Origin of the sequence: Burkholderia pyrrocinia (genome assembly GCF_001028665.1) — a bacterium.
Lineage (GTDB): Bacteria > Pseudomonadota > Gammaproteobacteria > Burkholderiales > Burkholderiaceae > Burkholderia > Burkholderia pyrrocinia.
The window spans coordinates 1,666,951-2,128,323 of record NZ_CP011504.1 but is presented as its reverse complement, the minus strand read 5'-3'; the positions used below and the strand labels follow the sequence as shown (position 1 = coordinate 2,128,323).

Sequence of the window (461,373 nt, the reverse complement as noted above, 5' to 3'; positions counted from 1 at the left end):
TCGGTCGCCGCATCGCGCCACTGCAGCGCGCCCGGCTCGAACGTATAGACGCGCCACGCGCCCGATGCATCGCCGAGCGCCAGCGTACGCCCGGCGAGCGCGTCGACGGGCGCGAGAATGTTCGCTTCCGGCGCGAAGCCGTCAGCGAGCGCGCCAACCTGAATGAATACCGGATCCTGTCGTTCCACCTGCCGTCTCCCGCGCAGCCTCAGGCCCGGCGGGCCGTGTACGCTGCCGATGTGCACATGGTGCGGGCTGCGCGCGCCGCGCGGTATCGGCCAAAAGGATGAAGGGCGCGCGGCGCCGGAACGCGCTAAAGTGCACGTCATCCGCGCCGCGCCCGGCGCGAGGAGCGCACATGCACCGTGTCACCCACTACCGACGGACCGGCGAAGGCATCGAGGCGATCAGCCTCGAATCCGACCGCGCGTTTCCGCGCCACGCGCATGACGAATTCGGGGTCGGCGTGATCGTCAGTGGTGCGCACCGGTCGTGGAGCGGCCGCGGGCAGGTCGACGCGCTGGCCGGCGACGCGATCATGGTCAACCCGGGCGAAATGCACGACGGCTCGCCGATCGATGCCGGCACGGGCCGGCGCTGGCGGATGCTGTACCTCGCGCCCGCGCTGGTCGCGGGCGTCGCGGCGGAAGAAGGCCTCGGCGGCGTCGAGCTTGCGCATCCGGCGGTGCGCGATGTGCGGCTTACGGCCGCCGTCGGCCGGTTGCATGCGCGCATCGTCGCCGGGGAAACCCAGCCGCTGGCCCGCGACGAGGCGCTCGTGATGCTCGTCGCCGGGTTGCTCGCCCGGCACGCGAACCGCACGCTGCCGGCGGCCGGCGTCGCGCCGGCGATCCGTGTCGCCCGCGAACGGCTCGACGCGGCGCCGGCCGCGCCCGTTTCGCTCGCCGAACTTGCCGACCTGAGCGGCGTGAGCCGCTTCCAGTTGTTGCGCGGGTTTGCGCGCGAACTCGGTATCACGCCGCACGCCTACCTGATCCAGTCGCGCGCGCGGCTGGCGCGCACGCTGCTCGCCGGCGGCCTGCCGATCGCGGACGCCGCGGCCGAAGCCGGTTTTGCCGATCAGAGCCACCTGACGCGTGCCTTCGCGCGCCAGTTCGGGATCACGCCGGGGCGGTTTACGCAGGCTGTTTGACGCCAGTGGCGTCCCCGCGCAACGCGATCGAGGGCGGGTCCCGCGTCGACGGAGATGGCTGACGCTGCGGCGGCGGCGGCGGCGGCGGCGGCGGCTGCGGCTTCCGCTTCCGCTTCCGCTTCCGCTTCCGCAGACGCTGACACTCGCAAGGCGGCCCCACGCGCCCGCTGCAATTTCGTTCAAGACGCGCACCGCCACCGTACGCGACGATGCGACGCATGAAGACACGACTGATTGGTTATCTCTACCTCGCCGCCGCGATGGCGGGCGTCGGCAGCACCGTCATCGCGAGCCGTCTCGCGGCCGGCGGCCTGCCGCCGTTCGCGGCCACGACGCTGCGCTTCCTGATCGCGACACCGCTGCTGTTCGCGCTGATGCGCGCGCAGCGAATGCGCTGGCCGCGCATTTCCACGCGCGACGCCGTGCTGCTCGTCATCCAGGCTGCGGCGGGCGGCGTCGGCTATACGGTGCTGCTGATCAGCGGCACGAAGCTGTCGTCGCCGCTCGATGCGGGCGTGATGCTCGGCACGCTGCCGGCGATGTCGACGCTGATCGCAGCCGTCGTGCTGCGCGAGCGGCAGACGCCGCGCGACTGGCTGGCTGCCGCGCTCGCCACGGCCGGCGTGCTGTTCGTCACGTTCGCGCCCGGCCAGACGATGCCGTCGCTCCAGACGCTCGCCGGCGATGCGCTGGTGCTGGCTGCCGTCGCGTGCGAAGCCGTCTTCATCCTGCTGAACCGGCGGCTTGCCGCACCGTTTCCGCCCCTCGCGCTGTCCACCGCGATGTCGGGCCTCGGCTTCGTGCTCGCCCTCGTACCGGCCGCGTTCGAATGGCGCGCGGTGGCGGCAGGCTGGACCGTCGGCGCCGTGTCGGCGATCGCCTATTACGCGCTGGTTCCGACCGTGCTCGGCTACCTGTGCTGGTATGCGGGCTCCGCGCGCACGAGCGGCACCGAGGCTGCGCTGTTCACGGCGGTCGCGCCGGTCTCGGCCGTGCTGTTCGCGATCGCACTGTTCGGCGAGACGCTGACCGGCACGCGTGTCGCCGGCATCGCACTCGTCGTCGCAGGCATGCTCGTCGGCGCGACGCGGCGGCGCGAACCGCCCGCGCGTGCACGCGATGCGCAGCCGGCGAACCCGGTACAGCCAGCCAGTCCCGCGCCGTCGGCGCAAACCGCCGCCGACTGATCCGCACCCGCGCTCATCGCGTTGTTGAGGACACGCAGGCTGCCCGATCTCACGTGTTCCCGCGACGCCGGCGACAGTTGTAGGAATGTGTCCGCGCGCTGCAAAACCGTTGCGCACCACCGCGCAAGATGCAATATTCGCGTGGCCGGAACCTTTGACAACCATCGAACGACAATCCGCCACGCAATGAACAGGAAGGAAGCCAAAACAAGAATCGCAGTGCTGCTGTCCGCGGGAACGAGGAAGGCCGACGTGCTGGCCGAGCTGTCCGGGCAGGGGCTCAAGGATCGCGCGATCGCAAGCCTGATCGCGTCGCGCCCCGATCCGGAACGCTGTCGCAAGAACAAGGTGCACACCTGGATCCTGATCGCACTCGGCACCCTCCAGCTGGCGATCAGCCTCATGCTCGCGTATTACTTCTCCGTCGCCGCTGGCGACCCTGGCGTGTCTGGCGCGCTCGGCAACGGCCTCGTCGTGGTGTTCCTCGCGCTGACCGTGCCGCTGTCGCTGCTGTTCATCTGGGGCTTCGCGACCCATCGCGTCGGCGCGTACCACGCGTTCATCCTGCTGTCGCTGCTGCAGTTGCCGAAGACCATCGCCGAACTCGGACGCGATCCGTCGACCGCGCTGCCGGGCCTCGCGGTCACGCTGGTGCTGGTGGGCTACGTCTGGTTCGTGCGCAACCGGCTGTTCCCCGACTACGGCTGGTTCACGCCGCGCAAGGTCGAAGGCCGCTACGCGTTCGTGGAACACGCCTGACGCCACCGGCGTCAACGCCACGCCACCCCGAAAAAAAGGCGCCGGGCCGCCCCGCAATCGCGGGACGGCCCGGCGCCTTCTGCATTCCGGAACCGGTTGCCTTACTTGGCCTTTTCGGCCGTATCGCTGATCGCCTGGCCGCCCTTCGAAATGTCCTGGCCCATGCCGGCGACCGTATTGCAGCCGGCGAGCGCGGCGGTCACCACCAGCAACATTGCAGCAATCGTACGCGTCATTCTCATTCTCCTTCGAATCAACAAGCCCGACCGGGCGAATCGTTTGCGGCATGGTGCCCTGCCGATGCAGGGCCCGGGGCCTGACCTGATTATACGGAGACGAACGCCGCGCGCCAGTACGAGCCCGTCGAATGTCACACGCGCCACACGGCCCGATCGCGCAGATTTTCCTTGACTTCACTGCGCCACGAACTAATATACGCATCGCGTATATTTTTCGTCAGGAGCCGCCGATGACCGTTCCCCAGCAAGCCTTCCTCCGCGACGCGATGCGCCGCCTCAACATGACCCGCGAAGCGTTCGCCAATCGCATCGGCGTCAGCCGGCGCGCGCTGGATACGTGGCTGCTGCCCGACGATTCGCAGGAATCGCGCGGGATGCCCGAGATCGTCGAGCGCTTCGTTTCGGAAATCGTCGAGCGTTCGGCACCGGAAGGCGGGGCCTATACGCAAAGCGTAGACAATCAGGGGCTCGCGAAGCAGTTCCTGTTCGAAGGCAAGCCGCAGTTGCTGTCGGTCGACCAGTTCTCGCGGGAGTCGGTCGAGGCGCTGTTCCGCGTGGCCGACGTGATGCAGCCGATCGCGCGGCGCCACAAGATTTCGCGCGTGCTGGAAGGCGCCGTGCTCGGCAACCTGTTCTTCGAGGCCAGCACGCGCACGCGCGTGTCGTTCGGCGCGGCGTTCTGCCGGCTCGGCGGCTCGGTGTGCGACACGACGGGCTTCACGTTCTCGTCGATGGCCAAGGGCGAATCGATCTACGACACGAGCCGCGTGATGGCCGGCTACGTCGACGCGCTCGTGATCCGCCACCCGGAGAAAGGCTCGGTGGCCGAGTTCGCGCGCGCGACCAACCTGCCGGTGATCAACGGCGGCGACGGCCCCGGTGAGCACCCGAGCCAGGCGCTGCTCGATCTCTATACGATCCAGCGCGAGTTCTCGCGGCTCGGCAAGATCGTCGACGGCGCGCACATCGCGCTGGTCGGCGATCTCAAGTACGGCCGCACCGTGCACTCGCTCGTCAAGCTGCTCGCGCTGTACCGCGGGCTCAAGTTCACGCTCGTGTCGCCGCCGATGCTCGAGATGCCGGCCTACATCATCGACCAGATCTCGACGAACGGCCATGTGATCGAGCAGACGACCGACCTCGCGGCAGGGCTGCGCGGCGCGGACGTCGTCTACGCGACGCGGATCCAGAAAGAGCGCTTCACCGACGAATCGTTCGAAGGCTACACGCCGGATTTCCAGATCAACCAGGCGCTCGTCGACTCGGTCTGCAAGCCCGACACGCTGATCATGCACCCGCTGCCGCGCGACAGCCGGCCCGGTGCGAACGACCTGTCGGTCGACCTGAACCGCGACCCGCGCCTCGCGATCTTCCGGCAGACCGACAACGGCATTCCGGTGCGGATGGCGATCTTCGCGGTGCTGCTAGGCGTCGAGAATCTCGTCCAGCATTCGATGCGCGACGCGACGTGGCGCCCGCCCGCATACCTCGGGCCGGAGGATGCGGTGTTTCACGGGGTTGATTGAGCCGCACCGGAGGTCTCGCGCCCGCCCGCCATCGCTTCAAGGGCCGGGCCCGCATGCCTGACGCAGAACGCGCCGCATTGCACGGCGCGTTTTCAATTTCGGCGCAGTTTATGGAGGCTAACTGCGAACTACCGCGCCCACGGATCGATCACGCGAAGCCCCACCGCCTCGAACGGTGCGACGTCGCGCGTGGCCACGATCAGGCCGTTCGCATCTGCCGTGGCGGCGATAAAACCATCGACAGGCGCGATCGCGTTACCTGCGACACGGGCCCGCGCCCGAACGCTCGCATACGCTTTGCTCGCCGCATCGTCGAATGGCAGGATCCGGCCTCGAAACAATGGCACCACACGCTGTTCGATGCTTCGATGCAGCCACTCGCGCCTGCGCCCTTCCGGCAATACAGCCACGCCGAATCGCATCTCCGCGAGACTGATCGCGGCAAGAAACAGCGTCTCGACGTTCTGGGCATCGAGCCACTCGATCACGGCTGCGCTCGGCTCGCGTCGCAGCGGTTCGGAAATGACATTCGTATCAACAAGGATCATTCGAAGCTCATCGGATCGGTTGACGTCTTGTCGCGCTGGACGTCGAAATCGACTCCCCCAGCCTCCCGCCCGATTTCCGCCAGCAACGTTCCCAGCTTGAGCCGCCCGCCTGGCAGGACGGCCTGCTCGAGAATGTCACGTACCTCGGCTTCGGTGCTGCGCCCGTGCTGGGCCGCGCGAATCCGAAGTGCGCGATGCACTTCATCGGGCAAATTTCGAACGGTGATCACCGGCATGATGCGCCTCACTAAAATTGCTTTCAATGCAGTCATATTAGCACCTTGCTGTCATACCGAGTAAATCACGACACAGCCACTCTAACCGGCCCGACAAGCCCGTCATATCTGGCCATTTGGCCAATCTTCCCCGCCCATCCGCCCTGTAACATTCGTCAACAATCCCCTTACAAACGAGAACAAGAACGCTTCTCATTTAACGAAAAATTACATAGAATGCCGGCTGAAAACAAATCGTAATAATTCCCGGCGGTGTGCACCTTTCCGTAGCACCCAGCCTCCGGGGCCACATCGCGAGGTCGAAGCGCACCATGAAGTCCCGTTCCGACGAGTTGAAGCTCGGCAAATTCACCACCCTGTGCAGCGTGCTCGCCGCGAGCCCTGCATTCGCCGACGGCACGCCGCCGCCGGCCCCGTCCAGCACCGAAGGCCATCTCGCGCCGATCGAGATCCAGGGCAAGACCGAGCACAGCTACAAGGCCGACTTTTCCGCTTCCGCGAAATTCACCGCGCCGCTCGTCGACACGCCGAAATCCGTCACCGTGATCCCGCAGGAACTGATCCGGAACAGCGGCGCGTCGACGCTGACCGAAGCGCTGCGCACCGTGCCCGGCATCACGTTCGGCGCCGGCGAAGGCGGCAACCCGCTCGGCGACCGTCCGTTCATCCGCGGCTACGACACGCAGGGCAGCATGTTCGTCGACGGCATGCGCGACACGGGCGCCACGACGCGCGAGATCTTCAACACCGAACGCGTCGAGATCACCAAGGGTTCCGACGGCGCATACGGCGGCCGCGGCGGCGCCGGCGGCAGCATCAACCTGATCACGAAAGCCCCGCACCTCGGCACGACGGCCAGCGCGAGCGCGGGCCTCGGCACCGACCGCTATCGCCGCTTCACGGCCGACGGCAACTGGCAATTCGCCGATCACGCCGCATTCCGCCTGAACCTGATGAGCCACAACAACGACGTCGCCGGCCGCGACGCCGTCAACAACGAGCGCTGGGGCGTCGCGCCGTCGATCGCATTCGGCCTCGGCACGCCGACGCGCGTGACCGCGAGCTACTACCACCTGTCGACCGACGACATGCCCGACGGCGGCATCCCGTACTTCTATACGACGTCGAACAAGCCCGCGAACGTCGGCACGATCTATCCGGCGCCCGTCGATCGCCACAACTTCTACGGGCTGATCGACCGCGACTTCCGCAAGACCACGTCGGACATCAGCACGATCAAGATCGAGCACGACATCACGTCGTCGCTGACGATCCGCAACACCACGCGCTACACGGAATCGACGCAGGACTACATCTGGACGCAGCCGGACGACAGCCAGGGCAACGTGGTCAACGGCAAGGTCTGGCGCCGCAACAACAACCGCGACAGCTCGATCAACAGCCTCGCGAACCTGACCGAGCTGTTCGGCGAATTCCGCACCGGCCCGTTCAAGCACAGCTTCACGACCGGCATCGAACTGACGCGCGAATGGGGCAAGCGCGATACGTACAACGTCGCAACGGATAACGGAAAGGTCTGCCAGAAAGGCATCGGCGCGGCATCGGGCTACAACTGCACGAGCCTGTGGTCGCCGAACCCGAACGATCCGTGGGCCGGCTCGATCACGCGCAACAACGACTACGCGCATGCGCGCACCACGACGAAATCGATCTACGGCTTCGACACGATCGAGATCACGCCGCGCTGGCAGGTCAACGCCGGCGTGCGCGTCGACGACTACTCGACCCGCTTCACCGACACCAAGGCCAACGGCGGCAAGACCTATACGCGCGACGACACGCTCGTGAACTGGCAGGCCGGCCTCGTGTTCAAGCCCGCGCAGAACGGCAGCATCTACGCGTCGTATGCAACGTCGTCGACACCGGCCGGCATGCTGCTCGGCGAAGGCAGCGAAACGCAGTCGCTCACGCCGGGCCGCGGCGGCGTCGGTCCGAACGCCGATCAACTGTCTCCCGAGAAGAACCGCAGCATCGAGCTCGGCACGAAGTGGAACGTGCTGAACGACAAGCTGTCGCTGACCGCCGCGCTGTTCCAGATCGACACGACGAACGCGCGCGTGACGCTGCCGAACAACCAGTACGCGATGGTCGGCGACAAGCGCGTGCAGGGTCTCGAGCTCGGCGTCGCAGGGCAGATCACGAAGCAGTGGCAGGTGTTCGGCGGCTACACGTACATGAAGAGCGCGCTGCGCGACAACGGCAAGGACGCGGCGAACAACGGCAACCGCTTCCCGAACACGCCGAAGCACAGCCTCACGATGTGGTCGAACTACGACGTGACGCCGAAGTTCACGGTCGGCGGCGGCGCGTTCTACATGTCGGAAGTATTCGGCGATCCCGCGAACCTGCGCGCCGTGCCGTCGTACTGGCGCTTCGATGCAATGGCGCAGTACCGGATCAACAAGAAGCTCGACCTGCAGCTGAACGTGAACAACCTGTTCAACCGCACGTACTTCGATCAGGCGTATCCGGCGCACTACGCGTCGATCGCACCGGGCCGCTCGGCGTTCGTCACGCTGAACGCGCGCTACTGATCGATGGAAGCCGTGTCGCTGAAGGCGCTCGCGTCGGTATCGCCGCGCGAGTTCGCCGACATCCTGGCCGGGCCGCCCGAGCGCGCCGCCGCGTGGGTCGCGGCGGCGGCCGACAACGGCATCGTCGATGCGCAGGCCGTGTACGGGCAGTACCTGCTCGACGGGCACGGTGTCGCGCGCGATCCGGCCGCGGCATTCGGCTGGTTCCGGCACGCCGCGCGGGCCGGCCATCCGATGGCGATGAACATGCTCGGCCGCTGCTACGAGTTCGGCTGGGGCACGGCCACGTGCGCGCCGGTCGCCGTGTACTGGTACCGGCTCGCCGCGCAGGCGGGGCTCGACTGGGGCATGTACAACTACGCGACGGCGCTCGCGCTCGGCAACGGCGTCGACGAGAATCGCGCCGACGCACTCGACTGGTTCCGCCGCGCGGCCGCGCTCGGCCATGCGAAATCGATCAACCTGATCGGCGGCTTCCACGAGGACGGCTGGGTCGTGTCCGTCGACACCGACGCCGCGTTCGACCACTATCGCCGCGCGGCCGTTGCCGGCGACTTCCGCGGCCAGTTCAACTTTGCGCGGCTGCTTGCCGAGCGCGGGCACATCGACGAAGCGCTCGTCTGGCTCGCGCGCGTGCCGGCCACCGCAACGCCCGCGTTTATCGCGAAGATGCGCGCGTATCTCGCGTCGTCGCCGATCGACGCGTTCCGCTCGGCGGCGCTGCAACTGGCGCCGCACGCAATGGAATCCGCATCATGATGCTTCATATCCCCGGTGTATTGACCAAAGCGCAGGTCGCGCAGTGCCGCGACCTGCTCGATGCGGCCGAATGGGTCGACGGCAACGTGACATCCGGCGCGCAGTCGGCGCTTGCCAAACGCAACCGGCAATTGCCGGAAGGCTCGCCGGTTGCGCGCGCGGTCGGCGACGCGATCCAGGATGCGCTCGCGCGCCATCCGCTGTTCTTTTCGGCGGCGCTGCCGCTCAAGGTGTTTCCGCCGCTGTTCAACCGCTACGAAGGCGGCGAGACGTTCGGCACGCACGTCGACAATGCGATCCGGCTGCTGCGCGGCACGGATTTCCGCGTGCGCAGCGATCTGTCGGCGACGCTGTTTCTCGAGGAACCCGATGCGTACGACGGCGGTGAATTGTGTGTCGAGGATACGTACGGCGTGCATCGCGCCAAGTTGCCGGCGGGCGATCTCGTGCTGTATCCCGCGTCGAGCCTGCATCGCGTGACGCCCGTTACGCGCGGCGAGCGCGTTGCGTCGTTCTTCTGGATCCAGAGCATGGTGCGCGACGATGCCGACCGCACGCTGCTGTTTCAGCTCGATACGCAGATTCAGCAGCTCTCTGCGGACAAAGGTGCTCACGACCGCGGCGTGATCGCGCTCACCGGGATCTATCACAACCTGCTGAGACGGTGGGCCGATACCTGAGCCATGTGGCGGGGGCCCGCAACGTCGTGAACGCATGCCCCCTTCCGGCCAAGCCAGTCCACCGTCCAGCGCAGCCGCCTTATGCCCGCTGCAGGATATCGATCGCCTTGTCTGCATCGTCCGCCGAATCGACCGCGAAATAGGCGATGAACTGGGAACCCAGCACGGCGGCCGAGACGCCACGGAGATTGATCGCGCCGTCCGCGAGCATCTGGGTCAGTTGCCCGATGATGCCCATTTGATCCAGACCCATTACGCGGACGGAGTGAACGCTCGGGGTGACGGTGAACCCCACCTGCGTGGCCGCGCGAATCACCGCGTCTCCCTGTAGTGGCGCGACAAACACGACACCCTTGCCCGGCGCCTCCGATGTGCGGCGGGCGACGATGAACTGCAAGTCTGCACCGGCAGTCCGCAGGGCGCCTAATACGGTCGCGAGGCCGCCCGGCTTGTCGTCGATGGTTGCCGCCCAGACATCGACACGTTCTACGCTCAGTTCCATGGCAGTCCCTCCCGCCTGAGAACCCGGATAGAAAAAATCTAGATCACAGCAGGCACGCGAGCAAGGCCGGCAGCGTCTTCCGGCCCCCGGCATCGACGCACGCTGTCGCGCTTTGCATGCATCCGGTGGCGCCTGACCTTCGCGACTTGCCTCCCGCCGCCGCACCGTCATAAAATGACCATCGTCACATGACCAGGTCCATATCATGATGCCGCACGCTCCCGTTTCGAAATCCGATTTCAAGGCTCGCGCACTCGAATACTTCCGGCTCGTCGAGTCGTCCGGCGAAAGCCTGATCGTTACCGATCACGGCAAGCCGACGCTCGAGATCCGGCCGTATCACGCACGCGAGGCTCAGCCGTTGGACATATTGCGCGGCTCGGTCATGCGCTACGACAATCCTCTCGATCCGATTGCGGAAGATGATTGGGAGGCGTCGCGGTGATCGTGCTGGATACGCATGCATTGGTGTGGTGGGTGGCGGGCGATCCTTCGCTCAGCAAGAAAGCGCGAAGCGCAATCGATCGCGCGCGCAGCGAAGGCGCGCTCGCCGCATCCGCGATCTCCGCGTGGGAGATTGCGATGCTGGTGCGCAACGACCGCCTCGCACTGACGATGGATGTCGACGCGTGGCTCGCCACGGTCGCGCAGATCGACGGCATGCGCTTCGTGCCCGTCGATGCCGACATCGCCGCGAAATCCACCGCGCTGCCCGGCTCGTTCCACAAGGATCCGGCCGACCGCATGATCGTCGCCACCGCGCGGCGGCTCGGCGCACCGCTCGTCACCCGCGACGAAAAAATCCGCGCTTATGCGCACGTGAAGACGCTCTGGTAATCCTTTCGCAGTCGCAGGCCAATCCACACCGCACGCCCGCGCCAACTCCGACATGTTGGCGTTTCGTCTGACCAGATCGACCATAAGCTTGCAAGTACAACGCCTTCATCAGCCGTACGGCCGCGCGCAACCGCCACGTGCTGATCGCCGCGCTGACCGGCGCCGGCTTCACGAATTACCCGTCCGAATGGTGGCATTGGTCGTTCGGCGACCGCTATTGGGCCGTCATGCAGCGGGAATCGCACGCGATTTACGGCCCCGTCGAGGAAAACATGCTCGACGAAGGTACGTGATGACGGTCTTGCCGATCTGACGCGCGCGACCCGGTAACATCCTCACTTGCCGATCCCCGCCCGCTCCCGCACAATCGCAGCACCTGTCTCACTCCCCCCGCGCCGATGTCCTATGCGTCACTCGTCACCGGCGTCCTGCTCGCCGGTGGTCTCGGTCAACGCTTCGACCCGAGCGGCCTGCACAGCAAGCTGCTCGCGCTGCTTCCCGACGGCACGCCGGTCGCGGTCGCGGCCGCCCGCCATCTCGCGGCGGCCACGGCCGACGTGATCGCCGTCGTCCGTCCCGGCGCCGAAAAACTCGCGATTCTGCTGAACGAAGCCGGTTGCCAGGTCGTCTATGCGCCCGACGCGTCGCGCGGGATGGGCGCGAGCCTCGCGGCCGGCGTGCGCGCCACGCCCGATTCGAACGGCTGGCTCGTCGCGCTCGGCGACATGCCGTGGATCGCGGCTTCGACCTACGAAGCCGTCACGCGCGCGCTCGACGCCGACGATGCGTCGATCGTCGCGCCCGCGCATCGCGGTGTGCGCGGCCATCCGGTCGGTTTCGCCGCGCACCACTTCGATGCGCTCGCCGCCCTCGACGGCGACACGGGTGCCCGCGCGCTGTTCGCCAGCGCACCGGTAAAACTGCTCGACGTCGACGATCCCGGCATCCTGCGTGACGTCGACACGCCGCAGGATCTGCGCTGAACTCAATCGTGCGGGCCACGCCGCGCATTGCATTGCAGGGTCCCGCCCGACGATCGACGATCGACGATTCACGGATTTCGCCGACGACCGACAACCCGCCGCAAGAATCCCGCTGCAAACGCTCGCCCGATTGGCTATAACGAAGACGAGGCGCGCCCTCCGCGCCGCCGCCGTCACGCATTGCGCGAGCCCTCCATGACCGATCACACGACCCCGACGCCCGAGCCACCGGCCGACCCGAACCGCGACCCGGAAGACGACCCGCTGTCGTCGCCGCCGGGTCATCACCACGACAACCCGCAGCAACCGGATGGCCCGCCGAGCAAGGACCCGGTCTAGCCGCGCGTCGGCTGCTCCGCACATTCGCCCCTATTTCCCGTCATGCGCGGTCGACGGCAGCCGGCCGCCCGTCACCCGTCACCGCATGACGTGGCCTATCGCGCCGTATACCCGCCGTCGATCGGCAACGACACGCCGCTGATCATCGACGCCGCATCGCTCAGCAAAAACAGGATCGGCTCGACGACCTCGCCCGGCTCCGCAAATCGCCCGAGCGGAATCGCCGCCAGCATCGGCGCGCGCTTCTCCGGTTCGCTCCACGCGAACTGCGCCATCGGCGTGAGCGTGACGGTCGGATTCACGCTGTTCACACGAATGCCGTGCGGCCCGAGTTCGATGCACAGCACGCGCGTGATCGCGTCCATCGCCGCCTTCGACGCGCAATAGCTCAGATGTGCGGGCAAGCCGACGAGCGCGGCCTGGCTCGATACGTTGACGATGCTGCCCCGTGCATGCACGGCGACGCGTCCGTCGCACGCGATCATCTTCCGCGCAACCGCCCGTGCCACGAGCGCCGCGCCGCGCGCATTGACGGCCATCACGCGGTCGAAATGCCCGGCGCTGACCTCGAGCGCCGGTTCGAGCGATGCGATCCCCGCACAATTGACGAGGCCGTCGAACGCATCGTGAGCGGCGAGCGCGGCATCGATCGCGTGTTCGTCTCCGCCGACATCGATGCGCAACGTATCGCATGCAGTCTCGCTGGCAAGCGAATCGAGCGCGGCCATGTCGCGCCCCGCCGCGACGACCCGCGCGCCCGCCTGCGCCAGCGCAACCGCGCACGCGCGCCCGATCCCGCTCGATGCGCCCGTGACGAGCACCCGCGAACCGCTGAAATCGAATCGCGTCTTCATGATGGCGTGTGCAACCCGTGCATGATCGACTTGAGCGCCGGATACAGCGCCGTATAGAGCGCGAAGCGCGCCGCATACGCTTGCGCGCGTTCGGCGTCGGGCCGCGCGCGCTCGACGAGCGTGACCCATCCGCCCTGCGCGTCGTCGTGCGACACGAGCCCCGCCCCGACACCCGCGAGCAACGCGGCGCCCATCGCGGCTTCGACGTCCTGCTCGATCGTCCACACCGGAAAGCCCGTCACGTCCGCGATGATCTGCATCCACAGCGCCGAATGCGCGGCACCGCCAACGACGATCAGCCGGTCGTCCAGCGCCACCGCCCCGCGGCGGCCGGCCTCGATGTTGTGCCGCAGCGCGAACGCGACGCCTTCGAGCACCGCGCGATAAAGGTGCGCCCGCGTATGCGCGAGACTCAGCCCGACGAACGCGCCGCTCGCCTTCGCATCCCACACCGGGCTGCGCTCGCCCATCAGGTACGGCAGGAACAGCACGCCGTCGGCACCGGCCGGCACGCTTTCGGCCGCCTCCTCGAGCAGCACGTGCGGATCGCCGTGCGGCAGCAGGCGTGCCGCATCGATTTCGGCATGACAGAACTGGTCGCGAAACCACGCGACCGATGCACCGGCCGTGATCGCACCGCCGAACACGTACAGGTCGCGCTGGCCGTCGAACACGTGCGGCATGCTGACGAGCCCGTGCCGCGCATCGACATGCCGGTTCACGTAGCCCCAGCACATGCTGGTGCCGATCATCGCGACATGCTGCCCGGTGCGCGTCGCGCCGGCCGCGAAGGTCGCGACGGCCGCATCGACGCCGCCCGCGACGACGGGCGTGCCGGCCGGCAGCCCGAGCTGTTCGGTCCATTGCGACAGCAACCCGCCGACGATCTCCGTCGAATCGACGAGCCGCTCGGGCATCATCGTCGCCGGAATGCCGAGCATGTCGAGCGCGTCGTCGGACCACTCGCGGCGCGCGACGTCGTACACGCCGCCGATGTTGCCGGCCGAGCTGTGATCGACCGCGACTTCGCCGGTCAGCAGATAGATCACGTACGCGTTCGGCGGCAGGAAATAGCGCACGTTCGCCCACACGTCCGGCCGCTGGTCGCGCAGCCACAGCATCTTCGTGAAGCCGTAATAGCTGTCGACGCCGTTGCCCGTGATCACGCGCAGCCGCTCGACGTTCACGTTGGCGTCGACCCAGTCGACTTCCGCAGTCGCGCGCCGATCCATCCAGATCAGGCACGGATGGAGCGGCAGCATGTCGCTGTCGACCGGAATGCCCGAGCCGCCGTACAAGCTGCTCACGCACACCGCGCGGATCGCATCGGCCGGCACGCCCTGCGCGCGCGCATCGCTCACGCAGCCGGTGATGCATTCGAGCACCGCGTCGAACCACACCTGCGGCCACTGCTCGGCCCACAGCGGGCGCGGCGTATCGGGCTGGTAACCGGCCGAGCGCCGCGCGACGATCGCGCCATGCCGGTCGACGAGCAGCGCCTTGGTGCTCTGCGTACCGATGTCGACGCCTATGACGTATTCCATGATGTCTCCGGTGAGGCGCACGGCGGCCGTCAGCGGGCCGGCTTCAGCAGCACCTTGATCGATTCGGGCGATTTCGCGACGCGAATCGCGTTGTCCCAGTCCTCGAGCGCGAAACCGTGCGTGACGATGCCTTTCGACGTGACGAGCCCGCGCGCAAGCAGGTCGATCGCGACCGGATAACAGTATGGCCCGAGGTGCGCGCCGCGCACGTCGAGCTCCTTGCGATCGCCGATGATCGACCAGTCGACGGTCGCATCCTCGCCGAACACGCTGAATTCGACGAAGCGGCCGAGCTTGCGGATCAGGTCGAGCCCCTGGTTCACGCCGACCGGCGCGCCGGTCGTCTCGATGTAGACGTCGCAGCCGTAGCCGTCGGTCAGCGCGCGGACGATCTCGCGCGCATCGTCGCGCTGCGGGTTGATCGCCACGTCGGCGCCGTACTCGCGCGCGAGTTCGAGCCGTTCGTCGATCAGGTCGATCACGACGAGTTTCTTCGGCGTCTTCAGGCGCGCGACCTGCGTCATCATCAGCCCGAGCGGCCCCGCGCCCGCGATCACGACGACGTCGTCGAGCTGGACGTCGCCGCGGTTCACCGTATGGATCGCGCACGACAGCGGCTCGATGATCGCGGCATCCTCGAGCGATACGCCGAGCGGGATCTTGTGGACGATCGCGGTCGGCGGAATGCGCATGTATTCGGCCATCCCGCCGTCGGCGACCTCGCGCTGGAAGCCGAAGATGTTGTGCACTTCGCACATCCAGTACTGCCCCGACTTGCAATAACGGCACTTGCCGCACGGCACGATCTGCTCGGCGATCACGCGGTCGCCCAATGCCACGCCGAAATGCTCGGCCGCGCCGTCGCCGAGCGCTTCCACGTAGCCGAAAAATTCATGGCCGGGAATCACGGGCGCCTTCACCCACGGGTTCGGGCCGCCCCAGAACATCTTCGCGCCCGTATAGCACTTGCAGTCGCTCGCGCAGATCCCGCACGCGGCGATGCGGATCACGAGCTCGTTCGCGCCGGGGCGCGGCTTCGCGACCTGTTCGACGCGATAGTCCTCGGGGCCGTGGCAGACGACCGCGGTCATCCGCGGCTGGGCTTCGAGTGTCGTCATGAGTTGTCTCTTTCGTTGATGATTCGGATGTCTGATCGATCACGCGTTATCGCGATCGTTCTCGGCTGATAAAGATCGCGAGCAGGATGATTCCGCCCTTGATCACGTTCTGCACATACGGGTTCACGCCGATCATGTTCAGCCCGTTGTTGAGCACGCCGAGCAGCAGCGCACCGACCAGCGTGCCGAGGATCGCACCGCGCCCGCCGGAGATCGACGTGCCGCCCATCACGACGGCCGCGATCGCGTCGAGTTCGAAGCCCACGCCCGCGTTCGGCTGCCCGCTCATCAGCCGGCCCGTCAGCACGATCGCGGCGAGCGCCGACGTGAGCCCGGCCAGCGTGTAGACGATCAGCTTCACGCGTGCGACGCGCACGCCGGTGAGCCGCGTCGCCTGTTCGTTGCCGCCGATCGCATACACGTAGCGGCCGAACGGCATGCGGTCGAGCAGCAGCCACGCGATCGCATAGACCACCAGCATGATCAGCACGGGCGCCTGGATGCCGAGCACCTTGCCGCTGCCGAAGAACGCGACCCAGTCGGGCAGCCCGTCGATCGGATAACCGCCCGTGTAGATCAGCGCGAGGCCGCGCGCGATCCCCATCGTCGCGAGCGTGACGATGATCGGCGGCATCCCCGCGAACGCAACGAACACGCCGTTCAGGAAGCCGAACCCGAAGCCGACCGCAATCCCGATCGCGAGCGCGGCGACCGCGTTGACGCCCGCGACCATCAGCCCGGCCGCAAGCGTGCCGGACAGCGCCATCACCGAACCGACCGACAGGTCGATCCCGCCCGTCAGGATCACGCAGGTCATGCCGACCGCGATGATCGCGTTGATCGACACCTGGCGCAGCACGTTTTCGAGGTTCGCGGCGGACAGGAAGCTCGGGCTCGCGACCATCATTGCGATGCACACGACGACGAGGCCGACGAGCGGATAAAACAGCGTCGAGCGCCGCAACTGCGCCCACATCGCGCGGGGCGGCGGCGCATCGCCGTTTCCGGCGTTGGCCGCGAGCGTCGTGGAAGGTGTGGAAGAAGAATCAGGCAGGTTCATGAGTCGCTCCTCGCGTGCCGGCCGTGGCATGGGTCATGACCGTGTCGGGATCGATCTCGTCGCCTTCGAGCGTCGCCTCGATGCGGCCCTGCCGGAACACGGCGACGCGATCGCACATGCCGACGATTTCCGGCAGCTCGGACGAGATCATGATGATGGCGTAGCCGCGCGCGGTGAGTTCGCGCATCAGCCCGTAGATTTCCGCTTTCGCGCCGACGTCGATGCCGCGCGTCGGCTCGTCGAAGATCAGCACCGACGTGTGATGGTTCAGCCAGCGCGCGATCACGACCTTCTGCTGGTTGCCGCCGGACAGCGTCGCGACCTCGGTGTGCATCGACGGCGCCTTCACGCCAACGCGCCGCATCACGTCGTGAGTCGTGCTCGCCTCGCTGCGACGGTCGATCAGCCAGCGCATCGACCGGTACTTGCCGAGGTTGTTCAGCGAGATGTTGTCGCGGATCGAGAACGACGTGACGAGCCCTTCCGTCTTGCGGCTTTCCGGCAGGATGCCGATGCCCGCGCGCAGCGCGTCGGCCGGATCGCCGAGCTTCGCCGCCACGCCGCGCACGCGCACGTCCTTGCGGTGCGCACGCGTCGCGCCGATCACCGCGAGCGCCGTTTCCGTGCGGCCCGACCCGACGAGCCCGGCGAAGCCGAGGATCTCGCCGGCCCGCAGCGCGAAACGGTTCACCGGGCCGTCGCGCTCGATCTGCAGCGCATCGACTTCGAGCACGGCCGGCGCGTCGGCCGGCAGCGCGGGTTTCGGCGGAAAGCTGCTCTCGATCCGGCGGCCGACCATCATCCGCACGAGCTGTTCGACGTCCGTGTGCGCGACATCGGTCGTCGCGACGTACTGGCCGTCGCGCAGCACCGTGATGCGGTCGCACACCGCGAAGATCTCGTCGAGGTGATGCGAGATGAAGATCATCGCGACGCCCTGCCGCTTGAGCTCGCGCATGATCGCGAACAGGTGCTCGGCCTCGGCCGGCGTGAGCGTGGCGGTCGGTTCGTCGAGAATCAGGATGCGCGCATCGAGCGACAGTGCCTTGCCGATCTCGACGAACTGCTGCTGCGCGACCGACAGCGCACGGATCGGCGCATCGAGATCGATCGACACGCCGAGCCGCGCGAAGATGACGGCCGCCGCGCGGCGCATCCGCGTCCGGTCGCGCGCGCCCCAGCGCGTGCGCAGCTCGCGGCCGAGGAACAGGTTGTCGACGGCGTCCAGGTGCGGGATCAGGCTGAATTCCTGGAACACGATGCCGACGCCCGCCGCGACCGCCTCGTGATAGTTCGCGAAATGGCGCGCGGTGCCGTCGATCTCGATCGTGCCGGCATCCGGTTGATGGATGCCGCACAGGATCTTCATCAGCGTCGACTTGCCCGCGCCGTTCTCGCCGAGCAGCGCATGGATCTCGCCGCACGCAATCTCGAGATGAATGTCGGACAGCGCCTTCACGCCCGGAAAGCTTTTCGTGATGTGGCTGAGCCTGAGTATCGATTCCATCGGCTTCTCCGTGCGAAGGGCAGCGGCCATGCCGCCGCCCTTCGCGTCGCATCGCACGTCGTTCACCAGCTGAAGCCCTTCGCATTGCTGCGATCGACGACCTTCACGTCGACCGGGATCGCCTTCGGCACCGTCGCGCCCCACTTGCGCGCGATCGCGATGCCGAGCGCGATGCGCACCTGGTCGGCCGGGAACTGCGCGGTCGTCTCGATGAACTTCGAGTTCGGCTTCTGGATCGCGGCGATCGCCTCGGGCGCGCCGTCGACGCTCGTCAGCTTGATGTCCTTGCCGGAACCCTCGATCGCGGCGAGCGCGCCCATCGAGCCGCCGTCGTTCACGCTGAAGATGCCCTTCAGGTTCGGACGCGCTGAGATCATGTTTTCGGTGACCGACAGCGCGGTCGCGCGCTCCTGCTTGCCGTTCTGCGTGTCGACGAGCTTCACGTTCGGGAATTTCGCGAGCCCGGCCTTGCAGCCGCGCACGCGTTCGAGGATCGGCACGACCGGAATGCCGTCGAGGATCGCGACCTCGCCGCTGCCGCCGATCGCCTTCGCGAGGTATTCGCACGACATCACGCCCGCGTCGTAATTCTTCGAGCCGACGAACGAATCGACCGGCCCGTTCGCATTCGCATCGACGGCGACGACCACCGCACCGGCCTTCTTCGCCTGCGTGATCGCCGACTGGATCCCGGTCGAATCGGTCGGATTCACGAGCAGGATGTCGATCTTCTTCTGCAGCATGTCCTCGACGTCGCTCACCTGCTTGCTGACGTCGTGATGCGCATCGGTCACGACGACCTGCGCGCCGATCGACGTCGCCGCATCGTTCAGCGCCTTCTGCATCGTCACGAAATACGGGTTGTTCAGCTCCTGGAACGTCATGCCGATCCGAAGCGGCGCGGCAGGCGCGGCGGCGGGCAGCAAGGCCGCGACGGCGAGCGCGGCGAAGGCCGTCACGCGGGCGGCGTGGCGACGGGATGAAGCGGGCGATGCTTGCGTCATGACGGTGTCTCCATTGTCGGCCGGCGTTTGCGCGTCAGCGCTTGCTCCGGCGCTATGCGAGCCGCGGTGTGCGGCTTTTTCGTGGTTGAACGAGCCCCTCGCGACGTGAGCGACGCGATCGGCCGGGTGAAACGGCGTGGAAAAGTCAGGCGGGCGACAGCCCGGCGATCATCCGGGCTGCGGCGCGAGTTCGGGCGCGCCGGGCGTCAGCACGCGCGGCGGCATCGGGTTGCCGGTGGGTGCCGCATGCAGCGCGAGTTCGCGGCTGCGCGCGTTCAGGCGCTGCAGCGCACGGAATTCGGACGGCGCCATCCCCTTCACCGCGCGGAACTGGCGGTTGAAGTTCGATACGTTGTTGAAGCCGGCCTGGAAGCAGATGTCGGTGATGCTCGCGTCGTCGGCAAGCAGCATCTGGCACGCGGATTCGATCCGCAGCCGGTTCACGTACTGGACGAACGGCATGCCCGTGTGGCGGTGGAACGCGCGCGAGAATGCGCTGACGCTCTGCCCGGTCAGTTGCGCGAGCTCGGACTCGCGCAGCTCGGATGCGAGGTTCTTGCCGATATACGACAGCGCATGGCTGAGCCGCGTGGGCGTGACATCGGCCTGGTCGTACGCGGGGCTCGCGAGCAGCGTGCGCTCGTCGGCGCAGCAAAGCCGTTCGAGGATCGTCATGAACAGCGCGATGCGGCGCATGCCGCGCGCCGCCAGCAGTGCGTCGAACAGCGGCGCGATCGCGGCGCTGGTCGCTTCGTCGAAACCGACGCCGCGCCGCGCATCGTCGAGCAGCGCCTGCGCATCGCGGCATTCGGGAAACGCGTCCATGCAGCGGCGCACGAATGCCGGGGCGAACTGGATCACGAGGTTGCGGCGCTCGACGGTTTCGCCTTCGGCCATGTCGCTGACCCAGTTGTGCGGCAGGTTCGGGCCGAGCAGCACGAGATGGCCGGGGCCGAACGACCCGACGTGATCGCCGACGAAATACTTGCCGCTGGTCGCGACGATCAGGTGCAGTTCGAATTCGGGATGGAAATGCCAGCGGATCGTGCGATACGGATAGCCGTGCGACCAGACCTTGAACGACTCGTCGCGTCGCACTTCGACCACTTCGAGATCGGGGTGCATCATCTTGGCGTCTCCATTCCCATGTAGTGTCGACCGGCCTGTTCGGCTGTTCGCTCGTGCACCGCATGTTTGTCACGGTGATACGACCGGTCGCATGGGAAGCAATGTAGGTCGATCGAGCGCGCGGCTCCACCAACTTTACGCCTGATTTTCGATACTTTTTTGCGCTTTCCGGCCGCAAACGGCGCTGGATGGCAAATTTGTGCAGCGCGGAACGCACCGGCGCGACCGCCCGGCGGCCAGCCGCCGGGCCCGGGCGATGCGCCGATGCCGGCGATTACGCGGCCGCGTGCTCGCGTGCGGTGCGCACTTCGTACGCCTTCAGGTGGTTGTATGCGATCCGCAGCAGCGACAGCGCATCGGCCGCCTGCGGATCGCGGCGCGCGAGCAGGTCGCCGATCACGTGATCGGCTTCGACACGCGCATGGTTCTCGACGTCGCGCAGCATCGACGCGGTCAGCGGCGACGGCGTCAGCACCATCCGCTGCATCCGCTCGATTGCCGCCGGGTCGGGCCGGTGGCCGTTGTGTTCGGCAATCGCGCTGCATTCGCCGAGCATCGTCTCGAGCAGGCGGCGGCCGTCGGGCGCGGCGAGAATGTCGCCGACCGAGCCGCGGAACAGCGACGTGCTGGCGGCGAGCGTCGCGAGGAACACCCACTTCTCCCACATCCGCGCGGCGATATCGTCGCTGAGCGTCGCGTCGAAACCCGCGCCGCCGAGCACGTCGGCCACCGCGCGCACGCGCGGCGACTCGCCGCCGGCCAGTTCGCCGAACGACACGCCGTGCGTGTCGTTCAGGTGCACGATGCGCTGCTCGCGATCGAGCGTCGCCGCGATCACGCACAGCCCGCCGAGCACCTGCGCGGCGCCGAACCGGTCGCGCAGCACGTCGAGATGTCGCATCCCGTTGAGCATCGGCAGGATCAGCGTCTGCGGCCCGACGAACGGCGCGAACGAGACAATCGCGTCGTCGAGGCTGTACGCCTTGCAGCTCAGCAGCACGAGGTCGAACGGCGCAACCCCGGCGCCGGCATCGGCCGCGCGCACGGTCTGCACGTTCGCGAGTGTCAGATCGCCGCGCGGGCTGCGGATCAGCAGCCCGTCGCGCGCCAGCGCGGCCGCGCGGCCGTCACGCACCAGGAACGTCACGTCGCGCCCCGCCGCGGCCAGCCGGCCGCCGAAGTATCCGCCGACCGCGCCGGCCCCTACCACCAGAATTCGCATCGTTGCCTCCTTTCGGTTTCATTCGGCGCCGCGCCGCCGCCAACCCGGGCACCCGGCGCGCGCAATCGCCCCGACAGTATAGCGACCCCTTTTATGCATATGCATAGATACCCGTATCGGCATCGAAGGCATTGGCGCCAGAGTCGGCGTCCGGTCGCTTCTTAGGGATTACCCGTCTACGGCAACACGCGTCGCACGCCGTCAAGACACTTATCCCGTCACGCCGTTCTGGCGAGCTTCCTTGACTGACCGACCACATACCATGCGCAACCTTTCCCTGAATCAAAAACTCGCCTCGATGATCTTCATCCTGTGGCTCGGCCTGCTCGTGATCGCCGGGCTCGGCGCGTGGCAGACGCACGCATCGATGATCGAAGACCGCCGCGATCAGCTTGCCGCGCTGGTCGCGCAGGCCGCGAGCGTGACCGACCATTTCTACAAGCTGTCGCAGCAAAACGCGATGCCGGAAGCCGACGCGAAGCAGAAGGCGCTCGAGGCGATCGCCGCGATGCGCCACGGCGCCGACGGCTACATCTCCATCAACGACTCGAAGCCCGTGATCGTGATGCATCCGATCAAGGCCGAGCTCAACGGCAAGGACATGTCGAATTTCACCGATCCGAATGGCAAGCACCTGTTCGTCGAGATCGTGAAGGCCGGCAACCTGGAAGGCGGCAAGGGCTTCGTCGAGTATCTGTGGCCGAAGCCGGGCGCCGACAAGCCACAGGAGAAAACCAGCGCCGTGCAGCGCTTCGCGCCGTGGGACTGGTATCTGGTGACGGGCATGTACATGAACGACGTGCACTCGGCCGTGCTCGCGAGCATCGGCCGCTGGCTCGCGATGACGGCCGTGCTCGGCGCGATCGCGACCGCCGTGATGGTGCTGGTGCTGAAAAGCGTGCGCGCGAGCCTCGGCGGCGAACTCGAAGTCGCGCTCGACGCCGCGCAGCGCATCGCACAGGGCGACCTGACCGCGCGCGTGATCGTGAAGCAGGACGATCGCGGCAGCCTGCTGCATGCGCTGCACACGATGCAGGGCGGGCTGATCGACATGGTGTCGCGCGTGCGGATGGGCACCGAGAACATCAACGTCGGCGCGAGCGAGATCGCGTCCGGCAACACCGACCTGTCGCAGCGCACCGAGGAACAGGCGGCCGCGCTCGTGCAGACCGCATCGAGCATGGACCAGATGACCGCGAACGTGAAGCAGAACGCGGACAGCGCCGCGCAGGCCGCATCGCTCGCCGGCCAGGCCGCGCAGGTCGCGACGCGCGGCAGCGCGGTGGTCGACGACGTCGTGCGCACGATGAACGAGATCACCGGCCGCTCGCACAAGATCGGCGACATCATCGGCGTGATCGACGGCATCGCGTTCCAGACCAACATCCTCGCGCTGAACGCGGCCGTCGAAGCCGCGCGCGCGGGCGAACAGGGCCGCGGCTTCGCGGTGGTCGCGGCCGAGGTGCGCTCGCTCGCGCAACGCTCGGCGACGGCCGCCAAGGAGATCAAGTCGCTGATCGTGTCGTCGAACGAGACCGTCGAACACGGCGCGACGCTCGTCACGCACGCGGGCGAGACGATGGCCGAGCTCGTGCAGTCGGTGCGGCGCGTGAACGAGATCCTCGACGAAATCAGCCATGCGTCGCGCGAGCAAAGCGCCGGGATCGAGCAGGTCAATCGCGCGGTGGGCGAGATGGATCAGGTCACGCAGCAGAACGCGGCGCTCGTCGAACAGGCGGCCGCCGCCGCGCATTCGCTGCGCGATCAGGCCGAAGCGCTGCGCGACGCCGTCACGCGGTTTGCGTTGCCGGCCTGACGGCGCCGGCACGACACCGCACGCGCCAACTCACACCGCGCCGCCGGCCCGCGGCGCGGTCGCCCCGATGCCGAGCCCCAGCCCGGCCGCGCGCTGGATCAGCTCGACGTCGTTGTTCGCGCCGAGCTTCTTCATCGCGCTGATCTTCTGCGCGCTGACCGTCTGCTTGCCCTTGCTCAGGCGCTGCGCGATCGTCTTGATCGGCACGCCGGCCAGATACAGGCGAATCACCTCGATCTCGCGCGCCGACAGCTTCACGGGTGCCTCGCCGCGCTCGCCGATCGCATCGACCGCGCGCCTGACGCACGGCGACAGGTAGCGCCCGCCGCTGTAGCTCGAATGGATCGCCGTGACGATATGGCCGACTTCGTCGAACTTGCTGACGATGCTCACGCCGCCGATCGCGAGGATCGACCGGAAGATCAGGGGGTTCTCGTTCCCGACCAGCGCGACGATCCCGGCGTTCGGGCGCGTGCGCCGCAGCCAGTCGAACAGCGCGAGGCCGTCCATCTGCTCGTCGCCGCGGATCGAATAGTCGACCAGCACGATGTCGCAGTCGACGCCGCCGAGCGACGCGACCAGCTCGGCCGCGCTCCGGTAGACCGCGACGAGCTCGATCGCGCAAGCGCTGCCGGCGATCTGCTCGATGCCGGCCAGCGTCAACGGCCAGTCGTACGCGAAAACGATGCGAACATTGAATTTCCTCATGCGCAGTTCCAGGTGGTTCACCGGACGCGCGGCGCGAAACGCGCGCGGCCGGTTTGGCGTTGAAAGGATCTTCGGGATATTTTTATCCCGAAGATAGATTCTATGAAGCCGCGCGCGGGCGGGATATCGGACGGCATCGGGATTGGCCGTCGGAGACGTAATACGAGTTTGATATTTGCGCCGATTCACGCGCCCGGCCTCGGCCGGATGGCCGGCATCGCACCGCGCGCGGGCCTTGCGGCCCGCCAGCAGGTAAAATTGCGGCCTTTGCATGCCACTCCGGGCACCCGGCGGCGAGCGATGCGCCGATGCCGGCCGCGCGCCACCGCCCTTTTTCCGGCTGCCCGTATGCCGGCTACCCGTACTCCGCGCTTTCCTCATGACCGAATCCGACCTGCAATCCGACGACACCTCCATCCACGAAGACGGCCTCTGGCGCGACAACGGCTGGACCGCCCGCATCATCAAGAACGAAGACGACGACGGCTGGGCCGTCGAGATGATCAAGGACGGCGAATCCGAACCCGCGCTCGTCGGGCCGTGGACCATGGGCCGCGACAAGAAGAACCCGAAGCCGATGGACGCGAACGCGTTCCGCACGCTCGTGAAGACCGCGTCCGAGGTGCTGATGCGGCACGAGCAGCAGCGGCGCGCGATGCTGCACAAGGAAGTGACGATCCAGGACGAAGCCGGGCAGGATGTGTCGGTGACGCTCGACATCGTGCCGGACGAGTTCGAGCCGTACGCGCAGCTCAAGGCGTTCGATCCGTACGGCGAGTTGCTGGCCGACGCGAAGGTATCGGCCGGATTCAAGCTCAGCAAGGCCAGCGCCGAGCGCTGGGTCGCATCGGGCTTCGAGCGGCCGGCCTGACCGGGCGGCGCCGCCCGATCAGGTGCCGGCGCCCTGCCGCGCGCGCTGCAGCCGGCGCGCCGCCAGCTTGCGCCGCACGAACTCCTCGAACTGCTGGGTCGCGACCTCCGGATCGCGCGCGGCCAGCCCGAGCGCGTTGCGCACGAGCTGGATCGGCGTCAGCACGATGCCCCACGGCAGCCCCCACCAGCCGAGCGTGGCCGATGCAAGCAGCGCGACCGCCTGCTTCTTGCGGCCGCAGCGGCGGCAGCACACGTGGCGCCGCGTCGCCCAGCGCGTGACGAACACCAGCGATACGACGCGATGCGACGCGTGGACGTCGACCGGATGCCCTTCGCGCAGGCAGATCGGGCACGGCCCGTACCGCCAGTCGTCGACGTACTGCCGGACCTTCGCGTCGGGCACCCGTTCGGCCTCGACGACGATCGGATGCGCGTGCGCGCACGCCGGACTGCAATAGCGGCGGCCGTCGATCGACTGCCCGCCGACCAGGAACGTCCTGCCGCAGTGACTGCACTCTGCCACGATAACCCCGGATAAGCGTGATACGCCGCGTGCCGGCCGCGCACGCATCGAAGCGCCGGCGGTCCGGACGGGCCATTTCATGCTTTAACGGCCGCCGTCGCACGGTCTTGAGCTCACGCGCGCAATCGCGCGTCAGCCGTGCAGCCCGTGCGCGGTCATCAGGCGGTACAGCGTCGCCCGCGAAATGCCCAGTTCCGCCGCGACGTCCGCATGCTGGTGACGGTGACGCATCAGCGTTTCCTCGATCGCGTGCCGCTCGGCCTGCCGGCGCGCTTCGGCGAGCGTCGTCGGCTGCCGCGACGTGTACGGGTGCAGTTCGAGATCGGCGGCCGAGATCATCGGGCCGTTCGTCATCACGACCGCGAACCGGATCCGGTTGATCAGCTCGCGCACGTTGCCCGGCCACGGATAGTTGTGGATCGCCTCGACCGCGCATGGCATGAAGCCGCGGATCCGGTGCGAACTGTCGCCGCGATAGCGCCGCAGCATGTAATCGGCGAGCATCATGATGTCGCGGCCGCGCATGCGCAGCGGCGGCTCGTCGATACGCAGCACGCACAGGCGGTAGTACAGGTCGGCGCGGAATCGCCCCGTCTGCATCGCGGCCTCGAGATCGACGTGGGTCGCCGACACGATCCGCACGTCCACCGGAATCGACGTGTGCCCGCCGAGCCGTTCGATCCTGCCTTCCTGCAGGAACCGCAGCAGGCTCGCCTGGCTCTCGAACGGCATGTCGCCGATTTCGTCGAGAAACAGCGTGCCGCCATGCGCGGCCTCGATGCGGCCGATCTTGCGCTGGTGCGCGCCTGTGAACGCGCCGCGCTCGTGGCCGAACAGTTCGGCCTGCAGCAGCGTCGGCGGGATGGCCGCGCAGTTCACGGCGACGAACGGCGCATCGGCGCGCGCCGACTGCTGGTGGATCGCCGCCGCCGTCAGTTCCTTGCCAGTGCCGGATTCCCCGGCGATGAACACGGTGGCGTCCGTGTTCGCGACCTTGCGGATCGTCGCGAACAGCCGGCGCATCGCGTCGCACGAACCGATCATCGTGCCGCCTGCCGGCACCGCATCCGCGACCGGGTCGCCGTCCGCGAGCTTCAGCATCCCGTACGCATGGCCGACGAGATAGCCGATCGTCGTGTAGGCCGCCGCATTGCGCACGTAGTCGAAACAGCAGTGGCGGATCAGGCGCGCGATGGAAATGTCGCGCAGCCGCTCGCCGTCGGCGAGCGCGACCCAGCCGACGCGCGGGTCGCGCAGCAGCGCCTCGAACGACGCGACGTCGGGCGACGCGAAGCTGCCGAAATCGACGATGCCCGCATGCGGGCGGTTCACCTTGACGAGATTCAGTGCGTCCGCAACGGTTTTCGCGCGCCACACGTCCCAGCCGCGCAACTCGAGACAGTCGACGAGCGCGGCATCGTGCTGCTGCGACAGGTAGACGAGCGGCCGCGACGGCGCGACATGGTTGCTTCGGATGGCGAGGAACGGCATCGTGCCGGCCTCCCGTTCGACATCCTGCGGGCCTGACACCCTGATCTGGCAGCAATAGTTCACGATGGCCTCGCCGCTTGGGGTTGTATATCGGAACGGCCGTTGCCGAGTCGCGTGTGACGGGATCTCGTAGTCCCGCGGCGCGGCGCCGGCCTGTCCTCTGGTTGACGTTTCGCTATCGGCAGAAAACGACGCGCTGCGTGTAGATCTGCGGCTCGATGACCGGCTTCGCCGACCGGTTGAGATCGTCGCGATAGGCGCGGTAGGTCTTGCCGTTCACCGTTACGTCCGTCGCGCGGGCCGTCTCGACCTTGTCGAGCCCGTTGCGCTGCCACTTGTTCACGCGGTCCGCCGCCGACATGCTCGACTCGCCGGCGATCTTCTGCGTGATCGCGCTGCCGTCGCTCCACGGCTGCGTCTGCATGTCCTCGGCGTGCTGCATCGCGCCGACCGTCTTGCCCGTCGACGTCGGCCCTTTCTGCGCGTCGAACGGCGCGCCGCGCCCGTACACCGGCGATTGCCACGATGGCGCGTGGCCTTGCTCGGGCATCATGTAAATCATCTGCGGGTCGCCGATCATCATCATCGGCGCGCATGCCGTGTTGTCGGAGCGACCGAGCGTCGTCAGCGCCTGCTGGACGCTCACGGCGTTCGCGGCAGTCTGCTCGTTCAGGATGACAAAGACCGCGGGATTCTGGAAAACCGACTGCGCAGCGGCTTGCACGCTGACCAGCAGCAAAGCGACCAAAAAGATCCTCATGATTGAGGCCTCCTTGCATCCTCGTCAGGCAAAAAGAGGTGTTGGCCTCGGGGATGGGACCAACACCCGTCAAACCGGGAACGTCCGTCGCGCTTCGGGTCCGGGCGGCAGCCGTGCGACCGGCACTCCGGTCGCACGGCTGCCCGACCCGCATGGTTACGACGACGTGCTCGTCGAGATGACAGCCGGCGCCGGCACGACCGGTGCTGCCGGTGCGGCCTGCTGGTCGACCGAGGCCGGCGGCAACGCCTGCGCCGGATCGGTCAACGCGGGCATGTCGGCGGCAGGCGCAGGTGCGGCCGCGGAGTCGACCGCGTCCGGCACCTTTGCGTCGGCTGCCGGCATGTCGGCCGCAGGCGCGGCAGCAGCAGGCTGCGCGGCTTCCGGTGCGGGCGCTTCGGCGGCGGCTTGCGGCGCCGGCTCGGCGGCCTTCGCATCGGCCACGGGTGCCGCGACGTCGGCAGCAACCGGCGCCGGTTCGGCAGCCGGCGCAGCAGCGGCCTGCGCTGCGTTGTCGGTCGCGACCGGCATCGGCTCCGGCGCCTTGTCGGCGACGGGCTGCACGGGCTCCGGTGCCTTGTCGGCAACCGCCGGTGCGGGCTCGGGCGCCTTGTCGACAACAGCCGACGCGGGCTCGGGGGCCTTGTCGGCAACCACCGGTGCGGGCTCGGGGGCCTTGTCGGCAACAGCCGGTACGGGCTCGGGGGCCTTGTCGACAACCACCGGTGCGGGCTCGGGTGCCTTGTCGGCGACAGCCGGCGCAGGCTCGGGCTCCTTGTCGACAACCACCGGTACGGGCTCGGGTGCCTTGTCGGCAACCACCGGTGCGGGCTCGGGTGTCTTGTCGGCAACCACCGGTGCGGGCTCGGGTGTCTTGTCGGCAACCACCGGCGCAGGCTCGGGTGCCTTGTCAGCAACCACCGGCGCAGGCTCGGGGGCCTTGTCGGCAACCACCGGCGCAGGCTCGGGTGCCTTGTCGGCAACGGCCGGTGCGGCGATGACGGCTGCAGCCGGCACGGCTGCCATCGCGGCTGCCGGTACGATCGCAGCTGCGGGTGCGGCTGCAGCTGCGGGTGCGGCTGCGACAGCCGGTGCAGCAGCAACCGCAGGCACGGCGGCGGCCGGTGCAGCGGCTGCGACGGCCGGCGCTGCAACTGCCGGTGCGGCTGCGGCAACCGCCGGCGCCGCGACTGCAGGCGCTGCGGCAACCGGCGCGATCGCCGGGACGGGCACGGGCACCGGAACCGGGAGGGGCGCCGCCCGCACCGCGGTCGTCGCGACCGGGCGGGTCTGCGCCGGCGCCGGCGCGGCTGCGTCGAGCGGCGGCAGCCCCATGCGGTTGCGCACGATCGGATCGTGATACTTCACGTCGTCGGCGACGGTCGCTTCGACGCTGGGTGCGACATTCGAACGCGCGAGCGGCGCGGTCGTGCCCGGGCACAGGTGCCCGGTCGCTTCCACCGCGCGCCGGTTCGCGTCGCTCTGGCAAAGCAGCGCGAGCGCCACGTCGGTCAGACCCATCGCGCGGAATTCACGCGCATCGAGACGACGGACGCAGGCCTGGTCGACCAGCGTCGTGCCGCCCGTCGCGCCGAACCCCGGGAACGACACGCCGACGCTCACCGACCCCATGCAGGTGTCGGACAGCGTGGTCGTGAGGCCGGGCGCCTGGATGGCCGGGTTCGTCTTGATCGTCTGCGTACCCGAGTAGTTGACGTTTTCCGATATCTGGGTGTTGAACGGGTTGGTACCGGGCGAGCCGGGCGACTGGAGAGCGCTCACGCTCTGCGGCGTCACGTTCGAGCCGCCGCTCGTGCTGGAGGGCATCGTCACGTTCACATTCACGCTCGAATTGCCGCTGCCGCGAACGCCGCTGCTACTGGTGGCATTGCCGCCGCGCGAGCTCGTGGTGCTCGTGTTCGTGTTCATGCTCGAGCCGCCGCCCTGGCTGATGGCCGTCGACGACGTCGAGGACTGCGCGCTCGAAGTCGAGTCGGCGGTTTGTGCCTGGGCACCGATCGTGGACATCGCGAACATTGCCGCGCATGCCACCGTGATCCTGTTGCTTTTCATTTCACTCTCCGGACGAGGTTTGACCTCCCACCCAGGCAACCGTGCTAATTCCCCTGAATGACTTCAGTTTTTGCTGCTTCCCCGAACTGCTTCCAGCCGCTGCCCAGCTGGGACCACGAGCCGGCCGACATGCCCTGCGACTGCTGGGCGTCCGGTCCGCCGATGGCACTGCCCGACGAAAGCGTTTGTTGTTCTGACGGTTTGATTGTCTGGTCAGGTTTATTTGACGTCTGCATATTCGATTGCACACCATCGGCAGCACGGTCAGCGCCATACGCCGTCAGAGACGCGAGCATCAGAGCGGCGGCAATCAGTTTCTGCTTCATGCCAACTCCTTACGTGACAACAATGCGGTAAAAGAGACCAGCGTCGCTGGGAAACTGGTCCCCCCCACACCTGACTAATGACTGCTTCCGGTCGCGCTGGAACTTCCCTGGCTTCCGCCCGATGCGGACGGCGAGCCGGCCGGACCGGTACTCCACACGGTCGACGAGTTGTAGTGATTCGAACCCGCGATCGCGCCTGAACCGCCACTGCCCGTCAGCCCGGCGGCACCCGCGTTGGCAGTGCCCTGGTCGTTCCCGCCCGCAGCCGTGTAGTGGTTCGCGCCGAGTACGATCGTGGCGGTCACCCCTCCCGACAACGCATTCGCGTTCTCGCTCGTTTTGCTGTTTCCACCGAACGAGCCTGCGGCACCGATACCGCCGCCTGCCGCGAACGCGCCCCCGTTGGTGCCCGAACCGCTGGCCGTCGAGGTTGAGTTGTGAAAGGCGGATGCCGTGCCGGCGGAACCAGCGGGTGTCACGGTACTTCCTGCATTCGCGCCCGCCGTCGAAGTCGAATTGCTGGTATAGCTGCCGGAGCCGACCAGTACCGAACCGGAAACGCCTGCTGCAACGGATTGCGTCTGGTTGGTCGTGGACGAACCGGCTGCCAATGCAGCCGACGATATGACGGTAAGCGCTGTCGCTAATATGACGTTGGCTTTCATAGCAATCCCTTGCTGTGAGGAAGTTCGGCGGTGGCGGAGCCGGGCCTGCCCGTGTAGAGCGAAACCCGGCATCCGTACCGCCAGCCAATGACGAACGCTGCGCGCCGCGGCTTAGTGGTGATGAAGCGTCCAGCCGGTCGACTCGGCATTGGCGCCGCTGCTACCGCCAGCCTGTGCGCCGCCGAAGCCGAAGCCGCCGACCGTCGACGTTTGCGTGTGGTTCGTGTACGAGATCGAGCCGCTGCCCGGGCCGCCGGCAATTGCGCCGGCTGCGCCGAGTGCCGAGCCGGAATCGGTCGCGGTGAAGTGGCCGAACCCGGCAACCCCGGCCATCGTCTGGCCGCCGCTCGACGAATTGCTGCTCGACACCGTGCCGCTAGCGGCGAAAGCTGCACCCGAAACCACCAGCACTGCTGCTGCAATCAGAAGCTTCTTCATGGTCGACTCCATAACGGCGTGGATGGAATGAGCAAGGAAGATCGCACGCCATCAATCTTCCCGCCTCGAGCGATCCTTAAAAATAAGGATCACTATCAAATCAAGAAATTACTGTCTTCCGTGAAATTGATGTTTTTGTAATTATGGACAGCCGAAGTCTAGTTTTACATTTATCAGTTGTCCAAAATTTATGAGTAGGTATTTTCTATTATTTTTATGAACATTTAATATTTACCGAAAACACTCCAATTCGATAAACCGGAATGACACGCACATACTTCAGGCCTGCGATTTTCAATACCCCGCCGCAAACGGATGCCGGAACTGGCATCCGCTTCCGGAATCAAAAAATGCGCGAATATATTTACCACCGCAAAATGCAGCCCCGTTCAAAATGCGCTCTTTAACCGAGCGATAACGAGCCTGCATGGCAGCCTGATGGCATGTCTGCTCCCTGAGCTAGCGACGAAAGGTTTCCGGATAATCCGGCCGACGGGCGTTCGATCTAATCCGGCCGGCGCCGGTACTGGCCCGGCGCGATCGATACTGCCCTGCACGGTCGAAGACGAATCGGCATCACGCTGTCCGGCACGAACAGGCTGATCCATCCGGATGAACTGAATGAAGGCGAGCACCGCTGTCGCCTGGTGGCCGCGCGGAGCGAGAACCGCCCCAGCGCGTGGAGCGCGGGAAACCGGCAAGGAACGTCCCGCGACGCTGGCACTGCGTCGCAAGCACTACCCCGATGTTTCCGACTACCCCTATGGTGCGCAAAGAACGCGCGGATCAAGCTACTGCTTATGGTCTTCATCGCCGTTTCCCCGACTGGCTTATTGACGAGCTGGCCGCCCCCACATCGTTGTTGCATCGTGTCGACCGCTCGCCGGTGCGTCCAATGTCGCAAGCAACATGCCAAGCGTTATTCCACCGTCCATTGCGCGCACCGAACGGCCGCCGCGCCGGCACGAATCGCCGGGAACGTTACTTTTTGTTTCAGGAATGTATCGCGACAACAGTCGGGCACACGTAGCGATCGTTGAGCGCCGCGAAGCAATCCCGGGATTAGACGGACGAATCCGGCCCGTGGACCTTCGCCGAATGGCCAGATGAACGGGTGTTTCAAACTTGAGAAGTGCACCGCCGCGCGGGGACGGCCGCACCGGCCTTTCCGCCGCCGAACCACAAGTCGCGACGTGTGCAACCGCCCTCCAATGCTCTGACGAACGGGAATCGAAGCTTGCGGTGCCCCGTTCCGCAAGCCCGGTTCGGCAGCGTCCGATGCGTCGGCGACGCGCATTCGTCCCGACAGACGAAACGAATTTGATTCATTCGTGAAAATGCCGGCACGATCACACGACGGCGAAGTTGTCATGTCGGCCGTTACCGGCGTAACAATTAAAACAAATGAAAACTCGCAATCCCGCTCGAAACCGACGCAACGGCTTTTCGTTTTCATTCGATCCACCTTTCATTCATGGAGCCGTCAGACGGGCGGCACATCGAAGAAACATTTTCAAGCAGTTATCTGCGCATTTCCCATCGATGAAACATGTCGATTCAAAGTCGGTTTTGCGTCAACAATTCCGCAAAATTCTGATTTATCGATAGTTTCGTCGTATCGAATCGCATCGGTCCGGCCATCGTCCGGGGTATTTTCCTGTCCCCACGATTCACGCGTGAAACAAAAGCGCGCATATTGCGCGGCCATTGCGCGCCCTCGCCTGCGCACAGCGGGACTGCGTCGTCCATGGCATGCCGATTGCCTGATGTCCGGCTCTCATCGAGCGGCACGCCACGGCACACAGATCAAGGGCGGCGGCCCGCTCGTCAATCAGCGTATCGGGGAAAAGGCGATGAAGATCACCACCGATCGATCGACGCTCGCGTCGTTCAAGCATCAACGGGGTTGTCAGCGGAACCGGAGCGCCTGTCGTGGTGCTTCGTCGACATCGGCACATGCGGACCGGCGCTCGCCGAAACGATTCCCGTGCAGCGGAATGGAACGCGTGCGCGCCGCCGTCGCGCAAATCGACGTAGGGTTCCTGGAGATGCTCGACGAAGAGGAAAGCCATGAATGACAGCGTCGCGATCGACACGCGCGCCGGTCAGCGCATCCTCGTCACGGGCGGCGCCGGCTTTCTCGGCAGCGACGTGTGCGAGCGCCTGGTCATGGAAGGTGCGTCCGTCACGTGCATCGACAGCCTGCTGACCGGGCGAAAGCTCAACGTCGCCGACCTGAAGGCGTCCGGCCGCTTCGAGTTCGTGAAGGGCGACGTATCGCTCGGCCTGCCGCAACTGCAGGTGGACGCGATCTGGAATCTCGCGTGCGGGGCGTCGCCGCCCACCTGGTAATCGATGATCGATGATCGATGCTCGATGATCGCTGAGCGACGACCGGCGCCACGGCCCGGCGGCGCATCGGCCGCGCGTTCGGGCCGGCCGCCGCCGCGTCAGCCGAGCAGTTCCTTCTTCCGCAGGTGCACGACGTCGCGCATCGGCGGCGCGCCGAACAGCCGGCTGTATTCGCGGCTGAACTGCGACGCGCTCTCGTAGCCGACGACGGCGGCCACCGACCCGACATCGCCGCCCTGCCGCAGCAACAGGCGCCGTGCCTCGTGCAGCCGCAACTGCTTCTGGTACTGCAGCGGGCTCAGCGTCGTCACATGCTTGAAATGATGGTGCAGCGACGACACGCTCATGTTGACCGCCTGCGCGAGCGACTCGACGCGCATCGGCTCCGCGTAGTGATCGCGGATCCATTCGATCGCGCGCGCGATCCGGTGCGTCTGGCTGCCCGCGATCGCCATGTGCCGCAGCCGCGTGCCCTGCCCGCTCGTCATCAGCCGGTACAGCAGTTCCTTTTCGATCAGCGGCGCGACGACCGGAATGTCGGCCGGCGTATCGAGCAGCCGCAACAGCCGCAGCGCGGCGTCGAGCAGCGGCGGCGTCAGTTCGGCGAGCGCGATCCCCTCGCCTTCGGGGCCCGCGTCGGGCTCGGGCAGCCGCATCTCGGCCGCGAGCTCGACGATCCGCTGCGGATCGAGCGTCAGCGACAGGCACAGGTACGGCTCATCCGGCGACGCGCGCGTGACGCGCGACAGGATCGGCAAGTCGATCGACGTAATCAGGCAATTCTGCGTGTCGTATTCGTAAGCCTGGCCGGCCACGATCACGCGCTTCGCGCCCTGCGCGGCGATCACGAGCGCGGCACGCGACACGCCGCAGCCGAGATCGACCGGGCGCGTGTGCCGATGCAGCATCAGGCCCGGCACGGCGGTCGAATGCGAGCCATCCGCCGGCGCGAAGCGGCCGATCAGCGACGCCAGCTCGCGCCGCCCGGATTCGCGCGACGCCGCGATATCGGTCATGTCCATGACGAATCCTCGATTGATTTCCCCATGTCGCGGGAGCATAGCGAAACGGCCCGCGGCGTGCCCGGGATTTGCAGGATTGTTCAATAAATTTGCAGGATTGGGTAGACGCAAATTCCGCGTGCTCGCGCACACTGCCCGCTAACCGGGCGCATGCCGGGTTTTCCCCACGGAGACAACCAAAAATGCCTACCTCGTTTGTCCTCAACGGCAAGAACGTCACGCTCGACGCCGATCCGTCGATGCCCGTCCTCTGGGCGATTCGCGAACACGCGGGACTGACCGGCACGAAGTTCGGCTGCGGCATGGCGCAGTGCGGCGCGTGCACGGTGCATCTCGAAGGCCAGGCGGTCCGCTCGTGCGTGCTGCCGCTCGCCGGTATCGCGGGCAAGCACGTCACGACGATCGAAGGCCTGCAAAGCAAGCCCGCGCAGGCCGTGCAGGCCGCATGGGTCAAGCTGCAGGTTCCGCAATGCGGCTACTGCCAGTCCGGCCAGATCATGTCGGCCACCGCGTTGCTCGAACAAAATCCGAAGCCGACCGACGCGGACATCGACGCCGCGATGAACGGCAACCTGTGCCGCTGTGCGACCTACGCCCGCATCCGGGCCGCGATCCACGACGCGGCCACGACACTGGGAGCCTGACCATGACGATCGAACTCGACAACACCGGTTCGGTGCGTCCGTCGCGCCGCACGTTCCTGAAGGCCGCGGGCGCCGCGGCCGCCGTCAGCCTGACCATCGGCTTCGAATGGGCCGGCCTCGGCCGCCGCGCGCTCGCGGCGACCGCGCCCGCCGCCGACTTCGCGCCGAACGCGTTCCTGCGGATCACGCCCGACGGCGCCGTCACGGTCATCGCGAAGCACGTCGAAATGGGCCAGGGCGCGTATACGGGCATCGCGACGATCGTCGCCGAGGAGCTCGACGCCAACTGGTCGAGCGTGCGCGTCGAAAGCGCGCCGGCCGATGCGAAGCGTTATGCGAACCTCGCGTTCGGCACGATGCAGGGCACGGGCGGCAGCTCGGCGATGGCGAACTCGTGGCAGCAGTTGCGCGAAGCGGGCGGCAAGGCCCGCGCGATGCTCGTGTCGGCGGCCGCGACCCGCTGGAAGGTGCCGGCCGGCGAGCTAACGACGGCCAGCGGCGTCGTCACGCACGCGAAGAGCGGCAAGTCGGCCGCCTACGGCACGCTCGTCGCCGATGCGTCGAAGCTGCCCGTGCCGGACAAGGTCACGCTGAAGCAGCCGGCCGATTTCAAGCTGATCGGCCAGCGGATTCCGCGCGTCGACGCATCGGCAAAATCGAACGGCACCGCGCATTTCACGCTCGACACGACGTTCCCCGGCATGCGCGTCGCGCTGCTGCAGCGCCCACCGCGCTTCGGCGCGACCGTGAAGTCGTTCGACGCGACGGCCGCGAAGGCCGTGCCGGGCGTCGTGTCGGTCGTGCAGGTGCCGGGCGGCGTCGCAGTCGTCGCGAACGGCTTCTGGGCCGCGAAACAGGGCCGCGACGCGCTGAAGGTCGAATGGGACGAAGCGAACGCGGAGAAGCGCGGCTCGGACGAGATCATGCGCGAATACCGGCAGCTCGCCGACAAGCCGGGCACGTCGGCGCGCAAGGACGGCGATGCCGACGCGGCGATCGCGGGCGCGGCGCGCAAGATCAGCGCGACGTACGAATTCCCGTATCTCGCGCACGCGCCGATGGAGCCGCTCGACGCGGTCGTCAAGCTGACGGCCAACGGTTGCGAGATCTGGGCCGGCGACCAGTTCCAGACGGTCGACCAGGCCAACGCGGCCCGGGTCGCGGGCCTGAAGCCCGAGCAGGTGCAGATCCACACGCTGTACGCGGGCGGCAGCTTCGGCCGGCGCGCGAACGCGTGGTCGGACTATGTGGTCGAGGCCGTGTCGATCGCGAAGGCGCTCGGCGCGGACGGCAAGCCGGTCAAGCTGCAGTGGACGCGCGAGGACGACATCCAGGGCGGCTTCTACCGGCCGATGTACTTCCACAAGCTCGACGCGGGCCTGACTGCGGACGGCCGGCTGGTCGGCTGGCGCCACCGGATCGTCGGCCAGTCGATCCTTGCCGGCACGCCGTTCGAGGCGTTCATGGTCAAGAACGGCATCGACGCGACGTCGGTCGAGGGTGCGGCGAACCTGCCGTACGCGGTGCCGAACGTGTCGGTCGAGCTCACCACCGCAAAGACGGGCGTGCCCGTGCTGTGGTGGCGCGTGGTCGGCAGCTCGCACACGGCCTATGCGGTCGAGGCGTTCATCGACGAAGCCGCGCACACCGCCGGCAAGGATCCGTACGCGTTCCGCCGCGACCTGCTCGCGAAGGAGCCGCGCATGCTTGCGGTGCTGGAGCTGGCCGCGCAGAAGGCCGGCTGGGATCCGGCCAAGCCGCTGCCGAAGGGCCGCGGGCGCGGGATCGCGGTCGCCGAGGCGTTCAAGAGCTATGTCGCGCAGGTGGCCGAGGTGTCGGTCGACGCGGACGGCAAGGTGAAGGTCGAGCGCGTGGTGTGTGCGGTGGATTGCGGGACCGCGATCAATCCCGACATCGTCGCCGCGCAGATGGAAGGCGGCATCGGCTTCGGGCTCGGCGCGGCGCTGCACAGCGCGATCACGCTGAAGGACGGCCGGGTCGAACAGCGCAACTTCGACGGCTACAACGTGCTGCGGATGGCCGAGATGCCGAAGGTCGAGGTGCATATCGTGCCGTCGGCGGAAGCGCCGACCGGGGTCGGCGAGCCGGGCGTCGCGCCGATCGGGCCGGCGGTCGCGAACGCGATCTTCGCGGCGACGGGCAAGCGGCATTACGTGCTGCCGTTCGATTCGGCGGATAGCGCGAAGGCTTGATGGGCCGCAACGCCGGCCGCGGGGTGGAAACGTCTCCCGGCCGGCGTTTTTTGTCGAAGCGTGTCCGATGCAGGGTTCGATGTCGGGTTCGCTGTCCGGCTGAAACCATGTTCCGCCCGTCCCGGATCCCGCCTCCCCCACACGTTACGTCAGACGTAACGCCCGTAACGTCGCCCCCTCGATGCTACGTAACAATCCTTCACTATTGCTCAGCCCCCTTCCACACCGCCCCCGCGCCCCGCGTTAAAAATTCTTTTAAATTCAAGGCTGTCACGCCACCCACCCCCGGCCGACGCCTGACGATCCTCCCCCTGGCCCGGAAGTTGCAGCATAGGACCCGCAAACACTCCTTTATGGACATGCGAGGGCCACCATGGATTGCAAATACCTGTACATCGACAACATAAAAATCAACTTCGTGCGCCGCACGATCGAAATCGACAACAAAGTCGTTGACGTTACGCCGCGCGAATTCGACGTCGTCGAATTCCTGCTCGACAACATGAACAAGATCGTGCCGCGGCAGGCAATCCAGGAAGCCGTATGGGGCCGTGAACTCGGCGTGTCGTCGCGCACGCTCGATACCCATATCTCGCGGATCCGTTCGAAGCTGCAGCTCGAATACGACAAGAACCTGCGGATCATCCCGATCTATGCGGTCGGCTATCGTCTCGTGCTGTTCGGTGCGGCAATGACGCACGTCGAGCGTCACGACGCGGCGCCGATCCTGCGCGCTCCGCCGCAGGCCGTAATGGCCGCCGACTACGCATAACGATTCACCCGCGCGCCGCCCGCTCGCGGCGCGCCAGCAACACTCCCCCCCACCGCGCTGTGCAGGTTCGCAGCGCTTCGCGTCCTGCCGGCCGGATGCGGCCTGCACGCCGCCCGGCCCGCCAGCCAGTCGCGACCCGACCGCCGCCTCCGGGCGGCGGTTGCTTTTGGCCGCCCGCCGTCGCCCGCCACGCTTCGTCGCATTCCAGCGCGCTGCGGCACGCTTCGTAGCGCCCCGCGCTCCCCGCCGCCGCGCGATGCACGCGACTACGGATTCCGGCGCGGCACGCGGCCATGGCCGTCCCTACAATCGACGCAGCAGCCGCGTGCCCGTCCGCGCCACCGGCCCCATCACAACCCGTCGAACCAACGCCGAATCCGCCCCGATCCCGCCGTGCCTGCGCAGTTCCTGACGAATGCCGACGCCGGCGACGCCGCGTACCGGGCCATGCCCGCCGCTTCCGCACCGCCCGCCGCTGCGCCGGCCGCGGTCGCGCTCGACGCGTCGCCCTACCTGCCGCGCCTGTCCGCCGCCGCCGCGCGCGGGCTGTCGCACGCGTACGGCGCGACCGGCGCCGTTCCGGTCACGCTCGGCGAGCATGCGTACGAGGTGCGCTGGCGCGTCGACGCCGAGCCGGCCGCCGATGCGCACGCATACCGCTTCGTCGTCGGCCCGGCCACCGGCACGCTGTGGATCGATCCGGTCGCGGAAACGGAATGGCTCGGCGATGCGGCCGACCCGGCCGTGCCGGCCGTGATCCGCGCGGCGCTGCTCGCCGATCTGTGCGCGCCGCTCACGGCCGTGCTGCAGGCCGCGACGCGGCAGCGCGTGGAACTGCTGCCGCCGCCCGCGAGCGCGCCCGCCTGGCGTGCGTTGCCGGCCGCGCTGCGCTTCGAGCTGCGGCGCGCCGACGGCGCATGGCGCTGCCATGGCGCGCTGCTGTTCGACGCGCCCGATGCGCTGGCCGTGTTCTTCTCAGCCGCGCCGACCGCACTCGCCGGCACGCGCGCGGCCTACGCGAACCTGCCCGTGCCGCTCGTGTTCGAGATCGGCCGCACCGAGCTGACGACAGCCGAGCTGGCCGATGTCGTCGGCGGCGACATCATCGCGATCGAGCGCTGGCAGGCGCACGAGCAGAACCTGCTGTGCGTCGCGCGGCTGCCGGCCGCACCGGCGTGGGAGATCACCGGACGGCCGTCGGGCAACCGGCTGACCGTCGAACGAATCAGGGAGATGCCTTTGGAACCAACCCGCACCGATACCGCGCCCGCGACGGCGCACGACGCACCGCCCGGCGATGCGCCGCGCACGCTCGACGGCCTCGCAGTCGACCTGCGCTTCGAGCTGCCGCCCACGTCGATGCCGCTCGGCGAGTTGAGCGCGCTGCAGCCGGGCGCCGTGATCGAGCTGCAGCAAGGGATCAACCAGAGCGTGATCCATCTGGTCGCGAACGGGATGCTGATCGGCACCGGCCACCTGATCGCGGTCGGCCAGAAACTCGGCGTGCGTGTCGTCACGCTGACGCAACCCGCGCCGCGCGAGCGCTGAACGATGGGCAACCTGCCGAATCCGGTCGCGCTGATCGCGGTGATCGCCGCGCTCGGCATCGCGCCGTTCGCGGCGCTGATGGTGACGAGCTACACGAAGCTCGTGGTCGTGCTCGGCCTCTTGCGCTCCGCGCTCGGGATCCAGCAGGTGCCGCCGAACCTCGTGCTGAACGGCATCGCGCTGATCCTGTCGCTGTTCATCATGGCGCCCGTCGGGATGTCGATCCGCGACGCGCTGCAGGCACGCCACTTCGATGCGTCGGGGCAGCTGTCGACCGCCGACGTCGGTGCGCTCGCCGATGCCGCGCTGCCGCCGATCAAGGATTTCCTCGTGTCGCACACGCGCCAGCGCGACCGCGAGTTCTTCGTGCGCACCGCGACGTCGGTCTGGCCGAAGAACCGCGCGGACGGCATCAAGGACGACGACCTGCTCGTGCTGGTGCCGAGCTTCACGCTCGCCGAGCTGACGAAGGCGTTCCAGATCGGTTTCGTGATCTATATCGTGTTCATCGTCGTCGACCTGCTGGTCGCGAACATCCTGCTCGCGCTCGGGATGCAGATGATCTCGCCGACGACGGTCTCGGTGCCGTTCAAGCTGCTGCTGTTCGTCGCGCTCGACGGCTGGTCGCTGCTCGTGCAGGGGCTCGTGCTGTCGTACCGCGTGGCAGGCGCGGGATGAACGCGCACGGCCTGCGAACCGCCGCCGCGTGGCTGTGCGCGCTGGCCGGGCTGCTCGCGCTCTCGTTCGCCGGAATGCAACCGCGCATCGCGCACGCGGCCAGCGGCGCGGGCTTCGCGCAACTCGCGCGCACGTGTGCGCCGAACGTCGATCCCGACACGCTCGCCGCGCTGGTGCGCACCGAATCGGGCTTCAATCCGTATGCGATCGGCGTGGTCGGCGGCCACCTGGCGCGCCAGCCCGCGTCGCTCGACGAGGCGCGCGCGACCGCGCACGAACTGGCGTCGCGCGGCTTCAGCTACAGCGTCGGCCTCGCGCAGGTGAACGAACGAAATTTCGCGAAATACGGGCTCGACGCAGCGACGATGTTCGAGCCATGCCGCAACCTGCAGGCCGGCGGCGCGATCCTGACCGAATGCTTCGCGCGTTCGTCGGGCACCGGCCGCGCCGCGCAGGCCGCGTTGCGCGCGGCGCTGTCGTGCTACTACAGCGGCAACTTCACGACGGGCTTCTCGAGCGGCTATGTAAGCCGCGTCGTCGCAAGCGCGCAGCGCAACGCGCGCGAAGGCGGCGTCGAACCGATTCCGGTCGTGAGCGACACACCGCCGCCCGAGCGCCGTCGGCGCATGGACGCGGCCGCCACCACGCCGCCGGAACGCGCGCGGCGGCCGGCGTCACCCGCCGCGTCCGCCGATGCGCCTTCGTGCCATGCGCGCCCGGTGATGATGATGTGCCACGGGCTGCCGGCGAACCAGGCGAAGCGGCTGTGCGTGCGGTGTCTCGATCAGTGACGGCGCATGACGCAGGCGCGCATGCGGGTCGCCGTGAGCGGGTCGAACGCCGCGCGTCGATCGTACACACCTCGTAGCAGGCAACACGCACGCGTCCCGGTCGCGCCGGCACGCTACGAAACAGCGGCATTCCAGCAGCGATGCGTCTCCTTACACTTGAAAGCTGGTAGCGCGACGGACTGCGCGCCGGGTGTCCCGCGCATCGCGCGGCTCAACGGAGACGAGCATGTTGTTGATCGACGGAATGGGATTGGGCGTCAACTGGCAGCGCTTCCTGTCGGAAACGTTGAATCCGGTCGTCGCGCCCCCGCCACCGCCCCCTCCGCCGCCGAAGCAGGACGACCCGGCAGCCGGCCCCGCGAACCCGGTCGCCGCACCGCCGATTCCCGTCAATGCATCGCTGTCCACCGATCCGTCGAAGCCGACCAACGCGGAGATCACCGACGCAACATCGCTGATGCAGCGCATGGCCGCGCAATATACTGCGCCGCCACCCGACATCACCGTCGAGAACAAGATGACGAGCGCGGTGCGGCAGGTGATCCAGGACGCCCAGACGAAATACGACGACGCGTCGAAATCGCTGCAGGGCGCGCAAAACGTGCTGCACGTGATCAACCGCGATCCCGAATCGACGCCCGATGCCCGCAAGGCCGCGCAGGCCGATTACGCGAAAGCGCGCACGGCGGCCGACACCGCGCAGCGCGAGCTCAACGTGACGACCGACGCCGGCTACATGATCCTGTATCGCGAACAGGCCGACGCGGATATGCCGTCGGGCATCCAGATCGACGACGACGGCAACGTGACGAACCCGGGCGACGCGCAGAATGCGGCCAACCAGAAGCTCAAGACGCTGCAGGCCACGTTTCCCGACCACGCGAACGACCCGAAGTGGGTGCCGAAGCCGGGTGACTGCAAGACCCCGGCGCAATCGAAGCTTTACGACGACTGGCGAAGCGCCGACGCGCACGCGGCCGCCGGTACCGCGAAATACTTTTCGGATCTGTCGAACGCGTATCTCGCGCGCACGCAGCTTCAGTCGTATCTCGTCGATCCCGGCTACAAGGAGGCGCTCGACGCAGGCATCGGCCGGCTGAACACCGAGCTGGAGAGGCAGGATCGTCAGGTGAACCTGCCCGACGCGCCCGATTCGCCGGACGCCGCGCAAAAGGCCGTCACGGCCGCGGCAAAATCGGCGAACTACACGAACGCGGCAGTCGCCGCAGCCAACGACAGCATCGCGCTCGCGCAGGCGCAACAAAAATTCGACGTGGTCGCCGGCAGGCAGGGCACCGTGATCGTCGCGCCGAATTCGGTACCGGACGCCAACGCCGCGCTCAAGCGCGCGCAGACGGCGGCAAGCACAAGCGGCGGCTATCTGCAGATGCTGGCCGCGCAGCAACAGGTCGACCACGCACAGGACAACTGCACGGCCGCCCAGCAGGCATCCGACAAGTGGCACAAGGACAACCCGCAGCAGCCGCACCGGCCGCCCGTCGACGCGAAGGTCGATCTCGATCTCGGCGCCGCGTACGCGAAGCTCTACGAGGCGAAGCAGCAGGCGAGCATCGCGCACGACGGCTTCGTCGCCGCGTACGGCACGACGCTCGCGCAACAGTACGACGATCAGGCGTCGAAGATCAGCGCGCAGGTGAAGGCGCAGCAGCCGCTGCTGAAGCCGTTTTTCCAGCAGCCGCCGCAGTTGACGTCGACCGTCGCGCAGCCGGCCCCAGCATCGTCGCCGTCGACAGCCGCCAGCACCGTGCCGAGCACGAGCCCGTTGCTGCCCACGGCCTTCGCGCCCCCTGCGCCGGCAGGCAAGAGTGCCGCGTCGCCGCCGACGATCCTGCCGCTGACCGACCCGTCGCGGTCGCTGACGCCGCTGCCGGCCGCGCCGAGCGGCCCCACGCAGCTCGATGCCACGCGCCTGCAGGTGGTCGCCGGCGCACTGCGGATGGCCAGCAACCGGCTGTCGGACGACGTCAATTCGCGTGCAGCCGATGTCGCACTGAAGAACGCGCAGGACGACGTCGATCAAGCAAAGAGCGCACTCGCAGCCAAGCAGAAGCAGTACGACGAATGGGCCGCCGCCAACCCGGCGCCGGTGCGGCTGCGCACCTTGCCGGACGGCGACGTGATGCCGGCGCCGTCGTATCGCCCGAACCTGTACCAATCCGAACTGAACGACGCGCGGGCCGCCGTCACGAAGGCGGAGAGCGCCGTTCCGCAACTGAAGCTGCTGAGCGACACGTCGCGCCAGCAGGTGCTGCTCGATCAGTTCGACGCGGGCCTCGACGAGCGGCTGCGCTATGTCGACGAGAAGTCCGATGCGGCGGACGAATACAAGAAGGCGAAGCACGACTTCTACGAAGCGCATCGCACCGAGATGTCGAACGCGATGCTCGACGCGGTAAGCCTGAACACGCAGAACGGCGGCACGATCGCGTTCGGCTCGCTCGGCGACAACCAGCAGCGCAACCTGATCGGCATCGCGCTCGGGCAACAGCCGGACGTGCCGGCCGACGCGTCGTCGCAATCCGTATCGGCCGCCGACGATTCGGTCGCGCGCTTCGTCGACAAGGACAAGCTGTCGGCGATCAACACCGTGCGCGACAAGCTGCTGTCGGTCGGCGGCGGCAAGGACACGCAGATCAGCGTGCTGCCGATGGTGTATGCCGCGAAGGAGACCGGCACGACGACGAGCGCGCTGTTCAAGGTAACGGACAAGGACGGCAAGACGCACTACATCGACGAATCGGCCGGCAACTACGACAGCATCAACGACTATCTCGACAGCAACCAGCTGTCGTCGGACGGCACCGTCGACATCCTGACCGGCCACAACGCGGACGGCTCGCAGCAGGTCGTGTCGAAAGCCGCGCACCACGACAGTCCGTTCGACTCCGCGCTGAATTTCTTCACGGGCACCGGCGTCAACATGGGGATGCTGCTCGGCGGGATGGCGCTCGAGGTGATCGGCACGGCGCTCGACGGCACGGTGATCGGCGCGGCGATCGGCGTGCCGCTGAACCTCATCGGCGCGGGGATGACCTACACGGCGATCGGTTCGGCGATGACGAAGGCGGGCCTCGATCTCGCCAACCGCTTCGAGCACGACCAGAGCATCAGCCCGTTCGACGCCGGCGCCCGCGCCGACTACATCAACCTCGTGCCAATGGCTGCCGGCGGCGCCGCGAAACTCGCAGGCACGAAGCTGTTCGAACGCGCGGTCACGACGAAGGTCGCGTCGGTAATCGCCAAGGGTGCGGGGCGCACGGCGTTCGTGACCGGTATCGCCGGCGCCGGCGAGGCGTTCGTCGAATCCGGCGTCGACCTGTTGCACGGCAATACGAAGGCGGCTGGCGAAGCGTTCGAGTCCGGCGTCATCAATACCGCGCTGATGGGTGCGGGCGTCGCGAAGCAACGCGCGGTCACGGGCATCCGCACCCGCACCGGCCGGCCGATTGCCGCGCACACGACGGATGGCAACGTCGTCAAGGTCGATGACCAGACGATCGGGCGAATCCTGAACAAGGACGGCGCAGCATCGCTGTCGGCCGGCCGCACGCGCGCGACGCTCGACGGCGAGGCCGTGAAGGTCGCGCCCAACGGCGTACTGATGGTCGGCGACAAGATGCTGACCTACGAAGATCAGCCGATCCGCGTGCTCGACAAGACGTCGGCAAAGCAGATGCCGCCCGGCAAGTCGGTGGTGCTTGGCCAGGACGGCACGCTGTCCGTCGTGTCGGCGTCACCGAAGGCCTGGTCCCACGGCACGCGGGTCGACAGCGTGACGGACACCGGCGAGCGCATGACGTTCGGCCCGGACGGCGCCATCGGCACGACGTCGAACATCGTCGCGAAGTCGCGGCTCGACAGGCTGGACGAGGTCATCGACCAGGGCAAGGACCTGCACCACCAGTTGCGTGACGCCGCGGCGAGGGAGGCGCGCCGCGTCCAGCAGGCCGCCGCCGAAGGCGAAAGCGCGAATGCGGCCCACGATGCCCACAGTACGCAGCGCACGAGCGAGTCGCGCGCGCAGGCCGACCGGCAGCACGACGACGTCGACGCGGACCGCACGACGGCCACCCGCAGCGCCGCTGCGCGCGCCGCCGATATCGACGAACCGGCCGGCGCCGGCACGCGCACGAAGCCGGACGGCACGCCGCCGCGCGTCAATGTACGGGTCGTCGACCTGACGGACGAAGCGCCCGCCACGCGGCCGGCGACATCCGACCCGGCCGGCATCGCGGTGCCGCGCGGGCCGAGCGTCGAGCCGATGCAGGCCGGCGAGCGCACGGTCTATCTCGTGCGTAACGGGGCGAACCGCGATCCGGGCGCGCCCGCCCCGCGTCCGCAGGACCTCGACGAGCCCGTGATCGTCGTCGCCGGCGAGCACGACGCGGCACTCGCGCCCGAGCTGGCGAACCGCTGGCAGAAACCCGTCTATGCGGCAGCACCCGACGCGTTCGGCGCCGATGGGCAGTTGCGCGCCGATGCGCGGGTGCTGCGCTTCGATCCGGAGCCGGAAACGGTGGCGACGGAAAGCGGCCCTTCCGCGGCCGCGGCCGAAGAAGCACCGCCGGCGTCGTCGCGCCCCGCGGCTCCCGACGAAACGGTGATCGTGCTCGCCGGCAAGCGCGCCCCGAACGAGCCGGCGGTGCCGCGCACGGTCGCGACGCCCGAACCTGTCACCGCGCACGACGGCATATTCAGCGCGCCGAACCGCGTGCTCGTGGTGGTCAAACCGGACCACCCCGCCGTTGCCGAAGCAGCGGCCAAACCTGCGGCGGATCGCGGGACGGCCGCCGCCTCCCGGGGCGACGAGACGACCGCCGAAGCCGCGGGCGGCAAGACCGTCCGCACGCATGCCGGTGACGAACGCCCGCCGGTGCCACCCGCCGATTCGGAGCACGCCGCGGCCGCGGAAACGCCCGGCATCGCGACGCCCGATTACGCCACTCCGCATCCCGGCTGGATCACGCGGATGCAGATGCGTCTGGGCGGCGCACCGCTGCCGGAAGCCGTACAGGCGCTCGCGATGCAGTCGGGCACGCTCGCGACGCAGTTGCGCATGCTGCAGGACGCCGGCTGGCGCGTGACGATCGGCAAACGCGGCCGCGGCAGCCACGTCGATACGCGCAAGCGCCGCGTGACGATCGACGGCGGCCTCCGCGATGCCGGCAGCATCACGTACGTGCTCGCACGCGAATCGCGCAAGGCCGTCGAAGCGATGGCCGGCGTGCTGGACCACGACTCCGGGCAGCGCGGCGGCTTCACGCGCAAGGCGCTCGAGGCCGAGGCACGCGCGCAGATCAGCGCGTTCGAGGCCCGCTACGAAATCAAGCTGACAAGCGGCACCGACATTGCCGCGCACCTCGCTCAACCGGACGCAATCGCGCGCGAAGGCGCGAACTGGCGCGGACGGTCGCACGACTACGCAGGCACGGTCGACCGGCTGGCGAGCACGCTGGGCGGCGTGCATACGTCGGGCGCGGACGGCGCGACCTATCGCGCGTTCTACAACGACGCCTGGTCGCGCCAGAAGGGGCGCGGCGGCATGCCGCGCCGGATGCCCGCGCCGCGGATGGACGAAACCGGCACCGCACCGCGCGGCATCGCCCGCTTCGATGCGCGCGTCGCCTGGAGTCGCGCGCATGCCGAGATCGCGTCGCCGTACCGCGCGGGCGAGCGCCCCGATGCCGCCGAGCTTGCCGACGAGCGCACGCGTCATTTCACGATCGACCCCGGGCGCCGCGTGGTCGTGCTGCACGCCGACACGCGCGCGGACGGCACCTTGCTCGTCGACGGCCAGCCGGTCAGCACGCACGAATACATGCTCGAGATGGCGCCGCCGTTCGTGGTGCAGGAAGGCTATGCGATCGTGCTCGCCGCGAAGCACGACGGCGCCGCGCATGCGGCGCGGCTCGCGAACCTGTGGCAACGGCCCGTGTTTGCCGCACCCGCGGAGGCGGTCGGTGCGCACGGCGCGCTGCTCGACACCGGCACATTCCATCGCCTCGATCCGGCGCCCGCCGCGCCGCACGATCTCGGCCCGCTGAACGCGGACCCGCTCGGCGTCTATGCGCACGGCGACCGCGACGCGCGTGTCGACGTCGTGCACGAAGCCGGCGAACTGCTCGGCGCCGGCGGCGAAAAAACCGTATTCGCGCTCGGCGACGACGCCGCGCTCGGCATCTACGATCGCCACGCACACCCGGAATCCGGTCACGTGCGCGCGGCGGTCGACGAACGGCTCGCGCTCGACGATCTGCGTTCGTACGGATTGCAGACGGTCACGATGAGCGGCCCGTTCTCGGTGCTCGGCCGCGTCGGCGTGCTGTACCGCCCGCTCGGCGTCCTGCATACGCACACGATGGCCGCGACCGGCACGCTGCCACGCGTCGTCACGCGGGCCGCGCTGGAACACGTCCGGAAGATTCGCACGGTCGTCGAACGCGAAGGCCTCGCGTTCGACCTTCAGGGCATCTTTACGCGCAAGGGCGACTTCCTGCTGAGCGATCCCGGCCCGGTCTCGCGCGACCCGATCGAACACCTGACGACGCTCGAGAAACTCACCGAACTCGAACGGCTGCTCACGCGCGGCCTCGAACAGGGCGATATCGCCGTCGCGCGCCCGGTCATCGCCGACACGCTGCCGCCCGATGCGTTCGTTCAAAAGCCGTCCGTCATCACGCGGATCCGGATGCGGTTCGGCGGCGCGCCGCTGTCGAAGGAAGCGCTCGCGCTCGTCGACCGCTCGACGCTGCTGAGCGGACAGATCGCTCAGGCGCAGGCCGCCGGCTGGAAGGTCGTGGTCGGCCGGCCCGGGCGCGGCAGCCGGATCGATACGGACAAGCAGCGCATCGTGCTCGACGGCCGGCTACGCCACACCGGTACGCTCGTGTACGCGCTCGCGCACGAAGCGCAGCATGCGGTCGAAGCAATCGCCGGACGCCTGCTCGACCACGCCTCGACAGATACGCCGGTCGATCGCGCGCTGATGGCCGAAGCGCGTGCGCAGGCGAACGCGTTCGCGGTGCGCCGCGAGCTCATCGACGACATGGGCATCGACATCTCGAAGGATGTCCTCCTGCCCGACGCGATCGCGCGCGAAGCCGACCGCGTGATGCCCGGCGACGAAGCCGGCCTGCGCCGGCTCGCGGACGCGTTCGGCGACGCCGAGCCGTCGGTGCCCGGCTATGCGACCTATCGCGACTACTACGCGAGCCAGATCGCGCGCATGCAGGCCGGCGGCGTGCCGCGCGAAATGGCCGCGCCGGCCTCCCCAGCGCATCGGCCGGCGCGCGGGCTCGCCGCCCGCAAGGCCGCCAAGCGCGAACAGCGCGCGCTCGATCTGCTCGCGACGCACGGCAAGCGCGACCTGATCCGCATCGACGGCGACCAGCTCGACAGCATCGATGCGATGAAGGCAGCGTTCGGCACCGACGCGCACGTGCTGATCGCACTGCACACCGACCGCCCCGCCGACCGGCTCGATGCGATCCATCCGCAGCCCGAATTCATCGCGAGCTTCCAGACGAACGCACACGGCAAGTTTGTCGACAAAGAGGCCGCATCGGCCGATATCGATCCGAACCTGTTGCAGCACGCCTTTCTTGCACTGAAGGACAAAGGCGCCGCGGGCCGCGGGAATTACGATTACTACGTGTCGCCCGTCACGCTCGCCGAGTTGCGCAAGTTCGGCGGCGCCGCACGGATCAACGCGTACTTCGACGAACTCCGCGCATGGGACGTCGAGCCGTCGGACACGGGGGTCGACGCGGAGGTCGTCGAAAACGTGAACAAGCTCGATAGCGCGCCGCGCTTCCTGCGACCGAAACCGGCGGCACGACACGATCCCGGCGCGGGGACGACGGTCTATGCAGTCGAACGCAAGACCGGCACGGTGCTCGGCTACGCGACGCGCGATGGCGCCGGGAAATGGACGTACGTCGAAAAGACGTCGCTCGGCGATGCCACGATCGAATCGCGCGACCTCGCCGTCGCGTTCCGGCGTCGCTTCCGCGTATTGCCCGGCGGGCGCCGCGGCGTGCATTTCGTCGTCGCGAAGGTCGCGCACGACGTCGTCGAAAGCTATGGCGGCTTCGCGCCGGCCAAGATGCGCCGCCCGCTCGACAACCCGAAGATACCGTGGTCGAAGCCGGACGCGTATGTCCAGCGCACGCTCGGATGGACGCGCCCGTCGCTGCGGCACGAGAACCGCGCGGCAGCGGATGCGGGCGTGCCGCACCTGCTGCCGACGACCGCGGACAGCGCGCTCGACTTCAACGCGCAGCACGCGAGCGAACTGTTCACCGCGCTCGAGATGGGCAAAATCCCCGACGGTCACTACGTGTACGTGTACGACCACGAAGGCACGGTCACCGATGTGCTGACCGGGTCGCTGACCGGCCTCGTCGCGGTGGAGAACGGCACGGTGCGCTGGTACGACGACGTCGGCCAGTTCCGCGATCCGGACAACCCCGGCCTGCCGCTGGAGCGGGCGACGATCGGCCGCGGGCCGTATAGCGGCAATCAGCATTTCCTGCTTTCGAGGCTCGCCCCCGACGTGTTCGAGCCGCGTGCCGCCGCGCTCAAGGCGGCCGCGCTGCAAGCCGCGCAGCCGGCGGCGGCGGCCGCGCCGCCCACTGCGAGCCAAAGCGGCAAAGGCACGCAAGCGGGCAACGGCGGCAAGGCCGGCCGAAAAGGTCGCAAAGGCAGGCATGCCGCGCGCGGCGCCCAGCGAACGCAGCCGGCCGCCGTCGCACCGGCCAGGCCGCCCGCCGCGCCGCCCCCGAAACCGATCGCGCTCAATCCGTTCCAACCGGCGTACGTATCGGGCACGATCGTCGAATCGGTCACACGCTACGGCAACGCGAAGATCGCCGATTTCGCGTCGACGCTCGAGCGCCTCACCGAATGGGGCAAGCGCGACGTGGGGCGCAAGGAAGGCAACGGCCTCACGTTCACCGACCCGCCGAAGGCCATCCTCGCCGATGCCGTACTGGCGAAGAAGATCTTCGGGACGCTGCACATGTGGCGTGAGGCATCGAGCCTGCACCCGCATGGCGCTTTCACCCGCGCCCCCGCCCAGCGCAATCTGTTCATGCGGGGCGCGCAGTGGATCGGCGCGGCGCGCAGCACGGACAGAAAGCTGATCAGGCGATACGTGACGCTGGCCATGCGGGCCAAGCTGACCGATCTCGCCGACCGCTTCGTCCCGATGTCGCGCTCGTTCTCGCTGCGCGACGATCCCGAGCAGATGAAGCGCTATATCAAGCGGTATGGCGGCGCACTACCGGCCGTCGCGCTGCAGGTCGATCCGTATTCGCTCGCCGCCGCGATGGGCGCCCTGCAGGATCCGGGGTTCATCCAGCGCGCCAAACGCTTCGGTGATCCGTCCGGCGCGCGTTACGACGACGATACGGCGACGCTCACGCGTACGGACGCCGACGGCACGCAGCACACGCTCGAACTCGACGACCTCGCCCACTTGCACAAGTGGCTCACGGCGGCCTCGGAATACGGCTTCCTGCTGCGCATCGAAGCTGCACCGTCGCGGCCCCGTGTGTCGCTGGAAGACGGCCATGCGATGGCCGGCACGAACAACGGCTACGCGGAAATGCGGCGCATCGGCGAGGCGCTCGAAACATGGGCGGCGCAGAACGGCGGCAAACCCTCACCGCTCGTGCTGCTGACCTTCCACGGTTCGGACGCCGTGCTCGAGCCGGTGCCGGGCGAAGGCCACGTCGCATTGCTCGACGCAATCCTGGGCCGCAAGCAGCTCGACTGGGTGCATGTCGGCCTGTCGTGGGGCACGCACGGCGACGACTTCATCGCGAATGCGGATCTGACGCGCGCCCTGGCGGCGAAGATCGCCGACTACGGGAAAAACGCCCCTGAAAAATTCGCGAGACTGCACGGCGGCGATGCGCTGACCCGCGTGTTCGAACCGGTCGGCGCGCAGGATTTCGCGAACCAGCAGCGATTCCTGTTCTCGGAAATCGAGCGCATCGCGAAAAAGGCGCACAAGATGTCCGACGCCGAGATCGCGGAATTACGCGTCGCGCTGTACGAAGGCAACACGTCGACGCTGCTGAATCAGGCACGCCGGGCGACGAACGAGACGGCGCAAACGCTATGGAACAGCAAGGCGCCCCACAACCGGCTCGCGAAGCGGGCTCATGAGGCCGGCAAAAAATGGCTCGACAGCCATCGCGACGGCGTTCCCGAGCGACCGTCGCTTGCATCGATATCGGCGGCCGACAGCCGCGTGTACTGGAAGAACGTCACCGGCCAGAAAGCGCTGCAGTATGACGCGTCGCTACCGATCGGCGTCGCGCGCAAGGCCATCGCGCAGCCCGAAATGCCGAGCGCCACGATGGACGAGGCCAGCGCACGGCTCAACGCGCTGCGCGTGCACCGACTGTCGAAAGACCCGTCCGACACGCGCAAGGCGAAGATCGCGAGCGGGGCCGTCCTCGGCGCGTCCGGCCTGATCGGCCTGGGCGCTGCGGTCCACTGGCTGGACACGACCGCGCTGGGTAACACGGCGTCGTCGTTTCTGCTCGCGTCGCGTCTCGGACGCGTGTTCCAGGTGATGCATCAGGGCGCGATCCGCAGCCTGCAGTCGGGCGATCCGAAGGCCGCGGTGGCGGCCATCACGCACCTCGGCGCCACGCTCGCCCGTCAATTCAACTCGACGACGCACGACTACGGAGAACATCGGCTTCGCCAGCTCGAGGCCGCGGTGCGCCACGCGCAAGCGAAGGCGACGCAATACGTCGAGCAATACCGGCACGGGACGATGAGCTTCGACGATGCCAAAACGAACATCACGGCGCTCGCCGACGACGTGCTCACGCAAATGCAGGGATTCGTCGGCGGCACGTCGCTTCAGCAGCTGCATGCGGGCAATCCGCGCAGCCTGCTGGGTATCACGGGGCGCGCGGGCACGGCGGTCGCGTCGGTTGCGGCGGTCGCGAGCGGCATTCTCAAGATCGCCGAAGCGCACGGCGCGCATGCCTGGTTCGACGTCACGGCCGGCTCGACAGCCATCGTCGGCGGCGTGCTCGGCACCGCCTACGCCGGTGCGTCGCTCCTGATGGTGTCGCGGCGCGTGAACGCGGACAAACGCAGCCGTATCGTGCGCCTGCTCGATTCGACGGGCGACTTCGCGTCGGTCGCGCTCGGTGGATTCACGACCGCGTCCCAATTGGGCAAGGGCCAATACGATCTTGCGTTCGCGACCGGCTCCATGACCGCGCTGCTGCTCGCCGGCCGCCTCAACACGCACTTCCCGAACGCGACGCCTTTCGTCAAGAAGATCCCGACCGCGGTGATCATGATTCCGGTCGCCGCATTCGGCTACAAGTTCGTCATGGGCATCGCGCCCGTGATCGGGGGCGTGTTCAACTGGTTTTTCGGCGGCGGATCATCGCAGTCGAACGTCGCGCCGGGCGCATCGCCAAGTGCTTCGCCAAGTGCGTCACCGAGTGCGCCGCCAAGCGCCTCGCCGTCGCCTTCGGCGAGCGCCTCGCCCTCGCAGCCGCAACCGTCGCAAGGCACGCCATCGAACCCGCCGTCGCCGTCAAACGCCCCCCAGCCCTACATCGTCGTCGCCGGCGATTCGCTGTGGGTGATCGCGGACCAGCATCGCCAGTCGCTGCTCGACGCCGCGCACGTGTCGCGCGCCGACCAGCAGGCGATGACGCGCAACGAGCAGGATGCGCGCGCGCTGAACGAGATCCTGCAGCTCAATCCGTCGGCCGCCGGTAATCCGGGCAGCCTCGCGATCGGCACGCCGCTGAACGTCGGCTGACGTTCAGCCCGGCGGCCGGAAAGAGCAAACCCCGACCGCGCAGCGCGCCGCGTCACCCCGCGCGCTGCGCCTCCAGCCACGCCTGGAACATCAGCACCGTCCACAACTGGTGCTGCCAGTTCATCCGCCCCGTCTGGTGCTGCCGCCACAGGCGCTCGACCGCGGCCGCATCGAAGAAACCCTCTTCGCGCAACCGCGACGGCCGCAGCAGCGCCTCGGCCCAGTCGCGCAGCGAGCCGCGCAGCCAGTGATCGACGGGCGCGCAGAAACCCTGCTTCGGCCGGTCGATCAGCGCCGACGGCACGTACTGGTCGAGCAGCCGGCGCAGCAGCGCCTTCGACTGCCCTTCCGGCAAGCGTATCGACGCCGGCACGCGCCACGCGAATTCGACGACGTGATGGTCGAGGAACGGCATGCGCGTCTCGAGGCTCACGGCCATCGACGCGCGGTCGACCTTCGCGAGGATGTCGGTCGGCAAATATGTGAGCGTATCGATCGCCATCGCCTGCTCCGCGAAGCTCAGGTGCGCGGGCCACGCGGACGCCGTGTCGAGCGGCGTCGGCGGCTCCTGCCCCGACAGCGCGATGCGCTCGGGATGATGCACCGACGACATCAGCAGCCGGTACAGGCCGATGCGGCTCTCGGCCGTCATCACATGGCCGAGCTTGTGCAGGCGGTCGCCGATGCGCGCCGCCGATTCGCGCGCCTCCACGCCACCCCACGCGCCCTGCGCGACGGCCGCGAGCTGGTCCGCGTGATCGGGCCGCAGCGCATGCAGCGCGGCGGCGATCCGCGCGCGCACGGCGGCCGGCACGCGATGCAGCTTGCGCCACAGGCGCGGCGTCAGGAAATAGCGCGTATAACCGCCGAACAACTCGTCGCCGCCGTCGCCGGACAGGCTCACCTTCACATGCCGGCGCGTCAGCTCCGACACGAGAAAGGTCGGGATCTGCGATGCATCGGCGAACGGCTCGTCGTAGATCGACGGCAGCTTCGGCACGACGCCGAGCGCATGGTCGGCCGTCACGTAGAGTTCGGTATGCCGCGTGCCGAGATGGCGCGCGACAGCCTTCGCGTAACCGGCCTCGTCGTAGCCGGCTTCATGGAAGCCGATCGTAAACGTGTCGACCGGCGTCGCCGATTGCGCCTGCATCAGCGCGACGATCGCCGACGAATCGACGCCGCCCGACAGGAACGCGCCAAGCGGCACGTCGGCTTCCATCTGCCGCGCGACGGCCTGGCGCAGGATCGCGTCGAGCTGGCCGACGGCCTCGTCGGCACTGCCCTCGAACGGCTGCTCGCGGCCGCTCTCGATCGCCTGTCCGAGCGTCCAGTACGCGCGCACGGGCGGCGTGTCGCGCGCATGCTCGAACTGGATGTACGTGCCGGGCGGCAGCTTGTGGATGCCGCGATAGATCGTGTACGGCGCGGGCACGCTCGACTGGCGCAGGTACAGGCACAGCGCGTCGCGGTCGACCGTGCCGTCGAAGCCCGGATAGCCGCGCAGCGCCTTCAGCTCCGACGCGAACACGAGCGCGTCGCCGATCCGGCCGTAGTAGAGCGGCTTCTCGCCGATCCGGTCGCGCGCGAGCGTCAGCACCCGCGACGCGCGATTCCACAGCGCGAACGCGAACATGCCGGTCGCGCGCCGCAACGTCGCCTCGACACCCCACGCGACGATCGCCGCGATCAGCACCTCGCTGTCGGAGTGGCCGCGCCACGCCGGTGCGCGACCCGCGCGCTCGAGTTCCGCGCGCAGTTCGCGATGGTTGTAGATTTCGCCGTTGAAGACCATGACGTAGCGGCCGCACGCGGATGCCATCGGCTGTCGGCCATGCACCGACAGGTCGACGATCGCCAGCCGCCGGTGGCCGAGCGCGATACCGGCTTCCGGATCGACCCAGATGCCCTGCCCGTCCGGCCCACGATGCGCGAGGCTCGCCGTCATTCGCGCGAGCGTGCCGCGCGCTGTCTCCTCATCGATGGCGACGGTATTCAGAAAGCCGTCGATTCCACACATTTGATTTGTTCGCCCCTGTTGACCTGTTCCGTCACGCGCGGCGCAACCTCGCGGCCCGCCGTCAGGCGTGACGGTCGAGCCATAGTACGAAGAAATAATTCAGCAATAATTCACCGATGAATTCCGGTGACGACCGGAAAAAAAATGGCGTCAAGCGCCGTGCGCGCATGTTCGCGCAAAGGGCCATATCGAATCGGAACGGACGGCTGCGCAGGCCAGCAGACCGAGAAAAAGGGGCAGCATGCCGCCGCGCCTGACGTGGCCCGCCCCGGCGTGCGTCAAGTCGCGCCGGTCGCCCATTTCAGCAACTGCGCGACCTCGCGGAAATGCTGCTGCTGGATCGTGCCGTTCTCGGGTGTCGTCTCGTACAGCGCCTGCGCGAGCCCGACGTTCGCGAGCGTCGGGCGCAGCGCGTCGCGCGCGTGCCGCACGATCCGCTCGGCCGCCTCGCCTTCGCCGCGCGCGAGCACCCACGGCAGCGTGCCGATCCCGCCGTAATAGAGCGCGACCGCGACGCGCGGCGAATAGACGACCACCGACGCGAAACCGATCCGGTCGGGCAGCGACGCGAACTGCGCCTCGCGCGCGAGCTGCCGGCGCTTCGCCTCGATGTGCGGGTCGCCCTCGTCCTCCTTGTGCTCGCGCCGCACTTCGTCGATCGACATCTTCATCTTCTGGTTGAACTCGTGGCGCTGATGCACGATGTCGATCAGCGCCATCACGATATAGATCAGCGCGGCCCAGCCGAACAGCAGCATCAGCAGCTTCACGATCAGCGCGAGGATCGAGATCGGCCGCGTGAAACCCGATTGCACCGACGGATCGAGCGACTCGACGATCAGCCAGCCGAGCGTCGCGACGAGCAGCACCGTCTTCAGCAGCATCTTCACGAGATTGACGAGGTTGCGCATCGACCACAGGTTCTTCATCCCCTCGGCCGGATTGAGCCGCGACAGCTGCGGCACGAGGCGGCTCCACGCCATCACGCCGCCGACCTGCACGAAACCCGCGAGCAGGCCCGCCAGCAGCCCGGCCGCGACGATCTGCGCGGACAGCGTCGCCCAGTCGCGCGCGGCGCCGTCGATCAGCACCGCGATCCGCGCGGACGGGTCGGCCGCGCCGACTGCGCCGAACACGAGCCGGAACAGCGCCTGCAGCCGCGCGAACAGCGCACCGATCCCCACCGCGAGCGCGACGCACACGCCGACGTAGAACGCCGACGAAATCGTCTCCGCGCTCTTCGGCACATCGCCTTTCTCGCGCGCCTCGCGCAGGCGCTTCTCGGTCGGCTTCTGGTCCTTTTCGGCCATGTCGGCTCCGTCGCGCGCTCACGCGCCGCCGTGCGCGGCGAACAGCGCGCGCAGCAGCGCCATCAGCCCGCTGTCGGGGCTCAGCAGCGAATGCAGCGACGCGTACACCGCCGGCAGGAACAGCACCATCATCAGCAGCGCGAGCGCGCTCTTCAGCGGCTGCGAGAACACGAAGATGTTGAGCTGCGGCACCGCGCGCCCGACGAGGCCGATGCCGAGCTCGACGAGCACCAGCACGATCGTCACCGGCGCGGCGAGCTTCACCATCCATTCGAAGATCGTGTCGGTCTGCCGCACGATGAAGGTCTGCAGCATCGACGAGAAATCGGGGCCGAGCGAGCCGATCGGCCACCACGCGTACGACTGCGCGAACAGTTGCACGAGCACCTGCAGGCCGCCGGCCGTGACGAACAGCGCGATCGCGACGAAATTGAGGAAGCCCGAGGTCGGGCCGCCCTCGTGCCCGCCCATCGGATCGAAGAACGCGGCGCTGCCGCTGCCCGTCTGGAAGTCGATCAGGTAGCCGACGCCCTGGATCGCGAACAGCACCGCGCTGAACGCGCCCGCGAGCAGCATGCCGACCACCGCCTCCTTCGCGACGAGCAGGCACCACATCAGGAACGGCAGCGCGGCCACCTGCGCGGAGTCGATCGCCGGCGCGACGAACGCGGCGATCACGACGGCGATCCCGTTGCGCACGAGGCCCGTGATGATCTGCTCGTTGAATACCGGCACGACGAACATGATCGGCAACAGGCGCGGCATCACGTAGAGCAGCGGTCGCAGCGTGCCCGCGACGTCGTTGAAACCCGCGGCCTGGTCTAGCATCGGCGCTCCACGGCGGCGGGCGGTGCGGTGTCGGCTGCCGGGGCGGCCGGGGCGGTTGCCGCAGTTGCCGCAGTTGACGCAGTTGACGCAGTTGACGCAGTTGACGCAGTTGACGCAGTTGACGCAGTCGCGTCGGTGATGTCGGTCGTGCCGGGTTCCGCATCGGCCGGCTGCGCGGCCATCTCCGCATCGAACGCGGCAGCGGCTTCCGGCTGCACGGCCGCGTGGCCCGAAGCATCGCCGGCCCACACCCCGACCGTCGCGAAGCGCCGCACCGCGTAGCCGTCCGCGACTTCGTCGGCATCGCGCTCGACCCGCGCGGCGCGCGCATGCAGCGCCTTCTCGCCGGCCTTGTCGAGCTTGTCCTCGGCGGCCTTCGCCTTGCGTGCGGCGCGCTGCAGGTCGGCAAGCGTCGCCTCGTGCCCGCGATGCACGTGCGCAGCCTTGCTCACCGACACGTTCGCGGTGCCGATGTGCCGGTCGAACGTGCGCGTGTCGGCCGCCGCGTTCTGCAGCGCGCGCGCCTCGCGCACGTCGTCGGCGAGACGCGTCTGGATCGCGGCCTTCGCGGCGACCTGCTGCGCAAGCTGCGCGTGCGCGGCCTCGAGCGCGCGGCGGCTTTGCGCGGCGATGCCTTGCTGGCGCGCGGCCGCGACGCGCGCAATCTGGCTGCGCATCTCGCGCACGCGCTTCAGGCGCGCCAGCGTGGCGAGCACGAGGCGGTCGTCGGCTTCAGACATGATCGTTCGCCAGCTTCGTCAGCTTCGCGAGCAGCGCGTCGAAACGCACGTCCTCGTGCGACGCCTGCGCGCAGAACGCACCGATCGCGTCGCGCGCACGCAGCGCGAGATCGCCGAGCCGGTCGCTGCCTTCGCGATACTCGCCGATCTGCACGAGCAGCTCGATCTCCTGGTACTTCGCGATCAGCTCGCGCACGCGCGCCGCCGCATGCTGGTGCGCGCGGCTCGCGACGAGCGGCATCACGCGCGACAGGCTCGCGAGCACGTCGATCGCCGGATAGCGGTTCGCGAGCGCGATCTTGCGCGACAGCACGATGTGGCCGTCGAGGATCGAGCGCACTTCCTCGGCGATCGGGTCCGATTCCTCGTCGCCTTCGACGAGCACCGTGTAGAGCGCGGTGATCGACCCGTTCGCGCCCTGCCCCGCACGTTCGAGCAGGCGCGGCAGCACCGCGAACGTCGACGGCGGGAAGCTGCGCCGCGTCGGCGGCTCGCCGCTCGCGAGGCCGACCTCGCGCTGCGCGCGCGCGAAGCGCGTCAGCGAATCGACGAGCAGCAGCACGCGCTTGCCCGCATCGCGGAAGTGCTCGGCAATCGCGGTGGCGACGAGCGCGGATTTCACGCGCTCCATCGCCGGGCGATCGGACGTCGACACGACGACGATCGAACGCGCGCGCACCTCGGGCGACAGGCTGTGCTCGATGAATTCGCGCACCTCGCGGCCGCGTTCGCCGACCAGCGCGATCACGTTCACGTCGGCCTGCGCGCCGCGCGCGATCATCCCGAGCAGCGTGCTCTTGCCGACGCCCGACGGCGCGAAGATGCCGACGCGCTGCCCGACGCCGAGCGTCATCAGCCCGTCGATCACGCGCACGCCGGTCGGAAACGGCGTGTCGATCATCTGGCGCGCAAGCGGGTTCGGCGGATCCTGCTGCGTCGACACCCACGCGGCGCCCGTCACCGGCCCGCGATCGTCGAGCGGCCGGCCGAGCCCGTCGAGCACGCGGCCGAACAGCCCTTCGCCGACCGGAAACACATGCTCGCGCCCCGACGGTACGACGGTCGTCTCCGGCGACAGCCCGGCCACGTCGCCGAGCGGCGTGAGCAGCGTCGTCTGCCGCGAAAACCCGACCACCTCGGCGAGCAGCGTCGGCTGGTTCGGCGTGCGCAATTCGCAGATCTCGCCGAGCCGCGCGCGGATGCCCGTCGCGTTCAGGATCTGCCCGACCGCGTGATTGACGCGGCCCTGCACCGACACCGGCGAGAAAAACGCGAGCCCCGCGTCGAGTTCGCCGACGAGGCGGCCACGATCGAACGGCGCGCCGTCGTCGTCGCCGCTGCCGAACGGCTGCATATCGTCGAGCGGCGCGTTCATCGCGCGGCGCCCTTCAGCGCGTCGCGGCGGATCGCCTGGCGCAGCGCGTCGATCTGCAGGTCGAGGCTCGCGTCGATGCGACCTGACGGCGTCTCGACCGTGCACGCATGGCGTTCGAGCTGCGCGTCCTCGACGATGCGGATCTTCTGCCGGTTCGACTGCCCCGCGAATGCGCCGTCGAGCGCATCGCGCATTTCATCCTTGCGGCCGGGCGCGACATGCACGACCAGGAACGCCTCGTCGCGCACGAGCGGCGCGATCCGCGCCAGCGCGGCCTCGTACAGCTTCTGCGTGCTCATCTCGCCGACGATCGCGCGCACGGCCTTCACGACGATATCGGCCATCGCGTCCTTCATCGTCTCCATCGTGCGCGCGGCCGCGAGCGCCTGCGTGTACGCATGCGCAGCCTGCTCGCGCTGCGCGCGGCGCATCCCTTCGTCGTAGCCGGCCGCCTGCCGCTTGTCGAATTCGCGCTGTGCGTCGGCGACGATGCGCGCGGCCTCGTCGTGCGCGGTCGCGATCACCGCGGACGCGTCGAGCAGCGCCGCGTATTCGCGCTCCTTGAGCACCTTGCGCTCCGACAGCAGCTGCAGGTTGTCGCTCGTGATCAGAAAAGCCAGTCCCATGACGCAAGCCTCTCGGGAATCAGAAACAGGAACAGCAGTTCGCCGAACTGGTCGCGCTGCGCGCGGTTCAGCCAGTAAGGCGCTTCGTCGTCGATCGCGCGGTTGAACTTCAGGCGCGCGCGCCGCGCGACCGCGTCGCCGGCCACGCCGATGAAATCCGCGAGCAGCCGCCCGCCGCGCGCGCGGATCACGACGGGCAGCGCGGCGGGATCGGCGCGCCACGGTTCGAGCGTGTCGGCGAGCGCGCCGAATTCCGGCGCGCGTTCGAGCGCGAGTTCCAGCGCGTCGCCGCCGAGCCGGGCCGCGACTTCCGCGCGGATGCGCCTTGCCGTCAACGCATCGCGCAGCCACGTGCGATGCAGCAGCAGCCCCGCATACGACGCCAGTTGCTCGAGCGCCGCGCCCGGCAGCAGCGCGAGCCGCGCGCACGCATTCGCGACGTCGAAGTCGTGCCGGTCGGCCACGCCGTTCGCATCGAGCAGATGCCGCGCGAGCAGCTTGCGGCCGGCCGCGCCGAACGCGTCCGGCGAGCGGTAGCGTGCGGGCCAGTCGGCTGGCACGCGCGTCACGTGCAGATAACGGTCGGGCCGCAGGTTGAAATCGCAGACGAGCGCATGAAACGCGGCACGGCGCGCAGCGGGCGGCGGCGCGAGCGGCTGCAGCCACGGCAGCGGCACGGCGTCGGGCCCGTCGCCCGGCGGCAGCGCATGCGGATCGCTCATGCGCCGTCGCGCGCGCCGTCCGGCGTGCGCAGCCCGCCGCCGGCCGACTGCGCGGATGCCGGATGCCCGGACGCCGACTGCCCGGACCCCGGATGCCCGGACACTCCGTTCCCGCCATTCGCTCCGCGCGGCGCGCCGAGCAGGCCGGCGAGCCGCGCACCGAACATCCCGCGCCGCGCGGCCGACAGCGCGATCACCGCGCCGGTCAGCAGGATCAGCGCGAACACGAGCCAGCCGAGCGGCGAGCGCAGCCGCACGATGTCGGTCACCGCGCTGCCGATCCCGTCCACGCGCGTCGCTTGCGCGGCGGCCGGCTGCAGGAACAGCGACACGTTGTCGTACTGCAGCCCTTCGATGCTGTGCGCGACGAGATCCTTGACCATCGGCGCCATCGCACGCAGGTCGACGCCCGGCCGATAGCGGATGTACACGGCCGCCGACGACGGCTTGATCTTGTCCGCGAGCGGATCGTTCTCCGGAATCACGACCTGCACGCGCGCGACCACCACGCCTTCGATGTCCTGCAGCGTGCGCGACAGGTCCTGCGAAACGCCGTACAGGTAGCGCACGCGCTCCTCGGCCGGCGTCGACACGAGGCCCTGCTTCTGGAACAGCTCGCCGAGGCTCGCATAGCTCGGCTTCGGCAGCCCGTTCGCCTGCAGCACCGTGAGCGCCGACTGCATGTCGCCGTCCGCGACGCTCACGAGCCATGCATTGCGGTCCGACGTGTCGCGCGCGTCGTTGTCCTTCGACGCGCTGATGCCCGCGTCGCCGAGCACCGCGACCATCTGGTTCGCATCGCGCTCCGACAGGCCCGAGTACAGCTCCTTCTGGCACCCGGCCAGCAGCACGAGCAGCCCCGCGAGCAGCGCGCGCGCCGCCCGGCTGCGCCACGCATGCGCGCGCGGCGTCGAATCGATCGTCGTCATCGTTTGTCCGCTTCAGGGTGCGCCGGACCGTGTCAGGCCCGCACGCACGCTTTCACTCCTGCGTCTTCAGCACGGTGTGCGTGAAGCCGTTCGCCGCCTGCGCAACCGACAGGCTCAACTGGTATTCCGAAATCGTGGTGGTCGCCGTCCACTGGAAATCCATCGCCTTCACCATCGTCATCATCGGATCGCTGCGGCTGTCGGCCATCGACGTGAGCATTTCGCTGCGATGCTTGTCGATGTTCGCGTACCGCGTGTCGAGATCGTTGCCGTAGGTGCGCAACCGCTCGACGAGCGACGACTGGTTCGCCTGCGCGGGCGTCATCTGCACGGCCGGCGCCGCGTCCGCCGGCGCGCGCGACATCGCGACGCCCGACGAAGACGACGCGGCCGGCGATGCACCCGGCTGCATCAGCGCATCGAACTGGCGCACCTGCGCCGGATCGGACGCCGAGCCCGTCTGCTGCACGGCACCCGCGAGCGCGGCCGCGCCCGGCGACGCCGCGCCTACGCCTGTCACTGACATATCCATGCCCTCCTTGGCTGGCAGGCGCCGGACCGGATCGGTCGGGCCCGCCCGGAACAGGCCGGCCGGCACGCGCGCATCCGCGGCCGGGCCCCCTTTGCGGGCAGGCCCGGCGCGCGCCGTCGCGCGGCGCGGCCGGCGACCGGCTTCATGCGCGGCCGGCCGAGCTCAGGTGTTGCGCAACCTGGGCGTTCGCCGTCCCTTCCTGCGCGGTCACTGCGTTGCTGGTTTCGAACGTCGCGGTCGACTGCTGGACCTGGAAGTTGATCTTCGTCAGTTCGAGCTGCGTCTTGGTCAGGTCGTCGGCCTGTTGCTGGACCTGGTTCGTATTGGTTGCACCACCTGCGGCCTGGGTACCCATGTTTCGCTCCTTAACGTGAACTTCATTCACCTTCCGGCGGCAGCCCCATGCCCCGCCGGCGACGTGAGCCGCCGCACATGTGCGACGTCCCGCGTTGATGCGCGCACCGCGCGTCGCGCGATGCGCATGACCTGTCTCGCGGCGCTAGTGCGCCGCCTCCTTCGCTGCACCGGGCACCGCGGCACCCGCTTGCGGCGCGTCCGGCAACAGCGTCGGCCCCGGCACCGGCTGCGCGACCCCGGCCGCCGCACCGCTCGCGAGCGGCGCCACGGGCGGCGCCGGCGCCTGTTCGGGCGCGTTCGCCGACGCGCCGCCGAGCGGCATCGTGATGCGCTGGCCGTTGCGTTCGAACACGACTTCGTCCGGGCCGATCGACACAACGGTCGGCCCGTCCTTCAGCCGCGCGCCCTCGAAATAGCGGCTGCCGTCGGCCGTCTCGATGTAGCGCTGGTCGCCGTCGCCGGCGAACACGGTCGTGATCTCCGGAATGCCGGCCATCCCGCCGAGCGTCGTCGTCGTGCGCGGCGCGGCCGGATCGGCATCGCGCACGTGGTCGACCACCTCGAGCGCCGGGCGCGCGTCCTTCATGTAGTTGCGGATGCGCGGCTCGATCTGCGCGCGCGCGGCCGCCCCCGTCAGCTCGATCCGGCCGCGGCCGAGATACGCGACCGTCAGCGCCGTATCGCTGAAATAGGTCTGCGCGGTCGCGACCAGATCGCTGACCACGTAGATGTTGCCGAGCGCCGCGTTGTCGACGCCCGCGACGATCTGCGCGACGCGTTCACGCGCGGCCGGGTCGCTCACGTAGCCGGACACGATCACGCCGTCGTCGCGCGGCGCGACGGCCAGCTCCGGATAGGCGTGCAGCAGTTGCTGCAGCCGGTGCGTGCGCGCGAGCACCGATTCGTGCTGCCACGGCAGCCGCCCCGACCACGCGACGAAGCCGTAGCCGAGCGCACCGAGCAATACGCCGATCCACAGCGCGACCAGCGCGATCACGAGCCGCCGGCTGCCGAGGCGGCGCAGCCCGCCGGTGAGCCAGCCGAGCCACGCGGCCTCGCGCGCGGCATCCGGCGCGTCGGTTTCGTCGGGCACCGCGACGCTCGCCTGCGCGTGCCGCGCGATGCCGAGCCGGATCGAGCCGACCGTCACGACGTCGTGCGGCGTCATCGAGCGGCGGCCCGCGCCGAGCGGTTCGTCGTTGAACAGCACCGGCGCGCCGGCGTCGCCGCCGTGGTTCTGCACGGTCACCGCGAGCGCGCCGACCTGCAGGCACACCTGTTTCGCACCGATCTCGCGATCGGGCAGGATCACTTCGCAATCGGCCGCCGTGCCGACCCAGTTCGCGCCGCGCGCGAGCGACATCGTGCGGCCGTACATCGGCCCGCTCAGGAAGCACAGGTTCCACGGCGACGCGAGCGCGGCCGCACCGGCCCCCGCGGCTCCCGAGCCGCCGGGCAATGCGCCGTCGCCGTGCGGGTCAATGATGGTCGTCGACATGGGTGGTGGCTCCTGCGGTCGTCGCCGCCGGCTGCGACGCCGCATCCTTCGGCGGCGGCAGCGCGGGCGGGCCGAACTTCGTGCCGGGCAGCGGCTTCGGCGTCAGCGGCACCGCGACGTCGTTGTCCGGCGGCCGATACATCGACATGCCTTCCTGATTCGCCGGCCCGTCGGCGCCCGGGTTCACGGGCGAGCCGTCCGGTGCGTACATCGACGCGTTCGTCACCACGCGCGGCGTCAGCAGGTAGAACCGCTCCATGTGGTTGCCCGACTTGTCGGTGTACTTGAACAGGTTGCCGATCAGCGGAATGTCGGACAGCCAGGGCACGCCGCTCTTGTTCAGCTTCACCTCGTCGTCGTTGAAGCCGGCGATCAGCAGGCTCTTGCCTTCGTCGATCATCGTCTTGGTGACGATGTTGCGCTGCTGGATCACCGGGATGTTCGACACGGCCTGCCCCTGCACGATGTTGCCGTCCTGGATGTCGATCGACATCATCACGCTCTCCGGGTTGCCGGATACGGCGGCCGCGTTGCGGATCGCCTCGTTGACGATCATCGGCGTCACCTTGATGCTCGTGCCGGTCGTCACGCTGTACAGCGACGAATCCTGGTAGCCCGGCACCTGCACGTAGAACTGCGTGAGGTTCTCGAGGATCGCCTCGGTGTTGTCGAGCGCGAGCACCTTCGGCTTCGAGCGCAGTTGCGCCTGCCCCTTCTGCGCGAGCGCATTCACGCGCGTGAGCAGGTAGTTGCGCAGCGAGCCGCCGATCGATGCGGTCAGCGCGATGCCCGTCGGCAGGAAAGTGCCCGTCTGCCCGGTTTCCGACGTGCCGATGCCGAACGTCAGCGGCGGATTGCCCGAGCCGTTGTATTGCGTGTTGCCGGTCAGCGGATTCGCGCCGTTGCCGATCTGCACGTCGCCGTGCGTCGTGTGCAGGCGCCAGTCGATCCCGAGGCTGTCGAGCGAATCCTCGTTGATGTCGATGATCGTCACGTTGATCTCGACGATGCGCGGCCGCTCGTCGAGCTGGTTGATCAGCGACTGGTAGCGATACATGTTCTCCGGCAGGTCGCGCACGATCACCGCGTTGATCGCCGGATCGGCGACGATCTGCGGCAGCGTGTCGCCACCACCGCCGTTCGAGAACGGCGAGAACCCGCCGGTCGCGCTGCCGTCGCCGGAATAGCCGCCCGAACGCGGGCCGCCGGAGATGTCGGGGAAGTCGAGGCGCGGCACCGCGATCGTCAGCCCCGAGCCGAGCTTCACCTGGCGCGCAGCCTGCCCGAGCGGCGTGCTCGACGCCAGCGCACTCGTGCCGCCGCCCTTGCCGAACAGTCGGCCGAGGATCGTCGCGACGCCCGGCACCGTCACTTCCTTGCCCGAGCGGTTGATCGTGAAGTCCGACGCCCAGCCGTACTTCAGCCGGAACGCACGGATATCCGCATGCGCGCCGTTCGCGGACGGATCGCCGACCGAGCCGACCGCCTGCCGCACGAGCTCGACGTAGCGGCGCGGGCCGGCCACGTACACGCTGTTCGCGCGATCGTTGATCACGAGCGTGTAGCGCTTGTCGGGAATCTGCATCGCCTGCAGCGCGCGGCCGATTTCGCCCGATGCATTCGGCGGGATCGGGATCATCTGCGTCTGCGACTGGTCGGCCGGATCGACGTACAGGAACGAGCCGTCGTAGTACCACGTGAGCCCGTAGGTCGAGCAGATCGTGTCGAGCGTCTGCTGCGGCGTGCCCGAGAAGCGGCCGCTGATCACGCCGTCGACCTTCGGGTCGACCACCGCCGTCACGCCCTGCGACGATGCGAGTTCGCGAATGAAGTCGCCGATCTTCTTGCCGTTCGCGACGATCGTGAACGGCTTGTTGCGCCAGCGCAGGTCCGCGGCGCGGGCCGGCTGCGCGGGCGCCATGCACAGCGACGCCGTGAGCAGCGCGGTCGCGCACATGGCAAGCGCGGCCCGTTGCAGGCTGCGCGGTTGAAACCGGATCGGGGCGACGCGTCGATGCATCAAAGAACTCCAGTGGAAGAAACGAACATGCGTTCCAGCGCCTGCTGCGCGAAGCGCAGCACTTCGCCGCCGAGCCAGCCCGACAGCAGCACGAGTGCGACCATCACCGCGATCAGCCGCACCGCGATGCCGATGTTGGCGTCCTGCACCTGCGTGACGGCCTGCAGGATCGCGACGACGAGGCCCGTGACGGTGGCGATCAGCACGATCGGCAGCGACAGCAGCAGCACGAGCATCAGCGCCTGGCGCGTCAGGTCGAGGATCGTCGAGCTCGTCATTGCACGGCTCCCGGCAGGCGCACGTCGGCGCCCGCACCGACCGTGCCGTCGTCCGGCGGGTTCTTCACCCAGCCGACCGTGTGCAGCTGCACGTCCTCCTCGACTTCCTGGTACGACAGCACCGCCAGCTCGGGCAGCACCGGCTGCAGGATCGTCTTCACGTAGCGGCGCGCGCCGAGCGCGACCATCACCGCGAGCCGCGCCGCGCCCTGTGCGTTGCTGTGACCGCCGGGGCCGGCCGCCTGCGCGGCCTGCACGATCGCGCGCACCTGCTCGCCGATGTCCTGCTTGATCGCGCTCGACAGCGCGAGGAAATTGCCCTGCTTGGTGCGCATCACCGCGCTCTCGATCCGCTCCTGCAGGTTCTGCTCGAACAGCACGACGCGCAGCTGGCGCGTCGTGCCCGCATGGCGATCGGTGATCATCCGGCGCAGGTCGACGCGCACGAGTTCGACCAGCGCGATCACGTCGTCGGGCTCGTTCGGCGCCCACGTGATCAGGCTCTCGAAAATCACGCGCAGGTTGCGGATCGGCACCTGTTCGGCGAGCAGCCGGCGCAGCACTTCGGTCACGCGCTGCAGCGGCACGAGCCGCGTCAGCTCGCCCACGAGTTCGGGGTGCTCGCGGCGCACGAGATGCACGAGCGCCTGCGTCTCCTGGATACCCAGCAATTCGTCCGCATGCTGGCGCACGATCTGCTCGACGTGCGCGGCGAGCGCGCTTTCGCTCGACAGCCACTTGCCGTCCGGCGCGGCGCCGTCGTGCTTGATCCACAGCGCGGTCGCGAACGGGCCGAACGCCTCGGCCGGCTGGCGCTCCGCGCGCTCGGGCAGCGGCGCGACGCCGTCCCACAGCAGCCAGCCCGGCTTCAGCGCGCCGTGCGCGGCGAGCACGTCCTGCAGGTAGATCCGGTACGTGCCGGCCGCCGCACCTTCGTCGTCGTTCAGCGTGATGCGCGGGAACACCGTGCCGATGTCCGCGTCGACGCGCGCCTTCGCGCTCGACAGCGCGGCCTGCAGTTGCGCGAGGTTCAGGCTCGTGCGCAGGTCGTCGGACAGCGATACCGCGATCAGCGACGTGACGCCCGCCGCGTGCGACACCTTCGCGGGCTGGCCGTCGTCGGCCGTGCCGACGCGCCCCGCGATCTGAATCAGGTTGAAGCTCGGCGCAGTCGTCTTGTGCTTGAACTGCGAGAACGCGAACGCGCCGAGGCCGAGCGCGATCAACGCGAACGACCACTTCGGAAAACCGGGCACGACGAGAAAACCGGCCAGCACCAGCGCCGCGATCAGCAGCGCGCGCGGATGCGCGCCCAGTTGCTCGCCGAGCTGTTCGCCGAGCTGGCGCTGCCGCGCATCGCGCGTCGCCACGCGCGTCGTCACGATGCCCGCCGCGATCGACACGAGCAGCGACGGAATCTGCGACGCCATCCCGTCGCCGACGGTCAGGATCGCGTAGCGTTGCAGCGCCGCGCCGATATCCATCCCGTGCATCAGCGTGCCGACCGCGATCCCCGCGACGATGTTGATGAACGCGATCACGAGGCCGGCGATCGCGTCGCCCTTCACGAACTTCATCGCGCCGTCCATCGCGCCATGCATCTGCGATTCCTGCTCGAGCTTCTCGCGGCGCTCGCGCGCTTCGTCCGCGCTGATGATGCCCGCGCGCAGGTCCGCGTCGATGCTCATCTGCTTGCCCGGCATCGCATCCAGCGAAAAACGTGCCCCGACTTCGGCCACCCGCTCCGACCCTTTCGCAATCACGATGAACTGCACGACGGCGATCACGAGGAACACCACGCCGCCCACCACGACGTTGTTGCCGACGACGAGCCGCCCGAACGCGTCGATCACGTGGCCGGCGTTCGCGTGCAGCAGGATCAGCTTGCACGACGCGATGTTCAGCGCGAGCCGGAACAGCGTCGTAAACAGCAGCAGCGCGGGAAACGACGAGAAGCTGACCGCCGACGGCACATAGGTCGACACCGTCAGCAGCACCACGCTCACGGCGAGATTCAGCGAGATCATCCCGTCGAGCGCGGCCTGCGGCAGCGGCAGGATGAACAGCGCGACGACCGCGACGATGAACGCGGCCATGAACAGGTCCGCGCGCGGCGATGCGCCGCCGAGACGTCTTCCGGACACGCCGCGACCAGCGGAAAACAACCGCTGCCAGTCGCGGGGGAGCGCCTTCGGTTCTGCCATCGTGCCGTTGTCCTGTCGTCGTTATCGCCGGCTGGCACGGGCAATCCTGCCCCACGCTGCGCGGACCGTTGAATGGGACGAGTGTAGCGACGCGAAACGATGGAAAATGGGATGCGCCTCGTAGCGTGAAAGCGCGTTTCCCGGCGGCGGTCGGATCGGACTACGAAACCCGGCGGCGCACTCGGGCACGCCCCGCCGGAACCGCTTCCATCGCGCGCCGGGCCGCCGGCGCGTGCGTCAGGTCAGGGCTGCAGGCGCCGCGCGGCGAGGTATGCGAGCTGCGCGCGGTTCTGCACGTTGAAGAGTTTTTCGAGCGAGCGGATGTGGTGGCCGACCTTGTGCAGCGACGTGCGCAGCGCGCTCGCGATTTCCTGGTCGGACAGCCCATGCACGAGACGGTCGAGCACCTGCTGCTGTTCGTCGCCGAGCGCGAAGCCGCGCATGCGCGCGATGCGCGCCTCGAGGAACGGCAGCGCGACGCGATGCACGGCAAGGCTGACCGACAGCGCCCCGCCGATCACGCGATCGTCGATCCATTCGGTGCCGTGCGTCTCCGACGTCACGGTTACCGCGACGCGCAGGTCGAGGCGCGGCGCCGACAGGCTGAAGATCACGCCGCTGTTCATCGCGTGCGCGCGCAGATGGCCGGCGAGCGCCAGCACCTTGCGGTCGCCGCTGCCCTGCGCGGCCGACTCGATCTCGTCGAGTTGCCACGCGACCGGAAAGCCGCTCTGCCGCACCTGCGCGAACCGCGGGTCGCTCTCGTACAGCATCCCTTCGATAAACGGCTGCATGAACGTCGCCGGCGCGAGGTCGCGCAGCAGATGCGCACACAGGACGCGCCGCCCGATCATTTCGTAGGCGCCGTAACCGAGCGTACTGAATCCGATTTGCCGCAATCGCGCATGGCATTGCGCGAAATCGACCGGGGCAAGGTCGGTTTTACCGGGTGCAATTTGAATGCCGGTAAAAACGTCACGCTCGATTGCCTGATATTCGTTCGAATAAGCAGCAGCGGCCGCTATATCGGCTTGTGAAAACCACTCGACGCGTGGTGCGCCGTCAGCATATGTCATGAGGAGCCCGCCTTTCCCAATATGTGAAACTGCGCCCCGTCACGATCTGGTCTTTTCTTTATGATTTTCTGGTCGTCGTTATATGCGTGCGAATATGAACCTTTCGCCGCCATTCGTATTACGGCATATTACGCATACACGGGCATTTTTGTACAATGCCCCCGCGTTTCGTCAGGGATGACGATCGGCGCATATCAAAACGATGCTCGATCGCACCGCCGGGAATGCCGTACACGATACGGCCGCCGCCAGGCGATGCGCGTCGATTCCGAGGGATGGCTCATGTCCGATATTGCATTGCAAGAAGAAGCGGTCGCCCCAACCATTTCCCGCCCGTCGCGCGGGTTGAACACATGCGCGGACGCACTGCGGGAGCGTGCCGTGAAGGTCGTCTGGTGCGACGACGTGAAGCGCGGCGACGTTTCGCAACCGCACGCGCCGAAGCTCGGCGTCGCCGATACGCTCGCGCTCGCGCAAAGCACGGCCGAGCGCAACCGGATCGTCACGAGCCTGCTGCACCTGACAGGCTTCTCGACGTTCGCGTACTTCGCGCTCGAATTCAAACGCGAGCGTGTCGAAAGTCTCTACCTTCATGAAGCGTTCACGCCGGCCACCTATCGCGGCGACTACGTGCGGCACAACCATCACGACATCGATCCGCGCACGCTCGGCGCGCGCGTATGCAACATGCCGATCGTGTGGGACCTGCAGCAGTTGCGCCGCGAACACCGCAAGCGCGACGACGGCCCGTGCGTGACGCCGGCCGCGCTCGACGGTTTCCTGCAGACGATGCAGGACGACGGGATGTGCAGCGGCATCATGTATTCGATGGCCGTGCCCGGCACGCGGCTGCATGCGTTCATGAGCTTCACCGCGCCGCGCCGTACGCGCGAATGGATCACGCCGGCGACGATCGAGCAGGCGCTGTCGATCGGGCTGTCGGTACACAAGTTCGCATCGCCGCAACTGATCGCGACGTCGCGCGAGCGGACGGTCAACGGGCTCACGCCGTTCGAGCAGGAACTGCTGATCGGCATCGCCGAAGGCGCATCCGACAAGGAGATCGGCCGGCGCCTCGACACCAGCGCGCACAACGTCGACTATCACCTGCGCAAACTGCGCAAGCGCTTCGGCGTTGCGAACCGGATCCAGCTCACGTACCTGACATCGAAGCTCGAGCTGATCTGACGGTGGCGCGGCGCTTGCGGAAAGCGAATGTGTAAACGCACATGCCGGCCTCGCGGGACGGCATGTACGGGTTGCGGCGCGGTGCCGGGTCCGGCGCCGCATCCTGGCAGACGATCCGCGTTACGTCAGCAGCGTCATCTGCACGACCTTCACGATCACGAGACCGACCGCAATCACCAGATAGCCGCGCAGCACGGCCATCCAGATTCGCGTCGCGAGCGTCATGTTCTGCGGCGCGAGCGTATCGAGCGGCGGCATGCGCCACGTGTCGCGCAGCGAGCGATCGACGCCCGGTTCGACGACACGCTTGTTGCGGCGAATCAGCACCGTCGCGAGATAGCCGGTAATCGCGAGCACGGTGCCGCCCACCAGCACGTCGACGATCGCTTCGCCGCTGATGTCCGGATACATCACCGATGCGGTCAGGATGATCGACAGCAGCACGAGCACCCAGATCACCGCGCCCGTAAACACGTTGAGCTTCGTCGAGTTGACCCAGGGCCCAAGCACCTGGCGGTCGTTGCACAGCACGAGCAGGAACACCGTCGCGCTCGGCAGCAGCACGCCCGCGAGCGTCTGCACGGCTTCGGTCAGCAGGCCGAGCGGGCTGCCCGGGATCAGCACGAGCGTGGCCGCGGCCGCGACGATGCCGAAGTACACCAGATAGAAGCCCTTCGCATCGGACACGCCGCGATGCAGCGAATGGCGGATCTTGAACACGTCGCCGATCGCATACGCGGTCGACAGCGACACGGCCGCCGCGCCGATGATGCACGCGTCGAGCAGCGCCACCGCGAACAGCGTCGCGCCGGTACGGCCCGCATATTTCTCGAGGCCCGCGATGATGCCGCCCGCGTCGGTGAAGTTGCCGGCTTCCGGATGCCCGCCGAACAGCGCGGCGCTGAAGCTGATCATCGCAACCGCGCCAACCAGCACGAACGCGATGCCGATCCACAGGTCGACCTTTTCGTATTTCATGAAGCGCGGCGTGATGCGTTTGTCGATCACGTAGCTCTGCTGGAAGAACAACTGCCACGGCGCAACCGTCGTGCCGACGATGCCGATCACGAGCAGCATCACGTCCGACAGCTTCGCGTGTGCGGGCCAGTTCGGCACGAAGAAATCGCGCGTCATCTGCGAGACGGGCGGATGGATCGACACGAGCACCGGCACCAGCAGCAGGCTCAGCACGCACAGCCCGATCGCGAACCGCTCGAAGCGCCTGAAATCGCCGGTACTCACCGCGGCCATCGTCAGCGCGGCGGCCACGCACACGCCGGCCACCTTCGGCAGCCCGAAGAATTCCAGCACGAACGTGATGCCGATGAACTCGGTGACGATCGTCAGCGCGTTGAGCAGGAACAGGTCGATCACGCTGAACGCGCCCCAGAACTTGCCGAAGCGCTCGAAGATCAGGCGTGCATGGCCGACGCCCGTGACCGCGCCGAGGCGCAGCACCATTTCCTGGTTCACGTACAGCACGGGCACGAGCAGCAGCAGCGTCCACAGCAGCGTCGTGCCGTAGTTCTGGCCGGCCTGCGTGTAGGTGCCGAACGCGCCGGCGTCGTTGTCGCCGACCATCACGATGAGGCCCGGGCCGATGATCGCGAGCAGCGTGCGCAGTCGCGCCCACCATGTGCCGCGCGCGGCGGTGTCGTGATGCGCGATCGTGCCGAGCGCGCCGCGGATGTCGCCGACGTGGGCTTCGTCGAGCACGGCGCTGCGTTCTGCGGCGATCGGTGGAGAGACGTTGGATGGCGTGGACATGATTCGTTCCGTACGGCTAATGGTTATCCGATGAGCGTGTGCCCTTGGGATGCGCACGTGGGGCCTGCCCGCAGGCAGCCGCGCGTGCGCATGCCGAGGCGCGCTCGGCGCTTTGTCAGTGAATCAACGATCTCAACCGGTTCAGCAGGCGGGAGAACACCCGCGGACGGGCGTCGAGCGTCAGCATCGCGTCGTACTGATTGCGCGATTCCGTGACGTGCGGAAAGTTCGACAGCAGAAGGCCGAAGTTCATGGTCTGGCTCCGTGCGGCGACGGCAGGCGTGCCGGCCGCGTGGTGGGTGCGGGGCCAGTCCGGGGGCCTGAACGATGTGTCAGGCTAGTCGGCCGGAGTGTCCCCGCGACCCGGGTTCAAAAGGGTCGGTGCGTGCAACGGGCATAAGGGACAACTGTCACTGTCGTTCATGGCGGCTCCTGTGCGGTGTTCCGGGGAACACGGTTGACCGCCGTCCGGCTTGCGGGCCGCCGTTCGTTCGCATGAAAAACGCATGCGCGAACGCGGCCGCACACCAGGCGGCGGCATATCCGGACGGCGCATGCGAAAACGCATCACGCTAACCGGCGCGAATCAGGGTGCACGTAGGAAGTTGCTGCGGAATACTGCTGCGCGCACCGTTTGCCTGGGGGACAAACGGCGGCTTCGATGAGGCGCGGACGTCGGTCGCTCAGGCGGGAATTTCGTTCGAAGATCGACTACTGCAGGCGTCCAAGGCGGCGGCCCCAAGAGTGAAGATGCCGGATTTTATGGATCGCCCGAAAGTGAAGTCAACCCCTCCCAACCCCATTTCCCGAAATAAATTTCCCGCGTTGCGACGCTGAAAGATTTGCCCTTGAAATGACGTACCGAAACCTTTCAGCACGTCGCGATGCGGTCGTATGCGAACAACGATGAGCGCTGCCGCAGCACCCTCCTCGTGCCGACCGCGTGCTGCCGTTGCATCACAGCGTGCCGCTGCAACTCGCACACCACATGCAGCGCTTTTTGTGCGTTTTTTACTTGCACCGCAGCAAAAGTCGCGACTACAATCCGCCCCAATTCATCAAGGGAGTCCCTCCGTGGACACATGCTCTAGTTGCAGTTCGATGCCGGTCCAGGCCGGCCAAGCCATCGCGAGATAGCAGCCAGACGCATGTCTTTCGCCGCTAGCTCGCATTCGTCGGGTTAGCGCGCTTCCTTCCGGGCCGGCCATCGCCGGTTCGTCAGTCGCACGCTCCGTTACGTTCCACCCTCCGATCGCAGGCCGCGTCATGCGCCCGCGCTCGATCGCGTCGTCCGGCATCCGCCGGACCGGACGGAGGCAGCGTCATGTTCTTTCAATCGTTCGCGGTCAGACTCAAGCGCGTCGTGCACGTCGCATGCGACCGCTCGTTCGTTTCCGGTCTCTCGCCGCTCGCCCACGCATTCAGCAACTGGCGCGGCACGGCGCTCGCCCACGTGCCGGCGACGCCCCGCCCGCTCGACTGCGTGCTGGTCGCCGCGATGGCGGCCGCGGTCGCGCTCGTCGGGCTGCTGTGCTCGGCCGCGCCACGCCTCGGCTTCGCGCAGGTGTGGCGCGTCGGCGGCTGGTTGCCGCAAGCCCCTCGTCGCGCGGCAGTGCCTACGCCATGCGCCGACGCGAGATGGTCTCGCCACGTTTCCCGTATCACGTTTTCGTTTCCTCAGTCTAACTAATCAAATCGCCAACGGAACCCACATGAAGAACTACCTCGAACCCGTTCCGCGCAAGCCGCGCGCCAATGCGCTCGCCGTGCTGCTGCTGTCGCTCGCTGCCACACCCGCGTTCGCGCAATCGGCGCCCCCGGCCGCGGCCGAACCGGCGGCCGGCGCGAGCGACGCCGCCGCGCCCGCACAACAGGCCGCCGATGCTGCCGCGCCCGCTCCCACCGGCCTCTGGGAGCGCTCGAACCTGTTCGGCAACATGGGCGGCCTGCGCGACCTGCTCGGCGATCACGGCGTCACGCTGAGCCTGCAGGAAACCAGCGAATACCTGTACAACACGTCCGGCGGCACGAATCGCGGCGGCGCCTACCAGGGGCTCACGCAATTCGGCTTCAACGTCGACACGGGCAAGGCGATCGGCGTGCCGGGCGGCACGTTCAACGTGTCGGCGCTGCAGATCCACGGCACCAACCTCACGCAGCGCTACCTGCAGACGCTGCAGACCGCGACCGGCATCGAGGCGAATTCGACCACGCGCCTGTGGGAGCTCTGGTATCAGCAGTCGTTGCTCGACGGCAAGGTCGACGTGAAAGTCGGCCAGCAGAGCGTCGACCAGGAGTTCATGGTGAGCCAGAACGCGGCGACGTTCATGAACGCCACGTTCGGCTGGCCGGTGCTGCCGTCCACCGACCTGCCCGCCGGCGGCCCCGCGTATCCGCTGTCGTCGCTCGGCGTGCGGCTGCGCGTGAAGCCGGCCGACGCATGGACCGCGATGGTCGGCGTATTCGACGGCAACCCGGCCGGCCGCACCGACGGCGACGCGCAGGTGCTGAACGCGCACGGCACCAACTTCAACCTGCGCAGCGGCGCGTTCGTGATCGGCGAAGTCCAGTACGCGCTGAACGCGCCGCCGGCCGACCCGAAGGCGCCGCAACCGGCCGGCCTGCCGGGCACCTACAAGCTCGGCTTCTGGTATCAGTCGCAGCACACGAACGACCCGCGCTACGGCACCGACGGCCTGTCGCTCGCGAATCCGGCGAGCAACGGCATTCCGGCTACGCATCGCGGCAACTACGGCTTCTATGCAGTCGCGGACCAGATGGTCTGGCGGCCGTCAGCCGACAGCCCGCGCTCGGTCGGCGTGTTCGCGCGCGTAATGGGCGCGCCGGGCGATCGCAATATCGTCGATTTCGCCGCCAATGCAGGCGTGACGCTGAAGGCGCCGTTCAACGGACGCGACAACGACGTCGCGGGCATCGCGGTCGGCTACGCGAAGATCGGCTCGCATGCGCGCGGCCTCGATGGCGACACCGGCACCTATACGACGCCCGGTTATCCGGTGCGCCGCGCGGAGACGGTCGTCGAGGCGACCTACCAGTACCAGGTCACGCCGTGGTGGCAACTGCAGGCCGACCTGCAGCACTTCTTCCGTCCGGGCGGCGGCATCCCGAACCCGAACGCGGCGGGTGCACGCATCGGCGACGAAACGGTGGTCGGCGTGCGCACGACGATCACGTTCTGACGCAAGCCACATACGAAAACGGGCCGGACGGCAGTTGGCGCGACAGTCCGGCCCGTGCGTTCGCCTGCAGCGCGCTGAACCCGCCGCAGGCGCCGCGCGTCACTCGCCGTACAGCCCGAGCAGTTTCAGCGTCACGCCGTTGGTCCAGCCGAAGCCGTCCTGCAGCGGATATTCGCCGCCACCGCCGCCGCCCGTACCCGCGCCTTCGACCACGTATTTCTCGACGAGCTTGCCTTCGGTTGCGTACACATGCTTCACGTCGGACAGGAAACGCGTGCCGATGTCCTTCGCGAGCGCCGGTTCGCCATAACGACGCAACCCGTCGATCGCGATCCACTGCAGCGGCGCCCAGCCGTTCGGCGCGTCCCACTGCTGGCCCGTGTTCTCGGTCGTCGTCGCGAGGCCGCCCGGCTGCAGCAGCGTCTTGCGCACCTCGCGCGCGGTCGCCTTCGCGCGCTCGGGCCACGCGACGCCCGCGAACAGCGGATACAGCGCGGCCGCCGTTACGGCGTCGCGCGGCTTGCGCAACTGCCAGTCATAGTCGCCGTAATAGCCGCGGCGGTTCCACAAATAGTGGTTGATCGCGGCCGCACGACGCGCCGCACGGCCCGAGAAGTCGGTCACGCATGCAACGTCACGCGTGACCGTGCAGCCCTTCACGATCGTCGTCTCGAGATGGAACATCAAACTGTTCAGGTCGACCGGCACGATCGACGTCGTGCGGATCGTCGCGAGCGTCTTGCCGTCGCCGAACCAGCGCGAGCTGTAGTCCCAGCCGCTTTCGGCGCCCGCGCGCAGGTCGCGGTACACGTCGTTCGCCGGACGGCCGGGCGCCGACTTCGCGGTCGTCACGTCCTCGAGATACGACTCGTCGCGCGGCGTGTCGCGCGCATCCCAGTAGCGGTTCAGCACCGCGCCGTCGGGCATCGCGACCACGTTGCGTGCGGCCTGCCCGCGCGGCGTCGTGGTTTCGCCCTGCATCCAGTACGCATGTTCCTTGCGCAGTTGCGGCAGGTATTTCTGGTAGACCCTGTCGCCTTCGGCCTGCGCGGCAAGCGTGACCATGTACGCGAAGAACGGCGGCTGCGAGCGGCTCACGTAGTACGTGCGGTTGCCGTTCGGGACGTGCCCGATCGTGTCGATCAGATGCGCGAAGTTGTCGAGCATGTCGTCGACGAGATCCTCGCGCCCCGACACCTGCAGCCCGAGCATCGTGAAATAGGTATCCCAGTAGTAGCCTTCGCGGAAGCGGCCGCCCGGCACGACGTACGGCTTCGGCATCGGAATCAGCGAACCGTACTGCGGTACCGTCACGCTCGTGCGCGTGAGCTGCGGCCACAGCCAGTCGATGTGCTGGCGCAGCGTCTGGTTCGGCGGCGGCGTCACGCCGCCTTCCGGGGGCGGCGTGAAATGCTGGCCGACGAACGCCTTCAGCGAGAAGCCCGGCTGCGATTTCTGTTGCTGATACAACTGCACGATCGTCGCGGGATCGGTATCGGGCGTCGCGTCGACGAAGGTCTTCTGGTCGGGATAGATCTGTGCGGTCTGCACCGCGACGAACAGGTCGCCGTAGAGCTGGCTCGGCGGCGGCAGCAGCGTGGCCGACGAAGGGCCGGCAATCGCGGTCGCGGCCGGCGCGGCTGACTGGGCGGCCGCTTGCGCGGCGGCCTGGTTCGCATTGTCGGCCTGCGCGGCGCAGCCGGCGACGGCGAGATACGCGACGGCCAGTGCGGCGGCCCAGCGAAGACGCGGCGCAGGTGGTGCGCGGCGCGGTGCATGATGACGCGGGAAGCGAGATGCAATCGATGCGGCACGACGTGACGTCATGACGTGTCCCCTCCTTTCGATGGTGAGTGGCCCGGCACGAGGTCTCGTTCGCGCGCGCGCTCGTCTCGATGGCCCTCGATCGATGCGCGTCATGTGTTGTGTTGCGAGTGGGTCCGACTGTCGCACGAAACGCGCACCGCACGCAAGTTTCGCTGTCGCTGCGACGGGTCGATGTCATGTGTCATGTCACGCGCCGCAGTCGTCTCTTCTTTCGCGCGCGGAAACAGGCACGACTGTTGCAACATGCAGAACAAGTGTTGTCGTGCGTGACGCATCGGCAACAATGTGGGCATAATGGCGCCTTTACCGCGCGCCCAGCCCATGTCGCCCGTCTTTCTAGCACCGCTCATCGTTGCCTGTGCGTTGTTCATGGAAAGCGTCGACGCGAACATCATCGTCACCGCGCTGCCCGCGATGGCAAGGGACTTCGGGCACAACCCCGTCACGCTGAACATTGCGATCACGGCCTACGTGGTCGGGCTCGGCGTGTTCATCCCGATCTGCGGCTGGCTCGCCGACCGTTTCGGCGCACGCTCCGTCTTCCGCACCGCGATCGGCATCTTCGTCGTCGGCTCGCTGATGTGCGCGGCCTCCAATTCCCTCGGCGTGCTCACGTTCGCGCGCTTCATACAAGGCGTCGGCGGCGCGATGATGGTGCCCGTCGGCCGCATCATCATCTTCCGCGCGGTGCCGCGCTCGGATCTCGTGCGCGCGATGAACTACCTCGCGATTCCCGCGCTGTTCGGGCCCACGGTCGGGCCGCTCGTCGGCGGCTTCATCACGACCTACCTGCACTGGCGGATGATCTTCTTCATCAACGTGCCGATCGGCATCTACGGGATCTATCTCGCGAGCAAGCACATCGCGAATACGCACGAGCCCGATCCGGGCCCGCTCGACTGGTTCGGCTTCCTGCTGTCGGCAAGCGGCGCCGCGTCGCTGCTGATGGGCCTCACGCTGCTCGACGGCTCGCTCACGTCGCGCTCGAACGCGATCGTGATGTGCGTGGCCGGCACCGCGCTGCTCGCGCTCTACGTGCCGTACGCGCGCCGCAAGGAGCGCCCGGTGCTCGACCTCAGCTTCCTGAAGATCCCGACCTACCACGCGAGCGTCGTCGGCGGGTCGCTGTTCCGCATCGGCCTCGGCGCGGTGCCGTTCCTGCTGCCGCTCGCGCTGCAGGAAGGGCTCGGCATGAGCGCGTTCCATTCGGGGCTGATCACGTGCGCGTCCGCGTTCGGCGGCGCGGTGAGCCGCTCGACGGCCACGCATACGCTGCGCCGCTTCGGCTTTCGCACGGTGCTGATCTACAACGCGGCATTCGCGGGGCTTGCGATCGCCGCCTATGGCGTATTCCATCCCGGCATGGCGACCTGGGCGATCTGGCTGATCGTGCTCGTCGGCGGCCTCTTCCCCGCGCTGCAGTTCACGAGCCTGAACTCGATGATCTATGCGGACATCTCGCCGCGCGACGCGGGGCGTGCGACGAGCCTCGGCAGCGTCGTGCAGCAGATGTCGCTCGGGCTTGGCGTGACGGTGGCCGGCATCGTGCTGCACGTGTCGCACTGGCTGCAGGGCCACCAGACGATGGTGTGGTCGGATTTCTGGCCCGCGTTCGTCGTGGTCGGGCTGTGCTCGTTCGCGTCGATTCCGATCACGCGGCGGCTGCCGCCCGGCGCCGGCGACGAAGTCGCGCGCGGCAAGCGGCAATAGACGGCAACACGCGGCAAGCACTTCGGTTCGCCGCGTTGCGGCGCTGCAAAACACGACGATCTGTCCCGCGAGCTGCGGCCCGGGGAAACGCGTGCCGCACCATGACGCGTCGCGCGGCAGCAGGCGAAAAAACGGAAATACAAAAAAAATCAGCGGACATCCACACGGGGCCGGTGCACAGCCGCATGGATGTCCGCTCAGGGCTCCGGGTCTCCCGATGGGGGTTGAGAATCCCGGCTTCGCTTCCTGCGTGCCATTGACGTATGTGCGTCGGAAGCGGAATCGTTGCGCGCACTTATCGTCGCGCCATGCTCTGCACTATAGGGAAACTTGCGAAAGGCATCTGTCAAGCATTGTCAGACGCGTTGCATGAGCGCGTCGCACGCGCGCGCCGCTTTCGCGCTAAAGTGATCGCCGATCGCCACCCTCAGCCGCCATTCCGATGCTTACGCTCTCGCCCGCCGCCGCCCGCGCGCTGCATCTCGCCGCCCAGGGCCTGCTTACGCCGCCCCGCCGCAAGGCAACCAAGGCCGACGTGCTCGACACGATCCGCCGGATGGCGCAGTTGCAGATCGACACCATCCACGTCGTCGCGCGCAGCCCGTATCTCGTGCTGTTCAGCCGTCTCGGCGATTTCTCGCCGCAGTGGCTCGACGAACATCTCGCCGAGGCGCGCCTGTTCGAATACTGGTCGCACGAAGCGTGTTTCCTGCCGGTCGAGCAGTTCGGCCTGATGCGCTACAAGATGCTCGATCCGTCGGGGATGGGCTGGAAATACGCGGCCGAGTGGCACGCGCAGAATCGCGACGAGATCGAGCGGCTGCTCGCGCGGATTCGCGACGAAGGCCCGGTGCGATCGGCCGATTTCGTCCGGGAAGATGGCGTGAAGGGCAACGGCTGGTGGGATCGCAAGCCGGAGAAGCGTCACCTGGAAGTGCTGTTCACGACGGGCGACCTGATGGTGTCGGAACGCCGCAATTTCCAGCGCGTGTACGACGTGCGCGAGCGCGTGCTGCCCGGCTGGGACGACACGCGCGACCTGCCGCCGCGCGAAGCCGTGTTGCCCGCGCTGCTCGACTATACGTGTCGCGCGCTCGGGGTCGTCCGCGCGGACTGGGTCGCCGACTACTACCGGCTGCCGCGCCGTTCGTATCGCGAGGAGCTGGAACGGCTCGCGGATGCGGGCGACCTGATTCCGGTGCAGGTCGACGACTGGAAGGAACCGGCCTATGTGCACCGCTCGCTCGACGCATTGCTGCCGGCCGCCGAGGCCGACACGCTGCGCTCGACGGTCACGACGCTGCTGTCGCCGTTCGACCCCGTCGTATGGGACCGGCGGCGCGCATCGACGCTGTTCGGTTTCGACTACACGATCGAGTGCTATACGCCCGGGCACAAGCGGCGCTACGGCTATTTCTGCCTGCCCGTGCTGCATCGCGGCCGGCTGGTCGGCCGTGTCGACGCGAAAGCGCACCGCACGCTCGGCACGTTCGAACTGAAGGCCGTGCATGTCGAGCCGGGCGTGCGGTTCGGCACGGGGCTCGCGGCCGACGTCGCGAAGGCCGTGAAGAAGCTCGCGGCGTGGCACGGCACGCCGGACGTCGCGGTCGCACACGCGCCGCCGGCTCTCGTGCAGGCATTCGCGCGCACCTGACACCGCGAACCGCCGCGTGCCGCCGGCACGCTAGCCGAGCATGTGCATGCCGGCGTCGATATAGTGCGTGCCACCCGTGATCGCCCGTGCGCCGTCGCTCGCCAGGAACGCGCAGAACGCGCCGACGTCGTCGATGTCCAGCGTGTGATGCAGCGGCGCCCGGCGCGCGGTGTCGTCGAGCAGCCGGTCGAAGTCCGGCAGGCCCGACGCCGCGCGCGTCGGCAGCACGCCCGGCGAAATCGCGTTGACGCGAATGCCCGCGCCGCCGAGTTCGGCCGCCAGGTACCGCACGCTCGCTTCGAGCGCGGCCTTGACCGGCCCCATCACCCCGTAGTTCGCGACGACCTGCTCCGCGCCGAGATAGCTCATCGCCATCAGGCTCCCGCCTCGCGTCATCAGCGGCTCGGCGAGCCTCGCCATCCGGATGAACGAATGGCACGAGGTATCCATCGCCAACGAGAAGCCTTCCGGCGAACTGTCGACCACGCGGCCGTGCAGATCGGCCTTCGGTGCATACGCAACCGAATGCAGCACGAAGTCGATCGCGCCCCATTGCACCGCGATCGCGTCGAACACCGCCGCCATCTGGTCGGGCCGCCCGACGTCGAGCGGCATCCGGATCGGCGCATCGAGTTGCGCGAACAGCGGCTCGACGTGCGGCAAGGTCTTCTCCGACTGCCAGGTCACCGCGAGCGTGGCGCCCGCCCGGCAAAACGCACGCGCGCATCCCCACGCGATGCTCTGCTCGTTCGCGATGCCGACGACGAGCCCCCGCTTGTGTCGCAACGTCATGCCGCCCCCGTGTCGATCCCTAGCGCTGCGCCGCGATCCAGCGCGCGATGTCCGGCCACACCGTCTTCAGCGTGCGCGACCCCATGAACAGGCCGATATGGCCGCCCGGCACGAGCCGGCTCTCGATCCGCGACGCGGGCGTCCCGAGACGGTCGCGCGCCCCGAACACCTGCTCCGGCGTCGTGATGTCGTCGGCCTCGCCGGCGAGCAGATAGACCGGGCACGCGACGTCCTTCAGGTCGAGCGTGCGCCCGAGCGCGACGAACGTGCCCTTCGCGAGCCGGTTCTCCTTGAAGATCTGCACGATCGCCTGCAGGTACCAGCGTCCCGGCAGGTCGATCGGGCTTTCGTACCAGTTCGCGAACACCTCGCGCTTGCGCAGGTATTCGGGATCGTCGAGATGCTCGTACAGGTCGACGTGCTCGGCGAGATAGTGCTGGTCGGGATGCATGTTCTTCCAGCCGCGCAGCATGAAGCGCCCGCGCATCAGCCCGCCGCCCATCGCAACGAGTTCCTCGTAGAACGACGTCGGATACGTGTGCACCATCCGCCTGATCGGGCCGTCGCCCGCGTCGGTGTCGATCGGCGAGCCCGCCAGTACGAGGCTCGCGACCTTGTGCGGGAAACGCGCCGCATACATCGCGGACATCCAGCCGCCCTGGCACAGCCCGACGAGATTCACGCGGCCGCCGAGTTCGTCGACGCACACGTTCAGCTCGGCCAGATACTGGTCGATCTCGAGGTCCTTCATGTCCTCGGTGGCCGAACGCCAGTCGGTCAGGTACAGACGCGTCACGCCGTGCTCGCGCAGCGTCTGCATCAGGCTTTGCCCCGGCTGGTAGTCGGCGATCATCGCACTGTGCCCCGCATACGGCGCATCGACGATCGTCGGCAGCCCGTGCGCGGGCGCGGTCGAATAATCACGAAACGTCATCGTCCGCAGTTCCAGCAACGGCCGGTTCGTCGAGGCCAGCGACGGATGCGCTTCGAAATGCAGCTTCTCCTCTTCCGCGAGGAAGCGGAGATTGCGCGCGGCGATCTCGGAACCGGCCGCGAACCACGCCGTGGCGGCGGCCATCGGCCAGAAAATCGGCAGCGCGGGGGCGCTGACGGCAGGGGAAGACGTGTCGCTTGCGGTCATCGAAGGTCTCACCGGGTCGGATACGGCGTGGAAGGGATCGCGTCGTCCAGCACGCGGCGCGTGTGCCGCGCGATCATCAGGTTCTCGTCGGTCGGGATCACGCGCACCGTCACGCGCGACGCGTCGCGCGAAATCACCGGCAGGCCGGCGGCGTTCGCCGCGTCGTCGAGCACGATGCCGAGCCACGCCGCACGGCTGCAGATCCGTTCGCGCACGCGCGGCGCGTGCTCGCCGATGCCCGCCGTGAACACGAGCGTGTCGAGACCGCCGAGCACGCCGGCCAGCGCGGCGAGTTCGCGGGCCGCGCGATAGGCGAACAGCTCGATCGCATGCGCGGCCGACGGTGCATCGCTCGCGAGCAGCGTGCGCATGTCGCTCGACACGCCGGACACGCCGAGCAAGCCCGATTCCTCGTAGATCAGTTGCTCGACCTCGTCGAGCGACCGGCCCTCGTGACGCTGCAGGTAAAGAATCACGCCCGGGTCCAGCGCGCCGGTGCGCGTGCCCATCGGCAGCCCGTCCACGGCCGTGAACCCCATCGTCGTCGCCACGCTGCGGCCGTTCGCGAGCGCGCACAGGCTCGCGCCGTTGCCGAGGTGCGCAACGACGGTCCGGCGCTGCGCCCACGACGGATCGAGCCCCGCGAGCGCCGTCGCGATGTACTCGTACGACAGCCCGTGGAAACCGTAGCGCACGATCCCCTGCCCGGTCAGCGCACGCGGCAGCGCGAACTCCCGTTCGAGCGCCGGCACCGTCGAATGGAACGCGGTGTCGAAACACGCGACCTGCGGCAGGTTCGGCGCAACCGCGGCGACCGCGCGAATCGCATCGACGTGATGCGGCTGGTGCAACGGCGCGAGCGGCGAAAGCGACGCTATCGCATCGAGCACGCGCGCGTCGATCCGCACCGGCGCGGTGAAATACGGGCCGCCGTGCACGACCCGGTGCCCGACGCCGTCGAACGCGGCCTCCCGCCCGACGTGAGCCGCGAACCACGCGTGCAGCGCTTCGATCGCGCCTCGATGTCCGGGTCGCGCGACGGGGCTGTTGGCGAGCGTTGCGCCGTGCGCGTCGGCCACGAACAGATGCGGGGTGCCATGCAGGTTCTCGACCTGCCCGTGCAGGCCCGCATCGAGCGAGCGATCCTCGCGCGTGTCGTAGACCGAGAACTTGAGGCTCGACGAGCCGGCATTGAGTACGAGTACTGGATGTCGCATCGCGGCCCCGTCAGCGTGCGTCGGCCGCAACGGCCGGCGCGACCACGGATGCCGCCGTGGCGCGCGCCGCCTCCGCGACGAGCGCTGCGACCGCACAGCTCGCGAGGCGCGTGCGTTCGCTGTCGGCGCGACTCGTCAGGATCACCGGCACGCGCGCGCCGAGCACGATGCCGGCCGCATCGGCGTTCGCGAGGAACGTCAGTTCCTTCGCGAGCATGTTGCCCGCCTCGAGATCGGGTGCGAGAAGGATGTCCGCATCGCCCGCGACCGCGGAACCGAGATGCTTGAGCCGCGCGGCTTCGGGGCTGATCGCGTTGTCGAGCGCGAGCGGCCCGTCAAGCAGCGCGCCGGTGATCTGGCCGCGCTCGGCCATCTTGCACAGCGCGGCCGCGTCGAGCGTCGACGGCAGCTTCGAGCTGACCGTCTCGACCGCCGACAGGATCGCGACCTTCGGCTGGCGGATGCCGAGCGCGTGCGCGAGGTCGATCGCGTTCTGCACGATGTCGGCCTTCTGCTCGAGCGTCGGACGGATATTGACGGCCGCGTCAGTGATAAAAAGCGGCTTGTGGTAAGTCGGCACGTCCATGATGAACACGTGGCTCAGGCGCCGCCCGGTGCGCAGCCCCGTATCGGCGCGCACCACTTCCTCCAGCAACTCGTCGGTATGCAGGCTGCCCTTCATCAGCACCTGCGCGTCGCCCGCGCGCACCAACTCGACGGCGCGCGCGGCCGACGCGTGGCTGTGCGGCGCATCGACGAGCCGGTAGCCGGACAGGTCGATGCCGAGCGTCGCGGCAAGCGCGGTGATGCGCGCCTCCGGGCCGACCAGCACCGGCACGACGAGACCGGCCCGCGCGGCGTCGACGGCGGCGCGCAACGATACCTCGTCGCAAGGATGCGCGACCGCGACCGTCACCGGGTGTAGCGAGCGGCAACGCGCAATCAGCGCGTCGTACTTCTGGTGCGGGCGGAAATCGGTCATCGAATACCCCTTCGCGAGAATCACGTGAACGGATTCTGGTGCGAGACCGGGCGAAATCGTTTGACTCTCGTCAATCGTTTCAGGTGAAGTCCCGATAGCATGAAGCCACACGATGACATCCGGATGGCCGCGACGCCCCGCTGACATGCACATACGCGAAATCCGCTCGAAGATTGCCAGTACGTCGTCCACGCGCAAGATCACCAAGGCGATGGAAATGATGGCGCGCACCAAGATGGCGAGCGCGCAGCGCCGCGCGCGCGAGTTCCGGCCGTATGCGGCGCGCATCGGCGCCATGGCCGAACGCGTGCTGCGCGACCGCCCCGACCACGTGTCCGCGTTGATGGCGCGGCGCGATCCCGTGCGCCGCGTCGGCCTGATCGTCGTCAGCACCGATCGCGGGCTGTGCGGCCCGCTCAATGCGCGGCTGCTCGTCGAATGCGTGGATGCGCTCGAACGCTGGGACCGCACCGGCGTCACGTGCGAACTGAGCGTGATCGGTGCGCGCGGCATCGCGCCGCTGATGCGCCACGGTGCGACCATCACGGCGCGCGCGAGCGGCCTGGCCGCCGAACCGCACTTCGAACAGTTGCTCGGCGCGCTGCTCGTGCCGCTGACCGCGTTCGTCAACGGCGAACTCGACGAAGTGCACGTCGCCTACAACCGGCTGACGAGCCCGCTCGCGTACGAGCCGCGCATCGATGCGATGCTGCCGATCGCGGGGCTCGACACCGGCGCGCCGGCCGACGGCGCGGAGGCCTCCGACTATCTGTACGAGCCCGCGCCCAAACCGGTCGTGGACACGTTGCTGCTGCGCTACGTCGAGGCAACGCTCTATCAGGCCGTCGTCGAGAACTATGCGTGCGAGCAATGCGCGCGGATGTTCAGCATGCAGACCGCGACGGACAACGCCGACCGCGTGTTGCGCGAACTGCGGCACCTGTACCAGAAGACGCGACAGGCGCAGATCACCACCGAGCTGTGCGAAATCGTCGCCGGCGCGGCGGCGGTATGAAGGAGTGCGCATGAAGACGTCGATGAGGCTCGACATCGTGAGCGTGGAAGCGGTGCTGTATGCCGGCGACGCGCATTTCGTCGTCGTCCCGGGGGAAAGCGGAGAACTGGGGATCTACCCGCACCATGCGCCGCTGCTCACGCGGATCCGGCCCGGCATCGTGACGCTCGTCGATGCGTCGACCGGCGAGCATCGCCGCCTGCTCGTCGCGGGCGGCGTGCTGGAGATCAGCCGCGACGGCGTGATACTGATCGCCGACCACGCGCTGCGCACGCCCGAACTCGACGATCTGCGCGCACGCGAAGCGCGGCACGCGGCCGACGACTGGCGTCGGCGCTACGCGCACGAAAACCGGCGCGCGTTCGATTTCGCGTCGGCCCGCGCGGAACTGATGGATGAGATCCGGCGCTTCTTCACGATGGCGCTGCGGCAACCGGCGCCGCACGACAAGCCGGGCGGCGCCGGCTAGACGCCCGCTCAGTCGCGCAGCTTGCGAAAACGCGGCGTGCCGTCTTCGAGATTGCCGTTGAACATCGCCTCCGGCCGCACCCACAGCCCGCGCTCATGCGGCCACAGATGCTCGTACACGACCACCGATTCCTCGGTTTCGGAATGGCGGGCGACGCCGATGTAGCGGTACAAACCGCCCTTGTAGTGGCGATGCGTCGCGAGTTGTTCGGCTTCCTGTTCGGTCATGATGTGTTTCTCTTCGGCAAAAACGGAAAGCGCGTATTGTATGCGCTGCGTCGCGCGTCAGCGTTTCGCGTAGATGTCGGGGCGGCGGATCTCCATCAGCCGCTCGGGATTCGCGGACGGCCCGAAGCCGACCGGCCGGTACAGCTCGTGCGCGTCGGTCGTCATGAGCATGATGCGACGCAGGCGCTGCACCATCTCCTGCGCGAACACGTGATCGATCAGCGCGCGGCCGTAGCCGTTGCCGCGTTCGGCCGGCAGCACGAACACGTCGCACAGGTACGCGAACGTCGCGTGATCGGTGACGAGCCGCGCAAACCCGACGAGCCGGTCGCCGACATACGCGCCGAAACACAGCGAACCGTCGATCGCACGCTCGACCACATCGCGCGGAATGCCCTGCGACCAATACGCGTCGCGATGCAGGAAGTCGAAGATCGCGTCGATGTCGAGTTCGCGCTTGTCGGTGGAAAATCTCAGCGTGGCGGGGGTGGCTGCGGGCACGTCTGTTCTCCGGTAGGGGGCGGAAGGCGGAGCATCGACGATACCGCGCTGTGCGGCGGGCTACAAGCGGCACCACCGCCCCGCTGCTGCACGACAAATGAGAATCCTCTCGCCGGACGACGGCGCGGAACCACGCTCGGCCACCGGGCGACTTGTACAGCAACTCGTACATATTTTATCGGCCGTGCTATACTTGTACCTTTATATGTACAAGTGAGGCAAATCATGCGCACGATTCATTTTTCGGATGCCCGCGGCAATCTGAAGACCGTCATCGACCAGGTCGTCGACGATGCGGACGTGACGCTCATCACGCGCCGCGATGCACCGAACGCCGTCATCATGTCGCAGGACTACTACGACAGCCTGATGGAGACGGTTCACTTGCTGCGCTCGCCGGCCAACGTGGCCCATCTCGAACGTTCGATCGCGCAACTGCGCAAGGGCAAGACGAAAGAACACAAGCTCGCCGAGGATGATGAATGAGCGTACGCCGCGTGCTCTTTACTTCCGACGCGTGGGACGACTATGTCTATTGGCAAGGGCAGGATCGCAAGACGCTCAGGCGCATCAACCAGCTCATTCGCGAAGCCCAGCGGACGCCGTTCGAAGGCATCGGTAAACCCGAACCGTTAAAGGCCAATCTCTCCGGCTTCTGGTCGCGCCGTATCGACGACACGAACCGCCTGGTCTACGAGGCTGACGACCTTCAGATCAGCATCGTGTCCTGCCGCTATCACTACGAGTAGCCCCCTCCGGCGCACTCCCCCTCTCCGCCTCACGCCGGCAATGCCCGGTCGGCCTTGCAACGCTTCAGCGGAAGCGGCCGGGCTTTCACGTGTCGCGCGCCGGCCGGCAACGCTCGCTGCACTCGCCCGCTTACCCGCACACGCATTTCGGTGGATGATGTAGCCCGTGCCGGCCTGTTACAACCGTGCACGCTCCCAACGACAGACAAGACAGGAAGGAGACACCCGATGCGCAACCGTGCTGCACTCACCGCCCCTGCCACCCCTCGACCCTTCCCCCGCCACGCCGCATTCTGGCTCGCCGCCGTCGCGCTCGCGTCCGCCGCGCTGCCGGCCGCAGCGACCGAGCTGCGCGTGATGATCTCCGGCGGCTTCACCGCTGCGTACAAGCAGCTCGGCCCCGGTTTCACGGCCGCGTCCGGCGACACGCTCGAGACCCTCTCCGGCCCGTCGATGGGCCAGTCGAAGGAAGCGATTCCGAATCGCCTCGCGCGCGGCGAGAAAGCCGACGTGCTGATCATGGTCGGCTACACGCTCGACCAACTGATCAAGGAAGGCAAGGTGATTCCCGCCTCGCGCGTCGAACTCGCCGATTCGCGAATCGGCATGGTCGTGCGCGCCGGCGCGCCGAAGCCCGACATCGGCACCGTCGAGCAATTGAAGGACGTGCTGCTGCACGCGAAATCGGTCGCGTAGTCGGACAGCGCGAGCGGCGTCTACGTCGAAAAGGAAATGTTCCGGAAGCTCGGTGTCGAGGATCAGGTGAAGCCGAAGGCGACGATGGTGCCGCGCATCCCGGTTGCGTCCGTCGTCGCGAACGGCGGCTACGAAATCGGCTTCCAGCAGGTCAGCGAATTGCTGCCGGTGCCCGGCGTCACGTATGCGGGCAAGGTGCCCGAATCCGTGCAGTCGGTCACGCGCTTCGCGGGCGGCATTCCGGTCGGCGCGGATCATCCCGACGATGCGAAGAAGCTGCTCGACTATCTCGCGTCGCCGCAGGCGCAGCCGGTCGTGCAGGCGACCGGCCTCGATTCGGTGACAATGTCGCCCAGCCAATAAACCCGTCATACCGCCACATGCCCTACCGCCTCATCGCATTCGACTTCGACGGCACGCTCGCCGATTCGCTCGACAGCTTTCTCGCGGCGCTGTCGGAAGCGTCACGCCTGCACGGCTTTCGCGACGCCACGCCCGAGTTGCGTCCGGCGCTGCGCGGCATGTCGGCGCGCGACATCATCCGCGCGCTCGACGTGCCGATGTGGAAAGTGCCGCGCGTGACGATCGACATGCGCCGCCTGATGCGGCCGCGCGTCGCGCAAGTGATGCTGTTCCCCGGCGTGGACGACACGTTCGACGCGCTCGCCGCGCGCGGCATCCGCATCGCGATCGCGACGTCGAACAGCGAGGACATCGTGCGCGACCGGCTCGGTCCGCGCGCCAGCGGCCGCGTCGACACCTTCGCGTGCGGCATTCCGCTGTTCGGCAAGGCACGTCGTCTGCGCGCGCTCGTTCGCGAGGCCGGCGTGCGCGCCGACGAAGTGCTGTATGTCGGCGACGAAATCCGCGATGCCGACGCGGCACGACGCGCGCACATCGCATTCCAGGGGGTCGCGTGGGGCTACACCGCACCTGACGCGTTGCAGGCGCATTGCGCAACGCCGTTGCTGTCGCGTCTCGATGCGCTGCTCGATCGCGTGTGACGCGTTCAAGCGCATTGCACGCTCGAGTCCGCACGTCGCTCGACGCGCACGACACGGCAACAGCGGCACAACGATGAAATGCAGATGACACGCACGTGCATCCCGCACACCGCATGCCCGCAAAAATTGCCGCCACCGCGCGTGCACCAGGTACGCAATACCGCTACGCGCACGGGCTCATCGATTCGTCTTACCAACCGTTACACAAACCACAGCACGGTTGCACCTGCTACCCGACCGCTCTCCTAGAATCAGTCGGGCCGGGACACACTTCGACCGGCGCCGCGGCAGAGCGGCGGTCGAATCCGGCCCGGGCGCGCCCGGTCTCTCGCACAGCTACGGATCACGTCATCCGTTTTTTAACCAGAGCCCCGATCGAAAGGAGGTCCCATGAACCGCTTTCCCCACATCTCGCGCCTTGCCTTGTCTGCCGCTGGCCTGCTTCTCGTCGCCGTGACGGCGACCGCACAAACAGCACAAACCGCGCAACCGGCACCCGCCGCGCCGGCCGCCGCCGCGACGCGCATTCACGAAGCCGATCAGGCCTTCATCACGGACGGCACGAAGACCGTGTCGACGCAGCACGACGCGGCACGCATCGCCGATGCACGCACGTCGGACAGCCAGGTGAAGGCCTTCGCGCAACGCGTGTCGACCGACGATGAAAAGATCATCCAGGCGATGCGCGCGGCAAGCCCGCGCGGCGTCGACGTGCCGGCCAACGACCCGGACACGACCGTGCTGAACAGCATCAAGAGCCTGCGCGGCGCCGAGTTCGACAAGGCGTATATCGAGCAGGTCGCGCTCGCCGGCCAGCAGAAGACGATCTCGGCCTTCCAGGCCGAAATCGCATCGGGCCGCGACACGAAGCTGAAGGAAGTCGCACGCCAGTCGCTGCCGATCCTGCAAAAGCACTACGCGGACGCGCAGAAACTCGCGGAGCGTCACCACCTCGCATCGGCGCAGTAACGATGCAGCGCCGCGCCTCGTGCGCGGCGCACAGCTTTCCCCTGTCGTCGCGCAGCCACCTCCCCCGCCGCTGCGCGATGCACGTCTGACCGTCCGACCCGCGAACGAACGCGCTGCACCTCACGCGCTATGCGCTACGTCGCGAGCTTCGCCATCAACCCCGCACGCACGTGCGGCCACTCTTCGTCGATGATGCTGAAGCGCACCGAATTGCGCTTGCGGCCGTCCGGCATGATCCGTTCGTGACGCACGATCCCTTCCTGCTTCGCGCCGAGCCGCAGAATCGCCGCGCGCGATTTCTCGTTCAGCTCGTCGGTCGTGAACTGCACGCGTACGCAGTGCAGCGTGTCGAACGCATAGGTCAGCAACAGCCACTTCGCTTCGGTATTCGCACGCGTGCGCTGCGCCGATTCGCTCAACCATGTATGGCCGATCTCGAGCTTGCGATTCTTGCGATCGATCTTCCAGAAACGCGTGCTGCCGATCACGCGGCCCGATGCGCGATCGACGATCGCAAACGGCATCACGGTGCCGGCCGCGCGCCCCTGCAATGCCGTGTCGATGTACGCGTCGATCGTCTCCGCACCCGGCACGACCGTGACCTTCAGGTTCCACAACTGGCCGTCCGCGGCAGCATCGAGCAGCGCCTGCCGGTCGGATGCTTCGAGCGGCCGCAATTCGACGCGCGCGCCGGTGAGGGTCGGTTGTTCGACGGAAGATGAAGCGTCGATCATGACGGATTTCCGGAAAGTGAGGACGATGGCGGCGAAACGGTCATCATACGGCGCTGCTCAACCGAGGTGCGCGGCGAGCCGGCGACGGATCGCCTTCGCCTCGCCGCGCAGCGCATCGGCAAACGCATCGACGAGCAGGTTCTTCGGCCGGTGCTCGGGCACGATCATGCTGACCCGGTACGGGAACGACCGCGTGAGCGGCCGCACGTGCAGGTCGCGCCCGACGAAATCGAGCGCGGTCAGCGGATTGACGATCGCGGCGCCGAGCCCCTGCCGCACGAACGCGCACACCGACACGGCCGACGGCGTTTCGACCACCGAGCGCGGCGCAACGCCCAACTGCGCAAACGCCTCGTCGATCAGGATGCGGTAAGGATCGTTCAGCGACAGGCTCACGAACGGCCGATCGGCGAGATCCGGCAGGTCGATCGCATCCTGCGCGAGCAGCGGATGGCCGTCGGGCAACACGCACACTTCGTCGACTTCGAGCAGCGGCGTGAGCACGGTGCCGGCCGGCGCGACGTCGTGCTCGGTCAGCCCGAGGTCGTAACGTTGCGCGGTCAGCCACTCTTCGAGCATCGGCGATTCCTGCGTCTCGACCGACACGCTGACGCCCGCGTGCGCTTCGTGGAAACGCCGGCACGCGCCGGGCAGGATCGCGTGCGAGAACGCCGGCAGCGCGATCACCGAAAGCTGGCCATCGCGAAACTCGCGCAGGCGCGCGGCCGTCGCCGCGACGCGTTCGAGCCCCACATAGGCGAGCCGGACATCGTCGAACAGCGTGAGCGCGGCCATCGTCGGCCGCAGCCGGCCGTGCGTGCGCTCGAACAGCGCGAAGCCGACCACCTGCTCCATCCGCGCGAGCTCGCGGCTGATCGTCGGTTGCGACGTATAGAGCATCTCGGCCGCGCGCGTCGTGCTGCCGGTCACCATCAGCGCGCGAAAGACCTCGATATGACGATGCGTGAGCATGATCTTCTATATCAGGAATGAATCGAATGTCGAACAACAGGCATTTTACTGTATAGCCGAACAGGCGCATCATTCACGCTATCCGTTCATTCGACTCGATTCATCCGCCATGTCCCTCGATTCCCGCCAGCTCGCGACGCTCGCGCAGCAATACGGCACCCCGCTGTGGGTGTACGACGCCGACGTCATCCGCGACCGCATCGCCCAACTTCGCCAGTTCGACGTGATCCGCTACGCGCAGAAGGCGAATTCGAACATCCACATCCTGAAGCTGATGCGCGAGGAAGGCGCGTGCGTCGACGCCGTGTCGCTCGGCGAGATCGAGCGCAGCCTCGCGGCCGGGTTCAGTCCGGCAGGCGAACCCGAAGGCGTCGTGTTCACGGCCGACCTGATCGACCGTCCGACGCTCGCGGCCGTGCTGAAGCACGGCGTGACCGTGAACGCGGGTTCGCTCGACATGCTCGCGCGCATCGGCGAGCACGCACCGGGCCACCGCGTGTGGCTGCGCGTCAACCCCGGTTTCGGGCACGGCCACAGCAACAAGACCAACACCGGCGGCCCGCAGAGCAAGCACGGCATCTGGATCGACGACGTGCCGCGCGCGATCGAGATCGTGCGCCAGTACGGGCTGAAGCTCGTCGGCATCCATATGCATATCGGCTCGGGCGTCGACTACGGCCACCTGTCGCAGGTGTGCGATGCGATGGTCGATCTCGTCACGTCGCTCGGCCATGACATCGACGCGATCTCGGCCGGCGGCGGCCTGTCGATCCCGTATCGCGACGGCGAGCCGCGCGTCGACGTCGGCCACTACTTCAGCCAGTGGGACGCCGCGCGCAAGCGGATCGAACGGCATCTCGGCCACCCGGTGCGCATCGAGATCGAACCGGGCCGCTTCCTCGTCGCCGAAGCCGGCACGCTCGTCACTGAAGTGCAGGCCGTCAACCGCCGGCCGAAGCATGATTTCGTGCTGATCGACGCGGGCTTCAACGACCTGATGCGCCCGTCGATGTACGGCAGCTACCACGCGGTGTCCGTGCACACGCACGACGGCGCGCTGCCCGCCGGCCGGCCGCTCGTCGACCTCGCGATCGCGGGGCCGCTGTGCGAATCGGGCGACGTGTTCACGCAGGATGCGGGCGGCGTGGTCACGCACCGCAAGCTCGCGCAGCCGCAGATCGGCGACCTGCTGTTCCTGCACGACGCGGGCGCGTACGGCGCGTCGATGTCCTCGAACTACAACAGCCGGCCGCTCGCGCCGGAAGTGCTCGTCGATCGCGGCACGCCGCGGCTGATCCGCCGCCGGCAAACCATCGACGAACTGCTCGCGCTCGAGACGTTCGAGTAACGCGCTTTCGTCGATACGAAGGCCAACGGCCAGGCTTGCCGCTACCGGCAGCCTGGCCGTTTTGCTTTTCGGCGTGTTGCCGGTTCACCCGATCGCGATTCGGAGCAACCGTCCGGCCACACCGTAGCACCTGATGCCTCACATCGTGCGCAACCGCAGCAGATCGCTTGCGCCACCTTTCGCACGCAGAGAAAAACATTCCACAGCGCGTAGAAAGTGCGTGCATCTTTGGAAACACATTCCCTTTTGATAAACCTAAGATTGCCCTCAGTCGCACAGCATTCTTGTCGCCGGATACGCATCGACGATGCACCGGCCTACCACTCTCGCAAAGCTGCACGGGCAATCATGAACAGCATGCTTGAACTCTTCGCCGCACACCGGAACACGTTCGACACGTATGCCGCGCGGCCCGCTCACGCGTCACGCTGCGCCCGCTCACGCTTCTCGCTCGTTCATCCGCACTCGCGCCGATCCACCATCGCGCGCGAACGCATGCCGTAACGCACGGCATCACGCACGGCGGCGACGACTCGCGCCGCCACGCGCTCCAACGACATCCCGCTCACGACGACGCCGCCCGTCGCCGCGGCTTCGCACACCCTGAATTTTCGACAACAACCACGGAGACAACCATGAAGCACTTCACCCCGACGCTCAAGCAAGGCATCGCCGCCGCCCTCCTCTGCATCGCGGCCACGACGTCGCACGCGGCGGACCTGCTCGACACCGTCAAGCAGGCCGGAGTCCTGAAGATCGCGCTGGAAGGCACCTACCCGCCGTTCGACTACCGCAATGCCGACGGACAGCTCGAAGGCTTCGACGTCGACGTCGCGAAGGCCGTCGCCGCGCGCCTCGGCGTGAAGCCGCAGTTCGTCACGACCGAATGGAGCGGGATCCTCGCCGGCCTGCAGGCCGGCAAGTTCGACGTGATCGTCAACCAGGTCGCGATCACGCCGTCGCGCCAGCAGGCGCTCGACTTCAGCGCACCGTACGTGTATTCGTCCGCGCAACTGTTGCAACGGCAGAACGACACGCGCGCATTCAAGTCGCTCGACGAACTGAAGGGCAAGAAGGTCGGCGTGACGATGGGCAGCAACTACGTCGATCTCGTCAAGACCGTGCCCGCGATCGACCTGCAGGTCTACCCGGGCACGCCGGAAAACCTGCGCGACCTCGCGGCGGGCCGTATCGACGCGGCGGTCAACGATCGCCTGATGCTCAGCTACCTGATCAAGAACTCGCACCTGCCGCTGCGCCCCGGCTCAGTGCTCGCGGGCGGCGAGGACCGGATGGGCATCCCGTTCCGCAAGGGCAATCCGAAGTTCGCGAAGGCGATCGACGATGCGGTCGCGTCGCTGCAGCAGGACGGCACGCTGAAGAAGATCTCGATGCAGTGGTTCGGCACGGATACGACCAAGCCGGTGACGCAATAACGCAGCCCGCCCCGAGCCCGCGCGCACGAACGCACGGGCCGTCCGGCACACAATCAGGAGACACGTGATGGAAGCACTCGAACTGGTCGTTCATACCCTGCCCGTGATGGTCAAGGGCGCGGTGCTCACGCTGAAGTTCGCGGTGGCGTCGATGGCGCTCGGCCTCGTCGTCGGGCTCGTGATCGCGATCATGCGCATCGGCAGCAACCGGCTCGCGGCCGGGCTTGCGCAGGGCTACGTGAGCCTGATGCGCGGCACGCCGCTGCTCGTGCAGATGTTCGTCGTCTACTACGGGCTGCCCGATCTCGGCATCACGCTCGATCCGACGACGGCCGGCATCTTCACGCTGACGCTCAACGCGGGCGCCTATCTGTCGGAAAGCATGCGCGGCGCGATTCTCGGCATCGGCCGCGGGCAATGGGCGGCCGCGCACAGCCTCGGCCTCACGCACATGCAGACGCTGCGCCACATCGTCTGCCCGCAAGCGTTGCGCCTCGCGGTGCCAAGCCTCGGCAATACGCTGATCAGCCTGATCAAGGACACGTCGCTGGTCTCGGTGATCACCGTCACCGAATTGCTGCGCTCGACGCAGGAAGCGATCGCCGCGACGTTCCAGCCGCTGCCGCTCTATCTCGCCGCCGCAGCGATCTACTGGGTGCTGAGCACGCTGCTCACGCGGCTTCAGGGGCGCGTCGAGACACGCCTTTCGCTGCCGTCCACGCATTGAACGCGTACCGGACTTTCATCCCGAACCTCAACGACGGACAGAACATGATTACGCTCGACAACGTATCGAAATGGTATGGCAAGCATCAGGTCCTCTCGGCATGCAGCGCGGCGGTCGCGAAAGGCGAAGTGGTCGTCGTGTGCGGGCCGTCGGGCTCCGGCAAGTCGACACTGATCAAGACGATCAACGGTCTCGAGCCGTTCCAGAAAGGCAGCATCACCGTCGACGGCACGCGGCTCGGCGATCCCGGCGCGAAACTCGCGCAATTGCGCGCCCGCGTCGGCATGGTGTTCCAGCACTTCGAGCTGTTTCCGCACCTGTCGATCACCGAGAACCTGACGCTCGCGCAGATCAAGGTGCTCGGCCGCCGCAAGGACGAGGCCGTCGAGACCGGCATGAAGCTGCTCGATCGCGTCGGCCTGAAGGCGCATGCGCACAAGTATCCGGGGCAGTTGTCCGGCGGTCAGCAGCAGCGCGTCGCGATCGCGCGCGCGCTGTCGATGAACCCGGTCGCGATGCTGTTCGACGAGCCGACCTCGGCGCTCGATCCCGAGATGATCAACGAAGTGCTCGACGTGATGGTCGAGCTCGCGCGCGACGGGATGACGATGGTCTGCGTCACGCATGAAATGGGCTTCGCGCGGAAGGTCGCGCATCGCGTGATCTTCATGGACCAGGGCGCGGTGGTCGAGGACGCGGCCAGCGACAGGTTCTTCGCCGCGCCGCGCTCCGAACGCGCACGCGACTTCCTCGACAAGATCCTGCATTGACCGCGCTTCGGCCGCCACGCGTCGCCTCGCTTCGATTGATTGATTGCCCCTCAAAGGACGATATCTTGAACCACCTGCATTCGACCGACACCGTACTCGCCCACGAAGGCCGCTCGCACGGCCAGCCGGGTTCGCCCGTGAACCCGCCCGTGTACCGCCAGTCGACGCTGCTCTTTCACGGCACCGACGCGCTCGACGCGGTGCGCGGCACGCCGCTCGCGTACGGGCGCCACGGCAGCCCGACCACGCGCGCGCTCGAGAAAGCGCTCGCGCGTCTCGAAGGCGCGCACGCCGCGCTGCTGACGCCGAGCGGCCTCAGCGCGATCACGACTGCGCTGCTCGCGGTGCTGAACCCCGGCGACCATCTGCTGATGGCCGATTCCGTGTACGACCCGACCCGCTCGTTCTGCGACGAGACGCTCGCGCGCCTCGGCATCGAGACGACCTACTACGATCCCGCGATCGGCGCAGGCATCGCATCGCTGATGCGACCGAACACGCGCGCGGTATTTGCCGAATCGCCCGGTTCGCTGACCTTCGAAGTGCAGGACATCCCGGCCATCAGCCGCGTCGCGCACCGGCACGGCGCGGTCGTGCTGCTCGACAACACGTGGGGCACGCCGCTGAATTTCCGGTCGTTTTCGCATGGTGTCGACGTGTCGATTCATGCCGCTACGAAATACATCGCCGGACACTCCGACGTGCTGATGGGTGCAATCCTGACGACCGAGGCGCTCGCGCCGAAAGTTACGCGCTTCTACCGGCAACTCGGGATGACCGTCAGCGGCGACGACGCGTATCTCGCGCTGCGCGGCCTGCGCACGCTGTCGGTCCGGCTCGAGCGGCACCAGCGCAACGCACATGTGCTGACCGAATGGCTCGCGCAACAGCCGGAAGTCGCGCAGATCCTGTATCCGGCGCGGCCCGGTGACCCTGGCCATGCGCTGTGGCAGCGCGATTTCACCGGCGCGTGCGGGCTGTTCGGCATCGTGCTGCATCCGCAGCCCGACGATGCGGTGCGCGCGCTGCTCGACGGGATGACGTGCTTCGGCATGGGGTATAGCTGGGGCGGCTTCGAAAGCCTGATCGTCCCGTCCAATCCGTCGCGCCATCGCACCGCCACGCAATGGGCGGCAACCGGCCCGCTGCTGCGGATTCACGCGGGGCTCGAACATCCCGACGACATGATCGCCGACCTCGCCGCCGGTTTCGCGAGGATGCGCGCCGCCGCGCTCGCGGAAGCCTGAAATCCGGCGACGCAGTACGCGCCACCCCGCATCACGTTTTCTTCAACGTTCGTCCCACTCTCATAGCGAGACAATCATGAAAGACACGCTGTTCATTCTTCGCCCCGGCTTTTTCAAGGACTCCGAAGGTCCGTTCTACTGCGGCGACTCCGTTTCCGTCGAAGGGTTGCTGAGCTTCTACCCGCAGCTTCGCGACGCCGTCGACGTCGAATACGTCGACGCGCCGCGGCCGCGCCAGCCGATCGTCGCGCTGATCGGCGCGGACAACCAGTCGGCGCCCGTGCTCGTGCTCGGCGAAGGGCGCGCGCCTAAGGAAGGCGCACTCGCGATTCGCGAGCACAACGGCCGGCGCTTCATCGATTCGCCGGCCGATATCCGCCGGTATCTGTCTTCGCAATACGACGTGGCACACGTAGCGTAAGTACGCCGTTCCGTGCCGTCGAACGACGGCACGGAACGGAACGAGCATCACCCCGCGCGCTGCACCGGCGCCATTTTCGAGAAGTACTTCGCGCCCGCCACGCAGCCGACCACGACGACCGTCACGACGACCATCGACGGCGGCACCGTCTCGTGCAGCAGCCCGGCCGCCAGCAGGAAGCCGAAGAACGGCTGCAGCAGCTGCAACTGGCCGACGCCCGCGATCCCGCCGAGCGCGAGCCCGCGATACCAGAACACGAAGCCGATCAGCATGCTGAACAGCGACACGTACGCGAGCCCCCACAGCGCGGCGGCATCGACGCCGTCGAACGACGCGGGCCACGTAAGCCACGTGAGCGGCAGCATCAGCGGCAGCGACAGCACGAGCGCCCACGAGATCACCTGCCAGCCGCCGAGATCGCGCGACAGCCGCGCGCCTTCCGCGTAGCCGAGCCCGCACGCGACGATCGCGGCCAACATCAGCGCATCGCCGACCACCGATGCCTGCCCGCCGTTACGCAGCGCAAACGCGGCCACCGCGCCGCTGCCGACGATCGAGAAGATCCAGAACGGCAGCCGCGGCCGTTCGCCGCCGCGCCACACGCCGAACAACGCAGTCGCGAGCGGCAGCAGCCCGACGAACACGATCGCGTGCGCGGACGTCACATGCTTCAACGCGAGCGCCGTCAGCAAAGGGAAACCGACCACGACCCCGAGCGCGACGATCGCCAGCGACACGGCCTCGGCCCGCGACGGCCGCTTCTGCTTCAGCACGACGAGCAGCAGCAGGCCGAGCGCGCCGGCGATCGTCGCGCGCGCGAATGTGAGGAACAGCGGGTCGAGCCCCTGCACCGCGACACGCGTCGCGGGCAGCGAGCCACTGAAGATGATCACGCCCAGCAAGCCGCTGAGCCATCCGTCGGTCGTCTTTTGCACGGGAAATCCTGAACGGGGAAAGGTGGATGACCAATCATCCGCCGCCGGCGAAAAGCGCGTAAGCTACACCCCAATACAATCTGGACAAACTGTACTGGACAACGAGCCGTACAGTTCATTCTTCACCATGAGCCATTCCGCCCCGATTCCCGTTCCGCCCGCGCCGTCGCGCACGCGCGTCGAAACCGTGATGGACACCTTGCGCGCGCGGATCGCGAGCCGCGCGCTGATGCCCGGCGCGCGCGTGCCGTCGATCCGGATGATGGCCGACGCGCTCGGCGTGTCGAAATCGACGGTCGTCGATGCGTACGAGCGGCTCGCGAGCGAAGGCGTGCTCGTCGCGCGGCGCGGCTCGGGCTTCTACGTGTCGGGCCACGCGCCGCCGCTCGCGCTTGCCGATCTTGGCCCGCGCCTCGACCGCGAACTCGATCCGCTGTGGCTGTCGCGCCAGTCGCTCGAGGCGGCCCCGACGACGGTGAAGCCCGGCTGCGGATGGCTGCCGTCGTCGTGGCTGCCGGACGAGAGCCTGCGTCGCGCGCTGCGCGCCGTGTCGCGCGACGAATCCGACGCGCTGACCGACTACGCGACGCCGCTCGGCCTGCCCGCGCTGCGTCAGCAGCTCGCCTGGCGGCTCGCGCAGCACGGCGTCCACGCGGAACCCGCGCAGATCATGCTGACCGACGGCGGCACGCACGCGCTCGACCTCGTGTGCCGCTTGCTGCTGGAGCCGGGCGACACGGTCGTGCTCGACGATCCGTGCTACTTCAACTTCCAGGCGCTGCTGCGCGCGCACCGCGCGCGGATCGTCAGCGTCCCGTACACGCCGAACGGGCCCGATCTCGCGCGCTTCGAGCAGGTGCTCGCCGAGCACCGGCCGCGCCTGTACATCACCAACGCGGCGCTGCACAACCCGACCGGCGCGACGCTCGCGCCGCCTGTCGCGCACCGGCTGCTGACGCTCGCGGCCGAGCACGGCCTGCTGATCGTCGAGGACGACATCTTCGCGGATTTCGAGAGCACACCCGCGCCGCGCCTCGCGGCGTTCGACGGGCTGTCGCGCGTCGTGTCGATCGGCAGCTTCTCGAAGACGCTGTCGGCCGCGATCCGCTGCGGTTACATTGCCGCGCGCCCGGAATGGATCGAGGCGCTCGTCGACCTGAAGCTCGCGACGTCGTTCGGCAACGCGCAGATCGGCGCGAACGTCGTGCACCGGCTGCTGATCGACGGCACGTACCGGCGTCACCTCGACAGCCTGCGCGCGCGCCTCGCGGATGCGATGGGCGAGACGATCCGGCGCCTCGCACGCGCGGGGCTCGGGATCTGGACGGAACCGCGCGGCGGGCTGTTCGTGTGGGCGCAACTGCCCGACGGGCTCGACGCCGCGCGCGTCGCGCGCCACGCGCTGGATCACGACGTCGTGCTCGCGCCCGGCAACGTGTTCAGCGTGTCGCACAGCGCGACGTCGTACCTGCGCTTCAACGTGTCGCGCTGCAAGGGGCCGGCGGTGTTCGATGCGCTGGCGCGGGCGATGGAGGCGGCAAGCGAAGCGGAGCGCATGGGAGTGCAGGAGGACGCGGGCAGCCGCGCGTTGGCCGGCGAGTCGTAAGAACGGGCAGAGGCGCAAACGGCTATCGAATAGTTCCGTAATCAGCTTTTTCCTGCATCCGCGACGTCATCTTTCGCGCGGGTGGTCGATGGGTCGCAAAATCGTACTCATCCCATAGACGAGCGCGCCCTCGACGGCCGATAGTTTTCCCTACTTTTTTACCGGGATCTATCGAGCCAATGAACGGGATTCCAAATAAACACGACACTGCCGAAGACGACGACGATGACTGGGTTTTCGTCGGAACTGCCTACACAAACACGACGCCAGGATCTGTTCATGTTATCGACCTCGACCTGACACCGATCTGCGAGAACATGTCGAACAAGGCATTCCGGAAACTGATCGTGCGGTTGCGTGACGCTGCGATTTCGTTGATTCAGGATCGGATTCACGGTATCGCACATTGGGAGCGAGAAGAACAAGAACGCGTCCAGACCTGGTTCGGGCGACCCGATGAGGAAATTCGACATCACCTACGGACCGGGTTGCCGAAGCTTCTGCGCGTCATGCAGGAATTGAAACCGGAAAATGTCATCCGGTGGGACGAGCAGAAACAGCGAAACATCACGTGTACCGTGTTTCCCGACAACGGAATCACCGATGCCGCCGTATGCAAACCCGATTCGGACAAGCGAATCATCGCAATCTATCCACACTTCTGCACGCTTCCCGACGCTCGACTCTCTTTTAATTGCAAGTTGAAGGTCCTGATTCACGAGTGTACGCACTACGTCGATACCTTCGACTCGAATGACGAAATCTACGGATTCGGGACTGGCCTGAAATACTGGGCGCGGGATCATCGGGACCTGGCGATCAATAACGCCGACAGCCTCGCTTGCTATATTTCATTCTTTGACGACAGGGTCCTGTGGTGAAATCTCTCGCGCATCTGACGAGCATCGCGCTCGGGTTATGCATGGCATTTTCGCCGCCGCTCTCGGCATGTACCGTTTCCGAGGACATGCTGGACAATGTCCCGCTCAACTCTTCCGACATTCCGAATGAGGATCGAGTCAAGATTGCGGACATGGTTATCCGCGCCCGTCAGTGGCCTGATGCCGACATCCGCGGCATCATCTCTGCCGGTGCGTATATCGGTGAGAAGGACCCGCAAGCGCTTGCGCTGCGTCGAGCGGCCAGTCTGAGGGAATACCTCGTCCAGCTCGGCATCAAGGACGAGAACATATGGTCGGACACACACATGATCTCGAATCCATATCCGAAAGACAGTGCTGGCTACGAGGGTTATCTTCAGATCGGACTGACACTGGTTCCACTGTGCAGGGACGGATGCCGGCATCTTTGCGACAATCCTCGCATCACGCCGACATCCAGAGCCATCCGGCGCCCCTGACCGCCTTCGACGAAGCCGCCATCGAGTTTCGCCAATGCCAGGGTGACACGAACGTCTCGCGCCACCCCGCTCTCTACCTCAAACCTCCCCCGCGTGCGCCCTCGCCCGCACTTCGGCAAACGACGTGTCGACCAGCAACCGCCCCGTATCGAACACCGTCTCGAGCGCCTCGTCCCATTCGCCTTCCAGCGCACGATCGTCCCACGCAACAGGCAACGTCGTCGTCCGGTACTCGCCGGTGCGGCGATTGCGCAGCAGCGTGAGCCGCCCCTTCTTCGAGCGCTTGCCCTGATCGGTGACCGGATCCTTGCGAACGTCGTGCCACACGCCGCCGCGCCGGATCGCCGAGCACTTCATCGCAAAGCGCTGCGTATCGCGGTTCACCTGCTGCAGCAACGCGCCGCCCATGCCGAACACGACATTGCCGGCTGCATAACCCGCGTCGTCGAGTGCGGAAAGAATCGCGTCGATCGACAGCTCGTCGACACCGTCGCCCTGGATCACGCGCACGCGGTTCAGCACGCGCCGCCCCTTGCCGTTCACGGTCGAGCCGAACGACGCGTCGAGCGCACGCACGGTCTGCATCACGATCTTCACGGGGTCGCCCGAATCGGGGCGCACGACGAGCGTCGCGCCCGAATCGATCACGGCCTGCCGCAGTTCGCCGCCCCACAGATCGAGCGCGGCGAACAGATCGTAGGAGTCCGACACGACCGACACAATCGCGCCGGGCAAACCGAAGCGCGCAATCATGTTCCGGTACGCATCGGCCTCGCCTTCGCGTCCCCACGACGTGATCGTGCTGTGCTCGGCCGCCGGCACCGAGTACGCAGCCATCGGCTCGCGATAGAAGCGGTTCGCGGCCAGCACGCCGAGCACCGTGTCCGAGCCCATGAAGCTTACGAGGTGCGCCGCGCCGCCGATCGCGGCCGACTCCGCGCTCGACACGCCGCGCGCGCCGAAGTCGTGCAGCTTGAACGGCAGTTGCGCAAGATCGTCGTCGGTCCTTTCGAGGAAGCCGCGGATCGTCTGCCGCAGGTGCCAGCTGCGCGTCGCGACCGTGACCGGATACCAGACGCGCAGCAGCATCGTCTCGAGATACGACGCGAGCCAGAACACCTGCGGGTCGTCGCATTCGACGGTCATCAGCACGTTGTGCACCGGCACGACCGAACCTTCCGGCACCGCGCGGATCTTCACCGGCAGATAACCGTCGTAGCGTTCGACGATATAACGCCACCCAGCTTCGTTGAACGGCTCGCCGTGCACCGTGAAGAAATCGCGCGCGTCGTCGATCATCGCGTGCGTGACCGGCTTGCACAGATACTCCTTCAGCAGCATCTGCAGGCCGAAGAACAGCGTGCGGTCGTAGCGGCCGCCGCGCGATTCGACGTACGAGAACATCGCCGACGCGTCGGGCGGATATTGCAGGAAGTGGGAAGCCTTGTACGAATCCGTGTTGAGAATCGGATTGGCGAGAACCGCGGCAAAGCCGCCGGGATCGTTTTGCATGGCTAGAGCTCCTCTAGGCCGTTGAAGTGCCGCCGCGTCTGTCGCAGCGGACCGGAATGCGGGGAATCAGCGGGTCACAGCTTCCCCAGGAAGTGATACGCGATGTCGAAGTGATCCTCGAACATCACGTTGCGCATCTGCGCGAATTCGTTGAGCGGCACCCAACGCGCCTTGTCGGCGTCGTCGCTGCCCTTCACGCGCGGCAGCTCGCCGGTCGGGAAGTTGAACAGGCACGCGTGCGTGATCGTGCGGCCGCGCAGCGAGCGGGTCGGGTGATCGAACACCTGGCGATCCTTGATCGAGCCGCGCAGCACGGGCTCCGGCAGCTTCAGGCCGGTTTCCTCGCGCAACTCGCGGATGCAGGCCGCGTCGAGCCGCTCGTCCTGGTTCACGAACCCGCCCGGCAGCGCCCACAGGCCGCGGCCCGGTTCGCTGCGGCGGCGCACCAGCAGGATATGGCCCGAGTGCACGACCACCGCGTCGACCGTCACGAACGTGACGGGATACGGCGCGGCTGCCCACGCCTTGCGATATGCGGCGATGAATTCGGCTTCCGACTTCAGTTGCGCGAATTCCGGCTGCGTGCGGAAACGCTCGAGCCAGCCGAACACGGGTTCCGGCACGGCCCACTGCACGAAGCTGTTGGTGCGTTCGGCGAAATACTGGTCGCGGATCTCGGTAGCGGAAATGTCTTCGGTCGCATCGACGTCGACGAGTTCCCATTGCGGGAACATCCGCAGGTAATACGAGGTGGCGTCCTTCTCGTGGCCGATCAGTCCGACCTTGCGCTGCGCGACGTCGCCGAGCGCGGACGCGACGGCGTCCTGCACCCAGCGCACCCAGTCGCCGTCGTTGTACGTCGAATCCTGCAACGGCGCGATCGTCACGCGGTCGCGCTCGGACACGTCGAACAGCGAAGCCAGCATCTGGCGGCGCTCGTCGAACGAGAACGGATCCTTGATGGTGCGGGGCTTGTCGGTCGACCCGATCAGCACGCACACGCGCTCGGCCCGGCTCAGTGCCGACTTCAGCACATTCAGGTGACCACGATGCGGGGGCTGGAAACGACCAATGAAAACGAGCGCGTCGAAGCGCCGGTTCTGTTGCGTACTCATGAGGCTCCCTCAAGAGATTGAAACGCTTCGGGTCTTTCCCGAAGGGTTGGATTGAATCCTAGGGGAAATCCCGAGGTGCGTCAATCGAGCACACGCTCGACTTGACCAAGTCTGAAGAAATGCGCGGCATTGGCGGGTTACACTCGATTTCATCCCAATCCGCGCCACGGCGCCCGCCATCATGAGGATCTCAGTCAGCCGGACCGTCGGCGTCGATCGCAGACGCCTCTTCACGTGGTCGCAGGACTACGCGCGGCGGCTCGTGTGGGACAGCTTCCTCACCGACGCCTATCTGCTCGACGAAACGACGGCCGACGTCGGCGTCGACGCGTTCTGCCGCAGCCAGTCGGGCGCGACGATGGTGTCGCGCTACATCTCGTACCGCCCGCCGCAGGTCGCCGCCGTCGAGATGGTCGAAGGGCCGAAGGTGCTCGAACGCTTCAGCGGCAGCTGGAACTTCACCGAACACACGCCGGGTTCGACCGAAGTGAAATTCACGTACAACTTCCGCGCTCAGCCGTCCTGGCTGCGCTGGCTGCTCGAACCGCTGATCGGCGCGTTCTATCTCGTGCAGACGCGCCGGCGTCTCGATTCGTTCAAGCGCTGGGCCGAAGCCGAAGCGCTGCCGCGCTGATACGCACCCGCTTGGTCCGGCGTGTCGGCGCCATCTCCGTCCGGATGCGTTCGAACGCGCCATGGCCGCGCCATCGGGCATTTGCCAGATTCGCCGAACCCGGGGAAACTACGGGCGGCCGTCACCCTGACGGCGAGCCCTGACCGAGAGAACAGGGCACTCCTCCCTGAAACGGCGTCGACACAAACATTAATCCAATGAGCCTGATATCCCGATTCTTTGGCCGCAAAGAAGAACCCGAAAACCCCGCCGCACTGGTCGCGGCATCCGACATCGAGAATCCGCTGAGCGTGACGGTCGTCTTCGACGGCCCGCTGCAGGTCGATATCGCATCGCTGACGGCCGCGCTGCGTGCGTACCATCCGGGCATGAAGCAGGCGCGCGTCGAAACCGAGCCGACGCTGGAACAGGTATTCGGGCTCGCCGGCTGGGGCAACCACGTCGTCCGGCTGGTCGGCTTCGATGCGCCCTATCCGTCCGACGCGCTGGAAGCGTGCGTCGCGCCCGCCCACTACGGGCAGGAACTGAAGCAGCAGGTGCGCGCGAGCCGCAGTCACGTGATCCTTTACTACGCCGGACACGAAGCGAATCCGCTCGACCAGTATGTCGCGCTGGCGGCCGTTGCCGGCGCGCTGGCCGAACAGAACGGCCTCGCGGTGCTGAACGAGCACGCACACACGTCGCTGCCGGCCGGCGTCTTCGATGCGAAGGAACTCGGCGAAGAGAGCCTCGAAGTGCTGCGCGGGATCCCGTTGAACCTGTTCTTCTGCGGCTTCGTGAAATACGAGGTCGAAGGCGTCGAAGGCGTGTGGATGCGCACCTATGGCGCCGACGTGTTCGGCCTGCCCGATTTCGCCGCACTTGCGGAAGGCCATCATGAAGGCGAACGCTATTCCGGCATCTTCAACAACGTGATGCACTACCTGCTGGAAAGCGGTGCGCGCATGCATGCGGGCGAGACAATGCAGGTCGGCTCGGAAACGTTCATGAAGCTGCGGGAGCCGCTCGAACACGAGTATTACCTGCAGGGGCCGGCGCCAGTGCTGGTGGCCGAGCTGATCTCGGCGGACGAAATCAATCGCTGATTGCACCACGATCGCACGGCGCGCGGGATCGAAGCTTCGCGAACCGCGCGCCGCGGCATTACGTGAAGGCTGCGTAGCAGCTACTGCTCCAACCCGGTGAGGAGACGTCCGTGTTAAATGCCCGCTCAGGTCGATGCAGCGCCGCGCGCCACCTGCTGCCTGGCCTGCGCCTGCGCGCCGAGCGCGGCAGCGATCGCATCGACCGCATCGGCCGCGCGCGCCGCGCCGCACATGAACGCATCGACGGCCGCGAAGCGATGCTCGGGCCACGTATGGATCGTGATGTGCGATTCGGCGAGCAGCACGACACCCGTCACGCCGTGCTCGCCGCCGAAATGATGGAAGTGCGCGCCGATCACGCGCGCGCCTGCCTGCTGCGCCGCTTCGGTGAGGATCGCTTCGAGCCGCGGGGCGTCGCGCAGCAGCGCCGCATCGATGCCGGCCAGGTCGGCCAGCACGTGCGAGCCGAGCGTCGCGCCCGGCGGCGCGATCCCGTCGCGCGCGGTCATTTGTGCGACCCGTACGACGAGTAGCCGCTGCGCGCCGACGAACTGCCCCAGCCGCCGCCACCCGAACCGCTGCCGCCGATCGATGCGCAACTGAACAGCGTGACGACGATCAGGCCGTAGAGGCCATAGAGGAGGTACCGGATCACGAGTTGCCCCCGTCCGATGCAAAGCCCTTCCACAGCCATTCCGGCAGCCACAGCACCAGCAGGCCCACCAGCACGTAGACGGCGCGGCCACTGAACGAGAACAGCGACCCCATGTTGAAAATCACGAGCAGCGCGCTGAACACCCACGGCAGCGGCGCGAAACTGTGCGGATGTTTCCCGCCGAACCGGCCCGTCGACGCGGTGGCGCCCGTCGCAGCCGCGGCCGTCGCAAGCGCCGCCGTGCCGAAGCGCTCGGCGAGCGCGCTGCCCGACAGCGGCCGCGTGCGCGACCACACGATCTCCGCATCGCTGCGCTCGCGCGTCAGCTTGTCCTTCTGCCAGCCGTAATCGACGATCGACGTGCGATCGCCCACCTGCACGCGCCAGTTGAATGCACCGACCACGTAGACGACCTCCGCTTCATACGCGTCGCGCAGGCGGTAGGTCTTGCCGCCGTCGGTCACATCGGATTCGCTGCCGATCGTCGGCCAATGGTCGAGCACCTGCACGCGTTCCCAGCGCCCTTCGCTCTGCACGAGCCACAGGAAGCCGCGCTTCGGGTTCAGCAGCAGGTATTCGTCCCACGTCTCGTCGTCGCCCGGCACGCGGCAGCGCATCATGCCGATCACCGTGTACTTCACGCCGTCGAACGTGCCGATCGCACCGAGTTCCAGCGCACCCTTCACCGATTCGAGCTTGCGCTGCGCCGCGAACACGGTCTGCTGCTCGGCCGTGCACTGCACGCCCGCGTGACAACTGCCGCACACGACGTAGTCGGCCACGTTCGGCGCATACGACAGCGGTGCGCCGCAGCTCGGGCACGCGAACGGCACCATCTTCGCGCCGCGCTTCTCGCGCGTATCGGTCTCGATATCGCGCAGCCCCGTGAACGCGAGCGCGTCGAATTCCAGCGCCTCGCCCGAATAGACGGCCGGGCTCCCGTCGTTCGAATCGGCGTCGGAATAGTCGTAGGTCGCGAACGCGTTGCCGGTCCGCAGATCGACGACGCGCGCCTCCCAGCCGGCATCGACGCGGAACGGCAGTTCGCCGTCGCCGCCCGTGCAGCGCGCGGTGCGCACGTCGGACACGAGGTATGCGCGGCCGCCGTGGTCGATCCGCATGCCCGGTTCGAGCGTGCCGAACGCGGGCCACGCGCCGCCGGACGCATCGTCGGGCTCGCGCACCGTGACCGCGTACTGGCCCGACGCATCCGACAGCCAGCCGAATGCGCCGTCGTCGAACACGACATACCACTCGCTCCACGCGCCGGCGTCGTAGGTCATCTGGATGCGCCCGAGCACCGTGAACATGCGCTTGCCGTAGCGCCCGGCCGTGCCGATCTGGATCGGCGACGCATCGTCGAGCACCGTGGCCAGCTCGCCGATGCGCTCGACGTCGGTGCCGCGCTTGAGCAGCGTGCTGCGGCAGAACGCGCAGACGGCCATCACCGCCGCCGCCGAGCGAAACTCGACCGGCGCGCCGCACTGGGGGCACGAAGTACTGAACATGCGCGACGCTTACCGCGTGAGCTTCGCGAGGATCTCGGCCTTCGCGCGCGAATATTCGTCTTCGGTCACGAGGCCCTTGTCGAACAGCGCCTTCAACTGCTCGAGCCGCTGCACGTAATCGGTGCCGTCGGCCGGCGCGGCCGGCGCCGGTTGCGCGGCGCCCGCGATCTGGCCGGCCATCGCCTGCCCGATCGCCGCGCCTGCGGCAAGCCCCGCGCCGATCCCGGCAATGCCGCCCGGGTTCTGCGCGGCCAGCGGAATCGCCTGTGCGGTCTGGTATTGCGTGGCCCGCGCGAGATCGCCGGCCATCCCCGCGCCGATCCGCAGGTCGAGCGCCTTCTGCAACTCGGCCGGCAGCGACACGCTCTCGACCGCGAACGCGTCGAGCGCGAGGCCGTAGCGCGTGAACACCGGCACCAGCGCGTCGGCAACGCGCTGCGACAGCAGCGACTGGTTCGCGGCCATGTCGACGAACGGCACGTCGGCCGAGCCGAACGTCGTGCTCATCGCGGTCACGACCAGGTTGCGCAACTGCTGCTCGAGATCGTCGACCGTGTATTCCGCCCGTGTGCCGCTGACCTCGCGGTGGAACGCGCCCGCGTCGACGATCCGGTACGAGTAGATGCCGAACGCACGCACCTGCACGAAGCCGAATTCGCGGTCGCGGATCGTCACCGGCTGCGCGGTGCCCCAGCGCCGGCCGAGCTGCAGCCGCGTGCTGAAGAAATAGACATCCGACTTGAAAGGCGACTGAAAGAGTTTGTCCCAGTTCTTCAGGTACGTGAGCACCGGCAGCGTGTTCGTTTCCAGCGTATACAGCCCCGGCTGGAACACGTCGGCGACCTTGCCTTCGTTGACGAAGATCGCGACCTGCGTTTCGCGCACGGTCAGCTTGCCGCCGTACTGGATTTCCTGGTCCTCCATCGGATAGCGCCAGGCCAGCACGCCGTCGGTGTCTTCCGTCCATTGCAGGACGTCGATGAACTGCTTGCGGATGAATGAACCCAGACTCATGTCGGTCTCCTCGGACGCGTGGCGCGTCAGGTCAGGCAGGCGGCATTGATGATGCCGACGACGAGCGACGCGGTGCCCATCAGGCCGCCCATCGCGATGTTGCGATCCTCGATCGCATGATTCATGCGGGGCATCAGGCGGGTGAGCACCGCATAGGTGATCAGTTGCACGATCATCGCGCCGACGGCCCAGATCACGACTTCGCCGAGCGTCGAGTTGTGCGCGATGCTGGACGCGAGCGTCAGGCAGAAACCGATCAGCGCGCCGCCGAACGACAGCGTCGCGGCCGCATTGCCGTCGCGGATCAGCGCCAGTTCGTCGAACGGGGTGACCTTCAGGTACACTGCCGCGAACACAAGAAGCAGCACGAACGCCGACAGTAAATGAACCGCATAGAGATAGGCACTATTCATTCTTTCCCTCGGATTTTGTGCTCGGTTCGCCGCCCCGTCGCCGGCCGGCCCGTCAATGGCCAACCCACGAAAATCCGCGCCAGTATATCCACATTGCCGACCGCCGCACAACGGACGTCCCATGCTGCATAAGCGTGCGCTGGTCCTGTCGATCCTCGTGCTCGCGTCGTGCGGGCTCGGCTACGAACTGATCAGCAGCGCGCTGTCGAGCTACCTGCTCGGCGATTCGATCCTGCAGTTCTCGTCGGTGATCGGCTGCTACCTGTTCGCGATGGGGATCGGCTCGTGGCTCGCGAAGTTCGTCGAGGACGACGACGTGCTCGACCGCTTCGTCGACATCGAGCTGCTCGTCGGCCTGCTCGGCGGCGTATCGGCCGCGCTGCTGTTCGTCGTGTTCGCGTGGCTCGCCGCGCCGTTCCGCGCGGCGCTGTACGCGCTGGTGCTCGCGCTCGGCCTGCTGATCGGGATGGAGATCCCGCTCGTGATGCGCGCGTTCCAGCAGCGGCGCCAGGCGTTCCGTCATACCGTCAGCGAGGTGCTGACCTTCGACTATCTCGGCTCGCTCGCGGTGTCGCTGGTCTTCCCGCTCGTGCTCGCGCCGCGTCTCGGCCTGCTGCGCACGAGCTTCCTGTTCGGTCTCCTGAACGCATTCGTCGCACTGTGGACGACCCACCTGTTCCGCGACGAGATCCGCAACGTGCGCGGCAAGCTGATGCGCGCGGCGCTCGTGATCGGGTTGCTCGTCGCCGGCTTCGCGCTGTCGGACCGCATCACGCACTGGGCCGAACACGGCGTGTACGGCGACGAGACGATCTATTCGGAAACGACGCCGTACCAGCGCATCGTGCTCACGCAATGGCACGACGACATGCGGCTGTACCTGAACGGCAACCTGCAGTTCTCGTCGCGCGACGAGCATCGTTATCACGAGGCGCTGATCCACCCGGCGATCGACGCGCTGCCGTGGGCGAAGCGCGTGCTCGTGCTCGGCGGCGGCGACGGCCTCGCGGTGCGCGAGCTGCTCAAGCACCGCAACCTCGAACGGATCACGCTCGTCGATCTCGATCCCGCGATGACGAAGCTGTTCTCGACGTCCGCGCCGCTCGTCAAGCTGAACCAGGGTTCGCTGAAGGATCCGCGCGTGCACGTGATCAATGACGACGCGGTGCGCTGGCTCGAATCGAACACCGACGTGTACGACGCGATCGTCGTCGACTTTCCCGACCCGACCAACTTCGGGCTCGGCCGGCTGTATTCGGTGCCGGTGTTCCGGCTGCTCGCGCGCCACCTGTCGGAGAACGGCTACGCGGTGATCCAGTCGACGTCGCCGTATTTCGCGCCGCATGCGTACTGGACCATCATCGCGACGCTGCACGAAGCCGGGCTCAACACGTGGCCGTACCACTGCTACGTGCCGTCGTTCGGCGACTGGGGCTTCGTGATCGCCGGCAAGCGCCGCGACTTCACGGTGCCGACGCACTACTCGGTGCCGACGCGCTGGCTCGACGCGCAAACCGCCGCCGAGATGTTCCATTTCCCGGCCGACATGCCGGCGCTGCCGATGTCGCCGAACGAACTCAACGACCAGCCGCTCGTGCGCCGCTTCGACGACGACTGGAAACACGTGCTGCGCTGATGGACCGCCGCACGTTCCTCGTCGCGTCGGCAGCCGCGTCGCTCGCCGCATGCGGCCGCACCGGCTGGATCGAGACGACGCCGCGCGTCGGCTACCCCGGCATGCGCGAAGGCCATGCGCTGCGCGACCATGCTGCGCTGCCGCCGCCTTCCGGCACCGTCGAAACCGACGTCGCGATCCTCGGCGCGGGCGCGGCCGGGCTGTCATGCGCATGGCAGCTCGCACGCGCGGGCCACAAGCGCTTCGCGGTGCTCGCGGGCCCCGAATTCGGCGGCAATGCGGCCGGCGGCCGCTTCGGCGATCTCGGTTATCCGAAAGGCGCGCACTACCTGCCGCTGCCGTCGCTCGAATCCGCGCACCTGCGCGACATGCTCGCCGATCTCGGCGTGATCGAATCCGCACCGTTCTCCGCGCGCCCCGTGTACGACGAGCGCGCGCTCGTCCACGCACCCGACGAACGGCTCTTCATCGCCGGGCAGTGGCAGGACGGCATCGTGCCGACGGCCGGCCTCGGCGCCGACGAACTCGCGCAGCAGGCACGCTTCTTCGCGTACGCGGACGGGCTGCGCACCGCGCGCGGCGCAGACGGCCGCAAGGTGTTCTGCATCCCGATCGCGGAATCGTCGCGCGACCCGCGCTGGCGCGCGCTCGACCGGCGCTCGTTCCGCCAGTGGCTGCTCGACGAGGGTTACACCGCGAAAGCGCTGCACTGGTACCTGAACTACTGCTGCCGCGACGACTACGGCGCGGGATACGAGCATGTGTCCGCATGGGCAGGGCTGCACTATTTCTCGTCGCGCGGCGGCCACGCAGGCGATGCGAGCGACGGCGCGGTGCTGACCTGGCCCGACGGGCTGCACACGATGGTGACGAAGCTGACCGAATCGATCACCGCGCGCACCGGCTCGAATGCATGGTCGCGGGACGGCTTCGCGGTGCGTGCGACCGAACGCGCGGGCGGCGTCGACGTGCTGTGCGCGCGCATCGGCGACGACGGCGCACTGTCGACGTTCACGCTGAAGGCGCGGCGCGTCGTGTGCGCGATGCCGCTGTTCGTCGCGGCGCGCGTGTTTCCGCAGCTTTCCGCATACGGCTTCGAACCCGCGCGCGACCTGCCGCCGCGCGCGCCATGGCTCGTGTCCAACTTCCTGCTCGATGGCATGCCGGCCGAAGCAGCCGGCGTGCCGCTCGCGTGGGACAACGTCGTCTACGACGGTGCGGGGCTCGGCTATGTCGTATCGACGCACCAGTTGATCCGGATGTCGCCGCCGACGCGCTCGGTGTTTTCCGCGTATCAGGCGCTGAGCACGCAAGCGCCGGACGATACGCGCCGCTGGCTCGCGCAGGCAAAGCCCGACGCGTTGCGCGAACAGGCGGCGATCGACCTGCAGGCCGTCTACGGGCGCGAGCTGTGGAAACACGCGACGGCGCTTGAAATCACCGTGCGCGGCCATGCGATGGCGACACCCGACGTCGGCTTCCTGACCCGGCCGGGGCTGCTCGCGCTACGCGAGGCCGACGGCCCCGTCGTGTTCGCGCACGCGGATCTGTCCGGGCTGTCGCTGTTCGAGGAAGCGTCGTACTGGGGCATGCTCGCGGCCCGGCGCGTGCTCGCCTGACGGCCGCCAATCGTCATTGCGGCGCCGCCGCCACCCGCTATAATCGCGCGACATTCCGACTGCATTGAGCAGGCCGACGGTGCTGCGCCGTTCGACGCGCCGTATACCCTCCTCGACAACAACAATGACGAACCGAACCATCCGACGCCTTCGCCCGTTCGTGCATGCCGCCGCGCGCATGCTCGCGTGCGCCCCGCTGCTCGGCGCGCCGCTGGCGCTGCATGCGGCCGACGCCGCAGGCGCCGGCGCCGAGCCCGCATCCGGGCGCTACATCGTCGTCGACACCGGCCATACGCCCGCGCACCCGGGCTCCACCGGCGCGAGCGGGCGCGTCGAATACCTGTACAACCTGGACCTGTCCACCGCAGTTGCGGAAAAGCTCGCCGCGCACGGCGACCGCGTGCTGCGCACGTCGGCCGACGGCCGCGAGATCGCGCTCGACCAGCGCTCGACGCAGGCGCCCGACGCGAACCTGTTCGTGTCGGTCCATCACGACTCGATGCAGCAGCAATTCATCGATGCAGGCCGGCAGCGCGAATTCCGCGGCTTCTCGGTGTTCGTGTCGGAGCGCAATCCGCACTATGCGGAAAGCCTGCGTTGCGCGAAGGCAATCGCCGAGCGACTGGTCGCAGCCGGCGAACGGCCGTCGCTGTATCACGCGCAGCCGATCCGCGGCGAGAATCGCCCGCTGATCGACCCGCAACTCGGCATCCATCGCTTCGACGATCTCGTCGTGCTGCGCACCGCGCCGATTCCGGCCGTGCTCGTCGAGGCCGGCGTGATCGTCAATCCGGACGAAGAAGCGCGGCTCGCGCGGCGCGAGACGATCCAGAAGCTGTCTACCGCGATCGCGGGCGGGATCGACGCATGTACGGCACCGAAGTGACGGTATCGCCCATCGGGCACCACGGTTTTTACCCAGTCAGGAGCATCAAAATGAAAAAGAAGAATCTGTTCGCATCCTGCGCGCTGCTCGCGCTTGCCGTTCCGTTCGCCGCGCACGCGGCCGGCTGTGCGAAGCCGCACAGCGCGTTCGACCAGGTGTACTGCAGCAGCACGCAGTTCTCCCAGACCGACCGCGAACTCAACGACGAATACGGCCGCCTGCGCAAGCAACTGAGCGGCGACCAGCAGGCGACGCTGAAGGCCGGCCAGCTCGCGTGGCTGAAGCAGCGCGACGCGCAGTGCAGCGAAACCCGCAACAACGGCTACCTCGTGGATCTCCAGTGCGCGACCGACATGACGGCGTCGCGGCTGTCGTTCCTGCGCGAGCGCGAGCGTGAATGCACGAGCACGGGGTGCGTGGCGTCGAAGCTCGGCGAGTAAGCGCTTCGAAGGTGCCGTGCCGCGAAGCGTTTCGCGGCGTGGCACGGCGTGCACTTGCGATCCGTCCGCTGCGGCGCCGCGACAGTCAACAACCGATCGGGCGGACCACACATGGCACCGAATACGATGACGATCGACATCCGCGCCGCCACGTCCGCCGACGCGGCAGTGATCGCCGACATCCACGTCGCGTCGTGGCAAGCGACCTACACGGACATCATGCCGGCCCCGTTCCTCGCCGGTCTCTCGGTCGAAAAGCGCACGACCTTCTGGCGCTGCGCGCTCGACGCCGGCCGCCCGCGCGTCGCGCTCGCATTCACGGGCAACGACGCAGCAGGCTGGATCGCCTATGGTCCGACGCGCGACACCGACAAGGATCGCGCGTGGGGAGAAATCGAAGCGATCTATCTGCATCCGTCGCATTGCGGGCAAGGCATCGGCGCGGCGCTGGTCGACCACGCATGCCGATCGTTGCATGACGCGGGCCATGCATGGGTATCGCTCTGGGTACTCGTCGAAAACCGTCGTGCAAGAGCGTTCTATGAACGCGAGGGTTTCATCGCCGAAGACGACATCAAGACGTTCGAGATCGACGGCACGCCGATCGAAGAAGTGCGCTATTGGCGCGCACTGCCGTAATCACAGAAACCACCGATACTCCCGCGCGCTGATTTCGTTACGAAAATCCAGCTCCTCCTGCCGCTTGTTCTCGCAATACACCATCACGAACTCGCTGCCGAGCCCTTCGCGCACGGCCGGATGATCCTGCATCGCCGCGACGGCCGACAGCATCTCCTTCGGAAAATCGATTCCGCTGCCGCGATCCTCGTTGAGCGGCGCGATCGGTTCGATCCGTGCATCGAGCCCGTGCTCCATCCCGGAGAGAATCGCCGCGAGCACCAGGTACGGATTCGCATCCGCGCTCGCGAGCCGGTGTTCGATCCGCAGGTTGCGCGCATCCGACTCGGGAATCCGGATGCACGCATCGCGATCCTCGAAACCCCAGCTTGCGCGGCTCGCCGCGTTCACCATCGATCCGTAGCGCCGGAACGCATTGTGATTCGGCGCGAACACCGGCATGCAATGCGGCAGCAGCGCGAGACAACCGGCCACCGCGTGCCGCAGCGGCCGCTGCCCGTCCGCCGCGAGCAGGTTGCGCCCCGCGTCGTCGTACAGGCTCACGTGCACGTGCATCCCGCTGCCCGGCGCATGCAGGTAAGGCTTGCCCATGAAGCTCGCGCGATAGGCGTGCTGCAACGCGACGCCGCGCGTGCTGCGGCAAAAAAGCGCCGACCAGTCGGCCGCGCGTAGCGCGTCGTCGGTGTGGCCGAAATTGATCTCGAACTGGCCGGGCCCGAGCTCGGCCGTGATCACCGTCGCATCGACGCCCTGCTCGCACGCGGCCTCGACCATCTCGTGCAGCACGTCGGAGAAGCGCGACAGGCGCTCGATATGCATGTTCGGCTGATCGTCGCGGTCGTCGCTCAACCGGTCGCGCGGATACTGCGGCATCCCTTCCGCGAGCTGCGCGGCGAACAGGTAGAACTCGAGCTCGAACGCGACGACCGGCCGGATGCCGCGCGCCGCGAACCGCCGCAGCACGCGCGCGAGCACCTCGCGCGGCTCGAACTCGATCGGCGCATCCGTGCCGTCGGAGCTGATCAGCATCTGCGCGAGCGGCTGCCGCTCCCAGCGCACGGGCTTCAGCGTGCCGGGGATCAGGCGGCGCGGTGCGTCGGGATCGCCGTCGTTGAAGCAATAGTCGCCGATCTTGTAGAGGCCGCCCTGCGTGCCGAGCAGCACGCAGTTCTGCGGCAGCTTCAGCAGCGAGCCCGACGCGACCTTCTCGAGCGCATCGATCGGATAGCGCTTGCCGTAGAAGTGCCCGGGCAGATCGAGGCAGATCAGGTCGACATAACGGATCTCGGGGTGCGCCTGCCGGAATGCGCGGACTTCATCGACCAGCGCAAGAACGACGTCAGCCATGTCTCATCCTTTCCATGTCTTGTATGGCGGTGCCGCAGCGCGGCGAACCGGATTCATGCGGCGCACCGGGCAACGCGCACCGCATTTAAATCAGTACTGCAAACATGCTGCATGGCGCGGCGACCTGCGATACCGCCCGCCCCGCCGACGACTCAGGTGAACACCCAGATCACGCGCGTCGGCGCGTCGGTCAGGTTGGCATAACGGAACCGCTTGTGCGCGGGAAGCTGGAACGCATCGTTCGGGCCGAGCGTGACGGGCGTGTCGTCGCCGTCGATCCAGATCGTCAGTTCTCCTTCGAGCACGAAACCGCCCTGCTCGTCGCTGTCGTCGACGGGCCGCTCGCCGCTGCTCGCGCCCGGCGCGAGATGGCTTTCGAGGATCGAGAAGCGCGAGCGCATGTTCGGCGACACGAGGATGTCGGTAATGCCGGCCGCGTAATACACGGTGCGCCGCTCGTCGGGCCGCGTGACCCACGGCACGCTGCGCGGCTTGCTCAGGCTGTAGAAATACGTGGTCGGCACGCCGAGCGCCTCGCCGATCGCGGTCAGATCCGCGACCGTCGGGCGCGACAGCCCGCGTTCGACCTGCGACAGAAAGCCGACCGAGCGGCCGATCCGCTCGGCGAGGTCGTTCAGCGTGACCTTGCGATGCTTGCGCAGGTCGCGGATCAGGATCGCCAGACTTTCTATCTCTTCCTGTTCGTTCATGATGGGTTCCGATACGGTCAAACGGTGTCGCGCAAACGGTACCAGGCCTTGCCGATCGCTTCCAGCGGCGCGGCGAGCCGGTCGCCGCCGGGGAAGCGCGGATTGCGGATGCGCTGGTACTGCGCGAGCAGGCGCTCGTCGCCGAGCACGGCATCGGCGACCGCGCGCGCACCCGCGAGCGTCGGCAGCACGCCGTGCCCCGAGAAGCCCTGCAGCCAGAAACGCTGCCCGTGGCGGCCGATGTCCGGCGTGCGGCGCATGCTGATGTCGATATGGCCGCCCCATGCGTAATCGAGCGGCACGCCGGCCAGTTGCGGGAACACGCGCTCGAGGTGCGGGCGCGTCGCCGCCGCGATATCGGCCGGAATGCCGCCGAGATACGTGCAGCCGCCGCCGAACAGCAGCCGGTGGTCGGGGCTCAACCGGAAGTAGTCGGGCACGAACTGGTTGTCGATCACGCAACTGTTCTGCGGCAGCAGCGAACGCGCGACGTCGGGCGCGAGCGGCGCGGTCGCAACCTGGTACGTGCCGACCGGCAGCAGCCGGCGCGCCAGGTCGCGATCGAGCCGGTCGACGTACGCGCTGCACGCGAGCACCAGCACGTCCGCGCGCACTTCGCCGCGCGCCGTGCGGGCGATGTGGCCGCCGGGCGTTTCGCGACAGTCGAGCACGCGGCTCTGCTCGAAGATGCGGCCGCCCGCGCGCTCGATCGTCTGCGCGAGGCCGAGCGCGAGCTTCAGCGGATTCAGGTGGCCGGCCTCCGGATCGTGGAGCGCCGCGAGATAGCGCGTGCCGCCGATCCATTCGGGCATCTCGTCACGCCCGATCACGCGCAGCCGGTCATAGCCCCAGCGCTCGGCCGCCTCGTCGCGGGCCTGCGCGAGCATCGCGACGCGGTGCGGCCGCACCGCGGCCCACAGGCTGCCGGGCCGGTAGTCGATGTCGAAACCGTGCCGCTCCGGCAGTTCGCGCACCTCGGCGGCGGCCCAGCGCATGCTGTCCCACAGCAGGCGCGCGCCGTCGCGGCCGAGCGAATCCTCGAGCGGCTGCATGTCGCACGACCAGCCGAGCAGCGCCTGCCCGCCGTTGCGGCCCGACGCTGCCCACGCGACGCGGCTCGCCTCCAGCACGACGACGCGCTTGCCGGCGAGCGCGAGGCGCAATGCCGTATGCAGCCCGCTGAAGCCCGCGCCGACAACCAGCACGTCGGCGTCGATGCGCTCGTCCAGTTCTGGACGATGCGGGATCGGCGCCGGGTAGGTGCTGGCGTAGTAGCTTGCGACGTGACGGTCGGACTGCACGAACATGCGGACTCCCGTGAAATTTACGCCATGAAATTTCATGAAAAATTAGCACGACAATTTCACGGAGGCAAGCGCGCGGGAAAAGCGGTGCGTCGACAGCGCGACGAACTAAAGTTGCTCGTCTTTCGACCAATTTCGGCGCAACCTTACAGCAAGCACAGATGGTGCAAATTTCTTGTTTTCGCGCTTCGCTGTTGCGGGGGCCCGCCTCCCGGGCCATTCTCGGCCATATCCGTCACGAAAGTGTCGGGGATTGCAGCCATGCGTCGGGTGCCGACAATCCTGCGTCAACGCGTTTCTCAATGTTTGGATTGGTTAGTGGGGCGCGGAAAACCAATGCCCAAGGGGATCTCGAACTAAAGTTGCCCTTTTCCCGCCGTCTGGTACTAAAGATGCCCCACTTCTGCACGACCGGAACTAAAGTTACACAGACTATACGGAGATTAAACAGGATCCAGTGCCGTCCATGAGCGGACATTACGCGGAGTCGGGATCGCGCCGCATCGGCAAATCCCATCTCTATTTCTGGCGATTGCTCTTCTCGTCCCTTGGAACGTATGCCGGGCTCAATCAATCGCCATGCCGACGAAGAGGTGGGGCAGAGCATGGTGCGGGATAACCCTCGGACCACCATGCTCCGCACCCTGTTTGCCGTGCCCGCAACAGGACGATTCCAAATTTTTCTTATCTATTTCGTATTACGCCCGCGGGGATCCCGCATACGGTTATGCAGCCCATCCAGTCGCGATCGAATCAAGGTATCTCATGATCGCATCTGCTCGGCCCTCCGCCACCAGCCTTTTGGCGGTTCTGCCATCGAATGCGGACAGTGGCTCATTTTGATACCAGCCAAGTGCTATTTGGCGATCTCCAGAAATCGCTGCTGCCGCCCTCAGAACGCGAAGATGCTCCCGAAATTTGCCCGTCCGCCTAGAGCCACCTGTGGAGTCAGCGTGCATCAACGTCTTCCGTGGATCACCGTTCCCGCGCACAAACGACACTCTCGCCCAGCGGAGTCAGGTGGAATGCGTAGACCCTTCGCGTACCGCGGACCGGAGCAACCGAAGCCAAGAGCCCAATCGATGTCAGAAAATCCGTATCTCGCTTCAGGCTTTTCAGTTGTTCCCGACTGCGACCCGCATCGCTATGTACACGCATTAACAGGGCCAAATGATCGTCGCTCAAGGCCCCTGTCGATTCCCAAGCCAACAGCCGATGATGGTGACAATACCAAGTCTCCGACGCGACGCGGCGTTCCATCTGCTCCATTTCGACCGGATTATAAAAGGTCAGCATGCGACGCTGCTTGCAGCCGGCGTGACGGCATAACAAAAATATCCGCCCCGCCCCATGTTCGTGCTCGCAGTCGATCCAGCGCCGAAACGCCGCCTCGGTAACCTGATAGCGCATCGCGCCGAGCGCGACAGGGTCTCTGAACCATTCGGAAAGACGACGAAACGGTATCGACACATACTGACCTCGATACCAAACATCGACAGATCCGCTCAATAACGTACGCTCGATCAGTTCGAGGTGTCCACGCGACACGTCGACATTTCCAGCATCGCACTGCGCCAGCATCTCCGAGATACCGGCAAGTCCGTTAACGACATCGCCGACCACCGATCGCACATCCGACAGCGCGCCGTCAACATGCATTGCCGCTCCTCGCTTCATCGTTGCCGGACGGCGATGCGAAGACTGCCACCCTTGCATCGCCCCGCAGTATCCGTCAATCCACAGCCAAAATGGGTCGTAAATGCCGTGGCCACAGAGGTGATGATACCTCGACCATGTCGCCATGGAAAGGGTATCAGGTCGAAACGACGCGCAGGCGCACCTCAAGCAAGTTGGGGGGACGATTCGTGCACGCCGGCTGGAACTAGATATCTCTCAAGAGTCGCTTGCCCACCTCGCAAATATCGACAGAAGCCACATGGGCAAGATCGAGCGGGGCGAGCGAAACGTCACGTTGCTCAATCTAGTGAGAATTTCGCGAGCACTTTCCTGCCTGCCGTCCGAACTCCTGGCATCGGCCGGCTTGTGACGCAACGGCACAGCCGCGGGCATCAGGGCGGTGAGCCGGGTGTTTTCGGCCTGCAGACGGGCGAGTTCGGCGCGCAGTTCTTCACGCGTGAAAGTTTCCCATCTCACATGTAACGACTTGCCTTCGTTCATCGCGTCATCTCTATTTCCGGGCGGCAAAAGCCTGATCGAACTGCCGAGCGCGCTGCACTTCGTCGCTGTGCAGATAGGTTGACGTCGTCGAGATCGACGCGTGCCGCAGGTTATCGCGCACCATGATCAGCTCGGCGCCCCGCGCCAGCGCATGCGATGCATGCGTGTGCCGCATCCAGTGCGGGCTCGCACGGTGCAGTTTATCCGCCGTCGCAGGCCGCTCTTCCCGAATCGCGTCCGCCGCCACCAGGAAGAACCGCCTCAGCACGCGCCACAGCCGAGTGCTTTCGATGCCCGCGCCGTCCTCGTCGAGACTCGCGACGAGCGGCGTCGCCGGGTTCCAGTGCATAGGCGTGACCGGCAGGCCACGCTGCACGAGGTACTGGTCGAGCGCCATCCGCGCTAGCGCTGGCAACGTCACTTTCCCGTGCTTGCCGCCCTTGCCGAGCACATGCAGCCAGTGATCACCGTGCTCATCCCGACGAATGTCGGCGAGCGTCGCGCCGACCAGCTCGCTGGCACGCAGGCCAGTTGCATAGCCAAAGTCCAGTAGAAACCGCAAGCGCTGCGCAGCCGGCACGCTCCACCCATAGGACCACTCGAGGCCGTCGGCTAGCGCACGGATCAGCAGCCACTCGCCCTCGGAGAAGCCACGCGACACGTCCAGGCCAGTGCGCTGCGCCTGGTTCTTGACCTTTACGCCGGCGAATGGATTCGCGAGCACGTAGCGCTGCTCGATCAGCCAGCGGAACAGCGCCGACAGGACGTTCAGCGCGTATGCCGCGGATCGGGCAGAAAGCGCGCCTGTGAACGGCCGCCATTCGGCACTATGCCGCGGTCGTGACGGCCCAACCCAGCGGTCGCGCGGCGTCGGTCGACGCAGGAATGTTCGATACGCAATCGCGTCGTCGGTGGCAAGCGACGATAACGCTCGGCCGCGCTCGACGATCGCCCACAGGATCAGTCGCTCCGCTTCCTTTCGGTAGGCGCGCTGCGTGGCAGCCGACTCGTGCAGCGACAGCCAAGACTGAATCGCCTCGTAATCATTAGACGCGTTCAGCAAGCAGGCGGTCTGCGGCGCCCGAAACTGTCCGTGCGAGCCGTCCACGTCGTGCGGCACGCGCAACTGCTCCCACGGCACGACGTCTGCACCGGGCGCGGCAGCAATTAAGGCCCGCGCGCGTTCGGTCAACGCCGGGTGGGAGGCAAAAAACGCCTCCACACGGCGCGCACCTGCTACACCAAGGCCGTCGATCGCGGCCCACCACCGGCGTCGGCGCGGAATCCGCACGGTCAGATCAGCCAACGTCCGGATGCCGTGCGCCTGCAGCGCGGCAACCACGCGCGCGGGCAACCATTGGTCGATGGCGTCGGCGATGTTCGGCGCCAGTATCGGTAGACTGCGCAGCGTCTCGATCGCGCGCGCGACGGTGTCGGCCGACGCGGGCGACCGCGCACCGAATATTTCGGCCAGATCGGCCCGGTGGCGGCTAGTCGCGAACGCTATCAGGGTACGCCGGATGCGACCCAGCACACCGCGCGCAGAGGCCCCTGGCGCCTTTCGGTCTCCCAGATAGCGCCTCACGGCCGCTCGAGCGTCAAGCCCGGCATACCACGCACGCAACGCGGCCAGTTCGGCGTCGTCAGGGAAAGCCAAGGATCGGGTCTCACGCGTTTTCATGTTCGCCAGTTTATAGAAAAAATGATGATGGACTGATAATGTTATTTATCTGTCCATCCATACCCATATACTGACGAATAACTTTCAATCGCATACGCTCAAACAACCTAAGGTTATGTATGCGGCAGAGTCGAAACTGGGCACGATCACGCGACAGGACATCGTCTTGCACTCACCAGTGGCTGCGCGCTGGAGCAGCGTGTCGACGATTTGGACGGCATCAAGTCGGCGCTTCCGTACTCCAGCGCCCGCTCGTGCAATTCAGCGGTACACACCTGACGAGGAGCGCACGCGTGCCAAGCTTGGAATTCCCTATAGCTACTACTGACTTTCCGACGTCAGTGTTAATTATGTAAAATCGAGTCCTAACGATATCCGGGAAGGACGGATTCGTGTCGCGACGAATGGTTTCGCTACTGTAATGAACTGTCGGATCTCGGCGAGCTACCGACGATGACTCGTAGGCTTACAGCCGATACCGTCTTGACGGCGTGAGTTATCGATTTCCCCAACGATTGGAAGCCGTGCGAAGCAGCGTGGCATTGGCAGCACGCAGATTGAACAGTTCGGCTTCGAAGCGTAAGCGTGTTCGCACGACGATTCCCGATGCGACCGCGCTGCGCCCGCTCAACTCAACTGGGCTCTAACTCAAGCGCGTGCGTGACAAGCGCATCGATCGTACCGTCGTGCTGAAATCCCGCCTCGATGGCACGGCGATCAGTCAGCGGCGGTTGTCGTCCGAAAAGCCGCTCGATCCGTCCCACCGGAGCGTAATCGATGTCGAACGCGCCGAATCGCCGGACCAACGCATCGACGATCTCTTGAACCGACAGATGCAGCACCGGGGGCGTCCAGACTCGGCCCGCGTGCAAACCCTCTGCGGATAGGCGTGCGGCGTGCAGCAGGTTATCGACGCAGCATCTGCGCGACATCCACCATACGGTGGCCGAAGGCGAAACGGGACACGTATAGGACTGGCCGCGCTGCGCCGCGCGGAAGATCTGGCTCATGAACGCGGATCCATGTCCCGCGGACAGCGCCGGACGAGCCACGATGCCCGGCAGGCGTAACGCACGACCATCCAGCTTGCCGCGGCGCGTCCAGTCGGCAAGGATCAGCTCGCCCACCAGCTTGTGCACGCCGTAGCTCATGGTCGGGCGCGGCACGGTGTGCTCGTCCACGGCCGGGGGTAACGACTCGCCCAGCGCCGCAACGCTGCTGGCATAGACGACGCGCGCCGCACTCCCCTGCTCCGTCGCCTGCTTCGCCAGGCGGTCGAACAGCGTCAGCATGCCCGACAGATTCACCCGGTCACCCTCGGCCGGTTCGGCCTCCGCCTGCGAGCCGGGCATGCTCGCCAGATGAAAGACGACGTCGACGGGTTTCGACAACTGCGGATCGAGAATCTCCGGGCTGCTGAAATCGCCGACCAGCGCCGTGATTCGGGCATCGTCGTACGGGCATCCCGCTTGCCGGTCGACCAACAGCAATTCCGACACGTCGCCAGGCTCCACGATACCGTCGTGCAGCAGCCGTTCGACCAATGCCGTTCCGACAAATCCGCCCGCCCCGGTCACCAGTACTCTCATGGCCGAGCCTCCCCGTCGTTGGCGCATGGCGCACGCACAACCCGCTGGTCGATCGTGCCGAATGGGGCGTTGCCGGCGTCATCGCGCGCCGTCATCCTGATCCGGTCGCCAAAGCGCATGAACCGCGTGCGTGCGCCCCCTTCGTCGATCATTTCGATCACGCGGCGCTCGGCGAGGCACGCCGAGCCCGCGTCGCGATCGGCATTCGACACCGTCCCTGACCCGACGATCGTCCCCGCCGACAGGCGGCGCGTGCGGGCCGCATGCGCGATCAGTTCACCGAAGCCGAAGTTCATCTCGCGTCCATGCGGGTGACCGAACCAGCGGTCGTTCCATTCGACGTGCAGGCTCAGATGCACGCGGCCGTCGCGCCAGTGCTCGCCGAGTTCGTCGGGGGTGACGGCGACCGGTGCAAAGCTCGTAGAGGGCTTGGCCTGCAGGAAACCAAAGCCCGTTTTCATTTCGCGCGGGCCGAACGCCCGCAGGCTCCAGTCGTTGAGCTGTACGATCAGACGGATGCAGCGCAGCGCACCGGCGGCCGATACGCCCATCGGCACGTGCCCCACCACCACACCGAATTCGCCTTCGAAATCGATGCAGTCGGCCTCTTCAGGCAAGGGCACGTCGCTGGCCGGACCGAGGAAGTCGTCGCTAGCGCCCTGATACATGACCGGCACCGTATCGAACTCGGGAATCGGCGGAGTATTGAACGCCTGCTCCATCAGGCGGCCGTGATTCAGAAACGCCGAGCCGTCGCACCACTGCGGACTGCGCGGCAAGGGCGCAGCGCAGGCGGCCGGATGGAACGGACGCGCCTCGGGCACGCTGCCGGCGTTTAATGCGTTGTAACGCGCCTGCAAGCCGGGCGCGAGCGCGTCCCAGCGCTCAAGCACATCAAGCAGCGTCGTGGCGATCGGCGCGGCCTCGACGGCATGGCGCAGGTCGCGCGACACGAGCAGCAAGCGGCCATCGGCGCCGCCGTCGGGCAAGGTGGCGAATTTCATCGCGCGCCTCCGTGTGCCGGCGTATCGAGCACGGCGGCAATCGCCGGATCGTAGGCGCCGTCGATCAGAACGAACAGCATCCGGCATGGACGGCCCGAGCGATTCGCCCAGGCATGATTGGTCCCGCGCTGAATCACCACGCTACCCGGCGCCAGTGCGACTTCTGCATCGTCGAGGATCAAGGTCATTTCGCCTTCGATCACCACGCCGTAGTCGATCGACTCGGTGCGATGCATCAGCGGATGCGGCGACCCGGCTTTCACCGTCGACGCTGCGGCGTCACCGATCTGGCTGAACGCATCGTGCATTTTCACCGCCCCATGCGCAAGAAATTCCGGCGTGTCGGGCGGAATGTCGACGAAGCGCATACGGGTGCCGTGCGTCGGCGGCGGCAGCATGAGCGCGTCAAGCGTGGGATCGGCGCCGTTGTCCACCCTCGCAGGGCTCGACGACGTGCTCCACACTTCGTGGAATACGGTGCCGGGAATCGCGGCGATTTCCACCACGGTCGGCAGAGGACCGTCGGATGCGACGACGGCGCGGCCGTCGGCATCGTGTCCGGTCACCACGCGCCGAATCACTGGAAAGTTCATGCTTCTGCCTCCACGTCGGTGTCGTCGAAAATCGCAACGGCACGCGTCCACCCGGCCGACGCGCCGCGAATCTTGTGCGGGAAGCAGCTGATCGTGAAGCCGGTCGCCGGCAAGGCTGTCAGGTTGTGCAGCTTCTCCAGATGGCAATAGCCGATATCGCGCCCCGCCTTGTGCCCTTCCCAGATCAGCGACGTATCGCCTGTTTCCGCGATCTTCTTCGCGGTATGGGAGAACGGCGCATCCCAGCTCCATGCATCGGTGCCGGTCAGGCATACGCCACGCTCCAACAGGTACATGGTTGCTTCGTAACCCATGCCGCAGCCCGCATTGACGTAGTCGTCATGCCCGTAGCGCGATCCGGCCCGCGTGTTCACGACGACGATATCGAGCGGCTGCAGTTCATGGCCGATGCGCGTCAGTTCGGCCTCGACGTCGGCCGCCGTCGCGACGTAGCCGTCCGGAAAGTGCCGAAAATCGAGCTTCACGCCCGGCTGGAAGCACCATTCCAGCGGCACCTGATCGATCGTGATGGAAGGCCGAGCCTCGCCCAGGCTCGCATCCATCGTCGAATGGAAATGCCAGGGCGCGTCGAGATGGGTGCCACTGTGGGTCGTCAGCGTGACCCACTCCGCGGCGGCGGCTTCACCGTCGGGATAGTCCTCGGGTTTGGTACCCGGCAGCATCGCCATGAATTCGGGCAGCGTGTCGCCGTGCTTCTGGTAGCTGATCCTGGGCGCGAGCGGCGGCGGATCGGAGAGAACGTCGTTCTCGAGATAGATGGACAGATCGACAAACCGTCGAACAGGTTTCATGTTCAGACTCCAGGAGATGGGGGTCGGCGGTCGAGCCGCGAGAAGCAGATCGCCGCAGCGGCAGCGATCAGCACTGCGGCGATCCCGAGGCTGCCGTAGCCGGACACCTTGACGAGCGTGCCGCCGAGCACCGGCCCGATGGCGGCGCCCGTCATCAGCATGGCCGGCGTCGCGGCAACGGCGCGGCCGGTGCGGTCGATGCGCGCGAGCATGCCGAACGCGAAGGTGTGGGTGAAGATCATTACGGCGGCAAAGACCGAGGTGGCCGCCGCGTACGGCGCGAACGCCGTACTTTGCGTGATGACCAGCGCGAGCACGGCCTGTACGACGGGGCCGGCCTGCACGACCTTGCGGCCCGGCACGCGCGTTTCGAGCAGCCCCGCGACGGGAGCGGGAAACAGGTTGACGAAGCCGAGCGCGATCAGCGTCGCGATCACGGCACTCAAACCGAATCCGCGATCGAGGCCGATACGCTGGACAAAGCTGAACAGCATCGACTGCGTCAACGCCATGCAGCCGACGCCCGCCATGCCGAACCAGACGACACGCTCGAAACGACGCTCGTCGCCGGTCGCCGCGTTGCGGCGCGCCTGAATCGACGGAAACGCGAGCGCACATGCGAGCGTGGCGACGCCCATCACGCCCGCAAAAACGCGAAACAGCGTCGGACCGCCGTGCGTTGCGATCAGTCCCGGCACGGCACCGAGAAACGCGATCGCGAAAACACCGAGCGCGAGGCCGGAGATCGCGAACAGACGATGCGGATTGCGGCTGCGCCCGACGGTGCCGTGCGTGAAGCTCAGGCCGCATCCGACGGCGACGCCCGCGACGGCATGCAGGGCCGCCATCATCAGATAACGATCAACCGGCACGAACGCGATGCCGAGAAACGCGCCCGCCGCGATGCCGAAGCCGACGGTCGACATCACGCGCGCCGGCAGCCGATTCAAGCGCGGAGAGAAAAAGACGCTGCTCAGCACGGCACCGGCCAGGAACAGCGTGGCGAGCAGACCCGCCCGCTGTGGATCGAGCCGATACGCACCGATCAACGTGCCGACCCAGACCGGCAAGGCCACCAGATCGACCATGCCGGCGCAATGCGCGATCATCAACGCAACGGTGCCGAACGTGCCAAGCCGCGCCGTGTCGGTCGATGCCGACAGGTCGACACGCGCCGGCGTCGGGGGGGAAAGGTTCGTTTCCATCTTGCCTCCCCTGCGTCAGATCGGCCGCGCGAGATTCATGTGCGTCTCGTGCATGATGCGCCGGTGCTCGTCTCGGTCGCCGCCGACGATTTCGATCTCGCCAAGGCGCCCCGAGTTTTCCACTACCATGCGGCAGCGCTCCCAGCGGCGCGCCTGAAATGCGTGCAACGCAGCGTCCACCGTCACGCCGCGCCCCAGCTCTTCGGCCAGCACGATCGCATCCTCGATGCCGATACCCGCGCCCGCCGCCATATGCGGCGTGGTGGCGTGCACCGCGTCGCCGACGAGCACCACCCGCCCGCTGAACCAGGGCGTCGGCAGCAGCAGGCTTTCCAGCGGACGGTAGTTGACGCGTGATTCGGTGCCGATCTGCGCGCGGATGGACTTGATCAGCGGCACGTCGAACGATGCGAGCAACTCGGACAGCATGCGCGGCCATTCGCCAGGATCGATGTAGTCGTTGGTCGGCCTGTCCTCGGTGACGAAGACGTACATTTCGTCCCGGGAGACCGGATTGACGCCCGCCTTGATCCGGGGCCCCAACCACATCGTCGCGCAAGCGATCTCCGCCGGTCGCGGCACCACGGCACGCCATACGCCCTGGCCCGTATAGCGGGGCTTCGGCGCATCGGGAAACGCAATGCCGCGCACTTTCGAGTAGAGGCCGTCCGCTCCGACCACGAGGTCGTAGGTACCGTGCGTGCCGTTCGTGAACACCACGTCCACCTGTTCGCCGCGCGGCTCGATCCCCGAGAAGGTACAGCCGAGCTGCACGCGCACGCCCGCGGCACGTGTGGCCTTGGCGAGAATATCGGCCAGCACCGGGCGCATGATTGCGCCGCCGCCAGGAACGTCCTCGCCGGCCACTCGCGGAGTCGGCAGCGTGCCGATGGGCTGGCCGTCGGCGGTAAACAGATTCACGCCGTCGCCGCCGTGGCCGCGTTCGAAGAAGGCATCGAGCACGCCGATCGTGCGCAGCGCGCGTAGCGTGGGGCCGCCGATGCTGATGCCGGCACCGTACGAGCGCCAGCCCGGGTCGATTTCGACGAGGTCGACGGTGAGGCCGAGCTTCGCGCACTGGATTGCCGTCGCCATGCCGGAAAAACCGCCGCCGATGACGAGGACGTGTTGAAGAGGGGCTGCCATCTGGATGTCTCCTTGTTATGTCTGATGTGGGTGTGTCATGTCGCAATCAGCACGATGGCACCGTCGTCCGTCACGTCGATCTCGACGGGCGTGAGCCGCTGGCCGAGGCACGGGCCGAGTACGCACTCGCCGCTTGCGATGTCGAACTGCGCGCCGTGCGCGTGGCAGACGATGCGGGTGCCGTCGCCGTTCAGGTAGGCGTCCTTGCGCCAGGCCATCTGCGTTTCGCCGAAGAAGTGCGGGCACGCGTCGCGATACGCACGAACCTGCGTGCCGTACCGCACGACGAAAAGCGTGTCGTGCCCCTGCCCGCCGGGATCGAAACCACGCGCACCGGGATCGGGCAGATCGCCGACGCTTGCGAGAGGAATACGGTCGGGGTATGTCTCGGACATGGCAGAACGATTCTCGCCGTCAATCCGACTTCGCCGACGCTGCCCCCGCAGGAGAACCGCCCGGCGCCCACTTCTCGCGATGCTGGAACAGGAACAGTTGCGATGCGTCGGCGCCCATCGGCGCCTCGCGCGCGTTCCACGCATCGTCGTGCAGATCCATGTCGGCGTCGTACTCGACGTGACAGCCGAGCGGGCTGTTGAAATACCAGAACCAGTTCGAGCCGAAGCGATGGCGCCCCGGCCCCCAGAACGACTGGTAGCCCTTCGCGACGAAACGCGTACCCGCCTGCAGAACCTCGGTCGGTCCGCCCATATGGAACGTGAAATGCTCGCACCCCTTCATGAACGGCGGCGTCTGAATCATGAACAGGGTGTGATGGTCGAGCGTGCCGGCCGGCTGCAGGAACGGCCCGACGCCCGTGAATCGGTCGGTACAGCGAAAGCCCAGACGCTCCACATAGAACGCTTCGGCTTTCGCGGCATCCGGCACGAAGTAGACGACGTGCGAAAGCGTGCGCGGAGTCAGCATGGCATCGTCGCTCACCGCCACGACGTTCGGCGCGCGCTGTGCAGGCGCGCCCGGCGCATTCACGGGCTCGGCGGGCAACACGAGCGAACGGCGCGTGGTGACCTGGAAGCCGATCGCGAAGCCCATGTCGTCGAGCGATTCGATCGATCCGTCTGCGAGTGTGCTCACTTCGCGGTCGCGGCGCAGCTCCGCCGCGATGGCATCGAGCGTCGCGGCATCGGCGACGCCGTAAATCGTCTTGCGCAGCATGCTTGCCGTGCCGAGCGCAGGCGGCAACGCCGGATCGTCGCGGCGCGCGATGTCGATGCCCGTTCCGTCGAGTGCCTCGAAACGGCCGCCGGTGTCGTCGCTGCGCACCGGCAGCAGCCCGTAGTCAAGCAGATATTGGCTGCAGGCGGCGACGTCGTCCACGCCGAAAACCAGCGTATCGGGTCCGATGATGTTCATGAGATGTGCGTACTTGAGATGGGGGAATGAGTCAGAGCGAGGTGCGTCCGCCGAGCGTTTCGGCGATCCAGTCGGCGATGAAATGCCCCGCGTTGATCGAGTTGTCGAAGCTCGAATGCTGAACGCCGCCTTCACGCTCGGTGAAGATCTTGAGTTCTCGCTTGGGGCTGTTCACGAGTTGCTCGTAGGTGCGGTGCGCCCAGGCGACCGGAATCTGCGAATCCTGCGAGCCATGCGTGACGAGGAACGGCACCTTGATGCGATCGAGCACACCGTCGAGATGCACGTCTTCGGCGATGCGCATGAAGTCGTCGATATCCTTCGCGCCCCAGACCCAGCAGACGTGCTTCCAGTAGTGCGGCACCGGGAAGTTGCCTTCGCGCTGCAGGCGCTTTTTCTGGACGTCGCGCCAGTCGTGGTTGGCGCCCCACACCACACCGCAGGCGAAGCGCGGCTCGAACGCGACCGCGCGCGGGCAGTAGTAGCCGCCGAGCGACACGCCCTCCATGCCGATCCGCTTCGGATCGACGTCGTCCCGGCCCTCGAGCCAGTCGACGATCCTGCTCGCCCAGACCTCCGAGTTGTAAACCGCATTCAGGCCTTGCAGCCGCAACGCTTCGCCGGTGCCGGGCTGGTCGACGATCAACGACGATACGCCGCGCGCGGCCAGCCATGCCGGCAATCCCACGAAGTACTTCATTTCCTTGGTCGAATCGAGCCCGTTGACCTGCACGAGCAGCGGACTGCGCGCATCGGCGTTCTTCGCTTTCACAAGGAGTCCGGAAAGATGATTGTCGCCGTACGGAATCGCGACGCGCTCGCAGTTGTCGCCGGCGAGCGCGATGCCTTTGTCGAACGTATCGAGCGAGCGTTGGTACAGATCGAGGCGCCCTGGGGCATCGTGCGCGAGCATGCGCTCGGCCGTGATCAGGTAGATCGCGGCACGCTTGTATTTCTCGCCCGCCGACAGCCGCCTCCCCAGGGCCTCGTCGTCCCGTGCGAGATCGCAAAGACGATCGGCCTTGTCGACCCACGCTTCGCGAAACGCACGTGTGCCGTCCGCGTCCGGCTGCCTGGCCGCTTCCTGGAGCGGACCGCACATGTCCTCGATTTCGCCGATGCGCGCCCCCATTTCGATGGCGAGATTGACGGACAGATTCCAAACATAGTTGGTAGGAAAGTATCGGAACATGCTGATTGCCTCGATTGAAATTGCGTATTGCTCGATGACGGCGCTGACGACCGGGTTCTCGCGCGCGGTCCGGCGTGCGAGACGATGCTCAGCCCTTGCGCCCGAAGCCTGCCCACAACGGGATGGCGATGTTCAGCCAGACGCTGCTGCTCTTGGCCGTGTTGGCGGCATAGATGCCTTGCTGATAATTGAGGTTGACGTTCCAGCTTCTGGCGTCGTACACGACCGACGGGCCGATGCCGAAGGTGCGCATGCGATTGCCCACGCTCACGCCGCCGGCCTTATCGTCGCTGAACTGGTTCAGGTACGCGCCGACCACGCCGAGCTTCCATGGGCCGAAGTTCCAGCCGGCGTTGAACTCGGCGACGTAACCGTCGCCCGAGCTGTAGTCCGTCGTGCCGTTCTTCAGGTTGAGCAGGAAGCGGTTCGCGAGTGCGACGTCGATTCCGTTGGGGACGTTGTAGCGAATCGAGATCACTGGCTGCACCGAGGTGTACCCCACCGCGACGCTCGATTTGACCGGGCTATAGGAACCCGTCTCGAACGCAACGTCGATGCCCGACGCGATCGCCAGGTTCGGCGAGAGATTCCATTGCAGCAACACAGGCGTCAGCGTGATGTTGGAGAGGCCGTTCTGTGTGCCCGACTGCCCGAACACCGTGCTGTGCAAGGACACAACGGGAATGACCAGCTGCGTATAGACGTTTGCGCCAAGCAGGTGGAACGGATACGCCGCAAGCAGGCGCGTGGTTTCCGAGAACACCGACGTATGGAACGGAATCGGCAGTTTCTTGCCGTCGTTGCCATAGAGGCCGTTCGCAAAGCTGTAGTTGAACTGTTCCAGCGCGAACAGGCCGGGGATCGGCGGCAGGTTGGCGATGTTCGTTCCGACCGCGCCGGCCGGATACGGCGAAACGCCGCCTTCGAACGCCTGTGCGTCCTTCATCGAACCCGTCGCCAACACGGCGCAACCGACAACGGCTGCGATCAGTTTCGTGGACATGCTGTCTCCTCTACCTGGGGGCGCGTTTGCGCCGCCCGGCGTCTCTTTTAATAGTGGAAAGCGCGGTGCAGACGGCCGAGGTGCAGCGGTACGTTCGAACCGAAATTGCCCCTGACGCTGGCCTCCCGATGCGATGCGATGCGTCGCTTGCCGTCGTATCGAGATGTGGCTAGGTTAAGACAGGCTGATGTATCCTAAAAATGGATTCGATCCATTGCCGATATCGACGGCGTCAATACTTTCAGGTTAAACCCTGATATCGCATGCGGCGCGGTCACGCGGCAGCGAAGAGGAGAACGGAGACAGCACGCATGCGGTTCAACAAGCTCGACCTCAACTTGCTCGTGGCGCTCGACGCGCTCCTGAGCGAACAGAACATCAGCCGGGCGGCCGAAAAGATTCACCTGAGCCAGTCGGCGATGAGCAACGCGCTTTCGCGGTTGCGCGAATACTTCAACGACGAACTGCTCGTTCAGGTCGGCCGCAGGATGGAGCCGACGCAGCGCGCCGAGGCGCTCAAGGATGCCGTGCGCGACATCCTCGTGCGCGTCGACGCGACGGTGGCGGCTCAGCCCGAATTCGTGCCGGCGCAAGCGAACCGGCTGTTCCGCCTGTTCGTTTCGGACTACACGATGACGACGCTCATGCCGCACCTGTTTGCGCTCGCTTACAAGGTGGCACCCGGCATCCGATTCGAGCTGCGCCCGCAGGTCGCCTATCCCCATCGCTTACTCGAGCGTGGTGAAGCAGATCTGCTGATCATTCCCAAGGAGTATTGTTCGACCGAGCATCCGGCCGAGGTGCTGCTCGAGGAAACCTACTGCTGCGTGATGTGGAGCCACAGCCCCCTCTCGCAGGGCGAGATGACGAACGAGCGCTACCTGGCGGCCGGGCACGTCGTCGTGCAGGTCGGCGACGCACAGACGACGCTCGAAGACTGGTTCATGCAGCGGCTCGGCGTCGTGAGGCGCGTCGAGGCGAGCACGTACAGCTTCGTGTCGCCGGCCCATCTGCTGGTCGGCACGAACCGGATCGCCACCATGCACCGACGGCTCGCCGAAGAGGCCGCACGCAGCCTGCCCATCGTGCTGCGGGACGCGCCGGTGCCGGTTCCGACGCTGGAGCAGGCGATGCAATGGCACAAGCATCGGACCTCGGACCCCGGACTCACCTGGTTGCGCGGGCTGCTGAAAGAGGCTGTCGCGAAGATGGACGACGCGCGCCATGACGCTCGCTAAGCAAGCTCACGCGGATCTGGCATCGGCCGCAACGCCGACCATCATCGATCCACGTGACCTGGGACGTTTCTTGTAGCCGTTTGGCAAGTGAGTTCTCTTTTATCTTAGAGGCAAGGAGAACTCGATGAAGAAGCGATTTACCGACGAGCAGATCATCCGGATTTTGCGCGAGGCCGAGAGCCGGGACGAGCCGGTGAAGGATCTGTGCAAGCGCCACAACATCTCAGAACAGACGTTCTATCGTTGGCGCAACAAGTTCGGCGGCATGGATGTGGCCGACGCCCGTCGGCTCATGGATCTGGAATCGGAGAACGAGCGGCTCAAGCGCCTGATTGCCGAGCAATTGCTGGTCATCGACGGACTGAAGGAATTCAGCCGAAAAAAATGAATACCCCAACGGGCCGGCGCGAAGCGCTGGAAGTCCTGACTCGGCGGGGTCTCTCGCAACTCAAGGCATGTTGCTATCTGGGGCTGAGTCGCCGGGTGGCCACCTATACGCTCAAGCAACCGGAGGAGGATCGGAGCCTGGGCGAGAGGCTGATGGCGGCCGCGCAGGAAGTGCCGCGCTTCGGCTACCGGCGGATGTCGGCTTGGCTGGCGCTGGGCGAATCGCGCGTGCGGCGAATGTGGCAAGCCTTGCGGCTCAACATTCCACGGCGGCGTCCTCGCCGGCGTCGTTGTGGCAACGACATTCGCTTGCCCGGTGCGACACAGCCGAATTCGGTCTGGAGCTACGACTTCGTGCACGATCAACTGGTCGATGGGCGGGCGTTGAAGATGCTTTGCGTGATCGATGAATACACCCGCGAGTGCCTGGCGATCGAAGTCGGCGCCAGCTTGCGGTCGCAGGATGTCATCCTGACGCTGTCGCGACTGATGCGGCTGTACGGCAAGCCCGCGTTCATTCGGTCTGACAACGGCGCCGAATTTACCGCTGCCAAGGTCATGCGCTGGCTGCGGGATGCTGCCATCGGTCCGGCCTTCATCACGCCCGGCAGTCCGTGGCAAAACGGGTTCGTCGAGAGCTTCAACGGCAAGTTGCGTGACGAATTGTTGAACCGGGAATGCTTCCGCAGCCGCGCCGAAGCCAAGGTGCTCATTGAACGCTGGCGGCAGTTCTACAACGAGCGCCGGCCCCATAGCGCGCACCGCTATCAACCTCCCGCCACGGTCCGTCGAGCCTGGCTGGATTCCGATAATATCGACACGAGACTCACTGCCTGACTGGTCACAAAATTCCGCCGCAGGTCACTCGATCGCTGGGGCATTTTCTACGACCAGCCCGTCATCCTGAACGAGCGGCAGGCCGGCGCAGCAATCGAAGGCGTCGTCCGGCAAAGCGCGACAAAGGACATCGCCCAACTTGCCGTCGACACCCATGGCTATACCGATTTCGCTATGGGCATTTCCCGGGCGCTTGGGTTCGATTTGTGCCCTCGCCTGTCTCACCTTCGCGACCGTCGCCTCCACGTGCCTCGCAGTCAGACGATACCAGCGCGGCTCGCAGGAATCACCGATCGAGACGTCCGACTCGGACTTATCGTTGATGTGTGGGACGAGTTCGTGAGGGTCGCGGCGTCTATCCGCTCGGGCCAATGTACAGCTGTCGAGGCAATTGCCAGATTCGGCTCGGCTGCTCGAGGGCAGGCAGTGTACGATGGCGGTGTTCATATCGGACGCTTATTCAGAAGCATCTTTTTGATCGACTACTTCACCAATGCTGTCTTTCGGTCAGAGTTGCAACACGCGTTGAATCGGGGCGAGGCGGTACATTGTAGTGGTCTAATGAATCCGGACACTGATTTAGGCGAGAATGTTCGCCATGAAGAGGTGTCTGATGAGCAAGCAACGACGTACGTTTTCCCCGGAGTTCAAACAGCAAGCCGCCTGTCTGGTGCTCGACCAGGGCTATAGCCATATGGAAGCAAGCCGCTCGATCGGCGTCGGCGAGACGGTGCTGCGCCGCTGGGTGCAGCAACTTCAGATGGAACGCCAGGGCGTCACGCCGCAGGGCAAGGCAATCACGCCGGATCAACAGCGTATTCAGGAACTCGAGGCGCGTATCGAACGCCTCGAGCGTGAGAAGGCCATTTTAAAAAAGGCTACCGCGCTCTTGATGTCGGAAGGCATCGAACGTACGAAGTAATTGATCAGATTGGCGCAAGCGAATCGGTCGAGCTGATCTGCGCGGTATTCGACGTGTCGCGGTCCTGCCTGTATGCACACCGAGGGCGAGCCCGACGCGTTGATGCCGAGCGAATGGCACTGCGTAGCCGGGTACACGAGCTGTTCATCGAGAGTCGAAGCTCTGCTGGCAGTCGCAGCATCATGGGCATGATGCGCGAGGAAGGTACGGCGATTGGCCGCTTCAAGGTCAGCCGCTTGATGGAAGAACTCGGGTTGATCTGCAAGCAGCCGGGCCGCCATGCCTACAAGCAGGCCACGGTCGAGCGGATCGATATCCCGAACCATCTCAATCGCGAATTCGAGGTTGGTACGCCGAATCAGGTGTGGTGTGGTGACATCACGTATGTCTGGGCGCAGGGCCGTTGGCATTATCTGGCCGTAGTACTCGACCTGTTCACGCGTCGGGTTGTTGGCTGGGCGTTCTCGACACGCCCTGATGCCGCGATCTGGTCGTGCAGGCGTTGGAGATGGCCTATGAGCAACGTGGTCGACCGCAAGGCTTGCTGTTTCACTCGGATCAAGGCGGCCAATATGCAAGCCGGAAATTCCGTCAGCGCCTCTGGCGCTATCGGATACAGCAGAGCATGAGCCGTCGAGGAAATTGTTGGGATAACTCCCCGATGGAGAGGCTGTTCCGCAGCTTCAAGACCGAATGGCTACCGTCAGTGGGCTACATGTCGGCGCAGGAGGCACACCGGGACATCAGCCACTACCTGATGCACCGGTACAACTGGATACGGCCGCATCAGTTCAATGACGGACTGGCGCCGGCGGTTGCGGAAGAAAAACTTAACGCAGTGTCCGGGATTAGTTGACCACTACACTTTGCCTGTTGGCCCGATTCCCGCCGGTTGGTTGGAAACCGAGGGGCGAGCGTGTGATCGCCCCTCACAAAAAGGTCACCAAGGCGTTTGCAAAAAGTTGGCAGATCACCCGTGTATCTCAACTAATATGGATCGGCACAATCCACGCCGTTCAGGCTCGAAGTTAGCAAACCAAGAAGTGCACGAAAATCGCGAGCCCCTGCTTCGGCCGCCCCGCGAAGCAACGGGACGGTCGGTGGCATCGCCCTTCTATCAGAAGTTATGCCGAATACCTGCGCGAACAGCCACTTGGTTGCTCGTCGAAGAAGGCGTCAGGAATGTCAACGCAGCGACCGCGGCTTTCCCAGTCGAATCTATACCCGTCGCGCGCTCCCACGAAGTCGTCGCGTAGAGCAGCGTTCGCTTGGAAAGGTTGTACAAGGCACCCACGTTGAGCTGCAGGTACTTCGCAGATTCGGCCTTGGTATAGTCGTAGGACGCTCCCAGCATGAAGGCGGGTGTTAGATTGTAGGTAGCGAGGGCTTCGAAATTGTTGAACGTCGCGGTTCCGGAGAATGGCGTCGAAGAGGTACGCACCACGTCTTCAAACCGAGTATTCGTATATGTGAACCCGACCAGTGCTCGCCCCATTCGATAGTTGACGCCGGCACCGGCGACCTGCAAAGCACGCGCTGACGTGTATCCGCTGAATATCGGATTGGTGATTGGATTGGCAAAGACACCTCCCGCGACCGGAGCCGCGGATGCGTCATAGATAGAGGTGGCCGGATTGTCTATTCGAGAGAAGACAGCCGCTGCACTGAGCGCGTCGTCAGAGTAACTCAGACTGACGGACTCCTTCTTCCCGTTGGAGAAATCACCGGCGACGCCCCCGAAACTGAACAAAGCAGAAACTTTGAAGCCTGCAAAGTTCGGCGAGACATACTTCACCGAATTGCTCAGCGAATAATCACCCCATACGTTATCGACATCCGCGGCATGCGCCGCAAGGATGCCGCCAAAGCGACTCGACGCTGACAAGCCGATCAATGAATCGAGGACCAAGTCATACTGACGTCCCATCGTCATTATGCCGAACGGTGAACCTACCCCCACGTATGCCTGTCGGCCAAACAGGCGGCCACCGTTGTTCAGCGTTCCTTTGTTGATGTCGAAGCCATTCTCCAGGCGTGCAAGCGCACTATAGCCTCCGCCGAGATCTTCTTTTATCAGGAAGCCAAATTTGCTGCTTCCAAGAGCACCATTCGACGCCTGAATATTGCTATGCCCCCCCTGATTGTTGGTGTAGGTCACGCCGTCGTCCACCGTCCCATACAGCGTAACCACGCTCTGCGCATGGGCCCCTGCTGCAGCCGACACGAACACCGCTGCAAGACATGCCTTTTTCATTGATGCTCCTAACCTATGATGTGGATTCTCGTTGGCGTCGCCTCGATCGTGCCCAAGTGGACGCCGATGAAGCGAAGCGATTTATTGGCCCGATAGACTTAGTTATACGAAATATTGGATCGATTTTCTCACTTCGAAATCGATGTAACGACCGCCTTCCTTGGCGTCTCGCGCCATCTATGGTTTAAACGCTATCGAGCTTTGAACTGTCCACAGACGCAGCCGCCTCTTGCTGCCCATCTCTTGCCAGAAGGAACGTCGGTACGCAAATTCCTGACACGAGGTGCATTACTCGCTCGTCGACGTGAGCGTAGGCATCCCGGTGATGCAGAAAATTTAGCGAGCCAATCACTCGGCCCGTGGCAAAAATGGGAAGATTGAGCACGGAATGCAGGCCGCGCTTGATCAGCAGTTCCGCTTCGGAAAACACGGAGCGAATATCGGCCTCATTGTTGCCGACGTACGGCAGCCCTTGGTCCAACACTCGTGCCGACCAGGGTCCCTTTCCCGTGGCCTTGAATCCGCCTAGCGGGCTCACCGTTTCGTCCGTCGAGAAGATGCGGCGCATCAGGCGCTGCTCCGGAAAGTAAACCAACCCGGTCAGCAGGCTGTAGCCGAAGACGGATTCGGCCAGACGTGAAATCACGGTCCACTGCGTCTCAACGTCTTCGGCAAGACCCACCGCATGCGCGGCTCGTCCGAGATGATCCAATGTATACCCGTGCTTCATTCGTTGATGCCCTCCAGGGTGAGGCCTTGCGTGCTTTTGCCGAAGAACAGAATGCCCAATCCGCCGACGAAGAGCACCCCCGTGATCAACGCGAACACCCCCCCAAAGCCCAGCACCGGATAGGCAGCGCCGACGATCGTAGGCGAAGCAATCGAACCGATACGGGCCAACGCCGAAGCAGTGCCCATCCCAGTAGCACGGATAGATGTAGGGTAAATCTCTGCCGTGTAGGTGTACTGGCCGGCGATCACACCGTTCATGCCAAAAGACAGCAGCATGCTATAGAGGACAATCTCTGTATCGCCGGCTGCGAATGGCAGGCCCAGCGCCGCCAGACAAGCGACAAGCATGTAGACCAGGATGGTGTATTTGCGACCGATCTTGTCGTTCAGATAGGCTGCGGAGTAATAGCCGGGGATCTGTGCCAGATAGATCAAGATGGTGAACGAAAAGCTCCTGGTAACGGTGAACCCTTTGGCTACCAGAAGACTCGGGATCCAAACCAGGAATGCGTAGTAGCAAAAGATGACGGCGATCCAAAGCGCCCAGACCACAATCGTGGTGGTGAGGTACTGCGGCTTGAACAGCACAGCCAGCCGGCCAAAGAAATTGGCATGCCCGGCAGCACCCGACGGCGCTGTGCGGTGGGGGTTCTTTTGGGGTACCGGCAAGGGCTGGCCCGTGGCGCGCGTCACTTGAGTTTCGATTGCATCGCACACGCGCGCTGCCTCGCCATGGCGGCCCATCTCTTCAAGCCAGCGCGGGGACTCGAACAGTGCACGCCGCATCCACAGCAAGAACACCACCGGTAGCGCCGCAATGATCATCAGATAACGCCAGCCGTTGGGACCTGTCGGCACGACGAGATAGCCCAGAATTGCGGAGAGGACGAAGCCGAACGAGAAGAACCCAGCCAGGGCGCCCGTGAAGCGGCCGCGGTAGCGGCTGCTGACGAACTCCGCCAGATACGGTGCGATAATCGCACCCTCGGCCCCCATTCCTATACCGGCGATCATGCGCAGGATGTAGAACTCGTGAAAATTTGTCGCGAACGCGTTAGCGAAGGTGCCAACGCAAAACAACACCAGCGACCACATCATCACCCCTTTGCGGCCGAAGCGGTCACCGAGTAACCCCGACAATAACGCCCCCACCAGGAAGCCGACATAGGTACTGCTGGCGATCCAGCCAGTCTGGCCGCCCGTGAGATCCCATTTGGCGCGCAGGGATGGCAAGATGAACGCGATGATGCCTGCGTCCAGCGCTTCAAAGGCCAACCCCAAGCCACCGATAATAAGAAGCTTCAGATGAAAGCGGCTGAACGGCAAACGCTCCAGGCGTTCCGATACGGTATAAGACATAGATTGTTCTCAAGGACGAAGGGAGGATGCCGATCAGAGGCAGTTCTTGTGGATTACGCCGTCCTGCATGACGAGCTTGATGGCGGTGTCATGCTGGGTCAGCAATGCGATGTCATCGAGCGGGTTGCCGTCGATCAGCAGTAGATCGGCATAAGCCCGCTCCGCGACCTCACCCAGCAGACCCGTGTGATTCAGAATCTCGGCGCCAATCAAAGTCGCCTGCTGAATCGTCTTGGCGTTGCCCAGGACCTTGGCACGCAGGAGTAGTTCTTCGGACTGCATGTAGTGGGTTTCGCCCAGCAGGTCGGAGCCGTAACCCATCTTCACGCCAGCCGTATCCAGCACCTTCAATGCTTCCAAGCCATTGGTGCGTACCCCGGCAATCTTGCGCGTTGACTCCAGCGGCAAGCCGTACTTGTGCCCTTCATTGGCCAATCCCTCGTACGTGATGAGCGTGGGCACCATGTAGACGCCCTTCTCTTTCATCAACTGGGCTGTCGGCTCATCTACCAAGTTGCCGTGCTCGATAGTGCGCACGCCACACTGGACGGCTCGTGTAATGGCCTTGGGTGTATAAGCGTGCGCCATGACATACGTGTTGGCGTTACCCGCCTCTTCCACGATGGCGCGAAGCTCCGCCTCGGAAAAACCCATGTTGTTGATCGGATCATTGGGCGACGCTACCCCACCAGAGGCCATTACCTTGATCTGCGACGCGCCTTTCAGGATTTCCTCGCGGACCGCAAGGCGGCATGCATCGACGCCATCGACCACGCGTGCGATGTTGCCAATCTTGTACGCGCACGCGCAGGGATCTTCGAGGATGTCATTGCGGGCGCGAAAATCGCCATGTCCGCCAGTCTGGGACAACGCCTTTCCGGCGCAGAAGAGGCGTGGCCCAACGATCTGTCTGGTTTTCACGGCCTCAGCGAGTGCCCAGTCGGCACCGCCGGCGTCGCGCACTGCGGTAAAACCGCGATCCAGCATACCCTTCATGATCGGCAGTGATCGAAGCAACGCCAGCGCGTTAGGCATGCGAGCGACCGCTCCCAAGTTGAAAGAGGAAGCCATCACATGCACGTGACAGTCGATCAGTCCAGGCATCAGGGTCATGCCCTTGGCGTCGATTTCCACCGCGCCTTCGAAGAGGAGATCTGCATCACTAATTTTCTCGATGATGCCATCCCGAATCAGGACGGCATGGGTAGAATGCAGCTCAAGGTTTCTCGTATCGAGAACCCTGGAATTTCGGATGAGGATTGGTTGCATATCTCCTGACGCGCGGGCAGCGCGTTTGTCTTTGTCATAACGCACCAGAGAGTAGCGACGGCAAAAACGTGCGTCTGCAAGTTTCTCCGTCAGATCTCCGCCAAATAGTTCTACCTCCATGAGTAGTACTCATACACGCTATGCGCAGACGTTGCCCCACAATCTCGGAGCTGAATTCCTTCATCGTTTCGGCACGGCACCTGTCGTTTTCGATGGCAGCAAAGCAGCTGTTCGTGACGCAGAGTGCAATCAGCAGACATATCGCTGAGCTCGAGGATTACCTCGGACATCCGCTTTTCATTCGATCCCGAAACGGCCTGGCGCTCACCCATATCGGTGAGAACTACCTCAAGCAGGTACGGCCCGCTCTACAGGCGTTGGAAGGCGCCACTACACAGGTGATGTCCACCGCCAGGCATACCCATTTGTTGAATTTGTCTGTCGCGCCCACTTTCGCGGCTAACTGGCTGCTCTCCAGGCTTGAAGCGTTCAGATCGCTCAACCCTGACATCACGATCAACTTCGTGCGCTACACCATCGACAACATGGAGGCCGCGCCTGACCACGACGCGTCGATTCAATACGGCTACGGTGACTGGTCGATTGCCGAGGCTACGTATCTGATCGGCAAGGAAACGAGCGTGGTCTGTTCTCCGGCGTATCGAGACCGGCATGCCATCCAACACGTCAACGACCTGAAAAACTGCACGCTGCTGCAGCACAACGAGATCCCGTCGGCTTGGGAAGACTGGTTTATTGCCTATACGGACGAGCACAAGAGCGCCCGTATCGGCCCTGGTTTCAATCTCTTCACCCTGATCATCCAGGCAGCCATTTCAGGGTTCGGTGTCGCGCTGGTTCCCTCGTGCCTCGTGAGCGAGGCATTGGCGAGCGGGCAGTTGATCGAGCCGTTCGGTCAGCGCTTTGAGAGCCCCCTTGGGTACTACCTCTGCGCGCCTAACTGGCGCAGCAACATGAAGACCTATCAGCGATTCGGCGAGTGGCTGCACCACGAGTGCCGTCACATCGATCAATCCCGGCGAACATTCACTGAAGACGAAAAATCGGAAATGCGGCAATGTCGGTACTGTCAGCAGCGGCAACGCGAAAGCTCGTAGCCCCCGGCTCGTATTGATGCATCACTGCCCTTGTCATCCGCGCTGCCGGGCAGTGCTGGTCACCAGATGTTTATTACACGGACAAACGTCACATCTGACGACCGACATTTCCTACGATATTTTCATCGGCTTCTCCTACTGCAACTCGGAAGAATTCGCTCAAGCCATGTGCCAGAGTGTGTGGATTTCTGGAGAAACATATGGCTCTCTTCGGTGTCGTGATCACCATACTGATGTGGAGTACCTTGGCCGCGAGCGTCGCATCGCTTCACGACATCCCGACGCTGCTCGTAAATGGAATCGCGCTGACGATTGGTGGCCTCATTGGTCTGCCGTGGGCCCGACAATGGCGGATGCCATTCAGCTTGGCGCTGCTTGGGACGGCTTCGATGTTTGGTTACCACGCACTCTATTTCTACGCCCTGCAGATCGGCGAGCCGGTCGGCGTGAGTCTGATTCACTATCTCTGGCCACTGCTCATCGTTCTGTTCACCCCAGCAACACGACGGGCGAACACGTCGCCAATGCGACACCTTCTAGGGATACTTATCGGATTTGGCGGAGCTGCACTTGCTTGCCTCGCCAGCGTGCATCACCCCGCTAGCTCAACTTCAGCATTGGGACTCGCACCGCTAACCATTGCATATGCGCTGGCCCTGCTATCTGCCTTTGCCTGGGCTGGCTATTCACTGCTCGGCCCCCGATACGAATCGGTTTCGAGCCATTCCGTCGGCTTGTTCTGCCTTGTTGCCGGTCTCGCCAGCCTTGCCCTTTTCTCTGTACGGGGTCAATGGCCGAGTCTTTCACTGCAACAGACGGCTTCACTGGCTTACTTGGGCATCGGGCCGATGGGCACCGCGTTCTATCTGTGGGACTACGGGATGAAGCGTTGCGATCCCGGCAAAGTCGCGATGCTCAGCTACTTGACTCCCGTTCTATCGACCATTGTCCTGTGCGCCCAACAGGAACAGCCGGTCACCGCGCTAACGTGGACGGGGGCTGCGCTAGTCACCATTTCCATTGCTATGACCGGCCGGGCCAAATCACGACCCGCGGCAACGGCACAAAGAGTAACCACCGAGTAGGCAGCGTCGGAGATTGTCGTAGCGGTTGTCGTGATGATCCGTCTCGTCGTTCACGCTCGAGCGCGTGTACACACCGCCTCAGCGTAACGTTATAACCGGAAGACCGTGGTCGTATCTTCCAGCGGCCACGCTTTCACATCGAGAAAGGTTCGTCGCTGGAATATCCGGGAGCAAGCTAACGCTGCAGCACGCTCCACTCAACCGGAAAGGCTGACTCTATTTCCTCGGCCTCATCTAGCGCGAAGTCGCGAACGATGAAGACCACCGCATTCTCGAATGCATCTGTCGAAGAAAGTTGGCGTGGCGCCGCGAAGGTCGTGCCGACGCTCTGCAACAGAACCTGATGTGACGGCGTGCCTCCGGGGACGATAGCCTTCATTCTCAATAGCCGATTCCCCATTGTTCCTGCGGCGTTCTCGAGCCAGTCAAGCACATCATGCCAGTCTGGCCATGACGCGATCCGGGCGCGATATACCCGAACACGAGGATGCAGAAGCGCACGCGGTCTTGGCGCACTCTCGTCTATGAGAAGTGGCTCGGTCCCCGTCAGATCGTCCAGATGCCGGAACGACTCGTTCGCACGGGCCGAGAAAGAAAGCTCATTGACGATTCTGGCAAGAGGATTCAGGACTCTTGCCGTATCCGCGGCAAGTAACCGAAGGTGGTGATCAACCAAGTCCGTCTTGGTCAGTACGATAGTGTGTGCCGCGCCAATCTGTGCGATTGCGTCGTTGGCATCATCGGACTCAGCAGGTGGACGTGTGCAATCGTAGGTCGCGACGATATGGACACGTAGGCTCAACGCCGCCAGTTGACTGAGGGCGAGAACGACTTGTCCGGGTTTCGACAAGCCGCTGCATTCAAGCACTATGCGTTCAAATGGCGGAAGCGACGCCAGCTTTCGAGTAGAGACCAAATCGTCGATCGTCGTTACGAGGTCGTCGCTCAAAGAGCAACAAACACACCCGTTACTCAGTGTCGCCAGCGTTGCGCCACGTGCCGATTGCGACAGTATCGCTCCGTCGATGTTAACCGCGCCGACTTCGTTGACGATCACCGCCGTTGCGACGTCGACAGTTTCGCTAGCAAGCAGAGCCTCGATCAGCGACGTCTTGCCACTACCAAGCATGCCGGCCAGAATCACCAATTGAGTCGGCGCACTCATCGCATTCACTCTTCCTGGGCTGTGAATGGCCCCTCGCCGGACGGCCAGGTTTCGGAAACCATCGCTCGGACATCCGAGAGCAGTTCGGCAACATCGAACACCATGCCACCCTTGATCGTGTACCGCAGCGCTCGCTGTTGCTCCAGCTCGCGACGTTCATCGTTCAGCCTCAGTGCACCGGTCCCGTATAGCAGTTTGAAGTCCGACAGCGGGTTCTGGTCATGCACAAGCAAGTCCGCACGCCGTCCGACCTCCAGCGTGCCAGTGTCATCATCGATGCCGAGCAGTTCCGCACCGTGCAAGGTTGCGGAACGCAGCACTTCCAGGGGTGAAAATCCCGCCTCCTGCAGCAACTCGAGTTCACGAACGAAGCCGAATCCGTAGATCTGGAACATGAAGCCCGAATCGCTACCGACGCATACACGACCACCGAGGTTCTTGTAATCGTTCAGGAACGCCATCCAGATACGGAAGCTCTCGCGCCATTCAATCTCGTTCTTGACCGACCATCGATAGAAGTACGCCCCGTGCCCGCCGCGCTGCGGTTGGAAATACTTCCACGTCGTGCTATCCGTGTATGCATCGTGCCATTCAGCTCGTCGCGCACGCATGAGGTCCCGATTGGTGTCATAGACGTTCATCGTCGGCACGAACGTATGACCAACCTCCAGAAATGCCGCGAGAACTTCGTTCCATTTCTGGCTGCCGGGACGAGCGGCTTGCAGGAACGTCTGACCTGCGGTTGCGAATCGGAGATATTCGTCGTTGTAGTTGTACTCGTCACCGAAACCTTGCAGTGTTCGGCCATCGAATAACGCCTCGGGAAGACCGTATGAATGCTCGGTGCTGGTCAACCCCCATCTAGCCGTTCTCAGGGCATTCATCCGCCCCACCGACAGTTGCGCATGGTGGCAGCAGGTTCGCAGCCCGAGCTTCACGCATTCGTCGAGCGCGGCCTGCATGATCGCAGGCGGTGCTCCGAAAAACTTCACCCCCTCAGCCCCCTTGTCCCGTACTTTTCGCAGCCAATCCCGCCCCTCGTCCGGGCGATAGATGGTCTTCAGATAGTCGTTGACAGCCGGGAAATAGACGTACGGATGCAAGCGCGGAGCGGCAATTCGATGCGCCTCTGCCGCGTCTCTTTGCTCGCGCGTCCACGCAAGCCCGTTCATGCAGCCCGCTTCGCGTACGGAGGTGACGCCGTGTGCCAACCACAACTTGTAGATGTAGTCGGCCGGCATCATCTGACCGTTCTCCGCGTGAAACGGAGTTCCGATGTGCGCGTGGCTGTCGACAAAACCTGGCGTGATGAATTTGCCGGTACAGTCGATCTCCGACTCGCAGGCTGCAGGTCGTCGCGCGTCGTTGATCGGCAGACCCGGCACACCTACGGCGACAATTGCGGCAATCCGATCGCCTTCGATAACAATGTCAGCGGGTCCCCACGGGGGTGCGCCGGTTCCGTCAATGACGGTTGCACCACGTAAGACGAGCCGTGCAAACGGCCCGTCGCCGCGGTCCCGTGTCGTTGACGGTTGCAGTTGCCCGAGCCCTTTTCGGCCAAAGCCTGCCACCATCTCCTCACCCACCTCGATGTGGGTACTGGAGGAATCCGTCATGTTGGCTCCCAGTCTCGTATTAGGCAAGGCGCGGCACGCGCGACACGGCGAATCTCCACACGAAACGTGACGTCAGAACACCTTCGTGCCCGGTGCAACATCCCGCTCGGTCGTCAGATAAATGACTGCGCCCTCAGTCTGCTCAACGCCGAGCATCAGTACTTCCGATTTAAAGCCGGCGATTCGACGCGTACCGAGATTGACCGCACAGACGACCGATTTCCCGACGAGTTGCTCCGGCTGATACAGCGCCGTGTACTGAGCACTCGTCGTACGCTCGCCCAGTTCACCGAGATCGATCCAGATCTTGTACGCCGGCTTCTTCGCCTCTTCATTGATTTCGACCCGAACGACCTTGCCGACACGCATGTCGACCTGGTTGAACGCATCATATGCAGAAATTTCACTCATCATTTTTCTCGCTTCGTTTCAGTTACACAAGCGCTCGAAGCAATCGTTACCGACCTCACATAGCGCGCCGCATCTCCCATATCGCCCCAAGCAACGCTGGTCGCCGGTCTGTCCGGGTATGTCTCTCCCGCATCGTTGATCCAGACGTGCTGATATCCCAGTCTGCACGCCAAGCGGTGTGCAGCACCGTCATCGTCGGTCCAAATCCATGCGGATTGCCCCCTTCGGTTGGATGAGGTCATTTCGAGCAACTCGTCAGATTCCGTAAATCTCAACACGGGTAGAAGAGGCCCGGCATGTGCGTCTTCGACTGCCCGCATGCCAGGCCGCACGCGATCGAGGACGGTGGGAGCAAAATAAAGGCCGCCCAGACGCTTACCGCCAGCAACGACAATTGCGCCGTCCGCCACGGAGTCCTCGATCTGCTCCTCGATAATCGTAAGCGTCAGGCTATCGATCAGAGGGCCAATCTTGGTCCGCTCGTCCAACGGATCCCCGCATTTCAGTTCGGACGCACGTGCCGCGATGGCACTCACGAATTGCCTCGCGATGCGTTCGTCGACGTAAATGCGGTTCGCGCTCGTACAGTCCTGGCCAGAATTGCGCATGAACGTGACTTCGATGAGCGCGTCGGCAGCACGCTCAACGTCCGCATCGGCCAACACGATGAATGGCATCTGCCCGTCTACTTCCAGAGATGTGTCTCGACGGACATCGGCACACATACGCGCCAGATGCAGACCGACATCCCGGCTACCGGTAAACGAGACCATCGCAACGCGCGTATCAGCCAGACACACGTCGGTGGCCGCTAACGGATCGTCTGTCGTCAACACCTGCAGGCTTCCGTCAGGACCACCCGCATCGCTCCACAAGCTCGCAATCGTCAATGCGCTCAGCGGCGTACGTGACGACGGCTTCAGAATCACGGGACACCCGGCAACGAGCGCCGGCACGACTCTTCGCACGACGGTCAGCACCGGCTGACACCAGTTGGTAATTGCAACGACCGGGCCGATAGCTCGCAACTGCCGCTTCAGCTGCCATTCGTCGCGATGCTCGATGACTGCCGATACCTTCGACTGGCTGCTCGCCGCCGCGTAACTTTCGATCACGCTAATCGCCGCGCGAACTTCGCGTCGAGCTTCACTGATTGGCTTACCGGTCTCGAGCGTCACGGTGGTCGCGACGCGATCAGCCTCGTGACTCAACTTTGCGGCCCAGGTTCTGAGCAACGCGGTCTTCGTTTTCGAGTCGACATCACGCAAGGCATTTTCGACACTGCACGCCGCCTCTAGCGCGAGGAGTACGTGCTGTCGTCGACATGCCGATACTTGCGCGATGACATGCCCATTGGCGGGGTTCGTGACCTGAAAAGTCGCGGAACCCTGGTCCAGCACACCCGCGAGACGTGCCTGCCATCTGGGGATCACCCCACGGGTGTGCATTTCACGCATGGTTCAGGCAGAACGCTTCGCTGCAGCGACAGCACGCCCGAACATCGCCAGCGCGTCAGCCACATCTTGAGTCGATGTCGTGAGAGGCGCAAGGAAGCGAACCACGTTGCGCTCGACGCCGCACTTGATGATCAGCAGGCCTTCCTCGCGCGCCGCATCGAGAACACGCTGCGTGAGAGCGGCTTCCGGTGCCTTCGTCCGACGGTCGGTCACGAACTCGACCGCCACCATCGCGCCGGTTTGACGCACCTCGCCCATTTCTTCGTGAACCTCGGAGATTTCCAGAAGTCCTTCACGCAGTTGTGCGCCGATCTCCCGGCTGCGCTCCAGCAAGTTTTCACGCTCGAACACGTCCAGTACTGCATTCGCAGCTGCGCAACCAAGCGGATTGCCACCATACGTGCCACCGAGGCCACCGGGCGACGGAGCATCGACGATTTCTGCACGGCCGACGACACCCGAGATCGGCAGACCGCCCGCAAGGCTCTTTGCAACCGTAACGAGGTCCGGCTGGATGCCGGAATGCTGGAAGCCGAACATCTGGCCCGTACGACCGAAGCCGGTTTGAATCTCGTCCGCGATCAGCACGATTCCGTGCTTTTGCGTCAGCGCACGCAGTGCCTGCATGAACTCGGGCGGCGCTGCGAGGAAACCGCCATCACCCTGCACCGGCTCGAGAATGATTGCAGCGACGCGATCCGCTGCAATTTGCGTTGCGAAGATCTGCTCGAGTGCGGCCAGCGCGTCGTCCGACGACACACCGTGATACGCGTTGGGATACGGTGCGTGGTAAACATCCGGCGCAAACGGGCCGAAATTCTGCTTGTACGGTGCGCTCATACCGGTCAGCGTCATACCCATCAGCGTTCGGCCGTGGAAGCCTCCACGGAACGCAATGACGCCGGGTCGGTTCGTGTACCCGCGAGCGATCTTGATAGCGTTCTCGACAGCTTCGGCACCCGTCGTGAAGAACGCAGCCTTGTAGCCCTGGCCCGGAGCAACAAGCTCGGACAGGCGCGCTGCGAGACGAACGTACGGCTCGTAGCCGGCCACCTGGAAACACACGTGCGAAAACGACTCCAGTTGCTGCTGGACCGCGGCAACTACAGCCGGATGATTGTGGCCGACGTTCAGCACGCCGATGCCACCGACGAAATCCAGGTATTTCCGGCCTTCCTCGTCCCACAGGTAAGCGCCAGCCGCACGCCGGGCAAAAATGGGATGCGCGGTTGCCACGCCGCGTGCCACGTACGATTGGCGCATCGCGGCCAGTTCGCTGGTCGCATTCAGTTCTCGACTGCTCATGAGCTTCACCTCCTTGGAATGCGCTCATGGTAGGAAGCCAGAACCCGGACGAATACCTACTAAAAGTAGGAAAATCATTATCCTGCTTCCGTTTTATCGAGCCTTATCCTATCTTCTATACGAAGATAGCCTTCAGACTTCCTCTCTCCTGTGGGTAGTTATGCGATTTGTGGCTAAGTTCAATGACTGTGAACGGGCACGAAACCGCGACCCGCGCCCCGGCTTTATGCCGTCGCCATTAATGCGAATCAGGAGTAATGGAGATGAATACCGTGCAGCTGTCCGCGGTCTACGAAGAGGACCGATCGGCGCGGCGACGCGCCATCGTTGCAACCGTACTTGGCAACGGATTCGAGTGGTTCGATTTCATGGTGTATGGCTTCTTTGCAATTACCATCGCGAAGCTGTTCTTTCCGACCGGAAACGACCTGACGTCGTTGATGCTCTCGGTCGCGACTTTCGGTGTCGGGTTTCTCGTCCGACCATTGGGCGGCATCTTGCTCGGGATCTACGCCGATCGCGCCGGACGCAAGGCAGCACTTTCGCTGACGATTCTGCTGATGTGTGCCGGCACGGCGCTGATTGGTCTTGCGCCGACGTACTCGCAGATCGGTATCGCGGCCCCTTGCCTCATCGTGCTCGCACGGCTGCTGCAGGGGTTCTCCGCCGGCGGCGAGATGGGGACTGCAACCGCCTTTCTCACCGAGCATGCACCACCCGGAAAGAAGGCGTACTACTCGAGCTGGATTCAGACGAGCATCGGCTTCGCCGTCCTGCTTGGCGCTTGCTTCGGCACGGGGCTCACACTCGGCCTGTCGTCGGCGGACGTCGAAAGCTGGGGATGGCGCATTCCGTTTCTGTCGGGTCTCTTGATCGGGCCGATCGGCTTCTTCATCCGGCGGAATCTCGAAGAAACGCCGGTGTTCCTGAACGCGACCGACAAATCGAAGACGCCTCTTTCAGACGTACTGCGGGACTATCCGTGGCAAGCATTTGCCAGCTTTGCAATGGTCGTCCTCTGGACTGTCTGCATCTACGTCATCTTGTTCTACATGCCGACTTTCTCGGTCAAGGTACTGAAGCTGCCGTCATCCGCGTCGTTCATCGCCGCGATGGTGGGCGGCGGAGTCATCACCGTGTGCTCGCCCATCACCGGCTGGTGGTCGGACCTTATCGGAAGAAAGTGGCTGCTCGGTGGGGCGTCTGCTGCCATGCTTGCACTCGCATGGCCGATGTTTGCGATGATCGTGACAGCGCCGTCGCTTGGCACTTTGTGCGTGTTCCAAGCCGTCTTCGGCGTGCTGATCGCGATCTATACCGGCCCGATTCTCGCCGCGCTTGCCGAAACGTTCCCGACCAAGGTTCTGTCGACCGGCCTGTCCATCGCGTACAACCTTGCGGTGATGACGTTCGGTGGATTCGCATCGCTGATCCTGACCTGGTTGATCAGCAAGACGGGAACCGCAATGGCACCCGCGTTCTACGTGATGTTCGCGGCGGGCTTCAGTTTGCTCGGCGTGATCTTTGGCTACCGACAGCCACGCACCACCTGACATCATTCGAAATCGCGGCGCCCCGCCGCGGTACAGCCGGGGAGCCGAGATGAAACTTGATACCGCCATTCGTGAAACCGTACTGCGTGATGCCGACGTCGTCGCCGGTGGGCAGAATCTGCAACGGGAAATCACCTGGGTGCACATGGTCGATCACCCGGACATCGTGAACTGGGTGAAATCCGGCGAACTGCTGCTCTCGACCGGCTACAACTGGCCGCCCGACGAAAACGCGTCGCGCCAGCTTGTTCGAGACCTGAGCGCAATCGGACTCGCCGGCGTTGTGCTTGCCGTGCCGAACTTTCGCGAGCATTTCCCGCCTGAAGCGGTCGAAGAAGCGAACCGCGTCGGGCTGCCGCTTCTGGAGCTTCCATGGGAAATCCAGTTCAGCGACGTCACCCACGAGATCCTTGCCAAGATCATCAATTTCCAGGGTGAGCTCATCGAACGCTCGGAGCAACTGCACCGGGCACTCACCAACGCAGCCGTTTCGGCAACAAGCCTGTCCGATATCGCGCACGCGCTCAGTAATCTACTCGGGCGGCCGGTGACCTTTACCGACCCGGCCGGTCATATGCTTGGCAGCTCGATCGACGACACTGACACAACCGCCGCACTGGAAGCGGAATTCGTCGATGCGGCCCATAGTGACCTGCACTCTCACTACCGCATCCCGGCGACCCGGCCGACAAAGGTCCCATTTCCGGTCACGGATGGCTTTGTGCAACGCCTCTGTCATGCCGTACGCCTTCAAGAGACGGTCGTTGCGCTCATCTGGCTCGATCTCGTTGACGACGGGAACGACGAGCTGGACGTGCGCGCAATCGAACACGCGAGCGTTGTCGCGGCGCTGCACATGATGCACCAGCGGCAGCTCGCTCAACAGGAAGATCGTCTTGGCTATGCTCTCGTCGCAAGCCTGCTTGATGGCGAATTTACCGCGTCTGCAAGTGCGCTCGAGCGTGCTCGGGTATGCGGCTGGAGCGAGGCTGCATCATATCGAGTTGGCCTCGTACTCATTGACGAGCCGATTCCGCTTACGACTGAAGGTCTCGAGCGCCGCGAACGCTGGGTTGACGCGATAAAGCGTCAGTTGCGTGCGAAAGGCATGCCCGAAATGCTTGCAATCTGGTTGAATCAAATTCGATTCATCCTGCCGGCTGACGCATCGATAGAGGCGTTATGGGACGCCGTGACAGACCGACGAGCGGCCATGGCAGTGAGCCGGGTACATAGCGGCGTGCAAGGGATGGCAACTGGCGCGAAAGACGTCGAGGCTCTGGTACCCACCCTGCGGCCGGGCCGGCTACATCACTTCGATGAGATCCTTTTTCCTCGAGCACTCATGGGCGAAGCAGACGCGCGGAACATGCTCGTCGAGCGACTCGTGCTGCCATTGGTGGAAAAGCGTCGAGGCGAATCGCTACTCGATACGTTAGGCGCGCTTTCGGACGAAGGTTTCCAGCTTGCAAATACCGCGAAAGCGCTCGGCATACACATCAGCACGCTGCGGTACAGGGTCGAACGAATCGAAAGCGCACTCAACGTGTCGCTGGAAGATCCTCAGACCCGGTTCAAGCTGCAGTTCGCGATCGCACTGTATCGACTTCGCGAAGAATAGCCTTCGCTTTCCTATTTGATATAGGAAGATTTCGGGGTTACGTGACGCTTTAATACGGAAGACTGGCTACACGTCCGGATGCACCGGCTTTTGCTCGGTATCAGCATGACGGCCGTGTCTGCCCCTTGAAATGCGACTTCCGATTAGGCGTGATTCGATGACTTCCGGTACCGCGGCCACTCGCCACGACCTCAATACTCTCCTCGCTCTGCAACAAACGCTCAAGCGCACGACACAGGCTGAAGTCCGCTTCGATGCCGGATCGCGTGCGGCTTACGCGTCGGAGGCATCCAACTATCGCCAGGTGCCGATTGGCGTTGTCGTGCCCCGCTCGATCGATGATGTCGTCGAGATCATGCGCGCATGCGCGGCAGCCGACGTTCCCGTTCTGCCTCGTGGCGCCGGCACATCGATGTGTGGCCAATCGGTCAACCACGCCGTGATCATCGACTCATCGAAGTATCTGACGACGATCGAACAGATCGATACCGATGCCCGCATTGCGACCATCCAGCCTGGCGTCATCTGCGATCAACTGAAGAACTCCGCCGCCAAGGTTGGGCTGACCTTCGGCCCGGACCCTGCCACGCACAGCCGATGCACGCTCGGCGGGATGATCGGAAATAACTCGTGCGGCGCACATTCGGTGATGGCGGGCAAGACTGCCGAGAACATCGAATCCCTGGAGATCCTGACTTACGACGGTGAGCGCTTCTGGGTTGGTCCCACCGATGAGTCTGCATTCAATGCACACCTCGCCGCCGGCGGACGACGCGCGGAGATCGTCAACCAGCTCAAGGAACTGGTCGATCGCTACGGCGACGCGATCCGTAAAGGCTTCCCCAAGCTCAAGCGCCGAGTCTCCGGCTACAGCCTTGATCAGTTGCTGCCCGAGAACGGCTTCAACATTGCTCGCGCGCTGGTCGGCTCCGAAGGTACCTGTGCAACGGTATTGCGCGCGACGACCAAGCTGGTGACGAATCCGACCCACCGAGTGCTGGCGGTATTCGGCTTTCCGACGATTTTTGATGCGGCGGACTGCGTTCCGCAACTTCTTCCGCTCGGACCGATCGCGATGGAAGGGTTGGATACTGGCATCATTGGTGGCCTGACCGAACGCGGTCTCGCGCTCAACGACATCGCCGAACTGCCGGCCGGAAGCGCGTGGTTGATGGTCGAGTTCGGCTCGACCGACGCCAATGAATGCATCACACTCGCCGAACGCGCAGCCTCGCTTGCGTCGACGTTCTCCGGCCAGCCTGCCGTCCGCGTGGTCGCCGATTCACAGTTGATGCGTCGACTGTGGTCGATTCGTGAGATCGGCGCATCCGCAACGTCGATTGGCAACGATCCTTCCAAGCCTGATCCGGTGGTCGGCTGGGAAGACGCGGCGGTCGAACCGCATTTGCTGGGCGCATACCTGCGCGAATTCTCCGCACTCGTCGACCGGTACGGCTATACGACCAATCTCTACGGTCACTTCGGCGACGGTTGCATTCATTCGCGCATCACGTTCGACTTGCGCAATGCCGAAGGTGTTCAAACCTGGCGTCGCTTCCTTGTCGAGGCAGCCCAGCTGGTTGTCAAATACGAGGGTTCACTGTCTGGCGAGCACGGAGACGGGCAAGCGAAGGGCGAACTGCTGTCGCTGATGTACTCCCCTGAGTTGATGGAGGCATTCCGAGAGTTCAAGGCCATCTGGGATCCGCGCGGCAGGATGAATCCCGGCAAGCTCATCGATGCGATGCCCGTCGATCAGAATCTCCGCCTTGGCCCGACCTACCGACGTGTGGACCACGCCAGTCCGATGAGCTTCGGCGACAATGCGCGCCCCGACACGTTCGCACGCGCAACGGAACGCTGTATCGGTATGGGGAAATGCCGCTCGCTGGAAGGCGGCACGATGTGCCCGAGCTTCCGTGCAACACGAGAAGAGAAGTATTCAACGCGCGGTCGCGCTCGGCTCCTGTTCGAACTGCTCAAGGGAGAAGTCATCGAGGACGGCTGGCAAAGCGAGGCCGTAAAGGATTCGCTGGATCACTGTCTCGCGTGCAAAGGTTGTCGCAGCGACTGCCCCACCCATGTGGATATCGCGAAGTACAAGAGCCAGTTCCTGTACGAGTACTTCAGGAAAAAGCGGCGTCCGCTCATGGATGCCATGATCGGGCGCATCGGCACGTGGCTGCCTGTCGCCACCCACTTCAGCGGGATTGCCAACATGCTGATGCGCAACCGCGCATTCCGCAAGGTCGGCGCGAGCGCTGGTTTGGCACCCGATGTCCGCTTCCCCGCGATTGCCCGGACCAGTTTCCGAAACAGCAACACGGCTCGGTTGCTCCTTTCCGGGCGTGCACCTGACGATCGCGCCAGCCGGACTCCGGTACTGCTGTGGACCGATACATTCAACAACGGCTTTTCGCCCGAAGTACTCGAAGCCGCGGTCCGGGTTCTCGAGTCGCAGGGATTCGATGTTCGGTTGCTCCGCAAACACGTTTGCTGCGGCCGCCCGCTTTACGACTCGGGACTTCTCGACCTGGCTCGGCGCAACATCGAGGCAATCATGAAAGGTCTGTCTGACGTGATCGCCTCGCGCATCCCCGTAGTCGTTCTCGAACCCAGCTGCCTTTCCGTGTTCCGCGACGAACTTCGTGCGTTGTTCCCCAACGATGAACGGGCCAAGGCGCTTTCCGCATCCGTCAAGACGCTTGCCGAGCTGCTGCAGTCGAAGGGCGTGGATATTCCGCGATTCGACGAGGACGTCCATGTGCACGGCCACTGTCACCAGAAGGCATGTGGCGGAATGCAGGCGGAATCCCAACTGCTGAAGCAAGCGACCCATTCGGGAACTGTTCTCGCCACGGGCTGCTGCGGAATGGCCGGTGCCTACGGCTACCACACCCGCACCGCGGACATCGCGAAATCGGTTGCCGCATCCGAACTCGTTCCGGCTATCAACGCGCTCGATAACGAGGCGGTTGTCATCAGCGACGGATTCAGCTGTCGGTCGCAGATTCGCAATACGACCGGGAAGAAGGCTATTCATCTGGCGCAATGGCTGGATGAACGCGCTACCACGTCCGAAGCGGTCGCCTCATTGGAGCGCGTCGGAAAAACGGAGCAGGTATGAGTCGCAGAGCGCCCCATGCATGGCACCCGACGTGACCGAAGGAAGTGCTGCGCCAAACCTCCAATTCAGCTGTTTCTGCTTGCAGGTACATGATTTCACACGGTGTTTCCGCCGCCGTCGTTGCATAACATTGAACACATAGCCGCCACCATCTTTTACTAGGTACATCATGTCAATCTCGGCACTCATCGAATCGGACCGCAAGCACCTGATTCATCCGGTCGTCAACTATCGCGCACATGAAGCACGCGGCGCCACGATTCTCGAATCGGGCAACGGCGCTTGGCTTCGCGACGCCGACGGCAACGAACTGCTCGATGCGTTCGCGGGTCTGTGGTGTGTGAACACGGGCTATGGCCAGGAAAGCATCGTCAAGGTGGCGATGGAGCAGATGACGCGCCTGCCCTACGCGACCGGCTATTTCCATTTCGCCTCCGAACCCGCGATCGCGCTGGCCCAGCGACTGGTCGATCTGACTCCCGCATCGCTCAAGCACGTCTATTTTTCGCTCGGTGGCTCCGACGCAGTCGATTCGGCCATCCGGTTCATTACCCACTACTACAACGCAATCGGTCGCCCGACGAAGAAGCACTTCATCGCGCTCGAGCGCGGGTACCACGGATCTTCCTCGATCGGTGCAGGCCTCACTGCCATCGCCAGCTTCCATCGGAACTTCGATGTGCCGCTCGCGGTTCAACATCACATTCCGTCGCCGTATCCCTATCGCAGCGGCACGCCTGACGATCCGGCAGCAATCATTGCCGCGTCGGTCGCCGCGCTCCAGGCCAAAGTGGCAGAGATCGGCCCCAACAACGTCGCGGCCTTCTTCTGCGAGCCCGTGCAAGGATCCGGCGGAGTGATTGTGCCGCCGAAGGGCTGGTTGAAGGCAATGCGCAAGGCGTGCCGCGAACTGGACATTCTGTTCGTTGCGGACGAAGTGATCACCGCATTCGGCCGCACTGGCCCGATGTTCGCGTGTGAGGCAGAAGACGTCGAGCCCGACCTCATGACCGTTGCCAAGGGCCTCACCGCTGGCTACGCGCCCATGGGCGCCGTATTGATGTCGGATCAGGTCTACCAGGGAATCGCGGACGGCGGCAAGCGGTCCGACGCAGTCGGACACGGTCAAACCTATTCCGCACACCCCGTCAGCGCCGCCATCGGGCTTGAGGTACTTCGCCTGTATACGGAAGGTGGATTGCTCGCGAACGGTGTTGCGCAAGCGCCCCGTTTCGCTGCGGGGCTCGACAGTCTTCTCGATCATCCGCTCGTCGGCGACTCCCGACATCGCGGCCTGCTCGGCGCAGTCGAGCTCGTCTCCGACAAAGCGAATCGCACGCGCTTCGATCCGTCGCTCGATCTCGCGAATCGAATCTTCGAAGCCGCGTATCGCAACAAGATCATTTTCCGAGCATTCGGCGACAACATCCTCGGCTTCGCACCCGCCCTCTGTTTCTCGGAAGGCGATATCGAGCAAATGGTCGAGCGGGTCCGCAAGACGCTCGACGAGGTCCTGGAAAGCCCGGACGTACGCCGCGCAATGAAAGGCTAACGCCCCGTTACCGTGCTCCGCACGGATAAAAAGCAGCATATTCTCCAAAGGTATCAAGTATGGAACTGAAACTGAAACGCCAAGAACTCCTGCGCTTCCAGAACCTGATTGGCGGCGAATGGACGGATGCGGTCAATAGCGCCCGCTACCCTGTCACGGATCCGGCTACCGGCGAACTCATCGTCGAGGTTGCCAACAGCGGAAAAGCTGACGCGCGCGCGGCAACGGACGCAGCGGCGAAGGCAGCCCAGGAATGGCGTGAACGCCTGCCCCGCGAGCGAGCAGAGATTCTCCGGCGGTGGCACGGACTGATTGTCGCGAACACGGAGGACCTCGCAACAATCATGTCCATGGAACAGGGCAAGCCGATGGCGGAGAGCCTTGGCGAAGTGGCTTACGGTGCGTCCTATGTTGCCTGGTTCGCAGATGAGGCAACGCGCATCTACGGCGACATCATTCCGCAAGCACAGCGTGGCAAGCAGATGCGCGCCATCAAAGAACCCGTCGGGATCGTCGCGGCCATCACGCCGTGGAACTTCCCGCTCGCGATGATTGCGCGCAAGATTGCTCCCGCTCTGGCGGCCGGCTGTACCGTCGTCGGAAAGCCCGCCGAAGACACGCCGCTCACGGCGCTTGCTCTCGCTGCACTCGCTCAAGAAGCAGGTGTTCCCGCTGGGGTTCTCAACATGCTCAGCGCATCGCGCGATCAAGGCATCGAAGCGGTGGGCGACTGGCTGGCCGATGACCGCGTCCGTAAAATCACGTTCACGGGTTCCACGGCGGTCGGGAAGTATCTCGCCCGCGAGTCTGCCGGCACGCTCAAGAAGCTGTCACTGGAACTGGGGGGTAACGCTCCCTTCATCGTCTTCGACGATGCGGACCTCGAAGCGGCCGTCGCAGGCCTGATGGCGGCGAAGTTCCGCAATGGCGGCCAGACGTGCGTGTGCCCGAACCGGATCTACGTGCAAGCGGGCGTATTCGACAAGTTTGCCGCGCTGCTGGCGGCTCGCGTGGGCGCGCTCAAGGTCGCCCCGGCAACCGACCCGCAGGCGCAAATCGGTCCGATGATCAACACGAAGGCAATCGACAAGATCGACCGCCACGTTACCGATGCGGTTTCAAAGGGTGCCACGGTTCTGACCGGCGGCAAGCGCCTGACCGAGATCGGGCCGAACTACTACGCTCCGACGGTTATCGCGAATGCGAACAGCGAAATGCTCGTCACCTGCGAAGAGACCTTCGGGCCTGTGGCGCCGCTGTATCGTTTCGAAACCGAGGAGGAAGTCGTGCGTTTGGCAAATGACACCCCGTTCGGTCTCGCGGCTTACTTCTACACGCAAGACATGCGGCGTGCCGATCGCGTGTCGCGCCAACTCGAGGCCGGCGTTGTCGGGCTGAATGAGGGGGCGGTTGCAAGCGAAGCTGCACCGTTCGGCGGCGTCAAAGAATCGGGCTATGGTCGCGAAGGATCGAAGTACGGTCTCGACGACTATCTGTCCATCAAGTACATCTGTCAAGGCGGTCTCGAGTAACGCATTTCCGTCGACCGTGAGGCCATCGTCCCACAGGGACGATGGCCTTCTCTCTTCCTCAGTCCGAACGCCGGCCGGATGCTGACTCGCGGGTCGATTCGATGGGAGTGCTCAAGGGCGACACATATGCCATCCCGAGCAACAACTGCTTGTGGAGCAAGCCAGCGCTAACGCATGACCGAGTGAATCGATAGAGAGCCTGTCACACTAACCATCTCACGAGAGTTGACCCGTGCAAGGCAGTGGCGCTTGACCGTCTTCGCCGAGCCGGCGTGAGCTCGAGCCGCTACCCGGATTGAAGCGTCGATAAGACGCCCTGTGGCGCAGTCTGCCGACGTACTGGCTAACTGTATCGTCTACTCGTCCGATAGAAGCTTCTCGAGCGGTACGCCGTGCTTTACAAATGGCGAGCGAATCACGATGTAGCTGAAGTACTTCTCAATGCCGAGGTTACGATCGAGCAACCGCTCAATCACGTCCTGGTAGTGCCCGATGTCCTTGACGACGAATTTGAGAAGATAGTCGTATCCGCCACTCACCAAATGACATTCGGTGATTTCGTCGAAATCACGGAGATTCGCCTCGAATCGGACGAAGTCCTCGCGCCGGTGATCGTGCAACATGATTTCCGTAAATACAGACACTGTACTCGTCAGCTTCGTGACGTTTACGTGAGCGCCGTACCCAGAAATCACACCCGTGGCCTCAAGCCGTTTGACGCGTTGCAAGCATGGGCTGGCCGATAGGCCTACAGCAGCTGCGAGGTTCGCATTTGTGATGTTGCCGTTCCTCTGCAGCTCCGCGAGGATTTTGATGTCGATCCGGTCGAGTTTGGTTCGGTTACTCATATCGTGCTGGTCTCGAGTCGGCGTGCGAACCGCACTTCCTGTCGGGTTCACGAAAGTTCTTCGTGATGCGCCTTGACGAACTGTGCCATGCTGGTGAACTTGAAGTCGACCGTCGGCTCCGCAAGCGTGCGCGCCGTCGCGCCAAGTCCGCGTTGCTCGAATCGCCTGTGAATCCAGCACGAACGGATATCGAGCCGATTCGCTGGCTCGTGATCATGGTACATGCTGTCTGCGACATGCAGAATTTCATCCTTCTGCACACCGAGCGTAGTCAGCACGTCGAGCATGTATTCGAAATTTCGGTTCGACGGCTTGTAGCTGCCGACATCCTCAGCCGTCACGATGGCATCGAACGGCACGTGAAGCTTGGCGTGACTGAAAGCAAAGTTGTCGTTGTCGACGTTGGATATCACGACAAGCTTGAAGTACTTCTTCAGATACTGAAGGGTGCTTGCTGAATCCGGAAAAGCCGGCCAATCACGCACCGAACGCCCATATGCGACTGCCTGTTCGTGCGTATAACTCAGCCCCCATTCCTCGGCGAGTCTCTTGTAAACCACTTCGAGCAGCCGATTGTACGGCATGTCCGGAGTTGAGATCTGCTGGTAAGACTCGTGCCGAGCGTGCGCTTCAAGTATTTCGTCACGGGTCAATGGCTGGTCAAGTGACGAAGTCAACGACGCCAGGCCAGCAACGATGCCTGACTCCCAGTCGATCAAGGTGCCGTAACAGTCGAATGTCAGGGCCTTGAAATCGGTCAGCCGCATGAACGACTCCTTAGCTGGATATTCCGGTTCACGCGGACAATACCACGTCCGGAAATGCCTCCGCGCCAAGATCGGCGCGAAGGTGGGTCATGCCGACATGGACGCCGGCTGGTGACGCGACTGCTTACTTTTGCAGCAGCGCTTCCTGGTGCGCCTTCGCGAGTTCCGCCATGCTGTTGAAGCGGAAATTCACCGTCGGCTGCTCACCCGGGTTCATCGTCGCACCGAAGCCAGGCTGCGAGTGGCGACGATAGATCCAGCACGAAGCAAGTCCGAATGCGTTCGCAGGCTTGTGATCGTGGAACAGGCTTTCCGCAGTGTGCAGGATCTTCTCCGACTTGATGCCGCGGGCGCCGAGCTTGTCCAGCATGTATTCGAAGTTCCGCGGCGACGGCTTGTACGAGCCGACGTCCTCGGCGGTGAGGATCGCGTCGAATTCGACCTGAAGCTTCGCGTTGCTGTACGTGAAGCTGTCGTTGTCAATGTTCGAGAGAATCACGAGCTTGTAGTACTTCTTCAGGTACTGCAGCGCGCCCGGCGAATCCTCGAACGCCGGCCAGTTTTGCACCGACTTGCCGTATGCCACGCACTCTTCGTGCGTGAACGGCACGCCCCATTCCTCTGCCAGGCGCTTGTACACGATCGGGAGCAGGTCCTGATAGCGTTTCGCCGGCGTGTAGAGCTGCTGCGACGACTCGTGACGTGCATGCGCCTCGAGCACCTGATCGCGCGTCAGCGCCGGTTTGACGCGCTCCAGCAGGGAGCGCAGCCCCTCGAAGATGCCGGTTTCCCAGTCGATCAGCGTGCCGTAGCAGTCGAACGTCAAAGTATCGAAGTCGGTCAGTTTCACGGTACTCCTCCTGTTGGTTAGTGAGTAAGACATAGTCTATTGAGCCTGCTCAGTAACCGTTACTTATGTTGGCCCCGGCGTCAGCACTCTCTGTTGCCTGAAAATGCTCGATCAGCAGAATCTGCTGCTGCGTTATGCGCGAGGTAGCAGGCGGGCTTGAAACTGCCCACGTCACCGCTCCCTATCGTCCTGACGAGCCAGCCCGACTGGAATGCGAGCTCAATAACCCAATGATCTTGAAAGAAAATTACCCAATCGCGGGTAGCTGGATTCCTCAGGCACTCATGCAGACCACATACGCCCCAAGGGAGGCCAGTGCACGCCACGGTAACGGTGGATCGGGGACGGCAGACCGTCTCGGGAACAGTCGCGTCCCGTTGTTAGGCTTCAGGACGCGCGACCGACGGCTGTGCGGCAAATCCCCCGCTAAGTCTCAAATGGGTATGCTGTACCGGCGGCGACCCAGCGTCTCGAAGATGTGCTGGTCAGCTAATCGAATTCTCGGACTTGTCGAGAATGGACGGCTCCGTGATCGAGATCGTGTCCACGCCGACCGCCGCCGGTACTCAAAGGCCCTGTTTCGCGCTCCGCGCGACGAACGCTCGCTACTGACGGATCTGGTTCAACTTGCCGTCGACGATCTTGTAGAGCGTAACCGGCGCGTTAACCCATTCACCAGACGAGTCGAAACGTACCGTCCCGACGAGCGTCGAGAAAGCATCCTTCTTCAACAGCGGAACGAATTTCTCGGGGTCTGTCGAGTTGGCTCGCTTCATGGCATCGGCAACGAGCATCGTGGCGGAGTAAAAGGCGGGTGAGTAGATGTCGGCTTTGCCACCAAACTCCTTGGTGTAACGAGCAGCGAACTCCGGGCCCTTCGCAAGCTGCTCGAGCGGCAAACCGCCTTGAGCGCAATAGCCCCGCCCGTCCAGTGCGCCGCCGGCCAGCTTGGGCAGTTCGACCGAGCAGATCCCATCGCCGCCAAGGATCGGAGCATCGAACGCAAGTTGCCGCGACTGGCGGCCGACGGTCGCTGCTTGCGCGTAGTAGCCGCCATAGAAGACCGCGTCCGGCTTCGTTCCCTTGATCTTGTTCAGGATCGCAGTAAAGTCGACCGATTTATCGGTCGCGAACTCGCGAGTCGTGACAGTCATCCCCAGCTTCTTCGCCGTTGCCACGAAAACATCCGCGACGCCCGATCCGTACGCGGTCCGGTCGTCAATCACCGCGACCTTCTTCGCCTTGAGCTGGTCGTGTGCGAACTCAGCCATCCGCGCGCCCATCACGTTGTCGTTCGCTGCCAGGCGAAAAACGTACGGCAGGCCGGCCGCCGTGATGGCCGGATTCGAGGCGGCGCCGGTAATTACCGGAATGTGCGCGTTGTTATAGATGCTGTCGGCAGGGATCATCACGCCGGAGTTGTAGTGCCCAATCACGGCCTTGACGCCCGAATCGACGAGCTTCTGGGCAATCGACATCCCGGTCTTGGGATCCGCTTGATCGTCTTCCGAGAGCAACTCGAACTTGACGGGTTGTCCGTTGATCTTGAGGTTCGAGGCGTTGAGGTCGTCGATCGCCAGCCTCACACCGCGCTCGTTATCCTTCCCGAACAGCGCCTGCGCACCGGTCAGCTGTCAAACGCATTTGAAATCTGAGCCACTTCGCGCCTGATCGCGCAAAGTAAAACTGAGCCAGTCGTTACTTCTTCGATGTCGGGACGTGCCCGGCTTTGCGTTGCTGTTTCAGTCTGTAGCTGTCTCCTTTGATCTGGATGATGTGGGCATGGTGGAGGATGCGGTCGAGCATCGCTGCAGTGAGGGTGGTGTTGCCGCCGAAGGTTTCGTCCCACTGCGCAAACGGCAGGTTGCTGGTCAGGATCATCGAGCCACGCTCGTAGCGCTTGGCGACGATCTGGAAGAAGTGACTGGCCTGATCGCCCGAGAGCGGTAGATAGCCGATCTCATCGACGATGAGCAGCCTCGGGCCGAGAATGTTGTGCCGAAGAACGGCGTCGTATCGCTCCTGTCGGCGTGCAGCCTCGAGCTGTAACATCAGATCCGCCGCCGTGATGAACTTCGTCTTGATGCCGGCCTGCGTCGCTGCATATCCGATGGCGATCGCGAGGTGCGTCTTGCCCACGCCCGACGGACCAAGCAACACGGCGTTCTCGCCTCGCTCGATGAAGCGTAGCGTGGCAAGCTCGTCGATTGCCTCGCGCGGGGCCCCGACGGCGAAGCTGTAGTCGTAGTCATCCAGTGTCTTGATGGCGGGAAACCCGGCCATGCGCACCAGTGTTTGCCGCGAACGAACTTGCCTCGTCTCTCGTTCGTGCGCGAGCGCGTTCTCGAGGAAGTCGAGGAAACTCCATTGCTTGGCCGCCGCGTCGCTGGCCAGAGCGACGTATCGGTGCATGAGTCCCTCGAGCTTCAGGCTTTGGCAGTGCCCGTCGATGCGTTCCTGCTGCAAGTTCATGCGCGCACCTCGGTCAGTAATTGCTGGTAGACGGACAACGGGTGCTGGATCGACATCGCGGGATCAACGCGCGGCCGAGCGACGGCGCGAGCCGGCAATCGGGACAATGTGTAGCCAGGCATATCGAGCAAGCAAGCCCGTTCTCGTTGCTCCAACAGAATCGCGGGTGCCTGCCCGGTAACCGGATGCACGCGCTGGTTGGCCACGTCGCGCAGCCATTTACTCACCTCGACGTTCGCAGTCGCGGCATCGAGCATCAAGCCGGATTGTTTAAGCTGGCTTGCCAGCGGCACATAGAAATTGCCGCGCAGATAGCGGTGGAATCGCTCGACCTTGCCCTTGGTCTGCGCGCGGTACGGTTGGCACAATCTGGGCAGGAAGCCGTACCGCTTGGCCAGATCGAGCAGGCCGGCGTGCCAGCGATGTTGGCCGTCGCCATAAGCATCGCGCTCGACAACGATGGTCTTGGCGTTGTCGTAAAGGATCTCGCGAGGAATGCCACCCAAGGCTTCGAACAGCGCATGATGACAGGCAACCAGCGTCTCGGCGCGTTCATCGGTGGTGAAGCGTGCCCAGCGCCAACGACTGAAGCCGAGCGTGGCGGTGAAGGCGTAAAGCGGGTCGGTGCCTCGTCGGAAGACAACGAAATCGCACTGCATCTGCCGACCGGGCTCGGTCTCGAACCTTACGACTGGATCGGGCTTCGGCATGGGCTTATGCGTGTTCATGAAAGCCTGCAGGCTTCGCAGTTGGCCCTCGTAGCCGCGCGCCCGCAACTCGCGCAGCAGCGCCGGCGCTGCGATGGTCTCCGGTGCTGCGGCCCTCATGCGCTCGATGATGTACGCCTCGAACGCTCCGAGCTTGGTTGGCCGCGGTTCACGCGGCTTGTAGCGCGGCACTTCCTCAGCCGACAGGTACCGCGCCACCGTGTTGCGAGAAATGCCCAGGCGCCGCGCGATCTCGCGCTCCGATACGCCTTGGGCTTTGAGCACATGGATTTGCATCCACTGTTCCTTCTGGAGCATCGCCAGCCTTTGCGCGCAAAAGGCTGACTGTACTGAAAGGTGGCTTAGATTTACTTCGCGCGAAGTGGCTCATTATTACTTTGCGCCCAACACAGCGGGCCTGCCACGCCGATCTTGACCACTTCTGCATGCGCTGCGACGGCAAATGCGAGCGCCGACAGTGCAAATACGGATTTGAGTTGCATTTTCATTAGCTACCTCACCTCATCAAGGGAAAGCTGGCTCACGCGCCTCCTTTCCTGACATGGCTGAGGTCGCATCGTCCAGCGGCTCCGAGCATAGGTAGCCAATTTCGGCGAACCATCCTCTACGACATATGAAAACCGGGGAAGCTTTCGGTATCGCATGTAGCAACACGCGACGCGGTGGAAATTGTCAGTTGAATCGAGATGACCGGACTGACACCGCGATGGCGTCCACACCGCGTGCAAACCTACCCAGCTCTTCGAATCCGGGCGGAGAACAGGCCTCGAAGCTAGCGAGGCGATGGTGGCGACGCGGCGCCGGATGCTTCAATCCGGTCCACGTGAGCCAATGTCTTGCGCCACAGACTGCAATACGCTTCTGTTGTCATATATGCGGCATGGGCGGTCATCGTGACGTTGGGCTGTGAACGTAACCAGTCTCCGGACGGTAGTGGTTCTTCGTCAAACACATCGACGGAAGCGTAGCCGATCTGCCCGCTGGCCAGCCCGCCCCGGAAGGCAAGGTGATCGAGAATAGCGGCCCGCGCTGTATTGACGAGGAGGAAGCCCCGCTTCGGCAACGACAGCAGTTCGCGGTCAAGGAAACCGCGAGTCTGCTCATTCAGGGTAACGTGGACGGTCACAACCTCAGCGCCCTGCAGCACTTGTCGGATGTCCGGGCAGTAGAAGCTGACGTTGCGTGCGGTTCGATTCCAGCCGGATACCTGCATGCCGATCGCTTCGGCAAGCTGCGCAACAGCCGTCCCGATTCCACCAAGACCAATTACGGCAAGACGCTTGCCCTGCAACTGCATCCCCGACAGCGGTGCCCATTGACCAAGCCGAATGTCACGGTCCATATCGGCCACTCGCCGAGCGCCGGCGAACATCAGCGCGATGGTATGTTCCGCCACCGCACGGTCGGCATATTCCGACACGGTCGAAACCGAGATTCCGGCCCGTTCGGCGAGTTCCAGATTGACGTAGCTCGCCGCGCCCGTTCCCATAAAGACGATCTCGCGCAGCGAGGTGTTGTTGATCAGAACCTCGTCCGGAATCGCCGTATGCTCGACCAGAACGATGGCCGCTCCCCTGCACCATTCCGAGATCTGACGGCTATCGAATGAGCCGTCCCGTATCTCCATGCCTTCGGGAATCCGCAAACCCTGAGCGTCGATCACCGCGCGCAGGTCAGCAGTACAGTCGAGAAATACCTTCTTCATTGCAAAATCGCCGCCTTGCGTGTGTTCGACTGGATACGCCGCATGAGGATCGCGATGCCATAGCCTGTAGAGCTCTGCGCCGCCACGGACACCGCTGGCAGTACCCGTGGCGCTCGAAGCAAACCGCTCCGCGCGTCGCGATGCGTGCTTCGACCGGGTTCCCTCATCGGGAACTCACAGATACCCGTACGGGTGCGGGCAAGTCTTCCCGCTTCCGACGCGCCTGATTCAGCCAGGACGCCGCAACGACGATCGTCGCCAATGCCCCGGTTGCGGCAACCTCCATTCTTTGTGCATCTCGGAGCAGCATCGCGATCAGCAAGCCGCAAATGAACACGATGACGAGCCACGTCAACCACGGGAAGCACCACATCTTCAGCTGGATGCGCGCGCCGCCCGCCTCGAGCGTCTCACGCATCCTCAGTTGCGACACTGCAATCACGAGATAGACCAACAACGCGATAGCACCCGATGTCGCGAGGAGAAAGTTGAACACGTAGTCCGGCATCAGATAGTTCGCGATCACCGTGAGAAACCCGAATGCGGTGGACGCGAACACTGCCGCGCGCGGCGTACCAGCGGCATCCGTTTTGCGCAAAAACGCAGGCGCGTCCCCTCGCTTGGATAACGAGAAGATCATCCGTGAGGCGGTGTACAACGCGGAGTTCAGACAGCTCGCGACCGACACGAGAACAACGATGTCGATGATTGCCTTGGCATGCGGAATACCGATCAATTCCATTGCGCGCTGGTATGACCCGTGCGAAGACAGCAGAGCGTCGTTCCACGGCACGATCGACGTGACAACCAGAATGGAGCCCAGATAGAACAGCGAAATCCGCCAGATCACCGAGTTGGTCGCGCGTACGATTTGGTTCTGCGGGTCGTCTGATTCGGCCGCTGCGATGGTGACGATCTCGGTCCCCATGAAAGAGAACATCACCGTGAGCATCGCTGCGAATACCGCGCCGATCCCGTTCGGCATAAAGCCGCCATTGTTGAAGAGACGCGCTGCGCCAGATACGTTCGAGTGCGGGAAAATTCCCACAATCGCCGCGGCACCGATGCATAAAAACACGATAATCGCAACAACCTTGATCAGCGCAAACCAGAACTCGAACTCGCCGTAGTTTTTGACCGAGAACAGATTGGTGACGGTCAGTACGGTCGTGATACCAAGAGCAAAGATCCACGTCGCAACAGAGGGAAACCACGCGTTCAGGATCGTTGCAGCTGCCGTCGCCTCGATTGGGATCACGAGCACCCAGAACCACCAGTACAGCCAGCCGATCGTAAAGCCCGCCCAATGGCCGATGGCTCGATCTGCATAGGTCGAGAACGATCCGCTGTCTGGTTGAGCCGTGGCCATCTCGCCCAACATTCTCATCACGAGGACAATGAGGGCGCCGGTAATCGCGTAGGCAATGACTGCCGCCGGTCCCGCGGACGCGATTGCGTGGCCCGAGCCGACGAACAATCCTGCGCCGATCACACCGGCAATCGACATCATGGTGACATGACGCTGCTTGAGGCCATTGCTCAGCCCCGACTCTGTTCTTACTTCCATGTCTCCTCCAATAGCGACGTACCCTGATCCTGAATCTCCAACTGTCGATGATCTCGCAGGGTATGCGGTGTCAGTGCCAGACCCAGTACCTTGAGCACGTTCGAAACCACGTTCCGTACGGCATCTGCACGCGAAGAGCCGTTAAGACGGAGACGAACGAACTGCGTGCCTCGAGATCATCGAGAGAGTCCATCTTAGGAATGACAGAATTTGGCCGATACCTACTCAAAATAGGAATGGACCACTGAATCGTCCTGTCAAAGATTTACATCAGGATGTGCGGAAATCCGGTACATCGAATCGCCGACCACAGGCGCATACGGCAGCCGTTGATACAGCGGGATATCGATCGGACAGATCGTCAGCAGAAAATGTTGCACCTCAGTGACGAACGCTCCGCCTCAGTTCGGCAGGCTGATCACCTGCTGTTCGTCCTCGAGCAGTTGCGTCAGCGATCTCCTAAAAAAGTTCGCGACGTACTTCGCGAAGGAGTCGCGGTGAAGTACCCTATGCCAAAGATTCTGGTTCCGGCAGGGGGCGTAGACGCATAGCCGGCGGACGCTTCGAGGTGCGGCGTGCGCTGTACATGGCGACGCTCACCGCGACTCGCTTCAACCCGGCCATTCGTGCCTTTTACGAACGTCTGGTGGCCGCTGGCAAACTCAGGAAGATGGCCTTGATCGCCTGTATGCGAAAACTCATCCCCCACCTCAATGCCATCGTCCGTACCCACCTAAATTCTCAAAATATAGCCCTCTCAGCTTGACACTCAACTCGCTTACTCAGGTCACGTTGAAATGACCCAGTTCCAGACCTTCATCTATGCATGCCAATTCAGCGGTCAACGCCTGAGCGTTCGATTCGACGAAAAATCGTTATGGCCGTGTGTAAATTACGTGGCGCGACTCTTTGAAAAAAAACGCTCACAATTCGAAAAGGCACTGAAGTATTTGCGGCTCAATCGTGAAATTGACGGGACCGTTGATATGATTGAAGTTAAATTAAAATCAGCGACGTTCGATCTATTATTGAATCACCGTGCAGCAATTTCACTCGGGTACTATCTGAATCTTGGATGCGTCCCTCCCTTCAGGACGTGGTGCTCGTAAAGGCTACCAGGATTAGCCGTCACGCGAGCCGACAGTATGCCCGCAAGAGGCCTTCCAGCGATAGCTGCGTAAGAGCGGTCAGACGAGCCTGGCAGGCGGAATCGCTGGCACACGCAAGGTTGCAAATATTACGATTCACCAATTCCCGACATATTAACCAATCCAATATCTTAAGGCAGAGCAATACTTTGCAGGTTGCCACACCAGAGGCAACATCACTCCTACTTTGATCCGTCATCTTACCGATCACGAAGTACGATATCGCCACCACAAGCCCATAAGTCTGAAAAAGAGCGCCTGCGGTTATCACAAATTGGCAATTCGATACGTACCCGAGTAATTCTTCGGCGTTGAATGCCAACTCCGATGCAGACTGCTGCCTGTCCGCAACAACCCGGATTGCCGACGCAATTTTGGCTACTTACGGTAGTGCGCCGACCAAAGGAGCGCCGATGTCCGAGCCTGCCGCTATTGCTCTGCCGACCGTCGAAGCCGCGCGCGAGGGCCAGGTTCGACATGTCGCTTGCAGCGACGTCGATCAGCACGCCAGCGCGATGCATGGATGGCATTTAACCGTCGATCAATTTTCGCCAGGGAAGTTTCAAAGCGAACTGAGTGAAATACGCGTCGATACCTTGCAGCTCTTTCATGAGCGTATGAATCGAGCAGTCCTCAAGCGTGGTGCCGCGTGGGTCGGTTCGCTTACTTTCAGCATCCCGCTTCACATCAACGGTACTGCCCATCTGGCTGGCAACGCGCTCGAACACAGCGCCCTGCTCGTGACCGACGGCGAATGTCTGCCCGAGTTGCGCACGCCGTCGTCCCACGAGATAGTTGTGGCGGCGCTCCCTGCCACTCTGCTGAGCGGGCTGGCCGAGCTGGTGTCCGAGGGGAAACCTCAGCCGCGGGAACCGAGATTGATTGGTCTTGACGCGCCGCGCCGTGCCCGATTGCAACAGGCACTGGCCGACACCTTCCGCGCACTTCGAGCCGATCCGACGCTAATCGACCATCCTCAAGTGCGCAAGACGCTGCACGACTCGATCGTGCTCGAGCTCTTATCGCTCGCGTATACCGAGCGCGACGTGATGCGTCTAGACGGCACCGCGCGCCGGCGTATCGTCGAGCGCGTGCGCGACCACGTGCTGGCCCATCCCGACTCGCCGCCCACGGTACTGGACCTGTGCACAACCGTCGGAGCAAGCCGGCGCAAGCTGCAATACTGCTTTGAGCAGATGCTCGACACGCACCCCGCACACTACGTACGTGCGCTGCGGCTCAACGCGGTCCGTCGCGAACTGCGGTGCGCGCTCCCCGGTTCTACGTGCATCGGCGCTGTGGCTGCGCGCTGGGGCTTCTGGCACCTGAGCCGATTCGCGTCGCACTACCGGGAACTGTTCGGCGAACTGCCGTCCGATACGCTCAAACGCCCCCCACGATAATTACCAAAAGCGGATAACGCGCCGGATTTTGACGTTCCTAGACTCTGTACACATTTCAACTGTACGGGGAACGGCACGATGAAAGTCCTCAGACGCCCGCATGGCGCGCGGCACTGTCGCACACGCACCACCGTCGTCGCGATCGGCACATTGGCGGCAACGCTCGCATGTCAGAGCGCTGGCGCGCTTGAAAACGACGGCCCGATCACGCCGTTCGGCGTGTTCGATTTCGGCGCGGGGATGACGCCGCCACCCACGCCCAACGGCACGCTCGCCACACGCTTCGCGTACTACTCGACGCACACGATGCGCAACGGCGGCAATGCCGACTTCTCATTAACAGCCGCGTCGTGGAGCCTCGCATACATCAGAATGACAAACGCGAGGCTGTTCGGCGCGAACGTCGGCTTCGGCGCGATCGTGCCGTTCCTGAATCTGAACGGGCACGTGAACGTACCGACGCCCGCGGGAACGCTCGCAATGTCGGCCGATCCGACCAATATCGGCGATGCGGATTTCCAGCCGCTGATTCTCGCGTGGACTTTGCCTAGACTGTTCGTCAACGTCGCACTCCAAGTGCAGGCGCCAACGGGAGCCTATCGGGCCACTCGACTTTTCAATCCTGGCGTCAACCACTGGACCTTCTCGCCGATCATCGGCGCAACGTACATCACCGACAGCGGATTCGAAATCTCGACCAGCATCGAGGTCGATCAGAACACGACGAACCGTGCAACGAACTATCGAAGCGGCACCGGGTTCCGCCAGGAATTCGCGCTCGGACAGCACATCGGCCCGTTCACCGCCGGCCTCGGCGGCTACATCGAGCGGCAACTGAGCAACGACCACGGCCCGAATGTCGACGGCAACCGCGCGCACGTGAACGCGCTGGGCCCGGCGATCAGCTATGTCGAACCGGGAAAGCCGGCGGTATGGCTGCACGTCTACAAGGAATTCGGTGCGCAAAACCACGCGCAGGGGTACCAAATCGCGCTGCGTGCCGCGCTGTCGTTCTGATGTTCTGATTCGGGAGCAGTCGATGAATCCGCTTTCTTCCACGCATACCGCGCCATATTCACGTGCCGCTAGGCAAGCCGGCGCCAGCCAGGGTGCTGTGCTGCTGCTCGGCAGCAGTCTCACCGTAATGGGCGCAGTCATGATCGCGCCGATCCTGCCGAAACTCGCGGCGGACTTCGTGCCAGCCAACCCGCGCCTCGCCGCACTCGTGCCGCTCGTCGCGACGGGCCCCGCCCTTGCGATCGCGCTGTGCGCGCCGCTCGCCGGCTGGCTTGCCGATCGCGTCGGACGCAAGATGCTGTTTTTGCTAGCAACGCTCGTGTACGGGCTGGTCGGCGCTGCGCCGGCATGGCTCGACAGTTTCACCGCGATCCTCGTCTGCCGGTTCGCGCTCGGCGCCGCGGAAGCGTGCGTGATGACGTGCTGCACGACGTTAATCGGCGACTACTGGCACGGTGAACAACGGGTGCGCTACGTGAACCGGCAGGTCGTCACGATCGGTGTCGTCGGCACGATTTTTTTCGTGCTCGGCGGCGCGGCCGGCGAGCACGCATGGCGCTATCCGTTCTATCTTTACCTGCTGCCGATCCTGCTCATACCTGCGATTGCCGCCCTGCTGTGGGAGCCGCTGCGTCATGGTCGGCCCGCCGAGCCGGGCGACGGCGGCACGCCGCTGTCCGGCGGCAAGCTCGCGTCGACGCTCGCCATTGGCTATCTGCTGATCTGCGTCGGAATGGTCAGTTCCTTCGTGGTCCCGGTGCAGATGCCGCAGCTGATGATCGACATCGGGCAGCACTCGTCGACGATGATCGGTGCGGTCTCGGGTATCGGTTTGCTATCGACGCTGGCCGGCTCCATCGCATGGCCATGGTTGCGCGACTCGCTCGGCCGGCGCTTCGTCAATGTCGCGCTCCTTGTGCTGCTTGCGGTGGGTCTGTATCTGCTTGCGAGCGCCAATACGGTGCCGGCCATCGTCGTGGCGGTCGTGATTCACGGCTTCGGCGGCGGCATGCTGGTCCCAAACGCAATCCTGCCGCTGATGCGCAGGCTATCGCTCGCGATTCGTGGCCGCGCCCTAGGCGGTTTCACAGCCGCGCTCTATTTGGGCCAGTTCCTCAGCCCGTTGGTCGTGCTCGGATGTGCACAGGCGTTCGGCGGACTGCGTCCCGCAATCGTCTCCATCGCGTCCGGTACAGCCGCCACGGCACTGCTGTGGTTGCAGCCGGCATTTCGTAGCCGCGGCGACGATTGATCCACTCCCATTTTCTTGTTCTCGAACGATAGACCTATGAAAGATTTCCAAACGCTCATCGCCACGCATGATGGCATCGCGCTCGCGGCGCTCGTTCGCGAGAAAGAAGTAACGCCGACGGAACTGCTGGACGCCGTCCTCGCCAGTCTCGACGCGATCAACCCCTCGCTGAATGCCGTCGCAGAGCGCCTCGACGAAACGGCCAGACTAGCCGCATCGACCATCACTGGCCACGAGAGCGTACTCGCCGGTGTCCCGACACTCATCAAGGACCTTTTCATGCCGGTGCGCGGCGCACGCATGGCGAACGGATCGTTCCTGTTCGGCGACTACCGGCCCGACTTCGACGGCGAACTCGTGGGGCGCCTACGGCGCGCGGGCATACCGATCGCTGGAACCTCGCTGTCGCCCGAACTGGGCACGTCGTTTTGCACCTCCTCAGCGCGTTTCGGCGTCACACGCAATCCGTGGAATCCGCATGTGAGCGCCGGCGGATCGAGCGGCGCCGCGGCAGCGCTTGTCGCCGCGCGCGTGCTGCCGTTCGCGCACGGCAACGACGGCGGTGGCTCGCTGAGGGTGCCCGCGTCCTGCTGCGGCGTGTTCGGATTGAAGCCGACACGCGGTCGAACGCCGAATGGCCCGATGATCGGCGAAGGATGGGCCGGCATGGCCATCAACCACGCGATCACGCGCTCGGTTCGCGACAGCGCCGCCCTGCTGGACCTGACCGCGGGCGCCGATACCGGCGCGCCCTATGCGGCGCCATGCCAACCGGAGACGTTTCTCGCGGCCACGCAGCGCGATCCGCGGCCGCTAAAAATCGCCGTGATCGAGCAAGCGCCACCGTGGCCGCTTCATCCGGCCTGCCGACCCGCACTCGCACATACCGTCGCGTTGCTGCGCTCGCTCGGACACCACGTCGAGCCGCTCGATAGTCCGGTCGATTCGGAGGCGTTCTATGACCGTGTATTCACGATCATCGGCGCACAAACGCGTGCGCTGGTCGACATGATAGGCAACCAGCGCGGACTTCCGGTGCGCGACGGCGAAATCGAGGCCCGCACCCGTATCATCCTGCGGGAGAAAGGCAATGCAAGCGGCGCCGAATACGCGAGCGCCGTCGACTGGATCCATGCATTGGGCCGGACGTTCGGCCGGTTGATGGAGCGCTACGACGTGCTGCTAACGCCGACGCTCGCAATGCCGCCGCTTGCGCCGGCCGAACTTGCGACCGCGGACGACACGCAGTCGTTGAGCGAAGTCATCGATCGAGCGCATCGGTTTTCTCCGTTCACGGCATGGTTCAACGCGACCGGTCAGCCCGCGATGTCGGTGCCGCTTTACTGGGACGAGCAAGGCCTGCCGATCGGCAGCCATTTCGCGGGGGCGTTCGGCGCAGAGTCGCTGCTGTTCTCGCTCGCCGCGCAGCTTGAGCGCGCTGCACCGTGGGCGGATCGGATCCCCCCGCTTAGCGTTTGACTGACGGTCCGGTGAACTTCCTGGCTGCAGGCGACTGAGCGCACGGGCGCGTTTGACCAGAGAGGAAGCAGACACCCCGAACGTCGTGTCGGGGTGTCCCGATATTCAATGTTGTACGCGCAGGCTTTCGCGTTTCCAGTTCTTGAACGTATAGAGTGTCATCGTCGCATTCTGGAGATCGCCCTTGGAATCAAATCGCGTTTTACCGATCAAGCTCTTGTAGTCGATCTTTCAGATACGGGAGGCACTTCGCCAAGCCGGACGAGCCAGCAGACTTCTTTGCGTCGACGGGTAATCATCCTTCGCCTGCGACTAAATCACCAGCATAACCGCATCGGACGTCCCACTTAAAATCTCAGAAGACTGTCCGAACGTGACAGGCACCTCTATCTGTTGTCACGCTCACGATCACGGCACCCTACGCGTGCGTCCGCCTCTCCTCGCATGTAGAGAACCTGCCTGACAACGCCTGCGAGCCGGGCGCAGGGCACCATGCTCGTCAGTCAAGCGTCGCGCCGGACCATCCCCACGTACGCGACCGGGTTGCGCAACACGCCGAGCCGCTCGATCTCGACTTCGCACACGTCTCCGGCTTTCATCCAGAGCTGCGGTTCGCGCGCCATCCCGATACCGGCAGGCGTGCCCGTGACGATCACATCGCCGGCCTGCAGCGTCATCACGTCACTCAGCAGCACGACCAGCGTCTCGACATCGAAAATCATGTCCGACGTCGATGCCTCCTGCACGACCGCACCGTTCAAGCGCGTCTGGATCTTCAGCCCCTTGCAGCCGCGCGGCAGTTCGTCGGCCGTGACGAACCACGGCCCGAATGCCCCCGTCCCGTCGAAGTTCTTACCCATCGTCCATTGCGGCGTGCGGAACTGGTAATCACGCAGCGTGGCGTCGTTGAAAATCGAATAGCCGGCAACATGATCGAGCGCCCGCTCGCGCACGATGCTGCGTCCGCCCTTGCCGATCACCGCCACTAGTTCGCCCTCGTAGTCGAGTTGGGACGATTGCGCCGGCAGCGCGATCGGGTCGCCATGGCCGATCAGGCTCGACGCAAACCGCGCGAACACGGTCGGATAGGCCTGCTTCGCAAACCCGGTCTCGGTCGAGTGGTCGAGGTAGTTCAATCCGACACAGACGATCTTGCCGGACCGTCCGAACGGCGGCAGCAAGCGCACCGCCTCGAGATCGACCGGCGCGCCGCGCGCGAGAAGCGCGCCCACTTCGGCAAGATCAGCGCCGTGCGCCAGCAGCGCATCCAGATCGCCCGGATAGGCGGTGTCCTCGGCGGTCAGCCCGAACCATCGCCCGCCGTGCTCCACCGCGATGCCGCGGTGCCCATCCTTTTTATAGACTGCAAATCGCATCGCACACTCCTTGCTCGCCGTCCATGAAGTCGTCGACTACGCCTTCAATGTCCTGTTGGACCACCGCTGGAGGCAGCGGTAGCCCCTCCTTCATCACGTTTCCGTCGCCCATGTACTGCTAGCGCGCGCACATCCAAACAGCCATCATTTGCGCACCGCCATCACCCCCGCATCCACATTCCAGATGGCACCGGTTACCCACGAGGTCTTGTCTGAAAGAAGGAAGACGATCGTGTTTGCAACGTCTTCGGGCGTACCAACGCGTCCGAGCGGATGAAACGACTCCAGCGCTTTCATCGCACCGGCAATGTCTTCCTTCGCCATGAAGCCTTCATAAATCGACGTCTGTACGATCGCCGGCGAGACAGCATTCACTCGGATACCCGCATCGGCAAGTTCAATCGCGAGATTGCGCGTGAGCGCGTGCAGACCTGCTTTTGCCATGGAATACGCCGATGCCGCGGAGTCGCCCAGCGCTACCTGGGCTCCGATCGACCCGACGTTCACGATAGCGCCTTGGAGCTTCGCAGCGAGCATGTTCCTGACCACGTCCCGCGTAATGAAGAAAGTGGCACGATTGAGCGACAGGTACATGTCGTAATCAGATTCTTCGTGGTCGATGAAGGCCTTCGGAGCAAAGATGCCCGCAGAATTCACCAGAAGCGAAATATCTTTGTGATTCGCGTTGATCTCCGAGCGAATGGCGTTCATGCCTTCCTCTGTCATGAGGTTCGCCGCAATCACGGAGACCGGACCGAGCCCGCTCAGTTCGGCACGGACCGCTTCAGCTTTGTCTTTCCTGTTTCCCGTCAAGACGACGCTACCGCCGCTTTTCAGCACTTGTTTGGCCGTTGCGAGCCCGATACCGCTGGTGCCACCGACGACAAGAAGTTTCTTACCGGAAAAATCGTTCATTTTGGCTTCCTTAATTTAAATGTCTGGATCAGTTCCGCATGCGCGTCCGCGCCAACGCGGACATTACTCGTCTTGCCGCGTCCATGAATCAGCTCGCCTCGCGGAGAACGCAGAACGCGGCCGGTATCGCAAGCACCTCCGCTGGTTAGCCTTCGCGGACTTCGAGAGTCGAGACCATGCGGATCGCCTTCGAGAAATTCGCGAGGTTGACCGAAGTTTTCGTCACGACCCGGTGCAACTCCTCGACACGCTCGCGCGAAGCGTCCGTGTGCAGGCGAACGACATAGCTCACTTCGTCGTATCCCGGGTTCACGCTCTCGTCGAGCCCGAGGAAACCGCGCAAGTCCAGCTCACCATCGGTCTCGATTTCCAGACTGTGGACAGTGATCCCCATCGCGGCGGCGTTGACCACGTATCCGACCGTCAAACAAGCGTTGAGCGCGGCCATGAGCAGCTCTTGCGGATTAGGCGCGCTATTCATGCCCAAAAGCTGGGTGGGTTCGTCCGCTGCGATTTCGAAATGCCGCTGGTGAGTCACCCCGCCCAGCTCATAGTGGCTGACAGTCGCCACGGAACGCGTCTGGTGTTCCCATTTCGTCTTGACGTTGAAGCGCGCGTTTCGCTTCGTGGGGTCCGTGGCGACTTCTTGCGCGAATTGCTGCAAAGCCGGCACATCGATTCCGTTCGGGTGGGTAGTCATCTGCTGGTCCTCCTAGGAGCGCTCTCGCGCAGGGAAAAGTTCAAACACGCGGCAAGCCTACCATCTAGTTGGTAGCTTCACAAGGGCATTTCTCGTCCTTGTAGTCGTGACGCTCCTTCGAGATTGATCGGACGAATTTGCGGCGCTGCCCGCTCAATGAAAAAATGCACGAGGTCGGTTAGTGCAATTGGGGACACGTTCCTCTACCATCTGCTTGCGGGGCGTCCCTGCAAGGTTGGCCCGCTGCGAAGACGAGATGCGCTGTCATGCTTGACAAAAAACCAACTAGTAGGTAGACTGCGCTTGCAGTGATTCGCTGGGTTCGTTCAATTGAAGATGGCAGTGTGCCGGAGGATGCATGGCAGTAGGTACGCGCGACGCGTTGGTTCAAGCTGCAGAAGGCCTGATGCGCTCGAGGGGTTATGCCGCCTTCAGTTATGCGGATCTGGCCGAAACCGTTGGCATCCGGAAGGCAAGCATTCACCATCACTTCCCGACGAAGGAAGATCTGGGCGTTGCGATTGTGGAAGCCTATGTCGCGAGAGTGATGGAAGCGTTCGAGCGAATCGACCGCGAGAATGAGGACTTCTGGGGCCGCTTGAACGGATTTTTCGATACCTTTCGCGCCAGCAGTGATGGAAGCCTGCTCCCGCTCTGCGGTGCGCTTGCCGCCGAGATGGCTGCTTTGCCGCCCGAACTGCAAAAGCTCACGCACCGGTTTTTCGAGCTGCAACTGCGCTGGCTGACCAGGGTCATCGACAAGGGCATCAGCGACGGCGAGATCGCCGCCGGTGTGGGGAGCTGCCAGAAGGCGTATCAGGTATTGAGCGTTCTAGAGGGAGCCAGCTTTGTCGAGTGGGCCATGAAGAACGGCGAAACGCTCGACCGCGGCATCATTCGACTCATCGTCTCCGCAGCATAAAAAGGGGATCGCTTCCCCAAACGATTCATCGTTGCACCCAGCGCCAGAGCCGTTTTCCGCGTGAACATGGCTCTTTTATTTGAGTATTTACCCTACCAACTAGTTGGTTGTTATTTGGAGAAAACCATGGAAAACTGGACTGAAACAATCGGCGCCGTCACCCGTCGCGTGCATGAACTCGCACGGTACACCCCGGACACGCTCAAAGGCGTTGGTTTGCTCGGTGCCGCCGGCGCCAAGACAAATCATCTCGACGCAAAGACGCGAGAGCTGATTGCGTTGGCAGTCGCTGTCACAACACGCTGCGACGGCTGCATCGCTTTTCACGCGGCAGAAGCCAACAAGCTTGGTGTGACGAAGGAAGAAGTTGCAGAAGCACTTGGTGTCGCCATCAATCTCAATGCCGGCGCCGCTGTGGTCTATAGCACTCATGTGCTCGACGCGCTGGACCATCTCGGTCGCGAGTAAATGTCCTACCCGGCGCTACCGCTGCGAGCGGAGCGCCACTAGGCAGCAATTTCTAGCTGAGGATGAAACATGAAGCGGGTCAATGTAGAAGTGTGGTCGGACTTTGTCTGCCCCTGGTGCTGGATCGCAAAACGACGCCTGGAAAAAGCGATAGAAGGCGTGACGCAGCACGTCGACGTGGTCGTGACACACAAGTCCTACCGTCTTGCGCGAGGCATGGTTCCGACTGGCTTTACAGACGCGCTTTATGCCAAGTTCGGAAACGCGACAGCAGCGCAAAGAATGATGGATGCGGTGTGCTCGGCCGGAGCCCAGGAAGGTCTGAACTACCGATTCGAGACCATGCGCTTTGGCGATACGAGCGACGCGCACCTACTCGTCAAAAGTGTCCAAACGCCCGAAGACAAACAACGGATGATCGAAGCGATCTACCGGGCCGCGACGACCGACGGGATTGACATCTTCGATAGAGCCGCGCTCATCGACCTTGCGAAGAGCATCGGCATTTCTGCTGCGTCGCTCTCCTTCGACGATCGCGAGATGGTGTCCGAAATCGCGCGAGATGAAGCAGAGGCAAATCGAATCGCAAATGGCGTTCCGCTGTTTGTCTTCAACAACCGAACGTACCTCTCGGGCGCACGTGAAGTCGCCGTGTTCGAAAAAGCGTTGTTCGACTCCGCCGAGAACGTACCGGACGAAAGCGAAGACACCGGAGGCATGAGCTGCAGCATTGACGGGTGCGCTCACTAGGCAGGCAGCCCCCCATTCACAAGGTATCGATTCTTTCCGGACTGACCGAAATGCGCGTGAAGCAGATTCCCGGCTGTTAGATAGCCATCCGTTTCATTTCGCATTTAACCCGACACTCACCAGCGCCCTGGCGCACCTACATTTTGAGCAACATGATGAGTAAATTGTTTACGCCCTACGATCTCTCCGGGACGCAGCTCGCCAACCGCGTCGTCATGGCACCGATGACGCGCACGCGTACGCCCGATAACATTCCCAACGATCTCACCGCGCTCTACTACGCGCAGCGTGCTTCCGCCGGCTTGATCATCACCGAAGGTCTTCCGGTGTCCGAAGAGGGCCGAGGCTATCTGTATACGCCGGGTCTGTACACCGACGAGCAGACGGAAGGATGGCGGAAGGTCACCGACGCCGTGCACAAAAAGGGCGGCAAAATCTTTGCCCAGCTCTGGCACGTTGGCCGGCTGTCCCACGTTTCCATCCAGCCTGGCAATGCGGCTCCGGTGTCGTCGGGCGAAGTGCCGGCGACCACGACCATGGTCTACGCGTGGGTAGAACCCGGCAAGGAGGGCCCGGTCTTCCCGAGTGTGCCGCGTGCGCTGACCACGGACGAAGTGCAACGTGTCACTCAGGACTTCGTTGCATCCGCGCGTCGGGCGATGGACGCAGGCTTCGACGGCGTGGAAGTGATGGCGGCCAATGCCTTCCTGTTCGACCAGTTCCTGAGCAGCGCGCTGAACACCCGCACCGACCAATATGGCGGTTCCATCGCTAATCGTCAGCGCTTTTTGCTGGAGACGATCGACGCCCTGGCGGACGCCATTGGCGGTGAAAAGGTGGGCGTGCGGGTCTCGCCGTTCGGGCGCATCTACGATATGGAGGCCTTCGAAGGGGAAGCGGATGCGTGGGCGAGCATGGCCTCTGCCTTGAACGAAAGGAAGCTGGCGTTCGTGCACCTGAACTATCAGACGACCATTTCGGCAGCAGGTACTCCGGATGGCTTTGGTGCGGCCTTCCGCAAGGCCTACCAAGGCACGCTGATCGGCGCCGGCGGCTTCACGCAAGAGCTCGCCGAAGCTGAACTGGCGAAGGGAGAACTTGACCTGATCGCGTTCGGCACGGCCTTCATTTCCAACCCCGATTTGGTGGAGCGGATGAAGAACGGTTGGCCGCTCACGGAGCCCGATCGGTCGACCTTCTATGGCGTCATTGGTGCCAAGGGCTACACCGATTATCCGACTTTCGAGCAGGAAACCGCGTAATCGGACTGAAATGCCGACGCATCATTCCGGTCCCCGACATAAACGCGAGATGAGGTACGGCGGGCTCGGACTGCTTGCATGGGAAGTCTCCGAATCAACTTTTCCAAGTCGTTCGAAGTGCTTCCCATCGGCATTTAATAGCATCAGAAGATCTGGCGAAACTTGGCCGGCCGACCATGATCCGGACCGGCCGACGCGTCGCCTCAGGTTGCATGCCACATTCAGACTCCCCATCGACGTCAATGCAGGCCTTCGAAGCTGTTGCGCGTCATGGGACCGAAAGGTCAAGCTATGCCGTCGTCCGTCGGTGCGATAGACCAACAGCTGCATCGCGCGAGGCTCGTTGAACGCTTGATCTCGTACATGGAGAATCCAGTATGGGCTATAACTTTGATCGCTCGATCTCCCGCCGCAACACAAATGCAATGGCGGAGGAGGGTTTCGCGAATTATCTGTTCGGAGCGGATGCACCTGCACTTGCACTCGAGATGCCGAGAGAAGAGCTGATATCGATGTGGGTCGCCGACATGCAATTCGCCGCCCCCGAAGCCGCCATCGACGCCATTACCGAGCGCCTCAAACATCCCATCTTCGGCTACACGGCGGACCTGGACGAGCAGCTCTATCAGGCTTTCCGCTCCTGGTGTGCGCAACGATACAGCTGGCATTTCGCTCGCGAGGAAATGCAGGTCTCACTCGGCGTCATACCTGCCCTCTTCGCGCTCGTAGAATATGTGTGCCGCCCTGGCGACAAAGTGCTTAGTCTGACGCCGGCCTATGGATACTTCAAACACGCGGCGCTTCAGCGCGATCGCGAATTCGTGACGTCGCGCATGCTCGCATCCGACGACGGCAAGTACTCGATCGACTTTGAGGACTTCGAAGCGAAAGTTAGCGATCCGGCGGTGAAGCTCTTTTTCCTCTGCCACCCCCACAATCCGACCGGCCGGATCTGGACAAGCGACGAGCTGCGCCGAATGGGTGAACTCTGCATCGCAAACGGTGTGAAGATTGTTTCTGACGAGATCCATTGCGACTTGCTAAGAACCGGAAATGCACACACGCCGTTGGCGAAGTTGTTCCCGGGTAGCCCGGACATCATCACGTGCATGGCCGTTAGCAAGACGTTCAATCTGGCAGGAATGATGATCGCGACCGTCATCATCCCGGATCCGGAATTGCGCTCAGAATGGAAACGGCGCCACTACCCGTTCGTGAACCCGCTCAGTCTCGCCGCCGCCATCGGTGCGTACCGCGATGGCGCTCCGTGGTTGGATGCGCTGCGGCTGTATCTGGACGAGAACTTCGCCCTGACTCAACGCTTTCTGAGCGATCACTTGCCAAAAGCAAAATTTCGCGTTCCGGAAGCGACTTATCTGGCGTGGATCGACCTACGGACCTATTTCGACGATTCAGTCAACCTCACGCGTTTCTTTCTTGAAAAATCAGGCGTCGTTCTGGAAGGCGGAGAGATGTTCGTCGAGAACGGCGACCGCAGAGTGCGCCTCAATCTTGCGTGTCCGCGGGCGCAGCTTCGGCTGTCCCTCGAACGAATCCGAGATGCAATTGTGAAGCAATACCATTGAATCAAGCCGACGTAAGGCAAGACAGCAGCATCAATTCAAACGAACCCAAGGAACACTTATGCCGCTCATTAACGTAAAAGTCATCGAAGGCGTTTTCTCCGCAGCCGACAAGGAAAAGATCATTTCTACCCTTACCGACGCCATGGTGTCGATCGAGGGCGAAAACATGCGGCCCGTTACCTGGGTCATCGTTGAAGAAGTAAAGAGCGGTGACTGGGGCATTGCCGGCAACGCACTAACAACCGAGAGGGTTAAGGCACTGGCCGCAGGCCTGTAACTGGCTGGCACTGAACGGGCTCCAGCGGCAGTGAAGCGACCATCGCTTATGCCGTTGGAGCCCTTTTTCATTGCTTCCACGGCATGCTACCTAAAACGCGCAGCCAGCGCGATTGATCGAGTGGGCCAGGTCACCGCTCCGAATTTCAACAGCCGCCCAGTGCGAAAGTGAGCATGACGACAAGAGGCGCCTGAGATCACAATAACCAATCCGCCGATCTTTGCGGCGGCTTGCGCGTCAAACGGCAGCGGCAGGTCGGGCGTGATCGTCATGCGGGCTTGCTGCGTGATTTTCGCCTCGGTCGCTACACCACCACCGAGGGCGGTCCACCGGAATTTGAATCCGATGCGCAAGCCGGGCACGGCCAGCTCGATCGCCGGCGGAGGAACATAACGCACGAACGCCCCCTGCACTCAACTGCTCGGCGTCACCCGGCCGCCCAAAATATCCTTCCAACACTTCCGGAGCTTCGAGTCTCATCGGTTTCTCCTCTTTTTTAGATGCGCGTACGGCATACGCCATTGAAATGCAACCCGCGTCGCGTAGGGCAAGTTAAAGATGTCAACACGCGATTCCCGTCGCGCAAGGCGCTCGACGCCTGAGTTGACGACTTTATCGACAGTCTCGCCGAAATAATGTCGTCACTTCGTCTACGTCCGAAGCAAAGTCGTCAATTCGCCTCGCACTCTTCTGCACGACCGTAGAGGCATGATTTATATCCGACTCTCGGTATCCGAATCATTCAGCTACGACGCCGGGCCCCGGACACGCCCTGAAGGGCTGTATGCGCGGTGACCTCTCGGCTGCTACTGACGGCTTCCGACCAGAACCCGTCGTTCACCGCCCGAAACCGGATGGCTCCTAATGCACCGAAGGCAGGCGCCACTCAGTCTGTCGATGCTTTCACACGCCGCGCCAAGTCGGAAAGACGTATTTTCGCAAGATGCCGGAGCAACGCCTCCTCCGCCGAACGCAGCGCATCGTCGAGGACGTGGTTGACAGCCGCTTCTACGGGGCAGGCCGGATTGTCATTCGCCACACCGATCGCAAACGCACTCTTATGCGCGATCGCGGCGTAGATGTCTTGCACCGTTAGATCACCCAGTTCGCGACGAAGAGCCCAGCCCCCCTTGGGGCCGGCAATCGACTCTACATAACCGGCTTCACGCAGCGCGGCCATGGTGCGCCGAACGAGTGACGGCTGCGTGTGCAGCATTTGCGCGATCGTTTCGGAAGTGGTCGTACCGCCGCGCAGATGCATATGAATGAGCACGTGAAGAAGCCGGGCCAGCCGCGTATCTCGTTGCATATTCTTAGAGGAGGAAATTCGTGACATTTAATGTTACGATTTCGCATGACTTTAAGCAAACCTCGGAGCGCGATCGTGTCTGCATTCACTCAGTCTTTTATCGAAGCCAACGGCATTCGCCTGAACGTCGCCGCCCAGGGTGCCGGACCGCTGGTATTGCTGCTTCACGGGTTCCCCGAGACATCGTACGCGTGGCGGCACCAACTGGCAGCCTTGTCGAGTGCCGGGTTCCGCGCAGTTGCACCGGACCTGCGCGGCTACGGTGCCAGCGATTGCCCGATGAATCCACAGCAGTACTCGACCCTGGACATCGTTGGCGACCTCGTGGGGATCTTGGACACGCTCGGAGAATCCGACGCGGTGGTGGTCGGAAACGATTGGGGGGCAACCATCGCATGGCAAGCCGCAGAGCTGCGCCCCGATCGCTTTCGCGCCGTTGTTGCCCTCGGGGTGCCCATGATGCGCCGGCCCCCGATAACTCCAAGTCGGCTTTTTCCGCTAACCAGGCAGGCGTGGTTTTACACGCATTACTTTTCCCAGGCGGGGCAGGCCGAGAACGAATTCGAGCGTGATGTCGCCGCTACACTGCGAAAAGTTTATTTTTGGGCATCAGGCGAGGCCGGCCCGCGTGACGACAAGACCCCCAATCCTTTCGGGCTTGTTTCGCGTGAGACGGGGTTCCTCGACGCCTTGCCCGAACCCGCGTCATTACCCGGGTGGCTCGACGGCGCTGACTTCGATACTTTCGTGAGCGCATTCAAGGCGTCGGGTTTTCGGGGTGGCCTGAACTATTACCGTAATCTGGATCGCAACTGGGAGTTGCAGGCGGTGTTCAACGGCCTTCTCGTCCAAATTCCTGCCCTGTATCTTGTCGGCGAGCATGATCCCGGGCTGGCAATTCCAGGCATGCTCGACATTATCGGCGCCATGCCGAAGCTCGTCCCCAATCTTCGCGACTCCCGAATCATTCCGCGAGCGGGACACTGGCTGCAGCAAGAAGCCCCCGACCACGTCAACGATGCCTTGATCGAGTTCTTGCGCAACTTGTAGGAGCCGCTGACCGGTTGGCGATCGATATCGGCAGTTCGCCAAAATAGGTGAGACGACCGAAACGGGTCGGTTTGAGGCCGTCGCGGACCGCCGGGACGGCAACCGACCAGGTTCGGCCAACTGCAGACGTCAGCTCGCGCTCTTATCCTGACTTCCGAAGGTCGGCTTAGCACCCCACAACGGACCTCCGAGCGCGGTTCTGTACCAAGACCATTCACAGCAAAGAGCGCCTCGAAGGCTGGACATCCATCTGTTCCTCTGACTTGAGAGGCACAAACCGCATCGTCGGAAGTCGGACAGGCGCAGCGGCAAGTCGGCCGCGGGATTCACCGCATAGCCAAGCGAGATGCCGATGCCGCGCGCAAGCTGGTCGACGGGCGGTGCGGCGAGTGCACCGAAGCCGAGAGGCATCACCGTCAATGTCGTCGTCCCCGACGCGACCGACACGCCGTTCCTGCTCGTGCAGCAATACCTTCCCGCCTGCCACTGATCGGAAGCTTCTTCACGTCCGACGAAGTCGCCACGCTAACCGGCTTTTTGCTGAGACCCGGCGCAAACGCAATTACCGGGCAACAGATCGTCATGTGCGGCGGCGCATCGCTTTAACATGGCGCGGCGCCGCCGAAAACCCACGCAACATCGCTGAAAATGTGATATCCAAGCCGTCGATGTCTGGTCGCATCGGCTCTCCCAAGCAAACCGCTGACTTGCCCGGGAGCATTTGGCCGGATCAGGAAAGCAGCCGCAATAACGTCGAAGCGCGAGATACCATTCTCCCGGCATACCCGCGATTCCGGTCCGTCATCCGAGCCAAGACCTGATCTTCGCTCGCATAGCGCCTACCGAGATCCCGTAACGGTCGTGCAACGTCGGCAACGCACCCGCAGCGAGATACGCATCGGGTAGCCCGATCTGCCGGAACGGCACGGCAACGCCGGCCGCCAGCAGTACGGTCGCCACCGCTTCGCCGAGCCCGCCGATCACCGTATGGTTCTCGGCGACGATCACCATGCGTCCCTTGCGCGCCGCCTCGCGAACGATGGTTGCCGTATCGAGCGGCTTGATCGTCGGCACATGCAGCACGGCCACATCGACGCGATCGGCTTCAAGTGCCTTCGCAACCTCGAGCGCGCGCATCGTCATGATCCCGGACGAGATCAGCAGCACGTCGTTACCGTCGCGCAGCAGCTTGGCCTTGCCGAGTTCGAAACGGTAATCGTATTCATCGAGCACGGCCGGCACGTTTCCACGCAGCAGTCGTGCGTATACCGGCCCCTTGTGCGCAGCAATGGCCGGCACCATCTGCTCGATATCCAGCGCATCGCACGGGTCGATCACCGTCATGTTCGGCATTGCACGCATCAGCGCCAGATCTTCGGCGGCCTGGTGACTCGGCCCGTAACCGGTCGTGAGGCCCGGCAACGCGCACACGAGCTTCACGTCGAGATTGTCCTCGGCGATAGCCTGATGGATGAAGTCGTACGCGCGGCGCGTCGCGAACACCGCATAGGTGGTGACGAACGGCTGCGCTCCTTCGTGCGCGAAGCCCGCGGCGGCGCCCATCAGCAGTTGCTCGGCCATCCCCATCTGGTAATAGCGTTCGGGAAATTCCTTCGCGAAGATGTGCAGGTCGGTGTACTTGCCGAGATCGGCCGTCATGCCGATCACGTTGTCGTTCGTGCGCGCGAGCTCCGCGAGCGCATGGCCGAACGGCGCAGCGCGGGTCGCCTGCCCCTCGGCCGCGATGGACGCGATCATCGCGGAAGTCTTCAGGCGCGGCTTGTTGTCGACGGTGCTCATGCGTGTCTCCCTGCTTCGAGTGCGTCGAGCGCGAGCTTCCACTCGTGCGCATCGACGCGGATGAAATGGCTCTTCTCGCGTGCTTCGAGGAACGGCACGCCGCGCCCCATCTTCGTGTCGCAGACGATGATCCGCGGCTGCGGCTTGTCATGTCGGCGCGCGTTGTCGAACGCAAGCTTTACCGCGTCGATGTCGTTGCCGTCGACCCGCTGCGTATACCAGCCGAATGCTTCGAGCTTGTCGACCAGCGGCTCGAACGCCATGACTTGCGTCGACGGGCCATCGGCCTGCTGGTTGTTCACGTCGACGATCGCGATCAGGTTGTCGAGCTTCCAGTGCGCGGCCGACATGAGCCCTTCCCAGATCGCACCTTCGTCGAGCTCGCCATCCGAAAAGAGCGTATAGACGAAGGCATCCGAGCCCTTGCGCTTGAGGCCCAGGCAACGACCGACGGCGATCGTCAGGCCCTGCCCGAGCGAACCGCCGGACATTTCCATGCCGGGCGTGTAGCTCGCCATCCCCGACATCGGCAGACGACTGTCGTCGCTGCCGTAGGTTTCGAGTTCCTCGGCCGGCAGGATGCCGGCTTCGAACAGCGCCGCGTACAGCGCGATCGCGTAGTGGCCGTTCGACAGCAGGAACCGGTCGCGCCCTTCCCACTCGGAGTCGTCGGGGCGATAGCGCATCGCGCCGAAATACGCGACGGCCAGCACGTCGGCGATGTCGAGCGCCTGGCCGACATAGCCCTGCCCCTGGACTTCGCCCATCAGCACGGCGTTTCTTCGGATACGGTACGCGCGCTCGGCGAGCGTGACCGCTTCATGGATGGTTTCGGTATCCATCGATAGCTCCAGTATTGTTTCGGAAGGAATGCAAATCGAATCAGCGATTGACGGATCGGGGCACCAGGAACACCAGCAGAGCGCCGACCGTGATCGCGACGGAGATGAAGAGCAGTCCCGCAGTGGATTTGCCGGTCAGGTCGTTCAGCCAGCCGACGATCGCCGGCGAGAAGAAGCCCGCGAGATTGGCAAAGCAGTTGACCGCGGCGATGCCCGCCGCCGCCGACATCCCGCCGAGCAGCGCCGTGGGCAGCGACCAGAATTGCGCCGACGACGCGAGGATGCCGGCGGACGCAATGCTCAGGCACACGATCGACGCACTGACGCTGCCGAGCGTCGGCAAAGTCGCGAAGCCCGCCGCCGCGATCAGCATCGGCACCGCGAGATGGAAGCGGCGCTCGCGGCGGCGATCCGCGCTCATGCCGATCAGCGGCAGCGCGATGATTGCGCACGCATACGGGATCGCGGTGAACAGGCCGACCCACAGCGGATCGGCAACCCCGGCCTTGCGAATGATCGTGGGCAGCCAGAACGTGAGGCCGTACTGACCGAGCACGACGCAGAAGTAGATCGCGGCCATCAGCCACAGGCGGCGGTCGGCGACGAACGCACGAATCGACAGGTGGGCGGTAGTGTGCTCGGCGTCGGCCGACACGTTGCGCGCCAGCAAGGCTTTTTCGGCATCGGTCAGCCATTTCGCGCCGGCAATGCCGTCATCGAGATACAGCAGGATCGCAAAACCCAGCACGAACGAAGGCAGCGCCTCGAGCAGGAACAACCACTTCCAGCCCGCCATCGACATCGTGCCGTGCAGCGAATGCATGATCGCGCCCGACAGCGGCCCGCCGATGATCCCCGCCAGCGGAATCGCCATGAAGAACAGCGACAGCGCCTTCGCGCGGCGCGCCGACGGGAACCAGTACGTGAGGTACAGGATCACGCCCGGTGCGAAGCCCGCTTCGGCGACGCCGAGCAGAAACCGCAGCACATAGAATGCGGTGGGCGACCTGACGAACACGAAGCTCGCCGAAATGACTGCCCACGTCAGCATGATGCGGGCGAGCCAGCGGCGCGCGCCGACGCGATGCAGGATCAGGTTGCTCGGCACTTCGAACAGGAAGTAGCCGAGGAAGAAGATGCCGGCGCCCATCCCGTAGACCGTCTCGCTGAAACGGAGGTCGTTGAGCATCTGCAGTTTCGCGAAGCCGACGTTGACGCGGTCGAGATACGCGCCGAGATAGCACAACATCAGGAACGGGATCAGGCGTCGCGCAACCTTCGCGTAGGTGGCCGCTTCAAACGTCTGCGCATCGTCCCGTGGCAGCGTCTCGCCCTGGACCGGCGGTGCGGGGAACTTTGTTCTCATGTTTGTCTCCTGCCATGGCCCCGGGTTGTCCCGGGTGCATGATGGGCGGCGCCGCGCGTGTCGCGGCACCGTTGTCAGTGGATCAGCATCCCGCCATTGACGTCGAGCGTGATGCCCGTCAGGTAGCTCGACAGGTCGCTCAGCAGGAACAAGCACGCGTTTGCCACGTCGTCGGCATCGCCGAGGCGACCGAGCGGAATCCCCTTGATGATGTCCTCGCGCATCGCGGGTGTCAGCTTGTCGCCGGTAATGTCGGTCTGTATCAGGCCCGGTGTGATCGAATTGACGCGGATCCGGTCGGCGCCGAATTCGCGCGCCATCGCCTTCCCGAGGCCGAGCACGCCGGCCTTGGCGGCGCTGTAATGCGGGCCGCCAAAAATGCCGCCGCCGCGTTGCGCGGAGACCGACGACATGCAGACGATGCTGCCGCCACGCTGCGCCTTCATCGCGGGCAGCACCGCTTGCGACATGTACAGCGTGCCGCGCAGGTTCACGTCGACGATCGCATCGAAGTCGCGCGCCGAGATATCGAGCGTGCGCACGGGTTGCGTGATGCCGGCGTTGTTCACGAGCCCGTCGATGCGGCCGAAGTGCTCCAGCGTCGCACGGGAGGCCGCCGCGCATGCGTCGCGGTCCGTCACGTCGCACGCGAGGCCGAGATGGCCGGCGCCGAGTTCGGCCGCGGCCGTTTCCGCATCCTCGCGGCGAAGGTCGAGGATCGCCACGCGTGCGCCTTGCGCAGCCAGCGCGCGGGCCGTGGCCTTGCCGATCCCGCGCGGCGACGCGGCGCCGGTCACGATGATGGTCCTGTTGTCGAGCAACATCGCTTGTCTCCTGTGTTGATGTGTTGTCCGGAGTGTCGGCTCACCGGGCACCCGCATCAACGCGGAAACGCTCAGCCATAGTTGAAAAAATTTCAGATGACGACGCGCGGCTGGTGCTGCAGCGCAATATCGCGGGACGCGCCGCCGGACGGCGCGGTCAACCCGCGTGCTGGTGGGCAGCGACTTCCCGCTCGATCCACGCCAGGAAGCGCTTCACGCGCGGCAACTCCGCGTTCTGCCGCGGGTAAACGAGATGATGCGCACCGACTTCGACCGCATGGCTCTCGCCGAACACCGGCACCAGCAGTCCTTCACGAATCTTCACCGACGCGAGCATCAGGCTTTCGAGCGCGATGCCGAGGCCGAGGGCGGCCGTTTCGAGCGACATGTACGACCGGTCGAACGAGAAGTCGAACGTCTTCTGTGCGGCAAGCGGCACGCCCGTCCGGCCGAACCACTGCTTCCACTGCACCAGCGGCGTTTCGGAATAGATAAGACGATGTTCGAGCAGTTCTTCCGGCGCGCGCACCGGATGCCGTTCGAGGTACCGCGGCGACGCGAGCGGCGCGATGAACTCGCCGCGCACCGTCTTCACCTCGAGATTGTCCCAGTTGCCGTAGCCGTGCCGGACGTCGATATCGTAGAAGCCGCTCGAAAACGATACGTTTTCGTAGGAGCACGCGAGGTTCAGTTGGATATCGCCGTTCGCCTCCTGAAACGACGACAGCCGCGGCAGCAGCCACATCAGCCCGAAGCTCGGGCTCGTATGCACGCGCAGGATATCGACTTCGTTGCGGCTCGACGCGCGCTCGGTCGCGCGGCTCAGGTCGGCGAGCGAGCCCGTCACGTCGGCCAGATAGCGTTCTCCGGTCGGCGTGAGGACCAGTCCCCGTCCTAATCGCTGGAACAACGGCTGGCCGATCTGCGATTCGAGGTTGCTGAGCTGGTGGCTCACCGCGGACGCGGTCAGGCCCAGTTCTTCCGCCGCACGGTTGACGCTTCTGGTCCGGGCCACGCTTTCGAACGCAATGATTGCCTTGAGCGGAGGGATACGCATGTGGGAGTCTTGGAAAATTTGTCGAACGCCAGCAAAGCGATATCGTGCTCGGGCGATCGCCCAAGCAAAGCCAGTCCAATATATTACGCGTCAATTCTGGCCCGCCGGAGGACGTCCGGTCACCGTATTGTCACCGAGCCCAGAGTCGCGAAGAGCAGTGTCAACTTCCCTGGAACGCTGGCATCAGCAACCACGCGGTATGCGGAACCTGAGTTTGAACCGACCATCGCGCCATGGTGATAAGGTTCCCTTTCTTGCTGGCGCGATCATCCCGACGTCAGGACTTGTACGCGACAGCGAACGACTCTGAACGCTTTCATCAATTCGTTGCATCGACGGGTTGAATCCGCAACCCATTGCTGCCAGTCGGGCCATCAGAGACGCAACGGCAGGTATCAGAATCGAGTAGTCGCTCGGTACCGCCACTCACGGACAACAAGTCGACCGTTGCGGACGCTTGCCATAGCGCGATATTGCCGAAGAACGTCCGTTTCCGGGGCGTTAGGCAGTATCCGACCCGGAGAAGGCGTCCGCGAGTGTTTTCTCACGGCAGATAGGTGTAGGTAGATAACGATTGTCCGCCGTCCATTTTCGCCGTATATGACTCCACGGAGCGGACGGGACGGGGCACATCGGAATTCTTCTACAGACCAAAGACGCCGAGCCAACGCCCAAGTGGTCAGCCCAGACGATAGATCTTCGATTTCAGCTTGCCAAGCAATTCGACGAGTTCGCTTTGTGAATCGTCGCTTTGCGCTTTCGCAAGGAGGCCCACTGCGCAGCTCCCGCATGTCCTCGAGCGCCTGGACGATGCGCTCCATGCCCGGCTGACAGTTCGCGTAGAAAAGCTCTCCCTCGCGCGTGAGCGACGTGCTGCGCGTTGTGCGCTGGAACAGACGCGCATCGAGCTGAGCCTCGAGTTTCTGCACGTTGCGGCTGACCGCGGATCGGCCGATGCCAAGGCGATCACCCGCGCGGGCAAAGCTGCCTTCATTGGCGACGGCCAGAAAGGAAACGACGCAGGCGTAACTGGTCGCAAAGCAGCTTGCGAACGGATCGTCCGCGCCGACAACGAGGTGGCGTGATGGGTAATCTGACATGAAAGCGCGAGTCGTGGAGTACATGCACGGCTAGACGTACGAGCGCCGCCATTTGTGACAGGGTCCGTCGGTTTCTATTGAGGACGGAATCGTGGGCATGCGCTCGGGCTTACTTCTCCGGCACCAGAATGGGCGCCCCCGTGTCCTTCAGCAGCAGCACGACGAACTTTGCCGGTCGAGTCTGGCTTGCGTTGCGTCCGACTGTATGAATATCGTTCGGGCCCTCATAGAAGGTCTGTCCGGGCGTCAGCGTGACTTCCTTGCCGCCCTTGACTTGCATCACGATCGACCCTTCCGGCACATAGGCGAACGCGTGCGCATGATGTCGATGGACAGGATCGACGGCACCCGGCGGATAGACGACGGTGATCATCAAGGTTTCCTTGCCCGGATAGTCGTCGAGCGGCTTCGTCATCAATGGCGCGACGCTGGCTGCCGGCGGTGCGGCGCGGGTCTCGGCCATCAATGCGCAGGCAACGACGGCCACGAGTCGATACGTTGCGTCATGATTTCTCCTGGCTACGATGCGTGAGCGCCCGGGCTTCGCGGGCGCTGTTGGCGACCATCGGCCGCGGGAAGTCATCGTAGGTGGGCGTGACGTTTCGTGGTAGCCGTGCGCACGGACTCGCCGTGTTGTACGTGAGGCACCAATCGACGCGTCGAGGCGCGTCCGCGCCCGGGAGTGATCGTCGTTCAACCTTTGGCGTGTGCGGCCGCGATGCGTACGAGCTTGTCAGGGTTGCGCTGTAGATGGATACGCACGATGCGCTCGCCGTCCGTCTCAAACGACTGTGCCGATTCGAGCTTGCCTTCGATAAAGCGCAGCAGCGCCCATTGACCGTTGAGCACGACGAGCTTGACGCTGAGTTCGCTGCCATAACGCAGCGACGGCGCGTAGAAAAGCTGCGCGATGCGCCGCCCCCCCACCATCGGTTGTGGGGCGCTCGGGACTTTGCCGCCGCCGTCGCCAATCAGCATCGCGTCTTCGGCCAGCAACGCGTTGATCGCATGGAAGTCGCCGCCCTCCAGCGCCTGCGCGAAGGTTCGCAGCAGGCGAAGATGCGTCTCGCGCGACACTTCGTAACGCGGGCGTTCGTCGCGTAGTTGCGCTTTTGCACGGCTTACCAGTTGCCGGCACGCCGCCTCCGTCTTGCCGATGGCCTCAGCGACTTCGCCGTAGTCCGCGTCGAACACCTCGCGCAGCAGGAAGGCTGCCCGCGCTTCCGGCGTCAGCCGCTCGAGCAGCTTCAGAAATGCCACGGAGACGTCGTCTGCGCGCTCCGTGACCTCCTCGGGTGTGGCCGGTGACTCGGTCATCAGCGGCTCGGGCAACCAGATGCCCGTGTAGTGTTCGCGCTGAATCTTCGCGGCGCGCAGACGGTCGATGGACATCCGTGTCGTGACCGCGACGAGCCACGCTTCCGCGTTATCGATGCGCTCGCGGGCCGCCGCATGCCAACGCAGCCAGACGTCCTGCACGATATCTTCGGCTTCGGCCACCGACCCCAGCATTCGATAGGCAATCTTCTGCAATCGGGGGCGGATCCCGTTAAAGGAATGCGCGTCGTCGTCCATGGACAGACTCCCTCTCGCCTTCGACACAAGCGCCGCCCGAACAGCGTGCTGGCAGTTGCATTTTGCCACGGATGGGACAACGCTTGAGACGCTCGACATCGCCCTTTTGATCTGCATGAATCAGGGCCATTGCGGTTCAATTGGTCAAGGCGATAGGCGGGCACCCGTCCACTGGACCGCCCGTCCTCCGAGCAGGCCCGCGCGCTGTCACGATCGACGCGCGACAGCGTCTTCACCAGTCGGCGCGCAATCCTTTCCCGTCGCCGCAGCGACTCGACCCTGGCCGCGACGGCACGCCGTGACCGGAACCGTCCGGCTATCCCCCGTCAGCCATCCTTCGCAACGATACGTGCGACGAGCGTCACGACCCCGCTCGGCAAGCGTGTTCCGCCGCTCGTCACATCGTGCATTTCGCCCGGATCGTTCGCCGATGCGCGTCGCACTCGAGTGCGATAACTGACAGTTTCTCGTCCGGGGGCTTTTCATTAGATTGGCGACACGATCCATGCAAGGTCCCGCTCATCGACATGACTCTCACTGCCAGCGAAGCACAGCCCACGACGACCGCCACGTACCGGGATATCGCCGAACGCCATGCACGGTCCGCCCCTGCCGGCGCGTTCCATCGCGATGCATGGGATGCATTGTCCGACGCGGGACTGTGGCGCCTGCCCGTACCGCGCGAACTCGGCGGCGCCGGGCGCACGTGGCACGACTTCGTCGATGCATTCGAAGCGGTCGCCGCAGCGCTGCGCTCCGTCGGCTTCGCGATGGCGCTCGCCAACCAGGCGACGCTGATTCGCGCGATCGTCGCATACGGTTCCGACGCGCAGCGCGCGCGGCATCTGCCGCCGCTGCTGTCCGGCGCGATCGGCGCCACGGCGATCTCGGAGAAAGGCACCGGCACCGAAGTGCGTGCGCTCGAAACGTGCCTCGTTCGCGACGGCGACCACTACCGGCTCGACGGCCACAAGTACAACATCAGCCACGCACCCGAAGCGCGCCTGATGATGATCGTCGCGACCCTGACCGGCGACGCCAAGCCTGCCACCGCGCTGGTGCTGATCGATCCCGAACGCTCGGGCGTGCAGCGCAGCGCGCCGCAGGCGACGCTCGGCGTCGCGGATCTTCCGATCGGCGATCTCGCGCTGTCCGGCGTGCGCGTCGACGCCGACGAACTGCTCGGCGCGCCCGGCGACGGGCTGCGCCTGCTGATGGACATCGCGTCGATGAATCGCGCGCTGTTCGGCCTGCTGTGCGCGAACGTCACCCAGCCGTTCCTCGCCGACGCGCTCGCGCACGCCGGCGCCCGCAAGACGCTCGGCGTCGCGCTGGACGCCCATCAGCACGTGCAGCGCCGGCTGGTCGACGTCCAGGTCGGCATCGAACGCACGCGCTGGACGGCGCGCGCAGCGCTCGATCAACTCGTCGGGCAACGTCCCGAAGCGCTCGCGAACTGCTCGATCGCGAAGCTCGCGGGCGCGCGCGATCTCGCGCAGGCCGCGCTGCACCTGCTCGCGATTCACGGCAGCGACGGCTACCGGCGCGGCCCGCTCGCCACCTTCGTCGCCGACGCGCTCGCGATGGGCTCGGCCGGCGGCACCGAGGAAATGCATTACCGGAACATCTTCAGCCAGATGCAACGACGCGCGGCCGCCACGGCGCGCGCGGCGTACCCGCTCACCCTTCCATCCCCCCTTCAGGAGCTGACCTTGACTATCCAGACTGGCCTGCGCGCCCGCGCCACCCACCGCGTCGACACGATTTCGCTCGCCGATCAATGGGGAGGCGAAGCGCACGCGCTCGCGAGCCCGATCATGATCATCTTCATCGAACAGACCTGCATGCAGGCGACCGACCATCTGCTGCCGGCCGGGCAGATGACGGTCGGCTACAACTTCGAGATCAAGCACCTCGCACCGACGCCGCCCGAATGGGACGTGACGATCGACGCCGAACTGATCGAGGTCGACGGCCGCATGATGACGTACCGGGTCGAGGTGCGCGACGCGGTGGGCGTCGTCGGCGAAGGCGTGCATACGCGCTGCGCCGTCAGCCGCGACGGCTTCCACCGCCGCCTGGACGAGCGGCGCGACAGCGCGGCGCTCGCGCGCTGACGAGCCGGAGCCCGACCATGATTCCGCTTCCTCTGCAGGGTCTCCGGCTGCCGGTGATTGCGTCTCCGATGCTGATCGCGAGCTATCCCGAGATGGTGCTCGCCCAGTGCAAGAGCGGGATCGTCGGCGCATTTCCGGCGCTCAACGCGCGGCTCAGCGCGCAACTCGGCGACTGGATCGACACGATCGACGGCACGCTGCGCGCGTACCGGGATGCCCATCCCGATGCGCCGGTCGGCCCGTACGCGGTCAACCATATCTGCCATCCGTCGAATCCGCGCGTCGAACAGGATCTGCGCATCTGCATCGACCGGCGCGTGCCGCTGATGATCACGAGCCTGCGCGCGCCGTCGCGCGACGTCGTCGATGCGATCCACGCCTACGGCGGGATCGTGCTGCACGACGTCACGACGGTGCGGCACGCGCAGAAGGCGCTGGAAGCCGGCGTCGACGGCCTCGTTCTCGTCGCGGCGGGTGCGGGCGGCCACGCCGGCACGCTGTCGCCGTTCGCGCTGGTCACGGAAGTGCGGCGCTTCTACGACGGCTTCATCGCGCTGTCCGGTGCGATCGCGACAGGCGACGCCATCGCCGCCGCGCGCGCGCTCGGCGCCGACTTCGCGTACATCGGGACGCGCTTCCTGGCGTCGCACGAAGCGAACGTGGTGCAGCGCTACAAGGACACGATCGTCGAAGCCAACGCGGCCGACATCATCTACACCGACGCGTTCACCGGGGTCCACGGCAACTACCTGCGCCAGAGCATCGAAGCGGCCGGGCTCGACGCGCGCCGGCTCGCGCGGGTCGACGGCGCGCAGCTCGATTTCTCGCCGGACGGCGGCGCAAAGCAGTGGCGCGACATCTGGGGGGCCGGTCAGGGCGTCGGCGCGATGGACGCGGTACTCAGCGTCGCCGAGATCGTCGAGCGGCTCGAGGCCGAATACCACCGCGCCGTCGCGCGCGTGCAGCCGCGCGCGGCCGCGCACGTCGCCGCACGCCGCCCGTCCGTTTCCCCGACTTCACGGATCGACACGCCATGACGCCGTCCGAACTTGCCGCCCCGTCGTCCGTCGACGATGCGATCGCGCGCCGCCGCGCGCAGATCGACGTGATCGACGACCAGCTTCTCGAGCTGATCGGCCAGCGCATCGTTCACGCCACCGAGATCGGTCATCTCAAGCGGCATGCAGGGCTCACGGTGCGGCAGCCTGCCCGCGAAGCGTCGATCGTCGCCGCGCTGTGCACGCGCGCGCCGTGGGGGCTGCGCGACCGCGACCTGCGAGCCATCTGGCAGACGCTGTTCAGCGCGAGCCGTGACGCGCAATCGCTGCCGACCGTCGCGTTCCTCGGCCCGTCGGGAACCTACACCGAAACCGCGATGCTGCGTCACTTCGGCGAATTCGCCCGTGGGCAGGCGCACGAAACGATCGACGCGGTATTCGAAGCGCTCGCGCGCGGCGACGCGGAATGCGCGGTCGTGCCGGTCGAGAATTCCTCCGAAGGCAGCGTGACCCGCACGCTCGACCTGCTGATCGCGCAAGCGGCGCCCGTCACGGGCGAGATCGAACTGCCGGTCGCGCATTGCCTGCTGAGCGCCAGCGGATCGCTCGCCGGCGTCGACAGCGTGGTCGGCCATCCGCAGGCGCTCGCGCAATGCCGTGCGTGGCTCGACGCGCATGCGCCCGGCCTGCGCCGCATCCCGGTGTCCAGCAACGCGGTGGCCGCGCGCGAGGCCGCGCACCTGTACGACTGCGCGGCGATCGCCGGCGAACCGGCGGCCGCGCTTTACGGACTGCGAATCGTCTCAAGCGCGATCCAGGATCACCCGGACAACCGCACGCGCTTCATGATCGTCGGCGGCCAGCCGCCCGCCCCGACCGGCCACGACCGCACCAGCATCGTGCTGCGGCCGACCGATGCGCCCGACGCGCTCGCGCGCGTATTCGATGCGCTCGCCCACCACCGCGCACCGCTGCTGTGGGTCGACGTGCGCCCGGCACGGGGCGCCGGCCATGCGTACCGGTACTGCGTCGACTTCGGCGGGCACCCGCTCGATCCGAACGTGCGCGCGGCGCTCGACGAGATTGCGCTCGCCGCTTCCGAACTGCGCGTCCTCGGCGCCTATCCGCGTGCCGCGGGCGGCACCGACGGGCACACCGACGGCCCGGCCGCGTGATGACGACGGCGCCCGCTTCGTCCCGCGTCGCCGCCCGGCTGCTCGCGATTCGCGACGGTCGCGACGATCGCCTGCTCGTGCTGTGCGGCATCGCCGCGGCGGGATGCCTGCCGCTCGCCGCCGGACGATGGCTGCGCGCGCTGCGCGCCGAATACGACGACGAACTGGAGCTGCTGCCGTTCGTGCGCGGCACGCCCGACGCCGCCGGCACCGCGAGCCTGCTGCTGCGCTGCGCGCGGCTCCAGCTTCCGGCGGTGGCGATCGGCGACACCGCGGCGACCGCCTATGGCCGCTGGCGCGCGTGCCTGCCCGCGGCGCCGCTGACCTGGCGGGTGCTCGAAACGTCCGCGGCACGGGCCGCGGCGCCGCTGCCCGGCGGCCTGCTGGCGCGCTGGCCGGCACGCCCGGCCGAGCCGGTCGACTGGCCGCGCTCGCGCCGCGTCGTTGCCGATCTCGGCGCTGCGTCGCCGGCGCTTGGCGCCCGGATCGGCGCGCTCGCCGACGCACTGTGCGACGGCTCGCTCGTGGTCGCCGGCATCGCGCTGGACACGGCCCCCGGCGCGCCTCACACCTTCATCACCGATGCGCTGGACCCGCTCGCCAATTACGTCCGGATGCAGCGCATCGCCGCCGTGACACGCCGCGCCCCGTCGCTGCGGAGCCGCCTGTGAGCCCGCGCCCGCAGGCCGGCCCGACGCGCATCGCGCTCGTCGGCATGCCCGGCGCCGGCAAGACGACCCTCGGCGGCGCACTGGCCCGCGCGCTCGCGCTGCCGTTCGTCGACGCCGACCGCGAACTCGAACGGCGCTTCGGCGCGCCCGTCGCGGCGCAATTCCATGCGGGCGACTTCCGCGCACGCGAAGCCGACGTCATCGACGCGCTGACGCGCGGGCCGGCGCTCGTGCTCGCGACCGGCGGCGGCGCCGTGCTGCGCGCCGATACGCGCGCCCGGCTCGGCCAGCGCTGTTTCGTGATCCACCTCGCGAGCGATCTCGACACCCTGTGGCACCGCACGCGCGACGACGCGTCCCGCCCGCTGCTGAACGTCGCCGACCCGCGCGCGGCGCTCGCCGCGCTGCACGACGCGCGCGAATCGCTGTACCACGCCTGCGCGCACTGCCGCATCGATACCTCGGGCCAGTCCGTCGCCCAAACGCTCGCGGCAGCGCTCGACGCGCTCGCGATCGCGTAACCCGCGCGACCTTATCGGTCCCCTTCAGCGGTTTCAACGATGCCGGCCGGTTCGGCCGAACTGCCATTTCTACCAGTTGCCGATCGTCAAATAATATCTAAAGATATATTTTTAGATACAAATCGTTCGCCATCGCGTCACAGGAAACCGACCATGCCCTTCCTCTTCGACCGAGCGCGCGGCGCCCGCCGCCTGGTTCCCGCGCTCGCCGCGCTCGCGATCGCCGGCTGCGCCCCGTTCGGCCCGCAACTCCCGGCGGCCCGGATCACGCCCGTCGAGCAGCTCGATGCGGGCGCCGCGATCCGCTCCGCCGGCGCCGGCTCGCCGACGATCGCCGAGCGCTGGTGGACCGCGTTCGGCGATGCGCAGCTGGATCGCCTCGTCGACGATGCGCTGGCCGGCGCACCGACGCTGCAGGCGCAGCGCGAACGCGTCGCGCAGGCGCTGGCCGACGCCGACGTCGAAAACGCCGCGCTGCTGCCGCAACTCGGCGCGACGGCGAGCGCGGTGCCGACGCGCCTGCCCGGCAGCTACCGGACGCCGCCGCCCGCGGCCGGACACTGGCAGGTCGACGCGCAGGCGCTCCTCGGCGCGTCGTGGGATCTCGACCTCGCCGGCCGGCAGCACGCGCTGGCGCGCGCCGCCGCGCTGCGCGCGGACCAGCAGCGCGCGCTCGAGCACGCGGCCACCGTGTCGCTGCAGGCGGCGATCGTCGAAACCTATCTGCAGCTCGCGCTCGAACAGCAACTGCTCGCGATCGCGCGCGATACGCTGCAGCAGCACAGCTATCTGCTCCGCCTCACGTCGCAACGCGCCGACGCCGGTCTCGACATGCAGGTCGCCGTGCTCCGGGCGAGCGAACCCATCCCGCACGCGCAGGCCGACATCAACACGCATGCGGCCGCGTCGGCCCGGCTGCGCCACCGGCTCGCCGCGCTCGTCGGCCGGGGGCCCGGTTACGCCGATGCGCTGACGCCCGCCGCGCCGCCGGCGGCCGAGCTGCCGATGCCGGCCGTCCTGCCCGCGGCGCTGGTCGGCCGTCGGCCGGACGTGCTGGCCGCGCGCTACCGGGTCGAAGCCGAAGCGGCGAACATCGACGCGGCGCGCGCCGCGTTCTATCCGGACGTCAACCTGCTGGCCTTCGCCGGCGTGCAGAGCTTCGGCTTCCGCGCGCTGTTCCACGGCAACAGCGGCACGTTCGGCGCGGGCCCCGCGATCACGCTGCCGATTTTCGAGGGCGGGCGCCTGCGCGCCGGCCTGCGCGCGCAAACCGCCGCCTACAACGCCGCCGTCGCGGTGTACGACGACACGGTCGTCAACGCGCTCGCGCAGGTCGGCGACACCCTCGTCCAGATCGACACGCTCGGCCGGCAGCGCGCGCTTCAGCGCGAGGCGCTGTCGCGCGCGCAACAGACCTACGCCATCGAGACGCAGCGCTATCGGAAAGGCATTTCCGGCTACCTCGACGTCCTGCTCGCGGAAGGCCGGCTGCTCGAGGATCGCGCGTCGGTCGCCCGTGCGGATGCGTCGTTCGCGATCGAGCATGCCCGCCTGATCGCCGCGCTCGGCGGCACCCCTTCCACTGGAGTCACGCAATGAACCGTCCTGAATCCCCCGCCGCCGGGCCGTCGCTGCAACGCGCGCGCCGGCGCTACTTCCGCTGGTTCTTCATCGCGCTCGCCGGCGCGGCCGGCCTCGCCGCCGCCGCGTGGGCCACCACGCGCGGCACCGAGACGACCGACGATGCGTACGTGTCCGGCGACGTCGTGCAGATCTCGCCGCAGATCGGCGGCACCGTCGACGCAGTGCGCGTGCAGAACGCCGACTGGGTCCGTCCGGGCGACCTGCTGTTCAGCGTCGACAAGACCGATGCCCGGCTCGCGCTGGACGAAGCGGTCGCGCAACTCGCGCACGCGGTGCGCCAATACCGCACCGCGCATGCGGACGCGGTGCGCGAAGAAGCGCAGATCCGGGTGCGGCGCACCGAATGGTCCAAGGCGAACGACGACCTGCAGCGCCGGCTGAGCCTCGCGCAAGACGGCGGCGTGTCGCGCGAGGATCTGCGCCACGCGCGGGATACGATGGACGGCGCGGCGGCCGCGCTGAACGCGCAGCAGGCCGCGTACGACGCGACGCTCGCGCACACCGACGGCACGTCGATCGACACGAATCCGCTCGTGCGCGCGGCGGCGTCCCGGGTCCGCAGCGCGGCGCTCGCGCTGCGCCGCACCGAAATACGCGCACCGCTCGGCGGGCTCGTCACGCGCCGGGTCGTGCAGGTCGGCCAGCACGTGTCGCCCGGCACGCCGTCGCTGGCGCTCGTGCCGCTCGATCACGTGTGGGTCGAAGCCAACTTCAAGGAATCGCAACTGCGCGGCATGCGCGCCGGGCAGCCGGTCGACCTGTTCTCGGACCTGTACGGCAGCGGCGTGGTGTTCCACGGGCGCGTCGTCGGGCTCGAAGCCGGCACCGGCGCCGCCTTCGCGGCCGTGCCCGCGCAGAACGCGACCGGCAACTGGATCAAGGTCGTCCAGCGCGTGCCGGTCCGGATCGCGCTCGATCCCGCCGAGCTGCAAGCGCACCCGCTGCGCATCGGCCTGTCGATGACGGCATCGGTGCCGGTCGATCACGGCCCCGGCACCGCATCGGCGTCGCCGCCCGCCCGTCCGCCCGAGGCGCGCCGGTCGATCGACGCCACGTCGATCTATCGTGACGACGACGAAGCGGGCGATGCGCTCGTCGCCGAGACGATTCGCGCGAACAGCGGCGCGCGCCCGCTCGCACCGGGAGCCTGACGATGCGCTTCTTCGCCCGGAACGCGGCGCCGAAACTGCCGCTGGAACCGCTCGCCGGCATGCCGCTGGCGCTCGTCGCGATCGCGGTCAGCGTCGCGAATTTCATGCAGACGCTCGACCTGACGATCGCGAACGTCGCCGTCCCGACCATCGCGGGCGATCTCGGCGTCGCACCGGACATGGGCACGTGGATGCTGACCTCGTTCGCGACGCCGCTCGCGATCACGCTGCCGCTCACCGGCTGGCTCACGCAGCGCTTCGGCCAGGTGCGGCTGTTCCGCGTGTCGGTGCTGCTGTTCGTGCTCACGTCGGTCCTGTGCGGGATGGCGCCGAACTTCGAGTCGCTGCTGCTGTTTCGCGCGCTCCAGGGCGCCGCGTCGGGCCCGATCACCGCGCTGTCCCAGGCGCTGCTGCTCGCGGTGTTCCCGTCGACGCGCCGCCACGTCGCACTGGCCGTGTGGCAGACCACGACGTTCGTCGCGCCGGTGCTCGGGCCGATCGCCGGCGGCTGGATCACCGACAACCTGAGCTGGCCGTACATCTTCTACGTGAACGTGCCGCCGGGCGTGCTCGTGCTGGGCGTGCTCGCGCGGCTGCTGGCGGGACGCGACAACGCGACGCGGCGGCTGCCGGTCGACGTCGTCGGGCTGCTGCTGCTCACCGCCGCGTTCGGTTCGTTCCAGCTGCTGCTCGACCGCGGCCAGAACCTCGACTGGTTCGCCTCCGACGAAATCCGCATGCTGGCGGTCGTGGGCGCCGCGTCGTTCGTCGCGCTGATCCTCTGGGAGCTGACCGACAGCCACCCGATCGTCGACCTGCGGTTGTTCGCGGACCGCAACTTCACGACGAGCACGCTCGCGATCACGGTCGGCTTCGGGCTCTACTTCGGCGCGCTGGTGCTCGTGCCGCTGTGGCTGCAGACCCAGCAGGGATACACGGCCACCTGGGCCGGCATCGCCACCGCGCCGCTCGGTCTCGCGGGGATCGTGATCGCGCCGCTGCTCGGCCGCTTCCAGGGCCGCACCGACCCGCGCCTGCTCGCGACCGTCGCGCTCGTCGGCTGGGGCGCCGCGTCGTTCTGGCGCATGCATTTCAACAGCGACGTGACGGTCGGCGACATCGCCGCCAATTCGCTGCTGATGGGCGCCGCCACCGCGTTCTTCATCACGCCGCTCGTGTCGCTTTCGCTCGCCGGGCTGCCCCGCGAGCGGCTGCCCGCGGCATCCGGGCTGCAGAACGCGCTGCGGCGGATCGGCACCAGCGTCGCGACGTCGGTTGCGCCGACCTACTTCGAGCGCCGCTCCCGCGTGCACAACACCTATCTCGTCGACCACATCACGCCGTACGATTTCGCGTCCGGCGACTGGTTCGCGCGGCTCGATCACGCGGGGCTGTCGCCGTCCGGCGCGCTCGCGTCGGTCTCGCATGCGATCGACGTCGAAGCGCACATGCTCGCGCTGAACGACTTCTCGTTCGGCTGCCTGCTGCTGTTCGGCGCGACGCTGCTGACGGTCTGGTCGATCCGCTACCGCCACGCGTGACGCAAATGAAAAAGGGGCGCCGCGCCGATCGACACGGCGCGGCGCCCCTTCACCTGCACCGCTTAACGCGGATCGCCGGCGGCCGGCACGTAGCCGTCGGCGAGGATGCCGATCGTCCGCGCGGCCGGCTCGCGCAGCCGCTTCGCCGCCTGATAGCCTTCCGACCGATACCACTCGCGGGCGCGCTCCGCCGACTCGAATTCGAGCACGACGACGCGCTTCGGTGCCCAGTCTCCTTCCAGCGTCTCGACTTCCGCGCCGCGCACCAGGAAGCGCCCGCCGTACGCGGCCACCGTCGGCGCGCCGAGCCGGCGGTACGCCTGGTATGCGTCGACGTCGTGCACGTCGATATCGAACACCACGTACGCGCTCATGATCGCGCCTCCGCCGGCGCCGCCGCATCGGCCGGCGCGAGTTGTACGAACACGCGGCCGTTCTCGATCTTCACCGGATAGGTACGCACGCACGTCGTCAGCGGCGCGCACAGCGCAATGCCGGTCCGCACGCTGAAGCGCCCCTGATGCAGCGGGCATTCGATCTCGTCGTCGAGCAGGAAGCCGTCGCTCAGTCGCGCGTCGCCGTGCGTGCACTGGTTCTCGGTCGCGAAGATCTCGTCGCCGACCGCATACAGCGCGATGTCGCGGCCGCCCACCCAGACGCCGAGTATTCCGTCGGTGCGCACCGCTTCCGGCGCGACCGCATCGATCCATTCCATAGTCACTTTCGGCACCTCGTTCAGATCGGGAAAATCAGCGAGTTCGGAATCATCTCGCTGTCGTAGACGCAGATGCGCGACTCGAAACGCAGCCCCTGCGGCGTGCGCACGATCCGGTCCAGGTAGCGCCCCGTGTTGTACACGTCGCTCATCTGCTCGGTCTTCGTGCGCAGCACCGCGTAGTTCGTCTCCGCCTCGATCGCCGTGTCGTCGAGATACGTGACGAGCGGCAGCCCGATCACGTGGCGCTGGTAGTACGGGTCGAAGAACAGCGTCTCCTTGATCCCGTAGACGCGATCCTTCAGCATGCCCTTGCTCTCGAAATCCATCACCGCGAGCGGCAGGTTGCGCTCGTGGTTCTCGCGCGGCACCACCGTGTACCGGCATTGCTCGACGAAGAATTCCGGCCACGCATCCCAGTCGCCGCCGTCGAGCACGGCCGCATACCGCGCGTTGAGCTGGACGAGTGAATAGAAATCCTCGAAGCTCGCGCCGCCCGCGTGCGGCTCGGCGGCCGGACGGCCCGTTCGTGTCGTGATCGTGCTCATTCAGGCCTCCATCACTTGGCGCCAGTACTGGTACATGCCGCGCACCAGCGTTTCGCTGACCATATGGTCGGTTTGCTCGTCGATCTGCCGGCCGCCGAGTTCGTTGTAGACGTTGCCGTGCTGGATCTGCTCGAAGCTCTGCTGCACGCATTCGATGACCTCGCCGTCGTCCGCCGACACGAAGCCGGCCGGCCCGAACAGATTGGCCTGGCGCAGACGGCGCCGCGTCATCTCCTCGGTGTCGGTCTCGAAACCGAAATGCGTCCACACGTAGTCGAACACGCCCGGGCTGATCGGCCGGATGCGGCGCGTCGACAGCGCATTGACCTGCTGCTGGATGATGACGCTCGGCATCAGCGTGAGCATCACGACGGTCGGATCGCCCCACCACGGTTCGTGCACGACATCGAGGAAGCGGTCGTCGTGCAGCGTCATGCGATCCTTGAAGCTCGTCACGTTGTGGGTCACCTCGCCGCCGCCGCCGCCGCTGCGGATCGACACCATCGCGCCATGCCGGTGATGCGCGTCGGTCACGAGCTTGGCGGGATTGTCCGCGCGCCACAGGCCGAAGTTGACGAACCAGGTATGCAGCAGCCCGGCGTGATACGGATCCTTGATGTTCTCGACCATCAGCTTCCAGTTGCTCGGCACGCGCTGCCGCGTGTAGCCGAGCACGGTCAGCTTCGGGCCGTGGAACAGGCGATCGTAATAAGGCAGGATGCGCGGGCCGAGGAAATCCTCGAACGACTCGACGTTCTCGTCGAACGACGCGAACACGGCACCGCCGCGCGTCGACACGCGCAGGCGCCGCAGCGCATGCTTGCCCGGATCGAAATCCGCCGGCATGCCGCCGTTGATCGTGCCGCCCTGACGCACGCCGCGCCGGAACGGCACGCCGATCAGGTTACCCTTCAGGTCGTAGTTCCACTGGTGATACGGGCAGTGGAAATCCTTCGCTTTCCCCGAGCGCTCGCGGCAGAACTGCATGCCGCGGTGCGCGCACGCGTTTTCGAAGACGACGATTTCGCCGTCCTCCGTGCGCGTCATCACGACGGATCGCTCGCCGACTTCCGTGCGCTGGAAATCGCCGGGAGACGGCACTTCGGCTTCGAGGCCGATGTAGCACCAGTGATTCGCGTAGAACAGGCGCTCGAGTTCGCGCTGGTACAGCGCTTCACTCGTGTACGCCTCGTATGGCGTGCGGCTGGCGCCGTCGCCTTTCCAGTCGAGCGCGCGGGCGATGTCGATGGGTGAGTTCAAGAGAGCTCCTCTTTCAGTAGGAAACGGCCTGCATCGCGACGGCGGCGCCGTGCGCGATGAAGCCGGCTGGCGAACGCCGCCGCGCAACCGCCGCGGCAGCCAACTGCTCGACGAGCTCGGCCGTGTGATTCCAGCCGAGACATGCGTCGGTAATGCTTTGGCCGAACACCGGCGGCGTGCCCGGCACCAGGTCCTGCCGCCCCTCGACGAGGAACGACTCGATCATCACGCCCACGATCGCGCGCTCCCCCCGATGCAGTTGCGCGGCGAGGTTGCCGCAGACGTCGATCTGCGCGCGCGTCTGCTTGCCGCTGTTGCCATGGCTCGCGTCGATCACGACATACGGGGGAAGATGCGCGTCGCGCAGCGCGGCGCAGGCGGCCGCGACGCTGGCGGCGTCGTAGTTCGGGGTCTTGCCGCCGCGCAGGACGATATGCGTGTCGGGATTGCCGGACGTGGTCGCGATTTCCACGCTGCCGGAGACGGACGACCTCAGGTAACTGTGCGACACGCGCGACGCGCGGATCGCGTCGATCGCGACCTTCACGTTGCCGTCGGTGCCGTTCTTGAAGCCGACCGGCAGGTCGAGCCCCGATGCCGCCTGGCGATGGATCTGCGATTCGGTCGTCCGCGCGCCGATCGCGCCCCAGGACACGAGGTCGTCGAGATACGGCGCGGTCATCGGATCGAGAAATTCGGTCGCGGCCGGCAGGCCCAGCGCATTGATGCCGAGCAGCACCTTGCGCGCGACGCGCAGGCCGTCCTCGATCCGGAAACTGCCGTCGAGATACGGGTCGTTCAGGAGCCCTTTCCAGCCGACCGTGGTGCGCGGCTTTTCGAAATAGACGCGCATCACGATCTCGAGCACATCGGCGTACCGCTCGCGCAGCGGCGCGAGCCGGCGCGCGAACGCCAGCGCCGCCTCCGCGTCGTGGATCGAACACGGGCCGACGATCAGCGCAAGCCGGTCGTCCTCGCCCGCGATGATGCGCGCCAATGCGCGCCGCGCCTCGCCGATCGACCGTGCCAGGCCGGGATCGCATGGCAACTCGGCGCGCAACCGCTGCGCACTGATCACCGCCACGCCCTGCGTCAACGCTGCCTCAACGGATTTTTCCATTTAACGCTCCACTCTCGCTGATCGGATGCCGATTTACGGAGGCAATTAGAGCGCGGTCAAATCCCGGGTGATACTGTCATTTATCTCAGAAGCATTTCGCATAGTGGATATCTGTGATTTCCGACAGTATTCCGATATGCGGATCACGTCTAACTTAACTCCTGCACAAACACGTTCTCACCCGCCGTTCTGCCAAGGAGCCTCGTAATGACAAGAAAATATTTTGAAACCCGAATCGACGTGAAGTATCGGGAAACGGACGCGATGGGCCATGTGAGCAGCCCCGTCTATTACGATTATCTGCAGCATGCGTACCTGACCTACATGCACGATCTGCTCGAGCTGCCCTATTCGGAAAAGCTGCCGCACATCATGGTCAAGACCTCGTGCGAATATCTGAAGCCCGCGCAGTACGGCGATACGATCACGGTCCGCAGCAGCGTCACGCGCTTCGGCTCGAAGAGCTTCGAACTGGAATACCTGATGGTGCGCGACGGGCAGGCGGACACCGACGATTCGGCCGACGATCATGCGGTGGTTGCGCGGGCCGTGTCCACGCACGTGATGTTCGACTACGGCAGCAAGACCACGGTGCCGGTGCCGGAAGAGTTCAGGACGCGCGTGCTGTCGTTCCAGGGCGCGATCTGATGCCGCAACCGGGGGTCCACGGACGGACGCCCCGGTGCCGTTCATGCAAACACGATCAGGCCCATCAACACGGCTTTCACGACCGCATTGGTCTTGTTGCACGCGTTGAGCTTCACGATCGATCTCGAGATATGGAAATTGATCGTGCGCTCGGTCAAGCCGAGAATGACGCCGATCTCATACGCGGTCTTCCCTTCCGCCGCCCATCGCAACACCTCGCATTCGCGCATACTCAGCGTGACATCCTCGGGTGTCGCTATATTCGCTGCACACTGAACCATTCGTATCCCCATCCAGAACAAGACGCCAATATGTCAGATTCACGATTTCCAATGTTCACCTCGATTCACATACCCCTCGGATTGGATATTTATTATTTAAAGGCGTCACGAATGTTCGGCGAATTCAAAAGCAACAAACGCCCTGCCTATTATCTCCATTGTTGTCCGAACGGAATCGAGCATACCGAATCGATTTACGCTTCGGAAGATGCGCGAAACGCAATATATCAATGACGTTGACGCGCGCCACCAGGGTTGCATGACGCGTCACATCGAAGCGACTGCGCGACTAGCGGGCGATCGCGTCGGCCACGCGCGGCGCGCAGATACTGCGCACGCAATCGCGCAGCCAGCGATGCGCGGGGTCGCGATCGAAACGCGGGTGCCAGATCTGCGAGACGGTCAGGTCCGCGATCGGCAGCGGCAGCGTAAAGCTGTACATGCCGACGCGGGACCGCTCGGTCTGCCGCTCCGGCACGCTGGCGACGAAGTCCGAGCTGCGCGCGAGCGACAGCGCGGTCGGGAAGCTCGACACGACGGTGGTCACCGAGCGCGCGATGCCGACGGCATCGAGCAGCGTATCGATCGGGCCGTTGAACTGCCCGCGGCGCGACACGCCCACTTGCGGAAACGACGCGAAGCGTTGCGGCGTGATTTCGCCGGTCGCCAGCGGATGATCCGCGCGGACCACGCCGATGAAGCGGTCGCGAAACAGCGCCTGCACGCGCAGCTCCGGGCCGGCCTGGCCGATCACGCCGACTTCGAGATCGATGTCGCCGTTGCGCAGCGCATCGACATGCTTGTTGGGTTTGGGCGCGAAGCGCAGCCGCACGTCGGGCGCGGTGCGCGACGCGTGTTCGAGCAGCGCCGGCGCGAACGTCTCGACGAATGCCTCGTTCGCGCGAATCGAGAACGTGCGCTTGAGCGTACTCATGTCGACCCGTTCGCACGGGCACATGACCGACTGCGCCTCCATGACGAGCGCATGCACCCTGTCGCGCAACTCGAGCGCGCGCGGGGTCGGGACGAGATCGCGCCCTGCCCGCACCAGCAACGGGTCGCCCGTCATCACCCGCAGCCGCGCAAGCGAGCGGCTGAGTGCGGACGGACTGAGGCCGAGCGCGTTGGCCGCGCCCACGACGCTGTTCTCGGACAGCAATGCGTCCAGAACGACGAGAAGATTGAGGTCGATGGAAGTCGCCATGTTGCGCCCATGCTGTACTGTCGGGACCGGCCGGCCGATGGGCCAACGGCATCGTGCCTCGGGCGTATGTGCTCCGTGATTCGCGATATACCGGAAATCGGCAGTCGCGCCGCCGAGCCTGACGCACGATCGTGCGCCCGCCGAAATGGCGTGCAGTGAATGGCGGGGAGTATTCGTGCCGCTGAGAAAATCCGCTGCGGATTTATTGCACTTGTGAACGATTGTGCACCGCGCTGCAATAAATCGCAACCGGACGCGATGCGTATCCGGTTTAAATGAAACGATGTGCGCGAATGAACAATAAAACAAACCGATTCGATTGCGTCGATCCGCGCATCGCGCACGCAAGCCGGCCGGTGAAGCAAAGCCCGCCGCGGCAAAGCCAGCGCGGGCCTCACCGGGCGCTGCGTGGCCGGGCCCGCCGGCACGGCTTCCGCGCAAAGCACGGCACATTCCGCGCATCGGGATCGAATTACAGAACTTTTAGACTCCTCTATTGACTTTCACACCGATATTCCGTTTTGGCGCGCATATGTTTCACGAAACAAATCCCGATCGGGCGATTCGCGCAGGTCTTCCCGCGATCCGGGAAAATCCGCGTGATTGTCCGGCACGCCCCTTTTGCGACTCGATCGGCATTTCACCAAGTCCGGTGATGCTTCGTCCCGTTCCCCGCTTCAGATTTTTACGCTTGTCAAAATTTTGGCCAGAGAGAATGACGCGCTGAAACAGCGCGTCATTCATCCAGGCACGGCCCCCGCAAACCCTTTCAGACCCAACCCAATCCCTGACCGGGAGACAAGATGCCCACGAACCAGGATTCACGCCCGAAGGCCGCATCGGATCACGGAGAATTCTCGCTAAGCGAAGTCCCGCGCGAGAAACGCACCGGATTCCTGTCGATCACGATGGTGTTGTTGAGTTTCACGTTCTTCACGGGAACGATGTTTGCCGGCGGCAAGATCGGTGTCGCCTTCGACGTCGTCAGCATGATCCAGATCGCCGTGATCGGAAACCTGTTGCTCGCCGCCTATGCGGCTTCGCTGGCGTGGATCGCCGCCCGCAGCGGCCTGAATGCGGTGCTGATGGGACGATTCTGCTTTGGCGAAGTCGGCAGCAAGCTGTCCGATTTCCTGCTCGGCTTCGCCGAACTCGGCTGGTACGCATGGGGCACCGCAACGGTGGCCATCGTATTGGTCAAGCTGCTGGGGTGGCCGGCCTCCGTTACCACGCCGTTGATGATCCTCTTCGGTTTCGGATTTTCGATCACGGCCATCATCGGCTATCGCGGCATGGATGTGCTGTCGCGCGTCTCCGTGCCGTTGATGTTCGTGCTTCTGATGACGTCGATGTGGATCGCCACCCGCGAAATCGGCGGCTGGGCCGGCCTCACGCACGTCGTGCCGTCTCATCCGATGCAGTTCTCGGCGGCCGTGACGATGGTCATCGGCACCTTTGCCAGCGGCGCCACCCAGGCAACCAACTGGACGCGCCTCGCACGCAGCGCGCGCAGCGCCGTGTCGGCCAGCATGATCGGATTCTTCGCGGGCAACGGCCTGATGATCATCGCGGGCGCGTACTGCGCGATCGTCTATCAGCAAGCGGACATCGTCGAAGTGATGATGCTGCAGGGCCTGTCGATCGCAGCGGTCGTGATGCTGTGCCTCAATCTCTGGACCATCCAGGGGCCGACGATGTACAACGTGGCGGCCGCCGGATGCCATCTGCTGCGCACCGAACGGCGCCGCACGCTCGTCCTCGTGGGCGCGGCGATCGGCATCGTGCTCGCGGTCGGCGGGATGTACGAGTTGCTGATTCCGTTCCTGGTGCTGCTCGGCTCGATCATCCCGCCCGTCGGCGGCGTGATCATGGCGGACTACTGGTACCGCCATCGCGGAACATACCCGTCGCTTGCCACCGCACGCCTTCCGCGCTTCAATCTGGTTGGCCTGGCCGCGTATGCAATCGGCGCCGCACTCGCCTATACGTCGCCGTGGATCGCGCCGATCGTCGGCATCGCGGCGTCCGCCGCCGCCTACATCGTGCTGCTGCAGCTTGCCCGCGCGTTCTCGCGCGAACCGTCCGTCCAGGGTGAATGATTCCGCTGCTCGCCCTCCCGGTCCCCCGAACAACAGGATCTCTCATGAAAATCATCAACGCCAGGTTGCGCGGCCGTAGCGGCCTCTTCACGATCGACATCGATGCGGACACGATTCGCGGCATCGACCTCCAGCCGTCGCCGCTGGCGCTGCAAGGGGACGACGTCATCGACGCGGGCAGCAATCTCGTCATCCCGCCGCTGGTCGAACCGCATATCCACCTGGATGCGACGCTGACCGCCGGCGAACCCGAATGGAACATGAGCGGCACGCTGTTCGAAGGCATCGAGCGGTGGGGCCAGCGCAAGGCCACCATTACCCATGACGACACGAAAGCCCGCGCCCACACCACGATCGGGATGTTGCGCGACAACGGCATCCAGCACGTGCGCACGCATGTGGACGTCACCGATCACACGCTCGCCGCATTGAAGGCGATGCTCGAGGTCAGGGACGAGGCACGCGATCTCATCGACCTGCAGATCGTCGCGTTCCCTCAGGAGGGCATCGAGTCGTTCGAGAACGGAAGGGGGCTGATGGAGCGCGCGATCGACATGGGCGCCGACGTCGTCGGCGGCATTCCGCATTTCGAGAACACCCGCGACCAGGGCGTGAGCTCGATCAAGTTCCTGATGGATCTCGCGGAACGCAAGGGCTGCCTTGTCGATGTCCACTGCGACGAAACCGACGATCCGCATTCGCGCTTCCTGGAGGTGCTCGCCGAGGAAGCGCGGGTGCGCGGGATGGGCAAGCGCGTCACCGCGAGCCACACGACCGCGATGGGGTCCTACGACAACGCGTACTGTTCGAAGCTGTTCCGCTTGCTGAAGCGCTCGGAAATCCATTTCGTTTCGTGTCCGACCGAAAGCATTCACCTGCAGGGGCGTTTCGACACCTACCCGAAACGACGCGGCATCACGCGTGTGGCGGAACTCGATCGCGCCGGCATCAACGTGTGCTTCGGCCAGGATTCGATCAAGGATCCGTGGTACCCCGTCGGCAACGGCAACATCCTGCGCATCCTCGACGTCGGCCTGCACGTGTGCCACATGCTCGGTTATGAAGACCTGCAGCGATGCCTCGACTTCGTCACCGAGCACAGCGCACATGCGATGTCGCTGGGCGATCGTTACGGCATCGCCGTCGGGCGGCCGGCCAATCTGCTGATCCTCGACGCGGATGGCGACTATGAAGTGATACGCAAACAGGCAAAGGTGCGAACGTCGCTGCGCGCCGGGAAGGTCATCATGCAGCGCGCGCCCGAACGCATCACGTATCCTGAAGCGGGCACGCGTTGAGCGTGCGACGACTTTGGGCCGACATGCTTGTGGAAGCAAAGCGATGAACCCGTCCGGGCCGACTGCAGGAACGCCCGTCCGGCCCCACGGCCGGCGGGAAGCGCTGCGCGACACGCTCGAGGCGGCCATTCTCGCCGCGGCCGAAGCATCGTTTTCCACGTACGGATTCGAGGGGAGTTCCGTTGCGACGATCGCAGCGGCCGCCGGCTTGTCGAAGCAGAACCTGATGTACTACTTCCCCACCAAGCTGGCGCTCTACAAACGCGTGCTGGACGACGTATTGCGGGACTGGCTCGGCAGGATGCTGGAGTTTGCGGCGCCCGATCGCGAGCCCGCGGAAGCGATGTCGGCCTATATCCGGGCGAAACTCGAATTCTCCAGAAATCGCCCGCATGGATCGCGGGTGTTTGCGCTGGAGATCATCGGCGGGGCAAAGACCTACGGAAAGGAAATCCGCAAGCAACTGATTCCGGTGTTGCGCGACGACATCCGGGTGCTCGAACGCTGGATCGCGGAAGGCAAGGTCAGGCAGGTCGATGCGGAGCACCTGTTCTTCCTGATCTGGGCCGCCACGCAGGCGTATGCGGATTTCGCCCCCCAGATGCTGCTGGTGCTCGGCAAGCGCACGCTCGGAAGCGACGATTTCGACGCGGCTTACCGCACCATTTCGGACCTGGTGCTCAACGCGCTGATCACCGAAGACGGAATGACGGATTGACCGCCTCCGTGATCGCCATTCATGCACGGCGATCACGGAGGCGTGCCCTGCTACCCGGCGCCATCGGCGCTCGCCGGGGAAGCGCCGGGGACATTGCGATGCCGTGTGCGTGGTCGCCGTTCGCTCGCCCTACTGCGGCTCGCCGGCGACCCGCCGGTCAGTCTTCGTGCTTGTAGCGCTTCTTGTGCTTGTTGCCGTGGTAATGATCGTTGGAACGCGAGTTGTTGCGCGACACGTGGCCGCCCAGCGCCGCACCCGCGCCTCCGCCCACCGCGGCGCCGACGAGGCTGCCGGCCGTGCCGCCCATTGCGTTGCCCGCAGCGGCGCCCGCGCCGCCGCCCAGTGCGCCGCCGACGACAGCGCCCGTGCGTTCGCGCTTGTTCGACGTCACCGCACCGCCTGCACCACCGCCCACGGCGCCGCCGATGATGGCACCCGTGCTTCCGCCAACCGCGTTGCCGACCGCCGCGCCCGCGACGCCACCCAGCGCGCCGCCCAGTGCATTGTTCGTGTCGCCTGCCACGGCAGGCAACGACGCCACCGCCGTCGCACCGACCACCACTGCCATCCCGGCCAATTTCTTCAGCATCTGTCTGCCCTTTCCGCTTTATGAGATATCGATGGGCGAATTTAGCATCTTTCAGTTAAGCCCATCGTAATGAAGCGTTAAATCGGGCTTTCCTGGCCGGAACCGCCGCCGTGCCGAATCCGGCCGGCACGTTCGACCGCGCCACGACGCGACGGACGCTCTGCATCGGCTCCCCGGATTATCCCGCCGCGCTCTTCCTTCCCGCGCCCCCGATCCTGCATTACCATCGTGCGTCCGCCGCGCCTGCCCGCTTCCGGCAAGCGAGCCCAGCCACCTCCCCGTTTCGCACCGATGCTCGCCCTCGTCATCCTCGCCGGCCTCTGGGCCGGCCTGCAGAACACCCTCGCCGGCGGCGGCTCGTTCGTCACGCTGCCCGCGCTGATCGTGTCGGGCATGTCGCCGCTCGCGGCGAACATCACGTCGACGGTCGCGCTGTTTCCCGCGCAGGTCACGACCGGCTGGGCAAGCCGAAACATGGTGCGCGGAGCCGGCAAGCTGTCGTTTCGCGCGCTGTTCGCGATCAGCGTGGTCGGCGGCGCGCTCGGCGGGCTGCTGTTGTTGAAGACGCCTTCGTCGATCTTCTCGCGCCTCGTGCCGTGGCTCGTGCTGTTCGCGACGATCGTGTTCGCGTGGGGCAGCTTTTTCCGCAAGCCGAGCGAAGGCAAGGCGCACCTCGGCGCCGTGCCCGCCGCGATCTCGCAGTTCATGATCGCGATCTACGGCGGTTACTTCGGCGGCGGGCTCGGCTTCCTGATGATGGCGACGCTGACGATGGCCGGCCTGTCGCCGCGTCACGCGATGTCGACGAAGAACGCGCTCGCGGGCGTGATGAACGCGTCGGCCGTCGTGCTGTTCCTGACGTCGCCGCACCTGCACTGGGGCGCGGCGCTCGCGCTCGGCGGCGGTGCGATCGTCGGCGGGCTGCTCGGCACATGGGCGCTGCAGCGCGTGAACGAACGCGTGCTGCGGATCGGCATCGTCTGCATCGGGGCGGTGCTGACCGTCGGGTTGTTCGTCAAGCCGATCTGATCCACGCACACCGTTGCCGCCACCGCGGCAGTCAATCCGATTCATCGGCGGCGGCCCGGCACAAAGCGATCCTGCTCGGCGCAATCCTCCACGATTTCCTGCCGCGGCTGCCGGTCTGGGCCGGCGTGCCCGCTCAGCCGAACGGCCGCACGCCGATCAGCCAGCCGTGCAGGAACCCCGCGAACACGGCCCACACGACGAGCCCGGCCATGATCGCCACCGCGTCGCCCGGCAGGCCACCGGCCGGATAACGAACGCCGTCGCGGCGATCGCGCGTACGCGACACGACGAAATCGACGAGCGACCACACGAGGAACGCGCCGAACAGCACGACCGCGTGCACCGTGCCGTTCATGAGCAGGTGCGCAACCGCCCAGACCATCACGCCGGCCAGCATCGGGTGCCCGACGAGCGTCTTGATCCGGTTGCGCGGTACATACGATGCGGCGATCAGCACGAACGCGATCGCGGTCAACATGCCGGTGAGGTGGCGCACGCCGACGGGCGACACCCACAGTAGCGTCGCACTCTCGCGCGCGATCCCGTAGCCGCGGACGATCAGCACGAAGCCGACGATCGACGCGATCGCATAACCGGCCTTCCAGCCTTTCTCGCCGATTCGCGCGATCATCGCGGAGCGCCAGCCGTCGGCGATGATCCGGATCGAGTGCACACCGAGGAAGATCGCTAAACCGAGAATCAGGACGAGCATCGGCTGTCTCCGTCTGGAATGATGAGTGGGGAAGCGTCGCGCGCGGCGTACGATGCGCCGTTCGCGGGGCCGGCGGCGAGGCCGGCGCGGGTCGCGCCAGGCACGAGCGCGGTCCGCGCCGATCATAAACGCCGGGGCCGCCGTTGTGAAGCAGGCAGAAATCGCGAAGCCGTTGCTTCACGCGATCGACACTAGGATTTCTTACGTGTCGGCGACGATTTCGAAGCCGGTTTGGGTGCCGTTTCGGGAGACGGCTTTGCAGTCCGTTTCGATGCCGGTTTCGATTTCTGCCCCGTCGTCGGTTTCGACGCGGGTTTCGGCGCCGTCTTCGATGCCGGTTTCGGCGCAGGCTTCAACGCCGTCCCGGATGCCGTCTTCGGCGCCGCCCTCGCCTTGCGCTTCGGCGGCCCCGCCAGCAGCGCCGCGCGATACGCGCCGCGACACCAGTCGAACAGCGCGCCCGCATCCTCGAGCACGTCGGCCGGCGTCTCGTAGTAGCCCTCGAGCGCGATGGTGCGCGTGCGCCCCGAATACGAGAACGGCCCCATCCCCGCCGCGACAAACGCCGGACGGTTCACGTCGTCGACACGCAGGAACAGCGACCCGCGCGCCAGGAATCCGAACATCACGCCGTCGAGCCGCAGCGCGGCGCCGCTGAAGAACCGCGTGACGTCGATATGGCCGAGGCTCGCGATCTGGTACGCGATCTCCTCGCCGTGCGCCTTGTCCGCCTGCCAGCTCATCGGCCGCCCTTGACGCTCAGGCGGCGCCGATACAGCGCTGCGTCCATGCATCGAGCGCCGCGTCATCGAAGCCGACGGCCGCCGCGCTGTCGCGAATCTGCCGCCACGTCGCGCGATCGACCGGAATGCCGCCGGCGCCGCGTGCGGCGCGGCTCGCTTCCTCCGGCTCGCCGGGCACCTGCACCGGCGCGTCGCCGGCCTGCGGCGACGCCTTCGCCCACGCGACGAACGCATCGGCTTCGCGCTCGGCATCGGCCGCGTCGAATGCTTTCGGATCGATCAGCACCGACAGCATCCCGTTGACGATCGCGCTCGTCTTCTGCAGCGTGTCGCCGTACGTCGTATGCCCGCCGACGAGCGCGCCGCCGAAGATCTCGCACATCGCCGCCAGCGCATACCCCTTGTGCAGCCCGAACGGCAGCAACGCGCCGAACGGTTGCTCGTGCATCACGGCCGGATCGTCGGTCGGCTGGCCGCGATGGTCGATCAGCGACCCGGCCGGCACGTGCTTGCCCTGGTTGTACGCAACGCGCGTCTTGCCGTACGCGATCGCGCTCGTCGCGAAATCGAGCAGCAGCGGCGGCCGGCCCGCACGCGGATACGCGGCGCAGAACGGGTTGGTGCCGAAGCGCGGATCGGTGCCGTGCAGCGGCGCGACCAGCAGGTCGCCCGGCACGTTGACGAAATGGAACGACACGAGCCCCGAGCGTGCGCACTGCTCGGCCCAGTGCCCGATGCGGCCGAGGTGATGCACGTCGCGCAGCCCGATCGCGCAGATGCCCATGCGTCGCGTGCGCTCGATCCCCTCGACCATCGCCTCGAACCCGATCACCTGGCCGAAGCCGCGCCCGCCGTCGATCGTCAGCACCGCGCCGCCGTCGCGGACGATCGACGCGTGCCCGTTCAACTGCAACTGCCCTTCCCGCCACGATGCGACGTAGTTCGGAATCATCCCGATCCCGTGCGAATCGTGGCCCGCGAGATTCGCGCCGACCAGGTGATCGGCGACGAGCCGCGCCTCGCGCTCGCTGCTGCCGGCCCGTTCCCAGAGTGCCGCGACGAATGCATGCAGCGGTTCGGCGCGCATGCGCAGCGGTTCGGTGTCGGGTGTCGGCAGTGCGCTCATCGGCAGGATTCCGTCAGGTCGGATCGGGTCGGGCAATCGGGACGTCGAACGGTCGCGACGATCAGCGCGCGGTGGCGATCACGTCGGCAACCGCAGCCGTCAGCTTCTTCGCGTACGGCACGTGCAGGAACTCGTTCGGGCCGTGCGCGTTCGACTTCGGCCCGAGCACGCCGCACACCATGAACTGCGCGGACGGGAAGCCTTCCTGCAGCACGTTCATCAGCGGGATCGTGCCGCCGAGGCCCATGTACGCGCAGTCCGCGCCGAAGTGGCGGCGCGACGCGGCGTCGAGCGACGACGCGAGCCACGGCGCGAGATCCGGCGCGGCCCAGCCCGTCGCGGCGCCCGCGTCCGGCTTGAACGTGACCTTCGCGTTGTACGGCGGATCGAGTTCGAGCAGTTCCTTCAACTGCTGCACGGCCTGCGCGGCGTCGACGAGCGGCGGCAGGCGCAGCGACAGCTTGAACGCGGTGCGCGGACGCAGCACGTTGCCCGCATCGGCGAGCGCCGGCATGCCGGCCGCGCCCGTCACCGACAGCGACGGACGCCACGTCGAATTCAGCAGCGCCTCGCGCGGATCGGCCGTGGTCGGCAGCACCGGCTTGCCGTCCGCGCCGCACGCCCATGGCAGCCCCTTCCATACTGCATCGCCGAGGATCGCGGCGGCCGCATCGGCTTCGCGCACGCGGCTCGACGGGATCTCGCAATGGAACACGCCCGGCAGCAGGTTGCCGTTCTTCGCGTCCTCGAGACGCTCGAACAACTGGCGCATCACGCGGAAGCTCGACGGCGCGATACCGCCGTAGACACCCGAGTGGATGCCCTCTTCCAGCACCTCGACCTGCAGGTCGCCGGACACGAGGCCGCGCAGCGACGTGGTGAGCCACATCTGGTCGTAGTTGCCGGCGCCCGAATCGAGACACACGACGAGCGACACCTGGCCGAGCCGGTCGCGCAGCGCGTCGACATACGGCAGCAGGTCGTAGCTGCCCGATTCCTCGCAGGTCTCGATCAGCCCGACGCAGCGCGGCCGTTCGATGCCCTGCTCGTCGAGCGCGCCGAGCGCCGCGAGGCTCGCGTAGATCGCATAACCGTCGTCCGCGCCGCCGCGGCCGTACAGCTTGCCGTTCTCGAACTTCGGCGTCCACGGGCCGAGGTCCGCGCGCCAGCCGTCGAATTCGGGCTGCTTGTCGAGGTGGCCGTACAGCAGGATCGTGTCGGTGCTGCCCGAGCGCGTGGCCGGCGATTCGAAGAAGATCACCGGCGTGCGGCCCGGCAAGCGCACGATCTCGAGCTTCAGGCCCTTCACGGGCTGGCGTTCGGCCCACTGCGCGGCATCGGTGACGACGCGCTCGAGATAACCGCGCTTCTCCCAGTCGGGGTCGAACGCGGGGCTCTTCGCGGGAATCGCGATGTAGTCGGTCAGCGCGTGGAGGATTTCATCGTTCCACTTGCGCTCGATGAAGGTAACGAGCTTGTCATGGTCGAGGACGGGGGTAGTGTCGACGGAGGTCATGGTGGGGGGCCTGGATCGGGCTGACGAAAAACCAGATCATACGCCGTTGATCCGCCGTCCGCGCCCCCTTCCGCGCGCGTTCAGACCGCCTGCGGGAACGCGTCGCGCAGCCCCGCCGCGCATGCCAGCGCGTCGGACCACAGGCGCCGCGTCAGCTCGCCCGCCTCCTCCTCGCGCGCGAGCGCCGCGGCCTCGCCGGACCACAGCAGCGAGAAATCGTCGCGGCCCTGCCGCTCGAACGCGCCGCGCAGCGGATCGACCGCCGCGGTCGCGAGCGGGAACGCAGGTGCGAGCGCGCTCATCGGCCCCTGCTCGCGCATGAAACGCGTCAGCAGCCCGCGCGCGGGGCGGCCCGTGTACAGGTTGGTCACGCGCGTGCCGTCGTCGCGCGCTGCGCGTACCGCCGCGCGATGCTGCGCCGAACGGCCGGCCTGCGGCGTCAGCAGGTAGCCGGTGCCGATCTGCACCGCACGCGCGCCGAGCGCGAACGCGGCTGCGATGCCGCGCCCGTCGGCGATCGCGCCTGCCGCGATCACCGGTGCGCGCACCGCATCGACGATCTGCGGCAGCAACGCGAACAGGCCCGGTTGCGCGTGGATGTCGTCGGTCAGGAACATCCCGCGATGGCCGCCGGCCTCCGCGCCCTGCGCGACGATCGCGTCGACGCCGCGCGCATCGAGCCAGCGCGCTTCCTCGACGGTCGTCGCGGACGAAACGACCAGCGCACCGGTGCGTCGCACGCGGTCGAGCAGCATGTCGTGCGGCAGCCCGAAATGGAAGCTCGCGACGGCCGGCCGCAGTTCCTCGACGACTGCGCACATCGCATCGTCGAACGGCGCGCGGCCGGCGCCGCCCTTCACGTCGGCTGGATCGAGCCCGGCTTCCGCGTAGTAGCCGGCAAGCGCCGCGCGCCAGCGCGCGTCGACCTCGGCGTCGGGCGCCGGCGGCGTGTGGCAGAAGAAGTTCACGTTGAACGGCGCGGGCGTGCGCGCCCGGATCGCCGCGATCTCGTCGCGCAATTGCTGCGGGCCAAGTGCCGCGCACGCGAGCGAACCGAGCCCGCCGGCTTCGCACACCGCGATCGCGAGCGGGCTCAGCGAACCGACCATCGGGGCCTGGATCAGCGGCAAACGGGAAGGCAGCATCGTCATCGGAGTCCTTGTTCGGAGTTTTCGGAATGAGGGGCCATCGCAAGCGGCGGCCGTTCAGCCGGCCGGCTGCCCCGGCAACTGGCCGACCCACGCGACAAGCTGCGCTTCGCCTTCTTCGTCGAGCTTGCCGTTGAGCGCGCCGTACCACGGCGCAATTGCATCGGCCGGCTGCGTGGCCTTCAGGATCTCCAGGCTCTTCTCGAGGAACGTCGGAAAGAACGGAATGCCGCGCATGGTCAGGAACGTCGAATCGGTGATGCGCACCTGGCCGTACACGTCGCGCATCCACGCGATGTGCGGCAGCGCCTCGTGAAGATGGCCGCTTTGCATCAGCGCGGAGATGAAGTTCACGCGCGCGGCGACGTCCGACTGCTCGCGCGTTTCATGATTGACCTGGGCGGCCTTCTGCATCCACGCTTCGCCGCGCTCTACCTCACCGCACATCACCGACGTCGTCGCGAGCTGCACCGCGTTGTGCGCGCTCGGCTCCCGTTCGAACAACGCGAGCCAGTACGGGAAGGCATCGGTATACCGATGCATCACCGAATACGCGAGCGCACAAAGCCGCGCCGCATCGGCGAGACGCTCGGCGTACGGCGCGGCGCCCGCGATCGCGGCCTCGTGCCGGCCGGCCTGGTAGGCTGCCAGCGCGGACGCGAGTTCGGGCGCGATGTCGGGGCCGCTCTGTGCTTCCTGCGCATCCTGATCGCCGGTCGAAGGCACCTGAGCCGACGACGACGCTTCGTCGCGCGATTTCTTTCCGAACAGCTTTCCGAGCAAGCCCATGATGTTTTTTCCTTTTGTTGTCGTGCCCGAACGGCCCCGTTCGGCGCCCGTTATTATCTTCCGCCGCGATCCATCCCGCGCCGATACGCGGCCGGACTGGTCGCCGCGACGCGCCGGAAATGCCGGCGCAGCGATTCCTCCGAACCGAACCCCGCACGCGCCGCGACCTGCGCGAGCGACAGCGCGGGTTGCGCTTCGAGCATGTCCTTCGCGACGTTCACGCGTTCGCGGATCAGCCACGCGAGCGGCGACATCCCCGTCGCGTCCGCGAACTGGCGCTGCAGCGTGCGCGTGCTCATCGCGGCCTGCGCGGCGAGCGACGCGAGCGTGTGCGGCTCGGCCGCGTGCGCACGCATCCAGTCGATCAGCTTCGCGAGCCGGTCGCTGCCGCCCGGCGCAACCGGGCGCGGCACGAACTGCGCCTGGCCGCCGTCGCGATGCGGCGGCAGCACGAGGCGTTGCGCGACACGGTTCGCGATCGCGCCGCCGTGATCGCGGCGCACCAGATGCAGCAGCATGTCGAGCCCCGCCGCCGAACCGGCCGACGTGACGATCTGCCCTTCGTCGACGTACAGCGCATCGGGATTCACGCGCAGCGCCGGATAACGCGCCTGCAGGCGCTCCGCGTAACGCCAGTGCGTCGTCACGGTGAGCCCGTCGAGTACGCCGGCCGCCGCCAGCACGAACACGCCCGAACAGATCGAACAGAGCCGCGCGCCGCGCCGATGCGCGGCCCGCAGCTTCTTCAACAGCGGCTCGGGCGGCAGTTCTTCGGAATCGCGCCAGCCGGGAATCACGATGGTATCCGCGCGATCGAGCGTCGCGAGCCGGTACGGCGCGGCGACCGTGATGCCGCCCGCCGCGCGCACGGGCCCCGGCTCGCTCGCGCATACCGCGAAGCGATACCAGTCGACCCCGAGTTCGGGGCGTTCGAGTGCGAAAAATTCGACCACGCAGCCGAATTCGAACGTGCAGAGGCGATCGTAGGCGAGCGCGACGACGAGATGATTGTGCATGGCGCGATGTTACCGGAACTTGTCGATCGCGCCACTGCCGCGAACTGCGCCGAACCGCGATACTGCTCTCCATGCCGGCGCATTCCGCGCCCGTTCATCAAGGAGAGCCTGCCCATGTCCTTCGTCACCGACGTGCCCGCCGCCGACAGCCCCGCCGCCCTCGCGCATTTCGAGGCATCGCTGCGATTCGAGACCGATTGCTGGGACGTGCATGACACGCTTGCATCCGGCGCACCCGATTTCGTGCTGCTCGACGTGCGCGGCCCCGACCAGTTCGCCGCCGGCCACGTACCCGGCGCGCGCAACCTGCCGCGCCGCAAGATCGTCGCGGGCAAGCTCGCCGGCTATCCGGCCGGCACGCTGTTCGTCGTCTACTGCGCGGGCCCGCATTGCAACGGCGCCGCGCGTGCGGCGATCGAACTCGCACGCCTCGGCCGCCCCGTCAAGCTGATGATCGGCGGCGTGACGGGCTGGCTCGACGAAGGTTTCGCGCTGAGCAATGAACTGCAGCCCGCGGACGCCGAAGCCCGCTGATCGTTATTGAAAACGCAACAATCAATTGCCGGCACACGAATGGAAAAAGCGCGACAATCAGCCCCATTGCAGTTCGGACGGAGCAGCACCATGAACGATGCAGTCCTGATTCAAGTGGCCGGTTCAGTCGTTGCGATCGCGCTCTATTTCGTGCCGGCCGTCATTGCCGACCGGCGCGGCCGGCACGACAAGCTGACGATCGCGATGTTCAACGCGCTGTTCGGGTGGACCGGCATCGGCTGGCTGATGACGCTTTACTGGGCGTGCCAGCCGAATCCGCGCACCGATGTCGCGCAGACGATCCTTGCAAAGCGCCGCAGCATCAGCATGCGGACCTTCTCGACCGGTCTCGTCGAACGCGTGCAGCGCCGCGTCGCCGCCCAGGAGCAATGGGCGGAGAAGCAAGGCTGCCGTTAAGTCCCTCTTTTCCCTTCACCGTGCCGCGTCGAACGTCGGCATCCTGACGTTGGTCGACGCACGGTAATTCCACGTCAGCCCGCCGCGCGGCGGCCAGCCGCCCGCGCGCAACCACGCCGCAAACGCCCCCGCCGTCACCGCCCGTGCGATCCGCTCGCCCGGACACCCATGCGGCCCCGTGCCGAAGCCGAAATTCGTCCCGGCGGCGCGGCCGGGCATCAGCCGGTGCGGGTCGCGATGCACGGCCGGGTCGCGGTTCGCCGCGGCGAGCACGACCAGGATCGCGTCGCCGGCTTCGACGGTCACGCCTTCGATCGTCGTGCGCGACGCGACGAAGCGGCGCGTGTTCTGCACCGGCGCATCGAAGCGCCCGACTTCGGCGACGAACGCGTCGAGCGCGGCGTCGTCCGGCGCGACGCGCGCGGCTTCCGCTTCCCCGTTCCATGCCACCAGCGAGTTGCCGAGCCACGCGGCCGTCGCCTCGCAGGTCTGCGACAGCAACCCGACGAGATTCGCGACCAGCGCGCCGCTCGCGTGCCAGCCCGATGCGCGGGCCGCCTGCTGCACCGCGGCGACGAGCGTGCCGTCGTGCGCATGCGTCTGCGCGACGCGCTCGGTCATCCGGTCGAGCAATTGCCGCGCGCCGTCGCTCGCGCGGGCCAGCGCCGCGGCGTCCGACAGCGGCGACAGCGCGGCGACGAAGTCGACGACCCGCGCTGCAATATCGTCGAGCTGCGTCTCGTCGAAGCCGAGCAGATCGGCAACCGCGCAGACGGGCACCGTCATGCACCACGCATTCAGCGCGTCGGCATCGCCCGGCGCCGGCAACCGCCGTGCGGCAAGCTGCGCGGCGCGATCGCGCAGCTTGCCCGTGTCGACCGGCGCGAGCGCCGTGCGCAGCGCGTGCTTCGGCACGTCGTGCCGCGACGCGCCATCGTTCATGCGCACCAGCTCGCCGAACAGTGCGCCGGCCGTCGTGCCGCGCAACGCGGGCGGCACGGGCGCATCCAGCGGGCGCACGCGGCAGGCCGGATGGCCGAGCACGGCCGTCACGGCCGCCGCGCGGCTCGCGACCCACAGGCCGAGCGTGGCGTCGAACGCGAGCGGCGGCCCGTCGACGAGCGCCGCATAGTAGGGATAAGGATCGCGATGCGTGACCGCGGCAATGGGATCGTTCGGGTTCGAGTTCATGCGAACAGTATCGGTGCAATGCGCTGCCGCACGTTTCGGGCTCGCGTGAAATGTCGTCGCGCGGGCGCTGCGTATCGCATGCATTGCACGCACTGCAGTATCGCAACGACAGGCCGGCGTCAGGCAGCCGACCGGTAGCGGTGCGACTGCATGCGCATCCGGACGCGCCCGGCCGAAATCGCGCGCGGCTCCGGCACCACCGTGTCGTGATGGAACATTTCCTGCCGGAACTCGCCGTTTTCGTCGAACCACTGGCAGATCAGCCAGTCGGCGTCGTCGAACACGACCGGCCCGGCATAGGTGACGGTCATGCGCGGCCCGCCCGTTTTCAGCGTCACGACATCGCCGACGCGAAACCTGACGCGCTGATTTTCTCGGATCGTCATCGCTCTCTCGGTTTTTATATATTGAATATATTGATATTCCCGGCGGCCCGCACAACCGGTCATTTGAATATGCCGCAGATTATCAATCAAAAAAATAACCGGCAACTCCCGCACACGAAAAATCGTCGATCGGGAAAATGCAACAATGCGCGGCACCGGTGCGTGAGGCGGGCAGCCCGATCGCCAGAACCGGCGCGGCTTGGCGCCGGTTCCGGCCGAGCCGGCAGAATGCGGAGAATAAACGATGGTTTTCGCGTCGTCATCGGCGTTTAAACCGGACGCGACATCCGTTGATTATTGTCAATCAATATTTCGACTGGAAACGATCCCACGTTTTATTTGTTGTCATTCTCCGAACGAAACCGGCGAATTATCGGGCGCCGCAAACCAGCGATTGATATCGCGCCCCGGCACGGCCGCCTGCGTGAACGTGAACGTGCCGTCGCGCGCCATCTCCGTCGCGGCGCGCAGGAACGCGCCGAGCGCGGCCCGCGCCAGCGCGCCGCCGACGCTGACGCGCTTCACGCCGAGCGCCGCCAGCTCGTCGAGGCTCAGCAACCCGCCCTGCAGCCCCATCACGACGTTGACGGGCGCGCCGACCGCCTGCGTCACCGCCGCGATCTCGGCGGCGTCCGTAATGCCCGGCGCGTAGAGCACGTCGGCGCCCGCGTCTCGATAGGCGACCAGCCGCGCGATCGTGTCGGCGAGGTCGCGGCGGCCGTGCAGGTAGTTTTCGCAACGCGCGGTCAGCGTGAACGGAAACGGCAGCGCACGCGCCGCGTCGACCGCCGCCGCGATGCGCTCGACCGCCGCGTCGCGTGCGTAGATCGGCGCATCGGCGCGGCCCGTCGCATCCTCGATCGAGCCGCCGACGGCGCCGGCCTCGGCCGCCAGCCGGATCGTTTCGGCCACCGTGTCGGGCGCGTCGCCGAAACCGTTCTCGAGATCGGCGCTCACCGGCAGACCGCCCGCGGCAACCAGATCGGCGATGTGATCGAGCATGGCGTCGCGGTCGATCGCGTTGTCGGGCTGCCCTTTCGAGAATGCATAGCCGGCACTCGTGGTGGCGAGCGCCTCGAAACCGGCCATCGCGAGCAGGCGGGCGGTGCCGGCGTCCCACGGGTTCGGGATGATGAAGGCGCCGGGGCGCGTGTGCAGCGAGCGGAAAGCTTCGGCGTGGCGGGCTTGAAGGTCGGAACGGGTCATCGCGGACTCCCGGAAAGTGTTGACGGGTGAGCTTACGCCGGTCGTGCGCGCGACGTTTCAGCGATGGCCGAAATGTCGCCGCGCGACAGGAAAAAGGTGGCGGCGCGCCGGCGAGCGGCAGCGAGCGGGCAGGCACCGCTGCCAGACCGCTGCCAGACCGCTCAGCCCTCTGCCAGACCGCTTTCGTTCACGTCGATGCGGGCTGCCCGCCGTCGATGCCGAGCAACGCGTCGGCGACGGCCTCGGAGAACTGCATCGCGCGACCGTCGATCAGCACGCGAGTTTCTTCGTCAGGAAAATCCGCGTGTGCCCGACCGGATAATCCGGCAGTTCGCCGAAGCGGACATAGCCGCGTTTCTCGTAGAAAGGCCGCGCCTGGAAGTCGAACGTATCGAGCCACGCGCTGTGGCATCCGCGTGCGACGGCCTCCGCTTCGGCCAGATCCATGATGCGCGTGCCGGTGCCCCGGCCGCGCGCTTCCTCCGGCACCACGAGCAGGTCGACGTGCAGCCAGCCGAACACCGTGCCGCCCCACAGGCCGCCGACCACCGCGCCTTCAGCGTCGGTCACGATCACGGCCAGCGGGCGAAAGTCGGCCGGGCCGGCCTGGCGTTCGTTGAATCGGACGAGCGGCGCGACGATCTGCTTGCGCACGTTCGCGTCGCCCGCGTCGGTCACCTCGTATGTGAACGTCATCGGTTGCGTCGGATTGAATCGTGAATGACGGACGGCCGAAGCCGCACGTGCCGCATCAGACGACGTAAGCGCCCTTCGCATGCAGCTCCGCTTCGGTGCGCTCCAGTGCCGCGATCGCATCGCTGCCTTCGAGCGCGAGCAACTGCGCGACCAGCGCCTCGGCCATCGCATGCGCGGCCACCAGCGACGGAAAGAACGACGGGCTGTCGTGCGTGAAGATCAGTTGCGCGTCCGCGTGCAGTGCAATCGGCGACACCGCGCTGTCGGTGATCGCGACGATCCGGCTGCCCTGCGCCTTCGCCGCCTGCGCGACGCGCGTCGCTTCCGCCGAATACGGCGCGAAGCTGACGACCACGGTCACGCTCTGCTTCGCGATCGTCCGCAGCTCCATTTCGAGCGAACCGGCGACGCCGTTGAGCAGCGACACGGTCGGACGGAACAGCCGGTAGCCGTACACGAAACCGAACGCGACCGGATAACACGAGCGGAACCCCGCGACATGCACGTGCGACGCCTTGCGGATCAGCCTGGCTGCATCAGCGAGCGCGTGCTCGTTCTGCGCGGCGGTGGCCGACAGGTTGTGCTGCTGCGCGGCAAGCAGGTCGTGCGCGAGCGACGCCTTCGCATCGGGCCGCACGAGCGAGCGCGCACGCTGCGTGAGCGGCTCGGGACGCGTGCGCACGCGCGCGACGCACAGGTCGCGCAGCTCGTTCCAGCCGGGGAAACCGAATTGCTGCGCGAGCCGCACGAGCGACGCAGGCTGCACCTGCGCGCGCTGCGCGACCTTGCGCATCGACGAGGTGGCGACTTCGTCGGGATGATCGAGCAGGAATGCGGCGCCCGCCTGGAATTGCGGGCTCAGCTCGGAAAATTGCGCCCGGATCCGGGACGCGAGTTCGTCGAAATTGGCGGCCATCTTGGTGGGAACGGGAACCGGTCGTCCATGGTATCACCGGCCCCGCACGCACCGGTCAGTGCAGCACTTCGACGTGGTCGGCATCGACCTTCACCTTGCCCGACCATTTGCGCTCGAATTCGCCGGTCAGCTTCACTTCGCTCTTGTCGCTGACGGGCTGGCCGGCCGCCCACAGCTTGTTGTCGATCTCGACGCGGATCGTGCCGGTCGCGTCGGCGAACTCGTAGTCCTCGCCGCCGGCATGCTTGACGATGCGCCCCTGCAACTGCACGTGCTGATCGTCCTTGCCGTTCGCAAGCAGTTCCTTCACGGTCGTCGTGGTCAGCGCGGACGGCCCGGTATATTCCGCGTAGACGGCGGCAGGCAGCACGGCGAGCGCGACAGCCAGGATTCTCGTCAGGTGTTTCATGATCTCGTTCCTCCTTGTTTGATGGTGCGCCGCGCTCTCGTTGAACGCGACGGCCCGAGATTACGGAGCGTAAGATTAAGCAAACCTGAAGGCCGTCCGAAGCGGCGCGCTGCCGCATCGGTCCGGTGCGCCAACGCACAGAAGCGCCCGTGTTTAAGCTCCCGCTAAGGCACGCCCGCTTATCATTAGGGTCTGTTTACATATGGAACGTGCATGCGTTGCCACGAGAACGGCCGCTCGCGAGGCGCGCGACGCTGCGAATACTGGACGTATTCGCAAGGAGCGCAACGCGGCGAGCGGCCGTTCTCGTGGCAACCCCAAATTAAAAAATTCATGTCACGGGAATGCCCGAAATCGCCCGTATGGCGGCGTCGCTCGTCGCTTGTTTGGCGCGGCCAAACGGCGCTTCTCGCTCCTTGCCCTACGAGCGATTTCGGGCATTCGCATGTACGTTCCATATGTAAACAGACCCTAAAACCCCGGGCGCCCGGCGCCCTGTTGAAGAGACACGAATCCATGCGCGTACTGCTCGTCGAGGACGATCCGCTGATCGGCAGCGGGCTCGAACAGGGCCTCAAACAGGAAGGCTTCGCGGTCGACTGGGTGAAGGACGGCGACGCCGCGTCGCTCGCGCTGCGCTCGACCGGCTACGGCCTGCTGCTGCTCGATCTCGGGCTGCCGAACCGCGACGGCCTGTCGGTGCTCGCCGCGCTGCGCCGCCGCGACGAAACCCTGCCCGCGATCATCATCACCGCGCGCGACGGCGTGCCGGACCGCATCGCCGGCCTCGACAGCGGCGCGGACGACTACCTCGTCAAGCCGTTCGAACTCGACGAACTGCTCGCCCGCATCCGCGCGGTCAACCGCCGCCATGCGGGCCGCGCGCAGACGACGCTCGCGATCGGCCCGCTGCGGCTCGATCCCGTCAAGCACCTCGTCTGGCTCGACGACGACGAAGTGCCGCTGTCGCCGAAGGAGTTCGTGCTGCTGCACGAACTGATGCGCGAACCGGGTGCGGTGATTTCGCGCGAGCAGTTCGAGGAGCGGCTGTACAGCTGGGGCGAGGAAATCGAAAGCAATGCGGTGCAGGTCCACATCCACAACCTGCGCAAGAAGCTCGGCCACGACATGATCCGCACGGTGCGCGGCGTCGGCTACCGGATCGGTGACGGCGCATGACGGGCGTGCAACGCGCGATTGCGCGCTGGCGCAACACGTCGCTGCGGCGGCGCCTGCTGATGTGGCTGCTGCCGGCCGCGTGCGTGATCGGCCTGGTCGCGAGCGCGGGCACCTACTGGGGCGCGCTGCGCGAACTCGACGACCTGCTCGACGACCAGATGCGCAGCATGTCGAAGCAGATCGTCGTCGGCCCGAACGGCGAGCTGTCGTTCAGCAACCGCGCGAACGGCAAGCACCGCTTCGAGGCAAGCGATCCCGATGCCGTGCTGCTGCAGGTCTGGCGCAACGGCACGCTCGTGTATTCGACCGACCGCGATTCGACGCTGCCGCCGCCCGCGCAGAAGGGCATCGCGAGCGTCGACGTCGGCGGCCAGCCGTGGCGCACTTACGTGACCGAGCGCGGCGGCACGACGATCCGGCTCGCGCAGGCGCGGCATGCGCGATGGGAAGCGATCGCGGGCATCGCCGTGCACCTGCTGTGGCCGGTGTTCTCGATGCTGCCGGTGCTGGCGATCGGTCTGTGGTTCGGCATCGGCGCGGGGCTGCGACCGCTGCGCACGATCGCATCCGGCCTGAAGCGCAGGAATGCGAACAACCTTGAACCGGTCGACGTCGCCTCGATGCCGAACGAAGTCCGGCCGCTCGCCGAAGCGATCAACGACCTGCTCGCGCGACTCGACCGCTCGTTCACGCTGCAGCGGCACTTCATCGCCGATGCCGCGCACGAGCTGCGCACGCCGATCATGGGGCTGTCGATCCAGTCGAATTTGCTGCGGCGCGCGGCGACCGCCGAAGAGCGCGAGCGCATCCTTGCGCAAATCCATGCAGGCACGACGCGCCTCGGCCACCTCGCCGAACAGTTGCTGACGCTCGCGCGTCTCGAACCCGATGCGCAAGCGGCCACGTCCGCATCTGCGCCCGTCGATCTCGCCGCGCTGTGCCGGTCGGTGGTCGCGGACCGAGCGCGTGTCGCCGACGCGCACCGGATCGATCTCGGCGCGATCGTCGCCGCGCCCGTGATGGCCGCGGGCAATCTCGACACGCTGCGCGTGCTGCTGAACAATCTCGTCGACAACGCGATCCGCTATGCGGGCGACGGCGCGCGCGTCGACGTGTCCGCGCACATCGACGGCACGTCGCCCGTGCTCGAAGTCGCCGACGACGGCCCCGGGATCCCGGAAGCCGAGCGCACCGACGTGTGGGAGCGCTTCTATCGCGGCGAGGGTGCGCAGGCGGTCACGTCGTCGGGTAGCGGGCTCGGGCTGTCGATCGTCAAGCGGATCGCCGAACAGCATCGCGCGACGGTCGCGCTCGGCACCACGCGCGGCGGACGCGGGCTCACTGTCACGGTGCGCTTTCCTGCACCAGCCTGATGCGCGCGTGACAGGCAGCTTGTCCACAGATTATGTTGGCAAGCTTGTGGACAACCTTCCATTAACGGCACCAAGCCATTGATCGGAAAGGGTTTGTCAGGCGTGCGCGGCAAATGCGCCATGCGGCCGCGAATACGCGCATGCGCGCCGCCGCCACACCCTCGACCCAATTGACATGGACGATCCGCTCGACCCGCAGGCCGGTCGAGGTTTCGAGGACGCTGGCGCACTTCTCCACGTAGCAATACAGAAGACCCGGCGGATGGTCGTCCGGCTTGGGTCGGGTTCGGTCCTCTTCATGAACGATCACGTTCGATGACGCACACACTTATTTGACAACCAGTTGTCGTTTGCGTAAAGTAGTTGTCAATTCATCACGTTTATTGGGTATGACGAAATCCGCGAAGTTGACCGCCGTCGCGCTGTCCGTATTCCGGTTGAACGGCCTGCTGATCGAATGGGGCAATGCCTTTGCCGGGCCGCACGGCTTGACCAGTGCGCGCTGGCAGGTGCTGGGCGCCATCTCGATGGCGCCGGAACCTCCGAACATCCCTCAGATTGCCGGTGCGATGGGCATCACGCGGCAGGCCGTGCTGAAACAGATCAACGTGCTGGTCGACGATGGGCTGGTCCGGTCGCTGCCCAACCCGGCGCACAAGCGCTCGCCGCTGTATGCGCTGACACCACGCGGCGATACGGCCTATCAGGCCGTGGTCGGGCAATGGCAACAGCACGTTCGCGACATCGCTGGCGACTTCAGTTCGGCCGACCTGGATGCGGCGATTCGCGTTCTGTCGGCAATGTCGAGCGCGCATGGCCAGGATGGCCACGCGTGATCACGCGGTTAACCCACGACCCACAGGAGTTCCCATGTCCCAGTTCAAACCGATGGATCCGAACTTTCCGATCCAGCAGCAGCTCGGCATCGCCGCGGAGCCGGTCGTTCTCGTCAACGTGTTCACGCTGGATCCCGCGGACGAAGCGGACTTTCTGGCCGTGTGGAAGGACGACGCCGAATTCATGAAACGGCAGCCGGGATTCATCTCGACGCAGCTTCATCGCGCGCTCGGCGACAGTCCGACTTACCTGAACCACGCGATCTGGGAATCGACTCACGCGTTTCGCGCGGCGTTCACGCATCCCGAGTTCGTCGCCAAGCTCTCGGCCTATCCGTCGTCCGCCGTAGCCAGCCCGCACCTGTTCCAGAAAGTCGGCGTGACCGGTATCTGCACGGCGTGAGCGCCCGCGCGAATCGAGGCAACACGTGGCATCGGTCGGTGTCGTGCCCGCCGATCGCGAACGCGCAGTTCTCCACAGAAAATGTTGGCAAGCTTGTGGATATCCTGCGCACCGCAACGCTAAACCCTTGATCCGATGGACTTTGGCACGCGTGATGCAGACGAGGCGCGCGCGACGACCTTTGCGCGTGCCGCTTCGCCGCACTTCGCATCACGACGCCACGACGGCGCACAACACGATCGTTGCACGCGTGCCGCATAACTTACCCACAGATTTTGTTGGCAAGCTTGTGGATATCCTGCGCAAGCATGCGCTAACTCGTTGATCGGCCAATGGTTCATGCGCCGCGTCACCGTTTCGGCAACGCGACGCGCGAGCCTGCGCCGATACGGACGATCCGGCGCCACAGTAGTGCGCCACCCGCGCCTTGACGCTCGCGCCCGCCACGCGTCACTATCACGCGAGCCGCACGCAGCCGCGCATCGCCGGACTCGCGCGTCGGCGCAACGGGCCGGCCGTTCGCCGGCACCGCATCACGACATCTCACTCCGAGGAAGGCCATGGAACACTTCACCGCGTGGCAGTTGCTCGTCTCGCTCGTGCTTGTCGCCGTCGTCGTCTATCCGTATGTCCGCATCGTCCGGCGCACCGGGCATTCGGGCTGGTGGATCCTGACGATGTTCGTCCCGGTCCTGAACTTCATCATGTTGTGGGTGTTCGCGTTCGCGCGCTGGCCCACCGTCGACGATCGGCAAGGCTGACTGCCGGGGCGACGGACGAACAGGCTTGTCCACAGATTTTGTTGGCAAGCATGTGGATAGCCTGCGCATACCGCAGCCAAGCACTTGATCCGTAAGACTTTGTCCGCGCCGCTTCAAACGCGGCACGACGGCGTGAATCACGACGAACGCGGCCGCTCGCAGGCTTGTCCACAATTTTTGTTGGCAAGCATGTGGATATCCTGAGCATGCGTGCGCTAAGTCGTTGATCGCACAACGTTTGGCCGCGCGGGTCACGACTGCGGCACGGCGTGCGTGCGCATCCCGTCGCGCACGCCGCACCGCCCTGCTCAACCGAGCGCCTCGACCACGACGCGCGCGACGTCGGCGATCACATCTTCCTTCGGCCGCGCATCGGCATGCGCCTGCGTGTAGTACACGACCAGCACGATCGGCGCACGCGACGGCGACCACACGACGCCCGCGTCGTTCGTCGTCCCGTAGTCGCCGGTGCCCGTCTTGTCGCCGACCGTCCACCCTGCCGGCACGCCCGCGCGAATCCGCTTGTCGCCGACCTTGTTGCCGCGCAGCCAGGCAACGAGCTGCGCACGCTGCGCGGCCGGCAACGCATCGCCGAGCGTCAGCACGCGCATGCTGGCGGCCATCGCGGCGGGCGTCGTCGTGTCGCGCAGGTCGCCCGGCAATGCGGTATTCAGTTCGGTCTCCCATCGATCGAGCCGGAACGTGCTGTCGCCGATCGAGCGCGCGTATGCAGTCACCGCCGACGGGCCGCCGATCAGCTTCATCAGCAGATTCGCGGCCGCGTTGTCGCTGTACTGGATCGTGGCCTCGCACAATTCGGCGACCGTCATGCCCGTGTCGACATGCTTTCCCGTCACCGGCGAATAGTTGACGAGATCGGCCTTTCCGTACGTCACGCGCTGTTGCAGCAATCCCGGACGCGCGACGCTCTGCGCGAGCACCGCCGCACTCAGCATCGCCTTGAACGTGCTGCAGAACGGGAAGCGCTCGTCGGCGCGATGCTCGACGCGCCGGCCGCTCGCGGCGTCGATCGCACACACGCCGAGACGGCCGCCCGCGTCGCGTTCGAGTTGGGCAAACGTCGCCGCGGCCGCCACGGCTGCCACGTCCGGCATCGCGGCCTCGTCCGGCGCGGCGGTCTGCGACGACGCGCACGCGGTGACGGTCAGGACGAGCGGCGCCGTCGCGGCGGCCAGCAACAGGGTTCGACGTTTCGATGAGTAGGTCATGTCGGTTGTCTCGTGATGGAATGGACGCGAAATGGTGTTGGTGTTGAAAACGGCCGGCCGCCGAGACAGCACTATCGGGACTTTACGGTTGCCTGACAAGCAACGATAATTGAGCGCTGACGAAAGAAAATCTTATGACGACGCTCCGCCCTCATCTTCCGCTCAATGCGCTGCGCGCGTTCGAATCGTCTGCGCGCCACCTGAACTTCACGCGCGCCGGCCTCGAGCTGAGCGTGACCCAGGCCGCGGTCAGCCAGCAGGTGCGCTCGCTCGAGGAACGGCTCGGTTGCACGCTGTTCACGCGGTTGCCGCGCGGGCTCGGGCTCACCGACGAAGGGCGCGCGCTGCTGCCCGTGTTGAGCGATGCGTTCAGCCGCATCGAGACGGTGCTCAAGCAGTTCGACGGCGGGCGATTCCGCGAGGTGCTGACGCTCGGCGTCGTCGGCACCTTTGCCATAGGCTGGCTAATGCCGCGGCTGAAACAGTTCAGCGACACGCACCCATTCGTCGAGCTGCGGCTGCGGACCAACAACAACGTCGTCGACCTCGCCGCCGAGGGTCTCGACTTCGCGATCCGCTTCGGGGAAGGCAACTGGCCGGCGACGCGCAACGAGCGCCTGCTCGATGCGCCGCTCACCGCGCTGTGCGCGCCGGACATCGCGCGGCGCCTCGCGCAGCCGGCGGATCTCGCCAATGAAACGCTGCTGCGCTCCTACCGCACCGACGAATGGCTCGGCTGGTTCGACGCCGCGCAACTCGAACCGTGGGCGGTCAACGGGCCCGTGTTCGATTCGTCGCGGCTGATGGTCGAGGCCGCGATGCAGGGCGCGGGCGTCGCGCTTGCGCCGGCCTGCATGTTCGCGCGCGAACTGCAGCTCGGCCTGCTCGCGCGGCCGCTCGACATCGACGTGCGCGCCGGCGGCTACTGGCTCACGTCGCTGAAGTCGAAACCGCTCACGCCCGCGATGACGCTCTTTCGCGACTGGATCGCGGCCGAGGCGGCCGACACGGCGCCGGCCGCGTAACGAGGCTGCGCTTGTCCACAGAAAGTGTTGGCAAGGATGTGGATATCCTGGGTACCCGGGACCTAAGCCCTTGATCGCGCACGAATTACCGTGGCGATGCACACATCGGGCAGCCCGTGCGCACGGGCCTCACACGCCGATCGCATTCAGGCCGAATCCTCAACCAATGCGACGCAATCGATTGCAAGTTGTCCACAGATTTTGTTGGCAAGCCTGTGGATATCCGTCAGATCAGGCGCGTAACATCTTGATACACAAGGGGATTCGATACAAGGACCTTGACCGGTCAACGGTGCGGCACCGCAACGGCATTCGAACCGCGCACCGGGCACGCGCCGCGCACCCTGCCCAAGGCCGGCCGGTTCTCCACAGATTGTGTTGGCAAGCTTGTGGATATCCTGCGCATCGGCGGCCTAACTCATTGAGCGCAAGGGGTTTTGTGCTTCGTCTGCAGAATCGGGCAGCGCCGGCGCCGCCCGTGCGGCGGGCGCCGGCGCAATCCGTGCGTCAATGCCGGTCGAGCCCGCCGCGCAATTCGCTCGCCTTGTCGCGCAGCGCCTGGTAGCCCGAGCGCGCATGCTCGGGCAGGTCGGGATCGCCGATCAGTGCGCCGAGCGTTTCGATCAGGCTGAACAGGATGCCCTTCGCCGCGCCGACCGCGATGCTCTGCGATTCGATCGACTTGTGCAGGTGGTCGACCGCCGCTTCCAGATTCTCGAGCTTCTGCTCGCCGTCGTCGGGCCGGTTGTCGGTCGTCATCGTCTACCTCCGCCATCGTTCAAGGGTCATGTCACGATTCTATGCCGCTGCGCGCGAACGTGGCGCGACATCGCGCAACGTTCGCGCCGCGCCAGGGCCTGTTCCCGCTAATAACGGGCTTGCGCTGGCCCCCAGAAGGGCCGAGCGCAAGGACTGCGACGAAGCGAATACTCGACGTATTCGCAAGGAGCATGACGCGGCGATCGGCCCTTCTGGGGGCCAGCCCCACGAATGATTTTTTCCAAACAGGGGAACGTGCGTTGCCGGCCGCATTGCGGCGTCGCGCGTCGCTTGTTTGGCTCGGCCAAACGGCGCTCCTTGCTTCTTGCACTGCAGCCGGCAACGCACGTTCGCAAGCCCGTTATTAGCGGGAACAGGCCCTAAAGCACCGCGACCACCTTCACACGGCCCGGCTGCTCCGCCGACGCGACGACCTGGCCGTCGACGCGGCGGAACGTCAGCGACACGGTTTCGTCGCCGACGCGCAGCGCGTCGATCCGCAACCAGTCGACACCTTCCGGCAACGCCGGGCGCTCGACGCGCACCTCGTGGCGCGACGCATCGATGCTCACGCCGAGGCACGCCTGCAGCATCATGAACGGCGCACCGGCCGCCCACGCCTGCGGCAGGCACGCGACCGGATACGCGGTCGGCGGTTCGCCGCGCCGGCGCGGGAACCCGCAGAACAGCTCGGGCAAGCGCATCTCGAAGCTCACCGCCGCCTCGAACAGCGCGCGCAGCAGGTTCACCGCGGCCGTCTTGTCGCCGTAGCGCGCGAGGCCGCGTGCGATCAGCGCATTGTCGTGCGGCCACACCGAGCCGTTGTGATACGCCATCGGGTTGAAGCGCGGCTGGCCGGCCGCCAGCGTGCGGATGCCCCAGCCCGTCTGGAACAGCGTCGAGCCGAGCACGCCGGCGACCGCCGCGCCCCGCTCGGCATCGGGCAGCCCGAACGCGAGCAGGTGGCCCGCGTTCGATGCGAACACGCGGCACAGGTCGCCATGACCATCGAGCGCGATCCCGTAGAAATCGCCTTCCGGCATCCAGAACAGCGCATCGACCTGCTCGCGCAGCGTCTTCGCACGCAGCGCGTAGCGCGTGGCGTCGGCCGCGTGGCCGCGCCGGTGCGAGCATTCGGACATCGCATCGAGCGCCGCACATGCGTAGGCCTGCACCTCGACGAGCGCGACCGGCCCGTCGGGGAAGCGGCCGTCCGCATGGAACACCGAATCGTGGCTGTCCTTCCAGCCCTGGTTCGCCAAGCCGCGCTCCGACGTGCGCTGATAATCGAGCAGTCCGTAAGGATTGCGGTCGCACTTGTCGATCACCCATTGCGCGGCGCGCTCGAGCGCGGGCCACAGCTCGTCGATCAGCGCATCGTCGCCGGTGCGTTCGACATACGCGCCGGCCAGCACGATGAACAGCGGAGTCGTGTCGACGCCGCCGTAGTAGAGCGCGAACGGCACCTCGCCCGTCGCGGCCATCTCGCTGCGGCGGAACTCGTGCATGATCTTGCCGGGCTCCGCATCGCGGAACGCGGACGTCTCGCGCGCCTGGTGCTCGGCCAGGAAACGCAGCACGCCGCGTGCGAGCGACGGCTGCAGCCACAGCATCTGCAGCGACGTGATCACTGCGTCGCGGCCGAACGGCGTCGAGAACCACGGAATGCCCGCATACGGATACGGCCCCGTGTCGAGTTGCGTCGTGAGCAGCCCGAGATCCGCGAGCGAACGGTCGAGCCACGCGTCGAACAGCGGATTACCGGTGTTCACGCGTGCCATCGACTCGCGCCGCGCACGCATCTCGCGGTGCACGCCGACGAGCGCGGTGCGCAGCGCGACGCGGCCGCACCCGGGCGCTTCGCTGTGCGCCGGGCCGAGCGTCGCGTCGACGGTCAGGTAGATCGACACGCACGCCTGCGCGGCGATCGTCAGCGTGTAGTCGGCGCGATCGACCGACAGCGCGTCGGGCGCCGGCGAGAAATGCACGGTCACGTTGCGCTCGACGCTGTCCAGACCGTCGTAGCGCAGCCGCACCGCGCCCGCGTCGACGCGCGGAGCAACGACTGTGCCGCGCTTCGGGCGCTGCGTGCCGCGCACCTCGAACATGTCCTTGAAATCGGCCGCGAACGACAGCGACAGCGGCACCTCGGCTTCGCTCGCGCCGTAGTTCGTCAGCGTCAGCGCTTCGTACAGCACGTCGCCCGCGAGCACGCGCATCCGCTCGATATGGATCACGCCCTCGGGCGTCTCGCGGCCGCCGAGCGGCGGCAGCGGGCGGTTCGTCAGGTGTGCGGTGAACGATGCGTTGTCGGCGCTCGTCGCGCCCGACAGCAGCGACGGCGCGCGGCCGCCGAACGTCAGGCGCCATTTGGACAGCACGCGCATGTCGTCGACGAACAGGCCGTCGTCGTGACCGCCGATGTCGCCGAGCGCGTCGCCGACCACGAACGCGGCGCCGGATTTCAGCACGTACTGGTTGTTGCGCGCGAGCACCTGCGGATCGGCTTCGGGCGCGATGAATGCGGGGCCCGACGCTGGGGTCGGGGCAGCAGGCGCGACTTGCGGCGCCTGCGTCGTCGTGGCTTCGGCGTGATTCGGCATCGATGCTCCTGTGTCGAGGCGCAACGCGCGGCGCGCGTCGCGTGTTTCGCACAGGATAGGCCAGAACGGGGGACGTGCGCAGCGACGCAACGGCCGCGACGCCATGCGACGTTGCCGTCGCCGCAGGGCGTCGCGGGCCGGCGCCGATGTGGGCGTGTTACGCGCCGGTCAGAACTTCCACAGGATGTTGCCGAGCACCGCGTTGTCGCGCACGCCGCTGCCGTACTGGCCGCTGTACGTGAGGCCGAGCGTCAGGCGCTTCGTGATGTTCGCGTCGATGCCGGCTTCGAGCACCGCACTGTCGCGCGCAATCGGCACGCCCGACACCTGGAACGACGTGCCGCCGTTCGCGAACGTGAACGTCGACGAAGGCCGCACGTTGCCGAACGCATGGCGCCAGCCGACCGTCCCGCGTGCGGTGATCGTGCCACTCCCGACCGAGCCGAGCTGCGACGCCGCGCGCAAGCCGAGCGTCGAGAAGCCGACGTGGGTCGTCTCGCCGCCGGCGCGCAACGCTGCCGCGCCGCCGCTTTCCGTATAACCGTCGGTATGCAGGTTGACATACGCGAGGCCCGCGAACGGTTCGATCGCGACGGGCCCGACCGGCAGCGCATAGCCGACTTCGCCGAACACCTGCGCCGAATTCGCGTTGTAGCCGGCCGAATCGTGATCGGAGAAGCCCGCGAAGGCCGGATTACGGTCGCTGTTGATCCGGTACCACGTATACGACGCGCCGCCGCGCACGCCGAGCGGCCCGTACTGCGCGCCGCCGTACAGCGACAGGTAGTAGCTGTTCACCGACGCCGACGCGCTCTGGTCGTTGTCGAGCGAGCTGTGCGTGACGCCCGCCGCCAGGCCCGCACGCCACTTGTCGTTGAGCGCCATGTCGGCGCCGGCGATGAAGCCGGTCATGCTGCGGTTGATCGTCGATGCGTTGCCGTCGCCGGCGAGCCGGCTGCGGCCGCCGAACGCCTGCCCCCAGACGACCGGTTGGTAAGGCGTGCCGCCATAACAGCCATCGCGCGAACCGATCCGGCGTTCCGGCGGCAGCGTCGGATCGACCACGCCGGCCGTGTTGTCGCCGCACAGCGCGGCGCCGCCCGACGACAGCGCCGCGAGCGGGCCCGATCCAGGCGCGAGACCCTGGCGGACGCGATCGGTTACCGCATCGCGCACATAACGGCTGTCGAGCAGCAGCATGCTCTTCAGGCTCGCCTGCAGTTCGCCGTCGAGCAGCCCGTATGCGCGGCGCGCAGTACCCGCGTCGGTCGTCAGCACCGCGTCGTACAGCGGGTTGCCGGCGCCGAGCCCGCCGAGCGCGGTCGCGACCGAACGCTGGTTCGGCGTCGTCGCGACGTCAGGCAGCGCCGTGCCATTCGCGACCAGCCGCAGGTACACGTGATCCGGATCGTAGCTGAGCGTCGGCATCAGGAACGCGTAGTTCGCATTCACCTGGCTGAACGCACCCTGCACGCCCGACGACGCGGTGAGGATCGTGTAGGTCGTGCTCGGCTGGTAGCCGTTCTGGTTCGCGAGTACCTGCACGGTGCCGCCGTTCAGCGTCGCCGTGCCCGTCGCGGCGACGCTGCCGCTTTGCTGCGGCGTGGCCGCGACCTGGAACGTCGAACCCGGCTGGAACGTGACGTTGCCGGCCACGTTCAGCGCCGCGCCCGGCTGCGATGCGGCCGCCGTCGCGCCGCCCTGCACCACGAGGCCGCCGATCGTGCCGGTGCCCGTCACCGTCGCGCCGTTCTGCACGGTCACGGCCGACTGGCCGAGCGAACCGTTGACGGCGAGCGTGCCCGCGCTGACGGTGGTCGGGCCGCTCAGCGTGTTCGTGCCCGTCAGCGTCAGTTGCCCGCTGCCGGCCTGCGTCAGCGCGCCCGTGCCGGACAGCACGCTTGCAACCGTCACGTTGCCGGATTGATTGAAGATCAGCGCGCCGTTGTCGACGACGTCGCCCGCGATGCTGCCCGACGTGCCGCCGTTGCCGAGTTGCAGCGTGCCGCCGGCCGCGATCGTGGTGCCGCCGGTGTACGTGTTGCTGCCGGTCAGCACCTGCGTGCCGCTCGCCACCGTGACGCCGCCCGAGCCGCCGATCGTGCCGCCGAATGCGGTGCCGCCGCCGTTCAGCGTCAGCGCGTTGGCGCCCAGGTTCACATTCGTGCCGGCCCCGCCGGACAGCGCACCAACCGTCTGCGCGCCCGTCGCGCCGCTCACGTCGAAGGCCGCGCCCGAGCCGGCGAGATTCACCGCGCCCGTCGACGCGAGGCTGCCGCCCGCACCCAGCGCGAGTGTGCTGCCACCGTTGATCGTCGTGCCGCCGGTGTACGTGTTCGCACCCGTCAGCGTTTGCGTGCCGGCGCCCGCGAACGTCACGCCGCCCGACCCGCCGATCGCGCCGCCGAATGTCCCGCCGCTGCCGGTCAGCGTCAGCGCGTTGGCACCCAGGTTCACGTTCGTGCCGGCCGCACCGTTCAGTACTCCGATCGTCTGCGCGCCCGATGCACCGCCCAGGTTGAACGTCGCGCCCGTGCCCGCGAGATTCACCGCGCCGCTCGCCGCGAGGCTGCCGCCCGCGCCCAGCGCGAGCGTGCTGCCGCCGTTGATCGTCGTGCCGCCGGAATACGTGTTCGCACCCGTCAGCGTTTGCGTGCCGGTGCCCGCGAACGTGACGCCGCCGGTGCCGCCGATCGCGCCGCCGAACGTGCCGTTGCCGCTGCCGTTCAGCGTCAGTGCATTCGCGCCCAGGTTCACGTTCGTACTGGCCGCGCCGGTCAGCGTGCCGATCGTCTGCGCGCCCGATGCCCCGCTCAGGTTGAACGTCGCGCCCGCGCCGACGAGATTCACCGCACTCCCCGACGCGAGGCTGCCGCCCGCACCCAGCGCGAGCGTGCTGCCGCCGTCGATCGTCGTGCCGCCCGTGTACGTGTTCGCGCCCGTCAGCGTTTGCGTGCCGGTGCTCGCGAACGTCACGCCGCCGGTGCCGCCGATCACGCCGCCGAAGGTGCCGCTGGCAGTCCCGCTCAGCGTCAGCCCGTTGCCGCCGAGGTTCACGTTCGTACCGGCCGCGCCCGACAGCGCGCCGATCGTCTGCGCCCCCGATGCGCCGCTCACGTCGAACGCCGCACCCGTGCCCGCGAGATTCACCGCGCCCGTCGCCGCGAGGCTGCCGCCCGCACCCAGCGCGAGCGTGCTGCCAGCGTCGATCGTCGTGCCGCCGGTGTAGGTGTTCGCGCCCGTCAGCGTTTGCGTGCCCGCGCCGGCGAGCGTGACGCCACCCGTGCCGCCGATCGCCCCGCCGAACGTATGATTGCCGCCGCCGCTCAACGTCAGCCCGTTGCCACCCAGGTTCACGTTCGTGCTGGCCGCGCCGGTCAGCGCGCCGATCGTCTGCGCGCCCGATGCGCCGCTCAGGTTGAACGTCGCGCCCGCGCCGGCGAGATTCACCGTGCCGGTCGATGCAAGGCTGCCGCCTGCACCCAGCGCAAGCGTGCTGCCGCCGTCGATCGTCGTGCCGCCGGTGTACGTATTCGCACCCGTCAGCGTTTGCGTGCCGGTTCCCGACAGCGTCAGGCCGCCGGTGCCGCCGATCGCACCGCCGAAGGTGCCGCTGGCGGTCCCGCTCAGCGTCAGCCCGTTGCCGCCGAGGTTCACGTTCGTACCGGCGATGCCCGACAGTGCGCCGATCGTCTGTGCGCCTGTTGCACCGCTCACGTCGAACGTCGCGCCAGCGCCGGCCAGGTTCACCGCGCCCGTCGCCGCCAGGCTGCCGCCCGCGCCCAGCGCCAGCGTGCCCGCGTTGATCGTCGTGCCGCCCGTGTACGTGTTCGCACCCGTCAGCGTGGTGGTCGCCGCGCCATTCTTCACGAGGCTGCCCGCACCGGCGATCGCGCCGCCCAACCCGAGCGCGTTGCTGCCGCCCAGCGTGAGCGCCGCGCCCGTGCCGAGATTGACCGCGTTGCCGACCGTCAGGCTCGCGTTCGTATCCAGTGTCGCGGCGCCGCCGACGTTCAGCGCGCCGGTGCCGAGTGCCGAGCCGTTGCCGAGCACGAGGCCGCCGCTGTTCAGGTTGGTGCCGCCGGTATAGGTATTCGCGCCGTTCAGCGTCTGCGTGCCGGTGCCGGACAGCGTCAGGCTGCCCGCGCCGCCGATCAGGCCGCTGAACGTGCCGCTGGCAGTCCCGCCCAGCGTCAGTGCGTTGCCGCCAAGGTTGAGGTTCGTTCCCGCGACACCCGACAGCGCGCCGAGCGACTGCGCGCCCGTTGCGCCGCTCAGGTCGAGCGCCGCGCCCGCGCCGGTCAGGTTTACCGCGCCCGTCGTCGCGAAGCTGCCGCCCGTGCCAAGCGCCAGCGTGCCGCTGTTGATCGTCGTGGTGCCCGAGTACGTGTTTGCGCCGGTCAGTGTCGTCGTCGCCGCGCCGTTCTTCACGAGGCTGCCCGCGCCGGATATCCCGCCGCTCAGCGCGAGGGCGTTGCTGCCGCCGAGCGTCAGCGTCGAGCCGGTGCCGGCGAGATTGACCGCGTTCGCGACCGTCACGCTCGTATTCGTATCGAGTGTCGCCGCGCCGCCGACCGTCAGCGCGCCCGTGCCGAGCGCCGCGTTGTTGCCGAGCACGACGCTGCCGCTGTTCAGGTTCGTGCCGCCCGAGTAGGTGCTCGCGCCGTTCAACGTCTGCGTGCCGGTGCCGGACAGCGTCAGGCTGCCCGTCCCGCCAATCGCGCCGCTGAAGGTGCCGCTGGCCGTGCCGCCGAGCGTCAGCGCATTGCCGCCGAGGCTCACGCTCGTACCTGCCACGCCCGACAGTGCGCCGATCGCCTGCGCACCGCCCGTGCTGATGTCGAGCGCCGCACCGGCGTTGGCGAGATTCACCGTGCCCGTTGCCGCGAGACTGCCGCCCGTGCCGAGCGCCAGCGTGCCCGCGTTGATCGTCGTGCCGCCCGTATACGTGTTCGCACCGGTCAGCGTCGTGGTCGCCGCGCCGTTCTTCACGAGGCTGCCCGCGCCGGAAATCGCGCCGCTCAACCCGAGGGCGTTGCTGCCGCCAAGCGTCAGCGCGGCGCCCGTGCCCAGATCGATCGCGTTGCCGACCGACAGGTTCGTGGTCGTATCGAGCGTCGCCGCGCCGCCGACGGTCAGCGCGCCGGTGCCGAGCGCCGAGCCGTTGCCGAGCACGAGCCCGCCGGCATTCAGCGTCGTGCCGCCGGTATAGGTGTTCGCGCCGGACAGCGTCACCGCTGCTGCGCCGTTCTTCACGAGGCCGCCGCCGCCGGCGATCACGCCGCCCAGGCCGAGACCGGTGCTGCCGGCGAGCGTCAGCGTGGTGCCCGTCGCGATGTTGACGCCGTTCGCGAGCGACACGTTGGTGGTTGCATCGAGCGTCGACGAACCGTTGACGTTCACTGCGCCGGTGCCGAGCGCCGTATTGCTGCCGACGGCGAGGTTGCCGCCGTTCAGGTTCGTGCCGCCCGTATACGTGTTCGTGCCCGTCAGCGTTTGCGTGCCGGTGCCTGACAACGTCACGCTGCCCGCCCCGCCGATCGTGCCGGCATAGGTCGCATTGACGCTGCCGTTGAGCGTCAGCGAATTGCCGCCGAGGCTCACGTTCGTGCCGGCCGCGCCCGCCAGCGAGCCGATCGTCTGCGCGCCCGACGCGTTGCTCACGTCGAACGTCGCGCCCGCGCCGGTCAGGTTGACCGTGCCCGTCGACGCCAGGCTGCCGCCCGCGCCCAGCGCCAGCGTCCCGCTGTTGATCGTCGTGTCGCCGGTGTACGTGTTCGCGCCGGTCAGCGTGGTCGTCGCCGCGCCGTTCTTCACGAGGCCGCCGGCTCCGCCGATCGAGCCGGCCAGCCCGAGATTGTTGCTGCCGCCGAGCGTCAGCGTCGTACCGGTGGCGAGATTGACCGTGTTGTTGAGCGTCACGTTTGCGCTCGTGTCGAGCGACGCGTTCGTGTTGACGTTCAGCGCGCCCGTGCCGAGCGAAGCATTGTCGCCGACGACCAGGCCGCCGCCGTTCAGGTTCGTGCCGCCCGTGTACGTGTTCGCACCGGACAGCGTCAGCGTGCCGCCGTCATTCTTCGTCAGCGCGCCTACGCCCGACACCGTGCCCGACAGTGCGAGCCCGGTCGCGCCCTGCACCGTCAGCCCGGCGGCATTGAGCGTCACGCCGTTGGCGACGTTGAGCCCCGCCGTGCCCGCCTGCAGCGCGCCGCCATTTGCCGTGATGTTGCCGGTGCCGAGCGATGCGTTGTTGTTGATGATCGCGACGCCGCCGTTCAGCGTCGCATCCTGCGCAGTGGACGCGCCGTTGATCGTCCAGTTGCCGCTGTTGACGTCGAGGTGGTTGAAGTTGATGTAGTTGTTGACCGCGATCGTACCGTTCGCGCTGGCGCCCTGCTGCAGATTGAGCGTGTTGTTGCCGCCCGCGCCGCCGTCGACGACGCCCGTCGCCGCCACGTTGAGCGTGTTCGGACCGACCGTGATGTTGAACGCGCCGCCGGTGCCGCCCGCCGTGTTGACCGACGAGCCGGTCACTGCATTGAACGTGTTGTTGCTGTTCGCGCCCATCGACACGCCGCCGTTGATCGTGCCCGAGTTGGTGAACGTATTGCCCTGCCCGGGCGTGCCGTTCGAGCCGAACGATACGCGGCCGTTGATCGTTCCGCTGTTCGACATATTGACCTGGCCGCCGCCGTACGCGGCGACCACGGGCGCGTCGGCGCCGACGAGGATCGCACCGACCAGCGGGTTGGACCCGATCGTGCCGGTGTTCGTGATGTGCGACGTGCCGCCGGTGCCGTTCTGGACCGACAGCGCCATGCCCGTCACGCCGCTGATCGCCACGCCGGTCGAGCCGTTCATCGTGCCGTTGTTGATGACGGTGGTGTTCGCGCTCGCCGATGCGTTGCCGATCACCGCCCCGCTCGACAGCACGCCGAGCCCCGAGCCGAGCGCGGAAGGATCGATCGTGCCGTTGTTGGTCAGTGTATTGTTGTTGCCGGTCAGCGACATCGCGGTACCGCCGACGCCGAGCAGCACGCCGACGCTCGCGCCCGGGTTGACCGTCGCATTTATGTTGTTCGCGCTGTTCGAGTAACTCGGCTGCAGCGGGTTCGCGACGCCGGAACAGGTCACCGTGGTGCCTGCGGTGCTGCAGGTCGCCTGGGCGGGAACGATGCCGGCGCCGGACAGCGCCAGGAAAACACCCGTCGGCAACAGCAGTCTCGGGAACGGCTCGCCGGCTTTTTTCGAACGCGCAAGGTTCATGCTTGCCCTCTCTTTTCACTTTGGTATTGGTATTGCGCCCACATCCGACTGCACGCAGCAGAAAATCACGGACGAAAGCATGCCCGCCGGCGGTCGCAATGCGACGTCGGTTTACTCACGGATGAATGTTTTGATATACCCCGGGTTGCGGACGTGAAACTAGCCGAACGACATGACGGTGGCCCCTGATTTTATGCAGCGATTTTCTGGTTGATTTGATTACTGCCCTGCTTTTTGTCAGACAAGGCTATATCAAACCGACGCCATTTTCCAGTCGATGTTTACCTATCGGATCAAGGATCAACGAGCATGTATTTTTTACCCGCCGCTGCGCGTATGCGCGGTAGCATCCAGCAGTTTTTCTGCCGGCTTATTTTGACCGTTCTCAAAAACATCGAAATTGCCGCATCCGTGGAAACGCTGATATACGGCCTCAATTCAAGAGACGTGATTTTTGCAGCGCAATATTTTCATTCCAACAAACTGCCGACACAGATAATAAGTATCCGCTTAATAATAAAATTAAAACCGGATTTTTATACACTCAGCAAAATCGTTTCGATTTCCGTCTTGTATAAGACCTGAAACGCGAATCGTTATCACGGGTTGGTCGCCAATGACATCCGTTCGGCCGGCGAGAAAAGAAGGCGTGCCGCATCCGCCGTGAAACGGCAGGAAAGCAGGACGGAGAAAATCAGACGCCGGGGGCGTTCGCCCCCCCGTACACCGCGTTACGAAAACAGGCTCAACAGGTAAAGCATCGGCCGGAACGAGACCGGCCGCGCATCGGGATTCACCCACAGACGCACCGCATAGACCGCGTAGGCCGGCACTTCGCGCCAGCTCGAGTAGACATCGCGCAACTGGAAGCGGTGCGGATACGCGGCGTAGATGTTCTCCCGCGCGATGCCGACGCGCTCGAACGCGAGGCGCGCCCGCGCAAGGTGGTAGTACTGACTGACGATCAGCACGCGCGACAGGCGGTGCGCCTGCAGGTACGCAAGCGTGTGCTGCGCGGTCGCGAGCGTGTTGTCGCCCTGGTCGTCGACAGCGATCCGGTCGGCCGGTACGCCGCGCGCCACGAGATAGTCGCGCATGGCCGTCGCTTCGTTCAGCCCGGGGCCGTCGATTGCGCCGCTGACCAGAAACGCCGGGCACTGCCCCGTGCGGTAGCAGCGCACGCCGACGTCGAGCCGGGCCGCGAGCACGGGCTTCGGCGCGCCCGTATCGTCGAGCGCATTGCCGAAGATCACGGCAACGTCGGCCGGTTCGCTCGGCATCCGCATCCCGGACACGACGAGCGCGACGGCCGCGGCGGCCCAGATGCACGCGATGACGGCCAGCAAGCGGCCCGCTCGGGCCGCAAAGCCCCGTTTGGTTTGGTATTTCAAGGTTCTCGGTCTCTCAGGTCGTCGGGCGTATCGGCTGGCCCGGCCCGGCATGGGCGCGTAACGCTAGCACGGCGCGCTCGCGCGCGTCCACGCGACCGAACGATGCCGGACCGTTACCGACCTGCTGGAAAGAGGATCGATGCGCTTTGCGCGCGAAGGCGGGCCGGCAATACGGAGATCGAAGGAATATGAATGGCGCCGCTGCGCAGTGATGCGCGGCCCGGCCCGAACCGCGTCAATCGGCCGGACACATCGCGAGCCGCCCCATCGCCTCGCCTGCGCCGCGGACCGCGCAGGTGGCCGGCTCGTCGGCGATCCGCGCGATCACCCCTGTCTCGTCGTACAGCAGGCGCTCGAGATCAGCGAGCAGCGCGCCGCCGCCCGTCAGCACCACGCCGCGATTCGCGATGTCGGTCACGAGTTCGGCCGGCGCGTTTTCGAGCACCGACTTCACCGCGCCGATCACCTGCTTGAGCGGCGCGGCCAGCGCGTCCGCAACGTCGTGGTTGGACAGCTCGATCGAGCGCGGCAGGCCGTCGCCGATGCTGCGCCCGACCGCGCGCGTCGACGTGCGCGGCACCGCACTGGTGGCCGAGCCGATCGTCTTCTTCACGTGCTCGGCCGTCTGCTCGCCGAGCAGCACGCCGTACAGGTTGCGGACATGGTTGACGATCGCCGCGTCGAACTGGTTGCCGCCGACGCGGATCGCCTCGCGATAGACGATGCCGCCGAGCGCGATGACCGCGACTTCGGTCGTCCCGCCGCCGATGTCGATGACCATCGAGCCGACCGGTTCGGTCACCGGCAGGCCGGCGCCGAGCCCGGCAGCCAGCGATTCCTCGATCAGTTCGACCTCCGACACGCCGGCCGCGAACGCGGCCTCGCGGATCGCGCGGCGCTCGACGGCCGTCGCATCGGACGGCACGCACAGCGTGACCTCGACGCGGCGGCCGAAGCGCGAACGCGTGCGCGACATGTCGATGAAGCTGCGGATCATCTGCTCGGCCGCGTGCGCGTCGGCGATCACGCCGTGCCGCATCGGCCGCACGGCTTCGAGATGCCCCGGTTCGCGGCCGAGCAGCGCCTTCGCGAGCTCGCCGACCGCCTCGAGCGTCGGCCGCGCATCGGCCGCGCCGGCCTTGCGGAAGCAGACGACCGACGGCTGGTTCAGCACCACGCCGCGCTCGTGCGTATAGATCTGCGTACTCGCCGTTCCAGGGTCGATCGCAACGGGTTGCGCAAACAACTTTCCGAACAGCGGTGTCGACATATCAAACCTTTGTGAGCGAAAGGGCCGGGACGACCCCGGCGCATCCCCGCGGCGCGCCTGCCGCCCCATCATGAAGTTAGCGGCAAATCGTTCCGATACTTTAGGCAATTCTAATGATTATTTCGCGACGAAATTGTCAAAAATACCGTTCCGGACGTGTCCGGCTACGCAACGGTCTCTCGCGTTGCACCTGTAAAACACGGTAATCTCTCGGTCTTGCCTGCTCCCGGCAGGCCGCAGACGCCCGATCACCCAGGTATTTCCACCATGACAGCGACCGTTTCCTTCCGCTGGGCGCGGGTGCGCCCGCTCTGCACGACGCTCGTCGCCTTCTGGTGCTGCACGGTCGTCGCGCAACCGCTGCCGGCCACCGAACCCGCGCCCGCCCCCGCTGCAGCCGGCACGTCCGTGGCCGCTGCCACCGCCGCTGCCGCTGCCACTGCCGCGACGCCCGCCGCCACGCACGACTGCACGGCCGACGGCGGCCCGGCCGGCCGCCCGTCGATCGGACTCGTGCTGTCCGGCGGCGGCGCGCGCGGTTACGCGCACCTCGGCGTGCTGAAGGTGCTCGAGGAAAACCGTATCCCGGTCGACTGCATCGCGGGCACCAGCATGGGCGCCGTGGTCGGCGGCCTGTACGCGAGCGGGATGGCCGCCGCCGACATGCAGAAGCGGCTGTCTGAAGTCAACCTCGCGGATATCGCGTTCGACGTGACGGACCGCGCGGACCTGCCTCAAACCAGCCGGGAAGACGAACGCCTGTACATCAACGGGCTGACGCTCGGCTTCGGCAAGAAAGGCGTGAAAGCGCCGGTCGGCCTCGTGCAGGGCAACCGGCTGCAGGCGCTGCTCGCCAACTGGACGGCCTCCGTGCCGACCAACCAGTCGTTCGCCCGCCTGCCGATTCCGTACCGCGCAGTCGCGACCGACCTGCAGACGGGCCAGATGGTCGTGCTCGACCACGGCTCGCTGCCGCTCGCGATCCGCGCGAGCATGGCGATGCCCGGCCTGTTCGCGCCGGCCGAGATCAACGGGCGCGCGCTCGTGGACGGCGGCCTCGTCAGCAACCTGCCCGTCGACACCGCACGGCAGATGGGCGCGAACGTCGTGATCGCCGTCGACATCGGCTCGCAACTGCGCCCGCTCGACGCGCTCGCGTCGCCCGCCGACGTGATGCAGCAGATGGTCGGCATCCTGATTCGCCAGAACGTGTCGGCCCAGCGCCAGCAGATCACCGCGAACGACGTGCTGCTCACGCCCGCGCTCGGCTCGCTCGGCTTCACCGATTTCCAGAACGCGCGCCAGGCCATCTCCGCCGGCGAAGCGGCGGCAACCGCCGCGCTGCCACGCCTGAAGCGCTACGCGCTCACGCCCGAGGAATACGCCGCCTACCGCTCCGCGCACGCGCAGCCGCTGCCGCCGCCGGTCCGGATCACGCGCATCGAGATCAAGACGAGCGGCGGCGTGCCGAAGCGCGTCGTCAGCGACGCGCTGCACGTGAAGCCCGGCGACCTCTACGATCCGCAGACCGTCAGCCAGGACCTGCTCGGGCTGACGACGGGCGGCAACTTCGAGAGCGTCACCCAGCAGATCGTCAGCCACGGCGACGAGAACGTGCTCGAGATCGACGCGCGCGAGAAATACTGGGGGCCGAATTTCCTGCTGTTCGGCCTGGGCATGTCGAGCAGCTCGACCGACGAGGGCGGCTTCCGCCTGCATGTCGGCTACCGGCGCCCCTGGCTCACCGAATCGGGCCTCGAATTCCGCGCGGATACGACGATCGGCAGCGACCTGCAGTCGGCGCGCGTCGAATTGCGCCAGCCGCTGCCGATGGCGTACGGCGTCTACATCTCGCCCTACGCCGAATACCAGCGCCGCTACGCGAACCTGTACGACGACACCGGCGACGTGAAGGTCACGCAGTACCTGATGCAGACGGCGCGCGCCGGGATCGATCTCGGCCTGCCGATCGCGCGGCTCGGCGATTTCCGGATCGGTCTCGGTTACGTGACCGGGCACGGCTCGCCGACCTACAACCTGCCGTTCGACGACGGCGACGGCCAGGCACTGCTGTGGCCGAGCTTCACGTCGCAGGCGCTGACCGCGCGCGCGCGGCTCGTCATCGACCAGCTCGACGATCCGATGTTCCCTCGCAAGGGCTACTACACCGAATTGCGCGTCGAACGCTCGCTGGTGTCGCGCAATGGAGGATCGGCGCAGGCGTTCGACGACGCGATCAACAACGCGCCTTACACCGAGATCTACGGCAAGGCGATGATCGCGCAGCAATTCGGCCGGCACAGCTTCAGCGCGACGGTCGAAGGCGGCAAGAGCATCGGCGGCACCAACCTGATCAACGCGTTCAACTTCACGCTCGGCGGCTTCCAGCATTTGTCCGCCTATGCGGCCGACCAGCTGAACGGCAACGAGCTCGCGTACGGCCAGATCACCTACATGAATCAGCTGATGACGTTCAACGCGTCGCCGGTCAAGGCGCTGTCGGTGGGCGCCAGCGCGGAAGTCGGCAACGTCTGGTCGAGCGGCCAGCAGATCGGCGGCGGCGCGCTCAAGCAGAGCTATACGTTCTTCACGAGCCTGTCGACCGCGTTCGGGCCCGTCTACATCGGCGTTGCGCTCGCGCCCGGCGGCCGCCGCAACTTCTACCTGCAGCTCGGCCGCACGTACTGACGACGCGCCGGCGCCGCGCGGGACGCCCCGGCGCGCGCCCCGCCGTCAGTGCGCGGGGCCGGCCGCGGTGCGCGCCGTGCCGATCGGCCAGCTGATCTCGAAGCGCGCGCCGCCGAGTTCGACCGGATCGACGACCGCGATCCGGCCGTTGTGTGCGTGGAGCACCTGCCGCGTGATCGACAGCCCGAGCCCGTAGCCGCCGGTGCGGCGGTCGAGGCGCACGAACGCGTCGAAGATCCGCTCGCGCTCGCGCTCCGGCACGCCGGGGCCGTCGTCCTCGACGAAGATCCCGATGTTGCCGTGCTCCATCGCGATGCCGACGACGATCCGCGATTGCGCATACTTGCTCGCGTTGCGCAGCAGGTTGCGCATCGCGTACGACATCAGCCGCCGGTCCATCTTCACGCGCAGGTCCGACTCGAGCGCGACACGCGACTCGATCGTGCACTCCGGATACAGCAGCTGCGCGTCGTTGACCTGGTGCTCGAACCACGCGACGGGCGCGGTCATCTCCAGGTTCGACTGCAGCGAACTGTATTCGAGCCGCGCGAACGTGAGGCTCATGTCGATCAATTCCTCGAGCTCGGTCACGTCCTGCGCGATGCTCTCGAGCGCCCCCTGGTATTCGGCAGCGGAAGCGGGCTCGCGCAGCATCTCCAGCGCGAAGCGCACGCGCGCGAGCGGCGTGCGCAGCTCGTGCGAGATGCCGTTCGTGAGATCCCGCTGCGCCGCGATCAGCCGCTCCATGCGCATCGCGAGCGCGTTCAGCGTGCGCGCGAGCGGGCCGATGATCACGCTGTGCGATTCGCGTGCGCGCGTGTTGAAGCGTCCGCCGGTGAAGTCGATCGCGCGCTCGCGCACCATCACGAGATCGGACCAGACCGGCCGCATCCACCGGTATGCCGCTAGCGCGGGCGCGGCGAACACGAATGCGAGCACGATCCAGATGTCGCCCGGCAGCGAGTCGAACGCATGCCACACGACCTGCGGCGACAATTCGACGCACAGCGCGAGCGCCGGCACGATCGCGGTCAGCAAGACGAGGCCGAGCAGATGCAGGTAGGTGCGCACGTAAAGGCGCGACCAGCTCGGAATGCGGTCGGCGCGCGTATCGGTCCACGCGCGACGGAAATGCAGCCAGCGCCATCTGACATAGCGCAGCGTCGACAACGGCGGTGCATCGGGGTGCGAAAGGGTTCGTCGAATCATCGCGGCTCCCGGCTGGCGGGCGGAATGCCCGCGCGGAACGTGACGGCGTCGCCTGGCGGCGGCGTCAGTCCCACGCGTGTTTGCTGAATTGGTAACCCTTGCTGCGGATCGTCTTGATCCGCTGCGGGTTGCTCGCGTCGTCGCGCAGCTTGCGGCGCAGCTTCGAAATGCGCCCGTCGATCGTGCGGTCGAGGCCGTCGAATTCGACGCCGCGCAACTGCAGCATCAGATCGTCGCGGCTGACGACTTCGCCCGCATGGCACACGAGCGCCCACAGCAGGTCGAATTCGGCCGACGTCAGATCGGGCGTGCTGCCGTCCGGCAGCACGACGGTACGGTCGGTGCGGTCGATCGAGAACTTGCCGAATGCATAGCGTTCGGGCTGCGACGCGGGGCTCTCGGTCGCGCGCGCGGGCGCGCGGCGAAGCTGCGCCTTGATCCGCGCCAGCAGGATGCGCGGCTCGACCGGCTTGTGCACGTAGTCGTCCGCGCCGAACTCGAGGCCGAGCAGTTCGTCGAACGGCTCGTCGCGCGCCGTCACCATGATGATCACGCCGTCGTACTGCTTGCGCGCCTCGCGGCAGATTTCGAAGCCGTCCTTGCCCGGCAGGTTCACGTCGAGAATGACGAGATCGGGGCGAATGGACAGGATCGCCGGCACCGCGGCGTCACCATGCAGCACAGTGTCGACTTCATAGTCGTTCTTGCGCAGGTAGCCGGCGATCAGCGTGGACAGGCGGGTGTCGTCTTCGACGAGCAGGATGCGAAAAGACATGGGCAACGGTCGGGTCATCGGGGAAGCCGCGGCGGCGCCGGTCATTCCGGACGCCGGCCATCGGCCGAAACGTACCGCATGATACTGCGCCCGCCGATTGCCCGTTTGCCTGTCTGAAAAATCAGGGCGCGATGCCGCGCCGCGCTTGACGAATCGGCGCCGGGACGGTTCCATACGGGCTCGCCGGAATCCGGGCCACGCCTCTACCCTGCCTGACGTGATGAATTACCAGACGATCCTCGAACGCATCCACACCGAACTCGCCCCCTGGATTGGCCAGGGACGGGTCGCCGACTATATTCCCGAACTCGCGAAAATCCCGGCCGACAAGTTCGGGATGGCCGTCGTGACGCTCGACGGAAACGTTTACACGGTCGGCGACGCGCACGAGCGCTTCTCGATCCAGAGCATCTCGAAGCTGTTCGCGTGCACGCTCGCGTTCCAGTTGCTGGGCGATGCGCTGTGGGAGCGGGTCGGCCGCGAGCCGTCCGGCACCGCGTTCAATTCGCTGGTGCAGCTCGAAAGCGAGCGCGGCAAGCCGCGCAATCCGTTCATCAATGCCGGTGCGCTGGTCGTCACCGACGTGCTGTGCCGCCGTTTCGTGAGGGCCGAGACGGCGCTCGTCGAATTCGTACGGCGGCTGATCGGCGCGACCGATATCGACTACGATTCGCGCGTTGCGCTGTCTGAGCTGCAGCATGCGGAGCGCAACCGCGCGATGGCGCACTTCATGGCGAGCTTCGGCAACATGCAGATGCCGCCCGACACGGTGGTCGATGCGTATTGCCGCCAGTGCGCGATCACGATGAACTGCGTCGAACTCGCGCGCGCCGCGCTGTTCCTCGCGAACGGCGGCGTCGCGCCGGTGACCGGCGAGCGCATCGTCGATTCGAGTTCCGCGAAGCGGCTGTCGGCGCTGATGCTGACCTGCGGCACCTACGATGCGGCCGGCGATTTCGTGTACCGCGTCGGGCTGCCCGCGAAAAGCGGCGTCGGCGGCGGGATCGTCGCGGTGCTGCCCGGCGAGATGGCCGTGTGCGTGTGGGCGCCGGGGCTCGATGCGAACGGGAACTCGCTGGCAGGGACGTTGGCGTTGGAGTGGTTGACGACGTACACGGAAAGATCGATTTTCTGACACCCCGCAGCGGTTACTGGAGAACATCGCGCATGAATCCGGACAACGTATCAGATGTCGCAATGGCAGCCCACGCGAACCCCGGCGGCAGCGCTTTCGCGCCGATTCCCGCCGTCGTGCCGTCGCAAACCGCGCTGCTCGTCATGCATTACCAGACCGACATCCTCGGAATCTTTCCGTCGGTGGCCCCCGAATTGCTCGCCAATACGCGCCGGCTGTGCGACGCGGCGCGGGCCGGCGGCGTCGGCGTCTGGTTCGCGAACCTCCGGTTCAGCCCCGGCTATCCGGAAGTCAGCCCGCGCAACAAGAACGGGCAAAGCATCAAGCAGCTCGGCCTGTTCGTCGACGACGGCACGTGCCCTGAGCTGGGCCGGCAGCCCGACGAACCGCTGATCGTCGCGCACCGCGCCAGCGTGTTCTTCGGCACCGATCTGCAGGCGCGGCTGGTCGCACAAGGCGTCGATTCGCTGATCATGGTCGGCATCGCGTCGACCGGCGTGATGCTGTCGTCGATCGCCCATGCGAGCGACGCGGACTTCCGCCTGTATACGGTCAAGGATTGCTGCTACGACCCGGACCCGGTGGTCCACGAGCATCTGTTCTCCACCGCTTTCGAGTCGCGCACGACGGTGCTGTCGCTCGCGGACGCGTTGCGGCTGCTCGGGTAACGGACCGGCACAGCATCGCCCGGAACTGCCGCGCAATGACGGCTTACCGGGCAGTTCCGATGCCCGCCAGAATGAGATCGATGCCGGCCAGGAACTGCTCGCGCTCGTCGTGCGCGGCCAGTTGCGCCGCCACCTTGCGCACGAACGGGTATTGCGCCGGTTCGAGCTGCGCCCACCTTGCGGCGACGGTCGCGACGATCTCCGGCTGTTCCGTATCGCGCGGATGAAGACGCGCACCGGCCGCGTATTGGCCGGCCAGCCCGAAGATGTAATGCATCAGCGCCGATGCCGCGTTGAATTGCGCGGGTTCGGGCACGCCCAGTGCCTGAAGCTGCCCGCCGACGCTTTCCAGGATACGCAGCACCGCGTTCTGCCACGGCTCGCGGAACAGCTGCGCGCCCACCCACGGATGCGCGCTGAACGCATCGAACAGGCGCAGCGCGACGCGACGGATCGCCTCCGCCGCTCCGCCGTCACGCACCGCCGACACGTCCGTCATCGCACCCGCGATCACCTGATCCGCAGCCGCCGCGAGCAGATCGTGCTTGTCGGCGACGTGCCAGTAGATCGCGCCGCTTCCGGTCGCCAGATGCGCCGCGAGCGCGCGAAACGTCAGCGCGCCCTCGCCTGCGTTGTCGAGTATCTCGATCGCGGCCTCGACGATCCGCTCTTTCGACAGCGCATCCGCGCGCCGCTCGGTCCGGTTTCTGGTTTTCATGCGCGGTAGCTTGACACATCTGGAACATCGTTCCAATATCTCGCAATGGAACAACGTTCCAGACCATCCGCTCACCCGGTGCGGCGCCGGTCAGGCGCCGTCCTCTCGACCGCCTCCGGCCCGTCCTGGCCGGACACCGAACCACCCGATGAATCTGCCCGTGACCCATGATGTCGTGATTGCCGGAGCCGGCCCTGTCGGCCTGTTTCTCGCGTGCGAGCTGCGCCTTGCCGGCCTGTCGGTATTGGTGGTCGAGCAAACCGGCGATCCGGGCTCCCCGCTGAAGCGCCTTCCGTTCGGCATGCGCGGCCTGTCGGCGCCCACCATCGACGCGTTCTACCGGCGCGGCTTGCTCGACGACATCGCGATGCCCTCGGGCACGAACGACACCGCGCACTGGATGCAGCAGTCGCGCCGTCCGGGCGGCCATTTCGCCGGCATCCCGTTCTTCCACGACAACATCGATACGGCCAGGTGGCCGTACCGCCTGCCCGGCCCGGCCGGCACCCGCATAGCGACCGACATGGAGCGGGTCGAGGCCGTGCTGGCCGCCCGCGCGAGCGCGACCGGCGTCGAGATCCGGCGCGGCATCGGTGTCGAAGGCTTCGATCAGTCGGACGACGCGGTAACGCTGCGCGCCGGAGGTGAAACGTTGCGCGGACGCTGGCTCGTCGGCTGCGACGGCGGCCGCAGCACGATCCGCAAGGCCGGCGGCTTCGCGTTCACCGGCACCGATCCCGAATTCACCGGCTATTCCATCGAAGCCGAACTGGCCGATCCGGGCACCCTGCCGCCGGGCCGTCACTACACGCCGGCCGGCATGTATACGTACACGCTGCCCGGGACCATCGCGATGGTCGAGTTCGACGGCGGCGCGTTCCACCGGAGCGGGCCGGTCACGCTCGCGCATGCGCAGGCGGTGTTACGCCGCGTGTCAGGCACCGGCGTCACGCTGACGGCGCTGCGGCTTGCTACCACGTGGACCGATCGCGCATGCCAGGCAACGACATACCGCAACGGACGCGTATTGCTCGCGGGCGATGCCGCGCATATCCACTCGCCGCTCGGCGGCCAGGGGCTCAATCTCGGGATCGGCGACGCGATGAATCTCGGCTGGAAGCTGGCCGCCACGATCCGCGGCGACGCGCCGGCCGGCCTGCTCGACAGCTATACGGACGAACGGCATCCGGTGGGCGTGCGCGTCCTCGACTGGTCGCGCGCGCAGGTCGCGCTGATGCGGCCGGCCCGGAGCTCGCGCGCGCTCGAAGCGATCATCCGCGATCTCGTCGACACACGCGACGGCGCGACGTACTTCGCCGAACGCGTGTGGGGCGTGTCCCTTTCCTACGATCTCGGCGGCAGTCATCCGCTCGTGGGCCGCAGTGTTCCGGACTTCGAACTGATCGACGGAACCCGGCTCGGCGAACATGCCCGGGACGGCAAGGGCATGTTGCTGGACTTCGATGCGGGCCGGCCGTTTCAGGCGCTGGCGGGCCGCTGGCGCGACCGGATTGCGTATGTCTCGGATGATGCGAAAGACCGGCTGGGATTGCGCGCCGTGCTCGTGCGGCCCGACGGTGTCGTCGCGTGGGCCTGTGACGATGGTTCGAACACCGACGAAGCGACACACGCGGCGATGCGATGGTTCGGCCCACCCTGTGCGGGGCATTGACCGCACGACAAACGCACGTCTACGGGAACGCGCCGGGCTGCCGTGGTCCTGCATCCCGCCGAAGCCGTGATCGACGACGGCGTGCGCGCAGTCGCGCACGCCAGCCGCCTTCCCTCTTACTTCGCGATATACACGCCCGACGTCGGGCACGTGCCCTGCGTATTGCCGTCGGTGACGAGCGATGCGGCGCTCGGGAACTGCGTGGTCGCATTCGTCTTCACCGCGATCCACGCTTCGGTGAAATAGCTGACGCCATTCGTCTTCGTGCATTTCAGCGACACCGCGCTGCGCGTATTGCTGCCGAACGCGCCTTCGAACGCGGACAGCAACTGGTTGCGCGTGACCGTCTTGCCCGCGTTCGCCTGCAGGTATGCGTTGAACGACGTGTTGCCGAGCCGGCTGATCATGCCGGACGCCTGGTTCCAGTACGCATCGGGCGACGCCGAATTCGAGCAGGTGCCGTGCTTGAACCATTCGTGCTTGTCGAGGCACGACGCAACGCCCGGCATGTACGTCGACAGCGTGTTGCGGGTCGCGCTGCTGATCGGGTAGGCATCCATGCTGCACCACTGGTGCGCGTTGTCGAGGTCGACGTCGTTCTGCGGCACGCCGCAGTAGAACGGCTGGTTGCCGTCGTACCGGTTCGGCCACAGGCCATGCAGCGACAGGCTCGTCGCCGCATACGTGCCGGCGAGGTTCGTGCATTCGGGTGTGTCGTGCGACGCGCAGAAGCCGGGCTCCCACGAGGCTGCAAGCAACAGGTAGTCGTAGCTGGTCTGCGCGGTGGCGTGCAGTGAAGCGGAAGCGACGGCGAGTGCGGCAACGGCGCGGGCGAGCGTCTTGAGCATGGCGTTTCCTCGGAAAAGGCTTGCGGTCGCGGGATGCGCCGCAAGATTGTCGAATGTCTGCCTGCAATTGTTGCTGCCGCAACGTGGCACGAATGTGAAGGTGGACGAATTATGTGGTGGCGCGGCCACGCGCCGTCGCGCCGTTCGGAATCGTCGCGAAACGCGGGCACGGCCGCTCATGCCGCGTCCCGCCCGATACCGTGCACGGCCGATGCGTGCCGCCTTCCCGGCGGCACGCCGTCGCTCAAGATCCGGCGCCGAGCTGCGTGCACGCACGCGCAACCGATTCGGGGCCTTCGAGCACAAGGATCTGCCACACGCCGATGCTGACGCGCCGGCGCGCCGGCGTCGACGCATCCGCCAGCAACGCCTCGACGCGCGGTGCCGCGGCCGGCGCCTGCTGCTTCAGCGCCGCGTGATGCCGCGCGCGCGACGCCGGCTCCGATTCGTAGACGTCGCACAGACGCACCATGCCGGCGAGGCCGGCCACGTCGTCGTCCTTGTCGATCGCGCCCGGCTCGACCGGCGCGAGCCCCTTGCGCTCGGTTTCCGGCAGCTTGCTGCGCGCGCCTTCGTCGATCGCAGCGGCGGACGCCGGCGGCAGCCCGCCGATCGCCGCGACGATCCGGCTGCCCGCGGCGATCATGTCGCCCTGGCACTCGATCTTCTCGACGGCCGCGACGTTCGAGCAGAACGACACCGAGGTCCGGTACACGTCGTTGCTCATGCGCGGCACTTCGTCTTCGGCCGCATGCGCGAGGCCTGCGCTTGCCAGCGCCAGCGCAGCGGGGATCAGGATGCGGAATGCTCTCGTCTTGTTCATTGTTGTTCGTCTGTGGGTTGTTATGGCGGGCAACTTCGCCGGGCCGCGCGGTGGCGGCCCCTGCGGCGCCGGGCCCTCGTCCGGCGCCACGCGATCACTTCATCGACGCAGCCTCCGATCCGCCGGGCGACAGCGCCGCGTTGTCCTGCTCGCGCCACGCGCGGCGCGACGCCATGATCGCCTTCACCGCCGAGCGCGCGACCTTCCACCACGCGAACGGCCGCGGGTCGGCGAGCATGCTGAGCGCGCGCGCATAGTCGAGCGTGAGGCCGGGCGTCCACGCCATCGTCACCGCGCGCTTGCGGATCTGCGCGGCAACCCACAGCTCGGGCGTGAGCAGCAACCGGACGAACGCGCCCCACCCGGCCCGCGTGCCCTTCAGCCGCCACACCGCGCCGTCGAGCGCGGCTTCGAGCGCGTTCGACACGGTACTCGAGCAGTTGCGGTGCGTGAGGTTGTACGTCACGTTCTGCCGGTATGCCGACCAGAACGCGTCGAGCTTCGCCGGATCGTAGTTGCGGATCCGCACGCGCACGGTCGACGGGCACCACGCGTTCGACTCGGTCGCGTAGTCGGGCTGGAACAGGCCCGGTACGTCGTTTTCTCGCGTGGCGCGCAGGATGCGCGTGAATTCGTCCGGAGAACGATCGATTTCGACGCCCGGATACAGGCTGATATAGATGCCCTCCGGCGACTCCAGCGCCGCGTGCCCGGTCGAGATCACACCGTTGACGTCCACCGCCGCGATATAACGGTCGATCACCGGATAGCGCTGCGCTTCGGCCTTCGACGTGCCGGTCGGCGTCCACACGTGCACGGTGAGCGCGTGCTCGCCGTCGGCCGGCGGGCCGTCCCATTCGGACTGCGCGAAATGCGGCCGGTCGCGCGTGTCGTCGAGATCCGGCGCGAGCGCCGGCGCGGGCGACGTCGCGAACGCGGGATTGCGCGTGAGCCGCCGCACGCGCGCGGCGAGGCTCAGCATGTGCATCCCGCCGAATATCAGCAGCAGGCCGAGGCAGTACGGCACGGTGCCCACATAGTGCGTCGGGTACGGCTGGAAGAAGAAGATCGCCAGCAGGATCTCGACGACACCCCACGCGAACGCGACGTTCCAGCGGCGGTAGCGCACCATCCATGCGGACGTGCACTGCAGCAGGCCGTCGACGAGGAACAGCGTGCCGAAGATCATCGACAGCAGGAAGTGGCCGTGGTGATGCCCGGCAAACACGAGCCCCGCGGCCACCACGACCACGATGCCCTTCACGTAGCGCAGGATGCGCTGCCCGCCGACGCCGCTGCCGGCCACCGCGAGCGTCGCGAGCCCCTCGATCAGGAACAGCCACGCGAACAGCTCGATCGGGAAATGCAGCGCACCGTCGAGCGCGTCGACGAAGATGACGACGCCCGCGACGACCCACAGCCAGCCGAGCACGGTCAGCCCGCGCCAGCGGGTTCGCAGGTATTCGATGCCCAGCAGCAGCAAGATCAGTCGTACCATCGCGCCCTCGTGTCATTTTTTCGGGAAACACGCGGCCTCGCGTTTCCTGTCTTGTCGACCGTGCGTCGTGCGACACGCCTGTCGGAAGGCGGCAATCGTTGCCGGCGCGTCATGCCGTCGACATGACCGATGGCGGCCGGCGCGCGCCGCTCTGGCCGAATAATAAGATATGGCGGAGTCGGGTGAAAGCCTGCCGAAAACGTTTTCGGCGGGCCCGGGCGTCCCGGCGCGCCGCCGGATGCGGCGAGTCCGACAACGCTGCCATGGCAGGTTTCCCGTTCGACAACACGCGGCGGATGCGCCAGAATCCTGCTTCCGAGGGCGAAAGCCACTGAACCGAACCGCATCAGACGGGACAACAAGAAATGAGCATATCGATCACGCGCCGGCGCCTGCTGGCCGCCGGCTTGGCCGCGAGCAGCCTCGCGCTGTCGGGTTGTTTCACGCCGAAGCTGTACAAGGACGACGCATACAGCGAATACGTATCCGGATTCATGATTTCCGAGGACGGCAAGAAACTGGTCGTCCTCGGCATGCGCTACCACTACATCTTTGATCTGCCGGCCCAATTGCGGCCGGTACTGCTGTCCGGCTACCGGAAATCGCTGCGCACGACGTTTGCCGGCTTTCATGCGAGCGGCGGCAGCGTCACCGGCCACTACCGGATCGTGTTGCCGAAGGCCGCGTCGGACGACGATCGACAGGCGGCCGCCGCCGACGGATTCGTCGCCGAACCAGCCGGTCTCGTGCTCGAAGGCGACATCGACGGCAAACGCTACTCGACGGAAGGCTTCGCCGCGAAGGACAAAGGAGTCGCGCAGTCGTTCAACAAGCAGTACTCGGTGTCCATCAAGGAATCGCCATCCGTCGTCGGCATGGGCCTGCGAATTCTCGCCACGCCGATCACCGTTGCCGCCGACGGCGTGCTCGTGCTGGGCGGCATCGTGCTCTTGCCGTTCGCGGCCATCGCGATCGAGGCAAACGGCGGCCTCCGGATCATGTAACGGCGCGCGCGACGCCCCTGCAGCGCGGGTGACAGCAGCCCGCGACACGCGAGCGCACACAACGACCGCAACCGGAGCCTCGCCATGACCGTATCACTGCTTCACACGCCACCGCTCGGCCCGCAGCTCAAGCGCTGGCGCGCGCTGCACCGCGTGAAGCAAAGCCACGCCGCAGAACTGTTCGGCGTCGCGCAATCGACGATCTCCCGCTGGGAAGCCGGCATCCAGCAGATGTCGCCCGACGAGCGCGCGACGGCCGAGCGGCTGCTCGCCGCGCGCCTCGATTCCGCAGGCGACCATGCGCTCGCACGGCTCATCGCGGGCAGCGCGGGCCGCATGCATCTCGTGTGCGACCTCACGCACCGCCTGCTCGCCAGTTCGCCGGCGCGCGCGGCCGAGTTCTCGCAACCGCTTTCGATGCTGCTCGGCACGTCGCTGTGGCGCTATGCGACGCCGGAGATCGTCCGCATGGAAACCGCGCTCGACACGCTCGGCTGGCACGATCGCGCGGGGCCGCCGAGCGTCGAATTCGACACCGGCGCGAATGCATCGCGCGTCGTGCCGATCCGCGGCAGCACATGCCGGTGGACGCGGATGACGCTGTCGGACGGGTCGGCCGCACGGCTCGTGGAAACGCTTTAGCGCACGCCGCGCATATTTCATGCGTGGACGAACCGCGCGCGGCCGCCTTACGCTTGGCCGCTCATCGCAAGGACGCCGACCATGAACCCCGACACGATCCACGCGCGCCTCGATTTCCTGCGCGAGGCCGAACGCCTGAAGGATGTGCTGCGCAGCGGCCACACATCGGCCGGGCGTGCGGAAAGCACGGCCGAGCATAGCTGGCGGCTGTGCCTGATGGCGCTCGTGTTCGCCGATGCGCTGCCCGGCACCGACACGCTGAAGCTGCTGAAGCTGTGTGTCGTCCACGATCTCGGCGAGGCGCTGCACGGCGACATCCCCGCGATCGAGCAGGCCGCGTACCCCGACAAAAGCGCGCACGAACGCGACGACCTGCTGACGCTGACGGCGTCGCTCGATCGCACGCTGCGCGACGAGATCGTCGCGCTGTGGGATGAATACGAGGCGGCCGCGTCGCCGGAAGCACGCGCGGCGAAGGCGCTCGACAAGCTCGAGACGATCCTGCAGCACAACCAGGGCAGCAATCCGCCCGATTTCGACTACGCGTTCAATCTCGGCTACGGCCGGCGCTATACCGATGCCGCGCCGCTGTTCAGTGCGATCCGCGATATCGTCGATGCCGATACGCAACGCAGGATCGACGCGGGTGGGCACCGCGCGTAAGCTCGCGGGACCGGGCACGCGGCACCGCCCACCGCTTTCACAGATCGCAACAATGACGCCGCCCAGCCTCCGCGCCGGCACGGTGCTCGCACAATTCAGCACAATTTCCACACGATTTGGCGTGAAATCCTCGCTTACCATGAGCGGCTGATTCGAATCGGCACGCCCGCGCGATGCGTACGCGGATGCCGTCGCGGGCAACACGCCCGGCATACGACGCCGACCGGATCGTCCCGCCCGGCCGCACGCATCGCCGGCGCCCGCTTCATCCTCGCCGCATTCTCATGACTCAGAAGACCCATCGCCGCCGGCGCATCGTGCTCGCTACCCTTGCCGTCGTCGCGATCGCCGCCGGCGTCGCGCTGAAGGCCTGCGCACCCGACAAGCATCCGCAGTACCTGTCCGCGCCCGTCACGCGCGGCGATCTCGAGAACGCGGTGCTCGCGACCGGCGCGCTGCAGGCGTTCAGGCAGGTCGACGTCGGCGCGCAGGTATCGGGGCAGTTGAAGACGCTGAAGGTGAAGCTCGGCGACAAGGTCGCGAAAGGCCAGTGGCTCGCCGAGATCGATCCCGTGATCTCCGAAAACGCGCTGCGCCAGGCGCGCGCCAGCGAGGAAAGCCTGCGCGCGCAGCACCAGTCGACCGCCGCGCAACTGACGCAGGCCGAACTCGCGTTCCGGCGCCAGCAGGCGATGCTGCCCGACGATGCGACGTCGCGCGAGTCGTTCGAGGCCGCGCGCGCGACGCTCGACGTGCAGCGCGCGACGCTCGCGTCGCTCGCCGCGCAGATCCGCTCGGCCCGCATCCAGATCGAGACCGCGCAGGCCAACCTCGGCTACACGCGCATCGTCGCGCCGATCGACGGCGAGGTCGTCGCGATCGTCACGCAGGAAGGCCAGACCGTGATCGCGCAGCAGCAGGCGCCGGTGATCCTGAAGCTCGCGGATCTCGACAAGATGACCGTGAAGGCGCAGGTGTCGGAAGCCGACGTGATCCGCGTGAGCGCCGGCCAGGCCGCGTATTTCACGATCCTCGGCGAGCCGGACAAGCGCCACTACGGCAAGCTGCGCGCGATCGAGCCGGCGCCGCAGAACTATGCCGACGCGCAGAGCGCGCTCGGCGGCGGCGCGGGCGGCGGCACGAAACCGAACTCCGCGGTGTTCTACAACGCGCTGTTCGAAGTGCCGAATCCCGAGCACCGGCTGCGCATCGCGATGACCGCGCAGGTCAACATCGTGCTCGGCAACGCGCGCAACGCGCTCAGCATTCCGGCCGCCGCGCTCGGCGAGAAGCGCAAGGACGGCACCTATGCGGTCCGCGTACTGCGCGCCGACGGCAGCACGGAAACGCGCACCATCCGCATCGGCATCAACAACAACGTGCGCGTCGAAGTGCTGGCCGGCCTGAAGGACGGCGAGCGCGTCGTGATCGGCGAAGCCGCCGCGGACGAGCACGCGCCGCTGGCGGACGTGGTGTGACGATGAGCCAGCCCCTGCTGAAACTGTCGAGCGTCACGCGGCGCTTTCCGGCCGGCGAGAAAGATGTCGTCGTCCTGAACAACGTCAACCTGTCGATCAATGCAGGCGAGATCGTCGCGATCGTCGGCGCGTCGGGTTCCGGCAAGTCGACGCTGATGAACATCCTCGGCTGCCTCGATCACCCGAGCGAAGGCACCTACACGGTCGGCGGACGCGACACGCACATGCTCGACAGCGACGAGCTCGCGCAACTGCGCCGCGAGCACTTCGGTTTCGTGTTCCAGCGCTATCACCTGCTGCCGCACGTCGACGCGGTCGCGAACCTCGAAATGCCCGCGATCTATGCCGGCACCACGCGCGCGGAGCGGCACGAGCGCGCACGCGAGCTGCTCGCGCGCCTCGGGCTCGCGGATCGCGCGCACCACCGGCCCGGGCAATTGTCCGGCGGCCAGCAGCAGCGCGTGAGCATTGCGCGCGCGCTGATGAACGGCGGCCAGGTGATCCTCGCCGACGAACCGACCGGCGCGCTCGACACGAAAAGCGGCCAGGACGTGATCCGCATCCTGCACGAGCTGAACGCGCTCGGCCATACGATCGTCATCGTCACGCACGACAAGGACGTCGCGCGCCATGCACGGCGCATCATCGAGATCAGCGACGGCGAGATCGTCGCCGACCGGCGGAATCGCCACTATGCGGAAGCGCTCGCGGAAGCCTTCGCCGACGCGGCCGAAGCGACAGCCGGCGAGCCGTCAACGCACGATCGGCACGATACGCCGCCACCCGCCGACGCCGATACCGGCACGCGCGCGCGGCGCTTCGCGGCAGGCTCCGGCCGCTTCGCCGAGGCCTGCCGGATGGCGTGGATCGCGCTCGTGTCGCACCGGCTGCGCACGCTGCTGACGATGCTCGGCATCATCATCGGCATCACGTCGGTCGTGTCGATCGTCGCGATCGGCGAAGGCGCGAAGCGCTACATGCTCGACGAGATCGGCAGCATCGGCACGAACACGATCAACGTCTATCCGGGCACCGACTGGGGCGACAGCCGCGCAGACACGATCCAGACGCTGGTGCCCGCCGATGTCGCCGCGCTCGCCGAGCAGCCGTACGTCGACAGCGCGACGCCCGAAACGTCGCGCACGCTGCTGCTGCGCTATCGCAACATCGACGTCAACGCGCTCGTGAGCGGCGTCGGCGACCGCTTCTTCCAGGCGCGCGGGATGCGCTTCGCGCTGGGCGTCGCGTTCGACGAGGACGCGGTGCGCCGCCAGGCGCAGGTAGCGGTGATCGACCAGAACACGCGCCGCAAGCTGATCGGCGCGACGCGCAATCCGGTCGGCGACGTGATTCTCGTCGACAACGTGCCGTGCGTCGTGATCGGCGTCACGGCCGACAAGAAGAGCGCGTTCGGCAGCGTGAAGAGCCTGAACGTGTGGGTGCCGTACACGACCGCGAGCGGGCGCCTGTTCGGCCAGCGCCATCTCGACAGCATCACCGTGCGCGTGCGCGACGGGCAGCCGAGCGCCGCCGCCGAGAAAAGCCTCGAAAAGCTGATGATCCAGCGCCACGGCCGCAAGGACTTCTTCACGTACAACATGGACAGCGTGGTCAAGACCGTCGAAAAAACCGGCCAGTCGCTGACGCTGCTGCTGTCGCTGATCGCCGTGATCTCGCTCGTCGTCGGCGGGATCGGCGTGATGAACATCATGCTCGTGTCGGTCACCGAGCGCACGCGCGAGATCGGCATCCGGATGGCGGTCGGCGCGCGCCAGTCCGACATCCTGCAGCAGTTCCTCGTCGAGGCCGTGCTCGTGTGCCTGCTCGGCGGCACGATCGGCATCGCGCTGTCGTTCGGGCTCGGCGCGGTGTTCTCGATGTTCGTCGCGCAATGGAAGATGGTGTTCTCCGCCGGCGCAATCGTGACCGCGTTCGTCTGCTCGACGCTCACCGGTGTGATATTCGGTTTCATGCCCGCACGTAATGCGTCGCGGCTCGATCCGATCGATGCGCTCGCGCGCGACTGACGAAAGACCTGCCATGACGCATTCCTCTTCGCTTCACCGTCTCGGCGCATTCGCATGCGCCGCCGCGCTGCTCGCCGGCTGCGCGGGCGCACGCCACGACCCGCTGCCGGCCGTCGCGATGCCCGCGAACTGGGCCGCGCCGGTCGCGGCCGACGCGCCTGCCACGACGCGCGACTGGTGGCGCAGCTTCGGCGATCCGCAACTCGACCGGCTGATCGACGACGCGCTGCGTGCCAACAACGACCTCGCGATCGCGGCGATCCGCGTGTACCGCGCGCAACTGCAGGCCGGGCTCGTCGACACGAACCTGACGCCCGCCGTTTCGCTCGGCGCGAACGGCGCCGTGTCGCGCACGCTCGATACGCACCGGATGAGCCGGTCGAGCGGCGTCACCGGTTCGCTCAGCTATGAAATCGACCTGTGGGGCCGGCTGGCCGCGCTGCGCGATGCCGCGCACTGGGAAGCCGACGCGACGGCCGCCGATCTCGAAGCCGCGCGGCTGTCGCTGATCGGCACGACCGCGTCGCTGTACTGGCAGATCGGCTATCTGAACCGGCAGATCGCGCTCGGCGACGCGAACATCGCGTATGCGGTGCGCACGCTCGCGGTCGTCCGGTCGCGGCATGCGGCCGGTGCGGTGTCCGGGCTCGATCTCGCGCAGGCCGAACAGAGCCTGTCCGTACAACGCGCCGCGCAAACGCAACTGATCCAGCAGCGCACCGAGAACCGCCACGCGCTCGCGCTGCTGTTCGACCGGCCGCCGCAGCAACACGCGGCCGAACCGTCGGCGCTGCCCGACGCGCCGCCGCCGGAAGTAGCGGCCGGCCTGCCGGCCAGCCTGCTCGGCCGGCGCCCCGACCTGCGCGCGGCGGAATTCCGGCTGCGCGAATCGCTCGCGCAGGTCGACGCGACACGCACGAGCTTCTACCCGACCTTCACGCTGACCGGCAGCGCCGGCACGACGAGCACGAGCCTCGAACGCGTACTGACGAATCCGGTCGGCACGCTCGGGCTCGGCCTCGCGCTGCCGTTCATCCAGTGGAACACGATGCAACTGCAGATCAAGGTGTCGAAGTCGCAGTACGAGGAAGCGGTGGTCGGGTTCCGCCAGCGGCTCTACACGGCGCTCGCGGAAGTCGAGAATGCGCTGTCGGCGCGCGTACAGCTCGAACGCGAGGCCGAACAGCGTGCGCTGTCGCTGGCCCAGGCGCAGCGCGCCGAGCAGCTTGCCGCCGCGCGGTTCGCGGCCGGCGCGACCGCCGTGCAGCCGTGGCTCGACCAGCAGCAGCGGCTGCGCGATGCGCAAAGCGCCGACGAGCTGACGCGGCTGAACCGGCTCAACAACCAGATGACGCTGTATCGCGCGCTCGGCGGCGGGATGTCCTGACCGGCGTACCCACGCAACGGGCAGGCCGTGTCATTCGCACACGGCCGCCCCGCGCCTCGCCGGCGCGAACGCCACCGCGCTCGCGGTCGCGAGCACCGCTACACCGGCCGCGCCGTACACCATCACCCAGCCGAACCCGTGCACGAGCGCCGCGTGCAGCGCCGCGCCGCTCGGGTCGGCCTGCGCGAGTGCCGGTGCGATCTGCTGCAGCCCGTCGGTGCGGCCCGACGCGATTTCCTGCGCGAGCCGGCGCAGCGCCGTTTCGCCGATCGTGCCCGCGACGCCGCCCTTCAGGCTCGCGACGATCCCCGCGACCAGCACGAAGCCCATCGCCGCGATGTTCAGCGCGACCGAGATCATTCGCGCGCTCATGTCGATGCCCGATGCCATCCCGGCCCGCGCGCTCGGCACCGCGCCCGTCGTCGTGTTGGTGACCGGCGTGTTCGTGAGCCCGAGCCCGATGCCGGCGATCACGCAGCCGGGCAGCATCGTGAGCCAGCTCGCGTGGTCGGCCGCGCTGCCGACCCGCATCAGCGCGAAGCCGGCCGCGATCGTGAACAGGCCGCCCGGGATCACGACGCCCGGCCCGTAGCGCAGCGCCAGCCGTTCGCCGAACGGCGGCGCGACCAGTGTCGGCAGCGTGTACGCGAGCAGCGCGAGGCCGGCCGTCACGCTGTCGTAGCCGAGCGCGACCTGGAACCAGATCGGCAGGTAGATCATGAACGGCCAGAAGCTGAAGTTCATCCCCATCGACCCGAAGATCGCACCGGTGAATGCGCGAATCCGGAACACCGAGAAATCGAACATCGGCCGCGCGCTGGCGCGTTCCGCGACGAAGAAACCCACGAGCGCCAGCACGGTCGCGCCGAGCACGCCAAGGCCGGCCGCACTCGTCAGCCCGAGCTCCGCGCTCTGCGTGATGTAGAACACCAGGCCGAGCACCGCGAGCGACAGCGTGACGATGCCCGCGACGTCTAGCGTGCCCGCATGCGGATCGCGCGACTCCTGCACCGCGCCGCCGATCAGCACGAGCGCGATAGCCGCAAGCGGCGCATGGACGAGGAACACCCACGGCCAGCTCGCCAGCGCGACGATCGCGCCGCCGACGATCGGCCCGAAGCCGAGCCCGATCCCGAACACAATCCCCCAGATCCCGAAGGCGCGGCCGCGCTCGCGGCCTTCGCGGAACTGGTGCGACAGCACCGCAATCTGGCAGATCAGCATCGCGCCGCCGCTGGCGCCCTGCAGCAGCCGGCCCGCGACGAGCACCGGCACGTTCGGCGCAAGCCCGCACAGCAGCGATGTCGCGCCGAACAGCACGGTGCCGATCACGTACACGCGCTTGCGGCCGAACCGGTCCGCGAGCGTGCCGGTCGCCATCAGCACCGTCGCACACGCGATCGTGTACGCGTTCATGATCCACTGCATGCCGTTGAAATCGCCATGCAGCACGTGTTCGAGCGTCGGCAGGATCACCGGCACGCTCGAGATTTCGAGGCCGAACATCAGCGACGTGAGACAGACGGCCGCGAGCGCGACCGCATTCCTGCGGGAGTCAGATAGCGTCATGCGTATTGCGCGGCGGCCCGGCAACAGGCCGCGCGCCTCCAGGTGAGAGGGGTTCGCCGCGCGCGGCCGGCGACGCACGCTGGACGGGAATCGGTACTATAGTGAGAATTCTCATCCCCATTGACGCGCCCATTTCCACGAACTGGGGAACCACAGGACCCAATCAGCCCAACTTGCGATGACCGACAGACTCGACGGCGTAACGACCTTCGTCCAGGTGGTGGAATCGGGCAGCTTCGCGCTCGCCGCGGAGCGGCTCGACATGACGCGCTCGGCCGTCGGCAAGGCGATCGCGCGGCTCGAGAAGCGTCTCGGCGCACGGCTATTGCAGCGCACGACGCGCAGCCAGAGCCTGACCGACGACGGCCAGGCGTACTACGACCGCTGCGTGCGTGCGCTCGCGGAACTGGAAGCGGCGGAAGCCGATCTCGACTGCGGCCGCAACGAGGCGCGCGGCAAGCTGCGGCTGAGCGTGCCGCTCGCGTTCGGGCACCACTGCGTGACGCCGATCGTGCTCGACCTCGCGCGCACCTATCCGCATCTGCGGATCGACGTGTCGATCACCGATCGCTTCGTCGATCTCGTCGAGGAAGGCATCGATCTCGCGGTACGGATCGGCACGCTCGCAGACAGCACGAGCCTCGCGGTGCGCCGGCTCGGCACGCAGTACGGCAGCCTCGGCGCGGCGCCGTCGTATCTCGCGCGCTACGGGATGCCGAAGTCGCTCGACGACCTGAAGCACCACCGGACGATCGCGTATTCACGCTCGGGTGTGCCGCAGCCGTGGGACCTGCGCGCGCCGGACGGCTCGACGGTGCGCGTCGACATGCAGCATCAGTTGAGTTTCGACGACGTGCAGGCGATCGCGGCGGCCGGCGCGTCGGGGTTCGGGATCGCATGGCTGCCGAGCTGGCTGCTCGATCACTACGTGAAGCGCGGCGAGATGGTGGTCGTGCTCGACCGCTGCTTCGTCTGCGAAGGCGACATTCACGCGATCTGGCCGAAGACGCGTTACCTGCCGCGCAAGACGCGCTGCGTGATCGACGCGCTCGCACAGGCGGTGCCGCCGATGATCGAGCGCCGGGATGACATCAACGAGATGAAATGAAACCGACGCGCCGCACGGCGCGTCGGGCCATCACGCGGCGCCGAGATCGGCGAGCGGATGGGCAAACAGCTTCCACGGCGACGTCAGGAAATGCCGCACGCGTTCGGCGCGCAGCTCGACGAGCGATGCGGGCGCCCAGCGCGGCTTGCGATCCTTGTCGACGAGATGCGCGCGCACGCCTTCGCAGAAGTCGCCTTCCTCGATCGCGCGCGCAACGATGCCGAGTTCCATCCGGAACGATTCGGCCAGCGTCATCTGCCGGCCGCGCAGCAGCGCTTCGCGCGTCACGTGCAGCATCGTCGGCGAATGGCTGGCGAGCGCATCGAGCGTCGCCTGCAGCCATTGACGGTGCTCGCGCGTCAGCTCGTCGCGCGCGAGATCCTGCGTCAGCGTCGCGACGATCCGCTCGACGGTCGAACGCTTGTCGAAGTGACGGACGATCCACGGCATCTGGCTGTCGAGCGCCGCATGCGGCACGACGTTGCACGGCGGCTCGAACACCTTGCGCAGCGCCGGCAACACGTCGCCGTCCCACTTGACGCTTTCGATGCGCGTCTCGAACGTGTCGAGCCATGCGGACGGCACGCACAGGTCTGCCAGCTTCGCGGTCAACGCGTCGGCGCCCGACAGCATCGCGCCGGTCAGCCCCACGTACAGTTCGAGATCAGCCGGCATGCGCGACAGGAAATGCGTCGCGCCGACGTCGGGCACGAGGCCGATGCGCGTCTCCGGCATCGCGATCTTGCTGCGCTCGGTCGCGACGCGCAGCGCCGCGCCTTGCGCGAGGCCCATGCCGCCGCCCATCGTCACGCCGTCCATCAGCGCGACCACCGGCTTCGGGAACGTGTGGATCGCGTAGTCGAGCCGGTATTCGTCGACGAAGAACGGCAGCCAGGTTTCGCGCTGCGCGACCATCCGGTACAGCGCGCGCACGTCGCCGCCCGCGCAGAAGCCCTTCTCGCCCGCGCCGCGCAGCACGATCGCGACGATCTGGTCGTCGTGACGGCAGCGCTCGAAGAGCGCGGCCAGCTCGCCGATCATCGCGTACGACAGCGCGTTGAGCGCGGCCGGCCGGTTCAGCGTGATCAGCGCCACGCGGTTCACCACGCGGAACAGCACCTCGGGCGCGGCTTCCGCGAACGCGTCGTGATTCGTCACCGGCGTGCTCATCGTTGCGGCTCTCCGTCGGTATTCCACTGCGGCGCGCGCTTGCCGAGAAACGCGGCCACGCCTTCGCGCGGATCGTTCGTGTCGAACAGGTCGACGAAGCGTTCGCGCTCGACCGCGAGCGCCGCGCTGCGCGGCACGCCGCGGCGTGCGAGGCCGATCAGCTCCTTGCTGTAGGCAACCGCGTGCGGGCTCTGCCGCGCGACGTTGCGCGCCAGCGCCAGCGCCGCGTCGCGGGCGGCCCCGCTCTCGACCACGTCTTCGACGAGGCCGATCCTGAGCGCCGTCGCCGCGTCGACGCGCGCGCCGGTCAGGATGATCTTCTTCGCCCAGCCTTCGCCGACGAGCCAGGGCAGCGTCTGCGTGCCGAGCCCGCACGGCAGCAAGCCGACCGACGGCTCGGGCAGCGCCATCTGCGCATGCGTCTCGGCGATCCGCAGGTCGCACGCGAGCGCGCATTCGAGGCCGCCGCCCATCGCATAACCGTTGATCGCCGCGATCGTCACGACGCGCGCATCGTGCAGCGCCTCGAATGCCGCACCGAAACGCGACGCCATCGCGCGCGCGACCGCGCGGTCGCCGTCGGCGAACGTGTTGAGGTCGGCGCCCGCGCTGAAGAATTTCGGGCCGTCGCCCGTGATCACCAGCGCACGCACGCGCGGGTTCGCATTCAGTTCGGCGACGGTTTCCTGCAGTTGCTGCAGCCCGTCGGCGGTAAAGGCGTTCGCGGGCGGACGCTTGAGCGTCGCGCACGCGATCGCGCCGTCGTCGACGAAATCCAGTTCGATCATTGCGCGTCCTTCTTCGGTGCGGGTTGGTACAGGCGGATCACCGCCGAGAAATCGAGCTGCCCGTCGCCGCGGCTGCTCATCGTCTGGTACAGCTGCTGCGCGAGCGCGCCGAGGTAGACGGGCTGGCGCGCCTGCTTCGCCGCATCGTTCGCGAGGCCGAGATCCTTCAGCATCAGGTCGGTGCCGAAGCCGCCCGAGTAGCCGCGCGACGACGGCGCGGTGTCGATCACGCCCGGATACGGGTTGTACGTGTCCGAGCTCCAGCAGCGGCCCGTCGACGTGTTGACGATGCCGGCCAGCACCTTCGGGTCGATGCCGAGCGCAACGCCGAGCGACATCGCCTCCGACACGGCCGCCATCGAGATGCCGAGCACGAGGTTGTTGCAGACCTTCGCGACCTGCCCCATGCCCGTCGCGCCGCAATGGACGATGTTCTTGCCCATGCCTGCGAGCACGGGTTTCACGCGCTCGAAATCGGCATCGCTGCCGCCGACCATGAAGGTCAGCGTGCCGGCCGCCGCGCCGCCGGTGCCGCCCGATACCGGCGCATCGACGAACGCGCCGCCGTGCTCGCGCACCAGCGCGCCGAATGCCTGCGCGCTCGCCGGGTCGATCGTGCTCGAATCGATCACGGTCGCGCCCGCATCGAGGCCGGCGAGCACGCCGTTCTCGCCGGTCAGCACCGAACGCACGTGCGGCGCGGCCGGCAGCATCGTGATCACGAACGTCGCGCCCGACGCGGCGTCGCGCGGCGACGCGGCAACCTGCGCGCCGGCGTCCTGCAGCGCGCGCAATGCATCGGCGCTCAGGTCGAACGCATGCACTTCATGGCCGGCCTTCAACAGGTTCAGCGCCATCGGCGCACCCATGTGGCCCAGGCCGATAAATCCGATTTTCATGTTCGTGTCCTCCGCCGCTCAATGCAGCCGGATCGTGGTATTCACCGGGCCGGCCGTCGTGTCGTCGTCGAACCAGCGCGCGGTGACCGTCTTCGTCTGCGTGTAGAACTGCACGACCTGCTTGCCGTACGGGCCGAGATCGCCGAGCTTCGACCCGCGCGAACCGGTGAAGCTGAAGAACGGCACCGGTACCGGGATCGGGATGTTGATGCCGACCTGGCCGATGTCGATCTCGCTCTGGAACTTGCGTGCGGCCGCGCCGCTTTGCGTGAACAGGCCCACGCCGTTGCCGAACGGGTTCGCGTTGACAAGCGCGATCGCGTCGTCGAGCGAGTCGGCTTCGAGCACGACGAGCACCGGGCCGAAGATTTCGTGCGTGTAGATCGACATGTCGGTCTTCACGCCCGAGAAGATCGTCGGGCCGATGAAGTTGCCGCTTTCGTAGCCGGCCACCTTCACGTCGCGGCCGTCGAGCTCGAGCTTCGCACCTTCGCTCACGCCCGCTTCGATCAGCGACAGGATGCGTTCCTTCGCGGTCTTCGACACGACCGGGCCGACGTCGGTGCCGGCTTCCGCGCCGGCATTCACCTTCAACAGCTTCGCCTTGGCGACGAGATCGGGCAGCCAGTCGCGCGCGTCGCCAACCAGCACCGCGACCGACGTCGCCATGCAGCGCTGCCCCGCCGCGCCGAAGCCGGCGCCGACGAGCGCATTGATCGTCTGCTCGCGGTTCGCATCGGGCAACACCACCGCATGGTTCTTCGCGCCCATCATCGACTGCACGCGCTTGCCGTGCGCGCTGCCGAGGTTGTACACGTGCGTGCCGACGGTGGTCGAGCCGACGAACGAGATCGCCTTCACGAGCGGATGCGTGCAGATCGCATCGACGACTTCCTTGCCGCCATGCACGACGTTCAGTACCCCTTTCGGTACGCCGGCCTCGATCGCGAGCTGGACAAGCTCCATCGTCGACATCGGGTCCTGCTCGGACGGTTTCAGCACGAACGTGTTGCCGCAGACGATCGCCATCGGGAACATCCACAGCGGAATCATCGCGGGGAAGTTGAACGGCGTGATGCCCGCGCACACGCCGAGCGGCTGACGCAGCGTGTACGTGTCGACACCGCCCGCGACGTTCTCCGCGAATTCGCCGAGCTGCAGCGAGCCGATCGAACACGCGTGCTCGACCACTTCGAGGCCGCGGAAGATGTCGCCTTCGGCATCGGGGATCGTCTTGCCCTGCTCGGCCGTCAGCGTCTTCGCGATGCGCTGCTGGTTCGTGCGCACCAGATCCTGGAACTTCAGCATGATGCGCATGCGCGCGGCAATCGGCACGTTCTTCCACGTCGCATACGCGGCGTGCGCGGCCTGCACGGCCGCGTCGACTTCCGCGACGGTCGCGAACGGCACGCGCGCGAGCACCTGCTGCGTCGCCGGGTTGACGATGTCGCGCCACTCTTTCGTGGCGGACTCGACGAAGGCTCCGTCGATCAGCAGCTTGACCGTCGGCACGTCTTGCCCCGTCTGGGGCGTCGGATTCGCGTTCATCGATCCTTTCTCCTTGCAGAGGGCCGCAATGCGGAATCCCGCCCGGCGGCCGGTTCAATTCGGCTGCGGGCGGCGGCCGCGGAATGCGGCGCGCGCGGCCCGCGGTCGGTCATTTCAATTCAGCGGCGAAATCTTCTTCCCAGTATTCGCCGGGCATCCGCGCGGTCGCGTCGTCGCCGCGCTCGATTTCGCGACGACGCAGCTCGACGCGGCGGATCTTCCCCGAGATCGTCTTCGGCAGCTCCGCGAACTGCAGGCGGCGGATGCGCTTGTACGGCGCGAGCTTCTCGCGCGAGAAGCGGAAGATCTCCAGCGCGAGCGCCGGGCTTTCCTCGTAGCCCTGCCGCAGCGTGATGAAGGTCTTCGGCACCGACAGCCGCACGGGGTCGGGGCTCGGCACGACGGCTGCCTCGGCGATCGCCGGATGCTCGATCAGCACGCTTTCGAGTTCGAACGGGCTGAGCCGGTAGTCGGACGACTTGAACACGTCGTCCGCGCGGCCGATGTACACGTAGTAACCGTCGTCGCCGCGCATCGCGATGTCGGACGTGCGGTAGTGGCCGTCGCGCATCGCGTAGGCGGTCGCGTCGGGGTTGTTCGCATAGCCGTTCATCAGCCCGACCGGGCGCGCGACGTCCGCGCCGATCGGCAGCGCGACCTCGCCTTCGGTCACGGGCACGCCGTCCGGATCGAGCAGCGCGATCCGGTAGCCGGGCAGCGGCCGGCCCATCGAGCCCGCGACGACCGGCTGGCCCGGCGAGTTGCCGATCAGGCAGGTCGTCTCGGTCTGGCCGTAGCCGTCGCGGATCGCGATGCCCCACGCCTTCTTCACGCGCTCGATGATCTCGGGATTCAGCGGCTCGCCCGCGCCGACGATCTCGCGCAGCTTCACGTCGAACGACGCGAGCGGCTGCTGCACGAGCATCCGCCATACGGTCGGCGGCGCGCACAGCGTCGTCACCTGGTATTTGACGAGCGCATCGAGCACGACCTTCGGCTCGAAGCGCGCGTAGTTGAATGCGAACACGCACGCCTGCGCATTCCACGGCGCGAAGAAGCAGCTCCACGCGTGCTTCGCCCAGCCCGGCGAGCTGATGTTCCAGTGGATGTCGCCCGGCTGCAGGCCGACCCAGTACATCGTCGACAGATGGCCGACCGGATAGGTGCGGTGCGTATGCTCGACGAGCTTCGGCTTCGACGTCGTGCCCGACGTGAAGTACAGCAGCATCGGATCGCCCGCATGCGTGACGGCGTCCGGCTCGAACGCGGCGCTCGCCGCGTAGCCGTCGTTCATCGCGAGCCAGCCCGCGCGCGGCGCGCCGGCGACGATCTTCTGCGCGAGGCCGAGGTCGGGCTGTTCGAATTTCGCGGTTTCGTTCTCGTCGACGATCGCGTATTTCGCGCCGCCGATCTGCACGCGGTCGCGCACGTCGTCGGCCGACAGTTGCGTGGTGGCGGGCAGCACGATCGCGCCGAGCTTCATTGCGGCGAGCATCGCATCCCACAGTTCGACACGGTTCGGCAGCATCAGCAGGATACGATCGCCGCGCACGACGCCGATCGAGCGCAGCCAGTTCGCGATCCGCGACGAACGCTCGGACATCTGCGCGAACGAATACGGATCGCCCGTGCCGGTCGCCGCGTCGACGATCCACAGCGCGGGCTGGTCGTTGCCGCGCGCCATCGGATCGAAGTAGTCGAGTGCCCAGTTGAACGCATCGAGCACCGGCCACTCGAAATCGCGGTACGCGGTTTCGTAGTCGGTTCGATGGCGCAGCAGAAAGTCGCGTGCGTCCAGGAATGCCTGTACCGTCATCGTGTCTTCTCCAGTCTCCATGCATCGCGGTCAACCGGCGCATGCGCTGCAGCACATGCCCGGTTTCCTGTTGCGCGGCGCACGGTCACGCCGTTGCGTGCCGCGTTCACCGCGCTGCCCTCGTGCCCTGCGTGATGCTTCCGTTCTGTCGGCGCGACCGCCGCGACTCAAAGCTGCCGCGCGATCACCATCCGTTGCACTTCGCTGGTTCCTTCGTAAATCTGCGTGATGCGCGCGTCGCGATAATGACGCTCGACTTCGTAATCGACCAGGTAGCCGTAGCCGCCGTGGATCTGGATCGCGTCCGAGCACACACGCTCGGACATCTCCGATGCGAACAGCTTGGCCTGCGACGCTTCCGACAGGCACGGCAGCCCGGCCGTGCGCAGCTTCGCCGCGTGATGCACGAGCAGGCGCGCGGCGTTGATCTGCGTGGCCATGTCGGCGAGCTTCTGCTGGATCGCCTGATGCTCGGCGATCGGCTTGCCGAACTGCACGCGCTCGCCCGCATAACGGCGCGCCTTGTCGAACGCGGCGCGCGCGATGCCGAGCGCCTGCGCGGCGATGCCGATGCGGCCGCCCTCGAGATTCGACAGCGCGATCTTCAGCCCTTCGCCGCGATTGCCGAGCAGGTTCTCTTCCGGAATCGCGCAGTTCTCGAACGTGATCGGGCACGTATCCGATGCACGGATGCCCATCTTCTTCTCGGGCTTGCCGACGATGAAGCCCGGCGTGTCGGTCGGCACCAGGAACGCGGAAATGCCGCGCTTGCCGGCTTCCGGGTCGGTCATGGCAAAAACGATCGCGACACCCGCGCGCTTGCCGTTGGTCACGAACTGCTTCGCGCCGTTCAGCACCCATTTTCCGTCGCGCAGTTCCGCGCGCGTGCGCAGGTTGTTCGCCTCGGAGCCGGCCTGCGGCTCGGTCAGGCAGAACGCGCCGATCACGCGGCCGGACGCCATGTCGGCCAGCCAGCGCTCTTTCTGCGCGGGCGTGCCGAAGCCGAGGATCGGGCCGCAGCCGACCGAGTTGTGCACGCTCATCAGCGTCGCGCACGCGGCGTCGCCGGCGGCGATTTCCTCCATCGCCAGCGCATACGCGACGTAGTCCGTGTACGAGCCGCCCAGCTCCTGCGGCACGATCATCCCGAGCAGGCCGAGTTCGCCGAGCTGCGCGACGATGGCGTCGGGCAACTGCGCATCGTGGTCCCACTGCGCGGCGTTCGGCGCCAGCATCTCGGTGGCAAACGCGCGCGCGGCGTCGCGGATCATCCGCTGGTCTTCGGTATAAAGCTCGTCCATGGTGCTGCTGTCTCCCGCGGCCGCCGGGCGCGACCGTCCTTGCGTTTCGATGCAACAAGTGTAGGCAAGCGCGCGCGACTGTTCGATGCTCGCGTCGCTCATTTACACTGAGCGTTTTTGCCACACCGGCGACACCGATGAAGCAGGAAGACAAGGGAACCGTCGCGATCAGCCTCGTCGCGTACAGCGTCGCGCTCGCGACCCGGCGCGGCGTCGCGGCCGAGCCGCTGCTCGCGCAGGCCGGTATCGCGCCCGCGCTGCTCGGGCAGCCGCGCGCACGCGTGTCCGCGCAGCAATACGGTGCGCTGTGGAACGCGATCGCACGCGCGCTCGACGACGAGTTTTTCGGGCAGGATCGCCACCCGATGCGCAGCGGCAGCTTCATCGCGATGAGCCAGGCCGCGCTGTCCGCGCGCGACGGGCTGCACGCGATGGCGCGCGCGGTGAAATTCATGCACTGCGTGCTCGACGACCTGCACGCGGAGCTCGACGCGAACCCGCAGCGCGTGCGGCTGCGTTTCGTGCACCGCAACAACGGCGCGACGCCTGCGATGTTCACGTACGCGACCTATTTCATCATCGTCTACGGGCTCACCTGCTGGCTGATCGGGCGGCGCATCCCGCTGCTGCATGCGAGCTTCCGCTGCGACACGCCGCCCGCGGACCACGAATACCCGTCGATGTTCTGCGACGACATGCGTTTCAACGAGCCCGATTCGTATGTCGATTTCGATCCCGAATTCGCGACGCTGCCGGTCGTGCAGAACGCGAAGACGCTGAAGACGTTCCTGCGCAACGCGCCGGCGAGCTTCATCGTCAAGTACCGCAACCCGAATGCGCTTGCGCAGCGGGTGCGCGCGGTGCTGCGCGGGATGCCGCCCGCCTCGTGGCCGGGCGCGGGCGGGATGGCCGCGCGGCTGCACGTGGCCGAGGCCACGCTGCGCCGCAAGCTGCACCAGGAAGGCCACGCGTACCAGTCGATCAAGGACACGCTGCGGCGCGATCTCGCGTTCGAGGCGCTGGCCGACCCCGCGCGCACGATCGCCGACGTCGCGGCCGCGACCGGCTTCGCGGAACCGAGCGCGTTCTACCGCGCGTTTCGCAAATGGAGCGGGCGCAGTCCGGCCGACTATCGCGACGAAGTGCTCGCGCGGGGCGGCGGCGCGGGCTGAATCCGGCCGCGGCAGCCTCGGCTTCGCGCTTTCCGCCGAAACCGCCTAATCTTTAAGCATCGGGCCAACGCCCTTTCCGCGAGCCGGGCGGCGCGCGGCCGTGCGCCGCCCGGACGCCCCAATGCGCTTTCAACATCACGGGCCGCCGCCGGCGCTTGCCGCGTCCGACGGCCACCCCAGTCACCCGCTGTCCGCGCGGGTCGCACGCGCCGCACTGTTCGCGGCGCTGCTCGTCGTGTGCGCGGCCGTCGCCGCGCCGCCGCCCGCCGCTGCACCCGCAACCGCAGCCGCACACCCGGTCATCGTGATCCCCATCAACGGCGCGATCGGGCCGGCCAGCGCCGACTTCATCGTTCGCTCGCTCGACCGCGCCGCACGCGAGCACGCGCCGCTCGCGATCCTGCAACTCGACACGCCCGGCGGCCTCGACTCGTCGATGCGGCAGATCATCAAGGCCATCCTCGGCTCGCCGGTGCCGGTCGCCGCGTTCGTCGCGCCGAGCGGCGCGCGCGCCGCGAGCGCGGGCACCTACATCGTCTATGCGAGCCACTTCGCGGCGATGGCGCCCGGCACCAACCTCGGTGCGGCGTCGCCCGTGCAGATCGGCGTCGGCGGCGCCACGCCGCCGGGCGGGAACCCCGCTGCGCCACGAGCGCCGCCGGCCGGGACGCCGGGTGCATCAGGAACCCCGGGCACGACGCCGGCCGCGCTGCCGACCGACACGCAATCGACCGAGATCCGCAAGGCGATGCAGGACGCGTCGGCCTATATCCGCGGCCTCGCGCAGTTGCGCGGGCGCAATGCCGAATGGGGCGAACGCGCGGTGCGCGAAGCCGTCAGCCTGTCGGCGAACGAGGCGCGCACGCAGCACGTCGTCGACCTGATCGCGCTGGATCCGGCCGACCTCGCGCGCCAGCTCGACGGCCACAGCGCGACGACCACCGCCGGCACGGTACGGCTCGCGACCGCGCATGCGCCGCTCGTCGTGGTCGAGCCCGACTGGCGCAGCCGGTTCCTGTCGATCATCGCCGATCCGAACGTTGCGCTGATCCTGCTGACGATCGGCATCTACGGCCTCTTTTTCGAATTCGCGAACCCCGGCTTCGTGCTGCCGGGCCTCGTCGGCACGATCTGCCTGCTGATCGGGCTGTTCGCGATGCAGTTGCTGCCGATCAGCTATGCGGGCCTCGGCCTCGTGCTGCTCGGCCTGGGTTGCCTGGTCGCGGAGGCGTTCCTGCCGACCTTCGGCGTGCTCGGCTTCGGCGGGATCGTGTCGTTCACGATCGGCGCGCTGATGCTGATCGACACCGACGTGCCCGGCTACGGGATTCCGTGGCCCGTGATCGGGAGCCTCGCGCTCGGCGGCGGGCTGCTGGTCGCGGGCGTGTCGAGCGTTGCGCTGCGCGCGCGGCGGCGCCCGGTCGTGACCGGCGCCGAAGCGATGGTCGGCAGCATCGGCGAAGTGCTCGACGACGGCCTGTGCGCCGACCAGCCGCACGGCGCGGCCGGCCCCGCGCCATCGGCCGCGGGCTGGGCGCGCGTGCATGGCGAGCGCTGGCGCGTCGCGAGCAGCGTGCCGCTCGCCGCGGGCTGCCGCGTGCGCGTCACCGGCCGCCAGGGGCTGATGCTCACCGTCGCGCCGCTGTACGACGTGCCGGCGCAGGAACAACAACATCAAGGTGAACCAACATGATCGGCTACACATTCGGCTTCAGCAGCGTCCTGATCGTCTTCGTCGTGGTGCTGGTCGCGTCGTCGATCCGCATCTTTCGCGAGTACGAGCGCGGCGTGGTGTTCATGCTCGGCCGCTTCTGGAAAGTGAAAGGGCCGGGGCTCGTGCTGATCATCCCGATCGTTCAGCAGGTCGTGCGGATCGACCTGCGCACCGTCGTGTTCGACGTGCCGCCGCAGGACGTGATCACGCGCGACAACGTGTCGGTGAAGGTGAATGCGGTCGTGTATTTCCGCGTCGTCGATCCGGAGAAGGCCGTGATCCAGGTCGCGCGCTTCTTCGACGCGACGAGCCAGCTCTCGCAGACGACGCTGCGCTCGGTGCTCGGCAAGCACGAGCTCGATGCGCTGCTCGCCGAGCGCGAACAGTTGAACGCCGACATCCAGAAGACGCTCGACGCGCAAACCGATGCGTGGGGGATCAAGGTGTCGACGGTCGAGATCAAGCACGTCGACCTGAACGAGACGATGGTGCGCGCGATCGCGCGGCAGGCCGAGGCCGAGCGCGAACGGCGCGCGAAGGTGATCCATGCGGAAGGCGAACTGCAGGCGTCCGAGAAGCTGCTGCAGGCCGCGCAAAAGCTCGCGCAGGAGCCGCAGGCGATGCAGTTGCGCTATCTGCAGACGCTGACGACGATCGCGGCGGACAAGAACTCGACGATCGTGTTTCCGCTGCCGGTCGATTTTCTGGGGGCGATGCTGGAGCGGCTGGGCATGCCGCGCGAGCGCTGAAACACCCGTTTCCCGGCCCGCGCGACGCCGCCATCGATCCCGATGCACGCCGGGCCGCGATGGCCCGGCGCCCCGCGCACGTCAAGCCAGCAGCTTGCGCTCGGTCTTGCCGTACTTGATCGACTTCTCGTCCGGGATCATCAGGCCCGTGTGCTCGTCGCGGCCCTGCAGCAGGAAGCGCGCGTCCGGCTTGCCGACCTGCTCGGCGGCGAGCTTGCTGTCCGCGCCGATCTCGCCCTTCTTCATCCGGTTGACGATCACGCCGGCCGCGGTGTCCTTGAAGTCGCGCAGCATCCACGCGTCGCCGTCGCTGTCGCCGAACACCAGCAGCGGGCCGTAGCCCTTCTTCGATTCGAGGACGTTGCGGATGCCCACCGTCTTGCCGGGCCCCCAGTTGAAATGCCAGCCGGCCGGATAGGTGCTCGTGTACTTGCCGTCCCGCATGTCGAGACGCAGGCCGATCACGTTCCCGGGCGGCACGCCGTAGCCATAGTTCGGATTGCCGGCGAACACGCGCACGACATCGTCGAGCGACGCGGTGCTCACGTACACGTCGATGCCGTTCGCGCGCAGCGTGTGCATCACCGCGCGGATTTCCTCATGAATGCGGATGCCGTGGAAATGCGTGTCGGCCACCACGCCGGCCTTGCCCGGCAGCGTCTTCGGGCTTTCGTAGCGGACCTTGCGCAGCGCGTCGCCGATGCCGTAGTTGTTCGACGCTTCCGCCATCGCCTGCAGCTCGGCGGTCGTCATGTTCCTGTAGAAGTAGATGATCCACTTGTAGCCGATCTCGAGCGGGTGCGTGTCGCAGATCGCGTCGTACATGAAATACAGCTTCGCGCGGAAATCCTTGAACTGATCGGTCTCGCGGATCTCGTCGAGGCTCTTGTCGCCGCCGAATCCCTTGTAGTTCGCGTAGAGCCAGCGATAGTCGGATTCGACGTCGGCGGCGAGGTCCTCCATCGTCACCGGCTTGCCGTCCACCGTCGTGTAGTCCTTCATGAAGGCGCCCTTCGGCACGTCCTTCCACATCACGTCGACGAATTCGTCCGGCGTCAGCTTGTACTGCAGATGGTTGATCTGGTACATCAGCAGCGCCTCTTCGCAGTCGTTCATGATGCACGTGTTGTCCCAGTCGAACACCGCGTACGGGCGACGCTTTTCGTCGTAGCGCGCGCTCGCGACGCCATGCCGGTCGAGCACCGCCTGCAGGCGCGCGGCGTTGAACGGCGACCAGCGGCCCGGGTCCAGCGCATCCGGCGCGGTTGCGCTCTTCGCGTCGGCCGTGCCGGCCTTGAGCATCAGCGACGTCGCGGCGGTCGCCGCGGCAAGGGTGTTCATGAACTTGCGGCGTTGCATGGTCTCTCTCCGTGGAAATGTCGAGTCTCGAATCGGCTTCGGTCACTACCCCGCGCGGCGCACCGCGCACCGGCGGCTCATCGGCGCGGCGAAGCCGGGATGGCTCCGAACCGGGGGCGAATGATGTGACGAAATTATTTCGGCAATTTGACAGTGTCACATCGTGATGCGACAGGGAGTTGATCCGGCGCGACATGCCGGGCCGTCACAAGGCGGGGTCGTCACATGGCGGCTGTACGCGCGGCCATCCGGGCCGGCGCTGGGCCCGCCCGTGAGGCAACCTCCGGCCGGCGCCCCGATCCGTACACATGCGCGCCGACGGTCATCCGGCCCCAACCTCCGGAAACCTAGAGTCTCCACTCCATTTCGGCCCTTCATTAGGACAAATCCTCCCCCCCGGGGGCTAGCGCGCCACGTCGAACCAGCTATTATCATTACATCGCTCAATGGCACATTAAATGCTGACTGGATAATCCGCGACGGGAACACCGCGAATGCATTCCGGATCAGCGCCCCGCTTTGCACAGGTCCGTAGCGCGCTTTGCGTGGGACCGGAGTCAGTGCTGAAGCACCAACACCGGTCGACAAGCGCCGAAGCGCCCACTCCGGCCGACATATGGAGACGCATCATGGCCGACCACCACCCGCTGCCGGAAGTCCACCTCGACGAGCTGCCGCAATTCCGCGCGGTCCAGCAGCTTGCCTACCGCTGTGTCGAAACCGTCGGCGCGATGCTCTACCCCGGCATCACCGAAAAGGAAGCCGCGCGCCTGCTGACCGAATGGCTGCAGGACAACGGCGTGCACGACTGGCTGCACAAGCCGTTCGCGTGGTTCGGCGACCGCACCGCGTTCGAGGGCTTCTCGGGCCTCAAGCACATGGGCGGCTTCAATCTCGCGTTCTTCCCGAGCAGCCGGCAGCTCGAGACCGACATGCCGGTGATCCTCGACGTCGCGCCCGTGCTCGACGGCATCGTGGCCGACGTCGGCTACGCGCACTGCCTCGGCGAGAACCCGATCCTCGAGCAGTTGCAGGACGACCTGATGGACCACCGCGACATGATCGTGCGGCTCGTGAAGGCGCGCCGGCCGATGGCCGAGGTCGCGCAGGAAGTCGACGCGCTGTGCCGCCGCCAGGGCGTCGAGCCGCGCCACAAGGCCTATCCGTTCAAGGTGCTCGCGCATCGCGTCGCGAAGATCCACAAGCTGTCGAAGCCGCGCTTCGTCGCGCGTTTCGGGCTGAACGCGACGCGCAACCTGCTGCTCGACCAGGGCCGCGCGGCGAAGCAGCAGGGCTGGTCGCCGCTGTGGTCGATCGACCGCCGCTCCGAGCATGCGCCCGTGCCGGGCCTGTGGGCCGTCGAGCCGCATCTCGGCTTCGCCGGCGTCGGCGCGAAATTCGAGGAACTGCTCGTGATCACCGAAGACGACGCGTACTGGCTCGACAACGACCTGCCGCACGTGCGCCGCTGGCAGCGCCGCCAGGCCGAACGCGCACAGGCCGTCGCGACCGTGCCGGCCGCCGCCTGACGTGCCCACGCCTTTCTTCCCGAATCCCTGAACGACGGACTCACGATGCAGCCTCTTTCCGACGAAGCGCCGCTGGCCCTGTTCGAATCGGCTCATGGCGAGACGGCGGTCGCCTCCGGCGACCTGACGCTCGCGGTCAAGACCTGGGGCGACCCGGCCCGTTCGCCGGTCGTGCTCGTGCACGGCTATCCCGACGACAGCAGCGTCTGGCAGCACGTCGCGCCGCTGCTCGCGCGCAAGCACTACGTGATCGCGTACGACGTGCGCGGCGCGGGCCTGTCCGGCGTGCCGAAGCGCACGGCCGACTATCACCTCGCGAAGCTGACCGACGATTTCGTCGCGGTGATCGACGCGCTCTGCCCCGGCCGCGCCGTGCACCTGATCGCGCACGACTGGGGCTCGATCCAGGGCTGGGAATTCGTCACCGATCCGCGCCTTTCCGGCCGCATCGCGTCGTACACGTCATGCTCGGGGCCGTGCCTCGACCACGTCGGCTTCTGGCTGCGCGAACGCGTGCTGCACCCCGCGCCCGCGTCGCTGGCCAAGCTCGGCGGCCAGCTCGTGCGGTCGTGGTACGTGTACCTGTTCCACCTGCCGTTCATCCCCGAGCTCGGCTGGCGGCTGTGGCTCGGCCGCACATGGCCGCGCCTGCTGCGCCGGCTCGAAAAGACGCCCGCCGCGCCGCGCGCGACGCAGGCCGACGACGGCGCGCGCGGCGTGCGCCTCTATCGCGCAAACTTCATCCGCTGCCTGTTCGCGCCGCGCGAACGCTACGCGCATGCGCCCGTGCAGACGATCGTGCCGCTCGGCGACAAGTACGTGAGCCCCGCGCTGTCCGAGAACCTGTCGCGCTGGGTGCCGCAGTACTACCGGCGCGAGGTCGCGGCCGGCCACTGGCTGCCGCTCGCCGATCCCGCGCGCTTCGCGGATCTCGCCGGGCAATTGATCGACGCAGTCGAAGCGGGCACCGAACCGCCCGCGCTCGCGAACGCGCGCCGCCGCGCAACCAGCGGGCGCTTCAGCGGCAAGGTCGCGGTCGTCACCGGCGCGGGCAGCGGCATCGGCCGCTGCGCGGCCCTCGCGTTCGCACGCGAAGGCGCGACGGTCGTCGCGTGCGACATCGACGTCGCGAGCGCCGAGCGCACCGCGCTGCTGATCGGGTTGACCGGTGCGCAGGCGCATGCGAAACGCGTCGACGTCGGGTCCGCCGACGAAATGGAAGCGCTCGCCGCATGGGTCGGCAGCGAACTCGGCGGCGCGGACGTCGTGATCAACAACGCCGGCATCGGCATGGCCGGCGGCATCCTCGACACGAGCACGCGGCACTGGGAGCGCATCCTGCACGTGAACCTGTGGGGCGTGATCCACGGCTCGCGACTGTTCGCGCAGCAGATGGCCGCGCGCGGCACCGGCGGCCACATCGTCAACACCGCGTCGGCCGCCGCGTTCGGGCCGTCGCGCGACCTGCCCGCGTATGCGACGACGAAGGCCGCCGTGCTGATGCTCAGCGAATGCATGCGCGCGGAACTCGCGGAGCAAGGCATCGGCGTGACGGCCGTGTGCCCCGGCTTCGCGGAAACCGGAATCATGGCGTCGACGCAATACGCGGGCGCCAACGCGCAGGACGAAGCGCGGCTGCGCAAGCGCGCGACGAAGCTGTACCAGATGCGCGGCCTGACACCCGAAACCGTCGCGAAGGCGATGGTCGACGGCGTGCTGCGCAACCGCCCCGTCGTCGCGGTCGGCGGCGAAGCGCACGCGATGCGCTTCGTCGGCCGCTTCATGCCGTGGCTCGGCCGGATGATCGCCCGCGTCAGCATGGCATCGCATTGACGGCGCATGACGCCGCACAGGGAGACAGACACAAATGACCGCTACCGCCGACTACCACAAGATCAAGGCCCGGCACGTGAAGTTCGACTTCAGCGACACGCCGATCACTTGGGTGCCGAACGATCCGGGCAGCACCCACATCATCAACACGCTGAACCTGCTGTTCCCGGAAGGCGAGCTGTGGTTCTGCCGCGTGTACAACAAGGCGCTGCCGCTGATCGCCGATGCGCGCCTGCGCGACGAGGCCGAAGGCTTCCTGCGGCAGGAAGCCGTGCATTCGCGTTCGCACGGCGGCGTGCTCAAGCACTACTACGACCGGCACGGGATCGACACGAAGCCGTTCACGCAGAAGCTCAACCGGCTGTTCACGCGCGTGCTCGGCGAACAGCCGCTCGGGCTGAAGATCGGCCATACGCGCTTCTGGCTGCGGCAGCAGCTCGCGGTGATCGCATCGCTCGAGCACTTCTTCGGCTATCTCGGCAACTGGGTGCTCAACGCGCACGGGCTCGACGAAGGCAAGGCCGACCCGACGATGGTCGACCTACTGCGCTGGCACGGCGCCGAGGAAGTCGAGCACCGCACCGTCGCGTTCGACATCTACCGGCACCTGGGCGGCACCTATCCGGAACGCTGCGTGCACATGGCGTTCGTGATCCTGCTGCTGCTCTACTACATCACGACCGGCGCGAAGTTCATGTACCGGCGCGACCCGGACGCCGGCCGCTACCCGGGCTTCGTGCTCGCGTGGTGGCAGGGTTCGCGGCGCGGGCACCTGCCGTCGTTCTGGAAGGTGATCGGCGCTGCGCTGCGCTATTTCAAGCCAAGCTACACGCCGCACCACGAAGGCTCGACCGAACAGGCGCTCGAATACCTCGCGCGCTCGCCGGCCGCGCAGGCGGCCGCGCACGGCGGCAACTGGGGCACGACGAAGGGCGCGTAACCGGGTTTCTGGCGAGCGCGGCGGGCGGCGCCCGCCGAAATGCGTACAATCGCGGCTTCATTTCCCGGAGGTGCCGCGATGGCCATGAAGAAAACCGATCTCGAAAAGAACAAGGCGCTCAAGCTGACGCAAGCGATGAAGCAGTCGGGCGCCGCCCGTTTCGGCAAGGGCGCCGAGGACGCGGCAAAGCTCGACCGCCGTGCGCAGCGCAAGCTCGACCAGGAACAGGGGCTCGTGCCGTTCGCGTGCAAGCTCAACGCCGAGCTCGTCGAACAGCTCAAGGCACGCGCAGCCACGCATCCCGAAGGGATGACGGGCCTGCTGTCCGAACTGCTCGTGAACGGTCTCGCGCAACGCGACGCGTAACCGCCACGTATCTCGAAAATATCGTTGACAGCGCCGCGCTGCCACGACAAACTCGTTCGCATGCCTACGTTCAAGCTCATCGCCATCGCGAATCATTGCCCGGTGAACATTCGAAAGAATGGATCACGGGAGGCGCTTGTGCGTTAGCAATCGAGCAGTACCGCATGTCACACAAGGCCTCGCCGGAAACGGATGAGGCCTTTTTGTTCTGGTGCGCGTCATCCGTCCGGCTCACTGAATGGAGAAGACGATGGACCAGGCAAGCCAGCTGTTTGACCGTCCCGATCGGCGCCGCGCCGGCACGATCGCGTTACCGACTGTCGTGATCCGTTTCGCGGTCGCGCCGCGCACGACGATGACCTGGCGCGCGCCGCAAGACGCGGAGATCCGCGCGCACGGCGCGGCGCTGTGGATTACGCGCCCGCCGAGCGTCGACGATTACTGGGTGCAGCCCGGCGACGTGCTGCGCATCGCACGCGGCGAGCGCATCTGGCTCGGCACCGATGCCGACCGAGCGGCCGAAGCAACGATCACGACCGCCTACGTGCGGCGCGGCGAGCGCTTCAAGCGCACGCTCGCGCAAGTGCAACGTTTGCTCGTCGGGGTATGGAGAAGGAGTGGATGATTGACGCGTGGTCACGCACGCGAGACGCGGAACGGCCGTGACCGGAAACGGACGCACCCGCGGCGCAACGCGCCGCAGGTGCGCTTCGAATGACGCGGCACGCCAGTGCGTGCCGCGAGCGATCGCGCGCCGTGCGCAGCTACTGGATGCAGCACGTGCATCAGGTGCTGGCGGCGAGACGCGGGCCCGTGCTTCGGGGAGTCGAATCGAGCTCGGGGCGTTGCGATGCCTGCGAGGTCACCCACGGATCGATGCCCTGCTTCTGCACCTCCTCGAGGAATGACACACGTGTGCGCCAGTAATCCGCCTGTAATTTCGCATCGATGACGCGCTGTTCGGCTGCGAACAGTTCCATGCGCGCCGTCACGAGCATCGACGCAGCGGTTTTTTCCGGCGTGGGGGCGTGTCGCATCGCCCAACGGCTGATCCAGTTCAACATGCTGACCTCCGTGATTACGGACGAACCCGCATCGGGCAATCGCAATCGGCCGTGCCTGCCCGAACGCGCAACGGCCTTGACCGCCATTCACCGCCTGGCCTGCACGGACTGCGACTCCCCCGCGTCGGCAATTACCGGCCGGCGTGTGCATGCGCGGTGTATCTATCCTAGAAAGACTTGCCGGTTTATGCGATGGGGTCTTGCAATCTTTTACACAGAAACCACAGTCGCCCGCGCATCGCCAAATGACAGTTGCGGACGGAACGGCTTCGGCGCAGGATAGCTCGATATCTGCAACCGCCTGGACTGACGAATGGCCGCTGCACGCCGCTGCGCTCTCGCACCGGCCACGCACGCGCGTTCGCGCGCACGCGATGCCGGCACCGTGTTCGTGCAGCATGCGGGCGCTCCGTTTCAGTCGAATGTCATCGCGTACCGGCCGCGCGCAATGCGGCCCGCGTGCCGTTGCGCACGCATCGGCCGGCCCCGCCGGTTCGTCACGCTCCCGTTTTTACCCTTTCCGCCTGCCCGTTCCGCCCGAACCGGTAAAATGCGCGCCTTCGTCGCGCGACCGGGCTGCCAGACCGTTCGCGCGCAGGCAGCCGATCGTGCCCTCCAACTATATCGTCCGAGCTATCCGCGCTATTACAATCCGCCGATAGCCGGGCAATAGTGGCTGGTTACATTAAGCCGGCCGCTGCCTTTACAACAATTCGGCACAACAAGCAACACGACAACCCGACCGGAGAAACGCCCTAATGGAATCCATCAAGCGGTATTTCGGCTTCGCTGAAGCCGGCACCGACTTCCGCACCGAAATACTCGCGGGCGTCACCACGTTCCTGACGATGGCCTACATCATCTTCGTCAACCCCGCGATCCTCGGCGACGCCGGCATGCCGAAGGAATCCGTGTTCGTCGCGACCTGCCTCGTCGCGGCGCTGGCGTCGATCATCATGGGGCTGTACGCGAACTACCCGATCGCGTGCGCGCCCGGCATGGGCCTGAACGCGTATTTCGCATACACCGTCGTCAAGGGGATGGGCTTCACGTGGCAGGCCGCGCTCGGCGCGGTATTCATCTCCGGCTGCCTGTTCCTGCTCGTCACGCTGTTCCGCGTGCGCGAGGCGATCGTCAACGGCATTCCGAAATCGCTGCGGATCTCGATCACGGCCGGCATCGGCCTGTTCCTCGGCATCATCTCGCTGAAGACGTCGGGCGTGATCGTCGGCAGCCCGGCCACGCTCGTCACGCTCGGCGACCTCCACAAGCACGACACGATCCTCGCGATCGTCGGCTTCTTCACGATCGTCACGCTCGACCACCTGCGCGTGCGCGGCGCGATCCTGATCGGCATCATCGGCGTCACGATCCTGTCGTTCTTCTTCGGCGACAACCAGTTCCACGGCGTGTTCTCCGCGCCGCCGTCGATCGACGCGACGCTGTTCAAGCTCGACATCGGCGCCGCGCTGTCCACCGGCATCATCAACGTGATCCTGGTGTTCTTCCTCGTCGAGCTGTTCGACGCGACCGGCACGCTGATGGGCGTCGCGAACCGCGCGGGCCTGCTCGTCGAAGGCAAGATGAACCGCCTGAACAAGGCGCTGCTCGCCGACAGCACGGCGATCGTCGCGGGCTCGGTGCTCGGCACGTCGTCGACCACCGCGTATATCGAAAGCGCATCGGGCGTGCAGGCCGGCGGCCGCACGGGCATGACGGCGATCACCGTCGCGGTGCTGTTCCTCGCGTGCCTGTTCATCGCGCCGCTCGCCGGCGTCGTGCCGGGCTACGCAACGGCACCGGCGCTGCTGTACGTGTCGTGCCTGATGCTGCGCGAGATGGTCGATGTGCCCTGGGACGATGCGACGGAAGCCGTGCCGGCCGCGCTGACCGCGCTGCTGATGCCGTTCACGTACTCGATCGCGAACGGTGTCGCGTTCGGCTTCATCGCGTACGGCGGCCTCAAGCTGCTGACGGGCCAGGCCCGCACGGTCAAGCCGATCGTGTGGATCATCGCGGCCGTGTTCCTGTTCCGCTACTTCTATCTCGGCAGCGAATGACGGACGCGCTTCGGCGCGATGCACGACGAGAAACGCCACCTTCGGGTGGCGTTTTTTTTCGAATGATCTCTTCTGCGATCCTGACGAAATGACGCGTCCGGTCATGCCGACGCATGCGCAGCCGGCGCGGCGCGCATACGAAAATGCCGCCCGGCCCTCGCCGAACGGCATTGCTTGAACACGCGACGTCTTTCCGCGCGCGCATTGTCAGCGACGCGCGACGCAAGACGAGCGTCGTTTCGTCAGCGCCAGTTCGCCTCGTAGAAGCGAACGTAACCGCTGCGCAGCGTCACGCATTGCGCGCGCGTCTCCGACAGCAGGCGCCGAGCAGCCGCCTCGATGCGATCGCGGTGCTGGTCGAATGCGCCGACCATATCCTCGAAACGCGGCGATGCCGCGCCGAAGTGGTCTTCCAGCGCCTCGGCGGTGATCTGACATTGGACGCGCTCGCCATTGACCAGCGCGGTGAACCCAAGCATCAGGTCGCGCCCCGAATATTCAGGCTTCTCGTTCGTGAAATGGATCTGCATGAAGCCGCCTCGACCGGTAGAACACGAATGACCGCGTCCGTCGTCCGCTACCGGCCGGACGAAATGTACGCGGGCTCGCCAGCGGAGGCACCGTCCACGGAGGTATGGCGCGGACAATGCATGCTGGTTGCTTTCCACTTTAGACGGTTTCGCGCAGGAGACAAATTTTCCGGTGTGCGGCGTTCCGACGCGCATTTCATCAGATCAGCGCGGCATCCGGCACCGTTTCGGAAACGGGTGTCAGTGCGGATCGGTGGGCCAGACGTTGAGCGCGACCGCGGCTGTCGTGACGCCCGCCGCAATCGCGGCCGCCCCGTATAGCACCGCATCGGTCAGATCGAACAGCAAACCGTGGATCGCCACGGCAATGCCGCCCAGCATGATGAAGGTGGCGATGGCCGCCAGCACGACTCTCAGTTCCGTCCGAACCATGATGCGTCTCCCGAACGGATGCATGTCACGTCGCATGCGTGTTGCAATGCGGAACACGGCGCGTGCGTGCTCCATTTCCATCATTGCATGCGGCCATTTAAAAGCAAGGGGATTTTGTTCGCGGTCGCATATCGCACGTCGCGCTTGTATGATGATGCGTACCCGGATGGTCGGCCTTCGTGCCCGATGGTGCGCCGCAAGCGGAACGTGGAGTCCGCGGGTGGTTTCGGTGATGGCGCTTCGGCATGTAACGACGCACAGGATCGACCGATCGACGAGCATGGGGCCCGAGTGAGCGCTGAAGCGCTGACCGAGGCCGACCGCGAAGCATGGGACCAGAGTAAGCGCTGAAGCGCTAACTCTGGTCGACAGGAGACAAGTCATGCCGCACCCCTTCGTGCTGCCCGCCACCGCGGGTCGCACCGACCTGCTCGCGCAGGCGCATGCGCGTTCGACCGCGGTCGGCCTGCGCGCGCACGAGCGCCCCGATTTCTCGCCGCTGTCGCGCATCGCGCTGCGCGAACTGCTCGACACGAATCACGCACTGTTCTCGCACGCCCGCCCGGTGATGGAGAACCTCCACGCGCAAATCGCCGATACGCAAAGCCTCGTGCTGCTGACCGACGCCGACGGCGTGATCCTGCACAGCATCGGCGACGCGGACTTCATCGAGAAAGCCAACCGCGTCGCGCTGTGTACGGGCGTCTCGTGGGCCGAAGGCGCGCGCGGCACCAACGCGATCGGCACCGCGCTCGCATCGGGCCAGGCCGTCGCCGTGCACGGCGCCGAACACTTCCTGCGCGCCAATCACATCCTCACCTGCTCGTGCGCGCCGATCTTCGATCCGTTCGGCCGCACGCTCGGCACGCTCGACGTCAGCGGCGACCCGCGCGGCTCGAGCCCGCATACGCTCGCGCTCGTGCGGATGTCCGCGCAGCTGATCGAAAACCATCTGTTCGCGAACCAGTGCGCGGACGCGTTGCGGCTGCGCTTTCACGCGCACGAGGATTGCGTCGACTCATTGTTCGCCGGGCTCGTCGCATTCGGCCCCGACGGCGGGCTGATCGCCGCGAACCGCAGCGCACAATTCCAGCTCGGCGCGCCGTTCGATGCATTGCAGCATCAACGCAGCGACGCGCTGTTCGGCATGCGCTTCGGCGAACTCGCGCAGCAGGCGGCGCGCGCGCCCGGCGCGATGTTCCGCCTCACGCTGTCCACCGGCGTACGCGTGCTCGCGCGCTGCGAATTCGCGGAAGCGCAGCGGGCGACGGTCGCCGTCACGCCGCCCGCACCGGCCGCACGCGTGCGCGCGCCGGACCCCGACGCGATCACGTTCGCGACGCTCGACACCGGCGACGCGCGCATGGCCGCCGTGCTCGAACGCGTCGCGAAGATCCGCGGGCGCGACCTGCCGCTGCTGATCCTCGGCCAGACCGGCACCGGCAAGGAATGGCTCGCCCGCGCGCTGCACCAGGCGTCGCCGCGCGCGGACGGCCCGTTCGTCGCGGTCAACTGCGCGGCGCTGCCCGATTCGCTGATCGAGGCCGAACTGTTCGGCTATGAAGATGGCGCGTTCACCGGCGCGCGCAAGCGCGGCAGCCCCGGCAAGATCGTGCAGGCCGACGGCGGCACGCTGTTTCTCGACGAGATCGGCGATATGCCGCTCGCGCAGCAGGTCAGGCTGATGCGCGTGCTGCAGGAGCGCGCAGTGATGCCGCTCGGCGGCGCGCGCGCGGTGCCGGTCGACGTGCGCGTGGTCTGCGCGACCCATCGCGACCTGCGCGCGATGATCGCGGAAGGCACGTTCCGCGAAGACCTGTTCTACCGGATCAACGGGCTCGCGGTCACGCTGCCGGCGCTCGCCGCGCGCACCGACCTGCCCGCGCTCGTCGAGCGGATTCTGGCGCGGCTCGCCCGCAGCGAGCCGATGCCGCGCCGCATCGCGGCCGACGTGCTCGACGCGTTCACGCGTCACCGCTGGCCCGGCAACCTGCGGCAGATGACCAACGTGCTGCGCACGGCCGGCATGCTCGCCGAGGACGAAGCCGAAATCACGCTCGCGCATTTGCCCGACGATTTCTGGCTCGACTGCGACGATGCGCCGGCGGTACCTGCTGCAACGGCTACGACCGCACCGGCCGACCCGCGCGAAGGCACGACGCTGCAAAGCCACCAGGCCGCGGTGATCGACGCGGTGCTCGCGCGGCACGGCGGCAACGTGTCGGCGGCCGCGCGCGAGCTCGGCCTCGCGCGCAATACCGTGTACCGGTACCTGCGCCGGCATTGACGCCCGCGGCCGGCCGGCGCCGGCCGCAAGCGGCTTCGGGTATGCTTGGCGCGTTGCCGCCGAACCGCCGCCCGCTTCAACCATGACCGATCCGGAACACCCTCCCCTCGTGCGCATCGAGCCGCTCGGCGCGACCTTCGATGCGCCCGACTCGCTGACGCTGCTCGAGGCCGCCGCGTTCGCGCACGTATCGCTGCCGCGCTCGTGCCGCAACGGCACGTGCCGAAGCTGCCTTTGCCGGATCGTCAGCGGCAGCGTACGCTACACGATCGAATGGCCGGGGCTGAGCCGCGAGGAAAAGGCCGACGGCTATACGCTGCCGTGCGTGGCCGTCGCGACGTCGGACCTCGTGCTCGACGTGCCCGACGCGGTCATGCTCGACTAGACGCGGCGTGCGGTCACGCGCGCCGTCCTGCAACGGTTGATCCTGCGTGGAGAACGTCATGACCCAGCAAACCGATCGCATCGAAAAGCAGACCCTGCTCTCGGCATCGCCCGACCGCGCCTGGGAAGCCGTCAGCAATTCCGGGGAATTCGGCCACTGGTTCGGCGTCGCGTTCGACGGACCGTTCGCGGCCGACCAGCCGCTGTTCGGCCGCATCACGCCGACGCGCGTCGACGACGACGTCGCCAAGGCACAGGAACCCTATGCGGGCACTGTGTTCGAAATCGTCGTCGATCGCGTTGAGCCGAAGCAACTGTTCTCGTTTCGCTGGCATCCGTTCGCGATCGATCCGAACTTCGATTACACGTCCGAGCCGATGACGCTCGTCACGTTCACGCTCGCCGCACAGGCCGGCGGCACGCTGCTGACGGTCACGGAAACGGGCTTCGACCAGTTGATCGAAGCGCGTCGCGCGAAAGCGCGCGAGATGAACGATCAGGGCTGGGCCGCGCAGATGACGCTGATCACGAAATATCTGGAGAAGCACGCGTAACGTGCCGCGATGCCGCACGCCGCTGCCGACATGCGGATCGACGTGCGTGGCATAATCCGCACCATCGTCGCCCATACGCCGCCGCGCATCGCATGCTGAGTCGTCGTCTCCGGAAGATCGGCAGTCTGATCGGGATGCTCGCCATCCTGATGACGGCGCTCGCGCCGACGATCTCGCAGGCGCTGACGACGCAAGGCCGCGTCGATGCACTGCTGGCCGGTTACTGTACGGCCGCGCCGGCCACCGGCGATCGCTCCGCCGATTCGTCGCCGAAGAGCCTGCAGGCCCACCTCCAGGCATGCGGCTATTGCAGCCTGCTTGCCCACACACCCGCACTGCCCGCGCCCGAACTGACGTTCGCGGCCAACGTGCGCGTCATCCAGCACCGCGAAGCGACCCGCTTCGACAGCCTGCGCCGCGCGCTGCCGCTCACGGCCGCGCAGCCGCGCGCCCCTCCGTTCGCGTCCTGAACCGTCGTCGTCACGCGTGATGCCGTAGTGCATCGCGCGGCCCGCGCACGCCACCGGCGTGCGTGACGTGTCACGTTTCGAAGGACGATCATGTCTCACCGTATTGCGCGCGGCGTCGTGCCGTGCGTGCGGCTGGCCGCTTCCGGTTCGCACTGTCGCCGATCTTCGCTCGCATGCGAACCTCGGGCCGCACACGTTCGCGCCGGCAGCAGCCGGCATCGGTGCCGCTGCGATGCCGCTCGCGCATCCGTCCGTCGAATCCGTGTGTCTCCAACCGATTCGCCACTCGCACAACCAGCCATGAAAACCGCCCTTTTCGTTCGCGGCGCACTCGCCGCACTCGGCTTCGTCGTCATCCAGGCCGCCCAGGCCCACGCGCTCCCGAAGTCGCGGGTACCGGCCGCCGACGCCACGCTTTCGAGCGCACCGCACGCAGTCACGATCGATTTCAGCGAAGCGCTCGAGCCGGCCTTCAGCTCGATCGCCGTCACCGACAGCCACGGGCAGTCGGTCGCCGACGGGAAATCGGCCGTCGACGCCGGCAACCGCAAGCGGATGCACGTCGCGCTGGCCAGCCTGACGGCCGGCACGTACACGGTCGCGTGGATCGCGGTAGCCAGCGACGGCCATCGCACGAAAGGCCGCTACACGTTCACGCTGAAGTGATGCACGCGATGCGCGTCGGCATGCCGCACCGATCGGATTGCCGTCGATGCCCCATGCAGTACACCCCATAAGGAGAACAAACGATGAAACGCCCGATTCCGACCAGCCTGCTCTTCGCGCTGCTGGCGCTGCAAGCCCCCGCCACGTTCGCCGCACCGGTCGTGCAGGCCGACAACTGCTGGATCCGCGCGATGCCGGCGACGGTGCCGTCGTCCGGCTACTTCTCGCTGAAGAACGACGGCGATACGCCCGCCCGGCTGACAGGCATCGACACCCCCGCGTACGGGATGGCGATGGTGCACGAAACGCTGACGAACGGCAGCACCGCGAAAATGGTTCACGTCGACGCGGTCGAGGTGCCGGCGCACGGCACCGTGACATTCCGGCCGAAGAGCTATCACGTGATGCTGGAGCAGCCGCGCCAGCCCGTCGCGCCCGGCGCGAAGGTGCCGTTCCGGCTGCATTTCGCGGACGGCTCGACGGTGTCCGTGACCTGCGACGCGAAGGCGCCGACGTACACCGGCCTGTAACGTTGCATGCGCAACTACCGATGGAGACGCACATGAAGAACCGCCTGCCGCTGGCCGACCTGATCGTCCGCTACCGGACGCCGCTGAATGTCGCCGTGCTGATCGCCTGCGGGTTGTGGGCCGCGTGGATCGCGTGGATGACGCGTCCCGCCGCGATCGATACGCCGCCGTCGATCCCCGCGTACTGCATGCGCGACGCGCGCTGACGCGCCGCGCCGGTTCCGGCGGATGCTTGCGCCATTTTGGCGTGGCATCATCGCTTCACCCCGACCGCCGGAACCGCCTTTCGGAGCGACGCATGTCCATTCAGACCTGGATGCTGTTTGCCGCAGCCTATCTCGCGACCACGCTGTCGCCGGGGCCCAACGTGCTGCTCGTGATCCGCAACACGGTGCGCTACGGCACGCACGGCACCGCCGCGACGATCGCGGGCAACCTCGTCGCGCAAGGTGTGGTCGTGCTGCTCGTCGCGCTCGGCGTCGGCGCGGTGCTCGTCGCGATGCCGCCGCTGTTCGTCGCGATGAAGGTCGTCGGCGCCGCGTACCTGATGGTGCTGGGCGTCCGGCAACTGCGCGGCGACCGCAAGGCCGCCGGGTCGACCGGCGCAGCGGAGATCGCCGTGCCCGACCGCAGGAAGCTGTTCCGCGAAGCGCTGTTCGTGTCGGGCAGCAATCCGAAGACGATGATTTTCCTGTCGGCGTTCATGCCGCAGTTCATCGTGCACGACCGCCCGCTCGCGCTGCAGTTCGTCGTGATGTACGCGACGATCGCATGCACCGTCGTGGTCGTTCACAGCGTCTATTCGGCCGGCGTGCGCCGGTTCCATCGCGGCTTCGGCATGAGTCGTGCGGTGCGCGCACTCAAGCGCGCCAGCGGGCTGCTGTTCGTCGGGCTCGGGATCAAGCTGCTGACTGCGCGGCAGGTTTGACAAGCGTATGCATGCCGGGCAACGGGCGACCCGGCAGGCAGCCCGTCCCCCTCAGACCTTCCACGCGGCCAGCGCGTCGACAATCCCGTCGAACGACGGCCGGGTGTCGATGTCCTCGCTCGCGCAAGCCGCCGCGAGCGCTTCCAGATCGCTCCCCCCGGCCCATGTATGCGGTACGCAGTGCGCGAGCAATTCGCCGAGCAGGTGGCCGAACGCGCGGACTTCCAGCCGTTCGAGCCGGGCGCCATGCCTTACGTCGCTCGTGTCGTAGAACGACGCCGCACCGAAGTCGCCCAACAGCGCGCCGCCTGCACCGTCGTGCAGGATGTTGTGCGCATACAGGTCGCCATGCATGATGCCGCGCGCGTGCAGATGGCGTGCCGCCGATGCGATGCCGTGCGCGATCCGCACGGCCTCCGTCGGCTCGAATCGCGCGTCGGCCGCATACACGTCGCGCGTGCAGGTTGCAAAGCTCGGCGGCCCGGCAAGGTTCGTCAGCGCAGGATCGACCAGTTCCATCACGAGGCCGTGCGTGCCATCCGGATGACCGCGCACCTTGCCGATCACCGGAATCACGTTCGGGTGGCGGCCGGCGTGCAGGCACGCGGCCATTTCACAGTCGGGCAGCCCGTCGCTCGTCACCGCGCCCTTGAACAGCTTGACCGCGACCGCTCGCGGCGCATGACCGTCCGCACGCCATTGCGCGCGGTAAATGACACCCGACGCGCCTTCGCCCAGCTTCTGTTCGCACGAGAGCGACGCCCAGTCGACGTCCGCGACCTCGGGCCCGGCCGACGCCGCGGCTTCCGGCGCGGCGCTGAACGGATTGCCGGAGTATGCGAGCCACGCGAGGCGCGGCAGGCGCAGCAACCAGTCGGGCAGTTCGTCCAGCCGGTTCGCCGACAGGCGCACCAGCTCGAGCGCACGGCACGCGGCCATTTCGGCAGGCAGCGCGCGCAGCCGGTTGCCCGCGAGCATCAGCTTCTGCAATCGCGAGCAGTCGCCGATCTCGGCGGGCAATGCGTCGATTTCGTTGTCGGTGAGGATCAGCCAGCGCAGTGCACGCGGCAGCGATCCGCGCGGCACCGTGCGGATCCGGTTCGCCTTGAAGCCGATCATGTCCAGCTGCGGACACGCGCCGAGCACGTCGGGGAAGGCGGTGAAGCGGTTGCCGGACGCGAACAGGATGCGCAGGCGGTGCAGCCGCGGCAGGTCGTCCGGCAGCGCGGCGAGCGCATTGCCGGACAGGTCGAGCACTTCGAGCGTGTCGGCGAGATCGAAGATCTCGCGCGGAAATTCGGTCAGCCCGCACGCGAGCTTGAGTTGCCGGGCGCCCGACAGTTGTCCGGCCTGCAGTTGTTCGAGGGTGGTGGTCACTGGGAGAAAGCGGGTTGCGGTTGCGATGATAGTCGGACCGATCGCACGAATTCTACCGGGATCGCTCTCTCACACACCGCAATCGTGTCATACCCCCTTCACAAACGCGCAATGTGACGCTAGAATTGCGCCCCTTGCAGTGCAGTGCCGACGTGGTGAAATTGGTAGACACGCTATCTTGAGGGGGTAGTGGCGAAAGCTGTGCGAGTTCGAGTCTCGCCGTCGGCACCAGATGCGGTTTCTCCGCGTTTCGAGCATTTTCAGACACCCGCGACAGCGCATGGCCTCGCGGGTTTTTTGTTTTTATCGCGTTCGACAACACGATGCCGATGCAAGCCCGGCGCACACCGGAAGATTCAAGCGCGCGACGGATCTACCCCAAGCACTTCGGCACACTCCGCTAGGCCAGCAAAAGAAAATTGCGAACGACCGCCGACGGCTCGTCGCATCGCGACGCAATGGCCAGCCTTGCACGAAGCGCATTGCCCGCGAACGGCCGATAGACGACCCCGGCAACCTGCACCTGCGTAATCGCCTTCGGCACGACAGACACGCCGAGCCCGGCAGCAACCAGCGTCACCGCGGACGCGATCTGCGGCGCGGGTTGCGCCATCCGCGGCTCGAATCCGGCGGCGTTGCATGCGGCGACGATGTCGTCGAACAGCGCGCTGCCGGCTTCCCGCGGCACCTGCACGAACGACTCGTCGGCCAGCTCGGCCAGATCGATGCGCCGACGCTGCGCCAGCCGATGCGCCACGGGCAGCGCGACGAACATCGGTTCCTCGTCCCAGTCGGACACCCGCAACGTCGCGGCGACACGGCGTTCCGGCCGCACGATCGCGACGTCGAGATGCCCGGCATCCAGCGCCTCCAGCAGGACGCGCGACGTCGCCTCCTGCAACGTCAGCTCGGCGTCCGGAAACGCCTCCCGAAAGCGGCGAATCAAATCCGACACTTTCGAATTGAACGCCGCCGTCCCGGTGAAACCGACCCGCAGATGCCCGGTTTCCCCGCGTGCGGCCCGCCTTGCCGCCCGTGCGGCCCGCTCGGCATCGTCGAGCACGCGGCGCGCCTCTTCCGCGAAGACCTCGCCCGCCAGCGTCAGCTCGGCGCCGCGCGCGGTCCGCCTGAACAACTCCACGCCGAGTTCACTTTCTAGCGCCTTGATCTGCTGGCTCAACGGCGGCTGCCCGATGCCGAGCGTTTCGGCAGCCTTGGTGAAATTCAACGTGGCCGCCACGGCCAGAAAGTATCGGAGATGTCGGAGTTCCATTCGCTAGGTGACCTCACGGTGAGCCGGGCCGGCTCGTCAGCCAGTGGCAAAACATATCACTGCGGTTTCTTTCATATATTGGACATATACATGACGGTACGCAAGAATTCAGGCATTCCGTCGCACATCGAGTGCACCCATGTCCTCCGCTTCGATTTCCCGATCCACGCCCGGCACGCAGAACGCCGCATCCGATGCGCTGCCTGCCGGCGTGTCCCCGCGCTCGGCCGCGTACAAGCGCATCGCGCTGGCACTTTTCCTCGCCGGCTTTTCCACCTTCTCGCTGCTGTACTGCGTCCAGCCGCTGCTTCCCGCGTTCGCACGGGAGTTCGGGCTGGGCGCGGCATCGAGTTCGCTGTCGCTGTCGTTGTCGACCGGGATGCTGGCGGTGTCCATCTTGTGCGCCGGCGCACTGTCCGAACGCGTCGGGCGACGCGGGCTGATGTTCGCGTCGATGACGCTGGCCGCGCTGTTCAACGTGTTCGCCGCGCTGTCGCCGAACTGGAACCTGCTGCTGGTCTGGCGTGCGCTCGAAGGGTTCGCGCTGGGCGGCGTCCCGGCGGTCGCGATGGCCTATCTCGCGGAAGAAATCGCGTCCGACGGGCTCGGTTTCTCGATGGGGCTCTATGTCGGCGGGACCGCGTTCGGCGGCATGATCGGACGGATCGGCATGAGCGCGCTGGAAGAACACTTCTCGTGGCGGACGGCAATGCTGACGATCGGCGTCGTCGATCTCGTCGCGGCGGTCGCCTTCGTGATGCTGCTGCCGCAATCGCGGCGCTTCGTGAAGCGCACCGATCTGACGCTGCGCCACCATGTTCGGCTGTGGAACGCGCAACTGCATCACGCCCGGCTCCCGTTCGTGTTCGCGATCGGCTTCCTGGTGATGGGCGCGTTCGTGACGATCTACAACTACGCGGGGTTCCGGCTCACGGCGACCCCTTTCAACCTGAGCTCGACCGAGTGCGGCCTGATCTTCGGCGCCTACCTGTTCGGGATGGTGTCTTCATCGAGCGCCGGCGCGCTCGCCGACCGTCTCGGACGCGCACCGGTGCTGGTCAGCGGCATTCTCGTATTCGCGGCGGGCCTCGCGCTGACGCTGTCGCATTCGCTCGCCGCGATCGTCGTCGGCATCGTGCTCGTCACGATCGGCTTCTTCGTCGCCCATGCGGTCGCGAGCGGCTGGGTCGGTTACCTCGCGGGATCCGCGAAGGGGCACGCCGCATCGCTGTACCTGCTTGCGTACTATCTCGGATCGAGCGTGCTCGGTTCGGTCGGCGGGTCGTTCTGGCAGCATGGCGCGTGGGCGAGCGTCGCCGCGTATGTCGCGGTGCTGCTCGCCGTTGCGCTACTCGCTGCACGTCGATTGGCCCGCGCGTAACGGGCGCGGCGGGCGCCCCGCGCTTTCCGGTCAGTCGCCGCCTGCTGCAGGCGTCGCCGACTCCGATCCGGTCAATTAATATCAGGAAACCGAACAACATCTGCCAGGCATGCAGGTGAAGATCCGGGTGCGCGATGCGGCAGTGGATGCGCATGGCCGCGCGCCTGCACAAACCATCGTCGATGGTCGGCTGATTCGAAGCCACGGCGATCACGCGCGTCGTCCGCACCGCCGCGCGTCGCCCATCACAACAACGGCAGCGTCAGCCGGATATGCTCGGCGAACACCGCCGTCAGATGCGACGGCCGTTTCCGGTCGAACCTCAGCGTAATGCCCACGGCCGGCAACGGCGGCAACCGCGGATCGCCGTTGACGATCGCCAGGTCGGCCGGCACGGCCGTCTGCGTCATCACCGCGAACGCCTGCCCCGAGCGCACCAGCGCGATCAGCCCCGCGAGACTGCTGCTCGCATACGCGACGCGGTAAGCGCGGCCGGCGCGATCCAGCGCTTCGCAAGCCGCGATGTGATCGAGCGTATCGCGATCGGAAAGCGCGAGCGGCAACGGATCGAAATGCGCGGGTTCAAGCCCCGGATAGCCGATCCAGACCAGTTGCTCGCGGCGAATGATGTCATCGCTCGCCCCGTCGTCCGGCAATGAAATCATCGCGAGATCGACCGCGCGTTTCTCGAGCTGTTCGAGCAGCCGCGGCGTCGGCCCGCATACGATTTCGACGATCGCCTGCGGATGCTGGCTCGAAAACTGCCGCAGCAGCGACGGCAGAAACACCTCCGCGTAATCGTCCGGGCACCCGAACCGGATGGTCCCCGACAGCCCCGTGCCGCACAGGTCGGCCATCGCCTCGTCGTGCAGCCGCAGGATGCGCTGCGCATGCACGAGCAGCCGCTCGCCCGGGTGCGTCAGCACCACGCCGCGGCCGGTGCGCTGGAACAGCGGCTGGTCGACGATATCCTCGAGCCGCTTCATCTGCTGGCTGAGCGCGGACTGCGTCCGGCCGACGCGCGCAGCCGCGCGGCTGAGCGCGCGCACCTCGGCGATCACGACGAACGAACGCAGCAGGTCGATTTCGAGCGAGCGTCCCAAGGTATTAGCTCCTTTTCTACCTTGCATAAGAACTATTCGTTTCCATCAAACCAGACGCGCGCCTAGACTGCAAGCGATCCCTGCCCCTTTTGCCCGGAGAACCCCGATGTCCCTGAACGACGACGAAACCTTCTGGCGCAACGCCAGGCAGCATCTGGTCCGCTACGGCGGCACGTTCGAGCCGATGATCATCGAGCGCGCGAAAGGCAGCTTCGTCTACGACGCTGACGGCCGCGCGATCCTCGATTTCACGTCAGGGCAGATGAGCGCGGTGCTCGGCCACAGCCATCCGGAGATCGCCACCGTCATCGGCGAATACGCGGGCAAGCTCGACCACCTGTTCAGCGGGATGCTGTCGCGGCCGGTCGTCGACCTCGCGACGCGCCTCGCCGACATCACGCCCGACGGGCTCGACCGCGCGCTGCTGCTCAGCACCGGCGCGGAATCGAACGAAGCGGCGATCCGGATGGCGAAGCTCGTCACCGGCAAGTACGAGATCGTCGGCTTCGCGCAGTCGTGGCACGGGATGACTGGCGCGGCCGCATCGGCCACGTACAGCGCGGGCCGCAAGGGTGTCGGCCCGGCTGCCGTCGGCTCGTTCGCGATTCCGGCGCCGTTCACGTACCGGCCGCGCTTCGAGCGCAACGGCGCCTACGACTATCTCGCCGAACTCGACTACGCGTTCGACCTGATCGATCGCCAGTCGAGCGGCAACCTCGCGGCGTTCATCGCGGAGCCGATCCTCAGTTCGGGCGGGATCATCGAACTGCCGGAAGGCTATATGGCGGCGCTCAAGCGCAAGTGCGAGGAACGCGGGATGCTGCTGATCCTCGACGAGGCGCAGACGGGTGTCGGGCGCACCGGCACGATGTTCGCGTGCCAGCACGACGGCGTGACGCCCGACATCCTGACGCTGTCGAAAACGCTCGGCGCCGGGCTGCCACTCGCGGCCATGGTGACGTCCGCGGCGATCGAGGAACGCGCGCACGAGCTCGGTTACCTGTTCTACACGACGCACGTGTCGGACCCGCTGCCGGCGGCTGTCGGCCTGCGCGTGCTGGACGTCGTGCAGCGCGACGGGCTCGTCGCACGCGCGAATGTGATGGGCGACCGGCTCAGGCGCGGCCTGCTCGACCTGATGGAACGGTTCGACTGCATCGGCGACGTGCGAGGGCGCGGGCTGCTGCTCGGTGTCGAGATCGTCAAGGATCGCCGGACGAAAGAGCCGGCGGACGGGCTCGGCGCGAAGATCACGCGCGAGTGCATGAACCTCGGGCTCAGCATGAACATCGTGCAGTTGCCGGGCATGGGCGGCGTGTTCCGGATCGCGCCGCCGCTGACTGTCAGCGAGGAAGAGATCGATCTCGGCTTGTCGCTGCTCGGACAGGCGATCGAACGCGCGGTGTAACGGCGCGGCCCTTGCCCGGGGCCGCACGATCCGCCGTGCCGGCGCGTCACCGCATGCGGGGCACCCGCCGCTCAGGTGCCCGTCGACGTGTACTTGCGCACCCCGAACCGCCACGCCGCGAAGCACGCGCCCAGGAACACGAACGCGACCGCCGGCGCGAGCGGCAGGAACCAGCGCGGCGCGCCGAGCGGATCGGGCTTGCCGAGGATCGCCAGCACCGGGAAATACGCGACGCACGCGATCGGCACGACGAATATCAGGAAATGACGGAGCCAGTCCGCGTACAGGCTGATCGGGAATTGCGCGGCCTGCACGCCGCCGTACGTGACGACATTGACGACTTCCAGGCTTTCGACCGTCCAGAACGCGAGCGTCGCCTGCAACACCATCAACCCGAAGAACAGCGCGACGCCGCCGGCGATCGTCCATAGGGCAAGCGCGATCGACGCGGTGCTCCAGTCGAAGTGGAGCGCACGCGTCGCGACGGTCAGCACGACGATCCCCTGGAGCAGGCGTCCGATCACCCGCAGCCGGAAGTCATGGCCGATCAGTTGCAGCGTGGCCGTGCGCGGGCGCAGCAGCACGCGGTCGAAGTCGCCGGTCCGGATGAATTCGCTGCCGAACACGTCGAATCCGCGGCTGATGAAATCCGCGATCGCGAAGCTGATGCTGACCATCCCGAAGAACATGCAGATGTCGCCGAACCGCCAGCCCTGCACGTCGCCGAACCGGTCGAACAGCGCCCAGATGCCGGCCAGTTCGATGATGGTGGTCAGGAAGGTGCCGGCGCCGAGCATCAGGCTCGAGGCCGGATACTGGAGCTGTGCCCGGATCGACGTCGCGAAGTAGCGTGCCAGCAGGCGGATGGTATTCATCGGTTCAGCCTCCCTGCAGGTGGAGCCGCGTCATCACGCGGCGCATCGCCATCCGCCCCAGCGCGACGAACGCGACGATCCAGAACGCCTGCAGCGCCAGTCCGGCCCACGCGCCGCCGCCGCTCAGCGTGCCGATGTAGATCCGTGACGGGATGTCGAGCATGCCGGCAAACGGCTGAGCGATCAGCAGCGGCTGAAGCCGGTCCGGGAACAGGCCGAGCGGCAGCAGGTTGCCCGAGAACAGGATCACGAAAGCCGGCGCGAGCGTGTTGATCCCGCGGTCGGTCAGCGTCGCGGCGACGCACACGTTGAGCAACATCACGAACGCGGCGCCGAGCCCGATCATCAGCAGCACGGACACGACGAACAGCACCGCCCGCAGCGCATCCGCCGGCGGCTGCCACGCCCATTCGCCGAAACCGGCGAGCGGCAGCACGATCGCCGCCGCGACGAACATCAGCACCACACGCGGCAACGCGCGCGCGCTCATCCACGCCAGCGCCCGCACGAACCACCACGCGTACGTATCGACCGGACGCAACCGGTCGTAGCTGACGGCGCCGGTCCGCACCGCCGCCGCGACGTCGGGGTCGCCGCCCCACGGCTGCAGCGCGAACAGCGCCTGCGCGATCCACGTGTAGGTCGTCACCTGCTCGAGCGTCATCGGCGTGTGCGCATGCGTCGCGTGACGATAGAAGGCCGCATAGATCATGACCTTGAGCGCCCCCCACCAGCATTGGGTCGTGAAGCCCGCGAGGGCTGCCGCGCGATACCGGAGCAGCGTCTTGAAGCGTGCCGAAAAGGCCGCGGCGTACGGGCGCAGGAAGTCCATCGGCTTATGCCTCCGCCGCGCCGTGCAAATGATAGAAGCGCGCGATGACCTCCTCGATCGCCGGCTGCTCGACGCGAATGTCCTCGACCGCATGTTCGGCCGCGATGCGCGCGACGAGCGCGGGCGCGCCGATGACGCGCGGATCGAACGCGAGTTCGGCCGTCCGCCCGTCGCGCCGCAGCAACTGCGTGCCATCGATGTCGAGCGCGGGAGCGTCCCCGGCGAAATCGACCAGGATGCGGCGATCGGACAGCACGCCGGCGCGCAGCGCATCGAACGGCTGATCGGCCAGCACCCGGCCGTGCCCGATGACGATCACGCGTTCCGCGAGCGCCTCGATGTCGTGCATGTCGTGGGTCGTCAGCAGCACGGTCACGCCGCGCTCGCGGTTCAGCGTCTTCACGAACTCGCGCACCGCGAGCTTCGACGGCGCGTCGAGGCCGATGGTCGGCTCGTCGAGGAACAGGATCGGCGGCGCATGCAGCAGCGCCGCGGCGATCTCGGCGCGCATCCGCTGCCCCAGCGACAACTGGCGCACCGGCTGATCAAGCAGGCGTTCGAGCCGCAGCATCGCGACCAGCTCGTCGCGCGTGCGGCGATACGCGCCGGAATCGACGCGATAGATGTCGCGCAGCAGGTCGAAGCCGTCGCCGACGGGCAAATCCCACCAGAGCTGGCTGCGCTGCCCGAATACCGCGCCGATGCGCGCGACGTGCGCGATGCGGTCGTCGAACGGCACGCGACCGTCGATGATCACCTTGCCGGACGTCGGCCGCAGGATGCCGGACAGGATCTTGATGGTGGTCGACTTGCCGGCCCCGTTGGGTCCGATGAAACCGAGCAGCTCGCCGTGCCGCAGGCTGAAGCTGACGTCCTTCAGCGCTTCGACCTCGCGCCAGCGGCGGCGCAACAGGCCGAGCATGCCGGGCTGCCGCTCCGCGATGCGGTAGGTCTTGGCCAATCCTTCGACGACGATCTGGGACATGCCATCCTCGCTGTAGCGTTCGGATTCGCCCGCCTCCGACGGACAGACGGCGTCGGCGCGGAACGAAAAGCGCGCGATCTTATCACGCAGCGGTGCGAAGGATGGCAGGGGATGCGACTCGCCGGTCAGCGATGGACGAGCTTGCCGAACGAATCGCGTGCGTGGAAACGCCGGACGCCCCCAGCGCGCCGGCCGGGCCGTATTCGACGGGATCGCTTGCCGCGCGAACGCCGGACGAACGGCCCGCCCCTGCCACCGGCATCACGCGAACTGCGTACACTACCGGTCACGCAACGACGACGTGCAAGGCACCCGATGACGACTGCGACGAAAGACATCGGCACGACCGACCACTGGCTCGTCGCGCGCCGCGATCAGGAAACCGGCATCGAAAGCCTGCACGCGCATTTCAACGGCCATGCCTACGACGCGCACGATCACGACGACATGCTGGTCGGCTTCACCGAACAGGGCGTGCAGCAATTCCAGTGCCACCGGTCGCTGCATACGAGCGTGCCCGGCCGCGCGATCCTGATCGAGCCGGGCGCGATGCACGACGGCCATGCGCCCGAAGCGGGCGGCTTCACCTACGGGATGCTGTACCTGCCGCAAGCATGGGTCGAGCGCGCGGCGCGCCGGCTGGATCTGCCAGGCCTGGGCGGCGTCGAGGCCGCTTTCGACCACACGCTCGTCGACGACCGCGGCCTCGTCGATGCCATCCGGCAAGCGTTTCTCGCGATCCACGGCAACGAGGGCCGTCTCGCGCGCGACCAGACGCTCGACCGCCTGCTGACGCGGCTCGGCGGCGAGCTGCGCGGCCCGCTCGCGCTGGAAAGCGGTGTCGTGCCGCCCGCGATCGTGCGCGTTCGCGATCTGCTGCATGCACAGATGGACGGCAACCTCGGGCTCGACGAGCTGGCCAGCGTCGCCGGGATCGACCGGTTCCGGCTGACGCGGCTGTTCCAGCGCGCGTTCGGCGCGTCGCCGCACGCGTATCTGGTGCGCTTGCGGCTGCGCGCCGCGCGACGATTGCTGGCGGCCGGCCGCACGCCCGCGCAGGCGGCCGCGGACGTCGGCTTCGCCGACCAGAGCCATCTGGGCCGCTGGTTCCGCCGCGCTTACCGGATCACGCCTGCTGCCTACCGGCAAATGTGCACAAACGTTCCAGACTGATCGCACGCGACATCCGATCATGAGTGCTTCAACGAGGAGCAAGCATGTTCGATACGAAAGTGGCACTGATCGTGCGCGACGATCTCGCGGCGTGGCAGAAACTCAATGTCGTCGCGTTTCTCGCGACGGGCGTCGCAGCGGGCGCGCCCCAAGCGCTCGGCGAGCCTTATGAGGATGCGGCCGGCAATCGCTACGGCAGGATGTTCGGCCAGCCGATGCTGGTGTTCGCGGCCGATTTGAATGGATTGCAGGGCGCGCACCGGCAGGCGCTGTCGCGCGAACTCACGATCGTGCCCTACGTGCGCGCGATGTTTTCGACCGGGCACGACGCGGCCAACCGCGAGGTGTTTCGCGCCGAGGATGCGGAGAATCTGGATCTGGTCGGGCTGGCGTTGCACGGACCGAAGAAGGCCGTGGACAAGGCAGTGAAAGGGCTGGCGTTGCATGCGTGAACGCCGGTTCGAACGCGACGCTTCAGGTCAGCGATGCGCCAGCACGTTGACGAGCTTGCCGAACGGATCGCGTACATAGAAACGCCTGACACCCCACGGCTCGTCGGCCGGGCCGTATTCGACGGGAATGCCCGCTGAACGAACACGCGAGAGCGCTTCGTCGAGATCGTCGACCTCGATCGACAGGCCGGGCGTCGGCGTGCCCGATCCGCCTTGCGATGCGAAGCTGATCTGCACATCCATCTGTTCGGCATTGCCGTACGTCGCGATCCAGCCGTGATCCATCAGCAGGTCGAGACCGAAGATCTGCTGATAGAAACGCTTCGCGTCATCGACCGACTGCGTGTCGATATTGGCGACGATTCGTTTGACCTTCATCGGTTGTCTCCGCGAGTCGTGTCACGAGAATTGCCCGAGGTCGCAGTCGAAACCCAGGCACGATGGCGCTTCAGAACCGCCGTAGCTATTGCGCTTCCAGCAACTCGCGTTTGTTCGTCGTCAACCACGTCTTCACGTCGATCATGAGCGCCGTCGCACTGGCAAAACACTCATTTACCGCGGACGCTTGAACCACGTCCCCGGAGTAATCCGACAGATTGCGCTGCTTGCGCAGCGCGTCGAGCACGATCATGCGATCGACCGGCAGGCCGATCGTCTGCGGAAGCGTCTGGATCGCTGTCTGGTGATGTCCCGGGCGGCTCGTCATCGTGCGAAAGCCATTCGCGTGCAACGCCAGCATCGCAAGTTGCATGATCGCCTTATAGGCCGCGTCAAAGCGGTTTTCGTTGCTCAATCCCTCGAGTTGCGCATCCGCCAGATTTCGCGCAGCAGCAGCCAGCAGCCGCGTCGCTTGTTCCCGGTCCGGCTGGACCGCGTCGAGGCTAACGCCGAGTAAGTTCTGCAAGGTCATCGTCGCTACCGATCAAGAAGATCTTGGGTTTTCCAAGCACGTCCCGCAAGAATGCGTCTTGCCGGTCGACACCGGCACGAAACTCGTCGGGCGACAGTACTTGGGGATTGATATCCCGCCCCAATGTCGCTTGAGCATCGTAAAGCATTCCTACCACCGCAGCGAACCCGACCGAACCGATCACCATCACGTCGACATCGCTGTCCGCCGTCTCCTGGCCGCGCGCGACCGAGCCGAACACGAACGCCACGGCGATTTGCTCGGCGCAAGGCAGCAGTGCTTCAGCCAGCACGTCACCCATGCCCGAGGTCTTTCGCATGATCGAAGCCAGCTCCTCATAGATCGGACAGCTTCGATTGGCGCGATAAACAACCTGATTTCCCTGTCGATCCCGGCTCAAGATACCGGCTTCGGCCAGTTTGCTCAGTTCCTTATGCAGGGTACCGGGGGTTGTGCCCGTCAAACGGGCAATTTCGCGAACGTGTAACGCCTGATCAGGCCGCAACAGGAGCAGGCCCAGCACACGGCGCCGGTAGTCGCTAAATAGGGTCGAGGCAATAGATCGTAGCATGATTGGCTACGATTGTAGCCGAATTGGCTACGAGATATCGTCCCGACGAATGCTCTTGTCAGTCCGGATCGGCAAGTTAAATGCAGCCGATTCGGCTACGATCGAAGCTGGATCGGCTACACATTTCCTGCAAACCTGTGTTCCAAAGCGTCACAAGAAGAAGACGCCAATCAGATCAGCAGCGCCGCCGGCCCATTGCAGGCCGGCGGCTTCCCTCATCAACCGCCGAGGTACGCCTGCTTGATCCGGTCGTTCGCGAGCAGGTTCTCGCCCGTATCGGCGAGCACCACGCGCCCCGTTTCAAGCACATACCCACGATCGGCCACGCCCAGCGCCTTGTTCGCGTTCTGCTCGACGAGGAACACCGTGACGCCTTCGTCGCGAATCGTCCGGATGATGTCGAAAATCTGCGCGATCACGAGCGGCGCGAGGCCGAGCGTCGGTTCGTCGAGCAGCAGCAGACGCGGCTTGCTCATCAGCGCGCGACCGATCGCCAGCATCTGCTGCTCGCCGCCCGACATCGTGCCGGCCCGCTGCGTCGCACGCTCCTTCAAGCGCGGAAACAGCTTGAACACATGCTCGATCCCGTCGTCGATCTCGTGACGGCTCGCGAAGAACCCGCCCATCTTCAGGTTCTCGAGCACCGTCAGGCTCGGAAACACGCGCCGCCCTTCCGGCGAAATCGCCATCCCCTGCCGCATGATCTGGTGCGTCGACATCGCGGTGATGTCCTTGCCCTCGAACAGCACGCGGCCCGACGAGGCGCGCGGCGTGCCGCACACGGTCATCATCAGCGTCGTCTTGCCGGCGCCGTTGCTGCCGATCAGCGTGACGATCTCGCCCTTGTTCACCTCGATCGACACGCCCGCGAGCGCCTCGACCGCGCCGTAGTGCGTATGGACCTGTTCCAGCTTCAGCATCACTCTTCCCCCAGATACGCCTTGATCACGCGCGGGTCGTTGCGGACCGCTTCCGGCGTGCCGATCACGATCGGCCGGCCGTGCTCCATCACGAGGATGCGGTCCGACACGCCCATCACGAGGCTCATGTCGTGTTCGATCAGCAGCACCGACACGCCGAACTCGCGGCGCAGCTTGTCGATCAGGTGCTGCAGCTCGATCTTTTCCTGCGGGTTGAGGCCGGCCGCCGGCTCGTCGAGCATCAAGAGACGCGGCTCGGTGATCATGCAGCGCGCGATCTCCAGACGCCGCTGGTGCCCGTACGACAGCGTGCCGGCTTGCCGGTTGGCGACCGACTTCAGCCCCATCCGTTCGAGCCACACGGCCGCGCGTTCGAGCGCTTCCTTCTCGGCGCGACGATACGCGGGCGTCGAGAACAGGCCGGGCAGCAGCCCCGCCTTCACCTTGCGATGCTGCGCGACGAGCAGGTTCTCGACGACCGTCAGCGACTTGAACAGGCGGATGTTCTGGAACGTGCGCACCAGCCCCTTCACCGCGATCTTGTGGCTCGGCAGCCCCGCGATCGGGTGCCCGTCGAGCACGACGTCGCCGCCGGTCGGCTTGTAGAAGCCGCCGACGCAGTTGAACACTGTGGTCTTGCCCGCGCCGTTCGGCCCGATGATCGCGAACACCTCGTCGCGGCGCACGTCGAAATCGATGCCGTCCACCGCGAGCAACCCGCCGAAGCGCATCTGCAGCCCGGCGACCTTCAACAGTTCTGCATTCGCGCTCATTGCGGCAGCTCCACGTGGGGACGGCTCGCGGGCAGCAGGCCCTGCGGACGCCACATCATCATCAACACCATCACGAGACCGAAGATCAGCATCCGGTACTCGGCGAAGCCGCGCGCGACTTCCGGCAGAACGGTCAGCAGGATCGCCGCGAGAATCACGCCGAGCTGCGAGCCCATCCCGCCGAGCACGACGATCGCGAGGATCAGCGCCGATTCGATGAAGGTGAACGATTCAGGATTCACGAGGCCCTGACGCGCCGCGAAGAACGCACCGCCGATACCGGCGAACGACGCGCCGAGCGTGAATGCCGACAGCTTGATGCGCGTCGGGTTGAGACCCAGCGAACGGCACGCGATCTCGTCGTCGCGCAGCGCTTCCCACGCACGGCCCATCGGCATGCGGATCAGCCGGCTCGTGACGAACAGCGTGAAGCCGACCAGCAGCAGCGCGATCAGGTACAGGAAGATCACCATGTGCTCGCCGCTGTATTCCAGCCCGATCAGCTCATGGAAGGTCTTCGCGCCTTCGACGCTCGCCGAGCGCGCCATCTCGAAGCCGAACACCGTCGGCTTCGCGATGCCCGAGATGCCGTCCGGGCCGCCGGTGAGGCTCGTCAGGTTGTTCGCGAGCAGGCGGATGATTTCGCCGAAGCCGAGCGTGACGATCGCGAGATAGTCGCCGCGCAGCCGCAGCACCGGAAAGCCGAGCAGGAAGCCGAACGTCGCCGCCGCGATCGCGGCAAGCGGCAGGCACTCCCAGAACGACAGCCCGAAGTACTGGTTCAGCATCGCGTACGTATAGCCGCCGACCGCGTAGAACCCGACATAACCGAGATCGAGCAGCCCCGCGAAACCGACCACGATGTTCAGCCCGAGGCCAAGGATCACGTAGATCAGCGCGAGCGTCGCGACGTCAACCGCGCCACGCGAGCCGAAGAACGGCCACACGAGCCCGACCGCGAGCAGCACCCACACGACCACGCGCTGCTGCTGCGCGCCCATCGCGGGCATCGCCGGCAGCTTCACCGCCGATTTCGCGCGCACGAGCCACGGCTTGAACAACTGGAACAGGAACACGGCCGCGACCGCGATCCACACCGGCCGCCAGTGCGGCGTGAGCACGACCTGGTAGCCGTCGAGCTTCAGCTGCAGCCCGAGCACCGGGATCGTGAGGATCGCCGTCAGGAGCGCGGCGGCCATGGCATTTTTCAGCGCCTGGCCGAACGAAGCGTCGGCGGCCGGGCGGCGAACGGAAATGACTGTACTCATCTGCGTCTCCCTCAGACCTTTTCGATGTCCGACTTGCCGAGCAGGCCGGTCGGGCGGAAGAGCAGGATCAGCACGAGCAGGCCGAACGCGACGACGTCCTTGTACTCGGCCGGCATGTAGCCTGCGGCGAAGGTTTCTGCGAGGCCCAGCAGCACGCCGCCGAGCATCGCGCCCGGGATGCTGCCGATCCCGCCGAGCACCGCGGCGGTGAACGCCTTGATGCCCGCGACGAAGCCGATATACGGATTCAGCTTGCCGATCGTCAGCCCGATCAGCACGCCGCCGACGGCCGCCAGCATCGCGCCGAGCACGAACGTGAACGAGATCACGCGGTTCGTGTCGATGCCGAGCAGGTTCGCCATCTTCATGTCCTCGGCACACGCGCGGCATGCACGGCCCATCCGCGAATGCGAGATGAACAGCGTGAGCGCGATCATCAGCAAGATCGTCACGCAGACGATCAGCAGACGCGCATACGGAATCGTCACGTCGAAGTCGCCGCCGAGATGGATCTCGAACGCGCCGGAGATCAGCACCGGCACCGACACGTCGCGTGCGCCCTGGCCGATCTGCACGTAGTTCTGCAGGAAGATCGACATGCCGATCGCGGAGATCAGCGGCACGAGGCGCGGGCCGCCGCGCAGCGGCCGATACGCGACGCGCTCGACCGCGAAGCCGTACAGGCCCGTGACGATCACCGACACGATCAGTGCGGCGCCGAGCACGAGCGGCAGCGGATAGCCGGCGGAGATGCCGATGGCGGTCAGGGTCACGAGGCCCACGTACGCGCCGATCATGTAGATCTCGCCGTGAGCGAAGTTGATCATGCCGATGATGCCGTAGACCATCGAATAGCCGATGGCGATCAGCGCATAGATCGCACCCAGCGTCAGGCCGTTGACCAGCTGCTGGGCGAATTGCGGAAAGAAGTCAGTCATGTGCGGGAAGCTCCCGTTGGCGCCGCGTCGCGTGCCGCAGCCGGATCACGGCTGCGGCCGCGCGCAACGCACGGTGTCGTCTCGGGCCGCCCGTTGGCCGCGGAACGGCCAAATGCGCACGCGCTCCGCCCGGGTGACGGGCAGAGCGGGTGCGCGGGGCGGGTACTCCGTATTACTTGGCGGCGGTCTTCGTCGCGTCCTTGTGCCACGTGTACACGACGAACTTGAACGCCTTCAGGTCGCCCTGCGCGTCATACGACACCTTGCCGATCGGCGTGTCGAACGTCGTCTTGTGCATGTACGCGGCGACCTTGGTCGGATCGGTCGTCTTCGCGCCGGCGATCGCGTCGGCGATGATCTTCACCGCTGCGTACGACGGCATCTGGAACGGGCCGTTCGGGTCGCGCTTCTTGTCCGCGAACGCCTTCACGAGCGCCGCGTTGGCCGGGTCGGCCGAGAAGTCGGCCGGCAGCGTGACGAGCATGCCTTCCGAAGCCGGGCCGGCGATCGCCGTCACGTCCTTGTTGCCCACGCCTTCAGGGCCCATGAACGTGGCCTTCACGCCCTGCTCGCGCGCCTGGCGCATCAGCAGGCCCATTTCCGGGTGGTAGCCGCCGAAGTAGACGAAATCGACGCCTTGCGACTTCAGCTTCGTGATGATCGCCGAGTAGTCCGAATCGCCGGCGTTGATGCCTTCGAACAGCACGACCGGGATCTTCGCGGCTTCGAGGTCCTTCTTCACCGACGACGCAATGCCCTGGCCGTACGACTGCTTGTCGTGCAGGACCGCGACCTTCTTCGGCTTCACGTTGTTGATGATGAAGTGCGCGGCGGCCGGGCCTTGCTGGTCGTCACGGCCGATCGTGCGGAAGATGAAGTGGCGCTTCTTGCCTTCGGTCAGCTGCGGCGCGGTGGCCGACGGCGTGACCATCACGATGCCTTCGTTCTCGTAGATGTCCGATGCGGGGATCGTCGAACCCGAGCACACGTGGCCGATCACGTACTTGATCTTCTGGCTGACGATCTTGTTCGCGACGGCGACGGCCTGCTTCGGTTCGCATGCGTCGTCCATCAGCACGACTTCGAACTTGTTGCCGCCCGCACCGCCTGCCGCGTTGATCTGCTCGATCGCGGTCAGCGCGCCGGCCTTCACCATGTCGCCGTATTGGGCGACCGAGCCGCTCATCGGACCAGCGATGGCGATCTTCACGGTTTCCGCTTGCGCGGCAGCGGCGCCCGCGGCGAACAGCACGGCGGCGACGGAAATGGACGTAAGACGGGACAGCGTCATCTGGGAGCTCCTCGATGTTGTTTAGTCATACGGGCAAAGGCGGCATGACTTGCGCAATCGAACAGCACCCGGGGCGAGGACATGGGACACGCCCGAGACACATAGAAGACGGAACTCCGGCGGAATGTTGCGTAGCGGGGCCCGGCTCTTGCAGTCCCCGAAGGGGACGTCTGGTTCGGAAAGACATCATCGTGATGCGTCTTGCATTGCGCAAGCGTTTCGCCTGCCCCGCTTGCCAAACCGCTTGATCGGAGGGATGGTCCGACAGCCGTTGGCAAGGCAGTCGAAATTATATGGGCGTTTTTAAATTGTCTGTCAAAAATGCCGATCGACCGAGGGAAAACACGTAGGGATCGGGTGGCGACCGGAGGGCAACCAGGTGGAGGCGAGAACGTTTGCTTTCGGTGCAATCGGGTTGCGCTGGAGGGTGTCGGGTTGGGTGACCGCCTTGCTGGGTATTGGGTTTGGCGATCCTGGATCGTGTGTGGAGCGTGTTTGGTCTGTTAAGGGCCCGATCGTTGAAAATCAATCAGATGATGATTTGAAGGGGAAGCACCAACACGGTGCGCTCGGCGTGGGTGGGAAATCCTTCTGTTTGCCGACAGATTTGGTCACTTAGAAAGCTCGTTGATATTTGTGTGAAATAATACGAATTCGCCTCTGCAATCCAGCCAGCCTTCCTGCGAGTCGCGCCCGCCGCGCTTCGCCGTCGCCTCAGGGCCGCTTCGACGCCCGTCCGTCGTTCAGTCTCGCCAGCCAGTGATCTGCCGTTTTTGCTCAATGCACATCACCTGATTGGGACCGCTGATGAATCATCCTTTTCGCTTGTCTTCCGCCGCCGCGTTTGCGTGTGCGCTTTCTGTTTCTGCAGCTGATGCTTCCGGTCGCGATACGCTGGTCGATCGGTCGGCCGGTGCCAATGTGTTTCGTTCGGAGCGGCGTGCTGCTGTTCGCGATGACGGGCATACGGCACGTATGAGCCGTCGCCGCGTGCAGTACGCTGCGCCCGTGGAGCGTAGCCCGTTCGATACGCCGGATACGCGGCCGTTGCGTGTGACGGGCGATACGCTTGCGGCACCGCCGCATTCGTCGGAGCACGAACCCGATTTGGTATTGCCCGCGAATCGCGTCGCGCTCGGCGCAGGCGGCAGCGATAGTCTTGGTCGCGCGTTGCCTGGATATGAACAGCGCGAGCAGAACTGGAACGAGTACCTGCGAGATAACGGCTCGCGGCCGGCTGGTGGTGGTGGCTCGTATGCGCCGATGCGGCCGTACGACGCCGCACGCGGTCCGCATGGCACGCCGAATCCGTACGATCCGTCGGTGTCGCAGCCGGAGACGCGCACGTTCTATGACAACGGCGCGGGCACGCATTGCACGGCTACCGGCGGTGCGAGGACGTCGCGGTCGTCTTGCAATATCGCTTGGTGATGCATTGGGGCGGCTGGTAGCAGCAGCCCTACCCGGCGCGCTGCGCGACGTCGCGCAGCGCGACCGCATCTCGCGGCGTTGCCTTTTACAACTGCGTGATGATCAGCCTGCCAGGCTCAATATCGATTCGCGCCTTTCGGCCCGGGACAAAACACGCATCGCTGATCAGCCACATTCCACCAATCTTCATGTACGGGTAGAACTTCTCCGGCTTGAGGTCGGTTTTCGGCGTACCCCACATTTCCTGGATCGTTACGAAACGTTCCGTCTTCGGTGGTCGTGCTTTATGATTCGGCTTAGCCATGGACAACTCCACTGTAGTTGGCTGTGGTTAGCGGGTCGTGAGTGTTGGTAGCACTTGCGGCCCGCGCTCGTTTACTTCCGCGTTTTGATGGTTTGGATTCCTCCTTTGTTGGTGGGTCAGTGGGATCGGGGGCTCGACGTGTGGATCAGGACGTGCGACGTATCCATCCACGCGCGCGATCATCATCGCGCTGAACATTGCCTATTAGACAATGTTCGTCGCTTGGGCACACGTTAGCCGTTCGTTATAGGCACACAATGACGTCAATGCTCACGGCCATTGCGGGAGCTGATGGCGAACGTCGATCTGCCACAGTGAGCGATTGATCTGAACTTGACGATTCGAAACAGTTCGATTGGATCAGACGAACTGTATGAGTTCGTCTCGATGCGGATACGACTTCCGCTCAATCTTTGTTGTTGTGCGGGGGCACCGGAAATTGCTTGCAGGTGATGTCTGGTTTTCAGCATCTCGCTTAGCCTGCTATCGACCCGGAATGGTCTTTCAATTTGCTCCAAAGGCACTACTCCGGTCAGGACTTTCGGATCACGTTGAATCGCCGACAATGCGTTGAGGTGCGAATTGGCCACTCAACCAAGGGACCGCTGCTCCCAAGAATGCCGTCACGGCGAGAACGAAGTCCAGCCGGCATTCTCCTTGTCCGTAAACGTACCTTTCGTTTGGTCGTTTCTGAAGTAGCTCGATGTAGTGACGCTCCACGGGGAGCAAGTCAGGGATCAAGGTACGCACCTCGTTGACGGCCTTTCCCAATAGCTTTACGGCATCCGGACTAATGGCCGCTTTATGGTCGTGAGCGAGACGATTACGGATTGCGTTGACCTGTTTCGCAACGCGTGCGAATACGATGGGCAAGCCCAAGGCGACGGCGATGGACAACTTGCCACCGAAATCACGCGGCTGCTTTACAAACTCGGCAATCCCTCCTTTTCGGGTCACGCCAAGATAAAAATCCAGTAGCTGTTCGACCTGAAGGTGCAACCGCAAAATACATCCAATATCATCCTCAGTCTCAGCGGCGAGAACAATGATATCGGGATCAAGAAGTGTTCCTATGTCGAAGTCAACTTTGATCGGCTTGTCATTCATTCTTACTTCGTCCAGCATTATTTTAGTGGTTTCAATGGCGGCTTACTTCCGTTGTTTGGCCCCAGCAGTACAGGATTTCGTGAAGACAACCACCCCACGTTTTTCGCTCGCCGCGCGCCTTCGGGTGATATTCACGATTCCTTGAATTGTGATCCACTGAGGCAACCAGTAACAGCAGACCACACTTACCCCGCAACCATTTTCCGGGAGTCACTTTACGCCCAGTCGCTATTGCCTCGTCCGGCCCGCACCTCTGAGGTCAATCGTTTGTGCGTGCGTTTCTAGAACTCACGATTCATGAGCTGCTAAGATTGAACAACCACTCGTGATATTTCACCTTATCACCATCAGCCAACGTTCCTGCAACTAGCTCACGAGAAAAATTCTTCTGTGCGTTCATCTCACGATCCACCGGATTCGCAACATGCCCGGGAATCATCTCAAAACTCTCCAAGTAGTCGATCCGGTTTATCAAAACCTCGGCACATGCAACCAGTCTCTCAACTTTATGTTCAGCGCACCATTTTGCTAAAAACGATAGACCTGCCAGAAAATCTGTCGCTCCCTGTGCCGCAGCTTCATCGTCCATTTCGATGCCATCAGGATCCCAATCAACCTGCTCTAGATCTCTTAATGGATTGGAGTTTTCTTTCCCATTCCAAACTTGATCTAAGTAATCACCCACTCGCTCATTGATTTGCGCACCAGTACTTCCTGTCTGCTTGGCAAGAAACCCGAATATAGATTTGTCATGCGCAAGTCCAATACAACACCACACCCCAAATCGAGCAATGATCTCGAGCTTACCTGTGGCGAGGATCGATTCGAGATATTTATTATGCAACTCAATGTTTGGAGCACAGGGTGTTGGTCTATTCATTTTAAAACTGAAGATCTACTTTAACGGCGTGAGGTGTATTCTCTAGCAGATCCTCTGGCATGAGGCGGTTAACGAAATCCTGCAAGGAGTTGGTGATTTTCGTTAGACCATCGCCACTTGGCGGCAAGCCCGGTCCAACCTCGCTTTCATGGTCCCAGAACTCGACCGATTGAGAACCGTCCGACGGGTGGATCCTCAAACAAATCTGGTTACCTCCCGGCGCCTCTCCTATTGGAATCCAATCTGCCGGGATGCGTCCCTTATACGTCTCAAACATCTGGAGAATCGACAAGCCATACTTGCTCTCCAGCCCGTAGAGGATCTCCAAAGAATCGGTGCGATCTTCAGCGGCCCAAGGCGACGGCTCATCAGCTTGAAATTTGATGGATGAATGGAACTCAATATCTCCACCGAAATGCATCAACAGATTCCTGTAATCGTCCGGAAGTCGGCCAGCCTCGGCCTCTAGGTCAGTCAACATTTGCACTTTCGCCCTTGGTGGCCGATCGATCGGGGTGGCTCCAAGTTGTGAAAGTTTGTCAATCATCACTTCACCCTTCCTTCCAATTCCCGTACCCTTCGCGGACGATCTCAAAGAAATTCTTGAATGCGGAGCCCAGCTAGTGACACGTACTACCCTTACTCCAAAAAGTCATCGTTCTTCAGATAGTGAATTGCTGCGTTCGCAAAGTCCTCTGTCGTCGGGTCTTTAAGGTTCTTCGCGCGCAGGTCCAGAACGGCTAGAAATGTCGGCACTTCCAGCCACGACGCAAGATGATCTTCACCGTAAAACTCGTCGTCCTCATCTTCAGGAATTTGGAACGTTGCGATCATCAATGCATCGGCAGAATTCTTGTTGAATCCCTTTTCGACAAATATCCAACCCACCTTCGGCAAATTCTGTCTTTCCAAAATAAGTGCTTTCAACCCATTTACTAATTTCATATTTCTCTCCTTTCGAAAATTCTTATCGGCATTCGGTACCGCCGCCCCATTTATTTCTCCCGCCCTTTCCGTCTGGATGGTAGACCTTGTGATAACTCTGATGGTCAGCAAAGTCCACTAACTTCAACGAGCCAGGCGAGTCACCATGATGCCACGTCATTCCTGGCGGCGATGTTCCTCTGAACCGTCCAGTCCTCGTTGGACTCACGTGTTCAAGGACACCCGGATATTTAGTCTGTAACGTTCGCCGGAACTCAGCATCCACTTGAGCTCGCTGATACACCCCTTCGTTCGCGATCCGGAAGTGTTCCGGGTCGGACAGCTTGAACTCTTCGCGATTTAACGTATGTTCGTGGAATACGTGGTATTTGCCGAGATCACGCGTTCCCTCTCCCTTATACAGCCCAAAGGGGTCGATCCAAACAATCGGGTTGGGAGCGTACGCATAGAGATTATCTCCGCCCGCCAATCGTATTGGATCGTGGCTGATGAACCTTCCGATGTCCGGATCGTAGAACCGGAACGTGTTGTAGTGCAGTCCGGTCTCGCGGTCCAGATACTGTCCCTGGAAGCGCAGGTTCTGCGGCCGCGGAATGCTCGTCGATGTTGGCGCAGCTACCTGCACTTCGCCCCAAGACGGCGTCGGCCTCTGCGGCGCCGGCGCGATCCACTCCTCCTGCACCGCGTTGCCCCATACCTTATAGCGGGCCTGCCAGACCAACTCACCATCGCCGTTGGTCAATTCCTCCGGCAACCCTGACACGTCGTTATGGAAATAGTAGACAACGTCCCGCGCATCGGCGTCGTTCGCCGCCGGCGCCCCCTGGTCAATACGTGCGAGTGGCACGTAGCTGTCCGGTTCGTACAGATAGGTCAGCGCCTCTTCGCCACTCCGGTCATGGTACGTCTCCTGCACCAGCCGCATGCCATCCCACAGGAAATCCGTACTCGCGTAGCCACCATTGAGCTTTCGGATCCGCCGGCCAAACGCATCGTATTCAAAATGCGTGGTCGAAACCCCAAGACGATCCTTGGTCACGACGGTCTTCAGTTGATGCCAGTCGTCGTATTCGAGGTTCAACTCTTTGGCGGGCCCGTGTCCGCTCAGCTTGCGAACAAGGCGCCCATATGCGTCGTATTCAAAGCGCTTGTCTTCGAACATCCTGAGCCGGTTGTGCTCCACATAGCCACCCGGATGATCGCTCGACACAAGGTTCGCAGCCGCATCCCAGCGGAATACCTCAGACGGCAACCCCGGTCCCATCGAATGCTCGATGTGCCCGGTCGAATCGTAGCGATAGCTGGTCGTGCCGTAGCGCTGGTCTCGCTTTTGGGTCACATCGCCGGCTGCATCGTACTGCCACTGCTTGGCGAGCAGCGCCTCCGTTGCCGAGCCGCGCTGCGCAGCAACTCGCGCACGGCGTCCGACGGCGTCATGTCCGAATTGGCTGGTCAGTCTGCCCTGTGTGCGCAGCACTTCTCGATGCAGATCGTCCCGTTCGATGTCTGTGATCGCCGCGCCATCGACACGGATCTGGTGCACATGTCCCGAACCGTAATGCAGCCAGTCGATTGTCCGTTCGCCCGAGATCGTCGTACTAACTCGGTTGCCAAGCTCGTCGTAAGTGTGCACGAGCCAGCCGGTCGGTGTGTACTCCTCGAGCACCTCACCGCGCGCGTCGTACTTCAGGTTGACCCGATTCTTCAGCGACGGGCCGCGGGCCGTGAGTGCGTACAGTTCACCGGACGCAATACGGCTCGCCTTGTCATACAGGTATTCGCAGCGTTCGCGCGCGGATGCCTTTGCCGCCAGCCGCCCGAGCGCGTCGCGCTCATAGCTAGTCTGGAGTTTTCCCTCTCTAAGCCCGATGCCCAGTCCACGAGCATCGTACTCATACGAGCGGACGCTACCGTCCAGCCCAACCTCTTCGCTCAGAAGATCACGTCGGTCGTAACGGAAGCGATAAGACTCACGGTTCTCATTGGTCAAACTCGCGAGCCGGAACGCATCGTCGTAGCCGAACCGCACGACCCGATCAGCCGCGTCAGTTCGCGACAGCAGCAGTCCACGCGCATTGATCTCATAGCGTGTGCTGCGGTTATTCGGGTCTACAACTTCGACGAGACGCCCGGCCGCATCGTAACGGAACGTCTGCCGGGCACCGTCGGCCATCCCGATCCCCGTAACACGCCCCATCGCATCCGCTTCATACACGGTGGACTGGCCAGCCGCATCGGTCACACGCGCGAGCCCACCACGTGCATCATATGCAAACCGCGTGATCTTGCCGGAGCAATCGGTGTACGAGGTCAGTTGCGCACGGCCATTCCATTCCAGGAACTTGTAACCGCCGCGCGCATCGCGAATCGTATGCACCAACCCACGTTCGTCCCGGTGATACTCAGTCGCGAAGCCCGCCGGATCGCGCGTCATCGTCAGGTTCCCGCGATCGTCGTAGCGGTAGATCCAGCGCGAGTTGGTCGGATCGGTTTCCGCGACAGGCAAGTCGTAGTACCCATTCCATTCGGTGCGCTCAACCTGACCGAGTGCGTCGATGCGCTGGGTCTGGCGCCCGCGCTCGTCATATTCAAAGCGGGTGGTGTTCCCAGCCGGATCGGTCGTGCTGACCAACTGCCGCTTCGCGTTCCACTCTAACCACCACACATGGCCTTCGGCATCCGTATGGCTTGTCGGCTGCTGATCCTCGTTCCACGTCCACTGCGTAACACGGCCGATCTGGTCGGTGATCACCACCACACGCTGCGCAAGGTCCGTATTGAACGTGTACGCCTCACCATCGTCGGTCCAGTGGCGCACGACCCGCGCGTCACGGCCGACACCCTCCCACGCATAGAAGCACTGCAAGCCACCGCGCAACGTATGCTGGACCATCAGTCCGCGCTCGTACGCGAAGCGTCGCGCAGTATGGCCACTGCGATCAGTAACGGCCACCAACTCGCCAGCATCGTTGTACGCATAACGCACCAGCGTGTCGGGTTGCTCACCGTCCACACCACGAGTCAGCTCAATCGTGGCAATGCGTCGCGGCTGCGATTTATCGTAGACCAGCGTCAGCATGCGGCCGGCGCTGTCATGCAGCCGAGCCGGCCGCACAACCTCATCGGCCGCCTCTTGCTCCACCTCGATCCAGTTACCGTTGCGATCCTCGAGACGCCACAGCTTGAGCGTCTCGTTGTCCGCATCGCTACGCGCACGGCCGAAATCGCGATACAAACCATCGACCGTCTCAACCACGTAATGGCCGCCGGCCGTACAGATCAGGTAAATGCCTTCGGGCACGCTGAAATGGCTCTCACCCGGCGGCACGGCCGGGAACACGATGTCGCGCCCCTGCTCGTCCCAATACGTGATCGACGTGATCTCGCCATGCTCACGCGCAAGCCGCAGTTCAACGCTGATCGGCACGCTCCAGCCCGGCCCGAACAGGCTGTCTGCACGATCATCGTGACTGCTGTAAAAACGTCGCCACACGATCGGTAGTGGCCCGGGCAATGCGAAATCGGTATCGTCCGTGCCGTCGAGAATCTTGCCGCCGGTAATGACGTTGACCGGATGGCCCGCAGACGGCCTCGCCAAACTACCGAGCCACGTACCGAAGGCACCGGCCGCAAAATTGATCGCGAGGCAAGGCAGCTTGCCTTTCAGAAACTGCCCCCAGCTCATCTTCCCGCGGCCACAAACCGCCAGCGCAATACCAAGCGCCGCCCCCAGCCATCCGAGCCGGGAAGCCGACTTCACGTCCCGCACCCGCTGCGTACCACCGCCGATGAAAACGTTATCGGAACCTTCAGCAATCGTCCCGTCACATGTCGTCTTGTCCCCAACGCGCGCAGCCGGATGATCGTTGATATAAACGCTCCCCGACCCATCGGCGATCATCTGAGGCCCAGGATGATCCGTACAAGCGACGGTATCGAGATCGCCCGGCTTCGCCGCCCGCGCCGCCGGCTTGTTGTTGACGTAAACGTTCCCCGACCCGCTCGCGATCTTGCCTTTGATCTCGGGCGGCACGATCGAATTGGCCAGTGCTTTCGCGCCGTCGTCGATGGCCTCGTTCATCCCGCTCGCTTCCATCAGCGCGCCCGAGCCGACCGCCACCCCCACACCGATCGCAATCACGAGCGGCGTCGCCAACCCTGCCGTGCCGATCTCGAGCGCAGCGAGGCCGACGAACACCAGCCCCTCCATCGCCTCCGCCACCAATGCACCGACGATGGCACCGCCGACCACCGACCCGACCGTGCCGACAAGCTCACCCAGGAACGACGTGTGCTGGATCGGATCTTCGAAGCGCGCGGCCGCGAAGTTTTCCGCGCTCACGACGCGTCACCCGGTCCGAGCAGGGTCGGTCGAGCCGCGCGCGGCTGGAAACTGGCGAGCATCCGGTCGGCGATCGCCTGCTGCTCTTCGGTCAGCGGTGCCGCGCTGGTCAGCGTCATCACCAGCACGCGGCCAGCGTCGTCCGACGGGAACATGGTCTGCAGTTGATGCCAGAGCCGGCCATCCCGCTCGTGCGTGGAATCGATCTGGATGCCCGAGCGGCCCGCCACCGTCACAGGCCGGCGCGCCTTCTCGGTGAGCATCTTGGCATCGCGCGACGCCACTTCCCATTCGCGCGCGACAAACGCATCGATATCCTCCCCGTCGCGCAGCCGCCCACGGGCGATCACGAGGTTGAGGCCGCCGGGGCCGGCGTGCATCACGAGGATGTTGACGGTGCGGTCGAGCGCCGCGTCCGGCAGTTCGAAGGTGCCTTCGTGGATTGCGTAGTGCATGGCTGGTTTTGTTCGTGTTATTTGTTGAGATCGATGCGCTGGCCGTTGACCATCACGCCGTCGTCGGTCATCAGGATCACGGAGCCCTTGTGCTCGAGGCGAATGCCTTCGGGCGCGAGCGAGATCGAGCTGTCCTGCACCTTCAGCAGGATGCCGCGCTCGGCCACGTAGACCTGCGTGCCGCCGCCGCCATCCTTGGCAGGCGTCGTCACCTCGACCGTGGTCGCGGTGGTGCTCCGCTTCTCGGCGATCGTCTCGGTCAGGTTGCCCTGCGGAATCTGCTTTTCTTCGCTGCCCGTCGCCACCAGGACGGTACGCATCGGCCCCAGCACCTTGTGCGTCTCGCTGTTCTCGACCACGGTGTTCATGTCTTTCTGGGCGTGCATGAAGAATTCCTGCATGCCGTTCGTGTCGGTCATGCGGATCTCGTTCGAGCCCTGCCCCTTGTGCGTCTGGCTCTTGATCCCCATCGTCTGGCCGGCCGCACCGTGGTACGGATTGCCTTGCTCGCCGTTGAACACGCGGCCCACGATCACCGGGTTATCCGGATCGCCCTGATTGAACGCCACGAGCACTTCCTGCTTGATCCGCGGAATCGCGGCCGCGCCCCAGCCATCGCCCGCCCACGGCTGCGACACGCGCACCCACATCGAGTCGGATCCATCCTTCTTGCCGCGCCGGTCCCACGGGAAATGCACCTTCACGGCGCTCCCGTTGGTGTAGATTTCCTCGCCCTTCGGACCGACGACGATCGCCGACTGCGTGCCGTGAATCACCGGTTTCGGCGTGCCGCGCGGCGCGCGGTACGGAATCTTCTTCGGCAGCAACGCGAAGCTGTTGCGGTACGGCAGCTTTGCGCTGTGCTGCGTGTAGTCGTTCACCGCCTCGTGACGCACGTGCAGGATCACGTATTCCTGGTTGTTCTCGAGGACCGGGTGATTGGCCACGTTGACGGCGCCGGCGGTCGTCATGCGCCATGCGTAGCCGCCGCCGGTATAGCGATGGGCCTGCGCCTCCTCGGCCTCCATCGCAAAACGGGCATAACGGTTGCCGTCGTCGCCGTGGTCGTACAGCGACTGGTGCTCGAACCGCTCGGTCGAGTCGAGCCGCGCGTGCTTGAGGTTCTGCGGGCCGGCTTCCACCAGCATCAGCGGCGACGACGGATTCTGGTGATTGAAGTCGCGGAACGTGACCTTGCCGACGCCAAAGCGCCGGCCTTCGTGCAACTGGTCGATGCCGCTGTCCTCGCTCGCCTCGGTGGCGGCGAACGGCACGGTTGCCAGCCCGTCGATCGGGCGGAACAGCAAATTCGTGTCGCCGATCACAAGCATGTGCTTGTCCTTCTCGTAGCGGTGCGTCCAGACCAGCCCTTCCTGCTCCATCAACCGCGCACAGAAGTTGTAGTAGGACTCCTGGTACATCACCACGTATTCGAGCGGTTTCTGGTTCGTCCGGATGTCGAACACGAAGTCGGAGAATCCGTGCTCCTGGAAAATCTCGGCGAGGATGTCCTGCGCGGTCTTGTTCTGGAAAATCCGGCAGTCGGTCGAGCGCGTCAGGAACCAGAACCACGGCACCGCCGTCAGGTGGTACTGCGTGACATTCCCGGGATTGCCGGCGCGGTCGAACGACGCGACGTAGCCGTCGAAATAACGGTCGTTCTCGCCGGCACCCGATGCAACGACGCGTTCAAGTGTCGACAGGCGCGCCTGCTGATCGAATCGAATCTTGACCTGCTGGCCGATCAGGTCGTCGGGGCGCAGGTCGTGGCGATGCGACAGCAGGTCGAGGTGGATTTCCGGCAACCGGTTCACGTACTCGTCGACGACGGCGGCGCTGACCAGCAGCACATCCGGGCCGAGCGGCGTATCGAGCGTGACGTAACGATTGAGCTGGGTCAGGCGCGCGGGGTTGGCGGCGCCGTTGATCGCTTCGGCAACCGCGCCGGGCGTCTTGTCCATCAGCGAGAAGCCGGTCTGTGCGAGCTGCATCGCACGCTGGACGGTGTCGACGTGCCCGGCCAGGCCCGCGAGCGGCCCGAGGCTCCCGGCAACACTCGAGGCGATCGGCCCTGCCAGGCCGCCGAGCGCGCTCAAGGAGCCGAGCGCGCCGCCGCCCAAACCATTGGGAATACCCCCGTTCGGAGCGAAACTCATTCTTGTTCCTTGCGTGTGATCTCAGGTTCCGTGGGCCGTCTGGCCGGCCCGAAGCCCCGATAATGTAGGACAAATTCCGACCATGCGAAAGACACCGGCAAACGTTTTCGTTCGGGCCCTGAAACTCGGAAAACCAGACCAGCGGCTGGGCGCCAGGGCAGGCTTGCCCGCGGGGAAGGAATGGCAATGGGGAGTTAAAAAACGGGCGGAACCGTTCTATTCGGGCAAATGAAAGCCCCATCCGGACTTTATCGAGCAGCTTCCAGTCGCCAACGACTGCTCCAGCCGACGATCCGTCCACATGACAAGAACATGAAGGTCCGCGGCTTGTACCGAGCAGACGCTCATACGCCTACGACACGCAGCGCCCTTGCCTATGGCGCGGCGATCGGAAACATCAGGTCGAAAAGCGCCTTCGCCTTCGGTGTGAGATTCGCCGGGTCGGGGCGCAGCATGTCTTCGTCAGCAACGAGAACCTTGCCATAGACGGCCTCGAATATCCGCTTCACGGCACCATCGCTCCCGATCTCCCGGTCGTAGCCAGGCGCGAAACCAACCAGCAGATAGCCGGCGCGTTCCAGTGCGACCTGCATGTGCGGCACTTTCAGCGTCGCCATCGTGTAGACGAACTCGGCGCCGCAGGTTCGACAAATGCGTTCGGTACCGGACATGCAGCTCAGGGCCAGCTTCGAGCCACGGTGCTCCGGCGCCACGATCAATAGCCGCCCATAGATCGACAGCGCATCGGGTTCACGCTCGTAAGACCACATGCCGACGATCTCGTCGGCGAACTTGATCAACAGAACGTAGACGTCCCGTTCAGCCTCATTCGCCAGGAAGGTCTTGTCGAGATAGAACTGTTCCCGGACGTAGCAACTGCCGGCGCCAATCCCGATGTCCGGGTGCCATTGCCGGACTTTCGTCGTGAGATCCGGAATCTGGCTGCGGCTCAACTGCTAGAACGCATACCCGGCGGGTAGCGGAATGAGGCTGTTCAGTTCCGTGACGGTGGCCCACCTCATGTTTCGTCTCCTTCCGATTGCGGCCAATCGCTGCACACCAATACGCGATACGCATCGCCGGACGCTGCCATCCCGCCAGGAACGTCACCTCGGCGAAACCACAATCGCTGCCCTCCGATTCTGCATCCTGCCGGCCGGCGTACGGTTGTCGCCCACCGGGTCGCGCTTCCCTCTACCGACAACCGCAATGCGCTTCCCATCCAGCCCGACGTCGACGAGTTCTATCGCCACGACCTCGGCACGCCGCTTGGACAACTCGAAGTCGTAATCATCCGCCCCCTCCTGATCCGAGTACCCATAAACCCGCACCCCGTTGATCCCCGCCGACCTGAGCGTGCGCCCGATCCGTTCGACGATCCGCCGCACATCGGGCTTGAGGTTATATCGATCGAAATCGAACAGGATCGGTCCGGTCGAGCCGAACTCGAAACCCTCCTCGGTCTCGTGGAAACCGGCCGACTTGAGCGTCGTGACCTGCGTCTGCGTCAGCCCACGATGAAGCGGCGGCGCCTTGCAGCCCCCCAGCAGCAAACACAGCAGCAGCGCGCTCGTGACGCACATCCGCCCCGTGCTCACAGGAAACGAGTTGTTCATCTCACATCCCCTTCGAGGGCGCCCGCGTCGGGCGCGCTTTTTGTGATCCGCTGCCGCGGCCTCGCCCGCAGCGCGAAGCGATCGGCATCAAACCGGTCCTGCGACACTTTCAGCCAACTGCCACGAGCCTGGCCGAGTGCGCTTGGCCCGGTACATCGCCGCATCCGCCGCGCGCAGCAAGCCGCCCGCGTCCGACGCGTGGTCGGGATACAGCGCAACGCCGGCACTCATCATGGTGGCCACCATGCGGCCGTCGAACAGTTCGATCGACGGCGCCATGCCGGACAATATCTCGTCGGCGATGCGACATACGCTGCCCGCTTCGCGCACAGCCGACAGCATCACCGCGAATTCGTCGCCGCCCAGCCGGGCGACCAGATCGGCCTCGCGCACCTGCGCGCGCAGCCGCGCCGCGATGTCGATCAGCACCGCGTCGCCGGCGTCGTGGCCGAAGCAATCGTTGATCTCCTTGAAGCGGTCGCAGTCCAGATACAGGATGCCGACCCGCTGGCCCGTCGCCCTGGCTTCGCTGAGCGCAAGCGCAAGGCGCGACTCGAACTGCACGCGGTTGGGCAGGCCCGTGAGCGCATCGTGCGTCGCCTTGTGTTCGAGCGACGCGTTCTCGTCGCGCAGCGTGTTCTGCCAGTCTTCGAATTCGTCGAGCAACGCATTGAAGTCGTCGCCGAGCTCGTTCAGTTCGGCGATCGGCACGGGCGCGACCCGTCGCGCGAACGCACGGTCGCGCCGTACGGCGTGCGCCACGCCGGCCAGCGCGCGCAGCGGCGAAACGATGTTGCGCAGCAGACGCTTCGAGCTGACATACGCGCCGAACACGCTGACGGCCAGGCCGCCGAGAATGCCGCCGACGCCGCCGAGCAGGAAGCCGAAGAACTGGTGCCCGCGGCCGCGCACGACGACGTGGCCGACGATGATGCCGTCGTGCATCACCGGAACCGTCACGGGCCCGGGCAGCGCAAGGTCGGCGACGACGCGCTCAAGCCGCGCGATCTGGCTGCCGGCAGGCAACTGCCACGTCGCGAACAGCTGGCCATTGCTGTCCGTGACGACCACCTGCGCGACGTCCTCATCGCCGGCGATCAACCCGATCGCCTCGTTCGCCGCGACGCGGTCGCCGAACACGAGCGCCGCCTCGACCGTATAACCGAGCGATCGCGCCAGCAGGTTCAGGTTGTTGCCGGCATAGGCCCGCAACGCGATCACGGCGACCACGATCAACGACACGGCGGCCATCGCGACGGCGACGAACGCAAGGCGCAGGTGCGCGCGGCGCAACACGCTTTGCAGCGTCGGGCGCGACACCCGCGAGGGGGAAAAGTGAGGCGCGAACCGACTCATGGCGCCCCCGGCCGTCGCGCGAGATTGAGCACGTTCGGATGCACGCGTACGCCGCTGCGCGCCACGGCGTCGAGATTGATGTCGAACGACACGCGTTCGCCGTCGACGTTGAGACAGAACATGCTGCCTGCGGTGCAGGACGGATCGCGTTCCGAGATGGTCAGCACCGGATGGCCGGCCAACGCGGCTCTCACCCGCGTTCGCTCGACGTCGCTCAGGGTGCCGATATAGACGATGTCGCAGGCCATGCCGAGCGAGGGATCGTCGAAGCGGACACGCTGCACGTCGAGCAGCGTCGAGCCGGCCTGCAGCGTGTCGGTCAGGCCGCGCGCGTAGTCGGGCCGGCCCGTGACGCACAAATGCAGGCGAACGGGCGTCGTCGGCCAGCGCGTGAAGCTGATGATGCCGAGCACGACCTGGCGCACGGCGGAGTCGTGTGACGAAACGGCGGGATCGGCGGGGCTCGCGGTGGCGACGATGCGCATGGTGTCGGGCGAGCCGTCCGCATCGGCGGGATCCTCGACGAGCACCGCGGATGCCGCACCCAACACGCAAACGATTGCGATCAGCGCATGGCGCAGCGAAGCAGCCCGGCCGGGCCGGCCGGACGTCTTGCGCGCGGCGATGGTCGCCGCGCCCGTTGGCGTCGTTGCAGTCGCAAGACCGGTAGCCGCCGCGCACACTTTTGCATCCATGATGGCAACATCCGCTGGCGTTGCTCCGGCGCTGCCTCCTGCCTCCCTCCGTGCGCGAGCAGGCACCGTATCACGCGCACGATTGCTTCATCTTAGGTAAAAATTCGCATGCCCAACCAGTGGGAAACACCCGCGAAAAACATCGGAAAGTATGCGGAATCGGCGCTGTGCGCGATGATTCGGGCGAATGCGCTACCCGGTGTCGGCCCCGTCTCGACGTCGGCAAATTGATCAGCGGATTGGACGCGCGGCCAGCTCAAACTTCCTACGCTCTCCGGCGGCACGCCGGATCGTTTTGCGGCACATTAGGGGTGCCATGCGTTACCGTCTGTCGGCGGTGTGGAAGAACTCCGCGACGGCCGGCAAACGATCGGCGACGCCGGCCCACATCCGCATCAGCCGACCTGCAAGCGCATGGTCAGGTGCGGTCAGCAATTCGCGCCACGCCATCGGCACGTCGACACCGGTCGGCATCTCGTCTGCAGCGATCCAGACATTGCCGTTCACGCGAAAACGCTTCAACTCCGCCGCGCAGGCCTGTTTCGACCGGTCGATCATCGCGCGCCACCGCGGAACGCCGGACCCGGTGCAATCTCCTGTTCCGCCGCGCCGGGCCGATCCTCAGGTGCCACTCAACGCCCGCTCGTGTCCCGTCGCGTAGCGCCCTGCCCTTGGTGACCCACGCCGCCGCGAGTATGCTTGCGGTTCGAACGATCTCCAACCTGGGCGCGCACACCGCACTGCGGGCGAGCGCACCGCTAACCGTCTTTCACCACCACCGATGGATTTCGACGTAATCGTTCTCGGCGCCGGCATCGTCGGCGTCTCCGCCGCGCTGCATCTGCAGGACCGCGGCCGCAAGGTCGCCCTCGTCGATCGCGGCGCGCCCGGCGAAGGCACGAGCTTCGGCAACGCGGGGCTGATCGAGCGCTCGTCGGTCGAACCGTATCCGTTCCCGCGCAGCCCGTTCACGCTGATGCGCTATGCGCTGAACCGCTCGACCGACCTCTACTGGCACAGCGCGTCGCTGCCCGCGTTCGCGCCGTGGCTCGCGCGGTTCTGGTGGGAATCGGCGCCGCTGCGTCACGCAGCGGCCTCGCGCGACATGCTGCCGCTGATCGAGCGCTGCCTCGTCGAACACGACGCGCTGATCGCGCGGGCCGGCGCCGGCGAACTCATCCGCGCGAACGGCTGGCTGGAAGCATTCCGCACGCCCGCCGCGTTCGAACGCGGCGTGGCCGAAGCCGGCCTCACCGCCCGTCGCCACGGGCTCGGCATCACACCGCTCGATGCCGCCGCGCTGCTCGCGCACGAACCGAGCCTCGCGCCCGGCTTCTGCGGCGCGCTGCACTGGCTCGATCCGAAAAGCGTCGTCGATCCGTCCGCGCTCGTCAAAGCGTACGCGCAGCTCTTCGTGCAAGGCGGCGGCACGCTGCTGATGGGCGACGCCGCGAGCCTGGACGCACTGTCGCCCGGCTGGCAGGTCAGCACGCAGGACGGTATGGCCGCCGCGCCGGCCGTCGTCGTCGCGCTCGGCCCGTGGTCCGACACGGTGTTCGGCAAGTTCGGCTACAAGATTCCGCTACGCGAGAAGCGCGGCTATCACATGCACTACGCACCGTCCGCGCGCGGCGTGCCGTCGGCGCCGATCGTCGATCGCGAATACGGTTACGTGATCGCGCCGATGCGGCGCGGGCTGCGGCTCACGACCGGCGTCGAGATCGCGCGGCGCGGCGTGCCGCCGACCGGCGTGCAGCTCGAACGCGCGGAACGCGTCGCGCGGCCCGTGTTCGGCTTCGGCGAGCGGCTCGACCCGCAGCCGTGGCTCGGCTTCCGGCCGTGCACGCCCGACATGCGCCCGGTGATCGGTCCCGCGCCCGCGCATCGCGGGCTGTGGTTCTCGTTCGGACACAACCATCACGGGCTGACCCTCGGCCCCGTCACCGGCCGCCTGCTGGCCGAGATGATGACGGGCGAGACACCGTTCACCGATCCGGCGCCCTATCGCGCCGACCGCTTCTGAACGCTTGAACGCGTAATCGCGCGCTCAGTCGAGCGCCCGCCCGAAGATACGGATCACTTCGTCGAGATGCTCGGCCATTGCGCGGCGCGCGGCCTCCGGGTCGCGCGCGCGGATCGCGTCGAGGATCGCGCGGTGTTCCAGTTCCGACCGGTGCGGCATGTCGTTCGGCATGTACAGCGACTGCAGCCGCTGGAACATCAGGTCGTACTTGTGCGCGAGCAACTGCTTGATCATCAGCGCATACGCGGGGTTGTCGCTCGCTTCCGCGATGCGGATATGGAACAGCCGGTCGCCCGGATGCGTGAGCGAGCCGCTGCGGTTGTCTTCCTGGTTGCGCAGGAACGCTTCGTGGATCCCTTCGATCTGCTCGTCCGAGCCGTGCTTCGCGGCCAGCGACGCGGCTTCCGGCTCGATCAGCCGGCGCGCCTGCAACAGCGCGAACGGCGGGATTTCGGTGTCGAGGTCGAGCGCGATGCCGAGTTCGGGATCGATCTCGACGATCGTGAACGGCGCGGCCTTCGCATCGGGTTCGGGCTCGGGCGCGGCGGCCGTTTCGGGGTGGCGCACCTTCACGCCGTCGCCGACGCGCACGCTGACGAGCCCGCTTACTTCGAGCGCGATCAGCGCTTCGCGCACCGACGTGCGCGACACGCCGAACTGTTCGGCCAGTTCGCGTTCGGGCGGCAGATAGCTGCCCGGTGGAAAATCGCCGGACTCGATCATCGCACTGAGCTTGTCGGCGATCTGCTGGTAGAGGCGGCGGTTCTGAATCGGCTGGATGGACATACGTTGATGCAGGTGATCGGTTTCGTTGCGGACGGTCCGACGAATCGCACAGGCCGTTCGCGCCTATTTTATATGCCGCGCTTCGTCGCGCCCGGCACCGCATAACAATGCGCGGCCGTGCCGCCCCACAGCGCGTTGCGCTCGGCCGCCGACAGCCGCGCTTCGGCCCACCGCTCGACGATCGACGCCACTTCGTCATACGACGCGGCAAGCAGGCACACGGGCCAGTCCGACCCGAACATCAGCCGCTGCGGGCCGAACGCGTCGAGCGCCGCATCGAGGCACTGCTCGATATGCCGGATGTCCTGCGCACGCAGGCCGCGCCGCCAGTCGGCTTCGGTCACGAGCCCCGACAGCTTGCACGCGACATGCGGCATCGCGCCCAGTTCGCGCAGCGCCGCGCGCCAGCGCGGCAGCGCGGTTTCGTCGCGCTCGAACTCGGCCAGCGCGGGCTTGCCGACGTGGTCGAGCACGAGCCAGTGCGCGTCGTGCCGCGCGCAGAACGCGCGCACGTCGGGCAACTGGCGCTCGAACACGAGCACGTCGTACACATAGCCGTTCGCCTGCAGCCACGCGACACCGCGATTGAAACCGGCATCCGCGACGAACGCACCGACGTCGGCTTCGTCCTGCACCTGGTGACGAAAGCCGCGCAGCTTCGGGCTGCGCCATTCGGCGACACGATCGGCAAGCTGCGGCGCACCGAGATCCTCCCAGCCGACCACCGCCGCGATGCGCGCATCGTCGCGCGCGAGATCGAGCAGGAACGCCGTCTCGTCGCGCCCGGCGCGCGCCTGCACCGCGATCGACGCACCGAGCGCCTGCGCATGCATCGGCGGCCACAGCGCGTCGGGCAGGTAGTCGCGGGCCAGCACGCCCATCCCGGCGCCGATCCACGGATAGTCGGCCGCGCGATAACGCCAGAAGTGCTGATGGGAATCGATACGCACTGCGCCCATGGTGTCCTCGTGTTCCGCTCCGGCAAGCCATCTCACGCCGCCGCACGCGCTACCCGCCGCGTGCGGCGACGCCATGACGCGCCAATCAGTCGTACAACGCCGCCGCGACCTTCGGATCGTCGATGTTGGTCTTGTCGTACCAATAGAAACCGGTATCGATGACCTTCGGCAGCTTCTCGCCCTTGATCGCCTTCACGGCCGCCTCGACCGTCTTGTAGCCGATCCCGACCGGGTTCTGCGTGATCGCGCCGGCCATCAGCCCGCTGCGGATCGCGTCCTTCTGCTGCTTGCCGGAATCGTAGCCGACGATCACGACCTTGCGCTTCATTTCGCGCACGCCGTTGACCACGCCGATCGCCGAGCCTTCGTTGGTGCCGAACAGCCCCTTGAGCTTCGGATACGCCTGCAGGATCGACTTCGTCACCTCGGTCGACTTCAGCTGGTCGCCTTCGCCGTACTGCACGGTCACGACCTTCACCTTCGGGTGCGCCGCCTTCATCCGTTCGAGAAAGCCGTCGCGGCGGTCGATGCCGGTGCGGCTCGTCTGGTCGTGCGCGACCACGGCCACCTCGCCTTCGTCGCCGATCAGCGCGGCGAGCTTGTCGGCAGCGAGCGATGCGGCGGCCTTGTTGTTGGTCGACGCCGTCGTCACCGGGATGTCGCTGTCGACACCCGAGTCGAACGCGATCACCGGGATCTTCTCGGCCTGCGCCTTCTTCAGCAGCGGCAGCGCGGCCTTGCTGTCGAGTGCCGCGAAGCCGAGCGCGGCCGGCTTCTTCGCGATCGCGGCGGACAGCATGTCGATCTGCTTGTCGACCATCGCCTCGGTTTCCGGCCCTTCGAACGTCACCTTCACCTTGTAGTCCTTCGCGGCCTGCATCGCGCCCGATTTCACGGCCTGCCAGAACTGATGCTGGAAGCCCTTCGAGATCAGCGGGATATAGGTTTCCTGCGCCTGCGCGCCGGCCGTCACGCCGACGGCGAACGTCAGCCCGACGATCGCGTTCAACACCTTGCTCCTGATCACTTCGCGTCTCCTTTTTTCGTATCGAATGGAACGCCGGCCGAAACCGGCGGTGAAGCGCATGCCTGCGTGCGTCAACGGCGGCGCCGGCGCAGGATGTCGACGTAGACGGCGAGGATGATGATCACGCCCGTCACGACCGTCTGCCATTCCTGCGCGACCGACATGATGCGCAGGCCGTTGGTCAGCACGCTCATGATGAACGCGCCGATGATGGTGCCGACGATGCTGCCCGCGCCGCCCGACAGCGACGTGCCGCCGATCACGACCGCGGCGATCGCGTCGAGCTCGTAGCCCTGCCCGAGCGCGGGCTGCGCGGAGTTCAGCCGCGACGCGATCAGGAGCCCGGCGATCCCGCACACCGCGCCGCTGAACGTGTAGACCGCGATCTTCCACGCGTCGACGTTCACGCCGGACAGCCGCAGCGCTTCTTCGTTGCTGCCGAGCGCGAATGTGTAGCGGCCGAAGATCGTCCGGTTCAGCACGATCGATGCGCCGACCGCGACGAGAAACAGGATCAGCACCGCGTTCGGGATCGGCAGCGCGGGGATCAGGTTGCCGATCAGCGAATCCTGCGCGATCGACGTGAAGCCCGGCGTGTCGTTGAAGTAGATCGGCCGCGTGCCCGAGATCACGAGCGACAGCCCCTTGAGCAGCATCATCATGCCGAGCGTCGCGATGAACGGCGGCACCTTCATCTTCGCGATCACGAAGCCCGACACGCAGCCGGACAGCGCACCGAACAGCAGCGCGGCCAGGATCCCGAGCGGCAGCGGCATCCCCCACTTCGTCAGCACGACGCCGGCCATCACCGCGCAGAACGTCATCAGCGTGCCGACCGACAGGTCGATGCCCGACGTGATGATCACGTAGGTGCAGGCGACGGCCAGCACGCCGTTCACGGCGGTGGCCTGCAGGATCGTGACGAGGTTGTCGACTTCGAGGAAGTTCGGCGACGCGATGCTGAAGAACACGATCAGCAGCACGAGGCTCGCGAACGCGAGCAGCTTCTGCCGCGCGGCCGGGTTGAAGAAGCGGGCGCGGAAGCCGGCGGCGCCGGCCTGCGAATCGCCGGAAGCGAGGGGCGGAACGGGATGCGTATCGTTGGACATGATCGGGTAAGCGTCTGAATCAGGACAATACGGTCGACTCGCGTTGCGTCGCGAGCTGCATGATCTTTTCCTGCGTGGCGTCGGCCGCGCGCAATTCGCCGGTGACGCGGCCTTCGCACATCACGAGAATCCGGTGGCTCATGCGCAGCACCTCGGGCAGTTCCGACGAGATCATCACGATCGCCTTGCCGTCGGCGGCGAGCGCGTCGAGCAGCTTGTAGATCTCGCTTTTCGCGCCGACGTCGATGCCGCGCGTCGGCTCGTCGAAGAACAGGATGTCGCAGTCGCGCAGCAGCCACTTCGCGATCACGATCTTCTGCTGGTTGCCGCCCGACAGCAGCCGCGCGGGCTGCGCGACCGACGGCGTGCGGATCGCGAGCTGCCGCACGTACGCCTGCGCGGTGTCGCGCATCCCGCGTGCATCGAGGAACACGCCGCGGCGCACGAAGCGGCGCATGCTCGACAGCGCGATGTTGTTCTGCACGTCCATCCCGACCGCGAGCCCGAAGTGCTTGCGATCCTCGGACAGGTAGCCGATCCCGTGCGCGACCGCGTCGGCCGGCGTGCGGATCGTCACGGTCTTGCCGTGCACGCGGATCTCGCCCGCGTCGACCGGGTCCGCGCCGAATACCGCACGCGCGACCTCGGTGCGGCCCGCGCCCATCAGCCCCGCGAAGCCGAGAATCTCGCCGCGCCGCAGCGTGAAGCCGACGTCGCGGATCGTGCGGCCGCGCGACAGCCCGCGCACTTCGAGCGCAACGTCGTTCGCGGACGTGTCAGGCGGCGTGCGGTGCTCCGACTCGAGCTGGCGGCCGACCATCATCGCGATGATCGCGTCCATCGACGTTTCCGCCATCGGCACGGTCGCGACGTACTTGCCGTCGCGCATCACGGTCACGCGATCGGCGATCTGGCGCAGTTCGTCCATCTTGTGCGAGATGTAGACGATGCCGACGCCGTGCGCGCGCAGGTCGCGGATGATGCGGAACAGCTCGGCGATCTCCGCGTTGTTGAGCGCGGCGGTCGGCTCGTCCATGATCAGCACGCGCGAGTCGAACGACAGCGCCTTCGCGATCTCGACCATCTGCTGCTTCGCGACCGTCAGCCGGCCGACCGGCGTGCGCGGGTCGAGATCGAGCCGCATCCGCGCGAAGATCGCGGCCGCGTCGCGATTCAATTTGTCTTCGTCGACGAACACGCCGAAGCGGCCGCGCGGCTCGCGGCCGATGAAGATGTTCTGCGCGACGCTCAGGTGGTTCATCAGGTTCAGTTCCTGATGGATGATGCCGATCCCGAGCGCCTGCGCGGCGCGCGGATCGGCGATCTCCACCGCGCGGCCGTCCATCCGGATCTCGCCGTCGTCGCGCTGGTACACACCGGCGAGGATCTTCATCAGCGTCGACTTGCCGGCGCCGTTCTCGCCCATCAGCGCATGCACTTCGCCGGCACGCAGGTCGAAACGGCAGTCGTCGAGCGCCTGCACGCCCGGAAAGCGCTTGCCGATGCCGCTCAGCGCAATCAGCGGCGGCGCGGCGTTCAGGTTCGGGTCGGGTTGCATGGGTTCGGGGTTCCGCTGCATTCAACCGATCGCACGGTCGAGATGCGTATAACCGCCATCGACGAACAGCCACTGGCCCGTCGTGTGCGATGCGCGCGCCGACAGCAGGAACACGGCCGTGTCGGCGATCTCGTCGGCCGTCGTGAAGCGCTTGCCGAGCGGCACCTTGCCGGCGATTTCGGCGAGCTTCGCATCGGGGTCGTCGAAGCCGGCGAGCCAGTTCTTGTAAAGCGGCGTCATCACCTCGGCCGGGATCACTGCGTTCACGCGCACGCCGTCGTCGCGCAATGCGACGGCCCATTCGCGCGTCAACGCGAGCTGCGCGCCCTTCGATGCGCAATAGCCGCTCGTGTTGCCCTGCCCGGTGACGGCCGTCTTCGACGAGATGTTGACGATCGCGCCGCGCGTGGCCTTCAGGTGCGGCACGCAGTAGTGCGCCATCATGTAGTAGTGGATCAGGTTGCGTTCGAGCGACGCGACGAACGCGTCGCGCCCCGCGTCGAGGCCGACGCTGTCGTTGATGCCCGCGTTATTGACGAGGCCGTCGATGCGGCCGAAGCCCGCGACGGTCTGCGCGACCGCATCGCGGCACTGCGCGTCGTCCTGCAATTCGACCGACACGCACGCGGCGCGCGGCTGCTTCTGCTCGAGTTCGCGCCAGAATGCGTCGTCGGGCGCGTGGCGCGCGAACACCACCGGAATCGCGCCCTCGCCGGCGAGCCGCATCGAGATCGCGGCGCCGATGCCCGATGCACCACCGGTCACGATCACGACCTTGTCTTGCAGGTTCAAATCCACTTCGCGTCTCCGTCGTTCATGTTGTCGCCGCGCACGTCGTGCGGCGTGCCGCGTGCGTCGCCGTGTTTCAGCCGCGGAACAGGTACTGCTCCAGCGATTCGGGCTTCATCTCGATCGAGAAACCGGGCGCCGTCGGCGGCATGTACGCCGCGCCGCGCACCACGCACGGCTCGACGAAATGCTCGTGCAGGTGATCGACGTATTCGGTCACGCGCCCTTCCTTCGTGCCGGAAATGCACACGTAGTCGATCATCGACAGGTGCTGCACGTATTCGCACAACCCGACGCCGCCCGCATGCGGGCACACCGGCAGCCCGTACTTCGCGGCCATCAGCATCACCGCGAGAATCTCGTTCACGCCGCCGAGCCGGCACGCGTCGATCTGCACGACGTCGATCGCACCGCGCGCGATGAACTGCTTGAACAGCACGCGGTTCTGGCACATCTCGCCGGTCGCGACCTGCACGGGCGCGATCGCCTTGCGGATCTTGCGATGCCCTTCGACGTCGTCGGGGCTCGTCGGCTCCTCGATGAACCACGGCCGCGCGAACGCGAGCTCGCGCACCCAGTCGATCGCCTCGTCGACTTCCCACACCTGGTTCGCGTCGATCATCAGCTTGCGGTCCGGGCCGATCACCTCGCGCGCGATCGTCACGCGGCGGATGTCGTCCTCGAGGTTCGCACCGACCTTCAGCTTCACGTAGTCGAACCCCTCGTCCACCGCTTCCTGGCACAGCCGGCGCAGCTTGTCGTCGCTGTAGCCGAGCCAGCCGGCCGACGTCGTGTAGCACGGGTAGCCGTCGCGCTCCAGCGTCGCGATCCGCGCGGCCTTGCCGGGCGCCTGCCGGCGCAGCAGGTCGAGCGCTTCGTCCGGCGTCAGGCAGTCGGTCAGGTAGCGGAAGTCGATCGTACGCACCAGCTCCTCGGGGCTCATGTCGGCGACGAGCCGCCACAGCGGCTTGCCCACCGCCTTCGCCCACAGATCCCACACCGCGTTGACGACGGCGCCCGTCGCCAGGTGGATCGCGCCCTTGTCGGGGCCGATCCAGCGCAACTGGCTGTCCGACGTGACGTGCCGCCAGAAGCGGCCCATGTCCTCGCGGATCCAGTCGAGGTCGAGGCCGACGACGAGGTGGCGCATCGCGTCGATCGCCGCGCAGCAGATTTCGTTGCCGCGCCCGATGGTGAACGTGAGCCCGTGACCTTCGAGCCCGTCGCGGTCGGTTTCGAGCACGACGTAGGCGGCCGAATAATCGGGGTCCGGATTCATCGCATCGGAGCCGTCGAGCTGCTGCGAGGTCGGAAAGCGCACGTCGAGGACGCGCATCGATCGAATGATAGGCATGACGAACCGTCCGTTAAAGGAAATCAGGCCTGCACGGTGCGCTGGCGCTGCTCGCCGAGCCCGTCGATGCCGAGCGTGATCACCTGCCCGGCGCGCAGGTAGACGGGCGGCTTCTGCCCGAGGCCGACGCCCGGCGGCGTGCCGGTCGAGATCACGTCGCCCGGCTGCAGGCTCATGAAGCGGCTCAGGTAGCTGATCAGGTGCGGCACGCGGAACACCATCGTCGCGGTCGAGCCGTTCTGGTAACGGTGACCGTCGACGTCGAGCCACAGCCGCAGCGCGTGCGGATCGGGCACTTCGTCGGCCGTCACGAGCCACGGGCCGAGCGGCCCGAACGTGTCGTTGCCCTTGCCCTTGTCCCACGTGCCGCCGCGTTCGAGCTGGTATTCGCGCTCCGACACGTCGTTCACGACGCAGTAGCCGGCGACGTGCGACAGCGCGTCGGCTTCGTCGATATAGCGGCCGCCCTTGCCGATCACCACGCCGAGCTCGACTTCCCAGTCGGTCTTCTCCGAGCCGCGCGGAATCTCGACGTCGTCGTTCGGCCCCGAGATCGCGCTCGTCCACTTGCCGAACACGACGGGCTCCTTCGGCACCTCCATCCCCGATTCGGCCGCATGGTCCGAATAGTTGAGGCCGATGCAGATGAACTTGCCGACGCGGCCGACGCACGCGCCGAGCCGCGGCGCGCCTTCGACGAGCGGCAGCGACGCCGGCGGAATGTCGCGCAGCCGCGCGAGCGAGGCCGGCGACAGCGCATCGCCGGCGATGTCGTCGATCACGCCGGACAGGTCGCGGATGTGGCCCTGCGCATCGAGCAGGCCCGGTTTTTCATGGTGTTTGTCGCCAAATCGCAGCAGTTTCATGGGGTTGTCTGAACGGAAAGTAAGGAGGAAGGCGCGGTCAGTTTGACCAGCCGCCATCGATCAGGTGAATCGCGCCGGTGGTAAATGCCGACTCGTCGGATGCCAGATAGGTTGCCAGCGCGGCGATCTCGTCCGCCGTACCGACGCGTCCCATCGGCTGGCGCGCGACAAAGGCGGCGCGCACCGTGTCGATGGTCGTGTTCTGCTTCAGCGCCTGCTCGGCAATACGGGCCTCAAGCGAAGGCGACTCGACCGTGCCGGGGCAGATCGCGTTGCAACGAATCCCTTGACCGACGAAATCGGCAGCCACCGCCTTGGTCAGGCCGATCACGGCCGCCTTGGTCGTGCCGTACACGAAGCGGTTCGGCACGCCCTTCACGCTCGACGCGGCCGACGCCATGTTGATGATCGACGCGCCGCCCGCTTCGAGCATCGCGGGCAGCAGCGTGCGGATCAGCCGGTACATCGACGTGACGTTCAGGTTCAGCGAAAACGCCCACGCGTCGTCGTCGCAGTCGAGGATTGAGCCGTGATGCACGTAGCCGGCGCAGTTGAACAGCACGTCGAACGCGCGTTCGCTCGCGGCGAGTGCGGCGACGTCTTGCGCGTCGGTGACGTCGAGCCGCCGCGTGGTCAACCGGCCGCCCGCACGTTCCGCGTCGGCCGCGAGCTGCGCGAGCGCGGCTTCGTTGATGTCGGTCGCCAGCACGTCAGCGCCCTCGCTTGCGAACCGCAGCGCGGTCGCGCGGCCGATGCCCTGCCCGGCCGCCGTTACCAGCGCGCGCTTGCCCTGCAATCTCATGAGCACGTCTCCCGAAAAGCCGGCCGCCAGACGGCCGATTGGCACAAAGGACTAAAGGTCCAACCAATCATAGGGAGTGATCGCCCGTTTGTCACGAATTTGGGATTCAGTATTTACCCGGGCAGGTAAATCCGGCGGGTGGGCAAAAATCCGGCGCTCGACTGGCTCCGGCAGCGTGCTTGGGGATTCGCGCAAACCCAATGCCGGCGGGCCTCTTGGCCTGCTTTTCGCGCACACCCGGCACGGCGGCCGCGCCAAACTGACGAAAAAGTCATGTTCGCGTCAGGGTGTCAACGGGATGCACGCGCGATCATGGCGTTGCCGGACCGCGCTTCCGGTACATCGCCTCCCCGCCCGCGTTCGATCCCTGCGGGCACTCCGTCCCCCGGCGATGTACTCCGTGACTGGGCGAGCAGACACGGCGCGCGGGCCGATTTTCCGCCCCGGACTTTCCGTCCGGGGCGTTTTTGTCCGTGGATCCCAAGAAAATAAGCCTGGATTGTTTCTAAATCGGCAAAAGGTAATTTGAGCCAGACAGGATGTTTTTTCCGGTCACAGACGCTTACATTTAGCGCACCACTCATGGAAACCGCTACGGATTCGCCATCGGGTAGTGACATCCACTGCCACGGCCGAAACCGCACGAGCTTTAGGAAACGGCAAATGAAGGCCTCCAAATCCCTGCCTGCGCTCGATCCCGCCGACGTCCACGTCGAAATCCTCGAACGTTCCGATACGTTGCTCGTCGTCCGCTGGGTCGAACCCGGCCGCTGTCACTACGGTGAACAGCGCTGGCGCCGCCGCTTCGCGCAACGCACGGGCACCTGCGCACTGTCGCGCCAGGTCATCCACCGCGGCGACGAAGTGTTCCGCCCGGCCGAACGCCCGGCGCCTGCGAACGCGGCCGCGATGATTTCCGCCGCCGAAGTGCTCGCCCTCGCCGGGGGCAGGTAAATCCTGCTCGCCGCGTGTCGGCCCTAGAAGTGCCGGTCTAATTCCCCCGCTTGTCTGCCGCGCCCGCGCGCACTATCGTTACACCACTCAATGTAACGATTAGGTGCCGCGGCCGACCGGTCGCGCCGATGGAGGCAGACATGCATGCATGGAGCGCGCGCCACGTCCCGGCGCAGGGCGGCAAGGTCGCGGTCGTGACCGGCGCCAACAGCGGCCTCGGCTGGCAGCTCGCGGAAACGCTGGCCGCGAAGGGCGCGACCGTCGTGATGGGCTGCCGCGACGCCGCGCGCGCCGTGCAGGCCGCCGATGCGATCCGCCGGCTCCATCCCGATGCACGCGTCGAAGTCGACGCGCTCGACCTCGCCGATCTCGCGTCGATCGAACGCTTCGCGGCCGACGTCTCCGAACGCCACGGCCGCGTCGACATCCTCTGCAACAACGCCGGCGTGATGTTCCTGCCGCTGCGGCGCACGCACGACGGCTTCGAGATGCAGTTCGGCACCAACCACCTCGGCCATTTCGCGCTGACCGGGCATTTGCTGCCTGCATTGCGCGCCGCCCGACGGGCGCGTGTCGTGACGATGTCGAGCGGCTTCAACCGCGGCGGCCGGATTCGCGTCGACGACCTGCGCGCCGAGCATCGCTACAACCGTTATCTCGCCTATTGTGACAGCAAGCTCGCGAACCTCGTGTTCGCGATCGAACTGCAGCGCCGCTTCGAGCGCGCCGCGTTCGCCGGAATCAGCGTCGCCGCGCATCCCGGCTATGCGGCCACCAACCTGCAGTTCGCGGGCCCGACGATGGACAGCTCGCCCGCCCGCGCCGCGCTGATGCGTGCCGCAAACCGTTATCTCGCGCAGCCGGCCGACCAGGGCGCGCTGCCCGCGATCCACGCGGCGACCTCGCCCGATCTCGCGGGCGGCGCGTACATCGGGCCGTCCGGCTGGTTCGAATCGCGCGGGCTGCCGGCGCCCGCGAGCGTGCCGCGCGCGGCGCGCGACGTGGCTTCGGCGGCGCTGCTGTGGGAAGCATCGGAAGCCGCGACCGGCGTGCGGTTCCTCAGCTGGGGCGCGGCGGCCGGGCGCTCGCCGGGCCGGCCGTTCGACACGGCGGCCCAGGCGCGCTGAACCGCGCGCCGCCATACGCAATATTCTTCATACTTATTACGCCAACCGAAAAGAAAGCCGGTTGAAAGGCTGATTCGGCGCACCATTGTTACCGCTCAGAAAACAATTTATCGTCAAAATCAGCGTTTACCCTCAACCATCCGGTGACTAAGATTGGGTCAATCGCTTAAGACATGGTGTCGACAGCGAACTCAATAAAACACCGGAGGTCATCATGAAATCGCTCGTTTCCGCAGTCGTTGCCGCTGTCGCCCTGTCCGCTTCGTTTGGCGCATTCGCCCAAAGCACCGTGACCCGCGCGCAAGTGAAGAACGAACTGGTCCAGCTCGAACAAGCCGGCTACAAGCCGGGCGTGTCGAGCCCGTACTACCCGAACGACATCCAGAGCGCCGAAGCGCGCGTTCATGGCGCCGACGCCAGCGGCTACGGCGCGCAACCGGCTCCGCTCGTCCACTCGGGCGCGCCGGTTGCCGCAGCGTCGTCGAACGCTCGCGACTCGATCTTCTTCGGCCAGTAAGCCGATGCGCCCCCGGCGGGCGCCGCGCGTCGCGCGATGAAGCAAGGAAAAGACGAGCCTCCTTTGCGGGGCTCGTCTTTTTTATGAAACGCATACCTCCGCCGCCCGGCAGCGGGTGGCTTCGCCCGGGCGCTTGGCGTCCGGGCGCTTTTTCGTCGGCAAGGTATGCGTGATGAAGCCGTATGCGCCGGTCAACGTTCCCCGGCTGCGGCAGGCACCGACCGCGACAACACACGCCACCGCGACAGCAGTTCGTCGCGATCGACGTAGCAGCCCTGCAGATGCCGGCGGCCGGTCGACGGATCGAACTCGGTGCGTGCATGCAACACGCGCCGGTTGTCGAACCCCCACATGTCGCCCGCCCGCAGCCGGCGCTGCACGCGAAAACGCGGCTCGCGCGCCAGCGCGAGAAACCGCCGGTACGCGCGATAGACGGCCGCGACCGATCCGGCCGGCGCATCGAGCGGCCCGCGCAGGAAGTTCGCGACGCGCACCTCGGTCACGTTGCCGCGCGCATCGAGCCCGATCACCGGCGCCGAACAGCGGTAATCGCTGTTCGCACTCTTGTTCCAGAACTCGAACGGCGTCGACGCAAGTTGCTCGAAATCGGCCGGATGCTCGCGCCGCAGCGCGTCCGCGAGCGCGAAGCCGTCGAGGAATACGCTGTCGCCGCCCGTCGCGTCGTTCGCGAGGCAATGCAGGAACTGCACGCCCGGCTGCAGCTCGCGTGTCGGCAGATCGGTGTGCGGCGGCAGGTTGAGCGACGTATACGCATTGCTGTCCGGGCGCGGCTTCGATTCGACGTCGAACAGCACGCCGAAATTGCTCTCGCGGATCAGGCCGACGCGGCGCGCGATCTCGTCGACGCGGCCACGCTCGGCCGGCACGCCTTCGACGAGCGTCAACCCCGTGCGCTGCAACGCGGCGAGCCACGCGAGCAACGCGCCGTCGTCCTCCATCACGTCGCGCCACGCGAACACGCCGATCGCCGTCGCATCGTCGCCGGCCCACACGTGCCGCCCGTGCGCGGCCTGGCGCTCCGCGCGCGACGCATCGTCGTACGCATGCGCACGCAACCAGCCCGGCGACCACGCGCTGCGATGCCCGTCGTTCCACTCGACATGCAGCGCGCCGTCGGTTTCGACGTGCACGGCGAGCGCCGACAGGTCCTCGCGCGCATCGGTAATCTCGAACACCTGTTCGCGCGTGACCGCATGCACGCACGCGGAACACGCGCAGTTGTCGCGCAGCCAGTCGAAATGGAACGGCGATCGTCGCGTGTCGCTCCACTCGACGTCCACCGCGCCGTCGCCGATCGCTACCGCTGTAATGGCCGCGTCGGCGGAAAACGTCCGCCAGTCCTCGATACGGTGTTGCGCTGCCTGCATCGTTGCCTCCCGGAAACGCCCGCTACGCGTGTGGTGCGAGCAGAAACCCGCCGACCGTCCGGTGCATCCGTGCCGCCTGCGGGCTCGACCCGAGCGCGCGCCAGCAGCCGTGCACCAGCCCCTCTCCCATCCAGTAGTGCGCAGCCCCGCCTGCCGCGCGAATCCGTTCGACATATACGCGCGCATCGTCGCGCAGCGGATCGTGTTCCGCGCCGATCGCGAGCACGGGCGGCAGGCCGTCGAAACGCGAAGCCGCGAGCGGCACCGACGCGCGCAGCAGCGGGTTGCCTTCCGTCAGTGCATCGGACAGGCCGCCTTCCCAGTACAACGCGCGATAGCGATGAACGTCGTCGAGCGTCAGCATCGGCGCATGCGCTTCCGTTTCGCGCGCGGGCGATTGCGGTTCGAACCCGAGCATCGGATAGACGAGCGCGATGCCGTCGATGCCGCCTTCGCCCGCATCGCGCAGCGCAGTCGCGACGGCCGCCGCGAGCATGCCGCCCGCGCTGTCGCCCGCAAGCGTCAGCGGATGCGCGCACGGCCCGAACGGCCAGCGCGCATCGCGCGCGGCACGCGTGACGGCGACGCAATCGTCAAGCGCGGCCGGTGCGCGGTGTTCGGGCGCCAGCCGGTAGTCGACCGCGACCAAGTCGAGCCCCGTGTCGGCCGCCAGTTGCGCGGTGATCAGCGCATGACTGTCGAGCGAGCCGACGACGAAGCCGCCGCCATGAAAAAACAGCACCGTGCCGCGTGGCGTACCGTGCGCGGCCGTGTAGCGCCGCAGTGCGATCGCGCGTCCGTCCGGTGCGTGCCACACGGCATCCTGCTGCACGATGCCGGCCGGCAGCGCGGCCGGTGTCCATTCGGCCGCGAAGCGGTCGTAGAGGCGGCGCTGCTCGTCGGGCGAGCGCGCCGCCGCATCGGCCGGATACCACGCGTCGACGGCTGCGACGAACGCCGCGATTTCCGGTTCGAGCATCGTATGCGCTCCGCGATTGAAGATTGACGCTAGCGGCGCGGCGGCAACCCGATCACGCGGCCCGCATACGCAGGCGCCGCGCAATCGCGCTGCAACGCATGCAGCTCTGCGACGCGCGCGGCGACGTCTTCGTCGAACGGCGCCGACTTCGCGCCGTCGCGCGTATCGACGTGCAGCAGCATCTGCTCGCTCGCCGACACCGCATCTTCGTGCCCATCCGCGAACAGTTCGAGGTACAGGTGCAGCCGCTTCGCGTCGTGCGCAAGCACGCGCGCATCAACACGCACCTGCGTACCCTCCTTGATCTCGTGCAGATAGTTCACGTGCGCTTCGAGCGTGTAGACCGAGCGGCCCCGCTCGCGACGCGCGGCGTCGTCGAGGCCGATGCGATCCAGCAACGCATCGGTCGCGAAGCTGAAGATCAGCAGGTAGAACGCATCGCGCAGGTGGCCGTTGTAGTCGACCCATTCGGGCCGCACCACGTCGCGGTAAATCGTCAGCGGGGTATCGCCCGTCATCGCCTTTAGTCCTCGAATCGCATCCCGTGCCGCGCCTTCACCGCGGCGATCGACTTCAGCACCTCGGTGATGCACTCGTCGCGATAGCGCTCGAGTTCCTTGATGCTGCGCGTGCCCTGCTGTTCGGTCGTGCCTTCGACGACGCTGTCGATCAGCGCGTCGGTGAGCGTCGGCGCGACCAGCTTCGTCCACGGCAGTTCGAGCGCGGGGCCGAACTGCTGCATGAAGTGTCGCATGCCCGCGTCGCCGCCCGCCAGCGTGTAGGTCAGGAACGTGCCCATGAACGACCAGCGGATGCCCGCGCCGAAACGGATCGCGTCGTCGATCTCGCCGGTCGTCGCAACCCCTTCGTTGACCAGGTGCAGCGCCTCGCGCCACAGCGCTTCGAGCAGCCGGTCCGCGATGAAGCCCGGCACTTCCTTGCGCACGTGCAGCGGCCGCATGCCGAGCTTGCGGTAGATCGCCATCGCCGCCTCGACCGCTTCCGGCGACGTGCGCTCGCCGCCGAGCACCTCGACGAGCGGCAGCAGGTAGACCGGATTGAACGGATGGCCGACCACGCAGCGCTCCGGATGCGTCGCACGCGCGTAGAAATCCGTCGGCAGCAGCCCCGACGTCGACGACGCGATGATCGCGTCGGGCTTCGCCGCGCGGCTGATCTGCTCGTGCAGCTCGAGTTTCAGCGCCTCGCGCTCGGGCGCGCTTTCCTGGATGAAATCCGCATCGGCGACGCACGCTTCGATCGTCGACACGAACCGCAGCCGCGCGGGATCGGCGCCCGGCGCGAGGCCGACGCGTTCGAGCGCGGGCCATGCGTTCGCGACGTTCGCACGCAGCCGTTCTTCCGCACCCGGCGCGGGATCCCATACGACCACGTCGAGACCGTGCGCGAGCGCGCGGGAAATCCACCCGCTGCCGATCACGCCGGTGCCGATGGCGGCAAACGTCTTGATGTCGGTCTTCACAGCCATGTCAACGCATCCTTCGAATCAGGGGAAATCGGTCGGCGGCCACGCTCATGCGCGCCGCCGTGTCGTATCGGTCAGGGAAAAAACTCACGCGAATTCGGCGATCGCGCGGCGTTCGAGAGGACGCTCGCCGCGCGCGGGCAGACCAAGCTTGCGGCGGCCTTCGGCCGGCGTCAGCACGCGGCCGCCGAGCCGCTCGACGATCTCGCGTGCGCGCTCGACGAGCGTGCCGTTGGTCGCATGGACGCCGCGGTCGAGCCAGATGTTGTCCTCGAGGCCGACGCGCACGTGGCCGCCGAGCAGCATCGCCTGCGCGACCATCGGCATCTGCATGCGGCCGATCCCGAAGCCGGCCCAGTGCGCGCCCGGCGGCATGTTGTCGACCATCGCCTTCATCGTGCCCGTATCGGCCGGCGCGCCCCACGGAATGCCGAGGCAGAGCTGGAACAGCGGCGGATCGTCGAGCAGCCCTTCCTTCAGCAACTGCTTCGCGAACCACAGATGGCCCGTATCGAAGATCTCCAGCTCCGGCTTCACGCCGAGTTCCTGGATGCGCTTCGCGCCGGCGCGCAACTGCGCGGGCGTCGACACGTAGATGTAATCGCCGTCGCCGAAATTCAGCGTGCCGCAGTCGAGCGTGCAGATCTCGGGCAGCAGTTCCTCGACGTGCGCGAGCCGCGTGAGGCCGCCGACCAGATCGGTGCCCTTGCCGAAACGCATCGGATCCTCGCCGGGGCCGATCTCGAGATCGCCGCCCATGCCGGCCGTCAGGTTGATGATCACGTCGACGTCGGCCGAGCGGATCCGGTCGACCACTTCGCGGTACAGGTTCGGGTCGCGGCTGCCGCGCCCCGTGTGCGGATCGCGCACGTGGCAGTGCGCGACGGTGGCGCCGGCCTTCGCGGCTTCGATCGCAGCGGCCGCGATCTCCTTCGGCGTCACCGGAATCGCCGGATGCTTGCCGACCGTATCGCCCGCGCCGGTAACGGCGCAGGTGATGATGACTTCATGGTTCATGCTGTTTGCCTCGCTTGACTCTAATTGATTCGCATTGCTGATGTTTTGTCGGTGCACGCATCGTGCAGCGCGCAGGCCATTACAGGCCGAGATACGCCTTTACAGCGGGCAGGCCGTCCTTGCCGTCGAACGTCTTGACGCCGGCGAGCCACGGATCGAGCACCTGCGGGTTCTTCTTCAGGTAGGCCTTCGCGGCGTCGGCCGGCTTCGTCTTGTTCATCACCGACTGCATCAGCTGGTTCTCGAGCTGCGTCGAGAAGCGCAGGTTCGTGACGAGCTTGCCCGCGTTCGGGCAGCGCGCGATGAAGTCGGGCGCCGTCAGCGTGTACACGCGCGCTTCGCCGTAGTTCGGCCCGAACGACGCGTCGCCGCCGGACAGGTAGTTCATGCTGAGCTGGATGTTCATCGGATGCGGTTCCCAGCCGAGGAACACAACCCACTTCTTCTCGCGGATCGCGCGCTCGACCGTCACCAGCATCCCGGCCTCGCTCGATTCGACGAGCTTGAAGCCGCCGAGCCCGTACTGGTTCGTGTCGATCATCTTCTGGATCGTCGCGTTCGCGCTGCTGCCCGGCTCGATCCCGTAGATCTTGCCGTCGAGTTCCGCGCGGTGCTTCGCGATGTCCTCGAAGGTCTTCAGGCCGGCCTGGTATTCGTAGCTCGGCACCGCGAGCGTCGCCTTCGCGCCCGACAGGTTCGGCGTTTCGACGACGTTGATCGACTTGCTGTCGAGGAACGGCTGGAGCTGCTTCTGCTGCACGGGCCACCAGTAGCCGAGCGACACGTCGAGCTGCTTGCTCTTCAGGCCGGCGAACGAGATCGGCACCGACGCGATCGTCGTGGTCGGCTTGTAGCCGAGCGCCTCGAACACGGTCGACGCGAGCGCCGTGGTCGACGTGATGTCGGTCCAGCCGATATCCGCGAAACGCACGGTGCGGCAGGTCGCGGCTTCCGTTTCGGCCAGCGCCGCGTTCGTGAACGCGCCGGTCGCCAGCACGGCCGCGACAAGCGCGGCGATCTTCGTCGACTTCATGGTTCGGTTCCTCCCGGTGGGACTCGTGGCAGCCGGTGCGCGGGGTGTGCGCCGGCCTGCATCGTGGGAGTAAAAGTAACGAGCCATATTGGCCGCGAGAAGACCGGCGGCGACCTGTTCTTGACTATTTGCGACTATGAGTGGAAACCACTAGGGTTTTGTAGAGGCTTGATGGGCGGGGTTTTCGCGTGTGTTTTCGATAAAACGGGCTTGTCCACATGCGGCGCGAAGTTTTGATTCCATCGGAAGGGGGCGGGATGCCGATGTGGCTTCGGGCTCGGGGCGCTGGAGCCGCACGGATGAATTGGCCGGGTTGGCCTGGCAGCTTCCGCAGCGTGATGGATCGCACGCTGGAAAGTCGTCCGTTCGTTCGTCAAAACAGACGTCTACACACTCATCCCCCCAGCCATCGTTGCTCGAACCGTCGTGCTTGCCCTTCCTCCAGCAGCCGAAAGGACATTTCACATTGCGGAACTTGCGTCGAATTCCCGCAGCATCCCTTTTTCGCCGCTTGAAAACTTGTTTTGCATCGCAAAAATCACTGCGTATCTCATTGAAAAACAACAGAAATTTATGTCTTATGTCTTATATAAGACATCTCCAAAAGCGCAGCGGGCGGCGTTACTATTCAGTCATGCAGTTCGCTTCGAAATACGGAGCGCCACGCTCAACCATTTACTCAAACGCGCTTTGCTCTCAGGAGATTGACATGGCCCAGTACCAAGACGACATCAAGGCAGTTGCCGGTTTGAAAGAAAACCACGGCAGCGCGTGGAATGCCATCAGCCCCGAGTACGCCGCCCGCATGCGTGCGCAGAACAAGTTCAAGACGGGTCTGGACATCGCCAAGTACACCGCCAGGATCATGCGCGCCGACATGGCCGCCTACGATGCCGACCCGGCGAAGTACACGCAGTCGCTCGGCTGCTGGCACGGCTTCATCGGCCAGCAGAAGATGATCTCGATCAAGAAGCACTTCAACAGCACCGAACGCCGCTACCTTTACCTGTCCGGCTGGATGGTCGCCGCGCTGCGCTCCGAGTTCGGCCCGCTGCCGGACCAGTCGATGCACGAAAAAACCTCCGTCAGCGCGCTGATCCGCGAGCTGTACACGTTCCTGCGCCAGGCCGACGCCCGTGAACTGGGCGGCCTGTTCCGCGAGCTCGACGCGGCCGAAGGCGCTGCGAAGGCCGCCATCCAGGAAAAGATCGACAACCACGTGACGCACGTCGTGCCGATCATCGCCGACATCGACGCGGGTTTCGGCAATGCGGAAGCCACGTACCTGCTGGCCAAGCAGTTCATCGAAGCGGGCGCATGCTGCATCCAGATCGAAAACCAGGTGTCCGACGAGAAGCAGTGCGGCCACCAGGACGGCAAGGTCACCGTGCCGCACGAGGACTTCCTCGCGAAGATCCGCGCGATCCGCTACGCGTTCCTGGAACTGGGCGTGGACGACGGCATCATCGTGGCCCGTACCGACTCGCTGGGCGCCGGCCTGACCAAGCAGATCGCCGTGACCAACGCGCCGGGCGACCTGGGCGACCAATACAACTCGTTCCTCGATTGCGAAGAACTGTCGGCCGACCAACTGGGCAACGGTGACGTCATCATCAAGCGCGACGGCAAGCTGCTGCGTCCGAAGCGCCTGCCGAGCAACCTGTTCCAGTTCCGCGCCGGCACGGGCGAAGCACGCTGCGTGCTGGATTGCGTCACCGCGCTGCAAAACGGCGCCGACCTGCTGTGGATCGAAACCGAAAAACCGCATATCGCGCAGATCGGCGGCATGGTCAGCGAGATTCGCAAGGTCATCCCGAACGCGAAGCTGGTGTACAACAACAGCCCGTCGTTCAACTGGACGCTGAATTTCCGTCAGCAGGTGTATGACGCGATGAAGGCCGAGGGCAAGGATGTGTCGGCCTACGACCGCGCGCAGCTGATGAGCGTGGAATACGACGACACCGAACTCGCGAAGCTCGCCGACGAAAGGATCCGCACGTTCCAGGCCGACGCATCGCGTGAAGCGGGTATCTTCCACCACCTGATCACGCTGCCGACGTACCACACCGCCGCGCTGTCGACCGACAACCTGGCCAAGGAATACTTCGGCGACCAGGGCATGCTGGGTTATGTGGCCGGCGTGCAGCGCAAGGAAATCCGTCAGGGCATCGCCTGCGTGAAGCACCAGAACATGTCCGGCTCGGACATCGGCGACGATCACAAGGAGTATTTCAGCGGCGAAGCGGCGCTGAAGGCGGCGGGTAAGGACAACACGATGAACCAGTTCTGATACCGGTCATACCCGAAGCGAAACGCCAGCCCGTCCGGGCTGGCGTGCGTGAGATGGTCAGCCCGATCCCCACCCGGCGGACTCCGCCGAGTGGGGATTGTTCTTTTTGGGGACCATCATGGAGCAACGCGTGCGCACCGCAAAAACGCGCTGAAGCCGGACAAAACCCGCGATAATCTCCCGCTGACCGTTCGCCACCTGCGAGCCGGCCGCGACGTGTGCCCGGCCGGCCGCAATCCCGAGCGATGTGCGACGACCACCGGATTCCATCCCCTGCTCCGATGCCCGAGGATTTCCACTTCCTGCTGCTGCCCGGCTTTTCCGCGCTCGGCTTCATGTCCGCGGTCGAGCCGTTGCGCGTCGCGAACCGCTTCCGCACCGAGCTCTACCGCTGGCACGTGATCAGCGCCGACGGTACGCCCGTCGCCGCGAGCAACGGTATTCCGGTCGCCGCCGAAGCCGCGTGCGCGGACGTCGCGCAGGTCGATACGGTGTTCGTCGTCGCGGGCTTCGATCCGCTCGTGTGCTACACGCGCGCGATCGGCGACTGGCTGCGCCGCCAGCACCGGCACGGTGCGACGCTTGGCGGCATCGATACGGGCAGCTTCGTGCTCGCGGAAGCCGGATTGTTCGACGCGTCGCAGCCGCTGACGCTGCACTGGGAAGCGCTGGCCGCGTTCCGCGAACGCTATCCGGGCCTGAACGCGACGCAGGAGCTGTTCGAGATCGACGACCGGCGCATCACGTGCGCGGGCGGCACAGCGTCGATCGACATGATGCTCGACCTGATCGGGCGCCGGCACGGCGCCGATCTCGCGGCGGCGATCTCCGAGCAGTTCGTCGTCAGCCGCATCCGGCAGCGCTCGGACAGCCAGCGGCTCGAGATCGCCGCGCGCTACGGCGTGCACAACCGCAAGCTGATCCAGGTGATCGGCACGATGCAGCGGCACATGGAAAACCCGCTCGGCTCCGATGCGCTCGCGCAGGACGTATCGATCACGCGACGTCAGCTCGAACGGCTGTTCAGCGCGACGCTGAACGACACGCCGACGCACTTCTACCTGAACCTGCGCCTCGATCGTGCTCGCGAACTGCTGCAGCAGACCGACATGAGCATCACGTCGGTGTGCGTTGCGTGCGGGTTCGAATCGCCGTCGCATTTCTCGCGCACGTATCGCGCGCGGTTCGGCTTGAGCCCGCGCAGCGACCGTCGCGCAACCCGCTGATCGTCGCGGGTTTTAATCACAATCCTGCGCGGAATTGCACGTTCCGGCGGCGTTTCCCGCCGCTCGCTGAACAATGCCGGCGATTGAACGACGGACTGAAGCGACCGTCGAAAATAAAATGCAATGTCGCCGAAAATGTTCTGTAACATACCTCGCAATTAGATAGGCAGCCTAACGAGATGAGAGACTGGATTCGACGCACGTCGATCCGCGCAGGCTGCCGACCGATATCGATATCGATCCGAGGGGTATGACATGACGATGCTCGCTTCGCCGTCGCCGCACCTGCCTGCCGTTCGCTTCCCCGCCCCTGCTCCCGCCTGTTTCTTTTCGACCTGACATTTAGGTTTCCTTAGTCAGTCGACGCTCCCAACACCGCTTCGCCGCACCGGTTCCATCGAACCGGCGCGCGGGCCGTGTCGTGCCTGCGCGCCACGAGCGAGCGGGCGTGTCCAACCGTTGAGATGAGGATCACGTATGCAGACATCACGCAAAGCATTGCCCCTCGCCCTGGGTCTTGCGCTCGGTTTCGGCGTCGTCGGCGGCGCCGCGGCCGATACGAAGGTCTCGAATCCGCAGGCAGCGAGCCTGCGCGAAAGCCTGACGCGCGGCGTCGCGCCGCCCGCCGCGAAAGCCGATACGGCCGCCGGGCAGTTTCGCGCGGACGGCATCGCCGTCACGCTGTACAACCCCGCGTATCGTGTGAAAAAGGCCGCCGCGACACCCGCCGCAACCGCGCGCGACTTCGTCGCCTCGCAGGCGACGCAGCTCGGGCTCGACGCGACCGCGCTCGCGAGCCTCGTCGTCACGTCGGAACGCAACGATGCCGACTTCACCGTCGTGCGCCTGCAGCAGCAGGCCGCCGGGCTGCCCGTGTACGGCAGCGACATCGCGGTGACGGTTGCGAAGGACGGCCGCATCCTGTACGTCGCGAGCAACACGATCAACGGCGTGGTCGCGACGTCGCGCAAGTCGCAGGCCGTCGACCAGCAGCAGGCGCTCGACCGCGCCCGCGCGTATCTCGGCGTGAGCGGCTTCACGAATCTCGACGCGCAGCTCGTCGCGTTCGTCGACAAGACCGGCACGCACACCGCATGGAAGGTGCGCGGCCGCCCGCAGGACGGCCCGAAGGGCGACTGGGAACTGCTGATCGATTCGGGCAGCGGCGAAGTGCTGCGCGCCGAGGACAAGGCGTTCTATGCGACCGACGGCACCGGCTTCGTGTTCCGCCCTGATCCGCTTTCGCCGACCAAAAGCAGCTACGGCAGCACCGGCTACAAGGACAGCAACGACGCCGATTCGACCCAGCTCACGGCCGCGCGCGTGCGCGTGACGCTGAAGGATCTCGCGCAGTCGGGCTCGCGTTACGCGCTGTCGGGCCCGTATGCGGCGTGCGTCGATTTCGACGCGCCGCGCGACAACGCCTGCCCGCTGCAGTCGACGCCCGCGTTCGAGTTCACGCGCGGCAACCTGTATTTCGAGGCCGTGAACGTGTACTACCACATCGACACGTTCCTGCGCTACGTGAACCAGACACTCGGCATCAAGGCGCTGCCGTACCAGTACACGGGCGGCGTGCAGTACGACCCGCACGGCGAATCGGGCGACGACAACTCGTCGTACTCGTCGAGCAGCGGCCGGCTGACCTTCGGGCAAGGTGGCGTCGACGATGCGGAAGATGCGGACGTCGTGATCCACGAACTCGGCCACGGCATCCACGACTGGGTGACCAACGGCGGCCTGTCGCAACAGGAAGGTCTTTCGGAAGGCACCGGCGACTATCTCGCCGCCGCGTACAGCCGCGACTTCAACCAGTGGAGCCCGACCGACGCGCAGTATCACTGGGTCTACAACTGGGACGGCCACAACGAATACTGGGGCGGCCGCGTGACCAACTGGAACGTCGGGCGCACCTATGCACAGGCGCGCGGTGCGGAAATCCATACGGCCGGCCAGTACTGGGCATCGTGCAACCTCGTCGCGCGCGACGCGATCGGCGCTCAGGCGATGGACAAGGCGTTCCTGAAGGGGCTGTCGATGACCAACAGCTCGACCAACCAGAAGGCCGCCGCGCAGGCCGTGCTGACGGCCGCTTCCGCGCTCGGCTACAGCAACGCGCAACTCACGGCGATCGGCAATGCGTACAACAAAAGCTGCACGTACGGCGTGACCGTGCCGCAGAAGTCGTAATTCCGCAGCAGGCGGGGGCGCATCGCACGACCTGCGGCGCGCCCTCCTCCTCGACATCGTTACCCTCACGAGATCGAACATGCCTACTCTGAAACTGACTCACCTGAGCGCCGCGCTGGGCGGCATGCTGTTGACCGCCGCCGCGCATGCGGCCCCCGTCTGGATCACGCTCGGCGATGCGGCGTTCCGCCAGCTTCAACGCATCGATGCGAGCGCAACCGCGCAATACAGCACGACGGTCGATGCCGGCAAGACGGCCGACGGCGCCGCACGCCGCGAAACGGTTCACGTCGTCGAGATCGACGATTCACGACTCGGCGAACTGGCCCATGCCGTCCACCACACGCGCGGCCACGGGCCCGGCTATGTCGTGCACGACTCGTTCGACGAAGCGCGGCAGGCGCTGCAGCCGTTGCCGGCAGCGCTCGCGAAACAGGCTGCGGCCCCCGCGTACAAGGTGTCGAACGCGCCGCAGATCGGCACCTGGATCCAGCAGCTGCAGGCCAGCAACATCGTCGGCACGATCACGTCGCTGTCCAGCTTCACGAATCGCTACTACACGACGTCGCACGGCGTTGCCGCGTCGGACTGGCTCGCGCTGCAGTGGAAGCAACTGGCGGGCTCGCGCGCCGACATCGCCGTCGAGCAGTTCGCGCACACGGGCTTTCCGCAAAAATCCGTGATCCTGACGATCCGCGGCAGCGATCCGGCCGCGGGCACGATCGTGCTGGGCGGCCACCTCGATTCGACCGTCGGCCGCACGACGGAGAACACGCGCTCGCCCGGCGCGGACGACGATGCGTCGGGCATCGCGAGCCTCACCGAAGCGCTGCGCGTGCTGCTCGCGAACAACTATCGGCCGAAGCGGACGATCAAGTTTGTCGGGTACGCGGCCGAGGAAGCCGGGCTGCTCGGCTCGAAGGCGATCGCCAAGCAGTTCCGCGCGCAGAATGCGAACGTGGTCGGCGTGCTGCAGCTCGACATGACGAACTACAAGGGCGATCCGAAGGATATCTACCTGATCACCGACTACACGAACGCATCGCAGAACACCTACCTGACGAACCTGGCGAAAACCTACCTGCCGGAACTCGCGATCGGCACGTCGCAGTGCGGGTATGCGTGCTCGGATCATGCGTCGTGGAATGCGCAGGGCTATCCGGCGTCGTTCCCGTTCGAGGCCGACCAGAACGACAGCCCGTATATCCATACCGTGAACGACACCCTGCAGAACTCGGATCGCCAGGCGAATCATGCGCTGAAGTTCGGCAAGCTGGCGCTGGCCTATGCGGTCGATCTAGGCGGGGATGGCTCCGTAGTCGCGAAGCCCTGACCGCGAGCGATTGGTGCGTTCGATTGTCCGCACGGAAATGACGGAAGCGTGTGCTCGCGGTCCGCACACGCTTCCTCCCGGGCGACTTTGAGCGGGCCATCTCGTCCAGCGTCCGGGAGAGACGCATGCCCGAAGCCAGCGCGACCGCAACGGAAGCTCCATGGCGCCACACGTGCCGCGCGATTGCATCGATCGAACCGGACGCGCGCGCTCGTCCGGATAGAATCGTCACTCGACCACTCCGCTACACGCTTCCCTGCCATGACCGACACCACCCGCTCCGTCGACGATCTGTCGCCCGCCCGCGTCACGACCGCATTCGACCTGCCCGGCCATACGACCGTCCGCTCGCTCGGCGTCGCACAGGGCATCGTCGTGCGTTCGCGCTCGATCGTCGGCTCGTTCGGTGCATCGCTTCAAACGATCTTCGGCGGCAACATCACGCTCTATACGTCGCTGTGCGAGAAGGCACGCCAGCAGGCGTTCGACAAGATGCTCGCCGATGCGCGCAAGCTCGGCGCGAACGCGGTCGTCGCGATGCGCTACGACTCGACCGAGATCGGGTCGGGCGTCACGGAAGTCATCTGCTACGGCACGGCCGTGCGCGTGACGCAGGACGCGTGACGCGCGTCACACGCGTCACACGTCGCGCTCGAGCGACTTCATGTTCGTGAGCTGGGGAAACAGCCGCATCCACGTGAGCGCGACGACAATCGTCGCGGCACCGCCGACGACGATCGCCGTCGGCGCGCCCCACCATGCGGCCGTCACGCCCGATTCGAATTCGCCGAGCTGGTTCGACGTGCCGATGAACAGCGAATTGACCGCGCTCACGCGCCCGAGCATGTCGTCGGGCGTACGAAGCTGCACGAGCGACAGGCGCACGACGACGCTGACCACATCCGATGCGCCAAGCGCGGCCAGCGCCACGAGCGACAGCGCGAAGTGCCGCGACAACCCGAACACGATCGTCGCAATGCCGAACGCGATCACGCCGCCGAACATCGCGCGGCCCGGCCGCCCTTTCAATGGAAAACGCGTGAGCCACAGCGTGCCCGCGAGCGCGCCGACCGCGGGCGCCGCGCGCAATGCGCCGAGCCCCCATGGCCCGACCTGCAGGATGTCGCGCGCGTAGATCGGCAGCAGCGCGGTGGCGCCGCCGAACAACACCGCGAACAGGTCGAGCGACAGCGCGCCGAGAATCGCCGGTTCGCGCCGGATGAACGCGATCCCCGAAAACACCGAGCGCAGCGTGACCGGCTCGCGTGCAGGCGGCGCGCTGCGCAGCGGGATCGTGCCGCTCAGCACCGCCGCGATCGCGAATGCCACGACGCTCGTGCCGAACGCGACGGGCGCACCGACACCGTAAAGCAGCCCGCCGAACGCGGGCCCGAGGATCTGCGCGGCCTGGTTCGCGGACGTCGACAGCGCGGTCGCGCGCGGCAGGTCGGTGCGCGGCACGACGGCCGGCAACAGCGACGAGACCGACGGCGACTCGAACGCGCGGGCCGTGCCGACGATCGCCGCGAGCGCATACACGGCCGGCGCGGCCAGCCACCCTTGCACGGCGCCGAGCAGGAACACGCCGGCGGCCAGCGCCTCGACGCCCTGGCAGATCGTCGCGATGCGCCGGCGGTCATAGCGGTCGGCCACCTGCCCGACGACGAGCGTCAGCGCGAACATCGGCACGAACTGCGCGAGGCCGACGAGACCGAGTGCGAACGCGCTGTGCGTGAGCGCATACACGTACCAGCCGATCGCGACCGACAGGATCTGGAAAGCCAGCGACGACATCACGCGGGTGCCCCAGAAGCGCTGGAACGGGGCGTGACGGAACAGGTTCGCGAGTAACGGGGATGGAGGGGTGGGTTCGGGCAAGGGGGCGGTCATCGGGGTCTCGGCGATCGGCGGTGCGTAACGCAACCGCTCGACGAGCGGCTACCTGCGCATGTGCGTGCTTGCGCAACGACTTGCCCATCGCGACGCGTTATTGGTCCCCTGTCGCGGAGACGGTCGGCTGGACAGCGCAGACGCGGCCAAATCGCGATGATATGTCAACCACGACAAACCGGCCGTTCGATCGGCCGAGGCAGGAGCGCACTACACCGGCGCACCCGCCCCGCACCGCAAAGAAAGTTCGTCGTGGATTTCCGGGGAACGCGGCGCAGACTGTCGGCGATCGGCCAATGACGGCCGTTGGTCGGCCCTTTCACACGGACGTTCGAACGCCGGCTCCGCCACGACAACGGACTTTCGCCTGCGGATCACGTCCGCCGCGTCGTCGGCCGTATCCGTGGTGGGGTGGCGAAGTCGTCGCGCGGCACGCAGAAGGCGTGCACAGCGCCGGTGCGGATTGACGCGACCGACATGTCAGGCGCAGTCGCTTGATATTGGGTCGGTATCGAATGGATCGGGGGCGCCGACGCCAGGCAGAGCCTTCCTAGCGCTCGACGACCAACGAAGCATGCATGCCCATCGAATAATGACCGGGTCGATTGCAGATCAGTACGTATCGGCCGGGCGCCAGCTTCAGCGTAAGACGTTTGCTCGTCCCGGGCGCCACGTCCTCAACTTCTCCCATTTTCTTGAACTTGCTTTCCGCGACCGTCTCCTTCTGCACCGGCAGGTGATCATGGGATAAGTCTGTCTTCAGTACCACCAGTTCATGTGTCGTGTTGCCGTCCACCGAACTGGTTACCTCGAACGTGACGGGTCCCGCCTTGACCATGCTGGTATCGAGATGGATGGCGGTCGATGTCAGCTCGACGTGCAATGTCTCGCTTGCACTGACTTGCATCGAAGCAAGGCTGAGCACAGCCGCACTCAAGCACACGGCATGGCGTCTATTGATCATGATCGTTCCCCTCAAAAATGCGACTGGCATCCGATCGTCGCTGGCCACCGGCGTTGCCGCGCCGACAATCCGTGCCCGCAACATCGGCCTTTCCTGCCGCTGAAGCTGGAGTATCGGCACTCGTGAACGCATTCTGGCCGGGGCTGCAAGTGGGGAGAAGTAGGAATGCCCGGCGAACGACATGGGTAAAGACCCGCGACGTATCGACAACTGTGTGAGATGACAGGAAACCGCTGGCGGAGCGAAAAGGCCGGCGGCCAAGCTACCGGAGCAAGCCGGCAAGGTCCGCACAGGCGGGAAGCTCGCTGTGAATATCGTCAAGGCGCAGCGAGTCGAAATTGTCTGTTCACGAATTCCGGAAGCGGGCCGCTCGCGGCGGTTGCGATCGGTTGAACGCGACCGGCGGGTTTGGCCGATGATCTTCCGAACAACTCGAAGGAATGCATGACCGCTGCCCCCTGAAAGCTGCCAATCAGGTAGCGCCTGATCCAGCGTCCGGATCGGGTCGGACAGCAACACCCACAGAAATCCGCGATGACCCCCCCAAAAAAAAAGCGCGAACCGAAGTTCGCGCCAAAGAGAGACCTCGCTGAAGACGTCGCCGCCCCACACCACCTTGCTCAGAACGAATGCCGCATCCCGATCCGCACGTCGGCCTGCGTCTGCGTCGTCGACGGCGTGAAGCTGTAGCCGACCACCGCATCGACGCCTTGCGACGCGCGCAGGTAATCGCCGGAGATATACACGTCGGTGCGCTTCGACAGCAGGTAGTGCAGGCCCGCCGTTCCCTGGTTCCAGTGATGGCCTTCGAAGCGCGTGTGCTGGTAGCCCGCAATCAGGCTCAGCGCCGGCGTGAACTGGTACAGGCCGCCGCCTTCATACACCTGCATGTGCGACGACTGGCCGAAACCCTTGATCGTCGTGTACGAGAAGTTGGCGTCGAGCGTCAGCTTGCCGATCGTGTAGCTCGAGCCGATGCCGAACGTGCCCTGGCTGTCGACGTTCATCGGCGTGTTCGCGAACAGGTCAGTGCGCGCGCCGGTCGCCGGATCGACGGTGACGGTCTGCTGGCCGAGGAACGTGTGCGTGCCGATCATCGCGTACGGGTCGAACGCATAGATGCCGTTCGGGTTGTTCAGGCGCGTGTACGCGGCGCCGATCGAGAAGTCGCCCTTCGTGAAGCTCGCGCCCGCGCTCCATGCGCTGTTGCGATGGAAGTTGCCCGCGACGTTGCCGAACGAGTACATCGCGCCGAACTTGAAGCCGCTGAGGTCGTTCGACAGGAATTTCACCGAATTCGGCAGGCGGTCGCCGTTGAAGCGGTCGAAGTCGCCCTGGTGGATCGCATAGCCGCTGCCCCACGCCGAGATGTTGTAGATCGACACGAGTTCGTTCGTGATGTCGAGCTGGTTGCCGAACGACAGCGTGCCCCAGTCGTTCTGCAGGCCGACATACGCCTGCCGGCCGAACTCGGCGCCGCCGAAGCCGAGCTGCCCGTTGCCGAGGCGGAAGCCGCTCTCGAGGGTGAACACGGCCTTCAGGCCGCCGCCCAGGTCTTCCGTGCCCTTCAGGCCGAAGCGGTTCCCGTATGCAACGCCGTCGTCGAACTTGACCACGTGCGAGCCGCCGGTGTTGTTCACATACGTGATGCCCGCGTCGAGAATCCCGTACAGCGTCACACTGCTTTGCGCGTGCCCGATGGCGGGAATACAGGCCGCGCATGCAAGCGCGGCGGCTACGGCGACTTTCGTGTGCTTCATTATCGACCACCCTCCCTGAACCGTTCGTTGGAAAGAACCTCGTCCCGGCGCGTGCCGCGATACGCCGGCGGATTCGAATTCAATACGCCCGCTGGCTTCGGCATTTCGTTTTTCGCAATAACGCAGCCATTGGCGAAAAATACAAACCCATATTTCGGGTCACCCGTCTGAAGGCGACACCAAATGGTCACGATGCGACTGGTCGGGAAAACACGTAGACGGGCGGCACGGCAAGAACCGGCCGCCCGGAGGCGGGGTCAGCGGCCGTCGAGGGCCGCGCGCACGGCCGGCAGGCCCGGTGCGCCAGCGGCCGTCGTCACGCCGTCCAGCCAGCCGGCGACCAGCGCCGGGTCGGTCTTCAGCGCGTGCTGCGCCGCGAGCGCGGGCGACGTCTTGTTGTCGAGCATGTCGGCGATCATCCGGTTCTCGACGTCGACGGAGAACGTCATCTGCCGGAACAGCCGCGCAAGGTTCGCGCACTGGCCGGCAAACCCGGCGCGCGTGACCGTGTTGACCGTCGCGCCGCCGTAGTTCGGGCCGAAATACGCATCGCCGCCCGACAGGTAGGTCAGATGGAACTTCGTGTTCATCAGATGCGGCTCCCACGCGAGGAACACGATCCAGCGCTTGTCGCGCACCGCGCGCTCGACCTGCGTGAGCATGCCCGTCTCGCTCGATTCGACGAGCGACCAGTTGGCCGTGCCGAGCGCGTGATCGGACAGCATCCGCTTGATGTTCTGGTTCGCGGGCGCGCCGGGCTCGATCCCGTAGATCTTGCCGCCGAAGCGGTCTGCGTAGCGCGCGAGATCGGCGAACGTATGCACGCCCGCGGCCGCGACATAGTCGGGCACCGCAAGCGTGAACTTCGCGCCGCTCAGGTTCGCGTGCAGCACGTCGATCGATTTCTCGTCGACGAACGGCTTCACGAGCGGCGCCTGCGCGGGCATCCAGTTGCCGAGGAACACGTCGACCTGCCCTTTCTTGAGCCCCTGGTACGTGATCGGCACCGACAGGTTCGCCACGTCCTGCCGGTAGCCGAGCGCCTTCAGCACGACGCCCGCCATCGCGTTCGTCGCGTCGATGTCGGTCCAGCCGGGCGCCGCCATCTTCACGTCGCCGCACGTCTGCGGGTCGGCCGCGTGCGCGCCCTGCGCCACCATCAGGCAGGCGGCCGCGGCGAGCGCCGCGCCGATCCGGATTGCTGCATTGCATTGCCGTTCCATCGCCAGCTTCCTCCGTCGTTCGTTTATGTTCGCGATGCGGGACGCTCAGCGCCCGACACGCGGAAAACGCGCCATCGCCTCGAGCGTGTCGAGTTCGATGTGATTGCGCATGTAACGCTGGCTCGCGTCGGTGAACGGCTGCCAGTCCCACGCGTGGATGCGGCCCTGCGTCGTCGCCGCGTAATGGAAGCGCCGGCGTCGCTGGCTCGCGCGCACCTGCCGGTCGAGTTCGGGCAGGTTCCAGCGCTGCGCGGCTTGCGTGCGGAACGCCGCGAGCACGTCGGCGGCTTCCGGCAGGCCGGCGAGGTTCGTCAGTTCGTGCGGATCGTCGGCGAGGTTGTAGAGCTGGTCGGGATCGGCCGGGCAATGCACGTACTTCCAGTCGCCGCGGCGGATCATCACGACGGGCGCGACCGCGCCTTCCGCGAGGTATTCGCCGAGCGCGACATCGTGCGCGGGCGTGCCGTGCAGGTGCGGCACGAGGCTTGCGCCGTCGACAGGGTCCGGCCAGCCGCCGGCCGGTGCGACGCCGGCCAGGTCGACGAGCGTCGGCAGCAGGTCGACATGCGACACGGGCCCGCGCACGCGCGCGGCGCCGAAACGGCCCGGCGCATGGACGATCAGCGGCACGCGGCAGCCGCCTTCGAAGAACGTCATCTTGTACCAGAGCCCGCGTTCGCCGAGCATGTCGCCGTGGTCGGACGTGACGATCACGATCGTGTCGTCGGCGAACCCGCACTGCTCGAGCGCGGCCAGCACGCTGCCGAACTGCGTGTCGACGTAGGAGGTTGCGCCGTAGTACGCGCGGCGCGCGGCGCGGATCTGCGCGTCGGTCGGCGGCGTGCGGTCGTTCTCGCAGACGAAGCGCAGCCGCTGCGAATGCGGGTCGCTGTCCGCTGCATCGAGCCGCACGGCCGGCATGTCGATCTCGTCGTCGCGGTACAGATCCCAGTATTCGCGCGTGATCGCATACGGGTCGTGCGGATGGGTCAGCGACACGACCATGCAGAACGGCCGTGCATCGTGCCCGGCCGCGCGTTCGCGCGCGACGTCGTACAGCTTCTGCTTCGCGGCGAACGTGACCTCGTCGTCGAAATCGAGCTGGTTCGTGCGCACGCACGGGCCTGCGTCGAGCACCGAACTCATGTTGTGATACCAGCTCGGCCGCTCGGTCGGGCTGTCCCAGTCGGGCACCCAGCCGAAATCGGCCGGATAGATGTCGGTCGTGAGCCGCTCCTCGAAACCGTGCAACTGGTCGGGCCCGCAGAAATGCATCTTGCCGGACAGCATCGTCCGGTAGCCGCCCGCGCGCAGGTAGTGCGCGAACGTCAGCGTTTGCGCCGGCAATTCGGCGGCGTTATCGTAGGCGCCGATCCCCGACGGCAGCTTGCCGGTCAGCAGCGAGAAACGCGACGGCGCGCACAGCGGGCTCGCGCAATACGCGGCGTCGAACACCACGCCTTGCGCGGCAAGCCGGTCGAGCGTCGGCGTGCGCGCGACGCGATTGCCGTACGCCGGCAGCGCGAACGGCGTGAGCTGGTCGGCCATCAGGATCAGGATGTTGGGTGTCGGGTTCGTCATCGGCGGTCGTGGGGAAAACGGTGTTCGAATGGAACGGTGCGCCGCTTTGGCAGCGAGTCGTCCGGCATGACGGATGCGGTCCGCAGAAAGTGCCGCGCGTGCCCGTCGCGACTGGCTAGAATCGCGGAAGGCCTGGCGCGGCGGCCGTGAAGCGCGTGTGCCGTACCGTCCGATGCACTATCGCCCGCCCGAATTCAGGCGGGTAGGCGTCCTGCCCTTATGGGGCCATTAGAAGGACTTATGTCGAAATCCGAACCGTTACCGTCGATGCAGGCGCTGCGCGCATTCGAGTCGGCCGCCCGGCTCGCGAGCTTCACGGCCGCCGCGCGCGAGCTCGGCTCGACGCAGCCGGCCGTGAGCCAGCAGGTGTTCCAGCTCGAGGCCGAGCTCGGCGTGCCGCTGTTCGAGCGCAGCCCGCGCGGCGTCACGCTGACGGCCGACGGCCAGTGCCTGTACGAAGCCGTGCGGCTGAGCCTCGACACGCTGCGCGGCGCCACCGCGACGCTGCGCGCGCGCCGCGAGCACGGCGCGCTCACGATCGTCACCGACTTCGGCTTCGCGACCTACTGGCTGATGCCGCGCCTGGCGGGCCTGAAACGCGTGATGCCGGATGTCGACGTGCGCGTCGTCACGTCACAGGATTACGATGCGCAGCGCGACCACGGCGACATCGCGATCCTGTTCGGCGACGGCCACTGGCCGTCGTGCACGGCCGCGCGGCTCTTTCCGGAATCCGTCACGCCCGTGTGCTCGCCCGCGTTCCGCGACGCGCATCCGCACGTCGCGCGGGCCGACCAACTCCTCGCGCTGCCGCTGCTGCACGTGCAGCCGACGCGCCCCGAACGCTGGCTGTCGTGGTCCGGCTGGTTCGATGCGCACGGCCTCGACACGGCGGCCGCCGCGCGCGGCGTGACCTTCAACAGCTATGCGCTCGTGATCCATGCGACGCTGCTCGGTGAAGGCGTCGCGCTCGGCTGGTCGCCGCTCGTCGACGAGCTCGTCGCGTCCGGCCAGCTCGTGAAGCTCGTCGACGCGCCCGTCGTCACGTCGCGTGGCTACTTCCTGGTGCGGCCGCCGCAGCGGCCCGAGCCGGACGCGACCCACGTGTTCCGGCGCTGGCTGCTCGACGCGTGCGCGAGCGCCTGACGAATCGGGCCCGGCCCCGCGCGCTGGCGCGCCGATACCAGCCACACGGCGCGTTGGTTCTATCCTCCCCAAAATCGTCCTGATTTACTTGAGTCTCCCGCAACCCGCGCGGCGCGGCGCTTTCGTGCGCTGCCGCACGGCCGTGCGCCTTATGCCAACCGAGGAGTCTCATGACCGCCGAGCACCGCCCCGATCAATTCGTCCTGACGCTGTCGTGCGCGAGCGCGGCCGGCCAGGTCGCCGCCGTCGTCGGCTTTCTCGATCGCCATCGCTGCTATGTCGATGCGCTGAACGTGTTCGACGACGATCTCAGCAACCGCTTCTTCGTGCGCTGCGTCTTTCATCCGACGGATGAAACGCTGCAGATCGACGCGCTGCGCCAGGAATTCGCGCCGATCGCGGCCGGCCTCGGCGGCGACATGCAATGGGCGATCCACGACGTGAACGCACGGCCGAAGGTGCTGATCATGGTGTCGAAGCTCGAGCACTGCCTCGCGGACCTGCTGTTCCGCTGGCGGATGGGTGAACTGAAGATGGACATCGTCGGCATCGTGTCGAACCACCCCGATTTCGAGCCGATGGCCGCGCAGCACGGGCTGCCGTTCCGGCACTTCCCGATCACGGCCGACACGAAGGCGCAGCAGGAAGCGCAGTGGCTCGACTTCTTCGAATCGAGCGGCGCCGAGCTCGTGATCCTCGCGCGCTACATGCAGGTGCTGTCGCAGGAGACGAGCGCGAAACTCGCGAACCGCGCGATCAATATCCATCACTCGTTCCTGCCCGGGTTCAAGGGCGCGAAGCCGTATCACCAGGCGCATGCGCGCGGCGTGAAGCTGATCGGCGCGACCGCGCACTTCGTCACCGACGATCTCGACGAAGGCCCGATCATCGAGCAGGTCGTCGAGCGTGTGGATCACGCGCTGCGGCCGGAGCAGTTGCTCGCGGTGGGGCGTGATGTCGAAAGCATCACGCTTGCGCGTGCAGTGAAGGCGTTCATAGAGCGGCGGGTGTTTTTGAACGGGGATCGGACGGTGGTGTTTTCGTAACACATGATGAAGCGGGACGCGCGTTACTCATACGGCGCGCGTTCGGCGTATTGGCGGAAGGGTTCGGCCGTAGGCCGAGTATCGACCTGCACGTGTCGCAACGCGCCCGTCGAACGCGGACACTCGTCAGTATTTCGACGGATCGAATCCGGCAAACTGCTCGTGCGCATCGTCGGGAGACAGGGAGGCAACCCCGCGCTCGAGTTCGACCGTCTTGAGTAACTGGTCGCAAGCGCGGCATCGATAAAGCGCGGACCGCATGGTTTCATTCACCGCCATCTCGTCGCAGTCCGACGTGGGTGCGGGACAATGCCGGCGTCGGAGACACAACATCACCGCTCGTGACGAAATTCCAGTCCACGCTCATCGCGACGCCCCTCCCTTTGGCCCGTATCCCGTTCAAAGCCCCTTTGCGCGCTTCAATTTCCGGATTGATCCGTTCGAGAAGCCGCGAGCAAATCCTCGGCAAAATGATAAAACCCGTGTGCCGCGTGCGTGTTGACGATCCATCTGACAGGAATCCCCGTCTCTCCGTAGTAGGCTCCGGCTATCTGGCCAAAGACGGCGCCAATGGTGTCCGAGTCTCCCGCCAGATTGACCGCCGCTAGCATTCCGGACTCGAAGCGGTCGTTGTTATAGAACGCCCACAGCGCGGCTTCCAGCGTGTCGATAACGTATCCCGTAGACGATATCTCATCGCGAGTCTTGTTCTTGTATGAGCCATGTGCAATTCGCTCCACGGCCGGCGCAAGTGGATGTCTATCCCAATACCCCGGTAGAGGTGAGAATCGATCGCTCAGGATTTCCTCTTTTGAGAATCCCGAGAATGCGCCCCACATCAATGCGCCAAGAAACCTGCAGGCGTCGACAGCCTCATCCGCTCCATGCGTGAGCCTCGAGCTTTCGGCCGCAAAGTGCACTACCTTCTCAAAATCATTCGTATAGAACAGCACAACGGGAGCCAACCGCATGAGTGATCCATTCCCGGCCGAATGTGGATCGCTATCTCCGGAAAACGCATTCCCTGTCTTCAAAAAACGATCGAGCGCGGCCCGAGTGGTTCCACCGATATCGAAGCACTCCCCTGTCGGGCTGTATGCCCCAAACCGATACCAATAGGAAAAAGCCAGCATCGCATGCTCGGGATCGAATCCACGCGCGCGGACAAGACTGTACGCGAGACAGCATGCCATGCTCGTATCGTCGGTCCAGTCACCGGGCTTGAGATGAAAAGGGCCACCACCCACGATATCGGTGACCGTAGCGCTGTCTCGTGACGAAAATTCGAGCGTCGTGCCCAGCGCGTCGCCGATCGCCAGCCCCAGCATTGCGCCGCGGAATCGATCGATCAGTTCCGAGCAATCGGCACCGATCTGCCGCTGAACGTCCTGCAGTGTTTCACGATCGGCCTGTGGGTTCCGGTTTCTGAATTTGAAATACTCGCTCAACCACGGTGTCTTGAGCGCCACATCCGCATTGGTAAATCTCCCGGAATACGGCATAAAACCCATATCCTCGGGGTATTGACTCCGTCGCGCCGCACGTGCGGCTGCGCGCTCGACGGCTACGCGCTGCTCGGCCGACAACTCTGCACGCTTATCGCTCATCACTGCTCTTCCAATGTGATATTCCATGACCCGTTCGCAGGATCGTGAGTACGATCGAGAACCTTAAACGGGGTATCAGGCTTGAATAATACCTCCGCTTCCCGAGGGAATTCGGACAGCGAACTCACCTTGACGCCGCTGCGGGACGCGATATTCATCGTCACCTTGCCCGGGAATACGCCATCGAGATCGGTAGTCGTCGACAGGAATGCCTTGTCCTGGAAAACACCCCCGACAGGAAACAACTGTTCAACCTGTTCGTTGGTCAGTCGCAGATTTCGCACGACGTCTCCCACATGCGCATAACCATTGTCTGCAAGCTTGCTCAAGCCATTCGACGCCTCCGAAGTCAGCCGCCCCCATTCACCCGGATTCCCGGCGCGCAATGCCGGGTTGATTTCCTCGTACAGGTTGGAGGTGTAGCCACGTATCGCAAGGTACTCGTTGTCCGTCAACAGTTTGTCCAGTACCGCATTGCCGCGTTTCGCCGCCAGCGCGTCCTCGACGTCCTTGCGCCCCCATTTGTCCTTCAGGAATTCGCGGAATTCGCACCCGGAAAGGCCGAGCGGGTCGACCCATTGGGTCGGATTGGCCACATATCCGTGAGTCCGGATACCGCCAGCCAGTCCAATCGGATCGACGGACAGATATTGTCCCGAATCCGGATCGTAGTATCGGTTCAGGTTGTAGTTCAGCCCGGTCTCGTCGTCTGCCCATTGGCCGGGGAAGCGCAGCGTCGTATCGATCGACGTGCCGCATGCATCGTTCGCGGCCCGCCTGGCCGGCAACAACTTCCCCCACAGCGAGTACGAAGCCTTCCATACGGATTGGCCACGTCCGTCAAACACCTCGGTCGGCAGACCCACTTGATCGGTCAGAACGGCGTACAGTCCTTCGTCGGTCTCCTGGGCGAGCGGCGAGAAACTGCCCGGCTCGATATGCCACGTCACAACCTGCCCGGTCGTCCCGTCCCGTTGCTCGACCCAGCGCTCCGCCATGGTCGAACCATCCCACAGAAACCTCATCGTTTCGCGACCGCCGATTTGCTGCTTTGCGACCCGGCGGTTGAATGCATCGTAGCGATACAGCCAGACGCCGCGCTCGGGTGTCACGACCTTCACGAGTCGGTTGAGGCCATCCCACGTGTACTGCCACGTTTTCGGCCGAAACCCGGGCTGCTCGATTGTCTTTTCGATCGTACGGCCACGCGCGTCGTACCGATAACGTGCATGGCCGATTCGCTCCGGCAGGCCGCCTCGACCGTAATGATGAACGTCCACCGGCGCTTGCCGGCCGTGCGCCAGAATGTTCATCGCAGCGTCATAGCGATAGTGCTCGGCCTGCTGCAACAGACTATCCGCCAGGACGACCTGGCCGCGTACGTCGCGTCGGTACGTACGTGTATCTGCGTCGGTGTCGACTCGCTCCAGTTGACCGGCCGCGTCGTAGTGGTACACCTGCCGTGTCAATTGCTCAAGCGCGTGTGCCGGATCGGCCTGCAAGGCTTCGATCGCCGCTGCCGGCCCGGCAACCTGCCGGCGAAGGCGACCGAGCGCATCGTATTGCCGCTGCGCGGCGAATTCCCCGACCTGTCGACCAGTCTCCCGCCCCAGACTGTCGCGATGGATTGTCAGCCCGCCGATCAGTGTCAACGCACCCAGCTCGTCGTACGCGTAGGCCGTCTCGCGGCGCGGGGTCATTCGCCGACGACGTCGCCCATCGGCATCGTAGACGTGCCGCAACAGCTCGCCATGCTGATCTTCGCCTACAAGACGCCCGTTTCCGTCATAAGCAAAACGCGTCACATGGGACTGCTCGCCGCGCACCTCCGCGGAGGCCAGCCGCCCCAGTAGGTCGTAGCGATAGAGGAGCCTCACATCACCGGCATCGACCTCAGTAAGCCGGTCCTGTGCGTCATACGTGTAGCGCCACTGGCCGCCGTCCGGCAGCGTCTTCACGAGCAGACGACCGGCTGCATCGCGCTGGTATGCCGTCACGCGGCCGCCCCAGTCGATCTCGGTCATGAGACGCCCCGCCGCGTCATAGCGATAGATGTACGCATCGCCCACCGCGTCGACGACCTTGGTCAATCGCGTCGCGTGATCATACTCGAACCGCGTCTCGTGACCGGCCGCATCGATCGACGCCACAAGCAGATCAAACGGACCGTAGGTCCGCCGGACCGTGCGCCCGAGCGGATCGGTCCACCCGACAAGCAGGCTCTCGCTGTTGTATTGCGCTCGCGACACCGAGCCGTCCGCGTGCGTGACCGCAACCAACCGGCCACGCGGATTGTCCGGGCCGTCGGTATAGTCGAAACCGGTCGCATCCCCGTCAGGCGACGTTTCCTCCAGCACCCGCCCCAGTACATCGCTCCTGCGCCGAAAGCGGGCTCCGCCAGGCAACTCGATATCTGTCAGCCGCAATCGCCGGTCATAGTCCAGCCGTGTCTCGCGATCACCCTGAACGACTCGCAGCAATTCGCCGCGGGAACCGTAGCGATACGTCGTTCTAGCGCCATCCGGTTCGGTTCGTGCAATCAACCGGTGCAAATGATCGTACTCGAGCCTAATCCGGCCGCCGTTCGGCAGGCTTACCGTCGTGAGGCGCTGTTCGTCGTACTCTAGATCGATCACTCGCCCGGAGCTTTCCGTTATCGAAATCAGCTGACCGATATCGTCATAGCGGTATACGGTCCGGCGCCCGAGCGGATCGATCCGCGCCATCAGGCGGCCGAGTTCCCATTCTGAGCGTGTGCAATGGCCGAGAGGATCGGTTTCGGCCGTCACGAGGCCTTCACCGTTGTGGTCGTAGATCCACTCGCCATCGGCATCGAACACGCGCGTGCGGCCGATCTCGTAGCTGAACCGGCCCGTGTGGTAGCCCTGTCGCGTGCCGGTCTCGACTACGCGCCCGACGGTGTCGTATTGATAACGGACATCGGTCTGGTCCGTATCCCGCCACTGGGTCATCCAGCCGTGCTCGTCGTACGCGTAATGGAACCGGCCGAACTGAAAGCTCGCCACGCTGGCAAGCATTCCGCCCTGGTAACCGTAGTCCACGAGCGTGCGACGGCCGCCATCCGCATCATCAAGGACGATCTGTTCCGGCCGACGACCTCGCCCGTGATAGACGACTTCCAGCCGATAACCATGACTATGAGCCAGCCCGCTCAGGCGCCCGGCAGCGTCGTAGGAAAACGCGATTGCGTTGCCGTCGAGATCCTCGATCCGCTCGAGGCGGGACGATCGGCCGTCGACCAGAGGCGAGAAAATGTGTAATTGTCGGGTATCGCGATCAAGGATACGCGGCTCGAGTCGGCTACCGATCAGCCGATAACGTGGTTCGCGCAGGTTAATGCCGTCGAGCGCGATTCCCGGCGCGTCAAAACCGATCACGAGGCCAGCGCCATCATGGAATCGCACGAAGCGACCGCCGTCGAACGTCAGGCACTGCGACCAGTTGTCCGACCAGCGGTGCCCGAGCAACCCGTCATCATCCGAGCGGGTCCGGTAGCGCCGCTTGAGCTCGAGCGGCAGCACACCCGGAATCGCCAGATCGACGCGCACCTCCAGCACTTCGCCGGTAGCGACGTCGACCGGATCGTCCACGCACTTGCTCTGCGAATCCTTGACGCCGCTCTGCTCGGCCGATTCTGTCGATTTCGGCTTGAATCCCTTGCCGATGGTCCTCCCGACCGCGCCGCCGGCCAGCCCGCCGAGCAAGCTTGCCCAGAATTCCTCGCCGGCCGTCAGCTCGGGTTTTTTGGGGCCGTACTGCCCGGTCGTCTTGTCGATCCAGATGCTCTTGCGGCCGGCATTGACTTTCGCACTGCAGTACGTTTCGTGGCCGATCCGCACGAGCGGCAGGTCATTCACGAACACGGTCCGGCTGCCTTCGACGAGCGGTTGCGGCACACCCGAGTGCTGGTCGCACTTGACGAGATCGGTGACGCGCGCGACTCGGCGGCCCTCGAAGTACACGTCATGCGAACCGGTCATGATCTGCCCGCAGTCGCTGCCCATCTGCTGGCTGGCGGAGGCCAGCGCGCTGCCGAGGCTGAGGCCGCCGGCCATGCACGCACCGACGATCATGGCTCCCGCCAGCCCGCCGGTCGCAACCGTCGCCACCACCGCCGCCGCCACGATCGCGCCGACCGCGACGCCCACCAGCATGCCGCCAAAGATGCCCCACGCGCCCATCGAATGAGCGACCGCATCGCCGACGCAAGCGGGGTGCGGATCGCCGCGGCCGATCGTGAGGCCGAGTTCGTCACCCACCCACACGAATCCCCTCGACATCGCATCCGTGGCGCCCAGCTTGTCGAGCGCCCACGCGCCCCCGATCGCGATTGCGACCGGCGCGAGTTCGACCGCGAGCGCGCCGGCGATCGCTGATCCCGATGCGCCGGCGGTAATCCCCGCGTCGAGGACGCTGGCCGTCGCCCAGCCGATGTCGCCGCCGAGCATAATATGGTTGACGTTCTCGTAGAACGGCTGATCCGCAGCCTTGGCCGCCTCGCCATCCTCCAAATGGCCGAGGCGCTCCATGCGCTCCTCGGCGCTACCGCTCGGCTCGTGGTATACAGGCGTGTCCGACATGGCAAGATCCGTCAGATCGGGGCATGCAACTGCAGGCTCTGGATCACCGCATTGAGCTGCTCACGCTGCGTGTCGCTCAACGCGCCCGGCGCGGTAAAGGTCAGCATCATCGTGATCTGCCCGTACTCGACCATCGTCAATTGCTGATGAATCGAAGCGCTGTTGTTGGTCCACGTAAACTCGTGAACGTGCGCATCGCGGCCCGATACGGTCGTCTTCGCGCTCGACACCTCGGCATAGTCAGGCACCTTCTTCGCGATCTTGCGAATCTCGCTCGCCACGTACTCGTCGAACTTCATCCCCCAAGGCAGCCGCTCACGCGTAATCACCAGGCTGACGCCTTCGGTTCCCGTCGCCGCCGACACGAACACGTTCATCGTCTTGTCTTGCCACTCGACCGGCAGTGCAAGCGCACCCTCATGCATCTGGTACATGTCTTGTAGTCCTGTTGAGTATCAGCCGTTCTTCGGATTGATGTCGGTACGCGATGCCTGGATGTTGATGTTCCCCGTACCGAGATGGATCACTGAATCACCCTTGTAGATGTCGATCGTGTCCGCCGTCATGTGGATCCGCGTGCCGCCGTCGCCGCCAATCTTGATCCACAGCTCCTTGGCCTCGATCGTGTGCACGCCTAGCGGCGTCTGCTGAAGCGTATTGCCTTGCGATACGACATCCGACAGGTTGCCGACCGACACCGTCGTCGCCTGATTGCCCTTCGCGACCTGGACGGTCCGGTCGCCCTTGAGCACCGTGTTGATCTGCGCGTCCTCGACGACGACGTTCATGTCCTTCTGCGCATGCATGTACAGCATCTGTGCGCCGGCCACGTCGCTCATCAACAGTTCGTTCGAGCCTTCGCCCTTGTGCGTCTGGCTCTTGATCCCCATGGTCTGGCCCGCCGCGCCATGGTAGGGATTGCCTTGCTCACCGTTGAACATGCGACCCACGATCACCGGATTGTCCGGATCGCCCTGATTGAACGCGACGATCACTTCCTGACCGATCCGTGGAATGGCCGCCGCGCCCCAGCCGTCACCAGCCCAGGGCTGCGACACGCGAATCCACAAGGAGTCGGAACCATCCCGCTTGCCGCGACGGTCCCACAGGAAATGCACCTTGACGCAGCTCCCGTTCGTATGGATCTGCTCGCCCTTCGGGCCGACGACGATCGCGGACTGCGTACCGTGGATCACCGGCTTCGGCGTCATGCGCGGCGCTCGAAACGGAATCTTCATCGGCAGCAGCACGAAGCTGTTCCGATAAGGCAACTGTGCGGAATTCTGCGTGTAATCGTTCACCGCCTCGTGCCGCACATGCAGGATCGCGTAATCCTGATTGTTCGTCTGCACCGGGTGATCGACGACCTTGACCTGGCCCGACGTGGTCATCTTCCAGGCATAGCCGCTACCGAGATAGCGATGCGCGACAGCTTCCTCCGCCTCCATCGCATAACGCGCATAGCGATTGCCGTCGTCTCCATGATCGTAGAGCGACTGGTGCTCGAACCGCTCGGTCGCTGCGAGCCTCGCATGATCGAGATTCTGCGGGCCGGCCTCGACCAACATCAGTGGCGACGAAGGCTGACGATGATTGAAATCCTGGTAGGTAATCTTGCCGACGCCGAAGCGCCGCCCCTCGTCGAGCCGATCGATACCGTTGAGTTCGCTGGATTCGGTGCTCGAGAACGGCATCGACGCGAGGCCATCGATCGGCCTGAAGACGAGATTGCCGTCTCCGATCACGAGGACGTGCTTGTCCTTCTCGTAACGGTGCGTCCAGACCAGGCCTTCCTGTTCCATCAAGCGTGCACAGAAATTGAAGTACGACTCCTGGTACATCACCACGTACTCGAGTGGTTTTTGCGCGGTGTGAAGATCGAACGTGAAATCCGCGAAACCGTGCTCCTGAAAAATGTCGCACAAGATGTCTTGCGCCGTCTTGCCCTGGAAGATCCGGCAGTCGGTCGAGCGAGTCAGAAACCAGAACCACGGCACGACGGTCATCTGGTATTGCGTCACCTTGCCGGGATTGCCGACCCGATCGAACGACGACACGTACCCATCGAAGTAGCGCGACTCTTCTCCGGCATCCGACGCCGTCAACCGTTCGAGCGACAACATCCGCGCCTGTTGATCGAATTTGAGCCGGATCGGCTGCCCGATCAATTGCTCCGGCGTCAAACTGTGTCGGTGCGAAAGCAGATCCAGATGGATCTCGGGCAACCGGTTCACGTACTCGTCCACGATCGCCGCACTGACCAGCAGGACATCGGGCCCAAGCGGCGTGTCGATCGTCACGTACCGGTTGAGCTGAGTCAGGCGTGCGACGCCGCCGGTGACGTCGTTCAACGCAGCGGCGACCGCGGCCGGGGTTTTCTCCATCAGGGAAAAACCTGTTTGCGCCAGTTGGAGCGCACGCTGGACCGTGTCGATATGGCCGGCCACGCCGGCCAAGGGCCCCAGATTTCCTGCGATAGTCGATGCCGCAGGCCCGATCAGGCCGCTGAGCGTGCTCAACGAACCCAAAGGGCTGCCGCCGAGGCCGCCCGGCAGGCCGCCATTCGGAGCAAAACTCATTTTAAATTCCTTTTCGTCTCAGGTTCCGCCCCGCCAGACCGTCGCCTCGAGGCGACCGTAACTCTAGGGGAAATCACAGCAGAGTGGAAGTGTAGCCCATGCGCGTGACGTTCCAGAAGTCGAACGCCCGGTCGAGCCGGCGACCGGGAAAACAGCCGAGACAAAAAGAAAATGGCGCCGATGAAAACGGCGCCAGAACAGCGACGGCATCGCCGCCACCCAGATCGCGCAGCCGCGCAACGATCCCATATGCGGTTTCCGGGATCCTCACGCGGGGCGCGCTAGGGCTATGTGCTCACTTCACCCACGCGAAGTAATACGACAACCAGATCGTCAGCCCCGCGCCGACCAGCGCCGCGTAAGGCATCAGATTCAGCCACATCGCGCGCTTCGGCACTTCGAGCTCCATGTCGCGCTGCATCTGCGCCGGGAATCGGCCGCGGTCCTGCCAGTAGTGACGATAGAGAAACACCGGCACGATCAGCAGCATCGCGATCAGGCCATTACGCAACGTGCCCTCGCCCTGCAGGTTCGCACCCGCGCCGACATATACGAGGTTCGCATAGCCGCAGATCGCGCCGCCGACGAGCAGCCATGTCGGGCAGCGGAACGGCCGATCCCAGTTGCCGCGATCCATCCGGTGGATCCAGCCCGACTGAAGATTCAGGAATACGAACAACATGTAGCAGACGTTCGAGATCGACAGCACCGTCATGTAGTCCGACATCATCAGCAACACGAGGTTGAAGCCGAGATCGGTCCACATCGCGCGCGTGGGCGAGCCGTGCTCGTTCACGTGCGACAGGTACTTCGGCAGCCAGCCGTCGACCGAGGCCTGGTACAGCGTGCGCGACGAGCCCATCATCGACGTCATCACGATCAGCAGGATCGACAGCATCAGCATCACGACGACCGCATTCGCAACCCATGCGCCGCCGCCGACGATCTTCGCCATCGCGGCCGCGACGCCGGTGCCGTCGCCGATCGACGGATCGAGCATCGCCTGTGTGCCGAGCGCGCCCTGGAACGCCAGCGGTACGAGCGTCATCACGACGAGACACAGCGCGCCCGACCAGAAGATCGCCTTCGCGGTGTCGCGGCGCGGATCGCGGAATTCACGCGTATAGCAGACGGCCGTCTCGAAGCCGTACGACGCCCATCCGGCCATGAACATCGCACCGAGCGCCATCGTGACGCCCTGACCGTTCCACGAACCGAAGGTCGCGGCCGTGACGTTACCTTGCGCGTCATGACCGAGCGGCAGCAGCGGGAGCAGGTTCGACATCGGCACGTCGCCGGTGACGAACGGCACGATGCCGACGATCAACAGCGGCGTGAGCGATGCGATGCCGAGAATGCGCTGCGTGCGCGCAGCCTTCGATGCACCGCTGTGCTGAAGCTTGAACGTGATGAGAAGCAGGATCGTCGCGATGATGAACGTCGCGTTGATTCGCAGGGACAGACCGGGCTTGATAAAGCTCAGGTCCGCTAACTTGAGCTGCCAGTGCAGCACCGCCGCGTTGGCGGGAAAGAGACTCGTGAGCGCATAGCTTGCCGCGAGGCCGCAGCCGAGCGCGAGCATCGGCGACCACGCGAGCCAGTTGCACCACACGGAAACCGGGGCAATCAGCTTGCTGTAACGGACCCAGCCGATCGCGCCATACACGGACGCGCCGCCCGATTTATGAGGAAATAGCCCCGATATTTCCGCATAAGTCGCGCTTTGGATCAGCCCCATCGTGATCGCGGCGATCCAGATCGCCCACGCGGGCTGGCCGATCGTCGCGCATACGCCGCCGATCGTGAACAGCACGCCTGCCGGCACGCCGCTCGTTACCCAGAATGCGTCTTTCCAAGTCAGGCCACGATGCAGCGTGTGGCCCGTCGAATCATGTGAGATGGTTGCCTCAACATCACTGGTGCGGTTCGCACGCAGTCCTGCTTGACTCATCCAATTCCTCCTCTCGATCAGTGTTAGCGCTTTAGCGCTTACTCTGGTCCGATGCAAAGCTGTGATGACTCCGCACAAGGGTCGTAGTGTAACAACTTACGCACTTTTTTGCAGAATCAGAAAAACAATTCCGGGATATGGCCGCATTGCGTCACGATTATTTCGGATTCCTGCGTACCATTCCCGGCGTGTCTCTTTGATGGTTCGTATGACGTATCGTCTGGTACTTACTGCGCGCCTTCCGTCCACGCATTCACGCGGTCGGCATGCGCCGCGATCCACGCGTCGGCGGCCGCTTCCGGCTTCGAACCGTTCTGGATCGCCAGCATCACGCTGTCGATTTCACCCGGCTTCCACTGGAATTTCTTCAGGAACGCGACGACCGGCTTGGCCTTCGCTTCGAGGCCCGGATTCGCGACGCTGTCGACGTGCTCGGCGCCGCCGAACACCTTCTTCGGATCCTCGAGGAAGCGCAGCTTCCACTTCGCGAACATCCAGTGCGGCGCCCAGCCGGTCACGATGACCGGCTTGTTCGCGTTGACCGAACGCGACAGCTCGGCCGTCATTGCGCTGCCCGAGCTCGGCATCAGCGTGTAGTTCAGCCCGTAGCTCTTGATCGCTTCGTCGGTCTTGCGCATCACGCCGGCGCCCGCATCGATGCCGACGATCCGGCCACCGAAACTGCCCTTCTCCGCGTTCAGGTCGTCGATGCTCTTCGCCTTCACATAGTCCGGCACGATCAGGCCGATCTTCGCATCCGCGAAATTCGCGCCGAGGTCGACGACCTTGGTCTTGTACTCATCCCAGTACGAGCCGTGCGTGACGGGCAGCCACGCGGACAGCGTCGCGTCGAGATCGCCGCGCGCAACGCCCTGCCACATGATCCCGGCAGCGACCGGCACGAGCTTGACCTGGTAGCCGAGCTTCTTCTCGATGACGCGGGCCGCGACGTTCGACGTCGCGACGCTGTCGTCCCAGCCTTCGACGTAGCCGATCTTCAGCGTCGGCTTCGTATCGGCAAGCGCCGATGCGCTCAATGCCACCATCGCCGACAGTGCGCCGGTCCACAACAGTTTTCCGAACAACTTCATGGTCGATCTCCTTGATATGCGCCTGCGCGCGTTGCCTCTCTAGGTTCTTCAACCACAAATCCGCGGTATCGTTGTTTTCCGACGGATGCTTGTCCGGGCGCGACGCGTCCGGACAGCCGATGGCGCGATTTGACTACTTGTCGATCACGAGATCGGACAGCGGCTTGCTGCAGCACAGCAGCACCATCCCCTGGTCGATCTCGCGCTGGCGGATACCGCCGTTGTGTTTCATCTCGACCTGCCCCGACACGAGCTTCACCTTGCAGGTGCCGCACATGCCCTGCGTGCACGAGGCCGGCAGCCGCACGCCCGACTGGCGTGCCGCGTCGAGCACGTGCTGCTCCGAGCCGCACGCGATCTCGCGGTTGCTCTTCGCGAAGCTGACCGTGTATTGCTTCGTCCCGGCGTCGCCGCCTTCGGCCGGCGGCGCGAGATCGGCGAGCAACTCGTCGCTCGCGGTCTGCGCGAGCGTTTCGAACGAGAAGCTCTCCTCGTGATACTGCTTGCGGTCGAAACCGGCTTCGTCGAGCAGGTCGCGCACGGCCTTCATGTACGGCGCAGGGCCGCACGTGAAGATCTCGCGTTCCATGAAATCCGGCGCGATCAGCTTCAGCAGCGGCAGCGTCAGGAAGCCCGTGACACCCGGCCAGTTCGTGCGCGCGCCCAGGCGCTCGACGACGAACGACGTGCGGAAATTCGTGTGATTCGACGCGATCAGGTCGAGCTCGCGCGCGAAGATGATGTCGTCCGGCGTACGCGCGCTGTGCACAAACAGGATGTCGCGATCTTCCGCGAGATCATGGTGCGCGCGGCTCATCGACATCAGCGGCGTGACGCCCGAGCCGGCCGACAGGAACAGGTACTTGCGCGCGGGATGCCGCGCACACGTGAATTCGCCGGCCGGGCCGAGCACACGTACCGATGCACCCGGTTGCAGGTTGTCGTGCAGCCAGTTCGACACCTTGCCGCCCGGCACGCGCTTGACGGTGATCGACACCGTGTGCGGCCGCGCCGGCGACGACGAGATCGTGTAGCAGCGGTTGATCGTTTCGCCGTCGATGTCGAGCTCGAGCGTGAGGAACTGCCCGGGTTCGAACGAGAACGAACGGCCCTGCGGCGAACGGAAGAAGAAACTCTTCACGTCGTGCGTTTCCTGCCGCACCTGGCAGCACACCAGCGTTTCCTCGACGTCGCTCGTCCAGCGCTCGGGAAGCGCGTTCCAGAACGCCGGGCGCGTCACCCGGCTGTCCGTCGGCTCGAAATTGGCCGCATCTCGCATCATGTCTTGCTCCGCTTGTCCGCTGCTATGTACTGACTATTCGCCGGTTTTTTCGGCGAGCCGGCCGATGTACCAGGCCGAGAATTTTTCGACGAGACCTTCCGTGTACGGCGAATACGGGCCCGGCTCGTATGCGCTGCTGGTCGCACCGCGCTGCGAGAATTCGACGAGCGCGCGATCCTGGTCGTTGGTCGCATTCCACACGGCCGTGAGGTTCTTCACGTCGTAGTCGATGCCTTCCTTCGCGTCCTTGTGCACGAGCCACTTCGTGCGCACCAGCGTCTTGCCGGCCGACAGCGGGATCACCGAGAACGTCACGATGTGATCGCTCATGAAGTGGTGCCACGAGTTCGGCTGCGTCCAGAACGACAACCCGCCGAGATCGGCCTTGTCGAATCCACCAAGCAGCTTCTTCGACGCGACCTTCGCATCGAGTGTCTGCGATTCGCCGCTGCGGTCGAGCGGCAGGCGCTGCGTACGGAAGCCCGTCACGTCGTGCAGTTTCTCGATCTCGGCGGACGGCAGGCCCATCTCGGCCCACTCCTTCCCGCGCCGGATGCACGTCTCCGCGAACGCATCCATGCCCTCGGCGTTGGCGTCGGAACGCTGGTAGCCGAAACCGTATTCGTACAGCGAGATCGTCAGCTCCGGATGGTTCGCGACGCAGTGATAGCACTCGCGGTTGTTCTCCATCGTGAGCTTCCAGTTGCCTTCCTCGATGATGTCGATCTGCGCGGCGATCTTCGTGCTCGGCAGGTCGTGCGGCAGCAGGTACGGCTCCATCTCGGCGCGCATCTGCGCGAAGTCGACCGGCGGCTCGTCGGCGAGGCAGATGAAGATCAGGCCCGCGAGGTTCTCGACGTGCACCGACTTCAGGCTGTGCTTGCAGCGGTCGAACTTCTCGCCCATGTGCTCGGCGAACATCAGCTGGCCCGTCAGGTTGTAGGTCCAGCTGTGGTACGGGCACACGATGTTGCCGACCGAGCCTTTGTCCTCGTTGCACAGGCGCGCGCCGCGGTGACGGCACACGTTGTGGAACGCGCGGATCGCCATGTCGTCGTCGCGCACGATCAGGATCGAATCGCTCCCCAGTTCCACGGTCACGTAGTCGCCCGGCTCGGGAATATCCGGCTCGACCGCCACCTGGATCCAGTGCTGGCGGAAAATCGCCTCCATGTCGAGCGCGAAAATGTCTTCGCTCGTGTAGAACGGTGCGTCGAGGCTGTGCCCTTCCTTGCGCCGCTCGATCAATGCACGAATGTCTGCCGATACTTTCATCGTTTGCTCCGGATTCCTTGCATCCCTGGGTTCTTGCCGACAGGCATCAAAATCAGTAGTCGATGAGCTGATGCTCGCGCAAATACGCGAGGATCACTTGTGCTTTTTCGACCGAACTCCCTTCATTTACGACGTTGCCGCCACGGCTTTCGGTCGTCGTCGCGGACAGCATCCGGGCATGCCCGGAGCGCTTCTCGGCGGCGACCAGTTTTACGGGTTTACGCTCGACCAGACCGACCGTCCACGCAGCCGCGTCGGCGTCCGCGCCGGGCGCCGCGAGCGCCGGCCGGATCGCGCCGGCACGCAGCCGCGCATACGCGTAGCGCGGCTCGGCATTGGCGAGCGGATGGACGGCGACGACGGCCGGCAGCGCCGCATCGACGCGCCGCCGCAGCCCCTTCGGCAAAAATTGCCGGACGGCCACGCGGTCGCCTTCGATCGTCACGTCCACAGCCGAGCCGACGAGCGGATAACCGAGCGCGGCGGCGACGCGATACGGCAGCATCCCGGTGTCGTACGCGCCCTCGGCGCGCGTGCCGGTCAGCACGAGGTCATAGCCTTCGATGCGCGCGGCGAGCGCGTGCACGGCGTCGGCGTCGTCGCGGCAGGCCAGCACCTCGACCTCCCGCGCGCCGAGCGCCAGATATTCGGCAAGCGCCGCATTCGCGGGGTCGCCTGCATGGATCACGTCGAGCTGCGCGCGATGCCGTTCCGCGAGCTGGCGGCCGGTTTCGAGCGCGGCCGCATCGTTGCGGCTGTAGCGCGCGACGCCGCTGACCGGGTGCCGGCCGACGGACACGAGCACCGCGATGCGTTGCAACTGGCGGGGGGCGTTCATGCTGCGACTCCTTCCGGTTCACGGCTACCGACCGCGGCCGGCGATTGTCCGCGCGCGACCCGCGCGGCCTGCACCTGTTCGATCAGCGCGGCGATCGTCGCCTGCGCATCGCCGACCACCGTCAGGTTCGCGCGCTTCGCGATCGGCGCGCTGCCGTCGAGGTTCACCGCGATCACGTGGCGGCAGTCCTTGATCCCCTGCAGGTGCTGCACCGCGCCCGAGATGCCGAACGCGATATACACGCTCGCCTCGACCGTCTTGCCGGTCGCGCCGACCTGCTTGTCGCGCGTGAAGTGACCGTTGTCGACCGCGACGCGGCTCGCGCCGATCGCCGCGCCGAACGCGCCGGCCAGCCGCTCGAACGCGCCGATGTCGGACACGCCGTTGCCGGCCGACACGATGAAATCGGCTTCCTCGAGCGCGACCCGCGCCGCATCGATTTCCTCGAGGCCGAGATCGCGATACGACTGCGCGGCATCATGGGCCGGGCGGATGAAGTCGGCGGCCAGGCGTTCGCCCGCGCCGACGAACGGCAGCTTCGCGTCGACCGCGTTCTGCGCGAGCAGGATCACGTCGGGCAGCGCGCGCGTCGCGAACGCTCGGCCGGCCTGCGCATACGCGCCGACATGCTTCGCATCGATCTCGACGACGTTGGTCGCGACGCTCGCGCCGGCGGCCGCCGCGTAACGCCGGCCGAGATCGCCGTCGCCCGTTGCGTTGTCGGGCACGAACACGTGTTTCGGTGCGAATGCCGCGACACACGCCTGCAACGCTTGCAATTCGCTTTCGGGATCGAATGCGCGGCGATCGAAGCCGGCGAGTTCAACCAGCTTGTCGACGCCGAGTTCGGCCACGTCGTCCTTCAGTTCGCCGAATGCGAGCAGCGCGACTTCGGTCTGGGCATCGGCGAGCAGCGCGGCGGCGGCGATCGCCTGCCGCGCATGATCGTCGAGCGCGCCGCGTTCGCCGTGCGCGACCACCAGCATCACGTGCTTCGGCTCCTGCACCGCGCGGCGCGGCTTCGCGGCAGCCGCGTGGCCGTGCGCGGACCAGTGCGCGGCGCTCGCATCGGCGCTGCCTTCCTCGCCGAGCGTGATGCGCTTCAGGCCCGCGGCCGTGATGACGAACGGCCGGCGCGGATCGATTCGTTTGATCGTGTTCATCGATTCACTCACTCCAGCGACGCAGCAACGAGTTCGGCCACGTCGAGCACATCGGGGCGCGGGCCCACGACGCCTTCGAGCATCGCCGTGCAGTTCGGGCACGCAACCGCGACCACGTCCGCGCCGATCGTGCGTGCATCGGCGATGCGGATGTCCGGAATACGCTGCTTGCCGGGGATGTCGGTCAGCGGCGCACCGCCGCCACCGCCGCAGCAGCGACCGCGCATGCCGTTGCGCTCCATCTCGACGACCTGGATGCCGATCGTCTTCAGCAGCTTGCGCGGCGCTTCCGTCTCGCCGTTGTAGCGGCCGAGGTAGCACGGGTCGTGATAGGTCGTGCGCTTGTCCTGCAGCGCCTCGACGGCCTTCGGCGCGATCTTGCCGCTGTCGGCGAGTTCGGCGAGATAGGTCGTGTGATGCTTGACCGTCACGCGCAGCCCGAGCGCACGGTATTCGTTGCGCAGGCTGTGCATCACGTGCGGGTCGGCCGTCACGATCTGCTGGTACGACAGCGTGCCGAGCGTGCCGATCAGGCGCTTCGCCATCTGCTGGAACGTCGCCTCGTCGCCGAGCCGGCGCGCAACGTCGCCCGTGTCGGTCTCGGTCGAGCCGAGCACCGCGTAGTCGACGCCCGCCTTGTTCAGCACCTTGACGAACGCGCGCAGCGTGCGCTGGTAGCGCATGTCGAACGCGCCTTCGCCCGCGACGAACAGCACGTCGACCGGCTTGCCCGGCTGCGCGACGGGCGCGCTCAGGTCGACCGACCAGTCGTAGCGCGCGGCCATGTCGTAGCCGCCCATCGTGCCCGTCTCACGCAGGTTCGCGAGCACTTCCTGGCCCTTGCCCGGCACCGAGCCGTGCACGAGCGTGCGGTTGCGGCGCATGTCGACGATCGCGTCGACGTGCTCGATCAGCATCGGGCATTCCTGCACGCACGCGCGGCAGGTCGTGCACGACCACAGCGTCTGCTCTTCGATCAGGCCCGACACGATCGGGCCGTTCGGCTCGCCGCGATGCTGGCCGACCGCGATGCCCGGCGACGGGCTGCCCGCGTACGCCGCATCGGTGCCGCCGGCCATCCCGACCACGAGATCCTGGATCAGCTTCTTCGGGTTCAGCGGCTGGCCCGACGCGAACGCGGGGCATGCAGCTTCGCACTTGCCGCACTGCACGCACGCGTCGAAGCTCAGCAACTGGTTCCAGCGGAATTCGACCGGCTTCGCGACGCCGTACTCCTGATGCTCGATGTCCGGCAGCTTCAGCGCGGTCGGCGGCGTGGCCGTACCGTTGCCGGTGAACGATTCACGCGTGGCCGCGAAACGCTCCTGGCGCGGGTGGAACGCGAGGTGCAGCAGGCCGGCGATCGCATGCTTCATCGGGCCGCCCTTCGCGGCGCCGACCGTCATCGTGAATGCGCCGATGCCGATCAGCAGCGCGCAGAGCACCGCGAACGCGCCCGACATCGCGCCGGTCGGCACCAGCATGAACAGCACGAGGCCGAGCGCGAACGAACCGAGCAGCCAGGGCAGCGTATTCCACGGGCCGCGCGACAGGCGGGCGGGCACGTCCTTCGCCGCGCGCCGGCGCCACACGAACACCGCGCCGACCAGCATCGCGAGCGCCGCGAGGAAGATCAGCTTGTCGAGCCACGGCGAGTAGATCGCGAGGCCGTAGTTGACGAACACCAGCGCGAGCGCGCCGATCGCGCCGCCGGCGGTCGCGACGTGGGTCTTCGCGATGTACGGATCGCGGGCGACCACATGGTGCAGGTCGACGAAATAACGCTTCGGAATCGCGAACAGGTTCGCGACGCCGAACGAGCCGGGCGCCGTGGCCCGGCCGAGACGCCAGTAGGACGAACGCTTCGCGACCGCGAACGCGAGCCCCGCCACCGACAGCCACAACAGTGCGGTAATGAGGAGGGACGGATTCATCTTCAGAAATCCTTCACGAGACGCAGCGAGTCGTAGATCGCACCGTGGACGTTGTGCATCGAGATGCAGTCGCCGACACGGAACAGCAGGAAACGGCCGTTGCCGAGTTCTTCCGACAGGCACGGCTGCGGCTCGGCCGCAAACAGCGTGTGCGGATCGATCTGGCCGCGGTTCAGCGATTCCGGCTTGAGCTTCCAGTACAACTCGTCGTTCGGCGACGAACCGTTCTCGATCACCACCTGGTCGACCGCACGCTCTTCCAGTTCTTCCGTGTACTCGTTGCGCAGCACGGCGATCTTCTTGCCGTCTTCTTCGTAGACGCGGTCGAGCATCGTGTTCGGCGTCGGGATCACGCCGAGCGCGTACAGGCGGCGATAGAAGATCGGGAACGTCGTGCCGCCGCAATCGTCGGCCACCTTCACATCCGGTGTGACGACCTCGACCTTCGAGCCGCGGCTCGCCATGAAGTCGGCCACGCCTGCGCCCGCATGGGTGCTCACGCCGTCGAACAGCAGCACGTTCTGCTTCGGCTCGACCTTGCCGGTCAGGATGTCCCACGAGCTGACGGCCAGGCCTTCGGCCACGCCCCAGCCCGGCACCTGCCATGTGAAGCTCGAACCGCCCGTCGCGAGCACGACGATGTCCGGCTTCTCCGCCATGATCATCTTCTCGTCGGCGGCAACGCCGAGGCGGCGATCGATGCCCAGGCGCTTGGTTTCCATGTCGAACCAGCGAATGATCCCCGACATCTGTTCGCGTTGCGGCGCCTTCGCGGCGATCATCACCTGACCGCCCACTTCCGCGTTCTTCTCGAACAGCACGACGTCGTGGCCGCGCAGCTTCGCGACGCGCGCCGCCTCCAGGCCCGCCGGGCCCGCGCCCACCACCACCACCTTGCGCTTCGGGCCGCGCGACTTCTCGACGATGTGCGGCATCGTCGCTTCGCGCGACGTCGCGGCGTTCTGGATGCACAGCACGTCGAGGCCGTTGTACTGGCGGTCGATGCAGTAGTTCGCGCCGACGCACTGCTTGATTTCGTCTTCGCGGCCGTCGCGGATCTTGATCACCATGTGCGGATCGGCGATCTGCGCGCGCGTCATGCCGACCAGGTCGATCATGCCGTTGGCGAGCAGGCGCTCGGCCTGGCCCGCATCGCGGATGCTCTGCGCGTGCATCACCGGAATCTTCACGACCGACTTGATGCCGGCCGCGAGGTGCACGAACGGCTCCGGCGGCAATGCCATCGGCGGCATGCAGTTGGCGATCGTGTTGTGCGTATCGCCGCCCGAACCGACCACGCTCAGGTAGTCGATCAGGCCCGTCTCCGACATCGCCTGCGCGATTTCCTTCAGCGCTTCGTGATCGAGGCCGTCCTCGTGGAATTCATCGCCGCACATGCGCAGGCCGACGCAGAAATCCTTGCCGACCGCCTCGCGCACCGCCGTCAGCACCTCGATGCCGAAGCGCAGGCGGTTCTCCAGGCTGCCGCCCCATTCGTCGGTGCGGTGGTTCGAGCGCTTGCTCCAGAACTGGTCGATCAGGTGCTGGTGAGCGGCCGAGATCTCGATGCCGTCCATGCCGGCGGCCTTCACGCGCTTCGCGGCCGCCGCGAAATCGCCGATGATTCGGCGGATTTCCTCGATCTCGATGATCTTCGCGTTGCCGCGGTGCACCGGCTCGCGCACGCCCGACGGCGACATCAGGTGCGGCCAGTGCTCGCCGTGGAACGACGAGCGGCGGCCCATGTGCGTCGCCTGGATCATGATCTTCGCGCCGTGCTTGTGCATCGTGTCGGCGAGACGCGTGAGCGGATCGATGATCTTGTCGGTCGACAGGTTCACCGATTTCCACCAGCCCTGCGGGCTGTCGATCGACACCGGGCTCGACCCGCCGCAGATCGCGAGGCCGACGCCGCCCTTCGCCTTTTCTTCGTAGTAGCGGATATAACGGTCGCCCGGCAGGCCGCCCGGCTCGGCATACACCTCCGCGTGCGCGGTGCTGACGATCCGGTTGCGCAGCGTCAGCTGGTTCAGCTGCATGGGTTTGAACAGGTGGGGATAACGCATCGCTGGCGACCTCTGGCGTTCGAATGTCTCGTGTTGCGGGTGTTGTTGTGTAGCGGTGTATCAGTGCATCAGTGCGCGATCGGCGACACTTCGAAGACGCAGTGGTCGTGATGCTCGGCCGCGCACTGCACTTCCTTCGATTGCGCGCGCGGCGCGCCCTTGCCTTCCGGCGTCGTGTCGTTGACCCAGTCCATCGCACCGGCGAACCAGCCGGCGAACATGTAGCAGAGCTTGCCTTCCTTGCCCGGCTGCTGAAGCACGAACGACGAGTGGCGCAGCTCGATCTTCGCGCGCGCGCTGGCCGGGTCGGCCTCGATGATCGAGAACAGGCCCCAGCCGCGCTGCGACAGGCGCTTCAGGTAGTGCTCGAACACGGCCATGCCGGTCAGGCCGTGCAGCTTCGCTTCCTTGTCGCACCAGTGGTACGCGGACTTGTAGCCGGCCTTGTAGAGGATCTCGGCATACGCTTCGACGCCGAGCGCTTCCTCGACGGCGACGTGGTTGTTCGTGAAGAAGTGGCGCGGCACGTACAGCATCGGCAGCGCATCGGTGGTCCAGACGCCGGTATCGGGATCGACGTTGATCGGCAGTTGCGGTTGCATCGTGGTGACTCCGTGAGGAAATTGGCCGCGCGTCTCGGCGCGCAGGCACGACATCGTCCGCGTGCCCGCGCGGCTGGTGCGGGCACGTCCCGATTCTTTTTAGTGTTGAAGCTCTGGAGGTGGTCCGGCCGGCGTAGCGCTTACGCGCCCCACACGTCCTTGAACACGCGTACCCAGTTCTCGCCCATGATCTTGCGGATGCGCGACTCCTTCCAGCCCGCACGCTCCATCGCCGCGGTCAGGTTCGGGAATTCGCCGATCGTGCGGATGCCGTCCGGGTTGATCACCTTGCCGAAGTTCGTCAGCTGGCGATAACGACCCTTGTCATGCGTCAGCATGTCGAAGAATTCCTTCGCGAAATCCTGCGTGAAGTCCGTGCCGATGCCGACCGCGTCTTCGCCGATCAGGTTCACGACGTAGTCGATCGCCTCGATGTAGTCGTCGATCGTCGCTTCGATCCCGCGCTTCAGGAACGGCGCGAACATCGTCACGCCGACGAAGCCGCCCGCATCGGCGATCTCCTTCAGTTGCTCATCGCTCTTGTTGCGCGGATGCTCCTTCAGGCCCGACGGCAGGCAGTGTGAATAGCACACCGGCTTCTTCGAGAACGCGATCGCTTCCGACGACGTGTTGCCGCCCACATGCGACAGGTCGACCATGATGCCGACGCGGTTCATCTCGGTGATCACTTCGCGGCCGAAATCCGACAGACCGCCGTCGCGTTCGTAGCAGCCGGTGCCGACCAGGTTCTGCGTGTTGTAGCAAAGCTGCACGACGCGCACGCCCATGTCGTGGAACGCCTCGATGTAGCCGAGGTTGTCCTCGAACGCGTGCGCATTCTGGAAGCCGAGGATGATCCCGGTCTTGCCTTCCTGCTTCGCGCGGAAGATGTCGTCCGTCGTGCGCACCAGCGAGAGCAGCTCGCCGTTGTCGCGGATCTTCTTCTTCATCACGCCGATGTTGTCGACGGTCTTGGTGAAGTTCTCCCACACCGACACCGTGCAGTTCGCGGCCGTGATGCCGCCCTTGCGCATGTCCTCGAACACCGGCTTCTCGAACTTCGAGATGTTCAGTCCGTCGATGATGATGCTGTCCTGATGCAGCGTGCTCATATCTGCCTCTCGCTTGAGTCTCTGGTCTTGTCGGTGTCGATCAGTAAATCGGGAAACGTTCGCAAAGCGCGAAGATCTCGCGGCGCACGCGCTGTTCGGTCGCGTGGTCGCCTTCCGGGTTCGCGCGCAGCGCGTCGAACACTTCGAGAATCAGGCGGCCCACTTCGCGGAACTCCGCGACGCCGAAGCCGCGCGTCGTGCCGGCCGGCGTGCCGAGGCGGATGCCCGACGTGACGGTCGGCTTCTCGGTGTCGAACGGGATGCCGTTCTTGTTGCAGGTGATGCCTGCACGTTCGAGCGCCTGCTCGACCGGCGCGCCCTTCAGGCCCTTCGGGCGCAGGTCGACCAGCAGCAGGTGGTTGTCGGTGCCGCCCGTGACGAGATCGACGCCGCCGGCCTTCAGCACTTCGCCGAGCGCCTGCGCATTCGCGAGCACGTTGTCGATGTAGGTCTTGAAGTCGGCGTGCAGCACTTCGCCGAACGCGACGGCCTTGCCGGCGATCACGTGCATCAGCGGGCCGCCCTGCAGGCCGGGGAACACGGCCGAGTTGATCTTCTTCGCGATGTCCTCGTCGTTGGTCAGCACGAAGCCGCCGCGCGGGCCGCGCAGCGTCTTGTGCGTGGTCGACGTGACGACGTGTGCGTGCTCGACCGGGTTCGCGTGGCGGCCCGCGGCGATCACGCCCGCGATGTGCGCCATGTCGACCATCAGCTTCGCGCCGACGCTGTCGGCGATCGCACGGAAGCGCGCGAAGTCGAGCGCACGCGGGTATGCCGAGAAGCCGGCGATGATCAGGTTCGGCTTGTGCTCGTGCGCGAGTGCCTCGACCTGGTCGTAATCGATCAGCATCGTGTCGCGGTTCACGCCGTACTGAACGGCGTTGAACCACTTGCCCGACAGCGCCGGCTTCGCGCCGTGCGTCAGGTGGCCGCCCGCATCGAGCGACATGCCGAGCACCGTGTCGCCCGGCTTGGCCAGCGCGAGCATCACCGAGCCGTTCGCCTGCGCGCCCGAGTGCGGCTGTACGTTCGCATAACCGGCGTTGAAGATCTGCTTCACGCGCTCGATCGCCAGCGCCTCGACTTCGTCCGCGAATTCGCAGCCGCCGTAGTAGCGCTTGCCGGGATAGCCTTCCGCGTACTTGTTGGTCAGCACCGAGCCCTGCGCTTCGAGCACGGCGCGCGACACGATGTTTTCCGACGCAATCAGCTCGACCTGCGACTGCTGACGCTCGAGTTCCTTCAGGATGGCGCTGCGCACCGGCGCGTCGCGCTCGGCAAGGGTCTGCGAGAAGAAAGGCTGGGAGTTCGACATAGTGCGTCCGTGACGAAGAATAAAGGGCTGAAACCGAAGCTCAAGGCCCGCCCTGCCTGGGTTTCCTGCTTGCCCGGTACAAGGCTGCCGACGGCTCTATTCTTGTCGTTCGGATTTTCGGCGGATTGATGAATTTAGACGCGTTCTTTGCCTTTTCCGCCATGCACGTCCGTTTTATACAAGTGACCGGTCGTGCTTTTTCGAATGTCCGATGAAATTCGCGGCGCACGTTCACCTATGAACGGGCACTCCGGCGGTGCCACCGCCGCCCGGCGCAGGTGCAACGCGTCACGGGTTCGGTGCAGTGCAGCATACCTTTGAGCCTAATCAATGAAAGCGGCTAGGGTTTAGCCGTATGGCACGCTTGTTGCGCTCGCTCACACAATACCGAAGCCCGATCCGTGCCTCGGGCCTATAGCTATTAGAGATTCAAGGAAGCTCCCCATGTCGCCCGACCGCACAGCGTCGCTGTCCCACTTCGCGTTCATGCCTTTACCGAACTTCACGATGATCGCGTTCACCAATGCGATCGAGGTGCTTCGGATGGCGAACTACCTGAGCGGCCAGCCGCTCTACCGCTGGTCGATAATCAGCCCGGACGGCGGACCGGTCACGGCGAGCAACGGCCTCACGGTCGACACGGGCCCGGCCGAATGCGTCGGGCAGCCCGACATCGTGTTCGTGTGCGGCGGCGTCGACGTGCAGCGCGCGACCACGGCCGCCCATCTGTCGGCGCTGCGCCGCTTCGCGCGCATGGGGCTGCCGCTCGGCAGCCTGTGCACGGGCACCTATGCGCTCGCGAAATCGGGGCTGCTCGCGGGTTATGCATGCGCGATCCACTGGGAGAACATGTCGGCGCTGAAGGAAGAGTTTCCGGACACGCGCTTCCTGAAGGAACTGTTCGTGATCGACCGCGACCGCATCACGTGCACGGGCGGCGTCGCGCCGCTCGACATGATGCTGAACCTGATCGCCGCGCGCGTGGGCACCGCGCGCGTCACGCAGATTGCCGAACAGTTCATCGTCGAACACGTGCGCGACACGAGCGCGCAGCAACGCATGCCGCTCGTCGCGCGCCTCGGCTCGGCGAACAAGTCGCTGTTCGAAGTGATCTCGCTGATGGAGAACAACATCGAGGAACCGCTGTCTCGCGAGGAGCTCGCGCGGCTCGCGAACATGTCGCAGCGGCAATTGCAGCGGCTGTTCCGCGAGCATCTCGGGATGACGCCGACGCACTACTACCTGACGCTGCGGCTGCGCCGTGCGCGCGAGCTGCTGCTGCAGACCGACATGTCGATCATGCACATCACGATGGCGTGCGGCTTCCAGTCGGCGTGCCACTTCAGCAAGAGCTATCGCGACTCGTTCGGCGTCGCGCCGACGAGGGAGCGTCGCAAGCAGGTCGCGCCGCTTTCGCAGGGGGCGGCGAGCGCCGCACCGGCGTTTCCGGCGCATGTGCTGCATGCGTGAACGGCGCGCTGCGCGTAACGCATGAAAAAGGCGGCTTTGAAAGCCGCCTTTTTTTGCGCTTACGATCCCCACACCTGCATTTCGTAGAGCGAGTAACCCCACTGCGTCGCGCGCTGCGTGCCGAGCATCCGCACGTAACGACCGCTGCCGTTGAGATTCGGCAGCGTGACGTGGCTATATGAACCGCCGTTGCTCGTTGAATAGATCGTCGTCCAGTTCGCGTTGTCGTTCGACGTCTGGATCTGGTAGACGAGCGCGCCCGCATCCCAGTACAGATCGACGTGATCGATGTGCTTCACCGCGCCGAGATCCACGGAGATCCACTGCGAACCGACACCGGCGCCTTCCGGCGAATCCCAGCGTGTGCCCGTCGCGTTACCGTCGAACGCCTTGTCGGGCGTGAGCGACGCGTTGTAGCTCGCCGACGCGGCGGCCGGACGCCCTTGCGACAGCAGCGTCGGCTGCGCGGCGGCCGGGCCGCCGTAATAGCTCGACCCGAGCTTGGCCTTCGTCGTATCGGCATTCACGCCGAACTGCGACAGGCTCCAGCGCTGGCCGGTCGTCACGTCGCCGACGTAGAGCTGATAGCCGCCCGCCGTCGTCGACGAGAAGAACAGATAGTTCGTACCACTCACCGGCGCCGGGTCCGAGTTGTTGCTGATGCAGTCGTTGAGCGACAACGCATTCGGCGTCGATGCCGGGTCGGCGGTCTTCGAATAGATCTGGTCGGCCGCGCCACTGTCTTTCCAGCGCGCGTAGAACACCATGCCGTCCGCGCGCACGATCGGGTAGTACGTCTGCAGCCCGGCCGGATGATCGAACACGGCGGTCGCGCCGGTCGCGATCGTGCGCTTCATCAGCCCCATGTTCGAGCCGGTGCCGGTCGCGTAGTACACGGCGCTCGCGTCCGGCGCGAGATACGGCATCGAGTATTCGGCGCCGGCCGGCGCGTTCGTCAGGCTCACGACCGACGTGAACACCGGGCCCGCGCTCGTGTACGACAGCGCCGCCTGCTTGACGTCGCCGTTCTGCTTGAACACGAGCGTCTTGCCGTCCGTGCTGAATTTCGGATCCTCGTTGCGCGTGGCGCCCGTGCTGTTCGTCATGTTGACGGGCGGCGTGCCGGCGCCGAGCTGCAGCATGAACACGTTCCATGCGCCGTTGCTGATGCCCATGAACGCGAGCCACTTGCCGTCGGGGCTGAACACGCCGTTCATCGGATCGGTGATGCCCCACGTGCTCTTGCTCAGTTGCGTCAGCGTATGGGCCGAGAAGTCGTAGAGGAACAGCTGGCTCGTGCCGTCGCCGTACTTGACGTAGCTGTGATAGACGAGCTTGCCGGTCAGCGCGGCAGGGAACGTCGCGTTCGGCTGGGCCGCGGGATTGCTGATGCAGGCCGCCGTGGCGGCGCCGCTGAACAGGTTGAGGGCGATGCCGGCCACCAGGCCCGCGATGAGGGTCTTCGATTTCACGCTGAATGATTCCGGGTAAGGTGAGGACGCCGCAGACAAGGTCGCGCGCAGGACGCGCAAGGGTCACGGATCAGCCGCCGGGCAGCGTGGACTCCTTCATAGTCAGACGTCGGGAAAAAAACTTGCGAAATCATGCCCGCTCGTCAGACGAAAGAAAAGGATCAAAGTCCATCAAAAACTTGCGGATCAGCGATTGGGGCGCAATGGCGCACGACGGGTGCCGTGCTACTCTTTTTTCAGCAAGGCCCGAGCGGCCGGAGGGCTGGCATGAAGCGATATGCGGCGCTGGCACAGACGATCGCCGATGCGATCCGGCGCGGCGACCTGGCGGCCGGTGCGCGCATCCCCACCGTGCGCGCGGCCTGCCGCGCGTATGGCGTGAGCCCGTCCACCGTGTTTCGCGCGTACTACGCGCTCGAAAGCGAGGGTCTGATCGTCGCGCGTGCGCGGTCCGGTTATTTCGTTGCGAACCTCGAAGACAAACACGTCCGGTTCGGCCACGATCCGCCGCGCAAGCCGGCCGCTGCGCCAACCGGCGGCGGCGATCCGCTGTTCCGCCTGCTCGACTCCGTCAAGTACGAAGACATCGTCCAGCTCGGCTCGGCATTCGCCAGCTATTCGCTGTTTCCGATGGGCAGCCTGTGGCGCTACGTGGCGTCGGCGGCTCGCAGCATGGATCGCACGAAGCTGCTGTCCGGAATGCCGCCCGGCAACGACGCGCTGCGTCGCGAGATCGCGTTGCGCTACCTGAGCGCGGGTGCGGCCTTGCCGATGGACGAGATCGTCATCACGACCGGCGCGCTCGAAGCGCTGACGCTCAGCCTGCAGGCGCTGACGCGCCCCGGCGACATCGTCGCGATCGAACGACCGGCATTCCATGCGGTGCTGCAGGCCGTGCAGCGCCTGCACCTGAAGGCCGTCGAGATTCCGGTCGACCCGCGCACCGGCCTCGACCTCGACGCGCTCGCGGAGGCGCTCGACACGCATCCGGTGCGCGCCTGCTGGTTCATGACGTCGTTCCACAACCCGACCGGCGCGACGATGACCGACGAGCGCAAGCGCGCGCTGATCGACCTGCTCGCGTCGCGCGGCGTGCCGCTGATCGAGGACGACGTGTACGGCGAACTGCATTTCGGATCGATACCCACGCGCCCCGCGAAACTGTATGACGACAGCGGGCTCGTCCTGCATTGCGGCTCGTTCTCGAAATGCCTCGCGCCCGGGTTCCGGATCGGCTGGGTCGCAGCCGGACGCTACGTGCGGCAAATCCGGCAGGCGAAAGGCGCGAGCGCGCCGTCGGCGGACGTGCCCGCGCAGATGGCGATTTCGAGCTACCTGCGCGACGGCACATACGACCGGTTCCTGCAGAAACTGCGGCGCAATCTCGCCGCGCACCAGGCGCAAATGCTCGCCGCGGTTCGCGCGTATTTTCCGGCCGGCACCGAAGTGTTCACGCCCGACGGCGGGTATTTCCTGTGGATCGAACTGCCGCCGCGCGTGGACGCGATGCACCTGTTCGGCGATGCGATGGAAAACGGCGTCAGCATCGCGCCGGGGCCGATCTTTTCCGCGACCGGTGGATTCCGCCGTTATCTGCGGCTCAACTACGGCCGGCCGTGGACGCCGGCTGTCGAACGTGCGATGCAAACCATCGGGATGCTCGCGGCCCGGCAGCGGCACGACGGTTAGCGCAGAACGCGCGGATCGCGACGACCGACATGCGCCTTGCGTTTCGCGCGCGAGCGACAAAGAATGAAGCGGAAGGCAGCCACGGACGAACGTGTTCGATGCGTCCGATGTTATGGAGAATCACATGAGCACCGCATGCGAACGACAGTCGACGACGCGCGCTCCGCTGGATGCCGGCACGCGTGGATCGACTGCCGGGTACGAAAAAATCACGGTCATCGGCGATCGTTCGTCTCGTTGACGGCGCCTGCCGCTTCGAACGATGCGAGTCCTCCCCAACCGGAACGTTCGCGCGCACGATGCGTGGCGCGCCGTGCTGAACACGCGCGCCGACTCGCGGCATGCCGCTTGCTGCCGCTGCAGGGAATGCGGCTTCGTGGCCTTCCGCGCACTCGAGCACTGCCCTGTCTGCGGCCAGTGGAACTGGCCGTTCGATCCGATTCGCCGCGCGTCGGACGACGCGCATGCCACGCATGCGCCGCAGTCCTTCCATACGTGGTCGTCGCGCGTCGCGCGTACGCTGCGCAACGCGGCCTTCCGGCAGCCGCGCGCATCGAGCGCACCGATCCTGAGCATCCTGACGCTCGTGCTGCTGGTCGGCGGCTACGTGATGGTCGACCGGACATGCAAGGCCGATCCCGTTTGTCGCGGCTCCGGTACGCCTGCCGCGTCAGCGACCGAGTCCGGTCTGCATGCATCGACCGATCCGGCGCCGCCGGTGGTGCCGGTGCCCGTCTACCCGTTTCATTCGACTGACGGAACGCAACTGGTGGCCAATCCACAACACGGCGGCCCGAGCGCCGGCGAACCCGCGAACCGAATGCCGGTTGCGCAGGCCGCGCCGTCGATTCGCGAGCCCGGCCGGACGCACGGCGGGGCAGTTCGCCTCGCGGACTGGCGAGTCAGTCGCGATCCCGCGCATCGCACGCATTCGATCCGCCGGGTGAGCCTGCACACCGGCCACGTGCGGCGCACCGCAACCGGCAACGCCGACGTCGCGAAGCTCTATCGCGGCCACTGAGTGCGCGGTCCGGCGGTTCTCGCGCCCGCCACTTCAATTTTCTAAACCGGTACTCGAAAAAACCATTTGCGTCGCGACGGACGCGCGACGTTCAATGGGTCATTCGCCAGCGCCGGCACATGCCCCGCCCGCCTCGCCGTACCCGCAACGAAAACGGGCGGCCCGTTTCCGGAACCGCCCGTTTCGCATTGCGTGTTGCGCGTGTCGAACGCTAGCGCATCAGGCCGCCAGCAACCCGTGCGGGTCGATGACGAATTTGCGCGGCGCGCCGCCGTCGAACTTCTTGTAGCCTTCCGGCGCCTGGTCGAGCGAGATCACTTCGACGTTGACGATCTTCGCGATCGGCAGACGGTCGAACAGGATCGCCTGCATCAGGTTGCGGTTGTACTTCAGCACCGGCGTCTGGCCCGTGAAGAACGAATGCGACTTCGCCCAGCCGAGGCCGAAGCGGATGCTCAGGCTGCCGTGCTGCGCGGCCTTGTCCTTCGCGCCCGGATCGTCGGTCACGTACAGGCCCGGGATGCCGATCGCGCCGGCCGGCCGCGTGATTTCCATCAGCGAGTTCAGCACCGTCGCGGGCGCCTCTTCCGAGTGACCCGACGAACCGTGGCCGTGCGCCTCGAAGCCGACGCAGTCGACCGCGCAGTCGATCTCGGGCACGCCGAGAATCTGTTCGATCTGTTCGCCGAGCGATGCGTCCTTCGACAGGTCGACCGTCTCGAAGCCCATCGCCCTCGCGTGCGCGAGGCGTTCCGCGTTCATGTCGCCGACGATCGTCACGGCCGCGCCGAGCAGGCGCGCCGAGGCGGCCGCCGCCATCCCGACCGGGCCCGCGCCCGCGATATAGACCGTCGAGCCCGGCTTCACGCCCGCGCTCACCGCGCCGTGATAACCGGTCGGCAGAATGTCGGACAGGCAGGTCAGATCGCGGATCTTCGCCATCGCCTGGTCGCGGTCGGGGAATTTCAGCAGGTTGAAATCGGCATACGGCACGAGCACGTATTCGGCCTGGCCGCCGATCCAGCCGCCCATGTCGACGTAGCCGTATGCGCCGCCGGCACGCGACGGGTTCACGTTCAGGCACACGCCCGTATGCGTGTCCTTGCACATCGCGCAGCGCCCGCACGCGACGTTGAACGGCACCGACACGAGATCGCCGAGCTTCAGCGTCTCGACGTCGCGGCCCACTTCGACCACTTCGCCCGTGATCTCGTGACCGAGCACGAGGCCGACCGGCGCGGTCGTGCGGCCGCGCACCATGTGCTGGTCGGAACCGCAGATGTTCGTGCTGACCACCTTCAGGATCACGCCGTGGCCGATCGCGCGGCCGCTCGGATCGACCATCTTCGGATAATCGATGCTCTGGACTTCGACCTGGCCCGGTCCAAGATAGACGACACCTCGATTGCTGCTCATCGTATTGTCTCCATGTCTCGTTGGATGGCGCGGCGGCACGCCGGCGAATGCGGCGCGCACGCAACGTGCTGTTCGAGAGTAGTCCCGGAGGCAGGGGCGCCGATGTCTCAAACGCGACATGCGTTTGAACGGCGCCGACATCGATGGCGGAAATACGAAAGTCGGGCGGGAAACGACGGGAAGGCCGGGACGCAGCAGGATGCATCCCGGGTCGGACCGGCCCTGGCGACCGGCCCTGCCCTTTTTTCGGCGGGCGTTACCCGCCCTGATTCTCGCGGATGACCGCCGCGGCGGCCGCATCGGCCTCGCTCGCGACGCCGTCGTGCACACGCGTGCTGACGGCCGGCGTCGGCGGTTCGCTGTCGAGCGCGTGGCCGTTGCGGTCGTGCGTGTCGACCGTCGCGCGCATCGACAAACCGACGCGCAGCGGGTGCGCGGCGAGATCGCGCGGATCGATCGCGATCACGACCGGCACGCGCTGCACGACCTTGATCCAGTTGCCGGCCGCGTTCTGCGACGGCAGCATCGAGAACGCACTGCCCGTGCCCGCCGAGAAGCCCTGCACGCGGCCGCGATAGGCCACGCGCGTGCCATAGAGGTCCGACACGACCTCGACCGGCTGCCCGACGCGCATGTGGCGGATCTGCCCTTCCTTGAAATTCGCCTCGATCCACAGCCGGTTCAACTGCACGACCGACATCAGCGGCACGCCGGGCCCGACCTGCTGGCCGACCTGCACCGAGCGCTGCCCGATCGTGCCGTCGACGGGCGCGACGATCGTCGTGCGCTTCAGGTTCCGGTACGCGAGCTTGAACTGCGCGGCTGCCTGCACGACGGCCGGGCTTTGGTCGACGGGCAGCTTGCTGCCGAGCGCGCGCGCGGCATCGAGCTGCGCCTGCGCGGCCGCGAGATTCGCCTGCGCGCCGGCCACCGCCGCGCGCGCACGCGCCAGCTCCTCGGGCGCGACGATCTCGACCGATGCGCCCGAGCGCGCCGCGAACGCACGCTGCGCGAGCGACAGGTCGGCACGCCGCGCGTTCACGGCCTCGACGTACATCGTGTTCGAAATCTTCGCGTTCGCGACCTGCCGCACGGCCTGCGCGAGCTGCGCCTTCGCCTGCGCGAACGCGACGGACGCCTCGGTGTCGTCGAGCCGCACGAGCGTCTGCCCGGCGCGCACGGCCTGCGTATCGGCAACCAGCACATCGGTCACGGCGCCCGGAATCTGCGCGGCGACCTGCACGATGCTGCCCGCGACATACGCGTCGTCGGTGTCTTCGTAATAGCGGTCGCTCAACAGCCAGTACGCGATCCACGCGAGCGCGGCCAGCAGCACGACCGCGAAGAACACGGTGAAGCGCTTGCGGCGCGTCGCGCGGCGCGTATCGAGTGCCGGGTCGTTCAGCGCGGCCGGCTGCGCGGCGGTATGAAGGTTGTCGTGGTGCATCAGTCGCTTTGCGTAACGATCAGACGATCGTGCTGGAAGACGGGGATCGCCGGCGTGACCGACGCGCCCGGCGCCGGGCTCGCCGATGCCGTGCGCGCGAGCACAGGCGTACCGCGAGGTGTCGCGCCGGGGTTGGTCGCACCGATCGTCGACGGACGCGCCGCATCGTCGCGCGGTGCAGGTGCGGGTGCTGGTGCTGCACTCGCCGTACCGGTAGCCGGCGGCACGACACTGCGTCCCTGACGCGCATCGGCGGAAGCACCTGCCGCCGCCCGATTCGCGGCCGCAGCCGCGCCAGCGGTCGCAGCGGTCGCCGCACCGCGCCTCGCCGCTCCGCTGCGCGCCTGATGCACGGCCGGCGCCTGCGCAACCGTTGCGCCCGCATCGAACCCGCCGCCCAGCGCGCCGATCAGCCCGACGCGCAGCGTCCGTTGCCGGCCGAGCAACGCGATCATCTGCGCGCGCTCGTCGATCAGCGTGAGATCCGCGACATCGACATCCTTCTGCATCAGCACGCCGCGCCGGTGGCGGTCGGCCGCGATCTGCACGATCTTCTGCGCGGCCGCCACCGCGTCCTGCTGCTGCGTGACGAGCGTCTGCGAGGTCTGCAGCGACGTGACGATCTGCGCGACCTGCCCGAGCGCATCGTCGACGGTCTTGTTGTACAGCCCGATCGCAACGTCCGCCTGCGCGACATCCGCGCCGAGCTTCGCTTTGAGCCGGCCACGGTCGAAGATCGGCAACGAGATCGCGGGGCCGACGGAGCCGGCGAGCGAGTCGCGCGAGAACAGCGACGCGGGCGTGAGCGCAAACACGCCGCCGAGCGCGACGAGGTTCACGTCCGGATAGAACTGCGCGCGCGTCGAATCGGCATTCGCGAACGCGGCTTCGACGCGCAGCCGCGCAGCGACGATGTCCGGCCGGCGGCCGAGCAGGTCGGCCGGCAGCCGCGCCGGCACGGCGCTGCCCGCGAACGCGCCGACGCGCGGCCGCTGCAGCGCGAGCCCGCGCTCGGGGCCGCGCCCCGACAGCACGCCGAGCTGCAGTTGCGCGAGCTTGATCTGCTCGTCGTTCAACGCGATCTGTTCGAGCAGGCGGGTGCGCTTGATCGACGCGTCGCTCGCGTCGTACGCGTTGTCGAGGCCGCGCGCGGTGCGTTCGCGCAACACCGCCGTCACGCGCTGGCTGATCTTCAGCTTCTGTTGCAGCAGATCCTGCGTCGCGTACGCCTGGTCGAGCTGGCAATACACGGTGACGATCGCGACGGCGAGCGTGAGCCGCACCTGTTCGGCCTCGACACCGGCCGCGTCGCGCAGCGACATCAGGCTTTTTGTCGCGGCGCGGTTCTTTCCCCACAGATCGAGCTGGTAGTTCAGCCCGACGAACACCGACGACGGCGACACGATCGGATCGCCGAAAATCTCGACCGGCACGCGATAGCCGCCCGCCGTCACGTCGGCGATGTCGCCGGGCTTCGGCATCCGCGCGCGGCTGACCGTCGCGCCAGCGGTGCCCGTCAGCCCCGTCAGCGAATCGAACTGCTGAAGCTGCGCCTGCGCGATCCGCAGCCGCGCCTGCGCGACCTGCAGATCGGGGTTGTTCTGCGAGGCCTCCGCAACCAGTGCGTCGAGCTGCGGATCCTGCAACTGCTTCACCCAGTCGGGCGCCGGCCACGCGCCGTTCGCGCCGGGGCCGGCCGTGTGCGCAAGCGCATCGCGGGCCGGCGCGCGCAGCGACAGCGAAGGCAGGAAGCCCGACGGCACGCATCCGCCCAGTGCCAGCAACACGGCCGCCGCCGCGATCATCGAGCCGCGTCGCACGCCATACGCCAAACCCGCCGCTTTCTTCACACGCCGCATCGCGCCCCTCACCCCTGCTGAATGCGCTGCGCGCGTGCGGCCAGCCGTGGCCGTGTGCGTTCGAGCGGACCGAGCCGGCCGAACAGGCCGTCGGCGACGCCGAACAGGATGCCGGCGAGCTTCGCGCGCTTGTCGCGCTCGACGAGCGCGATCTGCACGACCTGCCATACGGTCAGCAGGTTCGGCACGATCGCCACCGGAAATCGCAGCCCGTATTGCATCCCGAGCTGCACCGCATTGCGCGCGCTGTAGTAGCGCCGTTGCCACGAATGATTCATCGACGTCATTTCAAAAGGGCCGATCGCATGACGCTGCTTCGCGCCGATCCGGTGCGGCAGCACCAGCGACGGCACGACATAGAGCGGCACGTTGCGCGACAGCGCGCGGAAGCTGTATTCGGTATCGACGTGATCGATGAACAGCGTCTCGTCGAACCGGCCGAGCACGTCGAACGCGTCGCGCGATACGACGCAGCCCGACGAGATCAGGAACGCGCAGCGCTGCAGCGGCGCACCCGGCTCGATGCGCAGGCGGCGCAGCCCGATCCCGTTGGTCGAGAGTTCGGGCAGGAAGCTGCGCGCGTTCTCGTCGAAGATGCGCGGGCCGGCCAGGAACGCACGCCCCGCGAGCCCCGCGCAGACATCGCGCATCGTCGGGAAATACGCGGCCGGCACCGACGAATCCTGATCGAACAGCGCGACCGCATCGATGCGATCGCGAAACAGCGCCGCGAGCCCCGCGTTGTATGCGCCCGCGATCCCGCCGCGGTTGCCGTGATGCAGCAGCGCGATGCCTTCGCGCTCGCACAGGTCGCGCGCCCGCGCATCGGGCTGCGGCGTGTTGTCGACGACGAGCAGCGCGTCGCACGCATGCCGCCACGCGCCAAGCGCTTCGAGCTGCGCGTCGCTCGGGTGATACAGGATCACGAGTGCGCCGAGTGTCGTCATGTTCGTCTCCTCAATGTCCGAAGGACGCCGCCGCGCCACGCTTCGGCCGCGTCAGCCACATCATCGCGGCGAGCACGAGGCAGGTCATGCTCGCCATCCAGAACATGTCGTTCGTCGCCATCATGTACGCCTGCTGCATCACGACCTGGTGCAGCGTCGTCAGCTCGCGCACGCCGTCCACGCCCATCGTGTTCAGCGCATGCACGAAGCGCTGCGTATTCGCCGACGCGTGCGTGACGGATTGCGACACGACGTCGTAGTGATAGGTCGCGCGGTTGTCCCACAGCGTCACGCTCATCGCGGTGCCGAACGCGGCCGACAGCGTGCGCAGGAAGTTCGACAGGCTCGATGCGGCGGCAAGCCGGTCGTCCGGAATGCGCGACAGCGTCGCGGCGGTCAGCGGAATGAAGAACAGCGGCAGCCCGATCCCCTGGATCAGGCCGGGCGCGGCGATCTGCGCGAACGTCATCTTCAGCGTGAAATGCGCGTCCCACGCGAGCACGCCCGCGAACACGAGGAAGCCGGCCGTCGCGAGCACGCGCGCGTCGAAGCGATGCGCGTACAGGCCGACGAGGATCGAGAACACGAGCGCGAGCACGCCGAGCGATGCCGTCGCGAGCCCTGCATGAAACGCGTTGTAGCCCATCACGGCCTGCATCCACAGCGGGAACACGACGCCGACCACCGAGAAGCTCATCATCCCGAGCGAGATGATCAGCACGCAGAACGAGAACGTGCGGTCGCGAAACAGGCCGAGATCGACGACGGGATGCGCTTCGCCCGCCTCCCAGATCAGCAGCGACACGATCGAGAGCCCCGCGACCACCGCGAGCGTGACGATCAGCGGCGAATCGAACCAGCCGCGATCGTGGCCGAGATCGAGCATCGCCTGCAGCGAGCCGACGCCGATCACGAGCAGCACGATGCCCGGCACGTCGATCGGGCCGGCCGCGCCGCGCTGTGCGTCGGGGCGCAGCATTGCGGTGCACACCGCGAACGAGAACAGCCCGATCGGCAGGTTGATCAGGAAGATCCACGGCCACGAGAAGTTGTCGACGATCCAGCCGCCGACCACCGGCCCGAAGATCGGCGCGAGCAGCACCGTCATCGCCCACAGCGCGAGCGCGATCGTGCGCTTGTCCGGCGGGAACGTGCGCAGCAGGATCGTCTGCGACAGCGGCACCATCGGCCCCGAGCACAGCCCCTGCAGCGCGCGGCAGATCACCAGCACATGCAGGTCGCGCGCGAGCCCGCACAGCAGCGACGTCAGCGTGAACAGCAGCACCGCGCCGACGAACAGCCGCAATTCGCCGACGCGGCGCGCGAGCCAGCCCGTCAGCGGCACCGCGATCGCGGCCGCGACCGAATACGAACTGATCACCCACGTGCCCTGGCTGTTCGATACGCCGAGACTGCCGGAGATCGCCGGCACCGCGACGTTCGTCACGGTCGAGTCGAGCACCTCGATGAAGGTCGCGAGCGACAGCGCAAACGTCAGCAGCGCGAGCCGGATGCCACGCACCGGCTGCGCGGCCGGTTCCGACGCCGGAGCCGGCGCGTCGAACGCGGACGGCGCGACGGGCCGGTCGTGAAGCGGCGACGCGGTGCTCATGCGCCGGCCGCCGCGACATCGGCCCGCGCGGTCGCCCGCCAGCGCTTCGGCGCGAACCGTTCGATGAAATCGGCGGCCGCATGACAGCCGTCCGGCGCGGCGGCGATCAACGCACGCACCCGCTCCGCATGCACCGCGAACGCGGGTTCGTCGAGCACGTGCGCGAGCGCCGCGCCAAGACGCGCGCCATCGACGGGGCCATCGACACGCACGCCGCAGCCGCTCGCCGCGACGCGTTGCGCGTTGTCGAACTGGTCGTGCGCGAACGGCGTCACGACCTGCACGATCCCGGCCTCGTACGCGAGCGCCGCGGTGCCGATCCCGCCGTGATGCACGAGCGCGCGGCAATGCGGCAGCAGCGTGCGCATCGGCACGAAGCGGCGCACGAGCAGCCGGTTGCCGTCCGGCGCCGCATCGTGCGGCGTCAGCAGGATCCCGCGCGCGCCGGTCGCGCGCAGCGCATCCGCCACCGCGCGCGCATACGCCGCGTGATCGACGAGCGTCGAGCCGGCCGTGAACACGACGGGTGGCTCGCCGGCCGCAAGAAACGCATCGAGTTCCGCATCTTCGTCAGGCACCGCAATATCGTTGAACAGCGGAAAACCGCTTTGCAGATGATTCGCCGGCCAGTCGGGCTGCGGCGGCGCGAACCAGCCGGGAAACAGGCACAGCACGCCGTCGGTCGAATGCAGCCAGCGGCCGAGCACGCGCCGCGCGGGCGCAAGCCCGAGATCGCGGCGAACCGCGTCGAGCGCGGGGCCGCATACGCGGTCGAGCACCTGCCGCTCGATCAGCGTCATCAGCGCCGACTTCACCGGCAGCGGCCAGCGCGCGGGAATCGTCAGGCGCGGGTGCGTCGGCGGCGCATGCGCGGACAGCAGCGTCGACGGCGACACCTGCACCGACACGTACGGCGTGCCGTGCAACTCCTGCATGAAGCGCGCGGAGAACGCCCACAGCGTGCCGACGAGCACCGTATCGTCATCGGTCAGCGCACGCAGCGCGTCGTAATGCGGCCGCAGCATCGGCGCGATCACCTGCCACAGCGTGCGGAACGACGTGCGCGGGTCCCACAGCGCGGGATTCGCCATCGCGGCCTCGTATTCGGCCGCGGTGCCGACCGACACGAACGCGAAACCGCAGCGGCGCACGGCCGCCTCGAACGGCGCGTGCGTGCAGAACACGACGTCGTGACCGCGCGCCGCGAGCGTGCGCGCGACGCCGAGCAGCGGATGCACGTCGCCCGCCGAGCCGATCGCGGTCACGATCATCTTCGCCATCGCGCGCCTCGCGGGTGTCAGTAGAAACCGGGAATCAGCGCCGCGACCTCGCGGCGGTACTGCGCGTACGCCGGCCCGAAATACCCGGTCAGCCAGCTCTCCTCGACGCGCACCTTGTACGCGAGCGACGCGAACACGAGCAGCACGCCGATCACGCCGCGCCATTCGCCGCCGATCAGCGCGGCGCCGACGAGCGCGAGCAGGCAGCCCGTGTAGATCGGGTGACGCACGAGCGCGTACGGTCCCGTGCGCACGAGCTCGTGGTCTTCCTTCAGCGTGACCGACACGCTCCAGTTCGTGCCGAGATGCAGCCGCGCCCACACCGAGAACAGCAGGCCCGCGACCAGCACCGCGAGCCCGCACTGCGCCTGCAGGCCGAAGCGCTGCCAGTCGGGCGCGAGCGCCTGCCATGAAGGATCGGGCAGGATGATCAGCGCGCCGCCGACGATCAGCGGAATCGACTGCAGCGTGCGCGAGCGCGACGCTTCCTTGCGCACGGTCGTCTTCACGCCCTGCGACGTGGCGATCCAGTACGCGAGCCATGCGGCCCAGGGAACGACGATGGCGATGGTCTGAACGATATTCACGGCTGGCCTGCCTCGTTGGGATGGGAATTCGGATGCGCGGGCCGGGCCCGCGCCAAGACGTGCGGCGTCACGACGACAGCGCGTGCATCGGCGCGGGCGCGCACGCATGCGCGGCGGCGCGCGCCATGCCGGCCGCAGCCGGCGACCCGTCGCAGAAGAAATCGAGCAGCGCCGCCCGCGTGTATTCGCGCTGCGCGCGGCCTTCGATGTCGAGGAAATGGCCGGCGTCCGGCACCGTCGCGAATCGCGCGCGCGGCACGTGCGCGCCGAGCTGGCGGACGTCGGCCGGCGTCGTGTATTCGTCGCGCTCGCCGTTCAGGAACAGCAGTTCGCAGCCGATGTTCGAGAATTCGCTGAAGTAGCGCTCGGGCTGCAGCGACAGGATCTGGTCGACGTGGAACGCGACCTGGTCCTGCTCGTCTCGCGGCAGGCGCGTGAGATACCGGTAGTTGTACAGCTTCATGATGCGCGGCAGGTAGCGGCCGACGGTGTCGTTCAGCAACTGCGCGGCCTTCAGGTTCTCGCCGGCCGCGATGTGGTCGCGTGCGCGCGTCACGTAGTCGACCATCGCGTCGTTCAGGAACGGCGAGAACGAGCAGATCGCCGCACGCCGCACGCTCGGGCAGCCGCGCGCGAGCGCGAACAGCGATGCGACGCCGCCCCACGACACCGACACCAGGAACGCCGGCGCGAAGCGCTCGACCAGATGCTGAAGGATCGCGGCTTCGTCGTCCTTGGTCAGGATGAAGCAACCCGGGTTGTGCTGGCGCGACTGCCCCGCGTACGGCAGGTCGAAGCAGATCGTATTCATCCGCTCGCCGAGATACTGGACGGTCTGCCCGAACGACGCGGTCGTCGCGAGCGCGCCGTTGACGAGCATCGCCGTGTCGAACGCCGGGTCGAACACGTTCCGTTCGACGTAGACCTTCAGACCATTCGGCAGCGGGACCACGTGTTTTTCGGTCGGCATCGTCGTTCTCCGGTGGATGCGGCGTCTCGACGTCGCGGCATGCTGCAAGTGCGCAATGGCTCGCGCCGGCCCCGTGCACGGTCCGTCGCCGCGCCCATTGCCGACGCACCGCGGCAAATGCCGGCGGCGCCCATTCATTCCTCGTAGTGCGGCGCCATACTAATACGGACAATATTACTTACTCAAGTCATTCCAACGATGTCCTCTACTCGGTTGGGAAATGCGCCTGATTCAAATTTTTTTATCAATTTATATGGTATGCGGAATCGCCACGAAGACGATCGCAATCGTTTGCGAGCGGCACCAACAAGCTTGGTGAAATCACATTTTTCAATTTATATTCAATGACCTATACGATTTAAATCGCCTGATTTAAACGGTTTTTCGGAATTTACCGATCTTCTCCATCGGCACTCTCCATTTCACATTGCGGAGGATATTACATACCTCCACACTCTTTCGTTTCGTAATAGAAACGTGCTCGTAAATTTTCCACCGCATTGCACCATCTTTTCAAAAACCGTTTTAAACAAACTCCAGCTTAATTAACCTTCTTTCAATTCGTTTTTCCGCACCTGCACATCGCGGCAAACTCGGTCGATCCGTCTGTTGCGACATGCTTCACACCGTCAGACCCCGATTTTTTGTTGATTGAACGATCAATAAAAAACCGCTAAGCTCTCGACTTCCATGGATGGCCCGTCCGGGCGAAGGGAGTCGCGATGCCGAAAGTCGGAATGCGGGAGATTCGCCGCGCCCAGTTGATCGACGCCACGCTGCGTTCGATCGACGAAGCGGGCCTGCCCGGCACGACGCTCGCATCGGTCGCGCAACGCGCGAAGATCTCGACGGGCATCGTCAGCCATTACTTCGGCGACAAGGACGGCCTGCTCGAAGCGACGATGCGGCACGTGCTGCGCGACCTGTGGTCGGCCACCACGCGCCGCCGCGTGGCGGCACGCAAGGATCCGCGTTCGCGGCTGCGCGCGATCGTCGCCGCGAACTTCGACGACACGCAGGTCAGCGCGCCCGTGATGAAGACGTGGCTCGCGTTCTGGTCGCAGAGCATGCACGACCCGATGCTCAAGCGCCTGCAGCACGTCAACACGCGGCGCCTCCATTCGAACCTGTGCGCCGAATTCGCGAAGGCATTGCCGCTCGCGAAGGCGCGCGAAGCCGCCAGCGGCCTCGCCGCGCTGATCGACGGCCTGTGGCTGCGCGGCGCGCTCGCCGGCGGCCCGATCGACACCCGGGCGGCATTGAAGCTCGCCCACGATTACATCGACCTGCTGCTCGCGTCCGACTGACGCTACGCAGTCGCCCTCAAGGAGATCCTCATGTCCGTATTCGGTTTGCAGCGCCTCTACATCGGCGGCGGTTACGTCGACGCCACGAGCGGCAAGACTTTCGACACCTTCGATCCCGCCACCGGCGAGCTGCTCGCACAGGTGCAGCAGGCGAGCGCGGCCGACGTCGACCGCGCGGTCGCGTCCGCACAGGAAGGCCAGCGCGAATGGGCCGCGATGACCGCAATGCAGCGCTCGCGCATCCTGCGCCGCGCGGTCGACCTGCTGCGCGAGCGCAACGACGAGCTCGCGGCGCTCGAAACGCGCGACACGGGCAAGCCGATCGGCGAAACGCTCGCGGTCGACATCGTCACCGGCGCGGACGTGATCGAGTACTACGCGGGCCTCGCGACCGCGATCGAAGGGCTGCAGGTGCCGCTGCGCGCCGATTCGTTCGTCTACACGCGCCGCGAACCGCTCGGCGTGTGCGCAGGCATCGGCGCATGGAACTACCCGATCCAGATCGCCTGCTGGAAGACGGCGCCCGCGCTCGCCGCCGGCAACGCGATGGTGTTCAAGCCGAGCGAAGTCACGCCGCTGACCGCGCTGAAGCTCGCGGAAATCTATACGGAAGCCGGCGTGCCGGCCGGCGTGTTCAACGTCGTGCAGGGCGACGGCTCGGTCGGCGCGCTGCTCACCGGCCACCCGGACATCGCGAAGGTGTCGTTCACGGGCGGCGTCGAGACGGGCAAGAAGGTGATGTCGCTGGCCGGCGCATCGTCGCTGAAGGAAGTGACGATGGAACTCGGCGGCAAGTCGCCGCTGATCGTGTTCGACGATGCGGACCTCGACCGCGCGGCCGACATCGCGGTGACCGCCAACTTCTTCAGCTCGGGCCAGGTCTGCACGAACGGCACGCGCGTGTTCGTGCACCGCTCGATCAAGGACGCGTTCACGCAGCGCGTGCTCGAACGCGTGAAGCGCATCCGCGTCGGCAAGCCGACCGATGCCGACACCAACTTCGGCCCGCTCGTGTCGGCCGCGCAGCTCGACAAGGTGCTCGGCTTCATCGACAGCGGCAAGGCCGAAGGCGCGAAGCTGCTCGCCGGCGGCACGCGACTCACCGACGGCCACTTCGCGAACGGCCAGTACGTCGCGCCGACCGTGTTCGGCGATTGCCGCGACGACATGAAGATCGTCCGCGAGGAAATCTTCGGGCCGGTGATGAGCATCCTCGATTTCGAATCGGAGGACGAAGTAATCGCCCGCGCGAACGACACGCACTACGGCCTCGCGGCCGGCGTCGTGACCGAGAACCTGTCGCGCGCGCACCGCACGATCCATCGCCTCGAAGCCGGCATCTGCTGGATCAACACGTGGGGCGAATCGCCGGCCGAAATGCCGGTTGGCGGATACAAGCAATCCGGTGTCGGACGCGAGAACGGCATCACGACGCTCGAGCACTACACTCGGATCAAGTCGGTGCAGGTCGAGCTCGGCCGCTACAACCCGGTGTTTTGATTCTTGAAGGAGGAGAACCCGTCATGACGACACGCGAATACGACTACATCATCTGCGGCGCAGGTTCCGCGGGCAACGTGCTCGCAACGCGCCTGACGGAAGATCCGGACGTCACGGTGCTGCTGCTCGAAGCGGGCGGCCCCGACTACCGCTTCGACTTCCGCACGCAGATGCCGGCCGCCCTCGCCTATCCGCTGCAGGGCCGCCGCTACAACTGGGCGTACGAGACCGACCCCGAGCCGCACATGGACAACCGCCGGATGGAATGCGGCCGCGGCAAGGGGCTCGGCGGCTCGTCGCTGATCAACGGGATGTGCTACATCCGCGGCAACGCGCTCGACTACGACAACTGGTCGACGCACAAGGGCCTCGATAACTGGACATATCTCGACTGCCTGCCGTACTTCAAGAAAGCCGAGACGCGCGACGTCGGCCCGAACGACTACCACGGCGGCAGCGGCCCCGTGTCGGTCACGACCAGCAAGCCGGGCGTGAACCCGCTGTTCGAGGCGATGGTCGACGCGGGCGTGCAGGCCGGTTATCCGCGCACCGACGACCTGAACGGTTATCAGCAGGAAGGCTTCGGCCCGATGGACCGCACCGTCACGCCGCGCGGCCGCCGCGCGAGCACCGCGCGCGGCTATCTCGACCAGGCGCGTGCGCGGCCGAACCTCGAGATCGTCACGCACGCGCTCGCCGACCGCATCCTGTTCGACGGCAAGCGCGCATCGGGCGTCACGTACCTGCGCGGCAGCGAGCGCGCGACCGCGCATGCGCGCCGCGAAGTGCTCGTGTGCAGCGGCGCGATCGCATCGCCGCAACTGCTGCAGCGCTCGGGCGTCGGCCCCGGCGCGTGGCTGAAGGAACTCGACATTCCCGTCGTGCTCGACCTGCCCGGTGTCGGCCAGAACCTGCAGGATCACCTGGAGATGTACATCCAGTACGAGTGCAAGGAACCCGTGTCGCTGTACCCGGCGCTCAAGTGGTGGAACCAGCCGAAGATCGGCCTCGAATGGATGCTGAACGGCACCGGCCTCGGCGCGAGCAACCACTTCGAGGCGGGCGGCTTCATCCGCACGCGCGACGACGATCCCTGGCCGAACATCCAGTATCACTTCCTGCCGGTGGCGATCAACTACAACGGCTCGAACGCGATCGAGATGCACGGCTTCCAGGCGCACGTCGGCTCGATGCGCTCGCCGAGCCGCGGCCGCGTGAAGCTGCGCTCGCGCGATCCGAACCAGCATCCGAGCATCCTGTTCAACTACATGGCCGAAGCGCTCGACTGGCGCGAGTTCCGCGATGCGATCCGCGCGACGCGCGAGATCATGCGGCAGCCCGCGCTCGACCGCTATCGCGGCCGCGAGCTGAACCCGGGCGCCGACTGCAAGAGCGACAACGAGCTCGATGCGTTCGTGCGGGCCCGCGCGGAGACCGCGTTCCATCCGTCGTGCTCGTGCAAGATGGGGTACGACGACATGGCGGTGGTTGACGAACAAGGGCGCGTGCACGGGCTGGAAGGCTTGCGCGTCGTCGATGCGTCGATCATGCCGATCATCACGACCGGCAACCTGAACGCGCCGACGATCATGATCGCCGAGAAGATCGCCGACAAGATTCGTGGCAGGCAACCGCTCGCGCGTGTCGATGTGCCGTACTTCGTCGCTAACGGTGCGCTGGCGCGGGATGTTGCGAAGGCCGTGCGACAGCCGGAGATGGTCTGACGACGGCGGGCACACTGTCCGCACGCCCACGAAAAACGCCGCCGACGATCACCGTCGGCGGCGTTTTTCCTTTCCGGCTCAACCGTTGTTGACCTCTTGCCGCAAACGCTCGACGTCGACGTGCTTCAGGTAATTCGTGATGTTCTGCCAGATCGGATGGAACCCATAGCCGCCGTGCTGCAGTTCGTCGAGCGCCTGCTCGCGCGTCCAGCCCTGGTACACCATCCGGTACAGCGCCGACACGAGCCCGGTGCGATCGGCGCCGTGCTGGCAATGGATCAGCACCGGGCCGTCCTGGTCGGCGGTCCGCAGCGCCTTCAGCGCGGTAACCATGTCTTCGTCGCGGATGTACCACGTGTTGATCCGGATGCGCTGCATCTTGATCTGCGTGCCGGCCAGGATGCTGTCGTCCGCGTGAAACGCGCGGAAGCTGATGACCTTGCGGATGCCGAGCTTCTGCAATTCCGGCACGTCTTCGCGCGAGAGCTGCGCGCTGCGGTACAACGTCGGCGTGATGCGATGCAGGTTGTTCACGTGCGCGTCGACGATGCTTTGCGCCCATTGGATCGGGCGGGCCGCGATCGGGCGGGCCGCAACGCCGGAAGCCGGGTCCGCGCATACAGGCTGCACGAGCCCGGCGAGCGTGACGGCGAGCGCGGCAATGAAGGCAATTTTCATGTTGGTTCAGTGTTCAGTGGAATGCGCGCTTGCGTTCGCGCGACAGGATGAACAGGACGATCGCGGCGGCGCTCATGGTCCAGTAGTCGGTCGGCGCCACACCCAGCCAGTGAATATGCCACGGCACGTTGGCCGGATTGAAGCGGGCAAGACCATAGGCCGGATTCAGCACGAACCACAGAAAATCCTCGGTCAGCCAGAACACCATGATGCACGCGACGATGCGGGCTTCGATGCGCCACGACCAGCGCCCGTTGAACACGGGCGGCAGATGGAAGAACAGCGCGACGAACGGGAACACCCACGCGTGGTATCCGGTCATCGGGCGCCCGCCCCAGAAGATGTCGAGCAGCCAGTGATGCTCGATGCGCCAGGTCGGCAGGCTGGCGGCCCAGCCCGCGCTGCCCTCGATCTGGATCTCGACGTTCGCGAACAAGAACGCGAGCAACACGACCCACGCGACGACGAACAACGTATGGCGCGTCGGCATAAAACGCGCGACGCTCATGCGGCAGGCTCCAGGCCCAGCACGCGATCGAGCACGAAGCGCCCGGCCAGCGGCCGTCCGAGCGGAGCCAGGCGGCGACGCATGTCGGCCAGGCGCTCCGGCGTCTGCAGCAGCGCGCGGATCCGGTAGACGAGCGCATCGTCGTCGATGGCCTTCAGCGCGACGCCCTGTTCGAGCAGGAAATCCGCATTGCGCTCTTCCTGGCCCGGAATCGGCGAGTTGACGATCATCGGCAACTGCATCGCGAGACATTCGGACGTCGTCAGGCCGCCCGGCTTCGTGATGACGAGGTCGGCGCAGGCCATCAGGCGTTCGACCTGCTGCGTGAAGCCCTGCGGAAAGAGCCGGTCCGGATGCTTCGCGGCAAGCGTCTGCAGCGACGCGAGCATCGCCTGGTTCTTGCCGGCCAGCGCGATCAACTGGAAATCGGCGTCCATCTCCAGCAGACGTGTCGCCAGCACGTCGAGCCCGCCGAGGCCCGCACCGCCGGACATCATCAGGAACGTCGGTCGCGCGGGATCGAGGCCGAACTCGGCCGCGCAGGCCGCGCGATCGAGCGGCTGGCCGAACGCCGGCATGATCGGGATGCCGCTGACGTGCACCGTTTCAGGCGCCATGCCGCGCGCATGCATGCGCCACGCGATCTCGTCGTTGGCCGCGAAGTAACCGCGCATGTTCGGCACGACCCACATGCTGTGCAGGTCGAAATCGGTGACCTGCACCCACACCGGCGTGTCGACGCGCCCCTTGCGGATCTCGCGCGACAGCAGTTCGGCCGGCAGGAAGTGCGTGCAGATGATCGCGTCCGGGCGCTGCCGTTCGATCTCCGCGAGCAACTGCCGGCAATTGAGCCGCTCGATCGCGCGCCGGATTTTCTGCGACGGCGCGGCGGGATCGACCTCGTCGGTCTTCTGGTACAGGTAGCCCCACAGCGCCGGCTGGCTGCTGACGAGCTTGATGTAGAGATCGGTGTACAGCTTGCGGAAGCCGGTGGACACGAAATCCATCACATCCAGGTGGGTGGCTTCGATGCCGGCGGGATGGCTGTCGGCAAATGCGCGGATCGCTTCGGCCGCGCGGGTATGACCGGCGCCGGCGCTGACGCTCAGGAGAAGGATTTTCTTGTTTTGCTTTGACATCTGGCTGACCGTTTCAATGAAGGTGATCCGGACGCGGGTTCGGCAGCAGCGCTCTCACGCAGCTGCGTCTCGCGTCCGGCTTTCAACAAGCTTGGCGAATCTTCGGCGGCGCGGGCGGTCGGGTACTCCGAATCGATCGATCGCCGGCATCGACTGCGGCATCATACTGCGTCCGGTCGATGCGGCCCGGATCTGTCGATGCCGCGCTGTCAGTCGGGTTGGCGTGGCGCGCGGTCGGCGGGAGACGCCGACGGCATGACGGCTTGAGGGCGCCGCCGCTTGGCGCCCCACTCGCGCGTGCGAATGGGGGGCCGTATTTCAGCGCGCACGGGTGCTTGCGCGCGTGTCGTGTCGGGTCGGGTCGTTTCGCCGACGGCGGTGGGTCAGCCGGCCTTCCCCGCGTCTTCGCCGAACCGGGCCGTCACCACGGCCCGCGTCCGCATCCGCTTTGCGCGGACGATCGGGTTCCATCGCGACGTCAGGCTCATTGCGTCGCGCAGGCGTTCGAACGCGGCATCCTCCTTCGGCCCGAAGCGGCTGACCGCCGGCCACGCGAGCACGTGATCGAGCCACGCCTGCCATGTGTCGCCATGAAAACGGCGGCCGATTTCCCGCACTGCCTCCGGCGCCGCGATCGCGATACCCGCCAGCAGGTAGTACGCCCAGAAGCTGCCCGCGCCGACGAGTCGGTCGAGCCGGCACACGGACAGCGCGGCAAGCAGCCCGTCCACCGACGCAAGATCGGCGCGATGCGTGCGGATTGCCCGCGCAACGAGGTTGTGCTGACTGCCATACGCGGCAACGGACATCCCGTTGCCGGCGGCAAGCGTGGCCGAGAACATCGCGAGCGCCGCCATCTCGTCGATGCGTGATGCGTCGTCGCGCGGGCCGCACGCGCGCAGCACGATCGCATCGATGATGACGCCGGGCCGGGCCGATGTTTCCGCACTCGTCGCCGCGATGACGGCCAGCTTTTCTCTCAGGTTCTTCGCAAGGGGCGGCTCGCCCTGCCCGTCTGTTTCATCTGCGGTGCATTCGCCAGCGTCGTCGTCGTTGCATTCGACACCGCCTGCAATCCGCGCGAGCGCGACCCAGCCGACATCGGGATCGTCGAATGTGCACGCATCGATCACGCCGTACGCCGCGTCGAACACAGCGCTCGAACCGGGGCAACAACGTTCGGCTTCGGTGAGTTGCTGCGCGGAAGGCACATGCGAGCACGCGCCGAGTGGATCGGTCGGGTCGCATGCGCAGCTGCCGCCATCCGTTGCGATCCACGGTACAAGCCGGTGAAGAACGGCCGCTGCGTCGCGCGACAGGCTCACACCTGCCCGCATGCGTATCGCGTGTGACGCGCCGACTGTCGTGTCGCCGGCGTCGCCCGCCGTCGCCACACATGCGGCAGCGTCGAGCTGTTCGATCAGGTACTGCAACCACGCGGCCGTGCGCAGCCGGTCAGGCGTCGCGCCGCGGGCATCGCCATACTCTGCTGGGTCAGTAAGCATGGGTCGTCCGGGATAGTTCTGGCCAATCGGAATGATGTTGTTTCAGTCGAATCGGGTGGCGCGGTACGCCGCGCCAGCCCTGTATGTCCGCCCGCATCGGATCGCGACACGGGCGGCCAATCGGCCGTCGCGCCGATACGCGCGACGACACGAACGCATCGAAGCTGCGGACACCCGCCGCGCATGCCTCACGGCCCTCGCACGCGGCGGGCGCCCCGCTTCGATCCGCGACGCTTACTGCACGTGGAACTTCGGCGACGTCAGGACCGTGCCGGACACCGTGCAATTCGGCGTCAATGCAGCGCTATTGAACGTCAGCGACGAGTTCGGATCGTTCCATACCGTTACCACCTTGCTCGGGCCGCACGCGCCGAGCAGCGCGACATTCACATGCACGTTGTTGATCGACAACTGCGTCGTGCTGTCTGCCTGGCCCGTCCACGGCGACGTGCTGCTCGCCGTGCCGCTGATCAGGCCGCAGGTGGCGCCGCCGGCAAACTGCGTCGACGTGATGTTGACGATGCCGGTCGACGTGATCGTGCCGTTGAACGTCGCGTTGCAGGATGCGGTAATCGATCCCTTGCTGAGGTTCGTGAGCCCCGATACGGAGAACGGTTCGCCGTTCGGGTTCATCGGCTGCCCGTCGGCACGCGAAACGGTGACTGCGAAAGCAGGCGCGGCCGAAACCGCGGTGAAAGCCACTGCAGCAACAAGCGATACGATTTTGCGAATGCTCATTTGAACTGCCCCCTCTCTTCACAAATGGCGGCACGCCGCCAGGAACGCGACTTCCCGGCCGGATTGGTCCGGCCCGTCGGTCGCAGGAAGCCGCCGGCACGCGTCATGCGCGCCGGACGGCTCAGAACTTGTAGGAAATCCCGACGAACGTGATCAGCGGATCGGCCTTCAGCCGCGTGCGCGTGGTCGCGAGCGTCGAACCGTCGGCCGCCTTGATCACCAGCGACGAGTAGGTCTTCAACGGCATGTACGTCAGCGTCGCGGTCAGCCCCCAGTGCTTGTCGATCGCATAGCTCGCGCCGACGTTGTAGACCGGCGTGAACGACGAAGACGCCTTGCCCTCCACCGACGTCGGCCCCGGCTTGCCGGCGCCGGCCGCGAGCACGCTGCCGAGGTTCTCGTTGATGTCCTTCGCGAAGTTGCCGTTCAGCTCGATGTTGCTGAACCAGCTATAGGCCACGCCGATCCCCACGAACGGGCGGAACTTCGCCGTCGGCGCATTGAAGTAGTACTGCAGAATGATCGTCGGGCTCCACTGCCGCGCGTTCTTCACGGCCGGCTGGTTCGACGTCTTGTCCATGTCGACCGAGCCGAGCGAGCCGGCCGGGCCCGGTGGCCGGATCACGCCGTGGCCGGTCAGCGTGAACTCGGGCGGCACGCCGAGCACCGACGTCACCGCGATGTGGTCGGTAAAGAAGTGCGTGAGCGTGAGGCCGACTGTATCGGCGTTGTTGACCGTCAGGCTCGTGCCCGGCGACGTGAACGACCCGGGCAGGCGCAGCGGCCCGTTGATCGGCATGCTCGCGAGATTCGTCGTCAGCCCGTTGGTCGAATCCTGCGGCATGATGTGCAGCCAGCCCAGCGTCGCGACGTTGTCGCCCGCCTGCTGGGCCGATGCGAGCGTCGACATGCCTGCGACGACACCCGCGACAATCAGCTTCTTCATGAAGTCTCCCCTCATTATGTCCGGGCGCCGCGCAACCGCGCGCGACGCCGCCGTGTCTCCATCCGGGTGTGGTTACTGCACGAACGCGCCGACCGTGAAATACGGATTGCTCGTATCGGCCATGTCGAGGAACCCGAACACGCCGCCGGTGAACACGAACTTGCCGGTCGCCGGGCCCGACGCCGCATCCGCATGCACGGTCGTGACGACGCCCGGCACCTTCTGCGTGAAGTCGAGGTTCAGTGCGCGCGTGAGCGCGGCCTGCGACGCGTTGAACGGATCGAGCAGCGTCGCCTGCGCGCCGATGAGCGCGGTCGCGCGGTAGTTGAACGCGCTGTCGACACCCGTGTACTCGCCGTTCTGCGAGCCCGGCGCGATCGCCGTCTGCGGGCCCAGGAACGAGATGCCCGATTCGTCGTCCGCGCTCGGCGGGCCCTGCGTAAGGTCGGCGTTCGCGGCGCCGGTGCGGATGAAGACCGGCACGAGCTGGTTGCGCAGCTTGCCGACGATCAGGATCCCCTTGCCGGCCTTCGCCGGATCGAGTGCGGCGAGCGTCGGCGGAATCTGCGGCTGGTAGTTGAGCGACTGGAATGCCGGCGCATCCGGGCGCAGCGTGAACGGCTGGTTCACGGTCGCGCTCGACGCAAGCGGCTGCCCGCCGTTCTTCTTGCCGAAGTTGTCGGTCTCGACGTAGCTGCCGTCCGCGTTGATCGTCACCTTCTGGTCGAGCGCCACCGGCTGGAAGTTCTGCGACGGCACCTGGTGATAACCGAGCTGGTTGTAGGTCCCGGCGATCTTCGTGAGATCGGTTTCCAGCGACGAGAAGCTGATGAACGGGTAGTACGGGAACGTCGTCTTCGGGATCTTGCCGACGCCGATCACGCCATCGAACTGGATCGTCGCGCCGGGAATCGCGCCGCCCAGCACGCCCTCGCCGAGGAACAGCCGTGCCGGACGGCTCGGGTCGAGGCTCGCGTTCTGCATCCGGAACGTGCACTGGTTCAGCTTCACGGTCGGCAGGCCCGTTTCGTCGGCCAGCGTACCGTCGACGACGTTGGCCGGCGCCGTGTCGCGCGTCGGCTGCACGGTGCCCGCGGTAGTCGGCACCGGCGACGCGAGGTAGGTCATCCGGTACGTCATCTTCGTCGTGTCGAGCTGCACTTTCACGAGCTCGCCCGACCCCGACCCACCGATGAACACCGTGCTGTAGTCAATCGTCTGCGGGCACAGCCGGACCACCGGCGCGGGCGGCGGGTCGCCGTCTCCGCCGCACGCGGCCAGCACGGGCGCGATCGACGCCGCGGCCATCCATTGTTTCAAATTCATAGGAATCCTCTTGAAATTCGATTCGCCGGCGGCGACGCATGCGCCGCCGGTGTTACGTGTTCAATGCAGGGTTACTGGACGAACGCGCCGACCGTGAAGAACGGGTTGACCTGGCTGTTGTTGACGACCATTGCGTAGACGTTGCCGGCCGTCACGATCCAGCCCGTGTCGCCCTTCTTGAAGATCGCGACGTTGCCGCTTGCGCCTTTCGCGTTGAAGTCCTGCGTGGCCGTGACCTTGATCTTGCCGGGCGTGGCCTGCGCGTAGTCGAGCGCGAACTGCGAGGTCACCGACGACGTCTGCGGATCGATGAACGCCGCGGTATTGCCCTGGAACAGCGTGGACGTGTAGTTCGCCGAGATCGTCGAGACAGCGGTGCCGTCGTTGCAGGTGCCCGCTTCCGGCAGGAAGGCATTGCCGTTGAAGGTACCGGGCAAGTCCGGATGCGCGATATTGATGTTGAAACTCGGACCGCCTGTCGCGAAAGCGCCCGTCGGTCCGTTGGACGTCACGATGCCGCATGCCGACGCGCTGGTTGCACCGATGTACCCGCCTTTCAGCGAATTCGCCGCGATCGTCTTGGTCGACGAGAGCATCGAGATGCCGACTTCGGCATCGGCGACCGATGCAAGGACGTTGCTGGTATCGATATGCGTGTAGCCGACACGAATCACGACCGGCACCAGCACGCCATTCAGCTTGCCGACGATCATGATGCCCTTCGCCTGGCTGGGGGCCACGATCACGATGGCCGATCCCTGCCCTGCGAACGGATAGACGACCGTGCCGACCTGGTTTGCCATCGCATTGCTCACGAAGACGTTATCGGCCGATCCGTCGGCGTTTTTGCGCAACGCCCATGGCGATCCAGTGGTCTGGCACGAGTAGTCGCTGCCCGGCGTGATCGTGCACGATCCATCCGCGTTGAACGTCTGGTTCCAGTTGATCACGTCAGGCTGCCAGCCGACGGGCCCCAGCATGGCCTGATAGTTGGTGCCGACCGGCGACAGGTGAATGCCGACCTCGTTGTAGTTGCCCGCGACCTTCGTGAAGTCGGTTTCCGTTTCGATAAAGCCGATGAACGGATAGAAATCGAACGTGCGCGACGGCACCACGCCAAGGACGAGACCCGGAATCGGCTCGAGGCCCGCGAACGCGATCGTCGCCCCCGGAATCCCGCCGCCAACCACGCCATTGCCGACGAACAGCATCGGCGGATCGGTACGCTTGATCGTCACCGAATACGCGCCGTCGCTGGTCGCGCCGCTGTCGAGCACGAACGCGCAGCGGTTCTGCTCGGCGGTGGGAAGATTGGTCGGATGATGGAACGCGCCGCTGATCGTCAGGCCCGCGCGCGTGTTGTTGACTTGCCCTGCCGACGTCGGCACCGACGATTCGATGAACTGCATCTGGTAGGTGAGCTTCGTCGTGTCGAATTTCACCTTCACGTATTCGCCGCTGCCGGCGCCGCCCGTGTAGGTCGTCGTGTAATCGAGCGAATCCGGACACAGCTTCGTCACGACGGGCGGCTGCTTGATCGGGCCGCTCGGCCCGCATGCGCTGCCGGAGCACTGCGGCACGTTGATCGGCCCCGGATCGTCGCCGCCGCCGCAGCCGGCGATGAACGGCATCGCCAGTACCGCGCACGACAGGATCGCCTTCCGCCATTCAGGAATGCAAATCATCAACCCCTCCTTTTCGGGTACGACAAGTCTCGTCCGGACGGGCTGCATGGCCCGCCGGTTGGTATCGCGCCGCCGCACGAACGCGCGGCGCATGATGGTGTTCGCCATGCAACCGCCCCGCAGCTCATGCAAATGCGACGAAAGCCGCGGCGGCAGACAAACGCTCTCCCGCGGCGCCGTCATGCGGCACGGCGCCGTCGGAACGATCGAAACGGAAAGTGGTTCGCCGCTACACGGCGATGCGACAACGCAGGCGGGCGACCTGCGTCGCGCCTGCATTCAGCGAAAAACCGGGAAAAGGCAGTCCGACTGGCCCCGCGGATACGCGTCGCATGAATTGGTCTCCGTACGTACGCTTGATTCGTTATCGTGATGCGTCGTTTGTCGAGACTATGATCGGACCATTCAAACAAGTAAATGGATGCAGAGTTCCAAACGAACGGAACCACGCGATCCTAGTGTTTTCACGGTGTTTGACAGTTTTTCAAACGGCCTTCAATTTATTTGCTCAGACAAATAGATGACCCGCGCGACGGCCTTGCGCGGCAGGCCGCTTCCCGCGGCGGGCGGGCGAGCCGACGCGGCCGCAAAAGCCTTAAACGTCGATGATCGCGAGCGTGCCATGGCTGCCGGGCAGCACCGCGTGGCGCGTGCCGGCGAGCGCGAGATACATCTGCCCGGCCTCGACCACGACCGTTTCCGTGCCGACTTCGAGCATCAACTGGCCGTCGAGCACCAGCAGTCCCTCGTTGTAGTCGTGCACCTCCGCTTCGTAAGGCTGCGCATCCATGCGCAACACCTTGATCCTGGCCGGCCCGACCTCGCCGACGATCGTGGATTTCCACGCGACGGCCTGCGCGGCCGCAACGGATTTGAAATCGATCAAAGACATTCGCGCCGCTCCGTGAACCGTGAAAGGAACGCATTATCGCGAGCGCCAGGCATGCCGTCCCGGTACGGCGTAAAGGCGTTCGGGCAGCACAGTCGGCGGGCCGGCCGCCGCGTGGCAGCGAGAAAACCCGATCGTCGCCCGATTTGCCGAAAACGACACCTATTGTTCGTTCAATTCAAATAAATGGCCGATCTATCGAGTAACACCCAACCATTTCAAGCAAATCCGGCTCCGGTCACGCACCCTCTTTCCACCAGAATGCATTTCCATCTACCGATTGCTAATATGGCGGTCCCGCGATCCCGCATCACAACGCCGTTCGACATGACGCCCGTTCGCCATGCCGTCCCCGATCCCGGCCGCTTCGCAGCGGCGGCGACACCGGGTACGCGCGGCACACACCGTCGCGCCGGCCGGCCGTGCCATCCGTGAGCATGCAACCGATCCTTTCCGTCTCCGACCTCTCCAAGACTTACGCGTCCGGCTTCCAGGCGCTGAAGCACGTGACCCTCGACATCCGCCCCGGCGAGATCTTCGCGCTGCTCGGCCCGAACGGCGCGGGCAAGACGACGCTGATCGGCTCGATCTGCGGCATCGTCACGCCGACCTCAGGCCGCGTGACGGTCGGCGGCCACGACATCCGCGATCAATACCGTGCGGCCCGCGAAATGATCGGCCTCGTGCCGCAGGAGCTGACCACCGACGCGTTCGAAACCGTCTGGGCGACCGTGTCGTTCAGCCGCGGCCTGTTCGGCAAGGCGCCCGATCCCGCGCATATCGAGAAGACGCTGAAGGCGCTGTCGCTGTGGGACAAGCGCGACAACAAGCTGATGACGCTGTCGGGCGGGATGAAGCGCCGCGTGATGATCGCGAAGGCGCTGTCGCACGAGCCGCGCATCCTGTTCCTCGACGAGCCGACGGCCGGCGTCGACGTCGAGCTGCGTCGCGACATGTGGAAGCTCGTCGATTCGCTGCGCGAAAGCGGCGTGACGATCCTGCTGACCACGCACTACATCGAGGAAGCCGAGGAAATGGCCGACCGGATCGGCATCATCCTCGGCGGCGAGCTCGTGCTCGTCGAGGAAAAGCGCGAACTGATGCGCAAGCTCGGCAAGAAGCAGCTGACCGTACAGCTCGAGCAGCCGCTCGCGGACGTGCCGCCCGCGCTCGCGCCGTTCGGGCTCGAACGCGCGGACGACGGCGCCGCGCTCGTCTACACCTACGACTCGCAGCGCGACGACGCGAGCATCGCGACGCTGATCAACGCGCTCGGCTCGGCCGGCATCGGCTTCCGCGACCTGCACACGACGCAGAGCTCGCTCGAGGATATTTTCGTCAGCCTGATCGACAACCGCCGCAACGGCGTACAAGGAGCCTGACGCACATGAACCTGCAAGGAATCCGCGCGATCTACCGCGCAGAAATGGCCCGCACGCGCCGCACGCTGATGCAGAGCATCATCGCGCCGGTGATCTCGACGTCGCTGTATTTCGTCGTGTTCGGCTCCGCGATCGGCTCGCGCATCAGCGACGTGAACGGCATCGGCTACGGGTCGTTCATCGTGCCGGGCCTCGTGATGCTGTCGCTGCTGTCGCAGAGCATCTCGAACGCGTCGTTCGGCATCTACTTCCCGCGCTTCACGGGCACGATCTACGAGATCCTGTCCGCGCCCGTGTCGTACTGGGAAATCGTGATCGCCTATGTGGGCGCGGCCGCGTCGAAGTCGATCCTGCTCGGCGTCATCATTCTCGCGACGGCCGGCCTGTTCGTGCCGCTGCATATCCTGCATCCGTTCTGGATGGTGCTGTTCCTCGTGCTGACGGCGGTCACGTTCAGCCTGTTCGGCTTCGTGATCGGCATCTGGGCCGACAGCTTCGAGAAGCTGCAGCTCGTGCCGCTCCTGATCATCACGCCGCTCACGTTCCTCGGCGGCAGCTTCTATTCGGTCGACATGCTGCCGCCCGCGTGGCGCATCATCACGCTGTTCAACCCGATCGTGTACCTGGTCAGCGGCTTCCGCTGGTCGTTCTACGGGCTCGCCGACGTGCACGTGTGGATCAGCCTCGCCGCAACGGGGCTGTTCCTCGTGATCCTGCTCGCGATCGTCGCGTGGATGTTCCGCACCGGATACAAGCTGAAGAACTGACGCATCGCGCGCCGCCCGCCGATGACGCATTTGGGCAAGCAGGCGGCGCTTTTCCTCTGATACGGCACTTTGTGGTCGCGTCTACTGAATACCGAAGCATCGGGGCCCTGGAGCATGCGCTGCAAGGCCCCTTTTCATTTCAGAGGACGCCATGCCCGCCGCCACCGCTCCCGCCTCCGCCGCCGCCCGGCTCGAACGCCTGCCGTTCTCCGGCTATCACAAGCGGATCTTCTTCATCATCGCGATCGCATTCTTCTTCGACTCGGTCGACCTCGGCACGATGACGTTCGTGCTCGGCTCGATCCGCAAGGAGTTCGGTTTGTCGACCGCGGCCGCCGGCCTCGTTGCGAGCGCAAGCTTCTTCGGGATGGTGCTCGGCGCGGCCGTCGCCGGCCTGCTCGCCGACCGCTTCGGCCGCCGGCCCGTGTTCCAGTGGAGCATGGTGCTGTGGGGCGCCGCGTCGTACCTGTGCTCGACCGCGCAGAGCGTCGACGCGCTGATCGTCTATCGCGTGCTGCTCGGGATCGGGATGGGCATGGAATTCCCGGTCGCGCAGACGCTGCTGTCCGAATTCGTGCCGACCGAGAAACGCGGCCGCCTGATCGCGCTGATGGACGGCTTCTGGCCGCTCGGCTTCATCACGGCCGGCATCGTCGCGTACTTCGTGCTGCCGCAGTTCGGCTGGCGCACGGTGTTCGCGCTGCTCGCGATTCCCGCGGTGTTCGTGCTCGTCGTGCGCCGCATCGTGCCCGAATCGCCGCGCTGGCTCGAGCATGCGGGCCGGCTCGCGGAAGCCGACTCGGTGATGCACACGATCGAGGCGAAGGTGATGCGCTCGACCGGCGTCACGACGCTGCCGCCGCCGTCGCGACTCGCCGAACCGGTGGCCGCACGCGGCCAAGGCGCGCTGCGCGAAATCTGGAGCGGCGTGTACCGCCGCCGCACGGTGATGGTGTGGCTGCTGTGGTTCTTCGCGCTGCTCGGCTTCTACGGCCTCACGTCGTGGCTCGGTGCGCTGCTGCAGCAGGCCGGCTTCGAGGTCACGAAGTCGGTGTTCTATACGGTGCTGATCTCGCTCGGCGGCGTGCCGGGCTTCCTGTGCGCCGCGTGGCTCGTCGAGCGCTGGGGGCGCAAGCCGACCTGCATCGCATCGCTGATCGGCGGCGGCGTGATGGCCTATGCATACGGCCAGAGCGCGCTGTACGGCGGCAGCATGGCGCTGCTGATCGGCACGGGCCTCGCGATGCAGTTCTTCCTGTTCGGGATGTGGGCCGCGCTGTACACGTACACGCCCGAGCTGTACGGCACTGGCGCGCGCGCGACGGGCTCGGGCTTCGCGTCGGCGATCGGGCGCGTCGGCTCGCTGATCGGGCCTTACGTGGTCGGCGTCGTGCTGCCGGTGTTCGGCCAGGGCGGCGTGTTCACGCTCGGCGCGCTGTCGTTCATCGTGGCCGCGATCGCCGTGTGGACGCTCGGGATCGAGACGAAGGGCCTCGCGCTGGAACAACTGGCGGCGGGCGACGGAGCCGCTGGCAGCGGCCGGTATCCGGCGGCGGCAGCGGACAAGGCGTCCTGATCCGCGGACCGGATGGTGGTTTTCTTTCAGGCTCAGGCCGGGATGGCGTTCAACGCCGTTCCCGGCCGTTGCGCGAATCGACAGGCTTCACGTCCGGTTCGACGCGGCTAGACTGCATCGAGGCACCGGTTCGTGTGGCCGTTGATGCGTCGCGGCGATCGCGCGGCGGTGCCGTCCCGCCCCCATTGCCCGCGCGTGCTGGCCAGCGCGATCGCGCATTGCGAAGCCGCCGCCGCGTAGGGAACGCAGGCGGCGACGCAAGCGGTGGTATGACGGATGCCGGTCAGGCGCCGGTGACGACGAACTCTTCGGCCGCCTTGCGCTGGACCGCGGCCATCACCGCCAGCTCGCGCTTGCTGCGCGCGTCGGAGGACACGACACCCGTCGCGTGCTTCGCCTTTGCGCCCAGCGGGAAAAACACGAACGACGCGCCGTCCGGGGCAGCCGGTTCGGCACGCAAGCGTTTGTTCAGGATTTTCAGGTATTTCTTCTTCGAAACTTCTTTAGCAGCCATGGCACCCTCCGCGTAGACGTGGTGAGGATCAGCATACCAGTTTTGGCGGGGCGGTCGGCCAGCGCGCCCGCCGCCCGCGCAACGGCGTTTTTTTCGTGCCGATGTCGATTTCGCCGCGCGTCGTCCGTCGTACCATCGCAAGCACCGGTCGGTATTCCCGCACGGCCGACATCCACTCCACCTTTTCCGATCCAGGAGAAACAACAATGCGCGTCATGGTCATCGTCAAGGCAACCGCCGATTCCGAAGCCGGCAAGATGCCCGACACCGAACTGCTGGCCGCGATGGGCCAGTACAACGAGGAACTCGTGAAGGCCGGCGTGATGCTCGCCGGCGAAGGGCTGCATCCGAGTTCGCGCGGCAAACGCGTGCACTTCGCCGGCAAGGACCGGGCGGTGATCGACGGCCCGTTTGCCGAAACCAAGGAACTCATCGCCGGATATTGGCTGTGGGAAGTGAAATCGATGGACGAAGCCGTCGAATGGGTGAAGCGCTGCCCGAACCCGATGCCGGGCGAATCGGACATCGAGATCCGCCAGGTGTTTTCGCCCGAGGATTTCGGCGCGGAATTCACGCCCGAACTGCAGGAGCAGGAAGCGCAACTGCGCGCGGAAATCGACGCCCGGCAGAAATCCTGAGCGGCGGGCGGGAGCGAAGCCGGCGCGGCGCCCGGGCGGGTCGCACCGCCCGGTTGACGTGACCCTGTCGAGTAACGTATCGTTTTGACACGTTACTCGACAGGGTCCCTTCGTCATGCATTCCCGTTTCGACCGTTTCCGCACCACCGCGCTCGGCACCCAACTCGAAGCGCTGATCGCACAGCCCGAGCGCTATCCGGAATTCGCGGCGCTGTCGCGCGTCGGCGTCGCCGCGATCGGCGCGATCCAGCACGAGATCGCGCGCAACTTCCCCGAAATCGAAGCCGACACGACAGCCCGCCAGTTCTGCGGCGCGATGGTCGCGGAGGTCATGCGCCGCCACGGCCACGACGTCGTGCAGGCGCGCGGGCGGCTCGGCGGCACGCTGTTCAGCTATGGCGCGGTGTTCAGCGCGTATCCGCAACGGCTGCCGTTCGCCGACGTCGTCGCCGAGCTGGCCCGCATGCCCGACCGGCTCGCCGCGTATGCCGCGCACGTGCCGGCCGCGCTATGCACGCGTCGCCCGGCCGGCACCGGCTTCTCGCTGGTCGAGCATGCGTGCCACTTGCGCGACCTCGACGCGGTGTTCGCCGAACGCATCGACGCCGTGCGCACGGTCGAACTGCCCGTGATCGCGTCGGTCGACGGCACCGAACTCGCCGCGCAGCGCGACTATCTCGCGCAGCCGCTCGACCGTGCAGCCGCGGCATTCCGCTCGGGCCGCGCCGCGCTGTGTGCAACGGCCGCCGTGCTGGAACCCGCGCAACTCGCGCGCTGCGGATTGCGCGACGGCATCCGCCGCATGTCGCTCGACGAACTCGTACGCGAACTGCTCGATCACGACCGCACGCACGTGCTCGAACTCGACGAACTGCTCGCCGAGCTCGAGTTGCCGCCCCTTCCTTCCGCGCCCGCCCAATGACCCAGCCCGCCCCCGTCGTCTTCATCCACGGTTTCATCGGCACGTTCGACGTGCGCGGATGGAACGGCCCGCATCTCGCCTCCGACCTGCTCGGCTATGGCGCACACCGTGCGACGCCGTTCGACTCGATCACGCTCGCCGCGCAGGTCGAGCATGTCCGGCAGACCGTCGACGCGCATTTCGGCGCGCAGCCGGTCGATGTCGTCGGCCATTCGGTCGGCGGCGCGATCGCGATGCTGTTCGCGCATGCGCACCCCGAGCGCGTGCGGCGCATCGTCAACGTCGAAGGCAATTTCACGCTCGACGATGCGTTCTGGTCGGCGTCGGTCGGCCGCATGACGCCCGGCGAAGCCGACGCGATGCTCGACGGCCTGCGCGCCGAACCGCTCGACTGGCTGCGTGGCGCGATCGACGATCCGTCGCCACGCATGCTCGACGACGCACGCCGCTGGCTCGCGCACCAGCCGGCGTCGACGCTGCGCGCGATGGGCCGCTCGGTGGTCGCGACGACGGGCGTTCCGGGCTACCTGGAGGCGCTCGCGCGGGTGTTCGAGCGTCATCCGGTCTGGCTCGTCGCGGGCGAACGCTCGCGCACGGGCTGGCATGTGCCGGACTGGGCGCTCGCGCGCTGCGCCGGCTTCGACGCGATCGAACGCTGCGGGCACCTGATACCGGCCGAGCGGCCCGGCGCGTTTCGCGACGCAATCGAGCGCATCCTGTGCGCGCCGCCCGGCTAACAACCCGTAGGGCTCGCCGAAATTTGGTTGAAAGGTGCGGTTGCTAGAGTCGTCCGAACAGGGTTTTCCCGGCCCCCTGCGCCGGACGGAGTCGACACATGCGAGGACCGATGTACGTGGCACGCGCCTGCTGGCTGCTTCTGCTGCTCGCCGTCACGAGCCCTGCCTTCGCGTTTCATGCGCGGGTCGTCGCGATCCCCAGCGCCGCGATGAGCGAGACGCTCAGGGCGACCGTCGTGCTGCCCGACGACTACGCTCGCGCCAACCGCAACGGCGAACGCTATCCGGTCGTCTATCTGCTGCACGGCTCGGGCGGCGACCATACCGACTGGACGTCGAACACGCACATCGCCGCACTGGCCGACCGCTACCGCGTGATCCTCGTGATGCCCGACGGCGGACACGAAAGCTGGTACATCGACAGCCCGTTCGATTCGGGCAGCCGCTACGAAACCTTCATCGGCGACGAAGTCGTGTCCTATGTCGATTCGCACTTCCGCACGATCGCGACGCAGCGCGCCCGTGCGATCACCGGGCTCAGCATGGGCGGCTTCGGCGCGCTGCGCATCGCGCTCGACCGGCCCGACACGTTCGGCGCGGTCGGCAGCATCAGCGGCGCGGTCGATCCGCGCTGCTGCGAGGACGAGCCGGGCATCGACCACGTGTTCGGCGACCCCGGCCGCCATCCGTCGTTCTGGAACCGCAACGTGATCGTCGAAAGCGCGCGCGCGTTCGTGCGCGCACATCTCGACGTGACGATCGACTGCGGCCGCGACGACGCGTTCGTCGGCTCGAACCGCACGCTGCACGAACGGCTCGTCGCACTCGGCGTGCCGCACGACTACGCGGAGCGGCCGGGCGGCCACACGTGGGATTACTGGGCGAATGCGATCCGCTACCAGATGCGGTTCTTCGCGGCGTCGTTCCAGCATCGCGGCTACGCGTTCCATCCCGCGAACCCCGCGCCGGACATGACGCGCGCGGGCTGACGCGCGCGCGGTGTCGCCGCGCGGCCCGGCGATATCGATTCGATGCGGGCGGGATAAACGATCGACGGACCGAACAGCGGCCCGGCAAGGGAAAGGAGGCGCGCCGATCGACGCGAAAAAAGCAGAAACACCTGGTTCAGATCTGGTGTGCCGCGTCGGCGCTCACGACGCGATCGAAGACTTCCTGCGCACGCGCCAGCTCGTCGAGCGCGCGATCGAGGCGCGACATCGCGCGTGCGTATTCGGCCGACGAGACGTCGTCGTCGCTTTCGCCGCGCACGGCGCGAAAGGCCTGATCGACGTTGCGCGTCGCTTCGACGAAGCGTTGCGCAGCCCGGGCTTCCCGTGAACAGATGTGGGTCGACATCGACACTTCTCCTACAGGGTTGCAGTGTGAAGCATGCCGACGCCCAGTGTGCGTGGTACGCATGTCGGTGGCGTGAACCACGGCGCATCGATGGTCGGCACATCGGCCGCCGCGCCGCGCGCTTCGTGCCGATTGTCCCTCTGCGCTCGCCGATCCGCTACGGCGAGTTTGCAACAAATTCTTGCGCGATCTTCTCGCCGCCGGTCGTCACGCGCGCCCGATGCGCGGGCGTGCAAGGCCGCCGAACGCAGCAGGCTCGCCCGGCGACAGGTCGAACAGATCGCCCGTGCGATCGCGCGGATGCTCGGCCGCCGGCCGATTGCGCAATCGCGCCGCATGCGCGGGTGCGACATACGCGGCCGCGGTTTCGATCGGCGGCACGTCGAACAGGTCGCGCGTGACGCCGCGCACGGCATCCGTCGGCGCACGGCCGCGCAAGCGCGCAACCAGCTCGACGAAGCGATCGAAATCGCCCGCGCGCGTCGCCTTGTTCACTTCCGCGAGATCGCGCGCCTTCAGCACGCACGGCTGCGCGAGCCGCACGAAATACGGTGCCTCTAGCTCGACCGACAACGCGAGCGGATAGCTCTTGCCCGTCTGCTCCTTCGCACGCCCGACGCAATCGACCACGGCCGCACCCTGTGCGGCGCCGAGCGGCTTGCCCGTGCTCACGCTACGCAGGTGATCGGGAAACACGCGCAACTGCGTGCCGACCGTCAGCGCGGTGGACGACGCGCACACGAGTGCGTAGTGCTGTTCGCGACGCCGGCCCGACGGCAGCGTCGAGCGGCTCGCGATGAACGTGTGCGGCGGCAGCGGCCGCACCTGGCCGTTCGCGTCGACCCATGCATTCCACAGCAGCGCGTCCTTGCGCTCGCCCGCGCGCGGGCGCGACGCGACCGGCGAAAACAGCGCGAGCAGCGAGCCCGTGCGATGCGCGGCGACTTGCGCGCTGCTGCCGAGCGGCTGGTTGATGCCCCACAGAAAACGCCCGCCCCCGAGCCGGCGCTCCCATTCCTTGCGGAGCACGACGGTCGGCAGTTCCTCGCCGGACTCGGTACCGATCTTGGTCCAGCAGAACGTGGGTGGGAGGTGTTTCAGTGTCATCAACTTTCTCGGGATACAGCCTCGCTGGTGACAGGAAGCCCATTCAACAGCCGTAACTGTATAGGTATAATGCATCGCATGGAAGCCCCGGACCAAGATTTTCCCGTTCAAGACCTGTTGCGCCGCCTGATGGCAGATACACGCTCGTCCAGCGAAATCGCGCGACTTTCCGGGGTCAGCCAGCCGACCGTGTCGCGCCTGCGGCTGTCGAACGGGCATCGGCTGCGCCGCAGCACGCCATTCAATAAGCTATGCAGTTTCTATGGCGTCGATACCGGGCCGTCGCGCCGCCGCTATAACGACCTGCTGCGCGACGCGATCGTCGATGCATGGGACGGCTCCGACGAGCACGGGCGCGCACTGCTGGTCGTGATTCAGGGGTTGAAGGATCTGCAGGCGAAGGCGGATGACGGGTGATGTCGCGGTTTGATTTCGTTCGCATTGCCAGGCGGCTTGAAGTCGGCCGGGAGCGAAGCTGACGCGGCATGACGGCACGCGGGCGGTGCGTTGTTCGGCTTGCCCGGCACGACGGTCGGCGCCAACGTCGGCATCCACCACGTCTTCTGACGCGGCGCATCCGGACGGGCGATCGGCACGCTCGCTCGTCCGGCTCCGCACCGGAAGACGGCCGCCGCGAGAACGTGAAACGCGCAGCGCTTGCCTGACGATCCTCATTTCCGATCCTGACGTTTACCCGACCTCAAGTCGGCGGCCACGCTGCCGTCAAGTCAGGAGCGCACACCCAAAATCGGTCAAGAACAGGGAATGCGCGCCCTCTAGGAGACCCAGCAACGTGAACCTCTTCGGAATCGGCCGCGGCCGCCGTTCATCGCGCGCGCTCGTCGGCGACATCGCCGAGCAGGCCGGCAAGCTCGGCATCGAGATCTGCGACGTCTCGGGCCATGTCGAGGAAGTCGCCGCCCGCGTCGCCAGGCAGGCGGAGGTCTGCCACACGCTGCGTGAATCGGCCGCCGTCACGCTGCGCGGCAACCACCGGATCGCCGAAGCCGCGCAGCAGGTGCGCGCCGTCAGCGCCAATGCGTCGAACGCGGTCCAGAAGTCGCAACAGACGATCGAGGCATCGCTCGCCGACATCCACGGCCTCGTCGAGGGCGTCACGTCGATCGGCAGCCAGATGGGCGCGCTGCGCGACGCGCTCGATCACGTGCGGGCCGTGTCCGAGGAGATCTCCGTCATCGCCCGCCAGACCCACCTGCTCGCGCTGAACGCCGCGATCGAAGCCGCGCGCGCCGGCGAGTCGGGCCGCAGCTTCGCGGTCGTCGCGGCCGAGGTCAAGAATCTGTCCGCGAAGACCGGGCAGGCGACGGCCCAGATCGAGACGACCCTCGCGCGCCTTGCCGAACAGACCGAACACCTGATCGCGGAGGGAACCGACAACGCCGCGCGCGCCCATCGCGTACGCGAGGGCACGCGCACGATCGGCGAGGTCGTGCACTCGACGGGGCACGCGATCACCGAACTCGCCGGCGAGGCCGAACAGATCGCGTCGCTCACCGACGAGATCGAGACGCAGTGCCACCACCTCGAGGAACAGGTTGGCGAAATGGCGTCCGGCGTCGAGGATTCCAGCGACAACTTCTCGCAAGCCAAGGACCGGCTCGGCAACCTGCTCTCCGTCTCCGAGACGCTCATCGAACTCACGGCCGCGACCGGCATCGAGTCGCCCGACACGCGCTTTATCGAAACCGCGCGGAACACGGCCGCGGCGATCAGCAAGCTCTTCGACGATGCGGTCGCGCGCGGCGATATCGCGCTCGACGCGCTGTTCGACGCGAACTACGTGCCGATTCCCGGCACCGATCCGCAGCAGTTCATGACGCGCTTCACGGCCTTCACCGATCGCGCGCTGCCGGCCGTCCAGGAGCCGGTGCTCGAGATCGACGAACGCATCGTCTATTGCGCCAGCTTCGACAAACAGTGCTACCTGCCGACTCACAACCGGAAGTTCTCGCTGCCCCAGCGCGCAGACGCCGCGTGGAATGCGGCGAACTGCCGGAACCGCCGGATCTACACGGACCGGACGGCGCGCACCTCCGTGTCGCATACCAAGCCGTTCCTGCTGCAGACCTATCGGCGCGACATGGGCAACGGCAACTTCGCGCTGATGAAGGACGTTTCCGCGCCCATCGTGGTCGGCGGACGGCAATGGGGTGTCCTGCGGATCGGCTACAGCGCATGAATCGGCGCTAGCGGGTCATCCGTGCAGCGCTCGCACCGTCGCGCGGAACGCGGGCGCCGACAGATAGCACAGCGCTCGGCCCGCTTCGTCGCGTTCGTCTGCCGCATGGGCGAAATCACCGCGATCGATGTCGTCGCTCGCCCCTACTGCTCGAGCCCGACCGCCAGCGGCCGCTGGTCGCTGCGCCCGTGATCGTCGACCACCCGCACCGCATAGCTGCCGGCCGTGCGCGGCTGCCAGAACAGCGCGTCGCCAGGCGCGCTGCGGCCGACATACGCGTCGTTGACGAACCAGTACAGCGCATGCGCGCTCGCGTCGGCCGTCGCGTTGAACGCGATGCGCGTATCGTCGGCGCTCTTCACGCGCATCGCATACGTACTGCCTCGCAGCGGCGACGTGATGCGCGGCGGATCGCCGTCTACTTGCCCCGCATCGCGGCAGTCCGCGTTCTGCGGCGGCCGCCGGCGCGGAATGCCGGCCTGCGCGAACACCTGCTGCAGGTCCGACGGCCAGAACTCGAAGATCTCCGTATGCGTGCGCTTGCCGTCGTACGGCGGGCATGCGGCCTTTCCCGTCGCATCGTCGATCACGACGGGCCGGTGCACGGTGCTCACGCGGATCGGCGACGTGCCGGGAATGAACCACGTCCAGCCCTGCTGCGGACACCACTCGTTCGGCAGCTCGCCGCTCGCGAGGCAGATCCGCACGCGCTTCAGGTGCGGCGGCACCGCGCGCGGCGGCTCGACGAGCGTGCGCTCGGCATTCAGCGCGTCGACGACCTGGAAGAACAGCGGCGCGGCCGCATCGACGCCGACGAACGCCGTGTTGGTCGAATTGTCGAAGTTGCCGACCCACACGACCAGCACATACGGGCCGAACACGCCGGCCGTCCACGCATCGCGGAACGACCATGACGTGCCGGTCTTCCAGTAGACGGGCACGCCCGACGGCTGCGCGCCGCTCGTCTCGTCGGGCCGCAGATGCTGGCGCAGCATGTCCATCGTCATGTAGCTCGCCTCCGCGCTCAGCAGGCGCCGGCCGGGCGCGGCCGGTTCGTCCGCGCGCAGCCGCAGCGGCCTGAACTCGCCGCGATTCGCGAGCATCGCGTAAAGCGCCGCGAGATCCTGCGCCGTCACTTCGCCGCCGCCGAGCACGAGCGCGAGCCCGTAGTGCTGCGCGCTCGCGAGCCGGCGCACGCCGGATTCCTGAAGGAATCCATACAAATCGGGCGACTTGAGCTGCGACGCAACCCATACGGCCGGCACGTTGCGGCTGCGGTTCAGCGCATCGGTCGCGGTGATCGGCCCGAGGAAATGGCCGTCGAAATTCTCCGGCGCATACGGCCCGAACGCGGTCGGCACGTCGCGCAGCACGGTCTGCGGATGCAGCACGCCCTGGTCGAAGCCGAGCGCATAGATGAACGGCTTGAGCGTCGAGCCCGGCGAGCGCCGCGCGAGCGTGCCGTTCACCTGCCCGTCGATCGTGCGATCGAAGAAGTTCGCGGAACCGACGAGCGCCTTCACGCCCATGTCGCGCGTATCGACGAGCAGCGCGGCCGCGTTGCGCACGCCGCGTGTGTCGTTGCGTGCGACGTAGCGCGCGATCTGCCGTTCGAGCGTGCGCTGCAGATCGAGATCGAGTGTCGTCACGAGCCGCGCGCCGGCATCGTTCGTGTCGTCCGCGTCGCCCGATGTCGTGCGCCATGCGCTGCGCGCGGCGAGCGCCTGGTCGACCGCGTGCGGTGCGTCGAACGGCAGCGCCGACAGCGGCCGCATCGCGAGCGGCAACGCGAACAGCGGCTTGAGCGACGCATCGCGCGGGTGCTTCGTCAGCCAGCGCGCGTATAGCCGGTTGCGCGACGCGGCCAGCGCGCGGTTGATCTCGTCCTGCCCGCCGCGCACGCGCCGCGCCGGGTCCTGCGGAATCACCGCAAGCGCGAGCGCCTCGGGCAGCGTCAGCGCGTCGGGCATCCGGTCGAAATAGACGACGCACGCGGTGCCCGCACCTTCGACGTTGCGGCCGTACGGTGCATCGTTCAGATAGGCTTCGAGGATCTGCCGCTTCGAGTAGAAAAGTTCGAGCTGCACCGCGCGCGCGACCTGCTCGAGCTTGCCGGCCGGCGTGCGCGTGTTCAGCCGCCACAGCGAGCGCGCAAGCTGCATCGTCAGCGTCGAGCCGCCCTGCGGATTGCCGCCGCGCACATACGTGATCCATGCGCCGCGCGCGAGCCCGTACGGATTGAAGCCCGGATGCCACCAGAACCAGCGATCCTCGTGCAGCATCACGGCTTCGACGAGCTGCGGCGACATCCGGTCGAGCGGCACCCACAGCCGGTAGCGGTCGTCCTTCGCGAGCGTCAGGCGCAGCAGCCGGCCGTGCACGTCGACCACCGCGACCGACGACGGCTTCCAGTCGCGCAGCGGCGGATGCGGCCACAGCCGGCACGCGGCCAGCGCGCCGAACACAAGCAGCGCGCCGGCGATCCAGTTCTGCCAGCGATGCAGCCAGCGGCCGGCGCCATGCAGCGCGCGCCGCAGCACGGATCCATCAGCCACGCGCGGGCGCTCCTCGCATCCGGCGCGGCTTGCAAGGCCGGTGCAGCCGCACCGTCATCGCACGCGCTCCACCGTCAGCGCCGTGCCGCCCGGCGCCTGCGCCTGCACGCGGCGGTCGTACATCGACTCGCCGTACGCGGGCGGCGCGACGAAGCGGCCCGCGTTGCTCGCCTTGATCCGGTAGACGAACTCGCGCACGTCGGTCGTCGCGGTGCCGTAGATCACCACGCGATCCTCGCGCACGTCCGCGAACTGCGGCTGCCACGTCGAACCCGTTACGCCGATCGGCGAATGCCACGGGGCATCGGCCGCCGGCGCCGACGCGCCGCCTTCGCCATTGCCGTCGCCGTCCTGCGCGTCGGTCGCGGGCGGCGGCGCGATTACCGGATCGAAGCCGCCGGGCAGCAGATCGACGATCGCGATGTTGCCGACGTTCGCCGAGCCCGTCGCGCGGATCTTCAGGTGCACGTCGATTTCCTGGCCGAGCGTGATCTTGTCGAGCGGCTTGCCGTTCGTGTCGGTGTAGTCGCGCACGATCTCGAGCCCGTTCCTGATCGCCTTCGTCGACGTGCCGCGATCGTAGCCCGACTGGCTCGCGACCCACCACGCGGGCAGCGCGCTGCCGTTCACGAAGTCGATGCGCGACGCGCCGGCCGCCCACGTGCCCGAGCGCACGAGGTTCGCCTGGATCGACGACACGTCCTTCGGCGCGGCGCCCGCGCGCACTTCGTTGATCGCGAGCTGGTCGAGCTGGCCCGCGTTCGACGCCGCATACGCATCGAGCGCGAGGATCGTCATCGCCGACGACAGCGTGTTGTAGCGGTTGTCGACCAGCGGCGCGGCGATGTTGTCCATCGCGCGCGGCGACAGCTTGCGCACGCGCTCGGGGAAGTGCTTCGCGAGCAGGTACAGCACGCTCGCGTCGCGCGTCAGCGGATCGATGTAGTAGCCGGTCACGTAACCGCCATCGGACGTACGCTTGCGTTCGAGCAGCGCCTGCGGGCCCGCGATCAGCGCGGCGGCCTCCTTGTCCTGCTTCAGCAGTTGATACGACGCGGCCAGCCACGCGGCCGCGAGATCGCTCTTCCAGTCGTTCGGATACGCATCCTGCAGGCGCTTCTGCACGGCCGCGAGGCTGTTGGTCGTCACGTTGCCCTGGCGCGTCAGCAGATACACCGCGTATGCGCGCTGCCGCAGCAGGTCGAGCGAGCCGAGCGAATCGTTCGCCGCGAGCTTCTGCAGATACGTGTTGCCCGTGTCGAGCATGTCCTTCGGCACGGCCGTGCCGCGCTCGCGCGCGTCGAGCAGCACGTGCATCGCATAAGCGGACACGAACGGATCGGCATCAGGCGTCGCGCTCCACAGGCCGAAGCCGCCCTGCACGTTCTGCCGGCTGCGCAGTACGCCGAGGAACTGCGCGATCGCGCCCGCGTTCGCCGCGTCGGCGCCGGCTTCAGGTGCATGCATCGCGCTCGTCAGCGCGCGCACCGACAGCCACTTCGACGCGAACACGCGCGGCACGACCGCGCTCACCATCTGCTCGCTGCAGTAGTGGTCGAAATTGACGAGATAAGACGACAGCCCCTCGGACAGCACGAGCGGCGCGGTCGAGATGCTCGCGTCGCGCGACGCATACGCGTCGTACATCGGCCGCAGGTTCGGCACGCTCGCCTTCTTGCCCGGATCGAGCCGCGCGATGTCGAGCTGCGTGCGGAACGCGGCGGCCGGCCGCACCGACACGTCGACGCGCTGCTGCGCACCCTTCGCGCCGTAGCGCGCGCCGAACGACAGCATGCCCGAGCCGAGCGTGTCGGTCGCCTTCACGCGGAACAGCGCGACGCCCTCGTGCTGCGGCGCGAGCGCGACGTTCTGCGTCGCCGGCCCGATCACCTGCAACTGCGGGCCCGTCTTCAGCGTGACCGCGACCGGCACCGGCTGGTTGCCGACGCCCGTCAGGTTGTTCGCGACGCCGACGCTCACGTCGGCCTCGTCGCCCAGCGCGAGCGTCGTCGGCACGTTCGGCGACAGCACGAAATCGCCGCGCACCGTCGTCGCGCCTTCGAACGTGCCGACCAGGTCCGGCGACACCGACACGGCCATCACGCGCAGCTTCCCGTTGAAATAGTCGGGCACCGTGTAGCTCAAACGCGTGTCGCCGTTCACGTCGACGATCCCCGACCAGTAGACGACCGGCTTGTCGCGCTTGCGCTTGAACGGGTTCAACTGGCGACCGATCGCGTCGTCGGTGTCGCCGCCGGGCGCGGCCATCGCCATCAGCTTCTCGAAGTCCGGCAGGATCAGGTCAAGGATCTGCGACGTGCCGACTTCGAGCATCCGCTTGCGGAAGAAGAACTTCAGCGGATCGCCGAGCTTGTAGCGCGCGACCTGCAGGATGCCTTCGTCGACCGCGAACACGACGACCTTCGCCGGCTTCGCCGAATGCACGGTGAAGGTGGCGGTGTCGCCCGGCTTCACGAGCGCCGGCGCATCGACGGTGAGCGCATTGCGGCGCGCGTCGAGGTTCACCGAGAACGGCACGACGCCGTAGCTCAGCGGGCTCATGAAGATCTCGTCCGACGACGGATCGCGGATGTATTGCACGTTGATGTAGCCATTGCCTTCGAAGCCGGCCGGCACCGTGATGTGCTGGATCGAACTCGTCGTATCCGCATGGAACCATGCGTGCGCATACACCTTGTCGCGCTCGATCGTGATCAGGCCGCTGCCCGCGTAAGGCGCGCGGATCGCGATCTCGACCTGCTCGCCCGGCTTGTAGTCGTGCTTCGCGAGGCTCACCTGCAGCTCGGCGTTGCGGTCGAGCGAGCGCGTGACGTTCGCGTCGCCCGTGACCGAATACTCGATCCGGTTCACCGCGGTGCCGTCCGCGCCGCGGATCACGAGCGCATAGCTGCCCGGCTTGTCGGTGCGCAGCGTGAAGTCGAGCCCGGCCGCCGGAATCGTCAGCGGTTTCTCGTCGACCGGCACTTCCTTCAGCCGCGAATCGTATTTGTACGCGCCGGAATCCTGCTTGGTCAGCACCGACACGTAGCGTTCCTCGACGAGCTGCGCACGCAGGTCCTTCACGCCGATCGCCTTCGCGCCCGGGTCGATCGCGACGAGCCGCACCGCGCGCGGGCTGCCGCGCTTCACGTAGCCGAGATCGTCGACCGACTTGTAGCCGACGAGCCAGTCGTTGTTCGACACGAGCGTCTGCGCGTTCGCGGCGACGTTACGCCCGCCTTCCGCTTCATACGCCTTCGCCTGGAAGTAGAGCTGGTAGGTCGCATCCGCGTACTTGTCGAGATCGAGGTCGAACTCGGCATGGCCCTTGTCGTCGGTCGTGCCGTCCTGCAGCGTCGTCGTATAGCCTTCCTTCGCGCGGCGCGCGTCGAAGAAGTGATAACCCTGCCAGCTGCGGAACGACGGCCACACGGGGCGCAGCGTCAGCGTCGCCGCGACGCGGCGCTTCTCGGCCGGCGTGCCGAACAGGTTCTGCGCATCGACGATGCCCTTCAGCCCCTTCGGCTTCACCCAACCTTCGACGACCTGCTGCGACAGCTTCGCGTCGACCTTCATCCGGTCGGGCAGGAACTCCTTCACCTGCACCGTCGTGCTGCCGATCGGCTCGGCGCCCGGCTGGCCATCCTTGACGATGTACAGGTTGACCGTCCACGTGCCGGTCGGCGACGTTTCGGCCGTCGTATAGCCAAGTTCCGTGAAGCCCGTCGCGTCGACGGTTACCGGCTTGCGCTCGACGGTGATCCCGCGCGGGTCGACGATCTCCGCCTGCAGCGGCACGCCGGCCGGGCTGCGCGCCCAGCTCGCCGCGCGCACGATCAGGCCGATGTGGAACGGATCGCCGGGCCGGTACAGGCCGCGATCCGAGAACAGGTACGCGGATAGTTGCCCCTGGCCTGTCGCGTTGCGTTCGCCGTCGACGTCGAAGCGCGAAAAATCGAGCTGGCGATCGCGGCCCGCCACCGGCAGGAACGACAGGTCGCTGTCCTTCTTCACCACATACAGTTGCGGACGCTTCTCGCGGTCGAGCCCCTTGAACGCGGGGAAATGCACGACGCCGTCGGCGGTCGTGGTCTGCGAGAACAGCGTCTGGCCGTTCACCGCGAGCACCGATACGGTTGCGCCCGCAACCGGGCGGCCGTTGCGGATCGACTGGATGAACACGTCCTGGCTGCCGTCCAGCGCGCGCTTGACCAGCATCCCGAGATCGGTCACGACGATCAGGCGCGTGTCGCCGAGCGCCTTGTCGCTGTCGTCGCCGTTGCCGTTGCTGTCGCCCGAATCGGCGTTGCCGGACTGATCCTGGCTGCCGTCGCCCGACGAAGCATCGCTGTCCTTCGCATCGTCGGCCTTCTTCTTCTCGGCCGCCGGATCGTACTTCGACAGGTGCAGCAGGAACACGCCGCGCTTGCCGCCCTTCAGGTACTGGCCGAGATCGATGCCTTCGTAATGCGCCTTGCCGGGGTCGCCGGCCGGGAACGCGCGCGTCTGCACGAAGCGCTCGACGATGTGATCCTCGCTGAACGAATACGACAGCTCGGGCCGCGCGTACGTGCCGTTGTTGAAGCTCACGAGATGCTGAAGCTGGTCGGGCACCACGCGGCCGATCTCGACCTTCATCCCCGGCAGGTTGCGCGATACGACCGACAGCCGCTTGCTGCCGCTCATCGACAGCAGCGAGCCGTCGGCCATGAAGCGCAGCAGCTTCGGATAGTCGGGCACCGTGAACGCGGTCGTCACCGGCGCGCCGAGCAGGTAGCCGCCCGCCGATTTCAGGTCGCCTTCGAAACGCACGACGATGCGGTCGCCCGGCGTCGCGTGATACTTGAAGCTCTGCAGCGTCGCGAAGTCGTTCTCGGTCGGCACCGCTGCGAGCGGGAGCGGCTTCGACTGCTTCAGCACCGCGTCACTGATGTCGGCCACGTTCCATTCGTACGGCGGATCGTCGTCCGACTGATCGACGCCCGGCTTGCGCTTCGGCAGCACCCACGCCTTCGCGCGCGCAGCGAGATCGGCGCTGCGCACGCCGTCGGACGTTTCCGCGACGAGCACCTGCTCGGGCTCGTAGCGCTCGTTGTCGACGAGCGTCGGCTCAACGTTGCCGATTGTCAGGCTGTAGAGCCCCGGCACGCCGACCGACGCGTGCAGCACCGCCGGCGTACCTTCGCCGCCGCGCGTACTCTTCACGCCTTTGTCGACGTCGAGCCGCACCGACAGCGGATCGTGCGGAATCTCGAGCGGCTGCGAATAGACCCACGCGCTCGTCTTCATCTTGTCGTAGTTGACCGTGTAGCGCAGCGGCGACACGGTCTTGCCGTCGCGGCCGACCAGCACGAGGCCGATGCGCTTCTCGAGCTCGGCCGGATCGACCGGATAGTTGAAGCGCAGTTGCAGCAGCGCCTGCTTCTCCGCCGGATTGTCGGGGTTCTGGTAGAACTGGTTGTCGCCCGACGTCGCGGTGAAGGCCGGCAGGTCGAATGCAAAATGATCGTCGTGCATCGTCACCTGCGGCGCGAACACCTGGTGCACCGCGAAACGCACCTCGACGTGCGCGCCGACCGGCCAGTCGGCCGCCGGCGTGAAGCGCAGCGTCTTGTCGTCGACCCACTCCCACGCGCCCTTCAGCGCGGGCGTCATCTCGATGCCCTGCCCGGCCGGCTTGCCGACCCGCTCGATCGGCGCGGCCGATCGGGAGAACACCACTTCGAGCGGATGCACGGTGATCTTCGGCTTGTCGCCGTCGTCGACCTCGTAGGTCGTGATCGCCGGCGCCTTCACGGTAAAGTCGACGGTCTCGGGCTCGGGCGGCTTCGGACGATGCTTGAACCAGTATCCGCCGTAGCCGAGCGCGGCCGCGAGCAGCACGATGCCACCGGCATGCCACGGGCGGCGGCGCACGGCCGCGACGGTGATGCCCGCCCACGCGGGCGCCGTCCACGACACGTCGCCGACCAGCGGCCGCAGCACGCGGCCGAGCAGGCGCCAGACGAAGCCCGCCGCGCGAATCGGCAGGAGCAGCAGGAAGCGCAGCAAATCCATTTTGTTATTTCCTTGTTCAAGGACGTGCTGCCGGCTGCGGCAACGTACCCCGAGATTTATTGGTCTGTGACGGCGCGGCCCTGGTTGCGCCGTGAATGCTTGGAATGTTTTGTTCGACCGGATGCTGGCCGACATTATGGGTCAGAGCCGAAACGATGGAAATATCGGCGTGCGGGCGTGCAACGCAGGCCGACGACCGGCCGGTCGGGCGGTATTCCGCCCGCGTCGCAACCTCTGCGCGCAGTCGCGCCGCGTTCGCTAGAATGCGCGGCTCGACGTGGTTCGTATCGAATTGAAAGGAAATCGCTTGAAACTCCCGTTCGAATGGCAGATCGGGCTGCGCTATGCGCGCGGCGGCCGGCGCTCGGCCGGCGACGGCTTCGTGTCGTTCATTGCCGGCGCCGCGATGGCCGGCATCGCGCTCGGCGTCGCCGCGCTGATCGTCGTGCTGTCGGTGATGAACGGCTTTCGCACCGAGGTGCGCGACCGGATGCTGTCGGTGCTCGCGCATGTGGAAATCTTCTCGCCGTCCGGCGCGATGCCCGACTGGCGGCTCACCGCGCACGAATCGCTGCGGAACCCGGCCGTGCGCGCCGTCGCGCCCTATGTCGACGCGCAGGCGCTGCTGACGAACGCGGGCAGTGTGACGGGCGTCGCGCTGCGCGGCATCGATCCGGTGCTCGAGCCGCGCGTGTCCGAGATCGCGCGCAAGCTGAAGACCGGGCGCCTCGATGCGCTCGTGCCGGGCGAAATGGGCATCGTGCTCGGCGCCGCGCTGGCCGACGCGCTGCACGTCAAGATCGGCGACCGCATCACGTTCTTCGCGCCCGGCAATGCGGCCCGCGTCGGCGATGCGCTGCCGCGGTTCCGGCAGTTCAACGTGGTCGGCACGTTCGAGTCGGGCCACTACCAGTACGACAGCGCGCTCGCGTACATCCACATCCGCGACGCGCAGAAGCTGTTCAACGTGCCCGCGCCGACCGGCATCCGGTTGCGGCTCGACGATCTGCAGCGCGCGCCCGACATCGCGCTGGCGCTGTCGCGCACGCTGTCGGGCGATCTTTATATCCGCGACTGGACGCGGCAGAACCGTACGTGGTTCGAAGCCGAGCGGCTGCAGAAACGCATGCTGTCGCTGATCCTGATGCTGATCGTCGCGGTCGCCGCGTTCAATCTCGTGTCGTCGCTGGTGATGACGGTCACGCAGAAGCAGGGCGACATCGCGATCCTGCGCACGCTCGGCGCGCCGCCCGGGTCGATCACGAAGATCTTCGCGATCCAGGGGATGACGATCGGCCTCGCCGGCACGCTGGCGGGCGTCGCGCTCGGCTGCGCGATCGCGGTCAGCATCCCGTGGGTGCTGCCTGCGATCGAGCAGTTGCTCGGCATCCGCTTCCTGACGCCGTCCGTGTATTTCCTCAGTTCGCTGCCGTCGAAGCTCGCGGCTGTCGACGTGATCGAGATCGCCGCGGCCGCGTTCCTGATGTCGTGCGTCGCGACGCTGTACCCGAGCTGGCGTGCCGCGAGGGTGCGGCCGGCCGAAGCATTGCGCGACGAATAGACGCGGCGTCCGGCGCCTGCGCTACGCGATGTCGTGGAAACCGACGCTGTTGCCGTCGTCCGGCGTGATCGAAATCGTCATTGCCCTCTCTCTCCTTTCAGAATGTTTTTAAATGTTCCGGACGGATTACAGCGAAGTTGAGACCGATGCTGCAAGGATCGGCGGGCGCATGCCGCGCACACATGGAAACTTTGTTTGATACAAACTAAAAAAGTTTGACACCGAGATTTCACTGAGATAAGTTTGCGCAAGCTTCCGGAAAGAAATCCGGCCAGCCATGCCGACACGCGTCGCGCTTTCCTGCCGTTGCAGCACCGTCGTTCGCAACACCCCCGCCTCATCGCATCATGCCGTTCCGTTTCATCTGAAACCTGAAGGAAGGTCGGGCATGCCCGCATTTGATTCGCACTCCTGCATTCGCATCGCACCGCCGTCGCTACCTGGACCGCGCGGCCCGAACCGGCTGCCGCGCTGACACTTTCCGGTCGGGGCGATGCAGTCGCCCCGACACTCGCCGGGTGGCGCGCCGCATGACGCGCGCCGACACCGGCCGTGACATCCGGGCGCATCGCCCGGCGCTTTCGCAGGTGCAGTTCCGCTTCATCCGATGCAGCACCCGGCCAGGCCGCAGGGGGCATATCGCGAGCCGGCCGGTTCACGACAATCACGAACAAGAACGAGGTCGAAATGAACATTCATCGAACCGGATTGCGGCGCGCGTGGCTTCCCGCGCTCGTTGCGGCCGCGACGCTCGCTGCATGCGGCGGCGACGACGGCGGCAGCGTCGCGGGTGCATCTGCGCTCGCTCAGGGCCAACAGGAGGGGGCCGCCGCATCGGCGGCCGATACGCAGTCGCTGGCGTCACGCATCTCGCCGTCCGGCGTTCCGTACGCCAATCCGGCCAGCGGCGGGCGCTACCGCCCCGTGATCGCGAACGGCCAGGTGCAGCCGTCGCTGTCGGGCGGCACGATCGAGGAGAACGCGTGGGTCGACACGCCGGTCGATTCCGACGGCGACGGCACGCGCGACCGCATTCACGTGCGCATCGTGCGCCCGTCCGAAACCGCGAACGGCGCACGCACGCCCGTCATCGTGCTCGCGAGCCCGTACTACGCGGGGCTCGCCGACAGCCCGAACCACGACGTCGACGTCGAGCTCGACGGCACGCCGCATCCGGCCGCGAACGCAGCCGCGTCGGCATCGACGTCCGCGCGCATCATGGCCGCCGCACCGCAGACGCGGATGCTGCAGCAGCTCGAAGCGGCCGCCGCCGGGCGCTCGTGGATCGAAAGCTACTTCGTGCCGCGCGGCTTCACGATCGTCTATGCGGATTCGCTCGGCACCGCCGGTTCGGACGGCTGCCCGACGATCCTGACGCGCGACGAATCGGTCGCGATGGCGTCGGTGATCCGCTGGCTCGGCCGCGACGCGACCGCGAAGGACGCGAGCGGCAAGACGGTCGTCGCGAACTGGTCGACGGGCCACGTCGGCATGTACGGCGTGTCGTACGACGGCACGCTGCCGAAAATGGTCGCGAGCCTGCGCACGCGCGGGCTCGATGCGATCGTGCCGATCGCCGGCCTGTCGAACATGTATGGCTATTACCGCTCGGGCGGGCTCGTGCGCGCGCCGGAGGGCTATCAGGGCGAAGACGTCGACGTGTATATCAAGGCGCTGCTGACGAACGCGCATCCGGAGCGCTGCACGCACCTGATCGACGAAGCGTTGCAGAAGGAAAACCGCACGACCGGCGACTATTCGCCGTTCTGGGCCGCGCGCGACATCCCGACCGCGTTCGCGGTCGCGCCGGCGCTCGTCGCGCAGGGGCTGACCGACGACAACGTGCGCGTCGACCAGTCGACGTCGTGGTATCTCGCGATGCGGCGCCAGGGCGTGCCGACGCAATTGTGGCTGCATCGCCTGAAGCACACCGATCCGTCGCGCGTGCCGGCGATGGCCGACGCATGGACCGCGGAGGTGAACCGGTGGTTCACGCGCTACCTGATCGGCTTCGACAACGGTGTCGAACGCGATCCGCGGGCGGTGATCGCGCAGGCGGACGGCACGCTGCTGAAGGAAGCCGACTGGGCCGCGCGCCATGCGACGCCGGTTTCGTATTTCGCGGGCGGTGACGGCGCGGGTACCGGCACGCTGCTGCGGATGCCGACCGGCGGCCCGCTCGCACGCTTCACCGACGATGCGCGCATTACCGCGCTCACGCTGGCGAATGCGCCGACCGGCGAGAACCGCAGCCGCTTCGAGACCGCGCCGTTCACGGCCGCGACCCGACTGTCCGGCACCGCGACGGCACGCGTCAGGCTGACCTTCACCGGTGTGGCCAACGTGACGGCGCTGCTGGTCGACCGCGCACCGGACGGCACGGCCACGATCGTCACGCGTGCGTGGACCGACCCGCGCAACCGGCTGTCCGACTGGCTGTCGGAACCCGTGCTGCCCGGGATGCCGTACGACCTGAAGCTGACGTTCATGCCGCGCGACTACAAGCTCGAAGCCGGCCACCGGCTGGGGCTCGTCGTCCTGTCCAGCGACAACGAGGCGACGCTGCGGCCGACGCCGGGCACGGGCCTGACGCTCGATCCGGCCGGCACGGCGGTGACGGTGCCGCTGGTTTCGGTTTCGTCGTGAGCGGGCGCGTGTGACGCAAAGCGGACGGCGACCGATGTCTTTTCGACGTCGGTCGCCGTCCGCACTGTTTTATCTCCGAAAAACCTGACTCAAACGTGACTCAAACGGGCGTCAGCACCGGCTGCCCCGCGAAATGCCGCGCGGCGTTGTCGAGGAACTGCTGCACCGAACGATCGAGCGCCTCGGGCGACCAGCCGCCCATGTGCGGCGTCAGCACGACGCTGTCGAGATCCGTCAGCGCACGAGGCGGCTCCGGTTCCCCTTCATACACATCGAGCCCCGCGCCCGCGATGCGCCCTTCGCGCAGCGCATCCGCCAAAGCAGCGGTATCGACGACGCTGCCGCGCGATACGTTGACGAGAAAGCCGCCGGGGCCGAGCGCGTCGAGCACCGCACGGTCGATCAGGTGCCGCGTGCCCGCGCCGCCCGGTGTCGCGACGATCAGGAAATCGGCCCACTGCGCGAGTGCGTCGAGCCGGTCGAAATAGCGGTAAGGAACAGGCTTCGCCGACCGGTTGTGATAACCGATCTCGATGTCGAAGCCGGCCGCGCGGCGTGCGCACTTCTCGCCGATCTTGCCGAGCCCGACGATGCCGAGCTTCTTGCCCGACACGTTCGGCGGCATCGGCAGCCCCTCGCGCCACACGCCCGCGCGGGTTTTCGCATCGAGCCGCACGACGCCGCGCACCGCCGCGAGCAGCAGCGCGAACGCGTGATCGGCGACGCAATCGTCGTTGGTGCCGGCGCCCGTCACGACCGTGATGCCGCGCGCCTTCGCATGCGCGACGTCGATATGCTCGTAGCCGGCGCCGAGCGCGCTGACGAACGTGAGTTGCGGGAGCCGGTCGATGTCGGTGGCGGCGAGGCCCGTGCTGCCATTGGTCAGCACCGCGCGGATCGTGCCGCCGGATTCGGCGATCGCGCGTTCGCGTGCTTCGGCGGTCGGGGCGTAGCGCACGTCGAACGACGCGGCGATCTCGCGATGCGCGTCGCCGCGCAATGCGATGAGGACCAGCAGCTCGGGCTTCATGGCAGGAATTGTCCGCAGGCGGGAACGGATTTCAGTGTAACAAGCCCGCGTGACGGATGCGGGTTATCCCCACGCGGGCTGTGGGCACGCCGCCGCACGCGGTTTGCCAAAGCCGGCTCAGTCAAGTAACTTTCGGCCTACGCCCCCGTCCTGGAGATTGGCTCATGAAGCTCGCCCTGCCCGCCCGGATCCTGGGCCTCGCATTCGCCGCCGCGCTCGTCGCGCCCGGCGCGCACGCCGACACGCCCGTCGTGGTGTCGTCGAAGATCGACACCGAAGGCAACCTGCTCGGCAACCTGATCGCGCAGGTGCTGAAGGCCCACGGCATTCCGGTCACCGAAAAGATCGCGCTCGGCACGACGCCGATCGTGCGCAAGGCGCTCACGAGCGGCGAGATCGACATCTACCCCGAATACACGGGCAATGCCGCGTTCTTCTTCAACAAGGCCGACGATCCGGTGTGGAAGAACGCGAGCCAGGGCTACGACACCGCGAAGAAGCTCGACTACGCGGCGAACCATCTCGTGTGGCTCGCCCCGGCGCCCGCGAACAATACATGGGGCGTCGCCGTGCTCGCACCCGTCGCGCAGTCGCAGCACCTGAAGACCTTCTCCGATTTCGGCAAGTGGGTCGCGGGTGGCGGCAAGGTGAAGCTCGTCGCGTCGGCCGAATTCGTGAACAGCGCGTCCGCGCTGCCGTCGTTCGAGAAGGCGTACGGCTTCAAGCTGAAACCCGAGCAGCTTGTCGTGCTGTCGGGCGGCGATACGGCCGCGACGATCAAGGCCGCCGCGAACCAGACCGACGGCGCGAATGCGGCGATGGTATATGGCACCGACGGCGGCATCTCGTCGAGCGGCCTCGCGGTGCTCGACGACGACAAGCACGTGCAGCCCGTCTATGCGCCGACGCCCGTGATCCGCGAAGCCGTGCTGAAAGCGCATCCGCAGATCGCCGACTACCTGAAGCCCGTGTTCGCGAGCCTCGACCTGAAGACGCTGCAGTCGCTGAACGCGCGCATCCAGATCAACGGCGAGCCGGCGGCCGGTGTCGCGAAAAGCTATCTGAAATCGAAGGGCTTCGTTAAATGACGGGTCGCGCGGCGGCGTCCGCGCGGCGCGTGATACCCGACAAGGTCGGCATCCTGATCGGAGTACTGACGATCGTTGCCGTGCTCGGCCTGCCGTTCGCAGTGCAGCGTCCGAACCGGATCGCGGCCGGCGCCGATCTGTCGGTGTTCGCCGCGTTGTCCGCCGTGCAGGGCACTGCGCTCGCCGCGCTGTGGATCGTCGGCGCACTGTGGGCGATGACGGCGAGCCGCCCCGCGTGGCGGCTCACGGCAGGCTGCACGTGGCTCGCGACACTCGCATATGCGGTCGGTGCGGCCGCGACGCACGTCGTCGCGCCCGACGACATGCTCGCGCGCGTGTCGCCCGCCGCCGGTGTCTGGCTGCTGCTGTTCGCGTGGGCCGTGCTCGTCGCCGACGCACTCGCACGTCTCGCGTTCGGCCCGTGGCGGCGCCTCGTCGCGCTCGTCGTCGCGATTGCGGCGATCTCGGTGCCGCTCGCGAGCGGCTGGTGGGACGGCCTCTCCGTGATGCGCGAATACGCAGTGCGCAGCGACGATTTCTGGCGCGAAGCGCTCCGTCACGTGTCGCTCGCGGGCGGCTCGGTGGCGGCCGCACTCATCGCGGGTGTGCCGCTCGGCATCGCATGCGCGCGCGTCGCGGCGGTGCGTACCGTCGCGATGCCCGTGCTCAATATCGTGCAGACGATCCCGAGCATCGCGATGTACGGGCTGATGATGGCGCCGCTCGGCCTGCTCGCCGCACACGTGCCGCTCGCGGCCGCGCTCGGCATCCGCGGGATCGGCGTCGCGCCGGCCGTGCTCGCGCTGTTCCTGTATTCGCTGCTGCCGATCGCATCGAGCGTCGTGGTCGGGCTCGAGCAAGTGCCGCCGCACGTGACCGAAGCGGCGCGCGCGATGGGCATGACGCGCGCGCAGCGGCTGCTGCGCGTCGATCTCGTGCTCGCGCTGCCGGTGATCCTGAGCGGCGTGCGCATCGTGCTCGTGCAGAACATCGGCCTGACCGCGGTCGCCGCACTGATCGGCGGCGGCGGGTTCGGCACCTTCATCTTCCAGGGGATCGGGCAATCGGCCGCCGATCTCGTGCTGCTCGGCGCGATCCCGACGATCGCGCTCGCACTGGCGGCCGCCGTCGTGTTCGAAGCCGCGACGTCGCTCGCGAAGGGGCGTGCAGGATGATCGAGATCGAACGGGTCGGCAAACGCTTCGGCGACGTCGTCGCCGTCGACGACGTCTCGCTGACGATCAAGGGCGGCACGATCACCGCACTCGTCGGCGCGTCGGGCAGCGGCAAGTCGACGCTGCTGCGCATGATCAACCGGCTGATCGCGCCCACCAGCGGCACGATCCGCATCGACGGCGTCGATACGGCGACCGTCGCGCCCGAGCAGCTTCGGCGCGGCATCGGCTATGCGATCCAGGGGCATGGGCTGTTTCCGCACTGGAGCGTCGCGCGCAACATCGCGACCGTGCCGCGCCTGCTCGGCTGGTCGTCCGCACGCATCGACGCGCGCGTGAACGAACTGCTCGAACTGTTCCATCTCGCGCCGTCCGAATTCGCGGACAAGCTGCCGCACGAATTGTCGGGCGGCCAGCAGCAGCGCGTCGGCGTCGCGCGCGCGCTCGCGGCCGAGCCCGCGATGCTGCTGATGGACGAACCGTTCGGCGCGCTCGATCCGATCATTCGCGGCAAGGCACAGGATGACCTGTTCGCGTTGCAGCGCCGCCTCGGCGTCACGGTCGTGATCGTCACGCACGATATCGAGGAAGCGCTGAAGCTCGGCGACACGATCGCGGTGATGGACGGCGGACGGCTGCTGCAGGTCGCGCCGCCCGCCGAGATTCTCGGCAAGCCGGCGGCCGGCGTCGTCGAGCAGCTCGTCGCGGGCGTCGACCGGCCGCTGCGCCTGCTCGCGCTGACGCCGATCGACGCGGTAGCCGAACCCGGTCAAGCCGACGGCGAACCGATCGCCGCGACGCGCACGCTGCGCGATGCGGTGTCCGAGCTGCTGTGGCGCGGTGTCGATGCGCTGCCCGTGGACGATGGCGACGGCCGCAATGCGCACAACACGCGACGCATCACGCTCAATGCGATCCGTGCACACGCGAGGAAGCCCGCATGACGACGCACGGCGTCCGGCCTGCGCGTTCGGCGCTGCCCCGGCGACTGCCTGCGTATGCGGCCCGCGCGGCCGCGCTCGCGCTGCTGCTCGTGCTGCTGTTGCGCCCCGCGTGGCTGCAAGGGCTGTTCGCACCGTTCGCGGACAACGGCGCGCCGGTCATCTACGATCGCGCGAGCCTGCTCGACCTCACGCTCGCGCATCTCGGCACGGTCGCGCTGTCGAGCGTAATCGGCACGCTCGTCGCGGTCGCGGCCGGCATCTTCGTCACGCGGCCGGCCGGCGCGGATTTCCTGCCGGTCGCGCGCAGCGTCGTCGATATCGGCCAGACTTTCCCGCCGGTCGCGGTGCTCGCGCTCGCGGTGCCGGCCGTCGGTTTCGGCTTGAAACCCGTGCTGATCGCGCTCGTGCTGTACGGGCTCCTGCCGATTTTCGAAAGCACGATCGCGGGGCTCGAAGACGTGCCGCGCGACGTCGTCGACGCCGCGCGCGGGATGGGGATGAGCGGCTGGCAGCAACTGGTGTCGGTCGAGCTGCCGCTCGCGTTTCCGGTGATCGTCAACGGGATCCGGCTCGCGGTCGTGATCAATCTCGGCACCGCGACGATCGGCTCGACGGTCGCCGCACGCGGGCTCGGCGACGTGATCATCGCGGGCCTGCAGACGTCGAATACCGCGTTCGTGCTGCAGGGCGGCGTGATCGTCGGGCTGCTCGCGGTGCTCGTCAGCGATGCGATCGGCGCGGTTGCGCGAATGGCGGCCGCGCGGCGCGCATAAGGCCCTCGGAGCCGCACCCTGTCACGTACGGGAAAAAAGGATGCGAACGCAACGCCCGGCGACGTTCATCCGGACTCCGATGCGTGCCCATGCAACGATCGGCCCATCGGTCGTCGCGAACCGACACAAGCCTACACGGCGCTTTCATTCGAGCCGGCGCTCGACCACCGGTGGCGATTGGCCGATATACTATGCGCCTCCCAATTCCCCGCACTTCACCATGCGACGGTTTCTCTGGCTGATCGTGCTTTCGCTCGGCATCGCGCAACAGGCATCGGCGCAGCAGGCGCCCACGCTGCCTGCGTCCGCGCCTGAAGCGGCCGCATCGGCACCGTCCGGCGCATCCGCGCCGCTCGCCGACGCCAACGATCAGCCGAACGAAGCAAACCGCCGCATCACGTCCTACCTGACGAAGAAGTTCGGCGTCGCAAAAGAACGGGCCGCGAAGCTCGCCGATATCGTGAGCGTGACTGCGACGAAATATTCGCTGCCGCCGGCACTCGTTTACGCCATCATTTCGATCGAATCGCGCTTCCAGGAAAAGGCGCGCGGCCAGCATGGCGCGACGGGGCTGATGCAGGTCGTGCCGGCCGCGCATCGCGGCCTGCTGCGCAACGTGAAGGATCTGACCGAGCCGAACGCGAACGTCGAAGTCGGCTCCGCGATCCTGTCGGGCTATGTGAAGGCGGCGGGCGGCAACGTGCAGGCCGGGCTGAAAAGCTATGGCGGTTCGAACGCATATGCGGCGAAGGTGATGCAGCGGGTCGATTCGTTCCGCTTCGTGCTCGAACCCGACGACGTGAAAGCTGCGAGCGAGACGAAGGCGCGGATGGTGCCGGTCAGCGAATCGTCGCCGACCTCGACATCGACGTCGGCTCGCAACACGCAGTAAGCGCAACCGCGCACTCCCCCTTTGCGATTTATCCTGCGCATGCACTACGCGATCCGACACGCTGCCCGCCTTCTCGCCGTCGCCGCGCTGGCGAGCGGCGCTGCCCCCGCGTTCGCCGCAGTCGATTGCGAACAGCAGGGGCCGACGATGGACGCGGTGCGAAACTGCGTCCTCGACAACAACAATCAGGAAGTGGAACGCGCGTACCGGTCGCTCGAACGCAAGACCCGACAACGCAACCCCGATGCCGCGAAACAGCTCGCGAAATCGCAGGCGAGCTGGCTCAGCTTCGCGAGCGACACTTGCAATTACGTAAAGGCCGCCAATCCGCAGCAGATGATTCCGAACGATGCATGGATGAACTGCTGGGTCGACTTCAGCCAGGCGCGCGTGCGCATCCTGAAAAAATGGGAAGCGCAGGCGGACGCGCCGCAACCGGCGCACAACTGACCGGCGCCCGGATGCCCGCACCGCCAGACGTCACCCCTGCGCGAAATGCGCGCGCAGAAACTCGATGAAAATCTGCGTCTTCGCGGGCAGCAAGCGCGTTTCCGTCATCGCGTAGACGGGAACGGGCGTGCCCTCCCATCCGGGCAGCACGCGACGCAACCTTCCTGCGGCCACGTCGTCGGCCACGACCTCCTCCGGCATCTGGATGATCCCCGCATCCTGCACGGCCAGTTGCCGGATCATGCCGACGCTGTTCACGACGAAGCGCCCGCCCACCGGCACCTCGACCTCCCGCGCGTCGTCATGCAGCGTCCACGCATCGACGCGCTGCACGCTCAGGCACTGATGCCGCGTCAGGTCGTCCGGTTCGCGCGGCTCGCCCGAGCGCTCGAGATAGCGCGGCGACGCATACAGCTGATTGCGGAACGTGGCGAGCCGCCGCGCGACGAGTTGCGAATCCGCCGATTCCCCGATGCGGATCGCGACGTCGAACGGCTCGCTCACGAGGTCGACGCGCCGTGATGTCAGCTCGAAATCGAACGTCAGCTTCGGATAACGGTTCGCGAATTCGACGATCAGCGGCGTCAGGTAGATCACCGCGAAATCGACCGGAAACGACGCGCGCAGCACGCCGGCCGGTTCGGCCAGCAGCTCGCCGAGCTGCTCGTGCGCGAGACGCGCCTCGTCGACGATGCGCTTGCAGCGCTCGAAATACAGTTGCCCGGCCTCCGTCAGCTCGATCCGCCGCGTCGTGCGATGCAGCAGCCGCAAGCCGATCGCCTTTTCCAGCGCGCCGATCCGCCGCGACAGCGTCGAATTCGGCATGCCCAGCGCGTCGGCCGCGCTGCGAAAGCCCTTCGCCTTCACGACCTCCACGAACAGCGCCATGTCGTTCAGCAGTTCCACGCCCACTGATCCATCAATGGATCAATGTTATCCAAACTACCATATTTATCTCGAAAAGGAAGCAATGGATGATGTGTCCATGGCGGCAAGGCTGGCGCAACGGTGCGCGGCCGGCGCCCGATACGGCATCGCCCCGGTGCCGTTACCCGACCCTCAAGGAGCACGCATCATGGACGCACTGTTCACCCCGGCCCGTGTCGGCCGCTACACGCTGCAGAACCGCCTGGTCATGGCACCGATGACGCGCAGCCGCGCCGCGTTCGACGGCACGCCCGGCGAACTGGCCGCCGAATACTATGCGCAGCGCGCGGGCCTCGGCCTGATCGTCAGCGAAGGCACGCAGCCGTCCGACGATGGCCAGGGATACCTGACGACGCCCGGCATCTACACCGATGCGCACGTCGCGGGCTGGAAGGCGGTCAGCGACCGTGTGCACGCGCGCGGCGGCCGCCTGTTCATCCAGTTGATGCACGTGGGGCGGATGTCGCACCCCGACAATACGCCGCATCATCGCCAGGGCGTCGCGCCGTCGGCGATCGCGCCGGGCGTGCCGATGTTCACGGTGAAGGGGATGCAGGAGATTCCCGCGCCGCGCGCATTGACGACGGACGAGGTGCGCGAGACGGTGAACGACTTCCGCGTTGCCGCGCGCCGCGCGATCGAGGCCGGCGCCGACGGCGTCGAGATCCACGGCGCGAATGGGTATCTGGTCCAGCAGTTCTTCGCGCCGAACGCCAACACGCGCACCGACGCGTACGGCGGTTCGATCGAGAATCGCGCGCGCTTCGCGATCGAGGTGGCCGAGGCAATCGCCGACGAGATCGGCGCGGACCGCACCGCGATCCGCCTGTCGCCCGGCACCACGCTGTGGGGGATCGATGAAGGCGCGGAAGGTCCCGACCTGTATCGCCACCTGGCGACGCAGCTCGACCGGCTCGGCCTCGCGTACCTGCACGTGATGCACCAGGGCGACGAGCCGCTGCTCGCGGACCTGCGCGCGCGCTGGAACGGCACGCTGATCGTGAACCGGCCGGGCCGCGAGCGCGATGCGATCGGCACGGATGTCACAGCGGGCATTGCCGATCTCGAAGCGTACGGGCAGATGGTGCTCGCGAATCCGGATTTCGTGACGCGGCTGAAGACGGGCGCGCCGATGAACGACGCGCAGCGCGACACGTTCTTCGGCGGCGATGCGCGCGGGTATGTGGATTATCCGGCGTTGAACGGTACGGCTGCGGCGTAACGCTCGCGCGCGAACATCAAAACGGATTGGCACGCACCTGCAACATGTGTTCGACCGGCGAGACGTTGGTTGAAATGCACAGGCGATGCGCTATCAGGCGCTCTCCTGTGCCTCCACCGGAACAACCTGCGTCGCCGAATGCTCATACAATGCCTTGCGGGCCACCAGCGCTTCGCGTTTCGGCAGGACGAGCAAATTGAGACCCAAGCCTTCCAGCACCTTGAACAGTTTATCGAGGCCCACTGCTCGACCGTTCTCCAGTCGCGACAGCACGTCCTTGGAGACATCAAGCATATCGGCCGCGTCATCGATCCGCATCCGGATCTGCGCTCGTCGGTTGCGAACAAGCGCCCCCAACGCCACCAGATCCTGAGCCAATGGGTCGGGGGTCGCAATCGGTTGCGGTAAGGTGCGGGCCATAATTCCGAATTTTCAGGAACAAAGAGGTGTGTCTGAGCAGATGACCTATTGTTCTTATGTTTCAGGAATTATGCAAGACGGCAAACTATGCCGCCCGCCCACTTCAATCCGTCTCTCAAATCTGCCCCGCCGCCCCCGTCCATCGCAAATAATCCCCGCGCGTCCAGTCGAGCGACACGCCGACGCGTTTCGTGCCCGGCCGGATCTTCGGCTTGTACACCGACAGCGTCAGCGACTCCAGCGCCGGCCATTCGCGAAACGACAGCACCGCGATATCGGCGACGAGCGTCTCCAGCAGCCGCGTATGCGGCTTGTGCGACAGAAACGCCGCGACGCGCGCGCAATAGCCGTCGTAATCGATCCACTCGCCCTGCTCGCTCGGCTCGCAGCGATACCCGAGCCGCGCATCGATCACGATCGGTTGCGGCGCTTCATGCTCGTGCGCATGAATGCCGATCCGCGCGGGCACCTTCAGTTCGTCGACGAACACGCTCCAGCCGCGCCCGCGCAGGCGCGGCGCGTCGATCGCCACGAACGGTTCGTCGAACGGCTTCATGACGCGAGCGGCGCGGCAGCGTCGAGCATGATGCGTACGAAGTAGTCGGCGAAGCTGCGGCGCAGGACGATCTCGAACGTATCGTCGCCGGTCGGGATCAGCACGATCGACGACTTGAAGTAATGCGACTGCGCGCACTGGCCCGGCTTGAACGCACGCGGGTGGAGATCGAGCGGGCAGCCGCGCGCGAGCACGTCGCGCACGCGTTCGCCGCTGATCTCGACGACCGTGTAGCCGCTGCCGACGTCGACGGCCGCCGAATACGTGCCCTGCACGGCATCCGCGAGCTTGGCCTCCAGCACGCCGGCCGGCACGGGCCCGTTCGAGCGCACGAGCCATTCGTCGGGGCCGAGCCACAGCACGTCGTACTCGGCGCCGCGCGCGACTGTGTTCGGCTGCGCGGGCGGCCGGCAGCCGACCACGCGTTCGAACGCGCTCACGAACGCCGGATCGCTCAACTCGCCGCGGACGTTGACGAGATCGAGGAACGGCCGCTCGCGCAGCGTGAACTTGTTCGATGCGCGCGCCTGGTGCGTCTTCAGCACGTCGACCGCGCCGACGAACGGCGATTCAAGCGTCACGGCGCCCGCGCCCGCCACCTGCGTCTGGTTTCTCGTTTCATTCCACATGCTGGCGCACCCCTTCGGTATCGTAGAAAACCGGGCTCGAGATCGTCGCGGTGATGCGCTTGCCGTTGGCCAGCGGAATCACGACGCTCTCGCCCATCTTGTTCAGGCCGCCCTTCACCACCGCGAGCGCGATCGAGCGCTTCAGGATCGGGCTGTAGTAGCTCGACGTCACGTGGCCGATCATCGGCGTCGGATCGACCGCCGACACCTGCGTGTCCTTCGCGACGATCTGCGCGCCTTCCGGCAGCACGAACTGCTCGTCCTCGGTCAGCAGGCCGACGAACTGCTTGCGGCCTTCCTTCTTCGTGTCCGAACGCGCGAGCGAACGCTTGCCGAGGAAGTCCTTCGACTTCGCGACGACCCCGCCCATCCCGAGGTCGTACGGCGTGACCGAGCCGTCGGTATCCTGGCCGACGATGATGTAGCCCTTCTCCGCGCGCAGCACGTGCATCGTCTCGGTGCCGTACGGCGTGATGTCGAACTCGGCACCGGCCGCCATCAGCGCTTCCCACACCGCACGGCCCGCGTTCGCCGGCACGTTCACTTCATAGGCCAGCTCGCCCGAGAAGCTGATCCGCATCACGCGCGCCTTCGCGCCCGCGACGGTGCCGTTGCGGTAGCTCATGAACGGGAACGCCTCGTTGCCGAAGTCGATGTCCTGGCACACCTTCTGCACGACCTTGCGGCTCTTCGGGCCGACCACCGCGAACGTCGCCCAGTGATCGGTGACGGACGAGAGCCGCACCTTCATGTCGGGCCATTCGGTCTGCAGCCAGCGTTCGAGCCACGTGAGCACGCGCGCCGCGCCGCCCGTCGTGGTCGTCATCATGAAATGCTGGTCGGCGAGGCGCACCGTCACGCCGTCGTCGAACACCATCCCGTTCTCGTCGAGCATCAGCCCGTAGCGGCACTTGCCGACTTCGAGCTTGTTCCACGGGTTCGTGTACATCCAGTTCAGCAGCTTCACCGCATCGGGGCCCTGGATGTCGATCTTGCCGAGCGTCGACGCGTCGAGGATGCCGACGCTGTTGCGCACCGCGAGGCACTCGCGCTTCACGGCCGCATGGAGATCCTCGCCGTTCTTCGGGAAATACCACGGCCGCTTCCAGTTGCCGACGTCCTCGAACAGCGCGCCGTGCTCGACGTGCCATTCATGCACGCAGGTCTTGCGGATCGGGTCGAGGAAATCGCCGAGTTCGCGGCCCGCGAACGTGCCGAACGTCACCGGCGTGTAGTTCGGGCGGAACGTCGTCGTGCCCGTTTCCGGAATCGTCTTGCCGAGCGCCTGCGCGAGGATCGCCATCCCGTTGATGTTGCCGAGCTTGCCCTGGTCGGTGCCGAAGCCCATCGCCGTATAGCGCTTCACGTGCTCGACCGACTCGAAGCCTTCGCGCGCGGCGAGCAGGATGTCCGCAGCCGACACGTCGTTCTGGAAGTCGACGAACTGCTTCGGCCCGCGCGCCGCGGCCTCGCGGCTGCCGACGAGCCACAGCGGCTGCAGTGCGCCTTCGACGGTTTCAGCGACCTGCGGCGCGACCGGGCGCTGCGCGGCCGTGAAGCCCGCCGCCTTCGCCGCTTCCGCGCCGGCATCGACCGCGAGCCGCAGTGCGCGCGCGAGGCCGAATTCGCCGGCCGCCGCACCGATGCTCGCTTCCGCCTGCACGGGCTTGCCCGGCAGGAAGCATGCCTTCTCGTCGTTCCAGCAGGCCTTGCCGCCCGATTGCGCGAACAGGTGCAGCACGGGGCTGAAGCCGCCCGACATCGCGACGAGGTCGCACGGCAGCGTCTGCAGCTTGCCGCCCACCTGGCCGTTCGTGCTGGACGCGACGTCGACCGACGATACGCGCCACTTGCCCGAAGCGGCCGTCACGACCGCGCCGCTCATCACCGTCACGCCCTGCCGCTTTGCAGCGGCCGGCAGCGCGCCGTTCGACGATGCGCGCGAATCGACGACCGTTACCTTCGCGCCGCATGCCTTCAGGTCGAGCGCGGCCTGGTACGCGCGGTCGTTGTTCGTGAACACGACCACGTTGCGGCCCGGCAGCACGCCGAAGCGATGCACGTAGGTGGACACGGCCGACGCGAGCATCACGCCCGGCAGGTCGTTGTTGCCGAACACGATCGGACGCTCGTGCGCGCCGGTCGCGAGGATCACGCGCTTCGCGCGGACCTTCCACAGCAGCTCGCGCGTGCCTTTGCGCATCGACACCGGCAGGTGATCGGTCAGGCGCTGCGTGACCGTCACGAGGTTGTGGTCCTGGTAGCCGAACGCGGTGCTGCGCGACAGGATCGTCACGTCGGGCAGCTTGCGCAGCTCGGCCTCGATCTTCTCGACCCACTGCAGCGCGGGCTTCGCGTCGATCTCGGCGCGACACGACAGCAGGCTGCCGCCGAGCTCGCGCTGGTCGTCGACGAGGATCACGCGCGCGCCGGCCACGGCCGCCGCATGCGCGGCCGCGAGGCCCGACGGGCCGCCGCCGACGACGAGCACGTCGCAGTGCGCATAGCACTTGTCGTAGCGATCGGCGTCGAGCGCCTCGGGCGCCTTGCCGAGGCCGGCCGCCTCGCGGATCTTCTCTTCGTACTTCGGCCACATCTTGCGCGGCCACATGAAGGTCTTGTAGTAGAAGCCGGCCGGCAGGAAGCGCGAGAACTTCTGGTTGATCGCGTACTTGTCGTTCTCGAGCGTCGGCTCGGCGTTCACGCTCGTCGCGACGAGCCCCTGGTACAGCTCTATTTCGGTCGCGCGCGCGTTCGGCACCGTGTACGGGCCCGATTCGAGCTGCACGACCGCATTCGGTTCCGCGACGTCGGCCGTCACGATCCCGCGCGGGCGGTGGTACTTGAAGCTGCGCGCGACGAAGTGCACGCCGTTCGCGAGCAGCGCGGACGCGAGCGTGTCGCCCTGGAAGCCCTGATACGTGCGGCCGTTGAACGTGAACGTCAACGGAATCGCGCGATTGATGCGGCCACCGGTGCCGAGGCGGTCTTTCTGGCTCATTTGCTCGTGCCCTCTTCGTGTGCGTTGCCGGCAGCGTCGCCGCCGAACTTTTCGTAGCCCTTGATATCGTAGGTCACCGTGTCGCGCGTGGCCTTGAACCAGCGTCGGCAGCCCTGCGCGTGCAGCCATTGCTCCTTGTGCAGCCCGCGCTTGTTCTCGCGCATGAACACGTATTCGCCCCATTCGCGGTCGGTCATGTTCTCGTTGTTGACGGGGCGCACGATGTCGGCTTCGCCGCCGCAAGAGAATTCGGATTCGGCGCGCGGCCCGCACCACGGACATTCGATCAGCAACATGTTTCTTTCTCCAATGGTGGGTTTAGTGCGCAACGGCGGCAGCGCCGTGCTCGTCGATCAGGTGGCCCGTGTAGAAGCGGTCGAGCGCGAACGGCGCGTTCAGCGGATGCGGTTCGTCGCGCGCGATCGTGTGCGCGAACACCCAGCCCGAGCCGGGCGTCGCCTTGAAGCCGCCGGTGCCCCAGCCGCAGTTGAAATAAAGGCCCTTCACGTCGGTCTTGGTGATGATCGGGCACGCGTCCGGCGACACGTCGACGATACCGCCCCACTGGCGGTTCATCCGCACGCGCGAGAACACCGGGAACATCTCGACGATCGCCTGCAGCGTGCTTTCGATGATGTGGAAGCTGCCGCGCTGGCCGAAGCCCGTGTACTGGTCGATGCCCGCGCCGATCACGAGATCGCCCTTGTCGGACTGGCTGATATACGCGTGCACCGCGTTCGACATGATCACCGAGTTGACCACCGGCTTGATCGGCTCGGACACCAGCGCCTGCAGCGGGTGGCTTTCGATCGGCAGGCGCACGCCGGCCATGTCGGCGAGCGTCGTCGTGTTGCCGGCCGCCACCACCGCGACCTTCTTCGCCTTGATGAAGCCCTTCACCGTATCGACGCCGACCACCGCGCCGCCTTCGCGGCGAATGCCCGTCACCTGGCAGTTCTGGATGATGTCGACGCCGGCGCGATCCGCGCCGCGCGCGAAGCCCCAGGCCACCGCGTCGTGACGCGCGACGCCCGCACGGCGCTGGATCGATGCGCCGAGCACCGGGTAGCGGCTGTTCAGGTTGATCGTCGGCTCGATTTCCTTGATCTGCGCGGGCGTCAGGAATTCGGCATCGACGCCGTTCAGCCGGTTCGCGTTGACGCGGCGCTCGGTGTCACGTACGTCCTGCAACGTGTGCGCGAGGTTCATCACGCCGCGCTGGCTGAACATCACGTTGTAGTTCAGGTCCTGCGACAGCCCTTCCCACAGCTTCATCGCCTTCTCGTACAGCGCGGCCGATTCGTCCCACAGATAGTTCGAGCGCACGATCGTCGTGTTGCGCGCGGTGTTGCCGCCGCCGATCCAGCCCTTCTCGAGGATCGCGACGTTCGTGATCCCGTGTTCCTTCGCGAGGTAGTACGCGGTCGCGAGGCCGTGGCCGCCGCCGCCGACGATCACGACGTCGTATTCCTTCTTCGGTTCCGGGCTCTTCCACTGCTTTTCCCAGTTCTCGTGATACGAGAGGCCGTTGCGGAACAGGCTGAATATCGAGTAGCGGCTCATGATGATTGACCCTTCGTTAGCATTCGATGACGTTCACGGCGAGACCGCCGCGCGACGTTTCCTTGTATTTCGTCTTCATGTCGGCACCCGTCTCGCGCATCGTCTTGATCACGGAATCGAGCGACACGTAGTGCTGGCCGTTGCCCTTGAGCGCCATGCGCGACGCGTTCAGCGCCTTGATCGCGCCCATCGCGTTGCGCTCGATGCACGGGATCTGCACGAGCCCGCCGACCGGATCGCAGGTCATCCCGAGGTTGTGCTCCATGCCGATCTCGGCGGCGTTCTCGACCTGGTCGGGCGTGCCGCCCATCACCGCGGCGAGCGCGGCCGCGGCCATCGAGCACGCGACGCCCACTTCGCCCTGGCAACCGACTTCCGCGCCGGAGATCGACGCGGTTTCCTTGTAGATGATCCCGATCGCCGCGGCCGTCAGCAGGAATTCGACGATGCCGGCTTCGTTCGAGCCCGGCACGAATTTCACGTAGTAGTGCAGCACCGCGGGAATCACGCCGGCCGCGCCGTTGGTCGGCGCGGTGACGACGCGCCCTCCCGCCGCGTTCTCCTCGTTGACGGCCATCGCGTACAGGTTGACCCAGTCGAGCATCGACAGCGGGTCGCGCAGCGACTCTTCCGAGCGCGCGCGCAGGTTCCCGTTCAGCTCGGCCGCGCGGCGCTTCACGCGCATCGGGCCCGGCAGCTCGCCCTCGACCTTGCAGCCGCGCTCGACGCATGCGGCCATCGTGCGCCAGATCGCGAGCAGCCCGGCGCGCACTTCGTCGGCGGGGCGCAGCGCGCATTCGTTGCGCAGCATCAGTTCGGCGATCGACAGCCCGTGTTCGCGACACTGCCGCATCAGGTCGTCGCCGGTGCGGAACGGGTACGGCACCTCGACCGCCGCGCGCACGCCGTTCACGCGATCGCCGTCGCGGTTCACGACGAAACCGCCGCCGACCGAGTAATACTCTTTCTCGACCAGCAACTGGCCGTGTTCGTCGAATGCCTGGAAGCGCATTCCGTTCGGGTGCACGATGCTCGTGCCGCTCATCATCTTGCGAAAGAAGCCGATGTGCTCCTTTTCCTCGAAGCGGACCGTCTGCTTGCCGAGCAGCGACAGCGACTTCTCCGCGCGGATCGCGGCGAGCCGCGGCTCGATCAGGTCGGGATCGATCGTGTCGGGCAGGTGGCCCTCGAGGCCGAGCAGCACGGCCTTGTCGGTGCCGTGGCCCTTGCCGGTCGCGCCGAGCGAGCCGTACAGCTCGACGCGCACGCGGCGCACGAAGCCGAGCAGGTTCGCGTCCTCCACGTGCGACGCGAAGCGGCACGCGGCGATCATCGGGCCGACCGTATGCGAACTGGACGGGCCGATGCCGATCTTGAACAGGTCGAACGCGCTGACGTTCATCTGGCTTCCTCTGGATGACATGCGTGGAATGACGTTGGGCACCAGTACATCAAAGCGTAAAATTGGCCGATAGAACAAAAACGGCATCGGCGTGGGATACCGCCGCCAAGTACCGCGCCGGCCGGCCCGAAAGTACGTTTTGGCGATGGTTCGCGACGGAAAACCACAAGTCCGGCCGAAGCCGATCGGCGACGCTGGCACCATCCGCGCCGCCTCGGCAGCCGTACCCGCAACCAGAGTGAAATGAGTGAGACCGCCTGCCCGGCGTGACGAGATTGGCCGCGATGACACCCGACGTACCCGCTTCCCCCCTTGCAGAACCCGCACCGCGGCGTATCCGCTTCGGCATCGTGCTGCTGCCGAACTTCACGCTGACGGCCTTCTCGGGCTTCGTCGACATGCTGCGGCTGTCGGCCGACGACGGCGACTACAGCAAACCCGTGCGCTGCGCGTGGAGCGTGATCGGCGAGACCCTCGCGCCGGTGCGCGCGAGCTGCGGGATCCAGATCACGCCGTGGGAGACGTTCGACGCGGCCGAGCCGTTCGACTATGTGGTCGTGGTCGGCGGGCTGCTGCATTCGGGGCCGCAAGCCGGCCCCGAAACGCTCGACTTCATCCGCCGCGCGGCGACGGGCGGCGCGACGGTCGTCGGAATCTGCACCGGCGTGTTCACGCTGATGCGCGCCGGCGTGCTCGACGGCTACCGCACCTGCGTGAGCTGGTTCCACTACTGGGATTTCATCGAACGCTTCCCGTCCGCCGATCCCGACCTGCTGATCGCCGACCGGCTGTTCGTGATCGACCGGCGCCGGATCACCTGTTCGGGCGGCCGCGCGTCGATCGATGTCGCCGCCGCGATCCTGCTGCGCCATTTCGATCATGCAACCGTGCAGAAGGCGCTGCGCATCCTGCTCGTCGGCGAGATGCAGAAGGGCAACGCGCCGCAGCCGCATCCGCCGGGGCTCGAGCCGGCGACGCATCCGAAGGTCAAGCGCGCGATTCTCCTGATGGAACAGCATGTCGGGCGCACGCTGCCGCTCGATGAACTGGCGTGCAAGCTCGACCTGTCGACGCGACAGCTCGAGCGCCTGTTCAAGGCCGAGACGGGCAAGAGCCCGCAGGTGTTCGCGAAGCAGGTGCGGCTGCGCACCGCCGCGTGGCTGCTGACGAGTTCGGACCGCACGGTGGCCGATATCGCGTCGAGCTGCGGGTTCGCCGATGCGTCGCACCTCGGGCGCGAATTCCGCAAGCAGTTCGGCGTGCCGCCGGCGACGTATCGCGAACGCGGCGGCGAAGTGGCGGAAGCCGGCGCGCCAGACGCGGCGGCCGACCCCGTCGAGGACATCGCCGACTGACGGCCGCAGGTACCCGCGCGTCTCTTTCCAGACCGGCCGACCAACCGCGAAACAGCATCCGATCGCGCCGGTTTCGATTCAAATGGAACCGGTTTCAGTCAACTTGACCGACGTTGCACATCATTAACCGAGGGTTATCACGGATGCTGCCTCACGCTCAAATTTGTATGATGACCACATCACCTTACAAACCTGAGCGCCATGTTCGAGAAAATTCCCGCCCGCGCGATGAGCGACCATGTCGCGCAGCAACTGCTCAAGCAGATCGAAGTCGGCAGTTTCTCGGCCACCGGCAAGCTGCCGACCGAAGCCGTGCTCGCGCAGGAATTCGGCGTGAGCCGCACCGTGATCCGCGAGGCGATCTCGCGGCTGAAGAACGAAGGCGTGGTCGAGCCGCGCCAGGGCAGCGGCGTGTACGTGAACCAGCACGGCGCGATCCGGCCGCTGCGGATCGACTATGCGGAAGCCGTCGAGGCGAGCTCGATGCCGCACCTGCTCGCGGTGCGCCGCGCGATCGAGGCTGAAGTCGCGGCCGAAGCCGCGCTGCACCACTCCGCCGACGACATGGCCGACATCGACGACGCGCTGCGCGAGATCGACGAGGCGGTCGCAGAAGGGCGCGACGGCGTCGCGGAAGACGT

At 66.1% G+C, this 461,373-nt stretch carries 408 protein-coding genes, 1 tRNA gene and 9 pseudogenes (2 of these 418 cut by a window edge); 171 read left to right on the top strand and 247 right to left on the bottom strand.

What is annotated here, in order from left to right; translation table 11 throughout:
• Positions 1-188: the 5' end (the start) of a molybdenum cofactor biosynthesis F family protein gene (locus tag ABD05_RS25710; RefSeq protein ID WP_047903803.1), read on the bottom strand. 646 nt of this gene lie to the left of the window's left edge; 188 of the gene's 834 nt are visible here — the first part of the coding sequence; the start codon lies at positions 186-188; the stop codon falls past the left edge of the window.
• Positions 189-358: 170 nt separating this feature from the next.
• On the opposite strand from ABD05_RS25710, the gene ABD05_RS25705 reads away from it, so the two are divergent.
• From ABD05_RS25705 to ABD05_RS25695, 3 genes are all read left to right on the top strand, one after another.
• The gene (locus ABD05_RS25705; protein ID WP_047902817.1) at positions 359-1,153 is read left to right on the top strand and encodes an AraC family transcriptional regulator; all 795 of its coding nucleotides are present in this window, start codon (positions 359-361) and stop codon (positions 1,151-1,153) included.
• A 218-nt stretch (positions 1,154-1,371) separates the two neighbouring features.
• Entirely contained in the window at positions 1,372-2,340 is a 969-nt protein-coding gene (locus ABD05_RS25700) for a DMT family transporter (protein ID WP_047903802.1), read from the top strand.
• A 186-nt stretch (positions 2,341-2,526) separates the two neighbouring features.
• Complete coding sequence (locus ABD05_RS25695; protein ID WP_047902816.1) at positions 2,527-3,099, top strand: hypothetical protein; 573 nt, start codon at positions 2,527-2,529, stop codon at positions 3,097-3,099.
• Positions 3,100-3,200: 101 nt separating this feature from the next.
• On the opposite strand, the gene ABD05_RS25690 is transcribed toward ABD05_RS25695, so the two are convergent.
• A complete protein-coding gene (locus ABD05_RS25690; protein WP_009688930.1) occupies positions 3,201-3,335 on the bottom strand; it encodes an entericidin A/B family lipoprotein in 135 nt (44 codons plus the stop codon).
• A gap of 233 nt (positions 3,336-3,568) precedes the next feature.
• On the opposite strand from ABD05_RS25690, the gene ABD05_RS25685 reads away from it, so the two are divergent.
• Entirely contained in the window at positions 3,569-4,864 is a 1,296-nt protein-coding gene (locus ABD05_RS25685; RefSeq protein ID WP_047902815.1) for an aspartate carbamoyltransferase, read from the top strand.
• A gap of 128 nt (positions 4,865-4,992) precedes the next feature.
• On the opposite strand, the gene ABD05_RS25680 is transcribed toward ABD05_RS25685, so the two are convergent.
• A complete protein-coding gene (locus tag ABD05_RS25680) occupies positions 4,993-5,412 on the bottom strand; it encodes a type II toxin-antitoxin system VapC family toxin (protein WP_047902814.1) in 420 nt (139 codons plus the stop codon).
• Positions 5,409-5,648 (bottom strand): FitA-like ribbon-helix-helix domain-containing protein, encoded by a 240-nt coding sequence (locus tag ABD05_RS25675; RefSeq protein WP_034180974.1) that lies wholly within the window; start codon positions 5,646-5,648, stop codon positions 5,409-5,411. The genes ABD05_RS25680 and ABD05_RS25675 overlap by 4 nt, the downstream gene beginning before the upstream one ends.
• Before the next feature lie 311 nt (positions 5,649-5,959).
• Here ABD05_RS25675 and ABD05_RS25670 point away from each other — a divergent pair, with 311 nt between their 5' ends.
• Genes ABD05_RS25670 through ABD05_RS25660 form a run of 3 tightly spaced genes read left to right on the top strand, consistent with a single transcriptional unit; the run spans position 5,960 to position 9,642 of the window.
• Positions 5,960-8,203 (top strand): TonB-dependent receptor, encoded by a 2,244-nt coding sequence (locus ABD05_RS25670; protein ID WP_047902813.1) that lies wholly within the window; start codon positions 5,960-5,962, stop codon positions 8,201-8,203.
• A gap of 3 nt (positions 8,204-8,206) precedes the next feature.
• The gene (locus ABD05_RS25665; RefSeq protein ID WP_047902812.1) at positions 8,207-8,962 is read left to right on the top strand and encodes a tetratricopeptide repeat protein; all 756 of its coding nucleotides are present in this window, start codon (positions 8,207-8,209) and stop codon (positions 8,960-8,962) included.
• Entirely contained in the window at positions 8,959-9,642 is a 684-nt protein-coding gene (locus tag ABD05_RS25660) for a Fe2+-dependent dioxygenase (RefSeq protein ID WP_047902811.1), read from the top strand. Before ABD05_RS25665 ends, ABD05_RS25660 begins: the two co-directional genes overlap by 4 nt.
• 79 nt (positions 9,643-9,721) lie before the next feature.
• Here the strand turns inward: ABD05_RS25660 and ABD05_RS25655 are convergent, their stop codons facing one another.
• Entirely contained in the window at positions 9,722-10,144 is a 423-nt protein-coding gene (locus tag ABD05_RS25655; protein ID WP_047902810.1) for an ACT domain-containing protein, read from the bottom strand.
• A gap of 205 nt (positions 10,145-10,349) precedes the next feature.
• On the opposite strand from ABD05_RS25655, the gene ABD05_RS25650 reads away from it, so the two are divergent.
• The 5 genes from ABD05_RS25650 (at position 10,350) to ABD05_RS38665 (ending at position 12,303) form a co-directional block, all read left to right on the top strand.
• Complete coding sequence (locus ABD05_RS25650) at positions 10,350-10,589, top strand: type II toxin-antitoxin system Phd/YefM family antitoxin (RefSeq protein WP_047902809.1); 240 nt, start codon at positions 10,350-10,352, stop codon at positions 10,587-10,589.
• Positions 10,586-10,981: a type II toxin-antitoxin system VapC family toxin gene (locus ABD05_RS25645; RefSeq protein ID WP_047903801.1), complete on the top strand. Its 396-nt coding sequence runs from the start codon at positions 10,586-10,588 to the stop codon at positions 10,979-10,981. The genes ABD05_RS25650 and ABD05_RS25645 overlap by 4 nt, the downstream gene beginning before the upstream one ends.
• A gap of 137 nt (positions 10,982-11,118) precedes the next feature.
• Positions 11,119-11,274: a M15 family metallopeptidase gene (locus ABD05_RS25640; protein ID WP_238594125.1), complete on the top strand. Its 156-nt coding sequence runs from the start codon at positions 11,119-11,121 to the stop codon at positions 11,272-11,274.
• 105 nt (positions 11,275-11,379) lie between these two features.
• Positions 11,380-11,964: a nucleotidyltransferase family protein gene (locus tag ABD05_RS25635; protein WP_047902808.1), complete on the top strand. Its 585-nt coding sequence runs from the start codon at positions 11,380-11,382 to the stop codon at positions 11,962-11,964.
• Between the two features lie 195 nt (positions 11,965-12,159).
• On the top strand, positions 12,160-12,303 hold the full coding sequence (locus ABD05_RS38665; protein WP_165948077.1) for a hypothetical protein: 144 nt from the start codon (positions 12,160-12,162) through the stop codon (positions 12,301-12,303).
• Between the two features lie 95 nt (positions 12,304-12,398).
• Here the strand turns inward: ABD05_RS38665 and ABD05_RS25630 are convergent, their stop codons facing one another.
• From ABD05_RS25630 to panE, 8 genes are all read right to left on the bottom strand, one after another.
• Positions 12,399-13,157 (bottom strand): SDR family oxidoreductase, encoded by a 759-nt coding sequence (locus ABD05_RS25630; RefSeq protein WP_047902807.1) that lies wholly within the window; start codon positions 13,155-13,157, stop codon positions 12,399-12,401.
• A complete protein-coding gene (locus ABD05_RS25625) occupies positions 13,154-14,701 on the bottom strand; it encodes an FGGY-family carbohydrate kinase (protein WP_047903799.1) in 1,548 nt (515 codons plus the stop codon). The genes ABD05_RS25630 and ABD05_RS25625 overlap by 4 nt, the downstream gene beginning before the upstream one ends.
• Positions 14,702-14,730: 29 nt before the next feature.
• Entirely contained in the window at positions 14,731-15,819 is a 1,089-nt protein-coding gene (locus ABD05_RS25620) for an alcohol dehydrogenase catalytic domain-containing protein (protein ID WP_047902806.1), read from the bottom strand.
• Positions 15,820-15,865: 46 nt separating this feature from the next.
• Positions 15,866-16,879: an ABC transporter permease gene (locus ABD05_RS25615; RefSeq protein WP_047902805.1), complete on the bottom strand. Its 1,014-nt coding sequence runs from the start codon at positions 16,877-16,879 to the stop codon at positions 15,866-15,868.
• Positions 16,866-18,386, bottom strand: coding sequence for a sugar ABC transporter ATP-binding protein (locus ABD05_RS25610; RefSeq protein WP_047903798.1), 1,521 nt, complete (start codon positions 18,384-18,386; stop codon positions 16,866-16,868). Before ABD05_RS25610 ends, ABD05_RS25615 begins: the two co-directional genes overlap by 14 nt.
• 62 nt (positions 18,387-18,448) lie before the next feature.
• Positions 18,449-19,390, bottom strand: coding sequence for a substrate-binding domain-containing protein (locus ABD05_RS25605; RefSeq protein ID WP_047902804.1), 942 nt, complete (start codon positions 19,388-19,390; stop codon positions 18,449-18,451).
• Positions 19,391-19,558: 168 nt separating this feature from the next.
• A complete protein-coding gene (locus tag ABD05_RS25600) occupies positions 19,559-20,518 on the bottom strand; it encodes an AraC family transcriptional regulator (protein WP_047902803.1) in 960 nt (319 codons plus the stop codon).
• A 274-nt stretch (positions 20,519-20,792) separates the two neighbouring features.
• The gene (gene panE / locus ABD05_RS25595) at positions 20,793-21,740 is read right to left on the bottom strand and encodes a 2-dehydropantoate 2-reductase (protein ID WP_047902802.1); all 948 of its coding nucleotides are present in this window, start codon (positions 21,738-21,740) and stop codon (positions 20,793-20,795) included.
• A gap of 262 nt (positions 21,741-22,002) precedes the next feature.
• Between panE and ABD05_RS25590 the strand changes: the two genes are divergently transcribed.
• Positions 22,003-23,556: a methyl-accepting chemotaxis protein gene (locus tag ABD05_RS25590; RefSeq protein ID WP_047902801.1), complete on the top strand. Its 1,554-nt coding sequence runs from the start codon at positions 22,003-22,005 to the stop codon at positions 23,554-23,556.
• A 30-nt stretch (positions 23,557-23,586) separates the two neighbouring features.
• On the opposite strand, the gene ABD05_RS25585 is transcribed toward ABD05_RS25590, so the two are convergent.
• The gene (locus tag ABD05_RS25585) at positions 23,587-24,264 is read right to left on the bottom strand and encodes a LuxR C-terminal-related transcriptional regulator (protein WP_047903797.1); all 678 of its coding nucleotides are present in this window, start codon (positions 24,262-24,264) and stop codon (positions 23,587-23,589) included.
• Between the two features lie 379 nt (positions 24,265-24,643).
• Here ABD05_RS25585 and ABD05_RS25580 point away from each other — a divergent pair, with 379 nt between their 5' ends.
• A complete protein-coding gene (locus tag ABD05_RS25580; RefSeq protein ID WP_047902800.1) occupies positions 24,644-25,135 on the top strand; it encodes a hypothetical protein in 492 nt (163 codons plus the stop codon).
• 18 nt (positions 25,136-25,153) lie between these two features.
• On the opposite strand, the gene ABD05_RS25575 is transcribed toward ABD05_RS25580, so the two are convergent.
• The 4 genes from ABD05_RS25575 to ABD05_RS25560 all read right to left on the bottom strand — a co-directional run bounded on the left by ABD05_RS25575 (position 25,154) and on the right by ABD05_RS25560 (position 29,738).
• Positions 25,154-25,660 carry a hypothetical protein gene (locus ABD05_RS25575; protein ID WP_047902799.1) on the bottom strand — a complete coding sequence of 169 codons (507 nt, stop codon included), beginning with the start codon at positions 25,658-25,660 and terminating at the stop codon, positions 25,154-25,156.
• A 132-nt stretch (positions 25,661-25,792) separates the two neighbouring features.
• Entirely contained in the window at positions 25,793-27,214 is a 1,422-nt protein-coding gene (locus ABD05_RS25570; RefSeq protein WP_148669141.1) for a sigma-54 dependent transcriptional regulator, read from the bottom strand.
• A gap of 112 nt (positions 27,215-27,326) precedes the next feature.
• Positions 27,327-27,911 (bottom strand): hypothetical protein, encoded by a 585-nt coding sequence (locus ABD05_RS25565; protein ID WP_047902797.1) that lies wholly within the window; start codon positions 27,909-27,911, stop codon positions 27,327-27,329.
• Between the two features lie 156 nt (positions 27,912-28,067).
• Positions 28,068-29,738, bottom strand: a complete 1,671-nt coding sequence (locus ABD05_RS25560; RefSeq protein WP_238594186.1) for a chemotaxis protein CheA — start codon at positions 29,736-29,738, stop codon at positions 28,068-28,070.
• On the opposite strand from ABD05_RS25560, the gene ABD05_RS39035 reads away from it, so the two are divergent.
• Complete coding sequence (locus ABD05_RS39035; protein ID WP_238594123.1) at positions 29,725-30,045, top strand: hypothetical protein; 321 nt, start codon at positions 29,725-29,727, stop codon at positions 30,043-30,045. The two genes, ABD05_RS25560 and ABD05_RS39035, sit on opposite strands and share 14 nt — an antisense overlap.
• On the opposite strand, the gene ABD05_RS25555 is transcribed toward ABD05_RS39035, so the two are convergent.
• From ABD05_RS25555 to ABD05_RS25545, 3 genes are all read right to left on the bottom strand, one after another.
• Positions 30,029-30,310 (bottom strand): hypothetical protein, encoded by a 282-nt coding sequence (locus tag ABD05_RS25555; RefSeq protein WP_047902795.1) that lies wholly within the window; start codon positions 30,308-30,310, stop codon positions 30,029-30,031. The two genes, ABD05_RS39035 and ABD05_RS25555, sit on opposite strands and share 17 nt — an antisense overlap.
• Positions 30,311-30,384: 74 nt before the next feature.
• Positions 30,385-30,975, bottom strand: coding sequence for a hypothetical protein (locus ABD05_RS36710; RefSeq protein WP_047902794.1), 591 nt, complete (start codon positions 30,973-30,975; stop codon positions 30,385-30,387).
• A gap of 111 nt (positions 30,976-31,086) precedes the next feature.
• Complete coding sequence (locus ABD05_RS25545) at positions 31,087-31,413, bottom strand: hypothetical protein (RefSeq protein WP_047903796.1); 327 nt, start codon at positions 31,411-31,413, stop codon at positions 31,087-31,089.
• A 1,370-nt stretch (positions 31,414-32,783) separates the two neighbouring features.
• Here ABD05_RS25545 and ABD05_RS39030 point away from each other — a divergent pair.
• Positions 32,784-33,491: a hypothetical protein gene (locus ABD05_RS39030; RefSeq protein WP_238594122.1), complete on the top strand. Its 708-nt coding sequence runs from the start codon at positions 32,784-32,786 to the stop codon at positions 33,489-33,491.
• On the top strand, positions 33,484-33,765 hold the full coding sequence (locus tag ABD05_RS25535) for an NAD-dependent epimerase/dehydratase family protein (protein ID WP_047902793.1): 282 nt from the start codon (positions 33,484-33,486) through the stop codon (positions 33,763-33,765). The genes ABD05_RS39030 and ABD05_RS25535 overlap by 8 nt, the downstream gene beginning before the upstream one ends.
• A gap of 98 nt (positions 33,766-33,863) precedes the next feature.
• Here the strand turns inward: ABD05_RS25535 and ABD05_RS25530 are convergent, their stop codons facing one another.
• Complete coding sequence (locus ABD05_RS25530; protein ID WP_047902792.1) at positions 33,864-34,787, bottom strand: AraC family transcriptional regulator; 924 nt, start codon at positions 34,785-34,787, stop codon at positions 33,864-33,866.
• A 182-nt stretch (positions 34,788-34,969) separates the two neighbouring features.
• Between ABD05_RS25530 and ABD05_RS25525 the strand changes: the two genes are divergently transcribed.
• From ABD05_RS25525 to ABD05_RS25495, 7 genes are all read left to right on the top strand, one after another.
• Entirely contained in the window at positions 34,970-35,431 is a 462-nt protein-coding gene (locus ABD05_RS25525) for a (2Fe-2S)-binding protein (RefSeq protein ID WP_047902791.1), read from the top strand.
• A gap of 2 nt (positions 35,432-35,433) precedes the next feature.
• Positions 35,434-37,644 carry a xanthine dehydrogenase family protein molybdopterin-binding subunit gene (locus ABD05_RS25520; RefSeq protein ID WP_047902790.1) on the top strand — a complete coding sequence of 737 codons (2,211 nt, stop codon included), beginning with the start codon at positions 35,434-35,436 and terminating at the stop codon, positions 37,642-37,644.
• A 373-nt stretch (positions 37,645-38,017) separates the two neighbouring features.
• Positions 38,018-38,416 carry a winged helix-turn-helix domain-containing protein gene (locus tag ABD05_RS25515; RefSeq protein ID WP_047902789.1) on the top strand — a complete coding sequence of 133 codons (399 nt, stop codon included), beginning with the start codon at positions 38,018-38,020 and terminating at the stop codon, positions 38,414-38,416.
• 393 nt (positions 38,417-38,809) lie between these two features.
• Positions 38,810-39,964 carry a type III secretion system cytoplasmic ring protein SctQ gene (gene sctQ / locus ABD05_RS25510; protein WP_047902788.1) on the top strand — a complete coding sequence of 385 codons (1,155 nt, stop codon included), beginning with the start codon at positions 38,810-38,812 and terminating at the stop codon, positions 39,962-39,964.
• Between the two features lie 3 nt (positions 39,965-39,967).
• On the top strand, positions 39,968-40,642 hold the full coding sequence (gene sctR, locus ABD05_RS25505) for a type III secretion system export apparatus subunit SctR (protein WP_047902787.1): 675 nt from the start codon (positions 39,968-39,970) through the stop codon (positions 40,640-40,642).
• The gene (locus ABD05_RS25500) at positions 40,639-41,433 is read left to right on the top strand and encodes a lytic transglycosylase domain-containing protein (RefSeq protein WP_047902786.1); all 795 of its coding nucleotides are present in this window, start codon (positions 40,639-40,641) and stop codon (positions 41,431-41,433) included. The genes sctR and ABD05_RS25500 overlap by 4 nt, the downstream gene beginning before the upstream one ends.
• 226 nt (positions 41,434-41,659) lie before the next feature.
• Complete coding sequence (locus ABD05_RS25495; RefSeq protein ID WP_047902785.1) at positions 41,660-53,260, top strand: LWXIA domain-containing protein; 11,601 nt, start codon at positions 41,660-41,662, stop codon at positions 53,258-53,260.
• Positions 53,261-53,312: 52 nt separating this feature from the next.
• On the opposite strand, the gene asnB is transcribed toward ABD05_RS25495, so the two are convergent.
• The 15 genes from asnB to ABD05_RS25420 form a co-directional block, all read right to left on the bottom strand.
• Positions 53,313-55,280, bottom strand: a complete 1,968-nt coding sequence (gene asnB / locus ABD05_RS25490) for an asparagine synthase (glutamine-hydrolyzing) (protein ID WP_047902784.1) — start codon at positions 55,278-55,280, stop codon at positions 53,313-53,315.
• 278 nt (positions 55,281-55,558) lie between these two features.
• Positions 55,559-56,590, bottom strand: coding sequence for an EscU/YscU/HrcU family type III secretion system export apparatus switch protein (locus tag ABD05_RS25485; RefSeq protein WP_047902783.1), 1,032 nt, complete (start codon positions 56,588-56,590; stop codon positions 55,559-55,561).
• Between the two features lie 18 nt (positions 56,591-56,608).
• Positions 56,609-57,418, bottom strand: a complete 810-nt coding sequence (gene sctT, locus ABD05_RS25480; protein ID WP_047902782.1) for a type III secretion system export apparatus subunit SctT — start codon at positions 57,416-57,418, stop codon at positions 56,609-56,611.
• Positions 57,412-58,158 carry a hypothetical protein gene (locus ABD05_RS25475; protein WP_047902781.1) on the bottom strand — a complete coding sequence of 249 codons (747 nt, stop codon included), beginning with the start codon at positions 58,156-58,158 and terminating at the stop codon, positions 57,412-57,414. Before ABD05_RS25475 ends, sctT begins: the two co-directional genes overlap by 7 nt.
• On the bottom strand, positions 58,151-59,533 hold the full coding sequence (gene sctN / locus ABD05_RS25470) for a type III secretion system ATPase SctN (RefSeq protein WP_047902780.1): 1,383 nt from the start codon (positions 59,531-59,533) through the stop codon (positions 58,151-58,153). Before sctN ends, ABD05_RS25475 begins: the two co-directional genes overlap by 8 nt.
• The gene (gene sctL, locus ABD05_RS25465; RefSeq protein ID WP_047902779.1) at positions 59,530-60,159 is read right to left on the bottom strand and encodes a type III secretion system stator protein SctL; all 630 of its coding nucleotides are present in this window, start codon (positions 60,157-60,159) and stop codon (positions 59,530-59,532) included. The genes sctN and sctL overlap by 4 nt, the downstream gene beginning before the upstream one ends.
• Entirely contained in the window at positions 60,141-60,881 is a 741-nt protein-coding gene (locus tag ABD05_RS25460; protein WP_047902778.1) for a SctK family type III secretion system sorting platform protein, read from the bottom strand. Before ABD05_RS25460 ends, sctL begins: the two co-directional genes overlap by 19 nt.
• Entirely contained in the window at positions 60,878-61,810 is a 933-nt protein-coding gene (gene sctJ / locus ABD05_RS25455; protein ID WP_047902777.1) for a type III secretion system inner membrane ring lipoprotein SctJ, read from the bottom strand. The genes ABD05_RS25460 and sctJ overlap by 4 nt, the downstream gene beginning before the upstream one ends.
• 52 nt (positions 61,811-61,862) lie before the next feature.
• Positions 61,863-62,336 carry a hypothetical protein gene (locus ABD05_RS25450; RefSeq protein ID WP_047903795.1) on the bottom strand — a complete coding sequence of 158 codons (474 nt, stop codon included), beginning with the start codon at positions 62,334-62,336 and terminating at the stop codon, positions 61,863-61,865.
• Between the two features lie 148 nt (positions 62,337-62,484).
• Positions 62,485-62,697, bottom strand: coding sequence for a hypothetical protein (locus ABD05_RS25445; RefSeq protein ID WP_034180511.1), 213 nt, complete (start codon positions 62,695-62,697; stop codon positions 62,485-62,487).
• A gap of 144 nt (positions 62,698-62,841) precedes the next feature.
• Positions 62,842-64,197 carry a type III secretion system inner membrane ring subunit SctD gene (gene sctD, locus ABD05_RS25440; protein WP_047902776.1) on the bottom strand — a complete coding sequence of 452 codons (1,356 nt, stop codon included), beginning with the start codon at positions 64,195-64,197 and terminating at the stop codon, positions 62,842-62,844.
• Entirely contained in the window at positions 64,178-66,217 is a 2,040-nt protein-coding gene (sctC, locus tag ABD05_RS25435; RefSeq protein ID WP_047902775.1) for a type III secretion system outer membrane ring subunit SctC, read from the bottom strand. Before sctC ends, sctD begins: the two co-directional genes overlap by 20 nt.
• A complete protein-coding gene (gene sctS / locus ABD05_RS25430; protein ID WP_006480854.1) occupies positions 66,217-66,495 on the bottom strand; it encodes a type III secretion system export apparatus subunit SctS in 279 nt (92 codons plus the stop codon). The genes sctC and sctS overlap by 1 nt, the downstream gene beginning before the upstream one ends.
• Positions 66,492-68,699, bottom strand: a complete 2,208-nt coding sequence (gene sctV / locus ABD05_RS25425; RefSeq protein ID WP_047902774.1) for a type III secretion system export apparatus subunit SctV — start codon at positions 68,697-68,699, stop codon at positions 66,492-66,494. The genes sctS and sctV overlap by 4 nt, the downstream gene beginning before the upstream one ends.
• 242 nt (positions 68,700-68,941) lie before the next feature.
• Positions 68,942-69,775: a helix-turn-helix transcriptional regulator gene (locus tag ABD05_RS25420; RefSeq protein WP_047902773.1), complete on the bottom strand. Its 834-nt coding sequence runs from the start codon at positions 69,773-69,775 to the stop codon at positions 68,942-68,944.
• 282 nt (positions 69,776-70,057) lie between these two features.
• On the opposite strand from ABD05_RS25420, the gene ABD05_RS25415 reads away from it, so the two are divergent.
• Positions 70,058-70,963 (top strand): helix-turn-helix transcriptional regulator, encoded by a 906-nt coding sequence (locus tag ABD05_RS25415; RefSeq protein WP_047903794.1) that lies wholly within the window; start codon positions 70,058-70,060, stop codon positions 70,961-70,963.
• A gap of 120 nt (positions 70,964-71,083) precedes the next feature.
• Here ABD05_RS25415 and ABD05_RS25410 read toward each other — a convergent pair whose 3' ends face one another.
• Both ABD05_RS25410 and ABD05_RS38660 read right to left on the bottom strand, forming a co-directional pair.
• Complete coding sequence (locus ABD05_RS25410; protein WP_047902772.1) at positions 71,084-72,730, bottom strand: Nramp family divalent metal transporter; 1,647 nt, start codon at positions 72,728-72,730, stop codon at positions 71,084-71,086.
• A gap of 115 nt (positions 72,731-72,845) precedes the next feature.
• Positions 72,846-72,983, bottom strand: coding sequence for a hypothetical protein (locus ABD05_RS38660; RefSeq protein ID WP_167347857.1), 138 nt, complete (start codon positions 72,981-72,983; stop codon positions 72,846-72,848).
• A gap of 1,071 nt (positions 72,984-74,054) precedes the next feature.
• Between ABD05_RS38660 and ABD05_RS25400 the strand changes: the two are divergent.
• Positions 74,055-74,321: pseudogene (locus tag ABD05_RS25400) on the top strand (hypothetical protein); the annotation flags it as partial.
• A gap of 121 nt (positions 74,322-74,442) precedes the next feature.
• Positions 74,443-75,930, top strand: coding sequence for a carbohydrate porin (locus tag ABD05_RS25395; protein ID WP_047902770.1), 1,488 nt, complete (start codon positions 74,443-74,445; stop codon positions 75,928-75,930).
• Between the two features lie 99 nt (positions 75,931-76,029).
• On the opposite strand, the gene treA is transcribed toward ABD05_RS25395, so the two are convergent.
• A complete protein-coding gene (gene treA / locus ABD05_RS25390; RefSeq protein ID WP_047902769.1) occupies positions 76,030-77,757 on the bottom strand; it encodes an alpha,alpha-trehalase TreA in 1,728 nt (575 codons plus the stop codon).
• A gap of 89 nt (positions 77,758-77,846) precedes the next feature.
• Positions 77,847-78,128: a hypothetical protein gene (locus ABD05_RS38525; RefSeq protein WP_162489612.1), complete on the bottom strand. Its 282-nt coding sequence runs from the start codon at positions 78,126-78,128 to the stop codon at positions 77,847-77,849.
• Between ABD05_RS38525 and ABD05_RS25385 the strand changes: the two genes are divergently transcribed.
• Entirely contained in the window at positions 78,079-79,467 is a 1,389-nt protein-coding gene (locus tag ABD05_RS25385; protein ID WP_047902768.1) for an MFS transporter, read from the top strand. The two genes, ABD05_RS38525 and ABD05_RS25385, sit on opposite strands and share 50 nt — an antisense overlap.
• Before the next feature lie 442 nt (positions 79,468-79,909).
• A complete protein-coding gene (locus tag ABD05_RS25380; RefSeq protein WP_047902767.1) occupies positions 79,910-81,121 on the top strand; it encodes a winged helix-turn-helix domain-containing protein in 1,212 nt (403 codons plus the stop codon).
• A 30-nt stretch (positions 81,122-81,151) separates the two neighbouring features.
• Here ABD05_RS25380 and fabI read toward each other — a convergent pair whose 3' ends face one another.
• From fabI to ABD05_RS25360, 4 genes are read right to left on the bottom strand one after another with little or no spacing between them, the layout of a single operon-like run.
• Complete coding sequence (gene fabI, locus ABD05_RS25375) at positions 81,152-81,913, bottom strand: enoyl-ACP reductase FabI (RefSeq protein ID WP_047902766.1); 762 nt, start codon at positions 81,911-81,913, stop codon at positions 81,152-81,154.
• 19 nt (positions 81,914-81,932) lie between these two features.
• Positions 81,933-83,054 (bottom strand): alpha/beta fold hydrolase, encoded by a 1,122-nt coding sequence (locus ABD05_RS25370; RefSeq protein WP_047902765.1) that lies wholly within the window; start codon positions 83,052-83,054, stop codon positions 81,933-81,935.
• Between the two features lie 8 nt (positions 83,055-83,062).
• Positions 83,063-84,271, bottom strand: coding sequence for an acetate/propionate family kinase (locus tag ABD05_RS25365; protein ID WP_047903792.1), 1,209 nt, complete (start codon positions 84,269-84,271; stop codon positions 83,063-83,065).
• 10 nt (positions 84,272-84,281) lie between these two features.
• The gene (locus tag ABD05_RS25360; protein WP_047903791.1) at positions 84,282-85,253 is read right to left on the bottom strand and encodes a bifunctional enoyl-CoA hydratase/phosphate acetyltransferase; all 972 of its coding nucleotides are present in this window, start codon (positions 85,251-85,253) and stop codon (positions 84,282-84,284) included.
• A gap of 145 nt (positions 85,254-85,398) precedes the next feature.
• Between ABD05_RS25360 and atpG the strand changes: the two genes are divergently transcribed.
• Both atpG and atpC read left to right on the top strand, forming a co-directional pair.
• Positions 85,399-86,268, top strand: coding sequence for an ATP synthase F1 subunit gamma (atpG, locus tag ABD05_RS25355; RefSeq protein ID WP_047902764.1), 870 nt, complete (start codon positions 85,399-85,401; stop codon positions 86,266-86,268).
• 10 nt (positions 86,269-86,278) lie between these two features.
• Entirely contained in the window at positions 86,279-86,737 is a 459-nt protein-coding gene (gene atpC, locus ABD05_RS25350) for an ATP synthase F1 subunit epsilon (RefSeq protein WP_047902763.1), read from the top strand.
• An 8-nt stretch (positions 86,738-86,745) separates the two neighbouring features.
• On the opposite strand, the gene ABD05_RS25345 is transcribed toward atpC, so the two are convergent.
• Positions 86,746-86,964 carry a DUF1653 domain-containing protein gene (locus tag ABD05_RS25345; RefSeq protein WP_047902762.1) on the bottom strand — a complete coding sequence of 73 codons (219 nt, stop codon included), beginning with the start codon at positions 86,962-86,964 and terminating at the stop codon, positions 86,746-86,748.
• Between the two features lie 57 nt (positions 86,965-87,021).
• Complete coding sequence (locus ABD05_RS25340; RefSeq protein WP_047902761.1) at positions 87,022-87,465, bottom strand: GNAT family N-acetyltransferase; 444 nt, start codon at positions 87,463-87,465, stop codon at positions 87,022-87,024.
• A 225-nt stretch (positions 87,466-87,690) separates the two neighbouring features.
• Between ABD05_RS25340 and ABD05_RS25335 the strand changes: the two genes are divergently transcribed.
• From ABD05_RS25335 to ABD05_RS25315, 5 genes and pseudogenes are all read left to right on the top strand, one after another.
• Positions 87,691-87,951 carry a type II toxin-antitoxin system Phd/YefM family antitoxin gene (locus tag ABD05_RS25335; RefSeq protein ID WP_047902760.1) on the top strand — a complete coding sequence of 87 codons (261 nt, stop codon included), beginning with the start codon at positions 87,691-87,693 and terminating at the stop codon, positions 87,949-87,951.
• Positions 87,948-88,214, top strand: a complete 267-nt coding sequence (locus tag ABD05_RS25330; protein WP_047902759.1) for a Txe/YoeB family addiction module toxin — start codon at positions 87,948-87,950, stop codon at positions 88,212-88,214. The genes ABD05_RS25335 and ABD05_RS25330 overlap by 4 nt, the downstream gene beginning before the upstream one ends.
• A gap of 228 nt (positions 88,215-88,442) precedes the next feature.
• Positions 88,443-89,273: pseudogene (locus tag ABD05_RS25325) on the top strand (substrate-binding domain-containing protein).
• A 17-nt stretch (positions 89,274-89,290) separates the two neighbouring features.
• On the top strand, positions 89,291-89,914 hold the full coding sequence (locus tag ABD05_RS25320; protein ID WP_047902758.1) for an HAD hydrolase-like protein: 624 nt from the start codon (positions 89,291-89,293) through the stop codon (positions 89,912-89,914).
• A 390-nt stretch (positions 89,915-90,304) separates the two neighbouring features.
• Positions 90,305-90,883: a DUF4142 domain-containing protein gene (locus tag ABD05_RS25315; RefSeq protein WP_047902757.1), complete on the top strand. Its 579-nt coding sequence runs from the start codon at positions 90,305-90,307 to the stop codon at positions 90,881-90,883.
• 134 nt (positions 90,884-91,017) lie between these two features.
• Here ABD05_RS25315 and ABD05_RS25310 read toward each other — a convergent pair whose 3' ends face one another.
• Entirely contained in the window at positions 91,018-91,617 is a 600-nt protein-coding gene (locus tag ABD05_RS25310; RefSeq protein ID WP_047902756.1) for a GNAT family N-acetyltransferase, read from the bottom strand.
• A gap of 57 nt (positions 91,618-91,674) precedes the next feature.
• On the bottom strand, positions 91,675-92,589 hold the full coding sequence (locus tag ABD05_RS25305) for a LysR family transcriptional regulator (protein WP_047902755.1): 915 nt from the start codon (positions 92,587-92,589) through the stop codon (positions 91,675-91,677).
• Positions 92,590-92,698: 109 nt separating this feature from the next.
• Between ABD05_RS25305 and lysA the strand changes: the two genes are divergently transcribed.
• From lysA to ABD05_RS25275, 6 genes are all read left to right on the top strand, one after another.
• On the top strand, positions 92,699-93,937 hold the full coding sequence (lysA, locus tag ABD05_RS25300; protein ID WP_047902754.1) for a diaminopimelate decarboxylase: 1,239 nt from the start codon (positions 92,699-92,701) through the stop codon (positions 93,935-93,937).
• A gap of 635 nt (positions 93,938-94,572) precedes the next feature.
• The gene (locus ABD05_RS25295; protein WP_047902753.1) at positions 94,573-95,373 is read left to right on the top strand and encodes a transporter substrate-binding domain-containing protein; all 801 of its coding nucleotides are present in this window, start codon (positions 94,573-94,575) and stop codon (positions 95,371-95,373) included.
• Between the two features lie 67 nt (positions 95,374-95,440).
• Complete coding sequence (locus tag ABD05_RS25290; RefSeq protein WP_047902752.1) at positions 95,441-96,100, top strand: amino acid ABC transporter permease; 660 nt, start codon at positions 95,441-95,443, stop codon at positions 96,098-96,100.
• A 44-nt stretch (positions 96,101-96,144) separates the two neighbouring features.
• The gene (locus ABD05_RS25285; protein ID WP_047903790.1) at positions 96,145-96,870 is read left to right on the top strand and encodes an amino acid ABC transporter ATP-binding protein; all 726 of its coding nucleotides are present in this window, start codon (positions 96,145-96,147) and stop codon (positions 96,868-96,870) included.
• Between the two features lie 65 nt (positions 96,871-96,935).
• Positions 96,936-98,117 carry a cystathionine beta-lyase gene (metC, locus tag ABD05_RS25280; RefSeq protein WP_047902751.1) on the top strand — a complete coding sequence of 394 codons (1,182 nt, stop codon included), beginning with the start codon at positions 96,936-96,938 and terminating at the stop codon, positions 98,115-98,117.
• Positions 98,118-98,193: 76 nt separating this feature from the next.
• Positions 98,194-98,538 carry a DUF3088 domain-containing protein gene (locus ABD05_RS25275; protein ID WP_047902750.1) on the top strand — a complete coding sequence of 115 codons (345 nt, stop codon included), beginning with the start codon at positions 98,194-98,196 and terminating at the stop codon, positions 98,536-98,538.
• Positions 98,539-98,585: 47 nt separating this feature from the next.
• Here the strand turns inward: ABD05_RS25275 and ABD05_RS25270 are convergent, their stop codons facing one another.
• Positions 98,586-99,473, bottom strand: a complete 888-nt coding sequence (locus ABD05_RS25270; protein WP_047902749.1) for a DMT family transporter — start codon at positions 99,471-99,473, stop codon at positions 98,586-98,588.
• Between the two features lie 127 nt (positions 99,474-99,600).
• Between ABD05_RS25270 and ABD05_RS25265 the strand changes: the two genes are divergently transcribed.
• The 3 genes from ABD05_RS25265 to ABD05_RS25255 all read left to right on the top strand — a co-directional run bounded on the left by ABD05_RS25265 (position 99,601) and on the right by ABD05_RS25255 (position 102,439).
• On the top strand, positions 99,601-101,079 hold the full coding sequence (locus ABD05_RS25265; protein WP_047902748.1) for an aminotransferase-like domain-containing protein: 1,479 nt from the start codon (positions 99,601-99,603) through the stop codon (positions 101,077-101,079).
• Positions 101,080-101,258: 179 nt separating this feature from the next.
• Positions 101,259-101,960: a M35 family metalloendopeptidase gene (locus tag ABD05_RS25260; protein ID WP_047902747.1), complete on the top strand. Its 702-nt coding sequence runs from the start codon at positions 101,259-101,261 to the stop codon at positions 101,958-101,960.
• Positions 101,954-102,439, top strand: coding sequence for an OmpA family protein (locus ABD05_RS25255; RefSeq protein WP_047902746.1), 486 nt, complete (start codon positions 101,954-101,956; stop codon positions 102,437-102,439). The genes ABD05_RS25260 and ABD05_RS25255 overlap by 7 nt, the downstream gene beginning before the upstream one ends.
• Positions 102,440-102,517: 78 nt before the next feature.
• Here the strand turns inward: ABD05_RS25255 and ABD05_RS25250 are convergent, their stop codons facing one another.
• The gene (locus ABD05_RS25250) at positions 102,518-103,951 is read right to left on the bottom strand and encodes a nicotinate phosphoribosyltransferase (protein ID WP_047902745.1); all 1,434 of its coding nucleotides are present in this window, start codon (positions 103,949-103,951) and stop codon (positions 102,518-102,520) included.
• Between the two features lie 74 nt (positions 103,952-104,025).
• Positions 104,026-105,066: a bifunctional nicotinamide-nucleotide adenylyltransferase/Nudix hydroxylase gene (locus ABD05_RS25245; RefSeq protein ID WP_047902744.1), complete on the bottom strand. Its 1,041-nt coding sequence runs from the start codon at positions 105,064-105,066 to the stop codon at positions 104,026-104,028.
• A 181-nt stretch (positions 105,067-105,247) separates the two neighbouring features.
• On the opposite strand from ABD05_RS25245, the gene ABD05_RS25240 reads away from it, so the two are divergent.
• Positions 105,248-105,700 (top strand): type II toxin-antitoxin system RatA family toxin, encoded by a 453-nt coding sequence (locus ABD05_RS25240; RefSeq protein WP_047902743.1) that lies wholly within the window; start codon positions 105,248-105,250, stop codon positions 105,698-105,700.
• 197 nt (positions 105,701-105,897) lie between these two features.
• Entirely contained in the window at positions 105,898-106,785 is an 888-nt protein-coding gene (locus ABD05_RS25235) for a DUF4261 domain-containing protein (protein WP_047902742.1), read from the top strand.
• A 125-nt stretch (positions 106,786-106,910) separates the two neighbouring features.
• Here ABD05_RS25235 and speD read toward each other — a convergent pair whose 3' ends face one another.
• Genes speD through ABD05_RS25215 form a run of 5 tightly spaced genes read right to left on the bottom strand, consistent with a single transcriptional unit; the run spans position 106,911 to position 110,375 of the window.
• Positions 106,911-107,294 carry an adenosylmethionine decarboxylase gene (gene speD / locus ABD05_RS25230; RefSeq protein ID WP_047902741.1) on the bottom strand — a complete coding sequence of 128 codons (384 nt, stop codon included), beginning with the start codon at positions 107,292-107,294 and terminating at the stop codon, positions 106,911-106,913.
• Entirely contained in the window at positions 107,291-107,440 is a 150-nt protein-coding gene (locus ABD05_RS38395; protein WP_158361666.1) for a hypothetical protein, read from the bottom strand. Before ABD05_RS38395 ends, speD begins: the two co-directional genes overlap by 4 nt.
• Entirely contained in the window at positions 107,437-108,948 is a 1,512-nt protein-coding gene (locus ABD05_RS25225; RefSeq protein WP_047902740.1) for a DUF4178 domain-containing protein, read from the bottom strand. The genes ABD05_RS38395 and ABD05_RS25225 overlap by 4 nt, the downstream gene beginning before the upstream one ends.
• A 9-nt stretch (positions 108,949-108,957) precedes the next feature.
• Positions 108,958-109,962: an SPFH domain-containing protein gene (locus ABD05_RS25220; RefSeq protein WP_047902739.1), complete on the bottom strand. Its 1,005-nt coding sequence runs from the start codon at positions 109,960-109,962 to the stop codon at positions 108,958-108,960.
• 26 nt (positions 109,963-109,988) lie between these two features.
• Positions 109,989-110,375: a DUF350 domain-containing protein gene (locus ABD05_RS25215; protein ID WP_047902738.1), complete on the bottom strand. Its 387-nt coding sequence runs from the start codon at positions 110,373-110,375 to the stop codon at positions 109,989-109,991.
• A gap of 121 nt (positions 110,376-110,496) precedes the next feature.
• Here ABD05_RS25215 and ABD05_RS25210 point away from each other — a divergent pair, with 121 nt between their 5' ends.
• The 5 genes from ABD05_RS25210 to ABD05_RS25190 all read left to right on the top strand — a co-directional run bounded on the left by ABD05_RS25210 (position 110,497) and on the right by ABD05_RS25190 (position 115,595).
• Positions 110,497-112,011 (top strand): polyamine aminopropyltransferase, encoded by a 1,515-nt coding sequence (locus tag ABD05_RS25210; protein WP_047902737.1) that lies wholly within the window; start codon positions 110,497-110,499, stop codon positions 112,009-112,011.
• Positions 112,011-113,630 (top strand): NAD(P)-binding protein, encoded by a 1,620-nt coding sequence (locus tag ABD05_RS25205; protein ID WP_047902736.1) that lies wholly within the window; start codon positions 112,011-112,013, stop codon positions 113,628-113,630. The genes ABD05_RS25210 and ABD05_RS25205 overlap by 1 nt, the downstream gene beginning before the upstream one ends.
• 124 nt (positions 113,631-113,754) lie before the next feature.
• Positions 113,755-114,516: an N-acetylmuramoyl-L-alanine amidase family protein gene (locus ABD05_RS25200; RefSeq protein WP_047902735.1), complete on the top strand. Its 762-nt coding sequence runs from the start codon at positions 113,755-113,757 to the stop codon at positions 114,514-114,516.
• Positions 114,517-114,566: 50 nt separating this feature from the next.
• Positions 114,567-114,956: a lysozyme inhibitor LprI family protein gene (locus ABD05_RS25195; protein WP_047902734.1), complete on the top strand. Its 390-nt coding sequence runs from the start codon at positions 114,567-114,569 to the stop codon at positions 114,954-114,956.
• A 111-nt stretch (positions 114,957-115,067) separates the two neighbouring features.
• Positions 115,068-115,595 (top strand): GNAT family N-acetyltransferase, encoded by a 528-nt coding sequence (locus ABD05_RS25190; protein ID WP_047902733.1) that lies wholly within the window; start codon positions 115,068-115,070, stop codon positions 115,593-115,595.
• Here ABD05_RS25190 and ABD05_RS25185 read toward each other — a convergent pair whose 3' ends face one another.
• The 5 genes from ABD05_RS25185 to ABD05_RS25170 form a co-directional block, all read right to left on the bottom strand.
• Positions 115,596-116,942 (bottom strand): glutamine synthetase family protein, encoded by a 1,347-nt coding sequence (locus ABD05_RS25185; protein WP_047902732.1) that lies wholly within the window; start codon positions 116,940-116,942, stop codon positions 115,596-115,598.
• A gap of 152 nt (positions 116,943-117,094) precedes the next feature.
• Positions 117,095-117,652, bottom strand: coding sequence for a helix-turn-helix domain-containing protein (locus ABD05_RS25180; protein WP_021163465.1), 558 nt, complete (start codon positions 117,650-117,652; stop codon positions 117,095-117,097).
• Between the two features lie 17 nt (positions 117,653-117,669).
• Positions 117,670-118,959 carry an NAD(P)/FAD-dependent oxidoreductase gene (locus ABD05_RS25175; protein WP_047902731.1) on the bottom strand — a complete coding sequence of 430 codons (1,290 nt, stop codon included), beginning with the start codon at positions 118,957-118,959 and terminating at the stop codon, positions 117,670-117,672.
• A gap of 722 nt (positions 118,960-119,681) precedes the next feature.
• Entirely contained in the window at positions 119,682-119,915 is a 234-nt protein-coding gene (locus ABD05_RS39555) for an antitoxin Xre/MbcA/ParS toxin-binding domain-containing protein (protein ID WP_148669140.1), read from the bottom strand.
• Between the two features lie 16 nt (positions 119,916-119,931).
• Positions 119,932-120,615: a hypothetical protein gene (locus tag ABD05_RS25170; protein ID WP_082146217.1), complete on the bottom strand. Its 684-nt coding sequence runs from the start codon at positions 120,613-120,615 to the stop codon at positions 119,932-119,934.
• Positions 120,616-120,757: 142 nt separating this feature from the next.
• Here ABD05_RS25170 and ABD05_RS36690 point away from each other — a divergent pair, with 142 nt between their 5' ends.
• Positions 120,758-121,003 carry a helix-turn-helix domain-containing protein gene (locus ABD05_RS36690; protein WP_082146216.1) on the top strand — a complete coding sequence of 82 codons (246 nt, stop codon included), beginning with the start codon at positions 120,758-120,760 and terminating at the stop codon, positions 121,001-121,003.
• Positions 121,004-121,144: 141 nt separating this feature from the next.
• Here the strand turns inward: ABD05_RS36690 and ABD05_RS25160 are convergent, their stop codons facing one another.
• The 12 genes and pseudogenes from ABD05_RS25160 to ABD05_RS25110 form a co-directional block, all read right to left on the bottom strand.
• A complete protein-coding gene (locus ABD05_RS25160; protein WP_047902728.1) occupies positions 121,145-122,815 on the bottom strand; it encodes a phage integrase family protein in 1,671 nt (556 codons plus the stop codon).
• A gap of 496 nt (positions 122,816-123,311) precedes the next feature.
• Positions 123,312-123,392, bottom strand: a pseudogene (locus ABD05_RS39025) (plasmid pRiA4b ORF-3 family protein); the annotation flags it as partial.
• 55 nt (positions 123,393-123,447) lie between these two features.
• A complete protein-coding gene (locus ABD05_RS25155; protein WP_047903789.1) occupies positions 123,448-124,404 on the bottom strand; it encodes an NAD-dependent epimerase/dehydratase family protein in 957 nt (318 codons plus the stop codon).
• Positions 124,401-125,408: a fumarylacetoacetate hydrolase family protein gene (locus ABD05_RS25150; RefSeq protein ID WP_047902727.1), complete on the bottom strand. Its 1,008-nt coding sequence runs from the start codon at positions 125,406-125,408 to the stop codon at positions 124,401-124,403. The genes ABD05_RS25155 and ABD05_RS25150 overlap by 4 nt, the downstream gene beginning before the upstream one ends.
• A complete protein-coding gene (locus ABD05_RS25145) occupies positions 125,405-126,001 on the bottom strand; it encodes a cupin domain-containing protein (protein WP_047902726.1) in 597 nt (198 codons plus the stop codon). Before ABD05_RS25145 ends, ABD05_RS25150 begins: the two co-directional genes overlap by 4 nt.
• Complete coding sequence (locus tag ABD05_RS25140) at positions 125,998-126,813, bottom strand: cyclase family protein (protein ID WP_047902725.1); 816 nt, start codon at positions 126,811-126,813, stop codon at positions 125,998-126,000. The genes ABD05_RS25145 and ABD05_RS25140 overlap by 4 nt, the downstream gene beginning before the upstream one ends.
• A 2-nt stretch (positions 126,814-126,815) precedes the next feature.
• The gene (locus ABD05_RS25135; protein ID WP_047902724.1) at positions 126,816-128,018 is read right to left on the bottom strand and encodes an MFS transporter; all 1,203 of its coding nucleotides are present in this window, start codon (positions 128,016-128,018) and stop codon (positions 126,816-126,818) included.
• A 15-nt stretch (positions 128,019-128,033) separates the two neighbouring features.
• Complete coding sequence (locus ABD05_RS25130) at positions 128,034-129,164, bottom strand: FAD-dependent oxidoreductase (RefSeq protein WP_047902723.1); 1,131 nt, start codon at positions 129,162-129,164, stop codon at positions 128,034-128,036.
• Positions 129,165-129,199: 35 nt separating this feature from the next.
• Positions 129,200-129,559, bottom strand: a complete 360-nt coding sequence (locus ABD05_RS25125; protein WP_047902722.1) for a Rieske (2Fe-2S) protein — start codon at positions 129,557-129,559, stop codon at positions 129,200-129,202.
• A 19-nt stretch (positions 129,560-129,578) separates the two neighbouring features.
• Positions 129,579-130,535 carry a VOC family protein gene (locus tag ABD05_RS25120; RefSeq protein ID WP_047902721.1) on the bottom strand — a complete coding sequence of 319 codons (957 nt, stop codon included), beginning with the start codon at positions 130,533-130,535 and terminating at the stop codon, positions 129,579-129,581.
• A gap of 31 nt (positions 130,536-130,566) precedes the next feature.
• Positions 130,567-131,727, bottom strand: coding sequence for an alpha/beta hydrolase family protein (locus tag ABD05_RS25115; RefSeq protein WP_047902720.1), 1,161 nt, complete (start codon positions 131,725-131,727; stop codon positions 130,567-130,569).
• A gap of 88 nt (positions 131,728-131,815) precedes the next feature.
• Positions 131,816-132,730: a SphA family protein gene (locus tag ABD05_RS25110; RefSeq protein ID WP_047902719.1), complete on the bottom strand. Its 915-nt coding sequence runs from the start codon at positions 132,728-132,730 to the stop codon at positions 131,816-131,818.
• Between the two features lie 311 nt (positions 132,731-133,041).
• Between ABD05_RS25110 and ABD05_RS25105 the strand changes: the two genes are divergently transcribed.
• The 4 genes and pseudogenes from ABD05_RS25105 to ABD05_RS25080 all read left to right on the top strand — a co-directional run bounded on the left by ABD05_RS25105 (position 133,042) and on the right by ABD05_RS25080 (position 136,970).
• Positions 133,042-133,968, top strand: a complete 927-nt coding sequence (locus tag ABD05_RS25105; protein ID WP_047902718.1) for a LysR family transcriptional regulator — start codon at positions 133,042-133,044, stop codon at positions 133,966-133,968.
• Positions 133,969-134,092: 124 nt separating this feature from the next.
• Positions 134,093-135,192 (top strand): IS3 family transposase gene (locus ABD05_RS25095; RefSeq protein ID WP_148669138.1). Its coding sequence is split into 2 segments (ribosomal slippage): positions 134,093-134,345 and positions 134,345-135,192, totalling 1,101 coding nucleotides; the frame shifts between segments, so codons are not numbered across the junction.
• Between the two features lie 27 nt (positions 135,193-135,219).
• Positions 135,220-135,741: pseudogene (locus ABD05_RS36685) on the top strand (Tn3 family transposase); the annotation flags it as partial.
• 64 nt (positions 135,742-135,805) lie between these two features.
• A pseudogene (locus ABD05_RS25080) lies at positions 135,806-136,970 on the top strand (IS3 family transposase).
• A gap of 261 nt (positions 136,971-137,231) precedes the next feature.
• Here the strand turns inward: ABD05_RS25080 and ABD05_RS25075 are convergent.
• From ABD05_RS25075 to ABD05_RS25060, 4 genes are all read right to left on the bottom strand, one after another.
• A complete protein-coding gene (locus tag ABD05_RS25075; protein WP_047902714.1) occupies positions 137,232-138,368 on the bottom strand; it encodes a porin in 1,137 nt (378 codons plus the stop codon).
• 184 nt (positions 138,369-138,552) lie between these two features.
• Entirely contained in the window at positions 138,553-139,098 is a 546-nt protein-coding gene (locus ABD05_RS25070; protein ID WP_047902713.1) for a GAF domain-containing protein, read from the bottom strand.
• Complete coding sequence (locus ABD05_RS25065; protein ID WP_047902712.1) at positions 139,095-140,459, bottom strand: MFS transporter; 1,365 nt, start codon at positions 140,457-140,459, stop codon at positions 139,095-139,097. The genes ABD05_RS25070 and ABD05_RS25065 overlap by 4 nt, the downstream gene beginning before the upstream one ends.
• 33 nt (positions 140,460-140,492) lie before the next feature.
• Entirely contained in the window at positions 140,493-141,728 is a 1,236-nt protein-coding gene (locus tag ABD05_RS25060) for a metal-dependent hydrolase family protein (RefSeq protein ID WP_047902711.1), read from the bottom strand.
• Positions 141,729-141,940: 212 nt separating this feature from the next.
• Here ABD05_RS25060 and ABD05_RS25055 point away from each other — a divergent pair, with 212 nt between their 5' ends.
• Positions 141,941-142,846, top strand: coding sequence for a LysR substrate-binding domain-containing protein (locus ABD05_RS25055; RefSeq protein WP_238594121.1), 906 nt, complete (start codon positions 141,941-141,943; stop codon positions 142,844-142,846).
• Between the two features lie 200 nt (positions 142,847-143,046).
• Positions 143,047-143,931 carry a DMT family transporter gene (locus tag ABD05_RS25050; protein ID WP_053059974.1) on the top strand — a complete coding sequence of 295 codons (885 nt, stop codon included), beginning with the start codon at positions 143,047-143,049 and terminating at the stop codon, positions 143,929-143,931.
• A gap of 175 nt (positions 143,932-144,106) precedes the next feature.
• On the opposite strand, the gene ABD05_RS25045 is transcribed toward ABD05_RS25050, so the two are convergent.
• The 5 genes from ABD05_RS25045 to gabT all read right to left on the bottom strand — a co-directional run bounded on the left by ABD05_RS25045 (position 144,107) and on the right by gabT (position 149,888).
• Positions 144,107-145,096, bottom strand: a complete 990-nt coding sequence (locus tag ABD05_RS25045) for a CobW family GTP-binding protein (RefSeq protein WP_047902710.1) — start codon at positions 145,094-145,096, stop codon at positions 144,107-144,109.
• 5 nt (positions 145,097-145,101) lie between these two features.
• The gene (locus ABD05_RS25040) at positions 145,102-146,715 is read right to left on the bottom strand and encodes an amidohydrolase family protein (protein ID WP_047902709.1); all 1,614 of its coding nucleotides are present in this window, start codon (positions 146,713-146,715) and stop codon (positions 145,102-145,104) included.
• A gap of 72 nt (positions 146,716-146,787) precedes the next feature.
• Positions 146,788-147,129: a tRNA-binding protein gene (locus tag ABD05_RS25035; RefSeq protein WP_238594120.1), complete on the bottom strand. Its 342-nt coding sequence runs from the start codon at positions 147,127-147,129 to the stop codon at positions 146,788-146,790.
• Positions 147,126-148,583 carry an aldehyde dehydrogenase family protein gene (locus tag ABD05_RS25030; protein ID WP_081075842.1) on the bottom strand — a complete coding sequence of 486 codons (1,458 nt, stop codon included), beginning with the start codon at positions 148,581-148,583 and terminating at the stop codon, positions 147,126-147,128. Before ABD05_RS25030 ends, ABD05_RS25035 begins: the two co-directional genes overlap by 4 nt.
• Before the next feature lie 3 nt (positions 148,584-148,586).
• Entirely contained in the window at positions 148,587-149,888 is a 1,302-nt protein-coding gene (gene gabT, locus ABD05_RS25025; protein WP_047902708.1) for a 4-aminobutyrate--2-oxoglutarate transaminase, read from the bottom strand.
• A 257-nt stretch (positions 149,889-150,145) separates the two neighbouring features.
• Between gabT and ABD05_RS25020 the strand changes: the two genes are divergently transcribed.
• The 5 genes from ABD05_RS25020 (at position 150,146) to ABD05_RS25000 (ending at position 159,273) form a co-directional block, all read left to right on the top strand.
• Positions 150,146-151,441 (top strand): MFS transporter, encoded by a 1,296-nt coding sequence (locus ABD05_RS25020; RefSeq protein ID WP_420796362.1) that lies wholly within the window; start codon positions 150,146-150,148, stop codon positions 151,439-151,441.
• A 49-nt stretch (positions 151,442-151,490) separates the two neighbouring features.
• A complete protein-coding gene (locus tag ABD05_RS25015) occupies positions 151,491-153,062 on the top strand; it encodes a PucR family transcriptional regulator (RefSeq protein WP_047902707.1) in 1,572 nt (523 codons plus the stop codon).
• A 157-nt stretch (positions 153,063-153,219) separates the two neighbouring features.
• On the top strand, positions 153,220-156,189 hold the full coding sequence (locus ABD05_RS25010; RefSeq protein WP_047902706.1) for an FAD-binding and (Fe-S)-binding domain-containing protein: 2,970 nt from the start codon (positions 153,220-153,222) through the stop codon (positions 156,187-156,189).
• Positions 156,190-156,358: 169 nt separating this feature from the next.
• Complete coding sequence (locus ABD05_RS25005) at positions 156,359-157,741, top strand: aspartate aminotransferase family protein (RefSeq protein ID WP_047902705.1); 1,383 nt, start codon at positions 156,359-156,361, stop codon at positions 157,739-157,741.
• 59 nt (positions 157,742-157,800) lie between these two features.
• Positions 157,801-159,273 carry an NAD-dependent succinate-semialdehyde dehydrogenase gene (locus tag ABD05_RS25000; RefSeq protein WP_047902704.1) on the top strand — a complete coding sequence of 491 codons (1,473 nt, stop codon included), beginning with the start codon at positions 157,801-157,803 and terminating at the stop codon, positions 159,271-159,273.
• A gap of 356 nt (positions 159,274-159,629) precedes the next feature.
• Here ABD05_RS25000 and ABD05_RS24995 read toward each other — a convergent pair whose 3' ends face one another.
• From ABD05_RS24995 to gabP, 9 genes are all read right to left on the bottom strand, one after another.
• Positions 159,630-160,121, bottom strand: coding sequence for an Lrp/AsnC family transcriptional regulator (locus ABD05_RS24995; RefSeq protein WP_047902703.1), 492 nt, complete (start codon positions 160,119-160,121; stop codon positions 159,630-159,632).
• A gap of 47 nt (positions 160,122-160,168) precedes the next feature.
• Entirely contained in the window at positions 160,169-160,888 is a 720-nt protein-coding gene (locus tag ABD05_RS24990; protein ID WP_047902702.1) for a haloacid dehalogenase type II, read from the bottom strand.
• Positions 160,889-161,012: 124 nt separating this feature from the next.
• Positions 161,013-161,738, bottom strand: coding sequence for a haloacid dehalogenase type II (locus ABD05_RS24985; RefSeq protein ID WP_047902701.1), 726 nt, complete (start codon positions 161,736-161,738; stop codon positions 161,013-161,015).
• A gap of 605 nt (positions 161,739-162,343) precedes the next feature.
• Entirely contained in the window at positions 162,344-163,324 is a 981-nt protein-coding gene (locus ABD05_RS24980; protein ID WP_238594119.1) for a branched-chain amino acid ABC transporter substrate-binding protein, read from the bottom strand.
• A gap of 112 nt (positions 163,325-163,436) precedes the next feature.
• Entirely contained in the window at positions 163,437-164,210 is a 774-nt protein-coding gene (gene istB, locus ABD05_RS24975) for an IS21-like element ISBcen13 family helper ATPase IstB (protein WP_047898708.1), read from the bottom strand.
• Positions 164,207-165,235 (bottom strand): IS21 family transposase, encoded by a 1,029-nt coding sequence (gene istA / locus ABD05_RS24970; protein ID WP_047902700.1) that lies wholly within the window; start codon positions 165,233-165,235, stop codon positions 164,207-164,209. Before istA ends, istB begins: the two co-directional genes overlap by 4 nt.
• 50 nt (positions 165,236-165,285) lie before the next feature.
• Positions 165,286-165,426: a hypothetical protein gene (locus tag ABD05_RS38390; protein WP_158361663.1), complete on the bottom strand. Its 141-nt coding sequence runs from the start codon at positions 165,424-165,426 to the stop codon at positions 165,286-165,288.
• A 284-nt stretch (positions 165,427-165,710) separates the two neighbouring features.
• Positions 165,711-166,643, bottom strand: a complete 933-nt coding sequence (locus ABD05_RS24965; protein WP_047902699.1) for an NAD(P)-dependent oxidoreductase — start codon at positions 166,641-166,643, stop codon at positions 165,711-165,713.
• A gap of 163 nt (positions 166,644-166,806) precedes the next feature.
• On the bottom strand, positions 166,807-168,210 hold the full coding sequence (gabP, locus tag ABD05_RS24960) for a GABA permease (protein ID WP_047902698.1): 1,404 nt from the start codon (positions 168,208-168,210) through the stop codon (positions 166,807-166,809).
• Between the two features lie 502 nt (positions 168,211-168,712).
• Here gabP and ABD05_RS24955 point away from each other — a divergent pair.
• The 5 genes and pseudogenes from ABD05_RS24955 to ABD05_RS24935 all read left to right on the top strand — a co-directional run.
• Positions 168,713-168,976: pseudogene (locus tag ABD05_RS24955) on the top strand (transposase); the annotation flags it as partial.
• A gap of 795 nt (positions 168,977-169,771) precedes the next feature.
• Complete coding sequence (locus tag ABD05_RS24950) at positions 169,772-170,761, top strand: helix-turn-helix domain-containing protein (RefSeq protein WP_053059972.1); 990 nt, start codon at positions 169,772-169,774, stop codon at positions 170,759-170,761.
• A gap of 78 nt (positions 170,762-170,839) precedes the next feature.
• The gene (locus ABD05_RS24945) at positions 170,840-171,778 is read left to right on the top strand and encodes a SphA family protein (RefSeq protein WP_047902696.1); all 939 of its coding nucleotides are present in this window, start codon (positions 170,840-170,842) and stop codon (positions 171,776-171,778) included.
• A gap of 22 nt (positions 171,779-171,800) precedes the next feature.
• The gene (locus tag ABD05_RS24940) at positions 171,801-173,030 is read left to right on the top strand and encodes an MFS transporter (RefSeq protein ID WP_047902695.1); all 1,230 of its coding nucleotides are present in this window, start codon (positions 171,801-171,803) and stop codon (positions 173,028-173,030) included.
• Positions 173,031-173,066: 36 nt separating this feature from the next.
• Complete coding sequence (locus ABD05_RS24935; protein WP_047902694.1) at positions 173,067-174,509, top strand: amidase; 1,443 nt, start codon at positions 173,067-173,069, stop codon at positions 174,507-174,509.
• 503 nt (positions 174,510-175,012) lie between these two features.
• Here ABD05_RS24935 and ABD05_RS24930 read toward each other — a convergent pair.
• The 3 genes from ABD05_RS24930 to ABD05_RS24920 all read right to left on the bottom strand — a co-directional run bounded on the left by ABD05_RS24930 (position 175,013) and on the right by ABD05_RS24920 (position 177,500).
• Positions 175,013-175,885 (bottom strand): fumarylacetoacetate hydrolase family protein, encoded by an 873-nt coding sequence (locus ABD05_RS24930; RefSeq protein ID WP_047902693.1) that lies wholly within the window; start codon positions 175,883-175,885, stop codon positions 175,013-175,015.
• Positions 175,886-176,029: 144 nt separating this feature from the next.
• A complete protein-coding gene (locus ABD05_RS24925) occupies positions 176,030-176,800 on the bottom strand; it encodes an SDR family NAD(P)-dependent oxidoreductase (RefSeq protein WP_047902692.1) in 771 nt (256 codons plus the stop codon).
• A 145-nt stretch (positions 176,801-176,945) separates the two neighbouring features.
• A complete protein-coding gene (locus ABD05_RS24920) occupies positions 176,946-177,500 on the bottom strand; it encodes an OsmC family protein (protein ID WP_011695172.1) in 555 nt (184 codons plus the stop codon).
• A 358-nt stretch (positions 177,501-177,858) separates the two neighbouring features.
• Here ABD05_RS24920 and ABD05_RS24915 point away from each other — a divergent pair, with 358 nt between their 5' ends.
• The 6 genes from ABD05_RS24915 (at position 177,859) to ABD05_RS24890 (ending at position 182,765) form a co-directional block, all read left to right on the top strand.
• A complete protein-coding gene (locus tag ABD05_RS24915; RefSeq protein ID WP_047902691.1) occupies positions 177,859-178,422 on the top strand; it encodes a TetR/AcrR family transcriptional regulator in 564 nt (187 codons plus the stop codon).
• Positions 178,423-178,548: 126 nt separating this feature from the next.
• Positions 178,549-178,890 carry a carboxymuconolactone decarboxylase family protein gene (locus ABD05_RS36680; RefSeq protein WP_011548518.1) on the top strand — a complete coding sequence of 114 codons (342 nt, stop codon included), beginning with the start codon at positions 178,549-178,551 and terminating at the stop codon, positions 178,888-178,890.
• A gap of 69 nt (positions 178,891-178,959) precedes the next feature.
• Positions 178,960-179,640 (top strand): DsbA family oxidoreductase, encoded by a 681-nt coding sequence (locus ABD05_RS24905; protein WP_047902689.1) that lies wholly within the window; start codon positions 178,960-178,962, stop codon positions 179,638-179,640.
• Between the two features lie 152 nt (positions 179,641-179,792).
• On the top strand, positions 179,793-180,902 hold the full coding sequence (locus ABD05_RS24900) for an alkene reductase (protein WP_047902688.1): 1,110 nt from the start codon (positions 179,793-179,795) through the stop codon (positions 180,900-180,902).
• A 377-nt stretch (positions 180,903-181,279) separates the two neighbouring features.
• Complete coding sequence (locus tag ABD05_RS24895; protein WP_047902687.1) at positions 181,280-182,488, top strand: MalY/PatB family protein; 1,209 nt, start codon at positions 181,280-181,282, stop codon at positions 182,486-182,488.
• A 58-nt stretch (positions 182,489-182,546) separates the two neighbouring features.
• Positions 182,547-182,765 carry a tautomerase family protein gene (locus ABD05_RS24890; protein ID WP_047902686.1) on the top strand — a complete coding sequence of 73 codons (219 nt, stop codon included), beginning with the start codon at positions 182,547-182,549 and terminating at the stop codon, positions 182,763-182,765.
• Between the two features lie 86 nt (positions 182,766-182,851).
• Here the strand turns inward: ABD05_RS24890 and ABD05_RS36675 are convergent, their stop codons facing one another.
• Together ABD05_RS36675 and ABD05_RS24885 are read right to left on the bottom strand one after the other, a co-directional pair.
• Positions 182,852-183,178 carry a hypothetical protein gene (locus ABD05_RS36675; protein ID WP_082146215.1) on the bottom strand — a complete coding sequence of 109 codons (327 nt, stop codon included), beginning with the start codon at positions 183,176-183,178 and terminating at the stop codon, positions 182,852-182,854.
• A gap of 473 nt (positions 183,179-183,651) precedes the next feature.
• The gene (locus tag ABD05_RS24885; RefSeq protein ID WP_047902685.1) at positions 183,652-184,074 is read right to left on the bottom strand and encodes an RrF2 family transcriptional regulator; all 423 of its coding nucleotides are present in this window, start codon (positions 184,072-184,074) and stop codon (positions 183,652-183,654) included.
• Between the two features lie 75 nt (positions 184,075-184,149).
• Between ABD05_RS24885 and ABD05_RS24880 the strand changes: the two genes are divergently transcribed.
• Together ABD05_RS24880 and ABD05_RS36670 are read left to right on the top strand one after the other, a co-directional pair.
• Complete coding sequence (locus tag ABD05_RS24880; protein ID WP_238594118.1) at positions 184,150-185,124, top strand: alpha/beta fold hydrolase; 975 nt, start codon at positions 184,150-184,152, stop codon at positions 185,122-185,124.
• A 400-nt stretch (positions 185,125-185,524) separates the two neighbouring features.
• Positions 185,525-185,730: pseudogene (locus ABD05_RS36670) on the top strand (SDR family oxidoreductase); the annotation flags it as partial.
• A gap of 195 nt (positions 185,731-185,925) precedes the next feature.
• Here the strand turns inward: ABD05_RS36670 and ABD05_RS24875 are convergent.
• The 8 genes and pseudogenes from ABD05_RS24875 to ABD05_RS24845 form a co-directional block, all read right to left on the bottom strand.
• Complete coding sequence (locus ABD05_RS24875; RefSeq protein WP_047902683.1) at positions 185,926-186,924, bottom strand: transketolase family protein; 999 nt, start codon at positions 186,922-186,924, stop codon at positions 185,926-185,928.
• Positions 186,921-187,766: a transketolase gene (locus tag ABD05_RS24870; RefSeq protein ID WP_047902682.1), complete on the bottom strand. Its 846-nt coding sequence runs from the start codon at positions 187,764-187,766 to the stop codon at positions 186,921-186,923. The genes ABD05_RS24875 and ABD05_RS24870 overlap by 4 nt, the downstream gene beginning before the upstream one ends.
• 40 nt (positions 187,767-187,806) lie before the next feature.
• Positions 187,807-189,132, bottom strand: coding sequence for an MFS transporter (locus ABD05_RS24865; RefSeq protein ID WP_047902681.1), 1,326 nt, complete (start codon positions 189,130-189,132; stop codon positions 187,807-187,809).
• 74 nt (positions 189,133-189,206) lie between these two features.
• On the bottom strand, positions 189,207-189,956 hold the full coding sequence (locus ABD05_RS24860) for an SDR family NAD(P)-dependent oxidoreductase (protein WP_047902680.1): 750 nt from the start codon (positions 189,954-189,956) through the stop codon (positions 189,207-189,209).
• A 157-nt stretch (positions 189,957-190,113) separates the two neighbouring features.
• Positions 190,114-191,013 (bottom strand): LysR substrate-binding domain-containing protein, encoded by a 900-nt coding sequence (locus ABD05_RS24855; RefSeq protein WP_047902679.1) that lies wholly within the window; start codon positions 191,011-191,013, stop codon positions 190,114-190,116.
• Positions 191,014-191,777: 764 nt separating this feature from the next.
• Positions 191,778-192,113: pseudogene (locus tag ABD05_RS36665) on the bottom strand (LysR family transcriptional regulator); the annotation flags it as partial.
• Between the two features lie 109 nt (positions 192,114-192,222).
• Complete coding sequence (locus ABD05_RS24850) at positions 192,223-192,576, bottom strand: cupin domain-containing protein (RefSeq protein WP_047902678.1); 354 nt, start codon at positions 192,574-192,576, stop codon at positions 192,223-192,225.
• Positions 192,577-192,806: 230 nt separating this feature from the next.
• A complete protein-coding gene (locus tag ABD05_RS24845) occupies positions 192,807-193,688 on the bottom strand; it encodes an RNA polymerase sigma-70 factor (protein ID WP_047902677.1) in 882 nt (293 codons plus the stop codon).
• Positions 193,689-194,215: 527 nt separating this feature from the next.
• Here ABD05_RS24845 and ABD05_RS24840 point away from each other — a divergent pair.
• From ABD05_RS24840 to ABD05_RS24800, 8 genes are all read left to right on the top strand, one after another.
• Positions 194,216-195,805, top strand: coding sequence for a thioesterase, FlK family (locus tag ABD05_RS24840; RefSeq protein WP_238594117.1), 1,590 nt, complete (start codon positions 194,216-194,218; stop codon positions 195,803-195,805).
• A gap of 17 nt (positions 195,806-195,822) precedes the next feature.
• On the top strand, positions 195,823-196,842 hold the full coding sequence (locus ABD05_RS24830) for an NAD(P)H-dependent flavin oxidoreductase (RefSeq protein ID WP_082146212.1): 1,020 nt from the start codon (positions 195,823-195,825) through the stop codon (positions 196,840-196,842).
• Positions 196,839-197,978, top strand: coding sequence for a prephenate dehydratase (gene pheA / locus ABD05_RS24825; protein ID WP_047902676.1), 1,140 nt, complete (start codon positions 196,839-196,841; stop codon positions 197,976-197,978). The genes ABD05_RS24830 and pheA overlap by 4 nt, the downstream gene beginning before the upstream one ends.
• Positions 197,978-198,649 (top strand): hypothetical protein, encoded by a 672-nt coding sequence (locus tag ABD05_RS24820; protein WP_047902675.1) that lies wholly within the window; start codon positions 197,978-197,980, stop codon positions 198,647-198,649. Before pheA ends, ABD05_RS24820 begins: the two co-directional genes overlap by 1 nt.
• Entirely contained in the window at positions 198,646-199,170 is a 525-nt protein-coding gene (locus tag ABD05_RS24815; protein WP_175804818.1) for a shikimate kinase, read from the top strand. The genes ABD05_RS24820 and ABD05_RS24815 overlap by 4 nt, the downstream gene beginning before the upstream one ends.
• Before the next feature lie 153 nt (positions 199,171-199,323).
• Positions 199,324-200,769 carry an efflux transporter outer membrane subunit gene (locus ABD05_RS24810; RefSeq protein ID WP_053059971.1) on the top strand — a complete coding sequence of 482 codons (1,446 nt, stop codon included), beginning with the start codon at positions 199,324-199,326 and terminating at the stop codon, positions 200,767-200,769.
• The gene (locus tag ABD05_RS24805) at positions 200,766-201,965 is read left to right on the top strand and encodes an HlyD/EmrA/EmrK family protein (protein WP_047902674.1); all 1,200 of its coding nucleotides are present in this window, start codon (positions 200,766-200,768) and stop codon (positions 201,963-201,965) included. Before ABD05_RS24810 ends, ABD05_RS24805 begins: the two co-directional genes overlap by 4 nt.
• Positions 201,966-201,967: 2 nt before the next feature.
• Entirely contained in the window at positions 201,968-203,506 is a 1,539-nt protein-coding gene (locus ABD05_RS24800) for a DHA2 family efflux MFS transporter permease subunit (protein ID WP_047902673.1), read from the top strand.
• Between the two features lie 62 nt (positions 203,507-203,568).
• Here ABD05_RS24800 and ABD05_RS24795 read toward each other — a convergent pair whose 3' ends face one another.
• Genes ABD05_RS24795 through ABD05_RS24775 form a run of 5 tightly spaced genes read right to left on the bottom strand, consistent with a single transcriptional unit; the run spans position 203,569 to position 207,149 of the window.
• Entirely contained in the window at positions 203,569-203,880 is a 312-nt protein-coding gene (locus ABD05_RS24795) for a DUF1330 domain-containing protein (protein ID WP_047902672.1), read from the bottom strand.
• Entirely contained in the window at positions 203,877-204,227 is a 351-nt protein-coding gene (locus ABD05_RS24790) for a non-heme iron oxygenase ferredoxin subunit (protein WP_082146281.1), read from the bottom strand. Before ABD05_RS24790 ends, ABD05_RS24795 begins: the two co-directional genes overlap by 4 nt.
• A gap of 14 nt (positions 204,228-204,241) precedes the next feature.
• Complete coding sequence (locus tag ABD05_RS24785; RefSeq protein WP_047902670.1) at positions 204,242-204,769, bottom strand: aromatic-ring-hydroxylating dioxygenase subunit beta; 528 nt, start codon at positions 204,767-204,769, stop codon at positions 204,242-204,244.
• Positions 204,770-206,029, bottom strand: coding sequence for an aromatic ring-hydroxylating oxygenase subunit alpha (locus ABD05_RS24780; protein ID WP_047902669.1), 1,260 nt, complete (start codon positions 206,027-206,029; stop codon positions 204,770-204,772).
• Between the two features lie 13 nt (positions 206,030-206,042).
• Complete coding sequence (locus ABD05_RS24775) at positions 206,043-207,149, bottom strand: 3-deoxy-7-phosphoheptulonate synthase (protein ID WP_063847295.1); 1,107 nt, start codon at positions 207,147-207,149, stop codon at positions 206,043-206,045.
• Positions 207,150-207,356: 207 nt separating this feature from the next.
• Here ABD05_RS24775 and ABD05_RS24770 point away from each other — a divergent pair, with 207 nt between their 5' ends.
• On the top strand, positions 207,357-207,797 hold the full coding sequence (locus ABD05_RS24770) for an acyl-CoA thioesterase (RefSeq protein ID WP_047902668.1): 441 nt from the start codon (positions 207,357-207,359) through the stop codon (positions 207,795-207,797).
• Between the two features lie 41 nt (positions 207,798-207,838).
• Here the strand turns inward: ABD05_RS24770 and ABD05_RS24765 are convergent.
• From ABD05_RS24765 to ABD05_RS37900, 3 genes and pseudogenes are all read right to left on the bottom strand, one after another.
• Positions 207,839-208,039, bottom strand: a pseudogene (locus tag ABD05_RS24765) (LuxR C-terminal-related transcriptional regulator); the annotation flags it as partial.
• 328 nt (positions 208,040-208,367) lie between these two features.
• Complete coding sequence (locus tag ABD05_RS24760; RefSeq protein WP_047902666.1) at positions 208,368-209,282, bottom strand: LysR family transcriptional regulator; 915 nt, start codon at positions 209,280-209,282, stop codon at positions 208,368-208,370.
• 537 nt (positions 209,283-209,819) lie between these two features.
• Positions 209,820-210,026: a hypothetical protein gene (locus ABD05_RS37900; RefSeq protein ID WP_148669137.1), complete on the bottom strand. Its 207-nt coding sequence runs from the start codon at positions 210,024-210,026 to the stop codon at positions 209,820-209,822.
• 59 nt (positions 210,027-210,085) lie between these two features.
• Between ABD05_RS37900 and codB the strand changes: the two genes are divergently transcribed.
• The 3 genes from codB to ABD05_RS24745 are packed head-to-tail and all read left to right on the top strand — an operon-like array spanning position 210,086 to position 213,397.
• On the top strand, positions 210,086-211,381 hold the full coding sequence (codB, locus tag ABD05_RS24755) for a cytosine permease (protein ID WP_047902665.1): 1,296 nt from the start codon (positions 210,086-210,088) through the stop codon (positions 211,379-211,381).
• 44 nt (positions 211,382-211,425) lie between these two features.
• On the top strand, positions 211,426-212,679 hold the full coding sequence (gene codA, locus ABD05_RS24750; RefSeq protein ID WP_047902664.1) for a cytosine deaminase: 1,254 nt from the start codon (positions 211,426-211,428) through the stop codon (positions 212,677-212,679).
• A 43-nt stretch (positions 212,680-212,722) separates the two neighbouring features.
• A complete protein-coding gene (locus ABD05_RS24745; RefSeq protein ID WP_047902663.1) occupies positions 212,723-213,397 on the top strand; it encodes a TetR/AcrR family transcriptional regulator in 675 nt (224 codons plus the stop codon).
• A 157-nt stretch (positions 213,398-213,554) separates the two neighbouring features.
• Here the strand turns inward: ABD05_RS24745 and ABD05_RS24740 are convergent, their stop codons facing one another.
• On the bottom strand, positions 213,555-213,986 hold the full coding sequence (locus tag ABD05_RS24740) for a hypothetical protein (protein ID WP_047902662.1): 432 nt from the start codon (positions 213,984-213,986) through the stop codon (positions 213,555-213,557).
• Positions 213,987-214,277: 291 nt separating this feature from the next.
• On the opposite strand from ABD05_RS24740, the gene ABD05_RS24735 reads away from it, so the two are divergent.
• On the top strand, positions 214,278-215,015 hold the full coding sequence (locus ABD05_RS24735) for a sulfite exporter TauE/SafE family protein (RefSeq protein WP_047902661.1): 738 nt from the start codon (positions 214,278-214,280) through the stop codon (positions 215,013-215,015).
• 133 nt (positions 215,016-215,148) lie between these two features.
• Here the strand turns inward: ABD05_RS24735 and ABD05_RS24730 are convergent, their stop codons facing one another.
• The 7 genes from ABD05_RS24730 to ftrA form a co-directional block, all read right to left on the bottom strand.
• Complete coding sequence (locus ABD05_RS24730; protein ID WP_047902660.1) at positions 215,149-215,727, bottom strand: NnrU family protein; 579 nt, start codon at positions 215,725-215,727, stop codon at positions 215,149-215,151.
• Positions 215,728-215,918: 191 nt separating this feature from the next.
• On the bottom strand, positions 215,919-216,470 hold the full coding sequence (locus tag ABD05_RS24725; RefSeq protein WP_047902659.1) for a TfoX/Sxy family protein: 552 nt from the start codon (positions 216,468-216,470) through the stop codon (positions 215,919-215,921).
• 16 nt (positions 216,471-216,486) lie between these two features.
• A complete protein-coding gene (locus ABD05_RS24720; protein ID WP_047902658.1) occupies positions 216,487-217,596 on the bottom strand; it encodes a malate/lactate/ureidoglycolate dehydrogenase in 1,110 nt (369 codons plus the stop codon).
• 61 nt (positions 217,597-217,657) lie between these two features.
• On the bottom strand, positions 217,658-219,112 hold the full coding sequence (locus tag ABD05_RS24715) for a M20 family metallopeptidase (protein WP_047902657.1): 1,455 nt from the start codon (positions 219,110-219,112) through the stop codon (positions 217,658-217,660).
• Positions 219,113-219,192: 80 nt separating this feature from the next.
• Positions 219,193-220,263, bottom strand: coding sequence for an NAD(P)H-dependent flavin oxidoreductase (locus ABD05_RS24710; protein ID WP_047902656.1), 1,071 nt, complete (start codon positions 220,261-220,263; stop codon positions 219,193-219,195).
• A 54-nt stretch (positions 220,264-220,317) separates the two neighbouring features.
• Positions 220,318-221,049: a hypothetical protein gene (locus ABD05_RS24705; protein WP_047902655.1), complete on the bottom strand. Its 732-nt coding sequence runs from the start codon at positions 221,047-221,049 to the stop codon at positions 220,318-220,320.
• Positions 221,050-221,102: 53 nt separating this feature from the next.
• Positions 221,103-222,065, bottom strand: coding sequence for a transcriptional regulator FtrA (ftrA, locus tag ABD05_RS24700; RefSeq protein ID WP_047902654.1), 963 nt, complete (start codon positions 222,063-222,065; stop codon positions 221,103-221,105).
• A 114-nt stretch (positions 222,066-222,179) separates the two neighbouring features.
• On the opposite strand from ftrA, the gene ABD05_RS24695 reads away from it, so the two are divergent.
• Together ABD05_RS24695 and ABD05_RS24690 are read left to right on the top strand one after the other, a co-directional pair.
• Complete coding sequence (locus tag ABD05_RS24695) at positions 222,180-222,599, top strand: rhodanese-like domain-containing protein (RefSeq protein ID WP_047902653.1); 420 nt, start codon at positions 222,180-222,182, stop codon at positions 222,597-222,599.
• A gap of 90 nt (positions 222,600-222,689) precedes the next feature.
• On the top strand, positions 222,690-223,016 hold the full coding sequence (locus ABD05_RS24690) for a superinfection immunity protein (protein WP_047902652.1): 327 nt from the start codon (positions 222,690-222,692) through the stop codon (positions 223,014-223,016).
• 15 nt (positions 223,017-223,031) lie between these two features.
• Here ABD05_RS24690 and ABD05_RS24685 read toward each other — a convergent pair whose 3' ends face one another.
• From ABD05_RS24685 to ABD05_RS24660, 6 genes are all read right to left on the bottom strand, one after another.
• A complete protein-coding gene (locus ABD05_RS24685; RefSeq protein ID WP_047902651.1) occupies positions 223,032-224,207 on the bottom strand; it encodes a cytochrome P450 in 1,176 nt (391 codons plus the stop codon).
• A gap of 119 nt (positions 224,208-224,326) precedes the next feature.
• Positions 224,327-224,593, bottom strand: a complete 267-nt coding sequence (locus ABD05_RS24680) for a YodC family protein (RefSeq protein ID WP_047902650.1) — start codon at positions 224,591-224,593, stop codon at positions 224,327-224,329.
• A gap of 345 nt (positions 224,594-224,938) precedes the next feature.
• A complete protein-coding gene (locus tag ABD05_RS24675; protein WP_047902649.1) occupies positions 224,939-225,799 on the bottom strand; it encodes an isocitrate lyase/PEP mutase family protein in 861 nt (286 codons plus the stop codon).
• Between the two features lie 270 nt (positions 225,800-226,069).
• On the bottom strand, positions 226,070-226,495 hold the full coding sequence (locus ABD05_RS24670; RefSeq protein WP_047902648.1) for a GNAT family N-acetyltransferase: 426 nt from the start codon (positions 226,493-226,495) through the stop codon (positions 226,070-226,072).
• Between the two features lie 55 nt (positions 226,496-226,550).
• Positions 226,551-227,411: a MurR/RpiR family transcriptional regulator gene (locus tag ABD05_RS24665; protein ID WP_047902647.1), complete on the bottom strand. Its 861-nt coding sequence runs from the start codon at positions 227,409-227,411 to the stop codon at positions 226,551-226,553.
• Positions 227,412-227,466: 55 nt separating this feature from the next.
• Positions 227,467-227,820 (bottom strand): YgiW/YdeI family stress tolerance OB fold protein, encoded by a 354-nt coding sequence (locus ABD05_RS24660; RefSeq protein WP_047902646.1) that lies wholly within the window; start codon positions 227,818-227,820, stop codon positions 227,467-227,469.
• A gap of 516 nt (positions 227,821-228,336) precedes the next feature.
• Between ABD05_RS24660 and ABD05_RS24655 the strand changes: the two genes are divergently transcribed.
• The 5 genes from ABD05_RS24655 to ABD05_RS24635 all read left to right on the top strand — a co-directional run bounded on the left by ABD05_RS24655 (position 228,337) and on the right by ABD05_RS24635 (position 232,372).
• Positions 228,337-228,999: a response regulator gene (locus ABD05_RS24655; protein ID WP_047902645.1), complete on the top strand. Its 663-nt coding sequence runs from the start codon at positions 228,337-228,339 to the stop codon at positions 228,997-228,999.
• Positions 228,996-230,372 carry an ATP-binding protein gene (locus ABD05_RS24650; protein ID WP_047902644.1) on the top strand — a complete coding sequence of 459 codons (1,377 nt, stop codon included), beginning with the start codon at positions 228,996-228,998 and terminating at the stop codon, positions 230,370-230,372. The genes ABD05_RS24655 and ABD05_RS24650 overlap by 4 nt, the downstream gene beginning before the upstream one ends.
• A gap of 389 nt (positions 230,373-230,761) precedes the next feature.
• Positions 230,762-231,208, top strand: a complete 447-nt coding sequence (locus ABD05_RS24645) for a MarR family winged helix-turn-helix transcriptional regulator (protein ID WP_047902643.1) — start codon at positions 230,762-230,764, stop codon at positions 231,206-231,208.
• Positions 231,209-231,242: 34 nt separating this feature from the next.
• Complete coding sequence (locus ABD05_RS24640) at positions 231,243-231,611, top strand: antibiotic biosynthesis monooxygenase family protein (RefSeq protein WP_047902642.1); 369 nt, start codon at positions 231,243-231,245, stop codon at positions 231,609-231,611.
• A 560-nt stretch (positions 231,612-232,171) separates the two neighbouring features.
• Complete coding sequence (locus ABD05_RS24635) at positions 232,172-232,372, top strand: DUF805 domain-containing protein (RefSeq protein WP_047902641.1); 201 nt, start codon at positions 232,172-232,174, stop codon at positions 232,370-232,372.
• A 308-nt stretch (positions 232,373-232,680) separates the two neighbouring features.
• Here the strand turns inward: ABD05_RS24635 and blaPEN-bcc are convergent, their stop codons facing one another.
• Positions 232,681-233,601, bottom strand: a complete 921-nt coding sequence (gene blaPEN-bcc, locus ABD05_RS24630) for a PEN family class A beta-lactamase, Bcc-type (protein ID WP_047902640.1) — start codon at positions 233,599-233,601, stop codon at positions 232,681-232,683.
• Between the two features lie 134 nt (positions 233,602-233,735).
• Between blaPEN-bcc and penR the strand changes: the two genes are divergently transcribed.
• A complete protein-coding gene (gene penR, locus ABD05_RS24625) occupies positions 233,736-234,626 on the top strand; it encodes a beta-lactamase transcriptional regulator PenR (RefSeq protein WP_047902639.1) in 891 nt (296 codons plus the stop codon).
• Between the two features lie 507 nt (positions 234,627-235,133).
• Here penR and ABD05_RS24620 read toward each other — a convergent pair.
• The 3 genes from ABD05_RS24620 to ABD05_RS24610 form a co-directional block, all read right to left on the bottom strand.
• Positions 235,134-235,385: a hypothetical protein gene (locus ABD05_RS24620; protein WP_047902638.1), complete on the bottom strand. Its 252-nt coding sequence runs from the start codon at positions 235,383-235,385 to the stop codon at positions 235,134-235,136.
• A 380-nt stretch (positions 235,386-235,765) separates the two neighbouring features.
• Positions 235,766-237,988, bottom strand: coding sequence for an amylo-alpha-1,6-glucosidase (locus tag ABD05_RS24615; RefSeq protein ID WP_047903775.1), 2,223 nt, complete (start codon positions 237,986-237,988; stop codon positions 235,766-235,768).
• 168 nt (positions 237,989-238,156) lie between these two features.
• Positions 238,157-245,254: an autotransporter-associated beta strand repeat-containing protein gene (locus ABD05_RS24610; protein ID WP_047902637.1), complete on the bottom strand. Its 7,098-nt coding sequence runs from the start codon at positions 245,252-245,254 to the stop codon at positions 238,157-238,159.
• 309 nt (positions 245,255-245,563) lie between these two features.
• Here ABD05_RS24610 and ABD05_RS24605 point away from each other — a divergent pair, with 309 nt between their 5' ends.
• Positions 245,564-245,839, top strand: a complete 276-nt coding sequence (locus ABD05_RS24605) for a hypothetical protein (RefSeq protein ID WP_148669136.1) — start codon at positions 245,564-245,566, stop codon at positions 245,837-245,839.
• A 146-nt stretch (positions 245,840-245,985) separates the two neighbouring features.
• Here ABD05_RS24605 and ABD05_RS24600 read toward each other — a convergent pair whose 3' ends face one another.
• Positions 245,986-246,645, bottom strand: coding sequence for a YdcF family protein (locus ABD05_RS24600; RefSeq protein WP_047902635.1), 660 nt, complete (start codon positions 246,643-246,645; stop codon positions 245,986-245,988).
• Positions 246,646-246,880: 235 nt separating this feature from the next.
• Positions 246,881-247,915 carry a rod shape-determining protein gene (gene mreB / locus ABD05_RS24595; protein WP_047902634.1) on the bottom strand — a complete coding sequence of 345 codons (1,035 nt, stop codon included), beginning with the start codon at positions 247,913-247,915 and terminating at the stop codon, positions 246,881-246,883.
• A 267-nt stretch (positions 247,916-248,182) separates the two neighbouring features.
• Between mreB and ABD05_RS24590 the strand changes: the two genes are divergently transcribed.
• Positions 248,183-250,603, top strand: coding sequence for a patatin-like phospholipase family protein (locus ABD05_RS24590; protein WP_047902633.1), 2,421 nt, complete (start codon positions 248,183-248,185; stop codon positions 250,601-250,603).
• Between the two features lie 45 nt (positions 250,604-250,648).
• Here the strand turns inward: ABD05_RS24590 and ABD05_RS24585 are convergent, their stop codons facing one another.
• Positions 250,649-251,812 (bottom strand): ATP-binding protein, encoded by a 1,164-nt coding sequence (locus ABD05_RS24585; RefSeq protein WP_047902632.1) that lies wholly within the window; start codon positions 251,810-251,812, stop codon positions 250,649-250,651.
• A 64-nt stretch (positions 251,813-251,876) separates the two neighbouring features.
• Positions 251,877-252,587, bottom strand: coding sequence for a response regulator (locus ABD05_RS24580; RefSeq protein WP_047902631.1), 711 nt, complete (start codon positions 252,585-252,587; stop codon positions 251,877-251,879).
• A gap of 220 nt (positions 252,588-252,807) precedes the next feature.
• Here ABD05_RS24580 and ABD05_RS24575 point away from each other — a divergent pair, with 220 nt between their 5' ends.
• Both ABD05_RS24575 and ABD05_RS24570 read left to right on the top strand, forming a co-directional pair.
• Positions 252,808-253,722 (top strand): glutaminase, encoded by a 915-nt coding sequence (locus tag ABD05_RS24575; protein WP_047902630.1) that lies wholly within the window; start codon positions 252,808-252,810, stop codon positions 253,720-253,722.
• A 62-nt stretch (positions 253,723-253,784) separates the two neighbouring features.
• Positions 253,785-254,390, top strand: a complete 606-nt coding sequence (locus tag ABD05_RS24570) for a cysteine hydrolase family protein (RefSeq protein ID WP_238594116.1) — start codon at positions 253,785-253,787, stop codon at positions 254,388-254,390.
• Positions 254,391-254,433: 43 nt separating this feature from the next.
• Here the strand turns inward: ABD05_RS24570 and ABD05_RS24565 are convergent, their stop codons facing one another.
• Entirely contained in the window at positions 254,434-255,108 is a 675-nt protein-coding gene (locus ABD05_RS24565) for a TetR/AcrR family transcriptional regulator (protein WP_047902628.1), read from the bottom strand.
• 148 nt (positions 255,109-255,256) lie between these two features.
• On the opposite strand from ABD05_RS24565, the gene ABD05_RS24560 reads away from it, so the two are divergent.
• Positions 255,257-256,780 carry an FAD-dependent monooxygenase gene (locus ABD05_RS24560; protein ID WP_047902627.1) on the top strand — a complete coding sequence of 508 codons (1,524 nt, stop codon included), beginning with the start codon at positions 255,257-255,259 and terminating at the stop codon, positions 256,778-256,780.
• Positions 256,781-256,896: 116 nt separating this feature from the next.
• On the opposite strand, the gene ABD05_RS24555 is transcribed toward ABD05_RS24560, so the two are convergent.
• The 3 genes from ABD05_RS24555 to ABD05_RS24545 all read right to left on the bottom strand — a co-directional run bounded on the left by ABD05_RS24555 (position 256,897) and on the right by ABD05_RS24545 (position 259,949).
• Positions 256,897-257,628, bottom strand: coding sequence for a ribonuclease T2 (locus tag ABD05_RS24555; protein ID WP_047902626.1), 732 nt, complete (start codon positions 257,626-257,628; stop codon positions 256,897-256,899).
• Positions 257,629-257,872: 244 nt separating this feature from the next.
• Entirely contained in the window at positions 257,873-258,451 is a 579-nt protein-coding gene (locus tag ABD05_RS24550) for a hypothetical protein (RefSeq protein WP_047902625.1), read from the bottom strand.
• A 94-nt stretch (positions 258,452-258,545) separates the two neighbouring features.
• Complete coding sequence (locus ABD05_RS24545) at positions 258,546-259,949, bottom strand: HdeD family acid-resistance protein (RefSeq protein WP_047902624.1); 1,404 nt, start codon at positions 259,947-259,949, stop codon at positions 258,546-258,548.
• Between the two features lie 365 nt (positions 259,950-260,314).
• On the opposite strand from ABD05_RS24545, the gene ABD05_RS24540 reads away from it, so the two are divergent.
• The 6 genes from ABD05_RS24540 (at position 260,315) to ABD05_RS24515 (ending at position 267,150) form a co-directional block, all read left to right on the top strand.
• On the top strand, positions 260,315-260,953 hold the full coding sequence (locus ABD05_RS24540; RefSeq protein ID WP_047902623.1) for a hypothetical protein: 639 nt from the start codon (positions 260,315-260,317) through the stop codon (positions 260,951-260,953).
• Between the two features lie 84 nt (positions 260,954-261,037).
• Positions 261,038-261,595: a helix-turn-helix domain-containing protein gene (locus ABD05_RS24535; protein ID WP_047902622.1), complete on the top strand. Its 558-nt coding sequence runs from the start codon at positions 261,038-261,040 to the stop codon at positions 261,593-261,595.
• 81 nt (positions 261,596-261,676) lie between these two features.
• A complete protein-coding gene (locus ABD05_RS24530; protein ID WP_047902621.1) occupies positions 261,677-262,258 on the top strand; it encodes an HD domain-containing protein in 582 nt (193 codons plus the stop codon).
• 284 nt (positions 262,259-262,542) lie between these two features.
• A complete protein-coding gene (locus ABD05_RS24525; RefSeq protein ID WP_047903774.1) occupies positions 262,543-263,736 on the top strand; it encodes an efflux RND transporter periplasmic adaptor subunit in 1,194 nt (397 codons plus the stop codon).
• Between the two features lie 2 nt (positions 263,737-263,738).
• Complete coding sequence (locus ABD05_RS24520) at positions 263,739-265,763, top strand: MacB family efflux pump subunit (RefSeq protein ID WP_047902620.1); 2,025 nt, start codon at positions 263,739-263,741, stop codon at positions 265,761-265,763.
• Positions 265,764-265,776: 13 nt separating this feature from the next.
• Complete coding sequence (locus ABD05_RS24515; RefSeq protein ID WP_047902619.1) at positions 265,777-267,150, top strand: efflux transporter outer membrane subunit; 1,374 nt, start codon at positions 265,777-265,779, stop codon at positions 267,148-267,150.
• Positions 267,151-267,180: 30 nt separating this feature from the next.
• Here the strand turns inward: ABD05_RS24515 and ABD05_RS24510 are convergent, their stop codons facing one another.
• On the bottom strand, positions 267,181-268,719 hold the full coding sequence (locus ABD05_RS24510; RefSeq protein ID WP_047902618.1) for an MFS transporter: 1,539 nt from the start codon (positions 268,717-268,719) through the stop codon (positions 267,181-267,183).
• A 178-nt stretch (positions 268,720-268,897) separates the two neighbouring features.
• On the opposite strand from ABD05_RS24510, the gene ABD05_RS24505 reads away from it, so the two are divergent.
• Positions 268,898-269,827, top strand: coding sequence for a LysR family transcriptional regulator (locus ABD05_RS24505; RefSeq protein WP_047902617.1), 930 nt, complete (start codon positions 268,898-268,900; stop codon positions 269,825-269,827).
• 30 nt (positions 269,828-269,857) lie between these two features.
• Here ABD05_RS24505 and ABD05_RS24500 read toward each other — a convergent pair whose 3' ends face one another.
• From ABD05_RS24500 to ABD05_RS24475, 6 genes are all read right to left on the bottom strand, one after another.
• Positions 269,858-270,997 (bottom strand): enoyl-CoA hydratase/isomerase family protein, encoded by a 1,140-nt coding sequence (locus ABD05_RS24500; protein ID WP_047902616.1) that lies wholly within the window; start codon positions 270,995-270,997, stop codon positions 269,858-269,860.
• Positions 270,994-271,785 carry an enoyl-CoA hydratase gene (locus ABD05_RS24495; protein WP_047902615.1) on the bottom strand — a complete coding sequence of 264 codons (792 nt, stop codon included), beginning with the start codon at positions 271,783-271,785 and terminating at the stop codon, positions 270,994-270,996. The genes ABD05_RS24500 and ABD05_RS24495 overlap by 4 nt, the downstream gene beginning before the upstream one ends.
• Positions 271,782-272,684: a 3-hydroxyisobutyrate dehydrogenase gene (gene mmsB / locus ABD05_RS24490; protein WP_047902614.1), complete on the bottom strand. Its 903-nt coding sequence runs from the start codon at positions 272,682-272,684 to the stop codon at positions 271,782-271,784. The genes ABD05_RS24495 and mmsB overlap by 4 nt, the downstream gene beginning before the upstream one ends.
• A gap of 18 nt (positions 272,685-272,702) precedes the next feature.
• Positions 272,703-274,232, bottom strand: coding sequence for a CoA-acylating methylmalonate-semialdehyde dehydrogenase (locus ABD05_RS24485; protein WP_047902613.1), 1,530 nt, complete (start codon positions 274,230-274,232; stop codon positions 272,703-272,705).
• Positions 274,233-274,341: 109 nt separating this feature from the next.
• Positions 274,342-276,048 carry an AMP-binding protein gene (locus tag ABD05_RS24480; RefSeq protein WP_047902612.1) on the bottom strand — a complete coding sequence of 569 codons (1,707 nt, stop codon included), beginning with the start codon at positions 276,046-276,048 and terminating at the stop codon, positions 274,342-274,344.
• 167 nt (positions 276,049-276,215) lie between these two features.
• The gene (locus ABD05_RS24475; protein ID WP_047903773.1) at positions 276,216-277,349 is read right to left on the bottom strand and encodes an acyl-CoA dehydrogenase family protein; all 1,134 of its coding nucleotides are present in this window, start codon (positions 277,347-277,349) and stop codon (positions 276,216-276,218) included.
• A gap of 137 nt (positions 277,350-277,486) precedes the next feature.
• On the opposite strand from ABD05_RS24475, the gene ABD05_RS24470 reads away from it, so the two are divergent.
• From ABD05_RS24470 to ABD05_RS24460, 3 genes are all read left to right on the top strand, one after another.
• Positions 277,487-278,521 carry an AraC family transcriptional regulator gene (locus ABD05_RS24470; RefSeq protein WP_047902611.1) on the top strand — a complete coding sequence of 345 codons (1,035 nt, stop codon included), beginning with the start codon at positions 277,487-277,489 and terminating at the stop codon, positions 278,519-278,521.
• 121 nt (positions 278,522-278,642) lie between these two features.
• On the top strand, positions 278,643-280,214 hold the full coding sequence (locus ABD05_RS24465; RefSeq protein ID WP_047902610.1) for an NfeD family protein: 1,572 nt from the start codon (positions 278,643-278,645) through the stop codon (positions 280,212-280,214).
• Positions 280,211-280,984, top strand: a complete 774-nt coding sequence (locus ABD05_RS24460) for a slipin family protein (RefSeq protein WP_047902609.1) — start codon at positions 280,211-280,213, stop codon at positions 280,982-280,984. Before ABD05_RS24465 ends, ABD05_RS24460 begins: the two co-directional genes overlap by 4 nt.
• Positions 280,985-281,065: 81 nt before the next feature.
• Here the strand turns inward: ABD05_RS24460 and ABD05_RS24455 are convergent, their stop codons facing one another.
• The gene (locus tag ABD05_RS24455) at positions 281,066-282,343 is read right to left on the bottom strand and encodes an HAD family hydrolase (RefSeq protein WP_047902608.1); all 1,278 of its coding nucleotides are present in this window, start codon (positions 282,341-282,343) and stop codon (positions 281,066-281,068) included.
• Between the two features lie 629 nt (positions 282,344-282,972).
• On the opposite strand from ABD05_RS24455, the gene ABD05_RS24450 reads away from it, so the two are divergent.
• From ABD05_RS24450 to ABD05_RS24430, 5 genes are all read left to right on the top strand, one after another.
• Positions 282,973-283,872, top strand: a complete 900-nt coding sequence (locus tag ABD05_RS24450; protein ID WP_047902607.1) for a M24 family metallopeptidase — start codon at positions 282,973-282,975, stop codon at positions 283,870-283,872.
• A gap of 45 nt (positions 283,873-283,917) precedes the next feature.
• Positions 283,918-285,705, top strand: a complete 1,788-nt coding sequence (locus tag ABD05_RS24445) for an SDR family oxidoreductase (protein WP_047902606.1) — start codon at positions 283,918-283,920, stop codon at positions 285,703-285,705.
• A 34-nt stretch (positions 285,706-285,739) separates the two neighbouring features.
• The gene (locus ABD05_RS24440) at positions 285,740-286,645 is read left to right on the top strand and encodes a metal-dependent hydrolase (RefSeq protein WP_047902605.1); all 906 of its coding nucleotides are present in this window, start codon (positions 285,740-285,742) and stop codon (positions 286,643-286,645) included.
• 78 nt (positions 286,646-286,723) lie between these two features.
• Positions 286,724-287,011, top strand: a complete 288-nt coding sequence (locus ABD05_RS24435) for a hypothetical protein (RefSeq protein ID WP_047902604.1) — start codon at positions 286,724-286,726, stop codon at positions 287,009-287,011.
• A gap of 250 nt (positions 287,012-287,261) precedes the next feature.
• Positions 287,262-287,636 (top strand): DUF2917 domain-containing protein, encoded by a 375-nt coding sequence (locus ABD05_RS24430; RefSeq protein WP_047903772.1) that lies wholly within the window; start codon positions 287,262-287,264, stop codon positions 287,634-287,636.
• A 160-nt stretch (positions 287,637-287,796) separates the two neighbouring features.
• Here the strand turns inward: ABD05_RS24430 and ABD05_RS24425 are convergent, their stop codons facing one another.
• On the bottom strand, positions 287,797-288,075 hold the full coding sequence (locus ABD05_RS24425; protein ID WP_047902603.1) for a hypothetical protein: 279 nt from the start codon (positions 288,073-288,075) through the stop codon (positions 287,797-287,799).
• 758 nt (positions 288,076-288,833) lie between these two features.
• Here ABD05_RS24425 and ABD05_RS24420 point away from each other — a divergent pair.
• On the top strand, positions 288,834-290,135 hold the full coding sequence (locus tag ABD05_RS24420) for an NCS2 family permease (protein WP_047902602.1): 1,302 nt from the start codon (positions 288,834-288,836) through the stop codon (positions 290,133-290,135).
• A 242-nt stretch (positions 290,136-290,377) separates the two neighbouring features.
• On the opposite strand, the gene ABD05_RS24415 is transcribed toward ABD05_RS24420, so the two are convergent.
• Positions 290,378-290,665 (bottom strand): DUF1488 family protein, encoded by a 288-nt coding sequence (locus tag ABD05_RS24415; RefSeq protein WP_034180648.1) that lies wholly within the window; start codon positions 290,663-290,665, stop codon positions 290,378-290,380.
• Between the two features lie 240 nt (positions 290,666-290,905).
• A complete protein-coding gene (locus tag ABD05_RS24410) occupies positions 290,906-291,181 on the bottom strand; it encodes a DUF2964 family protein (RefSeq protein ID WP_238594115.1) in 276 nt (91 codons plus the stop codon).
• 298 nt (positions 291,182-291,479) lie between these two features.
• On the opposite strand from ABD05_RS24410, the gene ABD05_RS24405 reads away from it, so the two are divergent.
• From ABD05_RS24405 to ABD05_RS24365, 8 genes are all read left to right on the top strand, one after another.
• On the top strand, positions 291,480-293,384 hold the full coding sequence (locus ABD05_RS24405; protein ID WP_047902601.1) for a sigma-54-dependent Fis family transcriptional regulator: 1,905 nt from the start codon (positions 291,480-291,482) through the stop codon (positions 293,382-293,384).
• Positions 293,385-293,466: 82 nt separating this feature from the next.
• Positions 293,467-293,769 carry a 2Fe-2S iron-sulfur cluster-binding protein gene (locus ABD05_RS24400; RefSeq protein ID WP_046548459.1) on the top strand — a complete coding sequence of 101 codons (303 nt, stop codon included), beginning with the start codon at positions 293,467-293,469 and terminating at the stop codon, positions 293,767-293,769.
• Positions 293,770-293,827: 58 nt separating this feature from the next.
• A complete protein-coding gene (locus ABD05_RS24395) occupies positions 293,828-294,322 on the top strand; it encodes an SRPBCC family protein (protein WP_047902600.1) in 495 nt (164 codons plus the stop codon).
• Between the two features lie 92 nt (positions 294,323-294,414).
• On the top strand, positions 294,415-294,792 hold the full coding sequence (locus ABD05_RS24390) for a DUF2946 domain-containing protein (protein ID WP_047902599.1): 378 nt from the start codon (positions 294,415-294,417) through the stop codon (positions 294,790-294,792).
• A gap of 300 nt (positions 294,793-295,092) precedes the next feature.
• On the top strand, positions 295,093-295,458 hold the full coding sequence (copC, locus tag ABD05_RS24380; protein ID WP_047902597.1) for a copper homeostasis periplasmic binding protein CopC: 366 nt from the start codon (positions 295,093-295,095) through the stop codon (positions 295,456-295,458).
• A gap of 83 nt (positions 295,459-295,541) precedes the next feature.
• The gene (locus ABD05_RS24375; protein WP_047902596.1) at positions 295,542-295,988 is read left to right on the top strand and encodes a copper chaperone PCu(A)C; all 447 of its coding nucleotides are present in this window, start codon (positions 295,542-295,544) and stop codon (positions 295,986-295,988) included.
• Positions 295,989-296,020: 32 nt separating this feature from the next.
• The gene (locus ABD05_RS38655; protein WP_165948044.1) at positions 296,021-296,194 is read left to right on the top strand and encodes a hypothetical protein; all 174 of its coding nucleotides are present in this window, start codon (positions 296,021-296,023) and stop codon (positions 296,192-296,194) included.
• Positions 296,195-296,286: 92 nt separating this feature from the next.
• Positions 296,287-296,916, top strand: coding sequence for a LysE family translocator (locus tag ABD05_RS24365; RefSeq protein ID WP_047902594.1), 630 nt, complete (start codon positions 296,287-296,289; stop codon positions 296,914-296,916).
• A gap of 51 nt (positions 296,917-296,967) precedes the next feature.
• On the opposite strand, the gene ABD05_RS24360 is transcribed toward ABD05_RS24365, so the two are convergent.
• Positions 296,968-298,293 carry a leucine-rich repeat-containing protein kinase family protein gene (locus ABD05_RS24360; RefSeq protein ID WP_047902593.1) on the bottom strand — a complete coding sequence of 442 codons (1,326 nt, stop codon included), beginning with the start codon at positions 298,291-298,293 and terminating at the stop codon, positions 296,968-296,970.
• A 146-nt stretch (positions 298,294-298,439) separates the two neighbouring features.
• Here ABD05_RS24360 and ABD05_RS24355 point away from each other — a divergent pair.
• Positions 298,440-298,524 (top strand) — tRNA-Leu (locus tag ABD05_RS24355).
• A 169-nt stretch (positions 298,525-298,693) separates the two neighbouring features.
• On the opposite strand, the gene ABD05_RS24350 is transcribed toward ABD05_RS24355, so the two are convergent.
• Positions 298,694-299,566, bottom strand: a complete 873-nt coding sequence (locus tag ABD05_RS24350) for a LysR family transcriptional regulator (RefSeq protein ID WP_047902592.1) — start codon at positions 299,564-299,566, stop codon at positions 298,694-298,696.
• A gap of 139 nt (positions 299,567-299,705) precedes the next feature.
• Between ABD05_RS24350 and ABD05_RS24345 the strand changes: the two genes are divergently transcribed.
• Positions 299,706-300,947 (top strand): MFS transporter, encoded by a 1,242-nt coding sequence (locus tag ABD05_RS24345; protein WP_047902591.1) that lies wholly within the window; start codon positions 299,706-299,708, stop codon positions 300,945-300,947.
• 245 nt (positions 300,948-301,192) lie between these two features.
• Here ABD05_RS24345 and ABD05_RS24340 read toward each other — a convergent pair whose 3' ends face one another.
• Positions 301,193-302,077 (bottom strand): LysR family transcriptional regulator, encoded by an 885-nt coding sequence (locus tag ABD05_RS24340; RefSeq protein ID WP_047902590.1) that lies wholly within the window; start codon positions 302,075-302,077, stop codon positions 301,193-301,195.
• A gap of 79 nt (positions 302,078-302,156) precedes the next feature.
• On the opposite strand from ABD05_RS24340, the gene ABD05_RS24335 reads away from it, so the two are divergent.
• Complete coding sequence (locus ABD05_RS24335; RefSeq protein ID WP_047902589.1) at positions 302,157-303,458, top strand: aspartate aminotransferase family protein; 1,302 nt, start codon at positions 302,157-302,159, stop codon at positions 303,456-303,458.
• Between the two features lie 71 nt (positions 303,459-303,529).
• Here ABD05_RS24335 and ABD05_RS24330 read toward each other — a convergent pair whose 3' ends face one another.
• From ABD05_RS24330 to ABD05_RS24320, 3 genes are read right to left on the bottom strand one after another with little or no spacing between them, the layout of a single operon-like run.
• Entirely contained in the window at positions 303,530-304,333 is an 804-nt protein-coding gene (locus ABD05_RS24330) for an ABC transporter permease (RefSeq protein ID WP_047902588.1), read from the bottom strand.
• A gap of 4 nt (positions 304,334-304,337) precedes the next feature.
• Positions 304,338-305,165 carry an ABC transporter permease gene (locus ABD05_RS24325; RefSeq protein WP_047902587.1) on the bottom strand — a complete coding sequence of 276 codons (828 nt, stop codon included), beginning with the start codon at positions 305,163-305,165 and terminating at the stop codon, positions 304,338-304,340.
• A gap of 4 nt (positions 305,166-305,169) precedes the next feature.
• Positions 305,170-306,150, bottom strand: a complete 981-nt coding sequence (locus tag ABD05_RS24320) for an ABC transporter ATP-binding protein (RefSeq protein WP_047902586.1) — start codon at positions 306,148-306,150, stop codon at positions 305,170-305,172.
• Positions 306,151-306,465: 315 nt separating this feature from the next.
• Here ABD05_RS24320 and ABD05_RS24315 point away from each other — a divergent pair, with 315 nt between their 5' ends.
• Together ABD05_RS24315 and ABD05_RS24310 are read left to right on the top strand one after the other, a co-directional pair.
• Complete coding sequence (locus ABD05_RS24315) at positions 306,466-307,323, top strand: AraC family transcriptional regulator (protein ID WP_047902585.1); 858 nt, start codon at positions 306,466-306,468, stop codon at positions 307,321-307,323.
• Between the two features lie 44 nt (positions 307,324-307,367).
• Positions 307,368-307,775 (top strand): DUF2000 domain-containing protein, encoded by a 408-nt coding sequence (locus ABD05_RS24310; RefSeq protein ID WP_047902584.1) that lies wholly within the window; start codon positions 307,368-307,370, stop codon positions 307,773-307,775.
• A 27-nt stretch (positions 307,776-307,802) separates the two neighbouring features.
• On the opposite strand, the gene ABD05_RS24305 is transcribed toward ABD05_RS24310, so the two are convergent.
• From ABD05_RS24305 to ABD05_RS24270, 8 genes are all read right to left on the bottom strand, one after another.
• Positions 307,803-308,153: a VOC family protein gene (locus tag ABD05_RS24305; protein WP_047902583.1), complete on the bottom strand. Its 351-nt coding sequence runs from the start codon at positions 308,151-308,153 to the stop codon at positions 307,803-307,805.
• A gap of 85 nt (positions 308,154-308,238) precedes the next feature.
• On the bottom strand, positions 308,239-308,685 hold the full coding sequence (locus ABD05_RS24300) for a hypothetical protein (RefSeq protein ID WP_047902582.1): 447 nt from the start codon (positions 308,683-308,685) through the stop codon (positions 308,239-308,241).
• Positions 308,657-309,256 (bottom strand): nucleotidyltransferase domain-containing protein, encoded by a 600-nt coding sequence (locus ABD05_RS24295; RefSeq protein ID WP_034180684.1) that lies wholly within the window; start codon positions 309,254-309,256, stop codon positions 308,657-308,659. The genes ABD05_RS24300 and ABD05_RS24295 overlap by 29 nt, the downstream gene beginning before the upstream one ends.
• Before the next feature lie 218 nt (positions 309,257-309,474).
• Positions 309,475-310,176, bottom strand: a complete 702-nt coding sequence (locus ABD05_RS24290; RefSeq protein ID WP_047902581.1) for an ABC transporter ATP-binding protein — start codon at positions 310,174-310,176, stop codon at positions 309,475-309,477.
• Positions 310,176-310,949 carry a high-affinity branched-chain amino acid ABC transporter ATP-binding protein LivG gene (gene livG / locus ABD05_RS24285; RefSeq protein ID WP_047902580.1) on the bottom strand — a complete coding sequence of 258 codons (774 nt, stop codon included), beginning with the start codon at positions 310,947-310,949 and terminating at the stop codon, positions 310,176-310,178. The genes ABD05_RS24290 and livG overlap by 1 nt, the downstream gene beginning before the upstream one ends.
• Positions 310,946-312,217: a high-affinity branched-chain amino acid ABC transporter permease LivM gene (locus tag ABD05_RS24280; RefSeq protein WP_047902579.1), complete on the bottom strand. Its 1,272-nt coding sequence runs from the start codon at positions 312,215-312,217 to the stop codon at positions 310,946-310,948. The genes livG and ABD05_RS24280 overlap by 4 nt, the downstream gene beginning before the upstream one ends.
• 11 nt (positions 312,218-312,228) lie before the next feature.
• Entirely contained in the window at positions 312,229-313,155 is a 927-nt protein-coding gene (gene livH, locus ABD05_RS24275) for a high-affinity branched-chain amino acid ABC transporter permease LivH (RefSeq protein WP_047902578.1), read from the bottom strand.
• A 172-nt stretch (positions 313,156-313,327) separates the two neighbouring features.
• Positions 313,328-314,446, bottom strand: coding sequence for a branched-chain amino acid ABC transporter substrate-binding protein (locus ABD05_RS24270; protein ID WP_047902577.1), 1,119 nt, complete (start codon positions 314,444-314,446; stop codon positions 313,328-313,330).
• Positions 314,447-315,253: 807 nt separating this feature from the next.
• Between ABD05_RS24270 and ABD05_RS24265 the strand changes: the two genes are divergently transcribed.
• Entirely contained in the window at positions 315,254-315,877 is a 624-nt protein-coding gene (locus ABD05_RS24265) for a hypothetical protein (protein ID WP_047902576.1), read from the top strand.
• Positions 315,878-315,962: 85 nt separating this feature from the next.
• On the opposite strand, the gene ABD05_RS24260 is transcribed toward ABD05_RS24265, so the two are convergent.
• The 13 genes from ABD05_RS24260 to ABD05_RS24205 all read right to left on the bottom strand — a co-directional run bounded on the left by ABD05_RS24260 (position 315,963) and on the right by ABD05_RS24205 (position 330,291).
• Positions 315,963-316,181 (bottom strand): SymE family type I addiction module toxin, encoded by a 219-nt coding sequence (locus ABD05_RS24260; RefSeq protein ID WP_065501341.1) that lies wholly within the window; start codon positions 316,179-316,181, stop codon positions 315,963-315,965.
• A 546-nt stretch (positions 316,182-316,727) separates the two neighbouring features.
• Entirely contained in the window at positions 316,728-317,288 is a 561-nt protein-coding gene (locus ABD05_RS24255; RefSeq protein ID WP_047903770.1) for a hypothetical protein, read from the bottom strand.
• 295 nt (positions 317,289-317,583) lie between these two features.
• On the bottom strand, positions 317,584-318,168 hold the full coding sequence (locus tag ABD05_RS37895; RefSeq protein ID WP_148669135.1) for a hypothetical protein: 585 nt from the start codon (positions 318,166-318,168) through the stop codon (positions 317,584-317,586).
• Position 318,169: 1 nt separating this feature from the next.
• The gene (locus tag ABD05_RS35345) at positions 318,170-318,715 is read right to left on the bottom strand and encodes an SMI1/KNR4 family protein (RefSeq protein WP_082146208.1); all 546 of its coding nucleotides are present in this window, start codon (positions 318,713-318,715) and stop codon (positions 318,170-318,172) included.
• A gap of 92 nt (positions 318,716-318,807) precedes the next feature.
• Positions 318,808-319,113: a hypothetical protein gene (locus ABD05_RS24245; RefSeq protein WP_047902574.1), complete on the bottom strand. Its 306-nt coding sequence runs from the start codon at positions 319,111-319,113 to the stop codon at positions 318,808-318,810.
• Positions 319,114-319,135: 22 nt separating this feature from the next.
• Positions 319,136-323,455, bottom strand: a complete 4,320-nt coding sequence (locus ABD05_RS35340) for an RHS repeat-associated core domain-containing protein (RefSeq protein WP_082146207.1) — start codon at positions 323,453-323,455, stop codon at positions 319,136-319,138.
• Positions 323,452-323,910 carry a DcrB-related protein gene (locus ABD05_RS24235; protein WP_047902573.1) on the bottom strand — a complete coding sequence of 153 codons (459 nt, stop codon included), beginning with the start codon at positions 323,908-323,910 and terminating at the stop codon, positions 323,452-323,454. The genes ABD05_RS35340 and ABD05_RS24235 overlap by 4 nt, the downstream gene beginning before the upstream one ends.
• Before the next feature lie 17 nt (positions 323,911-323,927).
• Positions 323,928-326,066, bottom strand: coding sequence for a type VI secretion system Vgr family protein (locus tag ABD05_RS24230; RefSeq protein ID WP_047902572.1), 2,139 nt, complete (start codon positions 326,064-326,066; stop codon positions 323,928-323,930).
• A 374-nt stretch (positions 326,067-326,440) separates the two neighbouring features.
• Complete coding sequence (locus tag ABD05_RS24225; RefSeq protein ID WP_047902571.1) at positions 326,441-327,019, bottom strand: GNAT family N-acetyltransferase; 579 nt, start codon at positions 327,017-327,019, stop codon at positions 326,441-326,443.
• Positions 327,020-327,172: 153 nt separating this feature from the next.
• Positions 327,173-327,682, bottom strand: a complete 510-nt coding sequence (yfiB, locus tag ABD05_RS24220; protein WP_047902570.1) for an outer membrane lipoprotein YfiB — start codon at positions 327,680-327,682, stop codon at positions 327,173-327,175.
• Between the two features lie 87 nt (positions 327,683-327,769).
• A complete protein-coding gene (gene dgcN, locus ABD05_RS24215; protein ID WP_047902569.1) occupies positions 327,770-329,038 on the bottom strand; it encodes a diguanylate cyclase DgcN/YfiN in 1,269 nt (422 codons plus the stop codon).
• Complete coding sequence (gene yfiR / locus ABD05_RS24210) at positions 329,035-329,733, bottom strand: regulatory sequestration protein YfiR (protein WP_047902568.1); 699 nt, start codon at positions 329,731-329,733, stop codon at positions 329,035-329,037. The genes dgcN and yfiR overlap by 4 nt, the downstream gene beginning before the upstream one ends.
• A 321-nt stretch (positions 329,734-330,054) precedes the next feature.
• Positions 330,055-330,291, bottom strand: a complete 237-nt coding sequence (locus ABD05_RS24205) for a hypothetical protein (RefSeq protein ID WP_047902567.1) — start codon at positions 330,289-330,291, stop codon at positions 330,055-330,057.
• A gap of 223 nt (positions 330,292-330,514) precedes the next feature.
• Here ABD05_RS24205 and ABD05_RS24200 point away from each other — a divergent pair, with 223 nt between their 5' ends.
• Positions 330,515-331,756, top strand: a complete 1,242-nt coding sequence (locus tag ABD05_RS24200) for an NAD(P)/FAD-dependent oxidoreductase (RefSeq protein ID WP_047902566.1) — start codon at positions 330,515-330,517, stop codon at positions 331,754-331,756.
• A gap of 24 nt (positions 331,757-331,780) precedes the next feature.
• Here ABD05_RS24200 and ABD05_RS24195 read toward each other — a convergent pair whose 3' ends face one another.
• The 9 genes from ABD05_RS24195 to ABD05_RS24155 all read right to left on the bottom strand — a co-directional run bounded on the left by ABD05_RS24195 (position 331,781) and on the right by ABD05_RS24155 (position 341,006).
• Complete coding sequence (locus ABD05_RS24195; RefSeq protein ID WP_047902565.1) at positions 331,781-332,542, bottom strand: FadR/GntR family transcriptional regulator; 762 nt, start codon at positions 332,540-332,542, stop codon at positions 331,781-331,783.
• A 68-nt stretch (positions 332,543-332,610) separates the two neighbouring features.
• Entirely contained in the window at positions 332,611-333,501 is an 891-nt protein-coding gene (locus ABD05_RS24190; protein ID WP_047903767.1) for an L-fucono-1,5-lactonase, read from the bottom strand.
• 85 nt (positions 333,502-333,586) lie between these two features.
• Positions 333,587-334,528 carry an ABC transporter substrate-binding protein gene (locus ABD05_RS24185; RefSeq protein WP_047902564.1) on the bottom strand — a complete coding sequence of 314 codons (942 nt, stop codon included), beginning with the start codon at positions 334,526-334,528 and terminating at the stop codon, positions 333,587-333,589.
• 71 nt (positions 334,529-334,599) lie between these two features.
• The gene (locus ABD05_RS24180; protein WP_047902563.1) at positions 334,600-335,637 is read right to left on the bottom strand and encodes an ABC transporter permease; all 1,038 of its coding nucleotides are present in this window, start codon (positions 335,635-335,637) and stop codon (positions 334,600-334,602) included.
• A 19-nt stretch (positions 335,638-335,656) separates the two neighbouring features.
• The gene (locus ABD05_RS24175; protein ID WP_047903766.1) at positions 335,657-337,195 is read right to left on the bottom strand and encodes a sugar ABC transporter ATP-binding protein; all 1,539 of its coding nucleotides are present in this window, start codon (positions 337,193-337,195) and stop codon (positions 335,657-335,659) included.
• Positions 337,196-337,216: 21 nt separating this feature from the next.
• Positions 337,217-337,993 (bottom strand): SDR family oxidoreductase, encoded by a 777-nt coding sequence (locus ABD05_RS24170; protein ID WP_047902562.1) that lies wholly within the window; start codon positions 337,991-337,993, stop codon positions 337,217-337,219.
• A gap of 67 nt (positions 337,994-338,060) precedes the next feature.
• Positions 338,061-339,338: an L-fuconate dehydratase gene (locus tag ABD05_RS24165; RefSeq protein WP_047902561.1), complete on the bottom strand. Its 1,278-nt coding sequence runs from the start codon at positions 339,336-339,338 to the stop codon at positions 338,061-338,063.
• A 23-nt stretch (positions 339,339-339,361) separates the two neighbouring features.
• Positions 339,362-340,204: an ureidoglycolate lyase gene (locus ABD05_RS24160; protein ID WP_047902560.1), complete on the bottom strand. Its 843-nt coding sequence runs from the start codon at positions 340,202-340,204 to the stop codon at positions 339,362-339,364.
• A gap of 37 nt (positions 340,205-340,241) precedes the next feature.
• A complete protein-coding gene (locus ABD05_RS24155; protein WP_047902559.1) occupies positions 340,242-341,006 on the bottom strand; it encodes an SDR family oxidoreductase in 765 nt (254 codons plus the stop codon).
• A 663-nt stretch (positions 341,007-341,669) separates the two neighbouring features.
• On the opposite strand from ABD05_RS24155, the gene ABD05_RS24150 reads away from it, so the two are divergent.
• The 3 genes from ABD05_RS24150 (at position 341,670) to ABD05_RS24140 (ending at position 343,604) form a co-directional block, all read left to right on the top strand.
• Complete coding sequence (locus ABD05_RS24150) at positions 341,670-341,960, top strand: DUF3331 domain-containing protein (protein ID WP_039366241.1); 291 nt, start codon at positions 341,670-341,672, stop codon at positions 341,958-341,960.
• Between the two features lie 140 nt (positions 341,961-342,100).
• Entirely contained in the window at positions 342,101-343,087 is a 987-nt protein-coding gene (locus ABD05_RS24145; protein WP_047903765.1) for an oxidoreductase, read from the top strand.
• A 214-nt stretch (positions 343,088-343,301) separates the two neighbouring features.
• Complete coding sequence (locus ABD05_RS24140; protein ID WP_047902558.1) at positions 343,302-343,604, top strand: DUF4148 domain-containing protein; 303 nt, start codon at positions 343,302-343,304, stop codon at positions 343,602-343,604.
• Between the two features lie 191 nt (positions 343,605-343,795).
• Here ABD05_RS24140 and ABD05_RS24135 read toward each other — a convergent pair whose 3' ends face one another.
• The 6 genes from ABD05_RS24135 to ABD05_RS24110 all read right to left on the bottom strand — a co-directional run bounded on the left by ABD05_RS24135 (position 343,796) and on the right by ABD05_RS24110 (position 349,507).
• A complete protein-coding gene (locus ABD05_RS24135; protein ID WP_047902557.1) occupies positions 343,796-344,992 on the bottom strand; it encodes a TauD/TfdA family dioxygenase in 1,197 nt (398 codons plus the stop codon).
• Between the two features lie 22 nt (positions 344,993-345,014).
• A complete protein-coding gene (locus ABD05_RS24130; protein ID WP_047902556.1) occupies positions 345,015-345,971 on the bottom strand; it encodes an alpha/beta hydrolase in 957 nt (318 codons plus the stop codon).
• A gap of 29 nt (positions 345,972-346,000) precedes the next feature.
• Positions 346,001-346,489, bottom strand: coding sequence for a thioesterase family protein (locus ABD05_RS24125; protein ID WP_047902555.1), 489 nt, complete (start codon positions 346,487-346,489; stop codon positions 346,001-346,003).
• Positions 346,490-346,494: 5 nt separating this feature from the next.
• Complete coding sequence (locus ABD05_RS24120; protein ID WP_047902554.1) at positions 346,495-347,460, bottom strand: L-carnitine dehydrogenase; 966 nt, start codon at positions 347,458-347,460, stop codon at positions 346,495-346,497.
• Between the two features lie 84 nt (positions 347,461-347,544).
• The gene (cdhC, locus tag ABD05_RS24115; protein ID WP_047902553.1) at positions 347,545-348,474 is read right to left on the bottom strand and encodes a 3-dehydrocarnitine:acetyl-CoA trimethylamine transferase CdhC; all 930 of its coding nucleotides are present in this window, start codon (positions 348,472-348,474) and stop codon (positions 347,545-347,547) included.
• 79 nt (positions 348,475-348,553) lie between these two features.
• Positions 348,554-349,507: a choline ABC transporter substrate-binding protein gene (locus tag ABD05_RS24110; protein ID WP_047902552.1), complete on the bottom strand. Its 954-nt coding sequence runs from the start codon at positions 349,505-349,507 to the stop codon at positions 348,554-348,556.
• 426 nt (positions 349,508-349,933) lie between these two features.
• On the opposite strand from ABD05_RS24110, the gene ABD05_RS37890 reads away from it, so the two are divergent.
• The 6 genes from ABD05_RS37890 to ABD05_RS24085 all read left to right on the top strand — a co-directional run bounded on the left by ABD05_RS37890 (position 349,934) and on the right by ABD05_RS24085 (position 357,170).
• Positions 349,934-350,215 (top strand): hypothetical protein, encoded by a 282-nt coding sequence (locus ABD05_RS37890; RefSeq protein WP_148669134.1) that lies wholly within the window; start codon positions 349,934-349,936, stop codon positions 350,213-350,215.
• 1 nt (position 350,216) lies between these two features.
• On the top strand, positions 350,217-351,797 hold the full coding sequence (locus ABD05_RS24105) for an isocitrate lyase (protein WP_047902551.1): 1,581 nt from the start codon (positions 350,217-350,219) through the stop codon (positions 351,795-351,797).
• 281 nt (positions 351,798-352,078) lie between these two features.
• Positions 352,079-353,023 carry a GlxA family transcriptional regulator gene (locus ABD05_RS24100; RefSeq protein WP_047902550.1) on the top strand — a complete coding sequence of 315 codons (945 nt, stop codon included), beginning with the start codon at positions 352,079-352,081 and terminating at the stop codon, positions 353,021-353,023.
• Positions 353,024-353,500: 477 nt separating this feature from the next.
• Positions 353,501-355,213, top strand: a complete 1,713-nt coding sequence (locus tag ABD05_RS24095) for a M36 family metallopeptidase (protein WP_047902549.1) — start codon at positions 353,501-353,503, stop codon at positions 355,211-355,213.
• 79 nt (positions 355,214-355,292) lie between these two features.
• The gene (locus ABD05_RS24090) at positions 355,293-356,546 is read left to right on the top strand and encodes a M20/M25/M40 family metallo-hydrolase (protein WP_047902548.1); all 1,254 of its coding nucleotides are present in this window, start codon (positions 355,293-355,295) and stop codon (positions 356,544-356,546) included.
• 261 nt (positions 356,547-356,807) lie between these two features.
• Positions 356,808-357,170 carry a YbjQ family protein gene (locus tag ABD05_RS24085; RefSeq protein WP_047902547.1) on the top strand — a complete coding sequence of 121 codons (363 nt, stop codon included), beginning with the start codon at positions 356,808-356,810 and terminating at the stop codon, positions 357,168-357,170.
• A gap of 15 nt (positions 357,171-357,185) precedes the next feature.
• On the opposite strand, the gene ABD05_RS24080 is transcribed toward ABD05_RS24085, so the two are convergent.
• The 5 genes from ABD05_RS24080 to betC all read right to left on the bottom strand — a co-directional run bounded on the left by ABD05_RS24080 (position 357,186) and on the right by betC (position 363,964).
• Complete coding sequence (locus ABD05_RS24080; protein ID WP_047903764.1) at positions 357,186-358,436, bottom strand: MFS transporter; 1,251 nt, start codon at positions 358,434-358,436, stop codon at positions 357,186-357,188.
• 550 nt (positions 358,437-358,986) lie between these two features.
• The gene (locus ABD05_RS24075) at positions 358,987-359,400 is read right to left on the bottom strand and encodes a plastocyanin/azurin family copper-binding protein (RefSeq protein WP_047903763.1); all 414 of its coding nucleotides are present in this window, start codon (positions 359,398-359,400) and stop codon (positions 358,987-358,989) included.
• A 620-nt stretch (positions 359,401-360,020) separates the two neighbouring features.
• On the bottom strand, positions 360,021-361,160 hold the full coding sequence (locus ABD05_RS24070; protein ID WP_047902546.1) for a porin: 1,140 nt from the start codon (positions 361,158-361,160) through the stop codon (positions 360,021-360,023).
• A 257-nt stretch (positions 361,161-361,417) separates the two neighbouring features.
• A complete protein-coding gene (gene choX / locus ABD05_RS24065; RefSeq protein ID WP_047902545.1) occupies positions 361,418-362,383 on the bottom strand; it encodes a choline ABC transporter substrate-binding protein in 966 nt (321 codons plus the stop codon).
• A gap of 45 nt (positions 362,384-362,428) precedes the next feature.
• Positions 362,429-363,964, bottom strand: coding sequence for a choline-sulfatase (gene betC, locus ABD05_RS24060; RefSeq protein WP_047902544.1), 1,536 nt, complete (start codon positions 363,962-363,964; stop codon positions 362,429-362,431).
• A 240-nt stretch (positions 363,965-364,204) separates the two neighbouring features.
• Between betC and ABD05_RS24055 the strand changes: the two genes are divergently transcribed.
• On the top strand, positions 364,205-365,110 hold the full coding sequence (locus tag ABD05_RS24055) for a choline sulfate utilization transcriptional regulator (RefSeq protein WP_047902543.1): 906 nt from the start codon (positions 364,205-364,207) through the stop codon (positions 365,108-365,110).
• Positions 365,111-365,280: 170 nt separating this feature from the next.
• The gene (purU, locus tag ABD05_RS24050) at positions 365,281-366,156 is read left to right on the top strand and encodes a formyltetrahydrofolate deformylase (protein WP_047902542.1); all 876 of its coding nucleotides are present in this window, start codon (positions 365,281-365,283) and stop codon (positions 366,154-366,156) included.
• 126 nt (positions 366,157-366,282) lie between these two features.
• On the opposite strand, the gene ABD05_RS38385 is transcribed toward purU, so the two are convergent.
• The 17 genes from ABD05_RS38385 to ABD05_RS23975 all read right to left on the bottom strand — a co-directional run bounded on the left by ABD05_RS38385 (position 366,283) and on the right by ABD05_RS23975 (position 389,572).
• The gene (locus ABD05_RS38385) at positions 366,283-366,435 is read right to left on the bottom strand and encodes a hypothetical protein (RefSeq protein ID WP_158361660.1); all 153 of its coding nucleotides are present in this window, start codon (positions 366,433-366,435) and stop codon (positions 366,283-366,285) included.
• Between the two features lie 140 nt (positions 366,436-366,575).
• Positions 366,576-367,763, bottom strand: coding sequence for an ADP-ribosylglycohydrolase family protein (locus ABD05_RS24045; RefSeq protein WP_047902541.1), 1,188 nt, complete (start codon positions 367,761-367,763; stop codon positions 366,576-366,578).
• Positions 367,763-372,364 (bottom strand): RHS repeat-associated core domain-containing protein, encoded by a 4,602-nt coding sequence (locus tag ABD05_RS24040; protein ID WP_047902540.1) that lies wholly within the window; start codon positions 372,362-372,364, stop codon positions 367,763-367,765. Before ABD05_RS24040 ends, ABD05_RS24045 begins: the two co-directional genes overlap by 1 nt.
• 11 nt (positions 372,365-372,375) lie before the next feature.
• On the bottom strand, positions 372,376-372,798 hold the full coding sequence (locus ABD05_RS24035) for a DcrB-related protein (RefSeq protein ID WP_047902539.1): 423 nt from the start codon (positions 372,796-372,798) through the stop codon (positions 372,376-372,378).
• A 21-nt stretch (positions 372,799-372,819) separates the two neighbouring features.
• Positions 372,820-374,943: a type VI secretion system Vgr family protein gene (locus ABD05_RS24030; RefSeq protein ID WP_047902538.1), complete on the bottom strand. Its 2,124-nt coding sequence runs from the start codon at positions 374,941-374,943 to the stop codon at positions 372,820-372,822.
• A gap of 73 nt (positions 374,944-375,016) precedes the next feature.
• On the bottom strand, positions 375,017-375,214 hold the full coding sequence (locus tag ABD05_RS37885; protein WP_148669133.1) for a hypothetical protein: 198 nt from the start codon (positions 375,212-375,214) through the stop codon (positions 375,017-375,019).
• Between the two features lie 24 nt (positions 375,215-375,238).
• A complete protein-coding gene (locus ABD05_RS24025) occupies positions 375,239-376,894 on the bottom strand; it encodes a trimethylamine N-oxide permease (protein ID WP_047902537.1) in 1,656 nt (551 codons plus the stop codon).
• A 227-nt stretch (positions 376,895-377,121) separates the two neighbouring features.
• A complete protein-coding gene (locus ABD05_RS24020; RefSeq protein ID WP_047902536.1) occupies positions 377,122-377,985 on the bottom strand; it encodes a glycine betaine ABC transporter substrate-binding protein in 864 nt (287 codons plus the stop codon).
• 133 nt (positions 377,986-378,118) lie between these two features.
• Positions 378,119-379,267 (bottom strand): FAD-binding oxidoreductase, encoded by a 1,149-nt coding sequence (locus ABD05_RS24015; protein ID WP_047902535.1) that lies wholly within the window; start codon positions 379,265-379,267, stop codon positions 378,119-378,121.
• Positions 379,268-379,300: 33 nt separating this feature from the next.
• Entirely contained in the window at positions 379,301-380,542 is a 1,242-nt protein-coding gene (locus ABD05_RS24010) for an aromatic ring-hydroxylating oxygenase subunit alpha (protein WP_047902534.1), read from the bottom strand.
• A 52-nt stretch (positions 380,543-380,594) separates the two neighbouring features.
• Entirely contained in the window at positions 380,595-381,380 is a 786-nt protein-coding gene (locus ABD05_RS24005) for an electron transfer flavoprotein subunit beta/FixA family protein (RefSeq protein ID WP_047902533.1), read from the bottom strand.
• Positions 381,377-382,543: an electron transfer flavoprotein subunit alpha/FixB family protein gene (locus tag ABD05_RS24000; protein ID WP_047902532.1), complete on the bottom strand. Its 1,167-nt coding sequence runs from the start codon at positions 382,541-382,543 to the stop codon at positions 381,377-381,379. Before ABD05_RS24000 ends, ABD05_RS24005 begins: the two co-directional genes overlap by 4 nt.
• A gap of 8 nt (positions 382,544-382,551) precedes the next feature.
• Positions 382,552-384,477 (bottom strand): (Fe-S)-binding protein, encoded by a 1,926-nt coding sequence (locus tag ABD05_RS23995; protein WP_047902531.1) that lies wholly within the window; start codon positions 384,475-384,477, stop codon positions 382,552-382,554.
• A 2-nt stretch (positions 384,478-384,479) separates the two neighbouring features.
• The gene (locus ABD05_RS23990) at positions 384,480-386,543 is read right to left on the bottom strand and encodes an NADH:flavin oxidoreductase (RefSeq protein WP_047902530.1); all 2,064 of its coding nucleotides are present in this window, start codon (positions 386,541-386,543) and stop codon (positions 384,480-384,482) included.
• Between the two features lie 68 nt (positions 386,544-386,611).
• Positions 386,612-387,145, bottom strand: coding sequence for a DUF5943 domain-containing protein (locus ABD05_RS23985; RefSeq protein WP_006488993.1), 534 nt, complete (start codon positions 387,143-387,145; stop codon positions 386,612-386,614).
• A 140-nt stretch (positions 387,146-387,285) separates the two neighbouring features.
• Positions 387,286-388,257, bottom strand: coding sequence for a dipeptidase (locus ABD05_RS23980; protein ID WP_047902529.1), 972 nt, complete (start codon positions 388,255-388,257; stop codon positions 387,286-387,288).
• 40 nt (positions 388,258-388,297) lie between these two features.
• The gene (locus ABD05_RS23975) at positions 388,298-389,572 is read right to left on the bottom strand and encodes a serine hydroxymethyltransferase (protein WP_047902528.1); all 1,275 of its coding nucleotides are present in this window, start codon (positions 389,570-389,572) and stop codon (positions 388,298-388,300) included.
• Between the two features lie 444 nt (positions 389,573-390,016).
• On the opposite strand from ABD05_RS23975, the gene ABD05_RS23970 reads away from it, so the two are divergent.
• A complete protein-coding gene (locus tag ABD05_RS23970; protein WP_047902527.1) occupies positions 390,017-391,042 on the top strand; it encodes a GlxA family transcriptional regulator in 1,026 nt (341 codons plus the stop codon).
• Between the two features lie 59 nt (positions 391,043-391,101).
• Here ABD05_RS23970 and ABD05_RS23965 read toward each other — a convergent pair whose 3' ends face one another.
• Complete coding sequence (locus ABD05_RS23965; RefSeq protein ID WP_047902526.1) at positions 391,102-392,514, bottom strand: discoidin domain-containing protein; 1,413 nt, start codon at positions 392,512-392,514, stop codon at positions 391,102-391,104.
• A gap of 267 nt (positions 392,515-392,781) precedes the next feature.
• On the opposite strand from ABD05_RS23965, the gene ABD05_RS23960 reads away from it, so the two are divergent.
• Together ABD05_RS23960 and ABD05_RS23955 are read left to right on the top strand one after the other, a co-directional pair.
• Positions 392,782-394,203 (top strand): aminotransferase-like domain-containing protein, encoded by a 1,422-nt coding sequence (locus ABD05_RS23960; protein WP_047902525.1) that lies wholly within the window; start codon positions 392,782-392,784, stop codon positions 394,201-394,203.
• A 262-nt stretch (positions 394,204-394,465) separates the two neighbouring features.
• Entirely contained in the window at positions 394,466-395,224 is a 759-nt protein-coding gene (locus ABD05_RS23955) for a hypothetical protein (RefSeq protein WP_047902524.1), read from the top strand.
• A gap of 219 nt (positions 395,225-395,443) precedes the next feature.
• Here ABD05_RS23955 and fdhA read toward each other — a convergent pair whose 3' ends face one another.
• The 8 genes from fdhA to ABD05_RS23915 all read right to left on the bottom strand — a co-directional run bounded on the left by fdhA (position 395,444) and on the right by ABD05_RS23915 (position 405,342).
• Complete coding sequence (gene fdhA / locus ABD05_RS23950; RefSeq protein ID WP_047902523.1) at positions 395,444-396,640, bottom strand: formaldehyde dehydrogenase, glutathione-independent; 1,197 nt, start codon at positions 396,638-396,640, stop codon at positions 395,444-395,446.
• 256 nt (positions 396,641-396,896) lie between these two features.
• On the bottom strand, positions 396,897-398,087 hold the full coding sequence (locus ABD05_RS23945; RefSeq protein ID WP_047902522.1) for an HlyD/EmrA/EmrK family protein: 1,191 nt from the start codon (positions 398,085-398,087) through the stop codon (positions 396,897-396,899).
• The gene (locus ABD05_RS23940) at positions 398,087-399,946 is read right to left on the bottom strand and encodes an efflux transporter outer membrane subunit (protein WP_047902521.1); all 1,860 of its coding nucleotides are present in this window, start codon (positions 399,944-399,946) and stop codon (positions 398,087-398,089) included. The genes ABD05_RS23945 and ABD05_RS23940 overlap by 1 nt, the downstream gene beginning before the upstream one ends.
• An 8-nt stretch (positions 399,947-399,954) precedes the next feature.
• On the bottom strand, positions 399,955-400,893 hold the full coding sequence (locus ABD05_RS23935) for a glycosyltransferase family 2 protein (protein ID WP_047902520.1): 939 nt from the start codon (positions 400,891-400,893) through the stop codon (positions 399,955-399,957).
• Positions 400,894-400,903: 10 nt separating this feature from the next.
• Entirely contained in the window at positions 400,904-402,505 is a 1,602-nt protein-coding gene (locus tag ABD05_RS23930; RefSeq protein ID WP_047902519.1) for a DHA2 family efflux MFS transporter permease subunit, read from the bottom strand.
• Positions 402,502-403,785 carry a glycosyltransferase gene (locus ABD05_RS23925; RefSeq protein ID WP_047902518.1) on the bottom strand — a complete coding sequence of 428 codons (1,284 nt, stop codon included), beginning with the start codon at positions 403,783-403,785 and terminating at the stop codon, positions 402,502-402,504. Before ABD05_RS23925 ends, ABD05_RS23930 begins: the two co-directional genes overlap by 4 nt.
• A gap of 17 nt (positions 403,786-403,802) precedes the next feature.
• Positions 403,803-404,372 (bottom strand): methyltransferase family protein, encoded by a 570-nt coding sequence (locus ABD05_RS23920; protein ID WP_047902517.1) that lies wholly within the window; start codon positions 404,370-404,372, stop codon positions 403,803-403,805.
• 67 nt (positions 404,373-404,439) lie between these two features.
• Positions 404,440-405,342, bottom strand: coding sequence for an alpha/beta fold hydrolase (locus tag ABD05_RS23915; RefSeq protein ID WP_047902516.1), 903 nt, complete (start codon positions 405,340-405,342; stop codon positions 404,440-404,442).
• Between the two features lie 722 nt (positions 405,343-406,064).
• Here ABD05_RS23915 and betI point away from each other — a divergent pair.
• The 3 genes from betI to betA are packed head-to-tail and all read left to right on the top strand — an operon-like array spanning position 406,065 to position 409,873.
• On the top strand, positions 406,065-406,649 hold the full coding sequence (gene betI, locus ABD05_RS23910) for a transcriptional regulator BetI (protein WP_047902515.1): 585 nt from the start codon (positions 406,065-406,067) through the stop codon (positions 406,647-406,649).
• Between the two features lie 30 nt (positions 406,650-406,679).
• Positions 406,680-408,149: a betaine-aldehyde dehydrogenase gene (betB, locus tag ABD05_RS23905; protein ID WP_047902514.1), complete on the top strand. Its 1,470-nt coding sequence runs from the start codon at positions 406,680-406,682 to the stop codon at positions 408,147-408,149.
• Positions 408,150-408,172: 23 nt separating this feature from the next.
• Positions 408,173-409,873 (top strand): choline dehydrogenase, encoded by a 1,701-nt coding sequence (gene betA, locus ABD05_RS23900; RefSeq protein WP_047902513.1) that lies wholly within the window; start codon positions 408,173-408,175, stop codon positions 409,871-409,873.
• Between the two features lie 78 nt (positions 409,874-409,951).
• On the opposite strand, the gene ABD05_RS23895 is transcribed toward betA, so the two are convergent.
• From ABD05_RS23895 to ABD05_RS23855, 9 genes are all read right to left on the bottom strand, one after another.
• The gene (locus ABD05_RS23895; RefSeq protein ID WP_047902512.1) at positions 409,952-410,551 is read right to left on the bottom strand and encodes a dual specificity protein phosphatase family protein; all 600 of its coding nucleotides are present in this window, start codon (positions 410,549-410,551) and stop codon (positions 409,952-409,954) included.
• Positions 410,552-410,564: 13 nt separating this feature from the next.
• A complete protein-coding gene (locus ABD05_RS23890) occupies positions 410,565-411,059 on the bottom strand; it encodes a hypothetical protein (RefSeq protein ID WP_047902511.1) in 495 nt (164 codons plus the stop codon).
• Positions 411,056-412,198, bottom strand: a complete 1,143-nt coding sequence (locus ABD05_RS23885) for an MGDG synthase family glycosyltransferase (protein ID WP_047902510.1) — start codon at positions 412,196-412,198, stop codon at positions 411,056-411,058. Before ABD05_RS23885 ends, ABD05_RS23890 begins: the two co-directional genes overlap by 4 nt.
• Positions 412,199-412,581: 383 nt before the next feature.
• Positions 412,582-413,703 (bottom strand): hypothetical protein, encoded by a 1,122-nt coding sequence (locus ABD05_RS23880; RefSeq protein WP_047902509.1) that lies wholly within the window; start codon positions 413,701-413,703, stop codon positions 412,582-412,584.
• A 234-nt stretch (positions 413,704-413,937) separates the two neighbouring features.
• Positions 413,938-414,441 carry a hypothetical protein gene (locus ABD05_RS23875; RefSeq protein WP_047902508.1) on the bottom strand — a complete coding sequence of 168 codons (504 nt, stop codon included), beginning with the start codon at positions 414,439-414,441 and terminating at the stop codon, positions 413,938-413,940.
• A 121-nt stretch (positions 414,442-414,562) separates the two neighbouring features.
• Positions 414,563-415,387, bottom strand: coding sequence for an OmpW/AlkL family protein (locus ABD05_RS23870; RefSeq protein WP_047902507.1), 825 nt, complete (start codon positions 415,385-415,387; stop codon positions 414,563-414,565).
• Positions 415,388-415,459: 72 nt separating this feature from the next.
• Positions 415,460-416,713 (bottom strand): DUF2957 domain-containing protein, encoded by a 1,254-nt coding sequence (locus tag ABD05_RS23865; RefSeq protein ID WP_047902506.1) that lies wholly within the window; start codon positions 416,711-416,713, stop codon positions 415,460-415,462.
• A 71-nt stretch (positions 416,714-416,784) separates the two neighbouring features.
• Positions 416,785-418,398 carry a DUF2957 domain-containing protein gene (locus tag ABD05_RS23860; protein ID WP_047903762.1) on the bottom strand — a complete coding sequence of 538 codons (1,614 nt, stop codon included), beginning with the start codon at positions 418,396-418,398 and terminating at the stop codon, positions 416,785-416,787.
• A gap of 595 nt (positions 418,399-418,993) precedes the next feature.
• A complete protein-coding gene (locus ABD05_RS23855; protein ID WP_047902505.1) occupies positions 418,994-419,290 on the bottom strand; it encodes a cupin domain-containing protein in 297 nt (98 codons plus the stop codon).
• A 434-nt stretch (positions 419,291-419,724) separates the two neighbouring features.
• Between ABD05_RS23855 and ABD05_RS23850 the strand changes: the two genes are divergently transcribed.
• From ABD05_RS23850 to ABD05_RS23840, 3 genes are all read left to right on the top strand, one after another.
• Positions 419,725-420,669: an ABC transporter ATP-binding protein gene (locus ABD05_RS23850; RefSeq protein ID WP_047902504.1), complete on the top strand. Its 945-nt coding sequence runs from the start codon at positions 419,725-419,727 to the stop codon at positions 420,667-420,669.
• 5 nt (positions 420,670-420,674) lie between these two features.
• Positions 420,675-421,436 (top strand): ABC transporter permease, encoded by a 762-nt coding sequence (locus ABD05_RS23845; protein ID WP_047902503.1) that lies wholly within the window; start codon positions 420,675-420,677, stop codon positions 421,434-421,436.
• A 151-nt stretch (positions 421,437-421,587) separates the two neighbouring features.
• A complete protein-coding gene (locus tag ABD05_RS23840) occupies positions 421,588-423,012 on the top strand; it encodes an MFS transporter (protein WP_047902502.1) in 1,425 nt (474 codons plus the stop codon).
• A 283-nt stretch (positions 423,013-423,295) separates the two neighbouring features.
• Here ABD05_RS23840 and ABD05_RS23835 read toward each other — a convergent pair whose 3' ends face one another.
• Positions 423,296-423,526 (bottom strand): hypothetical protein, encoded by a 231-nt coding sequence (locus ABD05_RS23835; protein WP_047902501.1) that lies wholly within the window; start codon positions 423,524-423,526, stop codon positions 423,296-423,298.
• Between the two features lie 28 nt (positions 423,527-423,554).
• On the bottom strand, positions 423,555-423,743 hold the full coding sequence (locus ABD05_RS37875) for a hypothetical protein (RefSeq protein ID WP_148669132.1): 189 nt from the start codon (positions 423,741-423,743) through the stop codon (positions 423,555-423,557).
• Between ABD05_RS37875 and ABD05_RS23830 the strand changes: the two genes are divergently transcribed.
• The 4 genes from ABD05_RS23830 (at position 423,733) to ABD05_RS23815 (ending at position 426,812) form a co-directional block, all read left to right on the top strand.
• Positions 423,733-424,164, top strand: a complete 432-nt coding sequence (locus tag ABD05_RS23830) for a YciI family protein (RefSeq protein WP_047902500.1) — start codon at positions 423,733-423,735, stop codon at positions 424,162-424,164. The genes ABD05_RS37875 and ABD05_RS23830 overlap by 11 nt on opposite strands.
• A 115-nt stretch (positions 424,165-424,279) precedes the next feature.
• Positions 424,280-425,086, top strand: a complete 807-nt coding sequence (locus ABD05_RS23825; RefSeq protein WP_047902499.1) for a DinB family protein — start codon at positions 424,280-424,282, stop codon at positions 425,084-425,086.
• Positions 425,083-425,823 carry an alpha/beta fold hydrolase gene (locus tag ABD05_RS23820; RefSeq protein ID WP_047902498.1) on the top strand — a complete coding sequence of 247 codons (741 nt, stop codon included), beginning with the start codon at positions 425,083-425,085 and terminating at the stop codon, positions 425,821-425,823. Before ABD05_RS23825 ends, ABD05_RS23820 begins: the two co-directional genes overlap by 4 nt.
• Positions 425,824-425,933: 110 nt before the next feature.
• Positions 425,934-426,812: an alpha/beta hydrolase gene (locus tag ABD05_RS23815; protein WP_175804821.1), complete on the top strand. Its 879-nt coding sequence runs from the start codon at positions 425,934-425,936 to the stop codon at positions 426,810-426,812.
• A 136-nt stretch (positions 426,813-426,948) separates the two neighbouring features.
• Here the strand turns inward: ABD05_RS23815 and ABD05_RS23810 are convergent, their stop codons facing one another.
• On the bottom strand, positions 426,949-427,179 hold the full coding sequence (locus ABD05_RS23810) for a hypothetical protein (RefSeq protein ID WP_047903761.1): 231 nt from the start codon (positions 427,177-427,179) through the stop codon (positions 426,949-426,951).
• Between the two features lie 207 nt (positions 427,180-427,386).
• Positions 427,387-428,286, bottom strand: a complete 900-nt coding sequence (locus tag ABD05_RS23805; RefSeq protein ID WP_047902496.1) for a hypothetical protein — start codon at positions 428,284-428,286, stop codon at positions 427,387-427,389.
• A gap of 78 nt (positions 428,287-428,364) precedes the next feature.
• Here ABD05_RS23805 and ABD05_RS23800 point away from each other — a divergent pair, with 78 nt between their 5' ends.
• Together ABD05_RS23800 and ABD05_RS23795 are read left to right on the top strand one after the other, a co-directional pair.
• On the top strand, positions 428,365-428,703 hold the full coding sequence (locus ABD05_RS23800) for a helix-turn-helix domain-containing protein (RefSeq protein WP_047902495.1): 339 nt from the start codon (positions 428,365-428,367) through the stop codon (positions 428,701-428,703).
• Between the two features lie 376 nt (positions 428,704-429,079).
• Positions 429,080-430,486, top strand: a complete 1,407-nt coding sequence (locus ABD05_RS23795; protein WP_047902494.1) for a methyl-accepting chemotaxis protein — start codon at positions 429,080-429,082, stop codon at positions 430,484-430,486.
• Positions 430,487-430,629: 143 nt separating this feature from the next.
• Here ABD05_RS23795 and pbpC read toward each other — a convergent pair whose 3' ends face one another.
• Positions 430,630-433,041, bottom strand: coding sequence for a penicillin-binding protein 1C (gene pbpC / locus ABD05_RS23790; RefSeq protein ID WP_053059968.1), 2,412 nt, complete (start codon positions 433,039-433,041; stop codon positions 430,630-430,632).
• A gap of 54 nt (positions 433,042-433,095) precedes the next feature.
• Positions 433,096-439,098: an MG2 domain-containing protein gene (locus tag ABD05_RS23785; protein WP_047902493.1), complete on the bottom strand. Its 6,003-nt coding sequence runs from the start codon at positions 439,096-439,098 to the stop codon at positions 433,096-433,098.
• 307 nt (positions 439,099-439,405) lie between these two features.
• On the opposite strand from ABD05_RS23785, the gene ABD05_RS23780 reads away from it, so the two are divergent.
• Positions 439,406-440,659: a lipoprotein-releasing ABC transporter permease subunit gene (locus ABD05_RS23780; RefSeq protein WP_047902492.1), complete on the top strand. Its 1,254-nt coding sequence runs from the start codon at positions 439,406-439,408 to the stop codon at positions 440,657-440,659.
• A 687-nt stretch (positions 440,660-441,346) separates the two neighbouring features.
• Entirely contained in the window at positions 441,347-443,305 is a 1,959-nt protein-coding gene (locus ABD05_RS23775; protein ID WP_047902491.1) for a Xaa-Pro dipeptidyl-peptidase, read from the top strand.
• 100 nt (positions 443,306-443,405) lie between these two features.
• Here the strand turns inward: ABD05_RS23775 and ABD05_RS23770 are convergent, their stop codons facing one another.
• Complete coding sequence (locus ABD05_RS23770; protein ID WP_047902490.1) at positions 443,406-444,335, bottom strand: 2-hydroxyacid dehydrogenase; 930 nt, start codon at positions 444,333-444,335, stop codon at positions 443,406-443,408.
• Between the two features lie 164 nt (positions 444,336-444,499).
• Here ABD05_RS23770 and osmF point away from each other — a divergent pair, with 164 nt between their 5' ends.
• The 6 genes from osmF to ABD05_RS23740 all read left to right on the top strand — a co-directional run bounded on the left by osmF (position 444,500) and on the right by ABD05_RS23740 (position 449,657).
• Positions 444,500-445,423 (top strand): glycine betaine ABC transporter substrate-binding protein OsmF, encoded by a 924-nt coding sequence (gene osmF / locus ABD05_RS23765; protein WP_047902489.1) that lies wholly within the window; start codon positions 444,500-444,502, stop codon positions 445,421-445,423.
• Positions 445,420-446,598, top strand: coding sequence for an ABC transporter permease (locus ABD05_RS23760; protein WP_047902488.1), 1,179 nt, complete (start codon positions 445,420-445,422; stop codon positions 446,596-446,598). The genes osmF and ABD05_RS23760 overlap by 4 nt, the downstream gene beginning before the upstream one ends.
• Positions 446,595-447,542, top strand: a complete 948-nt coding sequence (locus ABD05_RS23755) for an ABC transporter ATP-binding protein (RefSeq protein WP_047902487.1) — start codon at positions 446,595-446,597, stop codon at positions 447,540-447,542. Before ABD05_RS23760 ends, ABD05_RS23755 begins: the two co-directional genes overlap by 4 nt.
• Positions 447,539-448,315 (top strand): ABC transporter permease, encoded by a 777-nt coding sequence (locus ABD05_RS23750; protein ID WP_047902486.1) that lies wholly within the window; start codon positions 447,539-447,541, stop codon positions 448,313-448,315. Before ABD05_RS23755 ends, ABD05_RS23750 begins: the two co-directional genes overlap by 4 nt.
• A gap of 220 nt (positions 448,316-448,535) precedes the next feature.
• Positions 448,536-449,207 (top strand): lytic transglycosylase domain-containing protein, encoded by a 672-nt coding sequence (locus tag ABD05_RS23745; protein ID WP_047902485.1) that lies wholly within the window; start codon positions 448,536-448,538, stop codon positions 449,205-449,207.
• A gap of 39 nt (positions 449,208-449,246) precedes the next feature.
• Positions 449,247-449,657: a lysozyme inhibitor LprI family protein gene (locus ABD05_RS23740; RefSeq protein WP_082146204.1), complete on the top strand. Its 411-nt coding sequence runs from the start codon at positions 449,247-449,249 to the stop codon at positions 449,655-449,657.
• Between the two features lie 30 nt (positions 449,658-449,687).
• Here ABD05_RS23740 and ABD05_RS23735 read toward each other — a convergent pair whose 3' ends face one another.
• On the bottom strand, positions 449,688-450,563 hold the full coding sequence (locus ABD05_RS23735) for a LysR family transcriptional regulator (protein WP_047902484.1): 876 nt from the start codon (positions 450,561-450,563) through the stop codon (positions 449,688-449,690).
• A gap of 169 nt (positions 450,564-450,732) precedes the next feature.
• On the opposite strand from ABD05_RS23735, the gene ABD05_RS23730 reads away from it, so the two are divergent.
• Positions 450,733-451,806, top strand: a complete 1,074-nt coding sequence (locus ABD05_RS23730) for an alkene reductase (protein WP_047902483.1) — start codon at positions 450,733-450,735, stop codon at positions 451,804-451,806.
• A 93-nt stretch (positions 451,807-451,899) separates the two neighbouring features.
• Here ABD05_RS23730 and ABD05_RS23725 read toward each other — a convergent pair whose 3' ends face one another.
• The 7 genes from ABD05_RS23725 to ABD05_RS23695 form a co-directional block, all read right to left on the bottom strand.
• Entirely contained in the window at positions 451,900-452,226 is a 327-nt protein-coding gene (locus ABD05_RS23725) for a helix-turn-helix domain-containing protein (RefSeq protein ID WP_047902482.1), read from the bottom strand.
• Between the two features lie 115 nt (positions 452,227-452,341).
• Positions 452,342-452,782: a dihydroneopterin aldolase gene (locus tag ABD05_RS23720; protein ID WP_047902481.1), complete on the bottom strand. Its 441-nt coding sequence runs from the start codon at positions 452,780-452,782 to the stop codon at positions 452,342-452,344.
• Positions 452,779-453,411, bottom strand: coding sequence for a sarcosine oxidase subunit gamma (locus ABD05_RS23715; protein ID WP_047902480.1), 633 nt, complete (start codon positions 453,409-453,411; stop codon positions 452,779-452,781). The genes ABD05_RS23720 and ABD05_RS23715 overlap by 4 nt, the downstream gene beginning before the upstream one ends.
• Positions 453,401-456,412, bottom strand: coding sequence for a sarcosine oxidase subunit alpha family protein (locus ABD05_RS23710; RefSeq protein WP_047902479.1), 3,012 nt, complete (start codon positions 456,410-456,412; stop codon positions 453,401-453,403). The genes ABD05_RS23715 and ABD05_RS23710 overlap by 11 nt, the downstream gene beginning before the upstream one ends.
• A complete protein-coding gene (locus ABD05_RS23705) occupies positions 456,409-456,708 on the bottom strand; it encodes a sarcosine oxidase subunit delta (protein WP_027790629.1) in 300 nt (99 codons plus the stop codon). Before ABD05_RS23705 ends, ABD05_RS23710 begins: the two co-directional genes overlap by 4 nt.
• Positions 456,709-456,730: 22 nt before the next feature.
• Positions 456,731-457,975: a sarcosine oxidase subunit beta family protein gene (locus ABD05_RS23700; RefSeq protein WP_006480591.1), complete on the bottom strand. Its 1,245-nt coding sequence runs from the start codon at positions 457,973-457,975 to the stop codon at positions 456,731-456,733.
• 16 nt (positions 457,976-457,991) lie between these two features.
• Positions 457,992-459,377 carry an L-serine ammonia-lyase gene (locus ABD05_RS23695; protein WP_047902478.1) on the bottom strand — a complete coding sequence of 462 codons (1,386 nt, stop codon included), beginning with the start codon at positions 459,375-459,377 and terminating at the stop codon, positions 457,992-457,994.
• A 284-nt stretch (positions 459,378-459,661) separates the two neighbouring features.
• Here ABD05_RS23695 and ABD05_RS23690 point away from each other — a divergent pair, with 284 nt between their 5' ends.
• Together ABD05_RS23690 and ABD05_RS23685 are read left to right on the top strand one after the other, a co-directional pair.
• Positions 459,662-460,732, top strand: coding sequence for a GlxA family transcriptional regulator (locus tag ABD05_RS23690; RefSeq protein ID WP_047903758.1), 1,071 nt, complete (start codon positions 459,662-459,664; stop codon positions 460,730-460,732).
• 201 nt (positions 460,733-460,933) lie between these two features.
• Positions 460,934-461,373, top strand: partial view of a FadR/GntR family transcriptional regulator gene (locus ABD05_RS23685; RefSeq protein WP_047902477.1) — the 5' portion only. It continues 265 nt past the right edge of the window; the window shows 440 of its 705 coding nt (coding positions 1-440); the start codon lies at positions 460,934-460,936; its stop codon lies beyond the right edge, outside the window.

Bases quoted from the DNA above. Each gene is read 5' to 3' on its own strand.
- ABD05_RS25705 (WP_047902817.1), top strand. From the start codon at position 359: ATGCACCGTGTCACCCACTACCGACGGACCGGCGAAGGCATCGAGGCG.
- ABD05_RS25700 (WP_047903802.1), top strand. From the start codon at position 1,372: ATGAAGACACGACTGATTGGTTATCTCTACCTCGCCGCCGCGATGGCG.
- ABD05_RS25695 (WP_047902816.1), top strand. From the start codon at position 2,527: ATGAACAGGAAGGAAGCCAAAACAAGAATCGCAGTGCTGCTGTCCGCG.
- ABD05_RS25690 (WP_009688930.1), bottom strand. From the start codon at position 3,335: ATGACGCGTACGATTGCTGCAATGTTGCTGGTGGTGACCGCCGCGCTC.
- ABD05_RS25685 (WP_047902815.1), top strand. From the start codon at position 3,569: ATGACCGTTCCCCAGCAAGCCTTCCTCCGCGACGCGATGCGCCGCCTC.
- ABD05_RS25680 (WP_047902814.1), bottom strand. From the start codon at position 5,412: ATGATCCTTGTTGATACGAATGTCATTTCCGAACCGCTGCGACGCGAG.
- ABD05_RS25675 (WP_034180974.1), bottom strand. From the start codon at position 5,648: ATGCCGGTGATCACCGTTCGAAATTTGCCCGATGAAGTGCATCGCGCA.
- ABD05_RS25670 (WP_047902813.1), top strand. From the start codon at position 5,960: ATGAAGTCCCGTTCCGACGAGTTGAAGCTCGGCAAATTCACCACCCTG.
- ABD05_RS25665 (WP_047902812.1), top strand. From the start codon at position 8,207: ATGGAAGCCGTGTCGCTGAAGGCGCTCGCGTCGGTATCGCCGCGCGAG.
- ABD05_RS25660 (WP_047902811.1), top strand. From the start codon at position 8,959: ATGATGCTTCATATCCCCGGTGTATTGACCAAAGCGCAGGTCGCGCAG.
- ABD05_RS25655 (WP_047902810.1), bottom strand. From the start codon at position 10,144: ATGGAACTGAGCGTAGAACGTGTCGATGTCTGGGCGGCAACCATCGAC.
- ABD05_RS25650 (WP_047902809.1), top strand. From the start codon at position 10,350: ATGATGCCGCACGCTCCCGTTTCGAAATCCGATTTCAAGGCTCGCGCA.
- ABD05_RS25635 (WP_047902808.1), top strand. From the start codon at position 11,380: ATGTCCTATGCGTCACTCGTCACCGGCGTCCTGCTCGCCGGTGGTCTC.
- ABD05_RS38665 (WP_165948077.1), top strand. From the start codon at position 12,160: ATGACCGATCACACGACCCCGACGCCCGAGCCACCGGCCGACCCGAAC.
- ABD05_RS25630 (WP_047902807.1), bottom strand. From the start codon at position 13,157: ATGAAGACGCGATTCGATTTCAGCGGTTCGCGGGTGCTCGTCACGGGC.
- ABD05_RS25625 (WP_047903799.1), bottom strand. From the start codon at position 14,701: ATGGAATACGTCATAGGCGTCGACATCGGTACGCAGAGCACCAAGGCG.
- ABD05_RS25620 (WP_047902806.1), bottom strand. From the start codon at position 15,819: ATGACGACACTCGAAGCCCAGCCGCGGATGACCGCGGTCGTCTGCCAC.
- ABD05_RS25615 (WP_047902805.1), bottom strand. From the start codon at position 16,879: ATGAACCTGCCTGATTCTTCTTCCACACCTTCCACGACGCTCGCGGCC.
- ABD05_RS25610 (WP_047903798.1), bottom strand. From the start codon at position 18,386: ATGGAATCGATACTCAGGCTCAGCCACATCACGAAAAGCTTTCCGGGC.
- ABD05_RS25605 (WP_047902804.1), bottom strand. From the start codon at position 19,390: ATGACGCAAGCATCGCCCGCTTCATCCCGTCGCCACGCCGCCCGCGTG.
- ABD05_RS25600 (WP_047902803.1), bottom strand. From the start codon at position 20,518: ATGATGCACCCCGATCTCGAAGTGGTCGAAGTGCGACGCGACGAGTCG.
- panE (WP_047902802.1), bottom strand. From the start codon at position 21,740: ATGCGAATTCTGGTGGTAGGGGCCGGCGCGGTCGGCGGATACTTCGGC.
- ABD05_RS25590 (WP_047902801.1), top strand. From the start codon at position 22,003: ATGCGCAACCTTTCCCTGAATCAAAAACTCGCCTCGATGATCTTCATC.
- ABD05_RS25585 (WP_047903797.1), bottom strand. From the start codon at position 24,264: ATGAGGAAATTCAATGTTCGCATCGTTTTCGCGTACGACTGGCCGTTG.
- ABD05_RS25580 (WP_047902800.1), top strand. From the start codon at position 24,644: ATGACCGAATCCGACCTGCAATCCGACGACACCTCCATCCACGAAGAC.
- ABD05_RS25565 (WP_047902797.1), bottom strand. From the start codon at position 27,911: ATGAGGATCTTTTTGGTCGCTTTGCTGCTGGTCAGCGTGCAAGCCGCT.
- ABD05_RS25560 (WP_238594186.1), bottom strand. From the start codon at position 29,738: ATGCCCTCCAGCACGAGCGGCGGCTCGAACGTGACGCCGCAGAGCGTG.
- ABD05_RS25555 (WP_047902795.1), bottom strand. From the start codon at position 30,310: ATGAAGCAGAAACTGATTGCCGCCGCTCTGATGCTCGCGTCTCTGACG.
- ABD05_RS36710 (WP_047902794.1), bottom strand. From the start codon at position 30,975: ATGAAAGCCAACGTCATATTAGCGACAGCGCTTACCGTCATATCGTCG.
- ABD05_RS25545 (WP_047903796.1), bottom strand. From the start codon at position 31,413: ATGAAGAAGCTTCTGATTGCAGCAGCAGTGCTGGTGGTTTCGGGTGCA.
- ABD05_RS39030 (WP_238594122.1), top strand. From the start codon at position 32,784: ATGTCGGCCGTTACCGGCGTAACAATTAAAACAAATGAAAACTCGCAA.
- ABD05_RS25535 (WP_047902793.1), top strand. From the start codon at position 33,484: ATGAATGACAGCGTCGCGATCGACACGCGCGCCGGTCAGCGCATCCTC.
- ABD05_RS25530 (WP_047902792.1), bottom strand. From the start codon at position 34,787: ATGGACATGACCGATATCGCGGCGTCGCGCGAATCCGGGCGGCGCGAG.
- ABD05_RS25525 (WP_047902791.1), top strand. From the start codon at position 34,970: ATGCCTACCTCGTTTGTCCTCAACGGCAAGAACGTCACGCTCGACGCC.
- ABD05_RS25520 (WP_047902790.1), top strand. From the start codon at position 35,434: ATGACGATCGAACTCGACAACACCGGTTCGGTGCGTCCGTCGCGCCGC.
- ABD05_RS25515 (WP_047902789.1), top strand. From the start codon at position 38,018: ATGGATTGCAAATACCTGTACATCGACAACATAAAAATCAACTTCGTG.
- sctR (WP_047902787.1), top strand. From the start codon at position 39,968: ATGGGCAACCTGCCGAATCCGGTCGCGCTGATCGCGGTGATCGCCGCG.
- ABD05_RS25500 (WP_047902786.1), top strand. From the start codon at position 40,639: ATGAACGCGCACGGCCTGCGAACCGCCGCCGCGTGGCTGTGCGCGCTG.
- ABD05_RS25495 (WP_047902785.1), top strand. From the start codon at position 41,660: ATGTTGTTGATCGACGGAATGGGATTGGGCGTCAACTGGCAGCGCTTC.
- asnB (WP_047902784.1), bottom strand. From the start codon at position 55,280: ATGTGTGGAATCGACGGCTTTCTGAATACCGTCGCCATCGATGAGGAG.
- ABD05_RS25485 (WP_047902783.1), bottom strand. From the start codon at position 56,590: ATGGCCGAAAAGGACCAGAAGCCGACCGAGAAGCGCCTGCGCGAGGCG.
- sctT (WP_047902782.1), bottom strand. From the start codon at position 57,418: ATGCTAGACCAGGCCGCGGGTTTCAACGACGTCGCGGGCACGCTGCGA.
- ABD05_RS25475 (WP_047902781.1), bottom strand. From the start codon at position 58,158: ATGTCTGAAGCCGACGACCGCCTCGTGCTCGCCACGCTGGCGCGCCTG.
- sctN (WP_047902780.1), bottom strand. From the start codon at position 59,533: ATGAACGCGCCGCTCGACGATATGCAGCCGTTCGGCAGCGGCGACGAC.
- sctL (WP_047902779.1), bottom strand. From the start codon at position 60,159: ATGGGACTGGCTTTTCTGATCACGAGCGACAACCTGCAGCTGCTGTCG.
- ABD05_RS25460 (WP_047902778.1), bottom strand. From the start codon at position 60,881: ATGAGCGATCCGCATGCGCTGCCGCCGGGCGACGGGCCCGACGCCGTG.
- sctJ (WP_047902777.1), bottom strand. From the start codon at position 61,810: ATGACGACGATCGATTCGACGCCGCGCGCGCATGCGTGGCGCAGCCGG.
- ABD05_RS25450 (WP_047903795.1), bottom strand. From the start codon at position 62,336: ATGTCAGTGACAGGCGTAGGCGCGGCGTCGCCGGGCGCGGCCGCGCTC.
- ABD05_RS25445 (WP_034180511.1), bottom strand. From the start codon at position 62,697: ATGGGTACCCAGGCCGCAGGTGGTGCAACCAATACGAACCAGGTCCAG.
- sctD (WP_047902776.1), bottom strand. From the start codon at position 64,197: ATGTCGACGACCATCATTGACCCGCACGGCGACGGCGCATTGCCCGGC.
- sctC (WP_047902775.1), bottom strand. From the start codon at position 66,217: ATGCATCGACGCGTCGCCCCGATCCGGTTTCAACCGCGCAGCCTGCAA.
- sctS (WP_006480854.1), bottom strand. From the start codon at position 66,495: ATGACGAGCTCGACGATCCTCGACCTGACGCGCCAGGCGCTGATGCTC.
- sctV (WP_047902774.1), bottom strand. From the start codon at position 68,699: ATGGCAGAACCGAAGGCGCTCCCCCGCGACTGGCAGCGGTTGTTTTCC.
- ABD05_RS25420 (WP_047902773.1), bottom strand. From the start codon at position 69,775: ATGACATATGCTGACGGCGCACCACGCGTCGAGTGGTTTTCACAAGCC.
- ABD05_RS25415 (WP_047903794.1), top strand. From the start codon at position 70,058: ATGTCCGATATTGCATTGCAAGAAGAAGCGGTCGCCCCAACCATTTCC.
- ABD05_RS25410 (WP_047902772.1), bottom strand. From the start codon at position 72,730: ATGTCCACGCCATCCAACGTCTCTCCACCGATCGCCGCAGAACGCAGC.
- ABD05_RS38660 (WP_167347857.1), bottom strand. From the start codon at position 72,983: ATGAACTTCGGCCTTCTGCTGTCGAACTTTCCGCACGTCACGGAATCG.
- ABD05_RS25395 (WP_047902770.1), top strand. From the start codon at position 74,443: ATGAAGAACTACCTCGAACCCGTTCCGCGCAAGCCGCGCGCCAATGCG.
- treA (WP_047902769.1), bottom strand. From the start codon at position 77,757: ATGACGTCACGTCGTGCCGCATCGATTGCATCTCGCTTCCCGCGTCAT.
- ABD05_RS25385 (WP_047902768.1), top strand. From the start codon at position 78,079: ATGTCGCCCGTCTTTCTAGCACCGCTCATCGTTGCCTGTGCGTTGTTC.
- ABD05_RS38525 (WP_162489612.1), bottom strand. From the start codon at position 78,128: ATGAACAACGCACAGGCAACGATGAGCGGTGCTAGAAAGACGGGCGAC.
- ABD05_RS25380 (WP_047902767.1), top strand. From the start codon at position 79,910: ATGCTTACGCTCTCGCCCGCCGCCGCCCGCGCGCTGCATCTCGCCGCC.
- fabI (WP_047902766.1), bottom strand. From the start codon at position 81,913: ATGACGTTGCGACACAAGCGGGGGCTCGTCGTCGGCATCGCGAACGAG.
- ABD05_RS25370 (WP_047902765.1), bottom strand. From the start codon at position 83,054: ATGACCGCAAGCGACACGTCTTCCCCTGCCGTCAGCGCCCCCGCGCTG.
- ABD05_RS25365 (WP_047903792.1), bottom strand. From the start codon at position 84,271: ATGCGACATCCAGTACTCGTACTCAATGCCGGCTCGTCGAGCCTCAAG.
- ABD05_RS25360 (WP_047903791.1), bottom strand. From the start codon at position 85,253: ATGACCGATTTCCGCCCGCACCAGAAGTACGACGCGCTGATTGCGCGT.
- atpG (WP_047902764.1), top strand. From the start codon at position 85,399: ATGCACATACGCGAAATCCGCTCGAAGATTGCCAGTACGTCGTCCACG.
- atpC (WP_047902763.1), top strand. From the start codon at position 86,279: ATGAAGACGTCGATGAGGCTCGACATCGTGAGCGTGGAAGCGGTGCTG.
- ABD05_RS25345 (WP_047902762.1), bottom strand. From the start codon at position 86,964: ATGACCGAACAGGAAGCCGAACAACTCGCGACGCATCGCCACTACAAG.
- ABD05_RS25335 (WP_047902760.1), top strand. From the start codon at position 87,691: ATGCGCACGATTCATTTTTCGGATGCCCGCGGCAATCTGAAGACCGTC.
- ABD05_RS25330 (WP_047902759.1), top strand. From the start codon at position 87,948: ATGAGCGTACGCCGCGTGCTCTTTACTTCCGACGCGTGGGACGACTAT.
- ABD05_RS25320 (WP_047902758.1), top strand. From the start codon at position 89,291: ATGCCCTACCGCCTCATCGCATTCGACTTCGACGGCACGCTCGCCGAT.
- ABD05_RS25315 (WP_047902757.1), top strand. From the start codon at position 90,305: ATGAACCGCTTTCCCCACATCTCGCGCCTTGCCTTGTCTGCCGCTGGC.
- ABD05_RS25310 (WP_047902756.1), bottom strand. From the start codon at position 91,617: ATGATCGACGCTTCATCTTCCGTCGAACAACCGACCCTCACCGGCGCG.
- ABD05_RS25305 (WP_047902755.1), bottom strand. From the start codon at position 92,589: ATGCTCACGCATCGTCATATCGAGGTCTTTCGCGCGCTGATGGTGACC.
- lysA (WP_047902754.1), top strand. From the start codon at position 92,699: ATGTCCCTCGATTCCCGCCAGCTCGCGACGCTCGCGCAGCAATACGGC.
- ABD05_RS25295 (WP_047902753.1), top strand. From the start codon at position 94,573: ATGAAGCACTTCACCCCGACGCTCAAGCAAGGCATCGCCGCCGCCCTC.
- ABD05_RS25290 (WP_047902752.1), top strand. From the start codon at position 95,441: ATGGAAGCACTCGAACTGGTCGTTCATACCCTGCCCGTGATGGTCAAG.
- ABD05_RS25285 (WP_047903790.1), top strand. From the start codon at position 96,145: ATGATTACGCTCGACAACGTATCGAAATGGTATGGCAAGCATCAGGTC.
- ABD05_RS25275 (WP_047902750.1), top strand. From the start codon at position 98,194: ATGAAAGACACGCTGTTCATTCTTCGCCCCGGCTTTTTCAAGGACTCC.
- ABD05_RS25265 (WP_047902748.1), top strand. From the start codon at position 99,601: ATGAGCCATTCCGCCCCGATTCCCGTTCCGCCCGCGCCGTCGCGCACG.
- ABD05_RS25260 (WP_047902747.1), top strand. From the start codon at position 101,259: ATGAACGGGATTCCAAATAAACACGACACTGCCGAAGACGACGACGAT.
- ABD05_RS25250 (WP_047902745.1), bottom strand. From the start codon at position 103,951: ATGCAAAACGATCCCGGCGGCTTTGCCGCGGTTCTCGCCAATCCGATT.
- ABD05_RS25245 (WP_047902744.1), bottom strand. From the start codon at position 105,066: ATGAGTACGCAACAGAACCGGCGCTTCGACGCGCTCGTTTTCATTGGT.
- ABD05_RS25240 (WP_047902743.1), top strand. From the start codon at position 105,248: ATGAGGATCTCAGTCAGCCGGACCGTCGGCGTCGATCGCAGACGCCTC.
- ABD05_RS25235 (WP_047902742.1), top strand. From the start codon at position 105,898: ATGAGCCTGATATCCCGATTCTTTGGCCGCAAAGAAGAACCCGAAAAC.
- speD (WP_047902741.1), bottom strand. From the start codon at position 107,294: ATGACCGCGCGCGACGGGATCGCGCCGCCGGGCGCGACGCTCGGCTCG.
- ABD05_RS25225 (WP_047902740.1), bottom strand. From the start codon at position 108,948: ATGTTCAGTACTTCGTGCCCCCAGTGCGGCGCGCCGGTCGAGTTTCGC.
- ABD05_RS25220 (WP_047902739.1), bottom strand. From the start codon at position 109,962: ATGAGTCTGGGTTCATTCATCCGCAAGCAGTTCATCGACGTCCTGCAA.
- ABD05_RS25215 (WP_047902738.1), bottom strand. From the start codon at position 110,375: ATGAATAGTGCCTATCTCTATGCGGTTCATTTACTGTCGGCGTTCGTG.
- ABD05_RS25210 (WP_047902737.1), top strand. From the start codon at position 110,497: ATGCTGCATAAGCGTGCGCTGGTCCTGTCGATCCTCGTGCTCGCGTCG.
- ABD05_RS25205 (WP_047902736.1), top strand. From the start codon at position 112,011: ATGGACCGCCGCACGTTCCTCGTCGCGTCGGCAGCCGCGTCGCTCGCC.
- ABD05_RS25200 (WP_047902735.1), top strand. From the start codon at position 113,755: ATGACGAACCGAACCATCCGACGCCTTCGCCCGTTCGTGCATGCCGCC.
- ABD05_RS25195 (WP_047902734.1), top strand. From the start codon at position 114,567: ATGAAAAAGAAGAATCTGTTCGCATCCTGCGCGCTGCTCGCGCTTGCC.
- ABD05_RS25190 (WP_047902733.1), top strand. From the start codon at position 115,068: ATGGCACCGAATACGATGACGATCGACATCCGCGCCGCCACGTCCGCC.
- ABD05_RS25185 (WP_047902732.1), bottom strand. From the start codon at position 116,942: ATGGCTGACGTCGTTCTTGCGCTGGTCGATGAAGTCCGCGCATTCCGG.
- ABD05_RS25180 (WP_021163465.1), bottom strand. From the start codon at position 117,652: ATGAACGAACAGGAAGAGATAGAAAGTCTGGCGATCCTGATCCGCGAC.
- ABD05_RS25175 (WP_047902731.1), bottom strand. From the start codon at position 118,959: ATGTTCGTGCAGTCCGACCGTCACGTCGCAAGCTACTACGCCAGCACC.
- ABD05_RS39555 (WP_148669140.1), bottom strand. From the start codon at position 119,915: ATGCACGCTGACTCCACAGGTGGCTCTAGGCGGACGGGCAAATTTCGG.
- ABD05_RS25170 (WP_082146217.1), bottom strand. From the start codon at position 120,615: ATGCATGTTGACGGCGCGCTGTCGGATGTGCGATCGGTGGTCGGCGAT.
- ABD05_RS36690 (WP_082146216.1), top strand. From the start codon at position 120,758: ATGGAAAGGGTATCAGGTCGAAACGACGCGCAGGCGCACCTCAAGCAA.
- ABD05_RS25160 (WP_047902728.1), bottom strand. From the start codon at position 122,815: ATGAAAACGCGTGAGACCCGATCCTTGGCTTTCCCTGACGACGCCGAA.
- ABD05_RS25155 (WP_047903789.1), bottom strand. From the start codon at position 124,404: ATGAGAGTACTGGTGACCGGGGCGGGCGGATTTGTCGGAACGGCATTG.
- ABD05_RS25150 (WP_047902727.1), bottom strand. From the start codon at position 125,408: ATGAAATTCGCCACCTTGCCCGACGGCGGCGCCGATGGCCGCTTGCTG.
- ABD05_RS25145 (WP_047902726.1), bottom strand. From the start codon at position 126,001: ATGAACTTTCCAGTGATTCGGCGCGTGGTGACCGGACACGATGCCGAC.
- ABD05_RS25140 (WP_047902725.1), bottom strand. From the start codon at position 126,813: ATGAAACCTGTTCGACGGTTTGTCGATCTGTCCATCTATCTCGAGAAC.
- ABD05_RS25135 (WP_047902724.1), bottom strand. From the start codon at position 128,018: ATGGAAACGAACCTTTCCCCCCCGACGCCGGCGCGTGTCGACCTGTCG.
- ABD05_RS25130 (WP_047902723.1), bottom strand. From the start codon at position 129,164: ATGGCAGCCCCTCTTCAACACGTCCTCGTCATCGGCGGCGGTTTTTCC.
- ABD05_RS25125 (WP_047902722.1), bottom strand. From the start codon at position 129,559: ATGTCCGAGACATACCCCGACCGTATTCCTCTCGCAAGCGTCGGCGAT.
- ABD05_RS25120 (WP_047902721.1), bottom strand. From the start codon at position 130,535: ATGAACATCATCGGACCCGATACGCTGGTTTTCGGCGTGGACGACGTC.
- ABD05_RS25115 (WP_047902720.1), bottom strand. From the start codon at position 131,727: ATGTTCCGATACTTTCCTACCAACTATGTTTGGAATCTGTCCGTCAAT.
- ABD05_RS25110 (WP_047902719.1), bottom strand. From the start codon at position 132,730: ATGTCCACGAAACTGATCGCAGCCGTTGTCGGTTGCGCCGTGTTGGCG.
- ABD05_RS25105 (WP_047902718.1), top strand. From the start codon at position 133,042: ATGCGGTTCAACAAGCTCGACCTCAACTTGCTCGTGGCGCTCGACGCG.
- ABD05_RS25075 (WP_047902714.1), bottom strand. From the start codon at position 138,368: ATGAAAAAGGCATGTCTTGCAGCGGTGTTCGTGTCGGCTGCAGCAGGG.
- ABD05_RS25070 (WP_047902713.1), bottom strand. From the start codon at position 139,098: ATGAAGCACGGGTATACATTGGATCATCTCGGACGAGCCGCGCATGCG.
- ABD05_RS25065 (WP_047902712.1), bottom strand. From the start codon at position 140,459: ATGTCTTATACCGTATCGGAACGCCTGGAGCGTTTGCCGTTCAGCCGC.
- ABD05_RS25060 (WP_047902711.1), bottom strand. From the start codon at position 141,728: ATGCAACCAATCCTCATCCGAAATTCCAGGGTTCTCGATACGAGAAAC.
- ABD05_RS25055 (WP_238594121.1), top strand. From the start codon at position 141,941: ATGGCAGCAAAGCAGCTGTTCGTGACGCAGAGTGCAATCAGCAGACAT.
- ABD05_RS25050 (WP_053059974.1), top strand. From the start codon at position 143,047: ATGGCTCTCTTCGGTGTCGTGATCACCATACTGATGTGGAGTACCTTG.
- ABD05_RS25045 (WP_047902710.1), bottom strand. From the start codon at position 145,096: ATGAGTGCGCCGACTCAATTGGTGATTCTGGCCGGCATGCTTGGTAGT.
- ABD05_RS25040 (WP_047902709.1), bottom strand. From the start codon at position 146,715: ATGACGGATTCCTCCAGTACCCACATCGAGGTGGGTGAGGAGATGGTG.
- ABD05_RS25035 (WP_238594120.1), bottom strand. From the start codon at position 147,129: ATGATGAGTGAAATTTCTGCATATGATGCGTTCAACCAGGTCGACATG.
- ABD05_RS25030 (WP_081075842.1), bottom strand. From the start codon at position 148,583: ATGCGTGAAATGCACACCCGTGGGGTGATCCCCAGATGGCAGGCACGT.
- gabT (WP_047902708.1), bottom strand. From the start codon at position 149,888: ATGAGCAGTCGAGAACTGAATGCGACCAGCGAACTGGCCGCGATGCGC.
- ABD05_RS25020 (WP_420796362.1), top strand. From the start codon at position 150,146: ATGGAGATGAATACCGTGCAGCTGTCCGCGGTCTACGAAGAGGACCGA.
- ABD05_RS25015 (WP_047902707.1), top strand. From the start codon at position 151,491: ATGAAACTTGATACCGCCATTCGTGAAACCGTACTGCGTGATGCCGAC.
- ABD05_RS25010 (WP_047902706.1), top strand. From the start codon at position 153,220: ATGACTTCCGGTACCGCGGCCACTCGCCACGACCTCAATACTCTCCTC.
- ABD05_RS25005 (WP_047902705.1), top strand. From the start codon at position 156,359: ATGTCAATCTCGGCACTCATCGAATCGGACCGCAAGCACCTGATTCAT.
- ABD05_RS25000 (WP_047902704.1), top strand. From the start codon at position 157,801: ATGGAACTGAAACTGAAACGCCAAGAACTCCTGCGCTTCCAGAACCTG.
- ABD05_RS24995 (WP_047902703.1), bottom strand. From the start codon at position 160,121: ATGAGTAACCGAACCAAACTCGACCGGATCGACATCAAAATCCTCGCG.
- ABD05_RS24990 (WP_047902702.1), bottom strand. From the start codon at position 160,888: ATGCGGCTGACCGATTTCAAGGCCCTGACATTCGACTGTTACGGCACC.
- istB (WP_047898708.1), bottom strand. From the start codon at position 164,210: ATGAACTTGCAGCAGGAACGCATCGACGGGCACTGCCAAAGCCTGAAG.
- istA (WP_047902700.1), bottom strand. From the start codon at position 165,235: ATGCTCCAGAAGGAACAGTGGATGCAAATCCATGTGCTCAAAGCCCAA.
- ABD05_RS38390 (WP_158361663.1), bottom strand. From the start codon at position 165,426: ATGAAAATGCAACTCAAATCCGTATTTGCACTGTCGGCGCTCGCATTT.
- ABD05_RS24965 (WP_047902699.1), bottom strand. From the start codon at position 166,643: ATGAAGAAGGTATTTCTCGACTGTACTGCTGACCTGCGCGCGGTGATC.
- gabP (WP_047902698.1), bottom strand. From the start codon at position 168,210: ATGGAAGTAAGAACAGAGTCGGGGCTGAGCAATGGCCTCAAGCAGCGT.
- ABD05_RS24950 (WP_053059972.1), top strand. From the start codon at position 169,772: ATGTCCGAGCCTGCCGCTATTGCTCTGCCGACCGTCGAAGCCGCGCGC.
- ABD05_RS24945 (WP_047902696.1), top strand. From the start codon at position 170,840: ATGAAAGTCCTCAGACGCCCGCATGGCGCGCGGCACTGTCGCACACGC.
- ABD05_RS24940 (WP_047902695.1), top strand. From the start codon at position 171,801: ATGAATCCGCTTTCTTCCACGCATACCGCGCCATATTCACGTGCCGCT.
- ABD05_RS24935 (WP_047902694.1), top strand. From the start codon at position 173,067: ATGAAAGATTTCCAAACGCTCATCGCCACGCATGATGGCATCGCGCTC.
- ABD05_RS24930 (WP_047902693.1), bottom strand. From the start codon at position 175,885: ATGCGATTTGCAGTCTATAAAAAGGATGGGCACCGCGGCATCGCGGTG.
- ABD05_RS24925 (WP_047902692.1), bottom strand. From the start codon at position 176,800: ATGAACGATTTTTCCGGTAAGAAACTTCTTGTCGTCGGTGGCACCAGC.
- ABD05_RS24920 (WP_011695172.1), bottom strand. From the start codon at position 177,500: ATGACTACCCACCCGAACGGAATCGATGTGCCGGCTTTGCAGCAATTC.
- ABD05_RS24915 (WP_047902691.1), top strand. From the start codon at position 177,859: ATGGCAGTAGGTACGCGCGACGCGTTGGTTCAAGCTGCAGAAGGCCTG.
- ABD05_RS36680 (WP_011548518.1), top strand. From the start codon at position 178,549: ATGGAAAACTGGACTGAAACAATCGGCGCCGTCACCCGTCGCGTGCAT.
- ABD05_RS24905 (WP_047902689.1), top strand. From the start codon at position 178,960: ATGAAGCGGGTCAATGTAGAAGTGTGGTCGGACTTTGTCTGCCCCTGG.
- ABD05_RS24900 (WP_047902688.1), top strand. From the start codon at position 179,793: ATGATGAGTAAATTGTTTACGCCCTACGATCTCTCCGGGACGCAGCTC.
- ABD05_RS24895 (WP_047902687.1), top strand. From the start codon at position 181,280: ATGGGCTATAACTTTGATCGCTCGATCTCCCGCCGCAACACAAATGCA.
- ABD05_RS24890 (WP_047902686.1), top strand. From the start codon at position 182,547: ATGCCGCTCATTAACGTAAAAGTCATCGAAGGCGTTTTCTCCGCAGCC.
- ABD05_RS24885 (WP_047902685.1), bottom strand. From the start codon at position 184,074: ATGCAACGAGATACGCGGCTGGCCCGGCTTCTTCACGTGCTCATTCAT.
- ABD05_RS24875 (WP_047902683.1), bottom strand. From the start codon at position 186,924: ATGAGCACCGTCGACAACAAGCCGCGCCTGAAGACTTCCGCGATGATC.
- ABD05_RS24870 (WP_047902682.1), bottom strand. From the start codon at position 187,766: ATGGATACCGAAACCATCCATGAAGCGGTCACGCTCGCCGAGCGCGCG.
- ABD05_RS24865 (WP_047902681.1), bottom strand. From the start codon at position 189,132: ATGAGAACAAAGTTCCCCGCACCGCCGGTCCAGGGCGAGACGCTGCCA.
- ABD05_RS24860 (WP_047902680.1), bottom strand. From the start codon at position 189,956: ATGTTGCTCGACAACAGGACCATCATCGTGACCGGCGCCGCGTCGCCG.
- ABD05_RS24855 (WP_047902679.1), bottom strand. From the start codon at position 191,013: ATGCGTATCCCTCCGCTCAAGGCAATCATTGCGTTCGAAAGCGTGGCC.
- ABD05_RS24850 (WP_047902678.1), bottom strand. From the start codon at position 192,576: ATGGCCGAGACCCGCGCCGCACCGCCGGCAGCCAGCGTCGCGCCATTG.
- ABD05_RS24845 (WP_047902677.1), bottom strand. From the start codon at position 193,688: ATGGACGACGACGCGCATTCCTTTAACGGGATCCGCCCCCGATTGCAG.
- ABD05_RS24840 (WP_238594117.1), top strand. From the start codon at position 194,216: ATGACTCTCACTGCCAGCGAAGCACAGCCCACGACGACCGCCACGTAC.
- ABD05_RS24830 (WP_082146212.1), top strand. From the start codon at position 195,823: ATGATTCCGCTTCCTCTGCAGGGTCTCCGGCTGCCGGTGATTGCGTCT.
- pheA (WP_047902676.1), top strand. From the start codon at position 196,839: ATGACGCCGTCCGAACTTGCCGCCCCGTCGTCCGTCGACGATGCGATC.
- ABD05_RS24820 (WP_047902675.1), top strand. From the start codon at position 197,978: ATGACGACGGCGCCCGCTTCGTCCCGCGTCGCCGCCCGGCTGCTCGCG.
- ABD05_RS24810 (WP_053059971.1), top strand. From the start codon at position 199,324: ATGCCCTTCCTCTTCGACCGAGCGCGCGGCGCCCGCCGCCTGGTTCCC.
- ABD05_RS24805 (WP_047902674.1), top strand. From the start codon at position 200,766: ATGAACCGTCCTGAATCCCCCGCCGCCGGGCCGTCGCTGCAACGCGCG.
- ABD05_RS24800 (WP_047902673.1), top strand. From the start codon at position 201,968: ATGCGCTTCTTCGCCCGGAACGCGGCGCCGAAACTGCCGCTGGAACCG.
- ABD05_RS24795 (WP_047902672.1), bottom strand. From the start codon at position 203,880: ATGAGCGCGTACGTGGTGTTCGATATCGACGTGCACGACGTCGACGCA.
- ABD05_RS24785 (WP_047902670.1), bottom strand. From the start codon at position 204,769: ATGAGCACGATCACGACACGAACGGGCCGTCCGGCCGCCGAGCCGCAC.
- ABD05_RS24775 (WP_063847295.1), bottom strand. From the start codon at position 207,149: ATGGAAAAATCCGTTGAGGCAGCGTTGACGCAGGGCGTGGCGGTGATC.
- ABD05_RS24770 (WP_047902668.1), top strand. From the start codon at position 207,357: ATGACAAGAAAATATTTTGAAACCCGAATCGACGTGAAGTATCGGGAA.
- ABD05_RS24760 (WP_047902666.1), bottom strand. From the start codon at position 209,282: ATGGCGACTTCCATCGACCTCAATCTTCTCGTCGTTCTGGACGCATTG.
- ABD05_RS37900 (WP_148669137.1), bottom strand. From the start codon at position 210,026: ATGAATGACGCGCTGTTTCAGCGCGTCATTCTCTCTGGCCAAAATTTT.
- codB (WP_047902665.1), top strand. From the start codon at position 210,086: ATGCCCACGAACCAGGATTCACGCCCGAAGGCCGCATCGGATCACGGA.
- codA (WP_047902664.1), top strand. From the start codon at position 211,426: ATGAAAATCATCAACGCCAGGTTGCGCGGCCGTAGCGGCCTCTTCACG.
- ABD05_RS24745 (WP_047902663.1), top strand. From the start codon at position 212,723: ATGAACCCGTCCGGGCCGACTGCAGGAACGCCCGTCCGGCCCCACGGC.
- ABD05_RS24740 (WP_047902662.1), bottom strand. From the start codon at position 213,986: ATGCTGAAGAAATTGGCCGGGATGGCAGTGGTGGTCGGTGCGACGGCG.
- ABD05_RS24735 (WP_047902661.1), top strand. From the start codon at position 214,278: ATGCTCGCCCTCGTCATCCTCGCCGGCCTCTGGGCCGGCCTGCAGAAC.
- ABD05_RS24730 (WP_047902660.1), bottom strand. From the start codon at position 215,727: ATGCTCGTCCTGATTCTCGGTTTAGCGATCTTCCTCGGTGTGCACTCG.
- ABD05_RS24725 (WP_047902659.1), bottom strand. From the start codon at position 216,470: ATGAGCTGGCAGGCGGACAAGGCGCACGGCGAGGAGATCGCGTACCAG.
- ABD05_RS24720 (WP_047902658.1), bottom strand. From the start codon at position 217,596: ATGAGCGCACTGCCGACACCCGACACCGAACCGCTGCGCATGCGCGCC.
- ABD05_RS24715 (WP_047902657.1), bottom strand. From the start codon at position 219,112: ATGACCTCCGTCGACACTACCCCCGTCCTCGACCATGACAAGCTCGTT.
- ABD05_RS24710 (WP_047902656.1), bottom strand. From the start codon at position 220,263: ATGACGATGCTGCCTTCCCGTTTGCCGCTGATCCAGGCCCCGATGGTC.
- ABD05_RS24705 (WP_047902655.1), bottom strand. From the start codon at position 221,049: ATGGGCTTGCTCGGAAAGCTGTTCGGAAAGAAATCGCGCGACGAAGCG.
- ftrA (WP_047902654.1), bottom strand. From the start codon at position 222,065: ATGCACAATCATCTCGTCGTCGCGCTCGCCTACGATCGCCTCTGCACG.
- ABD05_RS24695 (WP_047902653.1), top strand. From the start codon at position 222,180: ATGTCCTTCGTCACCGACGTGCCCGCCGCCGACAGCCCCGCCGCCCTC.
- ABD05_RS24690 (WP_047902652.1), top strand. From the start codon at position 222,690: ATGAACGATGCAGTCCTGATTCAAGTGGCCGGTTCAGTCGTTGCGATC.
- ABD05_RS24685 (WP_047902651.1), bottom strand. From the start codon at position 224,207: ATGAACTCGAACCCGAACGATCCCATTGCCGCGGTCACGCATCGCGAT.
- ABD05_RS24680 (WP_047902650.1), bottom strand. From the start codon at position 224,593: ATGACGATCCGAGAAAATCAGCGCGTCAGGTTTCGCGTCGGCGATGTC.
- ABD05_RS24675 (WP_047902649.1), bottom strand. From the start codon at position 225,799: ATGACCCGTTCCGACCTTCAAGCCCGCCACGCCGAAGCTTTCCGCTCG.
- ABD05_RS24670 (WP_047902648.1), bottom strand. From the start codon at position 226,495: ATGACGTTCACATACGAGGTGACCGACGCGGGCGACGCGAACGTGCGC.
- ABD05_RS24665 (WP_047902647.1), bottom strand. From the start codon at position 227,411: ATGGCCGCCAATTTCGACGAACTCGCGTCCCGGATCCGGGCGCAATTT.
- ABD05_RS24660 (WP_047902646.1), bottom strand. From the start codon at position 227,820: ATGAAACACCTGACGAGAATCCTGGCTGTCGCGCTCGCCGTGCTGCCT.
- ABD05_RS24655 (WP_047902645.1), top strand. From the start codon at position 228,337: ATGCGCGTACTGCTCGTCGAGGACGATCCGCTGATCGGCAGCGGGCTC.
- ABD05_RS24650 (WP_047902644.1), top strand. From the start codon at position 228,996: ATGACGGGCGTGCAACGCGCGATTGCGCGCTGGCGCAACACGTCGCTG.
- ABD05_RS24645 (WP_047902643.1), top strand. From the start codon at position 230,762: ATGACGAAATCCGCGAAGTTGACCGCCGTCGCGCTGTCCGTATTCCGG.
- ABD05_RS24640 (WP_047902642.1), top strand. From the start codon at position 231,243: ATGTCCCAGTTCAAACCGATGGATCCGAACTTTCCGATCCAGCAGCAG.
- ABD05_RS24635 (WP_047902641.1), top strand. From the start codon at position 232,172: ATGGAACACTTCACCGCGTGGCAGTTGCTCGTCTCGCTCGTGCTTGTC.
- blaPEN-bcc (WP_047902640.1), bottom strand. From the start codon at position 233,601: ATGACCTACTCATCGAAACGTCGAACCCTGTTGCTGGCCGCCGCGACG.
- penR (WP_047902639.1), top strand. From the start codon at position 233,736: ATGACGACGCTCCGCCCTCATCTTCCGCTCAATGCGCTGCGCGCGTTC.
- ABD05_RS24620 (WP_047902638.1), bottom strand. From the start codon at position 235,385: ATGACGACCGACAACCGGCCCGACGACGGCGAGCAGAAGCTCGAGAAT.
- ABD05_RS24615 (WP_047903775.1), bottom strand. From the start codon at position 237,988: ATGCCGAATCACGCCGAAGCCACGACGACGCAGGCGCCGCAAGTCGCG.
- ABD05_RS24610 (WP_047902637.1), bottom strand. From the start codon at position 245,254: ATGAACCTTGCGCGTTCGAAAAAAGCCGGCGAGCCGTTCCCGAGACTG.
- ABD05_RS24605 (WP_148669136.1), top strand. From the start codon at position 245,564: ATGTATTTTTTACCCGCCGCTGCGCGTATGCGCGGTAGCATCCAGCAG.
- mreB (WP_047902634.1), bottom strand. From the start codon at position 247,915: ATGTCGACACCGCTGTTCGGAAAGTTGTTTGCGCAACCCGTTGCGATC.
- ABD05_RS24590 (WP_047902633.1), top strand. From the start codon at position 248,183: ATGACAGCGACCGTTTCCTTCCGCTGGGCGCGGGTGCGCCCGCTCTGC.
- ABD05_RS24585 (WP_047902632.1), bottom strand. From the start codon at position 251,812: ATGATTCGACGAACCCTTTCGCACCCCGATGCACCGCCGTTGTCGACG.
- ABD05_RS24580 (WP_047902631.1), bottom strand. From the start codon at position 252,587: ATGTCTTTTCGCATCCTGCTCGTCGAAGACGACACCCGCCTGTCCACG.
- ABD05_RS24575 (WP_047902630.1), top strand. From the start codon at position 252,808: ATGAATTACCAGACGATCCTCGAACGCATCCACACCGAACTCGCCCCC.
- ABD05_RS24570 (WP_238594116.1), top strand. From the start codon at position 253,785: ATGGCAGCCCACGCGAACCCCGGCGGCAGCGCTTTCGCGCCGATTCCC.
- ABD05_RS24565 (WP_047902628.1), bottom strand. From the start codon at position 255,108: ATGAAAACCAGAAACCGGACCGAGCGGCGCGCGGATGCGCTGTCGAAA.
- ABD05_RS24560 (WP_047902627.1), top strand. From the start codon at position 255,257: ATGAATCTGCCCGTGACCCATGATGTCGTGATTGCCGGAGCCGGCCCT.
- ABD05_RS24555 (WP_047902626.1), bottom strand. From the start codon at position 257,628: ATGCTCAAGACGCTCGCCCGCGCCGTTGCCGCACTCGCCGTCGCTTCC.
- ABD05_RS24550 (WP_047902625.1), bottom strand. From the start codon at position 258,451: ATGAACAAGACGAGAGCATTCCGCATCCTGATCCCCGCTGCGCTGGCG.
- ABD05_RS24545 (WP_047902624.1), bottom strand. From the start codon at position 259,949: ATGGTACGACTGATCTTGCTGCTGCTGGGCATCGAATACCTGCGAACC.
- ABD05_RS24540 (WP_047902623.1), top strand. From the start codon at position 260,315: ATGAGCATATCGATCACGCGCCGGCGCCTGCTGGCCGCCGGCTTGGCC.
- ABD05_RS24535 (WP_047902622.1), top strand. From the start codon at position 261,038: ATGACCGTATCACTGCTTCACACGCCACCGCTCGGCCCGCAGCTCAAG.
- ABD05_RS24530 (WP_047902621.1), top strand. From the start codon at position 261,677: ATGAACCCCGACACGATCCACGCGCGCCTCGATTTCCTGCGCGAGGCC.
- ABD05_RS24525 (WP_047903774.1), top strand. From the start codon at position 262,543: ATGACTCAGAAGACCCATCGCCGCCGGCGCATCGTGCTCGCTACCCTT.
- ABD05_RS24520 (WP_047902620.1), top strand. From the start codon at position 263,739: ATGAGCCAGCCCCTGCTGAAACTGTCGAGCGTCACGCGGCGCTTTCCG.
- ABD05_RS24515 (WP_047902619.1), top strand. From the start codon at position 265,777: ATGACGCATTCCTCTTCGCTTCACCGTCTCGGCGCATTCGCATGCGCC.
- ABD05_RS24510 (WP_047902618.1), bottom strand. From the start codon at position 268,719: ATGACGCTATCTGACTCCCGCAGGAATGCGGTCGCGCTCGCGGCCGTC.
- ABD05_RS24505 (WP_047902617.1), top strand. From the start codon at position 268,898: ATGACCGACAGACTCGACGGCGTAACGACCTTCGTCCAGGTGGTGGAA.
- ABD05_RS24500 (WP_047902616.1), bottom strand. From the start codon at position 270,997: ATGAGCACGCCGGTGACGAATCACGACGCGTTCGCGGAAGCCGCGCCC.
- ABD05_RS24495 (WP_047902615.1), bottom strand. From the start codon at position 271,785: ATGATCGAACTGGATTTCGTCGACGACGGCGCGATCGCGTGCGCGACG.
- mmsB (WP_047902614.1), bottom strand. From the start codon at position 272,684: ATGAAAATCGGATTTATCGGCCTGGGCCACATGGGTGCGCCGATGGCG.
- ABD05_RS24485 (WP_047902613.1), bottom strand. From the start codon at position 274,232: ATGAACGCGAATCCGACGCCCCAGACGGGGCAAGACGTGCCGACGGTC.
- ABD05_RS24480 (WP_047902612.1), bottom strand. From the start codon at position 276,048: ATGACGGTACAGGCATTCCTGGACGCACGCGACTTTCTGCTGCGCCAT.
- ABD05_RS24475 (WP_047903773.1), bottom strand. From the start codon at position 277,349: ATGGACGAGCTTTATACCGAAGACCAGCGGATGATCCGCGACGCCGCG.
- ABD05_RS24470 (WP_047902611.1), top strand. From the start codon at position 277,487: ATGAAGCAGGAAGACAAGGGAACCGTCGCGATCAGCCTCGTCGCGTAC.
- ABD05_RS24465 (WP_047902610.1), top strand. From the start codon at position 278,643: ATGCGCTTTCAACATCACGGGCCGCCGCCGGCGCTTGCCGCGTCCGAC.
- ABD05_RS24460 (WP_047902609.1), top strand. From the start codon at position 280,211: ATGATCGGCTACACATTCGGCTTCAGCAGCGTCCTGATCGTCTTCGTC.
- ABD05_RS24455 (WP_047902608.1), bottom strand. From the start codon at position 282,343: ATGCAACGCCGCAAGTTCATGAACACCCTTGCCGCGGCGACCGCCGCG.
- ABD05_RS24450 (WP_047902607.1), top strand. From the start codon at position 282,973: ATGGCCGACCACCACCCGCTGCCGGAAGTCCACCTCGACGAGCTGCCG.
- ABD05_RS24445 (WP_047902606.1), top strand. From the start codon at position 283,918: ATGCAGCCTCTTTCCGACGAAGCGCCGCTGGCCCTGTTCGAATCGGCT.
- ABD05_RS24440 (WP_047902605.1), top strand. From the start codon at position 285,740: ATGACCGCTACCGCCGACTACCACAAGATCAAGGCCCGGCACGTGAAG.
- ABD05_RS24435 (WP_047902604.1), top strand. From the start codon at position 286,724: ATGGCCATGAAGAAAACCGATCTCGAAAAGAACAAGGCGCTCAAGCTG.
- ABD05_RS24430 (WP_047903772.1), top strand. From the start codon at position 287,262: ATGGACCAGGCAAGCCAGCTGTTTGACCGTCCCGATCGGCGCCGCGCC.
- ABD05_RS24425 (WP_047902603.1), bottom strand. From the start codon at position 288,075: ATGTTGAACTGGATCAGCCGTTGGGCGATGCGACACGCCCCCACGCCG.
- ABD05_RS24420 (WP_047902602.1), top strand. From the start codon at position 288,834: ATGGAATCCATCAAGCGGTATTTCGGCTTCGCTGAAGCCGGCACCGAC.
- ABD05_RS24415 (WP_034180648.1), bottom strand. From the start codon at position 290,665: ATGCAGATCCATTTCACGAACGAGAAGCCTGAATATTCGGGGCGCGAC.
- ABD05_RS24410 (WP_238594115.1), bottom strand. From the start codon at position 291,181: ATGATGGAAATGGAGCACGCACGCGCCGTGTTCCGCATTGCAACACGC.
- ABD05_RS24405 (WP_047902601.1), top strand. From the start codon at position 291,480: ATGCCGCACCCCTTCGTGCTGCCCGCCACCGCGGGTCGCACCGACCTG.
- ABD05_RS24400 (WP_046548459.1), top strand. From the start codon at position 293,467: ATGACCGATCCGGAACACCCTCCCCTCGTGCGCATCGAGCCGCTCGGC.
- ABD05_RS24395 (WP_047902600.1), top strand. From the start codon at position 293,828: ATGACCCAGCAAACCGATCGCATCGAAAAGCAGACCCTGCTCTCGGCA.
- ABD05_RS24390 (WP_047902599.1), top strand. From the start codon at position 294,415: ATGCTGAGTCGTCGTCTCCGGAAGATCGGCAGTCTGATCGGGATGCTC.
- copC (WP_047902597.1), top strand. From the start codon at position 295,093: ATGAAAACCGCCCTTTTCGTTCGCGGCGCACTCGCCGCACTCGGCTTC.
- ABD05_RS24375 (WP_047902596.1), top strand. From the start codon at position 295,542: ATGAAACGCCCGATTCCGACCAGCCTGCTCTTCGCGCTGCTGGCGCTG.
- ABD05_RS38655 (WP_165948044.1), top strand. From the start codon at position 296,021: ATGAAGAACCGCCTGCCGCTGGCCGACCTGATCGTCCGCTACCGGACG.
- ABD05_RS24365 (WP_047902594.1), top strand. From the start codon at position 296,287: ATGTCCATTCAGACCTGGATGCTGTTTGCCGCAGCCTATCTCGCGACC.
- ABD05_RS24350 (WP_047902592.1), bottom strand. From the start codon at position 299,566: ATGGAACTCCGACATCTCCGATACTTTCTGGCCGTGGCGGCCACGTTG.
- ABD05_RS24345 (WP_047902591.1), top strand. From the start codon at position 299,706: ATGTCCTCCGCTTCGATTTCCCGATCCACGCCCGGCACGCAGAACGCC.
- ABD05_RS24340 (WP_047902590.1), bottom strand. From the start codon at position 302,077: ATGCAAGGTAGAAAAGGAGCTAATACCTTGGGACGCTCGCTCGAAATC.
- ABD05_RS24335 (WP_047902589.1), top strand. From the start codon at position 302,157: ATGTCCCTGAACGACGACGAAACCTTCTGGCGCAACGCCAGGCAGCAT.
- ABD05_RS24330 (WP_047902588.1), bottom strand. From the start codon at position 304,333: ATGAATACCATCCGCCTGCTGGCACGCTACTTCGCGACGTCGATCCGG.
- ABD05_RS24325 (WP_047902587.1), bottom strand. From the start codon at position 305,165: ATGGACTTCCTGCGCCCGTACGCCGCGGCCTTTTCGGCACGCTTCAAG.
- ABD05_RS24320 (WP_047902586.1), bottom strand. From the start codon at position 306,150: ATGTCCCAGATCGTCGTCGAAGGATTGGCCAAGACCTACCGCATCGCG.
- ABD05_RS24315 (WP_047902585.1), top strand. From the start codon at position 306,466: ATGACGACTGCGACGAAAGACATCGGCACGACCGACCACTGGCTCGTC.
- ABD05_RS24310 (WP_047902584.1), top strand. From the start codon at position 307,368: ATGTTCGATACGAAAGTGGCACTGATCGTGCGCGACGATCTCGCGGCG.
- ABD05_RS24305 (WP_047902583.1), bottom strand. From the start codon at position 308,153: ATGAAGGTCAAACGAATCGTCGCCAATATCGACACGCAGTCGGTCGAT.
- ABD05_RS24300 (WP_047902582.1), bottom strand. From the start codon at position 308,685: ATGACCTTGCAGAACTTACTCGGCGTTAGCCTCGACGCGGTCCAGCCG.
- ABD05_RS24295 (WP_034180684.1), bottom strand. From the start codon at position 309,256: ATGCTACGATCTATTGCCTCGACCCTATTTAGCGACTACCGGCGCCGT.
- ABD05_RS24290 (WP_047902581.1), bottom strand. From the start codon at position 310,176: ATGCTGAAGCTGGAACAGGTCCATACGCACTACGGCGCGGTCGAGGCG.
- livG (WP_047902580.1), bottom strand. From the start codon at position 310,949: ATGAGCGCGAATGCAGAACTGTTGAAGGTCGCCGGGCTGCAGATGCGC.
- ABD05_RS24280 (WP_047902579.1), bottom strand. From the start codon at position 312,217: ATGAGTACAGTCATTTCCGTTCGCCGCCCGGCCGCCGACGCTTCGTTC.
- livH (WP_047902578.1), bottom strand. From the start codon at position 313,155: ATGACTGACTTCTTTCCGCAATTCGCCCAGCAGCTGGTCAACGGCCTG.
- ABD05_RS24270 (WP_047902577.1), bottom strand. From the start codon at position 314,446: ATGACGCTGTCCCGTCTTACGTCCATTTCCGTCGCCGCCGTGCTGTTC.
- ABD05_RS24265 (WP_047902576.1), top strand. From the start codon at position 315,254: ATGAATCATCCTTTTCGCTTGTCTTCCGCCGCCGCGTTTGCGTGTGCG.
- ABD05_RS24260 (WP_065501341.1), bottom strand. From the start codon at position 316,181: ATGGCTAAGCCGAATCATAAAGCACGACCACCGAAGACGGAACGTTTC.
- ABD05_RS24255 (WP_047903770.1), bottom strand. From the start codon at position 317,288: ATGAATGACAAGCCGATCAAAGTTGACTTCGACATAGGAACACTTCTT.
- ABD05_RS37895 (WP_148669135.1), bottom strand. From the start codon at position 318,168: ATGAATAGACCAACACCCTGTGCTCCAAACATTGAGTTGCATAATAAA.
- ABD05_RS35345 (WP_082146208.1), bottom strand. From the start codon at position 318,715: ATGATTGACAAACTTTCACAACTTGGAGCCACCCCGATCGATCGGCCA.
- ABD05_RS24245 (WP_047902574.1), bottom strand. From the start codon at position 319,113: ATGAAATTAGTAAATGGGTTGAAAGCACTTATTTTGGAAAGACAGAAT.
- ABD05_RS24235 (WP_047902573.1), bottom strand. From the start codon at position 323,910: ATGCACTACGCAATCCACGAAGGCACCTTCGAACTGCCGGACGCGGCG.
- ABD05_RS24230 (WP_047902572.1), bottom strand. From the start codon at position 326,066: ATGAGTTTCGCTCCGAACGGGGGTATTCCCAATGGTTTGGGCGGCGGC.
- yfiB (WP_047902570.1), bottom strand. From the start codon at position 327,682: ATGAACAACTCGTTTCCTGTGAGCACGGGGCGGATGTGCGTCACGAGC.
- dgcN (WP_047902569.1), bottom strand. From the start codon at position 329,038: ATGAGTCGGTTCGCGCCTCACTTTTCCCCCTCGCGGGTGTCGCGCCCG.
- yfiR (WP_047902568.1), bottom strand. From the start codon at position 329,733: ATGGATGCAAAAGTGTGCGCGGCGGCTACCGGTCTTGCGACTGCAACG.
- ABD05_RS24205 (WP_047902567.1), bottom strand. From the start codon at position 330,291: ATGATCGACCGGTCGAAACAGGCCTGCGCGGCGGAGTTGAAGCGTTTT.
- ABD05_RS24200 (WP_047902566.1), top strand. From the start codon at position 330,515: ATGGATTTCGACGTAATCGTTCTCGGCGCCGGCATCGTCGGCGTCTCC.
- ABD05_RS24195 (WP_047902565.1), bottom strand. From the start codon at position 332,542: ATGTCCATCCAGCCGATTCAGAACCGCCGCCTCTACCAGCAGATCGCC.
- ABD05_RS24190 (WP_047903767.1), bottom strand. From the start codon at position 333,501: ATGGGCGCAGTGCGTATCGATTCCCATCAGCACTTCTGGCGTTATCGC.
- ABD05_RS24180 (WP_047902563.1), bottom strand. From the start codon at position 335,637: ATGTCCAACGATACGCATCCCGTTCCGCCCCTCGCTTCCGGCGATTCG.
- ABD05_RS24175 (WP_047903766.1), bottom strand. From the start codon at position 337,195: ATGCAACCCGACCCGAACCTGAACGCCGCGCCGCCGCTGATTGCGCTG.
- ABD05_RS24165 (WP_047902561.1), bottom strand. From the start codon at position 339,338: ATGCCTATCATTCGATCGATGCGCGTCCTCGACGTGCGCTTTCCGACC.
- ABD05_RS24160 (WP_047902560.1), bottom strand. From the start codon at position 340,204: ATGAAACTGCTGCGATTTGGCGACAAACACCATGAAAAACCGGGCCTG.
- ABD05_RS24155 (WP_047902559.1), bottom strand. From the start codon at position 341,006: ATGAGATTGCAGGGCAAGCGCGCGCTGGTAACGGCGGCCGGGCAGGGC.
- ABD05_RS24150 (WP_039366241.1), top strand. From the start codon at position 341,670: ATGAAGGCCTCCAAATCCCTGCCTGCGCTCGATCCCGCCGACGTCCAC.
- ABD05_RS24145 (WP_047903765.1), top strand. From the start codon at position 342,101: ATGCATGCATGGAGCGCGCGCCACGTCCCGGCGCAGGGCGGCAAGGTC.
- ABD05_RS24140 (WP_047902558.1), top strand. From the start codon at position 343,302: ATGAAATCGCTCGTTTCCGCAGTCGTTGCCGCTGTCGCCCTGTCCGCT.
- ABD05_RS24135 (WP_047902557.1), bottom strand. From the start codon at position 344,992: ATGCAGGCAGCGCAACACCGTATCGAGGACTGGCGGACGTTTTCCGCC.
- ABD05_RS24130 (WP_047902556.1), bottom strand. From the start codon at position 345,971: ATGCTCGAACCGGAAATCGCGGCGTTCGTCGCAGCCGTCGACGCGTGG.
- ABD05_RS24125 (WP_047902555.1), bottom strand. From the start codon at position 346,489: ATGACGGGCGATACCCCGCTGACGATTTACCGCGACGTGGTGCGGCCC.
- ABD05_RS24120 (WP_047902554.1), bottom strand. From the start codon at position 347,460: ATGGCTGTGAAGACCGACATCAAGACGTTTGCCGCCATCGGCACCGGC.
- cdhC (WP_047902553.1), bottom strand. From the start codon at position 348,474: ATGAACCATGAAGTCATCATCACCTGCGCCGTTACCGGCGCGGGCGAT.
- ABD05_RS24110 (WP_047902552.1), bottom strand. From the start codon at position 349,507: ATGAAGTCGACGAAGATCGCCGCGCTTGTCGCGGCCGTGCTGGCGACC.
- ABD05_RS24105 (WP_047902551.1), top strand. From the start codon at position 350,217: ATGGCCCAGTACCAAGACGACATCAAGGCAGTTGCCGGTTTGAAAGAA.
- ABD05_RS24100 (WP_047902550.1), top strand. From the start codon at position 352,079: ATGCCCGAGGATTTCCACTTCCTGCTGCTGCCCGGCTTTTCCGCGCTC.
- ABD05_RS24095 (WP_047902549.1), top strand. From the start codon at position 353,501: ATGCAGACATCACGCAAAGCATTGCCCCTCGCCCTGGGTCTTGCGCTC.
- ABD05_RS24090 (WP_047902548.1), top strand. From the start codon at position 355,293: ATGCCTACTCTGAAACTGACTCACCTGAGCGCCGCGCTGGGCGGCATG.
- ABD05_RS24085 (WP_047902547.1), top strand. From the start codon at position 356,808: ATGACCGACACCACCCGCTCCGTCGACGATCTGTCGCCCGCCCGCGTC.
- ABD05_RS24080 (WP_047903764.1), bottom strand. From the start codon at position 358,436: ATGACCGCCCCCTTGCCCGAACCCACCCCTCCATCCCCGTTACTCGCG.
- ABD05_RS24075 (WP_047903763.1), bottom strand. From the start codon at position 359,400: ATGATCAATAGACGCCATGCCGTGTGCTTGAGTGCGGCTGTGCTCAGC.
- ABD05_RS24070 (WP_047902546.1), bottom strand. From the start codon at position 361,160: ATGAAGCACACGAAAGTCGCCGTAGCCGCCGCGCTTGCATGCGCGGCC.
- choX (WP_047902545.1), bottom strand. From the start codon at position 362,383: ATGGAACGGCAATGCAATGCAGCAATCCGGATCGGCGCGGCGCTCGCC.
- betC (WP_047902544.1), bottom strand. From the start codon at position 363,964: ATGACGAACCCGACACCCAACATCCTGATCCTGATGGCCGACCAGCTC.
- ABD05_RS24055 (WP_047902543.1), top strand. From the start codon at position 364,205: ATGTCGAAATCCGAACCGTTACCGTCGATGCAGGCGCTGCGCGCATTC.
- purU (WP_047902542.1), top strand. From the start codon at position 365,281: ATGACCGCCGAGCACCGCCCCGATCAATTCGTCCTGACGCTGTCGTGC.
- ABD05_RS38385 (WP_158361660.1), bottom strand. From the start codon at position 366,435: ATGGCGGTGAATGAAACCATGCGGTCCGCGCTTTATCGATGCCGCGCT.
- ABD05_RS24045 (WP_047902541.1), bottom strand. From the start codon at position 367,763: ATGAGCGATAAGCGTGCAGAGTTGTCGGCCGAGCAGCGCGTAGCCGTC.
- ABD05_RS24040 (WP_047902540.1), bottom strand. From the start codon at position 372,364: ATGTCGGACACGCCTGTATACCACGAGCCGAGCGGTAGCGCCGAGGAG.
- ABD05_RS24035 (WP_047902539.1), bottom strand. From the start codon at position 372,798: ATGTACCAGATGCATGAGGGTGCGCTTGCACTGCCGGTCGAGTGGCAA.
- ABD05_RS24030 (WP_047902538.1), bottom strand. From the start codon at position 374,943: ATGAGTTTTGCTCCGAATGGCGGCCTGCCGGGCGGCCTCGGCGGCAGC.
- ABD05_RS24025 (WP_047902537.1), bottom strand. From the start codon at position 376,894: ATGAGTCAAGCAGGACTGCGTGCGAACCGCACCAGTGATGTTGAGGCA.
- ABD05_RS24020 (WP_047902536.1), bottom strand. From the start codon at position 377,985: ATGAAGTTGTTCGGAAAACTGTTGTGGACCGGCGCACTGTCGGCGATG.
- ABD05_RS24015 (WP_047902535.1), bottom strand. From the start codon at position 379,267: ATGATGCGAGATGCGGCCAATTTCGAGCCGACGGACAGCCGGGTGACG.
- ABD05_RS24010 (WP_047902534.1), bottom strand. From the start codon at position 380,542: ATGAAAGTATCGGCAGACATTCGTGCATTGATCGAGCGGCGCAAGGAA.
- ABD05_RS24005 (WP_047902533.1), bottom strand. From the start codon at position 381,380: ATGAACGCCCCCCGCCAGTTGCAACGCATCGCGGTGCTCGTGTCCGTC.
- ABD05_RS24000 (WP_047902532.1), bottom strand. From the start codon at position 382,543: ATGAACACGATCAAACGAATCGATCCGCGCCGGCCGTTCGTCATCACG.
- ABD05_RS23995 (WP_047902531.1), bottom strand. From the start codon at position 384,477: ATGAATCCGTCCCTCCTCATTACCGCACTGTTGTGGCTGTCGGTGGCG.
- ABD05_RS23990 (WP_047902530.1), bottom strand. From the start codon at position 386,543: ATGCGTTATCCCCACCTGTTCAAACCCATGCAGCTGAACCAGCTGACG.
- ABD05_RS23985 (WP_006488993.1), bottom strand. From the start codon at position 387,145: ATGCAACCGCAACTGCCGATCAACGTCGATCCCGATACCGGCGTCTGG.
- ABD05_RS23980 (WP_047902529.1), bottom strand. From the start codon at position 388,257: ATGAGCACGCTGCATCAGGACAGCATCATCATCGACGGACTGAACATC.
- ABD05_RS23975 (WP_047902528.1), bottom strand. From the start codon at position 389,572: ATGTCGAACTCCCAGCCTTTCTTCTCGCAGACCCTTGCCGAGCGCGAC.
- ABD05_RS23970 (WP_047902527.1), top strand. From the start codon at position 390,017: ATGTCGCCCGACCGCACAGCGTCGCTGTCCCACTTCGCGTTCATGCCT.
- ABD05_RS23960 (WP_047902525.1), top strand. From the start codon at position 392,782: ATGAAGCGATATGCGGCGCTGGCACAGACGATCGCCGATGCGATCCGG.
- ABD05_RS23955 (WP_047902524.1), top strand. From the start codon at position 394,466: ATGCGAGTCCTCCCCAACCGGAACGTTCGCGCGCACGATGCGTGGCGC.
- fdhA (WP_047902523.1), bottom strand. From the start codon at position 396,640: ATGAGCAGCAATCGAGGTGTCGTCTATCTTGGACCGGGCCAGGTCGAA.
- ABD05_RS23945 (WP_047902522.1), bottom strand. From the start codon at position 398,087: ATGCACCACGACAACCTTCATACCGCCGCGCAGCCGGCCGCGCTGAAC.
- ABD05_RS23940 (WP_047902521.1), bottom strand. From the start codon at position 399,946: ATGCGGCGTGTGAAGAAAGCGGCGGGTTTGGCGTATGGCGTGCGACGC.
- ABD05_RS23935 (WP_047902520.1), bottom strand. From the start codon at position 400,893: ATGACGACACTCGGCGCACTCGTGATCCTGTATCACCCGAGCGACGCG.
- ABD05_RS23930 (WP_047902519.1), bottom strand. From the start codon at position 402,505: ATGAGCACCGCGTCGCCGCTTCACGACCGGCCCGTCGCGCCGTCCGCG.
- ABD05_RS23925 (WP_047902518.1), bottom strand. From the start codon at position 403,785: ATGGCGAAGATGATCGTGACCGCGATCGGCTCGGCGGGCGACGTGCAT.
- ABD05_RS23915 (WP_047902516.1), bottom strand. From the start codon at position 405,342: ATGCCGACCGAAAAACACGTGGTCCCGCTGCCGAATGGTCTGAAGGTC.
- betI (WP_047902515.1), top strand. From the start codon at position 406,065: ATGCCGAAAGTCGGAATGCGGGAGATTCGCCGCGCCCAGTTGATCGAC.
- betB (WP_047902514.1), top strand. From the start codon at position 406,680: ATGTCCGTATTCGGTTTGCAGCGCCTCTACATCGGCGGCGGTTACGTC.
- betA (WP_047902513.1), top strand. From the start codon at position 408,173: ATGACGACACGCGAATACGACTACATCATCTGCGGCGCAGGTTCCGCG.
- ABD05_RS23895 (WP_047902512.1), bottom strand. From the start codon at position 410,551: ATGAAAATTGCCTTCATTGCCGCGCTCGCCGTCACGCTCGCCGGGCTC.
- ABD05_RS23890 (WP_047902511.1), bottom strand. From the start codon at position 411,059: ATGAGCGTCGCGCGTTTTATGCCGACGCGCCATACGTTGTTCGTCGTC.
- ABD05_RS23885 (WP_047902510.1), bottom strand. From the start codon at position 412,198: ATGTCAAAGCAAAACAAGAAAATCCTTCTCCTGAGCGTCAGCGCCGGC.
- ABD05_RS23880 (WP_047902509.1), bottom strand. From the start codon at position 413,703: ATGCTTACTGACCCAGCAGAGTATGGCGATGCCCGCGGCGCGACGCCT.
- ABD05_RS23875 (WP_047902508.1), bottom strand. From the start codon at position 414,441: ATGAGCATTCGCAAAATCGTATCGCTTGTTGCTGCAGTGGCTTTCACC.
- ABD05_RS23870 (WP_047902507.1), bottom strand. From the start codon at position 415,387: ATGAAGAAGCTGATTGTCGCGGGTGTCGTCGCAGGCATGTCGACGCTC.
- ABD05_RS23865 (WP_047902506.1), bottom strand. From the start codon at position 416,713: ATGAATTTGAAACAATGGATGGCCGCGGCGTCGATCGCGCCCGTGCTG.
- ABD05_RS23860 (WP_047903762.1), bottom strand. From the start codon at position 418,398: ATGATTTGCATTCCTGAATGGCGGAAGGCGATCCTGTCGTGCGCGGTA.
- ABD05_RS23855 (WP_047902505.1), bottom strand. From the start codon at position 419,290: ATGTCTTTGATCGATTTCAAATCCGTTGCGGCCGCGCAGGCCGTCGCG.
- ABD05_RS23850 (WP_047902504.1), top strand. From the start codon at position 419,725: ATGCAACCGATCCTTTCCGTCTCCGACCTCTCCAAGACTTACGCGTCC.
- ABD05_RS23845 (WP_047902503.1), top strand. From the start codon at position 420,675: ATGAACCTGCAAGGAATCCGCGCGATCTACCGCGCAGAAATGGCCCGC.
- ABD05_RS23840 (WP_047902502.1), top strand. From the start codon at position 421,588: ATGCCCGCCGCCACCGCTCCCGCCTCCGCCGCCGCCCGGCTCGAACGC.
- ABD05_RS23835 (WP_047902501.1), bottom strand. From the start codon at position 423,526: ATGGCTGCTAAAGAAGTTTCGAAGAAGAAATACCTGAAAATCCTGAAC.
- ABD05_RS23830 (WP_047902500.1), top strand. From the start codon at position 423,733: ATGCGCGTCATGGTCATCGTCAAGGCAACCGCCGATTCCGAAGCCGGC.
- ABD05_RS37875 (WP_148669132.1), bottom strand. From the start codon at position 423,743: ATGACGCGCATTGTTGTTTCTCCTGGATCGGAAAAGGTGGAGTGGATG.
- ABD05_RS23825 (WP_047902499.1), top strand. From the start codon at position 424,280: ATGCATTCCCGTTTCGACCGTTTCCGCACCACCGCGCTCGGCACCCAA.
- ABD05_RS23820 (WP_047902498.1), top strand. From the start codon at position 425,083: ATGACCCAGCCCGCCCCCGTCGTCTTCATCCACGGTTTCATCGGCACG.
- ABD05_RS23815 (WP_175804821.1), top strand. From the start codon at position 425,934: ATGTACGTGGCACGCGCCTGCTGGCTGCTTCTGCTGCTCGCCGTCACG.
- ABD05_RS23810 (WP_047903761.1), bottom strand. From the start codon at position 427,179: ATGTCGACCCACATCTGTTCACGGGAAGCCCGGGCTGCGCAACGCTTC.
- ABD05_RS23805 (WP_047902496.1), bottom strand. From the start codon at position 428,286: ATGACACTGAAACACCTCCCACCCACGTTCTGCTGGACCAAGATCGGT.
- ABD05_RS23800 (WP_047902495.1), top strand. From the start codon at position 428,365: ATGGAAGCCCCGGACCAAGATTTTCCCGTTCAAGACCTGTTGCGCCGC.
- ABD05_RS23785 (WP_047902493.1), bottom strand. From the start codon at position 439,098: ATGGATTTGCTGCGCTTCCTGCTGCTCCTGCCGATTCGCGCGGCGGGC.
- ABD05_RS23775 (WP_047902491.1), top strand. From the start codon at position 441,347: ATGAACATTCATCGAACCGGATTGCGGCGCGCGTGGCTTCCCGCGCTC.
- ABD05_RS23770 (WP_047902490.1), bottom strand. From the start codon at position 444,335: ATGAAGCCCGAGCTGCTGGTCCTCATCGCATTGCGCGGCGACGCGCAT.
- osmF (WP_047902489.1), top strand. From the start codon at position 444,500: ATGAAGCTCGCCCTGCCCGCCCGGATCCTGGGCCTCGCATTCGCCGCC.
- ABD05_RS23760 (WP_047902488.1), top strand. From the start codon at position 445,420: ATGACGGGTCGCGCGGCGGCGTCCGCGCGGCGCGTGATACCCGACAAG.
- ABD05_RS23755 (WP_047902487.1), top strand. From the start codon at position 446,595: ATGATCGAGATCGAACGGGTCGGCAAACGCTTCGGCGACGTCGTCGCC.
- ABD05_RS23750 (WP_047902486.1), top strand. From the start codon at position 447,539: ATGACGACGCACGGCGTCCGGCCTGCGCGTTCGGCGCTGCCCCGGCGA.
- ABD05_RS23745 (WP_047902485.1), top strand. From the start codon at position 448,536: ATGCGACGGTTTCTCTGGCTGATCGTGCTTTCGCTCGGCATCGCGCAA.
- ABD05_RS23740 (WP_082146204.1), top strand. From the start codon at position 449,247: ATGCACTACGCGATCCGACACGCTGCCCGCCTTCTCGCCGTCGCCGCG.
- ABD05_RS23730 (WP_047902483.1), top strand. From the start codon at position 450,733: ATGGACGCACTGTTCACCCCGGCCCGTGTCGGCCGCTACACGCTGCAG.
- ABD05_RS23725 (WP_047902482.1), bottom strand. From the start codon at position 452,226: ATGGCCCGCACCTTACCGCAACCGATTGCGACCCCCGACCCATTGGCT.
- ABD05_RS23720 (WP_047902481.1), bottom strand. From the start codon at position 452,782: ATGAAGCCGTTCGACGAACCGTTCGTGGCGATCGACGCGCCGCGCCTG.
- ABD05_RS23715 (WP_047902480.1), bottom strand. From the start codon at position 453,411: ATGTGGAATGAAACGAGAAACCAGACGCAGGTGGCGGGCGCGGGCGCC.
- ABD05_RS23710 (WP_047902479.1), bottom strand. From the start codon at position 456,412: ATGAGCCAGAAAGACCGCCTCGGCACCGGTGGCCGCATCAATCGCGCG.
- ABD05_RS23705 (WP_027790629.1), bottom strand. From the start codon at position 456,708: ATGTTGCTGATCGAATGTCCGTGGTGCGGGCCGCGCGCCGAATCCGAA.
- ABD05_RS23700 (WP_006480591.1), bottom strand. From the start codon at position 457,975: ATGAGCCGCTACTCGATATTCAGCCTGTTCCGCAACGGCCTCTCGTAT.
- ABD05_RS23695 (WP_047902478.1), bottom strand. From the start codon at position 459,377: ATGAACGTCAGCGCGTTCGACCTGTTCAAGATCGGCATCGGCCCGTCC.
- ABD05_RS23690 (WP_047903758.1), top strand. From the start codon at position 459,662: ATGACACCCGACGTACCCGCTTCCCCCCTTGCAGAACCCGCACCGCGG.